This window comes from Streptomyces sp. 891-h (assembly GCF_022760275.1).
GTDB classification, from domain to species: Bacteria; Actinomycetota; Actinomycetes; order Streptomycetales; family Streptomycetaceae; genus Streptomyces; species Streptomyces spirodelae.
In genome coordinates this window covers 342023-803395 of record NZ_CP050693.1, presented here as the reverse complement: position 1 = coordinate 803395, position 461373 = coordinate 342023, and the positions used below count along the sequence as shown (strand labels likewise).

At 71.2% G+C, this 461373-nt stretch carries 375 protein-coding genes, 1 tRNA gene, 15 pseudogenes and 1 riboswitch (2 of these 392 only partly in view); of the genes and pseudogenes, 194 read left to right on the top strand and 197 right to left on the bottom strand.

Features of this window, described 5'->3' with window-relative positions; genetic code table 11:
• Positions 1-1763, bottom strand: the 5' portion of a protein-coding gene (ppsA, locus tag HC362_RS03565; RefSeq protein ID WP_243082305.1) for a phosphoenolpyruvate synthase. The gene continues 685 nt to the left of window position 1, outside the view; the window shows 1763 of its 2448 coding nt (coding positions 1-1763); the start codon lies at positions 1761-1763; its stop codon lies beyond the left edge, outside the window.
• Positions 1764-2214: 451 nt separating this feature from the next.
• On the opposite strand from ppsA, the gene HC362_RS03560 reads away from it, so the two are divergent.
• The gene (locus HC362_RS03560; protein ID WP_243082304.1) at positions 2215-3555 is read left to right on the top strand and encodes a nicotinate phosphoribosyltransferase; all 1341 of its coding nucleotides are present in this window, start codon (positions 2215-2217) and stop codon (positions 3553-3555) included.
• 145 nt (positions 3556-3700) lie between these two features.
• On the opposite strand, the gene HC362_RS03555 is transcribed toward HC362_RS03560, so the two are convergent.
• Positions 3701-4105 carry a hypothetical protein gene (locus HC362_RS03555; RefSeq protein ID WP_243082303.1) on the bottom strand — a complete coding sequence of 135 codons (405 nt, stop codon included), beginning with the start codon at positions 4103-4105 and terminating at the stop codon, positions 3701-3703.
• 537 nt (positions 4106-4642) lie between these two features.
• Positions 4643-4924, bottom strand: coding sequence for a DUF1876 domain-containing protein (locus tag HC362_RS03550; RefSeq protein ID WP_243082302.1), 282 nt, complete (start codon positions 4922-4924; stop codon positions 4643-4645).
• 303 nt (positions 4925-5227) lie between these two features.
• Between HC362_RS03550 and HC362_RS03545 the strand changes: the two genes are divergently transcribed.
• Complete coding sequence (locus HC362_RS03545; RefSeq protein ID WP_243082301.1) at positions 5228-6757, top strand: bifunctional aminoglycoside phosphotransferase/ATP-binding protein; 1530 nt, start codon at positions 5228-5230, stop codon at positions 6755-6757.
• Between the two features lie 276 nt (positions 6758-7033).
• Here HC362_RS03545 and HC362_RS03540 read toward each other — a convergent pair whose 3' ends face one another.
• From HC362_RS03540 to HC362_RS03525, 4 genes are all read right to left on the bottom strand, one after another.
• On the bottom strand, positions 7034-8620 hold the full coding sequence (locus tag HC362_RS03540; protein WP_243082300.1) for a glycosyl hydrolase: 1587 nt from the start codon (positions 8618-8620) through the stop codon (positions 7034-7036).
• Positions 8621-8804: 184 nt separating this feature from the next.
• Positions 8805-9674, bottom strand: coding sequence for a hypothetical protein (locus HC362_RS03535; protein WP_243082299.1), 870 nt, complete (start codon positions 9672-9674; stop codon positions 8805-8807).
• 37 nt (positions 9675-9711) lie between these two features.
• Positions 9712-10395: a hypothetical protein gene (locus tag HC362_RS03530; protein WP_243082298.1), complete on the bottom strand. Its 684-nt coding sequence runs from the start codon at positions 10393-10395 to the stop codon at positions 9712-9714.
• Complete coding sequence (locus HC362_RS03525) at positions 10392-11423, bottom strand: bifunctional lytic transglycosylase/C40 family peptidase (RefSeq protein WP_243082297.1); 1032 nt, start codon at positions 11421-11423, stop codon at positions 10392-10394. The genes HC362_RS03530 and HC362_RS03525 overlap by 4 nt, the downstream gene beginning before the upstream one ends.
• Before the next feature lie 288 nt (positions 11424-11711).
• Here HC362_RS03525 and HC362_RS03520 point away from each other — a divergent pair, with 288 nt between their 5' ends.
• From HC362_RS03520 to HC362_RS03490, 7 genes are all read left to right on the top strand, one after another.
• Positions 11712-12167, top strand: a complete 456-nt coding sequence (locus tag HC362_RS03520) for a DUF6668 family protein (RefSeq protein ID WP_243082296.1) — start codon at positions 11712-11714, stop codon at positions 12165-12167.
• Between the two features lie 11 nt (positions 12168-12178).
• On the top strand, positions 12179-12496 hold the full coding sequence (locus HC362_RS03515; protein WP_243082295.1) for a hypothetical protein: 318 nt from the start codon (positions 12179-12181) through the stop codon (positions 12494-12496).
• Between the two features lie 65 nt (positions 12497-12561).
• Entirely contained in the window at positions 12562-13386 is an 825-nt protein-coding gene (locus tag HC362_RS03510) for a hypothetical protein (protein WP_243082294.1), read from the top strand.
• Between the two features lie 50 nt (positions 13387-13436).
• On the top strand, positions 13437-14822 hold the full coding sequence (locus tag HC362_RS03505) for a hypothetical protein (protein WP_243082293.1): 1386 nt from the start codon (positions 13437-13439) through the stop codon (positions 14820-14822).
• Positions 14809-16308, top strand: a complete 1500-nt coding sequence (locus HC362_RS03500) for an SCO6880 family protein (protein WP_243082292.1) — start codon at positions 14809-14811, stop codon at positions 16306-16308. The genes HC362_RS03505 and HC362_RS03500 overlap by 14 nt, the downstream gene beginning before the upstream one ends.
• Before the next feature lie 134 nt (positions 16309-16442).
• Positions 16443-17927 (top strand): ATP/GTP-binding protein, encoded by a 1485-nt coding sequence (locus HC362_RS03495; protein WP_243082291.1) that lies wholly within the window; start codon positions 16443-16445, stop codon positions 17925-17927.
• A 135-nt stretch (positions 17928-18062) separates the two neighbouring features.
• Positions 18063-19466 carry an RICIN domain-containing protein gene (locus HC362_RS03490; RefSeq protein ID WP_243082290.1) on the top strand — a complete coding sequence of 468 codons (1404 nt, stop codon included), beginning with the start codon at positions 18063-18065 and terminating at the stop codon, positions 19464-19466.
• Between the two features lie 28 nt (positions 19467-19494).
• Here the strand turns inward: HC362_RS03490 and HC362_RS03485 are convergent, their stop codons facing one another.
• From HC362_RS03485 to HC362_RS03470, 4 genes are all read right to left on the bottom strand, one after another.
• Positions 19495-22281 (bottom strand): BTAD domain-containing putative transcriptional regulator, encoded by a 2787-nt coding sequence (locus tag HC362_RS03485; RefSeq protein WP_243082289.1) that lies wholly within the window; start codon positions 22279-22281, stop codon positions 19495-19497.
• 244 nt (positions 22282-22525) lie between these two features.
• The gene (locus HC362_RS03480) at positions 22526-23026 is read right to left on the bottom strand and encodes a DUF4913 domain-containing protein (protein WP_347568415.1); all 501 of its coding nucleotides are present in this window, start codon (positions 23024-23026) and stop codon (positions 22526-22528) included.
• Positions 23027-23990: 964 nt separating this feature from the next.
• Positions 23991-24482, bottom strand: coding sequence for a hypothetical protein (locus HC362_RS03475; RefSeq protein WP_243082288.1), 492 nt, complete (start codon positions 24480-24482; stop codon positions 23991-23993).
• Positions 24483-24637: 155 nt separating this feature from the next.
• Complete coding sequence (locus HC362_RS03470) at positions 24638-26020, bottom strand: hypothetical protein (RefSeq protein ID WP_243082287.1); 1383 nt, start codon at positions 26018-26020, stop codon at positions 24638-24640.
• A gap of 169 nt (positions 26021-26189) precedes the next feature.
• Here HC362_RS03470 and HC362_RS03465 point away from each other — a divergent pair, with 169 nt between their 5' ends.
• On the top strand, positions 26190-27392 hold the full coding sequence (locus HC362_RS03465; RefSeq protein ID WP_243082286.1) for a DUF418 domain-containing protein: 1203 nt from the start codon (positions 26190-26192) through the stop codon (positions 27390-27392).
• A 21-nt stretch (positions 27393-27413) separates the two neighbouring features.
• On the opposite strand, the gene HC362_RS03460 is transcribed toward HC362_RS03465, so the two are convergent.
• The 8 genes from HC362_RS03460 to HC362_RS03425 form a co-directional block, all read right to left on the bottom strand.
• Positions 27414-29345, bottom strand: coding sequence for a type IV secretory system conjugative DNA transfer family protein (locus tag HC362_RS03460; protein ID WP_243082285.1), 1932 nt, complete (start codon positions 29343-29345; stop codon positions 27414-27416).
• The gene (locus HC362_RS03455) at positions 29342-30844 is read right to left on the bottom strand and encodes an ATP/GTP-binding protein (protein WP_243088337.1); all 1503 of its coding nucleotides are present in this window, start codon (positions 30842-30844) and stop codon (positions 29342-29344) included. The genes HC362_RS03460 and HC362_RS03455 overlap by 4 nt, the downstream gene beginning before the upstream one ends.
• Before the next feature lie 65 nt (positions 30845-30909).
• Positions 30910-32406 carry an SCO6880 family protein gene (locus HC362_RS03450; RefSeq protein ID WP_347568414.1) on the bottom strand — a complete coding sequence of 499 codons (1497 nt, stop codon included), beginning with the start codon at positions 32404-32406 and terminating at the stop codon, positions 30910-30912.
• 136 nt (positions 32407-32542) lie between these two features.
• The gene (locus HC362_RS03445) at positions 32543-33853 is read right to left on the bottom strand and encodes a hypothetical protein (RefSeq protein WP_243082283.1); all 1311 of its coding nucleotides are present in this window, start codon (positions 33851-33853) and stop codon (positions 32543-32545) included.
• The gene (locus tag HC362_RS03440) at positions 33853-34713 is read right to left on the bottom strand and encodes a hypothetical protein (RefSeq protein ID WP_243082282.1); all 861 of its coding nucleotides are present in this window, start codon (positions 34711-34713) and stop codon (positions 33853-33855) included. Before HC362_RS03440 ends, HC362_RS03445 begins: the two co-directional genes overlap by 1 nt.
• 53 nt (positions 34714-34766) lie before the next feature.
• Complete coding sequence (locus HC362_RS03435) at positions 34767-35039, bottom strand: hypothetical protein (RefSeq protein ID WP_209267649.1); 273 nt, start codon at positions 35037-35039, stop codon at positions 34767-34769.
• Between the two features lie 82 nt (positions 35040-35121).
• Complete coding sequence (locus HC362_RS03430) at positions 35122-35397, bottom strand: hypothetical protein (protein ID WP_243082281.1); 276 nt, start codon at positions 35395-35397, stop codon at positions 35122-35124.
• A 5-nt stretch (positions 35398-35402) separates the two neighbouring features.
• Positions 35403-35837 carry a DUF6668 family protein gene (locus HC362_RS03425; RefSeq protein ID WP_243082280.1) on the bottom strand — a complete coding sequence of 145 codons (435 nt, stop codon included), beginning with the start codon at positions 35835-35837 and terminating at the stop codon, positions 35403-35405.
• 641 nt (positions 35838-36478) lie between these two features.
• On the opposite strand from HC362_RS03425, the gene HC362_RS03420 reads away from it, so the two are divergent.
• The 3 genes from HC362_RS03420 to HC362_RS03410 all read left to right on the top strand — a co-directional run bounded on the left by HC362_RS03420 (position 36479) and on the right by HC362_RS03410 (position 39260).
• Positions 36479-37264: a transglycosylase SLT domain-containing protein gene (locus HC362_RS03420; RefSeq protein ID WP_243082279.1), complete on the top strand. Its 786-nt coding sequence runs from the start codon at positions 36479-36481 to the stop codon at positions 37262-37264.
• Between the two features lie 60 nt (positions 37265-37324).
• Positions 37325-38320 (top strand): hypothetical protein, encoded by a 996-nt coding sequence (locus HC362_RS03415; RefSeq protein ID WP_243082278.1) that lies wholly within the window; start codon positions 37325-37327, stop codon positions 38318-38320.
• Between the two features lie 367 nt (positions 38321-38687).
• A complete protein-coding gene (locus HC362_RS03410; RefSeq protein ID WP_243082277.1) occupies positions 38688-39260 on the top strand; it encodes a sigma-70 family RNA polymerase sigma factor in 573 nt (190 codons plus the stop codon).
• Between the two features lie 250 nt (positions 39261-39510).
• On the opposite strand, the gene HC362_RS03405 is transcribed toward HC362_RS03410, so the two are convergent.
• On the bottom strand, positions 39511-40428 hold the full coding sequence (locus HC362_RS03405; RefSeq protein WP_243082276.1) for a carbohydrate kinase: 918 nt from the start codon (positions 40426-40428) through the stop codon (positions 39511-39513).
• Positions 40429-40813: 385 nt separating this feature from the next.
• On the opposite strand from HC362_RS03405, the gene HC362_RS03400 reads away from it, so the two are divergent.
• The 7 genes from HC362_RS03400 to HC362_RS03370 all read left to right on the top strand — a co-directional run bounded on the left by HC362_RS03400 (position 40814) and on the right by HC362_RS03370 (position 47899).
• Positions 40814-42163 carry a sugar ABC transporter substrate-binding protein gene (locus HC362_RS03400; protein WP_243082275.1) on the top strand — a complete coding sequence of 450 codons (1350 nt, stop codon included), beginning with the start codon at positions 40814-40816 and terminating at the stop codon, positions 42161-42163.
• Between the two features lie 126 nt (positions 42164-42289).
• Complete coding sequence (locus HC362_RS03395; protein ID WP_243082274.1) at positions 42290-43249, top strand: sugar ABC transporter permease; 960 nt, start codon at positions 42290-42292, stop codon at positions 43247-43249.
• Complete coding sequence (locus tag HC362_RS03390) at positions 43249-44145, top strand: carbohydrate ABC transporter permease (RefSeq protein WP_243082273.1); 897 nt, start codon at positions 43249-43251, stop codon at positions 44143-44145. The genes HC362_RS03395 and HC362_RS03390 overlap by 1 nt, the downstream gene beginning before the upstream one ends.
• Positions 44142-45149 (top strand): zinc-dependent alcohol dehydrogenase family protein, encoded by a 1008-nt coding sequence (locus HC362_RS03385; RefSeq protein WP_243082272.1) that lies wholly within the window; start codon positions 44142-44144, stop codon positions 45147-45149. The genes HC362_RS03390 and HC362_RS03385 overlap by 4 nt, the downstream gene beginning before the upstream one ends.
• A gap of 26 nt (positions 45150-45175) precedes the next feature.
• Positions 45176-46210: an alcohol dehydrogenase catalytic domain-containing protein gene (locus HC362_RS03380; RefSeq protein ID WP_243082271.1), complete on the top strand. Its 1035-nt coding sequence runs from the start codon at positions 45176-45178 to the stop codon at positions 46208-46210.
• A 154-nt stretch (positions 46211-46364) separates the two neighbouring features.
• A complete protein-coding gene (locus HC362_RS03375) occupies positions 46365-47171 on the top strand; it encodes a DeoR/GlpR family DNA-binding transcription regulator (protein WP_243082270.1) in 807 nt (268 codons plus the stop codon).
• Positions 47168-47899 (top strand): HAD family hydrolase, encoded by a 732-nt coding sequence (locus HC362_RS03370; protein WP_243082269.1) that lies wholly within the window; start codon positions 47168-47170, stop codon positions 47897-47899. The genes HC362_RS03375 and HC362_RS03370 overlap by 4 nt, the downstream gene beginning before the upstream one ends.
• 116 nt (positions 47900-48015) lie before the next feature.
• Here the strand turns inward: HC362_RS03370 and HC362_RS03365 are convergent, their stop codons facing one another.
• The 5 genes from HC362_RS03365 to HC362_RS03345 form a co-directional block, all read right to left on the bottom strand.
• Complete coding sequence (locus HC362_RS03365) at positions 48016-49647, bottom strand: glycoside hydrolase family 13 protein (RefSeq protein ID WP_243082268.1); 1632 nt, start codon at positions 49645-49647, stop codon at positions 48016-48018.
• Between the two features lie 45 nt (positions 49648-49692).
• On the bottom strand, positions 49693-50526 hold the full coding sequence (locus tag HC362_RS03360; RefSeq protein WP_243082267.1) for a carbohydrate ABC transporter permease: 834 nt from the start codon (positions 50524-50526) through the stop codon (positions 49693-49695).
• Entirely contained in the window at positions 50523-51440 is a 918-nt protein-coding gene (locus HC362_RS03355; protein ID WP_243082266.1) for a sugar ABC transporter permease, read from the bottom strand. Before HC362_RS03355 ends, HC362_RS03360 begins: the two co-directional genes overlap by 4 nt.
• A 172-nt stretch (positions 51441-51612) precedes the next feature.
• Positions 51613-52914: an ABC transporter substrate-binding protein gene (locus HC362_RS03350; RefSeq protein ID WP_243082265.1), complete on the bottom strand. Its 1302-nt coding sequence runs from the start codon at positions 52912-52914 to the stop codon at positions 51613-51615.
• Positions 52915-53007: 93 nt separating this feature from the next.
• Positions 53008-53166 (bottom strand): hypothetical protein, encoded by a 159-nt coding sequence (locus tag HC362_RS03345; protein WP_243082264.1) that lies wholly within the window; start codon positions 53164-53166, stop codon positions 53008-53010.
• Positions 53167-53871: 705 nt separating this feature from the next.
• Here HC362_RS03345 and HC362_RS03340 point away from each other — a divergent pair.
• Positions 53872-54918 carry a LacI family DNA-binding transcriptional regulator gene (locus HC362_RS03340; protein WP_347568413.1) on the top strand — a complete coding sequence of 349 codons (1047 nt, stop codon included), beginning with the start codon at positions 53872-53874 and terminating at the stop codon, positions 54916-54918.
• A 237-nt stretch (positions 54919-55155) separates the two neighbouring features.
• Here the strand turns inward: HC362_RS03340 and HC362_RS03335 are convergent, their stop codons facing one another.
• Both HC362_RS03335 and HC362_RS03330 read right to left on the bottom strand, forming a co-directional pair.
• Complete coding sequence (locus tag HC362_RS03335; RefSeq protein WP_243082263.1) at positions 55156-55398, bottom strand: DUF6126 family protein; 243 nt, start codon at positions 55396-55398, stop codon at positions 55156-55158.
• A gap of 74 nt (positions 55399-55472) precedes the next feature.
• Entirely contained in the window at positions 55473-56123 is a 651-nt protein-coding gene (locus tag HC362_RS03330; RefSeq protein ID WP_243082262.1) for an XRE family transcriptional regulator, read from the bottom strand.
• A gap of 786 nt (positions 56124-56909) precedes the next feature.
• Here HC362_RS03330 and HC362_RS03325 point away from each other — a divergent pair.
• Positions 56910-57139, top strand: a pseudogene (locus HC362_RS03325) (transposase); the annotation flags it as partial.
• 74 nt (positions 57140-57213) lie between these two features.
• Here HC362_RS03325 and HC362_RS03320 read toward each other — a convergent pair.
• Together HC362_RS03320 and HC362_RS03315 are read right to left on the bottom strand one after the other, a co-directional pair.
• The gene (locus tag HC362_RS03320; RefSeq protein ID WP_243082261.1) at positions 57214-57888 is read right to left on the bottom strand and encodes an alpha/beta hydrolase; all 675 of its coding nucleotides are present in this window, start codon (positions 57886-57888) and stop codon (positions 57214-57216) included.
• 49 nt (positions 57889-57937) lie between these two features.
• Positions 57938-59155, bottom strand: a complete 1218-nt coding sequence (locus tag HC362_RS03315; protein WP_243082260.1) for a YbfB/YjiJ family MFS transporter — start codon at positions 59153-59155, stop codon at positions 57938-57940.
• A gap of 177 nt (positions 59156-59332) precedes the next feature.
• On the opposite strand from HC362_RS03315, the gene HC362_RS03310 reads away from it, so the two are divergent.
• The 3 genes and pseudogenes from HC362_RS03310 to HC362_RS03300 all read left to right on the top strand — a co-directional run.
• A complete protein-coding gene (locus HC362_RS03310; protein WP_243082259.1) occupies positions 59333-59932 on the top strand; it encodes a TetR/AcrR family transcriptional regulator in 600 nt (199 codons plus the stop codon).
• A gap of 218 nt (positions 59933-60150) precedes the next feature.
• Positions 60151-60291 (top strand): annotated as a pseudogene (locus HC362_RS03305) (IS5/IS1182 family transposase); the annotation flags it as partial.
• An 82-nt stretch (positions 60292-60373) separates the two neighbouring features.
• Positions 60374-60959, top strand: a pseudogene (locus tag HC362_RS03300) (IS3 family transposase); the annotation flags it as partial.
• 260 nt (positions 60960-61219) lie between these two features.
• Here the strand turns inward: HC362_RS03300 and HC362_RS03295 are convergent.
• From HC362_RS03295 to HC362_RS03260, 8 genes are all read right to left on the bottom strand, one after another.
• Positions 61220-62137: a carbohydrate ABC transporter permease gene (locus tag HC362_RS03295; RefSeq protein WP_243082258.1), complete on the bottom strand. Its 918-nt coding sequence runs from the start codon at positions 62135-62137 to the stop codon at positions 61220-61222.
• Between the two features lie 47 nt (positions 62138-62184).
• Positions 62185-63075: a sugar ABC transporter permease gene (locus tag HC362_RS03290; RefSeq protein WP_243082257.1), complete on the bottom strand. Its 891-nt coding sequence runs from the start codon at positions 63073-63075 to the stop codon at positions 62185-62187.
• Positions 63076-63138: 63 nt separating this feature from the next.
• Positions 63139-64098 carry an extracellular solute-binding protein gene (locus HC362_RS03285; protein WP_243082256.1) on the bottom strand — a complete coding sequence of 320 codons (960 nt, stop codon included), beginning with the start codon at positions 64096-64098 and terminating at the stop codon, positions 63139-63141.
• Between the two features lie 274 nt (positions 64099-64372).
• Complete coding sequence (locus tag HC362_RS03280; RefSeq protein WP_243082255.1) at positions 64373-65878, bottom strand: FAD-dependent monooxygenase; 1506 nt, start codon at positions 65876-65878, stop codon at positions 64373-64375.
• Between the two features lie 74 nt (positions 65879-65952).
• Positions 65953-66564, bottom strand: coding sequence for a TetR family transcriptional regulator (locus tag HC362_RS03275; RefSeq protein ID WP_243082254.1), 612 nt, complete (start codon positions 66562-66564; stop codon positions 65953-65955).
• A gap of 720 nt (positions 66565-67284) precedes the next feature.
• Positions 67285-67677: a hypothetical protein gene (locus HC362_RS03270; protein WP_243082253.1), complete on the bottom strand. Its 393-nt coding sequence runs from the start codon at positions 67675-67677 to the stop codon at positions 67285-67287.
• 250 nt (positions 67678-67927) lie between these two features.
• Complete coding sequence (locus tag HC362_RS03265) at positions 67928-73753, bottom strand: serine protease (protein WP_243082252.1); 5826 nt, start codon at positions 73751-73753, stop codon at positions 67928-67930.
• Positions 73754-73824: 71 nt separating this feature from the next.
• Complete coding sequence (locus tag HC362_RS03260; protein WP_243082251.1) at positions 73825-74121, bottom strand: trypco2 family protein; 297 nt, start codon at positions 74119-74121, stop codon at positions 73825-73827.
• 65 nt (positions 74122-74186) lie between these two features.
• Here HC362_RS03260 and HC362_RS03255 point away from each other — a divergent pair.
• Together HC362_RS03255 and HC362_RS03250 are read left to right on the top strand one after the other, a co-directional pair.
• Positions 74187-74395, top strand: a pseudogene (locus HC362_RS03255) (transposase); the annotation flags it as partial.
• 237 nt (positions 74396-74632) lie between these two features.
• Positions 74633-75034, top strand: a complete 402-nt coding sequence (locus tag HC362_RS03250) for a hypothetical protein (RefSeq protein WP_243082250.1) — start codon at positions 74633-74635, stop codon at positions 75032-75034.
• A 53-nt stretch (positions 75035-75087) separates the two neighbouring features.
• Here the strand turns inward: HC362_RS03250 and HC362_RS03245 are convergent.
• Positions 75088-75403, bottom strand: a pseudogene (locus HC362_RS03245) (transposase); the annotation flags it as partial.
• Positions 75404-76022: 619 nt separating this feature from the next.
• On the opposite strand from HC362_RS03245, the gene HC362_RS03240 reads away from it, so the two are divergent.
• A complete protein-coding gene (locus HC362_RS03240; protein ID WP_243082249.1) occupies positions 76023-76796 on the top strand; it encodes a hypothetical protein in 774 nt (257 codons plus the stop codon).
• 209 nt (positions 76797-77005) lie between these two features.
• On the opposite strand, the gene HC362_RS03235 is transcribed toward HC362_RS03240, so the two are convergent.
• The 3 genes and pseudogenes from HC362_RS03235 to HC362_RS03225 form a co-directional block, all read right to left on the bottom strand.
• Positions 77006-77518, bottom strand: a complete 513-nt coding sequence (locus HC362_RS03235; RefSeq protein WP_243082248.1) for a beta/gamma crystallin family protein — start codon at positions 77516-77518, stop codon at positions 77006-77008.
• Positions 77519-78325: 807 nt separating this feature from the next.
• Positions 78326-79303: a LysR substrate-binding domain-containing protein gene (locus tag HC362_RS03230; protein ID WP_243082247.1), complete on the bottom strand. Its 978-nt coding sequence runs from the start codon at positions 79301-79303 to the stop codon at positions 78326-78328.
• 364 nt (positions 79304-79667) lie between these two features.
• Positions 79668-79831 (bottom strand): annotated as a pseudogene (locus HC362_RS03225) (IS1380 family transposase); the annotation flags it as partial.
• A gap of 1089 nt (positions 79832-80920) precedes the next feature.
• Here HC362_RS03225 and HC362_RS03220 point away from each other — a divergent pair.
• Positions 80921-81079, top strand: a pseudogene (locus HC362_RS03220) (helix-turn-helix domain-containing protein); the annotation flags it as partial.
• 53 nt (positions 81080-81132) lie between these two features.
• On the opposite strand, the gene HC362_RS03215 reads toward HC362_RS03220, so the two are convergent.
• Both HC362_RS03215 and HC362_RS03210 read right to left on the bottom strand, forming a co-directional pair.
• Entirely contained in the window at positions 81133-82581 is a 1449-nt protein-coding gene (locus HC362_RS03215) for a HAMP domain-containing sensor histidine kinase (RefSeq protein WP_243082246.1), read from the bottom strand.
• Entirely contained in the window at positions 82578-83372 is a 795-nt protein-coding gene (locus tag HC362_RS03210) for a response regulator transcription factor (protein WP_279240065.1), read from the bottom strand. The genes HC362_RS03215 and HC362_RS03210 overlap by 4 nt, the downstream gene beginning before the upstream one ends.
• 228 nt (positions 83373-83600) lie before the next feature.
• Here HC362_RS03210 and HC362_RS03205 point away from each other — a divergent pair, with 228 nt between their 5' ends.
• From HC362_RS03205 to HC362_RS03185, 5 genes and pseudogenes are all read left to right on the top strand, one after another.
• Positions 83601-84914: a ferric reductase-like transmembrane domain-containing protein gene (locus tag HC362_RS03205; protein WP_243088333.1), complete on the top strand. Its 1314-nt coding sequence runs from the start codon at positions 83601-83603 to the stop codon at positions 84912-84914.
• A gap of 84 nt (positions 84915-84998) precedes the next feature.
• A complete protein-coding gene (locus tag HC362_RS03200) occupies positions 84999-85433 on the top strand; it encodes an FMN-binding protein (protein WP_243082245.1) in 435 nt (144 codons plus the stop codon).
• The gene (locus HC362_RS03195; protein WP_243082244.1) at positions 85426-86205 is read left to right on the top strand and encodes an FAD:protein FMN transferase; all 780 of its coding nucleotides are present in this window, start codon (positions 85426-85428) and stop codon (positions 86203-86205) included. The genes HC362_RS03200 and HC362_RS03195 overlap by 8 nt, the downstream gene beginning before the upstream one ends.
• A gap of 1393 nt (positions 86206-87598) precedes the next feature.
• Positions 87599-88300 carry a hypothetical protein gene (locus tag HC362_RS03190; RefSeq protein ID WP_243082243.1) on the top strand — a complete coding sequence of 234 codons (702 nt, stop codon included), beginning with the start codon at positions 87599-87601 and terminating at the stop codon, positions 88298-88300.
• 212 nt (positions 88301-88512) lie between these two features.
• Positions 88513-89095: pseudogene (locus HC362_RS03185) on the top strand (transposase family protein).
• A 565-nt stretch (positions 89096-89660) separates the two neighbouring features.
• On the opposite strand, the gene HC362_RS03180 reads toward HC362_RS03185, so the two are convergent.
• Complete coding sequence (locus tag HC362_RS03180; protein ID WP_243082242.1) at positions 89661-89888, bottom strand: hypothetical protein; 228 nt, start codon at positions 89886-89888, stop codon at positions 89661-89663.
• A 38-nt stretch (positions 89889-89926) separates the two neighbouring features.
• Here HC362_RS03180 and HC362_RS03175 point away from each other — a divergent pair, with 38 nt between their 5' ends.
• Positions 89927-90121 (top strand): hypothetical protein, encoded by a 195-nt coding sequence (locus tag HC362_RS03175; RefSeq protein ID WP_243082241.1) that lies wholly within the window; start codon positions 89927-89929, stop codon positions 90119-90121.
• A gap of 19 nt (positions 90122-90140) precedes the next feature.
• Here the strand turns inward: HC362_RS03175 and HC362_RS03170 are convergent, their stop codons facing one another.
• The gene (locus HC362_RS03170; RefSeq protein WP_243082240.1) at positions 90141-91391 is read right to left on the bottom strand and encodes an epoxide hydrolase family protein; all 1251 of its coding nucleotides are present in this window, start codon (positions 91389-91391) and stop codon (positions 90141-90143) included.
• A 63-nt stretch (positions 91392-91454) separates the two neighbouring features.
• Here HC362_RS03170 and HC362_RS03165 point away from each other — a divergent pair, with 63 nt between their 5' ends.
• A complete protein-coding gene (locus tag HC362_RS03165) occupies positions 91455-92450 on the top strand; it encodes a YafY family protein (protein ID WP_243082239.1) in 996 nt (331 codons plus the stop codon).
• Here HC362_RS03165 and HC362_RS03160 read toward each other — a convergent pair.
• From HC362_RS03160 to HC362_RS03150, 3 genes and pseudogenes are all read right to left on the bottom strand, one after another.
• On the bottom strand, positions 92441-92770 hold the full coding sequence (locus HC362_RS03160) for a DUF6338 family protein (RefSeq protein ID WP_243082238.1): 330 nt from the start codon (positions 92768-92770) through the stop codon (positions 92441-92443). The genes HC362_RS03165 and HC362_RS03160 overlap by 10 nt on opposite strands.
• Before the next feature lie 20 nt (positions 92771-92790).
• Positions 92791-92964 (bottom strand): hypothetical protein, encoded by a 174-nt coding sequence (locus tag HC362_RS03155; protein ID WP_243088942.1) that lies wholly within the window; start codon positions 92962-92964, stop codon positions 92791-92793.
• A 542-nt stretch (positions 92965-93506) separates the two neighbouring features.
• Positions 93507-93791, bottom strand: a pseudogene (locus HC362_RS03150) (helix-turn-helix domain-containing protein); the annotation flags it as partial.
• 169 nt (positions 93792-93960) lie between these two features.
• Between HC362_RS03150 and HC362_RS03145 the strand changes: the two are divergent.
• A pseudogene (locus HC362_RS03145) lies at positions 93961-94155 on the top strand (IS701 family transposase); the annotation flags it as partial.
• Positions 94156-95242: 1087 nt separating this feature from the next.
• Here HC362_RS03145 and HC362_RS03140 read toward each other — a convergent pair.
• A tRNA-Pro gene (locus HC362_RS03140) sits at positions 95243-95316 on the bottom strand.
• Positions 95317-95530: 214 nt separating this feature from the next.
• Between HC362_RS03140 and HC362_RS03135 the strand changes: the two genes are divergently transcribed.
• Positions 95531-96928, top strand: a complete 1398-nt coding sequence (locus tag HC362_RS03135; protein ID WP_243082237.1) for an NAD(P)/FAD-dependent oxidoreductase — start codon at positions 95531-95533, stop codon at positions 96926-96928.
• A 186-nt stretch (positions 96929-97114) separates the two neighbouring features.
• Here the strand turns inward: HC362_RS03135 and HC362_RS03130 are convergent, their stop codons facing one another.
• Positions 97115-98569 (bottom strand): lipase maturation factor family protein, encoded by a 1455-nt coding sequence (locus HC362_RS03130; protein WP_243082236.1) that lies wholly within the window; start codon positions 98567-98569, stop codon positions 97115-97117.
• 198 nt (positions 98570-98767) lie between these two features.
• On the opposite strand from HC362_RS03130, the gene HC362_RS03125 reads away from it, so the two are divergent.
• Both HC362_RS03125 and HC362_RS03120 read left to right on the top strand, forming a co-directional pair.
• A complete protein-coding gene (locus HC362_RS03125; protein WP_243082235.1) occupies positions 98768-99460 on the top strand; it encodes a response regulator transcription factor in 693 nt (230 codons plus the stop codon).
• Positions 99461-99537: 77 nt separating this feature from the next.
• The gene (locus tag HC362_RS03120) at positions 99538-100605 is read left to right on the top strand and encodes an MsnO8 family LLM class oxidoreductase (RefSeq protein WP_243082234.1); all 1068 of its coding nucleotides are present in this window, start codon (positions 99538-99540) and stop codon (positions 100603-100605) included.
• A gap of 77 nt (positions 100606-100682) precedes the next feature.
• On the opposite strand, the gene HC362_RS03115 is transcribed toward HC362_RS03120, so the two are convergent.
• The 6 genes from HC362_RS03115 to xylB all read right to left on the bottom strand — a co-directional run bounded on the left by HC362_RS03115 (position 100683) and on the right by xylB (position 108179).
• Positions 100683-102146, bottom strand: a complete 1464-nt coding sequence (locus tag HC362_RS03115; RefSeq protein WP_243082233.1) for an acyl-CoA synthetase — start codon at positions 102144-102146, stop codon at positions 100683-100685.
• A gap of 171 nt (positions 102147-102317) precedes the next feature.
• On the bottom strand, positions 102318-103088 hold the full coding sequence (locus tag HC362_RS03110) for a DUF4239 domain-containing protein (RefSeq protein WP_243082232.1): 771 nt from the start codon (positions 103086-103088) through the stop codon (positions 102318-102320).
• A 78-nt stretch (positions 103089-103166) separates the two neighbouring features.
• Positions 103167-103625, bottom strand: coding sequence for a hypothetical protein (locus HC362_RS03105; RefSeq protein WP_243082231.1), 459 nt, complete (start codon positions 103623-103625; stop codon positions 103167-103169).
• Positions 103626-104358: 733 nt separating this feature from the next.
• A complete protein-coding gene (locus HC362_RS03100; protein WP_243082230.1) occupies positions 104359-105012 on the bottom strand; it encodes an N-acetylmuramoyl-L-alanine amidase in 654 nt (217 codons plus the stop codon).
• A 182-nt stretch (positions 105013-105194) separates the two neighbouring features.
• Positions 105195-106586, bottom strand: a complete 1392-nt coding sequence (locus tag HC362_RS03095; protein WP_243082229.1) for an ROK family transcriptional regulator — start codon at positions 106584-106586, stop codon at positions 105195-105197.
• Between the two features lie 135 nt (positions 106587-106721).
• Positions 106722-108179 carry a xylulokinase gene (gene xylB, locus HC362_RS03090; protein WP_243082228.1) on the bottom strand — a complete coding sequence of 486 codons (1458 nt, stop codon included), beginning with the start codon at positions 108177-108179 and terminating at the stop codon, positions 106722-106724.
• A 237-nt stretch (positions 108180-108416) separates the two neighbouring features.
• Between xylB and xylA the strand changes: the two genes are divergently transcribed.
• Positions 108417-109583: a xylose isomerase gene (gene xylA / locus HC362_RS03085; protein WP_243082227.1), complete on the top strand. Its 1167-nt coding sequence runs from the start codon at positions 108417-108419 to the stop codon at positions 109581-109583.
• An 81-nt stretch (positions 109584-109664) separates the two neighbouring features.
• Here the strand turns inward: xylA and HC362_RS03080 are convergent, their stop codons facing one another.
• The 5 genes from HC362_RS03080 to HC362_RS03060 form a co-directional block, all read right to left on the bottom strand.
• On the bottom strand, positions 109665-110705 hold the full coding sequence (locus tag HC362_RS03080; protein WP_243082226.1) for a sigma-70 family RNA polymerase sigma factor: 1041 nt from the start codon (positions 110703-110705) through the stop codon (positions 109665-109667).
• 147 nt (positions 110706-110852) lie between these two features.
• Positions 110853-111764 (bottom strand): amino acid ABC transporter ATP-binding protein, encoded by a 912-nt coding sequence (locus HC362_RS03075; protein ID WP_243082225.1) that lies wholly within the window; start codon positions 111762-111764, stop codon positions 110853-110855.
• A 5-nt stretch (positions 111765-111769) separates the two neighbouring features.
• The gene (locus tag HC362_RS03070; protein WP_243082224.1) at positions 111770-112549 is read right to left on the bottom strand and encodes an amino acid ABC transporter permease; all 780 of its coding nucleotides are present in this window, start codon (positions 112547-112549) and stop codon (positions 111770-111772) included.
• The gene (locus HC362_RS03065; protein WP_243088332.1) at positions 112546-113328 is read right to left on the bottom strand and encodes a basic amino acid ABC transporter substrate-binding protein; all 783 of its coding nucleotides are present in this window, start codon (positions 113326-113328) and stop codon (positions 112546-112548) included. The genes HC362_RS03070 and HC362_RS03065 overlap by 4 nt, the downstream gene beginning before the upstream one ends.
• Positions 113329-113499: 171 nt before the next feature.
• Entirely contained in the window at positions 113500-113997 is a 498-nt protein-coding gene (locus HC362_RS03060) for an ATP-binding protein (protein ID WP_279240064.1), read from the bottom strand.
• Positions 113998-114134: 137 nt separating this feature from the next.
• Between HC362_RS03060 and HC362_RS03055 the strand changes: the two genes are divergently transcribed.
• The 3 genes from HC362_RS03055 to HC362_RS03045 are packed head-to-tail and all read left to right on the top strand — an operon-like array spanning position 114135 to position 116112.
• A complete protein-coding gene (locus tag HC362_RS03055) occupies positions 114135-115007 on the top strand; it encodes a helix-turn-helix transcriptional regulator (RefSeq protein WP_243082222.1) in 873 nt (290 codons plus the stop codon).
• 3 nt (positions 115008-115010) lie between these two features.
• The gene (locus HC362_RS03050; RefSeq protein ID WP_099885703.1) at positions 115011-115247 is read left to right on the top strand and encodes a DUF397 domain-containing protein; all 237 of its coding nucleotides are present in this window, start codon (positions 115011-115013) and stop codon (positions 115245-115247) included.
• Between the two features lie 43 nt (positions 115248-115290).
• The gene (locus tag HC362_RS03045; protein ID WP_243082221.1) at positions 115291-116112 is read left to right on the top strand and encodes an SAM-dependent methyltransferase; all 822 of its coding nucleotides are present in this window, start codon (positions 115291-115293) and stop codon (positions 116110-116112) included.
• A gap of 88 nt (positions 116113-116200) precedes the next feature.
• Here HC362_RS03045 and HC362_RS03040 read toward each other — a convergent pair whose 3' ends face one another.
• Positions 116201-119245 (bottom strand): glycoside hydrolase family 2 TIM barrel-domain containing protein, encoded by a 3045-nt coding sequence (locus HC362_RS03040; RefSeq protein WP_243082220.1) that lies wholly within the window; start codon positions 119243-119245, stop codon positions 116201-116203.
• 116 nt (positions 119246-119361) lie between these two features.
• Between HC362_RS03040 and HC362_RS03035 the strand changes: the two genes are divergently transcribed.
• Positions 119362-120129: a hypothetical protein gene (locus tag HC362_RS03035; RefSeq protein ID WP_243082219.1), complete on the top strand. Its 768-nt coding sequence runs from the start codon at positions 119362-119364 to the stop codon at positions 120127-120129.
• A gap of 153 nt (positions 120130-120282) precedes the next feature.
• Positions 120283-121083: an SGNH/GDSL hydrolase family protein gene (locus tag HC362_RS03030; RefSeq protein WP_243082218.1), complete on the top strand. Its 801-nt coding sequence runs from the start codon at positions 120283-120285 to the stop codon at positions 121081-121083.
• A 58-nt stretch (positions 121084-121141) separates the two neighbouring features.
• Here the strand turns inward: HC362_RS03030 and HC362_RS03025 are convergent, their stop codons facing one another.
• The gene (locus HC362_RS03025; RefSeq protein ID WP_243088331.1) at positions 121142-122479 is read right to left on the bottom strand and encodes an SWF or SNF family helicase; all 1338 of its coding nucleotides are present in this window, start codon (positions 122477-122479) and stop codon (positions 121142-121144) included.
• A gap of 47 nt (positions 122480-122526) precedes the next feature.
• Positions 122527-125514, bottom strand: coding sequence for a DEAD/DEAH box helicase (locus tag HC362_RS03020; RefSeq protein ID WP_243082217.1), 2988 nt, complete (start codon positions 125512-125514; stop codon positions 122527-122529).
• A 244-nt stretch (positions 125515-125758) separates the two neighbouring features.
• Here HC362_RS03020 and HC362_RS03015 point away from each other — a divergent pair, with 244 nt between their 5' ends.
• Complete coding sequence (locus tag HC362_RS03015) at positions 125759-125941, top strand: hypothetical protein (RefSeq protein ID WP_243082216.1); 183 nt, start codon at positions 125759-125761, stop codon at positions 125939-125941.
• Positions 125942-126111: 170 nt separating this feature from the next.
• Here HC362_RS03015 and HC362_RS03010 read toward each other — a convergent pair whose 3' ends face one another.
• Positions 126112-126897, bottom strand: coding sequence for a hypothetical protein (locus tag HC362_RS03010; RefSeq protein WP_243082215.1), 786 nt, complete (start codon positions 126895-126897; stop codon positions 126112-126114).
• A 167-nt stretch (positions 126898-127064) separates the two neighbouring features.
• Between HC362_RS03010 and HC362_RS03005 the strand changes: the two genes are divergently transcribed.
• Positions 127065-127985, top strand: coding sequence for an oxygenase MpaB family protein (locus HC362_RS03005; RefSeq protein WP_243082214.1), 921 nt, complete (start codon positions 127065-127067; stop codon positions 127983-127985).
• Between the two features lie 11 nt (positions 127986-127996).
• Here the strand turns inward: HC362_RS03005 and HC362_RS03000 are convergent, their stop codons facing one another.
• The gene (locus HC362_RS03000) at positions 127997-128614 is read right to left on the bottom strand and encodes a methyltransferase domain-containing protein (RefSeq protein WP_243082213.1); all 618 of its coding nucleotides are present in this window, start codon (positions 128612-128614) and stop codon (positions 127997-127999) included.
• A 124-nt stretch (positions 128615-128738) separates the two neighbouring features.
• On the opposite strand from HC362_RS03000, the gene HC362_RS02995 reads away from it, so the two are divergent.
• The 3 genes from HC362_RS02995 to HC362_RS02985 all read left to right on the top strand — a co-directional run bounded on the left by HC362_RS02995 (position 128739) and on the right by HC362_RS02985 (position 131168).
• Entirely contained in the window at positions 128739-129455 is a 717-nt protein-coding gene (locus tag HC362_RS02995) for a maleylpyruvate isomerase family mycothiol-dependent enzyme (protein ID WP_243082212.1), read from the top strand.
• 223 nt (positions 129456-129678) lie between these two features.
• Positions 129679-130071: a roadblock/LC7 domain-containing protein gene (locus HC362_RS02990; protein WP_209268366.1), complete on the top strand. Its 393-nt coding sequence runs from the start codon at positions 129679-129681 to the stop codon at positions 130069-130071.
• Positions 130072-130172: 101 nt separating this feature from the next.
• Positions 130173-131168, top strand: a complete 996-nt coding sequence (locus HC362_RS02985) for a DUF6397 family protein (protein ID WP_243082211.1) — start codon at positions 130173-130175, stop codon at positions 131166-131168.
• 83 nt (positions 131169-131251) lie between these two features.
• Here the strand turns inward: HC362_RS02985 and tesB are convergent, their stop codons facing one another.
• Both tesB and HC362_RS02975 read right to left on the bottom strand, forming a co-directional pair.
• Entirely contained in the window at positions 131252-132172 is a 921-nt protein-coding gene (gene tesB / locus HC362_RS02980) for an acyl-CoA thioesterase II (RefSeq protein WP_243082210.1), read from the bottom strand.
• Positions 132173-132224: 52 nt separating this feature from the next.
• Complete coding sequence (locus HC362_RS02975; protein WP_243082209.1) at positions 132225-134753, bottom strand: DEAD/DEAH box helicase; 2529 nt, start codon at positions 134751-134753, stop codon at positions 132225-132227.
• A 175-nt stretch (positions 134754-134928) separates the two neighbouring features.
• Here HC362_RS02975 and HC362_RS02970 point away from each other — a divergent pair, with 175 nt between their 5' ends.
• On the top strand, positions 134929-135723 hold the full coding sequence (locus HC362_RS02970) for a metal-dependent hydrolase (protein ID WP_243082208.1): 795 nt from the start codon (positions 134929-134931) through the stop codon (positions 135721-135723).
• A gap of 74 nt (positions 135724-135797) precedes the next feature.
• Here the strand turns inward: HC362_RS02970 and HC362_RS02965 are convergent, their stop codons facing one another.
• Both HC362_RS02965 and HC362_RS02960 read right to left on the bottom strand, forming a co-directional pair.
• Positions 135798-137657: an ABC transporter ATP-binding protein gene (locus tag HC362_RS02965; protein ID WP_243082207.1), complete on the bottom strand. Its 1860-nt coding sequence runs from the start codon at positions 137655-137657 to the stop codon at positions 135798-135800.
• Positions 137654-139687: an ABC transporter ATP-binding protein gene (locus HC362_RS02960; protein WP_243082206.1), complete on the bottom strand. Its 2034-nt coding sequence runs from the start codon at positions 139685-139687 to the stop codon at positions 137654-137656. Before HC362_RS02960 ends, HC362_RS02965 begins: the two co-directional genes overlap by 4 nt.
• Positions 139688-139890: 203 nt before the next feature.
• Here HC362_RS02960 and HC362_RS02955 point away from each other — a divergent pair, with 203 nt between their 5' ends.
• Positions 139891-140778 (top strand): L,D-transpeptidase family protein, encoded by an 888-nt coding sequence (locus HC362_RS02955; protein WP_243082205.1) that lies wholly within the window; start codon positions 139891-139893, stop codon positions 140776-140778.
• Positions 140779-140784: 6 nt separating this feature from the next.
• Here the strand turns inward: HC362_RS02955 and HC362_RS02950 are convergent, their stop codons facing one another.
• Positions 140785-142194: a Gfo/Idh/MocA family oxidoreductase gene (locus HC362_RS02950; protein ID WP_243082204.1), complete on the bottom strand. Its 1410-nt coding sequence runs from the start codon at positions 142192-142194 to the stop codon at positions 140785-140787.
• Positions 142195-142536: 342 nt separating this feature from the next.
• Between HC362_RS02950 and HC362_RS02945 the strand changes: the two genes are divergently transcribed.
• Complete coding sequence (locus HC362_RS02945; RefSeq protein WP_243082203.1) at positions 142537-143931, top strand: alpha-amylase family protein; 1395 nt, start codon at positions 142537-142539, stop codon at positions 143929-143931.
• A 98-nt stretch (positions 143932-144029) separates the two neighbouring features.
• On the opposite strand, the gene HC362_RS02940 is transcribed toward HC362_RS02945, so the two are convergent.
• On the bottom strand, positions 144030-146999 hold the full coding sequence (locus HC362_RS02940; RefSeq protein WP_243082202.1) for an FAD-binding and (Fe-S)-binding domain-containing protein: 2970 nt from the start codon (positions 146997-146999) through the stop codon (positions 144030-144032).
• A gap of 258 nt (positions 147000-147257) precedes the next feature.
• Entirely contained in the window at positions 147258-147704 is a 447-nt protein-coding gene (locus HC362_RS02935; RefSeq protein ID WP_243082201.1) for a MarR family transcriptional regulator, read from the bottom strand.
• A gap of 181 nt (positions 147705-147885) precedes the next feature.
• Between HC362_RS02935 and HC362_RS02930 the strand changes: the two genes are divergently transcribed.
• On the top strand, positions 147886-149706 hold the full coding sequence (locus HC362_RS02930; RefSeq protein WP_243088330.1) for an ABC transporter ATP-binding protein: 1821 nt from the start codon (positions 147886-147888) through the stop codon (positions 149704-149706).
• 18 nt (positions 149707-149724) lie between these two features.
• On the opposite strand, the gene HC362_RS02925 is transcribed toward HC362_RS02930, so the two are convergent.
• Positions 149725-151026, bottom strand: coding sequence for a DUF1343 domain-containing protein (locus HC362_RS02925; RefSeq protein ID WP_243082200.1), 1302 nt, complete (start codon positions 151024-151026; stop codon positions 149725-149727).
• A gap of 242 nt (positions 151027-151268) precedes the next feature.
• Here HC362_RS02925 and HC362_RS02920 point away from each other — a divergent pair, with 242 nt between their 5' ends.
• Positions 151269-151778 (top strand): O-acetyl-ADP-ribose deacetylase, encoded by a 510-nt coding sequence (locus tag HC362_RS02920; RefSeq protein ID WP_243082199.1) that lies wholly within the window; start codon positions 151269-151271, stop codon positions 151776-151778.
• 7 nt (positions 151779-151785) lie between these two features.
• On the opposite strand, the gene HC362_RS02915 is transcribed toward HC362_RS02920, so the two are convergent.
• The 4 genes from HC362_RS02915 to HC362_RS02900 form a co-directional block, all read right to left on the bottom strand.
• Positions 151786-152898, bottom strand: coding sequence for a questin oxidase family protein (locus tag HC362_RS02915; RefSeq protein WP_243082198.1), 1113 nt, complete (start codon positions 152896-152898; stop codon positions 151786-151788).
• 131 nt (positions 152899-153029) lie between these two features.
• Complete coding sequence (locus HC362_RS02910) at positions 153030-153836, bottom strand: ATP-binding cassette domain-containing protein (RefSeq protein ID WP_243082197.1); 807 nt, start codon at positions 153834-153836, stop codon at positions 153030-153032.
• 78 nt (positions 153837-153914) lie between these two features.
• Complete coding sequence (locus tag HC362_RS02905) at positions 153915-154658, bottom strand: MBL fold metallo-hydrolase (protein WP_243082196.1); 744 nt, start codon at positions 154656-154658, stop codon at positions 153915-153917.
• A 177-nt stretch (positions 154659-154835) separates the two neighbouring features.
• Positions 154836-155426 (bottom strand): hypothetical protein, encoded by a 591-nt coding sequence (locus HC362_RS02900; protein WP_243082195.1) that lies wholly within the window; start codon positions 155424-155426, stop codon positions 154836-154838.
• 188 nt (positions 155427-155614) lie between these two features.
• On the opposite strand from HC362_RS02900, the gene HC362_RS02895 reads away from it, so the two are divergent.
• The gene (locus tag HC362_RS02895) at positions 155615-156727 is read left to right on the top strand and encodes a LysR family transcriptional regulator (RefSeq protein ID WP_243082194.1); all 1113 of its coding nucleotides are present in this window, start codon (positions 155615-155617) and stop codon (positions 156725-156727) included.
• 62 nt (positions 156728-156789) lie between these two features.
• On the opposite strand, the gene HC362_RS02890 is transcribed toward HC362_RS02895, so the two are convergent.
• The 5 genes from HC362_RS02890 to rhaI all read right to left on the bottom strand — a co-directional run bounded on the left by HC362_RS02890 (position 156790) and on the right by rhaI (position 162660).
• Entirely contained in the window at positions 156790-157482 is a 693-nt protein-coding gene (locus tag HC362_RS02890) for an LUD domain-containing protein (protein WP_243082193.1), read from the bottom strand.
• On the bottom strand, positions 157479-159038 hold the full coding sequence (locus HC362_RS02885; RefSeq protein ID WP_243082192.1) for a lactate utilization protein B: 1560 nt from the start codon (positions 159036-159038) through the stop codon (positions 157479-157481). The genes HC362_RS02890 and HC362_RS02885 overlap by 4 nt, the downstream gene beginning before the upstream one ends.
• Entirely contained in the window at positions 159035-159787 is a 753-nt protein-coding gene (locus HC362_RS02880; protein ID WP_243082191.1) for a (Fe-S)-binding protein, read from the bottom strand. The genes HC362_RS02885 and HC362_RS02880 overlap by 4 nt, the downstream gene beginning before the upstream one ends.
• Positions 159778-161319, bottom strand: coding sequence for a rhamnulokinase (locus tag HC362_RS02875; RefSeq protein ID WP_279240063.1), 1542 nt, complete (start codon positions 161317-161319; stop codon positions 159778-159780). The genes HC362_RS02880 and HC362_RS02875 overlap by 10 nt, the downstream gene beginning before the upstream one ends.
• A 147-nt stretch (positions 161320-161466) precedes the next feature.
• On the bottom strand, positions 161467-162660 hold the full coding sequence (gene rhaI, locus HC362_RS02870) for an L-rhamnose isomerase (RefSeq protein WP_243082190.1): 1194 nt from the start codon (positions 162658-162660) through the stop codon (positions 161467-161469).
• 320 nt (positions 162661-162980) lie between these two features.
• Between rhaI and HC362_RS02865 the strand changes: the two genes are divergently transcribed.
• From HC362_RS02865 to HC362_RS02845, 5 genes are all read left to right on the top strand, one after another.
• Positions 162981-164615, top strand: coding sequence for a sugar ABC transporter ATP-binding protein (locus HC362_RS02865; protein WP_243082189.1), 1635 nt, complete (start codon positions 162981-162983; stop codon positions 164613-164615).
• An 8-nt stretch (positions 164616-164623) separates the two neighbouring features.
• Positions 164624-165649 (top strand): ABC transporter permease, encoded by a 1026-nt coding sequence (locus tag HC362_RS02860; RefSeq protein ID WP_243088328.1) that lies wholly within the window; start codon positions 164624-164626, stop codon positions 165647-165649.
• A gap of 104 nt (positions 165650-165753) precedes the next feature.
• Positions 165754-166722, top strand: a complete 969-nt coding sequence (locus tag HC362_RS02855; protein WP_243088327.1) for an ABC transporter permease — start codon at positions 165754-165756, stop codon at positions 166720-166722.
• A 104-nt stretch (positions 166723-166826) separates the two neighbouring features.
• Entirely contained in the window at positions 166827-167912 is a 1086-nt protein-coding gene (rhaS, locus tag HC362_RS02850) for a rhamnose ABC transporter substrate-binding protein (protein ID WP_243082188.1), read from the top strand.
• A gap of 139 nt (positions 167913-168051) precedes the next feature.
• Positions 168052-169071 (top strand): LacI family DNA-binding transcriptional regulator, encoded by a 1020-nt coding sequence (locus tag HC362_RS02845; RefSeq protein ID WP_243082187.1) that lies wholly within the window; start codon positions 168052-168054, stop codon positions 169069-169071.
• Positions 169072-169253: 182 nt separating this feature from the next.
• On the opposite strand, the gene HC362_RS02840 is transcribed toward HC362_RS02845, so the two are convergent.
• Positions 169254-170414, bottom strand: coding sequence for an NAD(P)-binding domain-containing protein (locus HC362_RS02840; protein ID WP_243082186.1), 1161 nt, complete (start codon positions 170412-170414; stop codon positions 169254-169256).
• Positions 170415-170513: 99 nt separating this feature from the next.
• Here HC362_RS02840 and HC362_RS02835 point away from each other — a divergent pair, with 99 nt between their 5' ends.
• A complete protein-coding gene (locus HC362_RS02835; RefSeq protein ID WP_243082185.1) occupies positions 170514-170936 on the top strand; it encodes a secondary thiamine-phosphate synthase enzyme YjbQ in 423 nt (140 codons plus the stop codon).
• Between the two features lie 124 nt (positions 170937-171060).
• On the opposite strand, the pseudogene HC362_RS02830 reads toward HC362_RS02835, so the two are convergent.
• A pseudogene (locus HC362_RS02830) lies at positions 171061-171371 on the bottom strand (MFS transporter); the annotation flags it as partial.
• Between the two features lie 51 nt (positions 171372-171422).
• Between HC362_RS02830 and HC362_RS02825 the strand changes: the two are divergent.
• Positions 171423-171771, top strand: a pseudogene (locus HC362_RS02825) (AraC family transcriptional regulator); the annotation flags it as partial.
• A 97-nt stretch (positions 171772-171868) separates the two neighbouring features.
• Here the strand turns inward: HC362_RS02825 and HC362_RS02820 are convergent.
• Entirely contained in the window at positions 171869-172087 is a 219-nt protein-coding gene (locus HC362_RS02820; protein ID WP_347568411.1) for a hypothetical protein, read from the bottom strand.
• A gap of 18 nt (positions 172088-172105) precedes the next feature.
• On the opposite strand from HC362_RS02820, the gene HC362_RS02815 reads away from it, so the two are divergent.
• On the top strand, positions 172106-172561 hold the full coding sequence (locus HC362_RS02815; RefSeq protein ID WP_243082184.1) for a MerR family DNA-binding protein: 456 nt from the start codon (positions 172106-172108) through the stop codon (positions 172559-172561).
• Positions 172562-172791: 230 nt separating this feature from the next.
• Here HC362_RS02815 and HC362_RS02810 read toward each other — a convergent pair whose 3' ends face one another.
• Together HC362_RS02810 and HC362_RS02805 are read right to left on the bottom strand one after the other, a co-directional pair.
• Positions 172792-174090 carry an MFS transporter gene (locus HC362_RS02810; protein ID WP_243082183.1) on the bottom strand — a complete coding sequence of 433 codons (1299 nt, stop codon included), beginning with the start codon at positions 174088-174090 and terminating at the stop codon, positions 172792-172794.
• Complete coding sequence (locus HC362_RS02805; protein WP_243082182.1) at positions 174087-175196, bottom strand: PLP-dependent cysteine synthase family protein; 1110 nt, start codon at positions 175194-175196, stop codon at positions 174087-174089. The genes HC362_RS02810 and HC362_RS02805 overlap by 4 nt, the downstream gene beginning before the upstream one ends.
• Before the next feature lie 1915 nt (positions 175197-177111).
• Between HC362_RS02805 and HC362_RS02800 the strand changes: the two genes are divergently transcribed.
• The 3 genes from HC362_RS02800 (at position 177112) to HC362_RS02790 (ending at position 180034) form a co-directional block, all read left to right on the top strand.
• Complete coding sequence (locus tag HC362_RS02800) at positions 177112-177528, top strand: PGPGW domain-containing protein (RefSeq protein WP_243082181.1); 417 nt, start codon at positions 177112-177114, stop codon at positions 177526-177528.
• 241 nt (positions 177529-177769) lie between these two features.
• Entirely contained in the window at positions 177770-178420 is a 651-nt protein-coding gene (locus tag HC362_RS02795) for a TetR/AcrR family transcriptional regulator (RefSeq protein WP_243082180.1), read from the top strand.
• A gap of 126 nt (positions 178421-178546) precedes the next feature.
• Positions 178547-180034 carry an MFS transporter gene (locus HC362_RS02790; protein WP_243082179.1) on the top strand — a complete coding sequence of 496 codons (1488 nt, stop codon included), beginning with the start codon at positions 178547-178549 and terminating at the stop codon, positions 180032-180034.
• Positions 180035-180183: 149 nt separating this feature from the next.
• Here the strand turns inward: HC362_RS02790 and HC362_RS02785 are convergent, their stop codons facing one another.
• Together HC362_RS02785 and HC362_RS02780 are read right to left on the bottom strand one after the other, a co-directional pair.
• Complete coding sequence (locus tag HC362_RS02785; protein WP_243082178.1) at positions 180184-180723, bottom strand: HAD domain-containing protein; 540 nt, start codon at positions 180721-180723, stop codon at positions 180184-180186.
• 335 nt (positions 180724-181058) lie between these two features.
• Positions 181059-181757: an HAD family phosphatase gene (locus HC362_RS02780; RefSeq protein WP_243082177.1), complete on the bottom strand. Its 699-nt coding sequence runs from the start codon at positions 181755-181757 to the stop codon at positions 181059-181061.
• Positions 181758-181871: 114 nt separating this feature from the next.
• Here HC362_RS02780 and HC362_RS02775 point away from each other — a divergent pair, with 114 nt between their 5' ends.
• Both HC362_RS02775 and HC362_RS02770 read left to right on the top strand, forming a co-directional pair.
• Positions 181872-183461 carry an FUSC family protein gene (locus HC362_RS02775; RefSeq protein WP_243082176.1) on the top strand — a complete coding sequence of 530 codons (1590 nt, stop codon included), beginning with the start codon at positions 181872-181874 and terminating at the stop codon, positions 183459-183461.
• A gap of 169 nt (positions 183462-183630) precedes the next feature.
• Positions 183631-184728 carry a lactonase family protein gene (locus HC362_RS02770; RefSeq protein ID WP_243082175.1) on the top strand — a complete coding sequence of 366 codons (1098 nt, stop codon included), beginning with the start codon at positions 183631-183633 and terminating at the stop codon, positions 184726-184728.
• A 255-nt stretch (positions 184729-184983) separates the two neighbouring features.
• On the opposite strand, the gene HC362_RS02765 is transcribed toward HC362_RS02770, so the two are convergent.
• The 4 genes from HC362_RS02765 to HC362_RS02750 all read right to left on the bottom strand — a co-directional run bounded on the left by HC362_RS02765 (position 184984) and on the right by HC362_RS02750 (position 189073).
• Positions 184984-185967, bottom strand: coding sequence for a hypothetical protein (locus tag HC362_RS02765; protein WP_243082174.1), 984 nt, complete (start codon positions 185965-185967; stop codon positions 184984-184986).
• Positions 185968-186069: 102 nt separating this feature from the next.
• Positions 186070-187230, bottom strand: a complete 1161-nt coding sequence (locus tag HC362_RS02760; protein WP_243082173.1) for a BadF/BadG/BcrA/BcrD ATPase family protein — start codon at positions 187228-187230, stop codon at positions 186070-186072.
• Entirely contained in the window at positions 187227-187904 is a 678-nt protein-coding gene (locus HC362_RS02755; RefSeq protein ID WP_243082172.1) for a uracil-DNA glycosylase, read from the bottom strand. Before HC362_RS02755 ends, HC362_RS02760 begins: the two co-directional genes overlap by 4 nt.
• A gap of 59 nt (positions 187905-187963) precedes the next feature.
• On the bottom strand, positions 187964-189073 hold the full coding sequence (locus HC362_RS02750) for a sialidase family protein (RefSeq protein WP_243082171.1): 1110 nt from the start codon (positions 189071-189073) through the stop codon (positions 187964-187966).
• Between the two features lie 257 nt (positions 189074-189330).
• Here HC362_RS02750 and HC362_RS02745 point away from each other — a divergent pair, with 257 nt between their 5' ends.
• Complete coding sequence (locus HC362_RS02745; protein ID WP_347568410.1) at positions 189331-190092, top strand: DUF6214 family protein; 762 nt, start codon at positions 189331-189333, stop codon at positions 190090-190092.
• A 344-nt stretch (positions 190093-190436) separates the two neighbouring features.
• Here the strand turns inward: HC362_RS02745 and HC362_RS02740 are convergent, their stop codons facing one another.
• A complete protein-coding gene (locus tag HC362_RS02740) occupies positions 190437-191084 on the bottom strand; it encodes a DUF305 domain-containing protein (RefSeq protein ID WP_243088325.1) in 648 nt (215 codons plus the stop codon).
• A 322-nt stretch (positions 191085-191406) separates the two neighbouring features.
• Between HC362_RS02740 and HC362_RS02735 the strand changes: the two genes are divergently transcribed.
• Entirely contained in the window at positions 191407-192822 is a 1416-nt protein-coding gene (locus HC362_RS02735; protein WP_347568529.1) for a hypothetical protein, read from the top strand.
• Here HC362_RS02735 and HC362_RS02730 read toward each other — a convergent pair.
• From HC362_RS02730 to HC362_RS02710, 5 genes are all read right to left on the bottom strand, one after another.
• Positions 192813-193529 (bottom strand): TetR/AcrR family transcriptional regulator, encoded by a 717-nt coding sequence (locus HC362_RS02730; protein ID WP_243082169.1) that lies wholly within the window; start codon positions 193527-193529, stop codon positions 192813-192815. The genes HC362_RS02735 and HC362_RS02730 overlap by 10 nt on opposite strands.
• 324 nt (positions 193530-193853) lie before the next feature.
• Positions 193854-194552: a phosphatase PAP2 family protein gene (locus HC362_RS02725; RefSeq protein ID WP_243082168.1), complete on the bottom strand. Its 699-nt coding sequence runs from the start codon at positions 194550-194552 to the stop codon at positions 193854-193856.
• 58 nt (positions 194553-194610) lie between these two features.
• Positions 194611-195549, bottom strand: coding sequence for a M56 family metallopeptidase (locus HC362_RS02720; RefSeq protein ID WP_243082167.1), 939 nt, complete (start codon positions 195547-195549; stop codon positions 194611-194613).
• Between the two features lie 175 nt (positions 195550-195724).
• Positions 195725-196357 (bottom strand): DUF5134 domain-containing protein, encoded by a 633-nt coding sequence (locus tag HC362_RS02715; protein WP_243082166.1) that lies wholly within the window; start codon positions 196355-196357, stop codon positions 195725-195727.
• Between the two features lie 95 nt (positions 196358-196452).
• Positions 196453-196995 carry a hypothetical protein gene (locus HC362_RS02710; protein WP_243082165.1) on the bottom strand — a complete coding sequence of 181 codons (543 nt, stop codon included), beginning with the start codon at positions 196993-196995 and terminating at the stop codon, positions 196453-196455.
• Between the two features lie 699 nt (positions 196996-197694).
• Here HC362_RS02710 and HC362_RS02705 point away from each other — a divergent pair.
• From HC362_RS02705 to HC362_RS02695, 3 genes are all read left to right on the top strand, one after another.
• Entirely contained in the window at positions 197695-199305 is a 1611-nt protein-coding gene (locus tag HC362_RS02705; RefSeq protein WP_243082164.1) for a hypothetical protein, read from the top strand.
• A 185-nt stretch (positions 199306-199490) separates the two neighbouring features.
• Entirely contained in the window at positions 199491-199685 is a 195-nt protein-coding gene (locus HC362_RS02700) for a hypothetical protein (RefSeq protein ID WP_243082163.1), read from the top strand.
• 276 nt (positions 199686-199961) lie between these two features.
• On the top strand, positions 199962-201206 hold the full coding sequence (locus HC362_RS02695; RefSeq protein WP_243082162.1) for a cytochrome P450: 1245 nt from the start codon (positions 199962-199964) through the stop codon (positions 201204-201206).
• Positions 201207-201229: 23 nt separating this feature from the next.
• On the opposite strand, the gene HC362_RS02690 is transcribed toward HC362_RS02695, so the two are convergent.
• Complete coding sequence (locus HC362_RS02690) at positions 201230-202117, bottom strand: DUF4232 domain-containing protein (protein ID WP_243082161.1); 888 nt, start codon at positions 202115-202117, stop codon at positions 201230-201232.
• A 241-nt stretch (positions 202118-202358) separates the two neighbouring features.
• On the opposite strand from HC362_RS02690, the gene HC362_RS02685 reads away from it, so the two are divergent.
• Both HC362_RS02685 and HC362_RS02680 read left to right on the top strand, forming a co-directional pair.
• On the top strand, positions 202359-203114 hold the full coding sequence (locus HC362_RS02685) for an SDR family oxidoreductase (protein WP_243082160.1): 756 nt from the start codon (positions 202359-202361) through the stop codon (positions 203112-203114).
• Positions 203115-203215: 101 nt separating this feature from the next.
• The gene (locus HC362_RS02680) at positions 203216-204094 is read left to right on the top strand and encodes a helix-turn-helix transcriptional regulator (RefSeq protein WP_243082159.1); all 879 of its coding nucleotides are present in this window, start codon (positions 203216-203218) and stop codon (positions 204092-204094) included.
• Between the two features lie 7 nt (positions 204095-204101).
• Here the strand turns inward: HC362_RS02680 and HC362_RS02675 are convergent, their stop codons facing one another.
• From HC362_RS02675 to HC362_RS02650, 6 genes are all read right to left on the bottom strand, one after another.
• Complete coding sequence (locus HC362_RS02675) at positions 204102-204482, bottom strand: tautomerase family protein (RefSeq protein WP_243082158.1); 381 nt, start codon at positions 204480-204482, stop codon at positions 204102-204104.
• 104 nt (positions 204483-204586) lie between these two features.
• Positions 204587-205180 carry a TIGR03086 family metal-binding protein gene (locus HC362_RS02670; protein WP_243082157.1) on the bottom strand — a complete coding sequence of 198 codons (594 nt, stop codon included), beginning with the start codon at positions 205178-205180 and terminating at the stop codon, positions 204587-204589.
• Between the two features lie 29 nt (positions 205181-205209).
• Positions 205210-205701 carry an SRPBCC domain-containing protein gene (locus HC362_RS02665; RefSeq protein ID WP_243082156.1) on the bottom strand — a complete coding sequence of 164 codons (492 nt, stop codon included), beginning with the start codon at positions 205699-205701 and terminating at the stop codon, positions 205210-205212.
• Positions 205698-206078 carry a metalloregulator ArsR/SmtB family transcription factor gene (locus tag HC362_RS02660; protein ID WP_243082155.1) on the bottom strand — a complete coding sequence of 127 codons (381 nt, stop codon included), beginning with the start codon at positions 206076-206078 and terminating at the stop codon, positions 205698-205700. Before HC362_RS02660 ends, HC362_RS02665 begins: the two co-directional genes overlap by 4 nt.
• A 4-nt stretch (positions 206079-206082) precedes the next feature.
• Positions 206083-206469, bottom strand: coding sequence for a VOC family protein (locus HC362_RS02655; RefSeq protein ID WP_243082154.1), 387 nt, complete (start codon positions 206467-206469; stop codon positions 206083-206085).
• A 32-nt stretch (positions 206470-206501) separates the two neighbouring features.
• A complete protein-coding gene (locus HC362_RS02650) occupies positions 206502-207347 on the bottom strand; it encodes a class I SAM-dependent methyltransferase (RefSeq protein ID WP_243082153.1) in 846 nt (281 codons plus the stop codon).
• A gap of 117 nt (positions 207348-207464) precedes the next feature.
• Here HC362_RS02650 and HC362_RS02645 point away from each other — a divergent pair, with 117 nt between their 5' ends.
• From HC362_RS02645 to HC362_RS02595, 11 genes are all read left to right on the top strand, one after another.
• Positions 207465-208064 (top strand): TetR/AcrR family transcriptional regulator, encoded by a 600-nt coding sequence (locus HC362_RS02645; RefSeq protein WP_243082152.1) that lies wholly within the window; start codon positions 207465-207467, stop codon positions 208062-208064.
• Between the two features lie 176 nt (positions 208065-208240).
• Positions 208241-209281, top strand: coding sequence for a polyprenyl synthetase family protein (locus HC362_RS02640; RefSeq protein ID WP_243082151.1), 1041 nt, complete (start codon positions 208241-208243; stop codon positions 209279-209281).
• Between the two features lie 82 nt (positions 209282-209363).
• Positions 209364-210440, top strand: a complete 1077-nt coding sequence (locus tag HC362_RS02635; protein WP_243082150.1) for a UbiA family prenyltransferase — start codon at positions 209364-209366, stop codon at positions 210438-210440.
• Positions 210437-210691 carry an acyl carrier protein gene (locus HC362_RS02630; RefSeq protein ID WP_209266483.1) on the top strand — a complete coding sequence of 85 codons (255 nt, stop codon included), beginning with the start codon at positions 210437-210439 and terminating at the stop codon, positions 210689-210691. Before HC362_RS02635 ends, HC362_RS02630 begins: the two co-directional genes overlap by 4 nt.
• Positions 210692-212059: a beta-ketoacyl synthase N-terminal-like domain-containing protein gene (locus tag HC362_RS02625; protein WP_243082149.1), complete on the top strand. Its 1368-nt coding sequence runs from the start codon at positions 210692-210694 to the stop codon at positions 212057-212059.
• Positions 212056-213180, top strand: coding sequence for a beta-ketoacyl synthase N-terminal-like domain-containing protein (locus HC362_RS02620; protein WP_243082148.1), 1125 nt, complete (start codon positions 212056-212058; stop codon positions 213178-213180). The genes HC362_RS02625 and HC362_RS02620 overlap by 4 nt, the downstream gene beginning before the upstream one ends.
• Positions 213177-214808, top strand: a complete 1632-nt coding sequence (locus HC362_RS02615; protein WP_243082147.1) for a benzoate-CoA ligase family protein — start codon at positions 213177-213179, stop codon at positions 214806-214808. The genes HC362_RS02620 and HC362_RS02615 overlap by 4 nt, the downstream gene beginning before the upstream one ends.
• Positions 214809-214935: 127 nt before the next feature.
• The gene (locus HC362_RS02610; RefSeq protein WP_243082146.1) at positions 214936-215664 is read left to right on the top strand and encodes an ABC transporter ATP-binding protein; all 729 of its coding nucleotides are present in this window, start codon (positions 214936-214938) and stop codon (positions 215662-215664) included.
• Positions 215661-218234, top strand: coding sequence for an FtsX-like permease family protein (locus HC362_RS02605; protein ID WP_243082145.1), 2574 nt, complete (start codon positions 215661-215663; stop codon positions 218232-218234). The genes HC362_RS02610 and HC362_RS02605 overlap by 4 nt, the downstream gene beginning before the upstream one ends.
• A gap of 10 nt (positions 218235-218244) precedes the next feature.
• On the top strand, positions 218245-219618 hold the full coding sequence (locus HC362_RS02600; protein ID WP_243082144.1) for a cytochrome P450: 1374 nt from the start codon (positions 218245-218247) through the stop codon (positions 219616-219618).
• Entirely contained in the window at positions 219618-221006 is a 1389-nt protein-coding gene (locus HC362_RS02595; RefSeq protein ID WP_243082143.1) for a cytochrome P450, read from the top strand. Before HC362_RS02600 ends, HC362_RS02595 begins: the two co-directional genes overlap by 1 nt.
• Before the next feature lie 15 nt (positions 221007-221021).
• Here the strand turns inward: HC362_RS02595 and HC362_RS02590 are convergent, their stop codons facing one another.
• A complete protein-coding gene (locus tag HC362_RS02590; protein ID WP_243082142.1) occupies positions 221022-222833 on the bottom strand; it encodes an FAD-dependent oxidoreductase in 1812 nt (603 codons plus the stop codon).
• Between the two features lie 170 nt (positions 222834-223003).
• On the opposite strand from HC362_RS02590, the gene HC362_RS02585 reads away from it, so the two are divergent.
• The 5 genes from HC362_RS02585 (at position 223004) to HC362_RS02565 (ending at position 228875) form a co-directional block, all read left to right on the top strand.
• On the top strand, positions 223004-224041 hold the full coding sequence (locus HC362_RS02585; protein WP_243082141.1) for a class I SAM-dependent methyltransferase: 1038 nt from the start codon (positions 223004-223006) through the stop codon (positions 224039-224041).
• A gap of 56 nt (positions 224042-224097) precedes the next feature.
• Positions 224098-225291 (top strand): NAD(P)/FAD-dependent oxidoreductase, encoded by a 1194-nt coding sequence (locus HC362_RS02580; RefSeq protein ID WP_243082140.1) that lies wholly within the window; start codon positions 224098-224100, stop codon positions 225289-225291.
• Between the two features lie 44 nt (positions 225292-225335).
• Positions 225336-226244: an NAD-dependent epimerase/dehydratase family protein gene (locus HC362_RS02575; protein ID WP_243082139.1), complete on the top strand. Its 909-nt coding sequence runs from the start codon at positions 225336-225338 to the stop codon at positions 226242-226244.
• 205 nt (positions 226245-226449) lie between these two features.
• On the top strand, positions 226450-227451 hold the full coding sequence (locus tag HC362_RS02570; protein WP_243082138.1) for an alpha/beta hydrolase: 1002 nt from the start codon (positions 226450-226452) through the stop codon (positions 227449-227451).
• 281 nt (positions 227452-227732) lie between these two features.
• Complete coding sequence (locus HC362_RS02565) at positions 227733-228875, top strand: PP2C family protein-serine/threonine phosphatase (protein ID WP_347568409.1); 1143 nt, start codon at positions 227733-227735, stop codon at positions 228873-228875.
• A 10-nt stretch (positions 228876-228885) separates the two neighbouring features.
• On the opposite strand, the gene HC362_RS02560 is transcribed toward HC362_RS02565, so the two are convergent.
• On the bottom strand, positions 228886-229272 hold the full coding sequence (locus HC362_RS02560; RefSeq protein WP_243082137.1) for a metalloregulator ArsR/SmtB family transcription factor: 387 nt from the start codon (positions 229270-229272) through the stop codon (positions 228886-228888).
• Positions 229273-229374: 102 nt separating this feature from the next.
• On the opposite strand from HC362_RS02560, the gene HC362_RS02555 reads away from it, so the two are divergent.
• On the top strand, positions 229375-231429 hold the full coding sequence (locus tag HC362_RS02555) for a heavy metal translocating P-type ATPase (RefSeq protein WP_243088323.1): 2055 nt from the start codon (positions 229375-229377) through the stop codon (positions 231427-231429).
• 90 nt (positions 231430-231519) lie between these two features.
• Here the strand turns inward: HC362_RS02555 and HC362_RS02550 are convergent, their stop codons facing one another.
• Positions 231520-233034, bottom strand: coding sequence for an NUDIX domain-containing protein (locus HC362_RS02550; protein ID WP_243082136.1), 1515 nt, complete (start codon positions 233032-233034; stop codon positions 231520-231522).
• 165 nt (positions 233035-233199) lie between these two features.
• A complete protein-coding gene (locus HC362_RS02545) occupies positions 233200-233799 on the bottom strand; it encodes a TetR/AcrR family transcriptional regulator (RefSeq protein WP_243088322.1) in 600 nt (199 codons plus the stop codon).
• 74 nt (positions 233800-233873) lie between these two features.
• Here HC362_RS02545 and HC362_RS02540 point away from each other — a divergent pair, with 74 nt between their 5' ends.
• Positions 233874-234698, top strand: a complete 825-nt coding sequence (locus HC362_RS02540; RefSeq protein WP_243082135.1) for a class I SAM-dependent methyltransferase — start codon at positions 233874-233876, stop codon at positions 234696-234698.
• Positions 234699-234827: 129 nt separating this feature from the next.
• Positions 234828-235709 carry an SGNH/GDSL hydrolase family protein gene (locus tag HC362_RS02535; RefSeq protein ID WP_243082134.1) on the top strand — a complete coding sequence of 294 codons (882 nt, stop codon included), beginning with the start codon at positions 234828-234830 and terminating at the stop codon, positions 235707-235709.
• 81 nt (positions 235710-235790) lie between these two features.
• Here HC362_RS02535 and HC362_RS02530 read toward each other — a convergent pair whose 3' ends face one another.
• Positions 235791-238370 (bottom strand): ATP-dependent Clp protease ATP-binding subunit, encoded by a 2580-nt coding sequence (locus HC362_RS02530; protein ID WP_243082133.1) that lies wholly within the window; start codon positions 238368-238370, stop codon positions 235791-235793.
• 482 nt (positions 238371-238852) lie between these two features.
• Here HC362_RS02530 and HC362_RS02525 point away from each other — a divergent pair, with 482 nt between their 5' ends.
• The 4 genes from HC362_RS02525 to HC362_RS02505 all read left to right on the top strand — a co-directional run bounded on the left by HC362_RS02525 (position 238853) and on the right by HC362_RS02505 (position 243314).
• Positions 238853-240616, top strand: coding sequence for a BCCT family transporter (locus HC362_RS02525; protein WP_243082132.1), 1764 nt, complete (start codon positions 238853-238855; stop codon positions 240614-240616).
• Positions 240617-240856: 240 nt separating this feature from the next.
• On the top strand, positions 240857-242203 hold the full coding sequence (locus HC362_RS02520) for a potassium transporter TrkG (protein WP_279240061.1): 1347 nt from the start codon (positions 240857-240859) through the stop codon (positions 242201-242203).
• Positions 242196-242885 (top strand): TrkA family potassium uptake protein, encoded by a 690-nt coding sequence (locus HC362_RS02515; RefSeq protein WP_243082131.1) that lies wholly within the window; start codon positions 242196-242198, stop codon positions 242883-242885. The genes HC362_RS02520 and HC362_RS02515 overlap by 8 nt, the downstream gene beginning before the upstream one ends.
• Positions 242886-243017: 132 nt before the next feature.
• The gene (locus HC362_RS02505; RefSeq protein WP_347568408.1) at positions 243018-243314 is read left to right on the top strand and encodes a general stress protein; all 297 of its coding nucleotides are present in this window, start codon (positions 243018-243020) and stop codon (positions 243312-243314) included.
• Between the two features lie 225 nt (positions 243315-243539).
• Here HC362_RS02505 and HC362_RS02500 read toward each other — a convergent pair whose 3' ends face one another.
• The gene (locus tag HC362_RS02500; RefSeq protein WP_243082130.1) at positions 243540-244622 is read right to left on the bottom strand and encodes a phosphatase PAP2 family protein; all 1083 of its coding nucleotides are present in this window, start codon (positions 244620-244622) and stop codon (positions 243540-243542) included.
• Between the two features lie 392 nt (positions 244623-245014).
• On the opposite strand from HC362_RS02500, the gene HC362_RS02495 reads away from it, so the two are divergent.
• Positions 245015-245500, top strand: coding sequence for a hypothetical protein (locus HC362_RS02495; RefSeq protein WP_243082129.1), 486 nt, complete (start codon positions 245015-245017; stop codon positions 245498-245500).
• 92 nt (positions 245501-245592) lie between these two features.
• Entirely contained in the window at positions 245593-247047 is a 1455-nt protein-coding gene (locus HC362_RS02485; protein ID WP_243082128.1) for an erythromycin esterase family protein, read from the top strand.
• A gap of 21 nt (positions 247048-247068) precedes the next feature.
• Here the strand turns inward: HC362_RS02485 and HC362_RS02480 are convergent, their stop codons facing one another.
• The 3 genes from HC362_RS02480 to HC362_RS02470 form a co-directional block, all read right to left on the bottom strand.
• A complete protein-coding gene (locus HC362_RS02480; RefSeq protein WP_243082127.1) occupies positions 247069-248460 on the bottom strand; it encodes a radical SAM protein in 1392 nt (463 codons plus the stop codon).
• A gap of 161 nt (positions 248461-248621) precedes the next feature.
• On the bottom strand, positions 248622-249068 hold the full coding sequence (locus HC362_RS02475; protein ID WP_243082126.1) for an STAS domain-containing protein: 447 nt from the start codon (positions 249066-249068) through the stop codon (positions 248622-248624).
• A 153-nt stretch (positions 249069-249221) separates the two neighbouring features.
• Complete coding sequence (locus HC362_RS02470; RefSeq protein ID WP_243082125.1) at positions 249222-250757, bottom strand: alanine/glycine:cation symporter family protein; 1536 nt, start codon at positions 250755-250757, stop codon at positions 249222-249224.
• Positions 250758-251295: 538 nt separating this feature from the next.
• Here HC362_RS02470 and HC362_RS02465 point away from each other — a divergent pair.
• On the top strand, positions 251296-252204 hold the full coding sequence (locus tag HC362_RS02465; RefSeq protein WP_243082124.1) for a universal stress protein: 909 nt from the start codon (positions 251296-251298) through the stop codon (positions 252202-252204).
• Here the strand turns inward: HC362_RS02465 and cydC are convergent.
• The 4 genes from cydC to HC362_RS02445 all read right to left on the bottom strand — a co-directional run bounded on the left by cydC (position 252182) and on the right by HC362_RS02445 (position 258258).
• Positions 252182-253957, bottom strand: a complete 1776-nt coding sequence (cydC, locus tag HC362_RS02460; RefSeq protein ID WP_243082123.1) for a thiol reductant ABC exporter subunit CydC — start codon at positions 253955-253957, stop codon at positions 252182-252184. The two genes, HC362_RS02465 and cydC, sit on opposite strands and share 23 nt — an antisense overlap.
• Before the next feature lie 14 nt (positions 253958-253971).
• Positions 253972-255696 (bottom strand): thiol reductant ABC exporter subunit CydD, encoded by a 1725-nt coding sequence (gene cydD, locus HC362_RS02455; protein WP_243082122.1) that lies wholly within the window; start codon positions 255694-255696, stop codon positions 253972-253974.
• 22 nt (positions 255697-255718) lie between these two features.
• Positions 255719-256726 carry a cytochrome d ubiquinol oxidase subunit II gene (gene cydB / locus HC362_RS02450; protein ID WP_243082121.1) on the bottom strand — a complete coding sequence of 336 codons (1008 nt, stop codon included), beginning with the start codon at positions 256724-256726 and terminating at the stop codon, positions 255719-255721.
• 68 nt (positions 256727-256794) lie between these two features.
• The gene (locus HC362_RS02445) at positions 256795-258258 is read right to left on the bottom strand and encodes a cytochrome ubiquinol oxidase subunit I (protein ID WP_243082120.1); all 1464 of its coding nucleotides are present in this window, start codon (positions 258256-258258) and stop codon (positions 256795-256797) included.
• A 149-nt stretch (positions 258259-258407) separates the two neighbouring features.
• On the opposite strand from HC362_RS02445, the gene HC362_RS02440 reads away from it, so the two are divergent.
• Positions 258408-259325 carry a LysR family transcriptional regulator gene (locus HC362_RS02440; protein WP_243082119.1) on the top strand — a complete coding sequence of 306 codons (918 nt, stop codon included), beginning with the start codon at positions 258408-258410 and terminating at the stop codon, positions 259323-259325.
• A 181-nt stretch (positions 259326-259506) separates the two neighbouring features.
• Entirely contained in the window at positions 259507-260715 is a 1209-nt protein-coding gene (locus HC362_RS02435; RefSeq protein ID WP_243082118.1) for a low temperature requirement protein A, read from the top strand.
• 57 nt (positions 260716-260772) lie between these two features.
• Here HC362_RS02435 and HC362_RS02430 read toward each other — a convergent pair whose 3' ends face one another.
• Positions 260773-261417, bottom strand: a complete 645-nt coding sequence (locus HC362_RS02430; RefSeq protein ID WP_243082117.1) for a PepSY domain-containing protein — start codon at positions 261415-261417, stop codon at positions 260773-260775.
• Positions 261418-261701: 284 nt separating this feature from the next.
• Here HC362_RS02430 and HC362_RS02425 point away from each other — a divergent pair, with 284 nt between their 5' ends.
• Positions 261702-263135, top strand: a complete 1434-nt coding sequence (locus HC362_RS02425; protein WP_243082116.1) for an MFS transporter — start codon at positions 261702-261704, stop codon at positions 263133-263135.
• Here the strand turns inward: HC362_RS02425 and HC362_RS02420 are convergent.
• Both HC362_RS02420 and HC362_RS02415 read right to left on the bottom strand, forming a co-directional pair.
• Positions 263039-264583, bottom strand: coding sequence for an MFS transporter (locus tag HC362_RS02420; protein ID WP_243082115.1), 1545 nt, complete (start codon positions 264581-264583; stop codon positions 263039-263041). The two genes, HC362_RS02425 and HC362_RS02420, sit on opposite strands and share 97 nt — an antisense overlap.
• A gap of 182 nt (positions 264584-264765) precedes the next feature.
• Positions 264766-266283, bottom strand: coding sequence for a tetratricopeptide repeat protein (locus HC362_RS02415; RefSeq protein ID WP_243082114.1), 1518 nt, complete (start codon positions 266281-266283; stop codon positions 264766-264768).
• Between the two features lie 463 nt (positions 266284-266746).
• Between HC362_RS02415 and HC362_RS02410 the strand changes: the two genes are divergently transcribed.
• The 7 genes from HC362_RS02410 (at position 266747) to HC362_RS02380 (ending at position 274412) form a co-directional block, all read left to right on the top strand.
• Positions 266747-267820: an acyltransferase domain-containing protein gene (locus HC362_RS02410; RefSeq protein WP_243082113.1), complete on the top strand. Its 1074-nt coding sequence runs from the start codon at positions 266747-266749 to the stop codon at positions 267818-267820.
• Positions 267817-269709 (top strand): hypothetical protein, encoded by a 1893-nt coding sequence (locus HC362_RS02405; protein WP_243082112.1) that lies wholly within the window; start codon positions 267817-267819, stop codon positions 269707-269709. The genes HC362_RS02410 and HC362_RS02405 overlap by 4 nt, the downstream gene beginning before the upstream one ends.
• Positions 269710-269810: 101 nt before the next feature.
• Positions 269811-270884: a ketoacyl-ACP synthase III gene (locus HC362_RS02400; protein ID WP_279240171.1), complete on the top strand. Its 1074-nt coding sequence runs from the start codon at positions 269811-269813 to the stop codon at positions 270882-270884.
• On the top strand, positions 270881-271750 hold the full coding sequence (locus HC362_RS02395; protein ID WP_243082111.1) for an SDR family NAD(P)-dependent oxidoreductase: 870 nt from the start codon (positions 270881-270883) through the stop codon (positions 271748-271750). Before HC362_RS02400 ends, HC362_RS02395 begins: the two co-directional genes overlap by 4 nt.
• Positions 271751-271753: 3 nt before the next feature.
• Positions 271754-272914, top strand: coding sequence for a beta-ketoacyl-ACP synthase III (locus HC362_RS02390; RefSeq protein ID WP_243082110.1), 1161 nt, complete (start codon positions 271754-271756; stop codon positions 272912-272914).
• Complete coding sequence (locus HC362_RS02385) at positions 272890-273156, top strand: acyl carrier protein (RefSeq protein WP_243082109.1); 267 nt, start codon at positions 272890-272892, stop codon at positions 273154-273156. Before HC362_RS02390 ends, HC362_RS02385 begins: the two co-directional genes overlap by 25 nt.
• The gene (locus HC362_RS02380; protein ID WP_243082108.1) at positions 273153-274412 is read left to right on the top strand and encodes a beta-ketoacyl-[acyl-carrier-protein] synthase family protein; all 1260 of its coding nucleotides are present in this window, start codon (positions 273153-273155) and stop codon (positions 274410-274412) included. The genes HC362_RS02385 and HC362_RS02380 overlap by 4 nt, the downstream gene beginning before the upstream one ends.
• Here HC362_RS02380 and HC362_RS02375 read toward each other — a convergent pair.
• From HC362_RS02375 to HC362_RS02365, 3 genes are all read right to left on the bottom strand, one after another.
• Positions 274393-274596 carry a hypothetical protein gene (locus tag HC362_RS02375; RefSeq protein WP_243082107.1) on the bottom strand — a complete coding sequence of 68 codons (204 nt, stop codon included), beginning with the start codon at positions 274594-274596 and terminating at the stop codon, positions 274393-274395. The genes HC362_RS02380 and HC362_RS02375 overlap by 20 nt on opposite strands.
• Positions 274597-274676: 80 nt before the next feature.
• On the bottom strand, positions 274677-275294 hold the full coding sequence (locus HC362_RS02370) for a hypothetical protein (protein ID WP_243082106.1): 618 nt from the start codon (positions 275292-275294) through the stop codon (positions 274677-274679).
• Between the two features lie 43 nt (positions 275295-275337).
• Positions 275338-275943: a hypothetical protein gene (locus tag HC362_RS02365; RefSeq protein WP_243082105.1), complete on the bottom strand. Its 606-nt coding sequence runs from the start codon at positions 275941-275943 to the stop codon at positions 275338-275340.
• A gap of 461 nt (positions 275944-276404) precedes the next feature.
• On the opposite strand from HC362_RS02365, the gene HC362_RS02360 reads away from it, so the two are divergent.
• Positions 276405-278582, top strand: coding sequence for a SpoIIE family protein phosphatase (locus HC362_RS02360; RefSeq protein ID WP_243082104.1), 2178 nt, complete (start codon positions 276405-276407; stop codon positions 278580-278582).
• On the opposite strand, the gene HC362_RS02355 is transcribed toward HC362_RS02360, so the two are convergent.
• The 8 genes from HC362_RS02355 to HC362_RS02320 form a co-directional block, all read right to left on the bottom strand.
• Complete coding sequence (locus HC362_RS02355) at positions 278551-278982, bottom strand: hypothetical protein (protein ID WP_243082103.1); 432 nt, start codon at positions 278980-278982, stop codon at positions 278551-278553. The genes HC362_RS02360 and HC362_RS02355 overlap by 32 nt on opposite strands.
• A gap of 44 nt (positions 278983-279026) precedes the next feature.
• Positions 279027-280268, bottom strand: a complete 1242-nt coding sequence (locus tag HC362_RS02350; protein WP_243082102.1) for an MFS transporter — start codon at positions 280266-280268, stop codon at positions 279027-279029.
• Positions 280269-280273: 5 nt separating this feature from the next.
• Positions 280274-280873 (bottom strand): GNAT family N-acetyltransferase, encoded by a 600-nt coding sequence (locus HC362_RS02345; protein ID WP_243082101.1) that lies wholly within the window; start codon positions 280871-280873, stop codon positions 280274-280276.
• Complete coding sequence (locus HC362_RS02340; RefSeq protein ID WP_243082100.1) at positions 280866-282152, bottom strand: type III PLP-dependent enzyme; 1287 nt, start codon at positions 282150-282152, stop codon at positions 280866-280868. The genes HC362_RS02345 and HC362_RS02340 overlap by 8 nt, the downstream gene beginning before the upstream one ends.
• Positions 282152-283510 carry a DUF6271 family protein gene (locus HC362_RS02335; protein WP_243082099.1) on the bottom strand — a complete coding sequence of 453 codons (1359 nt, stop codon included), beginning with the start codon at positions 283508-283510 and terminating at the stop codon, positions 282152-282154. Before HC362_RS02335 ends, HC362_RS02340 begins: the two co-directional genes overlap by 1 nt.
• On the bottom strand, positions 283492-284631 hold the full coding sequence (locus HC362_RS02330) for a YbiU family protein (protein WP_243082098.1): 1140 nt from the start codon (positions 284629-284631) through the stop codon (positions 283492-283494). The genes HC362_RS02335 and HC362_RS02330 overlap by 19 nt, the downstream gene beginning before the upstream one ends.
• Positions 284632-284968: 337 nt before the next feature.
• A complete protein-coding gene (locus HC362_RS02325) occupies positions 284969-287041 on the bottom strand; it encodes a prolyl oligopeptidase family serine peptidase (RefSeq protein ID WP_243082097.1) in 2073 nt (690 codons plus the stop codon).
• 70 nt (positions 287042-287111) lie between these two features.
• Positions 287112-287963: a class I SAM-dependent methyltransferase gene (locus tag HC362_RS02320; protein ID WP_243082096.1), complete on the bottom strand. Its 852-nt coding sequence runs from the start codon at positions 287961-287963 to the stop codon at positions 287112-287114.
• Positions 287964-288045: 82 nt separating this feature from the next.
• Here HC362_RS02320 and HC362_RS02315 point away from each other — a divergent pair, with 82 nt between their 5' ends.
• Both HC362_RS02315 and HC362_RS02310 read left to right on the top strand, forming a co-directional pair.
• Positions 288046-289242, top strand: coding sequence for a hypothetical protein (locus tag HC362_RS02315; RefSeq protein ID WP_243082095.1), 1197 nt, complete (start codon positions 288046-288048; stop codon positions 289240-289242).
• Between the two features lie 190 nt (positions 289243-289432).
• The gene (locus HC362_RS02310) at positions 289433-290689 is read left to right on the top strand and encodes an FAD-dependent monooxygenase (protein ID WP_243082094.1); all 1257 of its coding nucleotides are present in this window, start codon (positions 289433-289435) and stop codon (positions 290687-290689) included.
• A gap of 152 nt (positions 290690-290841) precedes the next feature.
• On the opposite strand, the gene HC362_RS02305 is transcribed toward HC362_RS02310, so the two are convergent.
• On the bottom strand, positions 290842-291420 hold the full coding sequence (locus tag HC362_RS02305; protein WP_243082093.1) for a transglycosylase SLT domain-containing protein: 579 nt from the start codon (positions 291418-291420) through the stop codon (positions 290842-290844).
• An 828-nt stretch (positions 291421-292248) separates the two neighbouring features.
• On the opposite strand from HC362_RS02305, the gene HC362_RS02300 reads away from it, so the two are divergent.
• Positions 292249-293679 carry an RtcB family protein gene (locus HC362_RS02300; RefSeq protein ID WP_279240060.1) on the top strand — a complete coding sequence of 477 codons (1431 nt, stop codon included), beginning with the start codon at positions 292249-292251 and terminating at the stop codon, positions 293677-293679.
• Between the two features lie 63 nt (positions 293680-293742).
• On the opposite strand, the gene HC362_RS02295 is transcribed toward HC362_RS02300, so the two are convergent.
• Together HC362_RS02295 and HC362_RS02290 are read right to left on the bottom strand one after the other, a co-directional pair.
• The gene (locus HC362_RS02295) at positions 293743-294243 is read right to left on the bottom strand and encodes an archease (protein ID WP_243088318.1); all 501 of its coding nucleotides are present in this window, start codon (positions 294241-294243) and stop codon (positions 293743-293745) included.
• Positions 294244-294303: 60 nt separating this feature from the next.
• The gene (locus tag HC362_RS02290) at positions 294304-294693 is read right to left on the bottom strand and encodes a hypothetical protein (RefSeq protein WP_243082092.1); all 390 of its coding nucleotides are present in this window, start codon (positions 294691-294693) and stop codon (positions 294304-294306) included.
• A gap of 172 nt (positions 294694-294865) precedes the next feature.
• On the opposite strand from HC362_RS02290, the gene HC362_RS02285 reads away from it, so the two are divergent.
• The gene (locus tag HC362_RS02285) at positions 294866-296071 is read left to right on the top strand and encodes an MFS transporter (RefSeq protein WP_243082091.1); all 1206 of its coding nucleotides are present in this window, start codon (positions 294866-294868) and stop codon (positions 296069-296071) included.
• Between the two features lie 49 nt (positions 296072-296120).
• Here HC362_RS02285 and HC362_RS02280 read toward each other — a convergent pair whose 3' ends face one another.
• Positions 296121-296876 carry a dienelactone hydrolase family protein gene (locus HC362_RS02280; protein WP_243082090.1) on the bottom strand — a complete coding sequence of 252 codons (756 nt, stop codon included), beginning with the start codon at positions 296874-296876 and terminating at the stop codon, positions 296121-296123.
• Positions 296877-297195: 319 nt separating this feature from the next.
• Between HC362_RS02280 and HC362_RS02275 the strand changes: the two genes are divergently transcribed.
• The 5 genes from HC362_RS02275 (at position 297196) to HC362_RS02255 (ending at position 301060) form a co-directional block, all read left to right on the top strand.
• Positions 297196-297693, top strand: coding sequence for a hypothetical protein (locus tag HC362_RS02275; RefSeq protein WP_243082089.1), 498 nt, complete (start codon positions 297196-297198; stop codon positions 297691-297693).
• Positions 297693-298595 carry a transcriptional regulator gene (locus HC362_RS02270; RefSeq protein ID WP_243082088.1) on the top strand — a complete coding sequence of 301 codons (903 nt, stop codon included), beginning with the start codon at positions 297693-297695 and terminating at the stop codon, positions 298593-298595. Before HC362_RS02275 ends, HC362_RS02270 begins: the two co-directional genes overlap by 1 nt.
• A gap of 38 nt (positions 298596-298633) precedes the next feature.
• Positions 298634-299164, top strand: coding sequence for a roadblock/LC7 domain-containing protein (locus tag HC362_RS02265; RefSeq protein WP_243082087.1), 531 nt, complete (start codon positions 298634-298636; stop codon positions 299162-299164).
• Between the two features lie 32 nt (positions 299165-299196).
• The gene (locus HC362_RS02260; RefSeq protein ID WP_243082086.1) at positions 299197-299571 is read left to right on the top strand and encodes a hypothetical protein; all 375 of its coding nucleotides are present in this window, start codon (positions 299197-299199) and stop codon (positions 299569-299571) included.
• A gap of 163 nt (positions 299572-299734) precedes the next feature.
• Positions 299735-301060 carry an alpha/beta hydrolase gene (locus tag HC362_RS02255; protein ID WP_243082085.1) on the top strand — a complete coding sequence of 442 codons (1326 nt, stop codon included), beginning with the start codon at positions 299735-299737 and terminating at the stop codon, positions 301058-301060.
• 116 nt (positions 301061-301176) lie between these two features.
• Here the strand turns inward: HC362_RS02255 and HC362_RS02250 are convergent, their stop codons facing one another.
• Positions 301177-301956 (bottom strand): LysM peptidoglycan-binding domain-containing protein, encoded by a 780-nt coding sequence (locus HC362_RS02250; protein ID WP_243082084.1) that lies wholly within the window; start codon positions 301954-301956, stop codon positions 301177-301179.
• A gap of 4 nt (positions 301957-301960) precedes the next feature.
• Positions 301961-302135, bottom strand: a riboswitch (cyclic di-AMP (ydaO/yuaA leader).
• 501 nt (positions 302136-302636) lie between these two features.
• Positions 302637-303260: a helix-turn-helix domain-containing protein gene (locus tag HC362_RS02245; RefSeq protein WP_243082083.1), complete on the bottom strand. Its 624-nt coding sequence runs from the start codon at positions 303258-303260 to the stop codon at positions 302637-302639.
• A 174-nt stretch (positions 303261-303434) separates the two neighbouring features.
• Here HC362_RS02245 and HC362_RS02240 point away from each other — a divergent pair, with 174 nt between their 5' ends.
• Positions 303435-304172, top strand: a complete 738-nt coding sequence (locus HC362_RS02240; RefSeq protein WP_243082082.1) for an ABC transporter ATP-binding protein — start codon at positions 303435-303437, stop codon at positions 304170-304172.
• Entirely contained in the window at positions 304166-306643 is a 2478-nt protein-coding gene (locus HC362_RS02235) for an ABC transporter permease (RefSeq protein ID WP_243082081.1), read from the top strand. The genes HC362_RS02240 and HC362_RS02235 overlap by 7 nt, the downstream gene beginning before the upstream one ends.
• 69 nt (positions 306644-306712) lie before the next feature.
• Here the strand turns inward: HC362_RS02235 and aztA are convergent, their stop codons facing one another.
• A complete protein-coding gene (gene aztA, locus HC362_RS02230; RefSeq protein WP_243082080.1) occupies positions 306713-307420 on the bottom strand; it encodes a zinc ABC transporter ATP-binding protein AztA in 708 nt (235 codons plus the stop codon).
• Between the two features lie 50 nt (positions 307421-307470).
• Here aztA and aztB point away from each other — a divergent pair, with 50 nt between their 5' ends.
• From aztB to HC362_RS02185, 9 genes are all read left to right on the top strand, one after another.
• On the top strand, positions 307471-308367 hold the full coding sequence (aztB, locus tag HC362_RS02225) for a zinc ABC transporter permease AztB (RefSeq protein WP_243082079.1): 897 nt from the start codon (positions 307471-307473) through the stop codon (positions 308365-308367).
• Complete coding sequence (locus HC362_RS02220) at positions 308364-309605, top strand: hypothetical protein (protein ID WP_243082078.1); 1242 nt, start codon at positions 308364-308366, stop codon at positions 309603-309605. The genes aztB and HC362_RS02220 overlap by 4 nt, the downstream gene beginning before the upstream one ends.
• A gap of 8 nt (positions 309606-309613) precedes the next feature.
• Complete coding sequence (gene aztC, locus HC362_RS02215) at positions 309614-310555, top strand: zinc ABC transporter substrate-binding protein AztC (RefSeq protein WP_243082077.1); 942 nt, start codon at positions 309614-309616, stop codon at positions 310553-310555.
• Positions 310556-310620: 65 nt separating this feature from the next.
• Positions 310621-311814, top strand: a complete 1194-nt coding sequence (gene aztD / locus HC362_RS02210; protein WP_243082076.1) for a zinc metallochaperone AztD — start codon at positions 310621-310623, stop codon at positions 311812-311814.
• A 134-nt stretch (positions 311815-311948) separates the two neighbouring features.
• Positions 311949-314729 carry a pullulanase-type alpha-1,6-glucosidase gene (gene pulA / locus HC362_RS02205; protein ID WP_243082075.1) on the top strand — a complete coding sequence of 927 codons (2781 nt, stop codon included), beginning with the start codon at positions 311949-311951 and terminating at the stop codon, positions 314727-314729.
• Positions 314730-314850: 121 nt separating this feature from the next.
• A complete protein-coding gene (locus HC362_RS02200) occupies positions 314851-317238 on the top strand; it encodes a histidine kinase (protein ID WP_243082074.1) in 2388 nt (795 codons plus the stop codon).
• The gene (locus tag HC362_RS02195) at positions 317235-317918 is read left to right on the top strand and encodes a response regulator transcription factor (protein WP_243082073.1); all 684 of its coding nucleotides are present in this window, start codon (positions 317235-317237) and stop codon (positions 317916-317918) included. The genes HC362_RS02200 and HC362_RS02195 overlap by 4 nt, the downstream gene beginning before the upstream one ends.
• 212 nt (positions 317919-318130) lie before the next feature.
• Positions 318131-318463, top strand: coding sequence for a hypothetical protein (locus HC362_RS02190; protein ID WP_243088317.1), 333 nt, complete (start codon positions 318131-318133; stop codon positions 318461-318463).
• Positions 318464-318636: 173 nt separating this feature from the next.
• Positions 318637-319962 carry a PP2C family protein-serine/threonine phosphatase gene (locus tag HC362_RS02185; RefSeq protein ID WP_243082072.1) on the top strand — a complete coding sequence of 442 codons (1326 nt, stop codon included), beginning with the start codon at positions 318637-318639 and terminating at the stop codon, positions 319960-319962.
• 86 nt (positions 319963-320048) lie between these two features.
• Here the strand turns inward: HC362_RS02185 and HC362_RS02180 are convergent, their stop codons facing one another.
• On the bottom strand, positions 320049-321518 hold the full coding sequence (locus HC362_RS02180) for a cytosine permease (RefSeq protein WP_243082071.1): 1470 nt from the start codon (positions 321516-321518) through the stop codon (positions 320049-320051).
• A gap of 242 nt (positions 321519-321760) precedes the next feature.
• Between HC362_RS02180 and HC362_RS02175 the strand changes: the two genes are divergently transcribed.
• Together HC362_RS02175 and secD are read left to right on the top strand one after the other, a co-directional pair.
• Complete coding sequence (locus tag HC362_RS02175; RefSeq protein ID WP_243082070.1) at positions 321761-322228, top strand: hypothetical protein; 468 nt, start codon at positions 321761-321763, stop codon at positions 322226-322228.
• A 270-nt stretch (positions 322229-322498) separates the two neighbouring features.
• A complete protein-coding gene (secD, locus tag HC362_RS02170; protein ID WP_243082069.1) occupies positions 322499-324877 on the top strand; it encodes a protein translocase subunit SecD in 2379 nt (792 codons plus the stop codon).
• Positions 324878-324933: 56 nt separating this feature from the next.
• Here the strand turns inward: secD and HC362_RS02165 are convergent, their stop codons facing one another.
• Positions 324934-325698 (bottom strand): LysR family substrate-binding domain-containing protein, encoded by a 765-nt coding sequence (locus HC362_RS02165; RefSeq protein ID WP_243082068.1) that lies wholly within the window; start codon positions 325696-325698, stop codon positions 324934-324936.
• Positions 325699-325756: 58 nt separating this feature from the next.
• Here HC362_RS02165 and HC362_RS02160 point away from each other — a divergent pair, with 58 nt between their 5' ends.
• The gene (locus HC362_RS02160; RefSeq protein WP_243082067.1) at positions 325757-326182 is read left to right on the top strand and encodes a DUF5997 family protein; all 426 of its coding nucleotides are present in this window, start codon (positions 325757-325759) and stop codon (positions 326180-326182) included.
• A gap of 55 nt (positions 326183-326237) precedes the next feature.
• Here HC362_RS02160 and HC362_RS02155 read toward each other — a convergent pair whose 3' ends face one another.
• Genes HC362_RS02155 through HC362_RS02145 form a run of 3 tightly spaced genes read right to left on the bottom strand, consistent with a single transcriptional unit; the run spans position 326238 to position 327886 of the window.
• Positions 326238-326567, bottom strand: a complete 330-nt coding sequence (locus HC362_RS02155; protein ID WP_243082066.1) for a putative quinol monooxygenase — start codon at positions 326565-326567, stop codon at positions 326238-326240.
• Between the two features lie 48 nt (positions 326568-326615).
• Positions 326616-327353 carry an IclR family transcriptional regulator gene (locus HC362_RS02150; RefSeq protein WP_243082065.1) on the bottom strand — a complete coding sequence of 246 codons (738 nt, stop codon included), beginning with the start codon at positions 327351-327353 and terminating at the stop codon, positions 326616-326618.
• The gene (locus HC362_RS02145; RefSeq protein WP_243082064.1) at positions 327353-327886 is read right to left on the bottom strand and encodes a MarR family transcriptional regulator; all 534 of its coding nucleotides are present in this window, start codon (positions 327884-327886) and stop codon (positions 327353-327355) included. Before HC362_RS02145 ends, HC362_RS02150 begins: the two co-directional genes overlap by 1 nt.
• Positions 327887-328010: 124 nt before the next feature.
• On the opposite strand from HC362_RS02145, the gene HC362_RS02140 reads away from it, so the two are divergent.
• Positions 328011-328424, top strand: coding sequence for an organic hydroperoxide resistance protein (locus HC362_RS02140; RefSeq protein WP_243082063.1), 414 nt, complete (start codon positions 328011-328013; stop codon positions 328422-328424).
• Between the two features lie 222 nt (positions 328425-328646).
• On the top strand, positions 328647-329675 hold the full coding sequence (locus HC362_RS02135) for a DUF3048 domain-containing protein (RefSeq protein ID WP_243082062.1): 1029 nt from the start codon (positions 328647-328649) through the stop codon (positions 329673-329675).
• A 118-nt stretch (positions 329676-329793) separates the two neighbouring features.
• On the opposite strand, the gene cpt is transcribed toward HC362_RS02135, so the two are convergent.
• The 3 genes from cpt to HC362_RS02120 form a co-directional block, all read right to left on the bottom strand.
• Entirely contained in the window at positions 329794-330327 is a 534-nt protein-coding gene (cpt, locus tag HC362_RS02130) for a chloramphenicol phosphotransferase CPT (protein ID WP_243082061.1), read from the bottom strand.
• Between the two features lie 70 nt (positions 330328-330397).
• Entirely contained in the window at positions 330398-331276 is an 879-nt protein-coding gene (locus HC362_RS02125) for an XRE family transcriptional regulator (RefSeq protein WP_243082060.1), read from the bottom strand.
• Complete coding sequence (locus tag HC362_RS02120; RefSeq protein ID WP_243082059.1) at positions 331273-332070, bottom strand: peptidoglycan-binding protein; 798 nt, start codon at positions 332068-332070, stop codon at positions 331273-331275. Before HC362_RS02120 ends, HC362_RS02125 begins: the two co-directional genes overlap by 4 nt.
• Positions 332071-332380: 310 nt before the next feature.
• Here HC362_RS02120 and HC362_RS02115 point away from each other — a divergent pair, with 310 nt between their 5' ends.
• On the top strand, positions 332381-332827 hold the full coding sequence (locus HC362_RS02115; protein WP_243082058.1) for a peptidoglycan-binding domain-containing protein: 447 nt from the start codon (positions 332381-332383) through the stop codon (positions 332825-332827).
• A gap of 88 nt (positions 332828-332915) precedes the next feature.
• Here the strand turns inward: HC362_RS02115 and HC362_RS02110 are convergent, their stop codons facing one another.
• The 8 genes from HC362_RS02110 to HC362_RS02075 all read right to left on the bottom strand — a co-directional run bounded on the left by HC362_RS02110 (position 332916) and on the right by HC362_RS02075 (position 341602).
• On the bottom strand, positions 332916-333869 hold the full coding sequence (locus HC362_RS02110; RefSeq protein WP_243082057.1) for a serine hydrolase: 954 nt from the start codon (positions 333867-333869) through the stop codon (positions 332916-332918).
• Positions 333870-334313: 444 nt separating this feature from the next.
• Positions 334314-335663, bottom strand: a complete 1350-nt coding sequence (locus HC362_RS02105; protein ID WP_243082056.1) for a cytochrome P450 — start codon at positions 335661-335663, stop codon at positions 334314-334316.
• Positions 335664-335701: 38 nt separating this feature from the next.
• Complete coding sequence (locus HC362_RS02100) at positions 335702-336877, bottom strand: selina-4(15),7(11)-diene synthase (protein ID WP_243082055.1); 1176 nt, start codon at positions 336875-336877, stop codon at positions 335702-335704.
• Between the two features lie 277 nt (positions 336878-337154).
• Entirely contained in the window at positions 337155-338546 is a 1392-nt protein-coding gene (locus tag HC362_RS02095) for a cytochrome P450 (RefSeq protein ID WP_243088316.1), read from the bottom strand.
• A 170-nt stretch (positions 338547-338716) separates the two neighbouring features.
• Positions 338717-339337: an ATP/GTP-binding protein gene (locus HC362_RS02090; RefSeq protein WP_243082054.1), complete on the bottom strand. Its 621-nt coding sequence runs from the start codon at positions 339335-339337 to the stop codon at positions 338717-338719.
• Positions 339318-339665: a DUF742 domain-containing protein gene (locus tag HC362_RS02085; protein WP_243082053.1), complete on the bottom strand. Its 348-nt coding sequence runs from the start codon at positions 339663-339665 to the stop codon at positions 339318-339320. Before HC362_RS02085 ends, HC362_RS02090 begins: the two co-directional genes overlap by 20 nt.
• On the bottom strand, positions 339662-340066 hold the full coding sequence (locus tag HC362_RS02080) for a roadblock/LC7 domain-containing protein (RefSeq protein ID WP_243082052.1): 405 nt from the start codon (positions 340064-340066) through the stop codon (positions 339662-339664). Before HC362_RS02080 ends, HC362_RS02085 begins: the two co-directional genes overlap by 4 nt.
• 3 nt (positions 340067-340069) lie before the next feature.
• Entirely contained in the window at positions 340070-341602 is a 1533-nt protein-coding gene (locus HC362_RS02075) for an ATP-binding protein (RefSeq protein ID WP_243082051.1), read from the bottom strand.
• 480 nt (positions 341603-342082) lie between these two features.
• On the opposite strand from HC362_RS02075, the gene HC362_RS02070 reads away from it, so the two are divergent.
• Both HC362_RS02070 and HC362_RS02065 read left to right on the top strand, forming a co-directional pair.
• Positions 342083-342793: an HNH endonuclease family protein gene (locus HC362_RS02070; protein WP_243082050.1), complete on the top strand. Its 711-nt coding sequence runs from the start codon at positions 342083-342085 to the stop codon at positions 342791-342793.
• Positions 342790-343104: a hypothetical protein gene (locus tag HC362_RS02065; protein WP_243082049.1), complete on the top strand. Its 315-nt coding sequence runs from the start codon at positions 342790-342792 to the stop codon at positions 343102-343104. Before HC362_RS02070 ends, HC362_RS02065 begins: the two co-directional genes overlap by 4 nt.
• 67 nt (positions 343105-343171) lie before the next feature.
• On the opposite strand, the gene HC362_RS02060 is transcribed toward HC362_RS02065, so the two are convergent.
• The 3 genes from HC362_RS02060 to HC362_RS02050 form a co-directional block, all read right to left on the bottom strand.
• Positions 343172-343621 (bottom strand): hypothetical protein, encoded by a 450-nt coding sequence (locus HC362_RS02060; protein WP_243082048.1) that lies wholly within the window; start codon positions 343619-343621, stop codon positions 343172-343174.
• Positions 343611-345290, bottom strand: coding sequence for a cytochrome c oxidase subunit I (gene ctaD / locus HC362_RS02055; RefSeq protein ID WP_243088315.1), 1680 nt, complete (start codon positions 345288-345290; stop codon positions 343611-343613). Before ctaD ends, HC362_RS02060 begins: the two co-directional genes overlap by 11 nt.
• A 412-nt stretch (positions 345291-345702) precedes the next feature.
• Positions 345703-345906, bottom strand: coding sequence for a cold-shock protein (locus HC362_RS02050; protein ID WP_209263839.1), 204 nt, complete (start codon positions 345904-345906; stop codon positions 345703-345705).
• A gap of 550 nt (positions 345907-346456) precedes the next feature.
• Between HC362_RS02050 and HC362_RS02045 the strand changes: the two genes are divergently transcribed.
• The 4 genes from HC362_RS02045 (at position 346457) to argG (ending at position 354874) form a co-directional block, all read left to right on the top strand.
• The gene (locus HC362_RS02045; protein WP_243082047.1) at positions 346457-347452 is read left to right on the top strand and encodes a LacI family DNA-binding transcriptional regulator; all 996 of its coding nucleotides are present in this window, start codon (positions 346457-346459) and stop codon (positions 347450-347452) included.
• A 603-nt stretch (positions 347453-348055) separates the two neighbouring features.
• The gene (gene otsB, locus HC362_RS02040; protein WP_243082046.1) at positions 348056-350626 is read left to right on the top strand and encodes a trehalose-phosphatase; all 2571 of its coding nucleotides are present in this window, start codon (positions 348056-348058) and stop codon (positions 350624-350626) included.
• Between the two features lie 187 nt (positions 350627-350813).
• Positions 350814-353315, top strand: coding sequence for a SpoIIE family protein phosphatase (locus tag HC362_RS02035; RefSeq protein WP_243082045.1), 2502 nt, complete (start codon positions 350814-350816; stop codon positions 353313-353315).
• Positions 353316-353428: 113 nt separating this feature from the next.
• Positions 353429-354874 carry an argininosuccinate synthase gene (gene argG / locus HC362_RS02030; RefSeq protein WP_243082044.1) on the top strand — a complete coding sequence of 482 codons (1446 nt, stop codon included), beginning with the start codon at positions 353429-353431 and terminating at the stop codon, positions 354872-354874.
• Between the two features lie 122 nt (positions 354875-354996).
• On the opposite strand, the gene HC362_RS02025 is transcribed toward argG, so the two are convergent.
• From HC362_RS02025 to HC362_RS02010, 4 genes are read right to left on the bottom strand one after another with little or no spacing between them, the layout of a single operon-like run.
• Positions 354997-355944 carry a tocopherol cyclase family protein gene (locus HC362_RS02025; protein WP_243082043.1) on the bottom strand — a complete coding sequence of 316 codons (948 nt, stop codon included), beginning with the start codon at positions 355942-355944 and terminating at the stop codon, positions 354997-354999.
• A 2-nt stretch (positions 355945-355946) separates the two neighbouring features.
• Positions 355947-357080 carry a polyprenyl synthetase family protein gene (locus tag HC362_RS02020; protein ID WP_243082042.1) on the bottom strand — a complete coding sequence of 378 codons (1134 nt, stop codon included), beginning with the start codon at positions 357078-357080 and terminating at the stop codon, positions 355947-355949.
• Positions 357077-358285 carry a prenyltransferase gene (locus HC362_RS02015; RefSeq protein WP_243082041.1) on the bottom strand — a complete coding sequence of 403 codons (1209 nt, stop codon included), beginning with the start codon at positions 358283-358285 and terminating at the stop codon, positions 357077-357079. Before HC362_RS02015 ends, HC362_RS02020 begins: the two co-directional genes overlap by 4 nt.
• The gene (locus HC362_RS02010) at positions 358282-359307 is read right to left on the bottom strand and encodes a methyltransferase (RefSeq protein ID WP_243088314.1); all 1026 of its coding nucleotides are present in this window, start codon (positions 359305-359307) and stop codon (positions 358282-358284) included. Before HC362_RS02010 ends, HC362_RS02015 begins: the two co-directional genes overlap by 4 nt.
• A 318-nt stretch (positions 359308-359625) precedes the next feature.
• Between HC362_RS02010 and hppD the strand changes: the two genes are divergently transcribed.
• The 4 genes and pseudogenes from hppD to HC362_RS01990 all read left to right on the top strand — a co-directional run bounded on the left by hppD (position 359626) and on the right by HC362_RS01990 (position 365564).
• A complete protein-coding gene (hppD, locus tag HC362_RS02005; protein WP_243082040.1) occupies positions 359626-360786 on the top strand; it encodes a 4-hydroxyphenylpyruvate dioxygenase in 1161 nt (386 codons plus the stop codon).
• A gap of 22 nt (positions 360787-360808) precedes the next feature.
• A pseudogene (locus tag HC362_RS02000) lies at positions 360809-361492 on the top strand (demethylmenaquinone methyltransferase); the annotation flags it as partial.
• Positions 361493-361608: 116 nt separating this feature from the next.
• Entirely contained in the window at positions 361609-362898 is a 1290-nt protein-coding gene (locus HC362_RS01995) for a geranylgeranyl reductase family protein (RefSeq protein ID WP_243082039.1), read from the top strand.
• 257 nt (positions 362899-363155) lie between these two features.
• Complete coding sequence (locus tag HC362_RS01990; RefSeq protein ID WP_243082038.1) at positions 363156-365564, top strand: excinuclease ABC subunit UvrA; 2409 nt, start codon at positions 363156-363158, stop codon at positions 365562-365564.
• A 17-nt stretch (positions 365565-365581) separates the two neighbouring features.
• On the opposite strand, the gene HC362_RS01985 is transcribed toward HC362_RS01990, so the two are convergent.
• The gene (locus HC362_RS01985; RefSeq protein ID WP_243082037.1) at positions 365582-366433 is read right to left on the bottom strand and encodes a helix-turn-helix transcriptional regulator; all 852 of its coding nucleotides are present in this window, start codon (positions 366431-366433) and stop codon (positions 365582-365584) included.
• Positions 366434-366569: 136 nt separating this feature from the next.
• On the opposite strand from HC362_RS01985, the gene HC362_RS01980 reads away from it, so the two are divergent.
• The 20 genes from HC362_RS01980 (at position 366570) to HC362_RS01885 (ending at position 386728) form a co-directional block, all read left to right on the top strand.
• Positions 366570-366839 carry an Atu4866 domain-containing protein gene (locus HC362_RS01980; RefSeq protein WP_243082036.1) on the top strand — a complete coding sequence of 90 codons (270 nt, stop codon included), beginning with the start codon at positions 366570-366572 and terminating at the stop codon, positions 366837-366839.
• A 107-nt stretch (positions 366840-366946) separates the two neighbouring features.
• A complete protein-coding gene (locus HC362_RS01975) occupies positions 366947-368470 on the top strand; it encodes an MFS transporter (RefSeq protein WP_243082035.1) in 1524 nt (507 codons plus the stop codon).
• Positions 368454-369218, top strand: coding sequence for an SDR family oxidoreductase (locus HC362_RS01970; RefSeq protein WP_243082034.1), 765 nt, complete (start codon positions 368454-368456; stop codon positions 369216-369218). The genes HC362_RS01975 and HC362_RS01970 overlap by 17 nt, the downstream gene beginning before the upstream one ends.
• A 269-nt stretch (positions 369219-369487) precedes the next feature.
• The gene (locus HC362_RS01965) at positions 369488-369862 is read left to right on the top strand and encodes a VOC family protein (RefSeq protein WP_243082033.1); all 375 of its coding nucleotides are present in this window, start codon (positions 369488-369490) and stop codon (positions 369860-369862) included.
• 157 nt (positions 369863-370019) lie between these two features.
• The gene (locus tag HC362_RS01960; RefSeq protein ID WP_243082032.1) at positions 370020-370673 is read left to right on the top strand and encodes a maleylpyruvate isomerase N-terminal domain-containing protein; all 654 of its coding nucleotides are present in this window, start codon (positions 370020-370022) and stop codon (positions 370671-370673) included.
• Between the two features lie 172 nt (positions 370674-370845).
• The gene (locus HC362_RS01955) at positions 370846-371421 is read left to right on the top strand and encodes a hemerythrin domain-containing protein (protein WP_243082031.1); all 576 of its coding nucleotides are present in this window, start codon (positions 370846-370848) and stop codon (positions 371419-371421) included.
• 271 nt (positions 371422-371692) lie between these two features.
• Positions 371693-372118 carry a hypothetical protein gene (locus tag HC362_RS01950; RefSeq protein WP_243082030.1) on the top strand — a complete coding sequence of 142 codons (426 nt, stop codon included), beginning with the start codon at positions 371693-371695 and terminating at the stop codon, positions 372116-372118.
• 136 nt (positions 372119-372254) lie between these two features.
• Complete coding sequence (locus HC362_RS01945; RefSeq protein ID WP_243082029.1) at positions 372255-372446, top strand: hypothetical protein; 192 nt, start codon at positions 372255-372257, stop codon at positions 372444-372446.
• A gap of 221 nt (positions 372447-372667) precedes the next feature.
• Positions 372668-372832: a hypothetical protein gene (locus tag HC362_RS01940; RefSeq protein WP_243082028.1), complete on the top strand. Its 165-nt coding sequence runs from the start codon at positions 372668-372670 to the stop codon at positions 372830-372832.
• A 175-nt stretch (positions 372833-373007) separates the two neighbouring features.
• A complete protein-coding gene (locus HC362_RS34860) occupies positions 373008-373631 on the top strand; it encodes a lanthionine synthetase LanC family protein (protein ID WP_279240170.1) in 624 nt (207 codons plus the stop codon).
• A gap of 246 nt (positions 373632-373877) precedes the next feature.
• A complete protein-coding gene (gene mdlC / locus HC362_RS01930) occupies positions 373878-375482 on the top strand; it encodes a benzoylformate decarboxylase (protein ID WP_279240059.1) in 1605 nt (534 codons plus the stop codon).
• Positions 375483-375560: 78 nt separating this feature from the next.
• On the top strand, positions 375561-376979 hold the full coding sequence (locus tag HC362_RS01925) for an FAD-linked oxidase C-terminal domain-containing protein (RefSeq protein WP_243082025.1): 1419 nt from the start codon (positions 375561-375563) through the stop codon (positions 376977-376979).
• Positions 376976-378433 carry a cytochrome P450 gene (locus HC362_RS01920; RefSeq protein ID WP_243082024.1) on the top strand — a complete coding sequence of 486 codons (1458 nt, stop codon included), beginning with the start codon at positions 376976-376978 and terminating at the stop codon, positions 378431-378433. The genes HC362_RS01925 and HC362_RS01920 overlap by 4 nt, the downstream gene beginning before the upstream one ends.
• Positions 378434-378467: 34 nt before the next feature.
• Positions 378468-379847: a hypothetical protein gene (locus HC362_RS01915; RefSeq protein ID WP_243082023.1), complete on the top strand. Its 1380-nt coding sequence runs from the start codon at positions 378468-378470 to the stop codon at positions 379845-379847.
• A gap of 95 nt (positions 379848-379942) precedes the next feature.
• Complete coding sequence (locus tag HC362_RS01910) at positions 379943-381886, top strand: peroxidase family protein (RefSeq protein WP_243082022.1); 1944 nt, start codon at positions 379943-379945, stop codon at positions 381884-381886.
• Positions 381883-382140, top strand: coding sequence for a hypothetical protein (locus HC362_RS01905; protein WP_243082021.1), 258 nt, complete (start codon positions 381883-381885; stop codon positions 382138-382140). The genes HC362_RS01910 and HC362_RS01905 overlap by 4 nt, the downstream gene beginning before the upstream one ends.
• A gap of 279 nt (positions 382141-382419) precedes the next feature.
• On the top strand, positions 382420-383145 hold the full coding sequence (locus HC362_RS01900) for a hypothetical protein (protein ID WP_243082020.1): 726 nt from the start codon (positions 382420-382422) through the stop codon (positions 383143-383145).
• A 61-nt stretch (positions 383146-383206) separates the two neighbouring features.
• Positions 383207-384019 carry a pectate lyase gene (locus HC362_RS01895; protein WP_243082019.1) on the top strand — a complete coding sequence of 271 codons (813 nt, stop codon included), beginning with the start codon at positions 383207-383209 and terminating at the stop codon, positions 384017-384019.
• 693 nt (positions 384020-384712) lie between these two features.
• Positions 384713-386170 carry a DEAD/DEAH box helicase gene (locus HC362_RS01890; RefSeq protein ID WP_243082018.1) on the top strand — a complete coding sequence of 486 codons (1458 nt, stop codon included), beginning with the start codon at positions 384713-384715 and terminating at the stop codon, positions 386168-386170.
• A 183-nt stretch (positions 386171-386353) separates the two neighbouring features.
• A complete protein-coding gene (locus HC362_RS01885; RefSeq protein ID WP_243082017.1) occupies positions 386354-386728 on the top strand; it encodes a hypothetical protein in 375 nt (124 codons plus the stop codon).
• Positions 386729-386765: 37 nt separating this feature from the next.
• Here the strand turns inward: HC362_RS01885 and HC362_RS01880 are convergent, their stop codons facing one another.
• A complete protein-coding gene (locus tag HC362_RS01880; protein ID WP_243082016.1) occupies positions 386766-387728 on the bottom strand; it encodes a sulfotransferase domain-containing protein in 963 nt (320 codons plus the stop codon).
• Between the two features lie 366 nt (positions 387729-388094).
• On the opposite strand from HC362_RS01880, the gene HC362_RS01875 reads away from it, so the two are divergent.
• The 3 genes and pseudogenes from HC362_RS01875 to HC362_RS01865 all read left to right on the top strand — a co-directional run bounded on the left by HC362_RS01875 (position 388095) and on the right by HC362_RS01865 (position 392395).
• Complete coding sequence (locus HC362_RS01875; RefSeq protein WP_243082015.1) at positions 388095-390386, top strand: hypothetical protein; 2292 nt, start codon at positions 388095-388097, stop codon at positions 390384-390386.
• A gap of 35 nt (positions 390387-390421) precedes the next feature.
• Positions 390422-390721 (top strand): annotated as a pseudogene (locus HC362_RS01870) (ADP-ribosylglycohydrolase family protein); the annotation flags it as partial.
• 432 nt (positions 390722-391153) lie between these two features.
• On the top strand, positions 391154-392395 hold the full coding sequence (locus tag HC362_RS01865; RefSeq protein WP_243082014.1) for a glycosyltransferase: 1242 nt from the start codon (positions 391154-391156) through the stop codon (positions 392393-392395).
• A 70-nt stretch (positions 392396-392465) separates the two neighbouring features.
• Here HC362_RS01865 and HC362_RS01860 read toward each other — a convergent pair whose 3' ends face one another.
• Both HC362_RS01860 and putP read right to left on the bottom strand, forming a co-directional pair.
• Complete coding sequence (locus HC362_RS01860; protein ID WP_243082013.1) at positions 392466-393386, bottom strand: aminoglycoside phosphotransferase family protein; 921 nt, start codon at positions 393384-393386, stop codon at positions 392466-392468.
• Positions 393387-393476: 90 nt separating this feature from the next.
• Entirely contained in the window at positions 393477-395033 is a 1557-nt protein-coding gene (putP, locus tag HC362_RS01855) for a sodium/proline symporter PutP (protein WP_347568407.1), read from the bottom strand.
• 449 nt (positions 395034-395482) lie between these two features.
• Here putP and HC362_RS01850 point away from each other — a divergent pair, with 449 nt between their 5' ends.
• Both HC362_RS01850 and HC362_RS01845 read left to right on the top strand, forming a co-directional pair.
• The gene (locus tag HC362_RS01850) at positions 395483-397177 is read left to right on the top strand and encodes a SpoIIE family protein phosphatase (RefSeq protein ID WP_243082011.1); all 1695 of its coding nucleotides are present in this window, start codon (positions 395483-395485) and stop codon (positions 397175-397177) included.
• A 267-nt stretch (positions 397178-397444) separates the two neighbouring features.
• The gene (locus tag HC362_RS01845; RefSeq protein WP_243082010.1) at positions 397445-398824 is read left to right on the top strand and encodes a deoxyribodipyrimidine photo-lyase; all 1380 of its coding nucleotides are present in this window, start codon (positions 397445-397447) and stop codon (positions 398822-398824) included.
• A 52-nt stretch (positions 398825-398876) separates the two neighbouring features.
• Here HC362_RS01845 and HC362_RS01840 read toward each other — a convergent pair whose 3' ends face one another.
• The gene (locus tag HC362_RS01840) at positions 398877-399830 is read right to left on the bottom strand and encodes a 2-hydroxyacid dehydrogenase (RefSeq protein ID WP_243088313.1); all 954 of its coding nucleotides are present in this window, start codon (positions 399828-399830) and stop codon (positions 398877-398879) included.
• 117 nt (positions 399831-399947) lie between these two features.
• Here HC362_RS01840 and HC362_RS01835 point away from each other — a divergent pair, with 117 nt between their 5' ends.
• Entirely contained in the window at positions 399948-401339 is a 1392-nt protein-coding gene (locus tag HC362_RS01835) for an MFS transporter (protein WP_243082009.1), read from the top strand.
• Positions 401340-401380: 41 nt separating this feature from the next.
• Positions 401381-402142, top strand: coding sequence for an IclR family transcriptional regulator (locus tag HC362_RS01830; protein ID WP_243082008.1), 762 nt, complete (start codon positions 401381-401383; stop codon positions 402140-402142).
• A 57-nt stretch (positions 402143-402199) separates the two neighbouring features.
• Here HC362_RS01830 and HC362_RS01825 read toward each other — a convergent pair whose 3' ends face one another.
• Together HC362_RS01825 and HC362_RS01820 are read right to left on the bottom strand one after the other, a co-directional pair.
• A complete protein-coding gene (locus HC362_RS01825) occupies positions 402200-403597 on the bottom strand; it encodes an aspartate aminotransferase family protein (protein ID WP_243082007.1) in 1398 nt (465 codons plus the stop codon).
• Between the two features lie 14 nt (positions 403598-403611).
• Positions 403612-405117, bottom strand: a complete 1506-nt coding sequence (locus HC362_RS01820; RefSeq protein WP_243082006.1) for a CoA-acylating methylmalonate-semialdehyde dehydrogenase — start codon at positions 405115-405117, stop codon at positions 403612-403614.
• A gap of 163 nt (positions 405118-405280) precedes the next feature.
• Between HC362_RS01820 and HC362_RS01815 the strand changes: the two genes are divergently transcribed.
• Positions 405281-406909 (top strand): PucR family transcriptional regulator, encoded by a 1629-nt coding sequence (locus tag HC362_RS01815; RefSeq protein WP_243082005.1) that lies wholly within the window; start codon positions 405281-405283, stop codon positions 406907-406909.
• A gap of 29 nt (positions 406910-406938) precedes the next feature.
• Here HC362_RS01815 and HC362_RS01810 read toward each other — a convergent pair whose 3' ends face one another.
• Both HC362_RS01810 and HC362_RS01805 read right to left on the bottom strand, forming a co-directional pair.
• Positions 406939-407715 (bottom strand): TSUP family transporter, encoded by a 777-nt coding sequence (locus HC362_RS01810; protein ID WP_243082004.1) that lies wholly within the window; start codon positions 407713-407715, stop codon positions 406939-406941.
• A 137-nt stretch (positions 407716-407852) separates the two neighbouring features.
• Positions 407853-408446 carry a TetR/AcrR family transcriptional regulator gene (locus HC362_RS01805; RefSeq protein ID WP_243082003.1) on the bottom strand — a complete coding sequence of 198 codons (594 nt, stop codon included), beginning with the start codon at positions 408444-408446 and terminating at the stop codon, positions 407853-407855.
• A gap of 107 nt (positions 408447-408553) precedes the next feature.
• On the opposite strand from HC362_RS01805, the gene HC362_RS01800 reads away from it, so the two are divergent.
• Positions 408554-409243: a nitroreductase gene (locus HC362_RS01800; RefSeq protein WP_243082002.1), complete on the top strand. Its 690-nt coding sequence runs from the start codon at positions 408554-408556 to the stop codon at positions 409241-409243.
• 511 nt (positions 409244-409754) lie between these two features.
• Here HC362_RS01800 and HC362_RS01795 read toward each other — a convergent pair.
• The 7 genes from HC362_RS01795 to HC362_RS01765 form a co-directional block, all read right to left on the bottom strand.
• Positions 409755-410990 carry an ATP-grasp domain-containing protein gene (locus tag HC362_RS01795; RefSeq protein WP_243082001.1) on the bottom strand — a complete coding sequence of 412 codons (1236 nt, stop codon included), beginning with the start codon at positions 410988-410990 and terminating at the stop codon, positions 409755-409757.
• A complete protein-coding gene (locus HC362_RS01790; RefSeq protein ID WP_243082000.1) occupies positions 410987-413908 on the bottom strand; it encodes an amino acid adenylation domain-containing protein in 2922 nt (973 codons plus the stop codon). The genes HC362_RS01795 and HC362_RS01790 overlap by 4 nt, the downstream gene beginning before the upstream one ends.
• Positions 413905-414783, bottom strand: coding sequence for an SDR family oxidoreductase (locus tag HC362_RS01785; protein ID WP_243081999.1), 879 nt, complete (start codon positions 414781-414783; stop codon positions 413905-413907). Before HC362_RS01785 ends, HC362_RS01790 begins: the two co-directional genes overlap by 4 nt.
• Positions 414780-415511 carry an alpha/beta fold hydrolase gene (locus HC362_RS01780; RefSeq protein ID WP_243081998.1) on the bottom strand — a complete coding sequence of 244 codons (732 nt, stop codon included), beginning with the start codon at positions 415509-415511 and terminating at the stop codon, positions 414780-414782. Before HC362_RS01780 ends, HC362_RS01785 begins: the two co-directional genes overlap by 4 nt.
• A gap of 1 nt (position 415512) precedes the next feature.
• The gene (locus tag HC362_RS01775) at positions 415513-420624 is read right to left on the bottom strand and encodes a non-ribosomal peptide synthetase (protein WP_243081997.1); all 5112 of its coding nucleotides are present in this window, start codon (positions 420622-420624) and stop codon (positions 415513-415515) included.
• A gap of 144 nt (positions 420625-420768) precedes the next feature.
• The gene (locus HC362_RS01770) at positions 420769-424599 is read right to left on the bottom strand and encodes an amino acid adenylation domain-containing protein (RefSeq protein ID WP_243081996.1); all 3831 of its coding nucleotides are present in this window, start codon (positions 424597-424599) and stop codon (positions 420769-420771) included.
• Positions 424535-425833 (bottom strand): MFS transporter, encoded by a 1299-nt coding sequence (locus tag HC362_RS01765; protein WP_243081995.1) that lies wholly within the window; start codon positions 425831-425833, stop codon positions 424535-424537. The genes HC362_RS01770 and HC362_RS01765 overlap by 65 nt, the downstream gene beginning before the upstream one ends.
• 718 nt (positions 425834-426551) lie before the next feature.
• Here HC362_RS01765 and HC362_RS01760 point away from each other — a divergent pair.
• From HC362_RS01760 to HC362_RS01750, 3 genes are all read left to right on the top strand, one after another.
• Positions 426552-427067 (top strand): hypothetical protein, encoded by a 516-nt coding sequence (locus tag HC362_RS01760; protein ID WP_243081994.1) that lies wholly within the window; start codon positions 426552-426554, stop codon positions 427065-427067.
• A gap of 738 nt (positions 427068-427805) precedes the next feature.
• On the top strand, positions 427806-427949 hold the full coding sequence (locus HC362_RS01755; RefSeq protein ID WP_243088941.1) for a hypothetical protein: 144 nt from the start codon (positions 427806-427808) through the stop codon (positions 427947-427949).
• A gap of 372 nt (positions 427950-428321) precedes the next feature.
• A complete protein-coding gene (locus HC362_RS01750) occupies positions 428322-431123 on the top strand; it encodes a SpoIIE family protein phosphatase/ATP-binding protein (protein ID WP_243081993.1) in 2802 nt (933 codons plus the stop codon).
• 123 nt (positions 431124-431246) lie between these two features.
• Here the strand turns inward: HC362_RS01750 and HC362_RS01745 are convergent, their stop codons facing one another.
• Complete coding sequence (locus tag HC362_RS01745) at positions 431247-432485, bottom strand: MBL fold metallo-hydrolase (protein WP_243081992.1); 1239 nt, start codon at positions 432483-432485, stop codon at positions 431247-431249.
• Between the two features lie 254 nt (positions 432486-432739).
• Positions 432740-433111 (bottom strand): hypothetical protein, encoded by a 372-nt coding sequence (locus tag HC362_RS01740; protein WP_243081991.1) that lies wholly within the window; start codon positions 433109-433111, stop codon positions 432740-432742.
• Between HC362_RS01740 and HC362_RS01735 the strand changes: the two genes are divergently transcribed.
• A complete protein-coding gene (locus tag HC362_RS01735; RefSeq protein WP_243081990.1) occupies positions 433092-433553 on the top strand; it encodes a Crp/Fnr family transcriptional regulator in 462 nt (153 codons plus the stop codon). The genes HC362_RS01740 and HC362_RS01735 overlap by 20 nt on opposite strands.
• Positions 433554-433557: 4 nt before the next feature.
• Here the strand turns inward: HC362_RS01735 and HC362_RS01730 are convergent, their stop codons facing one another.
• Positions 433558-434040: a pyridoxamine 5'-phosphate oxidase family protein gene (locus HC362_RS01730; RefSeq protein WP_243081989.1), complete on the bottom strand. Its 483-nt coding sequence runs from the start codon at positions 434038-434040 to the stop codon at positions 433558-433560.
• A gap of 341 nt (positions 434041-434381) precedes the next feature.
• Here HC362_RS01730 and HC362_RS01725 point away from each other — a divergent pair, with 341 nt between their 5' ends.
• Both HC362_RS01725 and HC362_RS01720 read left to right on the top strand, forming a co-directional pair.
• On the top strand, positions 434382-435071 hold the full coding sequence (locus HC362_RS01725) for a response regulator transcription factor (RefSeq protein ID WP_243081988.1): 690 nt from the start codon (positions 434382-434384) through the stop codon (positions 435069-435071).
• A gap of 194 nt (positions 435072-435265) precedes the next feature.
• Positions 435266-437038, top strand: a complete 1773-nt coding sequence (locus tag HC362_RS01720; RefSeq protein WP_243081987.1) for a GAF domain-containing sensor histidine kinase — start codon at positions 435266-435268, stop codon at positions 437036-437038.
• 20 nt (positions 437039-437058) lie between these two features.
• On the opposite strand, the gene HC362_RS01715 is transcribed toward HC362_RS01720, so the two are convergent.
• Complete coding sequence (locus HC362_RS01715; protein WP_243081986.1) at positions 437059-438267, bottom strand: globin domain-containing protein; 1209 nt, start codon at positions 438265-438267, stop codon at positions 437059-437061.
• Between the two features lie 400 nt (positions 438268-438667).
• On the opposite strand from HC362_RS01715, the gene HC362_RS01710 reads away from it, so the two are divergent.
• Positions 438668-439570, top strand: coding sequence for a hypothetical protein (locus HC362_RS01710; protein ID WP_243081985.1), 903 nt, complete (start codon positions 438668-438670; stop codon positions 439568-439570).
• On the opposite strand, the gene HC362_RS01705 is transcribed toward HC362_RS01710, so the two are convergent.
• The 3 genes from HC362_RS01705 to HC362_RS01695 form a co-directional block, all read right to left on the bottom strand.
• The gene (locus HC362_RS01705; protein WP_243081984.1) at positions 439567-440712 is read right to left on the bottom strand and encodes a CHAT domain-containing protein; all 1146 of its coding nucleotides are present in this window, start codon (positions 440710-440712) and stop codon (positions 439567-439569) included. The genes HC362_RS01710 and HC362_RS01705 overlap by 4 nt on opposite strands.
• Positions 440713-440934: 222 nt before the next feature.
• Entirely contained in the window at positions 440935-441993 is a 1059-nt protein-coding gene (locus tag HC362_RS01700; protein ID WP_243081983.1) for a hypothetical protein, read from the bottom strand.
• 221 nt (positions 441994-442214) lie between these two features.
• Complete coding sequence (locus HC362_RS01695) at positions 442215-443768, bottom strand: NAD(P)/FAD-dependent oxidoreductase (RefSeq protein WP_243081982.1); 1554 nt, start codon at positions 443766-443768, stop codon at positions 442215-442217.
• A gap of 109 nt (positions 443769-443877) precedes the next feature.
• On the opposite strand from HC362_RS01695, the gene HC362_RS01690 reads away from it, so the two are divergent.
• Positions 443878-445509 (top strand): hypothetical protein, encoded by a 1632-nt coding sequence (locus tag HC362_RS01690; protein WP_243081981.1) that lies wholly within the window; start codon positions 443878-443880, stop codon positions 445507-445509.
• Between the two features lie 12 nt (positions 445510-445521).
• On the opposite strand, the gene HC362_RS01685 is transcribed toward HC362_RS01690, so the two are convergent.
• The 3 genes from HC362_RS01685 to HC362_RS01675 all read right to left on the bottom strand — a co-directional run bounded on the left by HC362_RS01685 (position 445522) and on the right by HC362_RS01675 (position 447592).
• Positions 445522-445902 (bottom strand): hypothetical protein, encoded by a 381-nt coding sequence (locus tag HC362_RS01685; protein WP_243081980.1) that lies wholly within the window; start codon positions 445900-445902, stop codon positions 445522-445524.
• 50 nt (positions 445903-445952) lie between these two features.
• The gene (sigJ, locus tag HC362_RS01680) at positions 445953-446840 is read right to left on the bottom strand and encodes an RNA polymerase sigma factor SigJ (RefSeq protein ID WP_243088312.1); all 888 of its coding nucleotides are present in this window, start codon (positions 446838-446840) and stop codon (positions 445953-445955) included.
• A 242-nt stretch (positions 446841-447082) separates the two neighbouring features.
• A complete protein-coding gene (locus HC362_RS01675) occupies positions 447083-447592 on the bottom strand; it encodes a carboxymuconolactone decarboxylase family protein (protein WP_243081979.1) in 510 nt (169 codons plus the stop codon).
• Positions 447593-447766: 174 nt separating this feature from the next.
• On the opposite strand from HC362_RS01675, the gene HC362_RS01670 reads away from it, so the two are divergent.
• The 3 genes from HC362_RS01670 (at position 447767) to HC362_RS01660 (ending at position 450203) form a co-directional block, all read left to right on the top strand.
• Positions 447767-448576: a helix-turn-helix domain-containing protein gene (locus HC362_RS01670; RefSeq protein WP_243081978.1), complete on the top strand. Its 810-nt coding sequence runs from the start codon at positions 447767-447769 to the stop codon at positions 448574-448576.
• A 10-nt stretch (positions 448577-448586) separates the two neighbouring features.
• Positions 448587-449000, top strand: coding sequence for a VOC family protein (locus HC362_RS01665; protein ID WP_243081977.1), 414 nt, complete (start codon positions 448587-448589; stop codon positions 448998-449000).
• A 132-nt stretch (positions 449001-449132) separates the two neighbouring features.
• Complete coding sequence (locus HC362_RS01660) at positions 449133-450203, top strand: LacI family DNA-binding transcriptional regulator (protein WP_243081976.1); 1071 nt, start codon at positions 449133-449135, stop codon at positions 450201-450203.
• A gap of 28 nt (positions 450204-450231) precedes the next feature.
• On the opposite strand, the gene HC362_RS01655 is transcribed toward HC362_RS01660, so the two are convergent.
• The 5 genes from HC362_RS01655 to HC362_RS01635 form a co-directional block, all read right to left on the bottom strand.
• Positions 450232-450942, bottom strand: coding sequence for a sulfite exporter TauE/SafE family protein (locus HC362_RS01655; protein ID WP_243081975.1), 711 nt, complete (start codon positions 450940-450942; stop codon positions 450232-450234).
• Positions 450939-452483, bottom strand: a complete 1545-nt coding sequence (locus HC362_RS01650) for an amidohydrolase family protein (RefSeq protein WP_243081974.1) — start codon at positions 452481-452483, stop codon at positions 450939-450941. Before HC362_RS01650 ends, HC362_RS01655 begins: the two co-directional genes overlap by 4 nt.
• A gap of 60 nt (positions 452484-452543) precedes the next feature.
• Positions 452544-453947, bottom strand: coding sequence for a solute carrier family 23 protein (locus HC362_RS01645; protein ID WP_243081973.1), 1404 nt, complete (start codon positions 453945-453947; stop codon positions 452544-452546).
• A gap of 655 nt (positions 453948-454602) precedes the next feature.
• The gene (locus HC362_RS01640) at positions 454603-455886 is read right to left on the bottom strand and encodes an FAD-dependent oxidoreductase (RefSeq protein ID WP_243081972.1); all 1284 of its coding nucleotides are present in this window, start codon (positions 455884-455886) and stop codon (positions 454603-454605) included.
• 82 nt (positions 455887-455968) lie between these two features.
• A complete protein-coding gene (locus HC362_RS01635) occupies positions 455969-456889 on the bottom strand; it encodes an ornithine cyclodeaminase family protein (RefSeq protein WP_243081971.1) in 921 nt (306 codons plus the stop codon).
• A gap of 95 nt (positions 456890-456984) precedes the next feature.
• Here HC362_RS01635 and HC362_RS01630 point away from each other — a divergent pair, with 95 nt between their 5' ends.
• From HC362_RS01630 to HC362_RS01620, 3 genes are read left to right on the top strand one after another with little or no spacing between them, the layout of a single operon-like run.
• Positions 456985-457677: a GntR family transcriptional regulator gene (locus HC362_RS01630; protein ID WP_243081970.1), complete on the top strand. Its 693-nt coding sequence runs from the start codon at positions 456985-456987 to the stop codon at positions 457675-457677.
• Positions 457678-457735: 58 nt separating this feature from the next.
• Positions 457736-458989 carry an aconitase X catalytic domain-containing protein gene (locus HC362_RS01625; protein WP_243081969.1) on the top strand — a complete coding sequence of 418 codons (1254 nt, stop codon included), beginning with the start codon at positions 457736-457738 and terminating at the stop codon, positions 458987-458989.
• 3 nt (positions 458990-458992) lie between these two features.
• Positions 458993-459421: a DUF126 domain-containing protein gene (locus HC362_RS01620; RefSeq protein ID WP_243081968.1), complete on the top strand. Its 429-nt coding sequence runs from the start codon at positions 458993-458995 to the stop codon at positions 459419-459421.
• A 57-nt stretch (positions 459422-459478) separates the two neighbouring features.
• On the opposite strand, the gene HC362_RS01615 is transcribed toward HC362_RS01620, so the two are convergent.
• Both HC362_RS01615 and HC362_RS01610 read right to left on the bottom strand, forming a co-directional pair.
• Positions 459479-459922 (bottom strand): nuclear transport factor 2 family protein, encoded by a 444-nt coding sequence (locus HC362_RS01615; protein ID WP_243088311.1) that lies wholly within the window; start codon positions 459920-459922, stop codon positions 459479-459481.
• Positions 459923-460087: 165 nt separating this feature from the next.
• A pseudogene (locus tag HC362_RS01610) lies at positions 460088-461317 on the bottom strand (aminotransferase class I/II-fold pyridoxal phosphate-dependent enzyme); the annotation flags it as partial.
• Positions 461318-461371: 54 nt separating this feature from the next.
• Here HC362_RS01610 and HC362_RS01605 point away from each other — a divergent pair.
• Positions 461372-461373, top strand: partial view of a helix-turn-helix transcriptional regulator gene (locus HC362_RS01605; RefSeq protein WP_243081967.1) — a 2-nt sliver only. Its footprint extends 835 nt past the window's final position; a 2-nt sliver of its 837-nt coding sequence is all that appears in the window; only part of the start codon is in view: it crosses the right edge, with 2 bases visible at positions 461372-461373; the stop codon falls past the right edge of the window.

Genomic DNA, 461373 nt, shown 5'->3' with positions numbered 1-461373 from the left:
GTCTTGAAGTCGCTCATCCGGACGATGACCGGCTTGGGCCACCAGGCCGCTGCGATGCGGGCGATGCCGTACGCCAGGCGGTCGACGAAGAACTCCGTCTTGTCGTCGTAGCCGAAGGTGAGTTCGGCGATACGCCGCAGGGCCGTCTCGTCGGCGAGGTCGTTGTAGTGGACCAGGGCCATGGGATGGATCTGGATGTGGTTGTTGACGATGAACTCCATCCGGGCCAGGCCGACTCCGTCCGCCGGCAGCCGCCACCACCGGAAGGCCGCGGAGGGATTGGCGATGTTGAGCATGACACCGGTGGCGGTGTCGGGGACCCCGGCCAGGTCGATGTCGTGCTCGTCGTAGTCGAGGGTGCCCGCGTAGACGTGGCCCTCCTCGCCCTCGGCGCAAGAGACGGTGACCTCCTGGCCGTCGCCGAGTGCACCGGTGCCGTTCCCAGTGCCCACGATGGCGGCCACGCCCAGCTCGCGGCTCACGATGGCGGCGTGCGAGGTACGGCCACCGTGATCGGTGACGATGGCGGCAGCCCGCTTCATGATCGGTTCCCAGTCCGGATCGGTCGATCCAGTGACCAGAACCGCGCCGTCCTCGAACCGGCCGATCTCCTCGGCACTGCGCAGCTTGCATACCTTTCCGGCAGCGATGGCGTCGCCGATGGCCAAGCCGTCGACCAACCTGTGGCCGCGTTCGGTCAGTCGGTAGGAGCGCAGGGTGGCGGCCTGCTTGCGGGCCTGGACGGTCTCCGGCCGGGCCTGGACGATGTGCAGCTCGCCGCTGAGGCCGTCCTTCGCCCATTCGATGTCCATCGGCCGGCCGTAGTGTTCCTCGATCGCGACGCCCCACCGGGCCAGCTGCAGGATCTCGCCATCGTCGAGGACGTACGCCGCCCGCTGCTGCTCAGTGGTGTCCACGGTGATTGTGGGAGCCCTCCCCGCCCCCTCGCTGTAGACGATCCGGCTCAGCTTTGCGCCGGTTGCCTTGGAGATCACCGGGTTGAGGTCTGCCCGATCGAGCAGGGGTTTGAAGACCTGGTACTCGTCAGGGTCCACAGCGCCCGAGACCACGGACTCGCCCAGCCCCCAGGACGCGTTGATCAGCACGACGCGGGGGAAGCCGCTGTCCGTGTCGAGGGTGAACATCACCCCGGCGCTCGCTTTGTCGGAACGGACCATCTGCTGCACACCGATGGACAGTGCTACTTTCAGGTGGTCGAAACCGTGCTGCTCGCGGTAGCTGATCGCCCGGTCGGTGAACAGCGAGGCGTAGCAGCGCCTGCAGGCGTCCAGCAGCGCTTCCTCTCCGCATACGCCCAGGTAGCTCTCCTGCTGCCCCGCGAAGCTGGCCTCGGGAAGGTCCTCGGCGGTGGCGCTGGAGCGCACCGCCACATCCGGGTCCGTGCGCTGGAGCGTGTCGCCGAGGGAGCGGTACGCGTCGCGGATGGCGTCGGCCACATGCGGTGGGATTTCGGTGCCGAGGAACGCGCGCCGGATCTCCTCGCCCACCGTCGCCAGCTCGGCCCCCCGGTGCAGAGCCTGGATTTCCCGCTGAATACGGGGGTACAGGTCGCCGGCCTCCAGAAACTCCCGGTAGGCGTGTGCGGTGGTGGCGAATCCGCCCGGGACCCGGACACCCTGCGAGGACAGGTTCCGGATCATCTCCCCGAGAGAGGCGTTCTTGCCGCCGACCACGGCCACATCGCCGTGTGAGAGATCCTCGAACCGTCTCACCCAGGGCCCGTCGGTGTTCCGGTCAGGCATGGCACCCTCCAGTATCGCCAGGGACCGCCGGGCCAGGTGGCGGAGGCTGTTCCGGGTAGCTGATGGCGAACCATCACACCAGTTGCGTCTCGGATCCGGCATCCGCCGCGCCGTCGTGCTCCGCGAAGCGCTCGGTCGATCCCGGCCGCGTTCTCGCCGTGCCTGGAGGGGTACGGCTCGCGCCGGGGGAGGAGAGCCGTGAAGAGCAGATGGTGCTCCCGTTGTCCGATCTCGGCCCGTTCGTGCTGGTCGATCATCCGCGGGCCGGTGCCCCGTTGCCGTGGGCGTCCGCTGCGGTGGCCGCCGACCGGGTGAGGGGGCACGCTGGAGAGGGGGAGGGGAGCAGCTCCTTCGGAGACCACCCCCACCGGACGGTCCCGGTATGGCCACGGGGGTCCCCCTCACCTGAGCTGCCAACCGGTCAGCGCAACGCGGAGATCACGGATCATTCATGGGCAGGGAAACGACGACGGACCTCTACGAAGTCACGATGGCTCTGTCGTATCTGCGCGAGGGTATGACGCAGCCCGCGACCTTCGATCTGTTCGTCCGCGACCTTCCGCCCGAGCGGGGGTTCCTGGTCGCGGCCGGTGTCGAGCATGTCGTCGACTACCTGACCGACTACCGACTCGGCAGCGAGCAGATCCAGGACTTCGCCTCGGTGCTGCACCGCCCTCCCGAGGACCTGGAGCCGCTCCTCGGTATCACGTTCGACGGCGATGTCAGGGCCGTACCGGAAGGGCGAGTCGTACTCGGCGGCGAGCCGGTGCTGGAGGTGACGGCACCCCTACCGGTGGCCCAGTTGGTGGAGAGCTACGTGCTCAACCAGGTCAGCCACCAGACCGCACTCGCCTCCAAGGCAGCGCGATGCGTCCTCGCTGCGGAGGGGCAGCCCGTTGTGGACTTCTCCCTGCGGCGGACCCACGGCATCGAGGCAGCTGACCATGCCGCGCGTGCGGGAGCGATCGCGGGCTTCTCCGCAACCAGCAACGTGGCCGCGGCTGTCGAGCTGGGGCTACCGGCTGTGGGCACCATGGCTCACTCCTACATCGAGGCGTTCGGACCGGAGGAAGCCGCCTTCAGGGCGTTCGCCGAAGCACACCCCGGCCCGGTGACTCTCCTGGTCGACACCTACCAGACGGAACAGGGCGTCCGCACCGCTGCACGGCTGCTGCGCTCGCTGGACCGGGCATCAGGATCAGCTATCCGTCTGGACAGCGGCAACTTGGCGGAGGAGGCCCGTCGAGCCCGTCGCATCCTGGATGCCTACGGACTCCCGGAGGTGCGCATCGTCGTCAGCGGCGGTCTGGACGAGTACGCCATCGACGCCCTGGTGCGGGCCGGGGCGCCCGTCGACGTCTATGCGGTGGGCACCCGGGTGGGCGTCGCCGCCGACGCCCCCTACCTGGACACCGCCTACAAGCTGGTCGCGTACGACACCCGCCCGGTGATGAAACTGTCCACCGGAAAGGTGACCGCGCCCGGTCCCAAGCAGGTGTTCCGGCGAAACGGCTACGAGGACGTCGTCGCACTCGCCGAGGAGGCAGCGCCCGCGGGCAGCTGCCCGCTGCTGCACCCGGTGGTCCGAGAAGGCACCCGGATCGCCCCGGCACCTGACCTTCAGCACATCCGTGATCGGTGTGCCGCGGACATTGCCGCGCTGCCCGGGGAAGCACGCCGCATCACAGACCCGACACCACTGCACTCCTCGACCTCCCCCCGCCTGCGGGCTCTCACCGACCGTGTGCGGCGGCACATACGCGCAACCTACCTGCCCCACACCTCCATTTAGGCCGTCTGGGCGCTGCCGGACCGTACGGCGTTCGATCGTGACCTGCGGGTAGCGCCAAGCCCGGTCGGCGTGAACCTGGAACATACCTCCCTCCCCGTTCCGTTCTGGGCTTCGCTTTCGAGACGGCGGCAGACCGCCACACGTCCTATCTGCTGCCGACGTGCGACTCGGGTCGGTAGACGCACAGCGCCCAGATGATGAACGCGTACAGCGCAATCAGGACGATCGACCAGAACGGGTAGTAGGGCAGGGCGAGGAAGCTGGTGATCAGTAGGAGTCCGGCGATGACGACTCCGGCGATGCGCGCCCATAGTCTGCCCTTGACGAGGCTCAGGCCGACCGGAATCGCGAGCACGCCGAGGATCAGGTGAATCCAGCCCCAGCCCTCCACGTCGAACCTGAAAACATAGTTCGGCGTACTCACGAAAATGTTGTCCTTCGCGATGGCCATGATCCCTCGGAGCGCGTCGAGCACGCCCGCCAGGACGAGCATGACTCCACCGAAAGTGACCACACCTCCTGCCAGTGAATTGGTTCCTCGGTTGCTCATCGTGGACTGCGTCATGGAGTGCCTCCTCGAACCGGAGCCGCTGGCTCATGCCAGATCAGGACAATGAAGAGCGCGTACGCCAGGATGTTCACCAGCCAATTCAGCGCCGTCAGGGCAACCGAGGTGCATTCGATGGCGCGGCCGACCGAGCCTTTGTCGTCGGAACTGCCGGGACCGACATGATCTGGGGCCCTGCCATCATCGTGATGGCCCGGGGGAAGGATCTTCAGACCGTCCATGATGGGGCCGCCGATGCGAAGGCCGCTCGCGCTGACCGAAAGAACCGTCCCCGACGGGTGTCGGTGCGAGGCGGCTGTTGTCCGTGTGTCGGTACTGATGACTCCAGTCGACCCGCATTCGCTGCTCGGCGCTTCCAGACGTAGGCCGAACGGGTGACGGCTTCCCGGCGGCCCCTACCTGTTGTCCGGATGCGACTGCACAGCGTGAAGACAGGAGGTGTATGCGGCAGGAGCTTCCTCCTCTCCGACGCCGGCCAACCGCATCCGGCGTCGACCACCGGTAACCCCCTCACAAGGGTCATCCGGGAGCCTGGCGGTCCTTCGGGCGCCCGGGAGTACCCGGACCCTGGATGTCGCGCTCGGCGATGTTCAGCAGTTGCTGTGCGAGGTCGTGCATGGCTCTGCCCGCCGCCAGTTCGTCGCCGATCTCCGGCACGTCCGTATCCGCAGGGTTGCAGTGCGCGGATCCGCGGCCGGTGAGCGCTGTGGTGCCGGTGTCCAGCACCACGTGTGCCTTCGTCGCTCCCTTGTCGTCCTCGAAGAGGTCGAGATGGAGGTTCCATTCCTTCGTGTGTGCCATGGCTCTCTCCTGACGTGCCTGGTTACGGTGCTACCTGGGCTGGGAACGTGTTGTTCCGAGACCGTGAGGCGGCTGCCGGCCCCCGCGGGAGGGGTGAGCTGGATGCGTACGGCAAGTCCAGTGCCGGTAACCACATGAGGCGGCCGGAAGTCCGGCGGACACCTGCTATCCCGTCGTCCGTCCTTCCGACCCACATGCGCCGCGGAGTGGATTGGAGTATTTCTCGATTCAGAGGTTTATCGACATTTTCAGCTTCCTATGCGACGGAGGACGTCGCCATGCGAGATTGTTGGTCCGTTTGTCATGACTGAGCGTCGCGCCAGCGGGGAGCCGGCGTGGCAGGTGCCGCGCGCGGAGGTGTCCGAGACCCATACCGCGATCGTGTTCTTCGCCGGTGACAGCGCCTACAAGCTCAAGAAACCGGTGGACCTCGGATTCCTGGACTACACAACGGTGTCGGCTCGCCGCACCGCCTGCGAGCGCGAAGTAGCGCTCAACCGCCGCTTCGCACCCGACGTCTATCCGGGGCTCGGCGAGATCCGCAGGCCCGACACCGAGGAGCCCGAACCGCTCGTGGTGATGCGCCGTATGCCGGCCGACCGCAGGCTCTCCCGGCTGGTGCGAGAGGGGGTCGCTGTCGATGACGTCCTTCGGGCCGTGGCCCGGCAGCTCGCCGCCTGGCACACGAAGGCGCCCCGCGGCCGGGAGGTGGACGAGCAGGGTACGCGGGATGCGCTGTCGGCGCGCTGGGAGGCCGGCTTCGCGCAGGTTCGCCCGATGGCGGCAGACGGTGCCGGGCCGGAGGACGTGGAGGAGGTCGAGTGGCTGGTACGCCGCTATCTGGCCGGCCGCAAAGGGCTCTTCGACTCCCGTATCGAGCAGGGGCGGGTGGTCGACGGCCACGGCGATCTGCTCGCCGAGGACATCTTCTGCCTGGACGACGGCCCTCGCATCCTGGACTGCCTGGAGTTCGACGACCACCTGCGCTATGTCGACGGCCTCGACGATGCCGCTTTCCTCGCCATGGACCTGGAACAGCTCGGCGCCCCGGAGGCCGCTGCGTTCTTCCTGGCCCGGTACAGCGAGTACTCCGGCGACCCCGCGCCCTCTTCCCTGCGGCATCACTATGTCGCCTACCGTGCGTTCGTCCGCGCCAAGGTCTCCCTGATCCAGGCCCGCCAGGGTGCGCCGGGCGCGGAGTCGGCGGCACGACTGCTGGTCTCGGCAGCGCTGCGTCACCTGCGCACCTCTGCCGTCGGATTGACTCTTGTGGGCGGGCTGCCGGGAAGCGGGAAGTCCACTCTCGCCGGCGCTCTGGCGGACCGGCTGGGGGTCACGTTGCTCAGCAGCGACCGCCTCCGCAAGGAGCTGGCCGGCATCCCCGCGGAGCAGTCCGCCGCCGCCGAGTACGGCGAGGGCCTCTACACACCGGAGTGGACAGCCAGGACCTACACCACCCTGCTGGAGCGCGCAGCCGCCCTGCTGTCCTCCGGTGAGTCCGTCGTCCTGGACGCCACCTGGACGGATGCAGGGGAACGGGAAGCGGCAACGCGGGTGGCCGAACGTGCCGACGCCGACCTGGTGGCCCTGCACTGCCATGTGCCCGACGACGTGTCGGCGGCCCGCCTGAGCGCGCGCACACCGGGAGTATCCGACGCCGACCTCGACATCGCCCGGGCCATGGCGGCCAGGGAGGCGCCGTGGCCGGAAGCGGTCGCGGTCGATACGAGCGGCCCGTTGGAGTCCGCGGTCGCGCAGGCACTGGCAGCCGTACGCCCGTGGAGCACCGGCCAGGCCCCGGTCTTCCGCCGCCCCTATATGGAACCGGACTGAGGCAGCCGGGCTCCGCCCGGCGTCCTGAGCACAGGCTCACTCTCGGCGGCCTTGCCGGTCGGGCGCCGCCGGGGACGTCACACTGAGCACCGTGCCCGCACCGTCTCCACCGTCCTGGTTGCAACCACCCCCTGAACGGTGTCCGTCCAGGGGGTCGGCTCACCTGCGGTCCCGCAGCGGCGAGCAGGTGGGCGCCACTGTCTCCTCCCGGCTTCCCGCCCTTGGGTGAAGGCAGAGCGGTCTCGGTCCGGGAGCGGCATCAGCCGGTGGGGATGGTCAGCCGGCGTTGCGGTAGGTCTTTCCGCCGGCGTTCGCGGTGGTGCCGTCGTAGAGGCCGGTCGGACTGGTCCTGGTCGAGAGGGCGAACCACGCGTAGCGCTGCACGAAGTCCAGGCTCTCCAGCATTTTCGTCGAGGATTTGATGAAGGCGGTCTGCTCCTTCTGGTTCGGATAGCGGGGTTGGTCCCTGGTGAAGTCGATGAGGGCGTACTCGGACAGCCAGACCGGCTTGTTGTACCGGTCGTGGACGCGCTGCAGATAATCGGCCAGATGTCCGGTGGCGGCGGGGCCGAAGTCGGAGCCGTACCAGTGGACCGGAATGAAGTCGACGCGCAGGCCGCGCTTCTCGGCGCCCTTCATGAAGCGGTCCAGCCAACTGCCCGGCTTGTCGGCGTCGCCGGCGACCGCCGGGGCACCCAGGCGCAGCCCGGTCTTCTCCAGCCGAGGCCACAGATCCAGTGCCCGCTCGGGTGTCATGTTCGCCTGCGAGGGCAGGTCGGGCTCGTTGAAGGTCAGCAGCCGCTTGCCTTCCCTGGCGGCCTGGCTCAGCTCGGTCTCGGTGACCGAGCCGGGCCCCCAGATCGTCGGGACGAACTCGACCCCCTTCGGTTTGTCGACCCCGCTCGAGGAGGCCCAGTTGTGGTACCAGGACGCGCCGGAGTCCTTCAGCGCCTGGGCGGTGCCGTCGACGGGGTTGAGAGCGACGCCCCTACGGTGTGCGGACGCGGGGTCGGTGTGAGAGCCGGGCTCGTCGTCTCCGGGCTTCGGCTCGTGACCCGGGCCGGAGCCGGGGTCGGGGGCGGGCTTCTCGGACGTGCCGTTGCCGTGGAAAGTCACGGTCAGACCGTTGCACTTGCCGCACTGGCGCACGACCTGGTTGCCCTGCTCGGCGTCGTGCTTGGACCATGAGTACGCCGAGGGGCACTGTGTCGTGAGCGCTTCGCTGTAGGCGGTCTTCGCATCCCGGTTCGGGTTGACGCACACCAGCGGCTTGCCTGTGCCCTCGTCCTTGGTCAGGTTCTCGGGCGGGCAGTGGGACAGCAGATCGGTGGGGCAGCCCACCGAGGCGCACTCCCCGCCGTTCTCGGGAGGGTCCACTCCATTCGGGGTGATGGTGATCGGCGTCGAGACCGCGTTGACGTAGCTGACGTTGTACCAAGGCGCCGACGAATCCTTGGTGTCGAAGTTGAACTCGGCGAGGCTGACCGGTTGTTCGCCGGTGGTGCAGCGGTCGGCGTACGGTCCGCAGTCGCCCACCTCGCAGTGGAACGTACTGCCCTCCTCTCCTGTGCAGCCCTGACGGGGAAAGAACTTGCCCCGCCAGTGCCCCGCCTCGCCACGCTCGGGGATGGTGACGGTGGCGGACTTTCCCGGGTCCAGCACGGGCAGGTCGGTGAGCGGGGCCGAGCCGTCGGCGTTGACGGTGGCCCCCACCCAGATCCGGTTCTCGGTCTCGTTCCGCAGGGTGACGGTGTGCTCGGAGCCACCGGCGGCTGCCGCCCCGGCGATGCGGTCCCCGCGGTTGTCGGCGGACCCGTTCAGCTCCGCCGAGGTCACGGCCGCCACGGTGGCGACGACCAGCACGAGAGCGAACAGAAATGGTCGAAATGATCTGAAGGATTCGAGTCGTCTCACACGCACAGAACACGCCTCTCGGGTCGGTATCGTCTGCGCACGCACGACGTACGCGCACAGCGGACGGTTCACCGGCGACGGCTGTTGAGGCCTCTGGCCCACCGTCTTGCGGCCGTTGCCTCGATCCGGGGCGCTACTGCGGCGCTCCGGCGTTCAGCGCTGCCTCGAGTCGCGCCTGGCGTTCCAGGACGGTGGCGAACGCGGTGCCGCCGTCGCCGGGGATCTGATTGCGCATGCGGACCATGGCGACCCCGGCCGCCGCCGCCGTTGCCAGGTCGGGGATCCGGAGCCACAGTTCCTGGGCGCGGTCGGCCACCGCCTCGGCCTGCTCGGCAGCCCCCCGATAGTGCCAGCGCTCGGCGACGTCGCGGTACATGCGCACGCCGCTGACCGGGTCCCCGGCCAGGGCGGTGAGGCGGGCCCGGGTTTCGCGGACGCGCAGCGCTTCGGGGTGCGCGAGGCCCAGCGCGTCCGCCGCGTACTCGTCGAGCTGTGCGGCGAGTGCGAGGGCCTGGTCCATGCGGCCTGCCGCGGCGTGGGCTTCGAGCCGGGACACGGCCTCGCTGAGAGCGTCCGGTGTGCCCGGAGCCGGAGCCGGAGCCGGAGCCGGAGTCGGAGCCCGGGGCGGTGTGGGTGCCGGTACGGGAGTCGGCTCAGGGCGGGGCGCCGGGCCGCCCGCAGTATCCGGTTGCGGGGAAGGAGCCGGCGCATGCCGCTTCCTCGGCGCCTTCGCGGGCTGGGCCCCGTCGGAGAGCTCGCCGACCGCTCCGTCCGGCGAGATGACCAGGTGCCATACGGTGCCGTCCGGTTCGGTCGCCTCGGCCCGCACGGGCCGGCCGAGGCCGTCCGCCGCGGCGGCGACGGCGTCGATGGCCGAGGCGCGACTCGAGTGCTCGGACGCGGGCAGGAGCGGGCCGGAGACGGTCACTCGGCCGCTGTCCTGGACGACGAACGCGTACGTCGGCCAGGCAGGCACCTCGGCGGGCTCGTACATGGTGGGCATGAGATTCCCTGATTCCCTTCTGCTGAGGTTCCGGGCGCTACCGCACGCTGACGTCTGCGACCCGCCATGGCTTTCCGGCCGCTGCCCGGACCAGGTGCACGAAGGCCACGGTGGTGGTCGGCTGCTGCTTCCACCCGTCGCGGCCGTGCGGGGCGGTGGTGATGGTCCACTGCCGCCAGGCCACGGTGTCGGTGTCGCCCGGCTTCGACGCGTCCTCGGTCTTCGCCAACTCGACCGTGGTGTAGGCGCGGTGCTGTGACCACGTCTCCCACTGCGCGCCGGGTGCCGAGCCGGAGCGGTGGTCGCGGAGCCGACGTGCGTACGTCTCGGTCAGCCAGCCCGCGTCCGCGGTACGCACACCGGCGTCCCGCGGGCCGCGGTCGACATCGGTGTCGTACGTCCACATCGCGGTGAGCGCTCCCTTGCCGACCGCGTCCGGGTCCTTCTGGTCGACATCCTCGGGCTTGGGTACGCCCCCCTTCGGGGGTTCCGCGGGTTCGGAGGCTTCGCCGGTCGCGGACGGGGACGCGTCCGGAGAGGGGCCGGTGCCCGCCGAGGCGCCGGGGGCGGGGGACTGCCGCGTGGCGCCGGGGTGCGCGCGCTCCTTGCCGCCGCTGCCGCCCTGGTCGTCGCCGCCGACGGCACCGCATCCCGGGAGTGCGAGTGCGAGCGCGAGCGCGAGCACGGTTGCGGCCGTACGGCGCACGCTGGGGGCTGTCATCCGAACCGCCTCACCTTCTGGGGCCTGCTTGCGTAGTAGTCGTCGTCGAGCTCGCTGATCTTCACCACGTCACCGGTCTTCGGTGCGTGGATGAACTGCCCGCCTCCGATGTAGATGCCGATGTGGTCGTAGCTGCCGTGCAGGTCGAAACCGATCACGTCGCCCGGCCGCATCTCGTCGCGCGCCACCGACCGGCCCTCGGTGACCTGGACCTGGGAGGTGCGGGGCAGGAGTTTCCTGCCGCTGCTCGCGTGGTAGACGGCGGCCTGCACCAGACTGGAACAGTCGAATCCGACGGTGCCCGCGCCCTGTGCGAACCCCCTCCCCGGGCCTTCCGGACCGCCGCCGCCCCATGCGTACGGGGTGCCGAGCCACTTCTTGGCGTAGGCCACCACCCGGTCGCCGAACGGGCCACCCTCCTCACCCGTCATGTCCGACGAGTAGCCGGTCATCGACGTGATGATCTTGGCTACGTAGTTCTGTGTCTCCGGATAGGGCGGCAGACCGCCGAATTCCTCGATGGTGCCGGGGCCCGCGTTGTAGGCGGCGAGGAGCAGTCGCGTCGGGTCGCCCTCCAGCCGCAGCGCCTTGACCTTGTCCGCGAGCCAGCAGTCGTAGCGGGCCTGGGCCATGATGGCGTCGCCCGGCGTGAACGGGTCAGCGGTGCCGTCCGGTTCGGCGCTGCCGTCCCGGCCCGCCGCGTCCACTCCCCAGGTCTTCCAGGTGCCGGGGAGGAACTGGCTCAGCCCCTCGGCTCCGGCGGAGCTGAGCGCCTTCGGGTTCCAGCCCGACTCGGCGTCGATCTGTGCGGCGATCAGCGGAGCGCTGACCTCTTCGCACTCCTTGCCGGCCCGCTCGACCCACCGTACGTACTCCGCCGGGACGCGGTCGGCGTCGAGCGCCGTCACGAATCCCGTGGGAGCGCCGTTCTCCTCCTCGCCCGCTGCCGCCACGACGGACAGGCCGACCAGCAGGGTGAGCAGCCCGGCGAGCGCACAGCTCGCCAACCTCACCGCGGTCGTGGTCATCAGCCCCCCTCTCTTGAACCAGTTCGATGAAAAGTCCGTATGTGGACCGGCAGCCGATATTCAGCGTGTGGGTCTGCTTGACAACGTATGAGCGGAAATGCGGCGTTCTTTGCGCCGACGAAGGGAGAGGCCATGGCCGGGGAAGTGCCGGTTTCCAACCCTTGGCTGTCTCCGGCCCGCCCTTCGGAGGGCAACAACGGGGAGCCGCGACGATCGGTTCAGGACGTGCTGACAGCGCCGACAGGGCCTACGGCACCCCAGGGAGCCGGAGTTCCGGTACCCGACCGTGTGCTGCCGGTCACCGCGCCGCAGCCGGTCACCGGCCCCGGCTGGTGGTGGCTGGGCGTCCACGGGGGCGCCGGGGTCACCACACTGGGGCAGGCCGTGCCGGGCGGCCGGGACGCGGGCCGGGCCTGGCCCGCGGCCGAGCAGCCGCAGCCGGTGGTGCTCGTCGCGCGTTCCGACGCGGGGGGCCTCCAGGCGGTGCAGAGCGCCGCCCGGCAGTGGGCCTCGCAACTGGTCACCGGGGTGGAGTTGCTCGGCCTGGTCGTCGTCGCCGACGCCCCCGGCCGCCGCCCCCGTGTCCTGCGGGATCTGCTGTCCCTCGTCTCGGGCACAGTGCCCCGGCTGTGGGAGATCCCGTGGGTCGAGCAGTGGCGCCTCGGTGAACCGCCTTCGGCGCACGTCCCCAAGGAGTGCGCGCCACTCGCCCGCGACCTGACCCGACTCACCCGACCCGCGTAAGGGGAAACCGCATGTCCAGTCTGTTGGCAACCGCCTCGGTTGCCGCACAGGATTTCGCGCACCTCGCCGCCGACCCGGCGCCGTCCGGGCCGCCCGACGTCGGCGGTGGAGCGGCGCCACCGGGAGCCGACGGCCTGCTGACGGTGCTCAAGTGGGTGGCCTGGACCGTCACGGCGCTGTGCGTCGCGGGCATCTTCGGCGTCGCAGCCCGGATGGCTCTCGACCACTCCAAGGGCGGCGGCCGCGAGCACGCCAAGGGACTCGGCTACGTGCTGGGGGCGTGCCTGCTCGTGGGTTCCGCCTCCGGCCTGGTCGGCGCGCTGGTCTGACTCCACCTCGACCAGCAGCGCCGGCGGGTGGCGCAGACGAGGCGGATCACAGGATGGGAAGGGACATGGCAGAGTCCGACAACCGTACGGGCACCGGCGAGCCGCGCAGTCCATGGCTGCGGACGGGGTTCGTCTTCGCGATGGCGTTCGTCGGCTTCGTGGCCGTCATCGGAGTGGCGGTGCTGGTCTCCTCCGGCTCCGCGGACTCCTCCGACCGGGGCGGTGGCCCCGGCAGCGCCTCCGAGCCGGCGAGGAGTGAGAAGGCACGCGCCCGCACCGGGGACGGCGAGACGGACAGCGACACCTCGTCAGGGGGCGGAAAATCGTCGCACGGCGGATCCTCCTGCCCCGAGTTGGACGAGCGGCAGGACGACGTGCTCACCGCAGCCCCCGAGGGCGTGGCATGGAAGCTGTTCCACGCCGTCGCCCTCCCCGCGTCGAAGGCGGCGGGCCCCGCTGTCGTGGACGGGGAAGTGGCGCGTTGCTACGCGCACACCCCCCTCGGCGCCCTGCTGGCGACCAGCCAGATCAGCGTGCGGTATCTGGCCGCCGACGACTGGCGGAGAGTGACCCGTGCGCAGACCGTCGGCGCGGGCCGCCAGTCCTACATCGAGGCGCGGACGGAGTCGGAGAAGACGGCCGACCCGCAGGCCGACGAGGCCCAGGACCGCGCCGCGCAGGGGCAGATCGCCGGGTTCAAGTTCGTCACGTACACCAGCGGCGCGGCGGTGATCCAGACCGTGTGGCGGTTCCCGGACGGCAAGATGCAGGCCGCCACCACGACCGCGCTGTGGCGGGACGGGGACTGGCGGCTGGAGTATCCGGCCGACCCCGCGGCGCCCACTCCCGTCGATTCCCTCGCCGGATTCGTCAAGTGGGGCGGTGTGTGATGGCGGGCTGCGATTTCGGCTGGGTGAGCCCCACCGTCGGGGGATACTGCGTGGGGGAGGGCAAGGGCACGAGCCCGCAGGACCTCGGCGACAGCGCGTTCGACAACATCGTGGACAGTGCCGCGGAGGCGGCGGCCTCCACGGTCAAGGCGCTCGGCAGCGCGTGGACGCAGGTCGAGAGCCCTGTGCTGAGTTCCGACAGCGGTCCGGTGGCGTTCCTGCGCGGCTCCACCCTCTGGTTCACCACCTTCACCGCCGTCCTGTGTCTGATCATCGCGGCCGGGCACATCGCCTGGCAGCGCCGTGGCGAACCCGGCAGGCAGGCCGTGCAGGGGCTGCTCAATCTGGTGCTCGTCTCCTCGGCCGGGGTGGCGGCCGTCAATCTGCTGACCGTGGCGGGCGACCGGTTCAGTGTCTGGATCATCGACAGGTCCACCGGCTGCCGGCAGATCAGCCCGGACGGGGAGCCGGTCCAGCAGTGCGTGAAGGAGTTCGACGACCGCGTCTCGGCGATGCTCGCCCTGGGGGGCGGTGATTCCTCCTTCCTGGTGCTGATCATGTCCCTGCTGGTGATCGGCGGCAGCCTGGTGCAGATCGCGCTGATGATCGTCCGGGTGGCCATGCTGGTGATCCTCACCGGTACGCTCCCGCTGTCCGCCGCCGCCAGCTCCACGCCCGCCGGCCGGGCCTGGTTCCGCAAGTCCGTGGGCTGGCTGATCGCATTCGTCCTCTACAAGCCGACCGCGGCGATCGTGTACGCGGCCGCCTTCTCGATGACGGGGACGGGGCCGGGCCAGGGCGGAGAGGGCAACGAGATCATCTCCATGGTCTCCGGTGTCGTCCTGCTGGTGCTGGCCTGCTTCACCCTTCCCGCGCTGCTGCGGCTGGCGGCCCCGGCCGTGCAGGCGACGGCCTCGGGCCTCGGCCGTGGCACCAAGTCCGGTCCCGGCGGCGGCCGGACCGTGGCCACCGGGGCGCAGGCCGTGCCGCAGTTGCGGGGGCCCGCCGCCGGCCGCTCGGTGTCAGGAGCGGCCCTGAGCCGGGAGCGGGCGGAAGCCACCGGCGCGCACAACAGGCCCCGCAGTGCCGCGGGCGGCCGCCCTCCCGCGGGGGGCGCAGCCCTCCACGGCGGGACGTCGGGGTCCGAACACGCCCCCGCCGACGGACGACGGGCGGGCGCGGGGCAACCACCCCCGACGGCCTCGCGGACCCGGTCCGACGAGCCGCCACCGTCCGCGGTCTCCGCGGGCCCGGCCGATGCCGACCCCGCGGACCCGGCACCTCCCGCCGATCCCGCCCGTGCGGCCGCCCCGGCCCGTCCCGCCGACCCCGCCGACTCCGCCGACTCCGCCGAGGAGCTGATCTCCTCCGCGCTGTCGACGACTGACCCGCACCGCTACGACGACCAGCGAGGAAAATCCCGTGGCAGCGACTGAAGCACACAGCCCGCGCACCTACGGCAACTTCCGCAAGCCGCGCGCCTCAGGACTGCGGGGCCTGTCCCTGGGGGCGACCCTGCTGCTGTTCGGCGGCCTGATCGCCGTCGTCCTCAGCACGCTGATCTCCCTCTGGGCCGCGCTGGCACTGGCCGTGCTCCTGGCGGTGGTCATGGCCCCGCTGGCGCTGCGTGACCGGCACGGCCGAACGATGATGCAGCGCGGTGCCGCCCGCCTGGCCTGGTGGCGCACCACGTCCTCGGGGGGCAATCTCTACCGGTCGGGCCCGTTGGGCCGGGCCGGAGGCGGTACGTGCCGCCTGCCGGGGCTGGCCTCGCAGTCCTCACTCAGCGAGGCGCAGGACGGCTACGGCCGCCCGTTCGCCATGATCACTGTTCCGGCGACCAACCACCACACGGTCGTCGTCTCCTGCGATGCCGACGGTGCGGCGCTGGTCGACGAGCGGCAGGTCGACAACTGGGTGGCCCACTGGGGCCAGTGGCTGTCGGCGCTGGGCACCGAACCGGGGCTCGTCGCCGCGAGCGTCACGGTGGAGACGGCGCCCGATTCCGGCGTGCGTCTCCAGCAGGAGATCGGCGCCAACTCCGCCGAAGACGCCCCGGAGTTGGCACGGACGATGCTCCGGGACGTGGTCGCCGCCTATCCCAGCGGCTCGGCGCAGATCAGCACTCGGATCGCGCTGACCTACTCGGGCGCGGCCCGCCCCGGTGCGCCCCGCCGCAACGTCGAGGAGATGGCGGTGCACATCGGCACCCGGCTGCCGGGCCTGACCGCCGGGCTGTCCGCCACCGGCGCGGGAACAGCCGTACCGATGACCGCGACCGAGCTCGCCGAGGCCGTGCGGGTGGCCTACGACCCGACCGTCGCCCAGTTGGTTGAGGAGGCCCGCGCCGCCGGTGGTACCGGACTGACCTGGGACGAGGCCGGACCCACCGCGGCCCAGGAGGCGTGGGACCACTACCGGCACGACGGGGTGCACAGCATCACCTGGGCCATGACGGAGGCCCCGCAGGGCGAGGTGTTCTCCAACGTGCTGACCGGCCTGGTGCAGCCCAACCGCGACATCGCCCGCAAGCGCGTCACCCTGCTCTACCGCCCGCACAGCCGCGCCGAAGGCGCCCGCGTCGTCCAACAGGACTACAAGAACGCCCTGTTCACCGCCCAGCAGTCGCCCCTCGGCCGGGCGAGCGACGACGCGGAGGTGGTCGCGGCCAGGAAGGCGACCGAGGAACAGGCCCAGGGGCACGGGGTGATCCAGTTCGGTCTGCTGATCACTGCCACCGTCGACTCGGCCGAGGAACTGCCCAGGGCGACCGCCGCCGTGGACAACCTGGCGCCCGCGGCCCGGATCGCGGTCCGGCCCGTCTACGGCTCGCAGGCCGCGGCGTTCGCCGCTGCGCTGCCGCTGGGCCTGGTGCTGCCTTTGCACACCGCCCTGCCGCAGACGGTACGGGACGCGATGTAGGTGTACCGCGCCCCGCCAGGGGCGCGGGGAACTGCGCGACAAGCCACAACGTACCCGCAGCCCGTGGACGACGGGCAGCGGCACCCCTTTGCCGCGACAAGGCCCGCCGGAAACGGCCAGGCACAGGAGAATCGATGGCACCCAGGACAGACAAGACGCGGGCCCGCAACGCCGCACCCTCCAGCCGGCCGCAGGCCACCGCGCGGGGCTGGCCCGGCCGGGGCGGCGGCATGGTCGGCTACATCGACGCCGCTCCCGAATGGCGCGGCACCTCCGTACAGGTCTGCGGGCTGTGGCCGTTCGGTGCCGGTGCCGGAACCCCCATGGTCGGGGTGCCGCTCGGCCGCGACCTGGACTCCGGGGCCACCGTGTGCTGCGACCCGGTGAGCTGGTTCATGCGGACAGGGCTGCTGGCCAACCCCTCGATGTTCGTGCTCGGCCGCCCCGGACTCGGCAAGTCAACGGTGGTGCGGCGGATGGCGCTCGGCCTGTCCGGCTACGGCGTCCACCCGCTCGTCTTCGGCGATCTCAAGCCCGACTACGTCGACCTGATCCGGGCGATCGGCGGACAGGTCATCAGCCTGGGCCGGGGACGCGGGCACCTCAACGTCCTCGACCCCGGGGAGTCCACGGCCGCAGCCGCGCGCCTCACCGGATCAGCACGTCGGCAGCTGCTCGCCGGTACGCACAGCCGCCGGCTGCACATGGTCTCGGCGCTGCTGACCATCCTGCGCTCGGAGCCGCCCAGCGACCGTGAGGAGACCATCCTCGCCGCCGCGCTGGACGTCCTCGACGACCGGCACGCCCGTGGCCGGACACCGGTGCTCGCCGATCTGGTGCAGGTCATCAAGGACGCCCCGGAGCCGGTGCGTGCCGTCGCGCTGGACCGCGGCGACATCACGCGGTACTGGGACATCACCGAGAACCTGGAAGCCTCGCTGACCGCGCTGCTCGGTGACGGCGTACTGGGGGACTCCTTCGCCCGCCCCACCACCGAGCCGATGAAGCTCGACCGTCCGGTGTGCTTCGACGTCAGCCACATCGACGACAGCGAGACCCTGCTCCAGGCCGCCGCCCTGCTGTCGTGCTGGTCCTACGGCTTCGGCGCGGTCTCCGCGGCCCATGCCCTCGCGGACGCCGGGCTGGAGCCGCAGCGCAACTACTTCCTGGTCATGGACGAGTTGTGGCGGGTACTGCAGGCCGGCCGGGGCCTGGTCGACCGGGTCAACGCGCTCACCCGGCTGGACCGGCAGCGCGGGGTGGGCCTGGCCATGGTGACCCACACCATCGGCGACCTGCTCGCCCTGCCCACGGAGGAGGACCGCATCAAGGCCAAGGGCTTCGTCGAGCGTGCGGGCATGGTGGTCTGCGCCGGTCTGCCTCCCGCCGAGATGCCGCAACTCGGCCAGGTGGTGGAGCTCACGGAGGTGGAGAAACGACTGCTGGTCGACTGGTCCACACCCCCGGCCTGGGACAGCTCCCGCAACCGCCAGGGGGACCCGCCCGGCCTCGGCAACTTCCTGGTCAAGGTCGGCAGCCGGCCCGGCATCCCGGTCCATGTGGACCTGACTCCGGGTGAGTTGGACGTCAACGACACCAACAAGAGGTGGAACAAGTGACCGGGCGGCCGGTGAGCCGAGTGCGGCGGCGTTCGGCGCTCGGCGGTCGGCGCGGGTCTGAACCGATGTGCCCGGGAGCCCGTATCCATCCCTGAGTTCGTTCGTCGTAAGCCGAAGCGTCAGGAAGTGGTTCACATGAGCGAGGACGGGCAGACGCCGCCGGGCGCCCCGCCCGGGCCGTCCGCCGCCCCCTTCGAGGTGGTCATCGATGGTGACGGCTCCGCCACCATCGACGGCGAGCCGGTGCCGGTACTCGGCGACCAGCCGCTCGACACCGCGATACTCGACACCCTGCACGGGTACGCGCAGATCCGCGAGTCCCCCGTCACGGCGGCCATTTCCAACCCCGCCACGGGATACGCGGTGAGCGTCGAGGTCGGTCCGGACGGCTCGAGCCGGCTGGTGGGCGGGGCGGCCGCGGACGCCGGTGGGCATGCCGCAGCCGCGCAAACCGGCACCGGCGGCACTGCAGCCGCAGCGTCCGGCGTATCAGGAGGGCCGGTTCCAGCTGTCGGGGGCGCTTCCGGCGCGGGCAGGCGGCGGGTCCCGTCCATCCCACGTCCCTCGCTGCCCCGGCCCTCGCTCTCGAAGCGGTCATCCGGAACCGGCGGGAAGGGACCACGCGGCTCGCGCGGCTCGGACGAGGAGTTCGAGCCGGGCAGCCTGCTCAAGAAGCCGTGGGTGGTCGCCACGACGGCCATCGCCGTGGCGGCACTCGTCACGACCCCGCTCGCGCTCGCCGGAGCCAGTGACGGCCACAAGGAGAACGGAGCGAGTCGGAAGCACCTGGAGGAACCCGAGGCCGACGAGGGCCGTGGCCCGTTCGGCACCGTGCGCCCCTCCCCACCGGGCTACCCGACCGACCCGCCTTCAGGGAGCCCTTCCTCGAAACCGTCGGAGAAGGACGAGAAGGACGAGAAGGACAAGGACCCCGACAAGCCGAAGTCGTCACTGTCGAAGCCCGAGGAGGCATCGGATGACGAGGAGGACGAGGAGCCGCGCGAGACGGACTCGTCGGGCGACCGTGACCACGACAAGAAGGTCAGCAGCGGGAAGCCCGCGAAGATCCCCTCCGGGACGACCATGGTCGTCAACCGGAGGACGGGCAAGTGCGTGGACCTGCCCGGCACCGGAAAAGGAAAGCCGGACGGACGGGTCCAGCAGGGCGCCTGCGACACCTCCGCCGGGGCACGCGGCGGCAACCAGCGCTGGCACCTGGATCTGAAGAAGAAGGACGCCGGGCCCGGGGACGCCGACCTCTACCTGATCCGCAACGTCAAGGACGGCCTGTGCCTGGACCTGCCCGCCTTCGGCCCCGTCAGGTCCACGACACCGGTGACCGAGTACCACTGCCGTCCCAAGAACGACAATCAACTGTGGTGGTTCGACAAGCAGTCCGACGGAACCTTCTGGATCCGCAATCACAAGAGCGGTCACCTGTGCCTGGACGTGGCGGACAGGAAGAAGGCCCACGCCCATCTGAGGATCGTCGGCTGCGAGGACAACTCCGTGCAGCAGTGGCGATTCCGCAAGCCGTGAGGCGCAGACCCCCGGAACGTTCGGCGGCTCAGTCGCCGGTGTGCTGGACGCCGGCGCCCTCGAGATCGCGCAGCTTGTCGCGGATCTCTTCCGCGTCCGGGTGGTTGAAGTCCTCCAGCAGCTGCAGCGCCTGGCCCCAGCCCGTACGGGCGGCATCCAGTTCGCCCAGGGCGAGACTGGTCTCGGCGAGGTGACCGAGGCTGTGCGCCTCGGCCCAGCGGTTGCCGACGTCCCGATGTGCCTGGAGCGCGAGGTGGTAGTGCTCCACCGCGTCGTCGTGGCGCCGGAGGCGGGAGTACACGGTGCCCAGGAAGTCCAGTGTGATGCCTTCGACCCAGCGGTTGTCGGTGGTTCGCAGGGCTTCCAGCGCCTCCTCCAGGTAGGCGCGGGCCTCGTCCAGTCGGCCGAGTCGCAAGTGCGCCTCGCCCAGGTTGTTCAAGCAGATCCCCACACCCCAGCTGTGGCCGATGGCGCGGTCGGTCTCGAGCGTTTGCTCCAGATAGCCGATCGCTTCATCGATCCGGCCGACTCTCAGGTGGACGTCACCGAGGTTGCCGATGGTCCTCGATACGCCCTGCTCGTCACCCAACTCCCGGAAGGCCGGGAGCGCTTGCAGATGGCAGTCGATGGCCTGATCAAGACTGCCGCCGGCCGTGAGGGCGTTGGCCAGACCGGCCAGGCACTCGGCCTCGCCCGTCCGGTCCCCTGCGGCACGGGCGGCGGCCAGGCCGGCGCGGTTGGAGGCGGTCCAGTCGTTCGTATGGTTGCGCAGGTAGAAGAACCCCCACAGCGCCGCGGTCAGCCGCCACGCCAGACCGGATCGGCCGTCCGTGGCGGCATGGTTGATCGCCGCGACGAGGTTGGGGCGCTCGGTCGAGCACCACTCCAGGGCCTCGTCGTAGGTCGTGAAGGTGTGGGGTCGGCAGTCGGAAGGCAGCGGGACGAGCGGGACGCGCGGACGCTTCGGGGTGATGAACCGGGACGCGGCGTCGGCGGTGTGCAGATACCAGGTCAGCACCCGCTCGGCGGCCTGTTCCCGGTCGGCTGCGGCCTCCTCGCAGCCGGCACGTTCCACGGCGTAGATGCGCAGCAGGTCGTGGAAGACGTAACGGCCGGGGAAGTGCTCGCTGAGCAGATGGGCGCGGGTGAGTTCGGCGAGCAGGCCGCGTGTCTCGCGCTCGGCGAGGCCTGCCAGGGCGGCGGTTGCGGGTGCCGAGATGTCCGGGCCCGGATGCGCGGCCAGCAACTGGAACAGCCTGGCGGCCGGGGCCGAGAGAGCGTGGTACGACCAGGAGAACACCGCTCGCACATCGGTGCTGATGTCGCCGCCCGTGAAGGCGTCGAGGCTGCCGTGGCTTGCACGCAGTTCGTCGGCGACGGCCTGCAACGGGAAGCTGGGATGCGTCGCGGCGCGCGCGGCGACTATGGCCAGCGCCAGCGGCAGCCGGGCACAGCAGGCGATGATCTCGTCCGCCGCCTCGGGCTCGGCGGCCATCCGGTCGGCCCCGATACGGCGGGCCAGGAAGTCCCGTGCCTCGGTGAGGGGGAGAGGGTTGAGCGTCAGCGGATGCGCCCCGTCACTGGCGATCAGACCGGTGAGCTGGTTGCGGCTGGTGATGATGGCCAGACAGCCGGGGCCGGAGGGCAGCAGGGGTCGTACCTGCTCGGTGTCACGGGCGTTGTCCAGCAGGAGCAGCACCCGCCGCTCCGCCAGCAGGCTGCGGTAGAGCGCCGCGCGGGTGTCGGGACGGCCGGGCATCTGGCTCGGCGGCACACCGAGTGCGTCCAGGAAGGTGTGGACGGCCTCGTCGGCCGGCATGGCGGAGCCGGTCGGATCGAAACCGCGCAAATTGGCGTAGAGCTGGCCGTCGGGGAAGCGGTGCGCGATCTCATGCGCCCAGTGCACTGCCAACGTGGTCTTGCCGACCCCCGCCATGCCGCCGATCGCGCTGATCACCACGGCGGTCGGACGTTTCCCCTCCGCGGGCAGCAGGGCGTTGGTCTGGGCGAGTTCGGTGTCGCGCCCGGTGAAGACCGGCAGGTCCGCCGGCAGATGTGCCGGGCGAGCCGTGGCCGCGATGGGAGGTGGGCTCGGCGGCGGCGCGGGAGGGGCGGCCTGCTTCGGCGGTTCGGGTGCACGCAGCGACGGATCGGCGGCCACGATGCGGGTGTGGAGGTCGAGCACGCCGGGACCGGGCTCGACACCCAGCTCCTTCCTCAGGGTCTCCCGCAGTTGGCGGTAGGCCGCCAGCGCCTCGACCTGACGCCCGCACCTGTACAGGGCCAGCATGAGCAGCTCGCAGAGCCGCTCGCGCAGCGGGTGCTCGCCGACCAGTGCCGTCAGCTCGGCAGCCGCCTCCTCGTGGCGCCCGAGCTCGAGATCGACGTCCGTGCGGAACTCGAAAGCACTGAGCCGCTGTTCGCCGAGCCGGTACCGCTCGGCCTCGGCCAGCGGACCGGGGAGCCCGGCGAGGGGCTTGCCCTCCCACAGTTCCAGCGCGGCGTGCAGCAGCTCCGCCGCCGCGGCGAGGTCGCCGCCGGTGCGGAGCTTCCTGGCCTCGGCCACCCGCCGTTCGAAGACGCTCACATCCAGGGAGTCCTCGGGGACGCGGACGAGATAGCCGTCCGCCGCCGAGACGATCACCTCCGGCGCCTCACCCGCCTCCCGATGCGGCTCCAGTACCTTGCGCAGCCGCGAGACGTACGTACGCAGAACGGTCACTGCTCCCGACGGCGGTTCCTCCCCCCAGATCGCGTCGACGAGCTCGCCGATGGTCGCAGGGCGGCCACGTCGCAGCAGCAGCGCTGTGAGCACGGCGCGTTGCTGAGGTGACCCGAGGGCCAGTTCTTGCTCCGCGCGCCACGCCCGGACAGGCCCTAAGACGGCGATGCGCAGGGAGTTCGTATGACTCGCGTTCACGAGTTCGACTCTACCGAGGTGTGAAAGATCCGGAAGGGCGCCGTTCCATTTCCGACCAAGATGTCCCTGCCCGGACTTCGCGACGTCACACACCCGAGATCAGATCGAGAGAACCCGGCCGACCGGTCGGCTGTAGACATCAAGCTGCGGGCGGCTCCGGCGGGGCCAGCGGCTCGACGGGCGGAACCTCCTTCGGCCGGTGGCTGCCGGGCTTGCATCCGGCGAACGGACCCGACGGATCCCGCAGTGCACCCATCACCGGGCCCAGGAAGTCGCGGTGCCACGAGGCCGGGCCCGTCATATCCGCGTCGGGTCCGGTCAGCTCCGCCCATGCCAGCCACAGACCGTGGAGCTGGGCCACCGCCTCCTGGTGCTCCCACCAGCGTGAGCACCATGGAGCTCCCGAGGTGACTTCCCTGCCGTAGACGGGCAGCAGCACGTGGTGCGTCCATTGCGACAGTTGGTACATCTCCGACTGGTAGTCGTAACCGTCCTTGTAGAGGATGAACCGCGGCGCGGCGGGCCCACCCTGTCCACGCACCACCTGGTCCTGCTCCTGCTCCTGGGCCTGGTGCTGGGCCTGGTCATCGTTCCGATGCCGGTCGGGGGTCCGGTTCCGGCTCTCGTCGGCCATGGGCATGGCGGGTCTGCTCCTGCGGTCGCGGGCGGTCTCCGGCGGCGTCTTCGGAACCATCACGTGCGGGCACCGCGCTCGGTTCACTCGCCCGGACGGCGCCGTGCGGAACCGAGTGAACCGATCCCCGAAACCGTCCGTGTTCCCTTTGAGCATCGGTCGTCGACGACACGGAGGACGTTCCCATGCCTGAGCCGACCGGTCCACGCCGCATCAGGCCGAGGCGGCTGGCGCGACAGTTGCTCGACGAGGAGTTGAAGGCTTCTGCGCGGCAGAGCGGCGCGCGGCAGAACCCTGCGTGGGTGCCTGCTCCCCCACGGGGGGAGCAGGACTCGCTCGGTCGGGCCGCGGACGACGTGGCGGACGAGATGCTGCGGTTTCTTCGCGGCTTGTGGCGCCGCCTGCTGCGGAACCGGCAAGGACAACAGCCCGCGGAAGACTCCGGTGTGGGGCAGGAACACCAGCCGTCATCTCCCGGGCAGGGGACCGGCTTCGCTCCCCAGGGCCGCGGCTTCGCTCCCTACGGGACGGGCTACGCGCCCCCTCCACCGGGATGGGCCGTCCTACCGCCTCCGCAGCAGCCGGACGGCCGGCGGACGCTCATGAAGCGGCAGCCGGAGGGCGCCCCGTCGCCCTTCGAGCAGTACGAGAGCCTCCGCGACCGCCCGGAGCAGCAGGCGGCGGTCCAGGACGAGGTGCGGAAGCTGATGAACGGCAGGACCCGGTACCGGGAGGCGGCTCGCCGTAACATGCTGCCTTTCGCCGCGTCACTGGCGGCATTGGCCGAGTCCCACGCGAACAACGCACGGAGGAGCGGGAAGAACACCGAGGCGCCCAAGTCCGAACGGTCCTGGCTCTCCAGGCTCAATCCCTGGCGGTCGGCGAGGCCGGGCAACGCCCGGGAGCGCTCGGCCGAGGCGGACTCTGCCGCAGTCCCTGGTGCCCGTCTGGCCACGCCGCCCCGGCTTCCTCAGCTGTCCGACCACGCCTCCGGGCAGCTGTCCGGCCCTGGACCCCAGAACGCCGTCACCCAGGCGGTCGCCCGCGCGGTGGCCCCCGCCCGGGGAGACTCCGCGGCGCACACCCCGGGGCCGCCCGTGCCCCCGAAGGTGCCGATCGTGCCGCCGAAGATCCCGCTGAACACGCCCGGCGCCGAACCCGCACAGAGCCGGAGCTCTTCGCCTGCCGACACCCAGCCGTCCCCTCCGTCTACTCCCGTGAGTCCCCCCGCGAGTCCGAGGGTGCCACCCGTGAGCCCGGTGAGTCGGACCGCGAGCCCGGTGAGTTCTCCGGCGCCCCCGGTTTCGCCGCCCTCCTCGCCCGGCTTCAGCCCCGCTGTGGCCGGCCAGTCGCTGGAACACCACCGCTCCAACAGCGAGGCGCGCGGGAAGGACGCCTCGATGTCCCGGTCGTCCCGGTCGCAGTCGCCGCACCGCGCTCCCGCGGCGCAGCAGTCCGACACCGCGAAGCGGGCACCGTCCCGGGGCAGGTGAGGATCGGTCGGCGTCCCGCTGGGGGCGGCACGAAAACGGTCCGGTGGTGCGTGAGCACCACCGGACCGTCATGTGTCATGGCTACCGTCGGAGGGCCGTCAGCCCTCTGCGGTATGCCCGGGAGTCACCTGCCCCCGCCGCCTCCCCTTCCGGGCGAGGGGGAGCGCCGCTGGTTCCCGTAGGGGTTCTGCCAGTTGCTGTAGCTGACGTTGTTGTATTGCTGCTGGCTGTAGCTGACACCCCCGGGGTTCTGCGAGTTCCGGCGCTGGACCCCGCCCTGATGTGCTTGCGCCGAGGTCTGGTATCCGCCGCCGCCCGTGCTGGACTGCCCGCGCCCACTCGGCAGATAGCTGACCTGCTGCTGTGGCTGGTAGGAGTTCACGGCGGCTGCCGTCGTGTTCGCCCTCGGTGGGGCCGGGCGGTACGTCAGCGTGCTGGTCTGCCCGTACGCCGGATGAGCGGGTGCGGCCTGCTGGGCGGGTAGCGCCAGGTTCGAGCGGCCCTGTTGCGCCGCCGGCATGTTGTACATGGGAAGGACGTTCCCCTGATCCTGCTGCCGCGACTGCTGCCCTTGGGGAAGGTGGTTGTACGCCCACGTGGCGCCGGCCGATGTCAGTGCGCCGAAGCCCTGGGCCGCCCAGGCCCACCTGTTGCTCTGAATCAGGCCCGAGGCGCCTATACCGTAGGCCGTTTGCCCCGCCATGTTCAGCGCGGTCATGCCGTAGTGCGCGTACGTCCTGTTCGGCGTCGCAGCCAACTGGGTGGCGGGCACCAGCGCGTTCACGGTGACGCCGCCGAGGCCGTACATCCTTGAGCCCCACGTGTTCGGCGGTGCGCTCGGGGGGTTACCGAGGATGCCGATCCCCTGGCCCGCGAAGGCCGCCCCACCGATATCGGTCCCGATCGTGGTCGCGTTGTCCCTGGCCCAGTTGCCGATGCGGTTCGCGAGCCGGTTCGGGTCCACCTGTCGCCAGATGGGCTCTCCCGTGTTCCGGTCACGGTCCCTGGTGTAGGTGTTGGAGCCCCTCAGGTAGTGCCACGCCTGGGTGGCGGTGTGGTACCAAGGCATCTCCTGGGGCGCGTCCTGCAGCACCTCCGGCAGATCGTCCGCGGAACCGGCGCTCGATGTGGTGCCCGGGCTGCTGGGCAGCTCCGACAGACGATCGACGGCCTCGTCCAGAGCGGGGATGTCGGTGCCGCTGCTGCCGCTGCTGCGGCTGCCGTCGGAGCCCGGTGACCCGCCCCCGCGGCGGCGGCGCTCGGTGGTCTCGCCACCGGAGCGATGGCTGCGACTGCTGCGCGAGGACGTCGTGGCCTCCGAGTCCCTGCGCGACGTTCCGCCGCGCTCGCTGCGGCGCGAACTGGTGGTGGCCTCCGAGTCCCTGCGCGACGACCTGCTGGTGCCGGACGAACTCGCCACCGAGGCGGGGTAGCCGCCGGGCATCACCGGCTGTTCTTCTCGCTCCTTCTTCTTTTTCTTCTTGTCCTTCGAGTCCTTTGGTGCCATGCCGGATCTCCTCCAGGCTGACAGGGAGCCCCGTCGTGACCGACAGGGCTCCGCGTTGAGAGTCGTCCTTCCATCACGGAATGCGGGTCGGGGCGGTTCATGGTCGAATCGGCGCCACCGGCGCCAGGCGAGTTGAACCCTTCCGCCGTGCGCCCCGTGGTGGTGCTCGATGCTCACGCCGCACAGCGACCGTGGAGAGCGGACGGCACCTGCCACGGGTCCGAGAACGACGCAGGCGACAGCGCAGCGCATCCGCGATGTGGATGCGCTGCGCGGTTTCGCGCTGCTCGGCATCCTGCTGGTCAACGTGCAGGTGATGGCCGATCCGTACGCGGGACAGGGGCCGTACGGATCAGCGGCGGAGCGGGTTGCCGTCTGGCTCGTCACCGCGTTGGTCAGCAGCAAGTTCTACCTGCTGTTCGCCTTCCTGTTCGGGTACAGCTTCACCCTCCAGGCCCGCTCGGCCGGGCGGGAGGGGGCCCGGTTCGCGGGGCGGCAGCTGCGGCGGCTGCTCTGCCTGTGGTGCCTCGGGTTCGCACACGCCGTTCTGCTGTTCCCCGGCGACATCCTGATGACGTACGCGGTGCTGGGGCTGGTGCTGTTCGCCGCGCGAGGCGTGGCGCCGCGCAAGGCCGTCGGCGGCGCGGTCGTACTCGTCGTCTCCCTCGGCGTCCTGCTGCTCGGCAAGGGCCTGCTCGCCCTCGCCGCCACCGCGCCGGGCGGCGCCGCTGTCCCCGAGGCCGCCTCCGCCGTGGCGGCCTATCGAGGCGATCCGGCCTCCGTCGTCCACGCCAATCTGCGCCATTGGCACGATCTGCTCGCCGGGGACATGCTGTACGCACCGCACATCCTGGCGGCGTTCCTGGTCGGTCTGGCAGCGGGGAAGCGGCAATTGCTCGCCGACCGGGACCGGTGCCGCGTCCAGGCCCGGCGGCTGGTCGGCTACGGGCTGCCGGTCGGCCTGGCGGGAGGCGTCTTCACGGCGGTATGCCGCAACGGACCGCTGGACGCACGCTGGTACGACGTCGGTGACGCCGTCGGCGTGCTCACAGCCCCGGCCCTCACCGCGGCGTACGGCGGTGGGCTGCTGCTTGTGCTGCGTACGGGGAAGGGCCGGCGGCTCGGCGAAGTGCTCGCCGCCGCCGGCCGGCTGGCGCTCAGCAACTATCTGACCCAGTCGCTGGTGATGGCGCTGGTCTTCACCGGATACGGCCTCGCCCTCCATGGCCGCCTGAGCCTGGTGCCCGTACTCGCCGGGTGCTTCGTCCTCTACGCCGCGCAACTGGCGCTCAGCACCTGGCTGGTACGCCGCTTCCGGCACGGGCCGGTCGAATGGCTCCTGCACAACGTGACCCGGGGGCGCGGGACCTGACCGCCCGCCCGGCTCCGGCGGTCAAGACGTCGCTTCCCGGGTCCACTTGAGCCGGTGATCGGGGGAGGGGAGCGCGGTGTCCGCCACGCTTCCGCCGCCCTCGGCGGCTCCGGCCTCCGGATACGCGGCGTCTCCCGGGTGCGCCCCGTGCTCCGCGCCGACGCCCATGCCCGCGGGGGCGTCCGCGCCCACCGCGGGTCCTCCCGCCCACGCCTGTGCGGCCCGCTGGGTGATGGCCTCCGTCTCGGCCTTGGCAGCTGCGGAGATGGCCGCCGCGCCGGGCTCCTTGAACCAGGGGCGCAGCCGGATCATGGCGGGGCGGATGCCGGTGGCCAGCAGCAGGGCCGTGCCCTTGGGAAGGGCACGGATCTTGTCGGGCGGCAGGACCGGGTCCAGCCGGTAGGAGACCGAACGGGAGCCGCCGTCCTTGCCGCTGGAGTAGGAGGGCGTCTTGACATCCTGCTGGCCGACGAGTTTGGAGACCTTGTCCACGAAGTCGGCGTCGTCCAGCCCCGCGCCCAGGAGTTTGATGGTGGCGGCGCTCCACAGCGCGTCCATGCCCGCCTCCCCCCACACGCGGGAGCCCTGGCGGTAGCTCTGCAGCAGGGTCACCACGTTGACGCCGCGGGAGCCCAGGTGGCTGTAGAGGTCGGGAAGGTCGGAGATGCGGCAGACGTTGGCCGCCTCGTCCAGCACGGCCGTCATCGGGGGGTCGAGCCGGCCGCCCATCCGCTCGGCGGCCATCACCCCGGCGCGCAGGGTGGCATCGGCGAGCCCGGCGATGACGCCGGCCGCGGAGCCGCCGCCGTCCTTGGAGAGCAGGTAGAGGGTGTCGCGGCCCAGTACGTGCGCGTGCGGGCGGAACTCGGGCAGCCACGGGTCGGGCTGGACCCAGGCGGCGATCTCCGGGTCGAGGAGACAGGCCACGCACTGCCGTGCCGTCTCGAAGATGCCGTCCCGGGTCTCGACCGCGCCGCGCACCGTGCCCTGGAGCTGCTCGGCCATGGCGACCATGTCGGCGTCGCGCAGCAGGTCGACCGGGGTGCGGTCGGCGGGGTCGGCGAGCCAGCCGAGCAGGTCGGTGACCGTGGCCCCGCCGCGCGCCGCGGCGAGGAACAGCGCCGTGAGCGTGTTCTGGGCGGCCGAGATCCAGAAGTCCTTCTTGGACGCGTCGTCGTTGACGGAGGCGACGAAGTGCCCGGACAGCCGGCGGGCGCCCTCGATGGTGTGGCAGTCGGCCAGCATGTTCCACCACATGCCGCGCGGGGTGTGCGCGATGCCCTGCGGGTCGAACGTCCACACCAGCCCGGTCTTCTGCCGTTCGGCCCGGGTGACCGCGTAGACGTCCGACTTGTTGGAGGTCAGCAGCACCGCGCCGGTGGCCCGCAGGACCCGGGGGACGGCGATACCGGTGGACTTACCGGCGCGCGGGGCCATCAGGTCGAGCTCCACATCCTCGAACGAGGAGCGCAGCTCGGGCCCGTCGGGCTCCAGATTGCCCAGCAGGTTGCCGGTCTGGTCGGGATGCAGCTCGGGCTCGTTCTTGACGGAGGGCCGCAGCTCCCGGGCGCGCTTCTCGACGGCGGCGGGCAGCATGGCGGCCAGCTCCCGACGCCCGGCGAGCCCCTTGGTACGGGAGCGGGAGCGGGCCGCCAGCTTCCATCCGGGGATTGCGACCGCGGCCGTGGCCGCTGCGAAGACCAGCACGATGCCGCAGTACACCGCGACGGGTGACGCCTGCGGCCACAGCGTGCCGGAGCCCTCCGTGACCAGCGTGGCGAGCAGCGTGACGGAGAACGGTGGCGGCCGCCAGCCCGCGCCGTTCAGCGCGGCTCCCAGCGTTCCGCCGAGCCACACGCCCGCTGATGTCGTCAGGCCCAGCGCCGTCACCCCCACGATGGCCCAGGGCCACAGGTCGCGGCCGTGCATCCCCCCTGCCGCGCTCGGACTCATGCGATCCTCCTGTCCGGCGCCGGTCCGGCATCGGCCTCGACGGCCGCGCCGGTCTCCTTCGCCGGCGACTGCGCGTTCTGCGCCCAGCGGCTGTTGGTGTCGTGCAGGTGGCGCTCGGTGTCGGTGATGCTGACCCTGATCGGTAGGCCGGGGCGGCCGCCGACTTTGACCAGGAAGCGGCCCCGGCCGGGCGGTTCCTCACGCTCGCCGGTCATCGCCCAGCCCGGCGGTGACGACCAGGAGGAGACCAGTTCGATCTCCCGCTGGGACAACCCGACGATCTTGCCCAGCTCCTCCATCTCCGCCCGCGGGAGCCCCGCGCAGACGACCATGCCCGCGCGTTCGACGAAGCCGCGTGCCTTGGCCTTGTCGGCTTCGGTACCGAGCGACTCCGCGTCCTTGAGCGTGTGCGTGATCTTGGCGTCGCCCAGGCCGAGTGTGCGGTTCAGGCGGGTGAGCGCGTCGATGCGGTCGACGATGCCGGACGCGGCGCGCAGCGGACGCCACAGCTCGTCGAGCACCGTGAAGAACCAGCGCCGGGGGGTCAGGCCCGCGTCGGCCAGCGCGTGGGACGCGGCGACCGAGCCGAGCCCGTCGGACCACGCCGCCAGCATCGCCGCCGCCGTCAGTTGGGTGTCCGACTCGCCGATCCGGGAGATGTCGATGCACACCGCCGGCGTGTTCAGGTCGATACGGGTCGAGGTCTCCGAGGCGAAGGTGTCACCCAGCGGCCCGTCCAGGATGCCCAGCAGCGAGCGGTGCAGGGGGTCCACGGCATCCCGGTACCGGGACTCGTCCCCCCGGTCCAGTGTGACCGCCCGGACCCGGTCCGGCCCCTCGCTGAGCACTCTCAGAACGTCGGGCAGCACCGGCGTCCGGCCCGGGGGTGTCCGCTCGCGCAGATGGTGGAGCACGGCGGAGAGGACGGCCTGCTCGTGGTCGTCCATGGGGCTGTTGCGGACGATGGTGACCAGCGCTGCGACCATGTTCAGCACACGTCCGTGCGCCTCGGCCTCCAGCGCCTGCCCCGCCGAACCGCCGATCCTGGCCGCCGCGGCGCCCATGGCGCCCGGGTCGAGCAGGTTGATGCCCCCCATGCCGCGCCCGATGGAGATCACCTGCCCGCCCAGGGCCCGTACCGTGTCCGCGTAGTCGGGCTTGAGGTCGCCCAGCACGAGCGGCACCACGCCGGTCGCGGACAGTCCGATCAGCATGCGGTTGACCAGGGTGGACTTGCCGAGCCCCGGCATGCCGAGCATGAACAGGGACGGGTTGGAGATGTAGCGGGCCCGGGTGAACCACGAGAGCGGGTCGCCGCACACCGTCGCGCCGGTGTGCAGATGCTGGCCCAGCGGCACGCCTGACATCGGCGCGCCCGAGCCGGCCGCGAACGGCCACAGACCGCATGCCTGCACGGTCGTCGCCCGCCACATGGTGGGCGGGTCCATGCCGCCGACCTGCCCGCCCCCGGGCCCCGGCCAGCCGCGGGAGGGCGCCATCGGCTCCCTGCGCGGTGCCTTCTTCGTTTTCTGCTGCTTGGCGTTGCTCCTGCTGTCGCGCGGGCTCACAGCGCCTCCCGCAGATCGCGCGGAATCAGGGTCAGCTCCCACGGGAGGATTCCGACCGGAAGGGTGCAACTGAAGGCCGCTGCCTGCATCCGGTCGGCAGGGCGCATGGACAGCCGCGCCGCTCCCTGGAGGTTGCGCATGGCCGAGCTGGCGTCGGCCAGTTCCTCGGCGGAGTCGACGGTGACGGTCAGCATCAGCGAGAACTCCACCAGGCCGGCGCCGGTGGCCTCCTCCTGCGCGGTCTGTTCGGCCGCGCGGACCTCGGTGGCGGCTCGGGCCTGGACCATGCCGCGCCCGGAGGTGGCCATGAACTGGGCTGCGCGCCGGTCGGCCTCCACGATGCGGGCCGAGGTCGCGGGGTCGATGGGCCGGTAGAGCAGCGCCACCCGCTTGCGGCGGGTGCCGGGCGAGGCTTCCAGCAGGCCGCGCAGCACGTTGGCCCGAACCGTGCCGCGGGGTGCGAGGGTGAGCATCCAGGTGCGGGAGACGCCGGAGTCGTGCTGGTAGGAGGCGACATCTTCGACGCAGGCCGCGGGGCCCGCGTCGTCCCACTCCAGACCGGTGCCGCCGTACTGGGTACGGATGTTGAGGACTTCACCCGCGACTGCCGGGTCGTAGGCCACCCGGACGACCTCGGCGATGCGCTCGGCGGAGAGCGGGTAGGCGACGCCGCCGCCCGCTCCGACGAGCCCGGAGAGCAGGCCCGGGATGCGGGTGGCGAGGTCGGTGACGAGTTCCTCGTGCTTGGGCTTCTGTCCTGCCTGCAGCCCGTAGGTGAGCGTGATGTAGGTGTGCATCTCGGAGGAGGCCTGCGGGTACCGCTCGACCACCTCCTCCATCACGGCACGCGCCGCGGCCGGAGCGTCGGGGGACAGACGCGGCAGCACCTCGTGCGCGAGCCGGGTGCCGGAGTCGGGGGCCGTCTCGACGATGACCGAGGCACCGCGCAGCCCCGGTTCGTGGGCCAACCGCGCCAGCCACCCGCCCCATGAGGCGACCCAGTTGTCCACCTGGTCCGGGTCGACCAGGAAACCGCCGTCGGGTTCGCAGCACAGCACGATGGTGTAGAGGTTCCGGCTGCGGTGGAACAGTACGCCGAAGTCCCGGTCGTAGGCGTCCCTGCCCTCGCGCATCTGCATCCGCCCCAGCAGTCCCGGAGGCTGGAACCGCCCGGCGGCTCGCCGCGACAGCGGGCCGGAGACATAGGTGGTCGACCCCTTGGACTTGCGGCGCATCCAGGCGATGCGGACGGCGATCAACTGATACAGGTTGCGCCCGTCCTGGGTGCGCATCATCAGCGGCGCGATGAGGACTGCCGTCGGAACGAGGATGACCATCGCGGCGGCCAGTGAGAACAGCGAGGCCAGCAGCGTGATGACGAGTCCGCCGAAGACGCCCGCGGTACCGATCATGCCGAAGGGCCCGAGACCTGGCCGCCGCGGTCGGCGCCAGTTCCCGTACGTGGGACTCGACGATGCGGCATGGATTGACATGGGTATGGCTTCCTTCCGTGTCCCGCGAGGGGGGGTGAAGTCCTGCCCTGGAGAGGGCTTTCAGGGGGACAGGTGGTGCACGGGGAGGTGCTGCCCGGAGCTGGGCGGAGTGCTCACCCCCGCCCCCGGACAACCGTCATTGCTGGTGGTCGCGGCCTCCGCTCGGCTGGTTGTGACCGAGATCTCCGTCCGCGTCGTCCACGGCGCCGCTGACGAGGTTCCCGACGCCCTTGGCGACGTCCTTGGCCGCGGACCCCGCAGCGAGGGCGACACCGACCGGTCCAGCGGCGGCCCCGGCGCCGCGTACGGCTCCGCTGGGGGCACCTCCGCTTTTGCCGCCGCCACCGCCGCCCGAGTTGCCGCCGCCCGAGCCGCCGCCGCCCTTGCCGCCGCCTCCGGTGCTGCTGCCGCCCGACCGGCTGCCCGTGGCCGCTGCGGCGAGGCCGCCGGGCCCGGACTGGCCGCCGCCGCCCGAGGGCCCGGTGGCTCCGGTGGCCCCGGACTTGCCACCGGAACCTGACTTGCCGCCGCCGCCCGAGGCCGCCGCGCCGACGACCGACTTGGCGCCGGAGGCGATCCCCCCGGCAGCGCCGGTGACGGCGCCGGAGTAGGCACCACTGCCACCGAGTGCCGCGGTGGCGGGCACCACCAGTTTCAGCAGCGCGGGCAGCGAGATGGCCGACAGGAGCATCACGCAGATCCCCGCGATCTTGACGTGGATGTTCTGGGTCCCCGCTCCCTCGTACTGTCCCGTGGTCAGCGCCGTGCCCGCGTAGATGACGAGACCCGCGGCGGGTTTGTAGAGCACCCAGGCGACCATCCAGCCGATGTGCTTGCGCCACCAGCCGCCGCCCCAGTCGAGCATGGACGCAGCGGCGGCCAGCGGAAGGGTGCCGAACAGCACGATCATGACGCCGAGCCGGACATAGAGCAGGATGCCGTGCACGACGGCGGCGATCAGCAGCAGGAACGCGAGGATCAGATAGAGGAACGACGGTACGTCGTCCGAGGAACCGCATCCCATGTTGTTGATCTGCGCGTTCACGGCACCTTTGAACAGGTAGTCGGCGTAGTTGTCACCGATCCCGGCGGCGGCGGCCATGATGGTCGTCCCTCCGCCGGCCACGACGATCAGCCGCACCATGCCCCGCAGCGCGGTCTGCCCGGCGTCGACCCGGCGTTCCGCGGCCATCCGGACGCAGGCGAAGAGCAGCGAGCCGATGGCAAGGTAGACGACGATGTACTTCACCTGGTTGTGCACCGGACTGGAGGCCGTGGTGGAAAAGGTGGGGATGGCCTCGGTCACCGCGGTGAACGCGGACAGCGCCCCGGTCATGATGGCGTTCGCGATGCCCTTGATGATGGTGCCGATGGGATCGCCCAGGAAGTCGAAGAACCCCTTGGCGATGTCCAGGATCGGATTTCCCGTGCTGCCGCATGCCGCCATCAGGCAGCCCCCCACTTGACGTATCCGCCATTGCTCATCGCGGAAGTCGGGGAGGAGAAGAGGGAACCGTTCGACCGAGGCTCGACTTTCCAGTCGCCGCCGTTCCATCGCATCGAGACCGTCGTCGCGCTCAGGCTCCCGCTCGCGCTCTTGATGAGGATCCGCACCTCGGCGGCCTTCTCCGAGTACGAGGGCACCGAGAACCCCGAGTAGACCCCGGGTTCCTGGCCTTCCACCTCCGCCTGGGAGACCGTGGAGCGCTGGGAGATGAACTGCTTCTTGCCGTCTCCTGGAACGAGCTGCTGCTCGGCGACGGTGCGCCAGTCGGCGCTGCTCATGTGCGTGAGAATGCCGTGTGCTGCCATGACGGCGCCCATGGGGGTGTGGGCGTAGCACCACCACACCGGCCCGTTGAACCGTGTCGGTCCGGCCGACGGCGAGGTGGGCACACTCGCGCGGTCGAGCGTCTTCCAGGCGACGTCCTTGGGCGGGGCGGTCGGGCTCGACGGATTCGCCCCGTCCGCCGTCGGCTCCTTGCTCTTCCTTCCGGTGTCCTGCTCTTCCCTACTTCCGGTGTTCTTGTCCGGCTTCGACGTTCCAGCGTCCTCGTCCTCGGTGTGGCAGCCCTTGGGCCGCTCGTCCGCCGCCGGTCCGTCCTTGTGCGGGCGGTGCGAGGTGAGCGGCCCCTTCATGGCCTTCCGGGGCGCGTCGGCGCCGTCGTCGGCTCCGCCGGAACCCGTGACATAGGAAACCGCCGCGATGACCAGCGCGGTCGCCAGGAACACGGCCGAGAACACCCACCCGCGCTGTTTCCAGAAAGGTGCGTCAACCGTGTCGTCGTCCTGCTTGCGTGAGAACATTGCTACTCATTCCCGCCTCGGTGCCCCTCGGTGCCCCGGAGTTGCCCGTCTCTTCAGAAGATCCAGTTCGCGAAGGGCCCTGCGGAGGCCACGAGGCAGCAGCCGCCCAGCACCATGCCGAGCCGGCTCATGTGCTCGGAGCTCTCGCCGCGCTTCAGGGAAATGCCCATCATGGCGCCGGTGATCACGATTCCGAGTACGCCTGCCGCGGTACCGGCCCACGCGGCCAGACCGAGCATCTTGTCGATCTTCGGCCCGAGGCCGTCGGGGGCCTGGCGCTTGGGCTGCGGCACCGCCAGGTAGAGGCTGAGCAGAGTGGTCTTCATCGGAATCTCCTGTGAGGTGAGGTAACTGGGACGGGTGTGCGGCGACGTGCCGTGCCGGCGGATCCGGCTGTGTTTCAGGGGGTCAGGGGGTCAGAGGGCCGAACCACTGCACGAGCGGCGCCGCCGTGGTGGCGATGACCGAGGCGACCAGCACAATGAAGAACCCTCGGAAGTACGTGGCGCCTTCGCCCATTTCTCCGCGCCGCAACTGGAGGGACATCTGGGTGCCGACGATGATGAGTCCGAGCACGCCTGCCCCCGACGCGGCCCAGGCCAGCCAACTGAGGATCTGATTCGCGTCGCCCCCCGGTTGGTAGGGGGCGAGTTCTTCCGCCAGTAGTCGGGGCATCTGGCTCATGACGGTCACCGTCTCTTCTCCCGCTTCTTGGAGTGGGCGAGCTGGGTTCCGGCCAGCTCACCGAGCGTGCGGATGGCTCGCGGTGCGGGCCCGCTCCGCTTCTCCCCCCGCCACGCCGGAACCCAGGGCACCCGGTGGACGTCCGCGACGGAGCGCAGCACACGGACGCGCTGCGCGAGGTGGAAGGGCAGCCGCCCGGGTGCGTCAGCGACGAGCACCACGGCGAGCAGGTCCACCCCCGCCGGGTGCTCTCCCGAGTGCAGGGCTTCCAGCGCCCGGGACGCCGCCCGCAGTCCCGACGCGTGGGTCCGCGCCACCAGGAGCACCCGGCCGGGCTCTCCCTGGGACGGGTCGGGCCATCGGCGCCCCACGTCACGTCCGCCCACCAGGTCGGCGAGCGTGGTGGTTCCGGCGCCGCCATGAGCACCGACCCAGCTCACCGGACCCCCGTCGGATGCGACGGGCTCTCCGACCACCGGAGGGCGGGGCGACCGGCTCCCGGTCGCGGCCGCGGCCGGGCCCGTCGGCACCGGTGGCCCGGCGGCCAGGCCTGCCGGATCGACGGCGATGGCGTGTTGACCGAGCGGGGACGGAGCGGCCGGTGCGGCCGACGCCCTTCGTACCGGGTCCGGACCCGGCGACGGCGCAGCCGGTGCTGCCGGAGCCGGTGCTGCCGGAGCCGGACCTGCCGGAGCCGGACCTGCCGGGTCCGCGGACCGCCCTTCCCGACCGACCGGTTCCCGCGCCTCCGTGGCCGGTTGGGGTTCCGTCGGCCCGCGTACCCACATGTGCGGGCCGGCGGGTGCCTGGCCGGCTGACGCCGGTGGGGGGACGCTCATCGCGTGTCCAGCCTCCTCTCCTGCGCTCTCCTGGGTTTCTGTGCTGCGGCTGTCCTGCGACCTGACGGGGCCTGGCGGGAAGTCGAATTGAACTGATTCGTCCCCGTGCCCGTTCCGATCTGTAAGCGCGTTGCCCTCCGTCGGAGAGCCACAACGGGACTTCAGCGGAAGTGGTTCACCGCTCTTGGACAACGCGGCGACGTTCGGTGCGGAGGGAGGAGGAGGCGGCGGGTGGTGGGCCCATGAGCGAGAACGAGGGGAAGTCCGGCAAGGCGACGATGATCGGCCTGGTCGGAACGGGCTGCGGATGCCTGACACTGCCGGCGGCAGCGGCCGGCCTGATCGTTCTGTTGATCGTCTTCGGTGGGCTCGGCGTCCTCTTCGCGCCCATCATCGCCCTCATCCTGTTCTTCGGCGGTGGAGGAGGGGGCGACGACGTCTCGCCCTCGGACATCGACACCGACGAAGTGTCCGAGTCGGTCCAGGGCGATGGGAAGGGCGAGCTGCACCACGACACGGTGCCCGCGGACCTGGCGGACACCATCGAGAAGGCCGGGGGCATCTGCGACGTCATCGGACCGGTCGTCATCGCGGCACAGATCGAGCACGAGTCCTCGTTCAACGAGGACATGCTCGGCCCCAACGGAGAGAAGGGCATCTCGCAGTTGCCGCCGGACAAGTTCGAGGAGTTCGGCGAGGACGAGGACGACAACGACGAGACCTCGGCGACCGATCCCGAGGACTCGATCATGGCTCAGGGCCGCTACATGTGCTCGCTGGCCGAGAAGGTCAAGCCACTCGTCGACAGCGGCCAGGCCCCCGAGGGGCAGAGCGTTCTCGACCTCACTCTCGCCGCCTACGACGTCGGGCTGAAGGCGGTGCAGGACGCCAAGGGCCTTCCCGAGTCCGGCACGGCGCAGAGCTATGTGATCACCGTCAGGTCGCTCTTCCCGCGGTTCGAGGGGATCGGCGGTGCCGTGTCGCCGTCCGAGTTCCCGACCCCGCCCACGTCCCCTCCCGATTCCTGACCCGAGACCACGGCACGGGCACGGCCCGCCCCCCTTACGAGAATGGAGAGGCAGCGCCACATGCTCCACACGCATCATCCCGCAGGAGTGACGGCGAGCCAGGCGGTCTCGGCAGGCGCCGAAACGTCGCAGCTCGTCCCGCCTCCTTCCCGGTTCGAGGTGCTCATCGCGCAGGACGGCACCGTGGCGCTCAACGGCGAGCGCATGCCGACGGCGGACGGGGAAGAGGTCCACGTCGCGGTTCTCGACGCCATACACCGCGCGGCGCAGGAGCGGGGGGAACCCGTCGAGGCGACCATCCTCGATCTGCGGGAGAACGGCAGAGCGACCTACATCCAGGTCGCTCCGGACGGCTCGAGCCGGCTGCTCGTGCCCGCGGGCGAGGAGGCGCCACCGGTCGACGACGCACAGCTTGCCGACACCGACCCGCACCCTGGAGGGAAATCCGCCCAGGCTCCGGTCTCCGCCCAGGCCCCCGTCCCCGCGCAGGCCCCCGTCTCCGCCCCCGCTTCCGTTCCCGGCCCCGCTGAGGACCCCGGACCCGACGCCGAGCAGCCGCGACCCGCTCCGGTCCCCGGCGAACTGGCGGAGGCCGTGGCGCACATCAACAGGGCGGCGAGCGGCGGCGAGCCGCAGCGCGCCATGGTGCTCGCCTTCCGGCTGCGGGAACACGCCGTGCGCAGCTACGGCGAGGAGCACCCCTACACCCTGGAGGCGCGCGACCTGGAGGCGTTCGTCGCACGCCTGGGCGGCAACTACGCGAAGGCCGTGGGGATGTACCTCGAACTCGCACGGGTCTGCCATCGCCAGGGCAGCCCCCGTGCCTACGGGTACCTCAAGCGTGCCGCCGGCAACTGGCAGATGCTCACGGATCCGCAGTCGCTGCTCACGCATGGCCGGGGGCTCCTGGCCACGTGGGCCGCGCTCGCCTCGGAAGCCGGACCCGCAGCCGACGACACGGTGCTGCCCTGCCATGTCCGTCAGCGTCTGCACGCCCTCGCCGGTGTCGGGGACACTCCCGGCGTTGCGGGCGGCGAGGGATCTCATGACGGTTGAGCCGCCGGATATACGCCGCTGACCTGCGGCATCAACATCGGATTGACGCCGGAGAGCCGACGTTGCGGAAAGGAGTACACCAGGGGCCTTTGTGACGCGCGTCACTCAATGTTGTCGGTTCAGGTGTGAACTTCCCTCGCGGAATGTGTATCTAATTCCTCATTAAACGCTCTAGAGGCTGGTTTACAGGGACAAGACCGATTCGTGCCTTATGCATGGCTCAATGCCGCGCCGCTCCGAGGCAATCGGTCATCAACGTCACGTGGATCTCCCCTCAGAAAACTCTCTGCCTCGTGAGGGGGCCGCTGTGCGAGTCCCGAGGCCAGTCCCGCCGTCGTCGACGGCGCGAATCGAGGGGGTACCAACCGTGAGCTGGACCGTCTTGGGGTCAGGAGGAGCGGTCAGCGCCCAGGAACGGGCGACCCGTTCCCTGTACGAGCAGCACGCACGGCCCTTACAGGGCTATGTGCTCCAACTGCTCGGTGGTGATCTGCAAAGGGCCGAGGACGTGGTGCAGGAGACGCTGCTGCGCTGCTGGCGCAATCAGCAACTGGTCGACGACGGGCAGGACTTGCGTCCCTGGTTGTTCAAGGTGGCGCGCAATCTCGTCATCGACGACTACCGGCTGCGCAGGGCGCGACCCAAGGAGGTCGACGGCAACGCCTGGCTGGAGGATGTGCTGGCCGACAACGACGACGTCGACCGGGTGCTCTCCTCCCTGGTGCTGGTGCAGGCGTTCCAGGCGCTCTCGCCCGCGCATCGGGAGGTGCTGTACGAGACGTACTACACCGGCAGGTCGACACGCGAGGTCTCACTCGTCCTCGGCATACCGCCGGGCACCGTGAAGTCGCGGCTGTACCACGCGGTGCGCAAGCTGCGGCTGACCCTGGGTGTGACCGAAGCCGCCGAGGGCCAGAAGCCCACCGCCGCGGTCAAGTAGCCCATGCTTGCTCGGCCCTTCCTGGGCGCTCCGCACGGTACCGGGCACCGGAAGCCGGTGCCCGGTACCGTAAGGCCTCGCTACGGAACCCCAGCCGCCGCACGGCCTCGACCGACAGGCCGACGGACGGCAACCGAAGTGCCCACCGCAATCTGCGATGGGCCCCAGGCATTGGGGGCAGGACGCACCGTGCGCTTGCGCCGACCGGATGGCCCGGACGGGTGCTGGGCCGGCACTCAGCCGGATCTCGTCACGCCGCGATTTCTGTGCGAGTGGGTGGTTCGGCACCCTGCCGTGTGCAGGTGATGCCCGCGATGACGGCCGCGGTGCGCAGCAGGTCGCTCAGCGCCCTGCCGTCGAGACCGGCCAGCTCTCCGCGCCGGGCTCCGCCGAGCAGGTCGGCCCGGCCGAGCCAGTCGAGGACGCCGGCGGTGAAGGCGTCACCGGCGCCCACGGTGTCGACCGCCTTCACCGGGGGTGCGGGTTGCCGAGCCTCCCCGGCGGCCGTCACGGCCCAGGCGCCGGCGGCGCCGCGGGTTACCACGACGAGTGCCGGTCCCGAGGCGAGCCAGCGACGGGCCACTTCGGTGTCCTTTTCCTCGGGGTGGAGCCAGGCGAGGTCCTCGGAGCTGACCTTGACCACATCCACCATGGCCACCTGCCGTTCGACCCGTTCGACCACCTCGGCCCGTGGTGGCAGGAGGGAGGGGCGGATGTTGGGGTCCAGGGAGAGCGTCACGGCGCCGCGTGTGTGTTCGGCGGCCATGAAGGCTTCGAGCACGTCCGCTCCGGGCGCCAGGGTGGTGGCGAGTGATCCGGTGTGCACGGCCCGGCAGGAGCCGTCCAGCACGGGGGGCTCGTGGGGGTCCCAGGCGATGCGGAAGTCGTAGTCGGCGACCCCTTCGGTGTCGAGGGTGGCGATGGCCAGGCTGGTCGGTTCCTTCGGCCCTGGGAGGATGCGGATGTCGGCACCGCTGCGCTCCAGGTGCCCGCGCACCAGGCGGCCGAAGGTGTCGTCGCCGAGGTGTGTGGCCAGCGTGACCTGGTTGCCGAGTCGGGCGAGGCCCACGGCCACATTGGCCGGACTGCCGCCGGGCAGGGAGGCGAACGTGCGCCCTGCGGCGGGTCCGACCAGGTCGATCAGGGATTCGCCGACGACCGTGATCACATCTGCTCCTTCGTTCGGGGCCGCCGGCCGCGGAGGCAGCCCGCCGTCGAGTACGTCGAGTACGTCGACCGGGGCGACCGGGGGGGGGTGTTCCGGGACGGGGGGGGCGAGCCCGGAGAGCGCCCGGGACAGGGCGGGGAAGCGGAGCAACGATAAGTGGCAGAAAAAAATCTCGCAAGATGTGTTAACAAAGGTGCGGTCTGCTGCTAATAATTCCGCCATCGATACCGCGCTCGACACCCCTGAGCCTCCTTCGCACTGCCGTACCCCGCCCTTCTCGGTCACCTCCCGACCGCACTGCCGCTGAGTCGCATCCCCCGAGTGCGCTGCCGCGGCCGCGGAGCCCGATCCCCCTCGCCACCACCCGCACGAGAGGTCCCTCGCCATGCCATCGATCAGACATGCCCTCATCGCAGGCGCAGCCGCCACCGCCCTCCTGGCCACCGCGTGTTCGGGCGCCGGAGCAGGCGGCTCCTCGGGAGAGGCGAAGAGCATCAATGTGCTGATGGTCGGTAACCCCCAGATGGAGGACATCGCCAAGCTGACGAAGGACACGTTCACCAAGGACACCGGCATCAAGGTGAACTTCACGATCCTTCCCGAGAACGAGCTGCGCGACAAAGTCACCCAGGACATCGCCTCGCAGGCCGGCCAGTACGACGTCGCCACCGTCGGGGCCTACGAAGTACCCATCTGGCACAAGAACGGCTGGCTGCACGAGCTCGGCTCCTACGCCGACAAGGACGCGGGCTTCGACAAGGGCGACCTGCTCAAGCCGATGGTGCAGTCCCTGTCGGGCGAGGACGGCAAGCTCTACGCCCTGCCGTTCTACGGCGAGTCGTCCTTCCTGATGTACCGCAAGGACGTCTTCGCCGAGAAGGGCCTGAAGATGCCCGAGCGTCCGACCTGGCATCAGGTGGCGGACCTCGCCGCCAAGGCGGACGGCGCGAAGCCGGGAATGAAGGGCATCTGCCTGCGCGGCCTGCCCGGCTGGGGCGAGCTCGGAGCGCCGCTGACGAGCGTGGTCAACACCTTCGGTGGCACCTGGTTCACCAAGGACTGGAAGGCGAAGGTCAACAGCGGTGGTTTCAAGAAGGCCACGAAGTTCTACGTCGACCTGGTCAGGAAGCACGGTGAGACCGGCGCGCCACAAGCCGGGTTCACCGAGTGCCTGAACGCGATGAGCCAGGGCAAGGTCGCGATGTGGTACGACGCGACCAGCGCGGCCGGGTCGCTGGAGGACGCCAAGTCCAGCAAGGCCGCGGGCAAGATCGGCTATGTCCACGCACCCGTGGAGAAGACCGAGAGCAGCGGCTGGCTGTGGTCCTGGGCGTGGGCGATGCCGAAGACCACCAAGAAGGCCGACGCCGCCTCGAAGTTCATGCTCTGGGCGTCCAGCAAGAAGTACGAGAAGCTCGTCGGCGAGAAGCTCGGCTGGTCGCGGGTCCCCGCGGGGAAGCGGGCCAGCACCTATGAGATACCCCAGTACAAGAAGGCTTCCGCCGCGTTCGGCGACGTCACCCTGAAGTCCATTCAGCAGGCCGACCCGAACGACCCCGGTGTCCAGCCGCGACCCACCGGCGGCATCCAGTTCGTCGCCATCCCCCAGTTCCAGGATCTCGGGACCAAGGTGACTCAGGAGATCTCCGCCGCCATCGCCGGCAAGACCAGCGTGGACAAGGCCCTCAACGACGGTCAGAAGCTCGCGGAGGACGTCGCGAAGAAACAGAAGTAGGCCGCTTCACAAGCAGGCCGCTTCGCCCCGGCCGGCCGCCCGGTCGGCCGGGGCACCGTCCCCCGACCAAGGCCTCCCTCGGTGTCCTCAGAGCCCGGGAGGTGTCCCCATCGGCGAGGAAAGCCCATGACCACGCTCGTCCCTCCCCCCACGAAGACCGACCGACCACCTGCCTGCCCCGTCGCGCCCGCCGGTGCGAAGAAGTGGCGGCGCCGCGTCCCGCTGCTGCCGGCGATGATCTTCACGATCATCGTCACGCAGCTTCCCTTCGTGGCCACGCTCGTCATCTCCGCCTTCCAGTGGAACCTCCTGCAGCCGGGCGACCGCCACTTCACCGGACTGTCCAACTACGCCTTCGTCTTCGGCGATGCGCGGCTGCGCTCCGCGGTGCTCAACACCGTCGTGCTCACCGCCTCCGTGGTGATCCTCAGCGTGCTCATCGGCCTGGCACTGGCGCTGCTGCTCGACCGCCGCTTCCTCGGCCGGAGCCTGGCGCGCACCCTGCTCACCGCGCCCTTCCTGGTGATGCCGGTGGCCGGTGCCCTGCTGTGGAAGCACGCCCTCTACAACCCTGACTACGGGCTCTTCAACGGCACCCTGAACGCCGTCTACCGGGTCTTCGGCGCCGACAACGGCCCCTCCGTCGACTGGGTGTCGCACTTCCCCATGCCCGCACTGGTGATCGCGCTGGTGTGGCAGTGGACTCCGTTCATGATGCTCATCCTGCTGGCCGGCCTGCAGGCCCAGCCCGGTGATGTGCTCGAGGCCGCCCGGGTCGACGGGGCCTCGGCGTTGCAGACCTTCTCCCACATCACGCTGCCCCACCTGCGGCGGTACATCGAGCTGGGCATCGTGCTGGGCAGCATCTTCGTGGTGCAGACCTTCGACGCGGTCTTCACCATCACTCAGGGCGGGCCGGGCTCCAGAACCACCAATCTGCCCTACGAGATCTATCTGACCACGTTCCGCAAGTTCGAGTACGGCCAGGCCGCGGCGGCCGGCGTCGTCGTGGTGATCGGCTCGATCGTCATCGCGACGTTCGCTCTGCGCACCGTCGCCTCCCTGTTCCGTGAGGAGGCGTCCTGATGACCGCACAGGCGACCGCCCCGGCACCATCCGGCACCGTTGTCCGAAGAGTTCTGCGCCGTCGCCGTCATGACGATCCCGGCCAGGACCCGCGCCTTTCACCGCTGTGGACCTTCGTCGCGTGGCTCGCCACCCTGGCCTTCTTCGCCCCGGTGGCCTGGATGGTGCTCACCTCCTTCCATCAGGAGGCAGACGCCGCGACCAATCCGCCCAACCCCTTCGCGCCGTTCACTCTGGACCAGTACGCGCTCCTGCTGGAGCGGGACATCACCCCGTACCTGATCAATTCGGGCATGGCCAGTGTCTTCTCGACCCTGCTGGTGCTCGTTCTGGCGGTGCCGGCGGCCTACGCGCTGTCCATCAAGCCGGTCGAGAAGTGGACCGACGTGATGTTCTTCTTCCTGTCGACGAAGTTCCTCCCGCTGATCGCGGCGCTGCTGCCGATCTACATGATCGTCAAAGACGTCGGAATGCTGGACAACATATGGACGCTCGTCGTCCTCTACACCGGGATGAACCTGCCGATCGCCGTGTGGATGATGCGGTCGTTCCTCGCCGAGGTGCCCAAGGAGATCCTGGAGGCGGCCGAGGTGGACGGTGCCGGACTGCCCACCGTGCTGCTGCGGGTCGTGGCCCCCGTCGCCATGCCCGGACTCGCCGCCACCTCGCTGATCTGCTTCATCTTCAGCTGGAACGAGTTCATGTTCGCGGTCAACCTCACCGCGACGAAGGCGTCCACCGCGCCCGTCTTCCTGGTCGGCTTCATCACCAACGAGGGACTCTTCCTGGCCCGGCTGTGCGCGGCGGCCACCCTGGTGTCGCTGCCCGTCCTGATCGCCGGGTTCGCGGCACAGGACAAGCTGGTGCGCGGTCTGTCCCTGGGAGCCGTCAAGTGAGGGCCGCCGTGATCGCCGAGCCCGGCAAGGTCGAGCTCGCAGTCGTCGAGGACCCGGCACCCGGTCCCCGCGAGGTCGTCATCCAGGTGGCCGCGACCGGGCTGTGCGGCACCGATCTGCACATCCTGCGAGGCCGGCACGCGCCCCGCCTGCCCCTCGTTCCCGGCCACGAGTTCGCCGGGCAGGTTGTGGCGGTCGGTACGGCCGTCACGGAGGTGGCCGTGGGAGCGCGGGTCGCGGCCGATCCGAACCTGTACTGCTCCGAGTGCCGCTACTGCCGCCTCGGGCGCAACAACCTGTGCGAGCGGTACGCGGCCATCGGCGTCACCCACCCCGGCGCCGCCGCCGAGTTCGTGGCCGCGCCCGTCGCCAACTGCGTCACCCTGCCCGACGGCGTACGTACGGAGGACGCCGCGCTGATCGAGCCGCTGTCCTGCGCGGTGCGCGGCTACGACGTGCTGCGCACCCGCCTCGCCTCCCACGTCCTCGTCTACGGCGCCGGAACCATGGGCCTGATGATGCTCCGACTCGCCCAGGCCACTGGTGCCGCACGGGTCGACGTGATCGATGTCAACGCAGAACGCCTGGCCGCAGCAGTGCAGTTGGGCTGTTCCTCCGCCGCCCTGTCCGCCGGTGAGCTCGACCCGCCGCCCTACGGCTGGGACCTGGTCATCGACGCCACCGGCAACGCCCAGGCCATCCAGGACGCCCTCGGGCGAGTGGGAAAGGGCGGTACCTACCTGCAGTTCGGCGTCGCCGACCACACGACGCGGGCGACCATCGAGCCGTACCGGATCTACAACCAGGAGATCACGATCACCGGCTCGATGGCCGTCCTGCACAGCTTCGAACGTGCAGCCGACCTGTTCGCCACCGGCGTCATCGACCCGGACGTCTTCATCAGCGACCGTCTCCCCCTGACGGGGTTCCCGGAAGCGATCGCCCGCTTCCAGGCGAGCACCGGCCGCAAAATCCTCATCCAGCCCGGTCTCGCCACCACGTGAACTTCCCAGCCGAACGGAAGGCCATCATGTCCCAGCACATCCGCCGCGTGCTCGTCCGCTCCCTCGACGACATCACCATCGAGCAGGTGCCGGCGCCCGTACCGGGGAGCGGCGAACTTCTGGTCCGTACGACGGTCGTCGGTGTGTGCGGCTCCGACACCCATGCCGCGGCCGGTCACCACCCGTTCATCGATCTGCCCTACCGCCCCGGCCACGAAGCGGTCGGCGTGGTGGCCGGGGCGGGGGAGGAGGCACAGGGTTTCGCCCCGGGTGACCGGGTGATCATCGAACCGAACCTGTACTGCGGTGCATGCACTCAGTGCCGCTCCGGCCGCTACAACATCTGCCAGGAGCTGAAGGTGTTCGGCTGCCAGACACCCGGCGCCATGACGGATCTGTTCACCATCGCCGCCGGCCGTGTCCACCGCGTACCCGACAGCATGACCGACATCGAGGCCGCGCTCGTCGAGCCGCTGGCCACTCCTGTGCACGCCGTGGCGAAGGCCGGCGACCTCACCGGCCGCACCGTCGCCGTCCTCGGCGCCGGCCCCATCGGTCTGCTCACCCTCATCGCCGCCCGGCACGCCGGAGCAGCCGGGATCGCCGTCACCGACCCACTGGAGGCCAAGCGCGACCGGGCGCTGCGCCTCGGTGCCGCAGCGGCCCTGCCCGCCCAGGCCCCCGACCTGCCCGTACAGGTCCGCTCCGCACTCGGCGGACCCGTCGATGTCGTCTTCGACTGCGTGGCCCGGGAGCAGTCCATGGCCCAGGCCGTCGACATGGTGGCCAAGGGTGGCCATGTCGTCGTCGTGGGCGTGGGTGCCATCGGTACGACCCCGATCCGCCTGGACCTGGTCCAGGACCGGGAGCTCCGCATCGAAGGGACCCTGATGTACACGGCCGAGGACTACCGCACCGCCATCTCGCTCATCACCTCGGGCGCCGTCGACTCCGATGAGATCGTCACCGCCACCTACGGTCTGGAGGAGGCGGGCAAGGCCTTCGCCTCCGCACTGGACCCGGAACATGTGAAGGTCCTGGTGACCGTGGCGGGCCGGTAGCGGTGCCGGCACCCAGGCCGGTCTCCCCGGACAGGGAAGGCCGGCCACGAGCTCGCGGCCCTGTGCGAGACTGCGAAGCCGTAATCGTCCGGCCCGGCCGGACTCCGGACGCATACGCACACGCGCTCCACAGGTGAAGGGAAGGGGGACCGCAGTGCCCGCCAGGACACGGCTGTCGCAGGCCGCTGTCGAGAAGCGACGTCAGGCCGTTCTGCGGTACGTCGTCGATCACGGTGAGATCCGCATCGACGACCTTGCCGAGCACTTCGACGTCAGCCTGATGACGATGCACCGCGACCTCGACGACCTCGCCAAGCGCGACCTGCTCCGCAAGGAGCGGGGCAGGGCCGTCGCCTTCCCCGCGCTCACCATGGAAACCGCCACCCGTTTCCGTGAGGGCGCCGCCCTGCAGGACAAGGCGGCCCTGTGCGCGGCGGCCGCCGACCGCATCGAGCCCGGCAGCACGGTGCTCATGGACGACTCCACCACCCTCTACCCTCTGGCTGCTGCCCTTGCCCGACTCGACCAGCTCACCGTCGTCACCAACTCGGTGGGCCTGGCACAGCGACTGGGAGCCGCACCCGGGGTGGACGTCACCCTGCTCGGCGGGCGCTTTCACGGGGACTTCAACTCCTGCACCGGCCCCGCGGTCACGCGTGCCCTCTCCCGGATCAACGCCGACCTGGCCCTGATGTCCGCCACCGCCATCCGCACCGGCCAACTGTTCCATCCCTTGAACGAGTACGCCGAAGTCAAGCTGGCCATGCTCGACTCCGCGGAGCGGGCCCTGCTTCTGGCGGACCATTCGAAATTCGGTAAAACCGCCACATACGGCTACGGCACCGTGGCCGACTACGAGACGGTCATCACCGACTCCCGAACCCCCGAAGCGGAGGTCGCGGCCGTGCGCGGATTCGGAGTCGCAGTCGAGGTGGTCGACCGCGGAGAACCCGGCACGTGATACGGACACTTTTCGAATCGCCCAGCACCTACCGCCCCACCGCTGCGGAGATGGCCGCTCCGCCCCCGGAGGTCGAAGCGGTGCTGTTCGACTTCAGCAACACGATCTTCCAGATGATCGACCTGGAGACGTGGCTGCGGCGGGTCGGGGAGACCTCGGGCCGCCTCGCCTTGCTGGATGAGCCCGGCGCGGTGGCAGAGATATCCCGGCAACTGCGCGAGGCGTTCCGGCTGCCCGCAGTCGTCGCCCTCCAGGAAGGCCGGGACCTGTCTCCCGAACGGCACCGCCTCGCCATGATCGGATGGTGGCGGCACGCGGACTTCCTGCGTGGCGCGGAAGAGGAGGCATACGGGCAGCTCACCGCGCCGGACGCCTGGATTCCCTACCCCGACACCGGGCCCACCCTGTACGCGCTGCGTGATCGCGGCCTGCGCATCGGCATCGTGAGCGACTTCGCCTGGGACCTGCGGACCCACCTCGCCCACCACGGGCTGGAGGACCTGTTCGACGGCTGCGTCATCTCCTACGAGCAGGGCCGCGAGAAACCCGACGCCCAACTGTTCCTCAAAGCGTGCGCCGGCCTCGGAGCCGACCCCGCGCCACGCTCATGGTCGGCGACAATCCGGTCCGCGACGGCGGCGCGGCCGCCTGCGGACTGCGCACCTACATCCTCCCGGCCGAGAACCGCACCGGCGAACGCGGTCTGTCCGACGTCCTCCGGCTCGTGACCTGACGGCCGCATCCGCCTGGTCGCCACCGCACACCAGCCCCGACAGCGCAGCCGTCCGGCGGGCCGACGGTTGCCCACCCGGCCGCCCGGGTGGGCGTCGACCCCGCCCTGCGGTTACCGCCGCAGCCACACCGCCTGGTCCGGACCCAGCAGGCCCGCTCCCAGGTCGCCGCTGGCCAGCAGCACGGCCTCGTGCTCAGGCAGAGGGTACGGCTCGGACGAGAGGTTCACCACGCAGGCGAATCCCGGCTCACGGCTGAAGGCGAGCACCCCCGCGGGCGCGTCCAGCCACCGCAGTTCCCCCTCGCCGAGTGCGTCGTGCTCGCGCCGCAGGTGGAGCGCCCGGCGATACAGCTCCAGCATGGAGGAACCGTCACCGGCCTGCGCCTCGACGCTGTAGTTCTCCCAGCCCGAAGGCTGCGGCAGCCAGGGCTCGCCGGTGGCGTCCTGAGGGCTGAAGCCGTACGGGGCGCTCTGCCCGGCCCACGGAATCGGCACGCGGCAGCCGTCCCGGCTGATGCCGGAGCGCTTCCAGCTGGGGTCCTGGAGCGCCTCCTCCGGCAGGTCCTCGACTTCGGGCAGGCCGAGCTCCTCGCCCTGGTAGATGTAGGCACCCCCGGGGAGGGAGAGCATCAGCAGCGCCGCCGCGCGGGCGCGTCGGGTACCGAGTTCGAGATCGAGCGGCCCCCCGGGCCGGTAGGGTTCATTGGCCACCCACTGCTTCACCACCTTGCGGCCCAGGCGGCTCGGGTGGCGCATCACATCGTGATTGGACAGGACCCAAGTGGTCGGGGCACCGACGGCGCCGAGCGAGGAGAGCGAAGTGTCGATGACCTCCCGCAGCCGGCCGGCGTCCCAGGGGGTCATCATGAAGTCGAAGTTGAACGCGGTGTGCAGGCCGTCCTGGCGGACGTAGCGTGCGAGCCGCTCGGTATTCGGGGCCCAGGCTTCGGCGACGAACTTCCGTTCGCCGGGGAACTCCTCGGCCACGCGCCGCCAGGCGCGGTAGACCTCGTGCACCTCGTCGCGATCCCAGTAGGGGTGGCCCACCGGCTGCTGCCCGGCCTCGGCGCCCGGCTCCTGGCCCGGCTGCAGGTCGGAAAGCTCGGGATCCTTGATCAGACCGTGCGCCACATCGATGCGGAAGCCGTCCACGCCGCGGCTGAACCAGAACCGCAGCACGTCCTCGAACTCGGCCCGTACCTCGGGATTTTCCCAGTTGAGGTCCGGCTGCTCGGGCGCGAACAGATGCAGGTACCACTGCCCGTCCTCCAGGCGGGTCCAGGCCGGTCCGCCGAAGCAGGACTGCCAGTCGTTGGGCGGTTCGGCGCCGTCAGGGCCACGTCCTTCCCTGAATATGTAGCGCTCGCGCTCCGGACTGCCGGGGCCGGCGGCCAGCGCGGCCCGGAACCACTCGTGCCGGTCGGAGGTGTGGTTGGGCACGATGTCCGGGATGACCCTGAGCCCGTGCCGGTGGGCCTCCTCGATCAGCTGCTCCGCCTCGGCGACGCTGCCGAACAGCGGGTCGATCTTCCTGTAGTCCGCCACGTCGTATCCGTGGTCGGCCATCGGCGAGACGTACCAGGGGTTGATCCAGATGGCGTCGATGCCGAGCGAGGCGAGGTAGGGCAGCCGGGAGCGGATGCCGGCGATGTCGCCGACTCCGTCGCCGTCGCCGTCGGCGAAGCTGCGGATGTAAACCTGGTAGATGACGGCGTCGCGCCACCAGGGCGTGTTGCGAGGCATGCTGTTGCCTACTCCTTGGTTGTCAGGGGATCGGTGCGGGCAGGGCTACTTGGCCGCACCGGAGGTGAGTCCGGCGACGATCCGGCGCTGGAAGACGATGACCATGATCACCAGCGGGATGGTGACCACTACGCCTGCTGCCATCTGACTGCCGAACGGTGTTTCGAACTGGGTGGCCCCGGAGAACTTGGAGATCGCCACGGGGGCGGTCTGCATGTCAGGTTCGTTGGCCATCGTGAGAGCGATGAGGAACTCGTTCCAGGCGCAGATGAAGGTGATGATCGCGGTGGTGAACAGACCGGGCGCGGCCAGCGGCACGATGACCTTGCGGAAGGCCTGGCCGCGGGTGCACCCATCCACCATGGCGGCCTGTTCGAGCTCCATGGGCATCTGGCGGAAGAAGGTGGTCAGGTTCCACACGGCGAGCGGCAGCGCGAAGGACATGCTGGGCACGATCATCGCCTGGTAGGTGTTGATCCAGCCGATACCGGTGAACACCTTCAGCAGCGGGACCACGATCGACACCACGGGGAACATCGACGTGGCGATGATGACAGTGAGTACCAGGCGCTTGAAGGGGAAGGACAAGCGCGCCATCGCGTAGGCCGTGAAGGTCGCCAGAACAAGGGCCAGCAGGGTGGTGGTGCCGGCCACGACAATACTGTTGAGCAGGGCCCGGGTGAACTCCTGGGAGGGATCGAGGATCGCGCGGTAGTTCTCGAAGGAGATGCGGGTGGGAATCGGCGTGTTCTGGAAGATGTCGGAGGTACGCCGCAGGCTGGAGACCAGCATCCAGTAGAACGGTGCGAGGCAGTAGCCCACAACCAGGATGATCCCCGCGTACGGCAGCCACTTGCGAAGCCGTGCTGTGACCGTCATGCCGTCAGCCCCTTCCGGCGCCGTACCGCCCACCTGCGGCCCCGCTTGGGAGCGTCGCTCTCCCCGACGAGGTCGGTGCCCAGCAGCCTGACGAAGGCCAGTGCGATGAGGAAGACGTACAGGAACAGCAGCACCGAGTAAGTCGAGGCCGGTCCGAAGTGCACATTGGAGGCCTCGTCCTGGGCCAGCATCGACAGGGTCTCCACCGAGTGCTTGTGAGCGCCGATCAGGACGTACGGCAGGTCGAACATGCGCAGCGCGTCCAGGGTGCGGAAGAGCACCGCCACCAGCAGTGCGGGCCTCACCAGTGGCAGGGTGATGTGCCACAGTTGGCGCAGCGAGTTGGCCCCGTCGATCCTGGCCGCCTCGTAAACCTCCTTGGGGATCACCTGCAGTCCGGCGAGTACCAACAGGCCGATGAACGGTGCGGTCTTCCACACTTCGGCGATGATGACCGCGACCTGGGCGTGGAAGCCCTCGGTGGTCCACAGGATCTGCTGCCCGAGGATCTCATTGGCCACACCATGGCTGTTGAAGATCCAGCGCCACAGCAGACCGGAGATGGCCGTGGGGATCGACCAGGGGATCAGAATGCTGGCCCGTACCAGGAACCGTCCCCTGAACGCCTTGTGCATGATCAGCGCCATCGCCACACCTATCACCGTCTCCAGTGCGACCGTGGTGACAGTGAAGAAGGACGTGTTCCAGAAAGCGTTCCAGAACCGCTCGCCGGCGGGCGAGAAGATGTCGGCGTAGTTCTGCCCGCCCACGAACGGCGCGGTCTTGTTCAGGAAGCCCGTCTCCGGGTCCAGGCCGGCCTTGCCGTAGAAGGATTCCTTGAAGGCCACGATCGTCGGGTAGAGCACGACGAGGGCCAGCACCAGCAGGGTGGGGGAGACCAGGAGCGCCGCCATCCCGCCTGAGCCCGCTGTGGCCCGGGGCCGGTGCCGCCGGGGGCGGGACTTGGGGCCGGTGGATCGTATGAGGGCGTCTCCGTGGCGGCCTGCGGACGGCGAGCGGGCGCCTTGCTCCTCTGTTCCGGCAGGCCCTCCGGGGGCCGAGTGGGTCTTCACCATGACCGGCACCTCACTGCGCCACGGCGTCGCGCAGGGACTTCTGGAGATCCCTCAGGGCCTGCTTGCTGCTCTTGTTGCCGGTCATGGCGGCGTAGGCCTCGCGCTGGATGGCCGCGGTCGCGTCGCCGTACTGCACCACGCGGGGGCGTGGCTGCGCGTGCAGGATCGAGCGCTTGAGCGTGGGCAGGTACGGGTACTTCTTCACGAGTGCCTTGTCGTCGTAGAGGTTCGCATAGGGCGGTGCGAGAGAGCCGTCCTTGAGAGCCATACGGGCGTTGGCCTCGCTGCTGTAGAACTTCATGAAATCGATGGCTGTGGCCTTGTTCTTCGCGGAGGAGGACAGGGCCAGATCATGGCCGCCGAGGCTGGAGGTGCCGGTGGCCTTCAGGCCGGGAAGCGGAGCGACGGCGAACTTCCCGGAGGCCTCGCTCTTGCTCTTTTCCACGAGGGAGTACATGTAGGGCCAGTTCCGCGCGAAGATCAGCTCACCCTTCTGGAAGGCACGGCGTGTGTCCTCCTCCTGGTAGGTGGTGGCCTCCTTCGGGATCGTCTTGTCCTTGACCGACGCGGCAAGGAAGTCGAGACCCTTGCGCGCCTTCGAGGTGTCGACGTGGGGTTTCCCGTGCGCGTCGAGGATCTCGCCGCCTGCCGAGTGCACGGCTTCGGCGAAGTTCACCGTCAGACCTTCGTACTTGTGGAACTGCCCCGCATAGCAGGACATGCCCTTCGCCCCGGGGAGCTTCTTGACCTTGGCGCAGTCCTTCTTCATCTGGGCCCAGGTGGTCGGGGGGTGGGCTATCCCGGCCTTCTTCAGCAGGTCGGTTCGGTAGTACAGCATGCCGCCGTCCGAACTGGCCGGGATCGCGTACTGGCCGCCGCGGTACTTACCCGTCTCCACGATGGGCTTCACCATCTTCCCCAGCGGGAACTCGTCGGCCGGGAGCCTGTCGATCCACCGGTGTGCGGCGAACTCCGAGGTCCACACGACGTCGAGGGAGAGCACCGTGTAGGCGTCGGACTTCGTCTGCGCGTTCTGGATCATCTGCTGCCGCTGAGTGTCGGGGTCCGTGGGCAGCTGGATGAAGGTGACCTTCTCCTTGGGGTGGTCGGTGTTCCAGCGGTCGATGATCTTCTTGGTGACGCCTGTCGAATCCTTGCCGGCGACGTACGTGATCGGGCCGCGGCCGGTGAACTCGGGCTTGTCCTGCGCTGCGGAGTCGCTTGCCCCGGATGATCCGCAGGCGGTTGCGGTGAGGCCGACGGCGAGGAGCAGGGAAGAGCACTGCAGGGCTCTGGTGGTACGGGTGTTCACGGTGTTTCTCCTGACGCTGCGGAGCGGGAAGACTTGCCGGCCGCCCGGGGGAGAGGCTCGGCCGGATTCGGCGGAGAAGGAGACGGAGACGGGCTATGCGCCCGGGGTGGGGCGGAAGCGCAGGACCGGCCCTTGGCGGAACTGCGGACGGCCCGTGACGACGGGCGCGGTGCGCCGGTCGGCGCGGTCAGCGTTCTCGTGGCGCGGGGTGCCGGGGAAGTGCGCCCGGGAACCGGGCTCCTCGGCCCTCATCGCGTGTGCATGAGCAGGCTCTCCTCGCCGGGGGCTGTGAGTGCGAGGGACTCGGACCTGAAGCCGGGGGTGGTGTGGTCGCCGCCCTCGTGCTCGGCTGCGGAGGGCCGTGGCGAGACCCTCGTCCTCCGGCGGCAGGGCGGCTGCGTCCCGGCCGCCGATTCGTGTGGTCCCGTCGCTCACGCCCCCCAGGCCGGGCCGTATGCGCGGGGGGCTGAATGTGCCGCAGTCCGCCGGGCCGGTGAGGCCCCGGGACTGTCTGTCGGTGATGTCCGGGCGGAGGGCGTCGAGCGCCGGTCGGACACCGCCTGGATGGCGGCGGGTAACCGATCCGTAACACGCGGTGGTCATGCGGAATCTCTTCTCGTCTTCGACTGGAAGCCGGGCGGTGATGCCGTCGAGGATGAACTGACGTATGCATGCGCTGTCTTGGGCGCCTGAGGGGCTAATGTGCAGGTGAATGGGGTGATTACCTGCTCTGGCTGATTGAGTTCGCCTGCCCTGGGAAAGCGATGCCACGGTAGAAGTGGTGATACGGGAAGTCAATGCGTTACGTCGCGGTAATCAGTCGACCGCTACGTCCCGTATTGCCCCATTTAACCCGAGGGTTGGCGACTAAGAGGGGAGAGTTTCGCGGCAAATTGCTCTGACAGCGCTGTCATCCGCTCTCGTATCCGGCCGTGCCCTCGTGCTAGCGTCCTGACCATGCCCTCAGTGCAACGGCACCCCACCATGGCCGATGTCGCCCAGCGGGCCGGGGTCTCCCCGTCCACGGTCTCGCGCACTCTCCGCGGACTGACGAACGTCACCCCGGACGTGCGGGCGCGGGTCGAGCAGGCCGCAAGGGAGCTCAACTTCGCCGTCTCCCGCCAGGCCGCCAGTCTGGTGACCGGCAAGACCGGGGCGGTGGCCGTCCTCGTGCCCACGCTCAACTCATGGTTCATCGGGACGGTCCTGGACAACCTCGGGCCCATGCTGCGCGCCGCGGGCATGGAACTGGTCGTCTATGTCACCCCGGACATGACCGAGCGCGCCTCCTTCTTCGAACGGCTGCCGGCCAGGCGGAACGCCGATGCGCTGCTGGTCTTCTCCTTCGACCTCACCGACGAGGAGGCGACCCGGCTGGACGACCTGGAGATGCCGGTCATATACGTCAGCCAGCACGCCAAGGGCCGGGCGAGCGTGTACGTCGACGACGTGGACGCCTCCCGGAAAGGCACCCAGCACCTGCTCAACCTCGGGCACCGGCGTATCGCCTTCTTCCAGACGATCGGCCCCAGCGGTTTCGTCTTCAGCACGCACGAGCGGCTGACGGGCTACCAGCAGGCGCTCGACGAGGCGGATCTCGCATTCGACGAGGAACTGGTGGTCGCTTCGTCGGCCGACGACGAACGCGGCATCGTGGAGGCGGTCGGGCAGCTGCTGACCCTGCGGGAGCCGCCTACCGCGATCTTCGTGGACCAGGACCAGGTAGCGGTCTCCGTCCTGTGGGCCCTGCGCAGGGCCGGTACCGAGATCCCGGGCCAGATGTCCGTCCTCGGCTTCGACGACCACGAGACAGCCCGGTGGTCGGACCTGACGACGATCGCCCAGCGGCCGGCCGACATCGGGCGTGCTGTCGGCGAGCTCTACCAGACCCTCGTCAACGATCCCGAGGCGGACCGGGAGCAGCACATCGTCCTTCCCACCCGCCTGATCCTGCGGAACACCACCGCCCCGCCACCGCGCGACGCCCCGGCTCCCGGTGTCTGACGGGCAAGGTTCCCGGCTCGCCCTCGTCGGCGCCGTCCCCCGGTGCGGGCAGATGTCCGCTGCCGCGTATGACGACACAGAGCGGCACGGTGCTGCTGGCCGTCTCCGCGGACACCTCCGGTTCGGGGGTCACCTCTCGGCCTCGGCGACGAAGCTGTCGCCGTCGGGCAAGTGGGAGGCCGGGGAGTCGCGGCTCAGTCCGAACCGTCACTTGGGTGAGGGCCCCGGAGCCCGCACTTACCGGCTGCCGCCCAGCTCGAAGAGCAGGAACAGAAAACCGGCCATCAGATGGCCCGCCACCACGTACACGAACAGCCGCAGGGCCAGTCCGCGCGGGAAGCGCCCGTCACCGCGCTCCTCGCCCGGTTCGTCCCTGCGTCTGCGTTGCGCGGGCGCAGGGACGGAACCGGGTGACGCCTGACCGGAAACGGAAGTGTCCGACGCCGGGGGCTGCGGCTGGGCGGGCTGTGCTGCGGTCATGGTCGGAATGCCTTTCTGCTCGGTGCGGTCAGCGCACACGCGGAGGCCGGGAGCTGTGCGGGGTGGGCGGGGGCTCAGCGTTGTGGGGGGCTGCCGTGTGCGGCGTGGCCGGGCAGGTCGTTCACACAGAGGTCGGCGGTGGGGGACTGGAGGAGTGTGTGGACGAAGAGCAGGTCCACCCCGTTGGCCGAGACGGCTTCCAGGCGGTGCGGGGTGAGGGAGTCGAAGTGTGCCGAGTCCCCTGGGGCCAGCGTCTCGGTGACCTGCCCGAGAGTCAGCCGCAGCTCCCCGCGCTGTACGTGGATCCACTCCTCGCCGGGATGGACGCGGACGAGATCGCGCTGCGTGCCGCGCGGCACATGGACGCGGAGCGCCTGCATGGCGCGCCCGGACCGGCCCGCCTGCCAGTAGCGCCACCCTCCGGCATCGACGGATTCCATCTCGGCACCCCGGACCACCGAGTGGGCGGCCGTGGCCGTCTCGCCCAGGAGCTCGCCGACAGTCGTGCCGTAGACCCGGGCGAGGGTGAGGAGGAGCGGCAGCGACGGCTGTCGCTTCCCGGTCTCCAGCCGGGAGAGGTGGGCGGGGGAGAGACCGGCCCTGCGTGCCGACGCCTCCAGGGTGAGCCCGCTGCGCCTCCTCAGCAGGCGCATCCGAGGCGCGAACGCGGGAAGGTCTCCCGCCTCCGGCCCGGCTGCCTCATCATGGGGAGGGTTCGGACGCATGCCCCGATTAAGACACAACTCTTCCCTGGAAGGCAAAGGCTTTGCCTTCCAGGTAAAAGCTGCGGCAAAAGTCTTGCCGTCCGTGAACCGGTCTCCCCAACTCCACGGACTGTCCCGCTACATCAACTGCGGAACCCGGATCATGGTGAGCGTGGACCGGCAGATCCTGCTGGTCCACGGCCGCGTCGTACGAGGGCAGTAGCCTCTGTCCGCCGGTATACCGGAACGGCACCAGAACCTGCCCCGTCGGCGCCGTGCCGGTCGTCCCACCGGGCGCACCTTGTACGCGGTTCTGGGAGTGATTGCCGCCCGCGGGTGACACTCCTGCGGATGAACACCGTGCGCGGGGCCGGAACCCCCGGCCTTCGCCACACCTCGGCGGTGAGGTTCTCGCACGGCCGTACATGGTCGCGAAGACCACGGGCGGCGAGGCGGTCGGTCTTCTGCCCGGCCCGGCTTCTTGCGCGCTGCTCTGCGCGAAGGTTCTGGCAGAGCCAGGTGTGACTGAGTGCGTGAACTGCCCGTGCGCGTTCCGGTTGGCCCGGGTGCGCGCCTCGGGAGCCCGCAGCGGCGGGCGACAGAGCATCACGTCCTGCCTCCGCTCGCGTGGGGAGCAGTACAGGGTGCGCGGCGGGGTCTGCGCCGATCGCGGCAAACAGGGCCTGAAGCGCTCCGGCGTGACGGGTGGTGCCCGAACCCCGGGAAAGAGACCCAGTACTCGTCCTCGTCGAGCAGGTGCCACTCGCCCTGCTTGGCGCGGGCGGCGTAGCTCTGCACGCACTTTTCCGCACACCCGACGCCGCCGACCGTTGGACTTGGCTGATCCTTGCCGTCTATGCCCAACCCCTGCTCGCCCGACCACCGGCAGCCGATCTGCGGCAGTGGTGGGGGAGGCCCAGCGAACCGCACGGGCCCACTGCAACCCGCGCCACGACGTCCACACAGTCCGGAAAACGGACACCGTGAAACGGAAGAAGGCGGCGTCAGACTCCCCTCGCCCACGGCGCACAGGTTGAAGATCAAGCTAGCCGTGTGGATCGGCCCGGGGATGCGGCGCTGCCGCATCCCCGGGCGTTTGTGAGACCGGCGGTCAGCTGGGTTCGCAGGTTTCGAGCAGGATCTTCAGCAAGTCCTGGGGAGCGTCGCGCATGAGGTTGTGTCCGCCGTCAAGTGCGTGGGTGGTCCACGCGGGGTCCTCGCGCAACTGCTGGTAGGTGGAGGTGAACGGCGATGGGGACTGCCACCCCGCCGCGTACACGTAGACGTTGCGGGGGATGCGGGCGTGGCCGCCGGTGAGGCGCAGCGGTTGAAGGAGCGAGGCTAGGGGGTGCGGTGTGGCTCGCGGGTCGAAGAAGGGCATCGGACGCACCGCGTCGCCGGTCTCCACTACGTCCAGGTACCACCGCCGCTCGTTCTCGGAGACCAGGCTCCACATGGAATCGCCATCGCCTGGCACGACGGCGTCCAGGTAGACCAGCGCTCTCACTCGCTCCGGCATGCGGTCGGCGACTCCGGCGATCACCATTCCGCCGTAGCTGTGGCCGACCAGGACCGTGTCCTGGATGTTCTCGGCCGCCAGCACGCCGGTCACATCCTGGATGTGAGTCTCCAGGTTCACTCCGGTATGCAGCAGATGGCCGCGCTCGCTGAGTCCGGTCAAGGTCAGCGGGTTTGCGCGGTGCCCGTGGGAACGCAACTGTTCGGTGAGCTCCTCGAAGCACCAGCCGCCATGGCACATGCCCGGGATCAGAACAAAGGTGGTCACTGTCGTTCTCTTTCTCTCGTGGCCGGGAAAGGCACGGGTGCTGGTGGTCTCAGGTGTCAGCTCGGTGGGACCCGAGGGCGGTGCCCTGCCTGGGCGGCAGAGGACCGGTGGCCGTGGTCGGTGGCACGGGAGGCACACGGCGTAGGGTGGCGGCGATCGCCGCCCCGGCGGCACACAGGACCGCCGTCCACGTCACCGTGGCGTCGGCAGAGGTGTGGTCGGCAAGGATGCCGGCGACCCAGGGGCCCACGGTCTGGCCCGCCGCGAACAGGGTGGTGAAGGCCGCCAGCGTGGCCGTCCAGTCGGTGGGCGGGGTGCCGGTCCTGATGAGCGTGGTGACGGCGGCGGGAACGCTCATGAACGTCGCTCCGTAGATGATCGCGGAGGCGAGAACGACCGGCAGGGCCGAGGACACCAGGGCGAGTGCCGCTCCGCCTGCGAGGAGGGCCAGCAGCGCGGCGAGGGCATTGCCGCCGCGCCAGCGGGCAAGGGGACGGCTCCACAGAACCGGTGCCGCCACGACCGCCGCCCCCATGACCGTCCAGATGAGCATCACCTGTGCGAGAGGGGCGTTCCGGTCGGCAAGGTAGGCGGACAGGAAGGTGATGTAGGTGATGTATCCGGTCGCGAACAGCAGGTAGGCCAAGGCCGTGCGCCATTGGGGGCGCAGCCGCGCTCGTCCGGTTGTGGCGGCCGGCGCGTCCCCGCCTGCGTGCGCAGCTGTCCAGCTCACCAGGGTCGCCATGCCGGCGGCGAGACTCATGCCGATCCAGGCGGCGTGCCAGTGGGTTCCCAGTGCCGGAAGGCTGACGCCGCTGAGGACGATGCCCAGCCCGGTGCCGGCGAAGTAGAGGGCGACGGGGGCGCCGGAGGAGGCGCGGGCGGCGATCCGTGAGGCGATCACACCGCCAGTGATGAACACGACCGCGCCCGTAGCTCCTGCCGCGGCCCTGGTGGCCAAGAGCGTCAGGTAATCGTCGCTGACCGCAGTGGAGGCCAACGCCACCGCGGTCAGCACCATGCCCCAGCGGAAGGCGGCGGCGCTGCCCATCTTGCGGACGAGAACGGTGGTAGCCAGCGCGCCGAGAAGGTAGCCGAGCCCGTTGGCCGCGCTCATGGCCCCGGCCTGGGCCAGGCTCCAGCGCAGATCGTCGCGCATGGCCGGCAGCAGGAGCCCGTAGCCGAAGCGGGCGAGCCCCAGAGCCGAGGCAGTGCCCAGGGCCAGCCGCACCGACTGCCACACTGCCTGCCGCGCCGGCGGCCTCACCGTGCCCACGCCGACCCGGCCGCCAGGGGCCTGCGACAGGCGGGTCTGTGCAGAGCTGACCCTCTGCCACGGTCGCGCCGACGAACAGCAATCATGCTGACACCACCCAGGAGATCGAACCGATCAGTACGATCCTTGAAGGTAGCAATTGATCGAACCGTCCGGTACCATCCTTGGGTGCCAGTTTCCAAGGGATCGACGATCGACCCGGCGCGCACTCGCGCCGCCATCCTCCAAGCAGCCACCGTGCTGCTGTACGAGCGCGGACTCGACGGCGTCGGTGTCGCCGAACTGTGCGCCCGTATCGGGGTATCCAAGGAAACGCTCTACCGGCATTTCGGCACCAAGGACGGACTCGTCCAAGCCATGCTGGAGGCGCGTAGCGAGCGGGTGACCGACTGGCTCGCCGCGGCTGTCGCGGAGGCCGGAGACGACCCCGCCGACCAACTGCCCGCGGTCTTCGACACCCTTGAGCGGTGGTACAGCGAGCCGGGTTTTCGCGGCTGTGCGATGGTGAACGCGGCCACCCAGCACCACAACGAGACCGTGCGCGCTATCACCGCACGGCATCTGAACCGCTATCTCGATCTCCTCACCGACATCGCCGCCCGCGCCGGAGCCGCCGACCCAGCCCTCCTGGGCCGCCAACTGCTCATGCTGATCGAGGGCGCGACCGTCGTCGCCGCACACGACCGCGCAGCCGGCACAGCCGCCCAGGCCCGCGAGGCCGCCCTAGCCCTGCTGGCGACCGCCACCTCCGCCTCGGCGGGCTCCTGACGTCACGAAGGTGCTCCACCGCTGCCACCGTTGAACGTGCATCGAGACCGAGCAACTGTTCGCGCTCAGCGGCCCGCGGACCGGATCTCCATCGACCGGCACTTCTCCGGTACGCGACGAGAGCCTCATACCCCTCGCCCTCTGCGACCGCAGCCAAGCGCCTCATTTCTTCAGGTCGTCGGTGAAGCACGGACTGGTAGGTGATCAACAAGATCCCGCACCGGTTGTGGTCGGCGGACGGCGCCTGGGAACGTTTGCTCCAGGTGCGGGCAGAGGCGGATGCGGCCGGGGAGATCGGCTGGGGCGTCTCGGTCGACTCCGCCGTCGTGCGGGCTCATCGACACGCCGCCGGTGCCCGCACCGACCCGCCACCGGCTGTCGAAGTGGATGCGCCAGGCGAAGGTCGAGGACGGCGAGGAGCCCGGCGTCACCAGGTCGAAGTCGTCGGAGGACCGTGAGCTGAGGAAGCGCGTGAGGCGGCTGGAGCAGGAGGACGAGGTCCTGCGCCGCGCGGCGTATCTGTCGCAGGCTCACCTGCCATCAAAGGCTCTGCCCGCTCGTGAGAGAGCTCGCCGCCGACGGGATCCCTGTCGCGGTCGTGTGCCGGGTGCTCAAGCTCTCCCGCCAGCACTACTACCGCTGGCTGCATCAACCCGTCACGGACCCTGAGATCACCGTGTCCTACCGCACAAACGCACTTTTCGACGCCCACCGCGACGATCCGGAGTTCGGCTACCGGTTCCTCACCGGTGAGGCCGAGACGGCCGGGGAGCGCATGAGCGGCCTGGTCGGCTCCATGGGCCGGGCCGGTGCCGCGGGCGACAACGCCGCGATGGAATCGTTCTACGCTCTGCTACAGAAGAACGTCCTCGACCGCCGACACTGGACCACCCGGCAGGACCTCCCCACCGCGATCGTGACCTGGATCGAGCGGACCCACCACCGACGCCGCCGACAACTCCGACTGGGCCGATTGACCCCTATCGAGTACGAGACCACCATGAAGCCCGCCGCCCTCGCGGCATGAAACCCGACTGTCACCTATCCGTGCAGCAGTCCCGTGTGACGGGAGACCGAAGCGGGCCCGGCCAGTCACGCACGGGGCCGGGCCCGTTCCATGTCCTGCGGCTGCGAAGGCGCCTTGTACATCCCGCGCGTCCACTGGTTCGGGCCCGCACCCGGCACCTTGACCGCCGTCGGACCGCCCCGCGATATTCGGTGCGCGGAGGTGCGCCTTCCACAGCTGCCCCGGGCCCGGCCACCCCAGGCGGTGCGAGGGGCGGCGGGCTACTTTCCGGTGCCCTCGGCCAGCCCGCGGATGAAGTGGCGCTGTCCGAGCAGGAAGACCGCGACCAGCGGCAGACAGGCGACGGTGAGGGCGGCGAACATGACCGGCCAGTCGGTGAGCAGCCTGCTCTGCATCGCCACCAGTCCGACGGGCAGGGTCTTGAGGCCGTCGTCGTTGACGAAGACCAGGGCGAAGGGGAACTCGTTCCAAGCGAAGAGCGCCTGGAGCAGAGCCGCCGAGGCCAGGATGGGCCTGCACAGCGGGAAGACGATCCTCCAGAACACCTGGCGCCGGCTGGCGCCGTCGATGAGGGCGGCTTCCTCGATCTCCCGGGGGAGGCCCAGCATGTACGCGCGGATCAGGAACACCGTGAAAGGGATCCGGAAGGCGGTGTAGAGAATGATCAGTGCCCAGCGGGTGTCATACAGATCGGTCAGTTGCAGCAGCCGGAACAACGGTATGAGGGCCACGGTGGGCGAGATCATCAAACCGCCCAGAATCAGCAGCAGAATGGGCTGGGAGAAGGGGACGCGCAGCCGGGTCAGGCCGTAGGCCGCCCAGGCACTGAACAGCGTCACGCAGACGATGCTCGCCGCGGTGACGATCACGCTGTTGGTGAGGTAGCGGACGATGCCCTGCTCCCAGGCGGCGGCGAAGTTCTCCCAACGCAGCACGTCGGGCAGCCCCCAGGGGCGTCCGAACACCTCCGCGTTCTCCTTGAAGCCGGTCATCACCATCCACGTCAGCGGATAGACCACGGCCGCGGCGAACAGGAGCAGGCCGACCAGCACCGGCACCCGCAGCAGCGGTGAGCCCTTGCCCCGCGAAGGCCCCGGCCGCCGACGGACGGGGCTGCCGCCGGCGGGGGGCGCCGATGGTGCCGGCTCGGTGGTCGTGGGGGGCAGTGTGGTTGCCATCGGAGTCTCCCTGTGGGCAGAACCGCGGACGCGTTTGGTGGAGAACATCAGGTCTCGACTCTCCGGCGCTGCGCGCGTATCAGTTGTATGACGGAGGCGGCGAGCGTGATGACGAAGATCACCGTTGCGATGGCCGCCGCGTACCCCATGTCGTCGTTCAGGAAGGCACTGTGGTACAGCCAGGTGCCCAGCACTTGGCTGGAGTTGGCCGGACCTCCGCCGGTCATCACCATGACCTCGTTGAAGGCCAGGAAGGCGCCGGAGATGGTGACGACGACCAGCAACGTCGTCATCTCACGCACCATCGGGACAGTGATCACGAAGAAGGAGCGGATGCGGCCCGCGCCGTCGACGTGAGCGGACTCGTACAGCTCGGCGGGAATGCGCTGGATCGCGACCATGAACAGCATCGTCGTGTAGCCGATGGACTGCCACTGGCTCATGGCGATGACCGACCAGATGGCCGTGTCCTGGTCACCGAGCCAGGAGTGCTGCAGCGAGTCGAGGCCCACGGCTCCGAGGAAGCGGTTGACCAGACCGATGTGCGGGTCGTACAGGAACTGGAAGAGCATCCCGGCAACGGTGATGGAGATGACAGCCGGAATGAAGTAGATGGTGCGCAGCAGTCCGCGCAGCCGCCGGCCGACGTACGCCTCCAGGACGGCGGCCAGCACCAGCGCGAGACCCACCTGGAAGACCAGCGAGACCACCGCGTAGCCGATGTTGTTGCCCAGCGCGCGCCAGAACACCGGATCGGAGCCCAGGGCACGGTAGTTGTCCAGCCCGACGGGCCGGGGTTCGGGGGAGAACGCGCTCCAGCTGAAGAAGCTGAGCCGCACGTTCTCGATGATGGGGTAGTAGATGAAAACCAGGACCAGGATCAGTGCCGGCGCGACCCACATCGACGCGTTGGCCCGGGCCCGCAGTCTGCCGACCATTCAGTCGCCTCCTCATCGGAAGTACCGGGGGCGGGGCCTGACGCCCTGCCCCCGGGGGACGGTTCAGCTTCCGACTTCCGCCCTGGCCTTCTTCGCGGCCTCCCGCACCTTGGCCATGACCTCCTCCGGCGTTAGCGAGCCGTCGAGCAGTCCCTCGCCCCCGGAGAGATAGGCCTGGGCGACCTGGGTGTGGGTGACCGTGTCCAGCCATACCGCAAAGTTCTTCGTTCCGGAGATCATCTTCAGCGCCTCCTTGTTCTGGGGGCTGGCGCTGTCCGCTGATCCCTGGACCGGGCTGAGCCAGTCGTTCATCTCGGTCATCAGTGAAGCGTTCTGTTTGCCGGTGAAGAACTTCAGGAAGTCCACCGCGAGGCCGGCGTTCTTCGACTTGGGATTGACCAGCAGCCCGTCGGGCGCACCGACGAGGGCCTCCTGGTCCCCGGGCGCCCCGGCGCTCGCGGGCATCCGGAAGAAGCTCCAGTTGTCCTTGAAGCTCTTGGGCACGTCCTTCGCCGAGAGCAGCGGGAACTCGAAGGTTTCGACGAACTGCATCGCCGACTCCCCCTGGAACAGGGTGGCCTGCGCGGACTCGTGCGCGACGCCGTTGGCCTGGCCCGTGAAGCACCGCTTGCTGAGTTCCTTGAGGCTCTTCAGTGCCCGGACGTAGCCGGGGTCGGTGAACTTCCCGCCGGACGGCTTGTAGTCGGCGTCACGCACCTTGCCGGGGACCCACTGGGCGTTGAGCTGGGTCATGTAGTGGATGGCGGGCCAGCCGTGCTTGTTGCCGAACGCGATCGGCGTGTACCCCGCCTTGTCGAGCGTGTCGCAGGTCTTGAGCAGCTCCTGGAAGCTGGTCGGCTTCTTCACCTCGGCGTCGGCGAAGACCTTCTTGTTGTAGGCGAAGACCTTGGCATCGAGGTTGATCGGAACGCCGTACTGCTTGCCGCCGTAGGTGAACGCGTCCCGCGCCGCCGGGGCGAACGTCTTCCCCCACTTGGTGCCGGGCCCCCTTGTACTCCGCAACCGTGATCACCTCGGCTGTCAGGAGTCACCCGTGCCACGTACAACACGCCACCCAGGCAGTCGAGTTCATGGGCAACAAGCCGGGCAAAGCCCGTCAGTGAGCTTCTTCGAGGTCGCCACCGATCGGGTGATGGGCCGTGAAGCGCAACAAGCGAGGCCCCCCAGGCTGTTGTTCGAGATGTTTGACGTCTCAATCTCGTTGCTCGGGGGCCTCGTCGTCACTGGCTTGCGAAGTACGCGGCTCGTGTCACCAACCGCGAGCTGATGACCCAGCTCAACGGCTGATCTGCTCCAGCCCACGGGCGTCGCTTAGCGGTCCGCCGAACCATTGGTGCAGCGCGGCTCGCAGACCGTCGACGTCGTTCGGTCCGCTTCCGGTCCATGCTATGTGGCAGTCGGGGCGCAGCAGCAGGCGGGTCGCGCTCGTGCCCTCTGCCTTGCCGCTTATGACATCGACCCGGTCGTGCCAGGGCTTCGCGGCCTCGGCGAAGTCGCCGCACAGGTCGAGCAGCAAGGGCCGGGCGGTGGTGGTCAAGTCGGCCAGCCGGCGGGTGCCTGCGCCGGTGTGGACCACTAGGTCGGGCGCGAAGCCCTCGGTGGTTCCAGCGAGCAGGTGGGCGATGTATTCAGTGCCGCCGGGTGAGGCGAGCAGGCCACCAAAGACGGTCCGCAGGGCACTGACTTCCGGTCCGGGGCGCATCAGTGCCGACTGGGACAGGGTCGAGGCCACGACGTGTTCTGCGACAGGTCGGCGTTCCTCGTCGTAGGTGTCGAGCAGACCTTCGGGGGCCCACCCTCGCACTGTGGCGGCCAGCTTCCAACCGAGGTTGACCGCGTCCCGCAGGCCGAGGTTGAGTCCCGGGCCGCCGATCGCCGAGTGCACGTGTGCCGCGTCGCCCAGCAGCAGTACCCGCCTGTCCCGGTAGCGCTCTGCCAGTCGGGTGTTTCCGCCGACAAGACGTCGAAGCAGGTGCGGCCCCTCTCCCACCGGCGGACCCAGCGGGACGGGCACGCCCAGCACGCGTTCGGCGCTCGCCATCATCTCTTCGAAGGTCATCGGGGTGGTGTGCTCGTCCGGCCTGCCAGTTTCGGTGGTGTTGAGGACAGGCACTCGGCCAGGCAGCAGGCCCCACGCGATCGTGCCGCGCTCCGTGCGCACGTACATCAGGGGTGGCAGGCTCCCGTAGCCGGGAACGTGCAGGCTGCCGTCCGGGCCCAGGTATTTGTCTGTCACGGACACGTTCGCGGAGCGGGTGACGAAGTCGTCGGTGGTCACGCCAGGGAAGCCGATGCCGGACAAGCGTCGTACCACGCTGTGCCCTCCATCAGCCCCTACCAGGTAATGGGCGGTGAGAGTCTCACCGTCGGCAAGGGTGATCCGGACGAAGTCGTCGTCCTGGTGCAGATCGGCCACCTCCCGCCCTCTGCGGAGGTCGACGCCGAGTTCTACGGCGCGATCGGCGAGAACCCGTTCGATCTGCTCCTGCGGCGTCGGGAGCAGGCTCACGGGGTTGTCATTGAGACTTGTGAGGTCCAGCGTGAACGCGCCGAACATGTAGCGGGGCGCGGGTCGGGGCGGTTCGCTGGATCCGCTGATGCGTGTGTAGAGACCACGTCGGTCGAGCATGCGCACCACCTGACCAACCAAACCGTTCGCCCGGGGCTCGGTCTTCGGGCCGGCGAGACGCTCCAGCACGACCGGACGCACCCCAGCCAGTGCCAGCTCGCAGGCGAGCATCAACCCGTTCGGGCCGCCACCGACGATTACTACATCAAGCATGACAATTCTCCGCATTTGGGGAATAAAGGGGTAGGGGCTGCAAGCAGCAACCCTTGCTCGATGGAAAGGGGGGCCTACGGAGTGGGAAGTCCGGTGGCCACCATGCGCAGAGCCCGGGGCAGCAGAACCTCCATCGGCTCACCCGTACCGCCTTGCACGAACAGCTCGAGGGCGGCATTGTTGGCGGCCATCACGCTCGCGGCCACCAGGCGAGGGTAGAGATCGGACCCGGGATCCGTGCCCGTGCGGTCAGCGATCGCTGCGGCAAGCTCCTTCTCCGCGATCTTGCTCGCACGCAGCATCTCGGCCTCCAGTGCGGGTTCGGCCAACATCACCCGCACGCCAGCCGCCCACTCATCGGGCTCTTGAGGCGGCATGTGTGCCACCTCGGGGCCAGGCTCCAACTGCCGTAGCGCCGCACGAGTGATTGCCTCCCACAAGGGTTCACCGGGCGGTCCGTGACGCAGCTCGGCCGCGAGCCGCAAGGAGCGCTCACGGTAGCGAAACGCGATCGCTTCGGCCTTGCTGGAGAAGTAGTTGTTGTAGGTGCGCGGAGACACGCCGACCGCCGCAGCGATGTCCTCGACCTTGACCGCATTCCACCCGCGCTCGACGGTGAGCCGGACTGCGGCCCAGCTCAGCGCTGTGCGCGTGGCTTCCTTCTTCCGTTCCCGAAGACCACTCATACCGTTCACGCTAGCAGAGAGTGCGTGGTACGCAAATATTCGTGCCACGCAAATTTCTTCTCAGGGGTCTGCCGGCTCGGACTGGAGCCCCTTGACCCCCGGCCGCGCGTCACATTCGTCCGGTGGCTCCATGGAGAATTAGCAGGCCGTACGGTGCCCCGCGCGGTTGTTTCGCATGGTGAGCCCCGCCATGAGTCAAGTGCTCCTGACCAGGCTCCTCACCGCAACAGCTCCGATCGCGGCGCCGCGTTTACGAGAAGAGGAACTTCGCCGGGCGGTGGGTGTGCGTCAGCCGAGAGCGCTGGCTTCATCCACGACTGCGCGGTGACAACCTCAATGACCAGAATCGTTCCCACGAATCATCCGCAACGATTGCGATTGAACAAGCCTCAGTCGCCGCCCCCGGCCAGTCTACTGATCAGGCAGGAGACCGTCGGGTTGAAGGCCACAGGCCCGAACACTGTCGGCTCGGCTCGCAGCAGACGGCAGTGCCCGAGCGAGCGGCTACGGCCGCTCGCTCCTGGTCCGTCGTCCCGCTGCCCGAGAGCGTCGGTGCGGCAGCGGTCTGCCAGGGCCGACTGCTCGGTCATGGCCGGCCGCCCCGAGGCGCGCGGATGCGCGGAGCGGCCCCTTGCGTGTGGGCGAGTGGGTAAGGGTCACTGCGGCGCGGGAGAATCCGCTCATCACGGTCCAACGTGTCGAGCAGGTACCTTCAGAAGGTCAGGAGGTTCGACCATAGGCCCAGCGTGAGCAGGTGTTCGGCCCCCAGTCCTCGATGCACACCCTCACCTTGACGCTGACCCCCGGAGGGTAATCGTTGGGAAGGTTCCCCGTGTAGTGGTGCTTGCACTTGGTCGCGGGCTTCCACTGGGCGCGGGTTTGGACAACGTAGTCGGCGTACACGCGGTGGCCGTCGCACGCATTGTCCCAGAGCGTGATCTTCTCCGGGGCTCCCGAGTAGAAGCACACCCCGGCGCGATTCCCCGATGTCTGTGCGCAGATGGCCGAGACTGCTTGTGCCTCGGTGGCCGGGCCTGTGACGACAAGACCTGTGCCGAGCGCGAGGGCGGCCGTCGCGGTCGAGAGGCTTTTACCTGGCTTCAAGAGAACCACCTCGCTCGTTGACCTCGTGGAGGTCGCCCACTCTTCCAGAGCAGCACGCCCAGCGCGTTAGCTCTGCGTGCCAAGAGCAGAGAAGCACCCGTTCACCACCTGCCGGTGATCCCGCGACGGATGACCTGGGATCAGGGAGCGGGTCCCGGTCGTTCCATCGGCTTTCACTACGCTCAGCGCGCCGCGCACAAGGCATCCCGGCAGAAGTCGTCAGGGCGGGAAGCCCCGCTTCTCACCTGCGCGCGCCTGCTCACTTGGAGCTGATGGACTCCGTGAGGAGTGTCGTGGCCAGGGCGACACGTTCGGGGGTCGGGGCTGTGCGGGTTGTGGTGAGTTGGGTGGCGCGGGCGGGGTGGCGGTTGTTCAGCCACTGTTCGGTGTGGTCGAGCAGTTTGTGTTGCGTCTCCTCGTCGAGTTCGGGGCGGGGCATCAGGGCGTGCAGGACGAACAGGGCGCGTCCGGCCAGGTGGTGCTGGGCCAGCCAGTCCCTTGCGTAGCCGACGGCGCGCTGGAGTTCGTCGCCGCGCAGGTCGGGTCTGGTGAGGAGTGCTTGCAGGGCGGCCGCGGTGGGGAGTTTTGTGCGGAAGCGGCCGCACCACTGGACCGCGCTGGTGATCAGCTCGGGATCGCCGTTGGGGGCGGGGTTCTGGGTCAAGAGGGCGTGCCAGAGGTGGGGGGCGCCGTTGCGCTGGGGGTGGATGCGGATCCAGGTGGTCGCGTAGGTGGTGATGCGGGCCCGCAGTGCGTCGTCGAGGCCGGGGTCGGCGAGCAGGCTGCGGAGTGCGAGGTGTGCCTCCTGTCTGCCGGCGTTCCCCTCCAGCCAGCAGAGCAGTTGCTTCCTGGCCTTGGCTGCGCTGGTCTGAGCGGCCGGGTGGGGGCAGCTGACGACGGCGCTCAGCAGGCCGGGGGCTTCTTTGGATTGCGAGTGAGCGGCCAGCCACTGGTCGGCGTACGCAAGCGCCCGGGTGACGTGTTCGGAGCCCAGCCTGCGGTGTCTGAGCAGTTGTTCCAGCACCTGGTAGGCGGCCGGGTCGGTGGTGTGCCGGTCGAGCCAGACGAGCGCGGCCTCCACCGCAGTCTGTGCCGCGTCGTCGTCCACATCCTTGCGGAACAGCAGTGGGCACAGGACGTGCGGTGCCCGCATGCTGTGTCTGTGCAGGCGCAGCCAGCGCAGCGCGATGGGGATGGTGCGGGTCAGTGCGGCGGAGTTGTGCTGGGTGCGCTGCAGTACGTCGCGGATCAGAAAGCCTGCGTTGTCCTCTCCGCCGTACCGGTCCAGCCAGATACCGGCCAGTTTTTCGGCCCTGGCGATCTGCGGGAAGTCGGCGTCCTTGGTGAGGAAGACGGCGCGGAGCACGGTGAACGCGACCGACCAGACCCCGTCGGGCCGCCCGCGCGGCTGCTGCCGCTGCCGTGCCCGCGTCCGCGGTCGGGGACGGGGAGGGGTTGGGCGCAGGCGGCGGTCCAGCCAGTCCAGTGTGTAGTCCACCGCCCGGTGTGCCGAGGAGCGGCGCAGGTCCGACCGGGCGAACAGGTCACGCAGCAGGTAGATGGACTGCGGTGTGTCGGGGTAGGCCTCCAGCCAGGCGAGGGACTGGTCCACCACCGTCCCGACGACGGCTGAGTGCAGCCCCGGCTGGGCCAGTACGGCCTGCAGCACGTGGTTGGCGTTCGTGGTCAGGTGGTGTTGGTCCAGCCAGCGGCATGCCATCGCCAGCTCGGCCTTGCGTGTGGCTGCCTCTGGCGGATCCAGTCTCAGTAGCTGGCTGAGTACCCGGCCCGCCTCGGGGTCGTGCTCGTACGCGGCGAGCCAGCGGTCCGCCTGTTCGCGCACGAGCGTCACCTCACCGGGGGCGAAGGGCGGACGGAGCAGTTCGTTCAGTATCGACGCGGTGGAGGGGCGCGGTGGCGCCTGGGCGATGCGTTCGCGTACGAACGCGCGGGCCTGCCCGGTGTCCTCCAAGCGGTGCCGGCGGTGCAGGAAGAGCAGTTGGTGGAGCACCGAGGTGAGGATGCCGTCGGTGGCCGAGACCGCTTCGGGCAGCGACCGCAGCCGGGCCAGGACCGCGGCGGCCAGCGCCGGTGCCTCGGCACGGGGCAGGTCCTCGCGTGACAGCACCGACGCGAGCACGTACCAGGCGGAGGAGGCTTGGACGTTGGCCTTCAGCCAGGCCACGGTGTAGCGCACCATATCGGTGCTCTGACGGCCGGTCAGGACGGGCTGCAGCGCCAGGGCCTCCAGTACCCACCCGGCGCCCGGCATCGGGTGGTATCGCTCAAGCCAGTCCAGGGCGTATCCGATGGCGGGCAGTCGGATCTCGGGCGGCTGATGGGCGGTATACGGCAGCAGCCGACTGAGGATCATGCCCGCACGCTGCTCTCGCGCGTGCGTCGCCAGCCAGTGTGTGGCGGATCGGAGCGCGTGTTCTTCCTGCTCGGGTGACAGGCCGGGGTCGCGCAGAAGGAAGGCGACCGCTCCGAAGGCGAGGGCCTTGTCGTGGTGCTGCTCCAGCCAGCGCAGTGCGTGCGGCCGGATCCGGGGGAAATCGTCGGGCCTGAAAGGGTGGGACCCGGCGAGGGCGATCAGGGCATAGCCGGTCTGCTGCTGGCTGTGCGGGTTGTCCTGGTGTTCCAGCCAGTCGATCAGGCGCTGGAGTGTCCTGCGGTACGGGGTGCTGTCGCCGCTGCCCTCGCCGGTGCCGCCCCCCTCCGTGACCGTCGGCCGGTAGCGGGTCAGCAGCGCGGAGAGTACGTATTGGGCGGGTGGCTGCATCGGGTGCAGGTCCAGCCAGCGCTCGGCCCAGCGCATTGTCTGCTGTAGCTGCTGGCCGGTCAGGTCGCCCCGTTCCAGGAGGGCTTGCATGGGGTACGCGGCGCTGCGTGCGCGGTGGTGCCGTTCGAGCCATTCCATGGCCTGGTCGATGACGCGTCGGTCGAGGTCGTCGTCCAGGTCGGGGCGCAGCAGCACGGCCCGCAGCAGACGGTCGGAGTTCGCCGGCAGGGCGCCGTCTGGGTCCCGGCTGCCGAGCCAGTCCAGGGCCGCCTCGATCAGGGACCGCTGCTGGTGTGGGGTGGCTTCGGGCCGGTCCAGCGCATCGAGCAGCAGGTAGGGGGCGCGGGGGAGATTGCCGTGCAGGCCCACCCACCGGACGGTCAGCGCGAGGGCTTCGGCGACGTCCGTGCCGGCTTCCGGATGCCGGGCCAGCCAGCGTTGCAGTACGAAGGAGGCGTGCTCCTCATCCGCGTTTCCGTTGAGCCACTCCAAGGTGCGCTTGCCGAGCCGGGCTTGCTGGTCGGCACTCAGGTCGGAGCGGGTGAGCAGGACGGACAGCAGTCGTGGAACGGTGCTGTCCCCGTCCGAGCGCTCACCCCGCCGGCCCAGCCACGTCAGTGCACGTTCCACGGCCTCCCGGCGGGTGGCGGGCGCCAGGTCCGTACGGGCGAGCACCAGCCGCAACAGGTCGCCTGAGGCGAGGGCGCCCGGCCGACGCCGGTGCGATCGCATCGCGCGACCCACTGCTCTGCGGGTGCGCGCGGGGTCGAGATCCGGCTGGGCCAGCAGGGCATGCAGTACGCCTTTCGCGCCGGGCGCCCTTCCTTCCCCGGAGTCGGTCCACTCCAACCCGGCGTCGGCGACCACGGCGAGCTGCTCCGGGTCGAGGTCGGTGCGGTTGAGCAGGGCGCGGAGCACAGGGACATGACGTGCCTGAGATGTCTGTGAGAGGGCACCGGGGGTGCCGGAGGTCTCCTCGGCGGTGGCGGTGAGCAACCCGATGCCGTCAGAGATCAGGAGCTGCGCGTGGTCCGCCGGCACCTGGGTGAGCAGGACGGCGAGCAGCGCGACACCCTGTGGACCGCCTTCAGCGCCGGTCACTGCCCCGCCGGTCATCTCCTCGCCGGCCACTGCCCGTGGAACGGTCCAGGCCGTACGCAGAGCCGCCCAGCTCTCGGCGGTCGCCGTGCGCCACGGCGGTGCGACCAGCATGCCGACCAGCAGCCGGACCCCTTGGCGTTCGGTGGCAAGCCGGGAGCTCAGCTCCGTGGCGTTCTCCCGCATCCAGGCGCGGCAGAACCGGGTGAGCTGGTCCTGGTGCTCTGGCGGTGCGTCGGCGTACAGCCGTGCCACGCCCCGCGCCAGCCGGTGCAACCCGCCGAGCCCTCCGGGCGCCATGCCTGGCGCCCCGGCCGGATCGGCCACCGAGCCGTGCGCCCGCAGCAGCGTGCCGAGCGCCGTCCGGTCGAGGGAGTAGCCCTGGCCGGGAAAGAGCGCGGTGCGCAGTATCTCGTCGGCCACGACGTCGTGCACGGTGTGCACAGTGTCGCCGTAGGAACGCAGCCAGCCCAGTCCGCTCAGAGTGTCGACCACGGTTGTGCCGACTGCCTCGTCCAGCTCGCCGGAGGGGAGGCGCAGGGTGCGGGCGACAGTGGCGGCCAGGTCGTCGTACGAGGCGGGGGCGGCGGCCACGGCTGCCGCGTACCCGAGCAGCCCGGTTTGCTCACCGCCTGCGCAGGCGCCGGGCAGCAGCACGCGTTCCTGCTCCAGCCGCCGCATCAGATATCCGGTCAGTGCGGAGGGTGCCGAGGTGTCCAGTTCGGCGACCGGGCGGCCGGCCCGTACCTGGGACTCCGCCTGCGCGGCCAGCAGCAGTGCCACCATGGGCTGTTCGCCGCAGCGGCGGGTCAGCTCCGCCCGGCCGAGGCTGTCCAGTGCCGTGGGCGCCACCTTGGTGAAGATCCGGCGCAGCACTTCCTGGCGGTGGGCCGCGTCGTTCCAGTCCATGGTCACGACGTGGGTGAACAGCCGTCCGCCGTCCTCACCGCGCAGCCGGTCCCGGGCGCTTCGGTGGCAGGTGAACAGGAATCTGATCTGCGTGTCGGCTGCTTCGCCCGGTCCGCCGGCCATGGTGCGCTCCGCCCAGCGGGCGAGGTCGCGCAGGCTCAGCGCGGGCTGCTGGTCCAGGTAGTCGACGACGATCAGTACCCGGGCCGACGGCTGGCCCGCCAGCGCGGCGTCCAGGTCGCCGATCTCCACGTCGGTGTCGGTCCGCAGGTGAAGCACCTGCCAGTTGTCGGCGTGGGCTCGTTCCGCCACCTCCAGGCAGGTCCGGGTTTTACCGGTGGCCGCTGTCCCGGCGAGCAGGACACCGCGGGCCGCGTCGTCGGCAAGCCGGCGAAGGATGCGGCCGGGGTGGGAGGGTGAGGCCTCGGGCGGTTCGTGGAAGGGCAGTTGTGCGTCGACCAGGTACCGGTCGCTGACCGCCAGCTCCGCCATCGCCTGGCGATGCGGCACCACATTGTGCGGGCGTGCCAGGGCGGTACCGGTCCGGCCGTCGGGGGGCAGCCCATCGCGTAATGCCTGGGCGGGGGTGAGGTCCTGGGGGCGGGCCGGCAGACCAGTGAGTGCTCGCAGTCGCTCAAGCGGTCCGGCCGCGATCCGGTACCAGCTCTCCACCGATCTGGCCAAGAGCCGAAAGTCGCCTTCGTCCAAGGGGTCCTGGACAACCACGCCGATGATCGCGTTTCCGGCGCAGACCGCGGCGCCCGACAGCCCGCCCCACGGGGTGACCTCAGCCGACAACGTTCCAGCCGGGGCATCCATCTTCAGCTCAAGCGTCCCGCTCGGGAAGTTCGCCCCCACCGGGATCGTGCCGCGGACCTGCTCCGAGTCGTACGGCGCCTCCTCGCCGCGGTACTTGAAGCTCGGAAAGCCGATCGCCAGGTAGGGCACCTCTCCCGGGTCCTCGGGCATCCGTGTGAACGACACCGGTTCCACGGTCTGCTGCAGCACTGGCTGCGGCCACTGCGCGGGCCAATCGTCGCGCACCCGGTCCTCGTAGGCCTCTCCCAGTTCCACCACGGCGAGATCGATCTCAGGGGCCTGCCATACGACGGCACACTCCGGGTAGTCGCGCCACGCTCCGCGAGCGGTGTAGAACCGCACCTCGGCGGTGTCGAGCCCGCGCAGGGCATGCGCTGCGGTCAGGACATGCGCGCTGCTGATCCGGTAGCCCGAGCCGCGCCACGGCATCGGGTCCCCGTCCGGGTCCGGAACGGTGATCAGAGCAACGCGGCTCATGTGGGGATGCGGGCTACCGGAAACACTCCGTTCGGGCCGACGCTTGGACACTGTCCGCACCCGTCCGGAACTCACTCACCGGGCCTTCCCCGTCCGGAGACATTTGGAGCCCGGCCGGTGGCGACCATCTTCGGCTGCAGGGTCAGCCGCACCACCTGGGTGGATTCGTGGGCCGCCCGGCCCTCACCCCCGAGTTCGACGACCCAGAAGGTGACCTTACCGTTCGCTCCGGCCTCCTTCCGCATGCCCACCGAGAGCTCCAGTTCGACGGGGCCCACTTCCAATTGCAGTCCCCGCGTCGGCGCGGCGGCGATGGCCGCCTCCAGTTCGCGGCGCAGGTTCCGGATCATCTCGGACAGCTCGATCACAGCGGTGCCCCCCTTCCGCGGCCACGGGCCGCGCACCAAACGTGTCGCCAAGTATAAGAAAACCCGTCTACCAAGTCCCGCCCTACGCACCCGACCTCAACTGGTCGAGGGCATCTGGTCCGTCCTGCGACGCACCACCACGGCCAACCGCGCGTTCGCCGACCCCGAAGACCTGATCACCGCCGTCCGTCGCGGTTTACCCCAGCTCCAGTACCGCCACGACGTCCTCGACGGCTGCCTCACCGGCACCGGCCTCCGACGCCGGCCATCATGACGACTTCACGCGTTGAAGGTCAGTAGTGGAGCTTCCTCTGCGAATGCTGGCCAGGATCGATACGGTTTGGCCACTCTGCGGCCTACTGCGGAAGTTGTACGGGTCCGCGCACTACCGTGCTCGGCTGAGGCGAAGAGCGAACTGTGACGGGATGCCTCGATCTTCCCGGCAGCGGCATCCTCGGCAAAGCGCATCACCGGCAAGATCAGCAACTGCCGATCATGTCGGGGGGACAGCATGGTCAAGATCCGATCGCTCATCGCTGCAATGGCAGCAGCAACCGCTCTCACTACCGGTTTCGTCGGCAGCGCTGTAGCCGCCGAGCAGGGTTCTTCCTCAGCACAGGGCAGCAAGTGCACCACCCTGCGGACGAGCAATGGCAAGGACTCGGTCTACGTCTGCTGGAGCTGGCACAAGAATTCGAAGGGCACCTATGACGGCACCTACAGTGGCAAGTTCTACGACCACGCCAAGGACGGCAAGTGGGTGATCCTCCAGGCAAGGTGGGCCGACCGGGGCTGGACACCAGTTCAGACCGCCGCCAACGGGGAGTCGTTCTCCTCCGACTTCTACGGCATAAGCGGACTCAATTTCCGAGCCTGCCTGACCGGCGGCTACTGCGGTAGCCCTGCATGGTGACGCATGCTTGACAGTTGATGAGGGAAGCTTCGCTGCCGCGGGGTGTTCCTTCGTCAGCAACCCAGTGTCGAATAGGACGGCCGGCGTGTCACCACGCCGGCCGTCCAGGGCCAGTGGCGAGCCAGGCGGAGGATCGTGCGCCAGTCGGTGGTGACGAGTTGGGCGGCTGCGGACAACAGTCGGAACTGTAGGCGGTGGGGTTCCCAGAGCCTTGCCGGTGAGTGCGAGCCTGGGTATCCAGGCCAGCAGGCCGAGGGCGATCTGGACGATCTCGAGCCAGACCTTGTTCTGCGCGACCTCGTGCAGGGGCGGGTTGCGCAGGCCGGTGGAGCGGGCGGCTCCGATGCGGTCCCCCGCGCGGGCTCGCAGTCCGCTCCGAAACCATGATCCACCTGGCCATGGCCGATCTCATGGCCCGCCGCCTCACCGGAGTGAACACCATCTCCTGGCGCGATCCCGCAAAGCCACACCAACCACGGAATCTGCGATGAATCACCGGGAGAAAGCGAGCTCAGAGATGAGGGACCGCCCGCTTGCCGCGCGACCATCCGGGGCTGAGGCAATATCCCGAGAGCAACCACATACGGCGCATGGGCGGCATCAGCTCGCGAACTGGACGAAGTGGCCCGGGAGCGGAGCGCGAGCAGGTTGATGTGCGGGACTTTCGTTGTGCACCGGCAGACCAAAGGCTGATCCACCGGCCGATACGTCGTACCTACAGTCGGGGAGATTCCGTCGGCGCCAGTGAGAAGCGGCGCCCCGGCATCGTTTCCTGCACTGCGTACCCAAGGGATCCGCATGAAACCCGAGAGTTCCAGTCCCATCCGGGCCGCCACCGCGGTTCCGCCGACTGGCAGCGGTGCTGGCGCTCCTCGTTCTGTCTCCTGTCTGTGCCGAATACCTCATTGGCTACGACAGCATCATTGGGCGCCCGTGGGAGCTCGCTTCTGGGTTGTTCGTCCTGGCGCCGCTCTATGGAACGGTGGCCGTGCTCATCAGAGAGGTCGCGCGCCGCACCGGCCGGGGATGGCCGAGCATTCTTCTGCTGAGCGCAGCTTTCGGACTGTTCCAGGCGGGGTTGATCGACCAGAGCCTGTTCAACCCGCACTTCGTCAGCGACCCTTTCTGGTCCCAGGAGCGTCTGCCCACCCTCGTCCCCGCCGCGGGTATCAGCGCTCACCATCTGCTGGGATTCGTCGTCGGCCACATGATCTGGAGCTTCGCGGCACCGATCGTGGTGGTCGAGTCCTGTGTTCCGCGACTGGCCGACCGTCCATGGCTGGGGCGCGTCGGCACAACGGTACTGCTCGTGCTGTACGCGTTGGCGGTTGTGGTGTTCTTCCACGAGCACACCAGGAACTTCATGCGAGCGCGCCACAACTGGGCGCCACCGCGGCTGTCGGCCACCCACCAACTGGCGCCCGCCGACTGGTCGGGCAGCGTTCTTGACCTGACGGCGCTCTCCCTGGGCGGCTGCCTGCTGCTGTTCTGGTCACGCCGCCGGGACTGGGACCGACCCCACGCACTCATGGTCGGCGGCACCGCCCTCGTGGTGAACGCGGCGCTCTCGTTCGTGGTCGAACCGGTGGGCGGACACACTTCCCTTACTGCCAAGTACGCAGCCAACGCCACACTGATGGCAGCCGTGCTCGCTCTGCTGACCTGGGCCTACAGGCGGCTGCTGCACACTGGGGCACGCACGACGACCGCCACCCTCCCCGAGCAGCGTGTGCTCACTATCGGTGGTGACGGAGAGTCGTGAGGGTCGTTGTCTTTCGCGTGAAGAATGCCGACGAGCTTGTGGAGACCGTGGTGGCCTACCCCGAGCAGGACCGGGCCAGGCGGCCAGGGGCCACGCTACGGCCTGCGGCCACCGCGCGATCTTCAGGAGTCCAACCCCCGGTGATCACGCGGCAGCCGTACCCGTTCCCAGCCCGGCTCGACGCAAGATCGCGAAACGAGACTGGAGTACTAGCTGTGCCAGACCGCGATTGAGCTGACGCGATCGTTGAGGTAGCCGAGGTCGGACCGGTAGTCGTCGACCCGCGTCACCGCGCCGCCCCAGTTCGCGTGTTCGTGGACGTTGGCCGTGTTGCAGGCACCGTGCAGCCGAATCGACCGCGCGAAGTCGTTGTACGACCAGCCCAGCGTGGGGTACCTGTAGCCGGCAGGGTCACAGTCGCCGTCGTAGCCGTAGATGGTGTACGAGCGGCCGGCGAAGTTGCTGTCGTCGTACAGCGTGAACAATGGTGCCGGCGGGGCTGCGGCGCCGGACGCCCTCACGTTGAGCGCCGACGCGCTGTCGGCACACTGCTGGGAGACGACCTTCGACTCCGCCTGCCCCGGCTCGACCTTCTTGATGACGATGGCGCAGTGCTCCGGTCCGCTCGCGGCGTCGGCCGTGCTCCACGCTGAGGCCGAGCCGGTGGAAAGTGTTCCCGCCGCCAGCGCCGCGACGCCGACAGCAGCGATTCGTGATCCCACGCGCAATGGTCTTCTCTCCCAGTTGGTTGATTCGAAGTCTCATCGAGTACACACGGCACCGGTTGTCGCGAAGCCGGGGCATCGAATACCGCCGAATTCACTGGAACAATGCCGCAGTCCGATGCTTGCAGGAGAGCCGAAGCCCACTCAAGGCTGGGCCGATAAGATCTCGACCGGATCGATAGTGAACTCTCTATGGGTGGTTCACCAGCGCCGGGACCCCCACGTATGCGTCGGAGAGAGCAGCGGAGCCGGGCGGTCCATCCCGCGATCCACCGTCGTGAGAAGGGGAGTTCATTGAGGTTTGCTCCACGGCGATCACTTCCAGATTTGCGTTGAGGTCCAGCGCGGATCGGTGCGCTCAGTACGTTCGGTCGCTATCTTGTCGCCTGGTGCGAGCTGCGGCCTGGTGCTCGGGCCTTGGACATTGCTGCCGGTCGTGGGGCGATCACTGGGCCGGCAACCGACGCTGTGGGAAATCGCGGTAAGGTGATCGCGATCGACACCGCCCCCAAGAGGCTTGCTGCTTCGGCCTCCGATCATCCCGGACGCCCGCAGTTGGGCTGCCGTGTCATGGACGCCCACCAGCCTTCTCAGGCCCGCCGACCATTGGCCCAGCCGATGAGGAACCCGAAGGGCCCAGCCCGCCGCACGACGACCGTTGGGCTTTTACCGCGAGCTGATCAGCGACATGGCTGCCCGAAGTGATCGCCGCACGCCCCTCACGCCCTTCCCCTTCGCATGGCGAACGGTGGTCGAAGGAGGCTGGAAGAACTCAGAATTCCTGATCGGCCGGACACGTACGTCCTAGCCGCGCCCCTCCTCCTGAAGGGCCGAGTCCCGTACGACCATTGCCGCGATGGCGCGGATCAGCGCGATGTCGGCGCGGTCCCGGTTGCTGGCGGCCCACGCGAGGGCCATCGTGCACGAGGGGGCGTCCACCAGGTCGCGGTAGACGATGCCGGGGCGGGGGTAGAAGGTGCGGGCGGAGGCCGGGAGGAAGCCGATGGCCTGGCGGCGCGAGACCACGTGCAGCACACCCTCCACGTCCACGGCCAACGGGCCGAAGCGCGGGGGCGATCCGTCGGGGCGGGGGTTCATGGCCCAGTAGTCGCGCCATTCCTGGGGTGACTCGGGCGGCATGGTGACCATGGTGTGCCCGGAGAGCTGATCCAGCCTCAGCTTGTCCTCAGCGGCCAGAGGGTCCTCGGCCGGAAGGCAGACGACACGGGGTTCCTCTGCCAGTTCCAGCACTTGAATGCCGCGCGGGGCGGGTGGGCGCAGAAAGGCGGTGTCCACCTCGCCGGAGGCCAACGCCTCGTACTGGTTGACGAAGTTGAGGCTGCGCATCTCGACGGTAAGTCCAGGCTGCCGCTTGTTCAGCTCGTCGAGGATGGCGTGGGTGTGCGGCATCGCAGGCTCGGCCGAGAGCGTGCCGATCACGAGGCGCCCGGAGCACTGCCGCGACCGGGCCTCGGCCGCGCGGCGCAGCTCGGCCATGGCATCCGCCACCGCGCGCGCCCGGGGCAGCAGCGCACGCCCCGAGGAGGTCAGCTCCACGGCACGGGAGGTACGGTCGATCAGCTGGAGCCCCAGGCGCCGCTCCAAGGAGCGGATCTGTTGACTGAACGCCGGCTGGGTCATGAACAGCCGTGCGGCGGCCCGCCCGAAGTGCAGTTCCTCCGCCAGGGCGATGAATAGCCGGAGCTGATGGGCGCTCGGGTCCGTGTTCCCGCTCGACGGTCCGGTGGGCGGGGGCACGGCCCCGTTGCCACGTATTGCCATGGGAAGAACCTAGCGTCGACTCGCTTCCGGAACCAGCTCACCTGCGGCGATCGAGGTTCGGGCTGGCTCGCGCGCTGACGCGGCGGCCAAACCCGCTGATCCTCGATGAGGCGACATCGAGCGTCGACGGCATCACTGAGGACGAGGTCCACCAGACGCTGCGCCGTGTCCGGTGTACAACCAAGGTGATCGAGCAGCACCGTCCGCGACGCGGACCTCATCCTCGTGCTCTCCGAGGGAACGCTCGCCGAGACCGGGCGCCACGAGGAATCCGTGGCGCGGGGCGGCGAGTACGCGCGGCTGGTCCGGAGCCAGATCGTCACCGGAGCCCCGGTGATTGCCGGCACTTGGGAAATGGGCAGCGCAGCGTCCGCCGCCCTCGCGGGTGCTTCTTCGGTAACTGGGCCAGAGCCAGTTGGGCGGTGGTGATGTGGTCTGCGGCCGTGTTGCTGCCGGCTCTCCAGTTCCGCCGGGCCCATGGTCCACGAAGGACGTCAAAAGGTGGTGACCATAGGACTTCTTCCAGGTCGCGCCTGGCCTACCACTGCACCTCTGACTCTCTGTGCATCGGCCCAGCTGGAACGGCTCTCCCAGCGTTCTACCGCGCCCCACAGCCGCTCCCGCTCTCGCGGACACGCTCCCATCCATGCTCAAGTGTCATTCGCCCCCCGGGTGCCCGGGTTTGCATCACGGGGTCACCAGCACTGTCGCGGTGGCCTGGGCAAAGGCCCTCGCCCGTGCGAGGGAGGGGTGGGAATGTGTCGGACGCAAGGCCTGTAGGGGTTGGCCCTGCCCTCCCGTGTGGTCAAGGGGCTCTTGCGCCTTCCGTCCGGGAATACCCGTCCACCTGCCGGGGCGTGGCGGTACCGCACCGTTGGCGACGGTGCGCAGCAGCGGCGTACCGCGCACAACCCCGACCCGGTGATCGTGGGACGGGGGAACGGGCGCGGCTGACGGCTGGGAGCGTGGGAGCGCGAGTGCTCCCAGAGGGCTCCCACCATGGGAGCAGACGCACGTACGGAAGAAGCCGTCCCAGCAAATGCTGGAACGGTTTCCGATCTGCGATCTTCGCAGTCGGGACGGCGGGATTTGAACCCACGACCCCTTGACCCCCAGTCGTGCGTCAATTCCGACCTGTGGCTCGCAGGGAGAGGTATCGGGTCGTACGGTGCTCTGCCCGGTTGTCGCCTGCCGTGGTGAGCCCCGCCATGATGTCAAGTGCTCCTGATCAGGGGGCCTCACCGCCATAGGAGATGGCGCACCGCGGAGCGGATCGACACGGGCGATGCACGGTGGGATGAGCCGGGGGAGTAGCCGATGACGATGTGGGGCCGAGGTCCGTGTGTAGCGGGTCCATCCGCGAAGAGTTCCTCATGCCGGCCTGCTGCGCGATCATCTACCGACGCGTCCGCGCACTGTGCAAGCTCCTCCAATCCCGGAACAACACCGTGGGCGCTGGCCAGCCCAAGGGTGTCCGGGTGTCGCACCCTCTACCTCCTCCCCCCCGGGGGTCGCTGTACCCAGCCTGGTGTGCCTACGGTGCTGTCCCGCCGCTGCTGATTCGGACGGTCCGCCTCATGCCTCCCCTGTTATTCTTCGCGACCCTTCGCCGCCGCCCGCGGCACCACTCCCCGCGCCCTGACCACCACCGACCGGACCACCCTCGTCCGCACCCTGAAGGACCAGGGCTTCCTCGAACTCAAGGGCGCTGTGCGGACCCTCACCGGCCTTCTCGGCGTCTCCCGCGCCACCGTCTACAACAACCTCCACCGCTGACATCACAGCAACCCGCGCCGCGGCCCTCGCACCGTGCGACGGCTGCTCGCCTGTCAGAGCCGGGGGCCTGTGGGGAGGCGCACGCGGAAGCAGGTGTGGCCGGGACGGGTGGTGACCTCGACGGTGCCTTGGTGCGCGGTGACGACCGCTTCGACGATGGCCAGGCCGAGGCCGGTGCTCCCGGCGGCGCGGCTGCGGCTGTGGTCGCCGCGGGTGAAGCGGAGGAAGACCTCGGGCTGGAGGGAGTCGGGGATGCCGGGGCCGTTGTCGGTGACCGTGAGCTCCACGCTGCCGGGGTGCGGGGTGAGGGCGACGACGACCTGTGTGCCGGCCGGCGTGTGACGGCGCGCGTTGGTGAGGAGATTGGCGACGACCTGATGGAGGCGGTGTTCGTCGCCGTTGACGAAAAGCGGCTCGGGCGGCAGGTCCAGCTGCCAGTGGTGGTCCGGCGAGACGGCGCGGGCGTCGTCGACGGCGTCCAGGGCGAGGCGTGTGAGGTCCACTCGCTCGCGGGCCAGCGGCCGGCCCGCGTCGAGCCGGGCGAGGAGGAGCAGGTCGTCCACGAGGCCGCTCATCCGCCGGGATTCGGAGTGGGCACGTTCGAGGGCGTGCCGCACCTCGCGGGGCAGCGGTGCCTCGTGGCGAAGGGCCAGCTCGGTGTGGGCGCGGATCGTGGCGAGAGGGGTGCGCAGTTCGTGGCTGGCATCGGCGGCGAAATGCCGCAATCGCTCCTCGACGGCCTGCCTGCGCTCCAGGGCGTCACCGACGTGGCCGAGCATGTGGTTGAGGGCGGTGGCGACCTGCCCCACTTCCGTGCCGGGGTCGCCCGTCGGCAGTGGGGCGGGCATGGCGACCTGCCCGCTGGCCAGTGGCAGCCGTGTCACCTCTGTGGCGGTGGCGGCGACCCGGTCCAGCGGGCGCAGCGAGACGCGCACCCACAGGGCGCCCGCGACCGCGGTCACCACGAGGGCGGCTCCGAAGACCAGGGCCTCCACGCCTTCCAGCCGGTGGACGGTCTCCTCGACGGGGTGCAGGGGGAGGCCGGTGATCAGAACATCTCCGTCGTCACCGGCCAAGGCGGTGACGCGGTAGCTGCCCAGGGCGCTGAGCCGGACGGTGTGGCCGCTCTCGCCGACGGGCACGTCGGCGAGTGAGCGCCGGTCGGCGTCCGTCAGCGGAACAGCGGTCGGGGCGTCGTCCCGTACGACTGCGGCTTGCGTCGCCCGCCCGCGCAGCAGGCGGACACCGAGCGTGCCCACGGACTGCCCCCTGGTGTCGGGGCGGTTGTCGCGGTCAGGCTCCCTCTCGTGCTCCAAGCTGGCGGCGAACCTGCCCCCGGCCGCGGCCAGCTGCTGGTCGAGCCGGTCCACCAGGAAACCCTCCAGGGCGAGCACCGTGGTCACGCCCACCGCCACGGACGCCGCCGCGAGCAGTACCACCAGTCCGACGGTGAGCCGGGCACGCAGCGAGCGGGGCGGCTTCAGACGAAGCCTCGTCCTCACGGTGATGCCTTACCGGGTGCCTGGCCGGCCGCCGGGCCAGGGTCCTGGCCCGGGTCCTGTCCGAGGTCCTGTTTGAGGACGTACCCCACGCCCCGGACGGTGTGGATCAGCGGGGATCTCCCGGCGTCGATCTTCTTGCGCAGATAGCTGACGTACAACTCGACGATGTGCGCCCGGCCGCCGAAATCGTAGGACCAGACCCGTTGCAGGATCTGTTCCTTCGACAGCACCCGGCGCGGATTGCGCATCAAGTAGCGGAGCAGCTCGAACTCCGTCCGGGACAGCTCCACGGTCCCGCCCGCTCGGGTCACCTCGCGGGCTTCCTCATCCATCACCAGATCCGCGAACACGAGCCGGTGGTCGCCGGGCGCATGCCTCATGCCCGCCCTGCGCAGCAGCCCCCGCAGCCGCGCCAGCACCTCCTCCAGGCTGAACGGCTTGGTGACGTAGTCGTCCCCGCCGGCGGTGATCCCGGCGATGCGGTCCTCCACCGCGTCCCGCGCGGTCAGGAACAGGACGCACACGCCGGGTGAGCGCTCTCTCAGCCCGCGCAGGACCGTGAGGCCGTCGATGTCGGGCAGCATCCAGTCGAGCACCACCGCGTCGGGGTGGAAGGCGCCGGCGGCCGCCAGGGCCGAGGAGCCGTCGGCGGCCGTACGGACCTGGCAGCCCTCCGCACGCAGGGCGGTGCCGAGGACGTCGGTGAGGTCCGGCTCGTCGTCGACGACGAGGACGCGCACCGGACTGCCGTCGGGCCGGTTCAAAGCGGGGAGGGAGGTCACATCGTGCATGGTCTCTCCAGCATCCCCCGGCCCGGTGCGAGGGCCGCCCGGACGACCCTCAGAATTTCCTCTGAATGTCGGCGGGAGCCGTTGCTTCAGAGGGTTCTCTGAGAAAGAACGGCCACGCTCGGTCACGCGGAAGCCCAGCTCACCGAAGAAGGAGGCGCCGTGACCGACCTGACCTCCGTTCGGGACGATCCTGTCCGGCGGCCCGCCCGGCACCGGCGGCCCGCGCCGGTGCGGAGCGGCGTGCGCGCGGTCCCGCTGCTCGCCCAGGGGCTCGTCTGGGGCGGTGCGGCCGGCGTCCTCGCGATGTGGTGGGCCGACACCGCGTCGGTCGTCGGCCCGGCCGGCTGGTTGACCGGAGCGGGCCGGATAACCGGCCTGCTCGCGGGATACGCCTGTGCCGTGCTCCTCGCCTTGATGGCGCGGGTTCCGCTGCTGGACCGCGCCGTGGGGACGGACCGGCTGGCGCGATGGCACGCGGCGGGCGGTCGCTACACGATCGCTCTCGTCCTCGCCCACGTCCTGCTGATCCTGTGGGGGTACGCGCTGACCGGCGGAAGGGGGGTGGTGAGCGAGACCAGCACGGTGGTCCTGCACTACCCCGACATGCTCAAAGCCACCGCCGGCTTCCTGCTGTTCCTGCTCACCGCCGTCCTCTCGGCCCGCGCCGCCCGCCGCCGGGTCAGCTATGAGACCTGGCACTGGTTGCACTTCGCCACCTACGCGGCGATTTTCCTGGCCTTCGGGCATCAGCTCGCGAACGGCGCCGACTTCGTCGGTCACCGGCCTGCGCAGCTCGCCTGGTACGCGTTGTACGGCGGGGTTGCCGCGCTGCTGTGCTGGTACCGCTTCATCAAGCCGGTCAGCGCCGCACGGCGGCACCGCCTGCGGGTGGCCGAGGTCCGTGCCGAGGCCCCCGGCATCGTCTCTGTGTACCTCACGGGTGAGCACCTTGATGAGCTGCGCGCCCGCCCCGGGCAGTTCTTCCGCTGGCGCTTTCTCACGCCCGGGCTGTGGTGGGCCGCGAGCCCGTACTCGCTGTCGGCCCCCGCCAACGTCCGCTGCCTGCGCATCACGGTCAAGGCTGTCGGCGCGCACAGCGCCGCCGTCGCGCGCCTCGTCCCGGGCACCCGGGTATGGGCCGAAGGACCGTACGGCGGCCTCACCCCCGACCGCGCCCGCTCCGAGAAGTCCCTGCTGCTGGCAGGGGGCGTGGGTATCACCCCACTGCGGACCCTGTTCGAGGCGCTGCCCGGCGACACCGCGCTCATCTACTGGGCCCGCAGGCCGCAGGATCTCGCCCTGCGCGGCGAACTCGACGCCATCGCCGCCGGCCGCGGTGCCCGCGTCCACTACTCGGTCAGCGATCCTGCCGGTCATACGGTGCCCTTGACCGGCCCGGCGCTCGCCCGGCACGTCCCGGACATCGCGGAACGAGACGTGTACCTGTGCGGCCCGCCCGGCATGACCGACGCGGCCGTGCGTGCCCTGCGCACGGCCGGCGTCCCGCCTCGCCGCATCCACCACGAGGCCTTCGCCTTCTGAACCGGTGGGCGTCGCGGCTCACCTGGGCGTGACCACCCCCGCCCGCGGCCCCGCCCCATGTCCACTGCCCTTGAGGAGAGCACCGTGCGCCGAGCCGTCGTCACCGCCTTCAGTACCGTTGCCGGTGTCGTGATGCTCCTGTCTTTCAAGCCGCACCACAGCGATTCGCCAGGCGTCAGCGCGCCCCCTTCGACGGGCGGCGCGGGCTCCCCCGGCGCTTCCTCCGGCGCGGAGGGCAGCCGCACCGGCTCCTACACCGGCTCCGTCATCACCACCCGCTACGGGCCTGTCCAGGTCGAGGCCACGCTGAAGAGCGGCCGGCTGACCGCGGTCAAGGTCCTGCGGGCCCCCTCGGAGAACGGCCGCGACCGGGACATCGCCAGGGACGCGGTACCGCGTCTCACCCAGGAAGCGCTGGAGGCCCAGAGCGCCCGGATCGACGCCGTCTCCGGTGCCACGTACACCAGCGACGGCTATGTCCGCTCCCTCCAGAGCGCACTGGACAAGGCCCATGGCTGAGACCGGCCGGACAGCGCCTCCGGCCCGATTCGTCCCCCGCTCCGGTCTGCGCCACGCGGAACACGTCATGGGCACGGTGTTCTCCTTCGACATCCGTGACCCGCCGACCCCCGCCCTCGCAGGGGCCCTGCGGACGGCTGTGAGCCGGCTGCACCGCATCGACGCCCTCTTCTCGACGTACCGGCCCGAGAGCGCCATCAGCCGCCTGGCCCGTGACGCCACCACCCTGGAGCGGGAGCCGGAAGAGGTCGCCGTGGTCCTACGCCTGTGCGAAGAGGCCCAGCGGCGCACCCGCGGCTGCTTCACCGCCTGTCCCGGTGGCCGCCTCGACCCGTCGGGGCTGGTCAAGGGGTGGGCCGTGGAAGGGGCCGCCCGGGTCCTGTGCGAGGCGGGCGCCCGGAATGTCTACGTGAACGGTGGCGGTGACATCCAGCTCACCGGGGAGGCCGCTCCCGGCCGACCGTGGCGTGTCGGCATCGCGGACCCTTGTCGCCCCGGCCGGCTGCTCACCACCGTCGAAGGCCGGGACCTCGCCGTTGCCACCTCCGGCACGGCGGAACGCGGCCACCACATCATCGACCCCCGCACCGGTGCCCCTGCGACGGGACTGCTGTCGGCCACCGTGACGGGCCCCCGCCTGATCTGGGCCGATGTCTACGCCACCGCAGCGGTTGTGCTGGGCACCGAGGCCGCTGAGTGGATCGCGGGTCTCGACGGGTACGGACTGCTGGCGGTTCCCGCGGACGGGATCGGTCTCGTCCGCCGAGGCTGAGGCCACGTTCTTCCCACGGGGCTGGCGAGGTTCTTCCCACGGGGCTGGCGAGCAGCTTCCGCTCGTCGAGCGGCGGCGTACCCGTTGGTGGCTGGTCCCGGCTGTACGTGTCCGTGGCGCGTCGGAGGCGCCTTCCTCTCTCTGAGCCGGCCCGGCAGAGCGGGGACCATTCCGACAATCGCGCCTCTGCCTCGCCCAGTTGCCGGCCGCCTCCCAGCCCAGAGCGGGCGCCGCTTGCTCAGAAGAGTCGCTCGTGTGCCTTCTGCCGGGATGGCCATCACACCGCCGGTGAGGTCGTCACCATCGTCGAGTTGATCGCGCGTCGTGTCGGCGCGCGCGGGGCGTCCACGGCAGCGACGTCGAGTCGCGGTCGGACCTGAGGTACTGGCTACCGAGATCGTTGAGGCTTTTCAAGCCGCGATGGAGGAGTTCGCCGCTATCGCGGAGCGGCTGTCACTACACGAGCAGCCAATTCGCAACTCTGGAAACGGGGTTCGAAGTCCGCCTGCCGGTCAGCCGCACCGGACAGTGCTGGGACAACGCGCTCGCCGAGTCGTTCTTCGCCGCCGTCAAACGGGAGTTGCTCGACACCACCAGCTGCCCAGTCGAGCCGCCGCCCGCACCTCAACCTTCGACTTCATCGAAAGCTGGTACAACTTGCACCGACTGCACAGCAGCCTCAGCTACCGCAGCCCCGCCGAATACCAGACCGCACTCGCAGCCTGACCACCACACCGACGGTGTCCGTCAAAGCGGAACAAGCTCAGAACCTCACCGTAAAGGCCTGCTCACCGCGCGGCCCTCACCCGAGGCAGGCGTGCCGGCGCCTGCCCAGCCCTCAGCACTCCGTCGTCCTCTCGTCGTGACGGAGACCGCCACGAGCCCGCCCGAAGGCGGCCGGACGGCTGCCCGCCGACGGATTCGCCGCCGAGGCGGCGGACCGCCCTGCCTCACAACGTCGCACCGCATGCCGTCGGGCGGGAGCAGGAAACGGCCACGCAGGTGATGCCGAGGGCGCTCGTACCGCGCTCGTCTGCGAGATCGCCGACCGCAGCGCGAAGTACGCTGGGCGACACCCGGCTTCTCGACCACTCGGCGAAATGGCGCTGCGCCGTCGACCCTGCTGCACACTCTCCAGCACCAGGGGCACCTGGACAAGCACGGCCACGGCACCAGGAAATTCCCCGCACTGCCGTCAGGCCCAACGGCGGTCGGACACCGGCGGGGATGCCGACTCGGACGTCAACATCGACTCCATTCCGGGTGCGCCCCACCAGCACGCCCTCCCCGCCCGGAAAGCCCCGTCGGCGGGTGTGGTGACCGACGCCTATCCACCGAGGCGTCAACTTGCGTACCGTGGAAAGGCTTTGCGGGCAGAAGGGACGGAGCGTCGGTGCTGTTCACCCTGCTGATCGTGGTCGCCATCCTCGGCATAGTGCTGCACGAGCTGTTCGTGGTGATACGTGACAAGCGCCACGTACGGCGACTCCCTCCACCGTCCATCACCTTGACGCAGGCCGCGGCATATCAGAACCAGGTCTTCCAGGAGATCTGCCGTAGATCCACGGGACCCAACTGGCGCGGGGTCCGCATGGCGGACTACTTCACGGACCACGGATGGAACCGCGCCGATGCCATGCTCATTCTTGCGGAACCACTCAAGCACCGGATGATCAAGGCTTGCGGATGGAAGTTCGGTACCTACGGCCCGACTCGGACGGGGTGGGACGAGTACCGGAAGAACTTCATGTGGTCAGGAGGAAGTGAAGCGGTGCACATCTCTGCCAGCTCCGGCGGTTTCATAGTGGCGAACGTCAGCAGCCCTCACGCTGTGGCTCAGGGAGGCCACGACAACACCGCCGACGTGCACGACATCTCACACCGGCAGTTGATCGACGCGCTGAGACAGGACGCACGCAGCGCCGATTCCGACGAAGCCGTACGGGCGCAGGAATACGCCGACGACCTGACGGAGGCGGTCCAGACGGAGGACCCGCACAGGACAGATCAGATTCTCACTCGAATCAACGCACTGCTCACGTCCGCTCGTTCAGCTTTCGCACTGACCAGGGACCTACTGCCACCCGGGACCTGAATGCGGGCCTTGAGCGCTGCTGAACGGATCGACGCAGATGCTCTCCACGGGCAGCATCTGACCGGGAGGAAACCCGCGTATGCGTCCAGCAGTGAGCGTTTTCCACCTGTCTGGACGGGTGCGTAGTTGGGTTGGAGAGCGGTGTCCGGACGTGAAGAAGCTCCTGGTAGACGGTTCACGACCAAGATCACCTGTCCGCTGGGAGCTCCCGCGTGCTTGTCTACCCAGCCGGCGTCGATCTGTCCACCTCGGCCTTGCGCTTCCTCGCCCGTGAACTGGCCGCGCGTCGAAGCGAGCAGGGCACACGGTGGCGACGGCTGACCGCCGGACGCCAAGCGTTGCTGGTGCTGGCCCACCTGCGATGCGGGTACACATACGCGCAGCTCGCCGCCGGGTTCGGGGTCGGCACCACCACCGCCTACCGGTACGTCGCCGAGGCCGTCGGCCTCCTGGCCACCCTCGCCCGCGCTGCCCGGAGCTGTCCCCGACATCAAGGCCGCACGAACCCACGACATCATCGCCACTCCCGAAAGGGGCGGGGTGGAGTGCTGGGCCGACAAGGGCTACCGGGGCGTCGGCAGCGCCGTACGGGTGCCCTACCGGGGGCGCTGGGAGACGTTGTCCGCCGTTCAGCAGGCCGCCAGTCGCTCGCATGCGAAGATCCCCGCGCTCGTCGAGCAGGCTATGGCCACCCTCAAGACCTGGCGACTCCTGCGCAAGCTGCGATGCTCGACCACCCGCAGCACCAGCCTCGTCCAGGCCGTCCTCACCCTGCACCTGACCAGCTCAAACTGAGGTTGGAAACAGCTCACTGCGCCCGGCAGGTCCAGCTCGTGCATGGTTGGCGGTGAAGCGTTGAGGACGGCGGCGGGACTCGCGGTTCACGTCTCCCAGCCCGACGTCAGGTCCGCCGGTCTGCTGATGGGGCAGTAGCCCAGCTATGGCCTGGACAGTCTGATTCGTGTGCTCGCGACGACCGAACTGGCGGGCGAATGCCCGCCAGTCCTTAAGATGGGCGATGCCGTGCTCGAGCCGAATACGTCGTGAAGAATGCGCCTTGCGCTGCCGCTCGTACGTCTCCTGGTACCAGTCCGGGGTGTTCCCCTTGGACTTGCGATGCGGTGTCACCACCTGTCCGCGCGTCTGGGCACCCGACCTCGGTAGCCGGCATCGGCGAGGCTCTCTACCGCGGGACCGTCGTCCAGGAGCTTGGCCAGTCTTCCAGCCCCGCGACACGGACGGCCACTGGCGAGCACTGCTGGACAGACATGTGGCAGCAGCGGCGCAGCACACCGCCCCCGTGTCGCCCGAGCGGCCCGCGGTGTTGCTGTCCACCGGCGCCTGGGGCGTGGGCACCCGGCTACTGGAGACGGCTCGGCAGCTTGCGGAGCACGACTGCGTGCCGGTCCTGCTGTGCGGCAACGACGAACGCCTGCGGCACCGCGCGGCCCGCCACCCCGGCCTGCTTCCCCTCGGCTGGGTGAGCGACCTGCCGGGGCTGATGGGCCGGGCCCATGTGCTGCTCGACAACGCGGCAGGGCAGACCGCCGACCAGGCCCTGGCGGCGGGTCTGCCCGTGATCGGCCACCGCCCGCTGCCGGGGCACGCTGCGGCCGGCGCCGGGCGATGGCGCAGGCCGGACTCTCCCGGCACGCGCACGGCAACGGCGAACCAGCCCGCAGCGCCCGGGACCTGGCGCTCCCCGGTCCCGCCCGCGCCCGTCAGACATCGGCAGCCCGCGCCGCTTTTCGTACCGACGCCGCCGAGGAACTGGTGGAACTGGCCGAGCGGGCGGGCGTGGCGGGCTCCCGGAGACCATGACGCCGAGGAGTCCGGCGACTCAGCGCAGCGCGCGGAAGAACGCGCGTACGTCTTCGACGAGCGGGCCCGGGGCCTCCATCGCCAGGAAGTGGCCGCCTGCCTCGAGCTCGGTCCAGCGCACGATGTTGTGGTCCCGCTCTGCCCACGGACGGACGGTCACATCGTGTGCGGACACCAGCACGCCGGTGGGTACGGTGCCGCGCTGTGCCGCCGCCCAGTCCTGGTCCTGACCGGCCGCACCCGGGCCGGCGCCGCCGTCGGCCTCGGCGGCTCCGCTCCAGTCGTCGGCGGCTCCGCTCCAGTCCTGAGCCTCGTCGGTCCAGTCCTGGGCCGACATGGCCTCGTAGTAGACCTGGGCCGACGACGCAGCCGTGGCCGTCAGCCAGTAGAGGGAGACCGCGGTCAGGAAGCGGTCCCGGTCGATGCTGTCCTCCGGCAGTCCGTCCTCCGGATCGGTGAGCTCCTTGAATTTCTCCACGATCCAGGCGAGCTGACCGGCGGGCGAGTCGGTGAGGCCGTAGGCGACAGTCTGCGGACGCTTGGAGTTGCACTGCAGATAGCCGTCGTTGAAGTTCTCCATCCGCTGCCGGCGCCGCTCGTCCGCGTCGGAGAGGCCGTCCATCTCGCCCTCCGCCCCCACCGGCACACTGATCAGGGCGTTGACATGGATGCCGGTCACCTTCTCCGGCGCCTGCTTGCCCACCTCGGGCGCCACCCAGGCGCCGGTGTCGTAGCCCTGCACGCCGTAGCGCTCGTAACCGAGCCGCTCCATCAGCTGCGCCAGCAACTCGGCCATCCGGGCCGGGCCCATGCCGGGACCCGCCAGCGGAATGGAGAATCCGAAGCCCGGCAGGGAGGGGATCACCAGGTGGAAGGCGTCCTCTTCCGCGCCGCCGTGCGCTGTCGGATCGGTGAGCGGGCCGACGATGTCGAGGAAGTCGGCGAATGTGCCGGGCCAGCCGTGCAGCAGAAGCAGCGGGGTGGCGTCCTGGTGCGGCGAACGCACGTGCAGGAAGTGCAGCCGCTGCCCTTCGATGACGGTGGTGAACTGCGGGTGGGCGTTCATCCGGGCTTCCTGCGCCCGCCAGTCGTACTCCGAGGCCCAGTACGCAGCCAGCTCCCGCAAATAGGCCGGCGGTACGCCCCGGCTCCAGCCGACGCCGGCCGGTGCATCCGGCCAGCGGGTCCGGCCGAGCCGGTCGGCAAGGTCGTCGAGGTCGGCCTGCGGGATGTCGATACGGAAGGAGGCGATCTCCTGTGCGGTGCTCATGGCGGCGACAGTAGGGTGCTGTTGGGTCAGGTTTGGTCCTAAGCCCCGGGGAGAGTGGGGGACATGGCGAAGACCTCCGCGCGGCTGTTGAAACTGCTGTCTCTGCTGCAGACCGGTCAGGACCGGTCCGGTGAGGAGCTCGCCGAACGCCTCGGTGTCAGCCGCCGCACCGTACGTCGCGACATCGAGAGGCTGCGGGAGCTCGGCTACCCGGTGCACTCCGTCCAGGGTGCTGCCGGATACCGGCTCGCCGCAGGGGCGGCACTGCCGCCGCTGCTGCTGGACGACGAGGAGGCGGTGGCCGTGGCGGTGGGGCTGCGTACCACGGCAGGCAGCTCGGTCACCGGCATCGAGGAGTCCTCCCTGCGCGCCCTGGCCAAACTCGAACAGGTACTGCCTGCCCGACTGCGCCACCGCGTCAACGTCCTGCAGACGGCGACCGTCCACGTGGGAGCTGTCGGTCCACGGGTCGGTCCCGACACCCTGCTCACCCTCGCGGAGGCCTGTCGCCGCCAGGAACGACTGCGCTTCGACTACACCAGCGCCCACGGTGACGAGACCCGCCGTGACGCCGAGCCGCACAGCATGGTCAACTTCGGTCGCCACTGGTATCTGATCGCCTGGGACCTGGGCCGTGCGGACTGGCGGACCTTCCGTGTCGACCGCCTGACTCCGCGCACCCCGACCGGCCCCCGCTTCGTGCCCAGGCCGCTGCCGCACCGCGACCCCGCGACCTACCTCGCCCACCAGCTTTCCGCCCGGACCTGGACCTACCAGGCGACCGTCACCCTGCACGAGTCCGCCGAGGCCGTCGCAGACCGGGTCTGGCCGGGCATGGGCGTCGTGGAAGCCGTTGACGAGCGTAGCTGCCTGCTGTATGTCGGCGCGGACACGGTCCCCGACCTGCTCTGGATGCTCACCTCCGTGCATACGGACTTCACCCTCGACGACGGTCCGCCCGCACTCGCCGAGGCATTGCGAGCCCAGGCCGACCGTTGCCGCAACGCCGTCCGGGACACCCATAGAGAAAGCTTTGACCTGCGGAAACGTCAAGGTTGAGCGAACGCGAGCACGCAGCCACCCCCGACGATCCAAAGAAACAGCGCCATGCAGTGCAGCGGATGGTCCGTGAAGTACTGTCCCGGACGGGCGACCAGCGCGGGCACGTCCGGTGCCCAGGGCGGTGCGAAAACGGCGAGCAACACCGTGGGCAGTAGTAGGGCCGAATCAGCCAGAGCCCCGACGAACACCACGGACAGCGTTTCCTGGAAAGGAGTGCGCTGCCGGTCAGGGATATCCCTGCGACGCCGTCTTTCATACACATACCCGGGAAAGAGGAAAGCGACGAAGAGAGCCAGACCGACCACGTTTGCAGGCACGGTTCAATGCCTTCCGGGAATCATTCGCCGAGTGGCGAGGGAGGCTCGGGGTCAGGTACGGGTCGGGGCGGCGACTCTGAGGCCGGGATCTCGGCCTCCTCGTCGACGATCGCGTGTCCGCGGAAGTCGTGGCCGTCGTCGACGTCCTCCGGATCTTCCGGATCTTCGTGCGTACTGTCGGCAAAGTCGCGCATGACACCCCCCGTCCCCCGCCAGTCCAAGTATTCGCCATGCTGACGCAATTCGCCGGTTCCCGTGGCACGAAGGAGAAACCGCCTCTTATTTGGTACCGCGACGCGCGTAGGACGAAACCGTGTGCACGGCGTCGCCGAGCACTCGCTCGGTGACTGGCCCCGGCAGAGCGATGAGCTTCGCGTCCTCGAAGGTAGCGGTGCCGTCGTAACGCGGCACCGCTACGTCGGTGCACCGCGCCACTGACGGCAGGTCGAGCGCAAAGCCGAGCCCGAAGATCCCGTCGCCCGCCTGCGAGTTGTACTCGATGGTGACAGTGGGCTCGAACCCGTCCAGTCCCGGCCGATGAAGGTGCCAACGTAAAGCACGTCGAGGAGTTCGGCCGCATCGATCGCGTTCTTGAGGTGGGTGCGGATCTCCTGACCCCGGGCGGGGTCGGGATGGAGATTGTTTTCGTAGTAGGCCAGCGCCGAGATGCCGCACGCCAGATCCGCAGCACGCTCGTGAGTGAGATCCCCACTCGCTTGGCCAGCTCACGCTTCGACCAGTGCGTCGCGCCTTCGGGGACCTCTTCGAGCGTGCGCACCACCACCTCCTCCACCTGGGCCTCGGTGATGGTGCGCGGAACCCCTGGGCGCGGCTCGTCGGCCAAACCGTCCAGCCGCTCGTCCAGGAATCGGGACTGCCAGCGGCCTACCGTCTTGCGGTCGATGCCCAGCCTCCCGCCGACAGCGATGTTGCTGCCGCCTTCGGCACAGGCCAGAACGATCCGAGCTCGCAGAGCCAGGCCCTGCGCTGTCGAGCGCCGCGACGCCCACCCCTGCAACACCAGCCGCTCGGTGTCCGACAGCACCAGCGCACCTAGTACTCCAGTGGCACTTCGCTATTTGTGCTGGTCAGGGAAGTGTTCGTGAGTGTACTTGGCTGATGCCGTGTCAGGTAGCGGGAGCTCGTGACTTCGGGTGCGGCGGCCCGCTGTGTTTGTCGTGCAAGATGATGTGCGGCCCGATGTCTGGTCGGCGGAACTGGAAGAGCTGCTGGTGCGGATCGGTCACCGGTTCGGGCGAGTGGATCTGCGGCGGCGGATGCGGGCCTACGTGCACGGCCTGCTCGGACCGGTGAGCCGCAAGAACAGTTGGCAGCTGGCCGAACACGCCGGTCACCGCACTCCCGTCGGGTTGCAGCACCTGCTGGGAGCTCCTTGACGCTACTCAGGCGATCCGAAACCTGCCGCCCAACGAGTTCGCACGCCAGATGATCAGTGACCTCGAGAACTACATCGCCAACCCTGACCACATCGCAGATGGAGGACGCCTGTAGCTCAGCAATTCGTGCGTGCCCCCCATCAGGTACAACTCACGCGATGTGAGCCACAGAAGGATGAGTTGCACATCGCACTGCTGAACCGTTGAACGGTGGGCACTTCCCAACCCCCTGACGGGGGCTGGGAAGTGCCCACCGTGCTGTCACCACACAAGGACTCAAATTGTCTGTGGATGGTGGCAAGTGGCTCAGTGACTACGACGGGCTGATGCTCACCAGCCCCAGCAAGCGGGACATCGACCACGTTGTCCCGCCCAAGGACGCCTGGTTCTCCGGCGCCCGCACCTGGACCCCAGACAAGCGCAAGCAGTTCCACAACGACATGGCCCGCCCCCAGCTGCTGGCCGTCTCGTCCGCCCGCAACCGCTCCAAGGGCGACACGGCCCCCCGGGGAGTGGATGCCGCCGCGCCTGGCCTACCACTGCATCCCTGTGCATCGGCCACCGCTGGAACGGCTCTCCGCAGCGTTCTACGGCGCCCCACAGCCGCTCCCGCTCTCGCGGACACGCTCCCATCCATGCTGAAGTGTCATTCGCCCCCCCCCGGGGGCGCGGGTTTGCATCACGGGGTGACCAGCACTGTCGCGGTGGCCTGGGCAAAGGCCCTCGCCCGTGCGAGGGAGGGGTGGGAATGTGTCGGACGCAAGGCCTGTAGGGGTTGGCCCTGCCCTCCCGTGTGGTCAAGGGGCTCTTGCGCCTTCCGTCCGGGAATACCCGTCCACCCGCCGGGGCGTGGCGGTACCGCACCGTTGACGACGGCGCGCAGCAGCGGCGTACCGCGCACAACCCCGACCCGATCGTGGGACGGCGAAAACGGGCATTGCTGACGGCTGGGAGCGTGGGAGCGCGAGTGCTCCCAGAGGGCTCCCAGAGGGCTCCCACCATGGGAGCAAACGCACGTACGAAAGAAGCCGCTCCAGCAAACGCTGGAACGGCTTCCGATCTGCGATCTTCGCAGTCGGGACGGCGGGATTTGAACCCACGACCCCTTGACCCCCAGTCAAGTGCGCTACCAAACTGCGCCACGTCCCGGTGCTCGTTCGGCTCGGGGCTTTCCCCTCGCCGCTCGCGCACAAAGAACAATACAGCACTTCAGGGGGTGCTCGCTCGCACCCCCCTCTCGTACGGGAGCCACGCGGGCCCCTCCGAGTTTGGTGTCGGGGTGGGCGGGAACTCCGGCGGTTCTGCGACAGACGGCCGGGGCCGCGGAGGGTTCCGGCCTCGCTCCTGGGAGGAGGTCTCGGCTGTGAGCCGGTCCCGCATTGTGATCGTCGGAGCTGGATTCGCTGGATACCAGGCGGCGCGTACCCTCTCGCGCACGCTCCGTGGCGCGGTGGAGATCGTGCTGGTCAATCCGAACGACTACTTCCTCTATCTCCCCCTGCTGCCCGAGGTCGCCTCCGGCGTGCTGGAGCCGCGGCGGGTGTCCGTTTCGCTGGCGGGGACGCTGCCTCGCGTGCGGCTCGTCCTGGGGGAGGTCGACGGCATCGACTTCGATCAGCGCGGGCTCCAGTACGTGGACCCGGAGGGGCGCTCCGGAGAGCTGGAGTACGACCGGCTGCTGCTGACCGTCGGAAGCGTGAACAAGCTGCTGCCCATCCCTGGTGTGGCCGAGCACGCGCACGGTTTCCGGGGCATGCCGGAGGCCCTCTACCTGCGTGATCACATCAACCGGCAGATCGCCCTGGCCGCCGCGTCCGAGGACGCGGACGAAGCTGCCGCACGCCGTACGTTCGTGGTGGTCGGCGCCGGATACACGGGTACGGAGGTCGCGGCGCACGGCCAGATGTTCGCGGAATCCCTCGCCCGGCAGCACAGCCGGCACGAGCACGGGAGGCAGGAGCCCCCGGGCGAGCGAGACGGGCACGAGGCCGCGGGAGTCCGGGACCGGGAGGCCGAGGGGGCCCGGGACGGGAAGGAGCGGCGGACCCGGTGGATGCTCCTCGACATCGCCCCGCGCGTCCTGCCCGAGCTGGATAAACGCCTCTCGGAAACCGCGCACGAGGTGCTGGACAAGCGGGGCGTCGAGGTACGGACCGGGATGTCGGTCAAGGAGGCGACCAGCGAGGGCGTGCTGCTGGACAACGGCGAGTTCGTGCCCACCCGTTCGCTGATCTGGTGCGTGGGCGTACGGCCCGACCCTCTCGTCAAGGATCTCGGGCTCGAAACCCAACAGGGCCGCATCGTGGTCGACGAGTACCTGCGCGTGCCCGGCAGGCCGGAGGTCATGGCCTGCGGTGACGCGGCCGCGGTGCCCGATCTGACCCGCCCCGGGGAGATCACCCCGATGACGGCGCAGCACGCCGTACGACAGGGGAAGATCGCGGGGCGTAACCTCGCGGCCTCGTTCGGCAAGGGAGCTTCGCGCCCCTACAAGCATCACGACCTGGGCTTCATGGTCGATCTCGGCGGGGTGAAGGCCGCGGCGAACCCCTTGCGGGTGCCGCTGTCGGGACCGCTCGCGAACCTGGTGACCAGGGCGTACCACCTGGCAGCGATGCCCGGGAACCGGGTCAGGGTGCTGGCCGACTGGGCGCTGGACGCGGTACTGCCGCGGCAGGCGGCTCAGCTGGGGCTGGTGAGGTCCTGGTCCGTGCCGCTGGAGTCGTCGTCGCCCGAGGTGGCACGGGTGCCGACGCCCTGAGGCGGCGCCGTTCCGGCCGTGCGTGGCCGGCTGTGCCTCCTCACCCACGGAACTTTCCCACACCGAGAGTACGGGGTCGCCACCCAGCGTGAGCGGGCCCGGTGGTCGTGGGCGGAAGTGGGGAGGCCGGGCGCGAGGAGGGCCGAGCCGGGCCGTGCCCCCGGTCAACCCGGTCCGTGTCCCCAGTCAACGAGGCCCTCGGCCCCCGTGCTGTCCCGAGAGAGCGACCGGCGGGACGAACTCGCGCACAAGTGTGCGATGCCACCAGGCGCCGGTCTCCCGCCGCTCCTCCCACGTGGTGAAGCGGTAGCGGTACAGCAGTGCCCGGATATGCGCAGGAGGCTGCTGGGGGAACGGGTTGGTGTGCAGCAGCCGCAGGGTGACGGGGTCGTTCTCCAGCAGCTTGGAGAGGAACGGCTCGAACCAGCCGCGGGTGTAGGCGGGGGAGAGCGCGGCGAACCACATCTGCCAGTCGAGCCGCAGGTGGTAGGGCGCGAACTGGCGGGGCAGCCGGCGCACATCGCCCGGCTTTCCCTTGAACTCGTACTCGCGCCACACCGTCTCCGGCGTGATCTCCTGCTCGTCGGTGCCCTCGATCACGATCTCCTGCCGGACGCGGGTCACGCTGCCGAACGCCCCATAAGTGTTCACCAGGTGGAGGGCGTTGAAGGACCGGTTCATCTGCTGGGTCCGGCTGAGCAGATTGCGTGCCGGCCAGTAGCTGAGCACGACGATCAGAGCCGTCACCAGGCACACCACGACGGCGAACCACAGCGGAGCCGTACCGGAGGCAGGCGTGCCGGTGAGCGGCGAGGTGTCGACGGCGGCGAAGGCGAGAACGATCGTCAGCCAGTTCAGCCAGGAGAAGTTGCCCGACATGACGAGCCAGAGCTGGGTGATGATGATCAACGCTGCCGCGATCGTGGCCACCGGCTGCGGACAGAACAGGCCGAAGGGGACGATCAGCTGTGCCACATGGTTCGCGGCCACCTCCACCCGGTGCATCCGCTTGGGGAGGTGGTGGAAGAACCAGCTCAGCGGCCCGGGCATCGGCTGGGTCTCATGGTGGTAGTAGAGGCACGTCAGCTTGCGCCAGCACTCGTCACCGCGCCACTTGATCAGCCCCGCGCCGAACTCCAGCCGGAAGACCAGCCAGCGCATCAGCCACAGCGTCAGCACAGGCGGGTCGGTCTCCGCGTTGCCCAGAAAGATGCCGAGGAAGCCGGCCTCCAGGAGCAGCGACTCCCAACCGAAGCTGTAGAAGATCTGCCCGACGTTGACGAACGAGAGGTAGAGCAACCACAGCAGTGCCCACATCACCATCGACGCCCACAGAGGCACAGCGTCCGCGGCTCCCGCCACCACGGCGGCGGCCAGGACGACACCAGCCCAGGCGCAGGCGCCGGTGAAACGGTCGTCACACCGCCAGTGGAAGAGGCTGGGGGAGGCCCGGAACGGCACCCTTCTCACAAAGGCGGTGGCAGGAACCAGCCCCCGTTCGCCGAGCAGCGCACGGAACTGCATCGCGGCCGAGAAGAAGGCGACCAGGTAGACAACGGCCAGGGCGCGCTGGAGCACCAGTCGGCTCAGCTCGTACCCGGGCGCCGAGAACCACGGCGTGAACCACTCCATGGCGGCCATGAGTACCACCCGCGCCCCTCCCTCACGCTCCCGGCGAGCCCACGCTTCCGCGCTCGCGATGGGCGCGCGCTTCCGGTGCGGGCGCCGGGCACCGGGCTTCCGGGCGCTCGGGCTTCCGGGCTTCCCTCGCTCTCGGTCCCGTGCCGCGACGGGTGGGTGGGAGAAAGCCGCACGCAGCGGGCTGGCTACGGTATGCGCATGACCATCCGCGTACTCCTGGTGGACGACGACGCCCTGGTGCGGGCCGGGCTCCGGCTGATGCTGGAGGGCAGTCCTGATATCGAGATCGTGGATGAGGCGGCGGACGGCAGTCAGGTGCTTCCGCTGGTGGCGGAGCACCGACCGCATGTGGTCCTGATGGACATCCGGATGCCGACCATGGACGGACTCACTGCCACCGAGCAGCTCCGGGCGCGCGACGAGCCGCCCGAGGTGGTCGTTCTCACCACCTTCCACGCGGATGCCCACGTACTGCGGGCGCTGCGAGCCGGAGCCGCCGGGTTCCTGCTCAAGGACACCCCGCCCGCCGAGATCCTGGCCGCCATCCGCAAGATGGCCGCCGGGGAGCCGGTACTCTCACCGGCCGTGACCCGACAGCTCATCCAGCACGTCACCCCGGTGGGGCACGACAGCCGCCGCGCACGCGCCAGGAAGGCCCTCGCCGCACTCGGCGAACGGGAGAGCGAGGTGGCGCTCGGCGTCGGCCAGGGGTTGGCCAACGCCGAAATCGCCTCGTCCCTCTATATGAGCGTTCCGACGGTCAAGACACACGTCTCCCGCATTCTGACCAAGCTGGACCTCAACAACCGGGTGCAGATCGCCCTCCTCGTCCACGACGCGGGGCTGCTCGACGAGCCGGGGTCGGACGGCGGACAGCACCGCGGCGAGTGAGGGCGGACGCCACCGCGGCGGACGGTGGTGACGGCGGAGGCCGGGAATCCGTGGCGCTCGCGGGCGTTGTAACAGAGGTGACTTCCTCGCGTCCGTTTCCGGTCCCTCTCTCCGTACTCGACCGCTCCCTCGTCCGGGAGGGCGAGCACCCTGGTCAGGCGCTGCGTGAGACGGTGCGGTTCGCCCAGCAGGCGGAAGAGTTGGGCTTTCTGCGGTTCTGGGTCTCCGAGCACCATGCCGTCCCGGGGATCGCCGGCTCCGCGCCGACGGTGCTGGCCGCGGCGGTGGCGTCGGCCACCTCGCGGATCCGGGTCGGGACCGGCGGAGTGATGCTCCCCAACCACCAGCCGCTGGTGGTCGCCGAGCAGTTCGGTGTGCTCGAGTCGCTCTTCCCCGGCCGCATCGACATGGGCCTTGGACGCTCCGTCGGCTTCACCGACGGCATCCGCAAAGCACTACGGGTGGGCAAGGACGCCGCGGACGGCTTCAGCGCACAGATATCCGAACTGCTCGACTACTTCGAGGGCACCGGTCCGGTGCACGCCCGCCCTGCCGAGGGGCTGCGCGTGCCGCCGTTCGTACTCGCCGTGGGCTCGGGCGCGACGGTTGCGGCCGAGCACGGGCTGCCGCTGGTGATAGGTGCCTCCCGCGACGAGCGTCGGACCCGGGAGGCGGTGGAGACCTACCGCACGAGCTTCCGGCCGCGCGCCTCCACCGCGCCGAGTGCCGTCTCCCGGCCGGATGCCGCTCCCGCGACCGCGCCGTACGTCGTCGTCGCCGTGAACGCCGCCGCTGCCGCCACCCGCGAGGAGGCGGAGCTGTTGCAGCTTCCGGAGGCGTGGTCGACGGCGCTGTCCCGCACCCGTGGCACCTTCGCCCCGCTCGTGGCTCCCGAAAACGTGCCGGTCGGCGCGATGAGTGCCAAGGAACGCGCCGCGTTCGACGAGGCCCGGCTCTCGCAGCTCCGGGGGACGGAGGACGAGGTGGTCGAGGAACTGGCCTCCCTTGTGGCCCGCACAGGCGCCGACGAGGTCCTGCTGACGCTCAATACCTACGACCCCGGCGACCGCCTCCGCTCCTACCGTCGGCTGGCCGAGGCCGCAGGTCTGACACAGCGCCTGCCTGAGCCCTCGACCACCCGTTGACCCCAGAAAGCAGAAAACCCCAGAGAGCAGAGAGCAGAGGGGCGGGAGGAGTGGGGCGGCGGGGCCGGGACGACGACTCATCCCTCCCGGCCCGGCAGGTCCCGCTTCACCACCTTGCCCATGTCGTTGCGCGGCAGCGCGTCCAGGAAGTGGACCTCGCGAGGGCGCTTGTGCGGCGCGAGCTGCTCGGTCACCAGCGTGGTCAGCTCCTCGGCGAGCGGCGGCTGCTGTGGTGAGGCCGGAACGATCCAGGCGACGACACGCTCACCCAGGTCGTCGTCGGGCTCGCCGGTGACGGCGGCCTCGGCGACGGCCGGGTGGCCGAGCAGCACGTTCTCGATCTCTCCGGCCCCGATCTTGTAGCCGCCGCTCTTGATGATGTCGGTGGCCTTGCGGCCGACGAGTCGTACGGAACCGTCCGCATCCCTCGTCGCCATGTCGCCGGTGCGGAACCAGCCGCCGTCGAAGGCCTCGGCGGTCGCGTCAGGGCGGTTGAGGTACTCGGTGAACAGGTTCGGGCCCCGCACCTGGACCTCGCCCACCGTTTCGGTGTCCTCGGCGGGCAGGCGCCGGCCCGCGTCGTCGACCAGACGGACATCCACATCCCGCAGCGGCAGGCCCACCGTGCCCAGCCGGGAGCTGCCACCGGGGCGCACGCTGGTGTTCATCAGCGTCTCGGTCATTCCGTAGCGCTCGATCACCCGCTGTCCGGTCGCAGCCATCAGCCGGTCGTGGTCGTGCAGCGGCAGCGCGGCCGAGCCGGACACCAGCAGCCGGGCCCCAGCCAGCGCCCGCACCAGGTCCGGATCGCTCGCGCACGCGTCGGCGAGACGGTGGTACATCGTCGGTACGCCGAACAGCATCGTGCCGCCACCGGCGAGCTCTCTCGCCACTCCCTCGGTGCTGAAGCGGACCAGGTGGCGCAGGGCGCCGCCGCGGCGCAGCGGGCCGAGCACGCCCAGGATCAGCCCGTGCACATGGAACAGCGGCAGGCCGTGCACCAGCACGTCGTCCGCGGTCCACTGCCACGCCTCCTCCAGCGCGTCCAGGCTGCTCGCGATGGCGCGCCGCGAGAGCACCACACCCTTGGGCGGTCCGGTCGTCCCCGAGGTGTAGACGATGAGGGCCGCGGCCTCCGGGTTCGGCTCGGTGGGCAGGCCCCAGGTCTCCTCCCCGGCAACCGGCTCCTCGGAGATCTCGATGTCCGTACGGAGCAGCGAGCCGAGCGCTTCGGGCAGTTGTGCGCCCGGCTCCGCCAGTACGGCGCCCGGGGCGCTGTCGCCGACGATGTGCGCCAGCTCGCTCTCGCCGCTCTTCGGGTTCAGCGGCACCACGGGAACCCCGGCCAGCAGTCCGGCGACCACCCCGACCGCTGTCTCCAGGCTGGGCGTCGCCCAGACCGCGACAGGGGCCGAGGTCTGCAGCCGTGCGGCAACGCCGCTCGTCACGGCGGCCAGTCGGCGGTAGCTGAGGGACCGGTCGCCGAAACTCAGCGCCGTGTGCGAGGACGCGGCGTGCAGCGCGGGGAAGAGCAGGGACACCCGGACTCCTTCGTGATCTCTCGCCTCTGGGACCGCCAGCATCTCACCCGGGTACGTCGGCAGCGGAGACGGAGGCCATCGCGGCGGGGGAGACGGAGGGCAGACGGGATCATCCGGGTCGTTCCGGATTCACCCCTTTCCTCCGCCCCCTCCGCTTCTTTCCCCTCTACTTCATCCCGAAGAGGCGGTTACCTGGGGGAAAAGGGTCGCGAACGCTTCCTTCGGGTCGTCGAGGCCGCGTGCCAGCGGATCGTCGAAGTGCCAGACGAGGAAGAGCAGGAACGCGATCAGTGCGCTGAAGATGCCGGCCAGGACCAGCTCCCTGCCCGAGCGCTGGATCTGCAGCGCGAAGAGCATCCCCACAGCGATCACGGCACCCGCGTACAGCCCGATCCACACCACGCCCGGCATGGTCGGTCCGGCGCCCGTCGCGCGTGCCGTGCGTGCGGTGTCGGCCTCGGCCACCTGGTCGACCACGGCCTGGTACGCCTGTGCCTGCTGCATGGTGGACGGTTCATAGGAGGCCACGTCTTTCCGCAGCCGGTCGAGCAGGAGGGTGCCCCGGTCGGTGAGTTCGCCGTGTTCCACCATGTGCGACCACTCCGTGGTCACGGCGTACCGCACATAGGTGTTGATGTCCTTCCGCACCCGTTCGCGCTCGTCGGCCGGGTAGACCCCCACTCGCTCGCTCACCTCGTGCAGCGCCTGCGCCTCCTGCGAGACGGCCTCGTCTGCCGCGTTGCGTGCCTCCCAGACACCGGCGATCGCCAGGCCGAGCACGATCGCGTAGACCACGCCGATCATCATCGTCATGTACTCGATCACGTCGGGTGTCTCGGAAGGATCCTCCGTGGCGGCGCGTCGACGTCTGAGGACGACCACGGCGACGACCACCAGGCAGGAAGCGACCAGGCTGAGCGTCAGCATGAGCCATTCGGACAAGGGGGCCTCCACAGAGCGCGAACCGATGGGAGAGGAGCGGAGATCGGCGAGGGTCAGCCGCCGCTCGTGCCGGAGGTGTCACCTGCCGCCGCCTGCCTCGAACTGTTCGAGCGAGGCCGCAGTGCGGCGGCCGCGAGCACGGCCGGAGCGACGATCAGCAGCGTGCGGGTGACCATGGACATGCTGCCGTCGGGCCGTCGGCGCTCGGGCGCCGACTGTCTCGGAGCCGCGAGCACACTGCGGGACGGCGTCGGCGAGGGTGAGTGCGAGGCCCGTGGGGGCTTGGCCGGGGGCCGCTTCGGCTGCTGAGGAGCGGGGACCGGCTGCCGGGCGGGCTTCGCAGCGGCCCGCGGCGGCGCGGGCGGCTTCGCAGGCGGGGGCGGCTCCGGAGCTGGGGAGCTGGGCGTCGCGCTGGGCGCGGGAGGCGAGGGCGGAGTGGGCGCGGGAGAGCTGGGTTCCGGTGGCGACGGCGGGGGAGGCGAGGATGGCGGCGTCGGAGAGGGAGGCGGTGTGGGGTGCGGTGGAGGCGGCGGACACGGTCGGTGCCCCGCCGACAGGTGCACGCTCGCGCCGTGCCCGGTCTGCACCGTGAGGGACGCACCCGGGCAGCCGCCCTTCCGGCCGGCCGTCGCCTCCACATGCGTACCGTCGGCGTGCACCGACAGATGGGCGTCACCATCGGGGCCGGTTCGCTGAGGGGCGTTCAGCGGCTGAGCGTCGTTCAGCGGCTGAGCGTCGTCCAACGGCTGAGGGGCTGAGCCGGAAGCGGGGTGCGGCTCGGCGGGGCGCGAAGGCAGGCTCGCTGCCGCGAGCACGACGGACTGGCGTGCGCCCGTCTGCTGACCTGCGGATGAGGGGGCGACGAGGGCGGCAGTCCCCGCCACGGCGCCGAGTGCGGTGCATGCGAGCGCCGCCGCTGTCAGCGCCTGCCGTCTGTTGCGGCTGCTGTCCTGCCTGTCGTCCCTGTTGTCCCGTCGTCGCACATGCTGAGGATCCAGGGGGCGGTGTGGCGAATTGAAGGCTTCTGACCGGAAGTCACACGATGGGTTGAAGTGCTTGCGGACACGGGCGCCAGGGAGACCGAACTGGCTTATGGGGAGGCCCGGTTGCGTCGCCGCGCCGTTCGCCTACCGCTGCTCGTGCGGCGGCGACGCTTCGACCGGGCGGACCGGGCGGACCGGGCCGGCCGACCGATCGGCTGGCCACGAAGCGGGAACGAGGTCCCGACGGAGTCGGCCGGCCGATCGGCCGCGTGCCTGCGGAGTAGGTGCTACTGGGACTTGACGAGCTCCATGTAGCGCGCCCAGTCCCAGTACGCGCCGGGGTCGGTGTGGTCGGAGCCGGGCACCTCGTTGTGACCGATGATGTGCTGGCGGTCCACGGGGATGTTGTTGCGACGGCAGATGTCCGCCGTCAGCGCGGCCGACGCGGTGTACATCTCATCCGTGAACCAGGTGTCCGGCTCGTCGATCCAGCCCTCGTGCTCTATGCCGACGCTGCGGGTGTTGTAGTTCCAATTGCCCGCGTGCCAGCCGACGTTCTTCTCCCGCACCATCTGGGCCACATGGCCGTCGAAGGAGCGCACCACATAGTGCGCGGAGACCGCCTTGTCCGGGTTCTGGAAGATGGCCAGGGTGTCGTCGTAGAACTCCTGGGTGACATGGATGATCACGAGCTCGATCGGGTACTGCGTGGGCCGGTTGGCCGTCGTGTAGTTGGACGGCGAGGCAGGGACCCACTCGGCCCCGGGGTAGTCGACGGCGCGCGGGCCTCTGGAGCGGGCCACCGAGGTTCCGCCCGACATGAGTGAGGCGCCCGCGAGTCCTGCGGCAAGAGTGAATCCCGCTCCACCGCGCAGCAGTGCGCGGCGGGAGAGGTGCGAACGGAACGGGGTGGATGCGTTGTGCCGGCGTGCTGAGTCCATCGTGTCTCCCGGTGGGGGGAAGGCGGAGAGGGATAATGGGGGCACGTACAGAGCGAGTTGACGCGCGTTGATGATGGCAGCCGCCGAGGGGGCTGCCAAGAGTTGTCAGTGTGTGCCATTGGACCGACCAGTGGCCGTACGAACTTGGTGCCGCGAGTAGCGCTCGGAGGGGGCGGAAGCGCTCAGCTCCCCGCGCCGCCCCGGGCAGGGGCGCTCCCTCGGACGGGAGGGGATCCGCCGGGTGCGGCCTCGGTCCGGTACGACAGCGGGTCGTCCAGCACTACGCGGACGGCCGCATGGGCGGCACCCAGCAGCGGCCCGTCGGCCCCCAGGCCCGAGACGACCAGGTCGGGCGGGGCTCCGGGGGCCGCGGTGCGCTCCGCCAGTTCCCGTTCCAGCGACGGCAGGAGCCATGGGGCGAACCTGGCCAGGACACCGCCGAGCACCAGGGCGCCGGGGTCGAGCAGGTTGACCGTCCCGGCCAGCGCCAGCCCCAGTGCCGTCCCCGCCTCACGGAGCGCCCGGAGCGCCCGTTCGTCACCCGCCGCGGCTCTCTCCCGGAGCGCGGCGAGCGTGGCGTCCCGGGTTCCTTCGACGGGCACACCGGCGGCCCGCAGCAGCGCCCACTCACCCGCGTACTGCTCCAGACAGCCCTTGCCCCCGCAGGCGCACGGGGGCCCGTCAGGGCGTACGGGCACATGGCCGATCTCGCCCGCGAAGCCCCGTGTGCCGCGCAGCAGTTCGCCGTCCAGCACGATGGCGGCACCGATCCCCACCTCCGCCGATACGTGTACGAAATCGCGGGGCACTCGGCCGCTGTCCAGCCACAGTTCGGCGAGGGCGGCGAGGTTGGCCTCGTTGTCGACGATGAGCGGCAGCGGCGACGAACCGGCTTCCTGCTCCGGCCCCTGCCCCTGCCCCGGCCCCGGCCGTGTGCCTGTGCCTGGCTGCCTGCCTGTACCCGCCTGCGAACTCGAGGCCGCCCACGAGCCCGAGGCCGGTCGCGAACTCGCTCCCGCCCTGGCGAGTGCGGGAGCGATGTCGATGTCCCGCCACCCCAGGTTCGGCGCCCGTACCACGCTCGACGTCCCGCGAGAGATCAGGCCGGGCACCGCCACCGTGAGAGCGGCGGGGCTCAGCCCGTGCTCGCGCGCCTGCGCGGCCACCGTGTCCACCAATCCCCGCAGCCGGTCGAGCACCACGCCCGGCTCACTGCTGCGGCCCTCGGACTCGACGTCCTCGCGGACGCGCACCCGGCCGCGCAGGTCGACCGCGCAGACCGCCAGATGGTCCACTCCGATCTCGGCTCCCAGCCCGCACGGCCCGCTGTCGGTCAGCGCCAGTGCGGTACCGGGACGGCCGGGGCCGCCGTCGGGTGGAGTCGGCCCCTGTTCGGTCAGCAGCCCGCCGCGCAGCAGTTCGTCGACGAGTGTCGAGACGGCGGTACGCGTCAGCCCCAGCCGCGCCGCCACGGCTGCCCGGGAGGAGGGCCCCCGCTCGGCCACCGCGTAGAGCACGCGCGACAGATTGTGTCTGCGTATCTCCCGCTGGGAGCTGGGAGCCGAGGCTGCCATCGGGGACTCCTTCTGAGGCGACGGGGGAGTGCCGCCGTTGTTGTGTTTCCGAGCACTGCTGTGCGGCAGGACGGAGGGGAGGGGGGAGGGAGGTGGAGACAGGGCTGCCGGTGTGCCGCTGGGAGCGGTCACCGTTCATGGCCGTCTTCCCAGCAGCGCCCCCGCGTCCTGAAGGGTGCCGGCGAGCCGGGTCAGCGTGGCCTCGTCACGTTCGACTGGCTCGTACGACGCGCCCTCGGTGGTGTGCCAGCGGCGTGCGACAGCGGCCGGGTCCTCACCCAGCAGCAAGCCGGCGGCCTGTGCGGCGGCTCCCAGCGCGACCAATTCCTGGGCACGTGGCACCTGAACGGCTCGTCCCGACAGCCGCCGGACTGTTTCACGCCAGGCCGTCCCCTTGGCGCCTCCCCCGATCAGCAACAGGGGCGTGTCTTCCGCCGCACCGCTTTCACCGCTGTCTCCGCTCTCGGCCAGTACGAGATCCAGTGCGCGCAGCAGGGCGAAGACGGCCCCGTCGTAGGCGGCCTGGAGCACCTGGCCGCCCGTTGTGGCGTGCTGGAGCCCGGTGAGCAGCCCGGAAGCGTAGGGAAGGTCGGGAGTGCGTTCACCGTCGAGGAAAGGCAATGCGGTGACCCGCCCGCCCGCCTCCACGTCCTCCCGGTCGCGGGAGAGCAGTGCGGCCATCCGGTCGACGGCCAGGGTGCAGTTGAGGGTGCAGGCCAGCGGCAGCCAGCCGGTGTGCGCGTCTGCGAAGCCCGCGACGGTTCCGGTCGGGTCGGCGGGACGGCGGCTGGAGACGGCGTAGACGGTGCCGGAGGTGCCGAGACTGAGCACCGGCTGTCCCGGCAGCAGCCCCAGGCCGAGGGCGGCGCCCATGTTGTCGCCGGTTCCGGTCGCCACCAGTGTGCCGGGGGTGAGGAACCCGTCCTCCTTCTCGCGGACCGTGCCCGCCGCCTCCCCGGCACCCAGCACGGGCGGCAGCAGCGCGGGATCGAGATCGGCGAGCTGAAGGATCTCCTCGTCGTACGACTCGGTCGCCGAGGCCCACCAGCCGGTGCCCGAGGCGTCGCCGCGATCGGTGCTCGGCTGCCCGGTCAGCCGCTCGGTCAAGAAGTCGTGCGGCAGCCGTACGGCCGCCGTCGACCGTGCCGCTTCGGGTTCGTTCTCACGCAGCCATGCCCACTTGGTGACCGTGAAGGCCGGTGCCGGCACGCTTCCGACGCGCTCGGCCCACGCCTTTGGGCCACCGAGGGCAGCGACCAGCCGGTCGCGCTGGGGCGCCGAGCGTACGTCGTTCCACAGCAGCGCCGGGCGCACCGGGCGGCCCGCCTCGTCCAGCGTCACAAGACCGTGCTGCTGGCCGGCGACGGAGACGGCCGCGGCCTCGCTCGCCGCGCGCCCGCACTGGCCCACCGCGGTGCGCAGCGCCTGCCACCACTCCTCGGGGTCCGTCTCGCGCCGGTCGCCCGGGGAGACGGTGTGCGGGGCCTGCCCACGCGCGACCACCTGGCCGGTCGCTGCGTCCACCACGAGGGCCTTGGTGGACTGGGTCGAGCTGTCGACCCCGATGACGAACGGGCCTTCCGGTGCGGTCATGGAGTGCCGCTCCCTTCCCTCGCTGCCGATGGTGTGCGCATACTAATTTGTAAACGGCCATGACGAATAGCCTCGCGCCGCGGTGTGTGCGTGTCCGCGTGTCCGCACGGGACCTTCCGTACGGGACCACCCGCCGACTTCGAGCGACTTCGGACGGATTCGGACGACTGCGGATGGATATCGGACGGATATCGGACGGACTTCGCACAGGCGACGGCGCGGGAGAGGAACGGCAGGATGAGCTACGAGCCCGTACCGGCGGACAAGTTCAGCTTCGGCCTGTGGACGGTGGGCTGGCAGGGCCGGGATCCGTTCGGAGACGCGACCAGGGCGCCGCTCGACCCGGTCGAGTCGGTGCACCGCCTCGCCGAACTCGGTGCGTACGGCGTGACGTTCCACGACGACGACCTCATCCCGTTCGGCGCACCCGAGGGCGAACGGGAGGGACACGTCAAACGGTTCCGCCAAGCGCTCGACGCGACGGGCATGACGGTGCCCATGGCGACGACCAACCTGTTCACCCACCCCGTCTTCAAGGACGGCGCGTTCACCGCCAACGACCGCGACGTGCGGCGCTTCGCCCTGCGCAAGACGATGCGCAACATCGACCTCGCCGTCGAACTGGGCGCACACACCTACGTCGCCTGGGGCGGCAGGGAGGGTGCCGAGTCCGGCGCGGCCAAGGACATCCGGGCGGCGCTCGACAGGATGAAGGAAGCCTTCGACCTGCTGGCCGACTACGTCACCGAACAGGGCTACGAACTGCGCTTCGCGTTGGAGCCGAAGCCCAACGAACCGCGCGGTGACATCCTCCTGCCGACCGTCGGGCACGCGCTCGCCTTCATCGAGCGCCTGGAGCGGCCGGAGCTCTTCGGTGTCAACCCCGAGGTCGGACACGAACAGATGGCCGGGCTCAACTATCCGCACGCCATCGCCCAGGCCATGTGGGCGGGCAAGCTCTTCCACCTCGACCTCAACGGCCAGTCCGGTATCAAGTACGACCAGGACCTGCGGTTCGGCGCGGGGGACCTGAGGGCCGCGTTCTGGCTGGTCGACCTGTTGGAGAGCGGCGGCTACGACGGGCCGCGCCACTTCGACTTCAAGCCCCCGCGCACCGAGGACACCGCCGGGGTGTGGGCCTCGGCGGCGGGCTGTATGCGTAACTACCTCATCCTGCGCGAGCGCGCCGCCGCCTTCCGCGCCGACCCCGCCGTCCAGGAGGCGCTGCGGGCCTCCCGGCTGGACGAGCTCTCCCGCCCGACGCTCGAAGCGGGGGAGACCCCCGGAGCTCTGCTCGCCGACCGCTCGGCCTACGAGGACTTCGACGTCGAAGCGGCGGCCCGGCGAGGCATGGCCTTCGAACACCTCGACCAGCTGGCAATGGACCACTTGCTGGGCGTCTGACCCCCTACGGCGGGCTGACGCGGCCGGGTCACCGCGAAGCCGGCCGATGTCGCGGCCCGGCACCGAGCCGGGCCGGCCCGCTCAGCGCCGTGCTGCCGCCTCCTGCGCGCTCACCTCGGCCGGAAGACCGAACGTGGCGAACAGGCCGTCCCCGAAGAACGCCCCCACGTGGGCGACCTGTCCGTCCCGCAGGGTGAGCACCTGGAGGTGGAAGGGCCGGTAGACGCCGTCCTCGCGCAGGTTGTAGAGGCCGAAGGCAGGCTGGCCGTTTGCCCAGGTCGGAACCATGAGGCCCTCGTCCCGGCCGATGGGGCACTGGGCGCCGATGAGCCGCACGATGTTCTCCCGGCCGCGGAACCACTGCGGGAAGGGCGGCATCTCCCAGACGGCGTCCTCCTTGAACAGATCCACGATCGCCGTCACATCCGAGCGCTCGAACGCGGCCGCGTACCGGTCCAGCAGCTCCCGGGCCGCCGGGTCGGTGGGCTCGGTCAGTTCCTCCTCCACCGGAGCGGCCGCCTCCAGCTGGGCGCGGGCCCGCTGCAGGGCGCTGTTCACGCTCGCCGTCGTGGTGCCGAGCAGCTCGGCGACCTCGGCCGCCCGCCACTTGAGCACGTCCCGCAGCAGCAGGACGACACGCTGCCGGGTCGGCAGATGCTGCAGGGCCGCCACCAGGGCCAGCCGCATCGAGGAGCGGTTCACCACCACGGAGGCCGGGTCCGTTGGCCCGGAGGACCCCGAGAACATCGCGTCCGGGATCGGCTCCAGCCAGGGCACCTCCGGGGACTCGGTCACCGGGCGCTCGGGATCGTCGCTGGGTGCGCCGAGCCCGGAGGGCATCGGGCGGCGGCCGCGCTGCTCGATCGCGGTCAGGCACGCGTTGGTCGCGATCCGGTAGAGCCACGTCCGGAGCGAGGATCTGCCCTCGAAGCGGTCGCCGGCCCGCCAGGCGCGCAGATAGGTGTCCTGCACCAGATCCTCGGCGTCGTGCACCGAGCCCAGCATCCGGTAGCAGTGAGCCAGCAGCTCGTTGCGGTACGGCTTCGCCTGTTCCAGCAGTTCCTCGGCGTCGGCGGGGATCCGGTCGACGGGAGCGTCCGCCGTGCGGGGGCTGTCTGCCATGGTTCTTGCCTTTCGTCTGCTCCGCTCACCCAACGGCACGGGCGATGCACTCGTCGTCGGTGAGAGTGAATGTAGAGCACGGGTCTGACAGCCTGCTCCCTCCATGGTGGCGGAGGGAGCCGTTCCCCCGCAGCGGCGGCCCGACGGCTACCGGGGCTGCTGCTTCCGCACCCCCTTCCGGTCGCGGACGGTGTCCGTTCGTTGCCGGGGCGGTGCCCCCGGCTGCTTGACGCTCTCGCCCTCCGGCTGCTCAGCGGCCGGCCCCTCGGAGCCCTCCAGCACCTCCGCCGCCGCCGGGTCGAGCACCCGGGAGAGGAAGGCCCGGGTGCGTGCCTGCCGGGGGTCCCCCACGACCTGCTCCGGGGGTCCCTCCTCGACGATGAGCCCGTCGTCCATGAAGACCACCCGGTCGGCGACCTCGCGCGCGAAGCTCATCTCATGGGTGACGACCAGCATCGTCATCCCCTCGTCCGCGAGCCCGCGCATCACCGCCAGCACGTCCCCGACCAGCTCCGGGTCGAGGGCCGAGGTCGGCTCGTCGAACAGCATCAGCTCCGGGCCCATGGACAGCGCACGAGCGATCGCCACCCGCTGCTGCTGGCCGCCGGAGAGCTGCGCCGGATAGCTGGTCTCCTTCTCCGTCAGCCCGACGCGGCCCAGATTGCGCCTGGCCACCTCCTCCGCCTCAGCCTTGCCGCGTCCCAGCGCCCGGCGCTGCGCGATGGTCAGATTGCCCAGGGCGGTCAGATGGGGGAACAGGTTGAACGCCTGGAAGACCATGCCGATGCGGCGCCGGATCCTGTCGAGATCCACCTCGGGGTCGGTGACCTCGGTGCCGGCCACGCGTACCGTGCCGGAGGTGGGCTCCTCCAGCAGGTTCACACAGCGCAGCAGCGTCGACTTGCCCGAGCCGGAGGGGCCGATGACGCAGACCACCTCGCCGCGCCGCACGGTGATGTCGATGCCGCGCAGCACCTCCAGCTCGCCGAAGGACTTGCGCAGTCCCTCGATCTCGATGGCCGCCGAGCCGCCCCCGCTCGTTCCGGTCGCCTCGTTCATCCCGGTCACCTCGCCTTCGCCGTACGGGCCTCCAGGCGCCGCACCAGGTGGCCCAGGGGCAGCGTGATGGCCAGGTAGAACAGCCCCGCGATCAGAATGGGGGTGAGGCTGCGGTGCTGGTTGAGCGCGTCTCTGCCGAATTTGGCCAGCTCGTACTGGTCCAGCGACAAGCCGAGCAGATAGACGAGCGAGGAATCCTTGGTGAGCAGGATGAGCTCGTTGGCCAGCGGCGGCAGGACGATCCGGAACGCCTGCGGGATGACGATGGAGATCATCGCCCAGGTCGGCGACATGCCCAGGGAGCGTGCTGCCTCCGTCTGCCCCTTGGGGACGGCCTGGATGCCCGCGCGGATGGTCTCGGCCATATAGGCGGCGCCCACCAGGCCCAGGGCCAGCATCACGGTCACGTACTGGTTGATGGACACCTGGAAGGCCACCGGTACGCCGTAACCGAGTGCGATGAACACCAGCAGCGCCGGTACGCCGCGGAAGAACTCGATGTACGCGATGGCCAGCCAGCGGTACGGCAGCACCTGCGACAGCCGCATCAGTGCCAGCACCAGGCCCAGTGCCAGCCCGAACACGAAGCCGAGCACGGTATAGACAACCGTGTTGACCAGTGCGGTCGTGATGACGTCCGGAAACTGCTTCTTGGCCACCTCGACGTCGAAGAACGCGCGACGCAGCTCGCCCCAGTCAGCGGCCAGCGCGAAGACCAGCACGACGATCAACAGGACGCCGTACTGGGCTGTGCGGATGGCGCGGGTGCGGTTGCGGCGGGTCACTTCTTCGGCTCCGTGCCGAACCACTTCTTGTAGATCTTGTCGTAGCGCTTGTCCGCCTTGGCCTTCTTGAGAGTTTTGTTGATCTGTTTGCGCAGCGCGTCGTTACCTGTGCGCACGCCGATGCCGTAGTGCTCACCGGTGTCGAACTCGGCGGTGACCTCGGTGTCCGGGTTCTTGTTCGCGTAGTCGTAGAGCACGCCGTTGTCGTTGATGCCCGCGTCGACCTGGCCGGTCTTGACGGCGGTCAGCAGCAGCCCCAGATCCTCGTACTGGCGGGTGGTGACGCCCTTGGCGTGCTTCTTGGCGTACTCCTCGCCCGTGGTGGACTGCTGGACGCCGAGCTTCTTGCCCTTGAGGTCGTCCAGGGAGTCGTACTTTTTGCCCTTCTTGGTGAGGAGTGCCTGGGTCGCGTCGAAATAGGGGTCGGAGAAGTCGAGGTTCTTCTCGCGGACGGGGGTGATGGTCATGCCCGCCGCTGCCAGGTCGCACTTGCTGGAGTTCAGGTCCTCGCCGGACTGGATGCCCTCGAACGGGGTGTCCACGATCTTCTGCTCGACCTTGAGGTCCTTGGCGACCAGATCGACCAGGTCCACATCGAAGCCCACGATCTTCTTGCCCTGTTTGAACTGGAAGGGTTCATAGGGGAGGTGGGTGCAGGTGGTGAGCTTTCCCGAGGTCACCAGCTGGACCTCTTCGCCGCTCTTGCCGGAGGTCTTGGTACTGGAGCAGGCGGTGACGGCCGTCAGCAGTGCGGCCGTCAGTGCTGCCGTGAGGGATATCGCGTGCTGTCGCTTACGCGCGGATCGTGCGGACACAGCGCCTCCACAAGGGGGACAGGTCGGCAATAGAGCCGGATCATGGCCGGTAAATGCCGTGCATCCTGCCATCGGCGCGTGGCCGTGTCAGCGGTGCGGAGGGCAGCTGTTCTCCGAGGCGGCGACGGTCTTGTGTCAGCCGTGCGTTCTGTGGCACTCCAGCTCGGCCCACACGGCGTGCCCCGTCGTTCCCTCGGAGCCGCTCGTGCGGGCCTTGCGTATGCCCCAGTCGTCGGCGAGCACGCTCACCAGGAGCAGACCTCTGCCGTTCTCGCGCTCGTCATCGGCGACCCGGCCGCGGTCCGCGTCCTCCACGCGCATGACCGAGGCGCCGCCGCCCTCGTCCGCCACCTCGAGGCGCAGCCGCACCCCGATGACCCACAGCTCGCAGCTGACCTTCTCGCTGTCCGTATGGCGTACGGCGTTGGTGAAGAGCTCCGACATCAGCAGCTGGGCGTCGGCGTTCGACTCGTCGTCGACGTACCACTCGCGCAGTCTCTCCAGGACCCGCGCGCGTGCGAGGGCCACAGATGTGTCACGGGCCGGCAGATGGAAGGCGTCGCGCAGGGGACGGGTCGCCGGCGCGCCGGCGGGCCGGTGTTCTAAGGGCAGGGCGTCATGGGGGGCAGCCACGGCTCCACTATGCGGTTCGTCACTCGCGTATGGCAAGGATCAATCTGTAAATTGCAGAAGTGCGTTTGACAGGGTGTGCTTGAGAGCTGGCACATGCCAAACTCTTTCCTACCGAAGTCAGTTGGAGGGGAGCGGCTGTGGCGGACTCACGGACGGGCGGTGCGGCGCCCACCGTGCTGCGTGTGGTGCTGGGCAAGAGACTCCAGCACCTGCGTGAGAGCGCGGAAGTGACCTTCGAGCAGGCGGCCAGAGCGCTCGACGTCACTCACGCGACGATCCGCCGGATGGAGAAGGCGGAGGTCGGGCTCAAGGTCCCCTACGTCGAGAAGCTGCTGCGCACCTACGGGGTGACCGATCCGGACGAGATCGACGGCTTCGTCTCGCTCGCCCGCGAGGCGAACCAGCCCGGCTGGTGGCACAGGTACCGCGATGTGCTGCCGGAGTGGTTCAGCGTCTTCGTCAGCCTGGAGAGCGAGTCGGAGGTCATCCGCGCCTACGAGCCGCACTACGTGCCCGGTCTGCTGCAGACCGAGAGCTACGCCAGGGCGGTGCTCCGCGCGGGCATGCCGCACGCCCCGGAAGCGGAGATCAAGCGGGGAGTGGCGCTGCGTATGGAGCGCCAGACGGTCTTGACCAGGGAGACGAACCCGCCGCTGCTGTGGGCCGTCATAGACGAGACCGTCCTGCGGCGTCCGCTCGGCTCTCCCGAGGTGATGCGGGAGCAGATCGACCACCTCATCCAGGTCACCGAGCGGCCGAACGTGGCGCTGCAGATCATGCCGTTCAGCGCGGGGCCGCATCCGGCCATGTACGGCCCCTTCCACCTTTTCCGGTTCCCTCTCGACGAACTGCCCGACATGGTCTGCGCCGAGAGCCTTGTGGGTGCGGTCTACTTCGACCAGCGCGACGACGTCAGCGTGTTCCTCGAGGCACTGGACCGGATGAGCGCCCAGGCCGTACCGCTGGTGCGGACCCGGGCGGTCCTGAGTGCACTGCGCAAGGAGATCTGAACCATGGGTCGTATCTACAACGGGATGCCCGCCGCACATCTGGGCAATGAGGGCTGGCGCAAGCCCTGGAGCGGGGGAAACGGCGGCAGCTGCGTCGAGGCGCTCAAGCTGGCCGACGGCCGGGTCGCGCTGCGCCAGTCCACCGATCCCGACGGCCCGGCTCTCATCTGCAGCCGGAGTGACATCTCGGGTTTCATCCAGGCGGCCAAGGCGGGGGAAGCCGACTTCCTGGTCGCTTGAGCACACCGCGGGCCACGCAGCACGGCCCGTACAGACCGACGAGATGGAGAAGCACGTGTCGGAGGCTGGTTTCAGCCCTGAGCAGATAGACACCACCAGGCCGCACCCGGCCCGGATGTACGACTACTACCTCGGGGGGAAGGACAACTACGAGGCGGACCGGGACGCTGCGGAGAGAATTCTGACCGCACTGCCCGATGTGGGCATCACGGCCCGCAGCAACCGGGATTTCATGCACCGCGCCGTGCGGACGGTCGTCAGCAGCGGCGTCCGCCAGATCATCGACATCGGCACCGGTATCCCCACCTCGCCCAACACCCACGAGGTGGCCCGGCAGGTGGATTCTCAGGTGCGGGTCGCCTATGTGGACAACGACCCGATCGTTGCGGCCTACGCGGGAGCGAAGCTGACCAACTCCGGCAACGCCGGTTTCGTCCTCGCCGACATCCGCGAGCCCGCGGAAATCCTCGACCACCCGGTCACCAAGGAGCTCATCGACTTCGACGAGCCGGTGGCCCTGATGCTGCTCGCGGTGCTGCACTTCGTCACCGACGCAGAGGGCGCCTCGGGCATCGTGCGTACGCTGACCGAGCGGCTGCCGGCCGGAAGCCATCTGATCCTCAGCCACGCCACCCCGGACTTCAACCGGAACGACGGCTTCGGCCAGGTCGCGAAGGTCTACAACGAGGAGTCCACCGCAAGCGCCCAGTGGCGTACAGGGGAGGAGATCTCCGCCTTCTTCGAAGGGTTCGACCTGCTGGAGCCCGGCCTGGTCCAGCTGCCGCTGTGGCGGCCGGACGGGCCGGTGCCCAGCGGCGCGTCTCTCCGGCAGCACATGGGATACGGCGGCGTCGGGGTCAAGTGACCGTGAGCGGGCCGGTGGGATGCCACCGGCCCGCCTGTTCCGGCCGCGGGTGCGTTGTCACCTCATCGAGGCGGCCCTGGTCACCGGATCAGGTCTCCCGAAAGGTGAACCCGAACTCCACCGGCCGCGCGGAGAGCTGGTACTGCGGCAGCACGCCGGGCCCGCAGGACTGCGAGCCGATGCCGTGCATCGCGTGATCGAGGTTGACCCAGACCGTCTCCCCGGGAACCAGATCGGTGGTGTGCTCGGCGGCGTCCAGGTGCTCGCTCGTCCAGCGCCGCGCCGTGAACCAGCACATCGCCCCGTCCGCCTCGATCCGCAGCCCCGGCCCCCGCGTACCCCGTGTCAGTTCGGCCCAGCGGACATCCGGTCGCGCACCGTTCTCCTGCGGCCGCACATAGGGCGTCTGCAGGGCGTCCACCGTGCTGCGCCACAGACCTGTGCGCGCCGCCGCAGCGGTGTCCGGGTAGCCCTCTCCAGGGCCGCCGCCGAACCACCTCACGCGACCGTAGGCGGACGGCAGCCCCAGCCGTACGCCGATCCGGGGCAGCGGAAAGTCCCAGTCGCCCTCCGGCTCGACCGTCACGGCCAGCCGCAGCCGGTCCGCCGCCCCCGTCCACCGGTAGGTGGTGCGCAGCCCCAGCGGGGAGGCGGCAGCGGCCACCCGGGTGCGGACGACGAACGCCTCCTGCGTGACTTCCACACCGTCCGTGCGGTGCCGCATCCGGTGCAGTCCGTGACGCCGCCACAGCGGGCCGTGCCGCACGTCCGGCTGGAAGGGCGCGCCGTCGTCGTTGTCGGTGGTCGCCCGCCAGACGTCCAGCCGCGGTGCCTGGAGCGGGATGCCGCCCAGGCGCAGCAGGGCGCCGCTGTCGGCGGCGAAAACCGCCGGCCCGAGCCGAATGTGCCCACCGTCGCCCTCGCGCCTCTCGTGACCGTCCTGGGCGTCTTCGCGGTGTGGTGCGGCGGGGACCGACGGGAGGGTGGCAGTCGGGGGGTACTCCGGCTCGGCGGCCCGCAGCTGTCCCCAGGCGACCGGGTGCCCGGGCTCGCCCCAGGCGGTCCGTTGGGCGAGGACCGCGCGTACGGTCCACCACGCCTCGCCCGACCGCACCGTCTCCGGCGCCGAGGGGAGCGGCAGCTCCACCGAGCCCCCGGGCGGAACCGTCCCCTCCGGCAGCGGCAGCATGCCGCCGCTGACCTTCTCGCCCTCGATCTCGTACGACCACTCGAGAGCCAGGTGGGACAGATCGAGGAAGTCGTGCCCGTTGCAGACCAGCACGCTGCCGGGTGCCGCGCCCGGACCGATCCGGACCGGCTCGATCACCTTCTTGTACTCCACCAGCCCGGGGGAGGGCGTGCGGTCGGGAAACAGCAATCCGTCGCACACGAAGTTGCCGTCGTGCACCTCCTCACCGAAGTCGCCCCCGTAGGCGAACCAGGTCCGGCCGTCCTCGGTGCGGCGTGCGAGCCCGTGGTCGATCCACTCCCACACGAAGCCGCCCTGACAGCGCTCGTAGGTCTCGAAAAGCCGCTGGTAGTCGCTCAGTCCGCCCGGGCCGTTGCCCATGGCGTGCGCGTACTCGCACAGGATGAACGGGAGGGAGCGGCGACGTGCGTCCAGCTCCGTATCGTCCAGTGCCGGCTCCTTGATCTGACCCACACGCTCCACATCGGCGTGCGGCAGATACATCCGGGAGTAGAAGTCGCTGTCAGGACAGCTGTGGTCGCCCTCGTAGTGGAGCGGCCGGGAGGGGTCCCGCTGCCGGATCCAGCGGGCCATCTCCGACAGACCAGCTCCCGTTCCGCACTCGTTGCCGAGCGACCAGACGACGACGCAAGGGTGATTCTTGTCCCGCTCCACCATGCGGGCCGCTCGGTCGAGCAGAGCAGACGTCCACCGGTCGTCCGCCACAGGGTTGCGCGAGTCGCCCAGTTCGACGAAACCGTGCGTCTCCAGGTCGCACTCGTCCACCACCCACAGACCCAGCTCGTCGCACAGGTCGAGGAAAGCAGGGTGCGGCGGATAGTGGCTGGTGCGTACGGCGTTGATGTTGTGCTGCTTCATCAGCACCAGATCCCGCCGCATGGTCTCGCGGTCCACCGCACGTCCGGTCTCGGGGTGGAACTCGTGCCGGTTGACCCCGCGCAGCAGCACCCTGCGTCCGTTGACCTTGAACAGCCCGTCCTCGATCGCCACAGTGCGAAAGCCGACCCGCAGGGCGATCCGCTCGCCGCCGACGGTCAGTTCGGCGTCGTAGAGGCGCGGTGACTCCGCGGTCCACGGCTCCACCTCTCCGGTTGCCGTCTCACCTGTGCGCAACTCCCAGCCGAGCTCCGGAACGGTGACCCGCCCCGGCCGGTCGCTCTCGACGCGCAACGTGCCTCGGCCTGTGGTGTGGTCGTAGTCAGCGTGCACGGTGTGGTCGTGTGCCGCGTCGGCGGGGCGGTGCAGCAGGGTGACCTCGCGGAAGATACCCGGCAGCCACCACATGTCCTGGTCCTCCAGGTAGCTTCCGGCGGACCACTGGTGCACCCGTACCGCCAGCACGTTGCCGCGTGGCCGCAGCAGCGCGCCGACCGCGAACTCGTGCGGCAGCCGGGAGCCCTGGAAGGTGCCGAGCTCGTGCCCGTTCAGCCATACCCGGGCGCACGACTCGACTCCCTCGAAGCGCAGCAGCGTCTCACCGGCATCCGTTCCACCGGGACCGTCGGCTTGCGTCTTGTCATTCCCTGGAGGCAGCGGCCAGTCGTCGGGCAGGTCGAAGGAGTGACGGTGGTCCCCTGTCGGGTTCTCCTGTGGGACGCGAGGCGGGTCGACAGGGAAGGGATAGCGCACGTTCGTGTAGGCAGGCGCACCGTGTCCGTGCAGCACCCAGTGGGACGGTACGGGCAGTTCGGCCCACCCGGTGTCGTCGTAGTGCGGCTCGGCGAACGCGTCGCTGTGCAGTTCGGCTGCCGGGGAGAGGCGGAACTTCCACGCCGTACCGGTCAAGGTGAGACGGCGTGCGTCGGAACCCGGTGCCCAGGCGCGGGGTGGCAGGCATCCGGTGCCCGGGGAGACGTCCTCGTAGTACGGCACAGTGGCGGAGGCCGTGGACGAGGGCGGGTCGGCCGGCGGGGGAATGCTCATGCGTCTCCTCGGTTCCTGTTGGTTCTTGTTGTTTCCTTCCCACCAACTGCCGCTTCAGCATGCCTGGTTGGTAACCCGAATGCGTACGGTGAGCGCGACATGACACAGTGGCATCCATGACGATGCCACCGCCGCCGAACCAGCCCCCCGCCGGCCCCCCGCCGCCCCCTGTGCAACCGCCGGGTGGGTTCGGGCCTCCTGGTTCAGGCGGCTTCGGGGCTCCGGCACCGGGTGGCGGCTGGCCGCCTCCGCCACCGCCCGGGGGTGGCAACAAGGGGAAGACGATCGCGGCGATCGTCGCGGCGGCCGTCATCGCTGTCGCGCTCATCACGGCATCCGTCGTCTTCCTGACCAGAGGCGACTCCGACAACAGCGCTTCCGGTGACGGCAAGCCCTCCACGTCGCCCTCTGCCTCCTCGGAGGAGCCGAGCGCCACCCCGTCCGGCGAACCGTCCGAGGATGGTGACGCCACCGACTTCCCCACTCCGGGCGAGGACGACGACCTGCCGTCCAACGAGCCCGACGACGACTCCAGCGAGGTGCCGCTGCCCTCTTTCCTGCTCCGCGTCGGCGACTGCTACGACCGCTCCGAGGAGCGCGAGGGGGCGGTGCTGACCCGTGACTGCGACAAGTCGCACGACGCCGAGGTCGTCAGCCGCAAGAAGCTCACCGGCACCTACAGCACCGACTCCGCCGTACGGCGCAAGGCCGACTCGCTGTGCCGCACCTCGCTGCGCAGCAAGGCGGCCAAACAGCCGCCCGGGACCGTTGGCGGGACTCTCATCTCGTATCCCAAGGCGCGGAACGCGGGGAAGAGCCTCAGCTATGTGACCTGCAGTTTGACGGCCGGCAAGGGCAAGAAGCTGTCCAAACCGCTGGTGTGAATCACACCGGGCGCACGCTGCGCTGAGTCCCAACGCCACGGTCTCCGCGCGTAGTTGGACCTTCGGGATTGGCATGGACGCATCGGTCGCGGGGTAAATCCGCCGCGACCGATGTGACAGCTGTTCCTTTCGTGCCTATCCCTGAGAGGCCCCATGAAGCTGCGCAGATGGGCGTCCACGGCCACCGCCGTAGTCGTCTTCCTCGGACTGTCCTCCCTCACCGGCGCCGCGTCCGCATCCGCCGAAGACACCGCAGCCACCGGCTACGTGGCCCTCGGCGACTCCTACTCCTCGGGAGTGGGCGCCGGCGACTACGAGGGAGGCGACTGCAAGCGGAGCGCGAACGCGTACCCGAAGCTGTGGAGCTCCGCCAACACCCCCACCTCCTTCGACTTCACGGCCTGTTCCGGCGCGCGCACCGGCGACGTGCTCGCAAACCAGCTCGGCCCCCTCAACTCCTCGACCGGCCTGGTGAGCATCAGCGTCGGCGGCAACGACGCCGGATTCGCCGACACCATGACGACCTGCGTGACCCAGGGCGAAAGCGCCTGTCTCGCGAGCGTCCAGGAAGCCCGCAACTACATCAACACCACGCTGCCCGGCAAGCTCGACACCGTCTACAACGCCATCACCCAGAAGGCGCCCTCCGCGAAGGTCGTCGTGCTGGGCTACCCCCACATCTACAAGCTCGACGGCGACTGTGTCGTCGGTATCAGCGAGAAGTCCCGCGCGGCCATCAACGCCGCCTCCGACGACCTGAACGACGTCACCGCCAAGCGCGCGGCGGATCACGGATTCAGCTTCGGTGACGTACGTCCTGCCTTCTCAGGACACGAGATCTGCTCCGGCGACGAGTGGCTGCACAGTGTCACCTTCCCGGTGGACGAGTCCTACCACCCCACCGCTGCCGGACAGTCCCGCGGATATCTCCCGGTAATGGAGAGTCTCGCCTGACCGACGCGGACCACGCCCGTGCCGCCGCCCTGTCCCTGGGGCGGCGGCACAGCGCGTTTCACCCCGCTTGGCCGCCCGGCTCCTCGTCGTCGGCCAGCGCGACCGCCAGCGCCGCTGCCGGGTCCCGCTCCGGACCGCCTGCCGGCCACCACGAGTCCCGCTGCCTGCGATAGGGCCACCACCGGCCGTCCGGTCCGTAGCGCAGCTGGGCGTCCCTCCCGACGACCGTCCACCGTGCGCCCGACGTCCGCAGGTCGGCGCCGACCTCCTCCTGGCTGAAGGACCGCTCCAGCTGTTCGCAGGCCCGCTGGAGCACCTCCGGCGCCGGTGACCAGTCCTCCGTCAGAACTGTCAGCGCGTCCGGGCCGCCCAACTCCCAGGCACGTACCGCCACCTCCAGCTCCGTCCGGCTACGGCCGCACCCCTCGGCCAGTCGGGCGGTCACTTCGGGCCCCGGCCGTGCCGCCGCGAGCCGCACGGCGTCTTCCCAGACCGTCAAGGGGTGCGGCAGCGGGCGCGCGCCGTGCCCCGGTGCGACCGCCGCCGCGAGCATGCGGCGAGCCGTCGCGGCGGCGTCCGATGCCAGGAAGGTGAGCGCGTCGGTATCCAGTCCCGGCGCACCGCCGGTGCCACTCTCCAAGGCCGCGATCCGGCCTGTCTCGATCACGGGCGAGGGCTGCTGGGGGAGCGGGGGCAGCAGCATTCCCAGCGCGAACGCCTCCGCCGCGTCCACACCCTCGGACTCTTCATCCCCTGCGGATGTGTCCCCGGTTTGCCCGGTGGTACGAGCGGCCGCCCGTGCCGTGCTGCGATCCTGGAGCGCCTCCAGCAGCTCGCGCTCTCCGCGGCCGCGCAGCAACAGCAACGCGAAGGGATCCTCGTCCAGCAGCCGCGCCATCTGGTAGCTGAGCGCTGCTGTGTGCGGGCAGTGGTCCCAGGCTCCGCAGCTGCACTCGGGGTCGAGATCGCCGATGCCCGGCAGCAGCTCCAGCCCGACGTCCGCGGCGTCCTCGACCAGACGGGGCGGCATATCGCGGTCCAACAGGGCGGCGATATGGCCCGCCTGCTCCACGATCACCTCCAGAAGCCGGTCCCACTCGTCCTCGTCCAGCTCGCGCAGCAGAACATCGGCCCGGGAGGGCGTCCGGTCGGAACCGAGCACCACGGCCGTGATGCGCCCAGGACGCACGGAAACGGCACCCACAGCCCCCTGCCGGGCGAATCTGCGGCCCAGCCTGAGCTGTTGATTGTCCAGCGCGGTCTCCTCGAGTGCCTTCAGCCACGTCTGCCCCCACCAGGTCCGGGCGAAGCCACGGCCGTGGGCGGGCGGCAGCGGTGCGAAGACCCGCTCGCGGTCACCGGCGCCGCCCTGTCCCGTCTCACCGCTCGCCTCGATACCGGCGTCCTCCTCGTGCACCGTCTCGTGCACCCTCCACTCCTCGCTCAACGCTCCACCTTCCGCAGCTCGACGAGCTCGGCCAGCTCGGCGTCCGTGAGCTCGGTCAGCGCGCTCTCCCCGGAGCCGAGTACGGCATCCGCCAGGGCCTGTTTGCGCCGCAGCATCTCCGCGATACGGTCCTCGATCGTTCCCTCCGTGATGAGCCGGTGGACCTGAACAGGCTGTGTCTGGCCGATGCGGTAGGCGCGATCGGTCGCCTGCGCCTCGACCGCGGGATTCCACCAGCGGTCGTAATGGATGACATGACTCGCCCGAGTGAGGTTCAGTCCCGTTCCGGCGGCCTTGAGGGAGAGCAGGAACACCGGTGCGACGCCCTTCTGGAAGCGGCGCACCATCTCCTCGCGCCGTGCCACTGGCGTGCCGCCGTGCAGACACTGGGTGGCCACTCCCCGGGCGGCCAGATGACGTTCCAGCAGACGCGCCATTTGCACATACTGGGTGAAGACCAGCACGCTCGCCTCTTCCGCGAGGAGAGTGTCGAGGAGCTCGTCCAGCAGCTCCAGTTTTCCGGACCTGCCCGGCAGCGCCCCGTCGTCCTCCTTGAGGAACTGCGCGGGATGGTTGCAGATCTGCTTGAGGGATGTGAGCAGCTTGACCACCAGGCCGCGCCGTTCGATCCCGTCGGTGCCGCGCAGCGCCTCCAAGCTCTCCCGCACCACGGCCTCGTACAGGCCCGCCTGTTCGGTGGTCAGTGACACCGCGCGGTCCGTCTCGGTCTTCGGGGGAAGTTCCGGGGCGATGCCGGGATCCGTCTTGTGCCGTCGCAGCAGGAACGGCCGCACGAGCCGCGCCAGCCGCTCGGCCGCCACTGGATCACCGCCCTCGGCCGCGTCGGCGTAGCGGCTGCGGAAGGTGCCGAGACGGCCCAGCAGCCCCGGAGTCGTCCAGTCGAGGACTGCCCACAGCTCGGAGAGATTGTTCTCCACCGGCGTGCCCGTCAGCGCCACCCGGGCTCGTGTGGCGAGTGTGCGCAGCGCCTTCGCGGTCGCGGCGAACGGATTCTTCACATGCTGGGCCTCGTCCGCGACGACCATCCCCCACGCCTCGTCCTCACCGGGAGCCAGCCGGTCGGCGTCGAGCCGCATCGTGCCGTACGTGGTCAGTACGAACTCTCCCGGACGCAGGCCCTCAAGACAGCGGCCGGGGCCGTGGTAGCGACGCACGGGGGTGCCTGGCGCGAACCGCTCGATCTCCCGCTGCCAGTTGCCCATCAGCGAGGCGGGACACACCACCAGGGTGGGCCCGGAGGTCTCCTCGCTCTGCTGCCGTCGCAGATGGAGCGCGATCACCGTGATGGTCTTCCCCAGCCCCATGTCGTCGGCGAGACAGGCCCCGAGTCCCAGCGAGGTCATCCGGTGCAGCCAGTCCAGACCGCGCAACTGGTAGTCGCGCAGTGTCGCCTGCAGCGCGGCGGGCGGGGGCAGCGGGGGCTCCTCGCGGCGCTCCGGGTCGGACAGCCGTTCCCTGAGTGCTTCCAGCCATCCGGTGGCCTCCACCTCGACCTGCTCACCCTGCTGCTCCGCACTGCCGGTGAGAACGGCGTTCAGCGCTTCGAGAGTGCCGACCTTGCGGTCCTCGCGCTGTCGGGCGGCGCGTATCTCCTCCGGGTCGACGAGCACCCACCGGTCGCGAAGCCGCACCAGCGGTCGGCCTGCTTCGGCCAGTTGGTCGAGCTCCGCCCGGGTCACCTCACGGCCGCCGATGGCGAAGCGCCAGTCGAAGCGCAGCAGCGCTTCGGGAGAGAGGTGGGAGGGAAGCTGGGAACCGGACCGGTCGGCACTGCCTCCGCTGTGCCCTTCGGCTTCCTCCCCGGGGCCGATCACGGCGCGGGAGGTGAGAGAGCGTGCGAAATCGCGCGGCCAGTGCACCTGGACACCGGCCGCCGCCAGGGCGCGCGGGACCGCCGCGCCCAGCAGCTCGGCGATTTCCTCGTCCGCGAGGTCGATGGCGTCCGGCACGGCCGCCGAGAGCAGGGGAGTGAGAGCATCCCAGGCGGCTGCCGCCCGGCGCAGCGCCAACAGCGCCTCCGTCCGCGCCCGGGGACCGCACCGCTCGGCGAATGGCGAGTTGCCCGCCCACACCTCTGCCGCATCGGCGATCAGCGTGCTGTCGGCAGCGGCGTGCACCTGCAGCACCCCTCGGAACGCGGGGCCGCGGCTGCCGCGCAGCTCAGTGCCCGCCTCCTCGGCGTCCTCTCCGGACGATGGGAGAGCGCCGCCGGAGGGGTGAAGGCCGGTGCCGGAAGGCGGAAGACCGTCGATCTCGATCCGGAGCGACAGCCGGACCCCGGCATCGATGCCGGCCGCCACCTCGGCGGCCCACTCCCGTAGCTGCGGAACCGCGAGCGGTTCGTCACCGACGAAAAGGCTCGCTCCCGCCGCCAGCGGTGCGGCCGGGGTGCGCGGGAGGCCGTCGGCGACCGCGTCCAGAAAGGCGTGTACCAAGGAACGGGGTTCCGGCAAACGGAGCGGGCCGGGACCGGGCAGCGGCACGGCGTGGGCCTCCGGCGGCATCGCTGCGGCCAGTTCCGCCACTGCGGTGCTGTCGTCGTCCGTGAGCGGGCCCAGCCGCCAGGCGTCATAGCCGGCGGGGCTCAGTCCCGGCAGCAGCCGTCCCTGTGCGGCCAGTCGCAGGGCGAACAGTACCCCGGCGCCCCAGAAGGCCGCTGTGGGCTCCGTGCCGTCCTCCTCTCGTGTGGCGTACGCCCTGGTGAGGACCGGAAGAGCTGTCGCTACGGGCAGCGTGACGGCGGGTACGGTACGTGTCTCCACGCCGTCGTCGGTGGGCAGGACGACAGTCAGCTCGACGGTTTCCGGACGGCCTTGCGGGCTGTCCGGCGCTGTCCCGTTCTGTGCGGTGAGCACTCCTTCGGGCTGTGGGGGAGCTCCGTCGCGGAGCCAGAAGGCGATCTTGGAGCGGCGTGGCGGGTCCGCGGGCAGGAACACGGCCACATGGTGGGTGAGCTGGGACATCCAGGAAGTGCTTGCCAGGGTCTCGGCCACAGTGCTGATGCATTCCTCAAATTTGACTAGTCGGAGCGAGCGGTCGAGGGTACCTCATGCCGAGCCGGAATGGAGCGCACCCCAGGCTGCCATCCCGTAGCTGAGCAGCGTGCGGGGAACCCGCCGCGCCCGAATGGCGTTCAATGGAGTGAGAGGCGGAGCTACCGGACTGGACAGCAGATGGGTGCCCCGCAGGTGCGGAGGAGGTACCGCGATGACCAATCGAGCAAAGATCGCTGTCGGCGGGGTGGCGGTCGGGCTCCTGCTGTGGTGGCTGACGTCCTTCTGGATCGCCCTGCTGGTGATGGTGGGAGTGCCGGCGGTCGCCTACCTGGCGCTGGACCCCTCGCAGCGGCGCAGGCTGCGCAGAGTCAGCCGAAAGGAACTCGGCCGCTAGGCCCTGCCCGGCGCTCTTTCTCCGCTGAGGAGGTCTTGAGGAGGTCTCCTGCCCGGCGCGTGCTGGCTGCGCGGGCGCGGTGTGGCTGCGGGTGCAGTGCGCTGTAGGCGTGACGGCGTGACTGTGGGCCTCCGGGCCGAGGCCGGTGGACCGGCGGCCGTGAGACGGCGTTACGCGGCCGGCCGCACCGCGATGCCGTCGAGAGCCGTGAGCAACTCGGGCAGTTCGCGCCCCCGGCCCACCGGGCGTACCTCGCCGGGCGCCTCGTCCAGCAGCACGAACGCGATGTCGTCGGTGCGCGCGACAACGCTCCATCCGGGGCCGTCCGCGCGCAGCGTGCGGGCGTCACCCGAGGCGAAGGCGGACCGTATCCGCCCGGGTGGGGGAGGCGAGTCGAGGTAGCTCCGCACCTCCTCGAGCACGCGTCGTACCTGGGCGTCGGGCTCCTCCCCCGACTCCACGAACTCCACGTTCTCCTCGATCTGTGCCCGCCACTGTGCCCACTGGAGGGCGATCTCGTCGGCACCGAGTCGCCGCTGGGCGGGGCCCCAGCCGGAGGTGTCCGGGGGTGAGAGCATCGGGCCGCTCCCGGCAAGTTCTCCCTCCAGCACGGGATCGTGCGGCTCGGGCAGTCCGGGTGCGGAGACGGCCAGCTCGAGCGGCCATCCCGGCAGCGCGGCCACCACGTCCCGTTCGTCGGGGGAGAGGTCGGCCTCCATTCCGCAGTCCCACGCGGCGATGGCGCAGGCCACCTGCGTCACGTCCTCGGTCACCACGGTCCAGCGCGCGCCGGTACCGTCCTGCCCCAGCACGAGCCCGTACCCCTCGGCATAGGGCTCCAGCCGCAGCACAGCGCAGGCCGCGGGATAGTCGTCCCCTAGCACACTCGGGAACTGCGCGGGCGTCAGCAGCACGGCAGTCAGCACATACAGCGAATCTTCCTCTTCCGCGGCCACCGGCGACCTCCCCTTCCTGGCGGATCTCGGTGACGATAGCCCCCGGAACGCATCCGCGACAGATGGAACGGGTCCGCGACAGGCAGCCGAAATGTCTCCGTGACAGACGGCGAAATGTCCACGTGACAGACGAACGGACTCCAGGACCCGCCGAGAGAGGGGCACCCGTGCGGCGCTACGACCGGCTCAAGCACATCCTCCAGCTCGACCCGGAACGGAACTCGCACGAGATCTACCGTCTGATCGCGGCCTATGAGTTCCCCTGGGACTTCACCCGTGCTCTGGAACTCGCGCTGTACCGCACCTACGCGGTGCCCAGCATCGGCAGCCTGCTCGCCCGTACCGCAGAGCTGACGAACCGCTCACAGAAGCGCTACGACGACACCGCGCTCCTCCTGGACGCCGTAGTCGAGCACGGCTTCGACAGCCGGGAGGGACGCACGGCCATCCGGCGGATCAACCAGATGCACCGCGCCTACGACATCACCAACGACGACATGCGCTACGTCTTGTGCACATTCGTCGTCATGCCCAAGCGCTGGCTCGACGCCTTCGGCTGGCGCCGTCTCACCCGCCACGAGCTGCACGCCGTGAGCCACTATTACCGCACTCTCGGGCAGCACATGGGCATCAAGGAGATTCCTCGCACCTACGAGGAGTTCGAGGACTGCCTCGACTCCTACGAGGAGGCCCACTTCGGGTGGGACGAGGGGGCGCGGAAAGTCTCCGATGCCACTCTGGACCTGATGGCCTCCTGGTATCCGCGCCCACTCGCCCCACTGGTACGCGGAGCCAGCCTGGCGCTGCTGGACGATTCGCTGCTGAAAGCCTTCCGTTACGCCCAGCCCGCACCCCTCGCGCGTCGGCTCACACGAGGTGGGCTACGGCTCCGCGCGCGGGGCGTGCGGCTGCTGCCACCACGCCGCCGGCCGCACCACGCGCGGCAGAACCCGGAGATCAAGGGCTACCCCGGCTACCCGAACGGCTACCGGATCGCGGACCTGGGAACGTTCCCGGCCACACGCCCGGCGGGAGCCTCAGCCTGTCCTGTGCCGCATCCCCTGAACGAGGAGCAGGGACGGCCCTGATGCCAGGTGTCTCACCGTGGCGCCCGCTCCGCGAGCGCAAGATAGCGCTCGTCCTCGTCCACGTAGGACAGCAAGCGCCAGCCGGTGGCCGCCAGCAGCGCGCGCAACCGCGGTTCCGCCCTGATGTCGTCCGAGGTGATCTGCTTGCCCTGCCGGGCTGCCAGCGCCGCCCGGCCGACCGGGTGGAAGAGCGCGAGCGAGCCCCCCGGGCGGACCACGCGTGCCAGTTCCCGCAGCCCGCTCTCCGGACCGGGAAGGTGCGAGATGAGGCCGGCTCCGAACACGGCGTCCAGACTGCCGTCCCGCAGCGGCAGTTGTGAGACGTCCGCGAGCAGTAGGGCATCTGCGGCGTCCCGCCGGCCGGCCCGGGTCGCCTCCTCCAGCATCGCCGGGGTGAGATCAGCGCCCAGGACCGTGCCGCCCGGGCCCACGGCTGCGCGCAGCGCGGGCAGCGCACGTCCGGTGCCGCACCCCGCGTCGAGCACCGCGTCGCCGGGCCGCAGGCCGATGTCGTCCACGGCCGCGGCGAACGCGGGACCGTCGTCGGGGAACCGGGTGTCCCAGCGGGCGGCACGCTCACCGAAGAAAGAGCGGACCGCGGCCCGGTCCGCTGCCAAGTCGTGTGTCATGGTCCTCATCCTCGTGCCTTCTCGACGTGTCGCTCAAAGGCTGTTTCCTAACTGGAATGACAGCTGGGACGTTTGATGAACCTTGCGGGGGGCAAGCGCTGTTGCGGCACTAGGATTCGCTGCCATGCACTCGGCATCTCTGCTTCTCCACCTGCGCGGCGAACTCGAGGGCTTCCGCGCATGTCTCGACGGCGATTTGTCCGTCTCGGTGGAGCACTGCGGCGAGTGGACGCTGTACGACTTGGCGGAGCACCTGGGGAGTTCGAATCTGTGGGCGGCAGCCGCCGTGACCGAGCGGCGTGGCGACCACAAACCGCCGCCGGCTCCCCGTGACCCGGCAGAACTGACGCGGTGGTTCGATGAGGCGTCGGAGACGTTGCTCAAGGTCCTGGATACCGACCCGGCCACCGAAGCCTGGACGTTCCACCCACCCCACACGGTGGGTTTCTGGCAGCGGCGGCGCACCCTGGAGGCCCTCGTGCACCGATGGGATGCCGAGCACGCGCTGGGAACGACACGACCGCTCGACCCCGAACTCGCGGGCGAGGGAGTGGCAGAAGTCTTCGACACCTTGGCGCCGAGGCAGGTCGCGCGCGGCCGAGTGCACCCGCCGCGGAGTGCGCTGCGCCTCGAGGCCACGGACACCGGAACCTCCTGGACGTATGGTCCCGGAACTCCTGTGGCAACGCTTGCCGCACCGGCGGAGCAGCTCTTGCTCCTGCTGTGGGGGCGGATGCCCCGTACGAGCGGGATCTTCGACTGGACCGGCGACCGCCGCGCCGGTCTGGCCATCCTGGCCGACACGCCGACACGCCGACGCCCTGAGGCCGTGACGCCCTGATCGTGCGTGAGCCCCGCCCGCCGGGTTGAGGCCCCTTGTCGTCGAGGCGGCACGCTGTCCCAGGCCTGGCGCCCCGCCGCTCGACGAGCCGCCGTTCGCGATGCGATTGTGACAGGTGCGACAGGGGAGTAACTGTGCGCAACAGATCAGGTCCCCATGGTTGCTCACCGTGCTCTTGTGGGTAAGGGTGGCACGGCAGATGCCGAGGAAAAGGGGGCGCGGGGTGGCACTGAACACGGGACTCGACTGGTTGCTGGACGACCTCACGAAGCGGATCTCGTCGGTCCGGCACGCGCTGGTCCTGTCCAACGACGGGTTGGTCACCGGGAGCAGCCACGATCTCGAGCGGGAGGACGCCGAGCACTTGGCTGCGGTCTCCTCCGGGCTGCACAGCCTGGCCAAGGGGTCCGGCCAGCATTTCAAGGCAGGACGGGTGCGCCAGACGATGATCGAGTTCGACGAGGGGGTGCTCTTCGTGATGGCCGCGGGGGACGGCAGCTGTCTGTGTGTCCTCGCGGAGTCCGAAGCGGACATCGGCCAAGTCGCCTACGAGATGACCCTGTTGGTCAACCGGGTCGGCGAGCACCTGGGGCTGGCCGCGCGAAACGGCAACTGACCTGCGGTTTCGCAAGTTATCCACAGGCTCGGCGGGATTCTCGGCAGCGGACTATCGTCGTTCTCACGCAAGGTAGTCGAGGATCGACGGGGGATGACGAGATGGGACCAAAGCCCGTGGACCGCCGCGCGCCGGGGCAATTCCGCAGCGCGGCCGATGTAGCACCTCGCACCGCGGCCAAAGAGCTCGGGCTGCGACTGAGGGAGTTCGATCTGGCGGTGCGGATCGAGCAGGTACGCACCGTGCCGGGGGCGCCGGGCGGACCCCGAAGGGTGCCGCGCCAGGAGCTGGAGCGGATCAAGGCGGCTCCGGACTTCCCGCGCGGCCTGCGCGAGCGGCTGCGCGTCATGGGAGCGAGCGAGGCGTCGGAACTGCTGGACATCAGCCCCTCCCGCTTCGCCCGGCTCGCGAGGGCGGGCTGCTTCCACCCGGTCGGCTTCTATGTGAACCGGTACCGCACGGTGGTCTGGCTCTATCTCGCCGACGAGCTGCGAGACTTCGCGGACAACAGCTCCGCACTGCTCACCGGACGCCTGCCCGCGGGCATGCGGACGCGGCTGGAGGCCGGTACCGACGAGCGAGCCCGCCGCTGGCGGGAGAGGCGGGTCAAGCAGCTGGCCCGGCACACCGACAGCCACTGGGAGAGCGCTGCGGCAGCGGCGAGCGTGCTGGACGACGAGACTCTCGCTCGAGCCGTTCCCGACCCGGCTGAACGCTCTCGGCTCATGGCGCTGCGCCCGTGTCTGCACGAAGTACGCAGCGTCTCGCAAGCCACCCGGGCAATCCTGGAGGAACTCTGCCGGGCCGAGGGCGAGGAGGAGATCCGCTGGTACCGGTTCCTGCTGGACGCCGAGCTCGAGACAGCGAGGACCGCGGACGCGGTCGCGGCGACACTGGCCGGTCGAGGCCCTGCCGTTCCCGGAGTGGCATCCGGCCCGGGAGAGGGTGGCGCGTGGCCTGCGCCGGAGACGGGCACGCGGGCTGACCCCGGTACGGCACGGCGGGTCGCGGGGCCACCCACCGTCCCGGTTCCCCGCCGACGCTGGTCCCTGTTGCGCCGTCGGCGGCCGAAGACCACTCCCCGCCCCGCCGGATGAACCGGGGCAGGCGCCGCGAGCCGTTCCGGGCCGGGGAGCCCGAGGGACGGGGACGGGGCGGGCCCGATGACGGGGCGAGGCGTTCAGGAGGAGGACTGCTCCCGGTTCTCCTGAGCGGGGGACGCCTTCCGCTCCGGGCCGTGCGTACGGAACAGCCCTTCCTGCATCACGGAGACGGTCAGTCTGCCTTCGCGGTCGAAGATCTGGCCCCGGGCGAGCCCCCGCGCACCCGTGGCGATGGGTGACTCCTGCTGGTAGAGGAACCACTCGTCGGCGCGGAAGGGCCGGTGGAACCACATGGCGTGGTCCAGTGAGGCGGTGTCGAAGTTCCGCGGCCCCCACAGCGGCTCGACGGGGAGGCGCACAGCGTCGAGCAGGGTCATATCGCTGGCGTAGGTCAGCGCGCAGGTGTGCACCAGCGGGTCGTCCCCGAGCGACCCGATCGCACGCATCCACACCGCGCTGCGCGGCTCGACCCCTTCCAACTCGGAAGGGCTCCACCGCAGCCGTTCCACATAGCGCAGGTCGAAGGCCTGCCTGCGGGCCATCCGCTCCAGCGGTACGGGCAGCGAGCCGAGGCGCTCGCGGATCTCGTCCGCGAGCTGCGGAAGGCTCTCCGGCTCCGGCACCCGGGGCATCGGCAACTGGTGCTCGAAACCGGGCTCTCGTACATGAAAGGAGGCGGTCAGATTGAAGATCGTGCGGCCCTGCTGGACGGCGACCACGCGGCGCGTGGTGAAGGACCGCCCGTCCCGGACCCGCTCCACCTGGTACACGATCGGCACACCGGGGATCCCGGGACGCAGGAAGTACGCGTGCAGCGAGTGCACAGGACGCTCCTCGTCCACGGTGCGGCCCGCCGCCACCAGCGCCTGCCCGGCCACCTGTCCGCCGAAGACCCGCTGGAGCGACTCGTGGGGGCTCCGGCCCCGGAAGATGTTGAGGTCGATCTCTTCGAGGTTCAGCAGGTCGACAAGGCGTTCGGCAGGGCTGGGCCCGGTCATCTCGTCCGTTCCTTCCTCACGTCCAGGGCGGCCGTCACGCTGGGCGCCGCGCTCACATCGGACCCACGTCGGTCACCCTGACCACCGCACGGCCCTCCTCGTCCGAAGCCACGAGATCGACCTCGGCCGAGATACCCCAGTCATGATCGCCACGCGGGTCGGCGAAAGTCTGCCGGACGCGCCAGAGCCGGTCCTCCGGCACCTCCTCGATCCGCAACAGCCGGGGACCACGGGCGTCCGGGCCGGTGCCCAGCTCGTCGTACTCGTCCCAGTAGGTGTCCATGGCCTCGGCCCAGGCGTCCTCGTCCCAGCCGGACTCCCCGTCCAGCTCGCCGAGCTCGGCGAACTTGTCCAGGGCGGCCAGCTCGACCCTGCGGAACATCGCGTTGCGCACCAGGACCCGGAAGGCACGCGGGTTCGCGGTGACCGGCTTGACCTGGTCGGCGCGCTCCTGGGCCTCCTCCGCCGTCTCGTCTTCCGGATTGGCCAACTGCTCCCACTCGTCCAGCAGACTGGAGTCGACCTGCCGGACCATCTCCCCGAGCCACTCGATGATGTCCTGGAAGTCCTCCGACTTGAGGTCGTCGGGGACGGTGTGCTCGAGAGCCTTGTAGGCGCTCGCCAGGTAGCGCAGCACGATCCCCTCGGTGCGGGCGAGCTCGTAGAAGGAGACGAACTCGCTGAAGGTCATCGCCCGTTCGTACATGTCACGGACGACCGACTTGGGGGAGAGGGGGTGGTCTCCCACCCACGGGTGGGACTTGCGGTAGAGGCCGTAGGCGTGGAACAGCAGCTCTTCGAGGGGCTGCGGGTAGCTGATGTCCATCAGCCGCTCCATCCGCTCCTCGTATTCGATCCCGTCGGCCTTCATCTGGGCGACGGCCTCTCCCTTGGCCTTGTTGGTCTGCGCGGCGAGGATCTGGCGCGGGTCGTCCAGTGTCGACTCGACGACCGACACCATGTCCAGCGCGTAGGAGGGGGACTCGGGGTCGAGCAGTTCGAAGGCGGCGAGGGCGAAGGTGGAGAGCGGCTGGTTGAGAGCGAAGTCCTGCTGGAGGTCGACGGTCAGCCGGATGGTGCGCCCCTCGGCGTCCGGTTCGTCCAGCCGCTCGACGATTCCCCCGTCCAGCAGCGAGCGGTAGATGGCGATGGCCCGCCGGATGTGCCGCAGTTGGGAGCGGCGGTCCTCGTGGTTGTCCTCCAGCAGCCGCCGCATCTGGGTGAAAGCGTCACCGGGGCGGGCGATCACGGACAGCAGCATGGCGTGGGTCACCCGGAAGCGCGAGTTCAACGGCTCAGGGTCGGAGGCGATCAGCTTCTCGAAGGTCTGCTGCCCCCAGCTGACGAAGCCCTCCGGGGCCTTCTTGCGGACCACCTTGCGGCGCTTCTTCGGATCGTCGCCGGCCTTCGCCAGCGCCTTCTCGTTCTCGATCACGTGCTCGGGCGCCTGGGCGACGACAAAACCCGAGGTGTCGAAGCCCGCCCGGCCGGCCCGGCCGGCGATCTGGTGGAACTCGCGGGCGCGCAGGGTGCGCACCCGGTTGCCGTCGTACTTGGTGAGCGCGGTGAACAGCACGGTCCGGATGGGCACATTGACCCCGACACCGAGAGTGTCGGTACCGCAGATGACCTTCAACAGCCCCGCCTGCGCCAGCCGCTCCACCAGCCGCCGGTACTTCGGCAGCATCCCCGCGTGGTGGACGCCGATGCCGTGCCGCACATAGCGCGAGAGATTGCGGCCGAACTTGGTGGTGAAGCGGAAATTGCCGATGACCTTGGCGATCTCCTCCTTCTCCGCGCGGGTCGACATATTGATGCTCATCAGCGCCTGTGCCCGCTCCACCGCCTGCGCCTGGGTGAAGTGCACGATGTAGACCGGTGCCTGGTGGGTCTCCAGCAGTTCGGTCAGGGTCTCGGTGAGTGTCGTCGTGCGGTATTCGTACGACAGCGGTACCGGGCGTGTCGCCGAGCGCACCACGGCGGTGGGACGGCCGGTGCGGCGGGTCAGATCCTCCTCGAAGCGCGACACATCGCCCAATGTCGCCGACATCAGGATGAACTGCGCCTGAGGCAGCTCCAGCAGCGGGATCTGCCATGCCCAGCCCCGGTCCGGCTCGGCGTAGAAGTGGAACTCGTCCATCACCACCTGGCCGATGTCCGCCTCCGCCCCGTCACGCAGCGCGATCGAGGCGAGCACCTCGGCGGTGCAGCAGATGACGGGTGCGTCCGCGTTGACCGAGGCGTCGCCGGTGAGCATGCCGACGTTCTCGGTGCCGAACAGCTTGCACAGGTCGAAGAACTTCTCCGAGACCAGCGCCTTGATCGGGGCCGTGTAGAAAGTGACCTTGTCCTGGGCGAGTGCGGTGAAGTGAGCTCCTGCCGCGACCAGACTCTTGCCGGAACCCGTCGGGGTCGAGAGGATCACGTTCGCCCCCGACACCACCTCGATCAGCGCCTCTTCCTGGGCGGGGTAGAGCGAGATGCCCCGCTCTTCCGCCCACCCGGAGAAGGACTCGAAGAGGGCATCGGGATCGGCGTCGCTCGGCATCTGGTCGATAAGGGTGGCTGTCACGCCCCCCATACTGCCTGCTGCCCGGTCCGATCACGGAACCGGTCGGCTCCCGGTGATCACCAGACGCTACGCTGTGTCGCCGAACGGGCGTCAGACCCGGACGGGAGCAGCGCGGGGGCGCGGGGCGCGGCCCCGGCGGCGGGACCGCGACGTATGCGACACGAAGGACAGGGCGGGGATACGCATGATGGGACCGGCGCACTCGCTGTCGGGAGCAGCTGCCTGGCTCGGCGTAGGGGCCGTGGCGGCTGCGCTGGACCATCCGATGCCCTGGCCGGTGGTGGTGGTCGGCGCGCTGCTGTGCGCGGGGGCCGCGCTGGCGCCCGACCTCGACCAGAAGTCCGCCACCATCTCACGGGCCTTCGGACCGCTCTCCCACGCGCTGTGCGGAGTGGTCGACAAGCTGTCCACCGTGGTCTACAACAGCACCCGCTCCCGAGGCGAGCGGCACCGCTCCGGAGGCCACCGCACACTCACGCACACCTGGCCCTGGGCGCTGTTCATAGGCTCCGGCTTCTCAGCGGCCGCCGCCATCTGGGACCGCTGGGCGGTGCTGGTCATCCTCTTCATCCATGTGGTGCTGGCTGTCGAGGGACTGCTGTGGCGGATGGCCCGGGTCTCCAGCGATGTGCTGGTGTGGCTGCTGGGCGCCGCCTGCGCCTGGATCCTGGCCGGCGTGCTGGAGCAGCCGGGCAACGGCGCGGACTGGCTGTTCACCGGGGACGGCCAGGAGTACCTGTGGATGGGTGCGCCGATCGTGCTGGGTGCGATGGTGCACAACATCGGGGACGCCCTGACCATCTCAGGCTGCCCGATCCTGTGGCCGATCCCGATAGCGGGCAAGCGTTGGTACCCGCTCGGCACTCCCCGGTTCATGCGGTTCCGGGCGGGCGCCTGGGTGGAGAACGCCATACTGATGCCCGCCTTCATGGTGGTGAGCGGGGCCGGCAGCCTGGTCGCTCTCGGATTCATAGGCTGACGCGGCCCGCTCCCCGGCTGCGGTGCTCAGCGGCATCCGAGCACCCGGGCCCGGGCACGTCGGAAGGGCCGAGATCAACCGTGCCAGGAGCGCCACAGCGCGGCGTACGGGCCGTTCGCGGCCACCAGCGTTTCGTGGCTGCCCAGTTCGCTGATACGGCCGTCCTCCACCACCGCGATGACGTCGGCGTCGTGCGCCGTGTGCAGCCGGTGGGCGATCGCGACCACGGTGCGCCCCTGGAGGACCTGGCCCAGGGAGCGCTCCAGATGCCGGGCCGCACGGGGATCCAGCAGGGACGTCGCCTCGTCGAGGACGAGTGTGTGAGGGTCGGCGAGTACCAGGCGGGCCAGCGCGATCTGCTGTGCTTGGGCCGGGGTGACCGTCAGCCCGCCGGAACCGACCTCGCTGTCCAGCCCGTCGGCCAGCCCCCGTACCCAGCCGTCGGCGTCCACTGCACCCAGTGCGGCCCAGAGCTCGGCGTCGTCGGCGTCCTGCCGGGCCAGCAACAGGTTGTCGCGCAGGGTGCCGACGAAGACGTGGTGCTCCTGGTTGACCAGCGCCACATGGCGGCGCACTTCCTCGGCGGGCAGCTCGCTCAGCTCGGTGCCGCCCAGTGTGACCTCGCCCCGGCGGGGTCCGTATATCCCGGCCAGCAGCCGTCCCAGAGTGGACTTGCCCGCACCCGACGGGCCGACCAGCGCCACACGACTGCCTGGGGTGACCTCCAGCGTGACCCCGTGCAGCACGTCGACATCCGCGTGATAGCCGAACCGCACCTCGTTGGCGCGCACCTCCTTGCCGCCCGGGGCCGTGCCGCTGCCCGCTTCCTGCTCGATCTCGCGTACTCCCACCAGACGGGCCAGCGAGACCTGGGCGACCTGGAGCTCGTCGTACCAGCGCAGGATCAGTCCCACGGGCTCGACCAGCATCTGGGCGAGCAGCGCGCCGGTCGTGAGCTGTCCGACGCCGATCCACCCCTGAAGGACGAAAACGCCGCCCAGCAGCAGCACGCCTCCCATGATCAGCATGTTGCTGAGGTTGATGGCCGGAAAGAGCACGGTGCGCAGCCACAGCGTCCTGCGCTCCCAGGCCGTCCACTCGGCGACGCGGCGCTCGGAGAGCGCCACCCGTCGGGCGCCCAGCCGGTGCGCCTCCACGGTCCTGCCCGCGTCCACCGTCTCGGCGAGGGCCGCCGCCACCGCCGCGTAACCGGCGGCCTCGGCCCGGTAGGCGTGCGGCGCCCGGCGGAAGTACCACCGGCAGCTGACGAACAGCACAGGAAGCGCGATCAGTACCGCCAGGGCCAGCGACGGTGCGGTGATACACAGGGCCGCCACCAGCAGCGCCGTCCACACCAGGCCGATCGCCAACTGCGGCACGGCCTTCCGCATGGCGTCGGCGAGCCGGTCGATGTCGGTGGTGATCCGGGAGAGCAGGTCGCCGGTCCCGGCTCGCTCCAGCACGCTCGGCGGCAGCCCGACCGAGCGGACGAGGAAGTCCTCGCGCAGGTCGGCCAGCATCTCCTCGCCCAGCATCGCGCCGCGCAGGCGCACCTGCTGGGTGAAGACCGTCTGCACCACCAGGGCGAGTGCGAACAGGGCGGTGACACGGCCCAGTTGCAGCTCCTGTTCGCCTGCCGCCAGGTCGTCCACCACCCCGCCCAGCAGCCGCGGTCCCACCATGGAGGCGACGACGGCCACGGTGTTCACGACGATGAGCAGTGTGAAGGTACGCCGGTGCCGCCGCAGCAGTTCGCGCACGTAGGAGCGGACGGTCGTGGGGGAGCCGACCGGGAGGATGGTGAGATCCTCGGGAGCGGACGGATCGTAGTCGGGCTCCGGTACGCCGAAGTTGCGTCCCTCGGACCCCCGTGGGAGGAGTTGCCGGGGATCTCGGCGGTTCTCGGACACCGCCGAGTTGCTCTCGGGACTCATGCCGATTCGACTCCCTCGGTCTGCGCACGCTGGTCGGTCTGCGCACGCTGGTCGCGCTGGCTTGTCCGCGTCCGCGCCCGCTCCCGCGCCCGTGACGCGTCGGCCTCCCGCGCCCGTGACGCGTCGGCGTGGTGCTGCGGTTCGCGGGTGACGACGGCCCGGTATGCCGTGTCGGAGCGCAGGAGCTGTCGGTGGGTGCCCGTGGCCGCGACAGTGTCTCCTTGGACGAAGACGACACGATCGGCACGGTCGAGCAGCAGCGGGCTGGAGGAGAAGACCACCGTCGTCCGGCCGGCTCTGAGCTCGGCCAGCTCACGCGCGATGCGTGCCTCCGTGTGGGAGTCGACGGCCGAGGTGGGCTCGTCCATGACCAGTACCTCCGGGTCCGTGATCAGCGACCGGGCCAGCGCGAGACGTTGCCGCTGGCCGCCGGAGAGCGACCGGCCGCGTTCGGTGATCCGGGCCCGCATCGGGTCGCCCTCCGCGTCCGGGCTGCCTTGCACCAGTGCCCCGAGGACATCGGTGCACTGTGCGGCGTTCAGCGCCTCGGCAGCGCCTACCCGGCCGGAGGAGGGCACGTTCAGCAGTTCGCCGAGCGTGCCCGAGAGCAGCACCGGGTCCTTGTCCTGCACGAGGACGGCGGCCCGGGCCTCCTCCAGCGGCAGGGTGTCGAGGGGGACGCCGTTCAGCAGCACGGAAGGCGGCACAGATGCGTCGGCCTGTTGCCCGGCGCTCGCACTCCCGCCCGGATCATCGGCGGACGCAGCACCGTCGGCCGCACCACCGGCGGTCCCAGCACCGACGGCCTCGGCCTCAGCACCGACTTCCGGGGCATCGGCGGCCGAGGCCGGGTGTCCACCCAGCCGTTCCGCGAGCCGCCCCGCCGCGTCCGGATCGCCGCAGACCACGGCGGTCAGCCGGGCGGCCGGGGCGTGCAGTCCGGTGAGGGAGTCGTAGAGCCCCTCCCGTGGTCCCGCGTCCGAGGACGCGGCCGCGCTCTGCTCGCGGCCCGCGTGCGCGCCGCGTTCCTCCCCCGGTCGCCGCAGTCCCAGCACTCGTGCCGCGCGGGCGGCCGACGGGCGGGAGAACGAGTACGACATGGCGAACTCGCCGAAGAGCTGCAGCGGGAGAAGGAGGAAGCTGATCGCCCCGTAGACCATGACCAGTTCGCCGACCGCGATGTGCCCGTCCAGCGCCAGCCGGGTGCCGTACCAGACGACGCCGACCAGCAGCAGGCCCGGCAGCGCCACCTGGAGAGCCTCGATGAACGACCACATCCGGGCCGTGCGTACGGCGGCGTGCCGCACCTGCTGGGACGCTTGCCGGTAGCGGGCGAGGAAGAGCTCCTCGCCGCCGATGCCGCGCAGCACCCGCAGACCGGCGACCGTGTCCGCCGCCAGCTCGGTTGCCCGTCCGGCCCGCTCGCGCTGCGCGTCGGCGCGCCGGGTCGCCTTCGGCAGCAGCGGAAGCACGGTCAGTGCCAGCGCGAGCATGCCCGCACAGGCCAGCAGGCCCAACTGGGGCTGGTAGGCCACCAGCGCGGCGCAGACGCCCAGGGTCGTCAGCAGGGCCGCGCTGAAGCGGGACACAGCCTCCACACACCATCCGATGCGCTCGATGTCGCCTGTGGAGACGGCGACGACTTCTCCGGCCGCGACCCGGCGGGTGAGGGTGGCTCCCAGCGCCGCGGTACGGCGGGCCAGCAGTTGCTGGATACGGGCGGCCGCGGTGATCCAGTTGGTGACGGCGACCCTGTGCAGCATGGTGTCGCCGACCGTCACGGCAACGGTGACGACGGCCATCGCCACCCCGGCCAGGGCGAGATCGTTCCCCGAGCGGTGCACCACGGCGGTCACGGCCAGCCCGGCGACGGCGGGGAACGAGGCGATGGATGCGAGCTGCAGCACCCCCCAACCCAGGGCCTTGAGCTGGCCGCCCCACTGCTTGCGCCCCAGCCACAGGAGCAGCCGCAAGCCCGACCGGACGTCGGGAGTGCCGGGGTCGCTGTAGGGGAGGTCGCGAATCTGCATGGCGTTCCAGGGGTCTCGAAACCGCACGGATACAGGGCAGGGGCTGGTACTGCACGGAACTGGTGCGGGACGGTCGGGAGAGGGCAAGCGGGCAGGCGGCAGCAGTCCTGCGGGTGTTCGCCGATCCCACCCGGTCACTCGCCGAATGGCAACGGGTTTTCCCGCTCACGGACGCACTTTTGGCCAATGCGAGGATGGAGGGCATGGGCATGCGTGGGGCAGTACGTACAGGCACCGGGACCGCTCGGCGCGAGGCTGCGGAAGGCCGTCCGCTGTGCGAGACCGCGAACGGGATTCCGCGGCGCGAGGCGGTGAACGGGACCAGAGCCGGCCTGCGGGCGAAGGCCAGGGCCGCGCTGGTCGCCGTCGCGGGCGGGACGGTGCTGGTGCTACTGCTGTCCGGCTGCGGCGGAAACGATGGCGGCGGGAACGGCGGCGACCACGGCTCGGGCAGGGGGAAGAACGCGAAGGCCTCCGAGCCGTTTCCGCAGGCGGAACTGGCCAAGGACCCCACCCGGATCCCCGGTGTGGGTGATCGTCTCCAGGCGAAGATCCCCAAGAACGCCGCGCAAGTGGTGGCCGTCGAGGGCAAGGGCAAGGACTCGGCCGATGCGACGGTGCGGCTCTACTCGAAGCACGGCAAGAAGTGGCGTGAGGACCACAGTTGGGCCGCGCACAATGGCAAGAAGGGCTGGACGCACAACCACCACGAGGGCGACAAGCGCAGCCCGGTCGGGGTCTTCACGCTCTCGGACGCGGGCGGCGTACTGCCGGAGCCGGACGCCAAGCTGCCGTACACGCAGACCTCGGCGTTCACCCCGCCCTCGTACTGGCCGAAGAAGACCCGGCACGACTTCGACCATGTGATCGCCATCGACTACAACCGTGTGAAGGGCACTTCCCCCCTCGACCCGACCCGGCCGCAGGGCAAGGCCAAGGGGGGCAGCATCTGGCTGCACATGGATCACGGCAGCGGCACGTCAGGCTGTGTGAGCCTGTCCAAGTCCGGCATGCGGACGCTGCTGCGTACGCTCGATCCGAAACAGCATCCCGTGGTGGTGATGGGCGACAAGGCGTCGCTCAAGCGCTGAGGGAGCCTAGGGCTTCTCCGAGTCGACTCCCGGCCGCTTCTTCCGCCACAGCCCGCGGGTGAAGTCCGGGATCTCCTGCGGTGTGCCCTTGGCCTTGATCGAGGCGTGGCTGAGCGGCACAGGTGAGGTCCATGTGGCGGCGTCATAGACGTCGAAGTCGGGCACCAGTCCCAGGCGCATGCACTGCACCAGCCGGAACAGCATGATGTAGTCCATGCCACCGTGCCCGCCGGGCGGATCGGCGTGTTCCTTCCACAGCCAGTGGTCGTGGCTCTTGTACTTGTCGAAGTCGCCCCACTGGTCCCCGGACATGTCCGGCTCAAGGTAGATCCGCGGCGGGTAGTCCTCGAAGACGCCTTTGGTTCCGCCGAGGATGTTGATGCGGGAGTAGGGGTGCGGGTTGGAGACGTCATGCTCCAGGCGGACAACTCTGCCCTTGGCTGTCTGGACGAGGCTGATCGACATATCGCTTTCGATGTATGTCTCCTTCCAGCTCTCGTGGCCGGGCGGCATGTGCTCTTTCCGGTAGGCGGCCAGGCCGAGCGCCGGTGAACCGAAGGTGGCGATGCGGACCGCGCGGTCGCCGCGGTTGATGTCCATGTAGTTGGCGGCCGGGCCGAATCCGTGATTCGGGTAGAGGTCGCCCTTCAGCCGGGTGTGCCACTTCCGGCGCCAAGGCCATTCGTAGTAGTCCGGGTCGAACATCAGCCCGCGCAGGTCGTGAAGGTAGGCGCCCGCGCTGTGCAGCAGGTCGCCGAAGAGCCCTTCGTGTGCCATCCGCAGCACGCGCATCTCGTTCCGCCCGTAGACGCAGTTCTCCAACTGCATGCAGTGCTTGCGCGTCTGCTCGGAGAGGTCGACCAGTTCCCACAACTGATCCAGTTCCATGGCGATGGGGCATTCGACGCCGACATGTTTGCCGCCCTTCATCGCGGCCTTGGCCATCTCGAAATGCCAGTCCCACGGGGTGGCGACATATACGAAGTCGACATCACCGCGTCTGCACAGCTTCTCGAAGTCGTGGTCGCCCTTGGCGTAGAGGGCAGGCGCGGGCTGCCCGGCGTCGGTGACCTTCTTCGCGGCGCGTTCGGTCTTCTCCCGTACCGGATCGCACAGCGCGACCACGCGCACGCCCTCCAGTGCGAGGAACAGGTCGATCATGCTGCCGCCGCGCTGCCCCAGTCCGATCATGCCCACCCGCACGGTGCGGCGCTCCTCGAACGGCACGCCGATCATCGTCCTGCCGCGGCGAGGCGGCGTCTTCGCGGTGGCCTCGCCCTCCTGTGCTGCCGAGGCGGCACCGGGCTGTGCCGCCTCGGCTCCTGGGCCGCCCAGTGCGCCGATGCCCAGCCCGGCGCCCGCGACGCCGGCGGTCCGCAGGACCGAACGGCGGCTGAATCCTTGGTCGTCACTCATCGGGTCTCCCGCAGCTCTGTGCACGCCGACTCGCGGCTCCCTGCACGTCGGATGGGTGAACTCGGCTCAGGACCTTCGTGGTTGAGACCTGTGGTGCGCAAGAGTGCGAACTTGGACTCTCGTTGCCTGTGGATGGACTTCCGTTTCCGCAAAATCTTGCTGCAACTCACTGGAAATATTTGCGGAACCTCTTGACGACGCTCTTGCGCGGCGGCAGGCTCCCGGCCGTAACCCCATGAAGGTGCCGTATCCGGCGGCGCGTTCACCCTCCCCCCACGGTGGCCCAGGCGCCTGGCTGCCTTCCCGGGCACGCCTGTGCCCGCACACCGAAGGAGCCGCACGATGAGAAAGCGACTGCTCAGCGCCAGTACGGCGGCAACGCTGGCGGCAAGCGGACTGATCGCGGCGACGCCCTGGCACGCCCAGGCGGCACCGCCCGGCGGAAAGAGCGTCACCGCAACGCTGTTCGAGCGGCCGTTCACCTCGGTCGCGAAGGAGTGCACGGACACTCTCGGTCCGGCCGGATACGGCTACGTCGAGGTCTCGCCCGCCACCGAGCACATCCAGGGCGACCAGTGGTGGACGTCGTACCAGCCGGTCAGCTACAAGATCGCCGGCCGGCTCGGTGGTCGCGACGAGTTCGCGAAGATGGTCGAAACCTGCGAGGCGGCAGGTGTCAAGGTGATCGCCGACGCCGTCATCAACCACATGACCTCCGGCTCCGGCACCGGTACCGGCGGCACTCGGTACACCAAGTACGGCTATCCGGGCCTCTTCGAGGACGCCGACTTCCACGGCTGCCGCAAGGACATCACCGACTACACCGACCGCGAGAACGTCCAGAACTGCGAACTCCTCGGCCTGGCCGACCTGGACACCGGCAGCGAGAAAGTGCGCGGCGCCATCGCCGGCTACCTCGACGACCTGCGCTCGCTCGGTGTGGCGGGCTTCCGTATCGACGCGGCCAAGCACATGGCCGCCGCCGATGTGGCGGCCATCAAGGCGAAGATGACCCAGGACCCCGGCTTCTGGGTCAGCGAGGTCATCCACGGCGACGGCGAGGCCGTGCAGCCCGGGGAGTACACGGGCATCGGCGACGTGGACGAGTTCCGCTACGGCCGCCGACTCAAGAGCGCTTTCCAGGGCGGCGATCTCGGCTCACTTCAGACCATCGGCGACGGCATGCTGGGCAGCGGCGCAGCCCGTACGTTCGTCGACAACTGGGACACCGAACGCAACGGCTCCACTCTCACCTACAAGGACGACGCGGCCTACACGCTCGCCAATGTCTTCGAACTGGCCCATCCCTACGGTTCACCGAACATCTTCTCCGGCTACACCTTCAACGATCCCGACGCCGGGCCGCCCAGCGGTGCCGAGGGATGGACCGACGCCCATGCCAGGCCCGAGATCACCGGCATGGTCGGCTTCCGCAACGCTGTCGGTACGGCGGAGCTGACGAACTGGTGGTCCGAGGGACAGGCTCTCGCCTTCGGCCGCGGTGACAAGGGTTTCGTGGCACTGAACAACGGCGACGGCGAGCTGAGCAGGACTTTCCAGACCTCACTGGCCCCCGGTGCGTATTGCAACGTCGCCGCCGCACAAGGCGGCTGCGCACAGAAGGTCACCGTCGATGCCGACGGCAGGGCGCGGATGACGGTCCCCGCGCACGGGGCAGTCGCCCTGCACGTGGACGCGACGGCGAAGACGACAGGTACGGCACACGGTAGGCGGTGACACGCACGGCCTCACGACGTGCACGGCCTGGTGGCGTGTCCGTACCGGTGACACGCACGGCCGGTGGCGCGCGTCGTGGGGCCTGTCGGCGTGGCGGACTACCGCGGCCGGGTGGCCGATTCCAGCTCCTGGAGCACCGAGTGGTATCCCCGGTTGCCGGTCGCATGGTCGAGGCCGATCTCGCACGTCCGGTTGGCCGACAGATAGGTGTCGTAGGAGCGTGTCGTCACCTCCGCCGCCTCGCGGGCCGTCGCGGAGGCGGTGAGCTCCTGGTGCAGCAGCCCGCGGTCGCCCGCGAAGGCGCAGCAACCCGCGTCCAGCGGCACCACGACCTCTTCGGCGCACGCCTCGGCCACCTCGCGCAGTTCCGCCTCGTCTCCCAAATGGCGCATCGAGCACGTCGGGTGGAGCACGGCCGAGCCGACGCGTCGCTCGACCGCAAGGTGGGGCAGCAGCTCCCGGGCGGCCCATACGAGCGAGTCGAGGACGGTCAGCCTGTCGTGGAGTTTGCGGTTGGCCGGTGTCAGGTAGGGCACCACCTCTTCCGCGATGCCCAGGGTGCAGGAGGAGGCGTCCACGACGAGGGGCAGTTCGCCGCCGTCCGTCCACCGCCACGCCGCCTCGACCATGCGGTTGGCCATCAGCGTGTTGCCCGCCTCGTACCCCTTGGAGTGCCAGATGGTCGCACAGCAGGTGCCGGTGACATCCTCCGGGATCCACACCGGACGGCCGGCTCGGGCGGAGACGGTGACCACGGCCTCCGGCAGCGACAGTCCCACGTAACCGTCCGGGTCGCCGAAGATGCGGTTCACACACGCCGGGTAGTAGACGGCGACGGCCTGCTGTCTGCTCGTCGCCGGGAGCCGCTTGGCGGCGGGTGCGGGAATCTCCGGCAGCCACTCGGGCACCAGGTCGGGGCGGACGACTCTACGGGCAGCGCCGGTGGCCGCGCCGAGCAGCCGGTCCCCGAGGTCGCCACGGCGTCCCCGAAGCCGTCGGCGGAGCTGGTCCGCAGCGGCCACGGCGAGCCTTGTCGAACGCTCCACCTGTGCGAAGTGCCGTGCGGTGCGCTCCGCGTTCCGCTCCTCGCGGGGCGAGTGCCGGGCGTGCCGGAGCTTCTTCATCAGTGCGCCTGTATCGATGCCGACGGGGCAGTCCAGCTTGCAGGTGGAGTCGCCCGCGCAGGTGTCCACGGCGTCGTAGCCGTAACTGGCCAGCAAGTTCTCGCCCACGAGGGAGTCGGGGGACTGGCGTGTCATCTCGCGGCGCAGCACGATCCGCTGGCGCGGCGTGGTGGTCAGGTCCTCGCTCGGGCAGGTCGGCTCGCAAAAGCCGCACTCGATGCACGGGTCGGCGAGCGCTTCGACGGCCGGGATCGACTTCAGGCCGCGCAAGTGCGCCCGCGGGTCCCGGTCCAGCAGCACTCCCGGGGCCAGCACTCCGGTCGGGTCCAGCAGACGCTTGACGCGCCACATCAGCTCCGTGGCCTCGCTGCCCCACTCGAGTTGCAGGAAGGGCGCGATATTGCGGCCGGTGGCGTGCTCGGCCTTGAGGGATCCGTCGAAGCGCTGGACGGTCATCCGGCAGAACTCGTCCATGAAGGCCGCGTAGCGCTGTACGTCGCCCGGGTCGGCGGCGTCGAAGGCCAGCAGGAAGTGCAGGTTGCCGTGTGCGGCATGGCCCGCGACGGCTGCGTCGAAACCGTGCCGCTCCTGGAGCTCCAGCAGGGCCTCGCACGCCTCGGCGAGCCGGGAGGGCGGTACGGCGAAGTCCTCGGTGATCAGCGTGGTGCCGGAGGGGCGGGAGCCGCCGACCGCGGTGACGAACGCCTTGCGGGCCTTCCAGTAGGAGGCGATCGTGGCGGGGTCGCGGGTCAGTTCGTTGGTGACCGAGGCAACGGGCGCCACCAGCTCCAGTTCGGCCAGCAGTTCGCGCGCGGCCTGTTCACGCTCCGCGCGCGTGGTGTCGTCGGGGGAGCGGAACTCCACCAGCAGGGCGGTGGTTTCCTTCGGGAGCCTTGCCCAGTCCTGGGGCACCCCGGAGACGCTGACCGAGGCGCGAAGCGTGTTGCCGTCCATCAGTTCGACGGACATCGCCCCGGCCGCGTTGAAGCGCGGTACGGCGGCGGCCGCGGCGGACAGGGACGGGAAGAAGAACAGCCCGGTGGAGGTGTGCCGGTGCAGCGGGAGGGTGTCGAAGACGAATTCGGCGAGGAAGCCGAGAGTGCCCTGGGAGCCCACCATCAGCCCGCGCAGGATCTCGACCGGGGTCGTGCCGTCCAGGAAGGCGTCCAGGCGGTAGCCGTTGGTGTTCTTCAACTCGTGCTTGGCCCGGATGCGGGCCACCAGCTCCGGTTCGGCCTCGATCTCCGCCTTGAGGGCCAGTAGCCCCGCGCACAGCTCCGGTTCGGCGTGGGCCAGCTTCTCATCCGCCTCGGGATCGGCCGTGTCCACGACCGTGCCGCTGGGCAGGACGCAGGTGAGGGAGGCCACAGTGCGGTACGAGTTCCGGGTGGTGCCTGCCGTCATCCCGGACGCGTTGTTGGCGACCACTCCGCCGACCGTGCAGGCGATGGCGCTGGCCGGATCGGGGCCGAGCAGCCGCCCATGTGCCGCGAGCGCGGCATTGGCACGGAAGACGGTGGTCCCCGGCCGGATCCGGGCCTGCCGACCCTGTGCCAGCACGTCGACGCCCGCCCAGTGCCGCCTGACATCCACCAGGATGTCCTCACCCTGGGCCTGTCCGTTCAGCGACGTTCCCGCGGCGCGGAAGACGACGTCCCTGCCGTTCTCCCTGGCGTATCCGAGCACGGCTGCCACATCGGCCACGTCCTCGGCCAGCACCACCACCTGCGGGATGAAGCGGTACGGGCTCGCGTCGGAGGCGTAGCGCACCAGGTCGGAGACTTTGGTGAGCACCTTGTCGGCGCCCAGCAGCCTCTCCAGGTCACCGCGCAGCGGCTGCGGGGTTCCCTGCGCCCTGGCCTCGGGAACCCGGTCTGCGGCCGGGGAGTGGTCCGCGCCGGTCCGCGGACGCAGCGCGCCGGCCTTGGGTTCGAGCAGCGGCATGGCATCTCCAGGGGCGCCAGGGGGCACGGACGGGCGGGGCGGGGAGTGCGGGTGTTTGTGGGCCACATGCTAGTTCGGCCCACCGACACCGGCCCCGAGGGTCGTCCCGGCCGGGTAATGCTCGGCCGGGTAGCGGTAAACCGGCGGCGCGCTCCTTGGCGGGGTGCTCAGAGGCGCGGTGTCTCTCAGTAGTGCGGTTTCTCAGTAGTGCGGTTTCTCAGCATGGCGGTGCTCGCTCAACAGTTGAGCGCCGCCACCTCAGCAGTGGCCCTGTCGCGCGTCGAGCAGCGCCAGCAGCCTGCTGAGCTCCTCGCGCTGCCTCGGCGTCAGAGGCGCGAGGAGCTCTTCCGCCGCGCTCCTGCGGGCCTGCCGCAGTTCGGTGAGGGCCCGGGAGCCGTCCTCGGTCAGCTCGATGCGGATCACCCTGCGGTTCGTGGCGTCCGGGGCGCGCCGTACCAGTCCGCGCTCCTCCAGCGCGTCCACCAGGCTGGTGACCTGCCTGGGCACCACGCCGAGCTGGGTGGCGAGGTCCGCCATCCGTGGCGGCTGAGGGCTGTGCGCGACCGTACGCAGCATCCGGCCCTGTGCGGGCGTGACCCCGAGCGGTGCGAAGTTCTCCCGGTGCGCGTGGTTGATCCGCTTGGTGAGGCGCAGTAGCTGGTCGGCGAGGTCGGAGGCGGTCTCGTCGGAGGGTGGATGGACCATGGCAGCAGGCTATCAGGGGTTAATTCATTGTGAGTATAGGTAACGATGAACTATGCTCCGTAACCCGAACCGAAACCTGCGACGATCCGAGCCGACCTGAGCCGCAGGTCTGCGCCGCAGAGCAACCCCGAGGAGTCTCTTGCACCGTGAAGCCCCCGGCTGGACGCCGCCGAAGGAACCGCTGAGCGCGGAGCGGTCAACCGGACAGTCCGCTGAGCAGCCCGCGCAGGTGCGCCGCATCCTGCGTCTCTTCCGCCCCTACCGCGGCCGTCTGGCCCTGGTCGGCCTCTTGGTGGCCGCCTCCTCCCTGGTCTCGGTGGCCTCGCCGTTCCTGCTGCGCGAGATCCTGGACGTCGCCATCCCGCAGCAGCGCACCGGACTGCTGTCGCTGCTCGCCCTCGGCATGATCGTCACCGCCGTGGTGACCAGCGTCTTCGGCGTGCTCCAGACGCTCATCAGCACCACGGTCGGGCAGCGGGTCATGCACGATCTGCGCACCGCGGTCTACGCCAAGCTCCAGCGGATGCCGCTCGCCTTCTTCACCCGCACCCGGACCGGCGAGGTCCAGTCCCGCATCGCCAACGACATCGGCGGTATGCAGGCGACCGTCACCTCCACCGCCACCTCGCTCGTCTCCAACCTCACCAGCGTGGTGGCCACGATCGTCGCCATGCTCGCGCTGGACTGGCGGCTCACCCTCGCCTCGCTGGCGCTGCTGCCCTTCTTCGTGTGGGTGAGCCGCCGGGTGGGCCGGGAGCGCAAGCGCATCACCACACAGCGGCAGAAACAGATGGCCGCCATGTCCGCCATCGTCACCGAGTCCCTGTCGGTCAGCGGCATCCTGCTCGGCCGCACCATGGGCCGGGCCGACTCGCTCACCCGGAACTTCGCAGACGAGTCCGAGCGGCTGGTCGACCTGGAGATCCGCTCCAACATGGCCGGACGCTGGCGCATGGCCACCATCGGCATCGTCATGTCCGCCATCCCGGCGCTGCTCTACTGGACGGCCGGCATGCTGACCCGATTCGGCGGCCCGGCCTTCTCCATCGGCACGCTCGTCGCCTTCGTCACCCTCCAGCAGGGACTGCTGCGTCCGACTGTCTCGCTGCTCAGCACCGGCGTGGAGATGCAGACCTCACTGGCGCTCTTCCAGCGCATCTTCGAGTACCTCGACCTGCCGGTGACCATCACCGAGCCGGCCCGCCCGGTGCAGCTGCCGAAGGTGCGCGGTGAGGTCCGCTTCGAAAGCGTCGACTTCACCTACGACACCCGCCCGCCGGGCAGCCCGGCGCACGACACCGGGTACACCCTGCGCGGCATCGATCTGACCGTCCCGGCGGGCAGCAGCCTCGCCGTGGTGGGAGCGACCGGCTCCGGCAAGAGCACTCTCAGCTACCTGGTGCCCCGCCTCTACGACGTGACAGGCGGCCGCGTCACCCTCGACGGTGTCGATGTGCGGGACCTCGACTTCGCGACGCTCAGCACGGCCGTCGGCGTGGTCTCCCAGGAGACCTACCTCTTCCACGCGACCGTCGCCGACAACCTCCGCTTCGCCAAGCCGGACGCCACGGACGAGGAACTGCGCGAGGCAGCGCGGGCGGCACAGATCCACGACCACATCGCCGCGCTCCCGGACGGCTACGACACGCTGGTCGGCGAGCGCGGCTACCGCTTCTCCGGCGGCGAGAAGCAGCGTCTCGCGCTGGCGCGCACCATCCTGCGCGACCCGCCCGTGCTGATCCTGGACGAGGCCACCAGCGCCCTCGACACCCGCACCGAACGCGCCGTCCAGGAGGCCATCGACGCGCTCTCCCAAGGGCGCACCACGCTCACCATCGCCCACCGCCTCTCCACCATCCGGGACGCCGATCAGATCGTCGTACTGGACGGCGGCCGGATCGCCGAACGGGGCACCCATACCGAACTCCTGGCCGCCGACGGCAGATACGCGGCCCTGGTACGGCGCGACAGTGAGACGGCGGACGTGCCGGTCGGCGGCTGATCCCGTCGGCCCTCTGGCTCACCGGTAGAGGAGATACTGGCGCCGCACCCGTTCGAAGTGGCGCACCTCCGAGCGCCACGCGCCGGTGACCTCCTCCAGGCCGTGCCCCGCGTCCAGCATCTCCCGCAGCCGTGCGGAGCCCGACAGTTTGTCGATCCAGTACGGCCGCTTGGGATCGGCGTCCTTGCGCCAGGCGAAGCCGTCGTACCGCATCGCCTCGCGCAGCATGGCCACCGCCGTTGGCACGGCCTGGTAGCGGACGGGGTCGGTCACCAGCAGCTGTACGCCCGCGCAGGTCTTGCCCTGATGCTTGCTGAAGGTGGGCACGAAGTAGCCCTCCCGGAAGAGCACTCCCGGCAGCCGCAGTGCGTTGAGCCGGTCGCTGTAGTGGTGGTCCAGGAACGGCGCGCCGATGAACTGGAACGGCAGTGTGGTGCCACGCCCCTCCGACAGGTTCGTCCCCTCGAAGTACCCGGTGCCCGCATACGCGGTCGCCGTGTCTGGGGTGGGGACGTTCGGGGACGGCGGCACCCAGACCAGTCCCGTCCGGTGCGCCGTCGTACGGGGCGACCAGCCGCGCACCCGTACGACCTCCAGCTCCACCTGTCCGCCGTCGCCCTCGTCGGGCAGCAGTTCCCCGTTGAAGTAGCGGGCCAGCTCACCCACCGTCATACCGTGCTGCTGGATGATGGGCTTCAGTCCGACCCCCGAGGCGAACTCGGGGGTCAACAGCGGGCCGTCCGCTCTGCGGCCGATCGGATTCGGCCGGTCCAGGACGACGAAGGCCGCGCCGATCTCCCGCGCCGCGACCATGGCGTGGTACATGGTCCAGATGTACGTGTAGAAGCGAACCCCGACGTCCTGGATGTCGAAGACGACGGTGTCCACGCCGGCCTTGCGGAAGAGGGCGGCCATCTTGACCCCGTCCGCGCCGTACGCGTCATAGACCGTCAGACCGGTACGCGGGTCCTCGAACTCCGGCTCGGACTCACCCGCCTGCGCGCTGCCCCGGAAACCGTGTTCCGGGCCGAAGACTCCCACAATGCGCAGCTCGCGCTGGGCGGCCATCGAATCCACCACATGGCGCGCGTCCCGCAGCACGCCTGTCGGGTTGCTGACGACCCCGACCTTCCGGCCCCGCAGAATGCGCCAGCCTCCCGCCGCCGCGACGTCGGCGCCCGGGGTCACGGGGCGTGCGCCGCTCCGGCCGGCGGTCTGTCCGGACGGTGCCGCCGCAGCGGAGGGGGAGAACAGCGGGGTGGCGACAGCGGCGGCTGTGCCACCGGCCAGCAGCGAACGGCGCGAGGGTGCAGCGGTCATGTGGGACCGTCCTTCCGGCGTCCAGGGACAGCAGGCGGTGGGGCAAGCTAATACGACCGCACGAGCGTCGACCAGAGGGCGCGCAGCAGTGACGTCCGTCCAAGGGCGCGTCGGCGCGCTGGACCATGCGGCGGAAGGGCGGAAGGGCGGAAGGGGGGAACGGCGGGAACAGCGGGACCGCCGACGGGACCGCCGGCGGTAACCGGTGTGCGCGTGGCCCCCCGGCACGTCAGGATGGGGCCATGCCCACGAACATCACCCTGGTGCAAGGCGACATCACCGAACAGGACGTCGACGCCGTGGTCAACGCCGCCAACTCCTCGCTGATGGGCGGCGGAGGTGTGGACGGCGCCATTCACCGCAAGGGCGGCCCGGACATCATCGCCGAGTGCCGCAAGCTGCGCGCCGAGCGCTACGGGCGCGGCCTGCCCACCGGACAGGCCGTCGCCACGACAGCGGGACGGCTGACGGCACGCTGGGTCATCCATACGGTGGGCCCGGTCTTCAGCCAGGAGGAGGACCGCTCGGAACTGCTGGCCTCCTGCCACCGTGAGTCGCTGCGGGTGGCGCGCGAGCTCGGGGCCCGTACGGTCGCGTTCCCCGCCATCTCCACGGGCGTCTACCGCTGGCCGCTCGACGACGCGGCACGCATCGCGGTGCGGACGCTGCGGGAAGAGGGCGAGGGATTCGCCGAGCTGCGACTCGTCCTGTTCGACCAGCGCTCCTACGACACCTTCCGCGCCGCTGTCTGAACGCAGCTCAGACCGGCTCGATCAGCTCCGTAGCGCGCAGCATCGCCGCTGTGGCGAGCGGGTCACCGCCGTCCGCGCTTGCGATGACATCCAACGCCGTGTCGGCGAACTTGATGGCGTGCTCGTCACCGTGCGCCGCCGCACGGGCGAAGGCCTCCTGTGGGGGGACCGGCGAGCCGGAGGGAACCGGTTTGCCCTCAGCGGGGCCGTAGACAGCTGTGACGGCCGCGCTCGCGGCCCACGCGGCGTCCGCTCCGGCGGCCCACAGCGTGCGGGGAAGCGCGGGCAGGATGCGCAGTACAGCGTTGGGCGCGGTCGCGGCGTGCACCAGCATGACGGGTGAGCCGTGTGCGTGTGTGGCGTACCTCCGGGTGGCCGCGCGCACGATCTCCTCCAGGTCGGCACGCGCTTCGTCGGGATCGGTACCGCCCGAACCGGCCTTCTCCGCTGCCGTTCGTGCAGCCGGGACCGGCCGCTGTGGCAGGGCGGTGATACGGGCGAGTCGTGCGCGGATTCCACCGCTCTGATCGGCGATCAGCGGCACCGCCTCGTAGCCCGCCTCGGCGGACGTTTCCGCGGGCAGCATCGTCACACCCGACAGAGTGCTGTGCCGGGCCGCCCAGTACCCGAGCGCGTGTGCCAGTTCCGTTCGGCGCGGTGCCGTCTGGCCGTCGTCTGTGAGCAGGGCCCGGACGGCGTGTCCTGTCCTGATCACCGGGTGGGTGGCGCCCGCGGAGATGCCGGGCAGCAGCCGGGGCCACCACAGGGCGAGCACGTCCTGCCAGGGGTGCTCGTCGACCTGGTGGGTGAAGTAGTCGGTCCAGTCGGCGAGCCGCCGGGGGTCGCCCAGTGCTTCGCGCCAGTTGGCCTCGGTGACGGGCGTGTCGGGGCTGGGCATGTCCTCCAGCTTGTCCCGGTAGGCGTCGATCCAGCGGTGCACGGAGCGGGCCTGCCCGTGCCGCACCAGAGCCTCCACGGCCATCGGCGCGTGGTTGCTGAGCCAGCCCTCGTGCTCGGGCCCGCAGGTGTGCAGGCGCTCCAGTGCCTCGTCCAGTGTTCCGGTGCGGTCGGCTGTTCCGGCGCTGTCGGCGCGGTGGGCGCCCTGAGTGTCTGAGTCCATGCCGGGACGCTAAAGGGCACTGGACCGGCCGATAACGGACGCGGGCCCGAATCCGCCTACTTCCGAAGACCTAGGCGGCTCGCAGGCTTCGCCCGGACCCTCCTGCGACCGGACCCGGTGGCCTTCCGCGGTCAGGCGCGGCTGCCCGAGCGGGCCAGCCACCGGCCATCCTGGCGGGTGACCTCGATGGGGCGGCCGAAGCACTGCGTCATCAGTTCACCGGTCAGCACTTCGGAGACCGGGCCGACCGCGGTGATCCTGCCCTCGCGCAGCAGCAGCGCGTGACTGGTGCTGGGCGGCAACTCCTCCAGATGGTGGGTGACCGTCACGGTCGCCAGAGACGGGGGGTCGGCGGCCAGGCGGCGCAGCGCGTCGATCAGGTCCTCACGGGACGGCAGGTCGAGCGCGTTGAACGGCTCGTCCAGCAGGAGCAGCGACGGCGCGGGCATCAGGGCACGGGCGATGAGGATGCGGGCCCGCTGGCCGCCGGAGCAGACCCCGAACGGCCGATCGGCCAGCTCCTTGCACTGCAGTTCCGAGAGCAGCTCGCTCGCCAGCCGGCGGGTCTCCTCGTCGTACTTGCGCCACAGCGGCTGTACGGTGCCGGTCGCACCGGTCAGTACGACCGTGTGAGCCGTGGCGTCCTGCGGCACCCGCTGTGCTGTCGACACATGGCCGATGTGGGCGCGCAGTTCGCGTACATCCACCCTGCCGAGCCTGTTGCCCAGCACCTCCACGCTGCCGGTCGTGGGGTGCATGACGGCGCCGAGCAGCTTCAGCAGTGTGGTCTTCCCCGCACCGTTGGCCCCCAGGAGGGCCCAGTGCTCGCCGGCCCGTACCGACCAGTCGATCCCGTCGAGGATGAGCTGCTCGGAGGTCGTACGGCGGACACCGACCTGCTCGATCGAGGCGACCTGGCGGGGTGAGGGCTGGTTCATCGGAGGCCTCCCGTACCTGCTGCGCGGTGGGCGGCGCAACGGAACACCGGGCTCCGCGCCGCTGTGCGGGCGCCCAGGTTAGCTGTGCGCTGCAGCGGCCTGCGCGAGTGTCTCACCGCCGCCGGTGGCCAGGGGTGCACCGTGTCCGAAGCAGACGGTCTCCACGCTCTCGCGAGCGCCCAGTGCGCACAGCCGCTTGAACGCCGTGATGGTGCGAGCCCTGTCCTGGTTGAAGACACCGGGTGCGGGAGCGTCCTCGATCCGCGCGACGGTGTCCCCGGTGAACAGCGTGCGGTGCTCGGGCAGCAGCAGCGCGAGGCTGCCCTGTGTGTGGCCGGGAACGGACAGCACGGTGGCGCCGCCGCCGAGCTCCAGCACATCCCCCTCGTCCACCTCCCGGTCCACCTGGCAGGGCGGTGCCAGCGGTACTGCGGGGGCGTCCGCTGTGATGCCGAACGGGGCGTGCACCTGGTCGAAGACGGCGCGCTCCCACTCCGGCGCGCCGGCCATGTCCGGCGGTGGCGCGGGCACCTGGCCACGGACCACCGGCGCGTCCGCGCGGTGAGCCACCACCTCGGCCCCGTGGCGGGCGGCCAGTTCGGCGGCCGAACCGGTGTGGTCGAGATGGAAGTGGGTGAGCACGATCCGCCGGAGCGCGGCGGGTTCGCCGCCGCAGTGCCGGATGGCGGCCTCCACCGCGTCGGCGCTGCCGGGCGGGCCGGTGTCGATGAGTGAGATCTCCTCACCGTCCCGCCACAGATACGCCTGCCCGACAGCGAACGGGATCACATGCAGAAAGGGCCGCACCGGCTGAGGTTCCATGGCGGGACCGTATGCGGTCTCCCGGCCCGGCTGTCAGCGCTTTACGCCGGGCGCGTAGCGGCTGCGCGCTCAGCGAACTCCCGCCCGGCGCCGGGAAGTCGCCGGAACCGCGCGCAGGGCGCAGACGCGTGCGGGTGCTGCCGGGTGCGGGCACGTGCGATGTGCGGGCGCGTACGGTCAGCGGCCCCGCAGCGCCTTCCCGTAGCGGCCCACAGGTGGCAGCCAGCACAGCACCACTGCGAGCAGCCCGAGGACGATGGCGCCGAGGCTGGTCGCGTACAGCCCGGTCGGGGCGGCGTCGCGCAGGACGAGCATGTGCGGGAAAGCAGCCGCCAGCACCGCGAAGACGCTGAGCAGCACGCGTGCCCAGATCGCCCCCGTACGGGCGAACAGCGCGAACAGCGCCACGGCGACGGCGAGGACCAGGGCGATCGTCGCCCGCGCCGACATGGTGCTCTCCCAGTCGGTGACGATGCCGTCCCACGCGGTGCCGGTGAGCTGTTTGACATCGGCCGCTGTCGTACCGGCGGGCAGACCGACCGCGGCCGGGTCGCTGTCCACGGCTTTGCGCACGTTCTCGTCGGCGAGGTCCTTGCCGCCGACGTAGACCAGTAGTGCGCCGACAGCGCCGGAGAGGGCGGACAGTACGGTGACGGCCAGCATGACGACCACGAGGCCCGGTCTCCTCACCGGTCCGACGGCCGGGTGGCCAGTGCCAGGAAGGCCGGAGGGCATGCCGGTGCGGGGGGCGGTCTGGGGGTGGCTCACGTGCACGAACTCCTTGCGGAACTGCAGGGGAAAGAACGAACGGCTCGACCCTTACACGGGAACACCCGGCCGAACCACCGGTTCCGCTAAGGAACCTGGAGAACATTGCGCCTGAACTCGCGGACACGGGACGGCAGTTAGGCTGCTGAGCCCGAAACCGCCCGGACCGAGGAGAGTGACCAGCACATATGCCCCTGCCAGGCACCGCCGACTACCCACCTGGGTTGCTCGACGTCACGATGGACCAACTGCGGACCCTGCTCGCCGTGTACGAGGAGGGCACGGCTCTGGGCGCCGCTCGCCGGCTGGGCCGCGAGCAGTCCAGCATCCAGAAGCAGCTCGACACGATGAACCGCAAGCTGGGCGACCACTGCGGCGAGCCCCTACTGCGCAAACGTGGACGAGGCGAGCGGGTGCACTTCACCCGCACCGGCGAGGAGCTGGCCCGGCTGGCGCGCGGCACACTGGACGGCTGGCGCGAAGGGCTGGACACCGCCCGCAGACGCCGCGGCCGCAGTCTGCGCGTCGGCTCCACCCGCTACACGCTCGGCTACCTCCTGAACGCGGTGGAACAGGTCAACGACCGGTTCACCCGAGAAGGAGTGGAGCTGACGATGGCGCACGTCCGCAGCGGGGCGGTGCTGGAGAAGCTCCGCTCCCACGAACTCGACCTGGTGTGCGGCAGCATCCTCGTCTCGGCGTCCGCGGGGGCCGCCGAGACGACAGCCGCCGGGCACGACGTCGCCCTGGGGGGCTACGAGGTCATGGAATGGCGGCGCGGCGGCTTCTGCCTGGCCACCAACCAGCCGGACGGAGATCTCGCGCAGGACGGCAGGCCGAACGGAGCGGGAGTGGGTGTGCGGGCGCTGCCGAGGCTGCCGCTCGTGGTGTCCACCGACGGGCTGATTCCCGGCGTGCTGCGCGGCTGGTTCGGACCCGAGTACCGCCGCCGGATGCGGATAGCGGCCGAAATCGACTCCGCACACTACGGCTTCGAGCTCCTCAGCTCCCGCGTGCTGTACGGCAGCATGCTCGTCACCCAGGGTATCGGGGAGGCGATAACCGAAGGCAGGCTCCCCGAGGCGCAAGGGCTGCGCACCCTGCCGCTGGTGGAGGACATGGGAACCGAACAACGGGTGCTCGTCGGGGCCTTCCGCCGCCGCGAGCCGGAGAACCGCGACCCGGACCATCCGGTGAGCCTGCTGTGGGAGGAACTGGCCCGCCGGCACGCCCGTATCCGCGCCGAGGGACGGGTATCGGCCGAGCGCGAGCCCGTACCGGCGGTCGCGCCCGTCTGCTGACGCGGACCGGCCATCGCCCGCCGCTCGCTGCCGTTGCCCGGCAGCCGGTCTCCGGGCGGTGGTCAGTCCGCGGACGGCGGTCGGTCCCCGGGCGGCTGCGGGTGTCCGGCCGCCGCACCGGAGACCAGCACCACATCGAGTGTGCGCGGCCCGTGCACGCCCTCCACCCGGTCGAGCTCGATGTCGCTGGTGGCCGACGGGCCGGAGATCCACGTCAGCGGCCGGGCCGGGTCCAGCCGTTCCAGGGCCTGCGGCACCGAGTCGACGACCTGCTCAGGCACCCGTACGACGCAGATGTGGTGGTCCGGGACGAGGGTGATGCGCCGCCGCCCTTGATCTGGCGAAGCGTCCAGGACCAGCGTGCCCGTCTCGGCCACGGCCACCGCGCACCCGGTCACCACACTGCCCACCGCGTCCAGGTCGAGCGGGGTCAGCGCCGCCGAGTCGGGCACCCGCTCGACCCCGACAGGCAGCCACTGCACGGGTACTCCCACAGGTGCCACCACACTGCGCGAGCCCCGCCGCGCCAGCAGCCCGGCGATCGTCTCCGGCAGCTCCTGCTCGGCGCAGTGGTGCACATGCGCGCGGTAGTCCGCCAAGTGGGCGGCGAGCAGCCCGACCGTCTCCTGCGTGGAGCGCTCACCGTGCACCCGCAGGTAGTCCCGGTCGACCGGGGACTGCTCGGGCCGCTCCGCGCGCGGCACGTCGGCCAGTGCGCGGCGTACCCGGCCGAGCACGGTCTCACGGCCGCTCATTCGTTGCCCTCCAGATGCCCGGAGTCGCCTGTGCGGTGCTGCTCCGCGCTGTGCTGCCCTGAGCCGTGCCGTCGCTCTGTCCCGGACCCCTCCGAGGGCCCGCGAGTGCGCCGCCACCAGTCGCGGAAGGATTCCGCCGGGACCTGTGGCACATCGCGGGTGTCCGTCCAGGCGCGCCCCGGCCCCGGCAGTCGGCTCGGCACCAGGCGCCGCGCCCGCGCGGCCAGCCGCTCCCCGGCGCCCAGGGCACGCGGATGGTCGAACGTCCAGGAGGCCGCCCGCATGGCAGCGCGTTCGGCCGCATGCCCTCTGGCGGGCTTTACGGTCGTGCGCTGCCCGCGCACGGTGACCGTTCCGCCCTGCACCACCCGCTCGCGCAGATGCACCAGTACCTCGGGAATGTCGATGGCCACCGGGCACACCTGGTAGCAGGCGCCGCACAGCGACGAGGCGTACGGCAGCGAGGCGTCCAGTCCCGTCGCCATGCTGTCGAGCTGCGGCGTGAGGATGGCGCCGATGGGCCCGGGATAGGGCGAGCCGTATGCGTGCCCTCCCGCGCGCTCGTAGACCGGGCACACATTGAGGCAGGCCGAGCAGCGGATGCAGCGCAGCGTCTGCCGGCCGACCTGGTCGGCCAGGATGTCGGTGCGCCCGTTGTCCAGCAGCACCAGGTGGAAGTCCCGGGGGCCGTCCCCGTCCGTGGTGCCCGACCAGGTCGAGGTGTAGGGGTTCATCCGCTCGGCAGTGGAGGAGCGCGGCAGCAGCTGCAGGAAGACCTCCAGGTCGCGCCAGGTGGGCACGACCTTCTCGATACCGGCCACCGAGATCAGCGTCTCGGGCAGCGTCAGGCACATCCGGCCGTTGCCCTCGGACTCCACGACGACCAGGGTGCCGCTCTCGGCCACCATGAAGTTCGCCCCGGAGATGCCCACTTTGGCGTTGAGGAACTTCTCCCGCAGATGCAGCCGCGCGGCCTCCGCGAGCTCGGCGGGACTGTCCGAGAGCCCGTCCGGCGCCGGACGCCCCCAACGGCCCATCCGCTCCCGGAAGATCTCCCGGATCTCCCCACGGTTGCGGTGAATGGCGGGCACGAGGATGTGGGAGGGGCGGTCGTCCCCCAGCTGCACGATCAGTTCGGCCAGGTCGGTCTCGTACGCCGCGATCCCGGCGCGCTCCAGTGCTTCGTTCAGGCCGATCTCCTGGGTGGCCATCGACTTGACCTTGACGACCTCGCGCTCGCCTGTCGCCCGTACCAGCCGGGTGACGATCTCGTTGGCCTGCCGCGCGTCGGCCGCCCAGTGCACGGTGCCGCCGGCGGCGCTGACGGACGCCTCCAACTGCTCCAGGTAGTGGTCGAGATGGCGCAGCGTGCGGTCCTTGATCTGCGCCCCGGCCGTGCGCAGGGCGGTCCAGTCCGCCAGCTCGGCCACGGCGCCGGCACGCTTGTCGCGGATGGTGCGGGTGGCGTGCCGCAGATTGCCGGCCAACCGCTCGTCCCTGGTGGACACCTCGGCCGCTTCCGGGAACGGCGGCATGCCCAGGTAGGTGACGCTCACCGCGGCGCCTCCTCGGTACCGGCCAGGATCTCCGCCAGATGCACGGGACGCACCCGTGAGCCCAAGCGGGAGAGCGTGCCGCCGATGTGCATCAGGCAGGAGTTGTCCACCGTGCACACCGCCCAGGCACCGCTCTCCTCGATATGGCGGGCCTTGTCGGCGCCCATGGCGCTGGAGACGGCCGCGTTCTTGACGGCGAAGGTGCCGCCGAAGCCGCAGCACTCCTCGGCTCCCTCCAGCTCGCGCAGTTCGAGCCCCTTCACCTGTTCCAGCAACAGGCGCGGCCGGTCGCCCAGGCCGAGCATGCGCAGCCCGTGACAGGTCGGGTGGTAGGTGACGGTGTGCGGATAGTAGGCGCCCACATCGGTGACCCCGAGGACGTCCACGAGGAACTCCGTCAGCTCATAGGTGCGCGGCACCGCGCGCTCAGCCACCGCAGAGAGCACCTGGCCCCGCCCCTCGGCCGCGGCTCTGGCACCGATGCGCGGATAGTTCTCGCGCACCATGGCGGCGCAGGAGCCGGACGGTACGACGATGTGGTCGTAGCCCTCGAACGCCGAAGCGTAACGGTGCACAAGAGGCTCGGTCGCGTGCCGGTAGCCCGTGTTGAACTGCGGCTGCCCGCAGCACGACTGTGCCTCGGGAAAACCGACCTCCACTCCGAGCCGTTCCAGCAGCGTCACCACGGCCTGCCCGGTGCGTGGATAGAGCGCGTCGTTGATGCAGGTGACGAAGAGCCCTACGCGCACGACGCCTCCCTTCCCTCCTCGCGCTGTGGGCCGTCGGCGGATGCGTCCCGGCGGACGCGCGCCGCGGCCCGGTGCCACGACGAGTGATCACCCGTCGGGGCATACTGTCGCAGCCGTACGCTGCTGCGCACCAGAGCCCGCAGTGCGGGGAGCGGGCCCGTCACCGCTCCGGCCGTACGCGCCTGTACCAGCACGTTCCCGTACGCGGCCGCCTCCACCGGACCCGCCACCACCGGCAGCCCGCAGGCGTCGGCCGTCAACTGGCACAGCAGCGCGTTGCGCGCCCCGCCGCCCACGATGTGCACCGTCTCCACCTGCTTCCCGGACAGCCGTTGTGCCTCGAAGACCGCCTCCCGGTGCGCCAGGGCGAGCGAGTCCAGGACACAGCGCGTCGTCTCGGCCGCGCCGCGCGGCACCGGCTGGCCGCTGCGGCGGCACGCCTCGGCGATCCGTTGGGGCATCCCTCCGGGCTCCAGGAACTCGGCGCCGCCCGCGTCCACGACCGAGCGCAGACCGGGAGCCCTGGCCGCCGACTCCAGCAGTGCGTCCAGCTCCTGTGGCGTGCCCTCCGTCTCCCAGGCGCGCAGGCACTCCTGGAGGAGCCACAGCCCCATGATGTTGCGCAGATAGCGCACCGTTCCGTCCACACCCAGTTCGTTGGTGAAGTTCGCAGCGCGGCTCTCCTCGGTGAGCACCGGGGAGGTCAGCTCGACTCCGGCCAGTGACCAGGTTCCGGTGGCGATGTAGGCGAAAGCGCCGCCCTGTGCGGGCACTCCCGCGACGGCGGACGCGGTGTCGTGCGCCCCCACCGCTGTCACGGGTACAGGTCCCGTCAGGCCTGTCTCGGCGAGCACATCGGCGCGCAGCGCTCCGGCCGGGTCGCCGGGGGAGCGCAGCGGCGGGAAGAGGCCGAGGTCCACACCGAGTGCTTCCGCGACAGCGGGTGACCAGCGACGGGTACGGGGATCGAGGAGCTGGGTGGTGGAGGCGATGGTCAGCTCGGTGCCGCGCTGTCCGGTCAGCCAGTAGGAGATCAGATCGGGGATCAGCAGCAGCTGTCGCGCCGAGCGGAATTGGTGACTGTCGCGCGCGGCGGCCAGTTGATACAGCGTGTTGATGGGCATGCGCTGGATGCCGGTGTGCGCATACAGCTCGTCGGCGGGCAGTACCTTCCCGACTTCCGTCGGCATCTGCTGGGTGCGTGCGTCGCGGTGGTGCACGGGGTTGCCGATCAGCGTGCCGTCGGCGTCCAGCAGTCCGTAATCGACGCCCCAGGAGTCGATGCCGACCGACGCCACGCCGCCCGGGCCGGCACCCGCCGCGGTGCCCGCGGCACGCAGCCCGTCCAGTACGCCCCGGTACAAGCCGAGGACGTCCCAGTGGAGGGTGCCGAGCACGCGTACCGGCCGGTTGGCGAACCGGTGCACCTCCTCCAACGCCATACTGCCGCCCTCGACCCGGCCGAGCATCACCCGGCCGCTGGAGGCGCCCAGGTCGACAGCGGCGAACGCGCTCCCACTACCGGCTCTCACGCCCGCCCGCCTCCTCCTGGCCACCGCTGCCCGCGCACCGCTTCGTCTGCCGGCCGCCGTTTGCGCGCCGCTTCGCCAGTCGGCCGCTCCTTGTGCACCGCTTCGTCTGCCGGCCGCTGCCCGCACACCACTTCGTCTGCCGGCCGCTCACGCGCCCCATCCCGCCTGGCAGCCGCCCACGCGGTCGCGCACGATCGTCTCGGCCCAGCCGGAGGCCGCGTACGCCGCCACCGGGTCGCGGTCGGCACCCAGCTCCTCCCGCAGATCGGCCAGCAGCGGCCGAACATCCGTGTTGTAGGCGTCCATCAGCACCGCGTTGGCGCCCAGTACGTCACCGGACCGCTGCGCCTCGCTCAGCGCCTCCTGGTCGACCAGCAGCGCCTTGGCGGTGGCCTCCTGGACGTTGAGCACCGAGCGGATGATGGCGGGGATCTTGGGTTCGATGTTGTGGCACTGGTCGAGCATGAAGGCGAGCTGCGGATCGCTCCGGGAGCTCTCCGGTGTGCCGGGCAGTCCGCCGCCGGCGCGTACTTCGTACATGATGCGGAAGAGCTGGAAGGGGTCGGCGGCGCCCACCATCAGATCGTCGTCCGCGTAGAAGCGCGAGTTGAAGTCGAACGCGCCCAGCTTTCCCTCGTTCAGCAGGAAAGCGACGATGAACTCGATGTTGGTGCCGGGGGCGTGGTGGCCGGTGTCGACGCACACCCGGGCCTTGGGGCCCAGCTTGAGGCAGTGCGCGTACGAGGTGCCCCAGTCGGGCACGTCGGTGGCGTAGAAGGCGGGCTCGAACAGCTTGTACTCCAGCACCAGCCGCTGTTCGGGCCCCAGCCGCTCGTAGACAGCGCGCAGCGCCTCCGCCAGCCGCTCCTGGCGGGCCCGCAGGTCGTCCTGGCCCGGGTAGTTGATGCCGTCGGAGAACCACAGCTTCAGATCGCGAGAGCCGGTCGCGTCCATGATGTCGACGCACTCCAGCAGGTGGTCCAGCGCCTTGCGCCGTACCGCAGGGTCCGGGTTGGTGACGGAGCCGAGCTTGTAGGCGTCCTCCTGGAAGACGTTCGCGTTGATCGCGCCCAGCCGTACTCCGCGCTCCTCGGCGTACGCGGCCAGCGCGGCGTAGTCGTCGGTGCGGTCCCAGGGGATGTGCAGCGCCACCTGGGGTGCCACACCGGTGTGCTGGTGCACGCGCGCCGCGTCCTGGAGCTTCTCCTGGACCGTACGCGGAACCCCGGGCTGGCTGAACACCTTGAAGCGCGTACCGGAGTTCCCGTACGCCCACGATGCCGTCTCGATCCGCTGGGCGCGCAGGGCGGATTTCACGCGCGCGAGGTTCTGCTCGGGCATACGGCTCCTCGAGTGGGCGCGGGGTTCGGGCAACTGCCGAGCACCTGGCGTCCGCCGCGTACGTGTGCCTGGAGAAGGCCGTACGGGCTAAAAACGATTCATTACTCGGCGTGGGGAACCTAGAGGTCCTCGCCGTGGATGGTCAATATCCTTGCAGCCATGGAGTTTTAGCGGTTCCCTGCCCCCTTGACCCGCCTGGTGGTTGGGGCTAGCTTCCCGTCCACTGCTCGGTGGGATTGAATCAATTCACCGCTGAGCGCCGCCGATTCCCGTGTTCTGAGCCGCCGTCGGTTCTCTTGCTGATCACCCGGAGGAGAAGCATGAGCAGCACCGCACCGGCCGGCGCCGACCGAGCGCCGGTTCTCGCGCTGAGGGAGGTGAGCAAGTCCTTCGGCAGCGTGCGCGCACTGCGCGGCGTCGATCTGGAGCTGTATCCCGGTCAGACGCACGCCCTCGCGGGAGAGAACGGTGCGGGCAAGTCCACACTGATCAAGATCCTTGCCGGTGTGCACGCCCCCGACAGCGGCACCGTACTGCTCGACGGCTCTCCAGCCGCCTTCCAGGGCCCCGCCGACGCACGGGACGCGGGTATCGCGGTCATCTACCAGGAGCCGACCCTCTTCGGCGACCTGTCCATCGCCGAGAACATCTTCATGGGCCGCCAGCCCCGCCGCTCCCTGGGCCGGGTCGACCACGCCACCGTCCGCGAGGCGACGGCGGCGCTGCTGGACCGGCTCGGCGTGGACCTGCACCCCGATCGCGCCGCACGCGGACTGTCCATCGCCGACCAGCAGATCGTCGAGATCGCCAAGGCGCTCTCCTTCGAAGCGCGCGTCCTCATCATGGACGAGCCGACGGCGGCGCTCACCGGAAGCGAGACAGCGCGACTCTTCTCCGTCGTCGAGACGCTGCGTGCCGAGGGCGCCGCCGTACTGTTCATCTCGCACCGGCTGAGCGAGATCTTCGAACTGTGCCAGCGGGTCACCACCCTGCGCGACGGACAGCTGGTGGCCTCCGAACCGCTGGCCGGACTGACCGAGGACGACCTGGTCCGCCGCATGGTCGGCCGCGAACTGGGCGAGCTCTATCCCAAGCAGCACACCAGCACCGGAGAAGTCGCACTCACCGTGCACCGGCTGACCCGCGAAGGCGTCTTCCGCAACGTCTCCTTCGAGGTGCACAAAGGGGAGATCGTCGCGCTGGCCGGACTGGTGGGCGCGGGCCGCAGCGAGGTCGCCCAGGCCGTCTTCGGCGTCGACCGCCCCGACGCGGGCGAGGTACGGGTCGCCGGGAAGGCGCTGCGCGCCGGCTCGCCCACAGCCGCCATGAGCGCCGGAATCGCCCTGGTGCCCGAGGACCGCAGACAGCGCGGCCTGGTCATGGAAGCCTCCATCGAGCGCAATATCGGTCTCACCGGCCTCGGAAGCCTCGGCCGCGGCGGACTCGTGCGCCGTGCCGCCGAGCGAGCCCGCGCGGGCGACTGGGGGCTGAAACTGCGGCTGAAGTACGACCGCCTCTCGGACTCCGTGAGTGTGCTCTCCGGCGGCAACCAGCAGAAGGTCGTCCTCGCCAAGTGGCTGGCCACCGAGCCGGCGGTGCTCATCGTCGACGAGCCCACCCGTGGCATCGACGTGGGCACCAAGGCGGAAGTACACCGCCTGCTGACCTCACTGGCCGCCGGAGGACTCGCCATTCTGATGATCTCCTCCGACCTGCCCGAAGTCCTCGGCATGGCCGACCGCGTGCTCGTCATGCACGAGGGCCGTCTCGTCTCCGAGATACCCCGCGACCGTGCCGACGAGGAGACGGTGATGGCCGCGGCGACCGGGCGCGTCCGGCCGGACGGTTCGACCGCACGCGCCCGGCCGGAGTGCTCGACCAGGTCCCTCCAGCCGGAGGGACCACCCAGGGCGGATTCCAGAACCCCGCACGGTCCGCGAGGAGGCGCCGCGTGAGCACCACTCTGCCGTCCCCCGCCGGCACCCGGACCGAGCCCGGGCGCACCGGCCGCTCCACCGCCGAGACGGTGCTGCGCATACGCGAGTACAGCATCGGCGGCGCGCTCCTTGTGCTCATCCTGGTCACCTGGCTGGTCAACCCGGCCTTCCTGGACGAGCAGGGGGTCAAGGACCTGCTGCTCAACTCCTCCATCCTCGTGCTGCTCGCCACCGGCCAGTCAGTCGTCGTCCTCACCCGCAACATCGACCTGTCCGTCGGTTCGGTCGTCGGGCTGACCGCGTTCGCCTGCGGCTCGTTCGTCTCCGGCACCGACCACGGTCCGCTCACCCTCGTCCTGCTCGGCATCGCGCTGGGAGCCTGCTGCGGGCTCGTCAGCGGCGCCCTGGTCACCTTCGGCAGGGTGCCGGCGCTGGTGGTCACCCTCGGCATGCTGTACGTCATCCAGGGCGTCGACCACGCCTGGGCGCACGGGGAGCAGATCAACGCCGCGACCGTGCCCGAGGACATCCTCACCCTGGGCAGCGGCAGCGCTCTGGGCATCCCCTACCTGCCGCTGATCTCCGCGCTGGTCCTCGCGGCCACGGGCTACTACCTGCGGGCCTACCGCAGCGGCAGGGAGCTGTACGCCATCGGCTCCAACCCGGAGGCCGCCCGGCTGGCTGGTATCCCCATCCGCCGCAGGGTGCTGGGCGCCTACGCCTTCTCCGGAGCCGTCGCCGGATTCGCCGGAGCGCTGTGGCTGGCCCGCTTCGGCACCGTCGTCGCCGACGCGGCCAACGGATGGGAGCTGACCGTGGTCAGCGCGGTCGTCGTCGGCGGAGTCGCCATCACCGGGGGAGTGGGCACCGTGTGGGGCGCCGCACTTGGAGCGCTGCTGCTGACCACCATCGGCAGCGCCCTGGTCGTGCTGAAAGTCAGCTCCTTCTGGGAGCAGGCCATCACCGGTGCGCTGCTGCTCGCCGCCATCAGCACCGACCGTGTGGTGCGCGGCCGCAGCACCCGTGCGCTCAGGAAGAGGAGAAGGCAGTGAACGCACCACCGGTCAGCCCGGCGGACGGGCCCGACCCCGTCGGAGACCACCGTGACGTACGCCGCGACGCCCGCCGGGACGCCGGCAGGGGGCCTGGCCGCTTCGTGCGCTGGGACGCGGCTGTCGGCGCGCTGCTCGTCGCCGCCTTCCTGGTGGGCACCGGCACCACCGAGGGCTTCTCCGACGCCGCGAACCTGTCTGCGGCCCTCAACGACACCGCGGAGATCGCCCTGCTGGCGCTGCCGATGACCCTGCTGGTGGTCGCGGGCCAGGTCGATCTGTCCGTCGCCTCCATGCTCGGCCTCTCCAGCGCGCTGGCGGGGGCGCTGTGGGACGCGGGGTGGGCCTTCGAGACGATCGTCCCGGTCTGCCTGGCGGTCGGACTGCTCGGCGGCCTGCTCAACGGCTGGCTCGTCACCCGTGTGGGGCTGCCCTCACTCGCCGTCACCATCGGCACTCTCACCCTCTACCGGGGGCTGGCCTCGGTCGTGCTGGGCAACAAGGCCGTCGCCGACTTCCCGGAGACCTATGCCAGGTGGGCGCGCAGCAGCGAGACGCTGCCGGGCACTTTCGTGCCGTACCCGCTGGCACTCTTCGCCGTGCTGGCCGTCCTCGCCGCCGTCGTGCTGCACTGCACCGGCTTCGGCCGCGCCCTGTTCGCCGTAGGAGCGCAGGAGGACGCCGCTTACTTCGCCGGGGTCCGGGTCAAGCGCATCAAACTGATCCTCTTCGCAGTCAGCGGCGTGGTGGCGTCCTTCGCCGGGATCGTCTACACCCTGCGCTACGGCAGCGCACGCGCCGACAACGGGCTCGGTCTGGAGCTCGCCGTCGTGGCCGCCGTGCTGCTGGGCGGCGTCGACTTCGACGGCGGAAAGGGCACCCTGGGCGGTGCGGTCGCGGGGGTGCTGCTCATCGGCGTTCTCGACAACCTTCTGACGCTCAACGACGTCTCGCACGAGATCCAAGTGATCGTCACCGGCGCCCTGCTGATCGTCTCCGTACTCACGCCCAGAGCCGTCTCGGTGCTCACCGCACGCGGACACCGCCGCACAGCGGTCGGCGGGAACCCCTGAAACGGCGGCCGATGAGCGGCCCCGTATGTCACACCACATGGGCCTCCGCGGCCCCCACGGCAGCTCCCCACCCCCCCTGAAGGCCAACCCGAAAGGCCAAGCTCATGCGATCCCACAACCGCCACCGCTCACGCCTCCTCCCCGTCACGGCGGCGGCCTGCGCCCTGACTGTCGCGCTCGCGGGCTGTTCGGGTACGACCAAGAGCGACGCGAAGGACGACGCCAAGGACAAGGCGCAGAACGCCAAGGCCGATCCGGACGCGCCGCTGAAGAAGAACCTGAAGATCGCCTTTCTGCCCAAGCAGATCAACAATCCGTATATGACGGTCGTCGACAAGGGAGGCATCAAGGCCGCCAAGGAGTTCGGCGGTGAGGGCAAGGAGGTGGGTCCGTCCGACGCCAAGGCCTCCTCCCAGGTCAGCTACATCAACACGCTCACACAGCAGCGGCAGGACGCCATCCTGCTCGCCGCGAACGACCCCAACGCGGTATGCGGGCCGCTGAAGACCGCCATGAAGCAGGACATCAAAATCGTCACCTACGACTCGGACGCGGGCAAGGAGTGCCGTCACCTGTTCATCAACCAGGCGTCCTCCGAGGACATCGGCCGCGGCCTGGTCAAGGACATGGCCGAACAGCTCGACTACAAGGGCGACATCGCGATCCTCTCGGCGACCCAGAACGCCACCAACCAGAACACCTGGATAAAGATCATGAAGGACGAGCTGAAGAAGCCCGAGTACAAGGGCATGAAGCTCGTCAAAACCGCCTACGGCGACGACGTCGACCAGAAGTCGTTCCAGGAGACCCAAGGGCTCCTCAAGGCGTACCCGGACCTGAAGGGCATCATCTCGCCCACCACGGTCGGCCTGGCAGCCGCGGCCCGCTACGTCAGCGGCTCCAAGTACAAGGGCAGGGTCACCCTCGGCGGACTGGGCACGCCCAACCAGATGCGCAAGTACATCAAGGACGGCACGATCGACCAGTTCTCCCTGTGGGACGCCTCCAAGCTCGGCTACCTCGGCGCCTATGCCGCCGCGGCCCTCTCCTCCGGGCAGATCACCGGCAAGGAGGGCGAAAAGTTCAAGGCGGGCAAGCTCGGGCAGTACACAGTCGGCAAGGACGGCGAAGTCGTCCTCGGCCCGCCCACGGTTTTCACCAGCAAGAACATCGACGACTTCGACTTCTGAGAGCCGTCCGGCCTCTGCGAAACTTGAGCCTGTACGACGTCGAACGTCGGTTCAACAGAGGCCGGGCGGCCGACAGGGAGGGGCTGAGCAGGGTGCGGCGGAAGCGGGGCGGGCGGCCGGAAGCCACTGGGGCGCACGGGTGAGCCGAACGGTCGGGATCAAGGAGGTCGCCCGCGCGGCCGGAGTCTCCGTCGGCACGGTCTCCAACGTCATCAACCGGCCCACCATGGTGGCCGAGGAGACCCGGCTGCGCGTGCAGTCCGCCATCGAACGGCTCGGCTATGTGCGCAGCGAGGCCGCCCGCCACCTGCGCGCCGGACGCAGCCGCATCATCGCCCTGCTGGTCCTCGACATGGCGAACCCGTTCTTCGTCGACGTCGCAGCGGGCGCGGAACGGGCAGCGCGTGCCGCGGGGCTGGGCGTCATGCTCTGCAACAGCGCACAGAGCCCCAGCGAAGAGGCCGACTATCTCGCCCTCTTCGCCGAACAGCGCGTCCGCGGCGTCCTGATCACTCCGACTGAGACAACGGGGGAGAACCTGACCGCCTTCCAGCGGCACGGCATCCCGTTCGTCTCCGTCGACCGGGTGGTGCCCAGCGCGGAAGGGTGCTCGGTCTCCGTGGACGACGTCGAGGGCGCCGGGCTCGCCGTACGCCATCTGCTGGAGAGCGGCCACCGCGACATCGCCTACGTCAGCGGTCCCATGCAGTTGAACCAGTGCCGCGACCGGTACACCGGCGCCGTCGAGGTCCTGCGCGCCTCCGGAAGCGGCGCACAGCTGCGGCACATCGAGGGCGCCCGGATGGACGTGGCGGCCGGCCGCGACGCGGGCGCCCGGCTGCTGGGTATGTCACCGCGCCCCACGGCCGTCTTCTGCGCCAACGACCTGATGGCCCTCGGCGTGCTGCAGGCCCTGTACGGGGCCGGTGTCGCGGTCCCCGAGGAAGTCGCCCTGGTCGGCTACGACGACATCGAGTTCGCCGCCGCCGCGGCCGTCCCCCTCACCTCCGTACGGCAGCCCGCCTACCGTATGGGCCGGGCGGCCGCCGACCTGCTCATCGAGGAGACCGGCGACGACGCGGCCCACCACGAGCACCAGCGCATCGTGCTCCAGCCCGAGCTCGTCGTCAGAGCCTCCACGCTGCCGTCGCGGGGCTGACGCGGGGCTGACGCGGGGCTGACGCGGGGCTGACGCGGGGCTGACGCGGGGCTGCCCCGGGTGTCCCGGGTGTCCCGGGCCGACGCGGTCTGACGTGGACCGAGGCGAGGGTCTGACGTGGACCGAGGGGTGGGACTGACGGGGACCGCCTGCGTGACGGGGACCGACCCGGGGGCAGACCGTCACGCGACGGCGGAAACCGCCGCCGCAGCCCGCCCCTCGTCCCTCGCCCATTTCTCCTCCCCCTCCCCGGCCGACTCCTCGTCCCCCGCCTGCCGGCCCGAGGCGGCCAGCAGTGCCCGTATGTCGCGGACGGCCGACCTCCCTGCCCGGTTGGCGCCGATCGTGCTGGCAGAGGGACCGTAGCCGACCAGATGGATCCGCGGGTCGCGGGCCGCTCGCGTACCCTCCAGCCGGATGCCGCCGCCCGGCTCGCGCAGCCGCAGCGGCGCCAGGTGGTCGGTGACCGGGCGGAAACCGGTGGCCCACACAATGGTGTCCGCCGGTGCCCGCCTGCCGTCGGCCCACTCGACACCGTCCTCGGGGAGCCGGGCGAACATCGGGTGCCGCTCCAGCACCCCGCTCTCCCTGGCGCGGCGCACCTCGTCGGTCATCGGCAGGCCCGTCACCGACACCACGCTGCGGGGCGGCAGTCCCTCGCGCACCCGCTCCTCGACCAGCGCCACTGCGGCCCGGCCCTCCTCCTGGCCGAAGGGGCCGGTACGGAAGAGCGGCGGCCGCCGCGTCACCCACAGCGTCTCCCGTGCGACCTCGGCGATCTCCATGAGGTGCTGCACCGCCGAGGTCCCGCCCCCGACGACGACCACCCGCTTTCCCATGAAGGCGTCCGACCCGGGGCCCGGGTACTGCGCCGTATGGAGCTGCCGACCGCGGAAGGACTCCTGACCCGGCACCCGGGGCCAGAACGGCCGGTCCCAGGTGCCCGTCGCATTGATCACGGACTGTGCCGTCCAGTCACCCTCCGAGGTCTGCACCAGCAGTCGGCCGCCCCAGCCCGCTTCCCGCACCTCGCGCACATGCACGGGCCGCCGCACCCGCAGGCCGAAGGCGCGTTCGTAGGCGGCGAAGTACTCCCCGATCACCTCCGCCGAAGGACGCTCCGGATCGGCGCCGGTCAGCTCCATACCGGGCAGCGCGTGCATCCCGTGGGCACGGCCGTACGTCAGCGTGGGCCACCGGAACTGCCACGCACCGCCCGGAGCGGGCGAATGATCCAGGACCACGAAGTCCACACCGGGCTCGAACCCGGACCGCCGCAGGTGGTACGCGCTGGAGAGCCCCGCCTGCCCGGCGCCGACGACCACGACCGCCACATTGTTCATGCCCGTACCAACCGTCGGGAGCCCGGGAACCTTCCCGTCCGGCCGTACGCCGGCACTTCCTGCCGGTGATCGCGGGACGTTCTTTGAGAGGATCGCCCCATGGCTGAGCGTTTCACCACACGCGAGATCGACGTCAGGACCGGCTCACGTGAGACGGTCCACGACGTGACCCGGGAGTGCGCCTCCTTCCTGCGGGACGTCGCCCAGGGCCGGGACGGTCTGCTGAACGTCTTCGCACCCCACGCCACCATGGGGGTGGCGCTCCTGGAGACCGGAGCGGGCAGCGACGAGGACCTGCTGTCCGCCCTCCAAGACCTGCTCCCGGCCGACGACCGCTGGCGCCACAAACACGGCAGCCCCGGCCACGGCCGCGACCACGTGCTCCCCGCCCTGGTACCACCACACGCCACCCTGCCCGTGATCGGCGGAGAACTGGCCCTGGGCACCTGGCAGTCCGTGTGCCTGGTGGACACCAATGGGGACAACCCGGAACGGAAGGTTCGGCTGAGTTTCCTGGGATGAGCCTGGACCGATCAAGATCGTCCTGGGTGTGCGCAGGCCGTGGGGGCCGGTCTTCGGCTCCCACGGCTTCCGTGGTCGATGTGTGCGCTATGGGGGTCTTACAACGGGCGCTACAGTCCAATGCTTACACCTCGATCTGCTCCTTTGCGGGCTGCGCCGTGCCGTCCGGACCGGCGGTGGTGGGGCGGTCGCGCATCAGGAGCACGGTGAGCAGTGCGCCCGCTGCGGCGATCGCGGCGGCGGTGAAGGCGGCGCTGAACCCGTCGGTGAGGGCCGGGAGGTCACCGAGCTTGCCCGCGCCCTGCGAGGTCGCCAGGGCGGTCAGTGGGGCGAGGCCGAGAGCCGGCCGACCTGGTAGGTGGTGTTGACGATGCCGGAGGCCAGGCCCGCCTGTTCCTGCGGGGCACCGGACATCGCGGTCATCATGGCCGGGATGCAGGGGGCGAGCGACTCGGGCCAGAGCCACGCCGTTGTTCAACCCCGAGGCATCGGGCCGGTGCGACCCGCGACGCGGTGCTGTGCAGCCTCTACGTCGAGCCCGATCGATGCGGCCTGAAGTGGACGGAGCCCACACCGGTCGGTGTCGACGGTCTGTTGGCTCACCTGATCGGCTACCTGAACCGCGACGACCTCGCCGATGACGCGCGGCTGCGGGCCGAGGCGGTGGTGCTGGACCTGTCGCGTCCCTTGCCGGCGCTGCCCATCGAGGTGCCGCACCCCACCGACGCAACGCGTATGGGCCGTGGACGAGGCGCTGTTGGCCGATCCCGCGGACCCGCGCGGCCTGGACGCCCACGCGCGGACGGTCGGTGTCAGCAGGCGCACGCTGACGCGTTATCGAGTCGCGCCGTGATGCGGAGCCATCGGGCCTCGGGAGGGGCGGGTGGCCTGTGATGCCCACCGTGACGCTCCGCAGCGTTTGACTGTAGGGCTCACGGATCGATCCCGATGGCCGTGGCACCCCGTTCGGCCAGCTCTGCTACGGCTCGTCCCGCGCCGCAGCCCACATCGACCACGGCCGTTCCAGGCTTGGTCGCGAGCAGCTCGTACGAGCGTGAGCGCAGTTCAGCGGCTCCGGGTAGGGCGTCCACCGCATCGAGCAGGGTGACCAGTTCTCGCGACGATTCTTCCGTCTTCGTTTCGTTGGACATGCCTGTCGGGCTGGGACAGTGCGCGTCGCCGTCATCCTGCGTGCCAAGGAAGCCGGGCTGTCCCTGGAAACCATTCGCTCCCTGGCCGTCACCGGGCCCGAGGCACGGCGAGACATCCTGCGCCGGGAGGCCGGAGCACTGCGCGCCAGTATCGCCGCTGCCCAATCCTCCTTGGAGCTCATTGAATGCGCCCTGGACTGCGACCATGAGGACTTCGCCCGTTGCCCCCGCTTCCGGCAGGTCCTTGCCGGGCTCATCGGTACCCACCTTCCGGCTCACTTCCCCGTCAGGCACAACGATCAGGGCGAAGCGGCTGCACGACTGCCACATCGCCTCAGCGCGGGTACGGCCACTCCCGCGATCAACGGGTTGAGCATGACGTCAGATTCGCCCCGAGGACGAGCCCGCGGTTGGCACCGCCACGGACGAGCAGAAGAATGGTCGCGGGCCCCTGCGGCCGGGAACGGGCAGTAGCGCAGTGCTCTGGCGTGCGCCGGTGCGGTGTCGTCGTAGGGGCGGGGCGATGACATCGGACAGGTCACCGACACGTCGTGTGCCGTAGCGGACGGCACGGAAAGGTCGCAGCCGCAGCTCGGTCGGCTCCGGCAGGGCTGATGTGAGCAAGGGGGAGCTTCTCGGGCAGGTTCAGCCCGGGGACGGGCGCCCTTCGACGTGGGCGCCCGTCCCCGGAACGAGGGGTGAGATCAGGCTGTCGCGGGCTCGGGTTCAGCCCCGAGGGCGTGGCCGGTCAGACGGCCGGTGCGCTGCAGCCCGTACAAGGCGGCGGCGCAGGCAAGGCCGAGTGTGCACAGGCAGATCCACGGCAGCGCCGGCACGCCCGCGGCGCGGGCGGCATCCAGCGAGGCGCCGGTGAGCAGGTTGCCGAGGGTGATGCCGATGCCGCAGATGGTGTTGTACAGCCCGTAGTGGGTGGCTACGAGCCGGTCACCGGAGAGCCGGACGATGGTGTCCATCTCGAAGGGGTAGGCGATCATCTGCCCCACCGCGAGCAACAGCGCGGCAAGCGACGGCGGCAGTGCCGCCAGCAGCCACAGCCCAGCACCACCGTCCGGTACGGGGATCACCATGGCGGCCAGCAGCGGCACGAAGGCCAGCCCCATGGCGGACAGCCCCAGCGACAGCGCGTGCCCCGGCTCCATGCGGGCCTTGCACCAGGCTGTGACCTTGGTCTGGCCGAGAATGGTGCTCAGACCGGAGACGGCGAAGAGCAGTGCGACCGCCGAGGTACCGAATTCCCCCTCGCCCGCAAGCCGCCGTACCTCCAACGGCAGGGCCAGGTAGACCTGGAAGGCGAGGACATAGGCGCCGATCATCGCGGCCGAGAACAGCAGGAAGGGCCGGTTGGCGAAGATGCCGCGCCACTGTGAGAGCACACTGGCCGCAGTGCTCTCCTGCTGGTCGTCGTCTCCCCGGCGGGCGGGCAGCGCACGGATCTGAACGATGCTGAGCACCGCGAAGATCGCTGCCGAGACCAGGCACGTGACGCGGAAGTCGACACCGGTCAGCACCATGCCGACGATCGGGCCGAGCAGAATCCCGGCCTGGTAGAAGATGTTGAACAGCGCGAACGCCTCGACGCGGCGCTCGCCCGAGTCCGCGGCCAGGTAGGCACGTACCGCCGGGTTGAACAGGGCTCCGGCCAGGCCGGTGGCCGCCGAGGCGGCGAGCAGGGCGGGCAGCGAGTCGACCAGGCCGAGCACGGCGAAGCCGACGGTGCGCAGCACACACCCGGCGACGATCAACGGCTTGTACCCGAACCGGTCGGCCAGCGCGCCGCCGAACAGGAACATGCCCTGCTGGCTGAAGTTGCGCACCCCCAGGACGAGGCCCACCAGCCATCCGGCCAGCCCGAGGGAGCCGGACAGGTGCTGCGCCAGGTACGGCATCAGCATGTAGAACCCGAGGTTGATGGTGAACTGATTCGCCATCAACAGCTGGACGCTGCCCGGGTAGGAACGGAACTGAGTCAGGTTGCCTTTCACCGGGCACCCTCCGTCGCGGGGCGGGCAGGAGAGGCGAGGGCGAGCGGGTCGATCACCTCGGTGCACCGCGTCCAGCGGGTGACTTCCTTCTCGTCCGGCCGGCCCACCACCTCGGGGGCGACGGCGGGTGGGGCCTCCATCAGGCCATGCCGGGCGCAGTACGCGTCGTCGTACACGGTCTCCAGATAGCGCTGCGGCCCGTCGGGGAAGATCGCCGCAATGCGTGTGTCAGCGGGCTGTGTACGGGCCAGCCAGCCGGCCACCAGGGACACGGCGCCCACACTCCATCCGCCGGTGGCGTAGTGCGAGGAGGCCATCTGCCGGCAGGTCCACACGGATTCGGCGGGGGAGACCCAGTGGACCTCGTTGAAGTGCTCATAGGCGACGTTGCGCGGATAGATGCTCGATCCCAGGCCGCGCATCAGCCGGGGACGGGCGGGCTGTCCGAAGATGGTCGAGCCGATGGTGTCCACGCCGACCAGCCGCAGTTGAGGGTAGAGCTGTCGCAGCACGCGGGAGACCCCGGCAGAGTGGCCGCCGGTGCCTACGCTGCATACGAGGATGTCGATGTGGCCGAGCTGCGAGGCGAGTTCCAGGGCCAGTGGAAGGTAGGCACTGGTGTTGTCGGGGTTGTTGTACTGGTCAGGGCACCAGGAACCGGGGTGCTCGGCCAGCAGTTCGGCGACCCGGTCACGGCGTGCCTGCTGCCAGCCGCCGGTCGGATGCGGCTCTGGGACGATGTCGACGCGGGCGCCGTAGGCGGTCAGCAACCGTGTCATCGACGGCTCCAGGCCCGGGTCGGTGACCAGGGTGACCGGGTGCCCGTGGACCAGACCCGCCAGGGCGAGCCCGAGCCCGAGGGTGCCGCTGGTGGACTCGATGATCCTCCCGCCCGGGAGCAACTCACCTCGAGCGCGGGCACGTTCGACCATGTGCAGTCCCGGGCGGTCCTTGATCCCTCCGGGGTTGAACCCCTCCAGCTTGGCCCAGAACCCGCGCCCGGAGGGGCACAGCGGCTCGGACACCCGCAGGACAGGGGTGTTCCCCACGAGCCCGCCCAGGGCGGAGCGCGGGGGAGTGACGGCAGTAGTTGTCAGTGACTGCATCTGTTTTCGACTCTCGTTCGATGAAGCGCAATGCGGGCAATGCGGGTTCATCTCGCGCGCCGCACCATGACGGGGCATGGGCGTCCCCCTTCAGGTACCGGCACGCGGCAGCCGCCGGCGGAAGCGGCTGCGTACGAGCGTCTAGATGCGCCACCGGCACACGACGGTGAGAAGACTTCGGCCCGAGCGTCGTCTCGGGCCTTTCGGCGTAGCGGGCCCGGTATCCGGCTGCCGTACGGCCACGAAGATGGCAGCGACGGCCAGCGCCACGATGGCGCCTGCGAGGAATGGCGGCTGTTCTGTGAGTTGGGCGACTCGGGAGCTCGTACTCAGCAAACAGTCGGCCGTGGGATGCGGCTCTTCGGGCTCTTGGGGTACTTCAGGGGCGGCTTCCATGGCTGAAGGTGCGGCAGCCGAGGATGCGGACTGGTGCGAGTGCCCGCCCCCGGCGTTGCCGTGCGCCCCAGCGCACATGAGGAAGGTCAGCAGCACAGTGCTGAGCAGCAGTGCACCAAGCCAGCGCGCCCACGAGGCGCGCTGCGAGGCCAAGCGGACAGGACAGAGGAACAGGGGACGGGCTGTCACGGACCCTCCGGTGGCTGCCGGGCCGTCCGCGGCGCGGGAGAATCGGCAGGCAGAGATCAGCAGGTGGCAGCCGGCGCAGGAAAACAATCGGGACCGAGGGCAACCGAGGGTGGCCCTCCGGGTCGCATCGCGCCGGGCAGGTAGCTTCCCCCGTCAGCACCCTCTGCAGCACCGACCACGGCGCGGGGTGTCTGACAGGAAGAACGGCTCTAAACCTGCTGAACCACCGAACATCTGGACGCGGACAGCCGGGCTACTCCGGGATCGGACTCCGAGCCGTCAGCCTTCCCCACCCCGCGAACGCACGTGGTATCCGCGCTCAGCGGCGTAAGACAGGGACTGTCCAGATCAGGCCCCTGCTGAGGCTTTGCGGAGACGCATTCCTCCCCCGCGTGGTGGGAGTGGCGCTCAGCCCCATCGTTCTCCGTCGCTACGGCGGACAGTGACGGGAGTGAGGCGTCGTGGTGAGCATCCGCAACCCGAGCAGAAGCAGCCAAACCAGGCGTTGTGTGACCTTCTGCGCTGTCGGCACTCAGCCCATGGGTAACCACGAGCGCGAACAGCAGCAGTGCCAGCCAGACCACAGGCCACGGACCCGCGGCAGTACGGGCCCGCAGTGCGGGGGCCGGCGACCAGGCTGCAATCACACCGTGATCCTAGCGGTTTGCCCGCCGTGCCGATTACCTCTACCGGAACAGTGGCGTAACACACGGTGGTTGCTCGGTAGCGGGAGCCCGACGCCTCAACGTCGTACCGGGGGAAGGCATTTGTGAGCGGCTGCCAGGCGACGCCTCGATGAACCCGCTGACCAGGGGAGTGCGGACGCCACTGGACGTGGCAACACGAGGGGTGGACCCCGACTACGCCGTTGGCGCGTGGCCCCGATCTTTCGGCTTTCGCGGTCCGACGCCTGCGGGATGGCAGGGGCGAGGCCAACGACTCCGAGGACCTGTACCGGGCACGTACCGCACTACCGCTGTGGCTGGCTGCGCCCGCGCTGCTCCCGCCGGAAGGAAGCCCGCAAACCCTGCGAGGACGATGTCCATGGCGCACGGCCTCGCCGCGCTGGATGTCGGCCCCCGCTGCCGACGGCTCAGCTTGAGCCAGTCGGGTGAGTGGTGGGCGTGGTATCGGCCCTTCGCCCGCACGGAGACCAACCCTGGGTCCAGCAAGCGCCCTGGCCCGCGGCGCGGTGCGAGGCCGACCGCGACGGGGCGGGCAGTCCAGCGCCTGGCGGCTTCGCCGGGGCGCCGTCGGGACTTCGGGGCCGGTCGGGACTCGGACCCGAGGCGAAGGATCCACGGTGCGAGCGACGGGAACGGGAGATGACGTGGCGGACAACAACCTGCATCCGGTGCTGCGGGTCGTATGGGCCATCGCCGGCGGGCTGCTGGTCGCAGTGGGCGTCGCCTTGCTCGTCCTCCCCGGGCCCGGATTGCTGCTGGTGTTCGCCGGCATGGTGCTGCTCGCCCGTGCCGTCCCTGCCCTGCACCGCCACTTGGAACCGGTGCGGTTCCGCGCCATGCAGGCCGCCGAGGAGAGCGTGTCGTCCAAGTGGCGGATCGCCGGATCGACGCTGGTCGGCCTCGGTTTGATCGGCGCCGGGGTCGCATGGGGACTGGTGCCGCGGTTGCCGTTCAGTGGCTGGAGCACCGGCGGCAGCCTGATCGTCTCCGGCGTCGTACTCTTCGTGCTCCTCGGCTGGAGCCACCGCCGACTGCAACGTCTGCGGGCGGCCCGCCAGTAGTCGGCTTTCCGCGCGTCCGGCTGCGATTGGCCGGAGAGCCTTGGTGGTTGGGTTCGCCGGAGCTCGACTTCCAGCTGCGACCCCCACGATGCGGAGGGTTCCGGTGGCAATCACTCTCAGTTCCCCCGCGAGGTGAAGGAAAAGCCTCCACATCGCTCTACTGTGGCAGTCGAAAGAGCGGGAACGGGTGGCGGGCGATCAGCCCGTTGCAGGGGCCCGGTGGAGCAGGAGGGGCGGTGCCGTGCGTTCGGATGCCAAGCGTAATCGGGAGCAGATTCTCGACGCCGCGCGGGAAATCTTTGTGAACGAAGGTCCGGACGCGCCACTGGAAACCGTTGCCCGGCGCGCCGGAGTGGGAATTGCCACGCTCTACCGTCGCTTTCCCAGCAGGGAAGAGCTGATTCGGGCGGTGGCCGCCGAGACAGTGGAGGCGCTCTACAGCGCCGTGCGCCGCGCGAGGGAGCAGGAGTCCGACCCTTTCGAGGCGCTGCGCCGCTTCATGCATGCCGCCGTCGAGATGAAGATCGGCGCGGTGCTGCCCTCCCTCTTCGGTCTTCCGGTGATGGAGCGGACCTTCCGGGAAGTGCGCGATCCCGCCCACCCGCTCGAAGAGTTGCTGGGAGAGTGCAAGGCGGCGGGAGCCCTGCGGCCCGACGCGGTGGCGGGCGACGTCATCTTCATGATCGTTCGGCTCACGAGGCCGTTGCCCGGGGGACGGTTCGCCGAGGATGTGCCGCTCGCGCACCGGCAGCTGGAGATCTACCTCGGCGGTCTGCGGGCGTCGCCCGGCCCGGCGCGGCGAAAACGGCTGCCCGGTCCGGTGATCGACGCCGCCTGGTTCAGACGTCTCCGCAGCCGCATGTTCGCGGGCCGGCCGCCCCGCGACAGCTGACCACTATGCGGGGATCGCTCTCCTTCTTCCGGGTTCCAGTTCCCCTCTCCTGATTCCTTCTCCCACTTCTCTTCAATGGCCTCCCGGCCTGAAGTGTGTCTGTTTCATTTCCTGAAAGGGGCTGTCATGTCTGAATTCACTCAGTCAGCAGAAAAAGAAAACCCCCGTCGGCGCTGGATCGGGCTGGTTTTCATCTGCCTCGCCCAATTGATGATCGTCCTCGACATCACGATCGTGAATATCGCTCTGCCGTCGGCGCAGCGGGACCTCGACGTCTCGAACGGCGACCGGCAGTGGATCATCACCGCCTATACGCTCGCATTCGGCAGCCTGCTGCTGCTCGGTGGCCGTATCGCCGACTTCACCGGCCGTAAGCGTGCCTTCCTCATCGGCCTGTTCGGCTTCGCGGGCGCCTCGGCGCTCGGCGGTGCGGCCGTCGGGTTCGGCATGCTGCTCGCGGCGAGGGCGCTGCAGGGCGCGTTCGCCGCCGTACTCGCGCCCGCGGCGCTGTCGCTGTTGTCCGTCAGCTTCACGGAGCGGAGCGAACGCGCCAAGGCCTTCGGTGTCTTCGGCGCCATTGCGGCCGGCGGCGGGGCCGTCGGTCTGGTGCTCGGCGGGCTGCTCACGGAGTACCTCGACTGGCGCTGGTGCCTGTACGTGAATGTGCCGATCGCCGTCATCGCCGCCGCAGGCTGGTACATACTGCCCAGGGACGTACGCGACGGAAACCGGCCGCGGCTGGACCTGCCCGGCGTGCTGTTCGCCGTCACCGGCCTGGTGGCACTCGTCTACGGATGCAGCGAGGCCGAATCCGACGGCTGGAGCTCCCGGCGGGTCCTCTTCCTGCTGACGCTCGGCGTGGTCCTGCTCACCGCCTTCGCGTTCGTCGAGCGCCGGGTGGCCAAGCCGCTGCTGCCGCCGCGGGTGGTCAGCGACCGCACCCGGGCAGGCGCCTATCTCGCGGTTGCCCTGGCGGTGGTCGGCATGTTCGGGATGTTCCTGTTCCTGACGTACTACCTGCAGGCAGTCAAGGACTACTCGGCACTGCTGACCGGAGTGGCGTTCCTGCCTCTGACCGCCGGAGTTCTGGTCGCCGCCGGAGGTGTCGCCTCGCGACTGCTTCCCCGGGTGGCACCCAGGGCGCTGGTCGTCCCGGGGCTGCTGCTCGCGGCCTGCGGCACGGCCTGGCTGACCACCCTGGAAGCCGACACCTCCTACGCGGCCGGTGTCCTGCCAGGCGAGCTCCTTGTCGGGTTCGGCATGGGGCTGGTGATGGCGACGTCGATGAACTACGCCACCCATGGAGTCGGCGAACAGGACGCGGGCATCGCCTCGGCGACCGTCAACACCTCGCAGCAGATCGGCGCCTCCATCGGCACCGCCCTGCTCAACACCGTCGCGACGGACGCGACAAAGGACTACCTCTCCGGCCGCCGCCCCACCCCCGCTCTCCTCAAGGAGGGACTCACCGACGGTTTCGCCACCGCGTACGTCGTGGCCACCGCGATCCTGCTCGGCGCGGCCGTCCTGGTCGGCGCCCTGATGAACGCCCGTCGGCCGCAGCGGGTCGCGGACCCTGCCGAGGCCACGCACGCGGCCCCGCACCTCGGCTGAGCCGCAGCGGTCAAACCGCCGTTGTCACCCGCTCGCCGCCTCTCTCACAGCCCCTCCCTCGTCACTCCCGTCATCGTTCAGAGGAGAGCACCATGCCCGACACTTCTCCGGCGGTTGGTGCGCCAGACGTAGGGCAGGGGCGGATCCCCTCACCAGCCGCTCAGCCAGTCGCCCAGAACGGTGAAGTCCGCGTCGGTCAGTCCGACACGGGGGTCGACACTGTGGAGCAGGGCACGCTCGCCGTGACAGGCGGCCACCCAGGCTCGGTCTCTGTCGGTGATCTCATCATCGACCCAGGCGAACGCCCGTCCCGCTGCCCAGGCGGAGAGCGTGCGCGTCTTCCAGTGCAATCCCGCGCGCACATCGCGCTCCTCCTCCTCGGACGGCTCCGGCCAGTCCACCATGGGCAGCGCTGGCAGGCCGAGCCGTGGCGCGACGCACTCGTTCGCGTCGGCCATCCATGTGGTCGCCCAGACCAGCTCGCACGGGAGCGCCGCCAGCTTGCGTCCGTGCTCGGGGTCGAGTCTGTCGAGAAGCGGGTTCTGCCCCGGAGCCGACGATTCGCGCTCGCTCTGGAATGCCGGAGCCGGACCTGCACCCGGGCTGCCGGCGGGTGTCGGCGCACCGAACGGGATGAGCGGTCCATCGATGTCGAGGAAGAGAACGGGACGCTCCGCGGAACCAGTCACGGCCGCAACATAGCGAGCCAACAACGGCACCGAGAACTCCCGCCCACTACGACAACGGAGTTGACCATCCGCGCCGCGTCGGCGCCGGAGAAACGGCAGTTGAGGTGGGCGGCGGACATGACCGGCGCGCTGTTACGGCAAACGTCGCAGCGGCGGCCGCGGCAACAGACGGCGGCGGGCAGCGCAGGCACATGGGGGCAGGGGCGGCATGCTCGATCCAATTTCGCTGGGGGCCGTCAAAGCAGCGCTGTGCACGATCGGGACCGGGACGGGCAACGAAGCGGGGAAGCGGGCCTGGGAGTCGGCGGAGGTCGAACAGTGAGCGCCGAAAGGGGTCACAGGCCGGCCCGCAGGCCGGTGATCCAGTCGTGCACCTTCTGGGCGTCGAACTCGCGCTGTCCGCCGGGAAACAACAGGTCCGCACCGGTGCACGCCGGGTCCGTGGCGTGGGCCGGTACGTAGGGGACGGCGACGCAGCGCATGCCGGCGCGTCGGGCCGCTTCCGCGCCGGGCGGGGCGTCCTCGATGACGACGCAGTCGGCGGGGGAGACGCCGAGCCTGCTGGCCGCTTCGAGGAAGACGTCCGGCTCGGGCTTGCCCTGGGGCACCTCCTCCGCCGACACTCTGAGCGGCAGCAGTTCATCCAGGCTGGTCGCACCGAGTACGGCGTCGATGGCGGCGCGTGAGGAACCGGAGGCGACGGCCAGCGGGTGTCCGGCCGCGTGGAGACGTTCGACCAGTTTGCGCATCTGGGGGAATACCTCTGTGCCGGAGCGTGCTAGCTCCAGATAGAGACGGTTCTTCTCCGCCAGGAGCGTCTCCACGGGCGCTGTGAGGCCGTGCTCACGGCGGAGCGTCTCAAGGGTCTCCCGGGTGCCGATCCCGATGAACCGCGAATGGTCCTCCCAGGTGAAGCCGGGCACGCCGTGCGCGGTCAGCAGGCGCCTGCCCGCCTCGTAGTAGTGCGGCTCGCTGTCGACGAGGGTGCCGTCGAGGTCGAAGACGACCGCGGGACCGGCGGGAGCACTGATCATGCGCTCCAGCATGCCAAACGCGTGCGATTTGGCCGCAGGTGGGAAGGGGTGCTTTCCTCTTCGTACCAGCATGTGGACACGTGGCCGCCCAGGTCAGCCCGGATTGGAGGGGTTTTGGAGAAGTCGCTTCGGAAGCCCGGGGGAAGGACCCCAGCACATCTCCTCCGTCGCACCGTCGCGACACTCGGTCCAGAACGCACCCTCAGAGCACGCATTTCGTCACGTGCTGTCATCGGCATCGGACTCGCCGTCACGGTGTGTGTGCTCGTCGGCCTTCCGCTGCAGGCCTGTGTCGCGGGCGGGCTGGTGGCGCTGCTCGCCCTGTTCACGGTGGCCGACCCCACGGTGCGGGGGCAGGCCGGCACCACGGCCCTGCTGCCGCTCGCCGGATTCCCCGTACTGGCGCTGGCCGCCTTTCTGCACGAGCTGCCGCTCGCCCGGGACGCCGCCTTCCTGGCGGTCGTCTTCGCCGGGGTCTACGCCCGGCGTTGGGGACCGCGCGGCAACGCGGTCGGCATCTTCGCGTTCATGGAGTTCTTCGCCGCGCAGTTCCTGCGCACGGTCCCCGACCAGCTGCCGGAGATCTTCGCGGCCGGCCTCCTGGCCCTCTTCGCCGCCGCGCTCACCCGGTTCGTGCTGTGGCCCATCGAGCGGGGTGCGCGGCCGCAGCCCGCGATCGCGCCGATCGGTGGCCGGGGGCTGAGCCGTCCCACCACCCGGCAGGCCTTCCAGGCGCTGTTCGCCTGCGGTTTCGCACTGGCTGCGGGGCAGGCGCTCTCCCTGGACCGCTGGTACTGGGCAGTCGGCGCGGCGTGGTGGATCTTCGTGAACACCGCCTCGCGGGGTGAGACTCTCGTCCGCGGCTTCCGCCGGGTGCTCGGCACCGTCACCGGCCTCGCCGCGGGGCTGCTCGTCGCGGTGCCCACGGACGGTGCTGTCGCGCCCACGCTCGCGGTCGTCGCCTGCTGTGTCTTCGGGATCTTCTACACGGCACCGCTGTCCTACTCCTGGATGATGTTCTTCGTCACGCTGATGGTCGGCATGCTCTACGGCCTGCTCGGCGTGCTCCACCCGGGCCTGCTCGGCCTGCGGCTGGAGGAGACGGCTGTGGGCGCCCTGGGCGCTGCGCTCGCCGTCGCGCTGGTTCTCCCCGTCACCACGCACGCCGCGACCGAGGTGTGGATACGGCGGGCGGTGCACTGCGTCCACGAGTGCGCCCTGGACGCCGCGCGTCGTCTCGCGGGTGCGGCCGAGGACGAGGGCGGGGACGGTCCGGGGCCCAGGATCGCCGAGCTGGAGCTGCTTCTGGGGCGCGTACGGCTGTCGGTCGCGCCTCTCGTCCACCCACTCAGCCCGCTGCGCGCCCGTAAGGCCAGGGCACGCCAGGTGCTGGCGCTGCTGGACGACTGCGCCCGGCAGGTCCGTGGCCTGGCCGAGGCCGCCGCCGACCCGGCCGCCTCGCACGACGCGCGGCTGACGGCGGCCTGTGAGCGCGTCGAAGCCGCCGTGCGTCGCCTGGCGGCCCCGGGGCCGGCCCCGGGTGGTGCGGCGCCGAGCGCGCTCGCTCCGGCCGCTGCCGCCGCCCGTGCGGCTGTCGAGCCGTCGGCGCCGGGTGACCGCGCCCTGGAGCACCTGCACGCCCTGGAGGACGCCCTCCATCAGCTCGCCACCCCGCTGCACACGCCTCCGAGGGCGACCGTCTGAGGACGAGTCCTGCGGATCTCGTCCCGGTGACGGGGTGCCCCTGGGGGGCGGGCGGCCGTCAGCCGCGAGTCTCAGCCGTCAGCCGTCAGCCGTGAGTCGTGGTCCAGACCAACTGCCTGTTCCCTGCTACCGTCGTGCCCCCGCACGGAGGGGCGAAGGGAGCGGCACGATGGCTGACGGAACGGAACGGCAGCCGCGCGCTTACATCGGATCGTTCACCTCCGCTGGAGGGCGAGGGATCACCACGGCGGAGCTCGACGCCGACACTGGCGCACTCACCGCGCTGCACCACTCCGAAGGCGCCGTCACGAACCCTTCGTTCCTGGCCCTGTCGCCGGGAGGCGGCGTCCTCTACGCCGTCAGCGAGACCGACCAGGGCGCAGCAGCGGCCTTCTTTCTCGACGGACCCGCACGGACCGGACCCGACGGCCCCGTAGCGCTCGGGCAGACCGTTTCCGTGGCCGGTGCCGGGCCCACCCACCTCGCCGTGGCCGGGCGTCGGCTCTACACCGCCAACTACACCTCGGGCAGCGTCACCGCGCTCCCGCTCCGCGCCGACGGAAGCCTGGGCACCCGCGCGCAGACCCACCAGCACCACGGCCGGGGACCGGTGGCCGAGCGGCAGGATGGACCTCATGCGCACGCCGTGGTCCCGGATCCGTCCGGACAGTGGCTGCTCTGCACCGACCTGGGAACCGACTCGGTGTGGATCTACGACCTGCGGGCACCGGAGGCCGGGCTGCGGCTGCACCGGGAGGTCCCGCTGCGTGCCGGAACCGGCCCCCGGCACTTGGCTTTCCCGGCCGACAGCCGGGAACGCAGGGACGCCGCCCGGGCCTATGTCGTCCATGTCGTCAACGAGCTCGAATCGACCGTGACGACCTGCCGCTGGCACCCCGGCCACGGGGAACTCGAACCGCTGGGCGAGACCTTCCTTCTGCCCCCGGAACGCGCGGCAGTCGAGAACTATCCCTCCGCGCCGGCACTGTCGCCGGACGGCCGGTTCGCCTGGGTCGCCAATCGGGGCGACGACAGCGTGACCGTTCTCGACCTGACCTCGGGGGAACTCCCGGAGCTGGTCACCACCGTGCCCTGCGGCGGTCACTGGCCTCGCGACCTGGCTGCACACCCGACGGGACGGTGGCTCTACGCGGCCAACGAGCGCTCGGGCGACGTCACCTGGTTCGAGGTCGACCCGGTCACCGGAACCCCGGCCCTGACCGGCTCCCTGACGGCTCCAGCCGCCTCCTGCGTGGTCTTCGCGTAGCGGGTCGCCGGGTCAGCCGAGCCGCGCAACCGGGCGCCGGAAACGCGCCCTTGCCGATCCCGCGACGATGCTGCTCCGGGATGCCGCTCCGGTCGGCCGTCCCGCAGCCGGTCCGGGGCTGTCCCGCAGTCGGTCCGGCCTGGCGCCCACCGGCCGGGCGGCTTGGACGGCTCCTCGAAGGACCCGTCGAACGACTCATCGAGGGACCCCGCCGAACGGCCCGTCGAAGGGCCGCCGACAGTGTTCCCCGGGCGCTCAGCGCACCGGCGCGCCCTGCTGCGCCTGCGGCTGGGCGATGCCGGCCTTGGCCGCGTACGTGGAGGCGACCAGCTTGCCCAGCGCCGGGTAGGCGCCCAGCGGCTCGGCCGCCGAGCAGCCCGCCTCCTCGGCCGCCGCCTCCAGCAGCCCCTCGGCGATCTCGGGGCCGATCAGGCACGGCGCGATGGCCAGCTGCTGCGAACCCGAGGTCCGGAGCTGCTCGGCGGTCTGCTGGACGGCGCCCTCGTCGTCGAGCGCCGCGGCGAGCACCGGTACCGCCAGCCGGGCAGCCAGCAGCATGCCGGTGATCCCGGCCGCCTGCACGGCTTCCTCACCGCCGATGGTCGCCAGGATGATGCCGTCCGCCGCCGTCGCCACGGTGAAGAGCCGCGCCCGGTCGGCGCGCGCCAGACCGGCCTCGGAGAGCCGCACATGCACGGCTTCGGCGAGCAGCGGGTGCGGACCCAGTACATCGGTCAGCTCGGCGCCCGAGCCGCTGTTGAGGACCTCCTGGCGGATGCGCCGCAGCTGCGCGGCGTCCGGGCCGGCCAGCAGGGGCACCACAACGGCGGGCAGACCGTCGTCGGCCGGCTCCCGGGCCGGCGCCGCCACCGCTCGCTCGCCGCCCTCCTGTGCGGCTGTCTCCTCCGCCATGGCAGCGGCCTCGCGCGCGTACCGGCGGCGGGTCGCTCGGTCGGTCACCGCCTGCGTGAGGGCGGTGCGGATGGTCGGGAACTCCTCGCCGTCGCCCTCGGTGAAACCGACGCGCGCGTCGAGACCGGGCAGCTCCGAACGCGCGATGCTCAGCGTCTCCTCGGCGAGACCGCGCGTGGCACTGGAGGGCGCGCCGGGGACAGCCAGAACCAGTGCCGGCGCGCCCTCGGGGGCGACGACGGGCTCCGGTCGGCGGTGCCGTCCGGGCTGGCGGGGACGTGGCATTCGTACGGGCAGGCCATTGTCCGGTCCTGTGGGGGAGCTCATGCGCCCGCATGCTAATGCCTTCATGCGCTTGGCTGTTCAACCGGGGGAGACCGATCGGCTTATGTCCCGATTCATCCACTCGGAGCAGTGGCGGTCGCCCGCTCACTCCACGTATTGTCGCCCCTGGTCCGCGAGTGACAACAGTGCCGGGTCGGAAGGAAGCGCCAGCCTGCCCGCCGCCAGCCGTGCCGCGACCAGCAGCGCTCCCTCCAGCGGTCCGCCCGCCGCCTCCACGACCGGGGCGCCGGGAAGCAGCCGCGCCAACTCCGCACGCAGGGGCGCGGTCAGCACGTCACCGAGTTTGAACAGCCCGCCGGTGAGGGCGACCCGAACCCCTTCGTCTGCGTCCACAGCGCCGATGCCGGGGCCGCCGCGGGGGCACACGGCTACGGCGGCAGCGGCGATCTCCTGTGCTGCCGCCCGCACGATCTCCGCCGCGACAGGGTCCTCCGCCTCCACTGCGCACCGTGCCACCTCCGGCGCGAACGAGGCCAGAACGGCCGCCCGGTCCGTACGCGGATACAGCTGACCCGGCAGCGCGCTGAGCGGTTCGCCGAACCGCGCCTCTGCGCTCGCTCGCAGCGCCGCCGAGCCGCCCGAGCGGCCGTCGAAGGCCCGCAGCGCCGCCTCCAGGCCCGCTCGGCCGATCCACGCCCCGCTGCCGCAGTCGCCCAGCAGGTGTCCCCAGCCGTCGGCGCGCCGCCAGGTCGCCAGATCGGTGCCCATGGCGATCATTCCGGTCCCGGCGGCCACCACGGCGCCGGGCCGTTCGCCCAGCGCACCGGCGTACGCCGTCACCGCGTCAGCGGCCAGCGCCAGTCGCCGTACCCCGAAGGCTCGCGCGAGTATCCCCGGGAGCTCGGCCCGCAGTCCGTCGCCGAGGGTCGCCATCCCGGCGGCGCCCACACACGCTGCCGTGATGTGCGCAGGGGCGCCCTCGTCACCGTCCGCTCCGGCTTCCGCCAGCAGCGAGCGCACCGCGGGCACCAACTGCCCGGCCATATGCGCGGCGTCGATGCCGGAGGCCCCCGTACGCACCGGTTCGGCGCATACGACGGAACCGACGACCTCCGGAAAACCGCCGGGGACCGGCGAAGCAGCCTCCAGCGCAGGCGAAGCGGCCTCTCCCGCGCCGGGCGTTGCCGAGCCCGGGTGTCGACGTGCCAGCGCGACCCGCAGCCCGGACCCGCCCGAGTCGACGCCGAGCAGCCACCCGTCCACGGCGGGTGGCGCCGCGCTCCCGGTGGCTGCCGTCCGGCTCACGGCAGGCGCCAGTCCACCGGGTCGGCCCCCTGCTGGGCCAGCAGTTCGTTGACCCGGCTGAACGGACGCGAGCCGAAGAACCCGCGGTCCGCGGACATGGGGGAGGGGTGCGCGGACTCGACAGCGGGCAGACTGCCCAGCAGCGGCCGCAGATTCCGCGCGTCCCGGCCCCACAGCACCGACACCATCGGGCGCCCGCGCTCCACCAGCGCGCGGATCGCCTGCTCGGTGACCTCCTCCCAGCCCTTCCCGCGGTGCGCGGCGGGCTGCCGTGGCGCTGTTGTCAGCGCCCTGTTGAGGAGCAGGACGCCCTGCTTCGTCCAGGGCGTCAGATCGCCGCTCGACGGGCGGGGGAGACCCAGATCGCTGTTCATCTCACGGAAGATGTTCTCGAGACTGCCCGGCAGCCGCCGGACTTCAGGTGCCACGGAGAAGGACAACCCGACCGCGTGCCCCGGGGTGGGATACGGATCCTGGCCCACGATGAGGACGCGCACCTCGTCGAAGGGCTGCTGGAACGCCCGTAGGACGTTCGCCCCCGACGGGAGGTAGGTTCTCCCCGCGGCGATCTCGGCGCGGAGGAAGTCGCCCATCGCGGCGATCCGTTCGGCGACCGGCTCCAGGGCCTTCGCCCAGCCTGGTTCGACAATCTCGTTCAACGGTCGTGCTGCCACGAGCCGTCACTCTACTGGCTCAGCGGCCCGGCCCGGCCCGCCCTCAGGGAAACGTCCGGTCAGTCGATCACCGCCGCCCGTACACACAGCACATCCGGCAGGTGCGAGGCCAACTGCTGCCAGCTCTCGCCCTCGTCCGCGCTGGCGAAGACCTCGCCGTTGCGGTTGCCGAAGTAGACCCCGGCCGGGTCGGCGTCGTCCGTGCACAGCGCGTCCCGCAGCACCGGCCCGTAGTGCGCCGCCTCGGGCAGACCGGTGCCCAGCGCTTCCCAGTTCTCACCTGCGTCCTGGGTGCGGTGGACGCGGCAGCGGTGCCCGGCGGGCACCCGGTCCGCGTCCGCGTTCAGCGGGAAGAGGTAGGCCACGCCGCCCCGGCGCGGATGGGTGGCGACGGGGAAGCCGAAGTCCGAGGGGAGCGAGTCGCCGATCGACCGCCAGCTCGTCGCGTTGTCGTCGCTGCGGAAGACACCCCAGTGGTTCTGCAGGTAGAACCGGTCGGGGTTCCCGGCGTCCCGGGCGATCTTGTGCACGCACTGCCCGTACTCCGGGTACTGCCGGCCTTCGGGCATGAAGACCGCCGATACGCCCCGGTTGCACGGCTCCCAGCTCGCGCCCCCGTCGGCCGTGCGGTAGGCGCCGCCCGTCGAGACGGCGACCGTCACCCGCCGGGCGTCGCGGGGGTCGACCAGGATCGTGTGGAGCCCCAGCCCACCGCCGCCGGGCACCCACTCCTCGCGTGTGGGGTGCTCCCACAGCGGGCGGACGAGCTCGAAGGACTCCCCGCCGTCCACCGAGCGGAACAGTCCGCCGGGCTCCGTCCCCGCGTACACCACGCCCGGCTCGCTCTCCCCTCCTGGCTGGAGCTGCCACACCCGCTCCAGGGAGGTGCCGGTGTCCTCGGGGAATCTGACCGGAGGCCGCTCGGGCTCGGTCCAGGTCTTGCCCAGGTCGTCGGAGTGGAAGACCGACGGGCCCCAGTGGGCGCTGTCTCCTCCGGCCAGCAGTCTGGGCGGCCCGGAGCCGCGCCGGTCGAGGCAGAAGGAGTAGATGGCTTGTGCGTTGAAATACGGGCCGGTGAACTCCCAGCCGGCCGAGCCCCTCCGGTCGGCTTCCTGCCGGGCGAGGAACAGGCCCTTTCTCGTCCCTACCGCGAGTAGTACGTCCGCCATGGCGGCACCGCCTTCAGACGTCGTTCAGTACGGAACAGTCTGCACCCGCCCACTGACAATGCCGCCCGGCCTGCGCGGACTCCCGGTCAACGGCGCGTGCCACCCCCGGACGGCGGCATGCCGGTGCGCCGTTCGGGCTGCCACCGGCTCCGTCGTCAGGGTTGCCCTCCGACCGGCCGAGCGCGCCGTGTGGGCGCCGCCCGGGCTGCCGGGTCTACGGTGCCGACGTGTCGGAGAGATCCCCTTGCTCTTGCTACTTGTCGGATCACTCGTACGAATGGGACGGCGGTCCGCCGGATCGCGCCTCGTCCTCGCCGCCGCGTACGGCCTGGAAGCTGCGGGGTTACGGCACCGGCGCGGGACCCCCGCACGGCGTCGGTGCCCGGCCGCCTTGGTACGCCGTCGGCGTCCGCCGCGCCGACGGCACCCAGGTGGAAGTCGTGGCCGCCGTGGTGGACGGGCGGGTCCGCCTGGAGGAGGTGCGAGCCGACCCGCCACTGACCTCTCAGGAGTTCGCCCAGCTCGCTCCCTGCCTCGGAGAACCGCTCGCCAGAGCGTGCCCGCCCGCCATCCGCCCGCCCGAGGCGGCCCCCACGGTCCGGGCCACCGGCGCCTGCGTACTGCGGCCCGGCCGCCTGCCTGCCGCTCAGCGACCTGCGCCCTCTCAGCCACTTGTGGCCTCGGTGCCGTCGGTGGTCGCGGAGCCCCCGGCCGCCCCGCGCTCGCCCGCACCAGCGCATCGGGCACCCCAGCCACCGTCCCGCCCCCAGACACCGGCCGCCGCACCCCCTGTGACGCCGCCGTCCGCGCCTGTCCGGTGCTGGAGGCGGCCGCCGGGGCCCCGGGGCAGGGACGCCCTCCGTGCGGCGGCCGACGCCTACACCGCGGCCCGGCAGCGAGGCCAAGATCCCGTGCTTGCTGTCATGCGGCTCACCGGGCGCAGCAGGCGGAAGTCGCTGCGCGTCATCGCCAGAGCCCGCGACGCGGGACTGCTGAGCCCGCGCCACGCCCGCCGGTGAGCGGCTGACGACCTCCGGTGCGCCGAGCGCCATACGCGCGCGACCGCCGCGCCGTACGCCGCCCCCAGTCACCGCGCGCGCCGGGCGCCACCCACCGAGCGCACGTCGCGCGGCGGCCCGAGGGCGCCGCACGCCAAGCGCCCGCCGTGCCCGGGTCGCCGGGGCGTTCGCCGCGGCGTGGTCGGCCAGTGCCGGTGCCGTACGCCGGGAACGCGGCGGCCTGCGCCCGGAGCACGGGGCACGCCCCACCGGAGCGGGGGGCGTGTTGGCCGGGGCGGGGCGTGTTGCCGGGAGCGCGAGGCCTGGCGCCCAGGGCGTGGGTGGCGCACGGAGTGCGGGCCCGTTCAGTGTCGTAGTTGCCTCATGCGCTTGATCTCGGCTCGCTGCTGGGCGACGACCTCTGTCGCCATCTCCTCCACCCGGACGTCGTTGCCGTCCTTCAGTGCTTGGACGGCCATGGTGACGGCGCCCTTGTGGTGGGTGGTCATCAGGGTGAGGAAGAGTCGGTCGAACGTTCTGCCGCGCGCTTTGCGCAGCTGTGCGAGCTGAGCTCCGGTCGCCATTCCGGGCATGGCCGCATGTCCCTTTCCGCCGCCGCTGCCGCCGTGATCCGTGTGCCCGGAGTCGTCGTGCTGTTCGAGCCAGCCGCGCATCGCCTTGATCTCCGGTCCCTGTGCGGCCTTGATGCGGGAGGCGAGTTTCCGTACGTCGCTGTCGGCGGCCCGCTTCGGTGCCAGCTTCGACATGACCACGGCCTGCTCGTGGTGCTCGATCATCATGGTGATGTAGGTGAAGTCGGCGGAGTTCGGCGCGGTGTGGCCGCCGCCGGACTTCTGGCGGGCCTTTTCCGGGGAGAGGGTCCGGGCGCTCTCGCCGGGTTCACCGGGAGCGATGACGGACGGGCCGGCCTGGGTCTTCTTCTCCTTTGTGCCGTCCCCGTCCCCGCTGGTGCAGCCGGTCAGTGCGGGCAGCGCGGTGAGGGCGAGGCTCATGGCCAGGGCGCCGGCAGCGGCCGGGAGGCGGCCGGTTCGGGGTCTGTGACGGTCGGTCACATGGTCCTCCGGGTGCGGAAGGGGCATCAGTCGGCGGAGCGCTGCCTCGAGCGTGAGGCCCGGCGCGGCGGGCGTAAAGACGGCCGAGGACTGCCCAATCCCGTCTATTGATATGTACATGCTCCACGGCATACTGCCGGAGTCCGTGACCGCCCCACCACCCACGGGGTGGGCGGACACAAGGGAGGTAGCAGTGACCTCGATCCATGGATCCACCCGGCCGTCGAGGCCGGGCGCCGTCGCAGCTGTCGTGCTCGGATTGCTGGCCGCGCTGCTGGCCGCCGGTCCGGCCGCGGCGATACCCGACCCGGGGGACGTGCCGCGTGCGCCGAAGAAGGTGACCGAACGGGACCGGACGCGGACCGAGAAGGCGATCCGCGACGGAGACCTTCCCGGTCAGGACGAGATCGTCCACAGCGCCAACATGACGCACCTGACGAACCTGCCCAAGGGTGCGCTCCAGGGCACCAACTCGGACCTCGCCTTCCAGGGCAAGTACGCCTTCGCGGGCAACTACGACGGCTTCACCGTCTACGACATCAGCAACCCCAGGAGGCCCGAGGTCGTCAGCCAGGTGCTGTGCCCCGGCTCGCAGAACGACGTCTCGGTCTCGGGTGATCTGCTGTTCCTGTCCACCGACTCCTCGCGCAGTGACGACTCCTGCAACAGCACCAGGGCTCCCGCCACCGAGAAGAGCTCCTGGGAGGGCATGAAGGTCTTCGACATCAGCGACAAGCGGAACCCCGAGTACGTCGCTGCTGTGGAGACGCCCTGCGGCTCACACACGCACACTCTGGTGCCGGACGGCAGGAACGTCTACGTCTATGTGTCCTCCTACGGGCCGGACGCCTCCTTCCCCGACTGCCGGCCCCCGCACGACGGCATCTCCATCGTCAAGGTGCCCCGCAGCAAGCCGCAGAAGGCGGAACTCGTCGACTTCCAGGTGCTCTTCCCGGACGGAGGCTTCCCCGGCGACCCGGACAGGCCCCGCGCCAGTGAGACCACGGGGTGTCACGACCTCACCTCCTACCCGAAGCTGAGACTGGTCGCGGGTGCCTGCATGGGGGACGGCATCCTGATGGACATCCGCCGTCCGGAGCGGCCGCGCGTCATCGACCGCGTGCGGGACACCGAGAACTTCGCCTTCTGGCACTCGGCCACCTTCAGCCGGAACGGCCGGAAGGTGGTCTTCACCGACGAGCTCGGCGGTGGCGGTGCCCCCACCTGCGACGCCGAGACCGGCGACCAGAAGGGCGCGGACGGTATCTACGACCTGAAGGGCAAGGGAGACGAGCGGAAACTGGTGCTCCGCTCGTACTTCAAGATCCCGCGCCACCAGGCCGAGACGGAGAACTGCGTCGCGCACAACGGCTCACTGGTACCCGCGAAGGGCCGCGACATCATGGTCCAGGCGTGGTATCAGGGCGGTGTCTCGGTGTGGGAGTTCACCGACTCGTCCGAGCCCCGTGAGATCGCGTACTTCGAACGCGGCCCGCTGTCCACCAGTTCCCTGGTGACGGGCGGCTCCTGGTCCGCGTACTACTACAACGGGCACATCTACTCCAACGACATCGTCAAGGGATTCGACGTGCTGCGCATCGACGACCGGCGCACCGACAGCGCCGGAAGAGTCCGGTTGCGCGAGCTCAACGTACAGACACAGCCCGACTACCGCTGATCCTGCGCGCCGTGCGGTCCGGGGGAGACCTCCCAGCCGCACGGCCGCAGCCGCTGCAGCCGCCGGATGCGCAGCGCGGGTGAGACCGCACCGCCCGCCGGGGTCGTCTCCGGCGGCACTCCCTGCTCCCACTTGAGCCCGTACCGGGCGAACAGCTCACCGCGCAGCCGCTCCAGCGGCATCGGCGCGCCGGGCAGCAGAGCCGCGACGACGGCTCCCATGAGATTCGCCCGCAGCAGCGGGTAGGCGGTGTCCGGGTCGGAGGAGCCGTAGCGGACCATGGCGGCACGCAGCAGTGAGGCCAGCCGCTGCTGCTCGTCACACTGGACGAACCCCTCCTGCTGCAGTATGCCCGCCATATGGGCGCGCATCAGCACCGGCTGTTCGCGCGCCAGTCCCAGTACCGCGTCGATGGCCCGTGCCAGCATCTCCTGCCCGCCGGCCGGGCCTTCGGGCAGCGGGCCGGAATCCAGGGCCTCGGCGAGCGTGAGATGCATCAGGCGGTGCACCGCCGACTGGAACAGCTGCCGCTTGCCGGGGAAGTAATACGAGATCAGCCCACGTGCCGAGCCCGCCCGGTCGGCGATCGCACCCAGCGTCGCGGCTTCGTACCCGCGTTCGGCGACCAGCTCGACGGTCGCCTGCAGCAGACGTTCGCGCGAGCGTCGGCGCAACTCTTCATTGACCGATGCGCTCCGGGGGGACATGCTGTAACTCCTGCGTTGACTGGCCGACAGCCAATATACTCAGCACGACTTCGGGCGTTCGTGGCCCATGGGTACGGAGCACGGACATCCGGTACAGCGGCCGATATCGGGGCGACGCGGGGGATCGCCCCGGTATCGGCGTCGACCAGGCAGCCCGGCGGGCGGACCGGCGAGCGCGGGTTCGGCTTCCCGACTGCGGCAGCTGCTGGCCCGACTCTAGAGGACGGGCGGCCCGCCAACACCCCTCCCGCAGCCCTCACTTTCTCCCGCCGGGGCCCGAAGCGCCCCGCAGGCGGCTCTGGAGCCGCCGCTGGAGGCCGCGCGCTACGGCACCCGGTCCCGCGGTCCGGGCAGCCGCTCCCCGGGCCGCAGAACGGCCCACATCGCCGTGGACGCCAGCGCCACCGCTGTGCCCAGCAGCGCCCCCACGACCGTGTCCGACAGCCAGTGCACCCCCAGCCACACCCGGGTGAACGCCACCCCGAGCACGGACACCACCGCCGCGCCCACCGCCGACCGCCACCACACATCGGCAACCGGCGTCCCGCGCTCATGCAACAGCCACAGCAGCACCACACACGCCAGCGCGGCCGTCATCACGTGCCCCGAGGGCATGGCGGCGTACTCCGCCGAATCGACCGGCTCACGCCAGCGTGGCCGCTCCCTTCCGAGCGCCTCCTTCAACCCCTGCTGCACCGCTACACCGACCAGTACGGTCCCGGCGGTCCAGTACGCCGTCAGCCGCTTCCCGCGCCACATCAGCCGGATGAAAATCGCCGCCAGCAGCAGCCGGAACGTCCATGGGTCCCACACCCAGTCGGTGAGAATCCGCATCGTCCTGGTCACCGCCGGGTGTTCCAGCGCGGCCGTGTGCAGCCCGGAGGCCACCTGCCGGTCGAGCGCGGCGAACGGCGGCCATGGCAGCAGCGCGAGAACGATCACCAGGGCCGCGGCCGCTCCCAGTGCCGCGGCCACCCGGGCCTGCCGCATGCCGGGCGGTCTCGGACGGATCGCACCACTCATGTGCCGATCATCACCCGCCACCCCCGTGCGGGCACAACTCCCGTTGCGACACGCGCCACTAGCGCAGCGCGGACAGCCCTGGGGCGAACGCCACGAGCACCGGGATCACCGGCACGAGGGATGCCACGGCCGTCATCCGCAGCCTGCGGCTGACCGACAGCCGAGGGGCGGGGGTGAGCAGCCGGTGCACCCGCTGCGGCACCTCCGCCACCGGAGTCGGGCAGGGGCCGAAGACGCCCCGTCCCTCGTTGAGTTCCACCAGGGCGAGCGCGATCGTCAGCCTGCCGTAGCGGCGGGAGGCGACGTCGTCGGCGGCCAGTTCCACCAGCCGGTGCACCTGGTCGCGGAAGCCGGCGAAGACCGGTACCCGAGAGAAGCCGGTGGCCAGCGCCGAGGAACAGTGCAGCAGCCAGTCGTGGCGGGCTCGCGCGTGCCCCTGCTCGTGCTCGAGTACCGCGTCCAGCTGGCGTCCCTTGAGCCGCCGCAGCGCGCCCGTGGTGATGACCAGCTGCGGCGTGGTGCCCGGCAGCCACCAGGCGTCCGGCTTGTCGTCCTCCAGAACCACCAGCCGCTCGCTCGCCGCGGTGTCCTCGCCCGGCAGTTGCGGTGCCCGCTCCCGCAGCTCCGCACGCCGCCTGCGGCGCCTGGCCCGCGCGTCCCTGATCTCGCGCAGCAACATGGCGCCCGTCCAGGCGCCCCCGCAGGCCAGCAGTACGCTCAGGGCCCCGGCCCAGGGGGTGTAGGCGCTGGAGGCGTAGGCCTCCGCCACCCCGTGCGGTGCCCCGGCGAAGACATGGCTGCGCACCACGGCGAAGGCGGCCGCACCCGAGAGCGCCATGGCCAGCAGGCAGCACAGCAGCACCGCGCCGACCACGCACTGCCACACCCACAGGGCGAGCACCGGCTCGCGGTCGGGCCACGAGCAGCGGGTCAGTACGCGCGGTGCGAGACCCGCGGCGAACAGGGCGAGCACCATCAGCGCGAGCGGGACCGTCATGCCGCTCAGCCTAAGAGGCTGTTACGAGACAGTGATATGCCCGACAGTGCAGAAGTGACGCGGCTCACTGTGCTGCCGTGTTTGCCCACCGCCGTGCGACTCGCGCGCGCAGCGGGTCCCGCACCGTGCCCCAGCAGCGGAGGCCGGCTACGCCCCAGCAGCGGTGGCCCGGCGCTCATACCGTCAGCAGCATGGCGAACATCGCCGCTCCCATGGCCACTCTGCAACCGGCCGCGACCTGCTCGTGCTGCACCGCACTCGTGGCCCCGGTGCCCCTCAGGGCGCCGCCGTCACCCGCCAGGACGGGACCGCCCGCTCCCGTCGGCAGGAGGCGCGCTCCCGTCCACACCACGTAGCCGGCGAAGTACGCCAGCAGCACGCCCGTCACCACGGGCACGCCCCCGGGGCCGGAGTGATGCCCTCCGGTCCCGGCGGGATGGGTTCCCGCAGCGGCGCCGAGTGCCATGGTGAGCGCCATGTAGGCCATCGCCGCACTGCCCAGCAGGTGGTGCAGCTTGGCTGACGGGGACGCGGCCCCGTGCCGACCGGCCGTCAGCAGCCACAGCTCCCGCGCCAGCAGCGCCGCGAAGACAGCGGTGAAGACCCAGGCCGAGGCCCTGTGCAGCGCGGGGGACCCGCCCCACAGCACAGGGACGGACATGGCCGCCATGGCGAACCCCATCGCCGCCTCGCTCTGTGCGCCCGCGCGCTGCCCGCAGCCGGAGCCGCGCGCCCGCAGTACGCACACCAGACCCGTCACCGCGCAGAGCGCCACCAGCAGCCACCCGACCGTGGCAGGGCCGTGCATCCGCCCACCCCCCTCGATCGCGGGCAGGCTGCCCCGCTCCGGATCGCATACGGGAGCGCACGGGTGCAACGGGGGCGCGTCGGCGGCCGGTCGGCTCAGCGGGGCCGGGGAGTGGTGTGTCCCATCATCTCGGTGGCCTCCAGCAGCGGCATGCCCAGGTCCCGGTGGAGGATGCGGGCGTCGTCCGTGTGGTCGGGCAGGAAGGAGCGGTCGTCGTGGTGGGGCGGTGGGGAGCTCTCGCGGTGCTCCGCGGGGCGGCCCTCGCCGTCCTCGTGCAGTTCCTCCTCCCGCTCGTCCTTCTCCTGTCGGGTCTTTTCGTGTCCGGCCATCGTCTGCCCGGCCGCCTCCTGTCCGTCCTTCTCCTCCCCGCCCTCGTCCCGGCCGTCGCGCTCATGGGGCGTCGGCGGGTGCGCGTGGGCGCGGATGTGCTGGGTGAGGACCCGCCAGGCATAGGCATTGGCGTGCGGGCTGCGCAGCGCTTGATCCCACTGCTCGGCCAGTTCGGCGAGGGCCTGTCGCACGGCGCTGTCCGCCTGGCGCGCATCGGACAGGCGGCTGTGCGCGTACTCCAGATACCGTTGCCGGTACAGAGCACAGAAAGCGGCGAACTCGACCGGCACATCACGTTCGGTTTCCATGGCGTTCGGTCGTCGGTCGGTCTCCGTCCGCGCCGTATTCACGGCCCGGTCGTGTTCGCACGGCAAGGGCATACGAACGCTCAACGTTCTCTTCCCCTCCCATTCCCTCCGTTACGGTCCCCCTCCAGCCGGAAGCTACAGCTCCAAGTGGGCCGGACGCTACGTGCGTCTGCAGCGTGCAAATTCATCGGTAATTGCACGCGCAGCCGACAGGAACGTGAGACGTCCGCGCGTCGAACGACCGGACGAGGAATAGCCCTATTTTCTTTCCCCTGTGATCGAAGGTGGCCGTCTGCGTCGATACCGTGACCGTTCTCGACGTCTCATCTGTTCACTCGCCACGATCGCGACCGTGGCAGCGGCGAGGGAAACCCGCACGGCTCCAGGGATGGATTTCACCCGTCGGGGTGGCGAACCGTTACGGCGTCCGAATGCACCGCAATGTCCGCTGTCGGCCGCCCGCCCCACCGCAGGCGGATCGCCGACCTGGGCGCGGTCGTGTTGAATTGGACTCCGCCGTCGAAGGGTTGGAGGTCGCTTGTCGGAAGGGCTCGGCTGCCCGGCCCGAAGGGGCGTGCGACTGCCGGGTCCGGGTTGGCCGGGCACGGGCACCTGAGACCCGGGCGGCGGCGACGGCCCGCCGGGGCCTTGGGCTGAAACTGTCCGTGTTCTGATCGGTTTGGTGTGTGGGGGGTTCTGGTGTCGGTTCCGGGTGTGGGCTCCGAGGGCGCGGGCGACGGTGTGCTGGTGATGGCGGGCGTCGGCGGGGGACTGATGGACGTCGGCGTCGTGGTGGCCGGCCTCGGTGGGGTGTCCTGGCCCGGGGCGCTGGCCGGTACGGGCGGTGACGCCGTCGGCAGCCGGGGCGGCGTGGGAGTCGTGGAGCTGGTGGGCCCGGTCGACCCGCAGATGGTGCTGGCACGCGTACGTCTGGTCGCGGGGGTGTCCGGGCAGCTGCTCGTCGTCATCGTCGGAGAGCTGCGCAAGGATCCGCGCAAAGGCGGACTGCACATCGGACTGGGGGCACCCGGACAGCACTCGGCAGCGGTGCGGTACAGCGGTCTGCCCTGGGAGTGGCTGATAGGCGAGTTGGCCATAAGGCCCCCGAGGGCGACGACCGTCATGCTCGACGTGGCGACGGAGCCCGGCACCTGGGAGTCGATTCGGACGGGCGGCCTGCCGGAGGCCCCCGGTGTTTCGGTCTTCGGCCGGGTCGTGCGGCAGGGGCGCGGGCCGAGATGGCGCCGGCTGCGCGGTGGCAGCGCGCCGGTGGAACCCACCTACCTCCAGGAGTGCGTACGGCTGTGGCGTGCGGGCGGCCGTCTGCCCTTCGCCGAGCTGCACGAGCGGGCCGCTGCCGTCTCCGGTACGACGGAGCACGAGCAGGCGCTGTTCGTGTCCTCGGCATCGGACGCCTTCCCCGCCCCGGCGCAGTATCCGGCAGCGGCGCCGGTACCGGCGGCCGGGACGCAGCCGGGCTCGCAGGCGGCGCTCGCCCAGCGCAACGGCTGGGAGCACCAGCCCCAGCCGGACCTTCCGGCGGACTGGCAGCGCGAGAACGACCACCCGCCGCACCACGCCCCGGCGCCCGACCAGTACGCGCCGCACGCGCCCACACCGACCCCGTACGTACCGCAGGTGCAAGCGCAGGCGCAGGCGCAGGCGCAGGTGCCGGCGTCGGCCGTCCCCGAGAACGGTGCCGCCGCCCCGCACCAGCCCGCCGAGCAGCCCCACGCTGTCCGACCGCCCGCAGCCGACGCCTCCCCAGCCGCTCTCCCGGCCGACCCCGCCGCAGCCGCCTCCTCCGCGGCCGACCCCTTCGCCGCCCCCACCCCGGCGGCCCAACCCCCCGCCCCCCGGGCCCCACTCGCCCAGCCCGCCGAGGACCCGCACGAGACGATCATGGCCGCCGCGCGCGCGGGTCGCCATGAGGAGGCCGAGGCGCTGGCGGCAGCCTGGGAGGACGCCGCCGAGCGCACCGAAGGGCCCGACTCGGAGGGAGCGCTGCACTGGGTGGAGGTCCGCGCCGACCTCGCCCGCCTGGCCGGAGATCCGGCCCGCAGCTGTGAACTGTGGCTGCGGGTGGCCAGGGGCCGCCTCGAACGCGGCGAGGCGGAGAACGCCCTGGAGGTTGAAGGCGCCGTCGACCGGGCCCACCACCAGTGGCAGTGCCTGGAGGACGGGGAGACGGCCCGCGAGCTGGCCCCGGAGCTGGTTCTCCTGCGCCGCAGGGTGCCCGGCCGCCAGCCCGGCGCCGTACGGCTGGTGGAGGAGCGCGCGGAGCGGCTTCTCGGCAGCGTCGAACAATAGCCGGGCAGGACAGTCGAACAACAGGCGTGTAGCACAGCGGAGTCGAACAGCAGACGGGCACGACAGCCGCAGGAGTGGCGCGGATTGGTCCTTTCGCAGCATCAGCGGACCGGCCGTACGGCCGCTCGGCGGCACATCTCGGACGCTGGATCGCGCACTGTCCGAGACACCCTTGAGGAGCACGCATGTTCCGTCGATCCGCACCGGTCCTGGCCACGCTCGTGGCGACAACCGCGCTCGCCGTCGCGCCCGCCGCGGCTGCCGAAGCGGCCGAGTCGGCGCCGGGCAAGGTGACGCCCGGTGAGCAGGTCGCCCTCAAGGTCGCGGAGCAGGTGCTGGGCAAGGTGCTGGGCGGTGCCGTCACCCTGGGCGGCCAATGACAGCAGACCCGGGCCGGGGCGCCCTGCGGCCCGGCACACCGCGCCGGGCGTGGACCGGGAGCCCGGGAGCCCGGGAGCCCGGGAGCCCGGGAGTCCGGGACCGGGGCTCCGGCTCCGCGCCCGGTCCGGGACGAGCTGTGTTTCCGTGGCCGTGAGCCGATTCACCGTGAGATGATCTTGTGCGTTCCGCCCTCTACACGGACGCTTGATCCGCTCGTACTGTTGGCAGTTGTCACCGCGTCAACTCACCGCCCCGAACGGAGATTGCAACTCACCGTGTCTGTTTCCGAGCCTCTGACTCTCGACCCCACCGGCAGTGACCCGCACGGTGAGCACAAGGCCCTGCACGAGCGGGGCCCGGCAACCCGTGTCGACCTCCTCGGCGTCACCGCCTGGTCGGTGAGCGACCCCGCCCTCCTCAAGAAGCTGCTGACCGGGCCGGACGTCTCCAAGGACGCGCGGCAGCACTGGCCGCAGTTCGCCGAGACCGTCCCCACCTGGCCGTTGGCGCTGTGGGTCGCCGTGGAGAACATGTTCACCTCCTACGGCAGCGATCACCGCAGACTGCGCCGCATGGTGGCCCCGTCCTTCAGCGCCCGGCGTATCGCCGCGCTCGGCGAGCGGGTCGAGAGCATCGTCGACGACCTGCTGGACGTGCTGGAGCGCACCCCCGAAGGCGAGGCGGCGGATGTGCGCGAGCTGTTCGCCTACCCGCTCCCCATCCAGGTGATCTGCCATCTGATGGGCGTTCCCGAGGAGCGCCGCGAGGGCTTCCGCGAACTGGTCGACAACGTCTTCGCCACCACCCTCAGCCCCGAGGAGGCCGCCGCCAACACGGCCGCCCTCTACGCGGTGCTGGACGATCTCATAGCCGAGAAGCGGGAGCGGCCGGGCGAGGACATGACCTCGCTCCTCATCGACACCCGGGACGAGGAGGGGGACGGCTCCGCGCTCTCGGAGGCGGAGCTGCGCGACACCCTGCTGCTGATGATCAGCGCGGGATACGAGACCACCGTCAACCTTCTCGACCAGGCCATCACTGTCCTGCTGACCCACCCCGAGCAGCTGGCGCTGGTGCGGGAGGGCAAGGCCGGCTGGTCCGACGTGGTCGAGGAGACGCTCCGCTTCGAACCTGCCGTCAAGCACCTGCCGTTGCGCTTCGCGGTGAACGACATTCCGCTGCCCGACGGACAGGTGATCGCCAAGGGCGAGCCGATCCTGGCCTCTTACGCGGCCGCCAACCGGCACCCCGACTGGCACGGCGAGACGGCGGACGTCTTCGACATGACCCGCACGGCGCCAGGTCCCGAGCACCTCGCCTTCGGCCACGGTGTCCACTTCTGCCTCGGTGCCCCGCTGGCCCGTCTGGAGGCCACCACCGCGCTGGAGAAGTTCTTCGCCCGCTTCCCCGACGCCCGGCTGGGCGTCCCGGCCGAGGAACTGCGCCCCGTTCCCTCGCTGATCAGCAACGGCCACCAGACCCTCCCGGTGGTGCTGCGCCCGGAGCCGGGGGCCCGCTGATCCTCCGCGGCCGGGCGGCCCCCTCAGTTGCCGTTACCCGGGCTGAGGGGGCCGATCTTCGGCACCGACGCGTCGCCGTTTGCCGTGACGGGACCGCCCGTCCAGTCGACCCGGAGGGATGCCCGCTGGTCCGGCGGGGTGAGCAGGGCGGCATCCGGGGTGACGGTCCGGGTGCCGGTCATCGCCGGGTTGGCGTACGACAGCGGGGCCCAGGCGCTCGCCCCCGAGGAGAGCTCGACCGGCTGCGAACCGCCACCCTCGCGCTCCGGGGGCACCGACACCTGGTCACCGGAAGCGTTGATGAAGGCGAACCCCGGAAAGCCGCTCACCGTGCAGGTCCTGCCCGAGTTGTTCGTGAAGACGAGGGCGTAGTGGTTCTGCCCGGCGCCCGGCCTGTTGGGGCCTATGGAAGCGCTCAGATCGGCGGCGGTGCACACGGCACCGGCACCGCCCGAACCGGGCCGCGCGCCCTCGTCGCCGCCGTCCCCGGCACCCCCGGAGCCGCCTGAACCGCCCGCCGACCCTTCGGCGCCCTGCGACGCCGCTGCGGAGGACTTCGAGCTGTCGTCCTTCCCTTCGCCATCCTTCCTGCTGTTCTTCTTGTCGCTGTTCTTGCCGTCCTTCGCGCTGTCGTCCTCCTTGCCGCCGCCCTTTGTGCCGCCGGACGGGTCGACACCGGCCGGTGTGGCGTCGCCGACGACCCGGCGGGGCTTCGAGGCGGCGGCGTCCTTGTCACCGCACCCGGTCAGCAGCGCACCGGCCGCCAGGAGCGTGGCCGTGGCGGCCGCGGCTCTCCCCGGACGTCGGACGCGGTCACGCCACCCGCGCGCACCGGCTCCCGGGCCCGCGGTGCCCCGCCGGGGTTCCGTCGCCCTCTTCGCGCTGTACGTCATCTCCGCGTCCGGTGCCATGCTGTTTGTCGACTCCCTGCTCGTACTGCCCGCCGTCGGGCCGGGCACAGCGTTCTCGGCTGCCCGGCTTTCGATGACGGGGCGGACGGAAAAGTTCACGGTGTCCGAAGATTGTTTCCCAGGCACCCCTCGGCGGCCCAAGGGGGGACCGACGATCCCCTGACAACCGCTGCCTTCCTCCCGTTCTCCGGCCGGCGCACCGTTGAAGTGCAAGAACCCACCACCGAACGGAGAACACGGCATGGCTCGCATCGCCCTCATCACCGGTGCCAACCGCGGACTGGGGCGCAGCACGGCGCTGCACCTGGCCGAGGCGGGCACCGACCTGCTGCTCACCTACCGCTCGCACGCCGAAGAGGCCGAGGACGTCGTCGCGCGGGTCCGCGCCCTGGGCCGGACGGCCGTCGCGCTGCCGCTGGACGCCTCGGACACCGCCGCGTTCCCGGCCTTCGCCGAGACCGTGCGCGGGCTGCTGAAGGAGGACTGGGACCGCGAGGACTTCGACATCCTGCTCAACAACGCCGGGCACGGCAGTCACCAGACGTTCGCGCAGACCACCGAGGAGGAGTTCGACGCTCTGATGGACGTCCACGTCAAGGGCGTCTTCTTCCTCACCCAGGCGCTGCTGCCCCTGCTCAAGGACGGCGGCCGGATTCTGAACACCTCCACCGGGCTGACCCGTTTCATCGCCGCCGAGACCTCCGCGTACGCTGCCGCCAAGGGCGCTGTCGAGGTGCTGACCCGCTATCTCGCCAAGGAGCTGGGGCCGCGCGGCATCGCCGTGAACGTCATCGCGCCGGGCGCCACGGCGACCGACTTCGGAGGCGGTGCCGTCCGCGACAACCCCGAGACCAGGAACGGTCTGGGTGCGGTCACCGCGATGGGCAGGGTCGGGGAGGCGGACGACATCGGGGCCGCGGCCGCGGCGCTGCTGGACGAGCGCACTTCCTGGATCACCGGTCAGCGCGTCGAGGCCTCGGGCGGCATGCTGTTGTGAGCGGAACGCGCCGGAACGCCGAACGGCGGGACGCCGATCGCCGGAACGCCGAACGCCAGTCCGAATGCCTGAGCGTTGGAACGGGACAGGGAGCATCGACAGTGGACCGAGCACAGCTCGCGGACTTCCTGCGGACACGCCGGGAGGCGCTGCAGCCGGAGGATGTGGGCCTGCCCCGGGGGCCGCGCCGCCGGACCAGGGGGCTGCGGCGCGAGGAGGCTGCGGCCCTGAGCGGTATGTCGACCGACTACTACAGCCGCCTGGAGCAGCAGCGCGGCCCGCAGCCGTCGCCGCCGATGCTGGCCGCGATCGCCAGGGGCCTGCACCTGTCGCTCGCCGAGCGCGACCATCTGTTCCGTATCGCTGGGCACAACCCGCCCCCGCGTTCGGGTTCCGACCACATCTCGCCCGGACTGATGCGGATCATCGGCCGTCTCGGTGACACTCCGGCGCAGGTGATCAACGAGCTGGCCGAGACGCTGTGGCAGACGCCTCTGGCGGCGGCGCTGCTGGGCGACGAGACCCGGTACACCGGCGCGGAGCGCAGTACGTACTACCGGTGGTTCACCGACCCGGCCGCGCGGCTGATCTTCCCCGAGGAGGACCACCCCCGGCACAGCCGGTTCTTCGCCTCGGAACTCCGTGCCGCCTACTCCCGGCAGGGCAAGGGCAGCCGCGCCGAGATGCTGGTGGAGCGGCTGCTGGAGGTCAGCGAGGAGTTCGCCCGGTACTGGAGCGCCCATGAGATCGGCGCCCCACGGGTGGAACCGAAGCGGTTCCGCCACCCCGAGCTGGGCGAGATCGAGACGCACTGCCAGGTGCTCCTCGACCCGGACCAGGCCCAGACGCTCCTCGTCTATATGGCCACTCCCGGCTCGGCCGACGACGAGAAGCTCCGTCTGCTCCCAGCCGTCGGCCCCCGCTCCACCGGGGCCGACGCCGGTCGTCCTTCCTCCGGAACAGGCCCGGACCTGCCGTGACGGCGGGTCAGAGGTACTGCGCCAGGCCGTTGCCGAGGGACCAGTCGGCCGACTCGTTCTCGGTGACGGTGACGAACATGTTGCGGGGTTCCGCCCCGGCGTAGCTCTGTGCGAGCTCGGCGATCCTCCGGTACAGGGCCTGCTTCTGAGCGGGTGTCCGCCCGGAGCGCATGGTGATGGCCACATAGACGATGCCCTCGTCCCGGTGCACGCCGAGGTAGTCGTCGTAGGCCAGTGTGCTGTGGGTTCCGTCGTGGCCGACGAGGACCTGGAACCGGTCGTCGGGCGGGATTCCGATCGTCTCGACCAGTGCTTCGTGCACGGCCCGGCCGAGGGCGTCGAGTCGTTCCGCGTCGGCCCGCAACGCGTCGATACGGACAAAGGGCATGGCGGCGGCTCTCCTTCACGCGACAGGCGGCACCCGTCAGCGCCGCAGTGCTGTACATACTAGTAGGTACAGCTGGCTGTCAGGGACGCCGTCCGCTGAACCTGTCAGGGGCGCCGCCCGATGAAGCAGAGGAACGCGGTCTGCGCGCCGGCACCCTCCGGCGCCGGGAGGCTCCGGTCGAAGGCCCCGGTGGACAGCAGTGCCGCGTGATACGGGAGCAGTGCCTGGTGGGTGCGGGCGACGGCGTCCTGGTCGAGTATCTCGTCGCCTCCGGTGGCGCGGGCCAGGTCCCAGGTGTGGCCCAGCAGTTCCAGGGAGCCGATCACCTCGACGGCCACCTCCACGGGCACCGGTCCGAGAGGTCCGCCGGGCAGCGGACGGCCGGCCTGCTCGGGGTCGCGGAGCATCGCGAGCATGTCGTCGCGGCAGGCGAGGAACGCGGCCGCCAGATCGGCGCCCGGCTCCACCGCGGGCGCCTCGGCCATGGGTGAGATGCCGACGCCGTGCGCGGGGGAGGGCGGAGTGCCGTGGACGGCGGCGAGAATGCCGCGGTGCCCGTTGATGACGTGCGCGACGACATCGCGGGCCGTCCAGCCCCGGCAAGGGCTGTGCGCGTCCCACCGGTCGTCGGGCGTGGCCCGGACGCGGGCCAGGAAGGCGTCGGCGAGGTGTGCGTAGTGGTCTGCTGTGTCGGACATGAGGTGTTCCCGTCTGTTCACCGGGTGGGTCAGCTGTCGGGCAGCCGGCTGAGGAATTCCGCCAGTCGGTGCTTGACCAGGGAGTTCCATCCGCCGCCCATCGCGTTGCGGGCCCGCTGCTGGAGCGGGTTGTCGGGGTCGAAGCCCTCGTGGAGCAGGAAGAGCCGGGTGCCGCGCCCTTCGGGCCGCAGGGTCCAGGTGATGGTCCAGTCGGCGCCGCTCGGGCTCGTGGGATCCGCGTCGCGCCAGCCGACGCGCAGCATGCGCTCGGGCTCGAAGGCGAGCACCTCGGCCCGTACGGTGCCGGAGAACCCCGTGGCGGGCATGGGCCGGGCCCGCATGGTGTAGCGGTGGCCGACCTCGAGGCGGAAGTCGCAGGGCATGAGCCACTGCGCGATCAGCCCCGGCTCGGTCAGCGCCCGCCACACCTTGGCGGGTGGATGGGCCAGGAACTGGTCGACCCGCACGGTGCCCGGATCGTCGTCGGCCGTACCGCTGTTCGTCGCCTCGTCGTCGGTCATGGCTCATCGTCCCCACGGGTGTCGCCGTTCCCGGGTGGGTCCTCCTCGTCCGGGAGCGTGTCGAGCAGGTCGCGCAGGTTGCCGAGCTTCTCGCGCCAGAACCTCTCGAACGGGCTCAGCCACTCCTGCACGTCGTGCAGCGGGGCCGCCTCCAGCCGGTACAGCCGCTGTCGGCCCGATCTGGTCTCGCTGACCAGCCCGGCTTCCCGGAGCACCCGCAGGTGCTCGGAGAAGCTGGGGCGGGCCATGGCGAAGTGTGCGGCGAGCCGGGTGACCGGCTGCGGCCCCTGCTCCCGTAGCAGTCCCAGCACCTCGCGGCGCACCGGGCTGGCCAGTGCGGCGAAGACCTTCCCGTCCTCGGTTTCGGTGGTGCGCATGGGCTCAGGACCCGGACTTCGCCGGTGCGGGCGACGGCTCGGCGAGCACGAAGCTGTTGCCGTCCGGGTCGGTGAGGGTGGCCTGGCGGCCCCACGGCAGCGCGTGCGGGCCCTCGACGGCGGCCCCGGCCCTGGTGAGTTCGGCGCAGTCGGTGTCGAGGTCCGAGGTCTCCAGGACGAGGCCGCTGACGCTGCCGGGAGTGAAGCCCTGCTCGGCGGAGGCGAGCGTGAAGCTGGTCTCGGCTCCGTGCGGTGCGACCTGGAGCCGGCGGACCGGCCCCATGCGCTGGTCGGCGAGCACCCGGAAGCCGAGCGCGTCGACGTAGAAGTCCTTCGCCCGCTCCTGGTCGGAGACGGGCAGGGTGACGGTCTGGGCATGCGTGATGTTCATGCCCCCACTATACGTAGGAAAATTCCTACCTGTCACGCGCGCACGGCGGTGACCAGCCAGGCGGAGCTGCGCAGCCGTACCGTTCCCTCGGCGTCCTCGTGCGGCCGAAGCAGCTCGATCAGCTCCCGGCGGGCCCGCTCGCCGCTCTCCGCGTCCACCTGGCTCAGCAGATGGCGGGCGGGTCCCGAGCTGAGCAGGAAGTCGGCCGCGTCCTGGGCGCCCTCTCCCCACCTTCCGGCTGCCTCGGTGAGCTCCACGCCGACGTCCGCGAACCCGGCCGCCGCCAGGATTTCGCGGACCCGCGCGGGCTCGGCGAGCGAGAACATGCCCGGCCCGCCGGTCTCCCCGAATCCGCCGAGCGGCAGGTACGCGCGGAGCCCTGCGAGTACCTGGAGCCACTCGTTCCGCTCGGCTCCCGCCGCGCAGATGAAGGCGAGCCGGCCCCCGGCGTGCAGACCGCTGCCGATGTTGCGGAACGCGGCGAAGGGGTCGGCGAAGAACATGACGCCGTAGCGGCTGATCGCGGCGTCGAAGTCGCGCCCGGCCAGCCGATGGACCTGGGCGTCGCCGTGCTCGAACGACACGTTGTCCAGCCCTTCGGCGCGTGCGGTGGCCTCGGCGCGCTCCAGCATGGGGCGTGACAGGTCGACGCCGGTGGCGTGGCCCTCGGGGGTGCGGCGGGCGGCGAGCCGGGTGGTGGCTCCCGCGCCGCAGCCGATGTCCAGGACGGTGTCGCCGGGCGTGAGCGCCGCGGCGTCCAGCAGTGGCTCGTTGAACCCCTCGTTGACGGCGTCCCAGCGCTCCTGGTTGCGGGCCCAGTGGGTGCCCTCGGCACCGTTCCACGCCTGGGCCTGCTCGGTGTTGACGATCTGCTGCATGGCGAACCCGACTTTCCGTAGAGCCTAGTATGGGCGTGTGCCCAAAGCTGTGAGCACAGTATGGGCACGCGCCCAAACTGTCCATCCGTAGCCGCTCATCCTTCCGAAAGGTCCCCTATGTCGCCGCGTGGCGTGGCCGTACCCGATATCCGTGAACGCCTCTTCGCAGCCGCAGAGCGCGTCGTGGCCCGAGGCGGTCCCGGCGCGCTCACCAGCCGGGCCGTCACCGACGAGGCGGGCTGCGCCAAGGGGATGCTGCACACCCACTTCGCGGGCGGACTCGACCAGTTCGTCGCCGAACTCGTCCTGGACCGCTTCGCGCGTACCGCCGCACTCGCCGCCGAACTGCCCGGGCGGGCCGGCCAGGGCACGGTCGCCGCGAACCTGACCACCGTCGCCACCGCCCTGCTCACCTCCGCCGGCCCGGCCATGGCAGGGCTCGCCCTCACCCGCCCGGGCGCCGCGGCGCGCTTCCGGGAGGCGATGGCCGCCGGGGCCCCCGGCTTCGCCGCCGTCCAGGAATCCGTCGCCGGCTACCTGGCCGCCGAACAGCGGCTGGCGCGTATGGCGGCCGACGCCGACCCCGAGAGCCTCGCCCTCGCGCTGGTCGCCACGGCGCACCACCTGCTGATGACCAGTTGGCCCGGCGCTCCCGACCCTTCCGCACAGCTCGAGCGGGTGATCGCGGCCCTCACCACCGCCGGGGCCGCGGGCTGACGTGAGCCCGTCCCGCACCGAGAAGCATCCCGTCGCACTCGAACCCCTGTTGCCCGGCACGTGAGTTCCGTACTCTGACCGAGGCACCAGTCACGTTCGAATCGACTGTCTCCCTCCTGTCGCCGCCTCGGGCGCGGGTGCGCCGAGACGGGTCATTGGACAGACAGGGGGAAGGTGTGGGCTCAGGGCAGCATGCCGGAAATGCTCCGTTAGCGGGACGACCTCCGCTGACGGACCAGGAGCTGGCGAGCGGACTCAAGGCCGATCTCGCCGTCGTCGAAGAACTCATCCACGACTCCATCGACTCCGAAGCGCCGCTGCTGCGCGAGGCGTCCCAGCACCTGATCGACGCGGGCGGCAAACGCTACCGCCCGATGCTGACACTGCTCGCCGCCCGCTTCGGGAACCCGGACGACCCGGACGTGCTGCGTGCCGCCGCGGCCTGCGAACTCGTGCACGCCGCCGCGCTCTGCCACGACGACGTACTGGACGGCGCCCCGCTCAGACGGGGCCGCAGCAGCGTCAACGCGCGCTGGAGCGACGCGGTCGCCATCCTCACCGGCGACTTCCTCTTCGCGCAGGCCTTCCTCCTGCTGGCGGCCGTGCCCCAGCAGGAGGCACGGCTGGAGGTCAACACCTTCGTACGGCTGGTCACCGGCCAGATCCGGGAGATGACCGGACCCGCCGACGGCGAGGACCCGACCGACTACTACGTCACCATGGTCTCCGACAAGACCGCCTCGCTGCTGCGCGCCTGCGTCCGCCTCGGAGCCCTCACCTCGGGCGCCGGGGAGACCACGGTACGGGCGCTGGAGGAGTACGGGGACGCCTTCGGGGTGGCCTTCCAGATCTCCGACGACCTGCTGGACCTCTTCGGTGAGGAGGAGCGGTCCGGCAAACGCCAGGGCACCGACCTCCTCCAGGGCGCGCCGACGCTCCCCGTGCTGTACGCGCTCAGCGGTACCGGCGAGGACAGCGAGCGGCTCCGCGCCCTGCTCGGCCCCGTCCCCGGAGCGAAGCGCCGCACGGCGCTCACCGCCCAGGAGCGGGCCGAGGCAACGGAGTTGCTCCGTCGGCACCCGGCCGTCGACCGGACCCGCGAACGGCTGGACGCCTACATCGCACGCGCCCGCGCCGCGCTCGCACCGCTGGCCGAAGGACCCGCCAGGGACACCCTCGAAGCGCTGTGCGCGGGCGTCGCCCACCGGGCCGGCTGACGCCGCTCACACCGTCCGCCGGTCGCCCGGCGGCCGGGCCGGCCCGCTCGCAGCAGCAGTCCACACCAGGGGTTGCGATCTCTTGACCAGAACAGGCGCGATCCTGCGCGCCACCAGTGTCCGGTTCACCGCGCTGTACTTCCTGCCCTACTACACAGCCCTCGTCGCCGAAGGGCGGGCCCGCTGGCAGTGGGTGGCTCTGGGAGCCGTCTACTGGTGCGCGCACGGCCTCGGCACCGAGTCCCTCAACCGGCTCGCCGACCGCGCCGAGGACGAGATCAACCGGCCCGAGCGCACCGCGCTGTGCCACCGTGCGGGCTTCCCGCTGCTGCGGCGCGCGGCCCTGGTGGGCTGGGGAACCGTACTGGCGCTGGACGTCGTGGTGCTCGTGGCCCACCCGGACTGGTGGCTGGCGCTGTTCCTGTTCCTCGCGGGCTTCAGCGGTGTCAACTACTCCTACGGGCTGCGCCTGGCCCGCAACCGGTGGCTCGCCCCGCTGCTGCTGACCTTCCACTTCGGCGGCACGTTCGTGATCGGCACCGTGCTGGCGCAGGACCACTGGGACGCGGAGGTGCTGCGCGACTTCGCCGGGTACGGACTGCCGTTCTTCGCCGTCGGCATGGTGACCCTGCTCGCGCTGGGCGGCGCCAAGGACCTCACCGATCTGGCCGGCGACGCCAGCATCGGCTACCACAGCGCGTGGATCGACCTGCTGCGGCGGCACGGCGCCTGGCTCGCGGCGGCCATGGTGGGCTCCACCTATGTCCTGGTCGCCGTCTTCGTGCCGGCCGGCGCCTTCCCGCCGCGCTTCTGGCTGTGGCTGCTGCTGATCCCGGTGGCCGCCGCGCTGGGCCGTTGTCTGTGGCGGGCGGCGACGCCGGGGGAGCGGCATGCGACCCGGGAGTTCTTCTACCAGTACTGGGTGCTGTCCCTGCTGGTGGCCGCGCCGCTGTACGCGCCCCGCTGGGAGCTGGTCCCCGGGCTCGTGGCGAGCGTCGCCTTCTGGGTCCTGACCACCCAGCGCCTCCACTGGTCGGGCGGAGTGCGCCGCGAGACCGTGCGCACCGCGGCCGCGCTGGTACGTGGCAGCCCTCCGCGGCCGGGAGGGCCGCCCGCCGGGGCCGAGTACGCACAGGAACGAGAGGAGAGGACCGGATGACGACCCCCAGGACGGAGCAGGAGATCCGCGCGGTCGTAAGGGAGACCGCGCTGCGCATCTTCGAACTGGAACCCGAAGAGCTGGCAGACGAGACCGACTTCGAGACGGCGGGCGGTGACTCGCTGCTGCGCCTGGAGCTGGTCGCAGCGCTCCGCGACCGGCTCGGCGTGGAGTTCTCCGTCGCCGACGAGACGGAGATGACCTCGATCAAGGCCGCCGTGGACGTCACCCGGCGCGCCCTGGGGGTGTGAATGCGGCAGGGCCTCGGCCGCCGGGTCGTCGTCACCGGCATCGGAGTCGTCTCCGCGCTCGGCACCGGCGCCGACCGGTTCTGGGCCGCCGTCCGGCAGGGGCGGGTGGGCACCGGTGACGTCACCCTCTTCGACACCGGTGGCTGCCTCACCCACCGGGGTGGACAGATACCCGAGTGGACCCCGCCCTGGCCCGACGAGGCGTACGGGCACGGCCCGTTGACCCGCAGCGAGTCCTTCGCGCTGGCGGCCACCCGGCTGGCGCTGGCCGACGGCGGCCTCGCCGACGGGCACGGCCGGCTCACCGGCCCGTACGACGACACCCGGGTGGGCGCCTCGTTCGGCATCGTCGTCGGCAACAGGCCAGGTATCGAGGCCCCGTTGCGTGCCGCGTACGCCCGGGAGCAGGCACGCGGCACACCGTCCGCGCCCGCCTCGGCTCCGGTGCCGCGCTCCCCTTCGGGCGGCCTGGAGCCGCCCGCGCACAATCCGTCGCGGATCAGCGCGCTACCGGCCGCCAGCTTCGGGCTGTACGGGCCGAATGTGCTGCTGCCCACCGCCTGCGCGGCGGGCAACGGCGCTGTCGCACTCGCCGCCGACGCCGTCGCCGAGGGCCGGGCCGACGCCATGCTGGCGGGCGGCACCGACGAACTGTCCGAGGCGATGTTCCTGATGTTCACCAGCTTCCGGGCGCTCTCCCCGGACGTCGTACGCCCCTTCGACACCCACCGGGCCGGCCTGCTGCTCGGCGAGGGCTCGGCCGTGCTGCTGCTGGAGGCCGAGGACAGCGCCCGCGCGCGGGGCGCCCCGGTGCACGCCGTCGTCGCCGGCCACGGCAACGTCTCCGACGCCCATCACATGACGGCGCCGCACCCTCAGGGGCACGGCGCCATCCGGTCGATGCGCGCCGCGCTGCGCAGCGCGGGGCTCGGCCCCGGCGACATCGACTGCGTCAGCGCGCACGGCACCGGCACGCCGGCCAACGACGCCGTCGAGGCCGCGGCGCTCGCCGAGGTCTTCGGCGGCGGTCACCGGCACGCGCCGCTTCCGGTGACCGCGCTCAAGTCGCTGCTCGGACACGCACAGGGCGCGGCGGGAGCGCTCGCCGCCGCCGCGTGCGTGCTCGCGCTGCGCGACGGCGTCGTCCCGCCGACCGCCAATGTGACCGCACCCGATCCGCGGTGCCTCACCGACGACTTCGAGCTCGTGCGGGAGCGGCCCCTGCGCAGGCCGCTGCGTGCCGTGCTCAACAACGCCTTCGGCTTCGGCGGCAACAACTGCTGCGTGGTCTTCACCCGTCCCGGCACCGAGCCTGCTGAGGGCGCCGAGGCGGCCGAGGACGCGACCGGTGCGGGGGAGCGGTGGTGACCGGCGTGGTCGTCACCGGTGTCGGGGCGCTCACCTCGGCAGGGCTGGGGCACGAGGTGCTGCTGCGGCGCGCCTCGGACGGCGCCCCCGCACGCCGCGAGGAGGAACGGACCCTGCCCGCGCCCCCGGGACAGCCCCCCGCAGCGCCGGTGCGGCTGGCCGCGCTCGCGCCGTACGACCCGGCCGAACACCTGGGCAGGCGCGGGATACGGACGCTGAGCGCGCAGAGCAGGGCATTCGGCGTCGCCGCCGTCGACGCCTGCCGGCACGCGGGGCTGGCCGCCTCCTGGGAGCAGGACCCGTCGGTGGGGATCGCGGCCGGCACCACCAGCGGCGGTCTCGAGGACTACGCGGGGCTGTTCGCGGCCCGGCTCGCGCGTGGCGTGAGCGGCGTCAACCCGGCTCAGGGGCCGCAGACCGGACTGAACGCACCCGCCTCCGCGGTCTCGATCCTCACCGGAGCCGCCGGGCCCAACCTCACCCTGGCCACCGGGCGCGCGGCGGCGCTCGACGCGCTGGCCGCCGCGGCCCGCGCCATCGTCTCCGGCGCCGCCACCACCATGCTCGCCGGCGGTGTGCAGGTCCTCGGCTACGCCGAGCTGACCGCGCGCCGCCGGACCGGGCAAGGGCCCGGCCCCGCCACCGAGCCGCCCGCCCCCGGTTTCACGGCCGTCGCGGGCGAGGCGGCCGTGGTCCTGGTCCTGGAGGACGAGGGGGCGGCCCGGGCGCGGGGAGCGCGGCCACTGGCCCGGGTGCTGGGCGCCGGCTCCGCCTTCGGGCCGCCCGCAACCCGCCCCGGACGGCGGGCGGCACACGCCGCGCTGGACGAGGCCGGACTCGCACGCGGCGCACCCGGAGCGCCCCTGGCGCCCGCCTTTCCCGTGTCGGCCGTCGACGCCGCCTTCGGGGACTGCGCGGGGGCGACCGGCGCGGTGCAGGCCGCGCTGACCGTGCTCGGCCTGCACCACCGGACGCTGCCCGACGACACGGCCCTGGTGCTGACCTCCGAACCCGCCGAGCCCGGCGGGCCAGGTGGCTGTACGGCGGCACTCCTGTTCGGCAGGGCCCGCACCGGCACACCTTCCACCGGCCCGTCCCACGAGGGAGGTCACTCCATATGACGACCGGCACCGGCGACGGCACCCGCACCAGCGACGGCACCCCGGGCTTCGTGCCGCCGCCCGACGGCAACAGCGTGCACCGCTTCCTGGACGACCATCTGGCGGCCGGTCACGGCGAAGCGCTCTGCGCGCTCACCGAGACCGAACGCGTCACCTACCGCGAGATGCACCGCAGGGCGTGCCGCGCCGCCAACGCGTTCGCCGCAGCGGGGGTCGGATACGAGACACGTGTGGCGCTCGTCCTGCCCGACAGCCCCGACCACCTCGCCTGTGTGCTCGGGCTGCTGCGGCTGGGTGCCGTTCCCGTGCCGCTGGCCACCCAGCTCACCCCCGAGGACTACGCGCGGATCTTCGCGGACTGCCGCCCGCGCCTGGCCGTCACGGGCCCCGGCCGGATCGCCGACGTGCAAGCCGCGTCCCGTGCCGCGGGAGTTGCCGGTGCCGCCCGGCCCGGGCAGGTGTGGGTCGCCGAGGCTCCCGGGGAGCGGTACGAGGGCCCCGAACCCACCCTCGGGCAGCGGCTGGCCGCCGCGTCCGACGAGTGTCCCGTCGCCCCCGTCAGCGTCGACGACATGGCCGTCATCCAGTACACCTCCGGCAGCACGGGCACCCCGCGCGGCGTCGTCCACCTGCACCGGGGGCTGCTCGCGGTGCTCGGCACCTTCCCGGTGCGCCTCGGGCTGACCCGCGACGACGTGTGTCTGTCGGCCGCCAAGCTGTCCTTCGGGTACGGCTTCGGCAACTCCTTTCTCTTCCCGCTCGCGGCGGGCGCCGCCACCCTGCTGATGCCCGAGTCCGCCGACGGCGCACGGGTCCTGCGCCTGGTGGCCCGGTGCCGCCCCACCGTGCTGTGCGCTGTGCCCGCGCTCTACTCGGCGATGCTGACCGTCGCCCGCCGCAGCAGCGGCGACGTCGATCTGACCAGCGTGCGCCGGTACGTCTCGGCGGGCGAGCCCCTCCCCGCGGGCCTGGCCGAACAGTGGCGGAAGCTCACCGGTGCCGACATCGTCAACGGCCTCGGCTCCACCGAGTGCCTGCACATCTTCATCGCGGCCGAACCCGGCAGCACCCCGCCCGGCGGCTGCGGCACCGTCGTGCCCGGCTTCGAGGCCGAACTGCGCGACGAGCACGGCCGGGTGCTGGGGCCGGGCGAGATCGGCCACCTGTGGGTACGCGGCGAGGCCAATGCCGCCCGCTACTGGAACAACCAGCCCGCCACGCTCGCCACCATGGTGGGCGGCTGGGTGCGCACCGGCGACCAGCTCAGCCAGGACGCGGACGGCCTGTTCACCTTCGTCGCACGCTCCGACGACATCCTCAAGGTCGGCGGCCTCAAGGTGGCTCCCACCGAGATCGAGGACTGTCTGCTGCGGCACCCCGCCGTCGCGGAGTGCGCCGTCGTCGGCGTACCGGGCGAGCACGCCACCACCGAGGTCGTCGCCTACGTCAGACCCCACCCGGACGCCGCCGAAGAGGAGGTCCTGCGCAAGGAGTTGCGCGGCCACCTGCGCGCGGGGCTGGCCCGCTACAAGCAGCCGCGTGTTCTGCGTCTGGTCGACGCGCTGCCCCGCACCTCCACCGGAAAGCTGGCGCGGCACGCCCTCAGAGCCGCCGCGGCCGATTCCTGATGATCCATTGGATTCGCCGTCGCGTCTCGGACAGACTGTCCCCGGCACGGACGCACAACTGGCCCGGCAACCAGGCCGCCAGGTTCCGCACATGGCGGTCCGCCTCGGGAGAGGGGAGACCCCGTACATGGCCACACTCCGGCTCGACGGCGTGGTGCACGACTACCAGCGCGGCCGACAGCCCGTACGCGCGCTGAACGGCGTGTCGTTGACGGTCGAGGGCGGGCAGTGCGTCTCCGTGCTCGGCCCCAGCGGTTCGGGCAAGAGCACCATGCTGCACGTCATGGGCGCCCTGGACACCCCGTCGGAGGGCAGAGTTCTCCTCGACGAGACGGACTTAGCCACCCTCGACGACGACGCGCTCTCCGACCTGCGGCGCAGACGCCTCGGCTTCATCTTCCAGTTCTTCAACCTGCTGCCCGCGCTCACCGCCTGGGAGAACGTCGCCGTACCCCGGCTGCTGGACGGTGAGAAGCTGAAATCCGTCCGGGACGAGGCCCTGGCGCTGCTGGACCGCGTCGGCCTCGCCGACCGCGCCGACCACCGTCCCGGAGAGCTGTCCGGCGGACAGATGCAGCGCGTCGCCGTCGCCCGCTCCCTCATCATGGACCCCGGCGTCCTCCTCGCCGACGAACCCACCGGAAACCTCGACTCCCGCACCGGTGACGAACTCCTCGACCTGCTGGCCTCCCTCGCACACGACGGGTCCGAACGCTCCGTGGTGATGGTCACCCACAGCGTCGACGCGGCGCTGCGCAGCGACCGCGCCGTGCTGCTGACCGACGGTGACATCGTCGCGGACGGCATCCCCGCTGACGTCGTGGCCAAGTTCGTCGGGGAGGGGCACCGCTCGTGACCGGTGAGGTACGCAAGCCCAAGGCGGCGGGGCCCGCAGTGCTCGCGGCCCGGCTGCGCCTGTTCAACCTGCGCCATCTGCGCCGTCATCCGGCCCGCACCGCGCTCTCGCTGGGCGTGCTCACCGTCGCGGCGGCGCTCATCGTCGCGGTACTGGGCATCTACGGCTCGGTCGGGGGCTCCTCGGGGCGGCTGGCCGGCCAGGTGGCGGGCAGCGCCGACATCGAGGTCACGGGGCGTACCGACGAGGGCCTGACCCCGGCCGCCGTGCACCGGGTCGACGAGGTGGACGGCGTCAAGGCGGCGGTACCGCTGGTGCGGTCGCCCGTGGAGGTCGACGGCGAACGGATGCTGCTGTTCGGCACCGACCGCTCGGCCACGGCACTCCACAGCGACCTGTCGGACATCGCCGCCGACGCCGTACGGGGCTCGGCCGCGGGGGACGGCACCGAGCCGGGAGCGGTCTTCACGGGCCCGGGCGTCCAGCGCGTCAAGGAGGGCGGCACCGTCCAAGTCGCCTCGATGGCGGGCCAGTCGCACCGGGCTCCGGTCGCCGGCACGCTCAGCGGCGGCACTGCCGAGAGCGTCAACGACGGCGCCTACCTGGTGGCCCCGCTGCCGGTCGCCCAGCGGCTCGCCGGGCTCGGGGACCGCGTCCAGTCGGTGCTGGTGGTCGCCGAGCCCGGTACCGAAACCGGGGCGCTGCGCGACCGGCTGGCAACGGAGCTGGGACCCGGCGCGTTCGTCACCGACCCCTCGTTCCGCGCCGACCAGGCCGACGACGCCACAGCCATGGTCCGCAACATCACCCTGCTCGTCGCCTTCATGGCGCTCGTCGTCGCGGCGTTCCTGATCTTCAACAGCATGAACATGGCCGCGGCCGAGCGGCGCGGCGAGATCGCCTCGCTGCGCGCGCTGGGCTCCCGGCGCGCCCCCGTGATGCGGGACTTCCTCCTGGAGTCGCTGCTGCTGGCGCTGTTCGGCGCCGCGGTCGGCAGCGCGCTCGGCTACGCCATGGCGGGCGCCAGCATCGACTCGCTGCCCCCGGTGATCACCGACTCCGTTGACGCCGAGGTCGAGCTGGCGGTGCCCGCCGGTGCCGTACCGGCCGCCGTCCTCGCCGCCGTCGCAGCGTCGCTCGCCGCCTCCTGGCTCGCGGCCCGCCGCGCCTCGCGGGTGCCGCCCGTTGAGGCCATGCGCACCGCCGACCCGTCGTCGGACAGCGGCGAGGTGGAACAGCGCCGCGCCGGACGGCTGTGGGCCCTGGGCCTCGGACTCGCCCTGGTGGCACTGGCGTTCGTCACAGCGGCCGTCTTCGACGACGAGCGGTCCTTCGGCGGCGGCTCCCTGCTGCTGCTCGGCGTGATCCTGCTCGCCTACGCGCTGATCGGCCCGCTCACCCGCGCCGTAGCGCTGCTCGCCGCCCGGCTGGGCCCCAGCGGCCGGATCGCCGCCTCGGCGGTCGAGCGCGCCCCCCGCCGAGCGTGGGCGACGTTCATGACCGTGCTGCTCGCCGTCGCCATCGGCGTCGCCACCACCGGCTCCTCGCAGAACACGGTGGACGCCGCCTCGAAGAACGTCTCCACGCTGGCCGACACCGATCTGATGGTGCAGCGCGCCTCCAAGGACGTACTGCCGGTACGGCCGCTGCTGCCGCGGGAGACCCAGCGGGAGCTGGCCGGCACCGACGGCGTACGGCGGGTGGTGGCGGGCCAGTTCACCTACCTCAACCAGCCAGGGAAGCGCGCGCTGCTGCTCGGCATGGACGGCCCCAGCAACGCCACCGCCTACCGGCTCGCGTCGAAGGAGGCCCGCGCGGAACTCCTCGCCGGCCGCGGAGCCGTTGTCTCCGGCACCTACGCCAAGGACAAAGGGCTCTCCAAGGGCGACACGCTCACCCTGCCGACCGCCAAGGGCGAGCAGCACATCAAGGTCGCCGACGTCGTCGACTACGTGAGCATGGACGCCGGTCTGATCGCACTCTCCCTCGACCGCGTCGCGCAGTGGTACGGGCTCTCCGGCGCCTCCTACTACGAGGTGATGCTCGAACCCGGAGCCGACAAGGCCGCGGTGCGTCACCGCATCGAGCAGCAGACGGAGGACAAGCCGTACCCGGTGCACGTCCTGGACGGCAGCGAGAGCGTGAAGGCCACCGAGTCCGCCGTCGAACAGGTCGGTTCCCTCGCCCTCGCCCTCCAGTGGGTGATCGCGGGCGTCGCCGGACTCGCGCTGCTCAACACGCTGATGCTCTCCGTGGTCGAGCGGCGGCGCGAACTGGGCATCCTGCGCGCCCTCGGCAGCAGCAGACGGTATGTGCGCCGCGTCATCCTCACCGAGGCCACCGCCGTCAGTGTGCTGGGCGGCCTGGCAGGGCTTGCCGTCGGCACCGCGCTGCACTATCTGTCCACCGACGTGATGGCCGAAGCCCTGGCGATGGACATCCCGTTCAAGGTGGCACCGGCCGCGCTGGGGCTGGCGGTCGGCGCCATTCTCATCGCGCTGGCCGGCTCCATCCCCCCGGCCCGGCGCGCGGGCAAGCTGAACGTGGTGCAGGCCATCGGATACGAGTAGGGGCGAGTTGATGAGACGGGCACCCGGGCCGCGGCCCCACCAGATACCCGGCCTGCTGCGGCTGGCCGTCTCCGACCCGCTGCGGTCGATGTACCAGACCGTCAGCCGGTACGGGGACGTGGTGCGGGTGCCGCTCGCGCCGGGCCGGGGCATCCATCTGTTCTGCCGCCCGGAGCACGCCGAGCACATCCTTCTCGACCGCGAACAGCGGTACGGCAAGGCGTTCACCTACCGCCCGCTGCGCGAGTGGATCGGGCTCGGCCTCATCACCAGCGACGGCGAACTGTGGGAGAGACAGCGGCGGCTGATCCAGCCGCTGTTCTCGCACCGCCGGGTGGAGACCCTGCGCCCGCTGATGGTCGCCTCGGTGGAACGGATGCTGGACGAGTGGGACCGGCGCCCGGACGGCACCGTCGTCGACGCCACCGGCGCGATGAGCGGGCTGACCCTCGACATCGTCGGGGCGAGCCTCTTCGGCGCCGACCTGACGGGGGACAGGGACAGCGTCTACCACGCGGTGGAGACCCTCCAGGACGCCGTCACCAAGGTCATCAAGAACCCGCTCACCTGGATCTCGCCCCGCGCGGCGCGCCGCACCAGCCCCGGCTTCCGGCAGTGGGACCGGGCCAAGGACACCATCGACCAGGTGGTGGCCCGCGTCATCGCCGACCGCGCCGAGGGGCGCACCGGGCCGGGAGGTGTACGGGCGGGGCGCGACCTGCTGGACGCGCTGCTGGAGGCCCGCCACGAGGACGGCTCGGCACTGGATCCGCGCCAGCTGCGCGACGAGATCGTCACGTTCTTCATGGCCGGGCACGAGACCAGCGCCACCTGCCTGGCCTGGACGTTCTATCTGCTCTCCACGGCACCCGAGGCACGGGCGCGGCTGGAGGAGGAGGTCGACAAGGTGCTCGCGGGGCGGCCACCGGGCCCGGAGGACACCGAGCAGCTGGTGTGGACCCGGGCGGTGCTCAACGAGTCGCTGCGGCTCTTCCCGCCCGTGTGGACGGTCGAGCGCGACGCGGCCGCCGACGACGAGGTGGGCGGCCGGCCCGTGCGTGCGGGGGACACCGTCATCACCCCGCCCTACCTCGTGCACCGGCACCCGGGCGTGTGGGAGAGCCCCGAAGCGTTCGACCCCGCCCGGTTCCTGCCGGAGCGGTCGGCCGGACGGCCCCGGCACGCCTTCATCCCCTTCGGCGGCGGCAAGCGGGGCTGTATCGGCAACGCCTTCGCGCTGATCGAGGTCGTGGTCGCGCTCGCCATGATCACCCAGCGGTACCGGCTCGACCTGCTGCCGGGCTTCGAGCCCGTGCCCAAGGTGACGGTGACCCTGCGGCCCCTGCACGAGATGGCGATGACACTGCGACGGAGGGTCCCCTGATGGCCACCACCACCGCCACCTCGGCGTCCCGCCGTCCCGCCGGGCCCGGCGCTTCCCAGGTGCCGCAACTGCTCGGCGCCATCGGCCGCGACCCGCTGAGCGCCGCCGTCGGCCTCTACCGCCGCTACGGCGACCTGGTGCGGGTGCCGCTGCTGCCGCGGCGTCCGCTGTTCCTGCTGTGCCACCCGGCACACGCCGAACACGTCTTCGTCGCGCGCCAGGACAACTACCGCAAGGCCGCCACCTACCGCCCGCTGCGCGTCTTCCTCGGCGACGGCCTGGTCACCAGCGAGGGCCGGCTGTGGGAGAGACAGCGGCGGCTGATCCAGCCGATGTTCTCCCACCGGAGGGTCAGCGGCTTCGTGCCGGGAATGGTGGCCACCATCGAGCGCACCTTCCAGGAGTGGGAGAGACGGCCCGACGGGGCGCTGGTACACGTCTCGGAGACGATGAGCCTGCTCACGCTGACCATCGTCGGTGAGGCGCTGTTCGGCGCCGACCTGCGGGGCACGGGGGCGCGGATCTCGGCGGCGGTCACCGGGATGCAGGACTTCGCGACGACCGCGATGCGCAATCCGCTGCTGCTTCCCGCGCCCCGGCTGGGGCTGCGCACCACACCTGGCTACCGCACCTGGCGCGGCACCGTCGAGGCCGTCGACGAGGTGGTCGCACAGCTCTCCGCCGAGCGGCGCAGCGCCGGCCGGGACCGGTGGACCGGCGGCAAGGACCTGCTGGACGCGCTGCTGGAGGCCCGCCACGAGGACGGCTCGGCGCTCGGCCCGCGCCAGCTGCGCGACGAGATCGTCACGTTCCTGATGGCGGGACACGAGACCAGCGCCACCGTGCTGACCTGGACCTGCTGTCTGCTGGCAGCGCATCCCGCCGCGCGGCGCAGGCTGGAGGAGGAAGTCGAAGCGGTGCTGTCCGGGCGCGCGCCCGAACTCGCCGACATGGACCGGCTCGTGTGGACCAAAGCCGTCCTCAGCGAGGCGATGCGGCTCTACCCGCCCTTCTGGACGCTGGAGCGGGACGCCGTGGACGACGACGAGATCGACGGTGTGCACGTCCCCGCGGGAAGCACGCTGGCCGTGCCGCCGTACCTGGTGCACCGGCACCCGTCCGCCTGGGAGAACCCCGAGGGGTTCGACCCGTCCCGCTTTCTGCCCGACGCCGCCCCCGGGCGCCCCCGGCACGCGTTCATCCCGTTCGGGGGCGGGCGGCGCGGGTGTGTGGGCAACCTCTTCGCGATGCTGGAGATGACCGCCGCCGTCGCCATGCTGACCCAGCGGTTCCGGCTGGAGCTGGTACCGGGCGGGGTGCCAAGGCCGCAGCCGACGGTCACGCTCCGGCCGCGCGGCGGGCTGCGGATGGTGCTGCGGCACCGCTGAGGGCGCCCGCGGCGGTCACAGCGGCCAGGGCGTGTCCAGCACGTGCGGAAGGCCCAGCGCGTAGCGCACATCGTCGGCCTTGCGCAGCAGCCGCAGCTCCGGGGGAGCGTACAGATCGTGGACGGTGCACGGGTCGGCGTCCGAACCGGCCGCCTCCAGCAGGGCGTTGACGGCTCTCTTGGCCGTCTCGTTGGCGCCCTCCATCGTCGCGCAGCTGAGGTTGTCGCGGACGTAGTCGGAGGCGAGGAACAGATTGGGGACCGCGGTGCGGTGGCTGGGCCGGTGGGCCCAGGAACCGGCCTCGGAGACGATCAGCGGCTCGTCGTTGGCCGCTGTGGAACCCCCGTCCGGGTAGCTGATCGCCGGGTCGAGGTGCCAGCTTCTGACGGATTCCTCTGGCAGCACCGTGCGCCCGGTGTCCTCCAGCGCGGCCCGCATCTGGGCCAGGGTCTCCTCGGCGATCTGCGCCGGAGTGCACTCGCGCGCCGGCTTGTTGTACACGATGCCCGGCGCGTCCCACTGCGCGATGTTCACGGAGAACGACTCGGCGACGGAGCCGTCACCGTACTCGGCCCGAAGGTCGCGGTCCCAGTACTGGGCCTGGCTCAGGGAGACCAGCGCCCAGGGCGAGTCGAGGTAGTCGACGAAGCCGTTGAGGACGGGGGTCGGCCTGTCCAGATAGAACTGGATGCCGTTCATCCACTCGGTGCGGAGCTTGTCCATCCGGGCGAGCGCCGGATCGGCCGCGCGCAGCGCCGGGGACCACAGCTTCCTGGCGCGCTCGGCCGGAACCGCGCACACGTACCAGTCGGCCTCCACCCGCTGTCGCTCCGCGCCCGGGCCGCGCGCCAGGGCCCCGGATATCCGCCCGTCGGAGCCGAGGGACAGCTCCTCGACCGTCCAGCCGACCTGGAAGCGCACACCCCGGCGGCGCAGATACGCCACCCATGGCTGGATCCACGACTCGCTGGTCGGCGCGTCCAGCACCCGGCCCAGCTTGCCGGTGCTGCCGCGTCCGGCGAGCGCGTAGAAGTACAGCTCGGTGAGGATGCCGGTGGCGCGCGTGGAGGCGATGTCCGGGCGCGAGGCGACCAGATGGGTGGTGAGCCCGTCCGCGAACAGCCTGCGGAACTCCTGGCTCATCTCGTCCGTGCGCAGGAACTCGCGCCACGGGGTCTTCTCCCACTGCCCGAACCGCCGCTTCCCGCCGCTTGTGGCGAAGATGGCGATCTGCCTGGCGAAGAAGGCCGTCTCGTCCGGTGGCACGGCGCCCAGTTGCTGTACGAGCGCGACGACCAGCCGCTGGATCTCCGCCAAGGACGGCAGGTCGTCCGGGTTGGACTCCAGTTGCAGGTCCTCCCGGCCGCCGGAGCGCGAGTAGAGCACTCCCGCCTGGGCCACCAGATGATCGTGGACGCTCTCCTCGTCGCCGCCGGCCGCGGGGATACGGGCCATCGTCTCCGGCAGGTGGTGGTAGAAGCCCGGTACGTACCGGAAGCCGTGCTCGCCCGGCAGATCGCGGCGCCCTCCGGTACCCGTGCCCTTGACGGGGATCGACCGCGACTTGCCGCCCAGCTCCTTGCGCTCCCAGACGGTGACCTCGAAGCCCCGTTCGACCAGCTCCTGGGCCGCGGTGAGCCCGGCGACGCCGCCGCCGAAGACGGCCACCCGGCGCCGTTCGGCCGCCGCGGCCGGTGTGCCCAGGCCGCCGAAGCCGAGCACGGTCGCCCCGGCGCCCAGCGAGCCCGCGACGAAGGTACGGCGAGGGGTGCCGCGGCGCTGGTGCCGGGCAGGGGACGAGGGTCTGCCTTCCGCCGCTTTCTCCACCCGTGTTCTCCCTCGCTCCGCGGGGCCGCACTCCCGAGGTGGGACGGCAACGCTCCCGGATATGGCGGGAAACGACGCTACCGGTCATCTGGTAGGCGTCAAGGGGGAGTTCTACGCTGAGCGCTCACCTGTCATTTCCTCGCCCCCGGGCGAACAGGAGGAGAATCGGCGTGGCTTCCAGCAAATGGAGCAGGACTCTTCGCACGGCGTTCAGCCAGCCCGATCCGGCCGCTCACGCACTTCTGCTGCGGGATTCCCAGCAACTGACGCGGACGCATTTCCTCACGGCCGCCGTTCACCTCGGGCTGCTGGAAGCCCTGAAGACCCCCGCTCCGGCCGGTGAACTGGCCGAGCGGCTCGGCATCACCCGGACCGAGCAATTCCGCATTTTCCTCGAACTCGGGGTCTCCGTGGGGGAGCTGTCGGTCTCCTCACGGATCTCCGGCACCGCGGCGGCCCCTGGCACGTACGCGCTCAAGGGCAGGCGCGCCCGCGCCCTCGTCGGCCGCAACAGCAGCGTCCTGCGGGCCCTCCTGGAGGAGCAGACCGCCTACCACGCCACCGTCTACCGTCAACTGCCGGAGACCCTGCGCGGCTGCGACCTCGGCGACCATCTGCCCCGCTACGCCGAAGTGATCGCCGAGTCCTCCCGGATCGCCGAAGGGGTGATCGCGCAGTACGTACGCGAGGCCGTGAGCGAGGCCGACGGCGGCCGGGTGCTGGACGTCGGCTGCGGCTCAGGTGTTTACCTGCGTGCGGCCTCGGCCCGGCCGGGCAGCAGCGGCACCGGGCTCGACCTTCAGCCCGCCGCGGTCGAACTGGCCCGCGACAACCTGCGCCGCTGGTCCTTGGACGACCGCTTCACCGTCCACCAGGGCGATGTGCGCGGGACCGAACTGGACGGCCCCTACGACGTGATCCTGCTGCTCAACAACGTCTACTACTTCGCGGCCGAGGAACGGCCCGCCCTCTTCCGCACCCTGCGCGGCGCGCTGCGCGAGGGCGGCACGCTCGTGCTCGTCTCGATGTTCCACGACCGCAACCCCACAGCGCTCAACCTCGACCTCATCCTCGCCTGCACCCAGGGGTGCTACGCACTGACCACCCCGGCCCGGCTGGAACCCGAGCTGCGAGAGGCCGGCTTCGGGCGCATCCGCACCGACCAACTCGTCTCGGGCCAGAGCCTGTACGCGATTCGCGCTTCCTGATCCCGAGTCTTGCGCGGCGCACACACGGATGCGAATGTTGAGACGTGGTGAGTGACGTGGCACGTCCCGCTGTGGAGAAACCCGATATCACCATCGTCGGCGGTGGTCTCGCAGGCTTGTCCACGGGCATTGCACTGGCCGAGTCCGGAATCGACACGGCCATCGTCGAATCGCGCAGGAAAGCCAAGGCCGACATCTTCGGATTTCTGCTCTGGCCGCCGGGAACGCGCAGCCTCAGGTGGTTAGGCGTACTGCCCGAGGCGCTGCGTGACGGCGCCGAACTGGAATCCCTCACCTGGTTTGTGACCGAGCGGGAGCACACCCGGCTGCGGGTGAATCTGACGGAGTTGGGCGCGGGCACCTTCCTGGGAATTCTCCCCTCCCGCCTGGAATCCCTGCTGCGGGACGCCGCCCTCCGCGCCGGGGTGCGCATTCTCGACTCGGTCGACGACTGGACCCTCAGCCGGGAGCGCGCCACCTGGACGATGCGGCTCCAGCGCCCCGACGGCACGCTGACCCTCCGAACGCCGCTGCTGATCGGCGCCGACGGTTCCGGCTCCCGGCTCCGCGGCGAGATGGGGCTGAGCTCCTCGCGCAGACAGCCGCGCGGCCAGGTCATCGTCACCGGCGTCGGAGGGCCGCTGCCTGCCCGTGAATCCCGGCAGGCCCTCTCGGCGGCGGGCTCGGGAGGCTGCGTCAGCCTCGGCGACAAGGACAGCTGGCTCTACACCGTCGCCCGGGAGCAGGAGGCGGCCGACCCCGACAGCGCGCTGCGGCGGTACGCCACCTCGGACCCGGCCGAGGCCACCGCCTACGACCAGCTCCGGCGCGCCGTCGTCGTCCGCCCATGGACCGTCACCGTCCCCCGCTGGGCGACCGACGGTGCCGTGCTGATGGGCGACGCGGCACACGGGATGCTGCCGCACCTCGGGCTGGGCGGCTCCCTCACGCTGGAGGACGTGCCACTGCTGCGGGAAGTGGCCGAAGAGGCCGTGCGCAGCGGCGACTTCTGCGCCGCACGGCTGTCCGCCTTCCAGCAGCGCCGCCAGGCCCGCACCGCCTACGCCCAGCGGATCTCCGAGCAGTGGGCCCGCGTCCTGTGCAGCAGCGTGCCCGGCGCCCGCACAGCGCGCGACCTCGCCATGCGCCGGATGGCCCGCAACATGGAGCTGGCCGAGCGGTTCTACCGCGAGCTGGCCTCCCCGTCCGTGCCGTCCCTGGGCACGCGGATGCGGATGATGATGCTGTAGCGGCGCACCCTTCGAGCCCGAACTCCGTCGAGACGGGATGACACATGACCGCACCTGGTAAGCGAGGCACGGCTGCCGTCGTCGGCGGCCGCGGATTCATCGGCGGCGCCTGCGTCGAGGCGCTGCGCGAGGCGGGCTGGGACGTCGTCGTGGTCACCCACAACGCGCGAGCCGCGGCCCGGCACGAGGGCTACCGCTGGGGCGACATGCTCGACCCGACGACGCTGGAGCCCGCCGTCGAGGGCGCCGATGTGGTGGTGCAGAGCGCCAACTTCCCCGACTACCCCTTCGAGAAGCCCCGGCAGCGGCACAGCTTCCTGGAGTACGACGGACTGGGAACCGAGCGCCTGGTACGCGCGGCGCGCGCCGCCGGGGTACGGCGCTACGTGTACGTGGCGGGCGTCGGCGTCACCGAGAACCCGACCAAACCGTACTTCCAGGCCATCCGCCGCGGGGAACTGGCCGTGGCCGACTCCGGGATGGAGCATGCCGTCGTCCGGCCGGCCTTCGTCTACGGCCCGCGCGACAACGGCATCAACCGCATCGTCCGCGCCTGCCGCTACCTGCCCGTCCTGCCGCTGCCGGAAGGGGGCCGGCAGAACCACCAGCCGGTGCACGTCGACGACGTCGGTGACCTCGTCGCCCAGGCGGCGGTGGCCGGAGCGCCCGAGGGCACGTTCGAGATCGGCGGGCCCGAGCGGATGACGATGCGGGCCATGCTCACCACAGCGCTGCGGCTGGTCGGCCGCAGCCGTCCCGTCGTCGACGTCGCCGACCGCGTCGCCCGCCCAGGCGCGCACCTCCTGGCGCGCCTGCCCGGCCCGCTGATCACCCCCAACGCGCTCGACTTCATGCTCGAGGACTTCGTCGCCGACCTGGAACCGGTGACCAAGCACTACCACCCGCGCCTGACACCGTTCCTCGAAGGTCTGCGGAGCTACCTGGTGCGGTGAGCTGCGCCTTGCGCCCACCCGGCCGACGGACTTCGGACCCGCCAGCCGCAGACACGCCTGCTGATGCGCTCCCTGCTGTCCATTTGCCAAACCGGCAACAACTCTGGCCTCCCGACGTGGCGGGACACATGATCGTTACAGACCGATCAGCCGATGGGTCAGGGCCGGGCATCGCGCCCGGCGGTTCCACAGCTTTGGAGGGCACATGTCGCGGCAGACCAAGGACCAGGCATCCGAGTTGACACACCGGCTGGTCCCCTCGCCGGCCGGCCGGATCCACGTCGTCGAGCAGGGCAGCGGTCCGTTGGTGCTGCTGGTGCACGGCTTTCCCGAGTCCTGGTACTCCTGGCGCCACCAACTCCCCGCGCTGGCAGCCGCCGGCTACCGCGCAGCGGCCATCGACGTGAGGGGCTACGGCCGCTCCTCGAAGCCCGCCGAGGTGGACGCTTACCGGATGCTCGACCTCGTGGAGGACAACGTCGCGGTCGTACACGCCCTCGGCGAGCGGACCGCCGTGGTCGTCGGGCACGACTGGGGCTCGCCCATCGCCGCGAACTCCGCGCTGGTCAGGCCGGATGTCTTCCGCGCCGTGGGCATGCTGAGCGTGCCCTACAGCCCGCGCGGCGGCCCCCGGCCCAGTGAGATCTTCAGCCGGATCGGCGGCGACGAGGAGTTCTACGTCTCCTACTTCCAGCAGCCTGGCCGTGCCGAGGCCGAGATCGAGCCCGATGTGCGCGGCTGGCTCGCCGGGGTCTACGCGGCGCTGTCCGCCGACACCATGCCCGCCGACGACGCCCCCGACCCGCACTTCGTGGCGCCCGGCGGTCTGATGCGCGACCGGTTCCCGGCCGGACAGCTGCCCGCCTGGCTCAGCGAAGAGGATCTCGACTTCTACGCCGGGGAGTTCGAGCGGACGGGGTTCACCGGGGCCCTGAACCGCTACCGCAACATGGACCGGGACTGGGAGGACCTCGCCGACTTCGACGGCGCCCCCGTCACCCAGCCCTCGCTGTTCGCCGGCGGCGGCCGGGACGCCTCCACCACCTGGCTGCGGGACGCCATCGAGGCCTATTCCACCACCCTGCCGGGCCTGCACTCCTCCCACGTCCTGGACGACTGCGGCCACTGGATCCAGCAGGAGCGCCCCGAGGAGATCAACAAGCTGCTGACCGAATGGCTCGCGTCCCTGCCTGCCCCGGCTGCCTGACCCGGCCCCGGCTGCCCGCTGCCCGGCGGCGCTACGACTACGCCCAGCTGCCCCCCGGTCCGCGCGCCCGCCACGCTCCGCCGGACGGGAACCGGCGATCTACCCTGGCCATACGTTCGCGTATGGAACGAGGTCGGCCACGGCCGTACGAGGGTCCCGACGGCCGGGCGCGCTCATCGGCGCCCTCCTGCTCGCGGCAGGTGGGCGGAAGGAGGTGGAACCTGCGGCCTCGGCGGTGCGGGTAAGCGCGCAGCGGCACGAGCGAGGGGCAGGATGTTCGGGTGAGTGAGGTGTGGGTGTGGCGACGGATCTACCGGTGGGTGCCCGCAGGGGTGCTCGTGCTCGCTGTCGGCCTGGATCTGCTGGCCCGGCAGTGGGTCTCCACGGCGCCCCTGCTGGCCGTGGCACCGGTGGTGGCCGCGCCGGTGCTGGAGCCGCTGACGATCATCGCCGTGGGCCTCGCCGCCATGGCCGCACACGCGGGGCTGGCCTACTCCGAGGGCACCTTCGGGCCGCAGAGCGGTATCGGCACCCAGCTCACCCTCGTGGCCATCACCATGCTCGCGGTGGGGCTGAACCGCACCCTGCGCTCGCATCACGCCACCGCCGACAAGGCACGGCACGCCGCTCAGGTGGCCCAGCAGGCGGTGCTGCCCAAGCCCCCCGAGCACACCGGCGGCCTGCAGGTCGCAGCCCGCTATGTCCCAGCGGACGAGACGGCGCTCATCGGCGGTGACCTGTACGTCGTCCAGGAGACGCCGTACGGGGTGCGCGCGATGATCGGCGACGTACGCGGCAAGGGGCTGTCGGCCATCGCGGTCGTCAGCGCGGACATCGGCGCCTTCCGCTATGCCGCCGACCACTGCGTCGACCTGCCCACCGTGGTGGAGACGCTGGAGGAGACGCTGGTACGGGAGGGGGAGCGGCAGGGCGGACTCGAACAGACCGAGGGCTTCACCACGGCGCTGCTCGTCGAGTTCAGTCCTGACCTGCAGCAGGTGCGGCTGGTCAACCGCGGCCACCCGGCGCCGCTGCTCCTGGACCCGGCGGGGCACGCCCGGCTGCTGGAGCCGGGCCAGGAGGCGCCGCCGCTGGGGATCACGACCCTCGGCTCCTGGACCTCTCCGGTGGAGAGCTACGACTTGGCGCCGGGTGCGACCCTGCTGTGCTTCACGGACGGGGTCACCGAGGCGCGGGATGGCAGCGGCACCTTCTACGATCCGGCCGACCGGGTCTCACGGATGCTGGAGGCCTACCGGCGCAACACCGGCTATCCGGCGGACCCGCGGACAGTGCTCGACTTCCTGGTCACCGATGTGCACCGGCACAGCGCAGGGCCGGCGCAGGACGACCAGGCACTCCTGGCTCTCACCCGCCCTGGACGCCGCGCGGATCTGCTCGTCCCGGCCTCGTCGCCGTCCTGACCGGTGCCCGTCACGGTTCCGCCAGGGCGGTGTCCGCCTCGGGGGCGTCGGTGAGGCCCAGGCTGCGGTGCTCCACGTGGTACAGCGCCTGGTCGAGGAGTTCGGCGACGTGGTTGTCGTGCAGCGTGTAGACCACGGAGCGCCCCTGCCGGGTGCCGGTGACCAGGCCGAGATTGCGCAGCAGCCGCAGCTGGTGGGAGCAGGCGGACTGCTCCATGCCGACGGAGTTGGCCAGTTCGGTCGCCGCGCACGGCCCCTCGCGCAGGCGGGCCAGGATCAGCAGCCGGGAGGGCGTGGAGAGAGCCTGGAGCGTCGTGGCGACCTGCGGCGCGTTCTCGGGGGTGAGGCGGGTGCGCCGCGCCGCGCCGGGTTCGGGGGTGTTCGCTCCATGGCCCATGGGGACATCCTACGGAGCTGAACACATGAATGACTGTTCAATCGTTCCTGTATGGTGGTGGGGCAGTCGCTTCTCCCCGCCAGCGAAGGACAGCCGTTCGTGATGACCTCCACCCTCACCGAGCCCGCCGCTTCACCGCTCGCCCGCCCGGCCCCACCCCGTCGGCGCACCCGGGTCCTGGCACTGCCCGAGGCGCGCTGGGCCCTCGCCGCGCTCGTACTGTTCCTGCTCGCCCTGCCGCTCGACCTGCTGGGCGCCCCGGCGTGGACCTGGGCACCGCTGTTCGCCGCCACCTATGTCACCGGCGGCTGGGAGCCCGGCTGGGAAGGGCTGAAAGCCCTCCGGAACAGGACGCTGGACGTGGATCTGCTGATGGTCGTCGCGGCCCTCGGTGCCGCGGCGATCGGACAGGTGCTGGACGGCGCGCTGCTGATCGTCATCTTCGCCACCTCGGGCGCCCTCGAGGCCGTCGCCACCGCGCGGACCGCCGACTCGGTACGCGGCCTGCTCGATCTCGCCCCCGCGACCGCCACCAGGCTGCTGCCCGACGGCGGCGAGGAGAGCGTGCCCGCGCAGTCCCTCGCGGTGGGGGACACGATCCTGGTACGCCCGGGGGAGCGGATCGGCGCCGACGGGCAGGTACTGGACGGGCGGAGCGAAGTGGACCAGGCGACGATCACCGGTGAGCCGCTGCCGGTCGCCAAGCAGGCCGGGGACGAGGTCTTCGCCGGCACCGTCAACGGCACCGGCTCGCTGCGTGTCCGGGTCGAGCGCGACTCGTCCGACTCGGTGCTCGCCCGGATCGTGGCGATGGTCGAGGAGGCCTCCGGGACCAAGGCGCCGACCCAGCTGTTCATCGAGAAGATCGAACAGCGGTACTCCCTGGTGATGGTCGCCGCCACGCTCGCCCTGTTCGCCGTGCCCCTCCTCCTCGGTGCCGCCCTCCAGCCGACGCTGCTGCGGGCGATGACGTTCATGATCGTCGCCTCGCCGTGTGCGGTCGTCCTGGCCACCATGCCGCCGCTGCTCTCCGCCATCGCCAACGCCGGGCGGCACGGCGTACTGGTCAAGTCCGCCGTCGCCATGGAACGCATCGGGCAGATCGACGCCGTCGCGCTGGACAAGACCGGCACCCTCACCGAAGGCATCCCCCGGCTGTCCGAGGTGCGCCCGCTGCCCGGCTCGGGGCTGACCGAGGACGCGCTGCTCAGCCGGGCGGCCGCGGCCGAGCGGGCCAGTGAACACCCGCTGGCCCGCGCGGTCGTGGAGGCAGCGCGTGCCCGCGGCCTCCCGCTCCCGGACGCCGCCGACTTCGCCTCGGCCCCCGGCCTGGGAGTCACCGCCACGGTCGACGGCCACCGCGTCCAGGTCGGCACGCCTGGCCGCCTCCTGGTCCCCGCCCACCGGCCCGGCCCGCCCACCTCGGATCAGGCGCTGCGACAGCCGGTGGCCGCGCGGGAGGACGACGCGCAGGAGACCTCGCGGGAGGCCGAGGCCCGGGAGGCGGTGCGGCAGTTGGAGGGCGATGGGCGCACGGCTGTGGTCGTACTCGTCGACGGCACTCCGGTGGGCGTACTGGGCATCGCCGACCGGCTGCGGTCCGACGCAGCCGAGGCCGTCGCCGCACTGACGTCCCTCGTCGGCACCTCACCCGTCCTGGTCACCGGTGACAACGAGCGTGCCGCAGCGTCGACGGCGGCGCGGACCGGTATCACCGACATCCGCGCCGGCCTGCTGCCGCAGGAGAAGGTCGAGGCCGTCCGGGGACTGGAAGCGGCCGGGCGCCGGGTGCTGGTCGTCGGCGACGGTGTCAACGACGCCCCGGCGCTGGCCGCCGCACACACCGGTGTCGCCATGGGCAAGGCCGGCTCCGATCTCGCGCTGGAGACCGCCGACGCCGTGGTGGTCCGCGACGAACTCGCCGCCATCCCCACCGTCGTCACCCTCTCCCGCGCCGCACGCGGCCTCGTCGTGCAGAACCTGGCCATCGCGGGCACCTTCATCGCCGTGCTGGCCGGCTGGGACCTCATCGGCACCCTTCCGCTGCCGCTCGGCGTCGCCGGGCACGAGGGCTCCACCGTCCTCGTGGGGCTCAACGGGCTGCGCCTGCTGCGTGACTCGGCCTGGCAGCGCGCCCGTCAGCGGCCCGGACGGTGACGGCCGGCGTCCGGGCCGCGGCGGAGCGGCCGTCGTCTTCCTGCCGGGAGCAGCGCGATCCGCCCGGGTACGTCCGGCGTCGCGGACCGCTCACGGGCGGCAGCCCGGTGGATTCCGGGGTGCCCCGGCGGACGGCGCTCCCGGCGCGTCGGGCCTCTCAGCCCCGACGGGTGAGGCGGCGGGCCGCACGATCCTGCCCGCCTTCACGGTGAGCTGCCGCCTGAGGTAGTCGGCGGCGTCGTCGGGCCGCATGCGGGCGAGGGAGACCAGGCCGGTGATGACCACGTCGGCCACCTCGGCGTGCACATCCTCCCAGCGGTGGCTGTTGCCCTTCCGGGGATTGGCGCCCTGGACACCGATGAGGGCCTGGGCCGCCTCGCCCGTCTCCTCCGCGAGCTTGAGCACTTGCACGGTCCACTGCTGCTGCCGGGGCACGCCGCGCGCGTCGGCGTGCGCCTCGAAGGCCCGGGCGAGGCCGTGGACGGTCCGCCAGATGCCGTTCTCCGCCCCACTGTTCCCGGTCGTCGGGCCGCCACGTTCCCGGCACGTCGAGTCGCGGGCGCCGTCGCTGGCCGGGGTGGGGCAGACGCTCAGCGGCCCGGGTCCCGGCAGGACACCGGGCCATACAGCCTCCAGGGCCTGGGCCGACGGTGCGAAGACCGGTCCGAGCGTGGCCAGGGAGCGCGGCTCGTGCCACTCCCACCGGTGGAAGCGGTGCGGCTCGGGACGCAAAGTGCCCGACCAGGCGGGGACGCGGACCACGGCGGACACCCGGGGCACGCTCTCGTTCTCGTCCAGCAGGACGGCGTGCAGACGCGCTTCCCCGGCGGCTGTACGCAGGCCCGTCTCCTCGGCGAGTTCTCGTACGGCTGTGGTCTCGAAGGACTCGCCGGGCTCCACACTGCCGCCGGGCAGCTCCCACATTCCGCTCACCGACCGGCCGAGCAGTACGCGGCCCGCAGCGTCGGTCACCACCGCACAGGCTCCCGCCACGGCGTGCGGCACCGGGCGGCCCTTCTCCACCGGGGCGAAGGCGCGCGGTGCTCCCCGCAGCACCAGCATCGTCAGCCCGTCCGCGTCGAACCGCTCCGCCTTCTCCCAGCCTTCGGTCAGCAAGCCGATCTCCTCCTCGTCCAGGGCGATGCCGCGCCTGCTGTCCGGCACCTGCTCCGCCGACGGTGAGATCACCACCAACCCGCCTCCGGGGCGCAGCCGTTCACCGAGCCTGCGCAGGGTGCGGGCGCGGTCGTGGAGAAAGGGGTAGGCGAGCCGCAGCGCGATGAGGTCGTAGCCGTCGTCGCGCAGCTCGGTGAAGTCCGCGCGCTCGACATCCAGTCGCAGCCACCGCACCTGCCCGTTGTCCCGGTAGCGCTCCCGTGCCCGGGCCAGGGCGCTGTCGGCGTAGTCCACGGCGTCCACCCGGTAGCCGAGGCGGCTGAGGTAGTCGGCCAACTCCCCGGTGCCACAGCCGACGTCCAGCGCGGTGCCGCCGTCCGGCGCGGGGGTGTGCGCGGCGAGCAGCGCCCGCTCGGTCTCGCCGAGCGGCCGGAAGCCGCGGCCGTCCGCGTAGTGGCGCTCCCACTCCTGGACCGTGACGTAACCCAAGGGGCTGCTCCTCATCTGTGCCGGGTGTGCCGTGCGGGCCGGTTGTACCGCGCGTGCCGGGTGTGCCGTGCGGCCTGTGTGCGGTGGCACTCGGGAGTCTGCCCCTCCGGTCTGCTGTCACCCCCGGTCAGGCGGGACGGGCGGGCAGCAGCGGACCGGCCGCGCTCAGGCGCGCGGCTCCCGTACGAAGGCGCCGATGACGGTGGTCACGGTTCGGTGGACGGCTTCGGCGTCCGGTGGTGTGCCCGTCCGGTCGGCGAACAGCAGGTGTCCGGCGCCGACGAGGGTGGGGGCGAGCGTGTCGAGGTCGGCGTCCGCCGCGATACGGCCCAGGTCGCGCTCGGCTGCGAGGTAGGAGGCGATCATGGCGGTGGCTTCCGTCAGCAGCGGGACGCCGGTCGGCCAGGTGCGGCGCAACCGCTCGCGAAGGCCGTCCCGGGAGGTGATGAGCCCGACGAGGGCGACGGCGACCGAGCCGAACAGCTTCGTCAGCGCGTCGGTGAGGTTGTCGGCGACGGTTCCGGTCCCGGCGGAGTCGCGCAGAGCGGCGGCCCTGCTCTCGAGCCGGTCGACGCGGTCGTGCACGAGTTCGGCGAGGAAGGCGTCGAAGTCGGCGAAGTGCCGGTGCAGTACGCCCTTGGCGCAGTCCGCCTCCGTGGTCACCGCCCGGCTGGTCAGGGCGTTGGGCCCGTCCCGCAGCAGTACGCGTTCCGCGGCGTCGAACAGTTGCTCCCGTACGTCCCGGATGGCCACCCCTGTCGGCACTGTGCACCCCTCCTTGCTCGTCGTCTCCTGGGCACCCGCTTGGCGAGTGGGCACTTGCCCACTAGAGTGGGCGCATGCCCACTCTACCGTCGGGGCCGTCCCGACCCCCTGCTTCCGAACCGCACCGGGCCCGCCATGTCGCCGAGTCCTTCGGCGTGGACCCCGAGCGCTACGACCGGGCCAGGCCGCGCTATCCCGACGCCATGGTGAACCGGATCGTCACCGCGGCGCCGGGGACCGACGTCCTCGACGTCGGCTGCGGCACCGGCATCGTCGCCCGCCAACTCCACGCGGCCGGCTGCCGGGTGACCGGCGTCGAGCCCGACACGCGGATGGCCGCGTGGGCGCGGCAGCACGGACTCCGCGTCGACGTGGCGAAGTTCGAGGACTGGGACCCGGCCGGGAGGTCCTTCGACGCGGTGGTCGCCGGGCAGACCTGGCACTGGGTCGACCCGGCCGCCGGTGCGGCGAAAGCGGCCGAGGTGCTGCGGCCCGACGGGCGACTGGCGGTCTTCTGGAACGTCGACCAGCCGCCGCCCGAACTGGCGGAGGCCTTCTCGGAGGTTCACCGCCGGATTCTGCCCGACTCCCTCGCAGCGCGTCGGCCGCCTGCCGAGTCGGATCCCTACGCGGCACTGTGCGCCAAGGCGGCCGACGCGCTGCGGGAGGCCGGGACTTTCGGCGAACCGGAGCGGTGGCGGTTCGACTGGCAGCGGTCCTACACCCGTGACGAGTGGCTGGACCACCTGTCCACCACCGGCGGTCTCACCCTGCTCCCGCCCCCGAAGCTGGCGGAGGTCCTCACTGGGATCGGGGCCGTCATCGACACCCTGGGGGGCCAGTTCACGATGCCCTACGCCACGGTGGCCGTCACCGCGCGGCGTACGGACGCGGGCTGAGCCGCGCGGAGCGCGTGCTGTCACAGCCCTTGACGACCCGTGACGGCGGCCACATATTACCTCTCAGTGCAACTGGCCAGTAACTGCCGGCAGCGACCCCCACCTTTCCCCACTCACGAGAGGTCCCTCATGCGCTCACGCATGCCCAACTGCCGTGCCAGAACCGCCGTAGCCCTGGCCACCGCCACAGCCGCCGTCACCGCAGGCGCCGGGCTCGGTGCGAGCCCGGCGCTCGCGCAGGACACCGCCGTCCACCGCTATGTCGCCCTCGGCGACTCGTACGCGGCCGGGGCAGGTGTGCCGAACACGGTCGACGAGACCTGTTCGCGCTCCGACCGGAACTACCCCTCGCTGGTCGAGGCGGCGCTCGGGCCCGCCGGGCACCAGGACGTCACCTGCGGCGGAGCGACCACCGAGGACCTGTACACGGCCCAGCACCCCTCCGTCGCACCGCAGTTGGACGCACTCAGCGCCGAGACCGATCTGGTCACCCTCACCATCGGGGGCAACGACATCGGCTTCGGCAACATCATCGTCCGCTGCGTCACCCTCGGTCTGTTCAACCCGCTGGGCTCACCGTGCAAGAAGAGCTACACGTGGACCGGGCACGACGAACTCGCCGCGACCATCGAGAACACCGCACCCAAGATCTCCAAGGCGCTGGAGGACATCCGCGCCCGCGCCCCGCGTGCCAAGATCCTGATCACCGGCTATCCCGCCATCCTGCCCGACGACGGCAGCAACTGCCCCACAGTCGTCTCCATCGCCAGGGGCGACGCCCCCTGGCTGCGCGACACCCACAAACACCTCAACACCATGATCGCCAAGCAGGCGGCCGAGCACGGCGCCGTCTATGTGGACACCTACTCCAAGTCCATCGGCCACGACGTGTGCAAGCCCGCCGGGACCCGCTGGATGGAACCGCTCGTCACCGACGCAGCGGCGCCCTTCCATCCCAACGCGGCCGGTGAGAAGGCGATGTCCGAATCCGTGCTCGCCGCCACCCGCTGACCGGCTCCGCCACCCGCTGACCTGCCCCCACCGGCGCGGCCCCACCGGCGCTCGGCCCCACCCGTCCGGGGCCGGGCACCGTCAGCTGCCGACGGGATCGGCGGCGCGGCCTTCGGTGCGGAACTCCAACTGCCCCTCCGCCACATCGACCAGCAGCCTGGTGTGCGGCTCCAGATCGCCGCCCAGCAGCATCCGGGAGAGCCGGTTGTCCACCTCGCGCTGGATCGTCCGGCGCAGCGGACGGGCACCGTACTCGGGCTGGTAGCCCTTGTGGGCCAGCCAGTCCACGGCAGCGGGGGAGAACTCGATCTCCAGGTCCTGGGCGTGCACCCGGCGGCGGGTCTCCTCCAGCAGCATGTCGGTGATCCGCCGCAGCTGTGCGTCGTCGAGCTGCCGGAAGACCACGATCTCGTCGATACGGTTGAGGAACTCAGGCCGGAAGTGCTCGCGCAGCGGCCGCAGTACGCGCTCCCGCCGGGCGTCCTCGTCGGCCTCCTCCCCGCCGCCGAAGCCCAGCATCGCCCCGCGCCCGGTGATCGCCTCCGAACCCAGGTTGCTGGTCATGACGATGACCGTGTTGGTGAAGTCGACGGTGCGGCCCTGCGAGTCGGTGAGCCGGCCGTCGTCCAGCACCTGCAGCAGGATGTTGAAGACGTCGGGGTGCGCCTTCTCCACCTCGTCCAGCAGCAGCAGCGAGTACGGGTTGCGCCGCACCGTCTCGGTGAGCTGTCCGGCCTCGTCGTGCCCCACGTATCCGGGCGGAGCGCCCACCAGCCGGCTGACCGTGTGCCGCTCCTGGTACTCGCTCATGTCGAGCCGCACCATCTTCTCGTCGGTGCCGAACAGGGACTCGGCCAGCGCCCGGGCCAGCTCCGTCTTGCCGACCCCGGTGGGTCCCAGGAAGAGGAAGCTGCCGATGGGCCGGTCCGGGCTGGCCAGGCCGGAGCGCGACCGCAGCACCGCGTCGGCGACGGCGGTGACCGCCTCGTCCTGCCCGACGACCCGCTGCTGCAACTGCTCCTCCAGGCCCAGCAGCCGGTCCTTCTCCTCCTGGGTGAGATTGCTGACGGGGATACCGGTCTGGTGGGAGATGATGTCGGCGATGTCTTCGACGGTCACCTTCACGATCCGGTCGCCGTGCCGGGCGTCCGGCCGGTGCCCGTCCTGCTCGATGGCCTCCTCCAGCTCGGTGAGCCGGTCGCGCAGCTGTTTGGCCCGCTCGTAGTCCTCGGCGGCCACCGCCTGGTCCTTGTCGCGGCGCACCTGCTCGGCCTCGCGCTCCAGCGCGCGCACGTCCGTGCCCCGGGTGGCGGTGCGCAGCCGTACCCGGGCGCCCGCCTGGTCCAGCAGGTCGATGGCCTTGTCGGGCAGATACCGGCCGGTCAGATAGCGGTCGGACATCTCGACGGCGGCTACGAGCGCCTCGTCGGTGTAGCGCACCTGGTGGTGGGCCTCGTAGCGGTCCCGCAGGCCGCGCAGGATCTCGATGGCGTCCGTCACCGTGGGTTCGGGGACGAGCACCGGCTGGAAGCGGCGGGCGAGCGCCGCGTCCTTTTCGATGTACCTGCGGTGCTCCTCCAGCGTCGTGGCGCCGATGACGTGCAGCTCGCCCCGGGAGAGCGGCGGCTTGAGCATGTTGCTCGCGTCCATCGAGCCGCTCTCCCCGCCGCCTCCGGCCCCGACCACGGTGTGCAGCTCGTCGATGAAGACGACCAGCTCCTCGCTGTGGGCGCGGATCTCGTCGATGATGCCGGTGAGCCGTTCCTCGAAGTCACCGCGGTAGCGGGTGCCGGCCACGACGCTGCCGAAGTCGAGCTGCACGACGCGGCGGCCCAGCAGATTGTCGGGCACGTCACCGTCGGCGATCCGCTGGGCGAGGCCCTCGACGATGGCGGTCTTGCCCACGCCCGCCTCGCCGATCAGTACGGGGTTGTTCTTGCCGCGCCGGGCGAGGACCTCCACGGTCTGCTCGATCTGCTCGTCCCGCCCGATCACGGGGTCGATCCTGCCCTCCCGCGCGAGCTCGGTCAGATCGCGGCTGTACTTGTCGAGGGTGGGGGTGTTGCTGGGCCGGGCCTCGGGACCGCCGCGCGCCGGGGTCTCGGGGCCGCCGCCCTGCCCGGAGCCGGGGCCACCGCGCGGGGTGGCGGAGCGTGGATCGAAGTGTGCCGAATTGAGGATCTGGCCGGCCGTGGAGTCACGGTTGGCGGCGAGCGCGACCAGCACATGTTCGGCGCCGATGTAGGAGGCGCCGCGGGAGCGGGCGATCTCGTGCGCGTCCATGAGCGCCCGCTTGACGGCGGGGCTGACGGAGAGCGAGTTGCGGGGCTGCCCCTCGCCGACCTCGCGGTCGATCTCGGCGGCGATGGCGTCGGGGTCGGCCCCGGCCTTGGCCACCATGGTGCGGGTCGGCTCAGCGGTGAGTGCCGCTCGCAGCAGATGCTCGGTGTCCAGGTCGTTGCTGCCGTGCTCGGCGGCGTACGTTGCCGCGTCGGAGACGAGCTGCCGGGCGGGCTCGCTCATCAGCCGGAGGAAGTCGTAGGAGCGCGGGTCGCTGTAGCGGCCCCCGCCGCCGGACCGGGCCTTGCCGAGGAAGCGCGCGATGAACTCTTCGAACGGGTCCCGACCGAAGTCCCCGGGACCCATGTATCCGCTGGTCATAGTGGATCCGTCCCGCTGACCCGACCGAGCCGGGCCACGCTGTGCTGACTACGAGTGGCTACTCGTGCGGGGGTTCCCAGGTGTGCCGGTATGACACGTGGACTGGATCTTCGCGGGTGGGGGAGCGGCTTCCGGAGGACGGCCACCGGGGGTGCGGCCGTTCGTCGCCGGGTTCCCGGCATCCACCCGTACGGGTGAAGCCGGCCGGATGAAACCGCACCGATCACCGTGCGTATGTTCCCAAACAACCGTTCGCATCCGCACACGCCCGCCCCTTCGGGTCCCCAGCCGGATGGCGTCCGGATGGCTCACGGGCCCTGCCTCCCGGCGGCGTGTCCGATGTGATGAATCCCTCGTTCCTCTTTGATGGTTGACAGTAATTGATTCGTGATGAATGACATCGGTGATTCGGGGCAGAGGCCGCCACAGGCCGGGACTCTCCGGTCTGATGACTTCCCAATATGACCGCAAAGGATGAACGCGTGGCTGCGCAGACAACGGCCAGAACATCTGACCAGAAGCCGGGGCCGAAGCCTCCGGCGCCGCCGGGGGGTGGTTCGATCGCGCCGTGGGTCTTCTATCCGTCGGCCATTGTCATCCTGATCTTCGTGCTCTACGCCGTGATCGGCCAGGACACGGCAGCGGAGCAGGTGCAGACCGTCCAGGACAAGATCGTCGGCAACCTGAGCTGGTTCTACATGGCTCTGGTGTCACTCTTCGTGATCTTCGTCATCTGGATCGGCATCGGCCGCTACGGAGACATCAAGCTCGGCAAGGACAACGAGAAGCCGGAGTTCAGCGCCGGCTCCTGGTTCGCCATGCTGTTCGCGGCCGGTATGGGCATCGGCCTGGTCTTCTGGGGCGTCGCCGAGCCGCTGAACTTCTTCCACGCGCCCAGGCCGGGCATCGGCAAGGGCGCGGCGGAGCGTGAAGAGTTCGCCATGGTGCAGACCTTCCTGCACTGGGGCATCCATCCGTGGGCCATCTACGTCGTGGTCGGCCTGGCCGTCGCCTACTCGGTGCACCGCAAGGGACGCCCCGTCTCCATCCGCTGGGCCCTGGAGCCGCTCTTCGGTGACAAGGTGAAGGGCTTCTGGGGCAACGTCATCGACACGGTCGCCATCGTCGGCACCCTCTTCGGCGTGGCGACCTCGCTCGGGCTCGGCGTGATGCAGATCGCCAGCGGTATGAACTTCCTCGGCTGGGTGGACGACCCCAACAGCAAGGGGCTGCTCGTCCTGCTGATCGTCTGCATCACCGCCGCCGCGACGACCTCGGTGGTCTCCGGCATCGGCAAGGGCATCAAGTGGCTGTCCAACATCAACATGGGTGTGGCAGCGATCATCATGCTCTTCGTGCTGGTCGCGGGCCCGACGGTGTTCATCCTCAACGGCCTGGCCCAGGACGTCGGCGGCTACCTGCAGAACCTGCTCCAGCTCAGCTTCGACACCGGCGCGGCCTACGGGGACGAGGGAACCAGCTGGGTCAACGGCTGGACCGTCTTCTACTGGGGCTGGTGGATCTCCTGGGCGCCGTTCGTCGGCATCTTCATCGCCCGGATCTCCCGCGGCCGTACCGTCCGCGAGTTCGTCTGCGGCGTGCTGCTGGTGCCCACCCTGCTGACGTTCGTCTGGTTCGCCATCTTCGGCGGCACCGGCCTGTTCCAGCAGATGAACGGCAAGCACAACTACGTGCACGACGGTGTGGTCAGCACCAACAACGCGCTCTTCGAGATGCTGGACACCCTTCCCGGCGGCAAGTTCGTGGCCGGCGTGTCGATCCTGCTGATCGTGCTGTTCTTCGTCACCTCCTCCGACTCCGGCTCGTACGTGGTCGACATGCTGGCCTCGGGCGGCGACCCGAACCCGCCGGTGTGGAGCCGGGTGTTCTGGGCGCTCGCCGAGGGCGCCGTGGCCATCGCCCTGCTGCTCGCTTCCGACTTGCAAGGCGGAGCCGCGTCGCTGAACACGCTGAAGACCGCGGCCATCGTCATCGCGTTGCCGTTCAGCATCGTGATGATCGGTATGTGCATCGCCACCCTGAAGTCCTTCCATCAGGAGCGGCAGGCATATCTGAGGGCCAAGGAGCAGAAGCAGCAGGAGGAGCTGATCGACCAGACCGTGGCTGCCATCGAGGACAGCCTGGAGGGCGGGACACTCTCCGACGCGGTCGAGTCGTCCAAGAGCACAGCGGGCGAGTCCTCCAAGAGCACATCGGACAAGGGCAAGGGCGAGGACGAGAGCTAGCGCTCCGCCGTCGCCGTCCGGTGCCGAGGCCGCAGTCTTCCGGGCTGCGGCCTCGGCCGTGTCCGCGGGCCTCCGGGCCTGCGAGGCCGGAGGCGGGCGGCTACGTCCGGGTGGTTCCGGGGCCCGGGGCGGCCGCTGGGCGGCGCGGAGGGGTACCGGTGACCGGTACCGCTGACGTATTGCTTATCGTCTCCCGGTGCGAACAATCGTGGTACCTGTCTGCGGGGCGGAGGACTGGCTGTGGTGACCCGGTGGCGGCCACGCGTGCGGCACCCGGCGCAAATGGTCGTGGCCGGCTTCGCCGCGGCGATCGCGTTGGGGACCGGCCTGCTGATGCTGCCCGTCGCCAAGGCGGGGGCCGGCGCGGCGTCAGCGCTCGAAGCGCTGTTCACCTCCACCTCCGCGGTGTGCGTGACCGGGCTGATCGTGGTCGACACCCCCGACTACTGGAGCGGCTTCGGGCAGACGGTGATTCTGGCGCTGATCCAGGTCGGCGGCCTCGGGATCATGACGTTCGCCTCCTGGCTGGTGCTGCTGGTCTCCCACCGCCGGATGGGGCTGAAGGCCCGCCTCACCGCCGCCACGGAGACCAAGACGCTGGGCCTGGGCGACGTACGGACGGTCGTGGTCCGGGTGGTCAAGGTCAGCCTGCTGCTGGAGGCCGTCACCGCGACGATCCTGACCGTCCGGCTGGCGACCTCCTATGATGAGCCCTGGCCGCGAGCGGTGTGGCTGGGCGTCTTCCACGCCGTGTCGGCGTTCAACAACGCCGGGTTCGCGCTCTACTCCGACAGTCTGATGGGCTTTGTCACCGACCCGTGGATCTGCCTGCCGATAGCGGGCGCCGTCATCGCCGGTGGCCTCGGCTTCCCGGTGCTGTTCGAACTGCGCCGCAGGTTCCGCAAACCGCGCTCCTGGTCCCTGCACACCAAGATCGTGCTCGGCGCCTCCGCGATCTTCCTGGTCTGCGGCAGCGCCTTCATCACCGCGCTCGAATGGCGCAACCCGGCGACGCTGGGGCCGCTGGACGTCCCCGGGAAGCTGCTGGCCGGGTTCTTCCAGGGCGTGATGCCCCGTACGGCCGGCTTCAACAGCGTCGACACCTCCCAGATGAACCCGGCCACCTGGCTGGGCACGGATGTGCTGATGTTCGTCGGCGGCGCCAGCGCGGGCACCGCCGGCGGTATCAAGGTCACCACCTTCGCCGTGCTGTTCTTCGTGATCTACGCCGAGATCCGGGGCGAGGGCGCGGTCAACATCTTCCGGCGCCGCCTGCACGGCGACCTCCAGCGCCAGGCCCTGACCGTGGTTCTGCTGTCGGTGGCCGCCGTCGCCGTCTCGACGCTGGCCTTCATGGTCTTCACCGACTTCAGCCTGGACAAGTCGCTGTTCGAGGTCACCTCGGCCTTCGGAACCGTCGGCCTGTCCACCGGCATCACGATGGGACTGCCCGGAGGGGAGCAGCTCCTGCTCACCGCGCTGATGTTCACCGGCCGACTCGGCCCCATCACCATCGCCTCCGCGCTCGCCCTGCGACTGCGCGTCCGTATGTACGACCTTCCCGAGGAGCGACCCGTCATTGGTTAGGAAACGCACCCCCAAGAACCGCCGGAGCTCTCACCAGGACGCCGTGGTCGTCATCGGGCTCGGCCGCTTCGGCCGTTCCCTGGCACTCGAACTCGCGGACGAGGACACCGAGGTCCTCGGCATCGACGAGAACCCCGAGGTGGTCCAGCTTCTCTCCGGATCCCTCACCCACACCGTGCGGGCCGACTCCACCAAGGAGGACGCCCTGCGCCAGCTCGCGGTCCACGAGTTCGACCGGGCGGTCGTCGCCATCGGCACCGACCTGGAAGCCAGCATCCTCACCGCCTCGCTGCTGGTCTCCTTCGGTATCGAGAACGTGTGGGCCAAGGCCACCAGTGAGGCCCACGGCCGTATCCTCACCCAGCTCGGCGTGCAGCATGTCGTCTACCCTGAGCACGACATGGGCCAGCGCGTCGCCCACCTCGTGCGCGGCCGGATGCTCGACTACATCGAGTTCGAGGACGACTTCGCGATGGTCAAGACCGACCCGCCCACCGAAATCCTCGACATCCCGCTCTCCAGCAGCGCCGTCCGCACCCGCTACGGCGTCACCGTCGTCGCCATCAAGCGCCCCGGGGAAGGCTTCACCTACGCCACTCCCGACACGGTCGTGCGGGCCGATGACACCATCATCGTGGCGGGCCGGACCCGGGCCACCGAACGCTTCAGCGAACTGCGCTGACCTCGGCCGACCCAGGCGGAGCGCGCTCGGGAAAACCTTCTCCGCTCTTCGGATTGCTCCTGTTTCAGGCCGGAACCTTGGGTACCCGCCGCACCAGACAGCCGCATTCGACGCAAAAAGGAGGAATTGGCCATGGCCGAGAACCCGGGCAACTTCGCCAACGACCCGCAGCGGGCTGCCGAGGCCGGTCAGAAGGGTGGCCACGAGAGCGGCGGGAACTTCGCGAACGACCCGCAGCGGGCTGCCGAGGCCGGTCAGAAGGGCGGTCACGAGAGCGGCGGGAACTTCGCGAACGATCCGCAGCGGGCTGCCGAGGCGGGCCAGAAGGGCGGTCACGAGAGCGGCGGCAACTTCGCCAACGACCCGCAGCGGGCTGCCGAGGCGGGCCAGAAGGGCGGCCGGACCAGCGGAGGCGGACAGGGCGGCTGAATCGGCCACCTGTCAGGAGGCGCACACGTCTCCGTCCGCTGATGACCGGCGGGCTGCCCGCCACAGCGCGGGCAGCCCACCGTCGTGCCGTGGCGCGGACCGGCAGTCCCGGCAGGCTGGGCAGCACCGGGACTGCCGGCCCGCGCAGCCTAGGCGCCGCGCGGCTGCCCACCAAAGGGGCGCACCGGCGGGGCCTCCACCGGCCTTCGCACGTGTGACGTGCGGTCAGTGGTGCGGCGGTGGACGGCGGGGCGGTGGCCGCCGCGTGCAGGCGCCGGGCCCCTCGGGTCCTTCCGCTGCTGTCGGCCCCTCCGCCGCTGTCGGCCCCTCCGTTGCTGCCGGTTTCTCGGAGGCCGCCGGTCTCTCGGGTGCCGTCGGCCGGGCGGGGGAGGCCGTCGTCTCGGCTGCCGGCCGGTCGGCGGAGACCAGGGCGCGGTGGCGGAGCCGGACGATCCGGTGCGCGCAGAACCGGCCGGTCCACTGCAGGAGTGCGCACACGGCGAGGACGGCGAAGGCCGCGATCGCGTCGAGCCAGAAGTGGTTGGCCGTCACGACGATCACCACGAGCGTCAGCAGCGGATGCGCGAGCACCAGCCAACGCACCCGGCGGCGGCTCACCCGGATGACGACCACGGCCACGAGCACCGCCCAGGCCACATGCACGGAAGGCACGGCGGACAGCTCGTCGGCCACCACGCTCCCCGGGCCGCTGTCGTAGACCGACTGCCCGTACCGCTCGGCCGTGTCGGCGAACCCGAGCTCCGTCACCAGCCGCGGCGGCGCAACGGCGACCAGCTGCACCAGCAGCGAGACGACCGTGACGAGCACGACGTAGGTGCGCACCCGGGGATAGGACGGGCGGTGCCGCCAGTACAGCCACACCAGAAGCGCTGCCATCGCACCGAAGTGCATCACCGCGTAGTAGTAATTGGCGGCCTGCACCAGCCATGGGTGCGGCAGCACGGCCTGCTGCCAGTCCACCTCGTCGGGCAGCCGGAGGCGCTGCTCCCAGCGGTAGATCCACTCGGCCCGGTCGACGGCGGCGTGCAGGTCACCGGCCGACATCCGCGCCGGGATCTGCCAGATGACGAAGACCGAGGAGACGATCGCTGCCTCTCGCAGCAGGATCGGTGCCCGGGGCCAGCGCCAGCGCCACACCGGCAGGCTCAGCGCCAGGAGGACCAGCGGCACTCCGGCGGTCACGAGCCAGGGCCCGGCTGCTCCCACCGACAACGGCTCCCACTCCCTCCTGGCCTGCGGCTTTCCGGCGGCCCGGCGAGTCGCACACCACAGGAACGGGGCACCCACCGTCCCTCATGGTGGCGGTGCCGATGGACAACTCGGATGATTGGTCGGTACCCCGACGTTCCGCCGCCCGCGAACAGGACACCCGAAGAGCGGATACGACGCGTGTCCTCTCCTCGCTCTTCAGGGGTGCGGCGCGGGGCGGGTGCGGCCATACTGAGGCGAGTCAGAGCGGTACCGCCGCCTCGCCAGAGGTGCTCCGGGAGGACACGGGGTCATGACGAACGAACAGCGCAAGGAAGCGTATCTGCGGCAGACCGGCCGACGGGAGCTGACGCACCGCCAGCGGCGCCGCATGCTGAAGAAGGCCCGCCAGGGCAAGGAGTAGCGGGCCCGGGCCGGGCCGCGCCCTCGTCCGTGCGGGCCGACGCAGTCGGGAGAGAAGTGAGGCGACGATGGTTCTGCGGGCGCCGCTGGCGGTCTTCGATCTGGACGGGACGCTGGCCGACGTCCGGCACCGGCTGCCGTTCCTCCAGCAACGCCCACGGGACTGGGACGCTTTCTTCGGCGCCGCTGTGGACGACCCGCCGCTGGCGAAGGGCGTGGCCCTGGCCCTGGAGACGGCCAAGCAGTGCGAACTGGTGTACGTCACCGGGCGGCCCGAGCGCTGCCGGGCCGACACCGTGGCGTGGCTGAGGGCCCACGGCCTGCCCACAGGCCGGCTCCTGATGCGCGCTGATGACGACCGGCGTCCCGCCCGCATCACCAAGCTGGAGCTGCTGCAACGGCTGGCCAGGGACCGCGCGGTCGCCCTTGTGGTCGACGACGACGAGCAGGTCAACGCCGCATACGAGGGCGCGGGCTTCCGGGTGGTGCGAGCCGACTGGATGACGGCCCCGGCGGTCCTGGAGGCGGCCCAGGAGCGGGAGGGCCGCACCTGACGCGGGGGTCTCCGGTTGTGCGGGAGCCCGGGCGCGTGCGCATGCTGGGAGTCTCCACAGCCGCCCGTCCCGCTCCATACGAGGAGGCTCCCTTGACGGCAGCGACCCCAGACCCCGACTCCGACCCCGGGACCCCTGGCCCCGCTCCCGGAACCCCCGGCCCCGCCCCCCGGGCCGCCGAGACGCTCGACCGGGTCCGCGCCGACGCCCTGCCGCTGACCGGCACCGACTCGCTCGATCCGCTGCTGGAGCACATCGGCGACTCCCGCTATGTGCTGGTGGGTGAGGCCTCGCACGGCACCACCGGGTTCTACCGGTGGCGGGCGCTGCTCACCCGTCGGCTGATCGAGGAGAAGGGGTTCACCTTCGTCGCGGTCGAGGGGGACTGGCCGGACTGCCAGGCGCTGCACTGTGCCGTCACGGCCGCGCCGGGAGCGCCGTCGGACCCGGTCGAGGCGCTGGAGGGGTTCGACCGGTGGCCGACGTGGATGTGGGCCAACACCGAGGTGGCGACGTTCAGCCGCTGGCTGCGCGACTACAACACCACCGTGCGACCGGCCCGGCCGGTGGGCTTCTTCGGCTTGGACGTGTACTCGCTGTGGGAGTCGCTGCGCGCGGTTCTGGCGTACCTGCGAGAGCACGCGCCGGACCGGGTCGAGCACGCCTTGGAGGCGTACCGCTGTTTCGAGCCGTACGCGGCGGACCCCCAGTCGTACGCCATGGCCACCCGCCTGGTGCCGGCCGGGTGCGAACGGGAAGTGCTGGACCTGCTGACCGAGCTGCGCGGCCGGGTGGAGGCCGTACAGACGGCCGACAGCGGCCTGGCCGAGTTCGCGGCGCGGCAGAACGCCGAAGTGCTGGCCGGGGCCGAGCGCTACTACCGCACCATGATCGGCGGCGGCCCCGAGGCGTGGAACATCCGCGACACCCATATGGCCGACACCCTCGACCGGCTGATGGAGCACCACGGGCCCGAGGCCAGGGCGGTGGTCTGGGCGCACAACACCCATGTGGGCGACGCACGGGCCACGGACATGGCCGATGTGGGCATGGTCAACCTCGGCCGGCTCGTGAGGGAGCGCCACGAGACGGAGGGCGTCACGCTCGTGGGGTTCAGCTCCTACCAGGGTTCGGTCGTCGCGGCGCCTCGCTGGGCGGGCGAACCCCGGGTCATGCGCGTCCCGCCGGCCAAGGAGGGCAGCATCGAGACCCTGCTGCACGACGCGCTCGCCGACCGCCCCAGCACGGAGCACTCCGTCGAGGACGGGCGGGCGCTCTTCCTGGTCCCGCCGGGGCACCGCAGCGGAGTGCCGATCGGCGCCCGGTCCGGGTGGCTGTGGCAGGAGCGGGACCACCGGGCGGTCGGTGTGGTCTACGACCCGCGGCGCGAGGAGTGGGGCAACTACGTTCCCACCGTGCTGGGGGAGCGGTACGACGCGCTGCTCCACCTCGACCACTCCGAGGCGCTCACCCCGCTGCGGGAGGCGCCGCTGGGCGAAGGTCAGCTGGGCGAAGGGGAGGAAGCGACCTGGCCCAGCGGCGTGTGACGCGCCCGGGCCCGCGCGGTCTCAGCGCGCGCCGGTGGCCGACCGGCCGCCGAACGCGGCGAGCGTACGCTCCAGCAGTGGCAGCGCCCGCACCACCCGGCGGCTGCGGATCAAGGCGTCCCACGCCGGTTCGAACTTCTTCCAGCCGCCCGCGTACGCCAGGTGGCGCAGCCGTTCGTGGCCGCCTGGCTGGGCCGCCGCACCCCGCCAGATGTTCCCCCAACTGTAGAAGTCCCGGTACGCGCGCCAGTAGCCGTCCTCCAGCTGCCGCGCTGTCATACCGCGCGGGCGGAAGACGACGTGCCGGGTGTCGTACAGGTCCCAGTCCTGGTGGAGGATGCGGTCCTCGGCGGCCAACTGCCGCCACAGCCCGGTGGACGGGTAAGGGGTCATGATGTGGAACGTGGCCGTCTCGATGCCCTGCCGCACGGCCCACTCCACGGTGCGGTCGAAGACGTCCGGGCCGTCCTGGTCGAGCCCGAAGACGAAGCTGGCGTTGACCATCACGCCCGCGTCGTGCAGCCGGCGGACGGCGGCTGAGTAGTCACGGCCGATGTTCTGGTCCTTGCGGCGCTCGGCGAGGTTGGCGTCGTTGACCGTCTCGAACCCGACGAAGAGGCTGCGCAGCCCGGCTGCCTGGGCGCGCTCCAGCAGTCCGGGTTCCAGAACGGACTTGACGGTGGCGGCGGCCTGCCACAGCCTGCCCATCCCCGCCATACCGTCGAACAGCGCGGTGGCGAACCGGCGGTTGCCCAGCAGATGGTCGTCGAGGAAGTACAGATGGCGGCCGGGCAGCCGGTCGATCTCGGCCAGCGCGTCGTCGACCGCCTGGGTGTAGAAGGACTTGCCGCCCGCGAAGAAGGCGTCCTTGTAGCAGAAGTCGCAGTGGTGCGGGCAACCGCGCGAGACCACCAGGGAATTCGGCACCAGATACAGCTGCCGCTTGATCAGGTCGCGTCGCACGGGCGGCAGCCCCGCAAGGGTGCGCTGCGGCCCCGAGTCGTACCGGCGCGCGGGCACGCCGTCGCGGAACTCCTTCAAGAAGCGCGGCCAGGCGTCCTCGCCCGGCCCGGTGAAGACGGTGTCGGCGTGCGCGGCGGCCTCCTCGGGCAGCGAGGTGACGTGCAGCCCGCCCATCGCCACATGGGCGCCCCGGGCGCGGAAGTGGTCGGCTATCTCGTACGACCGCCGTGCCGAGGTGATGTACGGCTGCAGTACGAGCAGGTCGGGCGTGGGCATGGCGGCCAGGTCGAGCCGCTCGACGTGCTCGTCGTACAGCTCGACCTCGTCGTCGGTGTCGAGGTATCCGGCCAGGGTGGCGAGGCCGAGGGGCGGGAAGAGCGAGTATTTGATCGGCCGGAAGAGCGGGCTGGTCGCCTCGGTCAGGGCGGGCAGAATCATGGTGACGCGCATGCCTCAAGGACAGCCGCGACGGCGTGCCCGGTTCCGGCGGGGTCGCGTCCGGCCAGGCTATGGACGGCGGGAGGCCAGCAGCTTGACGGCCGCCGCGAGCGGTGCCACCCGACGTCCTGCTCTGTCAGACGGCGTGGTTTCGCGCGGCGCTGGAGGCCACGTCAGCCGACCGTCCCGGAGAGAACGCTTCGGACGGGCCCGGCACCGGAAGCGGCCGACGCGGAGCCGGAAGCGGCCGACGCGGAGTCGGCGGCCTGCACGGGGATCTCGGGCAGACGGGCATGCACCTCGAACACTCCGGTGAGGCGGGCGTGCTTGATGATGCGGTGGAAGCGGCTGCTCTCGGTGATGAGCCGCAGCCTGCCGTGCCGCTCCACGGCACGGTTCCTCGCCCGGCACAGCAGGCGCAGCCCGCTGCAGTCCAGGAAGGTCACCGGCCGCAGGTCCAGCACGACGTCGGGTCGCGGCCCCGCGGTCAGCGCGTCGAGGAGTGCTATCAGAGGTGGCGCCGTACGGAGGTCGATCTCGCCGCTCAGTTCCACGACGGTCACGCCTCCGTCGCCGCGTTCCGTGTGGCGGGGCGCGAACTCGATGGGGTTCTCGGACATGCACCGAGGAAAGCCGGGCGGCCGGTGGCGCGGTAGGGCCGGTCGGTCCCGCGCTGATGTTCTGGTAGGCACTCCGTCGAGCACGAGAGAGGGGTTCGCGTACGCCGGTGCTCCGGCGTACGCGAACCCCTCAGGAGCGGGCCGCTGCGGCGGTCAGGCGGTCGGCTGCACCGGCTCCGCGTCCTTCTCTTCCGAGTCCGGCAGACCGGCCTTGCGGGCGCGGACGAACTCCAGGAAGGAGTTCAGCTCCCGCTTGACCACCGGCGCCAGCAGGTAGAGGCCGATGATGTTGATGACGGCCAGCGAGAAGAGCACGGCGTCGGCCAGGTCGATCAGCGTCTGCAGGGTGAGCAGGGCGCCGGCCACGGCGAACAGCGTGTAGACCACCTTGAAGGAGAGCTCGCTGACCTTGCTGCGGCCGAACAGGTAGGTCCACGCCTTGAGGCAGTAGTAGCCCCAGGTCAGCACCGTCGAGATGGCGAACAGCATGACCGCGAGGGTGAGGACGTACGGGAACCAGGGCAGGACGGTCTCGAACGCGTCGGAGGTGATGGTGACACCGCCGATGGACTCGTCCGTACGTGCCTTGGTCCAGCTCTCCGGGCTGGCGATCACGATCGTCAGGGCCGTCATGGTGCAGACGACCACGGTGTCGATGAACGGCTCCAGCAGGGCGACCAGGCCCTCGCTGGCGGGGTGCTTGGTCTTCACGGCGGAGTGGGCGATCGGGGCCGAGCCCAGGCCCGCCTCGTTGGAGAAGGCGGCCCGCTTGAAGCCGATGATCAGCGCGCCGAGGATACCGCCGGCGACGCCCTTCGGGGCGAAGGCTCCCTCGAAGATCGAGGCGATCGCGTCGGGAACCTGCCCGATGTTGACCAGGATGACGATCAGGCAGGCCACGATGTACATGGCGGCCATGGAGGGGACGAGTCGGCTGGTGACGGTGGCGATGGAGCGGATGCCGCCGAGCAGCACGATGCCGACGATCGCGGCGATCGCGAGGCCGAAGAACAGCGCGCCTGCCGAGGAGCCGAGGGCGCCGTCCTCGCCGCCCGCGACGGAGACGAACTGCGCGTAGCTCTGGTTGACCTGGAACAGGTTGCCGCCGAAGAGGCCGAAGAAGAGCACCATGGCGGAGGCGAGGACCGCCAGCACCCGGCCGAGGATCTTGCCGTTCCGCCCGAAGCGGTCGGCGAGGCCCTTGGGCAGGTAGTGCATCGGGCCACCGGAGACGGTGCCGTCGGGGTGCACCTCGCGGTACTTCACACCGAGGGTGACCTCGACGAACTTGGTGGCCATGCCCAGCAGGCCGCAGAGGATCATCCAGAACGTGGCTCCGGGGCCGCCGATGGAGACGGCGACGGCGACACCCGCGATGTTGCCGAGGCCGACGGTGCCGGAGACCGCGGCGGTCAGGGCCTGGAAGTGGTTGACCTCACCGGTCGACCCCTTCTCGTCGTATTTGCCTCGGACCACGTCCACCGCAAGCCGGAACTTGCGTATCTGCACCAACCCGAACCAGGCGGAGAAGACGAGGCCCGCCACGACGAGCCAGGTGACGATGAGGGGGAGTTCCGTTCCACCGATCGGAACCGAGTAGAAGACGATTTCTCCCATCTTGGTGGCGATGGGTTCGACGAAATCGCTGATTCCCTTGTCGACAGAGTTGGTTATGGAGTCGAGTGACAATGTGGTTACCACCTGTGGGGCGGGTCGGCGCATGGGAGTGTGCGCCGCAGTGAGCGGACATGGTGCAGAAACGCCGTCGTCCGATCGGCGAGAGAGGGAAGCGGTCCGCGGACTCGAACCACGATCGCCCTGGTAGTGATGTCGGTACCGGTCCTCCGCAGTGCCGGCGAGGGGTGGTGCCGGATGAGGAGTTGCGTTGTTCTAGCACGTCCGTGCGGTTTCGTGGGTGATGTAAATCACATAACGGCGAGTAGCTGAGCAAAGTGCCAGCACGCGTGATGTGACCGTTATCCGGACAGCCCCCTGCCGTTAACGGGTCGGCACACTTGCGTCACAGGAACCGTCCCGAGTCGGGATGCTCGGCTCCGCCGGCCGCGCCGCCGCCCCGCCGGGCGCTCGCACCCGGCCACGGGACCGGCCGGGCCCGCCCGCAGGGCGCACGGGGGCCGTCCGGAGCCGTGGCAGGGACCTGCGGCCCCTGCCACGGGGCCATCCGCGCGGCGAATCTGGAAGCGACCCCGAACGAGAGGTGGACGCCATGTCCCGCAACGTGACCGTGGGCCTCGACGGCTCATCCGAGAGCCGCGCCGCCGCCGAATGGGCCGCCCGCGAGGCCGAGCTGCGCGCTCTCCCGCTGCGGCTCCTCCATGTCCGCGAACCCTCCTCCGCCTCCCTCGCGCAGTCCCGGCTGCCGGCCGGCGCACCGACGTGGCAGGACTGGACAGCGCGGATGCCCCAGGAGGCGGCGGAAGGCATCCAGCTGCGCCACTCCCGGGTCGAGGTGACCGCCGAGCAGGTCGAGGGCTCACCCATCAAGGTGCTGACGTCCGCAGCCAAGGACGCCGAACTGCTCGTCCTCGGCTCCCGGGGACTCGGCGCCGCGCGGGGCTTCCTGGTCGGCTCCGTGGGGCTGGCCGTCGCCGCGCGCGTCGAGCGGCCCGTCGTCTTCGTACGGGCCGGGGAACTGGCCGCAGACGAGCACGCCATGGACCCCGCCGGTATCCCGTCGGCCGCGACCGCGTTCCGCCCGGTCGTCCTCGGCCTCGACGCCGACAGCCCGAACGACGCCGTGCTCGCCTTCGCGTTCGAGGAGGCCGCCCGCCGCGGCACGGCGCTGCGTGCCGTGCACGGCTGGAACCTGCCGCCGTACTACGTCTACGGCCTTTCGGCGGCGCTCGGGCTGCCCGAAGAGCTCGCGGTGCAGAAGGCGGCGGAGGTCACCGAGGCGCTGCGCCCCTGGTGCCAGAAGTACCCCGATGTGCGGGTGGTCGAGGAGTCCCGGGTCGGCAGCCCCGCCCAGCACCTGATCGAGGCGTCCTGCGACAGCTCACTGGTCGTCCTGGGCCGCCGCACCCGCAACAGCCGCATCGGCGCGCGCATCGGCTCGGTCACGCACGCCGTCCTGCACCACGCCGCCGTTCCCGTCACCGTCGTCCCGCACGGCTGACGGCACCGCCTCCGTCCACCCGGCCGCGGCTGAGCCGCACGACGCGGTCCACCAGCCGCAGCCCTGCCGCCCGGTGGGTCACCAGTAGAGTGGTGCGGCCGTCGGCGGCCCGCAGAAGGTCGGCGAGCACGTCGTCGGCCGTCTGCGGGTCGAGTCCTTCCGTCGGTTCGTCCAGGACCAGGACGGCGGGGTCGGCCAGCAGGGCGCGGGCGAGCAGCAGCCGCTGCCGCTGCCCTCCCGAAAGGCTGTCACCCCCTTCGGCCACGGGGGTCTCCCAGCCTTGCGGCAGCGATTCGATCCACGGCAGCAGCCGCACCTGTGCCGCGACAGCCCGCAGCCGTCGGTCCGTCGCCTCCGGCCGGCCCAGTGCGATGTTCTCCCGCACCGAGGCGCGGAAGACATGGGCGTCCTGGGTCACCCCGGTCACCAGCTGCCGGACATCGCGGCCCGACAGGTCGCGCAGCTCGTGTCCGTCGAGCCGGACGCTTCCCCACTGGTACTCGCAGAACCGCAGCAGGGTCGACAGCAGAGTCGACTTGCCCGATCCGCTCGGCCCGACCAGAGCGACGCGCTCGCCCGGAGCCAGGACGAGGCCGACGTCCTCGAGCGCGGGCGGCCGGTCCGGCCGGTGCCGCACCCCGAGGCCGGCCACCTCCACCCGGACCGGAGCGCGCGGCGCCGGGAGGGGCCGGGCCGGTTCCGCGACCGGCGGCGCTGTCTCCCACAGTCGGCCCAGCCGTGCGGCGGACCCGGCGACCTCGACCGAGGCGCGTGCCGTGGCGACCAGCGGAGCTGTCACCTCGAAGGAGGCGAGCGCCAGCACGGCCAGTACGGGCAGCAGCACCGTCGGCAGCTCGCCCTGCGCGTGGGCGCGCAGGCCGAGAACGGTGACCGCCGCAGTGGTGAGGCCTTGTACGACGAGCCCCGCCGCGGTGGCGGCCGCGGTGACGATCGCCGGCCTCAGCTGGGCCGACCCCAGCCGTCGGCCGAGCAGCGAGGTGCGCCGCAGGGCGCCGCTCCCGGCGCCGAACGCGGCCAGGTCGGCCGCGCCCTCGGTCAGATCGAGCGCCGAGGCGGCGAGCTCCCCCTGCAGGGCTGCCGCCCGGCCACCGCTCCGCCGCACGGCCACGCGGACAGCAAGGGGGAGGAGCACCGCCGTGATCGCCAGCCCGGCGGTCAGGACCGCGCCCGCCGCCGGGAGGAGCGCGAACGCGGCCGAGCCGGCCGTGGCGGCGACCGTGAGCGCGACGGCGGCCGGGATCAGACAGCGCAGCAGGAGGTCCTGCACCGCTTCGATGTCCACGACCAGCCGACTGAGCAGGTCGGCGCGGCGAAAGGCCGGCAGCGCGGCGGGAGCGAGCGGGATCATCCGTTCGTACAGCCGGGCGCGGAGGGCCGCCATGGCCGTCAGGACCGCGTCGTGGCCGAGGAGCCGCTCGACATAGCGCAGCACCCCACGGCCCAGGGCGAGCGCACGCACCATGACGATGGCAAGCGCCACCGCCTCCAGCGGCGGCTGCCGCGCCGCACTGGAGATCAGCCAGGCCGCTGTGGTCATCAGGGCGAGCGCGGAGAGTTCGGCGGCGACCGCGGCCGTCACCGCCGCCAGGAGGCGCCGCCGGTGAGGGAGGAGCAGCCGCAGCAGCCGTGCGGTGTGCCCGCGGCCGAAGCCGGGGAACAGGCCGCGGCCCGGAAGCGGAGCACGTCCGGGAAGCAGGTGTGAGCCGGAACGGTTCCAAGACCGGGACAACATGGTCGGGCAGGTCCTCACTGCGGAAGAGGGGGGACGGACGCTTCGGCCGCCCGGGGACGAGTCGGCCCATCGACAGCGGTCAGCCGGCCGTCCTGGACGGACACGATCCGGTCGGCGTCCCGCAGGACGTCGTGCCGGTGGGCGACGACGAGAGTGGTACGCCCAGCAGCCAGCCGGGCACAGGCGGCGACGACTGCGGCTTCGCTGTCCGGGTCGAGGTGCGCCGTGGGCTCGTCCAGCAGCAGGAGCGGCGTGTCGCGCAGGAACGCTCTGGCGACGGCGATCCGTTGCCGCTCGCCCGAGGAGAGCCCGGCCCCGTGTTCGCCGAGCCGGGTCGCGTACCCCTCGGGCAGCGCGGCGATGAACTCGTGCGCGTGCGCCGCCCGCGCCGCCGCCCGCACCTCCCGGTCGCTCGCGTGCGGCGTCCCGAGCCGGATGTTGTCCGCGACGGAGGCCGCGAACAGGTGGGGGCGCTGTGGCACCCAGGAGATCTGTTGCCGCCAGAACGCCGGGTCGAGGTCGGCCAGATCGGTGGTGCCTACGGTGATCCGGCCCGAGGCGGGGGCCAGGAATCCGAGCAGCAGGGCCAGCAGGGTCGATTTCCCAGCGCCGCTCGGGCCTACGACGCCCAGCCGTTCGCCCGGACGCACCCGCAGCGACACCTCGCTGAGCACAGGGCGCTCCTGGCCCGGGTAGCACACCGACACCCGCTCCAGTGCAAGCCCGTGGCGCATCGGTGACGGGCCGGTGCGCGCGGGCATGAACGCGGGCGTGATGTCGGGGGCGGGCTCGTCCAGGATGGCGAAGGCGCGCTCGGCAACGGCGAGGCCCTCCGCGCTGTCGTGGAAGGCGCCACCTGCCGTGCGCAGCGGCAGATACGCCTCCGGGGTGAGGAAGAGGACGGCCAGCGCCATGCCGAACTCCGCGTGCCCCGCGAGCAGCCGAAGCCCCAGGGGGACGGCGACCAGGGCGATCGAGAGGGTGGCGACCAGTTCGAGAACAAGGGCGGAGAGGAAGGCCACCCGCAGGGTGCGCATGGTGGTTACCCGGTGTTCCTCGGCCATCCGCCGCACCACACCCACCTGGTGTTCGGCCCGCCCGAAGGCCCGCAGGGTCGGCAGCCCGGACAGTACGTCGAGGAAGTGACCGCCCAGCCGGGCCAGCGCCGCCCACGACCTGGCCGTGCGCTCGCGAGTGTGCGTACCCACCAGGGCGCCGAAGAGCGGGACCAGCGGAAGCGTGAGCACCACGATCAGGGCCGAAGTCCAGTCGATCACCGAGAGCGCGACAAGTACGGCGGGCGGGGTGACCACGGCGCCGGCCAACTTGGGGAGATAGCCGGTGACGTAGGGGTCGAGAGAGTCCAGGCCCCGGGTGAGAAGCGTCGCCAACTCGCCCCGGTGCCACCGGTACCGCGCAACCGGCCCGGTGGCGTACGCATGGACGGCCAGGCGGTCGCGCAGCGCCGACTTCAGCCACGCCGCCGTATGCGCCGCGAGCACCGACTGCCCCCAGGTCAGTGCCGCGCGTGCCACGAAGACCGCACCCAGCGCCAGCAGCGGCCCCACCAGCCGTTCCGGTGGGGCGGCGGTGGCGAAGCCGCGGGCGAGGACCTCGGCCAGCACGACGGCCTGCGTGATGGCACACCCCGCCGTGGCCGCCGCCAGAACCGCCGTCCACGCCAGCCGGCGGCGGAGCGCCGGGAACTCCGCGTGGAGACGCCGTCGAGTGGCGTTCATCGTCCGGGCCCTCCCGCCTCGGTCACAGGTAGCCGGGCGACCCGGCCCGTACCCGGCCGCCGAACAGCCACCAGCTCCACGCCTGGTAGGCCACCATGAGCGGGATCAGTACGACACCGAAGGCGGACAGCACCGTCAGCGTCGCCCCGTCGGCCGCCGCCTCGTGGACGGTCATCCCGAACCGCTCGTCGACCGTCGAGACGAGCACATAGGGATAGGAACCCGCCCCCACCAGCGCCACCGGAACGGCCGCGGCGAGACTGGTGGCCGTGAACGCCCATCCGTTCCTCCGCCGCGCGAGGGCCGGCCACCCGGCCGCCAGGGCCAGGAAGAGCAGCGCGGCGAGAAGCTGAGCGGCCCCCGCGTTGACGAGCGCCGAGGCGTCGCCCGCCGCGGCCAGCAGCGCGCCGGTCAGGGCGCACGCCGCGGTGGCCGCCAGCAGGCCGCGGGCGGCGCGTGCCGCACGCGCCGCGAGCGCCCCGGTGGTCCGCAGGGTGAGGAAGACCGAGCCGTGCGCGAGGAACAGCACGACGGTGGTCAGCGCGCAGACGAGCACGAACGGGTCCGCGAGCACTCCGAAGCGCACCGTGAAGGAGCCGTCGGCACCCCTCGGTACGCCCGTCAGCAGGACGCCGACCACCAGCCCCCAGCTCGTGGCGGGCAGCAGGCCGCCGAGCGCGATCAGAACGTCCCAGCAGCGCCGCGCGGTCGGCCCCGAGGCCCGGCCGCGCAGTTGGACCCCTGCTTTTCCCACTACGAGGCCCAGCAGGAGCACGAGTATCAGCGGATACAGCCCCGAGAGCAGCGTGCCTTCCAGAAAGGGGAAAGCTCCGAACAGCACCCCGGCGAAGGCGACCAGCCATACCTCGTTGCCGAAGAACAACGGGCCCAGCGCATTCAGCGACACCCTCCGTTCTCTCTCGTCCGCAGCCAGCAGGCCGCGCACCATCTGCACCCCGTAGTCGTAGCCGCCGAGTACGAAATAGCCGCTCAGCAGCGCTCCCAGTATCAGGAGCCAGGCGGTCTGCATTGCACATGTCCTTTTCGGTGATCGCTGGGATGACGGCCGTCATGGCCGTTGGAGAAAGAGGGCCGTGGTCACAAAGTGGCGGTGGACCGGGGCGATGAGAGCGGTTCCAGCGCGGTGCGGTCGCCCAGTTGTGTGCCCTCGGGGCCGCGCCGGGCGAAGCGGGCCAGCAGCGTCCAGTTGGCGACGGCCAGCGCCAGGAAGACGGCGAGGAAGAGCACGCAGGAGGTGAGCAGGGTTCCGGTGCCGACCGGCGAGACGGCATCCTCCACCGTGAGTTCGCCGTACACGAGCCACGGCTGCCGCCCGCCCTCGCGGAAGAGCCAGCCGCCGAGGGAGGCGATGAACGGTAGCGGGATCGCCGCGACCAGCACCCAGGGCGCGAACCGGCTGCGGGTCAGCCGCTCGCCGCGGGCCAGCACGGCCGCCAGCCCCGCCGCACAGCCGAGGAAGAAGGCCCATCGGTAAGGGCCGGCCTGCCCGAAGACGGCGCCGCCGGCGAAATCCGAGAGCGGCAGAGCGGCGGCCGCCACGGCCAGTACGGTCACGGGCCGCCTGCGCGTCAGACGTTCCCGGTACAGCGCGAACGCCGCGACGATGGCGACCGTGAAGAGGAGGTAGCCCAGATACAGCATGAGGTACTGGGCCGGAACCGCCCAGCCGGGCGGTACGTAGTCACCCGGGCCGTGCTTCTCGGCCATGGCGGCGGCCAGCTTCCCCACGCCCTCTCCGGACGTCAGGGCCAGCTTCATCGGCTGCGTCTTCTCCAGCAGCGGGTACTGCAGCGCTCCGACGACGTAAGTCGGGGTGCCGGCGAAGGCGGCCACCAGCACCCCCAGGCGGAGCGACCGGTGGAAGAGGGCCCGGTCGGCGGCCGAGCTCGCGCCCCCGGCCGGGCGCCGGCCGCGCGCCAGATGCCAGGCGCTGATCCCGGCCACGAAGATGCCGCCGGTCAGCAGCGCGGCCAAGGCGATGTGCCCCAGCGCCAGCAGAGCGTTCGGGTTCGCCAACATCGCGGCGAAGTCCGTCAGATAGGCCCGCTCGCCCCGGACCTGGTAACCGACCGGGTGCTGCATAAAGCCGTTGGCCACCAGAATCCAGTAGGCCGAGGCATAGGCGGTCAGCGTGACCAGCCAGATCAATGTCACCTGGACTGCCGGGCGCAGCCGTCCCCATCCGAAGATCCACATGCCGAGGAACGTCGATTCGGCGAAGAACGCGATCAGCGTCTCGAGCGCCAGCGGAGCGCCGAAGACATTGCCCGCGAACTTGCTCAGCCCGCTCCAGGAGAGTCCGAACTGGAACTCCATCACCAGCCCGGTCACAATTCCCAGGGCGTAGTTGATGACGTACAACTGGCCCCAGAACTTCGTCATCCGCTCCCGGCGGAGCCGCTCCTCCGGGGCACGGGCGCACGCCGCGCGGGTGTGCATGACAGCCACCAGCGGCACCAGACCCAGCGTCAAGATGACGAACAGCCAGTGAATCCCGGTCGTCCCGGCAAACTGCACCCGCGCCACTAGTGACGGATCCACGGGTCTTCCCTTCCACTTGTCGAGCCCGGCGCGCCCGGCACAGGGCCGAAGTGCGCCTCCTGCGGAAAAGCTAGACGCGCCCCACTCATACCGTCCAAGGCATGCTCAGGTATATGTTCATGCCTCTGAGAGCATGAAGGAGGGGCTGAGTGGATCTGCTTCCGTTGCGGTACTTCCAGTTGGTCGCCCGCTATGAGCACGTCGGCAAGGCGGCAGCGGAACTCCGGGTGGCGCAGCCGTCGGTGAGCCGTACGATCGCCCGGCTGGAGAGCGAGCTCGGCGTGCCGCTCTTCGACCGGCAGGGCAAACGGATACGCCTCAACCGGTTCGGTGCCGCGTACCTGCGCAGGGTCGACCGCGCTCTCGCGGAACTCGACGACGGGCGCCGTGAACTCGCCGACGCCGCAGGGCTGGAGTACGGCAGCGTCGCGATCGCCGTCGAGACGATGCTGACGCTCACCGAGCTGCTGCCCGACTACCGCGCCCGGTACCCCGAGGTGGACGTGCGGCTCTTCCAGGCGACTGCGGACGGGATGCAGCGCCAGTTGCAGCGGGGCGAGGTCGATCTGTGCATCGCCTCCCAGCCGCTGGCCGGGCCCTCGCTGCGCGCGGTCGAGCTCCTGCGGGAGGAGGTCCTCCTCGCCGTCCCGCCCGCCCACCGCCTCGCGGACCGGGAGACGGTGACCCTCGCCGAATTGGAGGGCGAACCGTTCATCACCACACGCACCGGCCACTGGCAACGTGCCCTGGCCGACCGCCTGTTCACCGAGGCCGGGCTCCGGCTCACCGTCGTGTGCGAAGGCGACGAGCCGGGCGCTACAGGGGACCTGATCGGCGCCGGACTGGGCGTCGGCCTGGTCCCCGCCATGTCACGCGAGACCACCACCCGGTCGTCGCCCGTGGTCCACCTCCGGCTCGACGCACCCGGTTGCTACCGGTCCCTGTCCCTGGTCTGGCGCCAGGACGCCTACCTCTCGGTGGCCGCACAGCGCTTCTCCGAACTGGCCGTCGCCCACTTCCGCCGCTTCGCCTCCTACGAGGGTGCGGGCCGAGCCGGGACGAGCTGAGCCGGGCACGTCCCGCGGCCGCTTGCCGAGCGGCTCCGCGCACGGACCACCCGCGAGGCCGCCCCCAGCGTTTCGTGTGCGCGGGGGAGGGCCTACCGGGTAGAAAGTGCGGAGCGGGGCCTGCCCCGGCCCCGTCGTCCGCGCGGGCGACGCGCGGGACTCACGGCAGGAGGGGGCCGGGATGAGTGGAGACGACGGTCTCGCGGCGCGGACCGGAACCCTGCGCCGGGTGATGCGCGCCAGGGACCCGGCGGAGGAACACCGGAGCGCCACCCCGCTCGAGCTGCTGTTCGACCTCACCTTCGTGGTGGCGGTCTCGCAAGCCGCCGCGCAGCTCCACCACGCGCTGGCCGAGGGCCATGTGGGCGACGGGCTCATCGGCTATGCCGCGGTCTTCTTCGCCGTCTGGTGGGCCTGGATGAACTTCACCTGGTTCGCCTCCGCCTACGACACCGACGACGCGCCCTACCGGCTGCTGACCCTGCTGCAGATGGCCGGGGTGCTGGTGCTGGCGGCAGGCGTCCCGGACGCTTTCCAGGACGGCGACTTCTCGGTCGTCGTGATCGGCTACGTCCTCATGCGCCTCGCGCTGATCGCCCAGTGGCTGCGGGCGGCGGCCGAGCACCCCGAAGGCCGTGGCACCGCGCTGCGGTACGCCGCGGGGATCACCGTGGCGCAGGCCGGGTGGATCGCCAGGCTGTGGACAAGCGGCGCATGGGCACCGGCCACCTTCGTGCTGCTGGTGGCCGCGGAGCTGGCCGTGCCCGCGTGGGCGGAGTTCCGCGGCGGCCGCCCCACCACCTGGCACCCCCGGCACATCGCCGAGCGCTACGGGCTGTTCACCATCATCGTGCTGGGCGAGGTGATTCTCGCCAGCCTCACGGCCGTCCAGTCGGCGCTGAGCGACCACGGCCTGTCCGCCACCGTGCTGCTGATCGCCCTCGGCGGGCTGCTGCTCGTCTTCGCCCTGTGGTGGCTCTACTTCACCGGCGGCGAGGCCGAACTGGCCACTCTGCGCACCGCCCTCACCTGGGGATACGGCCACTACGCTCTCTTCGCGGCGCTGGCGGCGCTCGGCTCAGGGCTTGAGGCGGCGCTGGACGCCGCCGAGCACCACGCACACCTGAGCGAGCGGTCCGCAGCGCTGGCTGTGGCCCTGCCCGTGGTGGCCGTACTGCTCCTGCTCGGAGCCGTGCACCGGATGACGGGGGCCGGTGCCGTGGGCCACGGGCTGCTGGTGTCGGCCGGGGCGCTGGTGGTGCTGGCGCTGGGCTTCAGCCCCGCGCTGTTCGGCCTGGGCGGCGCCGTGTTCGCCATGGGCCTGGCCGTCGCCGCGACCCTGGCCGCGAACGTGGCGGCTCTCCGCCACCGGGCGCGCTCTCCGCGCTGACGGTGCACCGGCCGGCGGCGCGCGACGGGGCGCGGCTCGGTGCCTGGTGTCGCGCCGCTACTTCTCCTGCTTCTCCCGGAGGACCTTGCCGGTCTTCACCTCGACCTCCAACTGAGTCTGCTTCGCCTCGGCGTGCGCGCCCTCGACGACGGTCACCTGCCACAGGTCCTCGCCCTTCTTGTTCTTGGTGGTCACCACGGAGTGCAGGTCCTGGTCCGGGTGCCGGGCGGCTGCCTTCCGTACGGCTTCCTCGATCGGGACCCGGAAGTCCTCCAGTTTGTCGGCGTTGTCGTCCGGCGTCGTGTCCTCGTGCCTGCCTGTGACCTTCTTGCCGTCGTCCGACACGGAGACGTCCCACTCCGAGCCGCTCTCCTCCGCGACCTTGATCTCCCACTCCGGGGTGCCCTCGTCGTCGTGCGTCAGGTGGTACGCCGTGCTGCGGGGCACGGCGCGCTGAGCCGTCTCCAGCGCAGTCAGCCCGTGGCGGACGGACAGCGAGAAGGGCCGGGGCGAGGCACTCTCCGTCGGGGAGAAGGTGGGCGAAGCGGTCGCTGAGGCCTCGGCCCCGCCCGCGTACAGCCGGGAGTCCGAGCTCTGGCAGGCGGTCAGCGCGCCGAGGCCCAACAGCAGCGCGGCCGCGCCCGCGAGCGCTGAGGCAGCGGTACCGGAAGAGTGCACGGATCGGTTTCGGTAGTTCGGCATGCCGCCCTCTGTACCACCGCGAGGCCCCTCCGGAACCTGTCGCAACGCGGGAACCCCGGGGGTGCCGGACAGCGGCGCTCGGGTGATCACCACCGCCCGGACGGAGGATGTCCGCACCGGCGCTCCGTCGCCGCGTCCGGGGAGGGGAAGCGGATGACGCATGAGCGCGTGCCCTGCCGCGACCGAGCTCCACAGCCCCCGAAGGCCAGGAAGACGAAGGAACAAGGGCGACAGACGGAAAGGCGACAGGCGGAAAGGCGACGGACGGGAAGGCCGGTGATCCGGTGAGGTGGATCCGCCGGCGGACCGAGCGGGCACTGGAGCTCCTCGGCGGCCGGGAGCGCGCGCGGGCCGCCGCTGTACTGGCAGCCGTACTCGCGATGGACGGCGCCGACAAGGGCACGCTCTCGACGGCGGCGGGCGGCCTCAAGCGCTCCTTCGACCTGGGCAACACCGAGATCGGGCTGCTGGTCAGCGTCGTCGCGCTGTCGGCGGCCGTCTTCACCGTGCCCGTGGGGCTGCTCACCGACCGGGTGCGGCGCACCCGGCTGCTCACCATCAGCACGGCGCTGTGGGCGGTGGCCACCTTCTTCTCCGGCCTGGCCCCGTCCTATCTGTGGCTGCTCGCCTCGCGCGCCGCGCTGGGCGCCGTGACGGCGACGGCGGGTCCGACGGTCGCCTCGCTGACGGGCGACTTCTTTCCGGCCCGGAACCGCGCTCGGATGTACGGGTTCGTACTGGCCGGCGAGATGCTAGGCACCGGACTGGGGTTCGCGGCCTCCAGCGTGGTGGTGGACCTGCTGGGCTGGCGCTTCGCCTTCTGGTGGCTGGTCGTACCAGGAGCCGCCGTGGTGTGGGCTGTGGCGCGGCTTCCCGAGCCGCGCCGGGCCGGCCAGGTGCCCGTCGGAGCGGAACCGAGCGAGCGGACCGGGCCGACCGGGCAGGCCGCTGAGCGGGTGGGCGCCGAGCCGGACCCCTCCATGGTCCTGCGCTCCGACCCCCGTCGGGGCTCACGGTGGGCGTCGATCCGCTACATCCTGCGGGTGCGGACGAACCTGATCCTGATTGTCGCCTCCTCGCTCGGCTACTTCTACTTCACCGGGCTGCGCTCGTTCGCCACGCTCTTCGTCACCGACCACTTCGGGGTCAGCACGTCGTTCGCCGGCTTCCTGATCCTGGTGGTGGGCTCGGGCACCGTCCTCGGCGTGCTCGTGGGCGGGCCGGTCGCCGACCGTCTGCTGCGCCGCGGCATCGTCAACAGCCGCGTACTGGTGCCCGCCGTATGCCTGCTGGGAGTGCCGCTGCTGGTCGCCCCGGCGCTGTACGCGAGCAGCGTGCTGATCGCGCTGCCGCTGCTGATCTGCGGCGCGGCCCTGCTCGGCGCGACCAACCCGCCCCTCGACGCAGCCCGGCTGGACATCCTCCACCCCTACATGTGGGGCACGGCCGAGGGGGTGCGGACCTTCCTGCGCACCGTCGGCGAGGCCGCAGCGCCCACCCTGTTCGGATACGTCTCGGTGCACGCCTTCGCGGGCGGCGACGAGGGACTGACCTACACCCTGATGGTCTTCCTCGCCACCCTGCTGGCCGCAGCGCTGCTGGGCCTCATCGCCCTGCGCACCTACCCGCGCGACGTGGCGACGGCCGCCGCGTCCCACCGGGCCATCTCAGGGCGGGCCGAATCCTCCGGCACCTCGGCGCCGGGACCGCGCGGCTGACCCCGCGTTCCGGAGCCCGGCAGCAACCCGACGAGCAGCACGGAGGCGGCGGTGAGGGCGGCGGCGGTCAGGTAGGCGGCCGCGTACCCGTCGGCGAGTTGCTCGGGCCCTGGCCGGCCCGCGCCGTCAGCGGTCGCCCCCACCGAGACGGCACCGAGGACGGAGAGGCCCAGTGCGCCGCCGATCTGCCGCGAGGTGTTGACCAGCCCGGCGACCACTCCCGCCTCACGGGCTGCGGCGCCGGTGGTCGCCGCGTCGGTCAGCGGCGTCATCAGCAGGCCGATTCCGGTGGCCATGAGGACACCCGGGCCCAGAATCGTGCCGAGGAAGGTGCCGTCCGCCGACAGCACCAGGCCCTGCCAGCCGAATCCGGCGGTGGTCACCACCCCGCCGACGGCCACCATCGTGCGGGTGCCGAACCGTGCCATCAGCCTGGGCGTCACCTTGGAGCCGACGATGACGCCCGCGGTGTGCGGCAGGAAGGAGGCGCCGGCGCGGACGGGGGAGTAGTCGAGCACGTTCTGCATGTAGAGCGAGAGGAAGTACCACATCGCGAAGGCGCCCGTCATGGCGACGAACGTGACCACGTTCCCCGCGGCGACAGCGCGCAGCCTGAACAGGCGCAGCGGCACCAGCGGTTCGGCCGTGCGCGCCTCGACCGCGACGAAAGCGCCCAGCGCGAGCAGCCCGCCCGCGAGCGGTACCAGGACCTCGGTGGAGCCCCACGGGTGCGACTCGGTCCGGCCGATGCCGTACGCCAGGGCAGCGACGCCCACGGTCACCAGCGCCGCACCCGGCAGGTCCAGCCCCCGGCGGCCCGCCCTGTGGTGCTGCTCGTGCAGCGCGAACAGCACCACGGCGACGACCAGCACTCCGACGGGCACGTTGATCAGCAGCACCCACCGCCAGGACAGCAGATCCGTCAGCAGCCCGCCGACCAGGCCACCGGTCGCGCCGCCCGCCGTACCCACGGCCGCCCAGGTGGCGATCGCCCGGGTACGCGCGGGTCCCTCGGGGAAGGTGGAGGTCAGCAGGGAGAGAGTGACGGGCGCGAGGATCGCGGCGCCGATCCCCTGTACGGCGCGAGCGGCGATGAGCGTCTCCGCGTCCTGCGCGAGTCCGCCCGCGAGGCTCGCGGCGGTGAACAGGCCGAGCCCCACCAGGTAGACCGGTTTCCGGCCGAAGATGTCGGCGGCGCGTCCGCCCAGCAGCAGAAAGCCCGCGAAGGTCAGCGCATAGGCGTTCACGACCCACTGCAGCGTGCCGCTGCTGAGCGAGAGCCCCGTGCGGATGCTGGGCAGCGCGACGTTGACCACGGACACGTCGAGGACGACGAGGAACTGGCCGATGCTGGAGGCCAGCACGACCGCCCAGAGCCGGACGGCGCGCCCCGGGCCCGGGTCCTTGCCGGGAGCGGCGCTCGATGACAGCGAAGATTCGGAGAGCATGGCAGCCATCCTGTGCGCCCCGGCCACCTGCGGGCATCGGAACAAGGTCCCACCTGCCCGCGCACTTTGGCCCTAGGCCGCACGACGGGGGCCCGGCGCCTCGCGGCGACGGCAGGGCGGGGCGCATGCGGTCGCGCGGTTGCGGTCCGGTCGCGCGGTCAATCCGGTCGCGCCGCTGTGGTCTAGGGGACGCCGCCGGAGCCGGCGGGGCGGGAGTGTGTCAGGCGGGCCACCTGGTCGCGGACGCCGCGCGCCTGGGGGTGCCTGCGGTAGGGCGCGAGGACGCGGCGGAGGGCGGTCAGGGCCGTGGTCGTACGACGGGAGGCGGTGTACGGGTAGTGGGCCAGGGCACGCGCGCACTGGTCGAGGGCGGCCTCCAGTTCGCCGAGGGCCAGCAGGAGCTCTGCCAGCCGCGCGTGGGTGAGGACGAGCGCGATGTGGTGTGCCGGGGGGCGGACGGCCAGCGACTCCTGGAACGCGGCGGCGGCCTGCGCGCGGTCGCCCAGCGACAGCAGTGTCTCGCCGCGCTGGTAGTGGAACGCCGTCGTCGGGTATCGCGTGAAGGGCTCGAGGGGATCGTCGGCCGCTTCGCGCCGGGGCTCGGTGTCGTGGTACCGCTCGGCGGCCAGCAGGTCCGCGAGCGCCGCTTTCCGCTCGTCTTCGCAGGCCCGCACCAGCGCGCGCCCCGCGTACAGATACGTCCGCACATGGCTGCTCTGGGTGGAGGCCGCGGTCTCCAGGGCCAGTTGTGACCACTGCCGCGCGTGTGGCAGGTCGTCCAGGCGCAGCGCCAGTACGGCCATGGTGCGCAGGGTGATGGCGTAGACGTTCCGGTCCTCGGCCCGGTGCGCCAGATCGAGGGCGGCCCGGTAGCAGTGGTAGCCGAGATTCGGCAGTCCGGAGTCGGCGGCCATCGTGCCCAGCAGGTGCATCAGGCAGGCGCTGCCGGTCAGCACGGCTGGATCGGCCGGCCCGGCCGTTCCGCTGCCGGGAGATGATGCGGTCAGGCGCTGGGCGACGTCGTCGGCGACGTAGGCGCCCAGCGCGGAACGCGCGTGCGCGCCGCCGTACTTGGCCGCCAGCTCGGCGAAGATGGTGACCATGTCGGCCAGCCGCGGGTCGGCGCCCGCCGACTCGCCCCGTGTTGCCCTGCCTTGGGGTGCGCCGTCTTGCGCTGGGCCGCTCTGCGCTGTGCCGCCTTGCGCCGCGCCGCTCTGCTCTGTGCCGCCGTGTGTTGAGCCTGGCTGCGCCGTGCCGGGCTGCCGACCGGGAAGTGGTCCGCCGGCGGGCGGCCAGGCGGGCAGCCGGACATCGGCCGCGGTGAACATCTCCCGGTTGAGCGCCAGCCGCCGCGCCGGGTCGGCATCGGCCGCGCACAGCGCGGTGAGCCGTTCCACCGGATCGCCGGTCCGCAGCACCGCTTCGGCCGAGGCCCCTGCGGTCGTGGTGCTTTCCAGCCCCGTCTCGCCGACGCGCACCGGACGGCCGAGGCGCCGTCCGAACACCTGGGCCACCAGCCCCGGGACCGGTGGGCGCGGCCGGGAGCCCTCCAGCCAGTGGGCGACGGCCGTACGGTCGTAGCGCAGCCGCAGCCCGTACTTGGTCCCCAGAGCGTTGACCGCGCGCGCCAGTTCGCCCGCGCTCCACCCGGACTCCGCCAGCAGGGCGGCGAGTTGGCGGTTCGGCCCACGAGGTCCCATGGGAGTCTCCTGCTCGCTCCGCCCGGTCACGCAGGCCCGGGGCTTCCGGCGGACACAGGGTCCAGGGTTTTCAACGCATTCACGCCTTGGTGACCGAAACCGGTCAGCACCGTGCCCGTGCTTGTGCTTCGGTGGAGACATACCCCGGCGAAGCCCTTCCCACATGGGCCAGGTGCAGTTTCGGACTGTACCCACGGGGTGCCATGGCGCGGCGTTGCCGGTGGTTCTGCTGGTACCGCTCCGCCGGCGACACCAGCGCGCCGACCGCCGGGGCGCACCGCTGCACCGCAGGTCGCGGCGGCCGAGCGGCACCCGGCCGCCCGGCGAGGAGCCGATGGCGGGCCCCGTCGCGAAATAGGCCAGAACACGACCCCGCCGACGGGGACGCGCCGCCCATCCGTCAACACCGTCAACAGCACACCTCACACGCCTCAATCCCCCCAGGTGAGAAGGAGAGAGGAATATGCCGCGAGCATACGACCGACCCGGGTTACCACCGGCGCCATGGGCGCCACCGGCCGAGACCATCCATCTGTTCCCCGGGCAGGGGGACTTCGCGGTCTCCCCACTGGTACGGGCTGTGCGCGCCCACCCCGTGGTGCGCACCGCCGTCGCTGAGGTGTTCGCCCAGGTCGACGAGGTGAGCGCCGCGTACGGGATTCCGGCGCTCGGGCCCGCGCTGCTGGGTGACACACCGCCGAGCGGCCGGACGCTGGCCGCCGGGCCCGTGGGCACGCCGCAGGTCGCGCTGTTCGGCGCCTCCATGGCGCTCCACCGGGCGCTGTGCGCGGTCGGCGCGGCACCCCGGCGGATGGTCGCCGTCAGCTTCGGGGAGATCGCCGCGCTCACGGCGGCGGGTGTCTTCGGCGTGCCCGACGGCACCCACCTCGCGTGCAGGCTCTCCCGCTGGCTGAGCCGCTGCCGGGGCGGAATGACCGTGCTGGCGACGGGGATCGACGAGGCGGAGCGGCTGATCACCGCCGCGGCGGCCCGGAGGGTGGCCGTGGCCTGCGTCAACGACCCGGACGAAACCGTCCTCAGCGGCCCGGTCCGGGAGCTCGACCAGGTGGAGGAGCGGGCGGCTGAGCACGGCGTCGACACCGCCCGGCTCCGGCTGCCCTTCTCCTCCCACCACCCGTCGCTCACCACCCAGGCCGAGGGGTTCGCGGCCGCGATCCGCACCCTGCCCGCACGCCCGGCCCACACCCCGGTCCACTCGGCCGTGCGTGGTGGACCGTACGGCAGGGGCGACGACGTGTACGCGGGCCTGGCCGCCTGTCTGACCAGCCCGGCCCGACTGCCCGCCGTGCTCGACCGGGCGGTGGCCCACGGTCCCGCGCTGCTCCTGGAGTGCGGCACCGGACAGGCCCTCACCCGCAGCGCCCGGCGCGTCCTGAAGCATCGGGACGGCATCGCGGCGTACAGCCCGCTCAACTCCCCGGACTTCCCCTGGGAGCGCCCGGACCGCCTGCACCGGGCCGCAGCGCCCGGGGCGCCCGGAACAGCGCAGCATCAGCCGCAGGGGGAGATCGCGTGACCCGGCCCGCAACCGACCCGCCGACCACCGCACCCGCGCCGCCCCAGCCCATCACCGACCCGTTGCGGACGCCCCGGGCACAGCGCATCACCGAGGCGCTCGGCCCCGTCCGCCCTCCCGAACCGGGGGAGGGCACGAGCCGGAACCAGCTGACCCACCACGCGCTGGCGCGGCTGGCCGAGGTACTGCCGCCGGCACGTCAACTGCTGCACGACCCGGACTTGTCGGCCGAGCTGAGCGCGTGCACGGCACTGGCGGACCCGGCGCTGTACATGACCGTCGTCAACCACTACTTCCTCTGCCTGGGCTCCGTCGTCGCCTCGGCCGACGAGCGGCAGCAGGCCGCACCGGAGCTCGCGCGGGTGGTGGAGGAGCTGGAGAGCGGCCGGCGCAAGGGGGTCTTCCTGGTCACCGAGATCGGCGACGCCACCAGCCATCTGGCGCTCCGCACCACCGCCGAATTCGACCCGGGCAGCCGCGAGTTCGTGCTGACCACGCCCGACCCCGGAGCTGCCAAGTTCTCCGCCGTCGGAACGCCGGGCAGTGCGCAGTCGGCCGTGGTGTGCGCCCGGCTGCGGGTGGGCGGCAGGGACCACGGCGTCCACCCCTTCCTGGCCGACCTGTGCGACGAGCGGCGCACCGCCCCCGGGGTCTCCCTCTCGGGCGCACTCGGCGCCGAGACGCTGCCGCTGGAGTACGCGCTGGTGCGGTTCGAGGGAGCGAGGCTGCCCTACGACCGCTGGCTGCGCGGCGAAGCCCGGATCGACGCCGACGGCGCCTTCCACGAGCCCAACGACCCCCACGGCGACGCCGGCCGCGCGCTGCAGCGCACCCTGGACGTCGGCAGGGCGCTGTGGGCGACGGTGCCGTCGGCCGCCGCCGCGACAGCGCGCGCGTCCGCCACCTCGACGCTGCACCATTCCCGGCACCGGCGCTCGCACGGCCGCCTCGCCCCCGAAGCCCCGGTGCTGGCCTACAGCACCCAACAGCGCGCGGTGCTCGGCGCGCTGGCGGAAGCGTTCGCGCTCGACTGCGCCTCCCGGACCGCGCTGGACATCTGGCAGCAGTCGGAGCAGGCCCGTACCGAGCCGAACCCCTCACCCGCGACGGAGACGGCGTTCTCCCCGTGGGCGGCGGTCGACCGCCAACTGTCCGCCTTCAAGGCGCTGGCGGTGGCCGGCGCGGCCCGGATCACGGCCGAGTGCAGGCGCCGCTGCGGACTCGCCGGGCACCTCACCGTCAACCGGCTCAGCGGCTACGCCGGTCTGGCGGAGGCCTTCGGTGCGGCCGGGGGCGACAACCAGTTGATCCTCCTGGACATCGGCCGCGCCCTGGCGGAGGAGGAAGCGCCCGCACCCGCCGACGGCACACCCCGCCCTGCAGGCACCGATGACCCCGCCTGGTGGCTGTGGACCGTCAGCGCGCTGGAGCAGCGGCTGACGGCCGGACTCCGGGCCGCGCTCGACGAGCGCCGTCAGCGGGACCCGGACGGTACGGACCACATGGACCTGTGGAACCCGCTGCTCGATCAGGCCCGGCAACTCGGCGAGGTCCACACGCTCCGGCTCGCCGCGCAGTCCGTGGCCGAGGCGACCCGCACGGCACCCGACACCGATCAGGACGCAGCCGCTCTGGCCGCCTTGTACGGGACCGGTCAGGCGCTGCGGCTGGCCGGACCGCTGCAGTGGACGGGTGTGCTCTCGCCCGGGGCGGCCGCCGCTCTTGAGGCGGCCGCGGACCGCCAGTGCGCGCGGCTGATGTCCTCCCTCGACTCATTGACGGCCCGGCTCGCACCGCCGGACGCGCTTGTCCCTGTCCCGCTGGCCGCCTCCGACTACGCGGCCGCGCTCGGCGCCACCGCCGACCGATCCCCCGGAGGATGCTCGTGACCGGCAGCTTTTCCCGTTCCGACGTGACTGTCCCGACTTCCGAGGTGACTGCCCCCACTTCCGGCGCGGCTTCCGTCGCCAACTCTGACGCGGCGTCGGGCATCGGCGTCCTGGGCATGGGCACCTACCTGCCCACGCGGCAGCGCTCCAACGACGAGGTCGCCCGCGCGATCGGCGTCAGCCCCGACTGGATCGTGGAACGCACAGGGGTGCGCAAGCGCCACGAGGCAGCACCGGACGAGGCCGCCTCCGACATGGCGGCCGCCGCCGTGCGCTCCGCCGTGGCGGCGGCCGGGCTCGACCCGGAGCAGCTCGACCTGCTGGTGCTGGCCACCTCGACGCCCGACGAACTCGGTCCGGCCACGGCGTGCCGCGTCCAGGCGCTCACCAAGGCACGCAACGCCGTCGCCCTCGATGTCGGCGCCGCCTGCTCGGGCTGGCTGTTCGCCACCCGCGTCGCACACGACTACCTGCGCGCGGACGCCGGTTCCCGCTACGCGGCCGTGGTCGGCGTGGAGGCCTACTCGAAGTTCCTCGACCCCGCCGACCGGGCCACCGCCGTGCTGTTCGCCGACGGCGCCGCCGCCTCCGTGCTGGGCCCGGTACCGGCGGGAGAGGGGTTCACCGACTTCCACCTCGGCTCCGACGGCGCCCTCGCCGATCACGTACTGATCCCGGCGGGCGGGAGCCGCGCACCCGCGGACGCCGGCACGGTCGCCGACCGACGGCACACCATCCGGATGGACGGGCGCGCCGTGCGGGACTTCATCGTCGAGATGTTCCCCCTCGTCGTCTCCGACAGCCTCACCCGCAACCGGCTGCGCGCCGAGGACATCGACGCCTTCGTCACCCACCAGCCCAACCCGCGGATGCTGCGCTCCGTCGGTACGTCACTGGGTATCCCGCCAGGGCGGCTGCCGATCGTCGCGGACGAGGTGGGCAACATCGGCGCGGCCTCGGCGCCCTACGCGCTGGCCGCGGCCGCCGTCGACGGTCTGCTGCGGCGCGGGGACCGCGTCCTCCTCGCCACCTTCGGCGCCGGGATGACGTGGGGCAGCGCACTGCTCACCTGGAGTGGCGCGCCCGTCATCCGTACCGCCCCCACCGCGGCGTCAGCCGTCCCCTTGGCAGAAGCCGCCGTATCCACCGTATCCGCCGAAAGGAGCGCGCGATGAACAGCACGCCCCGCACCGACTCCCTGACGACAGCCGAAGCCTTCCGGCTCGACGGCGCCCGCGCCCTGGTGACCGGAGCGTCACGCGGTATCGGACGCGCCGTCGCGCTCGCGCTCGCCGACGCCGGCGCCGACCTGGCGCTCTCGGCCCGCAGCGAGGCGGCGCTGAAGGACACCGCCGACCAGATCGCCCACCGGGGGCGGCAGGCCGTCCTGGTGCCCGGCGACTTCACGGAGGCCACCGCCGCGGGCGGCGTGGTGGACGAGGCGGCCGCGGCGCTGGGCGGCCTCGACGTCGTCGTCCACAACGCCGGCATCCTGCCCACCGAGCCCGACGGCGCACCGCGGCTCGCCCCTCTCCAGCACACCACGCAAGAGGACTGGGACCGGGTGGTGACCGTCAACCTCAACGCGACGGCCGCGCTGTGCCGGCGCGTCCACCCGCACCTGGCCGCCTCGACCAGGGCGAGCCTGGTGCTGATGTCCTCGGTCGCCGGGGCGGTGGGCACCCCCATGATGGACGCCTACGCGGCGACCAAGGCGGCCCAGATCTCCCTCGCCCGCAGCCTGGCCGCCGGCTGGGCGCGCGAGGGCATCCGCGTCAACGCGCTGTGCCCGGGGTGGACCCGCACCGACATGACCTCGTTCGCCGCCGAGGCCGCGCCGCTGTCCGACTGGCTGATGGCGCACGTCCCGCTGGGCCGGTGGGCCGAACCGGAGGAAGCCGCCTGGGCGGCGCTGTATCTGGCCTCGCCCGCCGCCGCCTTCCTGACCGGTCAGGCGCTGCTGCTGGACGGAGGGCTGTCGGTGCCCGACGGCGGACTCGCCGGTACCCCCAAGCCCGCCTCACCGTTCGCCGGGGTGTGACCGGTGACGTCCAGGACCGCCCCACCAGCCGGGCGCGCCACCGTCGTCTGCGGCATCGGCGCCTCGCTGCCCGAGCAGGTGCGCAGCAACGCCGATGTGACGCGGGACGGCGCGCTCGCCACCACCGACGAGTGGATACGCTCCCGTACGGGCATCGCCCACCGCCGCCGTGCCGGGCCCGGCGTCGCCACCGGTGACCTGGCCGTGGCCGCCGGCCGGGCCGCGCTGGAATCCGCCGCCGGAGCCCGCCCGGACCTGCTGGTCGTGGCCACCACCACGCCGGACCGGCGCTGCCCGGCCACCGCGCCCGAAGTGGCCCACCGGCTCGGCCTGGGAACCGTCGCCGCCTTCGACCTGGCGGCTGTCTGCTCCGGATTCGTCTACGCCACCGCCGTCGCCACCGGGCTGGTCCGCTCCGGGATGTGCGAACGGCCGCTGGTCGTCGGCGCCGAGACGTACTCGAGCATCGTGGACCCGCAGGACCGGGACACCGCCGTCGTCTTCGGCGACGGCGCCGGGGCCGTACTGCTGCGTGCCGGGGAGCGGGGAGAGCCGGGTGAGGTGATCGCCTGGGACCTGGGCGCTGACGGGTCGGGCAGCGACCTCATCGCCATCGCGGCGGGCGGCTCCGGCACACCCGACACCGGGACCCGGCCACCGCGCGCCCACCGGTACCTGCGCATGCGCGGACGCGAGGTCTACGCGCACGCGGTGCGGCGGATGACCGAGTCGTCCCGTACCGCGCTGCGCCTGGCCGAGTGGGAACCCTCGCTGCTCGGCGCGTTCATCGGCCACCAGGCCAACCAGCGCATCCTGGACACGGTCGGCGACCGGCTCGGCATCGCGCGCGAGCACCGGTTCGGAAACATCCGCGACGTCGGCAACACCGCGGCAGCGTCCGTCCCCCTGGCGCTGGCCGACACGGCGGTGCGCGGCCTGGTACGGCCGGGCACGCCCACCCTGCTGACCGCCTTCGGCGGCGGGCTCACCTGGGGGTCGATCGCCCTCACCTGGCCCGCGGCCGGCGCCTGTGCCAACTCCCCGCGCGGGGCCCGGGAGCAGGAGCAGCAGCCGGAACAACAACCGGAACACCAGCAACCAGAACACCAGCAATCGCAGCGACGACGAGAGGAAGACCCATGGACCCTGTCCACGCCTACGTGACCACCGTGCTCACCGACAAGTTCGAAGTGCCCTCCGACGAGGTGCGGCCCGGGGTGACCCTCACCGAACTGGGGCTGGACTCGCTGGCCGTCACCGAGCTCCTCGTCACCGTCCAGGAGCACTACGGCACCGGCGCGCCGGACGACGCGGTCACGGGTGAGGCCACACCGGAAGACGTGGTCGCGCTGGTCCACGAACTGCTGGGCGAGACGCAGCCCGTGGGACAGATGGGGGAGGAGTGACCGGCGTACGTACCGACCGGGCGGTGGCCGTCACCGGCGTCGGCCTGGTGACACCGGCGGGGGTGGGCACCGAGGAGACCTGGCAGCGGATCTGCTCCGGCAGGCCCGTCGCCGCCGACGACCCCGAACTGGCCGGAGCCCCTGTCACGCTCTCCTGCCGGGTGACCGGGTTCGATCCGCGCAAGCACCTGGACGGGGTGCGGCCCTGGCGCCACGACAAGTTCACCCAGTTCGCCCTGGCGGCGGCCGGCGAAGCGGTGCGTGACGCCGCCTTGGACCCGCACGGCTGGGACGGTGCCCGGGTCGCGGTGGTACTGGGCTCCGCAGCGGGCGGGGTCGGCAGCTACGAGGAACAGCACCACAAACTGTCGACCGCCGGTCAGCGCGCGGTCTCGCCGCTCACCCTGCCCGCCTTCCTGCCGAACATGGCCGCGGGCCAGCTCGCCATCGACCTGGGCATTCACGGGCCCGTACTGCACACCGCCACAGCCTGTGCCTCCGGCGCGACCGCGCTGGCCACCGCCGCCATGCTGCTGGACAGCCACGCATGCGACATCGCCGTGGCCGGCGGCAGCGACGCGATGGTGACGCCCCTGTGCGCGACGGCGTTCGCCCGGGCGGGAGCGCTCTCCCGGCGCGGTGACGACCCGGCCGGCGCCTCCCGCCCCTTCGACACCGACCGGGACGGCTTCGTCCTCGCCGAGGGTGCCGGGGTGCTGGTCCTGGAGCGTGCCGCTGACGCGACCGCACGGCGCGCGCCGGTCCGTGCCGTGCTCGCGGGGCACGGCTCGACGACCGACGCCCACCACGCCGTCGCGCCCCGGCCGGACGGCCGCTGTCTGCGGGAGGCCGTGGAACAGGCCCTGGCGCGGGCCGGCGCCGCTCGCGGGGATGTGGACCATGTCAACGCGCACGGCACCGGAACCCCGCTCAACGACCGCACCGAGGCGGCCGTACTGCGCGAGCTGTTCGGCTCCCGCGGTCCGGCCGTCACCTCGGCCAAAGGGGTCATCGGCCACACCATGGGCGCGGCCGGTGCGGTGGAGGCGGCACTCACCGTGCTGACCGTGCAGCGGCAGACCGTGCCACCGACCGCGAACTTCCGCACGCCCGACGCCGGCACCTCGGACATCGACGTGGTGTGCGAGGCCGCCCGGCCGTGCTCCGTGCAGCTGGCCGTCAGCAACTCCTGCGGCTTCGGCGGGCACAACGTGGTGCTGGCGTTCGCTCCGGCGGCTACCGCCCGCGGCGGGTGACGGTACCGGGAGCGTACGGACGGCCGGGGCGCGACGGCGTCGGGGTGCCGTCGCCGTCCGGCCCGGTGGCGGTGTGAGCCGCCACCGGGCCGGGCTCCGGCTGAGGCCCGGACGAGCTCTCCGGTGCGGAGCCGTCGCCACCGACGGCACGTGCGGCGAGTGCGTAGTGCTCGGGATCGGTCATGACCGAACCGATACCTCGCCGGGCCGCCGGTACGACAGGTACGCCCCGAAGACCACCCGTGCGGTGGCCGTGACGCGGGATCAGCCGCAGTGCTGGGCCTTCTCCTCATCGGTCATCGGGCGGGTGTGCTGCGTCTTGGTGCTCGGCGCGTCCGGCTTCGGACCGGTGGCCTCGAAAGGCACATACCAGATGTAGTGGCCGTGGAACCGGTCGGGGAAGTGCATCTCGTACTTCCCGCTGACGGTCTGCAGCTGGGCCTCGCGCGTCACCCAGCCGACCTCGCCCGGCCGCACGTCGATGTTCGTCTGGGCCGACTCGGTGTGCGAACTCTCCCAGGTGTGCGAGTAGTTCGTCTCGATGCTGACCTTGAACACCTCGGCGAAGCCGTACTCGGCGCTCAGCGACACGCCCACGCTGTTGCTCTCGCTGGTGGTGTCGGACCAGCCGACCGTGGAGCGCTGGAGATCCTTGGTGCAGTTGTAGGCGCTGTCGCCGACCTGATGGGCCTCGCCCATGGAGTCTCGGGGCGGCCCGTCGGGGTGGAAGACGCAGACGTCGGTGCCGTTGTCACACTTGTCCAGCAGTTCTCGGACGGTGGGCGGGTTGTCGTCCGCCTGCGCCACGCCCGGGGCGAGCGCGGCGCTGCCGGCGGTCACCAGTGCGGCCAGCATGACCGACCACCTGACACGTTGCTTCATGGGGGGTTCTCCTCACTGGAGGTGGGGGGTGGGAGCTTCGTGGTCAGCTGAAGCCGATGGACTGGGTGCGGTCGTTCATGAAGGCACCGATGTCGGAGGTGTTCTCCTTGAACGGGCCGTCCCGGTCCCCGCCGAGCCCGGGCTCGGGGTAGAGCCAGATCCAGCAGTTCCCCCACGGCTGCACCGAGGAGATGCGGTTCTTCCAGGCGTCTTCCAGGTCGTACTGGTAGTCGACCCAGCCGTCCTTCTCGCACAGCCCCTCGCCGGTGATGGTCAGCGAGTCGCCGCCGAAGTCGGCGTCGTCGAAGAAGGTGCCCTGGATGACACCATTGGCGCGCTCGTCGCCGTCCGCCGCCAGCGAGCGCGCCTGCGCGCGGAACCGGCTGTCATGCGCCGCCGCACGGGCGGAGGCCGGCGCGTCGTCGATGCGTCCGCCGCTCGCGTTCTCGATGGCCTCGGTGAAGCTGGCGTAGCAGTGCTCGGCACGCGTTGTCAGGTCGAGGGTGCAGTGCCGGGGCTGTCCCTCCGCGCCCGACGGGGGCCCCGAGGGGGCGGCCTGGGCCGCCGGCGCGGTGACCGCGCCGGCCAGCAGCGCCGAAGCGGCCAGGGTGACCGTACGCCGTTTCCGGTGTCTCGGCCGGGAGATCATGTAGCCTCCAAGTGTTCGTGGGGCACGTCCAGTTGGACGTGGAACAGCAGTACGCGTGCTCGCTCGGCCACGGCTGAAACAACAAGCCCGCAATTGCCCGCAAGTTACCGCTCGTAACAGCAGTGACTCGGCGACTGTGCCCGGGAATGTGGGATCCCCGCCACAGCCGCCCACGCGCCCACACCCACCGGAACCCGCCCTGCACCGTCCCCCGTATGGCCGACGAGGCGTTCCTCGACCCACGACTGGCCCCCCGCACGATCCCCTCACCCCCGACCGCCACGACCTGACCCCGTACCTCCACCTCACGGAGCAGCTGAGCCCTTTGTCGGTGTGCCGCCGACGTGCCGGGGGCTTCGTGGCGGAACATGGCCAGCGGCGGCCGTGCGCGGACGGCACACCGTGGCGGCCGCCGGCTGCCGAGTGACGGCTGCCGACCTGCGTCCAGCTTCGGGAGCGGTGTGAGCGGCGAGAGCGATACGGGGTGGTCCACCGGCTCGGACGGCCCCGACTGGGGGCAGCTCGACGCTGTCCTGGCCGACGTCATGAAGGCCACCGGCGCCTCGGTGGGTCTGATCTACCTGCTGCCGCCCGGCGAACGGGTGCTCCGGCTCGCGGTGGTCTCCGGAGTGTCCCGCAGCATCGCCGCGCCATGGGCCCGGGTCCCGTGCGACGCGCCCGTCCCGGTGGCGGTCGCGGTGCGGCGCCGGCGGATCGTCTGGCTGGCCGGGCAGGAGGACATGGCCCGTCACTACCCCCGCGTCGGCCTCGTACTGCCGTACGACTTCCGGCTGGCCGCTGCGCCCATCGTGGTCGGCGCCACCGCGCGGGGCGGCATCGTACTGCTGTGGCCGACCGGCCACCCGCCACGCCTGTCCGCCCGCGAGCGCCACATCGTGGGAGGCGGCTGCCGCAGCGCGAGCCGTGTGCTGCGGCAGGCGGCGGAGAGCGGCCGTCCGCTGTTGCCGCAGGACGAGCCGCGTCTGCTGCACCAGCAGCCGTCGCAGGAACCCGGGCCCGCCCAGGCGACGGCGGCCTTCGAGTTCGCCGAACGGCTGCCCGACGGCTGCTGCTCCCTCAACGTGGAGGGCCGGATCGTCTTCCTCAACTCCGCTTGCGCCGAGCTGGTGGGAGCCGACGCGGAGTCCCTGCTGGGCACCCGCCCGTGGGAGTCGCTGCCCTGGCTGCGCGACCCGGTGTTCGAGGACCGGTACCGCGCGGCCGTGATCGCCCGGCAGCCGACCACCTTCACCGCTCGGCGGCCCCCCGACACCTGGCTGTCCTTCCGGCTCTTCCCCGGCGAACGCGGCGTGAGCGTCCACATCACCGTCGCCGCGACCGAGGACGCTCCCTCGCCGCAGGACCGGAGCCCCGAGGAGGCCGCGCAACCCGGCGGTGCGACAGCGCTCTACCACCTCACCCATCTGGCGGCCATGCTCAGCGAGGCGGTGGGCGTCACCGACGTCGTCGAGCTGGTGGCCGACCAGCTCGTCCCCGCGTTCGGACCCGCTGCGCTGGCCCTGATGACCGTCGAGGAGGGCCGCCTCCACGTCGCCGGGCACCGTGGCTGTCCGGCCGATCTGGTGGCCGGCTTCGACGCGGTCCCCCTCTCCTCCGAGACTCCCGCGGCACGTGTCCTGACCACCGGTGTACCCGCCTTCTTCTCCAACGCCGCCGATCTGGCAAGGAGCCATTCGCCCGCCGCCCACCACGACCGGATGGGTGCCTGGGCCTTCCTTCCGCTGACCGCGTCCGGCACCGCCATCGGCACCCTCGCACTCGCCTACGAGCAGCCCCACCCCTTCACACCGCCCGAAAGAGCCCTGCTCACCTCCCTGGCCGGACTGCTCGCGCAGACGCTGGACCGGGCCCGCCTCTACGACAACCAGCGGCAGCTGGCCCACAGCCTGCAGACCGGTCTGCTGCCGCACAGGCTGGCCGGCGTCCCGAACCTCGAGGTGGCCGCCCGCTACCTGCCCGCGGGGCACGGGATGGACATCGGCGGCGACTTCTACGACCTGGTCCGCTGCGACGACACCAGCGCCGCAGCGGCCATCGGCGACGTCCAAGGGCACAACACCACGGCGGCCGCACTCATGGGCCAGGTGCGGACCGCCGTCCACACCCATGCGACCGCCGGAGCCTCACCCGGTGAGATCCTCGCCCGCACCAACCGGCTCCTCATCGACCTGGACACCGGCCTGTTCACCAGCTGTCTCTACGCGCACCTCGACCTGCCCCGCCGAGAGGTGCGCCTCGCCACCGCGGGGCATCCACCGCCCCTGCTGCGCCATCCGGACGGCCGCACCGAGATCCTGGACGTACCACCCGGGCTGCTGCTCGGTGTCGAGGCCGAGACCGACTACACCACCGTGAGCGTGCGCCTGGAACCGGGTTCCGTCCTCGCCCTCTACACCGACGGACTCGTGGAGATCCCCGGCGGCGACATCGGCGCCTCCACGGAGGCCCTGGCCCGCAGACTCGCCGAGGCCGCCGTCGACGAGAGCCTCGACGACCTGGCCGACACCCTCACGAGTTCCGAATCCCAGCCCACACCCCCCACCGACGACATCGCCCTCCTCCTGGTTCGCCCCACCGCCGAACGCCTCAGCGGGAACACGACCACACACCGCCCATGAGCCCATCGCCGCCCATGAGCCCGTCGCCGTTCATGAGCCCGTCGCCGTTCACGAGCACATCGAAGAGCGTCCACCCGTCCAACTCCACCTCGAACCCCTCCGCGGGCGGTCGCCCGCACGCGCCGGTACGGGCGAGGGCCTGATCCAGCAGCCGTAGGACGGTCCCGGGCTCGTTCAGATTGAGCGAGCGGCCACGAGCGTCGACGACCACCCCCGACTGCGGGTAGCCGGCGGACAGACGGCGGTCCGGAACGGTGCGGAAGACGATGCGCAACGTCCGGCGAGGGCCGGCGCGGTGCAGGCTGAGCACCTCGCGGCAGTCGGGGTGCCGGTGGCGGACGGTCCAGAGCCAGGCGGTATCGCCGACGACGAGTCGACGGAGCCGGCGTTCACTGCGCATGCCCGGACAGTACGGGACCTGTGCCGGGCCCGCTCGGCGGCCGTTCAGCCGGAGCCGGAGGAGGCCGCCTGCAGCGGGGTCCATCGGATTCGCGTGCTGCACAGGGAGACCGCCAGGGCCGAGGCGGCGACGGTCGCCATCCCCCACGCCAGGTTGCCGGCTCCGGCGACGAAGCCGATGAGGGGCGGACCGGCCAGCAGTCCGGTCGTCCCCATGGCGGCGACCAGCGTCAGCGCGTCCGAGCCCTGCCTGGCCGCGGCCGCGTACACGCAGGGTGTCACGGCGGCGATGCCCAGTCCCACACAGGCGAAACCGGCCAGGGCGGGCGCCACGCCGCCGCTCACCAGCGCGGCGGCGAGCCCGGCGCCCGCGAGCGCGCTCCCCAGCAGCACGACACGCGCGTCGCCCCAGCGGGCGCGCCAGCCGTCGGCGAAGAGCCGGGCGAGGACCATCATCCCGGAGACCACGGCGATACCGAGGGGCGCTGTCTGTGCCGACGCCTTCGCGATGTCCCTCATGTACAGGGTCGACCAGTCGTTCATGGCGCCCTCGGCGATCGTGCCGAACACCATGGCGAAGCACATCCACAGCGTCACCCGGGACGGCAGGGGCCACCGGCGGCCGCGCGCCTTCGTTGGCCCGCCTCCCTTCCCACTCCCTGCCTGAGCGGCTCCCTCCGCGTCCGTCTCCTCCCCGGCCGGTCCGTCGTCCGCGAGCAGCCCGGTCCGTGCGTAGGCGCCCAGCAGGACCAGGAGCGCGACGGCCACGCCGAAGTGGGCTCTGACCGACTGCGTGACGGTGCTGACGCCGGACGCGAGCAGGGCGGCGAGCAGCGAGCCGCCGCTGAAGACCGCGTGCAGCCGGGCCATGGCGTTGCGCTCGAACTTCGCCTCCAGCGCCGCCCCTTGCGCGTTCATGGCTACGTTCAGGCAGCCGACGAGCAGCCCGTCGGCGCACATCACCCCCAGGGCCACGGGGTAGTTCGGCGCCGCCGCCAGGGCCGGCAGCAGCAGGGTCAGCCCCAACTGGGAGAGGAGGGCGAGCCGCAGCGAGCCCAGAGCCCGCATCAACAGCGCCACCAGTGGGAACGACACCGCGGCTCCCACACCCGCGGCCATCAGCAGCATCCCCACCTCGGCCGCCGTCAGGCCCAGTTCGCTCTTGATCGCCGGAATGCGGGAGGCCCAGGTGGCGTACTGGAATCCGAGGGAGCAGAACAGCGCGGCGATGGCCGACTGGCCGCGGAGGAACGACTGCTGGGCGCGGACTTCGAGGACCCGGAACACAGGTATCAGCTCACTTCGTGCGGCGAGGACGGGACGCGCTGTGGCTCGGCTCCCGGATCGTGATCGGACGGCCGGCTCAGGCAGGGCGACACCGGCCGGGACATGTACAGCGCACCGGTGCCGTAGCCGCTGTCCGGTGGTACGACGCCGGGGTACGGAACGAACCCGCGCGCGGCCCAGAACCTGTCGCTGCCCCCGACGGCGACCAGGGAGATCCGCCGGTGCCCGCGTGCCCGGGCGGTGCGGGCGAGGTGGCGCAGGAGGTGCTGCGCCAGCCCCCTGCGGCGCAGGTCGGGGGCGACGACGAGGTCGTGGAGATGGAGATTGCCCGCCCGGGTGGCGGCGGGGGAGTGCGTCCGCGTCAGGTCCGGGAAGTGGAAGGCCGGGCAGGGCAGGGCCAGCGCATAGCCGGCCGTCCGGGCGCCGACGTGCAGCGTGAAGCATGTGCCAGGTGACGCGGCTGCCCGGGAGCGCAGCGTGGTCGGCCCCTCCGAGAGGCCCAGTCCGGCGTAGGCGTCGCGCTCCAGCGCAGCGATGGCGTCCCAGTCCGCGTCGGCGATACGGCGTATCCGCACGGCTTCATCCGTCCTCAGGGGCTCACCCATGGCGGCCGCCCGGTTCGGTGAACGCGTACGGGAGCGGTGCGAAACCGTTGAAGCCGCGGGTCATATAGCTGAGCGCGTACGCACCGCTGGACAGCACCCACACCGGGTCGCCCGACGCCAGCGCCCTGGGCACGGGGACGAGCGCGTGCTCCGGGGAGCAGGCGTCGTCACCGTCGCAGGTGGGGCCGGCGAGCACGGCCGGGACGTTTGCATCCCCGGCGTGTCCCGGAAAGACCAGCGGGTAGTGCAGCGCGTCCAACTCGTAGAGGCCGTTGAATCTGCCGCAGCTCAGATACAGCCAGTGCTGCCGCTCGCCGTCGGCCCTCCGGCGCTCTGTGAGGCGGGCGACGTGGGCACGGACCGCTCCGTGGTCGGCGATCAGATGGCGCCCCGGCTCGATGGTGAACTCCAGGGCACCGCCCAGGACGTCGCGCAGGCCGGCCATTCCTTCCCTGATCACCGCGAAGATCTTGTCCAGCGGTGGCTCGTGGGGTCTCCCGCGCCGGTCGAGGTAGCCGAGGGCGGGAAGACCGCCTCCGAGGTTGATGTGGTCCAGGCGGATCCCGCGCCGGACCAGGGCGCGCGCCACCTCGCCCAGGCTCTCCAGCGCGCTGTGCCAGGCCTCGGGCGTCAGCTGCTGCGAGCCGACGTGCACGGACAGGCCCGAGGGCACCAGGCCCGACTCCCTGGCCCGTTCCAGTACCGAGGGTGCCTCCGCCGGCGGGCAGCCGAACTTCTCCCCGAGGCCCCAGACGGCTCCGGCTCCGCTGGTCAGTACGCGGCAGAAGACGCGGGCCCCGGGAGCGTGGGCGGCGAGGGCCGCCACGTCCTCGGTGCTGTCGGTCGCGAAGTCCCGGATGCCGAGCCGGTGGGTGGCGGCGATGTCCCGGTCGGACTTGACGGTGTTGCCGTAGTGCATCCGGTGTGCCGGTACGCCCGCCCGCAGCGCCTGGCGGGCCTCGCCCGGGCCGGCCGCGTCGATCCCGGCTCCCCGGCGTGCCAGGGCCGTGATCACCTCGTCCACCGGGCACGCCTTCATCGCGAACCGCACCCGCACTCCGGGCAGTTCACGGCGTAGTGCCTCGTAGCGCTGCTCGATGCCCGCGAGGTCGAAGACGATCCGGTCCGTGGTGGCCGCGGCGAGCGCCTCGGCCAGGGCAGCGCTGAGGTGCGAACCCGCCGTGCGTGCCGTCCCCGCGACCGTGCGTGCCGTCCCGGCGACCGCGCTTGCCGTCCTCGCGACGCCGGAGGACGGCCGGGAGAGGGCGCCCGCGCCCATCACCGGCTCACCTCCGGCAGCCCGGACCCGGACGCAGCGCCAGGCGAGGGGCTCGACGGAGGGCTCAGGGCCGTGTGCCGGGCCGCGGCGACGAGTTCGCTCCACACCTCGGTGAGCAGCGCGAAGTCATCGATGTCGCTGCGCGCCTCGGCGAGCAGGCGTTCCCGGCGCGGGGCCAGCCGGTCGGCGAAAGCGGCGTAGCGGCCGCCCAGGCGCCGGTAGGCGGTCTCGAGAGCGTCGAGGCGCTGGTGGTTCTCCGCGGTGTCCAGCCGGGTGGCCTCCCTGGCGAACGCGGCGACGGTGTCGGCGCGTATCCGCCCGCGCTCGTCCAGCAGCGAGTCACCGGCCTCGGCCATCCGGTCGTACACGTGGTGCAGATAGAGCATCGACAGCAGAAACTTGGCGAAGCGGTGCTGATACGCCAGGAACCCGGTGCCGGTGCGGCGTTCGGCGGTGTGGTAGTTGACGATGTTGCGGTTGTGCAGGACGCCCGGCAGCCCGGCGTTCCGCACGAGGTGGAGCAGGAAGTAGTCGCTGCCGATGGTGTCGCGCGCGGGCGGCAGCGGCACCTGTTCGTGTACGCCGTGGAAGCTGACGTTGCACATGTCCACCCGCATCGGATCGACCAGCGTCAGCAGCGAGTGGTCCCGTTCGAACGGCTGCGTACCGGCACCCCGGAAGGACTCCGCCACCAGCTCCCGCTTCTGCTCCGCGGACCATCCGGCGGGCGCCCAGAGGCTCACGACGTCGCGGTACACCTCGGGATCCGCTGCCAGAATCCCGCCGATGTCCACGGACAGCTCCCCGATGAACGAGCTGCCCACCAGCGCCACCCGTCTGGACGACTGCGCCTGGGTCAGCGCGGTCTCGCTGACGCCTCGCGCGGCCTGCGCCGCGGGTCTGCCGAGCGACATCAGTTCGTGGTGCACGGGGAAGACCGGGCGGCCGTCCACGGTCTGGTACCGGCTGTCGGAGTCCCTGCGGTGGACCGACTCGCAGCCCAGCGCTGCCGCGTACAGGAAGGCGCGGTCGGTGCAGGCGCCGTAGGAGACACCGTCCGGGAGCAGCAGGTCGAGCAGCAGCTCCGTCTTTGCGCTGCGGGCACGGTCGACCACTCGGGTGAGGAAGTCCCGCTGCCGCACCTCGTCGAGGTGGTGCACGGTGAGGCGGGGGGAGCGGGGCAGGCGCTGGACGGCTTCGGCGTGCTCGGCGTACACGGAGGGCGCGCAGGAGTCGAGGATCAGCAGATGGACATCGTTGTCAAAGCGGTCGGCGGCGTAGCCGGCTTCCGCGCCGACGGCTGTGATCGTCGCCGCGCAGGGCCGGTTGGTGGGGAGGGTCAGGCAGATACCGCGCATGTCACCTCCCCGGTGGTCTCGGTCGTCTCAGTAGCCTCAGCTGTCTCAGTCGTCCCGGTCGCCCCAGTCGTCCCGGCCGCCTCGTCCCCCCGCGCCTCTCCCGGCTGGGGGCGCCAGGAGGCCAGGCCCAGCAGTCTCGCGCCCAACTCGGTGAGTTCGGCGGGCCCGTAGCGCTCCGACTCGGGCCGGGTGGAGTCGCCGACCAGCGTCGGGTTCCAGTCAGGGGTGCTCAGGTTGCGCCAGGAGTCGATCCGCGACTGCCGCAGCCTCCGGTGGCTCTCCAGGGCCGGCATCATCGACAGGTACTGGACCGAGCGCACCCCCTTCTCCGAGGTGTTGGGCGCAACGCCGTGCGCCAGCAGGCCGTTCCAGATGAGCAGGTCCCCGGCCCGCAACTCCGGGCGTACGACGGGCATCTCGGCCTGGTCGACCGCCGGCCGGATCGGGTCGCGGTCGTCCGGCTGGAGCGCCTTCCAGCGGTCGAACCGGCGGAACAGCTCGGGGCAGCACTGGAAGCCGCCCAGGTCCGGTTCCGTGTCGTTGAGCGCGATGATGCCCTGGACGCGCTGGGGCGGTACGCCGAGTGAGGTGTCGACGTCCCAGTGCAGCTCGATGTCGAAGCCGCGCTCGCGGTGCTCGATCAGCGCACGGTCGCGGTTGCGGATGTTGGGCGGGTTGAGGTTGAGCCGGTCCAGGGTGACCCACAGCTCCTCGCAGTCCCACACGTCCACGAAGGCGTCGTAGACCCGCCGCGTCTGGCGGCTGTCCCAGATGAGCTGGTGGTGGTACGCCTCGACGAACCCGTAGATGTGCAGCTCGCGTTCGAGGTCGGAGCGGAAATCGCGCTCCTCGTACCAGGTGTCCGGGTGGTCGGGCGAGAGGCCCTGGAAGTCCCAGGCGAAGTCCAGCAGCCGCCGGGCGGCACCGGCGGATATCGCCTCCCTGACGACGATGTAGCCGTAGGTCTGCCAGAAGGCGAAGTCCTCCTCGGACAGCACGCGGAGCGGGCGCGTCTTGCTCAGTTCACGCAGCGGCGTGTGGGCGAGATACGTCTCGCCGTCCTCGCTGAAGTAGGGGATGTTCGATGCGGCTCGATGGAGATAGCGGTCAGACGTCGCCATATGGGGCTCCAAGTGCTCACTGCCGCCCCCGGGCCGGGGAGCGGCAGGCGGTGCGAACAGTGGACGGGCCGGTGCTGGGCCGACGGTGGACGTTCGGGTGCTGCACCGGCGGAAGCTGTGCCGGCGAAGGTCGGGGGCGCGTGTCAGGTCGCGCTCGTGGCAGGGTGCTGCTCGCGTCCGGGTTGCGGCGCGGGACCGGCGGGGCCGGTTCCTGTGGCGAGGCTCCGGAGGCGCAGCGCCGCAGGCCCGCGCTCCGGCCTCACGAACGGAACGCGTGCCCCACGTGCCTCTCCGGTGACTCGTGCCTCACCATATTTGGACTAGACCAAAGTGAATGTCAACTCCCGGCCGTGCCCGGCCAGTCCGGCACCCGGCCCTCGTCGCTCAGCGTCCGCCACAGGAAGGTGTGGACCAGGGCCTCGACATACGCCGCCTGCTCGTGGTCGGCCGCCCCGGCGTGGCCACCGCCGGTGTTCTCGAAGTAGTGCACGGGCAGCCCCAGCTCACGCATCCGGGCGGCCATCTTCCGGGCGTGGCCGGGGTGCACCCGGTCGTCCCGGGTCGAGGTCGTCAACAGCAGCGGTGGACAGCCGCGGTCGGCGTCCAGATTGTGGTACGGCGACCAGTCCAGCAGGTGCGAGCGGTCCTTGGGATTCTCCGGGTCGCCGTACTCGGCGACCCAGGAACTGCCCGCCAGGAGCCGGTGGAAGCGGACCATGTCCAGCAGCGGCACCTCGGCGACGACCGCGCCGAACAGCTCGGGATGGCGGGTGAGCATGACGCCCGTCAGCAGGCCGCCGTTGCTGCCCCCGGCGATGCCGAGCCGCCGCGGTGCGGTGATGCCCCGCGCGACCAGGTCCCGCGCCACCGCCGCGAAGTCCTCGAATGCCCGCTTCCGCTCGGCGCCGAGCGCCGCCCGGTGCCAGGCGGGACCGTACTCGCCGCCGCCCCGGATGTTCGCCACCACATGGGCGCCGCCGCGCCGCAGCCACGTCCGGCCGGTCACGGCCGAGTAGGACGGGGTCAAGGACACCTCGAACCCGCCGTAGCCGTACAGCAGCGTCGGTACCGGGCCCTCCTGCTGCTGCGGTCCGACGACGAAGTACGGCACCCGGGTCCCGTCGGCCGAGACCGCGAAGTGCTGCCGCACCCGCAGCCCCTCGGTGGCGAAGCCGGACGGCGCCCGCTTCAGTGTCTCCGTACCCGGCGCACCGGCCACCGCCCTGCACAGGGTGGCGGGCTGGAGATACCCGCTGACGCTGAAGAGGAACTCCTCCGCGTTCTCGTCCTCCTCGGTGGCCGCGGTCGCCGTCACACCCGCCGTGGACAGCGGCGGCACCTCGCCGAGCGCGCTGCGCGACCAGCCGCCGCCCTCGTTCGGGCTGAGCAGATGGAGGCGGGAGGAGACATCGGTGAGGGTCTCCAGGACGATATGGCGACGGGTGGTGGCGAACCCGTCGAGGACCGTGCGCTCGTCGGGGGTGAACAGCACATCGTGCTCCCGCCCGCCGCGCAGAAAGGCGTCGAAGGAGAAGGCCAGCAGTGCACCCGCGGGCCGGCCGAGCCAGGGCGAGCGCAACTGGACCAGCAGCCACTCCCGATGGACCTCGGCCAAGGCGTCGTCGGGCACCTCGATCCGCACCGGCGCGGCGTCCGGCACCAGGAGGAAGTACTCGCTGTGCCAGAAGTCCCGGTTGCGGACGGCCAGTTGCCGCTCATGGCCCGGGGTGGGGTCGTGCCAGGCGTGGACGGACACGTCCTCCTCCCGCCCCTCGAAGACGACAGGCGCCTCGTCGAGCGGGGTACCGCGCCGCCAGCGCCGCACCGTGCGGGGGTAGCCGGAGGTGGTCAGCGACCCGGGCCCGGTGTCGGTGCCGACGAGGACGTGGGCCTCGTCGATCCAGCTCACCGAGGTCTTGGCCGCGGGCAGCCGGAAGCCGCCCTCGTCCTCCCCGACGAAGCGGCGCCCCTCCACGTCGTACTCCCGCACTTCGGTGGCGTCCGCGCCGTCCCGGGACAGCTCCACCAGCGCCCGCCGCAGGCCGGGCCGCAGCACCGAGGCGCCCGCCCACACCCACGGCACGCCCTCGGCGGCCGCCAACTCGTCCACGTCGAGCACCGTCTCCCAGCGCGGGCTCGGCCCCCGGTACTGGTCGAGCGTGGTACGCCGCCACACGCCCCGCAGGTGCGAGGCGTCGCGCCAGAAGTTGTACAGATGCGGGCCGCGCCGTACGACGTACGGAATGCGGGCGGGATCGCTCAGCACCTCCCTGATCTCCTCGCGCAGCCCCTCGAACCCGGGATCGGCGGTCAGCTCCGCCACCGTCTCGGCGTTCCGCTCACGCACCCAGCCGAGCGCGGCGTCGCCCTCGATCTCTTCCAGCCACAGATACGGGTCGTCCTCGATCACCGCACGATTGTCCCCCGCGGTCCGCCCGGCGCACGACGGGCTCCGCGGGCGGTATGCGCCGCACGTGCGATCAGGCGCCGTCGGCGGGGCGGCGCGCGGTGACGACGTAGTAGTCCAGCAGGCCCTCGCGGTAGCTGGTCAGGAAGTTGCGCGGCCAGGTCACCGGCAGCTCGACCGCGGCGAGGTAGCGGTCGAAGCCGGGCCACACGTGCGCGCCGATGGACTCCCCGCGGACATCGGCCAGGCCGGCCTCGCCGAGCGCCGTCAGCAGGGTCCCCAGCTGATGGGCGACGTCGAGGCCCTCGGCGAAGCTGTCCAGGCGCGCGGCCAGGGACGCGTCCGCACCGTCCGCACCGTCGGGCAGGAAGAAGCTGGTGACCGCGAGGCCGCCGCCGGGCCGCAGCACCCGGGCGCTCTCCCGCGCGAACCCCGTGAGGTCGGGGAAGTGCTGCGCGGCCTCCACCGAGTACAGGGCGTCGAACTCGCCGTCGGGGAACGGCAGCCGCTCCGCCGCACCCTGAACGAAGCGCAGCCGCCCCGGCGCCCGGGCCAGCAGCCGGGCGTTGACGCGACGGGCGCGCGCCAGCTGCTCCGGATGGATGTCCAGCCCCGTCACGGACCGGAAGCCGAACTCCTCCAGCGCCAGGGCGCCGCCCAGCCCCAGACCGCACCCCACCTCCACGGCGCGCCCCCGCGCCGGGAGCGTCCGCAGCACCCTGCGGTAGAGGTTGCGCTCACTGCGCACCCGGTCGTCGGCGGTCAGCGGACGGTCGAGGGGAATCCCCTCCCAGTGGCCGAAGTTGATGAAGCCCCCGGAGAAGGCCGGGACCGAGCTGAGATCCTCGGGACCGTAGGCGTCCCGCACCCGTGAGGGGGCCGCATCCGCCGTGCCGCCGGTTCCCGCATCCTTGTGACTGGTCACATGCGCAGGGTAGTCGAAAGGGGGCGAGTGCACGGGGAAAATCCGTTCGCGGGGTGCTCCGCGCGCTCCCTACCGTGGAGCAGTGGACGAGACGAACCCGGAACCGACCGGACCCGACCTCGCCCGGCGTGCCGACCTGTTGCTGGGCGCCCCGCTGGGCCGCGACTTCCTGAGCGCCTTCGTGGACGACTGGCTGGAGGACACCCTGTTCGCCGCGCTCGGTCTGGGCGACGTCCCGGGGACGGCGGCGTTCGTGGTCGAGGACGACGGCCCGGGCTCCACGCCCCGGACCCGCACCGTCCACCGCCGCAAGCACCGGGAGTGGCGTGACGTGCCCGCCGCTGAGGCGCGCGCCGTGCTGCGCGAGACCGTCGCCCGGCGGGAGTGGAGCGGTCTCGGAGAAATGACCGAGGCCGAGCTGATGGAGCGGCTCTCCGAGGTCTCGAACCTGTTCGGCTTCGGCGGCGGCGACACCGCACGATGGGGCCTCACCGGGCTCGCCGCCGAGGAACTGCGGCCCGTCGCCGAAGCGCTGGCCGCATCCCCTGGAGCCGGTTGGTGGTGGGACCCGGTCGACCGCACGGACCAGCGGCAGCTCGTCTGGGGCGAACCGGCCAGGCGGGAGGGTAGCGGGCTCGCCGGTGTCGAGAAGGCGATGCGGCGCGACATGGCACGGGAGCGAGTAGCCCACAAAAAGGGGCGGCGCGGCCGCCCACGCCCCGGTGAGCGCAACCTCGGCGCCACATGGTGGTCGGCCCCGGACTTCGCCGAGAACACCTGGACGACCGGGGCCCGGGGCGGGCTGCCCGCGCTCGAACTCGGCCACTTCATCGACACGTTCACCCCCTTCGAGGAATCGACCGCCACCGTCGGCAGCCTCCGGATCGGCGAACACGCCCGCGTCGCCGAGATCCGTGGCCCCCGCGACTGGCGCGAGCTGGTGACCCGCTTCCCTCGCGACGTGTCGGGGACACACGACGGCGAGTGGCGCGACTGGGGCGATGTGGACGGGCCCTGGTATCTGCCGGACTGGGAAGCACTGGCCGAGCACTACGACGGGGTGCATGTCACCGTCGGCGGCTACCTGTCGTCCTGCGGCCTCGCCCAGCCCGTCCATGACGGCTACACCATGCTCGCGGGCTGGGTGCCCGACGCCACCGTCTGGGTGCGTGACGTCGCCACCGGAGACCGGCTGCTCGGTCTCTGGCGCGGCGACCCCCAGGACTGCGGGGAGTGGGAGGAACGCCTCGCCGGGTGGGACCCGTATCCGGGCGGCTGACGCGACTCGCCGCCCGGATACGGGCCCTCGCACCGGGGAGGGCGACGGCCTGTGGACGGCGTGTGGGTGAGGTGTGAGCGAACTGTCGGTACCTGTCGGCCGGATGTCGGTGTTCTGTCGACCGGTGGCCGGAGGCTCGGGTCGTCGGCCCGGGGGAGAAGCCCCGGGCCAGAGACCGAAGGGGAACACCATGGCACCCGACGTCGGCCCGACCCGCACGACGCCCCAGAGCGCACCCGCATCCGCCTCCGCCGCATCCGCCAGCCGCCGAGTCCTGATCTCCGGTGCGAGTGTGGCAGGACCCGCCCTCGCCTACTGGCTCAACCGGTACGGCTTCCGCGTCACGGTCGTGGAGCGGGCCCCGGCCCTGCGGCCCGGCGGCCAGGCCATCGACGTACGCGGCCCGGCGGTCGAGGTCGCCCGGCGCATGGGCGTTCTGGACGAGCTCCGTACGCACGCGACCGACCTGCGCGGCATGTCCGTACTGGACGAGGACGGCAACGAAACCTTCCGCAGCACCGAGTACACCGCGAGCGGCGGTCGCCTCGACCGCGACGACATCGAGATCCTCCGCGACGACCTGGCCCGCATCCTGGTGGCCGCCTCAGGCTCCGGCGTCGAGTACGTCTTCGACGACTCGATAGCCCAGCTCGACGACGGCCAGGACGAGATCCGGGTGCGCTTCGCGAGCGGACAGGAGCGCGCGTTCGACATCGTCGTCGCTGCCGACGGCGTCCACTCGCAGACCCGAGCCCTGGCCTTCGGGCCGGAAGAGGACTGCCTGCGGCCCCTGATCGGGCACCTCGGCGTGTGGACGGCCCCCAACATCCTCGACCTCGACCGCTGGCAGGTCGCCTACCGCACCCGGGACGAGCAGGCGTGGGGCTGCCTGGTGATGAGCGTACGCAAGAACTCCGAACTTCGGGTCTACGTCGGTCTGAACGGGCTGGACCACCGCGACCCGGCGCTGCGCGACCCGGAGGCACAGAAGCGGCTGATCGCCGAATGGTACGGAAGCGCAGGCTGGGAACTGCCCCGCCTCCTGGGGTACATGTGGTCGGCGCCCGACTTCCACTTCGACGGCGGGGCGCAGATCCACATGGACACCTGGTCGACGGGCCGGGTGGTGCTGCTCGGCGACGCGGGATACTGCGGCTCTCCCGCCTCGGGCCAGGGCACCAGCATGGCCATGGTCGGCGCCTACGTACTGGCCGGAGAGCTCAAGGCAGCCGACGGTGACCACCGCGCCGCCTTCGCCGCCTACGAGCGCGAGCTGCGGCCCTGGGTCACCGCCAACCAGGCGCTGGCGGACTTGCAGATCGCGCGGGCTCACAGCTCCGCGGGGGACACCGAAGGAAACGACGGCCACGAGGACTCCCCGATGACGACAACCGTGGACGACGACTACTACTCGGTCGTGGACGACTTCACCGTCCGCGACTACTGAGAGCCGCCGGGGCGCGCGGAGTTCCGGTGGGGCCCGGGCGCGTACGCGAAGGAGCGGGTGGGAGGTGTTCCTCCCACCCGCTCCTTTTCGCATGCGGGGTGCTGGTGCGTGCTGTGCTGTGCTGTTTCGGCTGTGTGGCCTTGGGTGCCGGCTCAGTAGGCGGAGTTGACGTTGTCCATGGAGCCGTAGCGGTCGGCTGCGTAGTTGCAGGCGGCGACGATGTTGGCGACGGGGTCGGTGAGCTTGTCGGGGGTTCCTTCGACGTGGTAGCGGTCGAAGGTGGGCTGGATCACCTGGAGGAGGCCCTTGGAGGGGGTGCCCTTCTGGGCGTTGATGTCCCAGTCGTTGACCGCGCCCGGGTCACCGGCCGACTCGCGGATGATGTTGCGCTTGATGCCGTCGTAGGAGCCGGGGATCCCGTGCTTCTTCATGATCGCGCGGGCCTCACGGATCCACCCGTCCAGGTTGTCCGGGTACTCCTCACCGCCGGCCTGCTTGCTGTCGGCCTTGGCGTGGGCCTGCTCGGCCTTGGCGTGGGCGGCCTGGGCGGTCAGGTGCTGGGCGGTGGAGGCGGCACTGGCGATCGCGGGCTTGGCCTCGTGCTTGCCGGTGCCGGCGGCGTGGGCGGTGCCGGCCAGGGCGGTGGTGGCGATACCGGCGGTGCCCACGGCGGTCACAGCGGCAGCGGCCAGGCGGCGGGTGGGCTTGAGGGAACGCAGAGCAGTACGCATGCGAGCGGAGAGCCTTCCAGTGGGGGGACGTTCCGGCCGCGTCCGTCCCAGGGGCGCCCTTCGGGGGCGTGCATCCCGGTCTCATCGCGACCTGGCACCCACCCTGGGAACCGGCTCCCCCACCCGACAACCATGTGACCTACGACCCCTTTTCGTACCGCTCACGCAGCGGCGCCGACCACTCCCCACCCTCTCCCGCACATGCACAAACCGGACCTACGAAGCCGCCACGTAAGTGATCTGGACCCTATGGGCGGCCTCACATCACGCGCCCTCATGCCATGCGTGAGCGGTGCGTACCGCCAGAGACTGGGCACGCACCGTCACGCCTTCACCGTGCTCTCAGGCTCACTGCTCCCGGGGAGTGGGCACCGGGGCGGGGACCGGGTCGGGCGCCGGGCCCGGCGCGGGCCCCGGAGTGGGGGGCTGCGGATTGGGCGGTACCGGATCCGGCTCGGGCCGCGGGGGCTGGGGCGGCACCGGATCGGGCTCCGAAGGGGGTTCCGGGCCCGGAGTGGGCCCGGGCCCTGGCCCAGGTGGCCCAGGGCCGGGGCCCGGAGTGGGAGGCTCGGGTTCCCGGCCGGTCGGCGGCAGGGTTTCGCGCTCCTGGATGTCGGACGGGGCTGCCATGGCGGACTCGCAGCGTTGTGAGGAGTGAACACGCTCTGTGTATCTGCCGCACGCCGTCGCGTCGGTCGCGGCGCGCGGCGGTATCGATCTCTCCTCGACGGGTCACCGGGGGACCGGAGCGCGAAACCGCGGGAAACCGCATGTTCCGCCGTGGCCTGGTAACTCCGTGGGGCTGTCGAGGCTGCGAGGGAGTCCCGTATGGAACGCGTGGATGGCATGACGTACGTACAGGAGGGCCCCTACCGGTTCCGTCTGGAGCAGCGGGACGGGATGCGGGCTCCCGGTGTGGTGTTCGCGTCCCCGGAACTGCTGCGCGACGCCGAGAAGTCGCTGGAGCAGGTCGGCAATGTGGCGACGCTGCCGGGCATCGTGGGTGCCTCGTACGCCATGCCCGACATCCACTGGGGTTACGGCTTCCCCATCGGGGGCGTGGCCGCCACCGACGTCGAGGACGGCGGGGTGATCTCGCCCGGTGGGGTGGGCTTCGACATCTCGTGCGGGGTGCGGCTGCTCGCCGCCGACTGCGACCGGCCGACGCTGGAGCCGGCGCTCCAGACGGTGATGGACGGGCTGGGCCGGGCGATCCCGCGCGGTGCGGGGCCCGGCGGAGTCTGGGAGCCCAGTGGCCGGCGGGAACTGGAGGCGGTCCTGGAGGGCGGCTCGCGCTACGCCGTCGAGCAGGGCCACGGCGAGGAGCGGGACCTGCGGCGCTGTGAGGACGGCGGCGCGGTGGCCGACGCCGATGTGCGGCAGGTGAGCGAGCGGGCGCGGGAGCGCGGCCTGGTGCAGGTCGGCAGCCTGGGCAGCGCCAATCACTTCCTGGAGGTGCAGCGGGTCGCCGAGGTCTACGACGAGTCGGTCGCCTCCGCGTTCGGGCTGGCCCGGGACCAGGTGTGCGTCATGATCCACTGCGGGTCGCGCGGGCTCGGCCATCAGATCTGCACCGACCATGTGCGGGCCATGGACAGCGTCATGGCCCGGTACGGCATCCAGGTCCCCGACCGACAACTGGCCTGTACCCCGGCCGACTCGCCGGAGGGGCGCGACTATCTGGGCGCGATGGCGGCCGCGGCCAACTACGGCCGGGCGAACCGGCAGTTGCTCGCGCAGGCCACTCGCCGGGTCTTCCAGCGCGCGGCCGGTGTCCGGCTCGGGCTCGTCTACGACGTCTCCCACAACCTCGCCAAGATCGAGACGCATGCCGTGGCCGGGGAGCGGCGGCGGCTGTGCGTGCACCGAAAGGGCGCCACCCGGGCCTTTCCGCCCGGCCACCCGGAGCTGCCCGAGGATCTGTGCGACGTCGGCCAACCAGTCCTCATCCCGGGCACGATGGGGACGGCTTCCTATGTGCTGACCGGCGTCACCGAGGGCGACGCCTTCCACTCCACCTGCCATGGCGCGGGCCGTTCGCTGAGCCGGCATCAGGCCGCACGGACGATCGGCGGCAAGCAACTGCGGGCACGGCTGGAGGCGGACGGTATAGCGGTCCGCCCGCTCTCCCCGCGCAGCCTCGCCGAGGAGACCCCGGAGGCGTACAAGGACGTCGCGGAGGTGGTGGAGGCGAGCGAAGGTGCCGGGTTGTGCCGCAAGGTGGCCAGGCTGGTCCCGCTCGGCGTGGTCAAGGGCTGACCGGCCGACGTCGCCGGAACCCGGACGTCCTGGGAAGGGGCTCGGAGTTTCGTCGACGGGGACTCAGACGTCCACCGTCACGGCACACGACCATCCCTCCGAGACCTGCGCGACGGACAGCTCGTTCCAGGAGACGCCCTTCGGCGGCGCACCTGTGACCGGTACCGATCCCAGATCCGTCACCGCCATGCGCACGTCGAGGACTTCGTCGGTGCTTGCCGTCGCACTGCTTGCCGCCGCGCTCTCAGGGCTCGCCGCCTCGACCCGTACGGGGACCTCGCCGTGCACTTCCAGCCGGAAGACGACCTCCTCCAGAAGCGCGGCCAGCAGGTCCTCGTCGCGGCGTCCGGTCACCCGCACCTGGCGCACGGGTCCGGGCTCAGCGCCGGAGAGGTCCGCGAAGCACTCGACCATGCCCAGCACCGCCTCGGCCAGGCACTCTTCCCGGCTGGTGCCCCACGCCTCGATACGCGCGTCGGCCGTGTGCGGCACCGTGCGGTGCCCGCGCTGCTGCGGCGCTCGCTGTTGCGGCGGGTGCTTGTCGTCGTCCGCGTCGCCGGGCATGGGCACCGCTCGTCTCCCTGTCCTCGGCTTGTCTCCCCGTCTTCCTGTCGGCCCCGCCTGTCAGTCCGCGCGTACGGGCGTATCGCCCCAGGGGCGTCGGCTGTCCCCGCCGGGGACGAGGTCCGCCGCCGCGTGAGCGTCCGATACCGACAGCGCGATACGGGCGAAGGGTGTCTGCCCGCGCGTCTCGACGACCACGACCGGCTTCCAGGGGTGGACCGCGATGAAGTCCTGCCCGTCCCCGTGCTGCCATACGCCGAGGTGCGAGAGCCCGGGAAGGTAGCTGGTCCGCTTCGGCGTGCCCCGCAGCGGCCGCCACCAGGCGGTGGCCTCGCCGACCCGGGAGACGGCGGACAGCGGCACCCGGATCTGACCGTGCCCGGTGGCCAGCTTCTCCCACCATGACGGTCGGACGACCAGGTCGTCCCCGTCGATCAGCAGCCGTGCCATCGCCCTGGTCCCGTCTCGTCGTGCGCGTCGCGGTCGGTCCGCCCGTTCGGTTGCCCTCCCTCCAGCCTGGGCCGCGTGCGCCGGGTGCGCATTCCGGGGCATCCGGGCAGGCCGGAATTCGCACAGCGATCCGTCTACCGGTGGGTAGCGGGTACACATACGCTGTCCGGCCATGACGGACGCACGGATGCGCCACGGCCGGGCCGCTCTCGCCTTCAGCTTCCTTGCGCAGGGCGTGGCCTTCGCGCTGCTGGTGACGCGCATCCCCGCCGTGCAGGACCGGTACGGAGTATCGAACGCCCTGTTGCCCGCCTTTCTGGCGGCGGTCCCGGTGCTCGCCGGAGTCGGCAGCGTGGGCGCGGAGCACCTGGTCAAACGCGTACGGCCGAGCCTGGTGCTCCGGTGGTCGCAGCCCGTGGTGCTGCTGTCGCTGTTGGGGGTGGCCGCGGGTGAGGGAGTCGCCCAGCTCGCCGTCGCACTCGGTGCCTTCGGGCTCGCCGTGGGCGCGCTGGACGCCTCCATGAACATGCTCGGGGTGAGCCTCCAGCACAGCTACGGGCGCAGCATCATGCTGGGCTTCCACGCCGCGTACAGCCTGGGCGGGATTCTCGGCGCTTCGGTCGCCTGGCTCGGCGCGCACTTGGAGCTGGCGCTCCTGACCTCCTATCTGCCGGTGGCCGCCGTGCTGTTGCCTGCCGCGCTGCTGGGCAGCCGCTGGTACGTGGACGCCGCGGCGCCCGGGCCTGCGGACGCGGGCAAGGGGACGGCGCAGGCGGCGGGTGCGGCAGACGCGGGTCCGGGCGCGCGGGAGGCAGCTCCCGCGTTCCGGGTGCTGCTGCCGCTGTGCCTGGTGATGACCTTCGCGTACATCGGGGACTCCACCGTCTCCAACTGGAGCGCGAAGTATCTCCAGGATGTACTGGGCAGTTCGGAGCAGCTGGCCACCGTGCCGTACAACGTCTACATGGCGACCACCCTGATCGGGCGCTCGCTGGGGGATCTGGGGGTCAGGCGGTTCGGAGCCGTTGCCGTGGTGCGGGGCGGCGCGCTGCTGGCGGCGCTCGGGTTCGGCACGGTGGCGGCGGCCCCCGGGGCGTGGACGGGCATGCTGGGCTTCACCCTGCTCGGGCTCGGCCTGTGCGTGCTCGTACCGCAGACTTTCGCGGCGGCGGGACGGCTGTTCCCGGGCGCCTCGGACGCCGCCGTCGCACGGCTCAACATCTTCAACTACGTCGGCTTCCTCGTCGGATCGCCTCTGGTGGGCGCGCTCGGCGACGCCTGGAACTACCGCGCCGCCATGCTGGTGCCGATGGCGCTGGTGCTGGTCACCCTCGGGTATGCCAGGTCCTTCGCGCCCCGGCAGCCGGCGCCCGCCTGAGCCGGAAGTCGCAGCACCGGTTGCGCGGGCGCGGCGGCTGTGCGGCCCGTCAGTGCGTCTGGAGCGTCTCGGAGAAGAGCGGCAGCAGCCGCTCCCAGTGCCGCTCCAGTGCTGCCGGGTCGAAGGCGGCCGTGTCGGCCATCGTGAAGCCGTGGACCGTGCCCGGATAGACCTCCGAGGTGTAGTCGGCGCCGGCCTCGTCCAGCACCTCGTTCAGCGTGGCCACGTTCTCGGGCGTCATGGAGCCGTCGTTCTCGGCGTGCCCGAAGTGCATCCGGGCGGTGATCTGCCCGGCGATGCGGTGCGGGCTGTCCGGCTCGTCGGTGACGACATGGCCCGTGTGGAAGCCGGCCATGGCGCCGACCCGCTCCGGGTACGCGGCCGCCGTACGCATCGCCAGCACGCCGCCCATGCAGTAGCCGGTCACCCCGGCCTTCCCGTCCCGTGCCTGCGGCTGCCGGGTGAGGAAGTCGAGGTAGGCCCCGGCGTCCCGGACGGCGTTCTCGCTCGTGTGGGAGCCGAGCAGGGGCAGGACCCGGCCCATGAACGCTTCCCGGTCCTCGCTCCTGCTCAGATCGGGCACCTCGACGACGGGCGCGCGGCCGTGCCGGTAGAAGACGTTGGGAGCCAGCACGTAGTAGCCGTGCGAGGCCAGTTCGGTGACCATGTCCCGGATCACCGGCCGAAGCCCGATGATGTCCATGTAGAAGAGCGCGGGAGGGTAGCTGCCGTCCTCGTCCGGGCAGGCGGCGAAGGCGTCGGCGGTGCCGTCCGGGGTGGGGATGTCGACGTTCCGGAAGTGCATGAGGGGTGGCCCTTCGTCGGGGGGTGACGCGTTCTTGTCCTATCACCGCAGTTGCGCCGTGATGTCGTGGGGGCGGCTGAGACGAAACCTCTCCAGGGTCGATCACTTCCCTGGCAGAAATGGTCAGTTGACGAGTTCATTCGGTCAATTTCCCGGCGGCTCCGGCATGTTCCCCCGGAAAATGCCGGAACCCGCGCCGCACCACCGGGTACATGCGTAGTGTGAGCCTCACTGTCCGTGGCTGGGGGGTGGCCACTGGTGTCGGTGGGTCATGTTCGATGGGTCATGTGGTGTGCCGCGCAGGGGAGGGGAGTGCAGCGTGCCCGGAATCGACGAATGCCTCCTGGAGACGATGCGATTGCCCGGCGCGCGCAGTGCCGCCGTGATCGACTGGGTCAGCGGACTGGCGCTCGGCGTCGCCGGAGACGCACCGGGCGGTGACTACGAGGCGGCCGCCTGCGAGACAGCGGAGCTGGCCAGAATGGTCGCCGAGTACCGCTCGCTGGGCCCTCTCTCCACTGTCGGGGAGCCGGACGGCGTCCCCGCCCCACCGACGACCGGGGCTCCCACAGCGGACGGCGACCGCGTACCGTCCCCAGGAGTTGCCCCGGCCAATGCGCCTGCGCAGACGACAGGCCCGGCACCGGTCGTCGAGGACATCATCACGACGAACAAGGACAGCTACCACCTGCTGCGGTTCGTCCCCGGCGCCCTCGACGGCACCCTCTTCCTCCACTTATGGCTCGCCCGGGACGAGGGCAACCTCGCACTGGCGCGGATGCGGCTGGCGGAGATAGCGCAGCGGATGGTCCTGTGATGAAAACCGCCGCGCCCGTGATCCACGCCCCCGCTCTGCTGCACCGCCTCGCGGAGGAGCGCGCCACCGGAGCGTTCACCCGGGCCGGGGGCACGCTTTTCCTCGTCGACGGCGAGATCGTGCACGCCGAGAGCGCGGCGGCGACCGGGCTGGAGCTGTTGCTGACCCGCGAGGGCGCACTGTCCCCGGCGTGGTGGGACGCTGCGCTCACCCGCGCTGAACGGGACGGGGGAGTGGCGCGGCAGCTGCTGACCTGCGGCCAGGTGCCCGAGGGAGTGCTGGACCTGTGTCGGCGCACCGCTCTGTACGACGCTGCGTTCTTCGTGCTCGCATCCGGCGGCGGGCCTGGTCGCTTCCGGCGCGGGGTGCGGGACCGGCTCGGGGCGCACGGTGGCGTGCCCCCGGTGGTCGTGGAACGGGAGACCGCGCGACGGCTGGCGCTCCTGGACCGGATCTGGCCCGACGGACGCCTCGATGTGCTGCCCCCCGTGCCGACCGCCCGAGCCGCACCGGCCGTTCCGGCTTCCCCTGCTGCCCCCGCCGCCCCGCAGGACGTCGGGCTCCCGCTGTCGGCCGTACCGGATCGCCGGTTACCGGTGCTGCGGCTGGCCGACGGGGTCAGAACCGCAACCGACATCGCCCGCGCGCTGGCCCGTCCCGCCTTCCACATCCTGGTGGAGCTGCGCCGGCTGGCGGCGGCCGGACTGGTCACCCCGGCGGAGCCTGCCGCTGCGCGAAACCCGTACACCCCGCACACCGCGGGCACCGCGGAAACCGCAGCGACCCCCACCCCCACCCCCACCCCCACCGGCGCCCGCCCGTCGGAGGCGCCCGGTGCCGTCTTCGACGCTCCGGACGTCGAACTGCTGCGTCGGCTCAGGGACGCGCTGGAGGCGCTGTGATCAGGGGATTCCGTCAGCGTGCCGAGAGGAGAGTGCTCATGGCGGCGGAGGCGGCCGTGCTGGAGGAACTGCGCGGGTTACGGGTCAGGGTGCCGCAGGTCGGCGGGGCCCTGGCGGCGACCGTGGACGGTTTCGTACTGGCCGAGGACCTGGCAAGGGCGCAGGCAGACCGGCCGCCGGAAGCCGAGCCGCTGGCCGCACTGACCGCCGCCGCGCTCGGACTGGCGTTCCGGATGAACGAGGCGACAGGGCGCGGTGCCTTCCGTGAGCTGCTGATACACGGAGAGCTCGGGTACGTCGCCACCTACGCCGCCGGTCCGGCCGCGGTGCTCACCCTGCTCGCGGACGACCGCATCAACGTCGGCCGGCTGCACCTGGAGGGGCGCCGTACGGCGCGGCACATCGGTGAACTCGTGGCCGAGGCCCGGCGTTCGGCGGCCCCCCAACCCCCCGTCGATGTCGCGCTCTCCCGGAGCGGACCGCCACCGGACCGCCGCCGTCTGCCGCTCGAACGGCGCCGCCGCGGCTCGCCAGGGCCGGACGGCACGGAACGACAGACCACGGATTGATCACCGAACCGACGAAAGGACAGCACACCACCATGTCGAACACCGACGCGTCCCTCAAAGAGGCGATGAGCACCATCGACGGCACGATCGGGGTCGCCCTGGTCGACTACACCAGCGGTATGGCGCTGGGAACGCTCGGCGGCGGCAAGGACTTCGACCTGGAGGTCGCCGCCGCGGGCAACACGGACGTCGTACGGGCCAAGCTGCGCACCATGGAGCTCCTTGGCCTCAAGGACGAGATCGAGGACATCCTGATCACCCTGGGCAGGCAGTACCACCTGATCCGCCTGCTGCGGGCGAAGAGCGGCAACGGCCTGTTCCTCTACATCGCGTTGGACTCGGCGAAGGCGAACCTCGCCATGGCCCGGCACCAACTGCGGCGAATCGAGGCGAACCTGGAGGTCTGACCGGGGCCCGCCCCGCAGGGGGCGGCGCCGCCGTGATCCGGCGTGGCTGTCAGGAGGGCACCGCGCCCTGAGCCGCGAGCGCCGTCCACCCTGGCGAAAGTCAGGGGTTCGGTTGCCTTTCGTAGCTGACGGGCGAGGTGTGCCGGTTCCTACGCTCCCGGCCATGATCCGTACACACCGCGCGGCTGCCGCCGTGCTCACCGCCGCTCTGCTCGCCCCGGCGACCGCCGCCTGCGCCCCCGGCGGGGGTTCGACTGCTGCCGACGCGCGCTCCGCCGCTTCCAGCGCCTCCACCACTTCCACTGCTTCCGCGCCTTCAGGGGCCTCCGATTCCACTGCTTCCGGGTCCTCCGAAGCGGCGGCCGTGAAGCGCGGCAAGCACCTCTCCCTCCCTCGCCCCACCGGGAAGTGGGCGGTCGGACGCGACACCCTGCACCTGGTGGACAAGGACCGCCGCGACCCCTGGGTGCCGTCCGCCGGTGCCCGTCGGCTGATGGTGTCGGTCTTCTATCCCGCCCGGCGCGGCGGCCCTCGGCAAAGTGCCGCGCCGTACATGTCGGCCAAGGAGGCCGGGCTGCTGCTGAAGGGACTGAAGCTGGACAAGTCCTTTCCGCCCGACCTGCTCGCCTCCGTCCGTACGCACGCCCGCATCGGAGCCCGTCCCGCGCCGGGCAGGCATCCGCTCGTGGTTCTCTCCCCGGGCTTCACGCTGCACCGCGCCACACTGACCACCCTCGCCGAGGAGTTGACCTCCCACGGCTATGTCGTCGCACTGCTGGACCACGCCTACGAGTCGTTCGGCACCACCTTCACGCCCCGGGGTTCCGCCGGTGCCGGCAAGGGCTCAGCGCGCACCCTCACCTGCGTCGCGTGCGAGACCGTGGAGGCGGCGCCCGACGACAAGGGGGAGAAGAAGCTGCTCGCGCGTGCGGCACGGAACCGGGCGGCCGACATCTCCTTCGCCGTCGACGCGCTGACGACCCCCGCGCCGGAACACTCCCGTGACTACGCCGAGTTGATCGACACCCGCCGGATCGGCGCGGCGGGCCACTCGCTCGGCGGCAACGCGGCGGCAGTGGCGGCCGGTACCGACCGCCGTATCAGGGCCGCCGCCGACCTGGACGGCACATTCTTCGCGCCCGTACCGCAGGCGGGTCTCGGGCGGCCGATCCTCATGCTCGGCACTGAGGACGGCCACAATCCCCGCGCCGAGGACAGGACATGGCCCAGGACCTGGCAGCGCCTGGACGGCTGGAAGCGGTGGCTGACGGTCGCCGACTCCGGGCACTTCACCTTCATCGACCTGCCGATCCTGGGCGGCCAGGCGGGTGTCACGGATCCCTCGGCGCCGCTGTCGGGAAAGCGCTCGGGTGAAATCACGACCCAGTATGTGAAGGCGTTCTTCGACAGTAGGCTGCGCGGCCTGCACCGCCCGCTGTTGGACGGCCCCTCGAAAGAGAATCCGGAAGTGACCTTTCATACGCCGTGACGGAACTCGGAAACCGCTCTTCCGTTCCCCGTTGCAGCCTTTCCGTATGGAAAGCAACGCGGCGGCCGCGCATCACCTCGAAGGTGATGCGCGGCCGCCGCGAAAGGGGTCTCGGCTCAGTACGGGCCGTTGACGTTGTCGATCGAACCGTACCTGTCAGCCGCGTAGTTGCAGGCCGCGACGATGTTGGCGACCGGGTCGCGCTGGTCGTAGGCCGTGCCCGCGACGTGGTAGGCGTCGAAGGTCGGCTTGATGACCTGCAGCAGCCCGATGGACGGGGTGCCGTTCTGGGCGTTGATGTCCCAGTTGTTGATGGCGTTCGGGTCGCCGCCGGACTCCCGGATGATGTTGCGGTGGATGCCCTCGTAGCTGCCCGGAATGCCGTGCTGCTTCATGATGGTCAGCGCCTCGTTGATCCAGCCGTCCAGGGAGGTCGACTGGGTCTTGTGCACGCTGCTCTGCTCGGCCGAGCCGCGGTCGGCGCGCTCGGGGGTGCTGCTCCGCTCGGCCGGCGCCGAGGCCGTGTCCAGGGTCAGCTTCTGACCGGGACGGATCAGGTTCGCGTCGCTGCCGATCGTCTTCTTGTTGGCCTTGTAGAGGGTCGGCCAACCGCCCTCGACGTCGTGGTCCACGGCGATCTGGGAGAGGGTGTCACCGGCGACGACGGTGTAGGAGTCGGCCTCCTGCTCGGCCTTCGCCTGCTGGGCGGCGCGGGCCTGGACGGTCTGCGCGTGCTTCGCGGCACTGTCCTGGACCTGGGCCGGCGCGGACGCCGCGTGGGCGCTGCCCGCGGTCAGCAGGGGGGCGGCGATTCCCGCGCCACCGGCGACGAGGGCGATCGAGAGCCGGGAGATGCGGGACTTGAGCGGATTTCGGGCGTGTCGGCCACGAGACATGGGGGTGTCCTCTCCTAGCGCCTGCGAGGTGAGCTGTCGGATTCGGGCTGGAGTGGCCCGGCCATTCCCGTGCGCGAGGCGCAGCGGGCATGACTTCACCCCTAGCCGGGCCGCCGGGTGCGGCTCGGCACGTACTTGGGTCCCCCGCTCCTGCCGCGTGGTACTGGTGCGGATTTCCCTCGCCGGGCGGCAGGATTCGGCGCCCCGGCACGGGAACTCCGGCCGTTCATGGAGGCCGGAGCGAGGACACGGAAACACAATGAATTGCCCTGAGCAAGGCGCTCGATTCACCTCTGCCAGGTCAAGAAGAAATGATCTCGCGATACTTCAACGCTCTGCGGTGGATCATTTTCTGAGCGTAAAGCGGTGAAGTGAAGGGAATTCCGAAAATCTCTTTGATGCAAGGCTCTTGACGGCCCGCCAGAAGATCTTGCCTGTGATGGCACCTGATCGGTGTGTTTCCTGACACAGTGAATGAGCAGGAGCGGCAAGTCTTGTATATCCGGACATTGCAGTTGAAATCTGCTGAAGGTGGCTCTCTTCAGTGCAGCGTTGACCGCCGTTGAATGGGCGGAAGCGTCCGGGGGCGCCATTTCTACTAAGCGGCATCGTACATTGCCGTGCGCGGCCGGTGTTTCCGGAGGGCTCTGTGTTCCCGGATGTGTGATTTCCGGGTGCTGCTACGAGGTGCCGGGTCCGGAGTCCTGCGGGCCTGGGCCGTCGAGTGGGACGCCGAACCAGCGGACGGCGACCGGCCGGGTGCCCGGTTCGGCTTCGGTGCGACGCTGCTGGAAGCGCCGCAGCAGCTCCAGGTAGGCGTCGTGGAACTCCTGGAACTCCTCGCGGGTGAGGTGGAGGGTGCCGCGCGAGCCGTACACCCACTCCGCTTCCTCGGGGCGCGGGAGGGTGTAGCTGTAGGCCAGCTCGATGTCCTCCTCCATACGCAGCCGGTCCAGCTCGCCGACCACGGCGCGCTCGGCCGGCGACAGCCCGGCTGGGGCGGGCCGCCGGACGTCCAGGCCGCGTACCCCGCGCCACCAGCGTTCGCGGCCGCTCGCCGAGTGCTCGGGGTCGTCCTCGATGAACCCGGCGCGCTCGAGCTGCCGCAGGTGATAGCTGAGCGTCCCGGTGTTCTCGCCGAGCTCGGCGGCGAGCGCGGTGGCCGTCGCGGCGCCGGCCGCCGTCAGGCGGCGGAGGATCTTCAGGCGCAGCGGGTGCGCCAGCGCCTTGAGCGCCGCGGGATCGCTGGTGGTGCGGGGCGAGTGGCGCGCGGCGGGACGGTCCTCTTCCGGTGGCTCGGACATGCCCTGAGCTTAGCGCAGAGATTCCTCTGCAGAGCCTGCTCTGCAGAGGCAAGTATGCAGAGAAAATTCTGCAGAGCTTCCTTTGCAGAGTTTTCTCTGCGATCCTGCTTGTCGGCACGCCACGGCCCCGACCGTGCGCGCGCCGAACAACCACAAGGACGGCAGGACGGACATATGGCAGACAGAGCGGTCTCGCTGCGGCAGCTCACCCGCCGGTACGGCACCGGCCCCGGCGCGGTCACAGCGCTGGACGGGGTCTCACTCGACTTCCACCACGGCACATTCACCGCGGTGATGGGGCCCTCCGGCTCGGGCAAGTCGACACTGCTCCAGTGCGCGGCGGGTCTCGACCGGCCCACGTCGGGCTCGGTCACGCTCGCCGGGGCCGAGCTGACCGGGCTGAGCGAGACCCGCCTGACACTGCTGCGCCGCCGGCACATCGGCTTCGTGTTCCAGAGCTTCAATCTGCTGCCGTCCCTGACCGCCGAGCAGAACGTGGGTCTTCCGCTGCGACTCGCGGGGCGCCGCCCTTCCTCAGCGCTCGTACGGGAGGTTCTGGAACGCGTCGGGCTGGGCGGGCGCGGGAGGCACCGGCCCTCGGAGCTGTCCGGCGGCCAGCAGCAGCGGGTCGCGCTGGCCCGTGCCCTGATAACCCGCCCCCAGGTGCTCTTCGGCGACGAGCCGACCGGAGCCCTCGACTCCGCGACCAGCCGGGAGGTCCTGGCGCTGCTGCGCGACATGGTCAGCGCGGAGGGGCTCACCCTCGTCATGGTCACCCACGACCCGGTCGCCGCCTCCTACGCGGACCGCGTGGTCTTCCTCGTCGACGGACGGCTCACCGGAGAGCTGCTCGGAGCATCCGCGCAGGACATCGCCGGGCGGATGGCGAAGCTGGAGGCCACCGCATGCTGACGAGCACCCTGGCAGCGCTGCGCACCCGCTGGGTCGGCTTCACCGGCAGCTTCGTCGCGCTGGCGCTCGGGGTGGGACTGCTCACCGTCATGGGCCTCGCGCTGGCGTCCGCGTCCCAGGCACCGGAGCGGAAGCCGGAGAGATTCGCCGCTGCACCCGTCGTCGTCAAGGGCGCCGACACCCTGCGCGTTCCCACCTCGATCGGCGAGCGGACCCACAAGCTGGCACACCCCCGTGTCGTGCCCGACAGCGTGCGGGCCCGGCTGGAGAAGCTGGGTCAGGTCGTGGAGGACCGCTCTTTCGGAGTGCGGGTCGAGGGCGGCCCCCGGGATCTGGTCGGCCATCCATGGTCCACGGCGTCGTTCGCCCCCTACCGCCTCCGCGAGGGCCGTGCGCCCAGGGCCGACGACGAGGTGGTCGTCAGCGGGGACTGGGCACGGCGAGGCGCCGGTCCGGCCAGGCCGGGGCAGCGGCTGCGCACCGCCGAGGGCCACGTGCGGGTTGTCGGCGTCGTCGGTGGGCTCGGCTTCGAGGACGCCGTCTTCTACACCGACCGGCGCGCCGCCGAGCTCGCGCCGCGCAGCGGACAGCTGGTGGTCGACACCGACGATCCGGGCGCGGTACGCGCGGCTGCCCACGGCAGTGGCGTACGGGTCCTCACCGGTGAAGCGCGGCGGCTCGCCGATCCCGACCCCGACCGGGACAGCGCGGCCCTGACCGCGACGACCGCCATGTTCGGCACCGCCGGCGGCCTCTCCGCGTTCGTCTCGGTGTTCGTGGTCGCCTCCACCTTCGCGTTCGCCGTCGCCCAGCGCCGCCGTGAGTTCGGGCTGCTGCGGATGGCGGGGGCCACCCCTGCGCAGGTCCGCCGTGCGGTCCTCCTCGAGGCGCTGGTCGTCGGCGCGCTCGCCTCGGCGGCCGGCTGCGTGCTGGGCGGGTACGGAGCGCCCGCGCTCGCCCGGTGGGTGGTCGACGAGAAGCTGGCGCCCGGCTGGTTCACCATCCAGCACCACACCTGGCCGTACCACGCGGCCTTCTGGACGGGGTTGCTGGTGGCCCTCGGCGGGGCGGCCGTCGCCTCCTGGCGGGCCGGCCGCACGGCACCGACCGAGGCGCTGCGCGAAGCCTCCGTGGACACCCGCACGATGACGTGGAGCCGTGGGCTGTGCGGCGGAGCCCTGCTGCTGACCGCCGCAGGCACCCTCCTCGCCTCCTTGCTGACCGACCCCGGCGACCTGCTGCACCGCAAGACATATGTGATCCGGCCGATGCTGCTGATCACCGGGTTCGCGCTGCTGGGGCCGCTGCTGGTGCGGCCGCCGGCCCGGCTGGTCGCCCGGCTCGCGGCCAGGCTTCCGGGCGCCGCCGGCCTGCTGATGGGCCAGAACGCCGCCACCGGGGCCAGACGCACGGCGGCTGTCGCGGCGCCCGTCCTGGTCACGGTGGCCCTGGCGGGCTCGCTGCTGGGAACCACCGCGACGCTCAACGAGGCGAAGGCCACCGAGACGCGCGCCCGCACCGCCGCCGACTTCGTGGCCACCGCCCACAGCGAGGACGGCTTCGAGACGGCAACGCTCAGGCGGCTGCGCCGGATCCCCGGCACCGAGGTCTCCGCGACCGCCGCCACCGCCGTCTACACGCTGGAGGACGGGGTGGCGCTCATCAAGTCCGCAGCCCGGGCGGGTGAGCCCGCCGGACTCCGGAGCACGACTCGGCTGCCGCTCGCTTCCGGCTCGGTCGGTGACCTCGACGACGACTCGATCATCGTCAACGAGGAGTGGGCGCACCACACCGTGGGGGAGCGCGTGAACGTATGGCTCGGAGACGGAACCAGGAGATCGCTGCGGATCGCCGCGGTCATGACCACGGGCACCGGAGACAACGGCGCCTATGTCACCCCGCGCAACGCCCGCCATGCGCCGGTCGACCGGGTCGAGGTGCGGCTCGGCGAAGGGACCGGCGCTGCCGAGGCGGCCGCAGCGCTCCGGAAAGCCGTGCCGCGGTCGGAAGGAGAGGTCAGCACCCGGGAGGAGTGGCTGCGGTCGGCCTACCCCGGCACCGACCGCACGACCCGCGTCGGCCTGCTGCTGGTGCTCGGTATCGCCCTGCTGTACACGGGGATCGCGGTTGCCAACACCATGGTGATGTCGACCGCCGACCGGGCGCCCGAACTGGCCCTGCTGCGGCTGACCGGCGCCACCCGGTGGCAGGTGCTGCGCATCGTGGCCGCCGAGGCGCTGATGGTGGTCGTGGTCGGCGGGGTGCTGGGGATCGCGGTGGCCGGGCTCAACCTGGCGGGCATCTGGGGCGCACTGGAACTGCTCTCGGTCCACGCGCCGATCCGGCTTCCCTGGACGGCACTTGGCGCGGTCACCGGGGCCTGCGCCGTGGCCGCCGTGCTCAGCGCGGTACTGCCGGCGGCGCTCCGGCTGCGCCGCCGGTCGGCGGCGCTGTCGACGGCGTGCGCCTGAAGCCGGCGTCAGGGTGCACGTGCCCGTACCCGGCCCCGACCCCGAAGTCCGGCATGCGCCGGACCGGCCCTAGTGGGCCGGGTACCAGAGGCGTCGTAGCGCGCTGTCGGTGAGCACGTCGTCGGGGCGGCCCTCGCCGACGAGCCGTCCGTCCCCCAGGAGCAGGCAGTGGTCGGACGCGCGGGCCGCGTCCAGGTCGTGTGTGGCCTGGACGACGGTCACTCCCTGGGTTGCGGCGGCCCTGAGCACGTCGGTGATGCTCTGGCGTGCGGCCAGGTCCAGGCCTGTCGTCGGCTCGTCCAGCAGGAAGAGGTCGGCCTCCTGCGCGAGCCCCTGGGCGACGAGGGCGCGTTGCCGCTGGCCGCCCGAGAGTTCGCCGAGCTGCCGTCCGGCCAGCTCCAGGATGCCCAGCCGTTCCATGCTGGCGTCCACGACGGAGCGGTCCCGCGCGGTGAGCCGCCGCCAGGCGCCGCGATGAGCCCAGCGCCCCATGGCCACGGTTTCGCGGACGGTGAGGGGGAGGGTGTCGGCGACCGCGCTGCGCTGGACGACGAAGCACGGACGGGAGGTGCGGCTCCGGTGGAGGGCGCCGGAGGTGAGCGGGTGCACGCCCGCCAGAACGCTCAGCAGGGTGGATTTCCCCGAGCCGTTGGGACCGACGACGGCGGTGGTCGCCGAGCGGGGGACGGCCGCGGTGAGTTGACGCAGCACCGGACGCCGCGGGTATCCGGCGGTGACCTGGTGGAGCGCGACCTCGAACGGCGTGGGCTGTGGCATGTCCTCCCCCTTGTTGTTATGACAATCATTTTCATTATAGGCTCCGCAGCATGGAGTGGTTGACCGGCCCGTTCGAAGTGGCCTTCGTCCAGCGGGCCCTGTGGAGCGGAATCCTGGTGTCGCTGATCTGCGCCACGGCCGGGACCTGGGTCGTGCTGCGGGGCATGACCTTCCTCGGCGACGCCATGGCGCACGGCATGCTGCCCGGGGTCGCCGTCGCCTCGCTCTGCGGAGGGAATCTGCTGATCGGCGCCGCGGTCAGCGCCGGCGTCATGGCCTGCGGGGTGACGGCACTCGGGCGCTCGCCCCGGCTCTCCCAGGACACCGGGATCGGGCTGCTGTTCGTCGGGATGCTGTCGCTGGGCGTGATCATCATCTCGCGTTCGCAGTCGTTCGCGGTGGACCTCACCGGATTCCTCTTCGGCGATGTGCTCGCCGTACGCGAGCAGGATTTGGTCGACCTCGCGGTGGCGCTGGGCGTCGCCGTCCTCGCGTCCGCGCTGGGCTACCGCTCGTTCCTGGCACTCGTCTTCGACGAGCGGAAGGCCCACACCCTCGGGCTGCGCCCCCGCTTGGCACACGCGGCGCTCCTCGGACTCGTCACGCTCGCCATCGTCACGTCGTTCCACGCGGTCGGGACACTGCTGGTCTTCGGGCTGCTGATCGCCCCACCGGCGGCGGCACTTCCGTGGTCGCGGCGCGTTCCGACGGTGATGTGCGGCGCTGCGCTGTGCGGCGTGGCCGCGACCTTCGGCGGGCTCCTGCTCTCCTGGCACCTGGGCACGGCCGCCGGAGCGACGATCGCTGCGGTCGCAGTGCTGCTGTTCTTCTGCTCCGCGCTGGTCTCCCGAGTCCGCGACCGCCGAGTGGAGTACGCGCAGCCAGACCCCGAGGCCGCGGAGCACGAAGAGCCCGAACAGCGACTGGAGTACGAGCACTCATCATGACCCGGAACCCGAGCAAGGCCGCAGCGGCCTCGATCACAGCGCTCACCCTGGGGCTGCTCCTGGCGGGCTGCGCCGAAGGCGACGGCAAGGAGGAAGCGAGAGCGGGGAGCGGGAAGAAGTCCGCGTCCCCGAAGCCGCACGGATACGTCGCGGGAGCGGAGGAAGCCGCGGAGCAGCAGTCCCGCCTCGTACTGGGAGACAGCCGGAGCGGCACCGTGGCCGTGCTCGACCTCATCGAGGGCGGGACCGAGCAGCTGGGCCGGATGCGCGAGGGCGCGGAGCTGGTCACCGACGGCCGGTTCGCGTATGCCAACTCCGGCGGCGGCTCACAGGTGTTCGACAGCGGCGCATGGATGGTCGACCACGGCGACCATGCGCACTACTACCGCGCCAAGGCCCGTGCTGTGGGGACGGTTCGGGGGAAGAAGGCCGAACACGTCCACAGCAGCCCGTGGCTGACGGCTGTCACCTTCGCCGACGGCACCGCACGGCTGGTGGACCACGGCCGCATGGAGAAGGGGCGGATCAGCATCTCCGTCACCATCGAGGACGTCGACCGGGGTCCTGTCGTTCCGCTGGGCGAACTCGCGCTCGTTCCCGTCGCGGCAGCCGGCTCGGACACCGCGCTCGAGGTGCGCGACCGGAACGGCAGGAAGAAGGCCTCCCTCGATGAGAAGTGCCCCGGACTGCGCGGCGCCGCCGTGACGCGCAGCGGCGTCGTCTTCGGGTGCGCGGACGGCGCGCTGTTCGTGACGGAAAAGGGGAAGAAACCCCGCGCGGAGAAGATCCCCTTCGGCCGCGAGGTGCCCGCCGCGGAACGGCCTGATGCCTTCCGTAGCCGCTCGCAGGGCACCACCCTCACGGCGAAAGCGGGAGACAAGGGCGTCTGGGTCCTGAACGTCACCGAACGCGACTGGAAGCTGCTCGAAACCGGACCGGCGGCAGCGGTGAACAGCGCGGGCGCGGGGATGCCGGTTCTGGTGCTGAAGAAGTCCGGCACGCTGAAGGCCTACGACGCGTCCGACGGCAGGGAGACAGCGAGCAGAAGAATCCTGGCCAAGTCGTCATCGGAAAAGGACGCCGCACGCTCGGTCATCGAGATCGACGCCGGCCGCGCCTACATCAACGACACGGCGGCCAAGAAGGTCCACGAGATCGACTACAACGACGACCTGCGCAAGGCCCGTTCGTTCCCCGTGGACTTCACCCCCTCCGAGATGGTGGAGACGGGGCGGTGAGCGCGGCCATGACGTCCTCTCACCCGCGCCTGCGGCGCCGGGCACTCGGCGCCCTCCTCCTGGTCTGCGCGCTGCTCGCCGGGCTGGCGGGATGTTCCGGTACCGCGGACAGGCGCCCCACCGTCGTGGTGACCACCAACATCCTCGGCGACCTCACACGGCAGGTCGTCGGCGGGCAGGCCGAGGTGAAAGTGCTGATGAAGCCGAACGCCGACCCGCACTCCTTCGGCGTCTCGGCCGCCGAGGCCGCACAGATCGAGGGCGCGGATCTGGTGGTCTACAACGGCCTGGGACTGGAGGAGAACGTGCTGCGCCATGTGCGGGCGGCCAAGGAGGCGGGCGTCCCCACGCTCGCCGTCGCCGACGCGGTGCACCCAGTCACCTACCGGTCGGACGAGACGGCGGGAGAGCCCGACCCGCACTTCTGGACGGACCCCTACCGGGTGCGAAAAGCAGTCGGGATCATCGGGAAGCACGTCGCCCGCCACGTCGACGGGGTCGACAAAGGCACCGTCAAGGCACGAGCCGCCGCCTACGGGAAGAAGGTCGGGCAGCTCGCCGCGTGGATGGAACGGCGCTTCGACACCATTCCCCCACAGCGGCGGAAGCTGGTGACCAATCACCACGTATTCGGCTACCTGGCGCGCCGCTTCGATTTCCAGATCGTCGGCACGGTGATACCCAGCGGCACCACTCTGGCCTCGCCCAGCGCCGCCGACATGAAGGCGCTCGCCACGACCATCGACAAGGCCGGAGTAAAGGCGATCTTCGCTGACTCCTCGCAGCCGGAGCGTCTGGCACGTGCGCTCAAAAGGGAGAGCAAGGTCGAGGTGTCGGTGATCCCGCTGTTCTCCGAGTCGCTGACGGAAAAGGGCAAGGGCGCCGCCACCTATCTGCAGATGATGCGCTTCAACACCGAGGCGATAGCGCGCGGACTCGGCAAATCCTGACAACAGCGCAGCACAGGACCGCCGCCCTGCCATCCGCGGCGGACCAGGAAAGGAAGAAGGACACCATGAGCAGCAGCAGTTCGCGCGTGCGCAGGGCGGCGACGTTCTCCGCGCTCCTCTTCACCTCGGTCGTCATGACGGCATGCGGTGCGGAGAACACGGACGACAAGTCGTCGGCCAAGTCCACGGGCAAGCGGTCAGCCGCCACCGTCGAGGACCCCCTCGCGGTCACGCACGACGGCGGGATATACGTGCTCGACCCGGAATCCCTCAAGGTAGTCGGGGACGTGCCGCTCAAGGGATACAACCGGGTGAACCCGGCAGGTGACGACAAGCACATCATGGTGTCCACCTCGCAGGGCTTCCGAGTGCTCGACGCGACCCGCCGACAGCTCACCGCCACCCGCTTCGACGGCGCCGAGCCCGGCCATGTGGTGCGGCACGCCGGGAAGACGGTGCTCTTCACCGACGGCACGGGCGAAGTCACCGTTCTCGATCCGGCCGAACTCGGAAAGCGGAAGCCGAAGACCGAGACGTACACCTCACCCTCCCCGCACCACGGCGTCGCGGTCGAGCTGGAGAACGGCGAACTGGTCACCACCCTGGGCACCGCCAAGAAGCGCACGGGAATCGTCGTCCTCGACAAGAAGCGCAAGGAGATCGCGCGGAACGAGAAGTGCCCCGAGGTGCACGGTGAGGCGGCCGCCGAGGACGAGGCGGTGGTCATCGGCTGCGAGGACGGCGTTCTCCTCTACAAGGACGGGAAGATCACCAAGATCGACAGCCCGACCGAGTACGGCAGGATCGGCAACCAGAAGGGCTCCGAGAAGTCGCCCGTCGTGCTCGGCGACTACAAGCAGGACCCGGAGGCCGAACTGGAGCGCCCTGAGAAGATCTCCCTGATCAACACGGAGACGGGCAAACTGAAGCTCCTCGATCTGGGCACCAGTTACAGCTTCAGGTCCCTGGCTCGCGGTCCCGAGGGCGAGGCGCTGGTGCTGGGCACGGACGGGAAGATCCACGTCATCGACCCAGGCAAGGCCGAGGTGAGCCGGACCATTCCGGCCGTGGACAAGTGGCGTGAGCCGCTGGACTGGCAGCAGGCGCGCCCGGAGATCTTCGTACGGGGCGGGACGGCCTATGTCACCGAGCCCGAGCGGAAGAAGGTCTACGCGATCGACCTGGAGTCCGGGAAGCGGAAGGCGACCGGCACCTTCGAGAAGAAGCCGAACGAGATCACCGGAACCGTCAGCGAGTAGCCGTGGCCGGGGCCGGGGGCGTTCGGGGCGGAGGGCGCGGAGGGCGCGGAGGGCGGCGCAAAGCCTTCCGTAAGTTTCAGCAAGCTGTTACGGTCCCGTCGCTCCCGCCCGCCCTCGCCCCAGACGGAGGCCGCATGAAGGCACGTACGCCCAGGCTCCGCACCTTCCGCTCCTTGCGCACCCTCCGCTCCAGAGCTCTGGTCGCAGCCCTGACGCTGTCCGCCTGCGCCACAACGGCCCTCGGCGCGGCACCCGGAGCCGCTCTCACTCCGGGCACGAGCGCGCCGGGAACCGCGGCGTCCGATGGGGGAGAGGCCACCGACCTCAGCACAGCGCGGGTGCAGTGGATCGACCGTACGACCGTGGCCTGGCCGAGGAACCTGGGCGATCACACGGCACCCCACCGCCTGGTCACCGACCGCGAAGGCGACCTGGCGGTACGCGACGGAAAGCTCACCGGCGGCGGCCGGGAACTGCCACTGGAGCGCGTGCCCGGCGGCCTCAGCGATCGACAGCGCGCCAAGTGGCCGCACCTGTCCGGCGCGTACGACGCCTACCGGGTGTCCGAGCAGGACCCGGGAGCGCTGCGCGGCGCACTGCGCGGACAGGTGGTGGCAACGGCGGGCGAGGACAGGCTCTCGGCCGCCACCGGCGTCCAGCTCCCCGGTGTCCTGGACGACTTGTACGCGGACGAGGGCGGAGCCGAACACGCGCGCCTGGGACCCGCCTTCCACCAAGGGCGCCGGACCTCCCTGGCACTGTGGGCGCCGACAGCGCAGCGCGTACGGCTGCTGGTCGGCGGCCGGGCCGTGCCCATGCACCGGGACGAGGCGAGCGGCGTCTGGCGCGCCACGGGCAACTGGCGTGACGTCCGCTACCGGTACCGGGTCACGGTGTGGTCCCCCAGCGCGGGCAAGGTCGTCACCAACGACGTCACCGACCCCTACTCGACGGCTCTCACCGCGGACTCCCGACAGAGCGTCGCCACCGACCTGTCCGATCCCCGGCTCGCACCGCCGGGCTGGTCCCGGCTGCGGAAGCCGCGTCCCACCGCGCTGCGCAACGCCCAGATCCAGGAGCTGCACATCCGCGACTTCTCCCGCGACGACCGCACGGTTGCAGCGCGCGAGCGGGGCACCTACCGGGCGTTCACCGAACGGAACTCGGACGGCATGCGCCATCTGCGGAAGCTGGCCCGCGCGGGAACCTCCCATGTACATCTGCTTCCCGCCTTCGACTTCAGCTCCGTCCCCGAGCGGCGCACCGACCGGCAGCAGCCGCAATGCGAGTTGGCGAAGCTGCCCCCCGACTCGGCCGAACAGCAGCAGTGCGTACGCGAGACCGCCGGGCGCGACGGCTTCAACTGGGGATACGACCCCCAGCACTACACCGTCCCTGAGGGCTCCTACGCCGCACGGCCCGACGGCCCCTCGCGCACCCGCGAGTTCCGCGACATGGTGCGCGGTCTCAACCGCGCCGGACTGCGCACCGTCATGGACGTCGTCTACAACCACACCACCGCCGCCGGGCAGGACCCGCGCTCCGTCCTGGACCGCGTGGTGCCCGGCTACTACCACCGGCTCGACGCCGACGGCCGCGTCGCCACCTCCACCTGCTGCGCCAACACCGCGCCCGAACACACCATGATGGGCAAGCTCGTCGTGGACTCGGTGGTCACCTGGGCCCGCCAGTACAAGGTGGACGGCTTCCGCTTCGACCTGATGGGCCACCACCCCAAGGCCAACATCCTCGCCGTCAGACGTGCCCTGGACGCGCTCACCCCCGCCCGCGACGGCGTCGACGGCAAGCACATCCTGCTGTACGGAGAGGGCTGGAACTTCGGCGAGGTCGCCGACGACGCCCGCTTCACCCAGGCCACACAGCGCAACATGGCGGGAACCGGAGTGGCCACCTTCTCCGACCGCGCCCGCGACGCCATCCGCGGCGGCGGCCCCTTCGACGAGGACCCCCGGGTGCAGGGCTTCGCCTCCGGCCTCGCCACCGACCCCAACCCCTCGCCCGCGAACGGCAGCCCGGCGCAGCAACGTGCCCGGCTGCTCCACTACCAGGACCTCATCAAGGTCGGACTCAGCGGCAATCTGGCCGGCTACCGCTTCACCGACTCACGCGGCCGCAGCGTCACCGGCGCCGAAGTCGACTACAACGGCGCCCCGGCGGGCTACGCCCGACGACCGGGCGACGCACTCGCCTACGCCGACGCACACGACAACGAGACGCTCTACGACGCGCTCGCCTTCAAGCTGCCGGCCGGCACGACGGCAGCGGACCGGGCCCGGATGCAGGTCCTCGGTATGGCCACCGCCACGCTCTCGCAAGGCCCCTCGCTCTCGCACGCGGGCTCCGACCTGCTCCGCTCGAAGTCCCTGGACCGCAACTCCTACGACTCCGGTGACTGGTTCAACGCGCTGCACTGGGACTGCCGCCGGGGCAACGGCTTCGGCCGCGGCCTGCCCCCGGCGCCGGACAACGAGGCGAAGTGGCCCTATGCGAAACCGCTGCTCACCAACCCGAAGCTGTATCCGGACTGCGCACGGATCACCGCGACCGCCGCCGCCTACCGGGACCTGCTGCGCATCCGTACCACCGAGCCGGCCTTCGGCAAGAAGACCGCGGCCGAGGTGCAGCGCTCCCTCTCCTTCCCGCTGTCAGGCCCGGCGGCCGGCGAGAAACCAGGGGTGATCACCGCTCGTCTGGACGATCTGGTGCTGGTCTTCAACGCCACTCCGCAGCGCCGGACCCAGCGCGTCCCGGCGCTCGCCGGCCGTGGGTATGCCCTGCATCCCCTCCAGGGGGCCGGCGCCGATCCGGTGGTGCGGCGGTCCGGCTACGAGAAGGCCACCGGCACCTTCACCGTGCCGGGCCGCACCGTCGCCGTCTTCCGGCAGCGCCCCTGAGCGCCGACGGGTTTTCTCCGTCCCTGGTTGGAGAGTGCTTTTCTCTATCCCTGGTTGGAGGCCGCCATCACCCTGCGGCCCGATGCCCGGGGCCCTGGGCGGCCATAGCCTGAAGCACATCATGGAACGAACCGACGACCGGTTCTGGCCGGTCCTGCTGCTCGTCGTCCAGGCCGCGGTCTGGCCCGGCGCCGCGCTGGTGCGCGGCGCCGGGCCGACAGCCGCCGAACTTCTCGCCGCCCTCCTGACGGACGGCCTGGTGGCGGCGGCTCTCGCGACGCGCCGCACCCGGCCGGTGCCCGTGCTGCTCCTGACCACCGTCGCCTGCGCGGTCGCCGCCGGACCGCTGCCCACCGGCGCGGTGGCCGTGCTCGGGACCGTGGGCGTGGCCCTGGCGCTGTTCACGGTGGCCCTCGAACGGGACACCGTCACCGCGCTGCTGTGCGTGGTGACGCTCGCGGTGTGGCAGGCCGTGCACGGCGTCACCCTGCACGGGCTCGGCGACCGGCAGGGGCTCGGCCTCGTGGCGACCGCCCTGCTCTACGCCGCCGTCGGGGGCACGGGGCTGCACCTGCGGCGGCTGCGCGCGGCCCGGCAGACCACCGAGCGGCGGCTGCACCGCGCGGAGGCCGAACGCCACCGGCTCCCCGCGGCGGAACGCCGCCGGATGGAGCGGGAACTGCACGACGTCAGCGCGCACCACCTGACGGCGGTCGTCGTCACGGTGGAAGCCGCGCTCGGGTTGCGCGAGAGGCGGCCCGAACTGGTCGGCCAGGCCGTGGAATTCGCCGCCGCGACCGGCCGCGAGGTGACCCGCGCACTCGGCGCGGTGCGGGCCCCGAAGCCCTCAGCGGAGGAACTCCCCGCGCCTGAGGAACGGCTGCGGGAGCTGGTGACCGGATTCCGCACCCTGGGACAGTCGGTGAGCTGGGAGATCGACGCGCTGCCCGAGGGCTCCGTCGGCGACGCGGCGTACGGAATCGTGCGCGAGGCACTGACCAACGCGGTGCGCCACGCCCCGGGTGCCGCCACCACCGTGCGGTGCCGCTACGGCGACGAGCACACGGAGGTCGTGGTGCGCAACGCGCCGCCGGGCCCGGCAGCCGACATGGCGCCGCGCGGAGCCGGACTCGGCGGCGGACGGGGCCAGAACTTCCTGCGCGGCCGGGCACGCGAGGCGGGGGGCACGCTCACCACCGGACCGACACCGGAGGGAGGCTGGGAGGTACGCGCGCTGCTGCCGGGCCGCACCACGGTTCCGGCACCGGCCTCCGTACCGCGTACCTACCGCCTCGCCCAGTTCGCCGCCGCCGCTGCGCTGTGCTTCCACCCGCTGCTGCCGAGCCTGATCATCAGGGACGGTACGACGCCTGCCGGACCTGGTGTCTCCGCGGGCGCGCTGTTCGCCCTGCTCGCGGCCGGGCAGGCGCTCGCGCTGCTGTGGCTGCGACGGGCCCCGCGGACCACGTGGGCCGGGCTGCTGGCCCTCGCCGCGCTGTGGCCTGCCGCGATGGCCGTGAGCGACTACGCGGGGCCGGTGCTCCTGCCGCCCGCGCTGAGCATGCTCGTCACCTGTGCGGCGCTCGCCATGACGGCGGCGGCTCACGACGCCGAGTCCGCACCGCCCTCCGTACGGCAGGACGCGGGCGCGCGTACGGCCCTGCCGCGCCGGGCCGTTCCCGTCCTGGTCGCCGGGGTCCACGCGGCAGCGGCGGCCGCCGCCGTGCTCGGCCGCGGCGGCACCGCGTCCGGCTGGGCGGCCATCGGGACCGCGACCGGCACGGCGGCCCTGGCGGCGGCCGTCGCCTGGTCGTCCGGAACCTGGTACGGCAGGCGTCGCAGGGCGGCACGGGACGCCGACGAGGGCCGGCTCGCGGCGTGGACGGAGGAGGCGGTGCGGGACGCGTGGGCCGAACGCCGCCGCATCACCGCCGGGTTGGAGACCACCGTGCTGGCCCGCACCGCGGAAGTGGTGACTCAGGCCGAGGCAGGGGAGCTGGAGCGGACGGCGGAGCGGGCCCGCGAGGCCCTGGCCGCCATGCGGTCCCTGCTGGAGGCGGTCCGGGACGGCGAGGAGCACGCCGAGCTGAGCCCGCAGCCCACCCTGCACGCCCTCGACCTGCTCGTACACCAGTGGCAGGCCACCGGCAGGCAGGTCGAGGTGCGGCTGACCGACCGGCTGCCGGAGCGGCTGTCGGCAGAAGTGGACCTCGCTGCCTACCGGGCAGCGGAGACGGTCCTGGAAGCCGGCGGGGACGAGCCGGCCGTGCTGGTGCTCGACGCCACTGACGAAGCCGTGACCCTCACCGCCACCGGCGTTCCCCGCGCCACCCGCCGCTCGACGCGGGACCGGCTGACGGCGCGGACCGCGCCGCTGGGCGGGACGCTGACCGTCGAACAGCCCGGTACGCTCCTGCTGCGCCTGCCCCTGGCCACGGCGCCGGGTGACCGAGCCGCTGTCCCGGCCGCTGACGGGGCCGGCGGGGGAGACGAGGAGGAAGCCCGATGAGCCTCACGGTGCTGGTCGTCGACGACCAGAGCGTCGTCCGGGCAGGCTTCGCCGCGGTCATCGACGACGAGCCCGGTATGAGGGTCGTCGGAGAGGCCGGGGACGGTGCCGAAGCCGTGGCCCTCGCCGAACAGCTCGCGCCCGACGTGGTCGTCATGGACGTACGGATGCCCGGACTCGACGGTATCGCCGCCACCAGAATCCTCACCGGGCGCGAGAACCCGCCCCGGGTACTGGTGCTGACCACCTTCGACCTCGACGCCTACGTCTTCGACGCGCTGCGCGCCGGAGCGTCCGGCTTCCTGCTCAAGGACGTGCAGGCGGCCGAGCTGCTGGACGGAATCCGCGTCGTGGCGGCGGGCGAGAGCGTTCTGGCCCCGTCCGCGACCCGCCGGCTGATCGGCCATTTCGCCGCCGGCTCGCCCACCGGGCCGCGCGGCGGCCAGGACGCCGGGGCCCTGGGCCGGCTGACCGGGCGGGAGCGCTCCGTCCTCACGCTGGTCGCCTCGGGGCTGAACAACGCGGAGATCGCCGGTGAACTCGGCATCACCGTCGGCACCGTCAAGTCCCATGTGAACGCGCTGCTCCGCAAGCTCGGGCTGCGCGACCGGGTCCAGGCGACGATCCTCGCCTACGACCTGGGCCTCGCCCGTGCGAACCCACCAGGTGCGCACGGCTGATCCGGCGGCGGTTTCCGCCGGACCGCTCTCCTGTGCGCCGCTGTGAGACAGCTCGATACGCCCGGATACGCCTGTACGCCGCAGTACGCCGTCGCCGTCGCCGTCGCCGTCGCCGTCGCCGTGCGCCGTCGAGACGGCGTGCTGTGCGCGCGCCGTCGCTCGACGAAAGGACCGTGCAACCGATGAACACCACACCCGAGGAGCCCGACCACATGACCGACTCCCGTTCCGAGCCCGCCGCCCTCCGCGCCGTACGCGACGCGCTGCGCACCGTGCCGGCCCTGCTGTACCTCGCCGTCTGTGCAGCCCTGCTCGTCTGGGCCGTGGTGGTGAGCGCGGGCGACAACCCCGACGCCTCCCTCGCAGGGGTGGTGCCGCTGCTCGCCACGGCGCCGGTGAGCCTGGTGCTGCTGGCGCTGCCGGACCACCTCTCGATGGTCTTCGTCGCCGTCGGCCTCGGTGCCCTGGTCAACGCGGTGCTCATCGGCTGGTGCGCCCGCGCCCTGCGCCGAGGCCGCCGCACCGGCTCAGGGCCGCTGGCCTGAGGGCGGCCCGCAGCCTCGTCGCAGCAGGTCAGCGCCCGTTCGCCGAGGGTGAGGCCAGTGCTCTCCCGGACATCCGTCGGCGTTTATCCGGCGGGCCGAGCGGGGACCGCGTGGGGCGAACAGCACGCGGAAACCACATCCGGGAAAGGCCGGTCTGCTCCCTGGGAGAGCTCATGAGCTCCAACAATGGCTCGGACCTCGGTAACGGCGTGGAGCCGGAGGAGTTCTTGCCGCAGAGCGCGACGGAGCGGTCGGCGATGCTGGGCGCGCTGATCAGCGCCAGTCACCTCTCGACGCTGGAGGAGCTCCCCGGCCATCTGAGCGAGCAGGCCGCCCGCGTCGGACTGACCGAGGTCGTCATCTACCTGGTCGATCTGCAGCAGGAACTGCTGGCGCCGCTGACCGCCCATCCGCCGCCGGCCGGTGGCGAGGGCCTGCGGCCGGACGAGATCAGGGTGGAGGGAACCGTGGCGGGGCGGGCCTTCCAGCACGGCGAGGTGCTCCCGGCCTCGCCCGCCGATCACGATCACTGGTGGGTGCCCCTGGTCGACGGGACCGACCGGCTGGGGGTGCTGTACATCACCGCGCCCGGCGCCGACGCTGCCGCCCAGGTGGACATGCGCCGACTGGCCGGACTGGTGTCGCTGCTGGTGGTCAGCAAACGCGGACTGAGCGATTCCTACAGCCGGCTGGTGCGCCGTCGGCGGATGGACGTGGCGACCGAGATGGAATGGCGCCTCATGCCGGCCCGTACCTTCGCGACCGACAGCCTGATGATCAGCGCACTGATGGAGCCCGCCTACGAAGTCTGCGGCGACGTCTACGACTACGCCTTCGACGGCCGGGTCGCCCACCTGGCCATCTTCGACGCGATGGGGCACGACACCGCCGCCGGACTGACGGCCAACCTCGCCCTCTCCGCGGCCCGCAACGCCCGCCGTGAGGGAGCCGATCTGGTCCGCACCGCGGGGGCCGTCGACCGGCTCGTGGCCGAGCAGTTCTCCGGCGAGCGCTTCGTCACCGGAGTTCTGGCCGACCTGGATGTGGCCACCGGAGAGCTGCGGTGGCTGTGCTGCGGGCACCCGCCGCCCGCCGTGGTGCGCGGACACGGAATCGTCCATCTGGAGTGCGCGCCGACCCCGCCGATGGGGGCCGGCTTGGGCATACCCGGCAATCTGTGCCACAGAGAACTCGAACCCGGCGACCGGCTGTTGCTGTACACCGACGGCATCACCGAGGCCCGCAGCCCCTCGGGCGAGGAGTTCGGACTGGGCCGCTTCGTCGACTTCCTCATCCGTCACCAGGCCGACGAGTTGCCGGTCCCCGAGACGCTGCGCCGGCTCATCCGGCACCATCTGGACTACCACCAGGGCCGGCTGGGCGACGACGCGACCGTGCTGCTGGCGGAGTGGCACGGGCCGGCCGGGCTGGAGATCGAAGGGGTCAAACAGATGGCGGGCGTTCCGGACGTCGCGGACGTGCGCGGCCTCGACGTGTAGCGAGCCGCCACGGGGTCTCCGTTCGGTTCACCACGCCGCCCCCTCATCACCGTGCCCGGCCCGCCCTCACCAGTGCCCCGGCCCGCTCACCGGGCTTCCGCCTCGGCCGTCGGCTCCGTGCCGGTCGCTACGGCAGGGCCGGCGCCGCGCGGTCCCGGGGGCGTCGCGGGCGGGGCGGTCAGGATGGTGCGCTCCGGGATGTGGGCCGTGTCGCCGTGGGCCAGCAGCCAGTAGAGGACCGCCGGGACCGCCAGTCCCACGAGCCAGGAGATGTCGGCGCCGCCGAGCGGGTCCACCAGCGGACCGGTGTAGAAGTGCGTCGCCAGGAAGGGGAACTGGGCCGCGAGGCCGACGGCGTAGACGGTCAGCGCCCGCCACCGCCAGGCGCCGTACCGGCCCTGCGGGTCGCTGAGCGCGGGCAGGTCGTAGCGCTCCTTGGCGACGAGGTAGTAGTCGACCAGGTTGATGGCCGACCACGGCGTGAACGCGGTGAGCAGGAAGAGCAGGAAGTCCTTGAACGAGGTCAGGAAGCTGTCCTTGCCCGCCAGGGCCACTGCCGTGCCGACGACCATGATGGCGGCGATGTAGCCGGCCCTGGCGCGCGGCCCCAGCTCCCGCTGTCCCCGGAAGCCGCTGACCCCGGTCACCATCGACATGAAGCCGCCGTAGGTGTTGAGGACATTGATGGTCAGCTTTCCCAGGGCGATGACGAAGTACAGGAACGAGGCCATGAGCCCGGCCCCGCCCAGCCCGACCACGTAGCCGACCTCGTGCCCCACGAACGCCGGACCGGCCGCCGCCGCGGCCAGCGCGCCGAAGGTCATCGACCACTGCGACCCCAGCACGGAGCCGCCCAGCGTCCACCAGAAGGTGGCGCGCGCCGAGGTGGAGCGGGGCAGGTAGCGCGAGTAGTCGGCGACGTACGGACCGAAGGCCAGTTGCCAGGAGGCCGACAGCGAGACCGCCAGCAGGAAGACCGGGAAGGAGAACGCGCGCTCGGCGAGCAGCTCGGCGAGGTCGGCCCGCTCCAGCAGCCGGAAGCCGAGATAGACGAAGGCCAGCGCGCACACCAGGCTCGCCACTCTGCCCAGTGCGTGGATGACGCGGTATCCGACGGCGGCCGCCACGGCGGTGACGAGTGCGAACAGCACGATGCCGGGGGTGTCCCCGAGGTGGGTCAGCTCGCCGACGGCCTGGCCCGCCAGGACGCTGCCGCTGGCGAAGAACCCGATGTACATCACGATGACCAGCGCCAGCGGTACGACAGCGCCGCGCACCCCGAACTGGGCGCGGCTGGAGATCATCTGCGGCAGCCCGAGCCGGGGGCCCTGCGCCGAGTGCAGCGCCATGACCGCTCCGCCGAGCAGATTGCCCAGCAGCAGCCCGAACACCGCCCAGAAGGCCGGGGCGCCGAAGACGACGGCGAGGGCGCCCGTCACGACGGCCGTGATCTGGAGGTTGGCTCCCAGCCAGAGAGTGAACTGGCTGAACGCCCTGCCGTGTCGCTCCGCGTCCGGGACAACGTCGATCGAGCGACGCTCCACCACACCGGCCATTCGCTGCACCTTCTTTCGCGTTCTTCGCGCACACCCGGTTCCGCGATTCCGCGGGCCGCGGGCTCCGTGGCACCGCGGCTCTGCATGGGTGTATTCATGCTGGGGTCCGGATGAATGGCCGTCAATACATAGAGGTGAATCTTGCGTAACGGCGGTCGGTGCCGCGAGTGCTCCGGCGCCGCTGCCCCCGCGTAGACTGCCCGGCACCGGCAACCGGCCACGGAGTTCGACGGGGAGGGACCATGCAGCCGAGCTCGCGGCCCCTGTCCCCACGCCGTTCCGCGTCCGCGGTCCTCGCCCTCGTCTGGGGCGCTCTGCTGCTCCTGACCGGCGCCGTGCCGGCGACTCCCGCGCAGCCGGGCGCGCCGTCGTCCAGCACCGTGGCGGCGGACCGGGGAGCACTCCACGGCTCCGGTGGCTCTTCCGCCCCCGTCCGGGCAGACACCTGGCGCAGGGCGGTGGTGCACGAAGCCACGGCCAAGGCCGCCAAGACGGTGGCGCACGGGGCCACGGCGACGGCCGTGCACGAGGTGCGGCCGAACGGCCATCCGGGCCACCCGCCTGCCCTCCCGACCGCCGCCTCGCCCTTCGCGCCCGCGCCGCTCCTCGGCCGCTCGGCGGCCGATCCCTCGCAGGAGCGGGCACCGCCGCACTCCGCGCACGACCCGCGCACCAGCCGGGGCCCGCCTCGGTCACCACTCGCCGTCTGACCGAGTCGGCCGGCTCTCCTCCGCACCCTGCCCGCGGCGCGTGCCCGTGCCGTCACCTCGTTCGCGTACGCGCTCCCCGAACCCGCTCGACGGGCCTGCCCGGCCATAGGCGCCGCAGGGGCCGGAGCGCGCGGCAACGGGCACTGGGTGGTGCCCCGGTGCGCTCCGGTGCCGCCGTGGCTCCGTCACGGGCGGCAGTGCGGAAGGGGGCGGGTCGGCTGCCCTGTGCGCCGCGTATGCCGCGCGGTGCCTCTTCAGCCTGGAGTGGTCTTGTCCCGTACGCCCCGCCGTACCCCCCGTACCGCCGGTGCTCAGCACCGTTCCCGCGCGCCGCTGTGGCGCGCGCTGCTCGCGCTCGCCGTCGTAGGAGTCTCGCTCTTCTTCGCCCTGACCACCCCGGCCCGGCTGGGGCTGGACCTCAAGGGCGGAACCCACATCGTCCTCGAAACCCGGAACGGCCCCGGTGTGCGGGCCGACCGGGCCGCCACCGACCGCGCGCTGGAGGTGCTCAGGCAGCGCGTCGACGCCCTCGGCGTGGCCGAGCCGTCGCTGTCCCGCGCGGGCGAGAACCGCATTCTCGTCGAACTGCCCGGGGTGCAGGACCCCAGGGAAGCGGCCGAGGTGATCGGCCGCACCGCACAGCTGACCTTCCATCCGGTCGAGGAGGTGACGGAGCGACGGCCACAGGGCAAGGCCCGGCCCGAGAAGGGCGAGGACGGCTCCCGCGTCCTGCCCGACCCGGACGACAAGCGGGCCGCGCTGCGGCTGGGGTCCGCCGCGCTGACCGGTGAGGGGGTGAAGAACGCCGAGCCGCAGCTCGACACCGCGCAGGGCAGCGGCTGGAGTGTCACCGTCGACTTCCGGGGCGGCGCAGCGGACAAGTGGGCGCGACTGACAGGGGAGGCCGCCTGCCGCCCGGTGGACGCGCCGCAGCGGCGGGTGGCGATCGTGCTGGACGACCGGATCGTCTCCGCGCCCCGCATCCAGGACAGCGTGCCCTGCCGTACGGGGATCACCGGCGGATCCACCCAGATCACCGGTGACTTCGGCGACGACGAGGCCAAGGAGCTGGCCGCACTCATCAAGGGCGGCGCGCTGCCCGTACCGGTCGAGGTGATCGAGCAGCAGACCGTCGGGCCGACCCTGGGCGCCGACGCCATCCGGGCCAGTGCACAGGCGGCGGTCATCGGACTGCTGTGCACAGCGGTGTTCATCACCGTCGTCTACCGGCTGCTGGGCGCACTGGCCACCGTAGCCCTCGGTGCCTACGGCCTGATCTCCTACGCGGCGCTCGTCGCACTGGGCGCCACGCTGACGCTGCCGGGGCTCGCCGGCTTCGTGCTCGCCATCGGCATGGCGGTGGACGCCAACGTGCTCGTCTTCGAACGGGCCCGCGAGGAGTACAACCGCCCGCGCCCGCGCCCGGACAAGCCACGGCAGGAGCGGGATCTGCGGCGTGCGCTGCGCACCGGGTTCCGCCAGGCGTACACCGCCGTCATCGACTCGAACGTCACCACGCTGCTGGCCGCCGGGCTGCTGTTCTTCTTCGCCACGGGGCCGGTCAAGGGCTTCGGCGTGACCCTCTCGCTGGGGGTCCTCGCCTCGATGGTCTCCGCCATGGTGATCACCCGGGTGCTCGCCGAATGGGCCGTGCGCCGCCGCCGGGTACGACGGCGGCCAGGGCTGACCGGTCTCGCCGGCTCCTCCCGGCTGCGCGACCGGCTCGCGGCGCGCCGGCCCCGCCTCGCCCGCCGGCCCCGCCTGTGGCTGACCACGATGGCGGGGCTGGTGCTGGTGGCCCTCGCCGGGATCGGGTTCCGTGGGCTGGAGTTCGGTGTGGAGTTCACCGGTGGCCGGATGGTGGAGTACGGCACGAGCAGGACCGTCGACGCCGACACCGCACGCCGGGCCGTGGCGGACGCGGGGTTCCCGCGCGCAGTGGTGCAGGAGGCGGGCGAAGGGGGCGTCTCCGTACGGACCGAGAAGCTCACCGACGCGGAACGGGAGCGTATCCGCGAGGGACTGGAGCCGGCCGGCGGTCACGTCTCGGTCGAACGGGACGAGTTGGTGGGACCCAGCCTCGGCAGCGAGCTGCGGCGCAAGGCCCTGATCGCGCTGTCCATCGCCGTCGGCGCCCAGTTGCTGTATCTGAGTGTCAGGTTCCGCTGGACGTTCGCCACGGCAGCCGTCGCGGCGATGGCGCAGGACGTCCTGCTGGTGGTGGGGCTGTTCGCCTGGCTGGGCAAGCCGGTCGACAGCGTCTTCCTGGCCGCGCTGCTCACCGTCGTCGGCTATTCGGTCAACGACACCGTCGTGGTGCTCGACCGGCTGCGCGGTATGCGCCGTGCGGACCGCGCGACCCCGCTGCCGGAACTGGCCGACGCCGCCGTGGCCCGTACTCTGCCGCGCACCGTGAACACCGGGATGGGCGCGCTGTTCATCCTGGTCGCCCTGGCGCTGTTGGGCGGCGACTCACTGACCGACTTCTCGGTGGCGCTGCTGGCCGGAGTGGTCTTCGGAACGGCCTCCACGGTCCTGACGGCGACCCCGATGGCCGCCGTACTGGAACGGTGGCGGCCCCGGCCGCACCCCGAGCGCGCGGATCACGCTCGGCAGCGCGACAGGGACAGTTCAGGCGCCGTGGTGTAGGCGCGTTGTCCGGGAAGCGGGAGCCGGGCCCAGCTCGCCCGGCCACCGAGGAGCTGTCAGCGGCGGCGGGGTCTGCCTCGTTTGCCGGGCTTGGCGCCCCCGGAGCCGGTACGCCTGCCGCGGCCCTTCCCGGCCGGCTTGGGGGGCGCCGGTTTCCGCCGGGCGCCCTCGGCCGCAGGGCGCTTCTCCTTCGGCTGCGCCGGGGCGGGGCGGCGGCCCCGGGAGCTGTTGACGGTGCGGCCGCGGACGATGCCGATGAAGTCCTCCACCATGTCGGTGGTCCGCTCCTCCGGCCACGAGAGCGCGACCTGGGACCGCGGGACGTCCGTGAGCGGCCGGTAGGTGAGGTCCCTGCGGTGGTGCAGCCGGGCGAGCGACTGCGGGACGACGAGCAGCCCGACGCCCGCCGCCACCAGTTGGACGGCGTCCGCCGTGGTGGCGGGACGCTCCTGCGCGGGCCGGCCCGGCGGGTGCTCCCAGTCGAGTGTGTCGTCCAGGGGGTGCAGCACGAGCTCGTCGGCCAGCTCCTCGGCGGTCACCTCGTCCACGGCCGTCACGATGTGGTCCTTGGGGACCACGACCACCGTCGTCTCGGTGTAGAGAGGGATGACGCTCAGATCCGTACGGTCGATCGGCAGCCGGACGAAGCCGGCGTCCGCGCCGCCGCCGCGCAGGACGTCGGGGGCCTCGGCTGCGGACAGCCCGACGAGGTGCAGCGGGATGTCGGGCAGCCGCTCCTCCCAGATCCGCACCCACTTGGTGGGGGTCACGCCCGGGACGTAACCGAGCCGGAACGAAGGAGGTGCGTCTGAGCCTGTCACCTGGCCAGGTTACCGGGCGTGGTCTTGGGCGGCACACACGATCGATATGCTGGAGCCCATGACGTCGCACAAGAACACCCAGACGATGAAGCCCGCGACCGCGGCCAAGAAACTGGGTGTGTACCTCGATGCCACCCCCGAGGAGTTCCAGGAGGGTGTCGTCTCGCGCGACGAGCTGAACGCGCTCCAGGCCGATCCGCCCGAGTGGCTGCGGGAACTGCGGCGCAACGGCCCGCACCCCCGCCCTGTGGTCGCGGCGAAGCTGGGCGTCTCCACCTCCGGTCTGGTGCGCGGCGGAGTGACCGAACCGCTCACCACCGAACAGATCGAGGCCCTGAAGAGCGAGAGCCCGGAGTGGCTGCGCAAGGAGCGCGCCACCCAGGCCGAGGTGCGCAAGGAGGCGGCACGCCTCAAGGAGAAGCGGCTCCAGGAGAACGAGAAGGCCGCACAGCGCGCGGAGCAGCCCCGCCGCCCCCGCCCCTGACTGGGCGCGGCCCCCGTACGGGTACGTGCAGCCCCCGTTCAGGCATGTGAGAGCCCTACGGCTTGGGTGTCAGTTCGGCCATGGTTCCCCAGCCGTGCTGGTCGGGGATGTTCACGTTGATGATTCGCGGGGTCTCGGCGATCGCTGTGGACATGGCCTCCAGGCCCGCCTTGAAGTGCTCGGACTCGACGTGCGCCGCGCCTGCCGCGTCGTCGGCGAAGGCTTCCAGCAGGGTGAACCGGTTCGGGTCGTCGACGTCGCGTGACCAGTCGAAGAAGAGGTTGCCCGGTTCGGCGCGTGTGGCTTCGGTGAAGGGACCCACCAGGGAGAGCCACTCGTCGGCGTAGTCGGGACGGACTGTGAAACGTACGGCGATGAAGATCATGCCGCCAGCATGGGACGCGCTGCGCTGTTCGGCCAGCCGGGCAGGGCCTCATTCCGACGCTGTCGGAAACGCGGCGGCCGCGCGCAGCAGCGCTGCGCCGACCTCGGCGTGCCGGAGCTGGAAGAGCCGGCGCGGCAGCGAGACGGACAGCGCGGCGGGTGCGGCGTCCGGACGGCCGGGCAGGGGTACGGCCAGGCAGGTGTGGGCCGGGTCGGCCTCGCCCACGGAGACGGCCAGGCCCCGGTCGCGCACTCGGGCGAGCTCGGCCTCGAAGCGTGCCTCGTCGGTGATGGTGCGGTCGGTGTGCCGCGCCATGCCGTGGTCGGTGAGATAGCGGCGCCGCGCCGCGCGCGGGAGCTGGGCGAGCAGGGCCTTGCCGTGCGCGGTGGCGTGCGCCCTCCTCTCGGGGCCGGGCGCGAAGGGGTCGGTGGCCGTGAGAGGCGTGGTGCTGTCGATGACGGTGATCTGCCCGTCCCGGTAGGTGGTGAAGTACGCCTCGGCACCGGTGGCCCGGCGTATCCGGGGGAGCAGCGCCGCGGCCTTGGCGTCGACGCTGTGGTGCCGCCGGAAGGAGCGGTGCAGCGCCGGCACGCGCGGGCCGGGGCTGTACCCGTCCGGGCCGCGCAGCACATGGCCGCGCTCGATGAGCGGAGCGAGCAGGTGGTAGACGGTCGAGAGGGAGCAGCCGCACTGCCGTGCGAGTGTCTTGGCGCTCACCGGGCCGGGTGCCTCGGACACCGCGTCCAGCAGATCGAGCGCACGGTCCACCGATCGAGGGCCGGTCATCAGGGCGCGGACTCGTCTCCGCCGAGCGGGGCTGTCTCGTCTCCGCCGAGCAGGGCTGCCTCGTCGGCGACGGCGGTGTCGAGCGCCTGGGTGAGCTCGTCGAGCCGGGCACGCAGCTCGGCGGCCTCGGCCGCGTCGAAGCCCGCGGCTGCCGCGATCCGACGTGGGACGCGCAGGGCGCGCTCGCGCAGCTGCTCGCCCGCCTCGGTGAGACGCACCTGGACCGAGCGTTCGTCCTGTGCGGAGCGCTCGCGCCGGACGAGTCCTGCCGACTCCAGCCGTTTGAGGAGCGGTGACAGGGTGCCGGAGTCGAGCCGCAGCTGTGCGCTCAGGCTCTTGATCGACACCTCGCCGTGCTCCCACAGCACGAGCATCACCAGGTACTGCGGATAGGTGAGACCCAGGTCCTTCAGCAGCACGCGGTAGACGCTGCCGAACGCCCGTGACGCGGCGTTGAGGGAGAAGCAGATCTGGCGGTCCAGTCGGAGGAAGTCCTCCTCCGGTACGTCGGTGGGTGTCGGCAACCGGTTCATGATCCCAGCGTACCTGCTGCGAGCATTTGAGTTGTGCACAATTTAATTGTGTGCTCTCCTTGTGACCCGGGGCGGCCTGGCCGGGCCGCACCGCCGACCTGTCATCGAGAGGGATGGTCTTTCCATGGACGCGCTCTACACCGCTGTCGCCACCGCCACACACGGCCGGGAGGGGCGAGCCGTCGCCTCCGACGGCAAGCTGGACGTCCAACTCGCCCCGCCGCGGGAGATGGGCGGCAGTGGCCTGGGCACCAACCCGGAGCAGCTCTTCGCCGCCGGCTACGCGGCGTGCTTCGCCAGCGCCCTCGGCGTCGTCGGCCGACGGGCGAAGGTCGATGTCTCCGAGGCCGCCGTCACAGGCGAGGTCGGCATCGGCAAGCAGGGGGAGGGCTTCGCCCTCGCCGTGACGCTGCGGGTGGAGCTCCCTGACGGCCTCGACGGCGAGACGGGCCGCACGCTCGTCGAGCAGGCGCACCAGGTCTGCCCGTACTCCAACGCGACGCGCGGCAACATACCGGTCGAACTCGTCGTCGAGTGACCGGCCTGCCGGGCCGGTTGGCCTCCGGGGCGATGGTCCGCGTCGGGTGCGCGGCTCGGGACCGCGCGCGGGAAGACGCCAAACGTCAACACGTCCTGAAATCAGGCCGGTTGGCACGCACTGGCGAGGCGACCGGCTCCCGCTTCGGGTATTGACGGCGCCGGAGCGGGAAGGGTGGGGTGGGCTCCTCCAGCAGAATTTCCCCCCACAGGAGGTCTGTTCATGGCAGGCAGCTCCCCCTCACCTTCCTCCGCCGGCGGCTCGAAGGGCTCCCCGCGAATACCCGCACGCCGCCGTGTCCGCCTGGCAGCCGCACTGGCCGTCGCCGGCGGGCTGGCGGGTGCCGCCGCGGCCACGCCGTCGTTCGCCGCTTACGGGAACGACGACGGCGCCGCTGCCGAACGGCACGATGCCGCGTTCACCTCACCGTTCACCGGTCTTCCCGCCCAGCGGAACCCGGTGCTCGCCGTGAAGATCGACAACCACAAGGACGCACGCCCGCAGACCGCGCTCGAAGACGCCGACATCGTCGGCGTCGAGAAGGTCGAGGGCGGACTGGGCAGGGTGTTCGCGGTCTATTCCAGCCACTACCCCGAAACGCTGGGCCCCGTGCGCAGCGCCCGCGAGTACAACGTCGAGCAGATGCGGATGTTCCAGCGCCCCGCGCTCGCCTACTCGGGGGCGCGCGCCGCGGTCGTTGAGAAGATCAAGAAGTCACCGCTGTACGGGGTGTCCCACGACGACCACCCGGACGCCTACGAACGCGGTGGGGACAACGAGCCGCCGCACAACCTCTACGGTCACCCCGACAAGATCCTCGAAAAGGCCCCGAAGGCGAGCAAGGCCGACGACATCGGCTTCCGTTTCGGCGCCGAGCCGAGCGGTGGGACGCCGACCGACGAAGAGACCGTGGACTACGGTTCTGCACGGACCACCTTCAACTGGTCGGCCAAGGAGGGCCGTTGGCTGGTCTCCTTCGACGGCGACCCGGCGAAGGGCACATCGGGGAAGCGGCTCGGCGGCAAGACAGTGATCATCCAGAAGACGGAGATGCCGCCGGACTCCAGCGGCAAGACGCCCTACATCGAGACCGTGGGCAGCGGCGAGGCGACCGTACTGCGCGACGGAAAGGCGTTCACCACGAAGTGGGAGCGCGAGAGCGCGACGAGTGACACCACCTACACCCTCTCGAACGGCAAGCGGATGCCCTTCGACCGCGGTCAGGTCTGGCTCGTCTACCAGGAGCGCTGACGGCGCCTCCGCGGTGTGGTGCATGCGGAGTCGTGCCGGGTGGCTGCTGGTCGCCCGGCACGACACTGCCGACCAGACACATGGTTTCAGTACACCCCTCGAAGCGGCTGACCGCTGCTCATACGACCCGCGCGGCGATGGTCCGCGCGCACTCCAGCGCCTCGGTGCGGGTGGTGTCCACCTCCAGGTCGTAGCGCACGCCTTGGTGCGCCACCTGCGCCTGGGAGGCGGCCATGCCCGCGGTCCGGTCCCCTCTGGCCGTCTCACGGCCCGCGGCGACCGTGCTCTCGCACCTGACGCCGACCCACAGCACCCGCAGGCCGTGCAAGGCGTTCTGCCACCGCTGCTGGGACGCGGAGCCACCGAGGAAGACGTCATCGACGACGATCCGGGCACCCGCACGCGCCATGGCGGCGACCCCCTCCATCCAGGCCGCTTCCAGCGTGCGGAACGCGGCCCCCACGTGCACACCGCCGTCGGCGGCGAACCCGATCCCGGTGCCGGAGGTCTGCAAGGACACCGGCATGGCGTCCACCAGGGTGTCGACCCCGACTGCGAGCCACGGGTCCGGCAGGATGCTCTGCAGACACCGGGCGATCCCCGTCTTGCCCGAACTGGAGCCACCGTTGAGCACGATCACCTGAACTGTCACCGCGACAGGGTAGAGGGGACCTCCTGAACGCTCGCAACACATTTCGGCGCCGGTGCGGTGGGCCTGACGGCTATCGAGCGGGCTCGACGCCACCGATATGGGGGTGGTCCGGCCGTGGTGTGGCGGCCTTGCCCACGCGGGCCTCGACGCACTCCGGATCGCCGTCGGCCGAAGCCGACTTGAAGCAGGCCCGGACCATGCGGCCGGGCCGGGCCGCGGTCATCCCGGTGTGGACATAGCTGTCCGCGTCGGCCCTGTCCTCGACGCGGACGCCGCGGGTCGGACCGCCCGCTGTGACCTCTACCCGGTCACCGACCCGGGTCCCCCACATCCGGACCCAGCCCGCGCCGCACTTCTCGCTGTACCGCAGCTCCACGTGGGCGCCGGTGGAGGCGCGGTACGTGGTGAGTGTGTCGGCGCCGATGCCGCAGACCAGGCGTATCGGGTCCCTGCCCTCGCAGGTGTCTCCGTGGCATCGGGCGGCGGGAGAGTACGGAACGGAAGCCGCGGGCAGTTCGTCCGCCGGGGCCTCCCGGCCCGGCAGCAGAACGAACCCGAGTGCCACCCCACCGACCAGCACGGTGTACACCAGCGCCAGCGCCACCACGAGTCGGCCCCTGTGACCGCGTGGCCGCCCGGTCTCCGGAGGCGGTGGCGGCTCCGGAGGCTGCGGTCGCGGCTCGGCGGCGGCAGGGACGGGGACCACAGCGCGTCCGCTCCAGTCCGACTCGGCGATCTCCCACAGGGCGACCAGGCGCCCGTCCGGTTCGCTCGCGACCCGGCACAGCTCCCGTACAGCCTGACGTGGGGGCATGCTCTTGCCGTTGAGGTAGCGCTCCCACGAGGACTTGCTGTACGCCGTGCGTTCCGACAGTGCCGCCAGGCTCAGCCCCGTACGTGCCCGCAGCTCCCGCAGCTCCGCGGCCAGCCGGGTGTGCTCCTCGGTCACTTCGGCGCCGCCTCCCGCAGGGCCTTCCAGGTGCGCGGGTCGAGGACACCGTCCACGGCAAGCCCTTCCCGTGCCTGGACGCGCTCGACCGCACGCTGCGTCTGCCGGCCGAAGACGCCGTCGATGTCCCCCGGCGCGGCGCCCGCCCGGTGCAGCAGGCACTGTGCCTCGGCCACTTCCGGCCCGGAGTGCGCATACGCCAGAACGCTGCCAAAGGTGCGGCTGTGACCCGCGTACCAGCGCCCGTTCCGCTGCTGCCACCGGCAGGCGCCGCCGACCGGTGCCGAGGACTCCGACGCGGTGACCGGGACCGCGGCGACCAGTCCGGAGCGGTCCTCCGCGAGCCTGGTGCGGGCATCGGCGTGCCGTACTGCCAGCAGAAGCGCCGCGGAGACGGACAGCATCAGCGCCACCGCTCCCGCCGTGACCGCGGTGTGCCGGTAGCGCTCGTACGGCTGCTGCTCCGCGGGTGTGTGTACTGGTGTCGCAAGGGTGCTCTCCGGGTCGCAGCCGGCGGCTGCGCGCCCCTCCGTCCAGCGTTCGGCGGCGATGTCGTGGAGCACCAGCAACCGGGTCGGGTCGTCACCGCCGATGCGGGCCATCGCCTCGACGGCCTCCCGGGGCGGCAGAGACCTGCCGTTGAGATACCGCTGCCACGACCTCGCGCTGTATCCGGTCTTCGCGGCCAGCTGGTGGGTGCTCAGTTCGCTGCGGTCCTTCAGTTTGCGCAGTCGCACGATCAACCCGTGGACGTGTGGGTGCAGTTGTGCGGGCAGCTCTTTCCAACGCGACATGTTCCCCCCGATTCGCGCCAGGGACCGCTGGACCGGCCCCCCGTGTCCCGGATTCATTCTGCATGAGCAGTTGCAGGCACGCGGGGAATCGCGATCCACCCCGGCGCGGAATCAGCCATCCCCCGCTCGTGACCGTCCCGCGGCTGCGCCTCGGCGGACGACGTCCCAGCAGGTCAGAGCCCGGGACGTCCCGGGACGGGGTCACTTCCTCGTCAACTGTGGCCGGGCCGCTGCTCGGACCCGCAGTCTCGTCGAGGAGCCGGCCGGTGCGGTCGGCTCCGTCCATCGCACGTCACTGGAGGGGAACAGGATGCGAACTCTCACGAAAGCATTCGTCGGTGTCACCGCCGCGATCGGGATCGCCGGTGGCGGTCTGGCCACCGCGGGCACGGCCATCGCGGCTCCCGTGTCGGTCCAGCAGCAGACGGTGAGCGGCGAGGCCTCGGTGCTCGCGGTGGTCAACCTGGGGCTGGACACCGCCCATGCGAAGAGCTGGCAGTGCTGGCTGCGCACCACGGGCTACGACCCCGGAACGATCGACGGGAAGCTGGGCCCCAACAGCTGGAAGGCGGCGCAGCGGAAATTCAAGGCCATGGGCTACTACAACGATTCCATCGACGGAATCGTCGGGCCCAACACGATCAAGGCGCTGCAGAGGTACCTGAACCTGCACGGCGCCAACCTCGCCGTCGACGGGATCGCCGGGCCGGCGACCAGGTCCGAGTTCTGGGACTTCGCCGGCACACACCGCTGCTGAGCCCATCTGGGGACCGCGCACACGCCGCGGCCCGTCCGCTCCACCGGGAGCGGACGGGCCGCACGCGTCCGTCGGGCCGGTCACCCCGTCAGTGGGTGCCGGTCGCGCCCAGTTCGCGGTGGATGGCCCGCGAGGCGGCCTCCACGGTCTCGATACCGCGCTCCATCGTCTTGTTGTCCTGCGAGAGGACCGCGATGCCGTAGTCGTGGCCGCTTCCCGTGAAGGCCCCGACGCTGTTGACGCGCCAGCCGTGCTCGGCGCGCGACAGCCAGCCGTTCTTCACATGCACGGTCGCGTCCTTCGGTGCCCCGGCGGGGGTGCCCCAGCGCTGGCCGTCGTCGACCTTGTTCATCAGACAGAGCGCGTATGCGCGGGACTTGGCGTCCAGCACCCGGTTGCGCGAGGTGAGCAGCTTCAGCAGCTTGACCTCGTCGCGCGCCGTGATCTGGGTGAGGCCCCAGTAGCCGTGGCGGCCCGGGTCGGTGTCCCTCATGTGGGCCAGGTCGAGGAAGTGCTGCACGCCGCCGCGTGAGACCTCGCGCCAGAGCGCGGTGGTGGAGTCGTTGTCGGACTTGGTGATCATGGCGGTGGCGCGCTTCTTCTCCACCGGAGTGAGCTTGCGGTGATGGTCCTCCTCGGCCTGCCGCAGCAGTGCGCCGAGCAGGGTGGCCTTCACCACGCTCGCCGAGTCGTACCGGGAGTGCGCGCGATAGGTGCACGAGGTGTCGGACGAGCGGTCGTAGAGCGCGACTGCCGTGCTGCTGTGGCGCTCGCGCAGCGCCGTGGCCATCCTCCGGGACAGCCGGTCGGCGAGACCCGCGTCGTCCGAGCTGCACGTCACCTGGGAGCCGCCGACCCTGGCGTGCGCGGTGGTGGCCGCGGCTCCGTCCGCCGCGGCGAGCGTCCCGGCGGCCGTTCCACCGGCCAGCACGGTGGCCGGCAGGGCGAGCGCGCCCCACCTGCGCAGGCGGCGTGCGCGGCGGCGCGGAGTGCCGGGGCCGCCGCTCGGGTCGGTGTGCGTCAGACCTCTGCTCTTCCTCATGCGGGTCTCCCCGTTCGGTGCTTGGTCGTGGTCGCGACTGGGCGTACTGAGTGGCATGCGAGTCGGGCACCGAGGAACCGGGGCGTGTGCGGTGCGACCGCACCGGGAGATACCGCTGGGCGGCCGTACAGGCGCCGACGGCCCGGTGCCGGGTGCGGGCTCCGATGCGCGCACCTGCCATGGCGGGGGAGGGAGGGGGTCCCGGTCGGTCGCGTTCCGTGAACAGCCGGCGGCTGTACGCGAGCGCCGTACCCCTGCCCGACGCGCGACCCTACGCGGCGCTCGGCCGTTCCGGGAGCGGCGATCGCGTCGTCGGCGCGGGAAGAGACAATCCTCACGGCCGGGCGGTCGGCCGGATGACGGAGACCTCAGGGTCGAATACGCCACGTAGCCGCCGGTGCCCACACGTTACGCGTCCGTGTGCGCACCGGCGGTGTTGCCGGCTCAGGCCGTCGCAGCCCGTGGAACGGCCCGCATCGGCAGCCGGTCGGGGTGCGCGACCGCCGAGGCCACCTCCCGGACGGAGTGGCCGGGCAGTGGCTCCATCCGCCACCGGGCCAGCACGGTGGCCAGCGTGATGACGATCTCCGTCCAGGCGAAGCCGTCCCCGATGCACTTCCGGTTGCCGGCGCCGAACGGGATGTAGCTCTCGCGCGGCCGGCCCTCGCTGCGCTCCGGCAGCCAGCGGTCCGGGTCGAACCGCTCGGGTGCCTCGTACAGCCGGGGGTCGCGGTGCAGCGCGTAGAGACTGAACGCGATCTCGGTGCCGACCGGCAGCTCCACACCGCCGAGTTCCACAGGGGTGGCCACGCGGCGCATCAGCAGCGGGACGGAGTGCATCCGGGAGACCTCGCGCAACACACGGTCGGTGTACTCCAGCTTGGGCAGATCCTCGAAGGTGACGGGCCGGTCCCCGACGACGGTCCGGATCTCGTCGACGAGGCGCTCCTCCACCTCCGGGCGGGATGCCAGTTCGTGGAACGTCCAGCTGAGGGTCGAGGCCGTGGTCTCCGTACCGGCGAACATGATGGCGACCAGCTCGTCGCGCACCTCGCGGTCGCTGAGCGTCTCGCCGGTGTCGCTGTCGCGGGCGGCGAGCAGGGTGGAGAGCAGGTCGTTGACGTCCGCGTCGCCGCTCTCCCGGGAGGCGACGATGACGTCGTCGATGACCTTGCGCAGGCGGGCGGCGGCCTGGTCGAACTTCCGGTTGGCCGGAATCGGCAGCCGGTCCAGGAGCCTCGGTGTCACGGCCCGCAGCAGCGCGGTCTTCAGCAGGATCGGCACATCCCTGCGTACGGCCACCGCGGCAGGGCGGCTGATGTCGGTGGAGAACATCGTCTCGGCCAGGGTGCCGACCGAGAACTCGGCCAGCTCATGGTCGACTGCGACGGTCCCGCCCGGGCGCCAGGCATCGGCCATGGCCTGCGCCCGGTCGGCCATCACACGCGCGTACTCGGCGATCCTCTCCCGGTGGAAAGCCGGCTGCATCAGCCGCCGGTGCGGGCGCTGGATGTGCGAGGGCGCGGTCGGCAGTGCGTCCCCGACCAGGACCCGTGCCCGGACGAAGAACCTTCCCTTCTCCACGTGCCGGGCCTTGGTGACGAGCAGCTCGTGGGTGAGATCGGCGCTGTTGACGAAGTAGATGGGCAGGGTCCCGACGTCCACCCGGACCAGATCACCGGTCGACCGCAAGGACTGCATGAAGTCGAGCGGCCGACGCAGGAGGGGGACGACGTGGCCCAGCAGCGGCAGCCCTCCCGGGGCCCGGGGTATCGCGCGCAACGCGGTGCTCATAGGGTGCTCCTCTTCCTCAGCCTCATGGCTGCGGTCGCTCAGGCGCAGGAACGGCGGCGGTTTCCGGCCGCCGCCAGCCGGTCGGTGACGGGGCGGCGGGGGAGACCCCTCCCGGTGCCGACCGAGGCGGGCTGGGCGCTTTGCGCGAGGACAGGGGCTGGTTCGTCGGGAACGACGTCCCACCACCAGGCGACGGCCGGAATGTCGAGCGGCTCGGTGCTGTCGTCGGTGGGCGTTTCCCGGAACGTGGTGGGCAGGTCGGCGGGGTCCTCCGGGGTGGTGTAACGGCGCGAGGAGATGCCCCAGTCCTGCGCGGCCCGGATGAAGGAGCCGAGGCTTTCGAGGTACTGGCGCAGTTGCGGGCTGCCGGAGGCGGTGAGCCGGGCACCCATCCGCAGGAACAGGCACATGACACGGTCGCGCTGCGCGACGGCGGTCTCCAGCGCGTCCTTCGGCTTCAGCCCGTGGTGGTGTTCCAGTACGCGCAGCACGTTGAGGAAGTACTGCTGCCCCCGGGACTCCTTGTGGTGCGAGAAGAGGTCGTTGTCCCAGGTGATGACGAAGTAGGCCATCTCGGCTGCGGCCCGCACGGGGGTGCTGTCCCTCTCGTGCGGCTGGAGTTCGTAGCCGTACCCCACCTCCAGCAGTGGCATGACGACGGACGTGGCACCGTCGTACAGCCGCATCAGGGTGTAGTCGTTGAGGTCGGGGACGGTGCTCTTGCTGCGGTGCGACGCTTCCCACACCACCGAGAGGAAGTACTCGCGCAGCGCGTCCACCCAGCGCGCCACCTGCCCCGGTGTGGCGTGCTGGTCCATGCGGCGCCGCAGGTCCCGCAGCCCGGCGGCCAGGGGGTCGTCGTCGAGCATGGCCACTTCCGGGTTCTGGGCTATGCGCAGCAGCCGGGAGAGCTCGGGGACGAGTTGTCTGGGGTCGGTGCCGAGCTCTCCCTCTTCGCAGTGGCCGTCGTCGACGCCGAAGAGCCAGAGCACGAAGTCGGCGAGGAGCGAGATGACTTCCTCGTCACCGCCGGGGAGAATGCGCGCCGCGAAGGTTCCGATGTCGTGCCCGACCAGTTTCTCGCGGAGTTCGGGCGAGCCGATACGGAAGTTCCGGGCCCAGTCCGCGTTCTGGCGGTTGATCAGCTCGTGCCGCGGATGTATCGCTGGGGAAATCGGAGAATAGACGGGCGGGATGAGCACTCGGTGCTCCACTGTCGATCACCTCAGTCGTCCTGCGGCCCACGCCGCTTTCGTGCCCGAACACTCGAGAGGGCCTCCCGGTCGCGCACCGGTCCGCGGCAGCGGCGCCGAGCAATGCCGCGCAAACGGCAAGCGCTCATGCCACGACCCGCCCATGGGGGCGGGTCGGTAAGCGGCGGGGGGTGGTTGACGCAGTGTGACCCCTCTCCTGCTCATATGTATCCACTTCATCAACGGGCTATTCGCGCAACAGGAATCCCATGATTCCCGCCACCGCGGGGAACGGCGCCTACCGGCCGCTTCTCACCCGCCGCAGCGCTGCCGCCCACCGCGCGGCGCGGGCCGGTTTGCCCGACGGGCCGGGCTCCGCCGCCGCCCCGGGCGCCACCGAAGGCCACCCCTGCTGAGTCGCCTCCTGATGCGGCTGGGACACCGGCGGTGGCAGTGGCTGCCGGGTGGCCGACCCGTTCTCCCCCGCCTTCGGGCGTCCCACCCGGCGGGGCGGGGTGAACGAGGTGGGCAGCGACACCAGCCGCCGGGACATCAAGGCGGTGTCCCACTGCAGATCCTGCTCCGCGACCGCCAGCCGGAGGTCCGGCAGCCGGGAGAGCAGCGTGTCGATGCCGGTGTCCGCGATGGCCCGCCCCAGGTCCCGGCCGGGGCACTCGTGCGGACCGGCGCTGAAGGCCAGATGAGAGCGGTTGCCGTGCAGGGGAACCGACCGGTTGGGGCGCACCGCCGGGTCCGCGTTGCCGGCGGCCAGCCCGAGGACCAGCATGTCCCCGGCCTTGATCTGCTGACCGGCGAGCTGGGTGTCCCCGGTGGCCCAGCGGCCGATGTTGGTCGTCATCGGCGGTTCGTCCCACAGCACCTGCTCCAGCGCGTCGGGCAGGGTCGTGTGCCCACCGGCCAGAGTCGCCCGGAACCTGCGGTCGGTCAGCAGCATCCGCAGCGTGTTGGCGATCAGGTTGACCGTCGGTTCGTTCGCCGAGACCAGCGTCACCCGCAGGTGCTCCCGCACCTCGTCGTCGGTCAGCCGGGCCGGGTGTTCCAGCAGTTTGGAGGCGACGTCGTGCCCCGGGGAGGCGCGCTTGTGCTCGACCAGCCGCTGGAGGGTCTCGGTGATGAAGTCATTGCTCGCGACGGCGGTCTCGGTGCCCTTGATCATGTCCTTGGCCGCCTCGACCAGCCGCGGCCCGTACTCCTCCTCCATGCCGAACAGCTGCGTGATCACGCGCAGCGGGAGCTGGTCGGCGAACTGCCCGACCAGATCGGCCTGTCCGGTGTCCTGGAACCCGTCGATGAGCTGGTGGGTGAAGCGGATGACATAGCGTCGGATGCCGCGCGACTCGAAGCGGGACAGGCTCTCGGTGAGCGCCTGGCGCAGCCGTCGGTGCTCCATGCCGTCGGCGAACACGCACAGCGGCTGCCAGGTGGTCAGCGGGGCCAGCGGATGATCCGGGCCGATCCGGCCCTCCCGCATGGCGTGCCAGTGACGGGAGTCCCGGGAGAACAGCGAGGGGGTGCGCGCCACCTCCAGGTTCTCCCGGTGCCCCAGCACCAGCCAGACACGTACGTCCCCCGGCAGCAGCACCGGAGCGACCGGGCCGTGTTCGGCCCGCAGCTTCTCGTACAGGGCCATCGGGTCGGCCTCGGCCTCGGGCCCGAACAGCCGGCGCAGCCCCGCGGTGCCGCCGCCGGCTCCACCGGCATGCGCGGGACAGCCGGGCGGCGGCGCGACCGCGGCGCCCGCCGCCTCGCCACCCGGCTGAGGAGACGGGGGAGACGAGGGAGACGGAGGAGACGCCTGCGGCTCTGTCGGCTCGTACAGCGAATTGGGGGGTTGCCGGTTCACATCGCCTCCGAAGGCTTGGCGAGGGAATACAGGTACCGCATCAGCGACAGCAGGACGTCCTTGCTGGACTCCCGGCTCCGGGCGTCGCACACCAGCAGCGGCACGTCGTCGGTCAGGTCCAGCGCCTCGCGCAGCTCCTCGTCGGAGTAGGTGGGCGCCTCGTCGAACGCGTTGACGGCCACCACGAACGGCGTCTGCGACTCCTCCAGCCGGCCGAGCACATCGAAGCTCGCCTCCAGCCGCCGGGTGTCCACCAGCACCACCGCGCCCAGCGCGCCCTCGAACAGGCCGTTCCACAGGAACCAGAAGCGCTGCTGCCCCGGCGTGCCGAAGACGTACAGCACCAGTTCGTCGTTGAGACTGATCCGGCCGAAGTCCATGGCCACGGTCGTCATGTTCTTGCGCTCGACGCCGGCGAGGTCGTCGACGCTGACGCTCGCCTGCGTCATCGTCTCCTCGGTCGTCAGCGGCCGGATCTCACTGACCGAGCGGACCAGGGTCGTCTTGCCCACGCCGAAGCCGCCCACGATGACGATCTTGACAGCAGAGGTGGCCGACGAGGGCAGCGCGTCCTCGCTCCGAGGCCCCGCCACCGTCTCAGAGGTTCTGGAGACCATGGATCACCGCCTTGATGATGTCGATGTCGGGAAGAGACGGGGCAGGCGCCCTGGCTTCCACGCGTTCTTCGGCCAACAGATCCGCGAGCAGCACCGTGACGATGCTCACCGGGAGTTTCAGATGCGCGGAGATCTCCACGACTGACAGCGGTGACTCGCACACCCGCAGGATGGACTCGTGCTCCGGCTGCATGCCGATCTGCGGTGGGGTACGGGCGACGATCAGTGTGACCAGGTCGAGACCGGCCTCCTCGGATCCGCTGCGCCCGCCCGTAAGGATGTACAGCCGCTCCGGAGTGCCTTCGTCCCATTCGTCATCCGGCGTCATCGCACCGGCCGGTCGCCACGCGGCGGGCTGGTGAGGTGGGCGCCGATACGGGCGACGAGGTCCCGCATCTGCTGCCCCACCAGGCCCATGTCGACGCCTTCGTCGACCAGCACGACCAGATGGGCGCCCTCGCCCGCCGCCATCAGGTGCAGGAAGCCGCCGTCCAGTTCGATGACGACCATCCGCATCCGGCCATTGCTGTGCGGAAACTCCTGTGCGGCCGCCCCGGCCAGACTCTGCAGGCCCGCTCCGATCGCCGCCAGCCGGTCGGAGGTGTCCTTCTCCGGCGGGCACTGGGCCATGCACAGACCGTCCGACGACAGAAGGACGACATGGCGGGTCTGCGGGACGCTCTCCGCCAAGTCCTTGAGCATCCAGTCCATGTCGGGCTGCCGAACCATCGCTTACTCACCTTCATTCGACGACGTGTCGCTGTGTCCCTGGGCGGCAGCCGTTGCCGAGCGCTTGCCGGACAGACCTTCCTGAAAGGCGCCCATCCACATCCCGGGCGCGGGATCCTCCGACGGTGCCGCCTCCCGCTGTTCCTGCGCCGGAGCGGGGGCGCCGGCCGCCGGGCGGCTGCCGGACCGGCCGCGGCGGCTGCGACGCTGCGGCAACCCGCTGGCCGTACGCTCGACGACCTGTGGCGTCTCCTCGTCCATCCGCTCCTGCTCCCCGGGGCCGGCGGTCGACGGCGCGGGCTTCCCGGCCCGCGCGACGGACGGCGCGGACCCGCCCGAGGGGCGCTGCCCGGAGGCCGCGCCGATGCCGTGGGCGCGTCCGCTCGCGGGCGCCGTGGTGATCAGTTCGTGGGGGACGACGAGAACCGCGCGGACGCCCCCGTAGGCGGAAGGCGCCAGCGACACCTGGAAGTCGTACTCCTGGGCGAGGCGCCCCACCACGGTCAGGCCCAGCCGCGGCGCCTCCCCGAGGTCGTTCAGGTCGATGCCCTCGCGGGCGGTCTCGAGCATGTGCTCGGCCCGCTCCCTGGCCTCCTCGCTCAGCCCGAACCCGCCGTCCTCGATCTCGATGGCGATGCCCGCGTGCACCTCGCTCGCCGTCAGATGGACCCGGGTCTGCGGCGGCGAGTAGGTGGTGGCGTTGTCCAGCAGCTCCGCGAGCGCGTGGATCAGCGGCTCCACGGCCCGGCCCACGACGGCGACTTCCGCGACCGAGTGCAGCGAGACCCGCTGGTAATCGGCGATCCGCGACATGGCGCCGCGCAGCACGCTGTAGATCGGCACGGCCTGGCTCCACTGCCGGCCCGGACGCGCCCCGCCGAGCACCGCGATGGTGTCGGCGAGCCGGCTGATCAGAGCGTTGCTGTGGTCCAGCCGCAGCAGGTCGGCGAAGAACTCGCCGCTCCCGCCGTGACGTTCCTCCATCTCCCGCAGGTCGGTGGCCTGCCGGTGCACGATCGCCTGGACGCGGCGGGCGATGTTGACGACTCCGCGCTGCGCGGAGTCGCGCAGGGACTCCTCGGCGCGCACCGCCTCGACCACCGAGCGCAGCAGCTCGTGGTGGGCCGCCTCGAACTCGGCTCCGAGCCCCGACTCAGGACCGGTGGCCGCCAGGGAGCGCACCACCTCCTCGGCGAACTCGCCCCGGCGCAGCCGCTCCACCGCCTGGGGCAGCCGCTCCTTGGCCAGCTGCACGGTCGCCGCCTCCTGCTGCCGCAGGTGGTACTGGAGCAGCTGCTGCTGCTCCGCGTACTGGGTCCGCACCTGAGCCAGAGCGCGGTTCCTGCGGAACAGTTCGCCCGCTGTGAGGGCGACGGCGGCCGTGCCCAGGGCCCCGCAGCCGATGACCGCGGCACGGGCGTCCCCGGGGACCTGGACGGCCGCGACGATCGTGGCGAGGGCCATGGCGAGGGTGGGCAGCCACCACCACAGTTGGGCGGACCGTTGACCTCCGGGCGACGATCCCGTGCGCATCATCAGCGTCCTCAAATCGTTCGACAGACTGAGCAAAGGGGCGATGTGGGGAGCAACGAGTCCACCTCCGGTCCTCCGCAGGGGGTCTCACCCCGGCTCTCCGGGGCCCCGCAGCAGGACAAGATGTGACCGGGGAACTCAGTGAGACTCCGTCATGCCGAGGCTGATGCAGCATAACCAGAAACGATCAACGCCTAACAAGCGAGGCACCGTTGGGCTCGTGAGCTGCACAGAGGATGGCGTACCGAAACGGATGGGGTGTGGCTTGCGCTCGGTGTTCCGGTGAACACTGTGAGAAATAGCACCTCTGCGGGGGAAGTTGACCGACGTGGCGAAACGGGAGGGGGCTTCTCGTCCCGGCGCCGTCCCTTCGGGGGTCCGTTCGTAGGTCCCTTCGTGGGTCCCTGCGTATGGGACCCGGTTCCGCGCGGGTAGTCTCCGCGGAGAGCCGTCGAACGGGCACGGTGAGGATGCGGGAGGGTCATGAGGCGTCTGCCGAGGTGGGGTGGGGGAGCAGCGCTTCTGGTCGTGCTCGTGGTCGCCGGCTGCTCGCCGGAGGGCGAGGACAGCGCGCCGCCCGCGGAGGACAAGCCACCCGCCTCCAGCCCGGCCGGCGGCGACCGGGCGGCCGGTGAGAAGGGCCTGCCGGGCGTGCCGTCGGCGGAGAAGGCCCGACGTCAGTTGTCCGGACTGAAAGTGGCGCCGCACGGTTCGATGTCCGGCTACAGCCGGGCGAAGTTCCCGCACTGGAGCGCGCAGGGCGACCACTGCGACACCCGCGAGAAGGTCCTTGCCCGCTCCGGCACAGACGTCGAGCGCGACGCGGAGTGCCGGGCCGTCTCCGGCCGCTGGACCAGCCTCTACGACGGTGAGAAGGTCACCGAGGCCTCGGAGCTGGACATCGACCACATGGTCCCGCTGGCCAACGCCTGGCGTTCGGGAGCCGACGCCTGGCCGCAGAGCAGGCGCGAGGCGTTCGCCAACGACCTGACCCACCCTCAGCTGCTGGCCGTCACCGCTTCCACCAACCGGACCAAGGGCGATCAGGGGCCGGAGGAGTGGCAGCCGCCGGCCAAATCGTCCTGGTGCACCTACGCGCGGGCCTGGACCGCGGTGAAAGCCACCTACGAGCTGACGGCCACCCGGGCCGAGAAGCAAGAGCTCGGCGACATGCTGGCCACCTGCGACCGATGACGGGCCGCGGCACGGGACCCGACAGCGGCGGCCGGTCCGGCGGTGGCCCGGACCGGTACGAGGGCCGTGTCCAGGCCGGTCCGGGCGGCGTGATGACCGACGAGGTGGGGGTCATCACCGGCGAGGTGACCGTCGTGACCCGCTCGGCGCCCGGTGGGCGCGCGGCGATCGACGTCCAGTACACCGGAGCGGAGGAGTGGTACACCCTCACCGGCAGCCCCGTACCTCTCCCGCCCGGCGGACTGGCCGCTCTCCACACCCAGGTGGTGGACCTGCTGCGGCGGGGCGGCGCCGCCCGGGCTCCGCGCTGAGCCGGACCGGCACGCGCTCCAGCGCGGGACGGCGGCGATCCGAAGGTCGCACCGGGACGGTCCGGGGTCACACCAGCGCGGTGAGGGTGAGCAGGCACAGGGCGAAGGCGAGGGCGGTGATGAGCGCGCTGACCGTCACACACATGCGGCGCCGCAGAACGGCGTAGGCGGCCTGAAGTTCCGCTGTGTGCTCTTCGAGAGCGGTCTCGATCAGCTCCTGTGTCCGTCGGGCGAGGGCTCGGCGGTCGTGTACATAGAGCCGGATGATCTGCTCGCGCTGTGCGGACGTCAGCCCCGGAAGTTCGGCCGCGAAACAGACGGCGTCCTGCTGGGCGTTGTGTGTCTCGGTCTGCCGGAGGAGGTAGCGCTCCAGCTCCGCGACTCCACGGGCGGCCTCGCCGGTCGCATCGGTCCGGTCGGTCCCGCCGGTGCTGCGGGGCCGACCGGTCTCGACGGACCGGCTCGGCGGTTGCGGGCCGGACGACGGCTCCCGCCCGCCTTTGCGCTCACTGCTCACCCTGCCTCCCCTCCGGTCCTCCCCAGGGACCGCCCACTCCTTCTCCGGCTTCGACGACGTCGCGGCGATCGATGTTCTCGATCTGGTCGATCTCCGAGATCTCGGGGTGGTGGAGGTCGAAGGCGGGGGACTCGGAACGGATTCTGGGCAGGGCGAGGAAATTGTGCCGGGGCGGAGGGCAGGAGGTGGCCCATTCCAAGGAGCGGCCGAAGCCCCAGGGGTCGTCGACGGTCACCTTCTCGCCGTACTTCGCGGTCTTCCAGATGTTGTAGAGGAACGGGAAGGTGGACAGTCCAAGGAGGAAGGCGCCGATGCTGGAGACGGTGTTGAGAGCGGTGAAGCCGTCGGCGGACAGATAGTCGGCGTATCTGCGCGGCATGCCTTCGGCGCCGAGCCAGTGCTGGACCAGGAACGTGGTGTGGAAACCGACGAACAGGGTCCAGAAGTGGATTTTGCCGAGGCGCTCGTCGAGCATGCGGCCGGTGAATTTCGGCCACCAGAAGTGGAAACCGCCGAACATGGCGAACACCACCGTTCCGAACAGGACGTAGTGGAAGTGGGCCACGACGAAATAGCTGTCCGTGACATGGAAGTCGAGCGGGGGCGAGGCCAGGAGGACGCCGGTCAGTCCGCCGAACAAGAAGGTGACCAGGAAGCCGAGGGCCCACAGCATCGGGGTCTCGAAGGAGAGCGAACTCTTCCACATGGTGCCGATCCAGTTGAAGAACTTCACCCCGGTGGGCACCGCGATCAGGAAGGACATGAAGGAGAAGAAGGGCAGCAGGACAGCGCCGGTGGGGAACATGTGGTGCGCCCAGACGGTCACCGAGAGCCCGGCGATGGCGATGGTGGCGCCGATGAGTCCGACGTAGCCGAAGATCGGCTTGCGGGCGAAGACGGGGATGATCTCGGTGATCACGCCGAAGAAGGGCAGGGCGACGATATAGACCTCGGGATGGCCGAAGAACCAGAAGAGGTGCTGCCACAGCAGCGGGCCGCCGTTCGCGGCGTCGTAGATGTGGGCGCCGAACTTCCGGTCGGCCTCCAGCGCGAAGAGCGAGGCCGCGAGCACGGGGAAGGCCATGATGACCAGCACGCTGGTCAGCAGCACATTCCAGCTGAAGATGGGCATGCGGAACATCGTCATTCCGGGCGCCCGCATGCACACGATGGTGGCCATGAAATTGACCGCCCCGAGAATGGTCCCGAAGCCCGACATGGCGAGCCCCATCACCCACAGATCGCCGCCCAGGCCGGGCGTTCTGACCTCGGCCGACAGCGGTGTGTAGGCGAACCAGCCGAAGTCCGCCGCGCCCTGAGGGGTGAGGAATCCGCCCACGGCGATGAGCGAGCCGAACAGGAACAGCCAGTACGAGAGCATGTTCAGCCGCGGAAAGGCCACGTCCGGTGAGCCGATCTGCAACGGCATGATCGCGTTGGCGAAACCGGCGAACAGCGGGGTGGCGAACATCAGCATCATGATCGTGCCGTGCATGGTGAACGCCTGGTTGTACTGCTCGTTCGACAGCAGTTGCAGACCGGGCCGGGCCAGCTCGATCCGCATGCCGAGCGCGAGCAGGCCGCCGAGCAGAAAGAAGACGAAGGCCGTGCTCATGTACAGGGAGCCGATTTTCTTGTGATCGGTGGTGCTCATCCAGGCCACCACGATCGATCCCCGTGTGTGTCCTGCCCTGCCCGTGTTCCCGGACGATCCCTCGCCTGCGGGCCGATCAGTGGTTACCGCCACCCCGACGTCCTTTCCGCTGTCCGGCTGTCACGAAGCCGCCACCTGACGAAGTACAACTGCACCAGAGCCAACGGCGAAGAAAGAGCAGCACACACGAGTCAAGAGGGCGGAGAGGAATGATTCCCGCTATGGCGGAACAATCGGACTGGCCGACTCGCCGACGGCCACGAGGGGGGAGCGGGCGGGCGAGCGGGCGGGCCAGGCCACGGCCCGCCCGGCGCGGTGGTCGTGACCGCAGACGGCAGGCCACGCACGGGGCCCGGTGACCGATCGCGACACGGTCGTCCGGGGCGTCGTCGAGGCGCCCAGCACCTGAGGGGCCGGGCGCCCGCGCTCACAGAGGCCGGATGTTCTCGGCCTGGAGCCCCTTCTGCCCCTGCGTGACATCGAATTCGACCTGCTGGCCCTCGGTGAGCTCCCGGTAGCCGGGGACGTCGATATTGGTCTGATGGGCGAACACATCCGGCCCGCCCTCGTCCTGTTCGATGAACCCGTAGCCCTTTTCCGAGTCGAACCATTTCACTTTTCCGGTGGTCATCTCTTTTCCTTCCTCTTTTCCTTCCGGAGCGGCTGCCGTTTCCCGCGGCGCACCGGAGCAGGGGCGGCGTGAGCTCGGCAGGGGGTCGGCCGGCGGCGCCTGGGGCCTGCACATGTAGACGTGCGGCCGCCGCGTGCGTCTCGGGCGCCCCGCCGGTGCTCGGTCACTTCTCACCGCGCCCGGGGGAGCGGAGAGCGCCTCGCTGTCGGGTCCGGGCGCGGCCGACTCCTCCCGCGGCCGCAGCCGCAGCCCGCACAGGGCGATGGCCTCATACAAGCGAGGTACCCCGCCGCCACGCCGACTGCGGGTCCGAGCCTCGATATGCACACAACTGGCGCAGTTCGACCCCCCCGACCGCCTGCCGCCCGCCGCTCGCCGAAGCACTTCGATACGGATTGGTATCGTGACGCACGGTGTGTCGAGCAGGGCCAGGAGCGGGGCCGGGATCGTCGGCCCCGACCACTCACCAGCCCCCCGGCCGGGACAGTGCCGGTTCGCGGCGGCGTCGGTTGTCGTCGGGCGTGGGTGGGGCGTGAGGGAGGATGCGGGGATGAGCCGGGCCACTATCTACGACGTCGCCGAGCGGGCCGGGGTCAGCATCTCCACGGTCTCGCTGGCGCTGAACGCGCCGTCGAAGGTGCGCCCTGCGACGTTGGGCCGGATCATGGCGGCCGTCGACGAGCTGGGTTTCGTGCCGCGTGCCGAGGCGGTGTCCCGGGCGCGGAAGCGGGTGGGCCGGATCGGGGTGATGGCGCCGTTCACCACGTATCCGACGTTCGCCCGGCGGCTGGAGGGGGTGCTGGAGGCGGTCGAGGGGCTGGACTTCGAGGTGGTGGTCTACGACGAGGTCTCGGCTGCCGCTGCGGCGCCGGTGCTGGCGGGTCTGCCGCTGTCCCGGCGGCTGGACGGGCTGATCGTGATGTCGTTGCCGCTGGTCGGCGAGGTGGCGGACCGGTTGCGGGGCCGGGAGCTGCCGACGGTGCTGGTGGAGCTGGCGCGGACCGACTTCAGCAGTGTGGAGATCGATGACGCGGCCGGGGGGCGGCTGGTCGCGCGGCGGCTGGCGGGCGCTGGGCACACCCGGTTCGGTTTCGTGGGCGAGGCCCAGGCGTCGGCGGAGTTCGCCTCGCAGTGCAAAGAGCGGCTGGGCGGCTTCCGCGCCGGGCTGGACGAGGCGGGGCTGAAGCTGCCGGACGAGGGGGTGCGCCTGGTCGAGCACAGCGTGGAGGCCGCTGCGCAGGCCGCCGGGGAGCTGCTGGAGTCCGGGCAGCCGCCCACGGCCGTCTTCGCCCACGACGACTGTCTGGCGGCCGGTGTGCTCCGGGCCGCCCGCGAGCGCGGGCTGCGTGTCCCCGACGACCTGGCCGTGGTCGGATTCGACGACGGCGACTTCGCCGAGGCGCTGGATCTGACCACCGTGCGGCAGCCGTTCCGGGAGTCGGGCCGGCTGGCGGCCCAGATACTCCTCGACCGCATCCGCGAACCCGACCGCCCCATCCAGCACACCCGCCTCGAGCTCTCCTACGTCTCGCGCGCCACCGCCTGACAGCGCCGCTGGCGCCACCGCCCGGCCAGCGCCGCTGGCGCCACCGCCCGGCCCGCGACTCCCGCGCCGCCACCCGACCCACGCCGCTCACCGGCCGGCTCCGCGCGCTCTCGAAGGACCTTTCGAAGTGCTTCGATCAAAGTGTTGACGACGCTGCCGCGTCCCTCCTAGCCTTCGGTGCGTGACATTGCAGCCGCCGACCGGGAGCACCAACTGTGCTCGGCACAACGGCCGTTCGGGGACCCCGCAGATCGGGGGCCCGCAGGCGGTCGGCTCCTTCGGCGACGCCGGCGAAGATCCCCTGATTCCGGTCCTTGAGACACGCGCTCCGGCGGCACGGCTCCTCCCTATGCTCGGGGCGGACGTTCCGCGAGTACGCCTGCGGCTCCTTCGACGTCTCTGTCACCGGCGCCGGGACAGCCGGCGGCTGCCACCCCCACCGCGACGGATATCGTGCGCCGGATGAAACCGGTCACCGTTCGATGAAAACCGGTCACCGAGGCGCTGGAAGCGCCCTGACCGGACGGGGTCGCCACGACCCCCGAGCCCCCACCGCTGTTCTTCCTGCCTGTTCTGTCACTACACAAGTTGGAGAGTGAGGCGTTGACCGCCGAGGCCCTGCCCGCCGAGTTGCGGCGTGCTCTGGTGCAGCTTGCCCGTGTTCCGCGCTTGCTGGTCGCCAGTGATTACGACGGTACTTTCGCGCCGATCGTGCCCGATCCGGCCCAGGCCAGGCCGGTTCCCGAGTCGGTGCATGCGCTGCGTTCGCTGGCGGGCCTGCCCGCGACGACGGCCGCGCTGATCTCCGGTCGGGCGCTGCGTGACCTGGCGACCCTGTCGCGGCTGCCCTCGGAGGTGCATCTGGTGGGCAGCCACGGTTCGGAGTTCGATGTGGGTTTCGTGCATCAGCTCGAACCGGAGGCGGCAAGGTTGCGGGCCGAGCTGCAGACCGCACTGGAAGAGGTGGCGGCGCGGGCTACCGGGGTGACGCTGGAGTCCAAGCCGGCCGGCGTCGCGGTGCATCTGCGGCGCGCCGAGGCCGAGGCGGCCCAGTGGGCGCTGGAGGCGGTCCGATCGGGCCCCGCCACCTGGGAGGGCATACACGTCACCGAGGGCAAGGCCGTCATCGAACTGTCGGTGATCGCGACCGACAAGGGCAACGCGCTGGAGGCACTGCGGCACGAGGTGGGCGCGAGTGCGGCCGTCTACTTCGGTGACGACACCACGGACGAGCGCGCCTTCGCCCGTCTGCAGGGCCCGGACGTCGGTATCAAGGTCGGTGAGGGCGACAGCCTGGCCGGCTACCGGATCGCCGACGCCACCGAGGTGGCCACCGCGCTGGCGTTCCTGCTGGAGGAGCGGCGCGCCTGGCTGTACGGGCAGCACAGCCCGCCGATCGAGCGGCTGACGATGCTCTCCAACGAGAACACCGTCGCGCTGCTGACACCGGACGCGCGGCTGTCCTGGATGTGCCACCCGGGCCCGGACGCGGGCGCGGTCTTCGCCGACCTGCTGGGCGGCCCCGGGGCCGGCCACTTCTCCGTCCGGCCCCACCGTCGCGCGGGCGGTGGGGCCGGCGCCGCGGGCGCGGGCCCGCGCAGCCCGCTCCCCCTGGGGCAGCGCTATGTGCCGGGGACCATGACGGTCGAGACCCGCTGGTCGCGGCTGCTGGTGACCGACTACCTGGAGCACGGGCTGCCCGCGCACCGGACGCAGGTGGTGCGGGTGCTGACCGGGAGCACGGCTGCGGAGGTGGAGTTCGCTCCGCGTCCGGAGTTCGGCCAGGTATCGGTCCGGCTGGTGGCCGAGGCGGAGGGGCTGCGGGTGCTGGGCACCGCCGAGCCGATGGTGCTGCGCTCGCCCGGAGTCCGCTGGGAGGTCACCTCCGACGGCGTGAACGAGACCGCGCGTGCCGTGGTGGACCTGGTCGAGGGGCAGCCGGTGGTGCTGGAGCTGCGCTGCGGCACCGACGACCTGACGGCCGCTGCCGCACCGGAACCGGAGCGCCGCGAGATGGCCGAGCGGTACTGGTCGGAGTGGGTGAGCAAGCTGACCCTGCCCGCCGTCGAGCGGGAGCTGGTGGCCCGCTCCGCGCTGACCCTGCGGGGCCTGTGCGACTCCGAGACCGGCGGCATCATGGCCGCTGCCACCACCTCGCTGCCCGAGGAGATCGGCGGCGTACGCAACTGGGACTACCGCTACTGCTGGGTGCGGGACGGGTCGATGACCGCTCAGGCGCTGGTCACCCTCGGTTCGACCAGCGAGGCAGAGGCGTTCCTGGACTGGCTGCACCGGGTGCTGGACAGCCTGCCAGGACCCGAGCGGCTGCACCCCCTCTACACCCTCCAGGGCACAGGGCTGGGCCCTGAGGCCGTCATCGACGGCCTGCCCGGCTACGCCGGTTCGCGCCCCGTGCGGGTGGGCAACCTGGCCGACCAGCAGGTCCAGCTCGATGTGTTCGGCCCCGTCGTGGAGCTGATCGCGCACCTGGCGCAGGCCACCGGCCATATCCGCGACCGCGACTGGGAGCTGGTCGAGTCCATGGCAGCCGCCGTCTCGCGCCGCTGGGACGAGCCCGACCACGGCATCTGGGAGGAGCGCGACGCTCCCCGCCACCACGTCTACTCCAAGGTCATGTGCTGGGTGACGCTCGACCGCGCGGTCGAGCTCGCCGCCGTCTACGACCGCAGGGCCGACCAGTCCTGGGCACCCCTGCGCGACCGTATCGCGCAGGACGTCCTGGAGAAGGGCTGGAACCCCAAGGTCCAGTCCTTCACCACCGCCTACGACGGTCTCGACCTGGACGCGGCCTCCCTCCACGTGGGGCTCTCCGGCCTCATCGACCCCACCGACGAGCGCTTCACCGCTACCGTCACCGCCATCGAGGCCGAGCTGCGCAGCGGCTCGACCGTCTACCGCTACCGCCGCGACGACGGTCTGCCCGGCGACGAAGGCGGCTTCCACCTGTGCGCCGCCTGGCTCATCGAGGCGTATCTGCTCACCGGACGCCGTACCGAAGCCGCCGAGCTGTTCCAGCAGATCGTCGACACGGCAGGGCCCACCGGGCTCCTGTCCGAGGAGTACGACCCCATCGCCGAGCGCTCCCTGGGCAACCACCCCCAGGCGTACTCGCACCTGGGCCTCATCCGCTGCGCCCAGCTGCTCGCACGCTGAGCACACCGGGAACACGGAAAGACGACGGTGCCGCGGCCGCCCGGCCTCGGCACCGTCGTCTTCCGCCGCCGGTCGCACGGCTCCCTCACGGGCCGCCCGGGGGCTCGAAGCCGCCGGCCCGGCGCGGTCTGCCCGCTGCTCGTAGACTGGAGGCAGGAAGGAAGCCCGCCAGAAGGGCGGCCTGCCCATGGTTTCTTCCGAACAGCTCCCCCCGGCCGAACCGCTGCGTCCGCTGGACGCGCCTGATCCTGCCATGGCGGTGATCGACGCCCAGGGGACGATCATCGGCTGGACCCCCGCCGCGGAGACTCTGGTCGGTTACCCGGCGGCCGATGTGGTGCGCCGGTCGGCCGAGGACCTGCTGACCTCCGGCGAGGACGTGGCCAGAGCCGCGACCGTGGCCGAGCACAGCCGCGCCGAGGGCGGCTGGTCGGGGCTGGCGACCGTACGGCACCGCAGCGGCCGCCCGGTGGAGGTGGGCCTGCGCGCCTGCCCGCTGTCCGATCTCAACGGCAGCGAGTCCTGGCTCGTCTCCGCTGTCGACCTGGGGAAGGCGCCCTCGTGGGCGCTGGGCGGCTCGGTGCTGGAGGCGTTCTTGACGCGGTCCCCGCTGGCCATGGCCGTCCTCAGCACGGACCTGCGCTACGTATGGATCAACGACGAGCTCGAACGCCGCGGCGGGGTCCCGCGCGAGGAGCGGCTGGGGCGCCGTCTGGCGGACACGCTCCCGGGCCTGGACACCGACGCGCTGGAGGCGCAGATGCGGCAGGTCCTGGCGACCGGCACTCCGGTGATCGACTACGAGTACCGGGGCTGGACCATGGCCGACCCGAACCGGGAGCACGCCTACTCCACCTCGTTCTTCCGCCTCGATGAGCCGGGCGGCGATGTACTGGGGCTGTGCTACGTCGTCATGGATGTCACCGAGAGGTGGCGGGCCCGCGAGCGCCTCACGCTGATCAACGAGGCCGGCACCCGTATCGGCAGCACGCTCGAGGTGGAGCACACCGCGCAGGAACTGGCCGATGTCGCCGTGCCGCGCTTCGCCGACTTCGTCACCGTGGACCTGGTGGAGTCGGTGGTCAGCGGCGAGGAGCCGGTACCGGGGCCGGTCGGCGGCCTGCCCACCTTCCGGCGCTCGGGGCTGCGGTCGGTCACCGAGGGGACCCCGGAGGCGGTGGCGCAGCGGGGAGAGCAGGTCACCATCGACCCCGCTTCGCCCTTCGTCCGCGCGTTCACGACAGGCGAGGCGCTGCTGGACCGGGACCTCGTCGGCAGCAGCAGCCGGTGGCTCGACGACGATCCCGCACGGGTGGAGAAGATCCGCCGGTTCGGCATGCACTCGCTGATCGCGGTTCCGGTGCGTGCGCGCGGCACCATCATGGGCGTGGCGTCGTTCGTCCGTTCGCGGTATCCGACGCCGTTCGAGGAGGACGATGTCCTGCTCGCCGAGGATCTGGTCTCCAGGGCCGCGCTGTGCGTGGACAACGCCCGCCGCTACACGCGCGAGCACACGGCGGCACTGACCCTCCAGCGCAGCCTGCTCCCGCACGCCCTGAGCGGCGGCACGGCCATCGAGGTGGCGTCCCGCTATCTCCCCTCCGGCGCGGGTGACGGCGTCGGCGGCGACTGGTTCGATGTGATCCCGCTGTCCGGGGCCCGCGTGGCCCTCATCGTGGGCGATGTGGTGGGCCACGGCATCAACGCGGCGGCGACCATGGGCAGGCTGCGTACCGCCGTGCACACCCTCGCCGATATGGAACTGCCTCCCGACGAGCTGCTGGCACACCTGGACGACATGGTCATGCGCCTCACGGAGGAGGAGGCCTCCCCGGCCGGGGAGCCGTCGCCGGATGTGAGCGCGATCACCGTGCTCGGCGCCACCTGCCTGTACGCCGTGTACGACCCGGTGACCGGGCGCTGCACGATGGCGCGTGCTGGCCACCCGCCGCCCGCGGTGGTGTATCCGGACGGCACCGTCACGTTCCCCGACCTGCCCGCCGGACCCCCACTGGGGCTGGGAGGTCTGCCCTTCGAGTCCGCTGAGCTGGAGCTGCCCTCCGACAGCCTCCTCGCGCTCTACACCGACGGTCTGCTCAGCGCCTGCGATCCGGATGTCGAGGTGGGTCTGGGCCGGCTGACGAACGTCCTGGCGCAGCGGGAGCTGCCGCTGGAGGCCCTCGGCTCGTCCGTGCTGGACAGCCTGCTGACCAGCCCGCCCTCCGACGACGCGGCCCTGCTCCTCGCCCGTACGCGCGCCCTGGCCGAGACCGGTGTCGCCTCCTGGGACCTGCCCAACGACCCCGCCATCGTCTCCAAGGCCCGGTCCATGGCCGCCCGCCAGCTGAGGGAGTGGGGCCTGGAGGAGCTGCTGCTGACCACGGAGCTGATGGTCAGCGAGCTGGTGACCAACGCCATCCGGCACGGTGCGGGCCCCATCCGGCTGTGCCTCATCCGCCATACGGTGCTCAGCTGCGAGGTCACCGACGGCAGCAGCACTTCGCCGCGGCTGCGCCATCCGCGCACCACCGACGAAGGGGGACGCGGCCTGTTCCTCGTCGCCCAGCTCAGCCGCCGCTGGGGCACCCGCTACACCGAGGCCGGCAAGATCATCTGGGCCGAGCAGGACCTCCCCGCTCCCTCGGAGGGGCTCTCGGGCCCCTTCCCGGAGATCCCGGACGTCTTCTAGCCCGCGGACGGCACGGGCGGACTCCAGGGCTGCCGGGGGGGCTCAGTTCCCCCTGGTGTGGGCTTCTGAGATTCCCCTTTGCATGGGCATGCGTGATGATGCATAATCTTCCTATGTCCAAGGTCCTCACCTCCCTGCCCGCCGGCGAGCGCGTCGGCATCGCCTTCTCCGGCGGCCTCGACACCTCCGTCGCCGTCGCATGGATGCGCGACAAGGGCGCCGTCCCGTGCACCTACACCGCCGACATCGGCCAGTACGACGAGCCCGACATCGCCTCGGTGCCCGGACGTGCGAAGACCTACGGCGCCGAGATCTCCCGCCTGGTCGACTGCCGCGCCGCGCTGGTCGAGGAGGGCCTCGCCGCGCTCACCTGCGGCGCTTTCCACATCCGCTCGGGCGGGCGCGCCTACTTCAACACCACTCCGCTCGGCCGCGCCGTCACCGGCACCCTGCTGGTCCGGGCGATGCTCGAGGACGACGTGCAGATCTGGGGCGACGGCTCCACCTTCAAGGGCAACGACATCGAGCGGTTCTACCGCTACGGCCTGCTCGCCAACCCGAACCTGCGGATCTACAAGCCCTGGCTGGACGCCGACTTCGTGACCGAGCTCGGCGGCCGCAAGGAGATGTCGGAGTGGCTCCTCGCCCACGACCTCCCCTACCGGGACAGCACGGAGAAGGCGTACTCCACGGACGCCAACATCTGGGGCGCCACCCACGAGGCCAAGACCCTGGAGCACCTGGACACCGGCGTGGAGAGCGTGGAGCCGATCATGGGCGTCCGGTTCTGGGACCCCTCGGTCGAGATCGCCACCGAGGATGTGACGATCGGCTTCGAGCAGGGCCGCCCGGTGACGATCAACGGCAAGGAGTTCGCCTCCCCGGTCGACCTGGTGATGGAGGCCAACGCCATCGGCGGGCGGCACGGCATGGGGATGTCGGACCAGATCGAGAACCGGATCATCGAGGCCAAGAGTCGCGGGATCTACGAGGCGCCCGGCATGGCCCTGCTGCACGCGGCCTACGAGCGCCTGGTCAACGCGATCCACAACGAGGACACCCTGGCGCAGTACCACAACGAGGGGCGGCGCCTGGGTCGGCTGATGTACGAGGGCCGCTGGCTGGACCCGCAGGCGCTGATGGTGCGCGAGTCGCTGCAGCGCTGGGTCGGTGCGGCCGTCACCGGCGAGGTGACGCTGCGGCTGCGGCGGGGTGAGGACTACTCGATCCTCGACACCACGGGGCCGGCCTTCAGCTACCACCCGGACAAGCTCTCCATGGAGCGTACCGAGGACTCCGCGTTCGGCCCCGTGGACCGGATCGGCCAGCTCACCATGCGCAACCTGGACATCGCCGATTCGCGCGCCAAGCTGGAGCAGTACGCCGGGCTCGGGCTGATCAGCACCTCCGACCCGGCCATCGGCGCCGACCAGGCCGCGGCGACCGGGCTGATCGGCGCGCTGCCCGAGGGCGGCGCCGAGGCCATCGCCTCCCGCGGCGAGGTCTCCGGCGACGACGAATGGCTGGACCGCGCCGCGATGGAATCCGGCACCGACTGAGCGGTTCCCCGGACGAAGGCTCGGAACCGCGCCGAGGACGCCCGCTTCCAGGCACGCCACCGCACCCGGGCCTTCGTCCCCGTCCCGCGCTGCCGACCGGCGATCCGTGCCCGTCGACGGCTTCAACGGGACCCTGGCGCTCGCCCCGTCTCCAGCCCGGCGAGGCGTGAGGTGCCCGAGTACAGCGGTCGGCCGAAGCGGTGGACCTCCAGCCTGACCTCGCCGGTCAGATGCTGTTCGGAGTGGCCGAGCCGATGCGGGGTCAGCGCGGGAACGGGCAGCCGCAGCAGTGGGCTGCCCGCGCCCTGGCCGCTCAGCCTCACCCGGTGGCGCGGACCCAGGGCCGTGAGCGACCAGCGGTCACCCCGAGCGCCACCCCGTACCACGGCCGAGGGCGGGAACAGATCGATCCGGCTGCCTCCCGCGACCAGCACCAGCCCGCCGACGGGCACCGTGCAGCGCCCCCTCCCCAGCAGCCCCCCGGCGAACGCCACCTTCACATCGGGGCGGTCGAAGCCGTGGGCCTGACCCCACCACCAGGCCGGCGGAAAACCGCGCCCCCACGACTTCTCCGCGTACGCCTGGCAGCCCGTCAGATCCCAGTGCTCGCCCGCGAGCCGTGCCGTGCCCTCGACCCGCGCGTCGAAGAGGTAGGGGTGCCAGTAGTGGTTGAGCCACGGCACCAGCGAGAAGACGCCGGCGGCGGGCAGCAGCGTTGGGCGGCGGGCGCGGGGAACGACGGCCAGCTCCACGTCCACATCCGGCAGGGACACCCGCAGGCGGTCCTGCGCGAAGGAGAGCGCCGGAGCGGCATGCACGGCGAAGCGGTCGGTGTCCGCGTGTACGCCGTCGAGCGTCGCCGACCGCACGAGGGCGGGGCTGGCCGCCACCACCACCGTCCCCCAGCTGTGGCCGCGCCCCTCGTTGACGCCACAGGCCACCAGCAGCACCCGGCGCCGGACGGGGTCGGTGAACCGCCAGAGGTAGCCCTCCATCGCCGACCGGTGCGAGGGCAGCGGATCGCCCCAGGGCAGGTCCGCGCCGGTGCGCCGCCACCACTGACGCAGCACCGCTAGGAGCTCCGCCGGGTCAGATAGGCGGCCATGGCGGCGAACCGCCGGCGCGCCTCACCGGACATGGGCACCGCCGCCAGCACCCGGAGCGCCATCGCCGTCTGGTGCTCGGCCTCCCGCCGGGTGGCCTGCTCACCACCGGCCTCGCCGATCAGTTCCAGGACTTCCGGGACATCCTGCGGAGTGAGAGAGCTGCCCTCGCGGCTCAGGAGCTCCCGCAGCCGCGCGGCCGCAGGCGCCTTGGCGGTGAGTGCGAGCAGGACCGGAATCGTCTTCCTGGCCAGCAGAAGGTCGTTGCCGACCGGCTTGCCCGTACGCAGCCGGTCACCCCACAGCCCGAGGATGTCGTCGGCGCACTGGAACGCGACGCCCAGATGGCGACCGAAAGCCGCGAAACGCGCCACCTCGCGCGGCCGGCCGCCCGCGAGCAGGGCGCCCAGCGCAGCCGCGCAGGCCAGCAGCGCTCCCGTCTTCCCCTTGGCGGCTGCGCGGTACTCGGCGACCGACACAGCGGACGGCCCGGCCCAGGGCCGCTGGACGAAGCCGAGGTCACGCACCTGCCCGTACATGGTGGCGATGAGGGCGCGGTTGAGGAGTGCCGCCGCCGTTCCCGAACGGTCGTCGGGCTGCCTCAGCAGCGCGTCCATGGCCAGCACATGGAGCCCGTCACCCGCCAGCAGGGCCGGGCCCACGCCGAACCGCTTCCACAGCGCGGGCCTGCCGCGGCGGGTGGCGTCCCCGTCGGTGATGTCGTCGTGGACCAGCGTGAAGTTGTGCACCAGTTCGACGGCGACGGCTCCGGGAACGGCACGCTCGGCGGGCGCGCCCAGCGCCTCGGCGGCCAGATACGTCAGCGCCGGGCGTACGGCCTTGCCGGTGTCCGGACCCGGCTCCGGCGCGGTGTCCGCCAACTCCGCCTCCTGCGCCGCGACCCCCTCTGCCGCCTCGTCCGCAATCTCCGACGTGCCCGGTCGGGCATGCCAACCGAAGTGGTAGGCGCCGGCGGGAGCCAGCGGTCCTGGCAGGCGGCCGACGGCACGGCGAAGCGCCGGCAGCGTCCGCAGCCGGGCCCGCTCGCACAGTTGCTGGGCAGCCCGGAGGTCGGCCGGAGTCGCCCCCGCCACGGTGGTCATGCCTGCTCCGCCCGCCCGCCGACCGCCGGAGCCGGCTCCGCAGTCCGCTGCTCCGCCGACCGGCGCCGGGCAGCCAGTGCGGTACGTGCCAGCCACCCCGCGAACAGCACGGTGGTGCCCGCGGCGACGGCGACCCACTCGGCCGGGGCCGGAGTGCCCCGCAGCGCGAGATCGGCCAACAGCGCCACCATCGTTCCGCAGGTGGTCAGCGGCAGCTGCATGGACGCCCAGAAGGTGACGCCTTCCGCCCTGCGCCGGTCCGCCATCGCGCCGGTGTACAGGGCGCGCAGCACGTGGAGTCCGACCGGGACGCAGGCCAGTTGAGCCACCGCCACCAGCGGCGGCAGCTCTCCCGCCGCTGCCAGCGCGAGCACAGCGGCGTACAGGGCGGCCTGCCCCGAGGCGTACAGGCGGGTCAGCCTCGCGGGACCGAGGGCCGAGGCGAGCGTGTTCTTGCCGACCAGCCGGTCACCCTCGATGTCGGCGAGATTCATGATCAGACAGCGGAGCACCTGGAGCACACAGACCAGCGCCGTGCACCACAGCAGGAGCGGCGAGAGCTGACCGGACTGCAACAGCGCGGCAAGCAGCGGCCCCATGCCGTACAGCACGGCCGCACAGGTCACCTCCCCGAGCGCCCGGTAGTTCAGCCGGAGCGGGGGCGCCGTGTAGAACCAGGCGAGGGCCATCAGCGAGACAGCCAGCAGCCGGGTGGGCAGGGTCGGCATCACGGCGGTCAGTCCGATGCCGACGAAGAGCGTGACGAAAGCCGAGGCGAGGCTCACCGTGGGGCTGAGCAGCCCGTCCACCAGAGTGCGGCTGCCGCCGGTCCAGGAGGTGGGGGAGGGGTTGGCCCGGTCGGCCTCCAGGTCGAAGTACTCGTTGCAGAAGTGCGTCATCAGATGGGTCGACCAGGCGAAGCCCAGAGTGAGCAGATACCAGGCGAGCGAGAACCCGCCGGTCGCGTGGACGGCGAGGGTGACGCCGAATCCGGTGACCATCATGCTCTGGAAGAGGAACTTCACGCGCGCCAGCCTCAGAAAGGCGGCCGGTCCGCCCGGGGCCGCGCCCGAGGCCGTGCCTGCTGCCGGGGCCGAGGCCGCACCCGCGGCTGCGCTTGCCGCCGTATCCGAGGCCGCACCCGACGCAGCACCCGCGGCCGTGCCGGGTGCCGTGGCCGGGACGGTCGGCTCGGACGGGTTCACGGAGCCTCTTTGGTGGCCACGATGATCCCGTGCGGGGTCCAGCCGGGTACGGGGAAGCGCTCCACCGCCCCGAATCCGGCCTCCCGCAGACACCGCTCGTGGACCCGCCAGGGGTAGATCATGCCGCCCTCGGCAGGCAGCGCGGCGAAGTAGACGCTGTCCAGCGCCGCGACGAGCGGACCGTCCCCCTCGTCGTTGGACATCGAGTTGAAGACGACCACCCGGCCGCCCGGCGCCAGGGCCGCGTACGCCTTGCGCAGCAGCGCCGTGTTCTGCTCCGGCGTCCAGATGACGAGCTGATGGGCGAACAGCACGCAGTCCACGCCGGTGGGAAACGGATCGGCGAACATGTCGCAGGGGCGCACAACCACCCGGTCGGACAGACCGGCCGCGGCGATACGGTCCGACGTCATCCCGGCCGAGGCCGGGATCTCCAGCACGGTGACCTCCAGCGCGGGATTGTGCCGGGCCAGCGCGATGGCGTTGACCGCGTCACCGCCGCCGCAGTCCAGCAGCCGACGCGCGTGCGTCAGGTCCAGCGTGCGCACCAGGTGCTCGTTGGCCAGCTCCGACCAGGACTTCATATAGCGGTAGAAGACCGACTCCAGCCGGGGGTTGCCGCTCAGCCGCTGGTAGAGGTCGGGCTCGTCCCCGGGGATGCGGCGCAGGCCCACGTTCCTGTTCCGCCGCAGCGATTCGGTGAAGTCGGCCTGCCCCTCGTAGACGATGTCCTGCTCGAAGGCGACGGTGTCCTTGATGTTCTGCCAGGTGCCGTTCGCGCGCAGTGCCGTGACGAGGTCGGCGACGCGGTAGTCGCAGCCGTCCTTGACGGTCAGGCCGAGTGCCGTGCAGCCCAGCAGCAGGACGGCACAGGACCGCTCCTCGAGCCCGAGCCGGGTCCGGATCTCCTCCTCGGTCAGCGGGCCCCGCTCCGCCAGAAGGTCGAGCAGTCCCAGCTCGCAGGCCGCGTTCAGATACTGGAAGGCGGAGTGGCCGAACAGGAGGAACGACAAGCGGTCCATGGTCAGCGGGGGCACCGCCGGGGCGGAGACGTGGTCGACACCGCTCGGCCGCGTGGTCGTCGAGGAGGTCACCTGGAACCCTTCTTCTCGGTGAACAGGTCCGCATTCCACGGCCCGGCGAATAATTGCAGCCGTTGCCCGGCGGTAAGCCTCCGCTGGGCCTGCGGCGTCAAATATTCACTTGGCTGAGTGACCGGACGTGGCGGACACACACCAGGAACCCGGTCTGCAGTACGACAGCACGTACCGTCTGCTGCAGGTGGCTTTGTGCCGTCAGGTGCCGCCATGTCAGATGACGCAGTGCAAAGGACCTCGGTTATGGAACTCAAGGCCACCGCTCTGGCAGAAGAGGAATCCCCGCCCCTGAAGGAAGCCACCGGGAACCGTCCGTGCGACCTTCTGGGAATCGACCACATCCGGCTCTGCGTCGGCAACGCCCGGCAGGCGGTGCACTTCTACGTGAACACCTTCGCCATGGAGGTGACCGCCTACCGGGGGGATGAGACCTCCGACAGCGGGCTGACGGAGTACCTGCTCACCTCGGGCCAGGTGCGTTTCCTCATCACCGGCGGCACCTCCCCGGACAGCGGCGCCGCCCGGTGGGCCGCCGCTCACGGGGACGGGGTCAGCGACGTGGCACTCCAGGTCGCGAATCTCGACGAGGGCCTGGCGTACGCGGCCGAGGCGGGTGCGACCGTGCTCCAGGAGCCGACGGCGCACACCGATGAGTTCGGCCAGGTGCGGACCGCCGCGATCGCCACGTACGGCGAACTGCGGCACACCCTGGTGGAGCGCGGCTCCTATTCGGGGCCTTTTCTGCCGGGTTTCGGGCCGCCGCCGGTGGTTCCCTCGCCCTCCTCGCCGCCGCTCTTCCACCGGGTGGACCACACCGTCGGCTGTGTGGAGTACGGCCTCATGGACAAGTGGGTCGACTTCTACCGGCGCGTGCTGGGCTTCACGACTATGGCCGAGTTCGTCGGGGAGGACATCGCCACCGCATACTCGGCGCTGATGAGCAAGGTCGTCGCCGACGGCACCGGGAAGGTGAAACTCCCGCTGAACGAACCGGCCCCAGGGAAGAAGCGCTCCCAGATCGACGAATACCTCCAGTACCACCGCGGGCCCGGAGTTCAGCACATCGCACTGGAAACGCACGACATTCTGGCCGCGACGGACGCCCTGCGGGCAGCCGGAGTGGATTTCCTGGCCACCCCGGACGCCTACTACGACGACCCGGAACTGCGGGCCCGTATCGGGGATGTCCGCGTGGACATCGCCGAGCTGCGCGAGCGCGGCGTACTCGTGGACCGGGACGAGGACGGATATCTGCTGCAGATCTTCACGCGCCCCCTCGTCGACCGCCCGACGTTCTTCGTCGAACTGATCGAGCGGCACGGCTGCCAGGGCTTCGGCAAGGGCAACTTCAAGGCGCTCTTCGAAGCCGTCGAGCGCGAGCAGGACCGGCGAGGAAACCTCTAGCCGCCGAACCAAGGAGCTGCCCATGAGCCGCGCGAGTCTCGCCAAGCACCCGGACGAGGTCACCCGCATGTTCGACGAAGCGGCCGGGCGCTACGACCGCACCAACACCCTGCTCTCCTGCGGCCAGGACAGGCTCTGGCGGGCCCGCACCCGTGCGGCGCTCGCCCTCCAGCCGGGCGAGAGGTGTCTGGACGTCGCCTGCGGTACCGGGGTCTCCACCGCGGAGCTCGCCCGCTCAGGGGCCACCGTCACCGGGGTCGACCGCTCACCCGGAATGGTGGCCCGCGGCGCTGCCCGCTCCCTCGACCTGCGGGTCGGCGACGCCCTGCGGCTCCCCTTCGGGACGGCCGCCTTCGACGCGGTGACCATCATGTTCGGCCTGCGCAACGTCGTCGACCCCGGCGCGGCCCTGCGGGAGATGGCGCGGGTGACCCGGCCCGGCGGACGGCTCGTCGTCTGCGAGTTCAGCCACCCCACCTGGGCGCCCTTCCGCACCCTGTACCTGCGGTATCTGATGGGCGGGCTGCCGCGTATCGCCGACCGGATCTCCAGCAACCCGGACGCCTACACCTATCTCTCCGACACCATCCGCGCCTGGCACGATCAGCCCTCACTCGCCGCACTGATCCAGCAGGCGGGCTGGACGCGGGTCTCCTGGCGCAACCTGACCGGCGGTATCGTCGCGCTCCACCGCGCCGTGGCACCGGCCCAGGACTCCGGCCCGTCCGGCGAGGGCCCGCAGCAGGAACCGCATACGGCACCGCGGGAACCGCACACTGCGCAGCAGGAACCGCACATGGCACCGCGCCGGGAGCCCGCCGTATGACAGGGCCGCGCAGCGAAGCGCAGGTGCTCGTCGTGGGAGCCGGGCCGGCCGGGGCCACGGCCGCCTACCACCTGGCCCGCCAGGGGGTGGAGGTGGCCGTGCTGGAGAAGTCCGGCTTCCCACGGGAGAAGGTCTGCGGTGACGGCCTGACTCCGCGTGCCGTGCGGCACCTCGTACGCATGGGTGTCGACACCTCCGCTCCCGGGTGGAGCCGCAACCGGGGACTGCGGTTCGTCTCACGCGGGGTGACCCTCGAGGTGGACTGGCCGGAGAGCAACAGTTTTCCGGGCTACGGACTGACCCGCACCCGCCACGACTTCGACCAGCTTCTCGCCGAACGGGCCGTCGCCGCCGGTGCCGTACTGCACACGCGGACCAAGGTGACGGCGCCGCTGCGGGACGCGGCGGGCCGCATCACCGGAGTGCGCGCGGTATACGGCCCCGACGGGGAGCCACGCGACTTCTCGGCCCCCGTGGTGATCGCCGCCGACGGCGTCGCTGGACGGCTCGGACTGGCCATGGGCGTCACCCGGCTCGGCAAGCGCCCCGTGGGCACGGCTGTACGCCGCTACTACCGCAGCCCCGCCAAGCACCAGGACCCCTACCTCGAGTCCTGGCTCGACCTTCGCCGCCCGGACGGCCGCATCCTGCCCGGATACAGCTGGATCTTTCCGCTGGGCGACGGCAGGGTCAACGTGGGCCTCGGGGTGCTCAACGACTCCCGCACCGGCACCACCGACATCCGCAAGATGCTCGCTCCCTGGCTGGAGCGGACGCCGGGGGAGTGGGGACTGCGCGGCGAGGAACACGCCGACGGCCCGCTGCGCGGCGCGGCGCTGCCCATGGGCTTCAACCGGCTCCCGCACCACCGGCAGGGACTCCTGCTCATCGGCGACGCGGGCGGCATGGTCAACCCGTGCAACGGGGAGGGAATCGCCTACGCGATGGAAGCCGGGGAACTCGTGGCAGACCTCGTACCCCAGGCCCTCAGCCGCCCCACGGGACCCTCACGGGACCGGCTGCTGGAGCAGTACCCCCGCGAGGTCGCCACCCGGCTGGGCCGCTACTACCGGCTGGGCCGCGTCTTCTCCTCCCTCATGGCGCGCCCGCTGTTCACCTCGCTCGTCACCCAGAACGCCGTGAAATCGCCTCCCGTCATGGCCGCCATGGTGCGGCTGCTGTCGAACCTCTCCGACCGCCCCGGGGCCGACGCAGTCGATCACCTGGTGAACACGCTGGTACGGGTCTTCCCCCGGGACAAGGAACTGAGTGCTCGCCACCGCTGAGCCAGCACGCTGAGAAACCGATCAGGATTCGAGAAGCGGGTACCGCCGCCCACGCCTAATCTCGGCCGCATGGACATCTCATTCCGGTACTGCCACACCGGCCGTTCACAGACCGACGGTGACGCTCTGCAAAAGCTGCTCACCAAGGGTGCGCTGCCGATGGCGGTCTGTGCCTTCCGCGACCCCTCGGGCAATAGGGTGCGGATTCAGCAGAGGCCCGAGCAGTAAAAGAGACGACAACAGAAGACGAGCAGCGCATGAATACGGATAACGGGGCGGACACGGAGTCGCCTTCGCCGCACATTGCCGACAGCCACGAGCTGATTCGCGTGTACGGCGCGCGGGAGAACAACCTCAAGGACATCCACATCGAGATTCCGAAGCGCCGGCTGACGGTGTTCACCGGCGTCTCCGGCTCCGGCAAGAGTTCCCTGGTCTTCAGCACCATCGCCGCCGAGTCGCAGCGGCTGATCAACGAGACCTACAGCGCTTTCGTCCAGGGTTTCATGCCGACGACGGCGCGGCCCGAGGTCGACGTGCTCGAAGGGCTGACGAGCGCGATCGTCGTGGACCAGCAGCGGATGGGGGCCGACCCGCGCTCCACCGTCGGTACGGCCACCGACGCCAACGCGATGCTCCGCATCCTCTTCAGCCGGCTCGGGCAGCCGCACATCGGCCCGCCGAGCGCGTACGCCTTCAACGTCCCCTCGGTTCGGGCCAGCGGGGCGATCACCGTCGAGCGGGGCGCCAAGAAGGCGGTGAAGGCGACCTTCACCCGGACCGGCGGTATGTGCACCCACTGCGAGGGCCGGGGCACGGTCTCCGACATCGACCTCACGCAGCTCTACGACGACTCCAAGTCGCTCGCCGAAGGCGCGTTCACCATCCCCGGCTGGAAGTCGGACAGCTTCTTCACCGTGCGGGTCTACGCCGACTCCGGCCTGCTCGACCCGCACAAGCCGATCCGCGAGTTCACCGAGCAGGAGATGCACGACTTCCTGTACCGGGAGCCGACCAAGGTGAAGGTCGAGGGCGTCAACCTCACCTTCGAGGGGCTGATCCCCAAGGTCCAGAAGTCGTTCCTCTCCAAGGACAAGGAGGCGATGCAGCCGCACATCAGGGCGTTCGTGGAGCGGGCCGTCACCTTCACCACCTGCCCCGAGTGCGACGGCACCCGGCTCAGCGAGGCCGCCAGGTCCTCGAAGATCGACGGGATCAGCATCGCCGACGCCTGCTCGATGCAGATCAGCGACCTGGCCGAATGGGTCCGCAAGGTCGACGCGCCCTCGGTGGCGCCGCTGCTGGCCACGTTGCGGCAGACCCTCGACTCGTTCGTCGAGATCGGGCTCGGCTACCTCTCGCTGGACCGGCCTTCGGGCACTCTCTCGGGCGGTGAGGCCCAGCGCGTCAAGATGATCCGCCATCTCGGGTCCTCGCTCACCGATGTCACCTATGTCTTCGACGAGCCCACCATCGGACTGCACCCGCACGACATCCAGCGGATGAACGACCTGCTGCTGCGGCTGCGGAACAAGGGCAACACGGTGCTGGTCGTGGAGCACAAGCCGGAGGTCATCGCCATCGCCGACCACGTGGTCGACCTCGGCCCCGGCGCCGGCACGGCAGGCGGCAGCGTCTGCTACGAGGGCACCGTCGAGGGGCTGCGGGCCGCCGGCACCGTCACCGGCCGCCACTTCGACGACCGCGCAGCGCTCAAGGAGACGGTACGCAAGCCGACCGGCACGCTGGAGATCCGCGGCGCGACGGCGAACAACCTCCGCGACGTGGACGTCGACATCCCGCTCGGGGTGCTCGTCGCCGTCACCGGTGTCGCCGGCTCCGGCAAGAGCTCGCTGATGCACGGGTCGCTGGTCAAGAGCCCCGAAGCCGCCGAGGCGGGGGCGGTGGCGATCGACCAGAGCCCGGTCCGCGGCTCGCGGCGGAGCAACCCGGCAACCTACACCGGGCTGCTCGACCCGATCCGCAAAGCCTTCGCGAAGGCCAACGGCGTCAAGCCGGGGCTGTTCAGCGCCAACTCCGAGGGCGCCTGCCCCACCTGCAACGGCACCGGCGTCATCTACACGGATCTGGCGATGATGGCCGGGGTCGCCGCCACCTGCGAGGACTGCGAGGGGAAGAGGTTCCAGCCGGCGGTGCTGGAACTCCGCCTCGGCGGCCGCGACATCAGCGAGGTGCTCGCCATGTCGGTGACCGAGGCCGAGGAGTTCTTCTCCGCCTCAGCCGAGGCGCGGACACCGGCGGCCCACAAGATCCTGCGGCGGCTCGCCGACGTCGGACTCGGCTACCTCACCCTCGGCCAGCCGCTCACCACGCTGTCCGGCGGCGAGCGCCAGCGCCTCAAGCTGGCCACCCACATGGCGGAGAAGGGCGGCGTCTACATCCTCGACGAGCCGACCACCGGCCTCCACCTCGCCGACGTCGAGCAGTTGCTCGCCCTGCTCGACCGGCTGGTCGACTCCGGAAAGACCGTCATCGTCATCGAACACCACCAGGCGGTGATGGCCCACGCCGACTGGATCATCGACCTCGGCCCCGGCGCCGGCCACGACGGCGGCCGCGTCGTCTTCGAGGGCACACCCACCGACCTCGTCGCCGCCCGTTCCACCCTCACCGGGGAGCACCTGGCGGCCTACGTCGGCGCCTGACCGAGGGCCCGGCAGGCTCAGCCCCGCTCCGCGCCGTTGGGCGCGGAGCGGGTGCGTGTCGCGTGGATGGAGCCGAGCAGGTGCAGCGCCTCCGCACTGGGGCTGCCCGGCTCCGCGTGGTAGATGACCAGCTGCTGGCCCGCGGCCTCCCGCACGTCGAACGCCTGGTAGCCGAGGGTGAGAGGACCGACGTCCGGGTGGAGAAAGCGCTTGGCCTCGTGCGTCTTGCCGCGCACGGTGTGGCCCTCCCACAGGCGGGCGAACTCCGCGCTCTGCCGGGTGAGGGACTCCACCAGTTCGCGCAGGCGCGGATTGTCCGGCTCGAAGCCGACGGCCTGGCGCAGATTCGCGACGGTGGCCTGGGCCGCCCTGTCCCAGTCCTGGTAGAAGGTGCGGCCCGCGGGGTCGACGAAGGCCATCCGGGCCAGGTTGTCCGCCGGGCTGAAAGGCGCGTACAGGGCGTCGGCCAGTGCGTTGCCGGCGAGGATGTCCAAGGTCCGGTCGAGCACGAAAGCGGGCGTGTGGGGATAGCCGTCGATCAGCTGCCGGAGCCCGGCGCTGACCTGGCCGGGCGCCCGGCCGGCGGGAGCGGTGGGGGCTTGCCCGGCCAGCCGGTACAGATGTGACCGGGCGTCGTCGTCGAGATGCAGCGCACGGCTGAGCGCGTCGAGCACCTGAGCCGAAGGGTGACGTTCCCTGCCTTGTTCCAGCCGGGTGTAGTAGTCGGCGTTGATGCCCGCGAGCACCGCGACCTCCTCCCGGCGCAGCCCGGGGACGCGGCGGGTGCCGTAACTCGGCATGCCCGCCTCTTCCGGGCTGAGGCCGGCGCGTCGGCTGCGCAGGAATGCGGCTAGGTGGTTGTCGGCCATGCCGCCAGGCTATGCGCCGCCGCGCCGGTCTGCCTGGGTGTGCCGCACCCAGGCAGAGAGCGTCCTGGTTCGCCCGTACGGCACTGCCCAGACTCGCTGACGCAACCCATCCCCGCCCTCAGCGAGAGGTCTTGCCATGGACACGGATTCGGCGAACGGCCCGGACATCGACGTCGTCGGTATGTGGGTCACCGCAGACGGTCAGATCCGCCAGGAACTGCGCGCGGACGGCCGCTACGAGGAGGCGCGCGGCCGACGTGCCCGCGCGTACACCGGCCGCTACACCGTCGCGGGCGCTCACCTCGACTACGTCGACGACACCGGCTTCACCGCCACCGGCGATGTCCGCGACGGCGTGCTGTACCACGAGCACCTCGTGCTGTACCGGGAGCAGCCCGCCCCCTGAGCCCCGAGCGCGCAGCCGCGCTGTATGCCGCTGCACCCCGGCCCGCTGACCGTGTACGACCGCTCACGGAGCCGGCTCGAGCCATCCGATCGAAAGAGAGCTGGACAATGACGCAGAAGGCCGCAGGCCCTCTGTCAGCACAAGACACCACCCCCGGCGCGCTCGCCCTGCTGACGCTGTGCGCAGCGCACTTCATGGATGCCATCGACCTGTCCGACGTCGGTGTCGCCCTCCCCGCCATCCAGCACGAGCTGGGCATGTCACCGGCGTCCCTGCAGTGGGTGATATCCGCGTACACGCTCGGTTACGGCGGCTTCCTGCTGCTGGGCGGCAGGACAGCCGACCTGTTCGGCCGTCGGCGTACCTTCCTGGCGGCCGTCGCCGTCTTCGCGGTGGTCAGCGTGGCGGGAGCGCTCGCTCCCGGCAGCGGGCTGCTCATCGCGGCCCGGCTGGTCAAGGGCGTGGCCGCCGGTTTCCTCGCCCCGGCGGCGCTGTCGCTGATCACCACCAACTGGCCGGAAGGCCCCGAGCGCGGCAGGGCCCTGGGCTGGTACGCGACCGCGGGCGCCGGCGGATTCGTCGGCGGCCTGGTACTCGGCGGCGTGCTCACCGAGGTCTCCTGGCGGCTGGTCTTCGCGCTGCCGGTGCCCCTCGCCGTGGCCGCGCTGATCGCGGGGAGCCGTCTGCTGCCGGCCGACCCGCCTCCCGCGGGGCGGGGCAGGATCGACCTCGCGGGTGCGCTGAGCGTCACGGGAGGGCTTCTCCTGTGTGTGTACGCCATCGCACAGGCGCCGGAGCACGGCTGGACCTCGGTGCGCACCGTCGCACTGTTCGCCGCGGCAGCAGTCCTGCTCGCCTTGTTCGTCCGCGTCGAGGCCAGGGCGAGTACGCCCCTGGTGCCGCTGTCCTTCCTCACGCGCCGCCGGAGCGCGGGCACCAACCTGACGATCTTCGCGATGTGGGGTGCCTACACGTCCTTCGCGTTCCTGGCCACCCTCTACCTGCAGAACGTGCTGCAGTGGACTCCGCTCCAGACCGCGGGCGCCTTCATTCCGCTCGGCCTGGTCAACGGCGCGGTGGCGCCCTTCGCCGGACGCCTCGCGGCCCGGTTCGGCCACCCGCGCATGATCGCTGCGGGCATGCTGCTGCTGGCCGCTTCGTACGCGATGTTCCTGCGGATCGGACCCGACTCGTCCTTCCTCTCCGTGGTGCTGCCCGTGATGGTCCTCAACGGACTCGGAACGGCGGCGACGTTCCCCGCGCTGAACATGAGTGCGGTCGCGGGTGTCCCCGACCGCGACCAGGGCCTCGCCGGAGCTCTGCTCAACACCTCCATGCAGATCGGCGGCGCGGTCGTACTGGCCGTGGTCACCGCGGTGGCCGAAGCGGGACGACGCGCGGGCGGCGGCACGGATCCGATGGCGGGATACCTCCCGGCCATCGCGGTCATCGTCGGCTGCGTCCTCGCGGGTCTCGCCGCCACCGGGCTCCTGAGCAGGCCACGTACGCACGCGACCGCCCGCACTGCGGCCACCCGGTCCGCGGCCACCACTTCCGCCCCCGCCGTCACCTCCGCCGCGCGCAGCGGCAACGAGAAGGAACAGGAACAGCACCATGACGACCTTCACTGATCCCGCCTTCGAGGAGTTCGCCGGCAAGACCGCCCTGGTCACCGGTGCGGCACGCGGCGTCGGCAAGGAGACCGTCCGGCTGCTGCACAGCCGGGGCGCGCGGGTCGTCGCCGTCGACCAGCGTCAGGAGGTGGCCGAGCTGCCCGAGGAGTTCGCAGGCGTTCGCCCGCTGATCGGCGACGTCACCCGCGAGGAGACCGCTCGGCGCGCGGTACGAGAAGCCGTCGCCGCGTTCGGCGGTCTGGACGTCCTGGTCAACAACGCGGGACGCACCCTCAACAAGCCGATCACACAGACGACGGCGGAGGACTGGGACACCGTGATGGCGGTCAACGCCCGCGGGTCCTTCCTCTTCGCCCGGGAGGCCTTCGGCGCGATGAAGGAACGCGGCGGCGGGGCCATCGTCAGCACCGGCTCGTACGTGTGCACCGTCGCGCTGCCGGAAGGTGCCGCGTACAGCGCGTCCAAGGGCGCCCTCGCCCAGCTGACCAAGGTCCTCGCTGTCGAGGGCGGCCCGCTGGGGATCAGGGCGAACATCGTGGCGGCGGGCGTCATCGAGACGGACTTCCTCGACACCTTCCGCTCCGACAGCCGTGAGTACCTGGCGTCCTTCGCCGACGCACAGCCGCTCGGCCGGGTCGCCCAGCCCGAGGAGATCGCCGAAGTGCTGTGCTTCCTGGTCTCGCCACGCGCCGGCTTCGTCACCGGTGCCGTGGTCGCGGCGGACGGCGGCTTCACCGCGATGTGACAGAGGGGCTGTCGGCGCCCAGCCGGGAACTCACCGGCACGGCCACAAAGGGCCTGCCAACTGGTCGTTGTCGCGTTCGACTTGATCGAGTAGAGTCGCCGCCGTGAACACCGGACAGGCGCTACGCCACGCACGGATCGGCGATCCGGTGGAGGACTGATCGCTCGGTGGGTGCGGCAGAGGCACCCACACGGTTCGGCACGCGGACCTCCCAGTGCTCGTGCACCACGAGTCCCTTCTCCGTGCCGAGCCGCAGCGAGGTCAACCACATGACAGTCACGTTCAACCACACCATCATCGCCTCAAAGGACCGCAACGAGTCCGCCGCCTTCTTCCGCGAACTGCTGGAACTGCCGGAAGCGCCGTCCTGGGGCCCGTTCACCAACATCCAGCTCACCGACGGCGTGCTGATCCAGTTCGCCGAGCCGCCGGTGGAGATCCAGATGCAGCACTACGCGTTCCTGATCGACGATGAACTGTTCGACCGGGCGTACCAGCGGCTGTGCGACCAGGGCATCGAACACTGGGCCGACCCCCAGATGCGGCGCCCCGGCGAGATCAACAACGGACACGGCGGCAGAGGCGTCTACTTCAAGGACCCGGCCGGCCACGCGATAGAGCTGATCACCCGCCCGTACCTGTAACCGCGGACCGCCTGGTCGGGCGCGATGGCACCCGACCAGGCGCGCGGCCGGGACGACCACCTTCGGGACGGCGAGTCGGCGATGACGGCGAGGACGGTGGACGCGCGGGCCCGAAATGCGCTTGTCCGCCGTTCCGACCCGGCATTACCGTGCCGCGGTGGATCTCTTCTCAGACTCCTGGGCGACGTTGCGCGAGGCGGTCGCGGACCTTCCGGAGGAGGACTTCGAGCGCCCTTCCGGCTGTAACGGCTGGCTCGTACGGGACCTGGTGTGCCATCTGATCATCGACGCGCAGGACGTCCTGATCACCTTGGTCACGCCCAAGGACGCCGAACCGACCGCGAACGCGGCCACCTACTGGGACCTCGTCGAACCCCCGGCCGGCGAGGACCCCCTCGACGCGCTGATCCCCCGGCTGGCTGCCGCATACGGCGACCCCCGGCTGCTCAAGTTCCACCTCGACGACGTCGGTTCCGCCGCGGGGCGCGCCGCCGGACTCGCCGACCCCGCTGTCCGCGTCAGCACCAAGGACAAGGTGCTGAGCGTCGGCGACTACCTGTCCGCCTACCTGCTCGAATGGACCTTGCACCACCTCGACCTGATCGCACACCTGCCGTCGGCCACCGAGCCCTGCGCCCGGACCCTCTCGGCGGCGCGCACCTCGCTGGAGGAGATCGCCGGGGCCCCGTTTCCCGCCTCGCTCTCCGACAAGGACGCGCTGCTGATCGGCACCGGACGTCGGGCGCCGACCGACGCGGAGCAGGCCGCGCTGGGCGCCTTCGCAGCGAAGCTCCCGCTCGTCCTCGGCTGACGACCGGCAAGCGCTGCCGCTGCTGCTCGGGTGAACCGCCCTCCTCGGGGAGGGAGCCCTGGAACGCGGAGGTGACGGAGCCGACGGGGCGGGGGAACGGCTGCGGCGTATCCGCGTACGCGCGCCCGCGTATCCGCGTACGAGCCGGCCTTTCCCGAGCGAGGAGCGACCCGTGCATCAGGCAGAGCCGAACCGTGACGAGACCGCCCAGCTGCCGCCTGACGATGTCATCGGCGTGCTGCTGAGACAGCACGCCAGGATCCGGGAGCTGTTCGACGCGGTACGCGACGGGACCGTCGAGGCGCGCAGGGCGAGCTTCCTCGAACTCCGTGCCCTGCTGGCCGTCCATGAGACCGCCGAGGAAATGATCGTGCGCCCCACGGTGAAACACATCGGCGGCGAGGAGGAGGCCGCCGCCCGCAACAGCGAGGAGAAGGAGGCCAACAAGGTACTGGCCGACCTGGAGAAGCTGGAGTTCGGCAGCGAGCAGTTCACCTCGATGCTCGCCGGCTTCGAGCAGTCGGTGAAGGAACATGCCGCACACGAGGAGCGCGAGGAATTCCCCTCGCTGCGCCGCCTGTGCACCCCGGAAGAGCTGGGCAGACTGGGGCGGCGGCTCCTGGCCGTCGAGCGTGCCGCGCCCACCCACCCGCACCCCGCCACCGCCGGTTCGCCGGCCGCCCAGTGGACCCTCGGTCCTTTCGCCGCACTCCTCGACCGCGTCCGCGACGCCATCAGGAAGAACTGACGAGCTGACGAACTGCCGAGTTGACGAGCTGACGTGGCCGAACGCGGCGGCCACGCGCCTCCTTAGCCGACACGGGTGAAACCCGGCTCCCGTACGAGTGACCGCCACCGCGTTGCGCGCCGATCGCCTTGAGCATGGAAATGGAAGGTACGACCGGGATGGCAGGAGGCGTGCACATATGCCCCTTCATATGCCGTCCCCGGAACGCCCCCTTCGTGTGCCGGCCACGGGACGTCGCCTTCGTGTGCCGGCCACGGGGCGTCGCCTTCGTGTGCCGGCCACGGGATGGCGTCCCCGGCGGGCACGCCGCTTCCACGCGGCAGCCGCGACCTTGGCGGCCGCGCTCACTCTGCTGCTCACCCTGTTCGCGCTCGGCGGCGCCGAACTGTCCGCCGAGGACGCGGGGTGCGTCAACGGCCGGGCCTCCCTCACGGCTGCCGCCACGCTGCCTTGTCCGCAGGTGTCCGTCGACGAACCGGAACATGGCCGGCACCCTGGCCACGACCCTTCCTCCGCACAGGCGTTCCTGGTGGCGACTGCCACCCATCGGCCGCACTGTCATTCGTCTCTGCCTGTGATCGACTCTCCGGCTGTGCGCGGTCTGCTGCCCGCCGGGGCCGCTCCCACCGGCCCGGCTCCACGCGTCACGGTCGACTGCCATCCACGCGTGGCCCAGCGGCAGATCCTGCGCTGCTGATCGGACCCGCCTGCTCGGAAAGCCCCTGACAAGCGCGACGACCGCCTCCGGTTGGGCGGCCGAGTCCAGCGCGACGACCGCGGGTGTCCGGGCGGGCTGCTGCTGCTCCGATCCTTCACTCTGCCGTAGGAGAGCCATGCCTACCGACCCCTTCCGGGCCATCGCTGCCCTGGCGCGTGCCGAAGCCGCCCGCACCACGACCCCGGCCCCGCCCGAGCCGCGCACCTCCTCCGAAACCGCCGAGCCCGAAAAGCCCGAGGTGCCCGAACGTCGCCGAACGGGCTGGCGCGAGATCGCCCGCCGTATCCGTCGCCCCAGGTCAAGCTGACACATCGGCCACGGCCACGGAGGGTGATCACCGCAGCCTGGTGACCACGGTCGCTGCCTCCTCAGTCCCTCCCAACTCCCCTTCCAGAGCGGCTCCTTCAGACTCACTGCGTCATGTTTCTCACTCCCGGCCCATTGCTGTCAGTCAACGGTCAATTTATCGTGACGTGTCTTCATCAATGAGGACGACCACAGGCGCACGTACACAACGGGAGGTTCGAGATGCCCAGCACGCTGTTCGATCTCGATGTGGAACTCGTGGAATCGGTCGAGCGCGAGGCCGCGCACCCCGACGCCGCACGTGAGCTCGACGAGAACGCCGCCCTGACCCCGACCACTGTCAACACCTACGGCATCGGCGTCGCCATGTGCGTCCCGTGCTGCTGAGCCGGCGCTGACGCACCACTGATCGACCGCAGCCGGCCCCGTCGGCCTCTCCGGCCGTCGGGGTCGGCGGCCCTGGGGCGGTGAGGGAACGGGGAGGGGACCACTGGTGCACAGCAATGCGGCGGACGGCGCACCGGAACCGGTGTTCCGGGCAACGGAGTTCGGGGTCGTACGAATGGCTGCCCTGCCCCTCACCCACCCGAGTGCGGGAGGCGATCGAGGCCGCGCTGCGGACCGCCCTTCCCTCGCTGGCGTCGCTCCGTGCTCCGCTGCGCGTCCGGGGTGTGGAGGTGCCGGGCTGGTGGTACGGGCTCACGAAACGCCCCCTGGTCGCCGAGGAGTTCGCCGACGGCCAGGTCAACTTCGGTCTCGCGCAACGGCATACCCGGCCGCTCGGCGTGCTGTCGCCATGGCGGGCCGGGTGCTGGACCGGCCGGAGTGGACGCGTGCCGGTTTCCAGGCCGTACAGGCCATGCTCCGCCGTCCCGCCGACGAGTGGGGCATCAACGACCACGCGCAGTGCCATGGCTGGTCCGGCATGCTCTATCTGCTGGAGCTGTTCGAACTGGACCACCCGGAGGCCGGACTGCGGGCGGCCACCGACGAGGTGGCCGAGCGGCCGCTGAACGGCTTCTCACCCGAGTCGGCCTTCGGATACCGCTACTACCAGCCCGCCGCCGACCTCCACCTCGACATGCCAGGGTTCCTGGACGGCGCAGCCGGCATCGCTCTCGCCCTCCACGCCTACGCGACCGACAGCGCCGCCGCCGGCTGGGACACCTTGCTCCTGCTCAACTGACCGATACGGGAGCCGGTGTGCGGGCCTGACCGCTGTGAAGAACACACCATTCCGGGGGTTTGCCGAACGAGCCGTTGACGCGGCGGTGGGTCCGGCGGCCTGGAAAGCCCGACACGACGGCCCTGCGGTAGATCGGATCCCGGTATAGCAGGACATTTTGCTGAAGTGTGGCTGTCGTGCTGCATTGGCCTCCGCACGCCGGGACCGGCACCCCGGTCACCGTCAGCACTGCGGGAAGGGACCCCCATGCGCACAGTCCGGGAATCCGCCCTGGATGTTCTCCGAACACGCGGCATGACCACGGTGTTCGGCAACCCCGGCTCGACAGAGCTGCCTTTCCTCAAGCACTTCCCCGACGACTTCCGGTACGTCCTCGGCCTCCAGGAGGCCGTGGTCGTCGGCATGGCGGACGGCTACGCGCTGGCCTCCGGCACCACAGCCCTCGTCAATCTGCACACCGGCCCGGGCACCGGAAACGCGATGGGCGCCCTCCTCAACGCCCGCGCCAACCGCACCCCGATGGTCGTCACAGCGGGCCAGCAGGTACGCGCGATGCTCACCATGGAGGCCCTGCTCTCCAACCCGCAGCCCGCGCTGCTGCCGCAGCCGGCCGTCAAGTGGGCGTACGAGCCGCCCCGCCCGGCCGATGTGCCGCCGGCCCTGGTCCGCGCCGTCCAGCTCGCCGAAACCCCGCCGCACGGCCCGGTGTTCCTCTCGCTGCCGATGGACGACTTCGACGCCACCCTCACGGAGGAGGAGGACCAGGCCGCACAGGCCACCGCGGCGCGCAGGATCGAGCACGCCACGGCGCCCCGGCCGGAGACCGTCAGGTCGCTCGCAGACCGCATCAAGCGGGCGGGCTCCGCCGCTCTGGTCGTCGGCGACGACGTGGACGCGTCCGGCGCCTGGGAGGCCGTCCTCCGCCTCGCCGAGCGCGGCGGACTCCCGGTGTGGGCAGCGCCCGCCTCGGCCCGCGTCTCCTTCCCCCGCACCCACCCGCTCTACCGGGGCGAGCTGCCGCCCGCCATCGGCCCGCTGACCAGGGCGCTCGACGGCCACGACCTGGTCGTGGTCGTCGGGGCGCAGGTCTTCCGCTACTACCCCTACGTACCGGGCCCCTACCTGCCCGGAGGCACCGAACTCGTCCTCGTCACAAGGGACGCCGAGGAGGCCGCCAAGGCCCCCGTCGGCAACGCGGTCGTCGCCGACCCCGGCGTGACGGCACAGGCGCTCGCCGACCACTTTCCCGCCTGCGACCCCGTCCCCGTACCGGACCGGCCCACAGAGGCACCACAGACGGCCGACGGGCCCCTGCCGCCCGGCACCGCGCTGGCCGCTGTGGTGGCAGGTGCTCCCGGGAACACGCTGTGGGTGAACGAGTCGCCCTCCAACGTCCCGCAGTTCCACGAGGCGGCACGGATCAGCGCCCCCGGCTCCTACCTCTTCTCCGCGGGCGGCGGGCTCGGTTTCGGAGCCGCCGCCGCGGTCGGTGCGCAACTCGGCGCTCCCGACCGGCCGGTCGTCGCCGTGCTGGGGGACGGCTCGGTCCACTACGCCGTGCAGGCGCTGTGGACCGCGGCGGCATACCGGGTGCCCGTCACCTTCGTTGTGCTCAGCAACGCCCGCTACGCGATCCTGCAGTGGTTCGCGCAGCTCGAACACGCGCAAGGCGCCCCGGGGCTGGACATCCCCGGGCTCGACATCCCCACGGTCGCCGCCGGATACGGCGTGCGCTCGTTCCGCGCAGCGGGTGCGGGAGAGCTCACCAAGCTCGTACGGGACGCCACGGGCAGGCGCGAAGGCCCCGTACTGATCGACGTACCGGTCACCACGGAGCTCCCGTCGCTGTGAAGTCCCCGCGGCCTCCGACCGCGACCCGCGACCGCGCCCCGAGCATCCCCGCACCGCCGCACCAACCCTGGAGGGCCGATGCCCCCGCACGCCGCTTCCCCCGACCCCGCGCAGCTGCTGGACGAGCTGCGCGACCGACTGCCCGCCGACACCCTGCTGACCGACCCGGAATCCCTGGCGGCCCATGCCAGGGACGCCGCCCCGTTCTCCGCCCCCGGCGTACCCGCGGTGGTCGTTCTGCCGCGCACCGCCGAGCAGGTCGAGGAGGTGATGCGGACCGCGTACGCACACCACGTCCCCGTCGTCCCGCAGGGCGCCAGGACCGGTCTGGCCGGCGCCGCGAACGCGGTGGACGCCTGTGTCGTGCTCTCCACGGTCCGGATGGACCGGATCGGCACCATCGACCCGGTCAACCGGCTCGTCCGGTGCGAGCCCGGCGTGATCACCAAACGCCTCAACGACGCCGTCGCCGAGCACGGTCTCGCCTATCCGCCCGATCCCGCCTCCTGGGAGACGTGCACGATCGGCGGCAACATCGCCACCGGCGCCGGAGGCATCTGCTGTGTGAAGTACGGCGTGACGGCCGACTACGTCCTCGGCCTCGACGTGGTGCTCCCCGACGGGCGGCGGATGCGCACCGGACACGACACTCCCAAGGGGGTGGCCGGATACGACCTGACCCGGCTGTTCGTCGGCTCGGAGGGCACCCTCGGTGTCATCGTCGGCGCCACCCTCGCGCTGCGGCCCGCCAGGCCCGCGCCGCTCGCCCTCCTCGCCCAGTTCCCGAGCCTGGCGGCGGCAGGACACGCCGTCGCGGCCATCACCGGGGGAGGGCACCTGCCCTCGGCCGTCGAGCTGCTGGACCGGGCGACCTCCCAGGCCGTCGCCGAGTACGGGCACGCGCTGCTGCGGCCCGACAGCGCCGCAACGCTCATCGTCGAGAGCGACGCGCCCGATCCCGCGCCCGACCTCGCGGCGATGAAGGCACTGTGCGAGGGCGCCGGTGCCGACCAGGTGGTCGCCGCCACCACCGCCGAGGAGTCCCAGAAGATCATCGAGGCCCGGCGGCTGGTCTCCCCGGCGCTGGGCGCCTTCGCCGCCACCCTCGGGGGACGGCCCACGGCCTTCATCGAGGACGTGGCCGTACCACCCTCCGAGCTGCCCAAGTTCGTCGGCACGATCGAGGACATCGCCAGCCGGCACCGGCTGCGAATCTTCACCCTCGGCCACGCCGGGGACGGCAATCTGCACCCCACGGTCCTCTTCGACGAATCCGATCCCGACCAGGTCCACCGGGCCCGCACCGCCTACGACGACATCATGGCGGCAGGTCTGGCACTCGGCGGCACCACCACCGGCGAACACGGCATCGGGACGCTCAAGCGCGAGTGGCTCGGCCGGGAGCTCGACGCCGTCAGCCTCGAGGTGCACCGGGGCATCAAGCAGCTCTTCGACCCCCGCAACCTGCTCAACCCCGGAAAGGTGGTGGAGGCATGAGCGGGCCCGTATCCGCAGCCGATCCCGGCAGGCCCGACCCCGGCAGCCCCGATCCCGGTAGCCCCGGCCCCGGAAACCCCACCGGAGCGCCGGACACCACCCGGGCTCCAGACTCCGGCGAACCCGCCGGCCCGTCGCCCCGAAGCGGCGCGGCGCGACCGCACCGCGCCGGCCGTGGTGAATCCCTCCGCTTCGCCGTCACCCACACCCTGCCGGCCTTCGCCCGGGGCGTTTCCGCTCCCCGCCCGGCGGTGGGGTCGCTGCTGGGCGCGGTGGGCCAGCCCCGGTGGTCGGCCGCGACGCTGCGCTCGCTGCGCGACCGCTACGGGGGTGCGCCCGTACTGCTCGGCGGCGCCTCCGGTGACACGCTGGTCCTCCTCGACCCCGCTGACGTCGAGGACTTCTTCGCCCGCCCGGTGCGCGAACTGGCCCTGGACGCGGTGGACAAGACGAAGATCTTCTCGGTCCTCGAACCAACGGGCGTCATCTGCGCGCACGGCGACCTGCGCGAAGCCCGCCGCGCCCTCAACGACCGGGTGCTGGGCCACCATGAGGAGACCCACCCCTCTTGCGAGACGTTCCGTACCGTCATCGCCGAGGAGTGTGTCCGGCTCACCACCGGGCCCACCCTGCCGTACGCCCGGCTGGAGCGCGCCGCTCAGCGCATCTCACGCCGCATCGTGCTGGGGGACCAGGCCGCCGGGGACGAGGAACTGGCGCGCTGGCTGCTCACACTGCGCCAGGAGGGCAACTGGGGAGCGGTCCGGCGCGGCCCCACCCCGGCGAACCGACGGCTGTACCAGGCCGCCACCGACCGGCTGCACGTCTACGCCCCGCACGCGCCCGGCACCACCCTGCTCGGCCAGGCCATGGAAACGGCCTGCGATCCGGACGTCGACGCGGTGGGGCAGGCCCACCACTGGCTCCTCGCCCTGGACGCGATCGGGCTCATCGTCGCGCGCACCCTGCTGCTCCTCGCCGCGCATCCGGCCGAACAGACAGCGCTGTACAACGCGCCGCACGCGCCGGACACCGGCCGGCTGCGCGCCTGCGTCCTGGAGACCCTGCGCCTGTATCCCCTCGTAAACGACCTGCTGCGCATCCTGCGCGCCGACACCACCTGGCGCGGGGTGCCCTACAAGGCCGGAACCCACGTCCTGGTCCCGATCGGATTCCTCCAGCGCGACAGCACTCTGGTACCCGGCGGTTCGCTGTTCGCCCCCGGCCGCTGGCAAGTCGAGGGGGCCGAACACGACACGCGGATGGCGCCGTTCGGCCACGGTGGGGGCCGCTGCCCGGGCGACCGGCTCGGGCTGATGGTCGCCACCGAGATCTGCGCCCAGCTCCTCCGCGCCCACCACCTCACCGGAGGCAGCCCCCGGCTCGACCCGCACCGCTCGCTGCCGGGCGCCCTGAACGCCTCCGCCATCCGCCTCACCCTGGCCCGCTCCTGACCACACCGGACCGCCGACCTGGAGGCATCACCCCATGGCCGAAACCGGAACCGAGACCGGCACCGCGACCGAACCGGATGTGGACCGCCTGCACGCGCTCTGCCGTGAGCTGGGCGAAGCCGCGGACGCCGTACGCCAAGCCACCCAGTACGCCGGGGAGCTGGCCCTGGGCACCCGCCTCCCGGTGCGTGCCCTCGGCAGCCGCCGGGCCCGCGTGGCACTGCGCTCCCTGCTCCGCGCCCTCACCGATCCGGCAGGACTGGGCTGGCCGGCCGGCGGGTGGAGCCCGGCGGCCCGCGCGGCGCGGCTGGCCGGAGTGCTCACCAGCCGCGAGTGCCTCGCGGTGAGCCTGGCCGTCGTGGGTCTCAAGGCCCGCATCCGGGCTGCCGCCGTCACCCATCCCGAACTGCTCACCGACCCCGACACGGCCCGGGTGCTGCGGGCCATCGACGAGGACCGGCAGCGCGAGGCCCTGCGCGCCTTCAAGTCGATCGTCGGCAGCCAGGGCGCCGAACGCGCCTTCGCGCTGCTCGCACCGTCCTTCGGCGACATCCTCGCCTGGAACGCGCTCACCGACGAGAACCCCTTCAACGACGAAGCCGCCTGGGAGATCGCCACCGGCCGTACCCTCACCAAGGCCGAGCCTGTCCTCGGTATCAGCCCGCGTGTCTGGGCGCTGCTGGACCGCGGTCCCGGCCGCGCCGAACCCGTCGCGGCGGACCCGTCGCTGCTGGAGCGTCTCGACCGCTCGTGCACCGTGGTCGGCTGCATCCGCAACATCGGGGCCGTGGGAACCGGCGGCATGCTGCTCGTCCAGCAGGTGACGGGCCCGGACGGGGTGCGGCGGTACGTCGTCCAGCTCGCCGGTATGGCCACCGACGCGATCGCCAAGTCCAGCCCCCAGGACGTGCTCGGCGCGGTGCACGCCGTCGCCAGGCCCAGTACGCCCTACTCCCGTGCCGTGACCCGGGCCCTGCGCTCCTGGGTGCCTTCCGGCAGCGAGCTCGCGCTCGTCGGGCACAGCCTGGGCGGCATCACCGCGATGAACCTCGCGGCCGACCCCGACTTCTGCGCGCTCTACCGCGTCACCCACGCCGTGGCGATCGGCTCGCCCATCGACGGCAAACGCCCCGCCGACCCGGACACCCGCGTCTTCTCGCTGATCAACGAGCACGACATCGTGCCCAGTCTGGAGGGCCGCTCCGCCGTCTCGCCCTACGCCCTCCCTGAGCAGTTCACCGAGCACACCTGGACCGACGACACCCACGCCTTCCCGTTGTGTCACGCGGCCGAACGCTACGCGCACAACCTCCAGTTCGACGTGCCCGAGGCGAGCGCCGAGGTCGACGCCGCGCTCGCCCCCTACCGCGGCCGGGCGACCGTCAGCAGGCTCTTCGCCCTCCACGACCGCTGAGCGACCGGCGGCCCCGCGCGGCTCGGCCACCGCCCCCCGCCCTGCCGCCTTCCGATCTGCCCGACCGTTGCCGAACGCCCGCCCGGAGGTCCCCGATGACCGACACCACGCCCTCTTCCGCGTCCGCCGACACCGGCAAGCCCGCCGACCCCGGTTCCGCCCTCCCGCACATCCACGCGCAGTCCGACGGCCTGTCCCCGTCGCGTCCGTCGAACGCCTCGCAGTCGGCGCAGCCGGAGCCCTACGGGCCGCCCGGCGTCCTCGAACGGCTGGGCTCGGCGGCCTTCGGCCGCATCAACCGCCGCCGCGAATGGCACGAACTGCCCACCCCGCTCGGCCTGCTCAACCTCCGCTTCCTCCGCGACGACCTGCGCCGCGAGAACCTCCACGACACCTACTGCGCAGGCGGGGAGCGCCCGCGCCGCGCCCCGGCGAGCCTGCCGCCCTTCCGTACGTACGACGGCTCGGCCTACGACCCGCACGACGAGGACATGGGCCGCGTCGGCACCCGTCTGGACCGCAACGCTCCGCTCCACCTCGCTTTCCCCGAGGGCGACGACGAGCTGATGTCGCCCAGCCCCCGTGAGGTCAGCCGCCACCTGCTGGCCCGGCGCAGCTTCGTGCCGGCTCCGGCCCTCAACCTGCTGGCCGCCGCCTGGATCCAGTTCGAGAACCACGGCTGGGCCAACCACGGCGACAACGAACAGGCCGAACCGTTCACCGTGCCGCTGGCCGAGGACGACGACTGGGCGGGGGAGTGCCCGATGCGGGTCAACCGCACCCGCCCCGACACGGTCGCGCACACCACCCCCGACGCCCCGCCCACCTACGAGAACACCCTCACCCACTGGTGGGACGGCTCGCAGATCTACGGCTCCTCCGAGGAGCGCTGCCGGTCGCTGCGCACCGGCGAGCTGGGACACCTCGTCGTCGAGGACGGGCGGCTGCCCGCCGACCCCAGGCCGGGTATGTCCTGTCTCGACGCCACGGGGATGAACAGCGACTACTGGGCGGGCCTGTCCTTGCTGCACACTCTGTTCGCCAAGGAACACAACGCGATCTGCGACTATCTGCACTCGCACTACCCCACCTGGGGCGACGAACGGCTCTTCCACACCGCGCGTCTGGTCAACTGCGCCCTGATGGCGAAGATCCATACGGTGGAGTGGACCCCGGGCATCCTCGACACACCCGTCCTGCACCGTGCCATGAACGCCAACTGGTACGGGGTGCTGCCCCAGTGGGTCCGCAGGAAGTACGGCCGGGTCGGCCGGGGCGAGATGCTCAGCGGGATCCTCGGCTCACCGACCGACCACCACGCAGCGCCGTTCTCCATGACCGAGGAGTTCGTCTCGGCCTACCGGCTCCACCCGCTCATCCCGGACGAGCTGACCCTGCGGGACCACCGCTCGGGCCGCCGGGGCGAGACGATCGGCTTCGACGACATGCAGGGCGCCACCACCCGCAGCGTCATCGACGCGCACGGCGTGAGCGACCTGTTCTACAGCTTCGGCACCGCCAACCCCGGCGCCCTGGTGCTGCACAACCACCCCGACTCGCTGCGCGATCTGACCCGGCTGACCGGCGAACACGTCGACCTGGGCACCGTCGACATCCTCCGGGACCGGGAACGCGGCATCCCCCGCTACAACGCCTACCGCCAGATGCTCCGCAAGCGCCCCGTCAACTCCTTCGAGGAGCTCACCGGCGGCCACCCGACCGACACCCCGCTGCTGGAGGAGCTCTACGAGGGGCGGCTCGACCGCGTCGACACCCTGGTCGGCAACCTCGTCGAGCCCCGCCCCGCCGGCTTCGGCTTCAGCGACTCCCTCTTCCGCATCTTCATCCTGATGGCCAGCAGGCGCCTGAAGAGCGACCGCTTCTTCACCACCGACTACCGGCCCGAGATCTACACCCCCGAGGGGCTGGAGTGGATCGACCGCAACGGCATGACCCGCGTCCTGCTGCGCCACCACCCCGAACTCGCCCCCGCACTCGACGGTGTGACCAACGCCTTCGCTCCCTGGAGGAACCTGTGACACCGGCCCCCGTCCCAGCACCGCGCTCCGCCGCTGCCACCTCCGACAGCCCGGCGACCCCGGCGGCTCGACTGCGCGCCCACGCCGCCGCGCTCGCCGCGCTCGCCGAACGGCTCGGCGCCGGGGCCGCCACCGCCGACTGGAGCGGCCCGGACGCCGCCGCCCTCCAGCAGCAGGTCGAGCAACTCGCCCGCCGCTGCGCCGTCGCGGCGCAGGCCCTCACCTACTCAGCGACCCTGCTGGACACCCGCTGAGCGACGGGGCTGCGCCCCGTCAGCGCCGCGGGGGAACGGCGCGAGCGACCACGACGCACCCGCAGCCCGCCCCCCGGCGAACAGGGGCACCCGAGGGCGCGGGGAGCGCAGGCGGCAGGCCCTTCTCCGCGCCCGAAAAATCCCGCGCCCGGGCGGCAACCTTCCGCGCTCCGGTGGCAACGACAGAGCAGACAGCACTCGTTGCCCACCGGTGATCCGGTGCACAGGGGACACCCCGGTGCACCGGATCACCGCACGGAGATGAAGGGGAGCGCCCACATGGCACGACAGGCACGGCACAGGCTCCGCAGACGCACGACCCTCCTGGTGGCCCCCGCGGCGGCGTTCGCCGCGCTGGTCGGGTTCGCCGCGGCACCGGCGCACGCCGCCGTCTGGTCCTCCTCGGACCGCTGGGGCAGCTACCGGACGCCCGACGGCTACACCCTCTACAACAACATCTGGGGCCAGGGCGCCGGTTCGCAGACCATCGAGGCGAACTCGGCGTCGGACTGGTGGGTGCATGCCGACCACCCCGGCACCGGCGGCATCAAGTCCTATCCGAACGCCAAGAAGGTCGTCGGCAAACGTATCAGCGCACTCACCTCGCTCAGCAGCAGCTACCGGGTGAGCGTCCCGCAGGCCGGCGCCTACAACACCTCGTACGACATCTGGGACAGCGACTACGACTACGAGGTCATGCTGTGGGTCAACCACCACGGCGCGGTCGGCCCGATCGGCACCCCGCAGGGCACCGTCTCCCTCGGCGGGCACACCTGGCGGGTCTACAAGGGCGACAACGGCTCCAACCAGGTCTTCTCGTTCGTGCGCACCTCCGACTCGACACAGGGCACCGTCGACATCCTGCCGGTCCTGCGCTGGCTGAAGGACACCAAGGGCTGGTGGGGCGACGAGACCATCGGCGACGTCCAGTTCGGGTACGAGATCACCTCCTCGCCCGGCGGCCTCGACTTCGCCACCCGCCGATTCGGCGTCACAAGCCGCTGACCTCCACACCCTTCGACCCCCATCCCCCCACCCCACCCCCCTCACAGAAGGAGGTCCGTGTATGAGAACCGGACTGCACAGGCGCCGACCGAGCCTCCGCGCCGCTCTCGCCGGGGCGTTCGCCACCGTCGCGCTGGGCGGGGCCGCCCTGTTCAGCACCTCCGCTGCCCCGGCCGGCGCCGCCGAGCAGTGGCCCGACCCGCAGGGCGAGAAGCCGGTCTCCGAGACGATTCCGGTCTCCGGCACCTACGACGGCGAAATGCGGCGCTTCCACGGCGAGGGCGACCTCGGCGGCGGCGATCAGGACGAGGGCCAGGACCCCCTCTTCAAGCTGGAGGACGGGGCCGTGCTCAAGAACGTCGTCCTCGGTGAACCGGCCGCGGACGGTGTGCACTGCATGGGCAGCTGCATCCTGGAGAACGTGTGGTGGGAGGACGTCGGTGAGGACGCGGCCTCCTTCAAAGGCAGTTCCTCCTCCGCCCGCTACACGGTCATCGGCGGCGGCGCGCGCAAGGCCGACGACAAGGTCTTCCAGTTCAACGGCGCGGGCTCGCTGAAGGTCTCCGGCTTCCAGGTCTCCGACTTCGGCAAGCTGGTGCGCTCCTGCGGCAACTGCTCCACCCAGCACAAGCGCTCCATAACCGTCGAGGACGTGGACATCACCGCACCCGGCAAGGCCGTCGCGGGCGTCAACGCCAACTACGGCGACACCGCCACCCTGCGCGAGATCCGCATCCACGGCGACGCCGACAAGAAGATCAAGCCCTGTGTCCGCTACCAGGGGAACGACAGCGGCGACGAGCCCGACGAGATCGGCAGCGGCCCGGATGGCAAGACCTGCCGCTACTCCGAGTCCGACATCTCGTACGACTGACCGGCCCCCGTCACGGGACGGCGGGGCCCGCACAGCGCGGGCCCCGCCCATCCGCCGCACATTTCCCGGCGGGCTCCCGAGGGCAGGGGACTCACCGCCGGTGGACCAGATGGCCGTGTTACGCTTGGGCGAGTTGCAGTTGTGGTTCCCGAAGATTTCAGCCGCTCCTTCGATCTACATCGATGCGAGCGCTTTTCATTTCCGGCGTTCTCCGGAGGGAAGTCATCGCAGCGACTCCGGTTCCGCAGGAAGCGGTCCGGTCACTGCCCCGAGGGAGATGCGATGGCGGTCGGCACCGTGAAGTGGGTCGACGCGGAGAAGGGCCTCGGCCCCCGCGAGCTTCACGAAGGCCGGATCAGCCTCCGTTCCGGGGCCGACAACACCGTTCCCGCCTGCTGAGGCCGGCGTCGAGGCATCCCGCGCGGCAGCGGCGCGCCGCTGCGTACGTGTGACCGCGCGTAGGCGACGGGGCTTGTCACGCGGCCCGTCCTCCGAGACGACCGCCGTCTGCTCCGGCCCGCCCACTGCTCTCCTTTTCCATTCGTCGTCGCTTTTCCGGAAAACCGGCCGCTGCTGTGGCCAGTTTTCTCCGTCTTCTCCCCGGCTCGTTCTTGCGAATACTCCGGCAGTCCGATCTGTTTCCTGCTGCTGGACGAATTCCCTCGATGCGTGCCGCACCGAGGAAGGTTTTGCATGAATCGCTCCACCCGCACGAACGACAGCTCCCACCGGTCCCGCAAGGGCGGCGCCCCCGGCTCCCGCAAGGGTGGCGCTCCCGGTTCCGGCCGGGGCCGCCACGGCCGGCGTCCCGTCGCCTCCCGGCCCAAAGAGTTCGCCCTGCCGGTCAGCAGCACCGCGGCGCTTCCGGCCGTAGAGAAGTTCTCCGAGCTGGACCTGCCCGACCGGCTGAGCGCCGCGCTCCGCTCCGAAGGCATGACGGTGCCGTTCCCGATCCAGGCGGCGACCCTGCCGAACTCGCTGGCGGGGCGGGACGTTCTGGGCCGCGGCCGCACCGGCTCGGGCAAGACGCTCGCCTTCGGCCTCGCGCTGCTCGCCCGTACCGCAGGGCGGCGGGCCGAGGCCCGGCAGCCCCTCGCGCTCGTGCTCGTACCCACGCGGGAACTGGCTCAGCAGGTGACCGAGGCCCTCACTCCCTACGCCCGGTCGCTCCAACTCCGGCTCGCCACTGTGGTCGGCGGCATGTCGATCGGTCGTCAGGCGAACGCGCTGCGCAGCGGGAGCGAGGTCGTCGTCGCGACCCCCGGAAGGCTCAAGGACCTCATCGACCGGGGCGACTGCCGGCTGGACCAGGTCGCCATCACCGTCCTGGACGAAGCCGACCAGATGGCGGACATGGGGTTCATGCCCCAGGTGACCCAGCTGCTCGACCAGGTACGGCCCCAGGGGCAGCGACTGCTCTTCTCCGCCACCCTGGACCGGAACGTCGACCGCCTGGTCCGCCGCTACCTGACCGATCCGGTGGTCCACTCCGTCGACCCGTCCCAGGGCGCGGTCACCACGATGGAGCACCACGTGCTGCACGTACACGACGCCGACAAGCAGGCCACCGCAATGGAGATCGCCGCCCGTGACGGGCGGGTGCTGATGTTCCTGGACACCAAGCACGCGGTGGACCGGTTGACCAAGCGGCTGCTGGCGGTGGGCGTACGCGCCTCGGCGCTGCACGGCGGCAAGTCCCAGTCCCAGCGCACCCGCACGCTCTCCCAGTTCAAGACGGGGCACGTCACCGTCCTGGTGGCCACCAATGTCGCAGCGCGCGGCATCCACGTCGACAATCTCGACCTGGTCGTCAACGTCGACCCGCCCAGCGACCCCAAGGACTATCTGCACCGCGGCGGCCGCACCGCGCGTGCCGGTGAGTCCGGCACCGTCGTCACGCTCGCCCTGCCCGACCAGCGCCGCAGCGTGGACCGTCTGATGGCGGACGCCGGTGTCGGGGCGCGGGTGACCAAGGTCCGCTCCGGCGAGGCCGAGTTGAGCCGTATCACCGGTGCCCGCAAGCCGCCCGGCGTGCCCGTCACCATCACGGCGCCGGTCGCCGAGCGCCCCAAGCGCACCGAAGTCACGCGCGGACGGCGGAACAGGCCCGCCAGGGGGCGCCGCCGCCCGTCCTCCGGCATCGCCGCGTAACCCTCCCCAGCCGCGCTCGACGGGCCGGCCCCGCCCAGGGGTCCGGCCCGGCGCAGCGGTCCCGCCCGGCGCAGCCGTCCGGCACGTGACCGGCCTCGGCGGCCGGTCCACAGCGGTTCGTCGCAGCGGCGCGCCACCCCGCGCGTCGCGGAGCCGGTACGCGGCCTTATACCATCAGCAGCCATGTCGAATGCTGACGAGCTGCTCGTCGACATCGCCGCCATGGTGGAGTCGGAGCAAACCAATCAGATGTCTCTCACCGTCGTCGTGCACGGGGCTGTCATCACGGGCCGGCTGGCGCCGGAAGCGGTGTGGAGGCAGCGAGTGGCCGAGGTCCTGAGGGACTCGGACCGGCTGGGCCCCTTCGCCGGTGCTTTCATGGCGGTGCCGGACAGCACGGAGCCCCGGGGCTCCGCCTCGCCGTCCTATCTGCACTTCCATGTGGCCAGGATCCTCCAGGGCCAGGTGGGCATCCCGGAAACGGGCGGGATGTACCGGATCGCCATCAAGGACGTGAGCGCCTGGACCGTCGGGGACCTCAGCTACTCCGACCAGTGAACGGCCGCCCCTGATCGGCTGCCCCTCCCCGGTCCGCTCAGCTCTCCGCCCCGGCGGGGAGCGGGTGGGCCGGGTGCAGCCAGGCCGCCATGCCGCTGCTGACGCATTCCGCTGTGACCTCCGCGTACCGGAGCAGGTCCGGCTCGGTCAGGATCTCCTCCCACTGGCCGGACGAGCCCCGGTGGAAGAATTCGCGGGGGTCGCGCCAGATGCCCGTCCCGGCCTCGGGGACCAGTTGGTCGGCCCGGCCGCGCATCGCCTCGAAAGTCGCTGCCCGCACCAGTTCGGGGAACCTCTCCTCGTCCACCGCGACACCCAGCCGGCGGGTCAGCCGGCGCATGTTCCCGGCCAGGTCGGATTTGAGGTCGTCGTAGTGCAGCAGCACCACGTTGTCGAGGTCCCGGGCCTCCCAGAACGTCCGCAGGTGGTGCAGCGTGAACCGCAGGCTCGCGGGCGCCTCGTCCACCGGCGTGCGGTCCTCGACCCAGCGCCGGAAGCCCGCAGCACCCGGCTCGGCGGCCTCCCGCACCCTCCTGGCCGCCTCCTCGGCCCCCTTCTCACCGCCCGCCCGCGCGCGGGCGCGGACGACGGCCGCCGGGTCCATGTTGGCCATGTGGTGCTGCATCGACACCCCCACATCGCGCGGGTCGCGGCCCACGCACACATACGTCACGCGGGCGTCGTAGGGCAGTCCGTCCAGCGGAGTGTGCGACTTGACGAACCGGCGGTGCGGCTGCGCCGCGAGAGTGGCCAGCACCTCGCCGTGGTCCCGGTAGCGGGCGTCCAGCCAGGGCGACATGGAGTCCAGGGGCTGCGGAAACTCGGCCGAGCCATGTATGAGAAGGGCGCAGATCATCTGTGTCCATGTGGTGCCGCACTTGGGCGGCGTACTGATCACTATGTCGCCCTCGCGGAACGGGAAATCCGCCCAGCGTGCGCTGTCGAGGACGGGGGACCTGTACCGCACCACCGGACGATCGCCTGCCACTGTCTCCACCACCGGGTCGTCAACTCCTCCCGCGCCGCGCTGCTGCAGCGCCTGTGCGGACCGTACCCACCCTCGCGCGGGAAGGAGCACTCGTCCATGGCGCCTCCGTCCATGACGCGCCCGCCATGGCGCCTCCGCTCCCGGCGCCCCCGTCCACGGCGACTCCGTTCACGGCGCCTCCGTTCACGGCGCCTCCGTTCACGGCGCCTCCCTCCCGCCTCCGCTGCCGAAGCCCGCTGACAGGACGCGCCCGCCCTCCTCTAGCCTGGTGGGAGCCTGTGTGCTGCCGCCGTCCTACGGCGCTGCGGCGGCACGCCGCGCCCGGAGCGCCTCCCCACGCACCGGGCGCGCGAAGAGCACACGACCACGGGAGTGCGGGTGTCGCGCAACGCGAACGAAGGTGTCCCAGAGACGGAACGGGAGGAGACAGCGCCGGACCGTGCGCCCGGCTCGCCGAAGACCCCCACGCGCCGGGGCACATGGCGCCAGGCGCGCTGGGTCCGCTTCGCCCGGCCGGTGGCGGCGGTGCTGGCGGCTGTGTGCGTGACGGTGCTGGCGACGGTCGGCACGCTGCGCAACACGGTCCTGGACCGCGGCTTCTACCAGCAGGTGCTGGACGACGAACGGGCGTACGACCGGCTCTACGACGAGGTACTCGTCGACCCGGAGGCCCGGCCGGTCACCAGCAGCCTGCTGGCGCGGCTCCCGGTGCCCGGCGCTGTGGTGACGGCGAACCTGAAGACCGTCCTGCCCCCGGCGACCGTACGGGAGCTCACGGACGAACAGATCGGGGCCGTCACCGGCTATCTGCGCGGCGACACCGACACCCTGGCGCTCTCCGTCGACCTCACCCCCGTGCTGGCGAACGTGGACAAGCTCGCGGACGTGTACCTCGGCGGCCTGGTCTCCGAGGCGCAGGGCCGCGAGAAGGTCGACCTCCCGGCAGCGCAGAAGCGCATCGAGGCGGCGGTCGACGACGTCGCGGCCGGGCGGCGGCCGGCGGATCTGCCCACCGTCGAGCTGAGCGACCGGGCCGCGGAAAACGTCAGCACATTTCTGCTCTCCCGCGTACCCAAGAGCGAACGCGACGCGCTCCGGCCGCAGGTCGAAGGAGCGCTCCGGGTGGGCGATGTGGCCACGGCGCTGGCCGCGGTCGGACCGCACGTGGTCGGCGGACGGGCGGGTGCCGGTGCCGAGGAGGGCGAACAGGAACTGCTGCGCATCACCGAGGGCGGCCGGTGGAATGTCGTGGAGGACCTGGAGAGCGCCGGGATGCACACCGGTGCGCTGAAGTCCGCGCGGAGCATCACCCACACCCTGGGGTGGGTCTACACCCTCGCCGTCGTCGTCGGGGTACTGTCCGTCGCCTTCCTATGGGTCACAGGACCGCGCCGCAGGCTCCCGCGGCTGCGCGCCATAGGCTGGAGCCTCGCCGCGGGCGGCGTACTGACGGCCGCGCTCTTCGGGGCGGTCCGCTGGAAGGCGGACGGCATGTGGGGGAAGGCGCCGGACTCCTGGCCGCCGTCTCTCGCCGCCCTGGTGGAAGACCTGGAGGAGTCGGCGCTGGGGACCCTGACGACCGCCGGGCTTGTCGCCGCGCTGATTCCGCTGGCCGTCGGGGCGCTGCTGGCCGCCCTGTCCTCCGTACGGCGGCGGCCCAAGGCCGCGCGCTCCCTGACCGCACGCGGCCGCACCGGGCTGCTGGCCGCGATGTCCGCCGTCACCGCCACCGCTGTGGTGCTCGGCGTCACCTTCGTCCCCGCGACGGCGAGCGGCACCCAGGAGCTGCACTGCAACGGCTCCGTCCACGCCTGCGAGCTGCGCTACGACCAGGCCGCCTACCTCGCCACCCACAACTCGATGTCCACCACCGCCGACCGCTTCATCAGCCCGCTCCAGGACGGCGACATCACCGCCCAGCTCGAAGGCGGTGCCCGGGCGCTGCTCGTGGACACCCACACCTGGGAGCGGCCCGACCAGATCGCGGAGCGGATGAAACTCTCCGAGTTCGCGCCGGAGATGCGGGAGCGGGTGACCGGCCTGATCGACAAGGCACACCCCTCACGGCCGGGGCTGTGGATGTGCCACGCGGTCTGCCGCGGCGGTGCCATCCCGCTCGTCGACACCCTGCGCGACATCCGCTCCTGGCTCGACGAGCACCCGGGTGAAGTGGTGACGCTGATCGTCCAGGACGGTATCTCCGGCAAGCAGACGGCGTCCGCTTTCCGGAAGGCCGGCCTGAACCGTCTGCTGTTCACCCCCGACGACGACCCCCAGGCGAAGTGGCCGACGCTGGGCGAGATGGTCAAGGACGACAAGCGCCTGGTCGTCTTCGCGGAGCACGCCGACGGCCCGGCCGACTGGTACCGCAACTTCTACCGGTACGGCATGGAGACGCCCTACGCCTTCGCCGCGCCCGAGGACATGAACTGCGCCCCCAACCGCGGCGGGAGGAACAAGAAGCTCTTCCTGATGAACCACTTCGTCACCAGGGCCGGAGGCAGCAGGATCGACGCCAGAAAGGTCAACGCGAAGGACTTCGTGCTCGACCGTGCCCGGCACTGCGAGGCCGCGCGCGGCCATCCGGTCAACTTCGTCGCCGTCGACTTCGCCAACCTCGGTGACGCCGCGGGCGCCGTCGAAGCACTCAACGCGGCACGCGAACCGTAACCTCCGACGCGGCCTCCTCTGATGATCCCTCAAGGGGCTCCAAGGGGTGCGGCGCGAACATGCGGGTGGCGCCGGTCGGGTTGGTGCCCGGGCTGCCGGAGGACACCCGGTCGGGAGTGGCTCAGTTGCAGGCGGCACTCACACACGGCCACCCTACGGCGCCGGCCGCAGCCGATCTGACGGCCCTCGCGGTGTACCAGGCTGGCGCATGGGAGGAGTGTCTGGCCGTACTGGACGGGGTGGACGACGCCCTGCGGGACCCGGACCCGGAGGCCGACCGGATCGAGTACCACGACGAACTCCTCGCCCTCGGACGCCTCTGGGAGGAGGGCTGAGACTGCTCGTACGACGCGAACGGCGGCAGGCCAGCGGGTCATCGGGCGCTACGAAGCGCTGGACCTGTGCGGTGTCGGCCTGGGCCCACGGTGGGGTGGGGACAGCCCCACTCCCCGCCTGACCTGGGCGGCAGCGGCCTCCGCGCGGTGCACAGTGGAAGCACCGGACGGAGAGCGAAGGAAGCGAAGGAAGCGAAGGAACAGACATGAGACCCGGCCCCGCCCTCACCCCTGACGGCCACCCCTCGGCGGCCCCGTCCCCCAGGTAGCACCAAAAGTCCCCTAGGTAGCACCAAAAGAAAAAGGGCAAGGAGAACCACTCCCTGCCACTCTCAACCTATAGCGCACCGGGGGGCTTGCGGCAAGGGCCCGGGGAGGGCGCAGGATTGTCGCTCCCGGCGGGAAGCCGGGAGAAATTGGGGGATTCGCGGTATGCGTATGGTGTTGACGACTTGGGGTTCGCGCGGGGACGTCGAACCGGTGGCGGGACTCGCGGTGCGGCTGCGGGAGCTCGGGGTGGAGGTGCGGGTGTGCGCGCCGCCGGACGAGGAGTTCGCGGCGCTGCTCGGCGGTGTCGGCGTGCCGCTGGTGCCGCTCGGTCCGACGGTGCAATCGGTGGTGACCGGCGCGAGGCCGCCGTCGGCGGCGGACGCCTTCCGGCTCGCGCCCCAGCTGGTCGCGGCGCGGTTCGAGACGCTCATGACGGCGGCGGAGGGGTGTGACGCACTGCTGGCGACCGGTCTCATGCCGGCCGGCGCGCGTTCGGTGGCCGAGAAGCTGGGCATCCACTACGTGTTCGCCTGCTTCCATCCGTTCGGGCTGCCGTCCCGTCACCTGCCTCCGATGCAGCGGCCGGGCAAACCCTCTCCGGAGGGCGAGAAGGACATCAAGGCGCTGTGGGCGCAGGACGCCGAGCGCGTGAACGGGCTGTACGGCGAGGCGCTCAACAGTCACCGCGCTGCGATCGGGCTGCCTCCGGTGGACAACGTCCGCGACTACGTTCTCACCGACCGGCCGTGGCTGGCGGCAGAGCCGGTGCTGGGCCCGTGGCAGGAGATGACGGAGCTGGACCTCGTGCCGACGGGGGCGTGGGTGCTGCCGGACGAACGCCCGCTCCCGGACGGGCTGGAGGCGTTCCTGGAAGCCGGGGAGCCGCCCGTGTACGTCGGCTTCGGCAGTATGGCCCTGCACACCGCGAGGGACATGGCACGGGTGGCCATCGAGGCGGTCCGGGCGCACGGACACCGCGTGCTCCTCTCCCGGGGCTGGGCCGACCTGGGCCCGATCGACGACCGTGACGACTGCTTCGTCGTCGGCGAGGTCAACCATCAGGCGCTGTTCGGCCGGGTGGCGGCTGTCGTGCACCACGGCGGCGCAGGCACCACGACGACGGCGGCGCGGGCCGGCGTGCCACAGGTGGTGGTACCCCAGATCGCGGACCAGCCGCACTGGGCCGCGTGTATCGCCCAGTTGGGCATCGGCGCGGCACACGAGGGCCCGACGCCGACCTCCGAGTCACTGTCGGCGGCGCTCACCACGGCTCTGAGCCCCGAGACCCGGGCCCGGGCGAGCGCCGTGGCCGGGGAGATCCGTACCGACGGGACCACGGTGGCCGCGGAAATGCTGCTCGACGCGGTCAGCCGGGACAGGTCGTCGGCGTCCGCGTCCGCGTAGCCATCCGGAATCCCCGAGCCGGGGACGGGGCACCGCGCGCGCTGCCCCGTCCCCGGCGCCGGACCGGGCCTCAGCCCTCGTCCAGTACCGCCCGGATCACATGCCGGGCGTTGTGCGCCATCGCGGGGTTCGTCCTCCGGTAGTGCGGCAGCGCGATCAGCGCCTGCGACAGCGTGCGCGCCCGGCCACGGCTCCAGGTCGCGTCGTCCACGCCCAGCGCCGCGCGGAAGACCTCTCTCGCACCGGCGGGCAGCAGATTCCACGCCGGGAACAAGTCGCAGGCCGGGTCGCCCACGCCCATGCAGCCGAAGTCGATCACGGCCGCCAGCCTGCCGCCGTCGAGCAGCAGATTGCCCGGCATCAGATCGGCGTGCAGCCACACCGGCGGCCCCGTCCAGCCGGGCGCCCGCAGCGCGTCCTCCCACACGGCTGTCGCCGCGTCGCAGTCGACGCCTTCCTCGGGGAGCTCCCTCAACCGCGCGATCGCCGTCCGGGTTTCCGCGTCGAGCGTGGCCAGGGGGCCACCCCGGTGGGCCTGCGGTGCGCCGGGCAGGGCGATGTTCCGCATCGCCGCCACGAATCCGGCCAGATCCTCGGCCAGCGGAACGGGTTCGCTCAGTGCGCCCTCCTCGGGATGCCGGCCGGTCTCCCACCGGTACACCGCCCACGGCCACGGATACCCGTCGGCGGGCTCCCCGGTTCCCAGCAGCTCGGGGATGCGTGTGGGCAGCAGCGGCGCGAGGCGGGGCAGCCACTCCCGCTCCGTGAGCACGTCTTCGGCCCCGCCCCGGGTCAGCGGCAGCCGGACGGCCTTGTCGTCGCCCAGCCGGTAGACGGCATTGACCGTGCCGCCGGACCGCCGGCGCTCGATCGCCGCGTCTGCCCACTGCGGGAACTGTCCGCCGACCAACCGCCGCACGAGGCCGTCGTCGACGGGATAGGGGCCGGAATGCGTGCCGGGCTCTGTGTGCCCGGTGCTCGTGGACGTCATCCGGAAACCGAACACCGTGCGCCGACGGACGTCAAAGGGCTTTCGACCCGGCCCTGACGCCTCGGCCACCGGCTGGGCCGTGCGGGGAAGTCACCACCTCCCCGAGCCGTCCATGGGCGGCGCGGGGGAGGGCGGCGGGACGTTCTGGGTCCCCGGCGCCGCCTGCGGGGCGGCGTCGGTCAGCGCGACGTTGCTCCAGTCGAGCGTCGGGCGGCGGCCGACGAACTTGCCGAAGACCAGCGCCGCGGCGGTGGCGGCGACCACGCCAGGCACCATCTCGTAGATGCCGGACTGCAGCGGGCCGAGGAGCGGGTCGATCTGCTTCCACAGCAGCACGGTGAGGGCTCCGGTGAGCATTCCGGCCTTCGCCCCGGCCGCCGTCATCCGCGGCCAGAACAGCGACAGGAGGATCACCGGCCCGAAGGCCGAGCCGAATCCCGCCCAGGCGTACGCGACGATGTCGAGGACGCCGCCGCCGCTCAGCGCGATCACGTAGGCGATCAGCGCCACTGCCAGCACACTCAGCCGCCCGATCAGCAGCAGTGTCGTATCGGAGGCACGCCGGTTGAGGAACGCCCGGTAGAGGTCTTCGGTGAGCGAGGTGGCCGAGACCAGCAGTTGGCTGTCCACGGTGGATTTGATGGCTGCCAGTACGGCCACCAGCAGGACCCCGGCGACCCAGGGGGAGGTCAGGTGGGCGGACAGCGCGATGATGACCGTCTCCGGGTTCGAGAGCGGTTTGTCGAGCGCGACGATTCCGGTGAGACCGACCAGCGAGGCACCCGCCAGGACGACGATCACCCAGCTGACGCCCAGGCGACGGGCGAGCGGGATGTCCCGCGTGCTGCGGATGCTCATGAAGCGGGTCAGGATGTGGGGCTGGCCGAAGTAGCCGAGCCCCCAGGCGAGCAGGGAGATCAGCGCGACGGCCCCGACCGGCTCGCCCGCCGTCCACTTCTTCTCCGCGAAGGACGCCTCGGTTCCCGGGTCGAGCAGCGCGGGGGTGATCGCGTCGAGGTCGCTCTGCAGCGCCTCGAAGCCGCCGAGCTGCCAGAGGGCGATCGCGGGGAGGGCGACGGCGGTGAGGACCATCAGCGTGCCCTGGATGGAGTGGCTGACGCTCAGGGCCCGGAATCCGCCGAGGATGGTGTAGATGACGATCACCACGGCGAAGACGGTCAGCCCCAGCTCGAATCCGGCGCCGAAGATCTCGTCGGCCAGCAGCCCGCAGGCGACCAGCCCGCTGGCGACGTAGACGGTGAAGAAGACGACGGTGACGGTCGCCGAGAGGAGCCGGATCACTCTGCTGCGGTCCTCGAACCGTTCCTCCAGATACGAGGGCAGGGTCACCGCGCCGACCCGCTCGGTGTAGACGCGCAGCCGGGGAGCGACGAGGCGCCAGTTGAGATACGTGCCGACGATCAGGCCCGCGGCGATCCAGGTGGCGCCTATGCCCGCCGCGTACACGGCGCCCGGCAGACCCAGGAAGAGCCAGCCGGACATGTCGGCGGCTCCGGCGGACAGGGCGGCGACCGGAGCGGTGAGCTTACGGCTGCCGACCGTGAAGTCGTCGAATGTGGTCGTTTCCTCATGCGTCACGACGCCGACCATGACCATCGCAATCAGAAAGACTCCGAATGTGATCATGACTGGGACGGTCAGGGCGATCATGCGTATTACTCCTGTGTTACGGAAGCGACCATTGGCATATGCGTATGCGGCCACGCTCGGGGTGGAGAGGCTGGAGCTTAAGAAGGGGCAGCGCTTACTGGCGAGAGAATGCGACACACGAAGCCGTGATCGGTTCCGGATCGTGATACAAGAGCGGCTCCCCATTCCCGCCACGCCTCACCGGCCCGCCGCTCACGGGCCGCCCGACTCGCCGAGATCCGGGGGGAGTCCTGCTCGATCTTCAACGAATCCATTGAATATCGAGGGGAACCCCTCGACAGTCGGTGGATGCATCGCTTCTTCACAGCGCCCCTGCCAAGTGGGCACAAGAGGGCCACTCAGCGTCTGCGCGCCGCCTTCCCCTCGGCGGTGACGGGGGCGATCATCGCGCCGAGACGGGAAGCAACCAGGTCGAGGAGTCACGGATGACGGTCCCAAGCGGGGACGGGCACGGTGGGCGGCAGCCTTCGGGCGGACCCACCCAGGTGCACGGCGCCGGCATGCTGTTGCTGGACGACCAGGCGCGCATCGTCGAAGTGAACCCTGAGGCCGAGCGCATGCTGGGTCTCCGGGCGGCGGAGCTGCTCGGCGGCGACGCCCACGACCGTCTGCACCGCGACCAGCACGGGCACACCACGCCCCGGAGCAGCTGCCCGGCACTGCGGGCCTATCGCAGCGGCCGGCCGGCCCAGGGGGAACGGGGCTGGTACGAGTGCGGCGACGGCACCCTGCTGCCCGTCCGCTGGTTGATCACGCCGTGCCGGACGGCTGACGGCGCCGAGGGCGCGATGATCCTCTTCCATGAGCACGCTCCCGGCGCGGGCGAGGACGAGCGCGAGGCCGAAGACGAGGAGCCGCTGTCGGAGCTGGACCGGCTGGCGCTGCTGGCCGAGGTCACGACCACGCTGACCTCGACCCTTGACGTCCATGAGGCGCTGCGCCGGCTCACGCGGCTGGTGGTGCCGCGCCTGGCGGACTGGGCCGTCATCGACCTGATTAGCGAGAGGGACGAGGTCTGGCGGGCTTCGGTCGTCCACTACGAGGACGGCGACCTGGTCGTCCGGCACGACCTCCAGGGGCCGATGCCCCCCATCCCCCAGGAGTCCGTGATGCCGCTGTCGCGAGCGCTGCGGGGAGCCGCGTCGACGCTGGCGGGACCCGAGACCTACCAGGGCCCGCCGGACGCGGGTATCGCGGTCGCACAGCGGAAGCTGTTCGAGGCCACGGGGATGCGCTCGGCGGCCATCGCACCGATCCCGGGAGTACGCGAGGTGCTGGGGGCGCTCACGCTGGGCCAGGCCGAACGGCCCGAGCGGGTGGCCGATCTGTCGCTGCTGGAGGACATCGCGCGCCGGGCCGGGCTGGCGCTGGAGAACGCGCGGCTGTACCAGCGGCAGCGCCGGGTCACCGAGACCATGCAGCGCCACTTGCTGCCGCAACTGCCCCATGAGCCCGGCCTGCAGATGACCGCGCGGTATGTGGCCGCGCCGGAGGGCTCCGAGGTGGGAGGCGACTGGTACGACGCCTTCCTGCTTCCGGACGACGCGGTGGCGGTGGCGATCGGTGACGTCGTGGGGCACGACGCCGACGCGGCCGCCGCCATGGCGCAGGTCCGCAACATGCTGCGCGCCTACGCCTGGTCGTATGAGGAACCGCCCAGCGCCATCATCGACCGGCTCGATCAAGCCGTGCGGAACATGACCGAGGCCTCGCTGGCCACTCTCATCTTCGGCCGGATCGAAAGCGGGGGTGAGGACGGCCCGGGCTGCCGCGTGAGCTGGACCAACGCCGGGCATCCGCCGCCCCTGCTGGTCACGCACGACGGCACGCCCCATTTCCTGGACAGCACCGTGGACCCCCTGATCGGTGCGGGACTCGCCGACGGCCGTCAGGACGCGTCCGTGGAGCTGCCGCCTCTGTGCACCCTGCTCTTCTACACCGACGGTCTGATCGAGTCGCGGTCCCACGCCCTCAGCGAGGGCCTGGAGCGGCTGAGCGAGCATGCCGCCGCGCTGGCCCGCCGGCCCCTCGACACCTTCTGCGACCTGCTGCTCAGCCGCGTCCGGCCAGACGACAACGACGACGATGTGGCCCTGCTCGCCGTACGCAGACCCGGCTGAGCCTTCCGCGGGCCGGAACGAGCTGTTCGGCCCCGTTTGCCGGACATCCGCCCTTTGGGGCTCGGTGGAACGGCCCCACCGGCTCAGCCACCGGCCCGGGGGCGACACGCCGGACAGGTGCGAGCCGCAGCGGCGGCAGGCGCGGCGCGTCATGCTGGGGCGCCGCCGGATTCCGGTTGGCGCTGTCGGCGGCCGATCGGGGCGGACGGGCGGTATCACGCCGAGTGAAGCCGTCGACAAGGGCAACATCGACACTGGAGAGGCGCGATGGCCACCTCGGTGGTGCTGTTCACCCGGGATCTCCGCCTGCGCGACAATTCGCCGTTGCGTGCGGCCCAGGACACCGCCGACGCCGTGGTTCCGCTTTTTGTGCAGGACGATGCCATCCGTGCCGCCGGTTACGCCGTACCCAACAGGCGTGCCTTCCTCGCCGACTGCCTCGCCGACCTCGATCGTCAGCTGCGGGAGCGGGGCGCCCGCCTCATCGTACGTACGGGTGATGTCGTCGAGCAGGTCTGCCGGGTCGCGCAGGAGGCCGATGCGCACGAGGTGCACATGTCCGCCGACGTCAGTGCCTACGCAGACCGGCGGGAGGAGAAGCTGAGTTCGGCACTGGCCGCCGCTGGCCGGCGGTTGTGTGTCCACGACCGGATGGTCACGGCAGTCGCCCCAGGCGAGATCACCCCCGCGGGCAAGGACCACATGGCCGTCTTCACCCCGTACTTCCGGCGCTGGGAAAAGGCCCGGCAGCGCCCCCCGCACGGCGCGCCCGCCCGGATCATCGCCGTCAAAGGCGTCGCCACCGAGAAGCTTCCCTCCCGCCGTCGGATCGACGGTGTCTCACCCGGGCTCCCGACGGGGGGTGAGACCACCGGCCGCAAGCAGTTCGCCGAGTGGCGGCGCACGGGCATGGACGCCTACGCGGACCACCACGACGATCTGGCGGGCGACGCCACCTCGCGCCTCTCCCCGCACCTTCACTTCGGCACCCTCTCTCCCGTCGAGCTGGTGGCCAGGGCTCGCGAGCAGGGTGGGATCGGCGCCGAGGCGTTCGTGCGGCAGCTCGCCTGGCGCGACTTCCACCACCAGGTCCTGGCTGCCAGACCGCAGGCCGCCCGCGTCGACTACCGCACCCATCGGGACCGCTGGCGCACCACCGAGGAAGCCGGCGAGGAGATCGACGCCTGGAAGCAGGGGCGCACGGGATACCCGGTGATCGACGCCGCCATGCGCCAGCTGCGGCACGAGGGCTGGATGCACAACCGGGGCCGTCTGCTGGTCGCGAGCTTTCTCGCCAAGACCCTGTATGTCGACTGGCGCGTCGGCGCCCGCCACTTCCTCGACCTCCTGGTCGACGGCGACATCGCCAACAACCAGATGAACTGGCAGTGGGTGGCGGGCACCGGAACCGACACCCGCCCCAACCGTGTGCTCAACCCACTCGTCCAGGCCAGGAAATACGACCCGGAGGGCGACTACGTAAGGCGCTGGGTACCCGAACTGGCCCACGTCGAAGGCCGTTCGGTCCACGAGCCGTGGAAGCTGTCCGGCCCGGACGGGAAGAAGCGTGCCGCTCCGGATTACCCCGAGCCCATCGTCGACCTCGCCGCCGCGTCGGACCGCTTCCGGCGGGCACGCGGGAAGTGACCGCCCCGCTCCCCGTCAGGCGACGGCAGTACGCGACGAGGGCCGGGCCGGTTCAGCCGACCGGGTTCCGCAGCGGTTCCCCGGCCGCGAAGCGGCGTACCTGGTCGACGACGAAGCGTTCCGCGCGCGGCCGGAAGGAGGCGGAGCCACCTGCCACATGAGGGGTGATCAGCACGCCGGGAGCCGTACGCAGCGGGTGGCCGGCCGGCAGGGGTTCGGGGTCGGTGACATCGAGTGCGGCCCGCAGCCGTCCGCTTCGCGTCTCGGCGAGCAGCGCGTCGGTGTCGAGGGTCGGGCCGCGGCCGACGTTGACGACCAGCGCGCCGTCCGGCAGCGCGGCCAGCGCCTTCTCGCCGACGAGCCCCGCGGTGGCGGGGGTGTGGGGGAGCACCAGCACCGCGATGTGGATGTCCGGCAGCAGCCTGGGCAGGTCGTCCACGGGGTGGACGTTCTCCGCGGGGCGTGCGCGCCGGGCGACGCGTACGACCTCCGCCTCGCACGCCAGCAGCCGTCGCTCCAGCGCCGCGCCGATGGAGCCGTAACCGATCACCGCCACCCGGCAGTCGGCGAGCGAGCGGGTGAAGTGCGGCTCCCAGCGGCCCGACTGCTGGTCGGCGACCCACCGGGGCAGGTCGCGCTGGGCGGCGAGGACGAGACCGAGCGCGTGCTCCGCGGTGCTGGCGTCGTGCAGGCCGCGGCCGTTGTGCAGGGCGACGCCCTCGGGCAGCAGCGGCTGCAGCTTCTCCACGCCGGCGCTGAGCGACTGGACGGCCCGCAGCCGGGTGAGGCGTGGCAGCAGCCGCTCCGCGCCGGGTACGGCGTACGGCATCACCCACAGGCCGGTCCGGTCCAGCACCTCGGGCGGCAGCTCGTCGTCCGGGGTCAGCCCGTCCCATACGTGCGCCCGTACCCGAGGCGGCCAGGGCCCGTGCTCGCGTTCGAGTCCGCTCCACGGCACGAGGACATCGACGGTGTCGGGGGTGGGGTTCTCAGGGGTCCCGGGCATCTCGCTGCCGCCTCTCGTTCGCATCGTTCGAACCATTGACCTGTACGCCACACGCTCGTAACGTCCTTCCCGTCCAGTGAAACACTTTCCACCCCACGGAAAAGAGGGGGTCCGGGAATGACAGTGGCGTCATCTCCCCGTGCCGACGCCCGGGGCTTCTGGTCCTCGGCCCGCGCCCGGTACCTGATGCCGATCGCGTTCGTCACCTACTCGCTCGCCTATCTCGACAAGTCCAACTACGCGATCGCGTCGGCCGGCGGCATGGCCGAGGACCTGCATCTGTCGGCCGGCCTCGACTCGCTCATCGCGGCCTCCTTCTTCCTCGGCTACTTCTTCTTCCAGATCCCCGGCACCATCTACGCCGAGCAGCGCAGCGCCCGCCGCCTCATCGCCTGGTCGACGGTGGCCTGGGGCACCCTCGCCGTGCTGCAGGGCGTCCTGAGCAGCCCCGGCCAGCTCATCGCCGTGCGGTTCATGCTCGGCGTCGTGGAGGGCGCGGTACTGCCCTCGATGGTGATGCTGCTCAGCCGCTGGTTCACCAAGGGCGAGCGCGGCAGGGCCAACACGCTGCTGATCCTGGGCAACCCGATCACCGTGATGTGGCTGTCGGTCGTCTCCGGCTGGCTGATCGCGGCGGCGGACTGGCGGCTGATGTTCGTCGCTGAGGGCATCCCCTCCGTCATCTGGGGGCTCCTCTGCCTGAAACTGATCAAGGACCGCCCGGACGAAGCGCGCTGGCTGCCCGAGACCGAGCGCTCCGGGCTGCGTGCCGAACTCGCTGCCGAACACCGCGCCGCCGCGGGCTCCCTCGCCACCCGTGCCCCCGAACCGGGCGCCACCCCCGCCGACGCCCCGCGCGCCACGGCCGACGAGTACCGCAAGGTGCTGCGCTCCCGCCCCGTCGCCGTGCTGGCCGCCCAGTACTTCTTCTGGTCGTTCGGCATGTACGGCTTCATCTTCTGGCTGCCCGCCATCGTCAAGAAGGGCTCGGGCCAGGGCATCGGGACCACCGGTCTGCTGACGGCCGTGCCGTACGTCTTCGCCGCGGTTGCCATGCTGGTCAACTCCCGCCTCTCCGACAGCAGCGGCCGCCGCCGCGTCGCCGTGTGGCCGTGGCTCGGCCTGGGCTCCCTGGCCCTGTACGGCTCCTACCTCGCAGGTACCGACTTCCCGCTCGCCATGACCCTCCTCGTCGTCGCGGGCCTGTGCATGTACGCCCCGTACGGCCCGTACTTCGCGCTCGTCTCCGAACTGGCGCCGGCCGGCGTCGCGGGCGCCGCGGTCGCCTGCGTCAACTCCTTCGGCGCCCTGGGCTCCTTCGCGGGCACCTACCTCGTCGGCTGGGTGCGCGGCACCCCGCTGGGCGACGGGGGCGCGTTCGGCTTCATGGCGGTGTGCACGCTGATCTCCGCCGCGCTGATGCTCGCCGTCCGCGAGCCGCGGGCCGGTGCCTCGGCCGCCCGGGCCGCCGAAGGTGCCGGTACGGTGAGGCAGGCGGCGCAGGGATGACGGCGCCGTACACGGCGACGAGACCCGAGGGAGCAGCGAGCGTGAGCGCACCGCCCGGCGACGACATGCTCAGCCGGGGCCTGCGGCTGCTGACCGTACTGGCCGACCACCCCGCCGGCCTCGGCGTCAGCGCGGCGGCGCGGGCGGCCGGGCTCCCCGTCAGCAGCGCGCACCGGCTGCTGGGACGACTGGCGGCCGACCGCTTCGTCGCGTACGACGAGGACACCCGCCGCTACGCGCTCGGCGTCCGCGTCCTGGAACTCTCCCGCGCCTTCCAGCGCTCACCGGCCGGCTACTCGGCGGCCGCGGCACCGATGCGCCGACTCGCCGCCCGTACGGGCCTCCCGGCGATCGCGGGCATTCTCGACGGCGCGGACGTCCTGCTGGTCCTCACCGTTCAAGGCACCCAGCACCTCCAACTCCGCAGCGCCGAGGGCACTCGCAACCCCTGGCACGCCACCTCACTGGGCAAGGCGCTCGCCGTCGCCCTGCCGGAGCCGGAGCGGGAGCGGCTGCTGGCCGGGGACCTGCCGGCCGTGACGGACCGGACGCACACCGAGCCGGAGGCGCTGCGCGCGGAACTGGCCCGGGTCGCCGCGCGCGGCTGGTCCGAAGTCGACGAGGAGAACGAGATCGGCGTCCGCTCCATCGCGGCAGCCGTCCCCGATCCTGACGGCAACGGACGCCCCCGGCTGGCGGTCTCCCTCGGCGCCACGGTCGTCCTCACCCCGGCGGAAGAGCTGCACGCCCATGTACCGGCGCTTCTGGACTGCGCCGAGGACATCGCAGCCACCATGCGCTGACTGCCCGCCGGGCGCACGGTGGCTGCGGCGGAACACGGAGGTGCCGCGGGCAGCTGTCTACCGGTCGTCGTCGGAGTCCGCGCCTGTGCCCGTGTCCGTGTCCTGGACCAGGGTGTCGACCACGTCCAGGACTTGGTCGAGGACGGCGAGACCCTCGCGGGTCTCCGCCTCGGTGAGGGTGCAGGGCGGGACGAGGTGGAGGCGGTTGGAGTTGGTGAAGGGGAGCAGGCCCAGCTTCTTCGCGGTGCGGACGGCCTCGGCCATCACCGGGCTGCTGCCGCCCGTCGGTGCCACGGGGTGCCTGGTGTGCCGGTCGGTGACCAGTTCGACGGCCCAGAAGACGCCCCGGCCGCGGACCTCGCCCACACTGGGGTGCCGCTCGGCGAGCCGGTCGAGTTCGGGCCCGATGACCTCGGTTCCGATCCGCCGGGCGTTGTCCACGATGCCGTCACGTTCCATGACGGTGATGGCGGCAGCGGCTGCCGCGCACGCCAGGGGATGGCCGGAGTAGGTGAGGCCGCCGGGGTAGGGCCGGTGGGCGAAGTGGTCGGCGACCCGGTCTCCGAGGGCGACACCGCCGAGCGGCACATAGCCCGAGTTGACGCCCTTGGCGAAGGTCAGCAGGTCGGGGACCACGCCTTCGTCGCCGCAGACGAACCACGCGCCGGTACGGCCGAACCCGGTCATCACCTCGTCGACGATGAGCATGATGCCGTACCGGTCGCACAGTTCGCGTACCCCGGCGAGATAGCCCGGTGGAGGGAGCAGGATCCCGGCGGTGCCGGGGATGGCCTCCAGCAGGACCGCCGCGACCGTCTGCGGGCCCTCCAGTTCGACGACCTGTTCGAGATGAGCGAGCGCGCGCCGGCACTCCTCCGCCTCGGTCGCCGCGTCGAAGTGGCTGCGGTAGAGGTACGGGCCGAAGAAGTGGACAACGCCCGAGTCGCCGTTGTCGTTGGGCCAGCGGCGCGGGTCGCCGGTCAGGTTGATCGCGGTCTGCGTTCCGCCGTGGTAGGAGCGGTAGCGGGTAAGGACCTTGGGGCGGCCGGTGACCAGCCGGGCCATGCGGACGGCGTGCTCGTTGGCGTCGGCGCCGCCGTTGGTGAAGAAGACCCGGTCCAGGTCGCCGGGGGTGCGCTCACAGATCAGCCGGGCCGCTTCGGAGCGCTGGTCGTTGGCGTGCTGCGGGGCGACGGTGGCCAGGGTACGGGCCTGGTGGGCGATCGCCTCGACGACGTACGGGTGCTGGTGACCGATGTTGGTGTTCACCAGCTGGGAGGAGAAGTCGAGCAGCCGGTGGCCTTCACCGTCCCAGAGGTAGGAGCCCTCGGCGCGGGTGACGACCATCGGGTCGAGTTCGGCCTGCGCCGACCAGGAGTGGAAGACGTGGCGGCGGTCGAGCTCGTAGGTCCGGGCGACGGCGCGGCTGTCGATCTCGTGCTGGACGAGGGTCATGGCGGATGCCTCCTTCAGGCCGTCTGCGGGAAGCCGAGGTCGAGGCCGGCCTGGCTCGGTGCACGCCAGCGGGTGGTGACGACCTTGCCGCGGGTGAAGAAGTGCACGCCCTCGGTGCCGTGCGCATGGGTGTCGCCGAACAGCGAGCTCTTCCAGCCGCCGAAGCTGTAGTAGGCCATCGGCACCGGGATCGGCACATTGACGCCGACCATGCCGACCTCGACCTCGTTCTGGAAGCGCCGCGCCGCGCCGCCGTCGTTGGTGAAGATCGCCGTCCCGTTGCCGTACGGATTGGAGTTGACCAGCTCAAGGGCCTCGTCGTAGGACTCGGCGCGCAGCACGGACAGGACGGGCCCGAAGATCTCGTCCGTGTAGCAGCTCATCTCGGTGGTTACGTTGTCGAGCAGGGTGGGCCCGAGCCAGAAGCCGTCCTGGCCGCCGTCGGCGCGGACCTGGCGGCCGTCCACGACCAGACGCGCGCCGTCCCGCTCCGCCTGGTCGACGTAGGAGGCCACCCGGTCGCGGTGCGCTGCGGTCACCAGCGGCCCCATGTCGCAGCCCCGGGTGCCGTCGCCGGTCCTGATGTCCCGGGCCCGCTCGGCGATCTTCGCGACCAGTTCGTCCGCGGCGGCGCCGACCGCCACCACGGCCGAGATGGCCATACAGCGCTCACCGGCCGAGCCGAATCCGGCGTTGACCACGGCGTCGGCTGCCTGGTCGAGATCGGCGTCGGGCAGCACGACGGCGTGGTTCTTCGCCCCGCCCAGGGCCTGGACCCGCTTGCCGTTGGCGGTACCCGTGGCGTACACGTGGCGGGCGACGGGGGTGGAGCCGACGAAGCTGACGGCCTTGACCGACCGGTGCGACAGCAGGGTGTCGACCGCAGCCTTGTCGCCCTGGAGCACGTTGAAGACGCCGGCGGGCAGCCCTGCCTCCGCCCACAGCTCGGCCAGCCACAGCGCCGCCGACGGTGCCTTCTCGCTCGGCTTGAGCACCACGGTGTTGCCGGCCGCGATGGCCACCGGGAAGAACCACATCGGCACCATCGCGGGGAAGTTGAACGGGGCGATGATGCCGACCACCCCGAGCGGCTGCCGGACCGAGTGCACATCCACCTCGGTCGAGGCGTTCTCGCTGAAGGCGCCCTTGAGCAGGTGCGGCATGCCGCAGGCGAACTCCACGACCTCCTGGCCGCGCGTCACCTCGCCCAGCGCGTCGGACAGGACCTTGCCGTGCTCCGCCGTGATGATCCGGGCGAGCTCGTCCTTGCGCTGGTTGAGCAGTTCGCGGAAGCGGAAGACGATCGCGACGCGCTTGGCCAGCGACGTGTCCCGCCAGGCCGGAAAGGCGGCCGCGGCCGACTCGATCACGGTGCGGGAGTCCGTCTCGTGGGCCAGGGCCACCTCGCGGGTGACCGCGCCGGTCGCCGGATTGGTCACGGCTGCGGCACGTCCGCTCGTACCGGGGAACGCCTTGTTGTCGACCCAGTGCCCGACCCGGGTCACCTCGCTGGTCACCACTGACCGCCTCGCTCTCGCTCGATTCCTCACTGCGGCACGGGCCGGACACCGGGGAGCCCGTCCGTCGGCTCGCCCGGCCCCGCCCGGCCGGCCCACAGTGAGGCTGCCAGGGAGGGTGCCGACAGTCTGTACAGCCAGGCAGCCGATTTCTTACGATGTGTAAATGCAGCCGACCGTACGGGAAGTCCTCCAGCTGTCAGCGCTGGCCGCCGGGCGGCCATGCGTCGTCGGCGGCCGCGACCACCTCGACCGTCCGGTCAGATGGGTGCACATCAGCGATCTCCCCGACCTCACCGACCTGCTGGAGGGCGGGGAGCTCGTACTGACCACCGGCCTTCCGCTGGCCGAGGGCGGGCCCCGGGCCGAGGCGTATCTGAGCATGCTGGCAGCCCAGGACGTGGCGGGCGTCGTCGTCGAGCCTGGCACCCACATCGAAGAGCTGCCCGCCCACCTCGGAGCCCTCGCCGACTCCCTCTCGCTGCCCGTGGTGACCCTGACCGACAGAATCCGGTTCGTCGAGGTCACCCAGCAGGTGCACCGGCTGCTCGTGGCCGAGCAGTACGAGGAGGTCGAGTTCGCCCGCACCACCCACGAGGTCTTCACCTCGCTCAACCTCGCCGGGGCCTCCACCACGGACATCGTCACCCGCGCCGCACAGACCCTCGGTGCCCCGCTCGTCCTGGAAGACCTCAGCCGCCATGTGCTGGCCTTCTGCGCCCTCGACACCTCGACGACCGCTCTCCTGCACCGCTGGGCGGAACGCTCCCGCCTCCACGACGCGGCGACCGATCACCCGGCGACCGACCACCCGGCCACCGGCCAAGCCGTCACCTCCGCCTGGACCGCTGTCCCGGTGGGTGTCGGCTCCGAGCGCTGGGGCCGTCTCGTGCTGCCCGCGCAGACCCGGGAAACCTCCCGGGTGCGGATGGTCCTGGAGCGCGCGGCGCAGTCCCTCCAACTGCACCGGATGATCCAGCAGGAGCGCGAAGCACTCGTGGTGCAGGCGCTCGGCGGCCTCCTCGACGACCTGCTGAGCGGCCGCGTCACCGAGGAGGACGAGGCCATGGCCCGCGCCACGGCGCTCGGCCTCATCCCTGGCAGCCGGTACGCGCCGCTGTCCGTGCGCATCCCCCGCCGCCCCGGCACCGACGCACTCGCACAGGGCGAGGCCGACCGGCGCCTGCTGACCGCCGTCCGCCAGGCGGCCACCGCCGTGGGCGGCAGCGCCATCGCCTCCATCCGCCGCGAGGGGACCGTCTCGGCGGTCATCGCCTGCTCGTCCAAGGGCGCCGACCCCACCCTGGAAGGCCTGTGCAGGGGACTGGCGGAGCGCCTGGCCGGCCGTGGCGGTACCCAGGGCTGGGCCGCCGGCACCGCACCCTCCGCCACGGGCCTCATCGGTGCGGCGCACGGCCTCACCGAGGCGGAACATGTCGCCGACGTCGGCCTGACCATGCCCGAACCGCACCGCCTCTACCGCTCGACCGACGTGCGGCTGCGCGGACTCGTCGCCCTGCTCCGCGACGATCACCGCCTCCAGGCGTTCGCGGAGACGGAACTGGGCCGCCTGCTCGACCACGACGCCCGTACCGGCGAGAACCTCCTGGCCGTCCTGCGCGCTCACCTCGAATGCGCCGGCTCCAAGACCGGGACAGCACGCCGCACGGGCCTGAGCCGCCCCACCCTCTACAGCCGGCTGCGCACCCTGGAGCGCGTCCTGGGCGTCTCCCTCGAATCGGCCGAGTCACGCACGTCTCTCCACACCGCACTCATGGTCATCGACGCGCGCTGACACGCCCGGCGCCGGAAGGTGCCGGTATGTCAGCTCCACCACTGGTCGTAGGCGAGCTTGCCGACCAGGCCGACGACGGTGGTCAGCAGGACGACCCGGACGAAGCCGCTGCCCCGCTTGAGGGCCATGTGCGCGCCGACGAGGCCGCCCGACATGTTGAAGACCGCCATCAGCGCCGCCAGCTTCCACAGCACCGCGCCCTGCCAGGCGAACAGGGAGAGGGCACCGATATTGGTGCAGACGTTGACGACCTTGGTGGTGGCCGAGGCGGTGACCATGTCCATATTGAGGAGGGCCACCAGGGCGATCACCAGGAAGGCTCCCGTGCCGGGGCCGAGCAACCCGTCGTAGAAGCCGATGCCGACACCCGCCACCCCGAAGGCCGTCAGCAGGCGCCGCCGGGTGACCATCCCGCCCGGGGCCTGTCCGAACTGCGGGCGCAGCACCACGAACGCGGCGACACAGAGCAGCAGCACCATGATCAGCGGCCGGAGCACGGCGCTGTTCACCCCGGCGGCGAAGAACGCCCCGCCCGCCGAGGACAGCGCCGCCACCACGCCCATCCGGCAGGCGAGCCGCACATCGACCGTTGCCTTGCGCAGATAGGTGGAGGCGGCGGCCCCGGTTCCCACGAGGCTCACCGCCTTGTTGGTCCCCAGCGCGTACGCCGGAGGCAGGTGGGGGAGTCCGATCAGGAGAGCGGGCAGTTGCAGCAGGCCGCCCCCACCGACGACCGCGTCGATCCAGCCGGCCAGCGCGGCGGCGACGCACAGCACCGCAACGGCGGTGAACGATATGTCATACACGGATGCAGCGGTCCTCGGTCCTCAGTCGCACGGCGGCGGATCGGGCGCGGGGTGCCCGCCTCCAGCGCCGGAGGCCCCGCCGAGGTCGCCTCAGCATCTCAGGCGGTCATCCGTGCCTGTCGCCGAGGCTCCCCAGGTCAGCCCGGCTTCGCCAGCGCGTGTTCGAGGAGGAGTTCCGCGGCCGCCCGCGCGTGCCTGCCGTAGTCCGCTTCGCCCAGCACCATGGCGCGGCTGGCCGCTCCGTCGGCGAGGGTGACCAGTTGTTCGGCCAGCGGCCCGGGGTTGCGGCAGTCCAACTCCGTCAGCAGTACGGTGACCAGCTCCACCATCCGCAGCTTCTGTTCGCGGGCGTAGGAGTGGACCCTGCTCCCGGGGTCGGGGAACTCCGCCGCGGCGTCGATGAACGGGCACCCGCGCACCGGCGCCGCCTCAGCCGTCGGTTGGTCGAACAGGCTCAGAATCCGCTCCCGCGCGGGGATGTCCTCGCGGGTCAGCGCGCTCTCCAAGGTGGCGCCCGACGACGCGAGGTCCTGGAGATGGGCGATCACCAGGTCGCTCTTCGCCGGAAAGTGCGCGTAGAGCGTGCGCTTGGACACCGGAGCCTCCTCCGCGACCTGCCCCATGGCGGTCGCGTTGATCCCCTGCGTCGCGAACAGCCGAGCGGCGGCGGCCAGGATGCGCTCGCGCCCGCCGCGCCCCCGTCGTTGACCCGTCGTCGGCGCCGTAACCATGAGCCAACTATACGACGGCGTTTACTTGGCGGAGATGGGTGGGTTAGGGTCTGACTCGTCGAGGTAAACGATTCCGTTTACTTGTCGAGCGCTGTCGAGGAGATCCCATGACCTGGTCGGACCCCACCGAACTGAGTGCACACGCGGAGAAGCTGATACGTGGCCGCCATGCGACCCGCGCGTTCCGGCCGGACGCGGTGCCCGAGGAGACGCTGCACGCGGTCTTCGCGCTGGCCGGCGCCGCTCCGTCCAACTCGAACGCGCAGCCGTGGCAGGTCGAGGTGGTGAGCGGCGCGGTGCGCGAGCGCCTGGCGGACTCCCTCCAGGCGGCCCACGCCCACAAGCGCGTCTCGGTCGACTTCCCGTACTCCGAGGAGATGTACACGGAGCAGCACCAGGCCCGCCGGGCCGCGTTCGGTGCCGAGCTCTACGGCACCCTGGGCATCGGCCAGGACGACCACGCAGCGCGCGCCGCCTACGACGCCGAGAGCCTGCGCTTCTACGGCGCGCCGCACGTCGCCTTCCTGTTCGTCACCGGCGAGGGCGGGGCGCGCCTCGCCGCGGACGTCGGTGCCTATATGCAGACACTGCTGCTCGCCATGACCGCATACGGCGTGGACAGCTGCCCACAGGGGCTGCTGAGCTTCTACGCCGACACGGTCCGCGACGAGTTGGGCGTCAGCGAGGGAAAGCTGCTCGTGGGAATCTCCTTCGGCTATGCCGACGAGGCGGCGCCGGTGAACCGGGTCACCACCCCACGGGCCGCACTCGCGGAGACGACAGCCTTCCATCGCTGAGCTCCAAACGACCCCGGATCACCCCCTCGCCGGTGTTGTCACAGTCGTCGTAGCGGTCCGCCGCCGTCGCGGAGAGCGGTGTACGCCCGGGCTCATATTCGTCGGGGATCGAGGCGGCGCTCCGTCCAGGTTGTCGTGGTCAGCGTGCCGCACCCTTCGGTAACGGCGCATCCCCGCGAGGTGCGGCTGCCAGGCGACGAAGCCGTGCAGGGCCGGCAGGTCGGGGATTTGAGCGAGGGCGACGTCGGTGACGCTCACCAGCACGGGGCCGTCATGTGCGTGAACGCGACGTGGCGTCCAGGAGGTCGTCAGCACGGCGTGCCTCACGTCGGGGTACAGGGCGGTGAACGGCCCAGCGTCGTCAGGATCTGGTCCAGCGCGCCGGAGCCGTCGGGGGCGGTCATGGAAAGCCTTCAGTCGCAGCGCGGACCCGAAGGCGCGGTGTGCCCGGAGCCGAGGAGAGTTCCCCCTCCGGAAGGGAGCCGGTTCCGGAGGGGGAGGACGGTGGCCGTCAAACGGTGGGGGAGCGGCGGTCGGTGAGTGGCCTGAGCACCTCCAGTCGGACGGCCTCGGCGGCCTTGTCGAGGGCGGCGTGGCACTCCTGCGGGGTCTCGGCGACCGCCGTCACCAGCGCGTACCTTCCGGCCACCTGGCCGTGCGGCGGAAGCCGCAGCTCCTGCCCAGGCAGGGCGATCGGCAGCGCTTCCGTCACCGCGGGCGGCAGCGCGGCCTGGTCGGTCCGCACCTCGCGGGCGAGGCAGTCCGCCTCCGGGTAGAGGAACCGCACCCCGGCAGCGCGGCGGCGGTCGGGCCCGAGGTCCGGCTCGAGACCGCAGGCCACCCGCGCCGCGGTCAGCGCCGCGTCGGTGCCGAGCGCCAGCCGGCCGAGGTCCGGGATGCGGTCGCCGCCGATCCGGGCGTTGATCTCCACCACCTTCGGCCCTTCGGCGGTCAGCCGCAGCTCGGTGTGGGTCCACCCGGTATCGAACCCGACCGCCTCATGCGCCCGCCGCACCACGTCCAGCACGGCGGGATCGTCCTGGAGCGGGTCCGAGCCGTCGACGAGATGACCCGTCTCCTCGAAGTACGGCGGGAAGCCGCACTCCTTCCGCGCCACGAAGGCCGGCGCCATCCGGCCCCGGCACCAGGCCGCGTCCACGCTGATCTCGGGCCCGTCCAGATACTCCTCGACCAGGACGTCACCCGGCGCCACCTCCACGGCGCCCGGCGCCGTCGCGCCGCGCGCCAGCCGGAAGCAGCGCGCCAGCCGGTCCGCCGAGGTCACCCGCACCACACCGGTACTCGCGTTGAGCGCACGGGGTTTGAGGACCAGCGGATAGCCGGTCCGCGCCGCCGCTGCCCGGGCCTGCGGCAGCGAGGTGACCAGCTCCGAACGGGCCTGCGGGACCCCCGCCTCGTCCAGAGCCGTGCGGGTGGCGCGCTTGTCCCGGCACAGCAGCGCGGCCCGCGGGGTGCTGCCGGGCAGACCGAGCAGCTCGGCGAGCTCCGCCGTGTGCACGACGCGGGTGTCGTCCCAGGTGAGCACACCCTCGACGGCGAGCTTACGGGCAGCCGCCGCCATGGCGGCCACATCGGAGGTGTCCACCACCGTGTGCCCCGACAGATACGGCGTCTCCCAGGTGGGCGCACGCTCGGCGAGCAGATGGACGTCGTACGCGGTGGCGACCGAAGCCAGCAGATACTCGCGGTACACCTGTGAGCCCGCACCGATCAGCACCAGCGTCATGCCGGAACCCCCTGCTGGGCCAGCAGCGGGGCGAGTTGGCGCACAGTGCGGTGCAGATACAGCTGCGGCAGAGGGAAGCCGGGCAGCCCGGCCGCCTTCAGCGCCGCCAGCAGCCGCACTCCGAGCAGGGAGTTGCCACCGAGCGCGAAGAAATCGTCGTCCAGGCCGACCCGGAAGCCGAAGACCTCTTCCCACACCGCGCGCAGCCGCGAGGCGACGTCGTCCCCGGCTGCGGCCGGCTCCTCCTCCGCACCGTCGGACCTGCCCTCCAGCGGCAGCGGCAGCCGCTCCGCGTCCACCTTTCCGTTCGGGGTCAGCGGCAGCGCGGGCAGCGCCGTGACGGTGGAGGGCACCATGTGCGCGGGCAGGAAGCGCGCGGCGTGCTGCCGTACCTCCTCCGTGGCGCCGGTACGCGCCTGATCCGCCGCTTCCGGGCGGAGGACGACGTAGGCGTCCAGCCGGGCACCGGCCGTGTCCGCCTCCTTGCCCTGGCGCAGCACCACGGCCGCCGCCGTCACCGACGGCGCGTCGAGCAGCCGGGCGCGGATCTCGTCCAGTTCGATGCGGAAACCGCGCAGCTTCACCTGGTTGTCCAGCCGCCCCAGGTGCTCCAGGCGGCCGTCCGGCAGCAGCCGGCCCCGGTCACCGCTGCGATACATCGGGCCGGGCGCGTGCGGGTCGGGCACGAAGCGCTGCGCGGTCAGCTCCGGGCGGTTGAGGTACTGTCCGGCCACCCCCGCCCCGCCGACGCAGATCTCACCCGGCACACCGGGCGGCAGCGGGCGGCCCTCCGGGTCGAGGACGTACACATGCCAGCCGGGAAGCGGCCGCCCCACCGAACGTGAACCGCTCAGCGCCGCACGGCGGGTGACCGTCTGCGCGGTCACATGCACGGTGGTCTCGGTGATGCCGTACATGTTGACCAGGCGGCAGCCCCGCTCCGGGTGCCGGTCAAGCCAGAAGCGCAGCGGCCGGGTGTCGAGGGGCTCACCGCCGAACACGACCAGCCGCACCGAGCCGGTGATCGGGCTCTCCCGGTCGACCTGTGCCAACTGGGCGAAGGCGCTCGGGGTCTGGCTGAGCACCGTGACCCGCTCCCGCTCCAGCAGCGCGGCGAACTCGGCCGGGTCACGGGACGCCCAGTACGGGACCACCACCAGCCTTCCGCCGGTCATCAGGCAGCCCCAGATCTCCCACACCGAGAAGTCGAAGGCACTGGAGTGGAAGAGCGTCCACACGTCCTCCCCGCCGAGTGCGAAGTCCCCCTCGGTGGCGGCGAGCAGCGCGGCGACGTTGTGGTGCGGTACGACGACGCCCTTGGGACGGCCCGTCGACCCCGAGGTGTAGATGACGTACGCGGCGTCGTCCGGTGAGACACGCGGGCGTGTGCCGCTGTCCTGCGGCGACTTCGGCTGTCCCGTCACGCGCCGGGCCCGGCCGGGACCGTCCAGCGCGGCGGGACCTTCCAGCGCGGCTGGGCCGACCAGACGCACGCCCTCCAGCCGGGGGAAGCTCTCCGACTGAGTGACGACGAGTTGCAGCCCGGCGTCCTCGGCGGTGAAGGCGAGCCGCTCGGCCGGGTACGCGGGGTCCATCGGCACGTACGCCGCACCCGCCTTGAGCACCGCGAGCAGGACCACCACCAGGTCGAGCGACCGCTCCAGGCAGACGCCCACCCGGTCGCCGGGTGCCACCCCGTGGCCGCGCAGCCCGGCGGCGAACCTGTCGGCGCGCCGGTCGAGTTGCCGGTAGGTGAGGGTCTCGCCCTCACAGGTGACCGCGGCCGCGTCCGGGGCGCGCTCGGCGTGGCGCCGTACGGCCTCCTCGATCCGCTCCCGGGGCACGGCGAGACCCTGCCCCAGGCCGCCGAGTTCGGCCAGCTCCTGCCGCCGCTCGTCGTCGAAGAGGGGCAGTTCGCCCACCGGGGTGTCGGGGGCCGCCGTGACCAGCGCCCGGTGCGCGGTGGTGAGCATGCCGGTGAACCACTCCACCGCCGCGTCGCCGAACGCCGCGTGCCGGTGGACGCAGCTGCCGCTCAGCACGGTGGAGCCGTCGTCGGCGAGGTGCAGCGACATCGGGTGCACGGGAGCGAGGAACGGTCTCGACTCGAGGGGTTCGGCCTTCACCCCGTCGCCGCCGATCATCTCGGCAGCCGGAGTGACCGTCAGCCCGACGACCGGGGCTCGGCCCGACCCGGGCCCGGCGCCACCGGCCAGCTCCAGGTACTCCGCCACGGTCTGCGACGGTGCGGCGGAGAACTCCACCGAGTGCTCGGCGTCCCTGCCCACCACCACGTCGGACTGCCCGGTGCAGCGGGCGAGCACCAGCCCGAGCGCGGCCCGGAGCACCACATCGACGGGCACCTCGGCGTGTGCCGGGACCGTGAAGCTCCGGTGTCCCACCGTCGCGGCCCCGGCCTCGCCCAGGCCCCACTCCGGCGCGGGGCCGCGGTCGAGCTCCCCCAGGGCGGCCCGCAGTTCCGCGTCCCGCTTCGCCGCCTGCTCCGCGGCCGCCCCCCGTACCGTGGGGACCGCCGCCTCGCCCAGCAGTGCCCTGGCCAGGTCGTACGGCTCGGCCACCGCCCGGTGGGCCACCACGACGAGTTCCTCCGTCCCGTCCGCGTACCGCAGCAGCACCGCCCGTACCCCCGGCCCGGTGCGCGGGTCGGCGGGCCGGGACAGTTCGCGTTCGCGGCGCACCTCGGCGAGCCGGCTGTCGGCACCGTCGGGGATCTCCTCCACCCACAGCCGCGCGCCGTTCGCGAGCCGTGCCAGATCTCCGCGCAGCCGTTCGGGCTCGGCTCCGCAGTGCAGGCGCAGGGCGAGCGCCTGGCAGAGCCTGCCGGTGTCGTTCATCGTCCTCGTCTCCCCGCTGTCCCCGTGCTCCCTGCCGTACGTGGTGACTTCGCCGCCGCTCACCGGCTGGTGAACCCGCCGTCCACGGTGACCGTCGAGCCCGTCACCTGGCGCGATGCGTCCGAGCCGAGCCATACGGCGGCTCCGGCCACGTCCTCCGGCTCGATCAGCCTGTTCATCGGCTGCGCGGCCAGGAAGGTCTCCTCGTGCTCGGCCACCGGTACGTCCAAGGAGCGGGCGATCTCGGTGAGCATCCGCCCCTCGGCCGCGTCGTCGTCCCGAACCGAGCCGGGACACAGCGCGTTGACCCGTACCCCGAAGGGGGCGAAGTCCAGCGCGGCCGACTTGGTCAGCCCGATCAGCGCGTGCTTCGCGGTGACATAGCCGGCGAAGTGCCGGTAGCCGACCAGCCCCGCGGTCGAGGCCACATTGATGACGCTGCCCGCCCGCTGGCCGGTCATGGCGGCGCCGACCGCGCGGATCATCCGCCAGGCCCCCGACACGTCGACATCGAGCATCAGGTCCCACTCGTCGGGCGAGATGTCGTGCACGGTCTTGCCCGAGGGCGCCGCGATACCCGCGTTGTTGAGCAGGATGTCGAGGCGCCCGAACCGGTCCAGGGCACCGTCCACCACCGCGCGCACGGCGTCCAGTTCGCGTACGTCCGCCTCGGCTGTGGCCACCACGGAGGCGGGGGACAGCTCCTGGCAGAGCCGGGCGGTGTGCGCCAACTGGCCGGCACTGCCCAGCGGGTAGGGAACACCGTCCAGGTCGTGGCCGATGTCGGTGAGCAGCAGATCGGCCCCGGCGCCCGCGTACGCCAGCGCGCAGGCCCGGCCGATACCGCGTGCGGCGCCCGTGATGAGCGCCGCCTTGCCCGCGAGCGCTCCGGCTGCGGTGGCTCCGCCCGGCGGGGGAGCGGTGAGCGCCCCGTTCACAGCCCCACCCCCTGCGAGGCCAGCTCCTGGTCGAGAAGGCGCACGAGCCCGGCCGGGTCGTCGACCAGATACATGTGCCCGCCCGGCAGTTCCACCTGTCGGCAGCCCTGGGAGGTGGCGCTCTCCCATTCGGCTGCCTGCTCACGGGAGACCAGACCGTCCTCGGCCCCCCGGATGGAGACGACCGGGACGCTCAGCGGCTTCTCGGACGGCGCCAGGTAGTTCTCGTGCATCTCCACATCGGCGCGCAGCGGCGGCAGCAGCATCTCCCGCAGTTCGGGGTGTTCCAGCGCGGGGTGTGTGTAGCCGGCGAACTCCTGCACCTGCTCCAGGAACTTCTCGTCGGACAGCCCGGTGGCCCGCTTCTCGCGCCGTGTCCACGGCCCGGGTGAGCCGCTGACGAAGAGTTTGACGACCTGCGGGTGGCCGAGCGCGGCGATCCTGTGCGCCATCTCGTACGCGATCACAGCGCCGAGGCTGTGCCCGAACAGTGCCACGGCAGGGCGGCCGGACAACTGGTCGAGCACCTCGGGCAGCAGTCCGTCCACCGCGGCCGTCACGTCCGTGTACAGCGGCTCACCGAACCGCTCCTCGCGGCCCGGCAACTGGACCGGTGTGATCAGGACGGTGTCGCTGCCGTACTCCTGGCAGCGGCGGAACGCGGAGGCCCCGGCGCCCGCGAACGGGAAGCACAGCACGGGGATCGGCCCGGATACGGGAACAGGCATGTCAGCCCTCCAACTCTGCGGCGGACGCCCACGCCCGCTCGATCAGTTCAGCCGTCTGGGCGGGGTTGCCCCGCACGAAGTAGTGGCCGCCGGAGCCGAGGCGGTGGAAGTCCACCCGGTCCGCCACCCGCTCCCAGCAGCGGTACTCCTCGGCCGCGTGCGCCAGGCCGGTGTCGTCCCCGGCGACCACGACGGTGAACGGCGCCTCGATCCGCCGGCCCGGGTCGTTCTCGGTCAGACGGATGAAGTAGCGGTAGCCGCCGCACACGTCGTGCCGGAAGAGGTCGCCCATGAACGAGGTGTAGCGGCGGTCGAGACCGTCCATCTCGGTGTAGCCGGTCTCCTCGACCATGTAGGTGATGATGTCGCCGTCGCTCCAGCTCTCGATCATCTCGATCGACTCGCGCATCTCGTCCGCCGACGGCAGGAGCTTGGAGCCGATGAAGACCTGCCGCAGGTCGAAGCCGCGCTCCTCCAGGACCCGCGCCAGCTCGACCGTCACCGCGGCGCCACCGCAGTGGCCCCACAGGATCAGCGGAAGGTCGGCCAGCTCGGGCCGCTGCTCGAGCTGAGCCAGCGTCCGCTCCACCGTCTCGGTCACATCGGTGAAGCGGCCGGGACGGCTCGGGCTGTGGCCCGGCGGTTCGAGCCCGTACACCGCGAGATCCGGGGTGCGCTTCTCCACCGCCTCGGCCAGCGGCTTGAAGTTCACCGGATGCCCGCACGGGTACGGCACGCACACCACCGCGGCCCGGGCGCCCTCGGCGGTCGAGGAGAGCAGTTGCAGCAGTTCCTCCTCCTCGCCCTCCACCGTCCCGCCGCTGTCCACCAGCGCGGCCAGTGCGCCCAGCCGGGGCAGACGGGTCAGATCGGAGAGCGTCACCAGGCCGTCCAGCTCCAGCACGACGCGCAGCGCGGACAGCGAGTTGCCGCCCAGTGCGAAGAAGTCGTCCTCCTCGCCGATCTCCTCCTCGGGCAGATCCAGGACGTGCTGCCAGGCCGCCCTGATCCGCGCGACGGTCGCGGGGGACGCCGACGAGCCGCGGGACGCCGACGCGCCCGGCTGCGGCTGGGGTTGCTGCTGGGCCTGGGGCTCGGACTGCGGCTGCGACAGGCCCTCGGCCGGGGCGTCGCCGTCCAGCAGAGCCAGGTCCTCCTCGGCCAGGAACTGGTGCGCCTCGTGTGGCGCGTCCGGCTCGGCCGCCATCAGCTCCAGCACCCGCACGAAGTAGCCGCCGATCCGGTCGATCTGCTCCTCGTCGTACAGGTGCGTGTGGTAGTGCAGGCACAGCTGCACCTCGTCGTCGACGAAGCTGCGGGAGAACTCCGTACGGAACGGGAACTCCGTCTCCGAGTCCACCCGCATCTCCAGCAGCGAGAACTCCGGCAGGTGCCGCAGGTTCTTCAGCAGGTAGAAGTGGGTGAAGTTGAACGTGGTCGAGAAAAGCTGCCGCTGGGTGGCCAGGTCCTGCTTCATCTGCGCCATCGGGTAGCGGCGGTGGGGCAGCAGCGCCAGCTCCGCGCGGTACACCCGCCGGATCAGCTCGGCCCAGCTGCCCGAGGCCACCTCGACCTGGAACGGCACGGTGTTCAGGTGCAGTCCGAGCGTCGTCTCCGCGTCGGGCAGCTCGGGCCGGCCGCTGTGCTCGTAGCCGGTCATCACCGTCCGCTGCCCTGACACCAGGCTGAGCACCTTCATATGGGCGGCCAGCAGGACATCCTTGACCGGTACCGACAGCGCGTCCGCCGTCGCCTCGATGCGCTGGGTCAGCCCCGTCGGCAGCGGTACGTCCCGCAGTACGACACGGAAGTCGGCGGTCTCCTCGGCACCCGGCCTGCGGGGTACGTCGGCCGGGTGCGGATCGGCCATGACCTCGCGCCAGAAGTCCCTGGAACCCTCGGAGCGCAGCGCCTCGGTCTCCAGGCCGACGAAGTTGCGCAGATGGTTGTCGACCGGGCGCACGGTGGTGTCCCGGCCCTCCCGCACCTGGTGGTAGAGCTCGAACAGCTGGGTGTGCAGCAGCGAGATCGACCAGCCGTCGAGCGCCGAATTGTGCTGGCTGACCGTGTAGCGGTACAGCTCGTCATCCAGCACCTGGATGTGCAGGGTGACCAGACCGCCCCGCTCCCACTCGAACCGGCGCGCCTTCTCGCGGGCCAGCCACTCCTCGTGCCAGGCCTCCTGCGCGGCCCGGTCCAGGTGGCGCAGGTCCTCGATCGTCAGCGGGGGCTCCACCTCGCGGTGCACGATCTGCAGGAACTCGCTGTACCCGGTCAGGTGGTAGGTGGTACGCAGGATCGGGTGCCGCAGCGTCAGCAGCCGTACGGCCTCGGTGAACGCCTCCGCGTCGAAGGCACCGGTGACCGCGTAGCTGAGCACGTCGTGGTACTGCCCCAGACCGCCGGTGATCTCCGTCTGGAAGATCAGCCCCGCCTGCAGCATCGAGAGCGGATAGGCGTCCTCGGCGTCCTCGGGCAGCAGTTCCCTGTCCTGCGGGCCGATCAGCTCGAACGGCCGGAAGGCACCGCGCGCCGCGACATCCGGCACGCCCGCCGCCGAGCCGGACTCCTCCATCGACGCCACCAGCAGCGCGATCGTCTGGTGCCGGAACAGCTGCTGGAAGGTGAAGTCCAGCCCGGCCTCCCGGGACTTGGCCAGTACGGACACGAAGTGGATCGAGTTGCCGCCCAGTGCGAAGAAGTTGTCGTGCACCCCGACCTTCTCCAGGCCGAGCACCTCCCGCCAGATCCGCGCCAGTGCCTCTTCGGTCGCGTTGCGCGGCGCGACATGCGCGGGAGCCTTCTTGCGCAGCGCGTCCGGGCTGCGCAGCGCCGCCCGGTCCAGCTTCCCGTTGGGGGTGAGCGGCAGCTCGTCCAGCACCCGTATCCGGCCCGGCACCATGTACGCGGGAAGCGCGGCCCGCAGATGCTCCTTCAGCTCCGCCTCGCTCGCCTGGCCGGTCGCGTCGCTGGGCACGACGAAACCCCGCAGCGAGGTCTGCCAGCCGTCGTCGACGGCGACCACGGCCGCCTCGCGCACCCCGGGGTGGGTGCGCAGCCGCTCCTCGATCTCGCCGGGCTCGACGCGGAAACCCCGTACCTTGACCTGCTCGTCGACCCGGCCCAGGTAGTCGAGGCTGCCGTCGGGCAGGCGCCGCACCCGGTCGCCGGTGCGGTACAGCCGCTCCTCACCGGTGGCGGCACGCACCGCGTCACCGGTCACGAACTTCTCCGCGGTCAGCTCGGGCCTGCCCAGATAGCCGCGGGCCACGCCCACTCCCGCCACGTACAGCTCGCCCGGTACGCCCACCGGAGCCTGCCGTCCCTCGCCGTCCAGCACATACAGCCGGACGTTGTCGATCGGCCGGCCGATGGGCAGCCGAGCCCGGCCGGTGAGGCCGGCGACGGGTTGGTGGGTGACGTCCACGGTCGCCTCGGTCGGCCCGTACAGGTTGACGAGCCCGGCCTGGGGAATCAGCTCGGCGAACCGGACCGCGTGGGCGGGAGCCAGCGCCTCACCGCTGGCGAAGACCTGCCGCAGGGTGCGGGTCGCGGCCCCGCCGCCGAACCGGTCCAGATGGCCCAGGAACATAGTGAGCATCGACGGCACGAAGTGCATCGTGGTCACCCGGTGCTTCTCGACGGCGGCCAGCAGCGCGGCCGGGTCCTTCTCCGTTCCCGGGGCCGGGAGGGCGAGCGCCGCTCCGGTGAACGACCACCAGAACAGCTCCCACACGGACACATCGAAGGAGATCGACGTCTTCTGGAGCACGACGTCGTCCGGGCCGATCGGATAGGCGCGCTGCATCCACAGCAGCCGGTTGACGGCGCTGCGGTGCTCGACCAGCACGCCCTTGGGACGGCCGGTCGACCCGGAGGTGTAGATGACGTAGGCGACATCCCCCGCGCCGCCGGTCTCCCGGAGCGGCTCAGCGGACGCCGCGTACGACGCCGGGTCCTCGATGTCCAGGGCCGGGGTGGAGCCCGCCAGCGCCTTGAACCTGCTCTGGTGGAGGGCGAGGCCGGCCGCGCTGTCGGTGAGCAGATGGTCGATGCGGGCCTGCGGATACGCCGGGTCCACCGGCAGGTAGGCGGCGCCCGCCTTCAGCACCGCCAGCACGGCCGTCAGCATCTCGGGGGAGCGCTCGGTGAGCAGAGCCACGATCGAGCCCGGGCCGATGCCACGCTCCCGCAGAGTGCGCGCCAACTGGTTGGCACGCGCGTCGAGCCGGCCGTAGGTGACGGTGCCGTCCTCCGTCAGCAGCGCGGGCGCCTCGGGGGTGCGCGCTGCCTGCTCGGCGAACAGTCCGTGCAAGGTGGCGTCCGTGTCGAAGCCGCGCTCGGTGGAGTTGGCCGCCGCGACGGTCTTCTCGTCCTCGGCCGTCCACAGTTCGATGGTGTGTACCGGCCGGTCGGGCTCGTCCGTGGCCTTTTCCAGCAGAAGGGCGTACTGGGCGCCTACGAGGCGCACCGACTCCTCGGCGAAGCGGTCGGTGGCGTACGCGAGGGTGAGCGACAGTTCGCCGTGCCGCCGGGCGACGGTGACCATGACGCCGGGCGCCACGAACCCCGGCTCGTGGAAGCCGTCGAGCGCGAGACCGGTGTCGAAGGCCCCTGGGCGCCCCAACTCGGTGGCGAGGGAGGCCACGTCGCAGTCCTGGTGCCGCTCGGCCTCCCGCAGGGCGTCGCCCACCCGGGCCAGCAGCTGACGCAGTGACCCGGACGGGTCCGTACGCACCAGCAGGGGACCGGCGGCGAACCGGGCGGCGGCGCCCCGCTTCGGCAGCGCGACGGCCACCTCCTCCTGGCCGGTGCAGCGGCCCAGCAGCGCGGCCAGCGCGGAGGCGAGAACGACACAGAGCATCTCCAGGCGGCCGCGGCTTATCCGGTCCAGTCGCTCGGTAAGGGTGCTGCCGAGGGGCACTGCGAGCGTGGCCGCGTGGCGCCCCGTGCTGTCGTCCGGGTCCGCCGCCGGGGTGCTGTCCGGGGGTGCGGGAGGACGGAAGTCGGGCAGGAAGCCGGAGGTCTCGGCGAGTGCGGCCAACTGGGATCGCCAGTACGCGGCCTGCGGGGTGGGTGCGGAGGATGCTGCTTCGGATGCGAGCAGAGGCATGGATGTCTCCTGCACTTGTGGTGAGAAGCCCACTCGAAGGGCTGGAACGGCTCGGTGAGCTGAGGCGGCCCGTCGAGCGAAGGTGGGTCGCGGAGCGAAGGTGGGTCGCGGAGCGAAGGTGGGGCGACGAGCGGCGGTGGGAAATCAGAGATCGAAGTCGAAGTCGGGAGCGAAATCGGAGTGGGTGTCCGACCCGGACACGGCGGCCGGACCCGGGGCCGAGGCGGCGGGTGCGGGCTGTGCCGGCCGGGATGGTGCCGCGTCGAGCGCGGGAAGAAGCGAGCCGAGCGGAGCCGAGGGGTCCGCCACGATCGCGTCCAGCAGAGCGGTGAAGCTCTCACGCCAGCCCTCGACCGTCTCGCGGCGGAGCAGCCGGGTGGCGTACTGCCAGGCCACCCGCAGGGTGCCGGTGTCCTCGTAGATCTGCATGTTGAGGTCGAAGACGGCCTGGCCGGTCTGTTCCAGGCGCAGCGGCACCCTGGCGCCCTGGAAGTCCACCGACAGATAGCGCCCGCTGTGCAGGGCGATCAGCGCCTCGAAGACCGGCGTACGGCTGTAGTCGCGCACCGGCGCGGCAAGGGAGACCAGGTCCTCGAAGGGGAAGTCCTGGTGGGCGAAGGCGTCCTCGGCCGCCTGCGCGGTGCTGCGCAGGAAGGCCCCGAAGGGCACCCGGGGTTCGGGCGCCGAGCGCAGGCACACCGTACCGGCGCACATGCCGACCGTCGCCTCCAGCCCCGGCGCCGTACGGCCGGAGACCGGCACCCCGACCGTGACGTCGCCGGTGCCCTTGAGCCCGGCCAGCAGCAGACTGTACGCGGACGCCAGCACGGCGAACAGCGTCACGCCGTGGTCGTGCGCCAGCCCGCGCAGCCGCCGGGTGCGCACCTGACCGAGGTCGAAGGTGACGACATCGCCGTCGAGCGACCGCAGGTCAGGGCGCGGGTGGTCCGTCGGCAGGTCGGCCGGGTCGGGCGGGGTGGCGAACACCCGCTGCCAGTAAGCGCGCTGGGCCGTACGCAACGCTTCGCCAGCCGGCCCGGCCAGCCACTCGGCGTAGTCGCGGTACTGGACCCCGGGCGGGGGCGGCTCCTCGCCGCCGTACAGCGCGGCCAGGTCCGCGAACAGCGGCGCCAGGGAGAAACCGTCGACCACGATGTGGTGCAGATCGAGGCGGAGTGTCACCTCCGTGGCCGTCCGGTGGATCTCGGCCCGCCACAGCGGGGCCCGGCCCAGATCGAAGGGGCGGACGAACTCCCGTAACGGCCCCGGCGGCCCCTCGGCCACCCGGACCGGCACATCGACGGCCGGCTCGACGCGCTGTCTGATGCCGCCGCCCTCGGTGACGAACCGGGTGCGCAGCGCGTCGTGGCGCGCGGCCAGTTGCCTGAGCGCCGTGGCGAGCCGCAGCGGGTCGGTGTCGGCCGGCAGCGCGAGGGTGACCGGCACGTTGTAGTGCACCGCGCGCTCGTCCTTGAGCTGTTCGAAGTACAGCTGCCGCTGCTGCGGAGTGAGCGGATACGTCTCCCGCCGCGGCGCGGGCGGGATCTGAGTACCCCGTTCGACGGGCGAGGAGTCGCGCAGCAGCGCAGCCAGCCGCGCCGGAGTGCCGCAGCGCAGCACGGCGCTGACCGGGCACGCACGGCCCAGCCGCCGCCGGGCTCCGGCGGCCAGCAGCGTCGCCGTGAGCGAGTCGGCGCCCAGGTCCCGCAGATCGTGGGCCGCTCCGATACCGCTGATGCCCAGAGCCGCCTCGGCCAGCTCCACCAGGACACGTTCGGTCTCGTCGGCGGGCGGCACATAGGCGGTCGCGGCCAGCAGATGGGAGCCGTCCGGATCGGGCAGCAGCGCTCGCTCCACCTTGCCGTTGCGGTTGAGCGGCAGCTGGGGGAGCGGCACCAGGTAGGAGGGGACCATGTGCCCCGGCAGTGTGCGGGCGAGCAGGCTCCGCAGCTCCTCCGGTGTCGGCGGGTGCTGCCCCGCCTTCCCCGTGTAGTAGCCGCACAGGTAGGTCTCGCTGCGGCCGGGCCGGGACCTGGCCGTCACGACGGCCTCCGCCACGCCCGGGTGGTCGGCCATGACGCTCTCGACCTCGGCCGGCTCCACCCGGAAGCCCCGGACCTTGACCTGGTGGTCGCGCCGGCCGAGGAACTCCAGCACCCCGTCGGAACGCCAGCGCGCCAGATCGCCGCTGCGGTACAGCCGGTCGCCGCGCGGGGTGAACGGGTCCTTGATGAAACGTTCCGCTGTCAGCGCGGGGCGCCCCAGGTAGCCGCGGGCCACCCCGTCCCCGCCCAGATGCAGCTCACCGGGCACGCCCACCGGGCACGGCTGCCCCGCCTCGTCCAGCACATACGCGGTCGAATTGGCGATCGGCCGCCCGATCGGGATGCGCTCCAGATCGGCCCGGGTGAGCCGGTGCGTGACCGAGAAGGTGGTGTTCTCCGTGGGGCCGTAGCCGTTGACCAGCGTCAGCTCCGGGCAGGCGGCCATCACCCTCGTCAGATGGGCGGCGGAGAGCGCGTCCCCACCGACGACGAGCTCCCGCAGCGGCCGGAACGCGGTCGCGTCCTGCTCCACGAGCTGGTTGAACAGCGGCGAGGTCAGCCACAGGGTCGTGATGCGCCGCGCGGCCAGCTCCCGGCCCAGCGATCCCGCGTCGAGCACGGTGTCACTGCCCGTCAGATGCACCCGCCCGCCGTTGAGCAGGGGGCCCCACAGCTCGAAGGTGCTCGCGTCGAACGCGATGGAACCCGTCGGCATGACGCTCATGTCCGGGCCGAAGCGCACATACGCCGTGCCCCGGACGAGCCGCACCACATTGCGGTGGGTGACCTCCACGCCCTTGGGCCGTCCGGTCGTCCCGGAGGTGTAGCAGATGTACGCGAGGTCCTGGGCGGAGACTTGGGGGTCGTCGTCGGTGTCGGCGTCAGTCCCGGTGTCGTACCACGGATCGAGGACCGTCCCCGCGAACGCGAACCGCGGGGGCCGGTCGGTGGAGGCGACCAGCAGTACGACGGCGGAGTCGGCGAGCAGCCATTCGGTGCGCTCCGCCGGATACTCCGTATCGAGCGGAAGGTAGGCACACCCCGCCTTCAGGATGCCGAGTGCGCCCACCAGCAGGTCAGGAGTGCGCGACGTGTGCAGCCCGATCCGGTCCCCGCGCCGCGCCCCGGCCGCCCGCAGTGCTGCGGCCAGCCGGTCGGTGTGCGCGTCGAGTTCCGCGTAGCTCATGGTGCGGTCCCGCCAGGTGACGGCCGGGGCCGCCGGAGTGCGCCGCGCCTGCTCGCGGAACAGCTCGTGCACGGTGGTCGAGGACGGGTAGGGCCGGGCCGTGTCGTTGAACGTCCGCAGAACCAGCTCCCGCTCCCCGTCGTCCAGCAGCCCGACCTCGCGCACGGCGGTGTGCGGCTGCTCCGTCAGGCACCGCAGCGCCCGGGTGAGGTGGCGGCCGAGGCGTTCGGCGGTCTCCCGGACGAAGAGGGAGGCGCGGTAGCCGAGCAGCAGACCGGTACCGTCCCGGGTGAGGGAGAGCTCGTACGGCCCGGCGTCCGGCTCCTGGCCCCGGCTCTCCTCCGCCGGGGCGCGGTCGGCGAACAGTACGGCTGTGGCGCTGTGCGGGCCGCGTTGCGTCGGCGTCGTCCGAGCGACCCGGGTGGCGAGCGCGGCGACGGGCTCGTGCCCGGCCACGTCCACGGTCAGGGTGCCCGCGCCGCCGTCGGCGAGATCGGTGTCCACCCGGAGCCGACCCTGCCCGGTCCAGCGGTGCAGCACGAGGAGGAGAGCCGCCAGGGCCGCCGGTCCTTCGGCACCGGCCAGCCGGACGGCGCCCCAGGGGCCGCGGGCCGCTTCCCGGGTGCGGGGGCGATCGGTGACGAGCACCACCGCGTCGTCTGTCGTGGCGGGTGCCCCCTCAGGAAGCGGCGGGGACGGTGCCCGCGTCGTCCGGGTCGGAGTCCCGCTCTGCACGCTGGTCATCGGCTGCTGTCACCTCCAGCCTGAAGGGCGTGTTGCGGAAGAGCACGACCGTCAGCAGACCCGGCGCGGTGGCCAGGGCGGCGACGAAGAAGATCAGCGCGGTGTAGTGGTTGCCGCTGAGCAGCACGCCGCCCAGCGCCGAACCCGCGGGCAGCGCACCGGCCATGACCGTACGCATCAGCGTCATCGCCCGGCCCCGCATCGCGTTGGGCACCCGGGTCATCCGGACCACGCCGCCGAGCACCGTCATCGGGGCCGAGAGGATGCCGTTCAGCGCGAGACCGAGCAGGATCCACGGCAGCGCCGTCGGGAGGAGCAGGAACAGCACGGCGCCGGAGAGCAGTTGCAGTACGCCGATACGCAGCATCTGCTTCTCGGACGTTTCCACGGCACCGGAGACCAGGGAGCCGACCAGTTCGCCCGCGGCCATCACGGCGAGCATCAGGCCGAGCACACCCGGGCCGCTGCCGAACTCGAACTTGGTCAGCCAGGGGATCGCCACCACCAGCGCTCCGGCCGAGACGTTGAACGCCCCGAACGACAGAGTGAGCACCAGCAGGAAGCGGTCCCGCACGATCAGCAGGAACACCGGCGCCCAGCCCGGCTTCGCGTCCTTGGCCCCCGGCTCCGCCGACGGTTCGGGCCGGGCGAGCGGAGCCTTGATCCGGCCGATGAGCAAGGCGAAGAGCAGATACGTGGCGGCGTCGAGCACCAGCACATTGGGGGCGCCGAAGAGGGCGATGAGCCCCGCACCGATCGGCGGCCCCAGCACGTTCGCCGCTCCCATGGCGGTGGCCTCGAGACCGGACGCCGCCTGGAGTTTGTCAGCCGGGACCAGTTCCGGGAGCACGGCCGGTGTCCCGGCCAGCGGGATGATCTTCAGCAGCCCGTAGACCAGCGCCACCACGTACAGGTGCCAGGCGTGCAGCGCACCGGCAACCGCCAGCACCGGAACGAGGGCCACGACGGCGGCCCGGAAGACCGAGTCGTAGATGAACAGCTTGCGCCGCGAGAACCGGTCGAGCAGCGGCCCGATGACGGCGCCGCCCAGAATCACCGGAAGCGTCAGACAGACACCCAGCACACCGAGGCCCGCCGCGCCTGCCTTGTCGAGAGTGATCCAGGCGAGGGCCGCGTACGTGGCGCCGTCACCGAGGAGGTTGAGTACCAGGGCCGACCAGAGGAGACGGTAGTCCCCGATTCGTAAAATGCTCAGATACGCTTTCACGTCCACACCGTTCAGTAGGCCGAAAATGGCAGAGCAGACAGCCGGGCAGGCGTGCGGGGCACGTCGGCACCGACAGGTGGGTGTGCGCAAGAAAGGCGCCGGCAGGACCGAGCCGCAACGTGAGCAGCCTTGCGGACGGGGTCAGCGATCTGCGGCGTTACGGGAATGAACCTGTGACCCGTGCATTTCCGGCTCGACGGGGGCCGGAATTCCCCATGGCTGTATCGCCCAAGACTCCCCCGTGAAACTCCCCCGTGGCGCTGCGCATCGCCGGAGACGGTGCGCGCTTTTGACGGCATGTTTTCTAACAGCTCGCTCGGAACCGGGTCAAGCAGTCGCTTCCGGGGAAAAAATGTCGCCTTCCGGACTTGTGATCAAAGGCTCCCGTGTGCCAGGGGCGGACGACCGGCGCCGCGTACCCGCTGTCGTCGGCACCCTGGGCGGCTCCCCGCCCGGCCTACCGACGCACGGCCCCCGCGATCTCCCGCACGTCCACCGGCACACACGCAGCCCGTCGCCGCCGCCCTCACCCTCGCAGCGCTCCCGTGCCTGCTCCGGACCTCCCGCATCCGTACCGCGGCTGGGCCGGAGTGGGGACCCGCGTCCGAGAGGAGCTCCACCCGATTGGCGTGCGGTCGAGGTGGATCGGGGCGCGCTTGCGGCGCGAGCGCTCGGTCGGTCACCCGGTTTTCCCCACGTCCCAGCAGCTCAATAGACTGGTGTGATGGGCTTCTTCGACAAATTGAACGGCACAAAGCACCCCCGCGGCGATGTGCCTCCGCAGCCGGCTGAAGACCTGAAAGCCATGCTGCTCGGCCTCAATGGGCCGGATGTTCCCTTCGCTATTCGCGCTGGTGGCGAGGAGAGTTCCTACGAGGATTACCTGGTGGCGGAGTGGAGACTCATGGAACCGGCCTGGCGATCCTTCTTTGCCGACAAGCAGTTGAGTCGCCGCCTCCGAATTCGCATGCGCCTGGTACGCGCCGAGCGCGAAGTCCGTGTCCTCGAAGAGCAATGGAAAATCCAGTGGGTCGGCGGCGTTCCGGTTTCCCGGGAGTACGGGCGCGGACCGTTGAATCAGAGGTCCGCTGAGTGGACGATCGGTCGCAAGCGGGACGGGCGCGGCTTCGAGGTGACACAGACATTCCGTTTCGACAGCGCGGAGATGAGGGAACCCCTTCAGAGCACGGTGCTCGATGCGGGATGGACCTGGCGCGGAGTAGTGCTCGGCAAGCTGTGACCAGCGGGGACGCCCCGCGTAACCCGGCGCGCCGCTGCCCGGGACCGCCCAAGGCCGCGTAATGCGCGCAGCAATGCGGAAAACGGTCCTGCGCGGTGCTGAAGTGCGCGTGTCAGGTGGCCAGGTGACTGCTGGTGTCGCGCGGCAGTTCGAGCCCGGGGCGGCTCGCAGCGGTCGTGGGTGCGGCGGGTGCTAATGGCGGGGACCCGCGCGTACGGGGGCCACCCCTGGTGCCCGAGGAGGCCCGTTCGCTGACGAATGCGGAAGCGGAAGCGGGTACGGAAGTGGGTGCCGAAGTGGGTGCCGGTGAGCTGAATTGTGAAGCTGCCGTGGGCTTTTGGTGTGGGCGGCTGCTCCATGCCCGCCGGGCGGAATGGCGTGACGGGCCACTCAGTGGAGGTGGCGGCGAAGCGATGACAAGTGTCATGCGGAGTTGTTGACGAGTGTTTCTACAGCTCCGGGAGCTGTCCGGGGAGGCTTGAGGTCATGACGACGACCTCGGCTGACAAGCCCAGCGCAAGCGCCACCCCCGCAATGCTCTCGCCCCGCTGCTGGTGGATGTGCCCTTCGCGCTGCTGATCCTCGTCGTCAACGGGGTCGGTGCGGCGCTGAGCTTTGGCACCGGTGCTCCGCGGCTGATGCTCGCCAAGGACAGCGGTGTCAGCGGTGCGATCGGCGTCGGGGTGCTGCTGTCCGTGGTCGCGGGCAGGCCGATGATGACCGCTGGCCGCCTACCCGATGGCCCGGCTGCTCGTCGCCGCGACGGAAGCGGGCACCGAAGCGCGCACGGAAGCGCGCACCGATGCGGCGGCGGTGGCCGAAACCGCGCCGGTCGCTCGCGAGAACGACGGCGCCGTGGCCGCCGTCGTCCTGGCGCGCTGACGGGCCTCGCTCAAGGGGAGCTGTTGACGCCATTGACGCCGTCGGGACAGAAAGGCCCCGGCCAGCCGGGGGGAGGCTGACCGGGGCAAGGCCCTGGCCGGTGGGGGGGAGATGCCGACCGGGGCGGTTCGAGGCGGTCCGCGGATTCCGCGGCCGCACCCGGAACAACGACATCAGACGTGCTCCTGTTCCACCTGAATTGCGCTTTTGCGGTGATATGGCTCACGCCAGGGGCCCCCACTCCACGCCGGCACGGAGTGCGGTCGGAGATGCGGCGCAACCGGCCTCACGGTCCGGCATGTGAGGCACGGTTGCTGTGACGAAAAGGGTGTAGCTGCGGCCGGTGGAGGGGCGCGGTGTTAGGAATGAGTCATGAAGCTGCCTTTCCGCCGCCCCGGGACTCGGCCGGAGCGCCAGTCGGCCCGCTCCGGAGGGCAGTGGCGTTCGCTGCTGCGCCTGCGCAGCGCGGCCGGACAGGTGTTCGTTCTACAGGTCGGGCTGGTCCTGCTGCTGGTCGCGGCCGCGGTGGCGGCCCAGGTGGTGCAGGCGCGGCAGGACGCGAGCAGCCGGGCCCGGGAGAAGTCGGTCGCGGTGGCCCAGGCGTTCGCGCACGCCCCGGGCGTGGCCGACGCGATACAGGGTCCCGATCCGGCGAAGGTCCTCCAGCCGCGCGCCGAGGCGGCCCGTAAGGACGCGGGTGTCGACTTCATCGTGCTCATGGACCGGAAAGGCATCCGCTTCACCCAGCCCGACCCGTCACTGATCGGGAAGAAGTTCGTCGGCACGATCGAGCCCTCGCTCCGCGGCCGTACCACCATCGAGCGGGTCACCGGCCCCCGCACCGGTGGGGACATCCACGTCGTGCAGGCGGTGGTCCCGGTGCGGGACTCCGACGGCAGGATCGTCGGGCTGGCGTCGGCGGGACTCGCCATCCGCAGTGTCACCGGCATGATCAACCAGCAGCTTCCGATCATCCTCGGCGCCGGTGCCGCGGCTCTCGTCGCCGTCACCGCGGGGACAGCGCTGATCTCCCGACGGCTGCTGCGGCAGACGCACGGCCTCGGGCCGGCCGAGATGACGCGGATGTACGAGCACCACGACGCCGTGCTGCACGCGGTCCGGGAGGGCGTGCTCATCCTCGACTCCGAACGGCGCCTGTTGCTGGCCAACGACGAGGCACGCCGCCTGCTGGACCTGCCCACCGGCACCGAGCGCCGGCACGTGGCCGAGCTCGGCCTGGACGAGGGCATGGTCCAGCTGCTGGCCTCCGGCAAGGCCGTCACCGACGAGGTGCGGCTGTCCGGGAATCTGCTGCTGGCGGTGAACATCCGCCCCACGGCCCCGCACGGCGACGAGCCGGGCAGCGTGGTGACGCTCCGTGACACGACCGAGCTGTCGGCCGTCTCCGGTCGCGCACAGGTGGCCCGAGAGCGGCTCAAACTGCTGTACGAGTCGGGGGTGCGGATCGGCACGACGCTGGACGTGGCGCGTACGGCCACCGAGCTGGCCGAGGTGGCGGTGCCCGGGTTCGCCGACCTGGCTGCGGTCGATCTGCTGGACGAAGTCGTACGCGGCCAGGAGCCGGACTCCCAGGCGCAGCGCCGGGTGCGGCGGGTGACGGTCAGCGACCGGCCCGAGGGGATGCCGCTGTACGAGGTCGGGGAAGCGATCACCTTCCGGCCCGGCTCGCCGCAGGCCCGGGCCCTGGAAGCCGAGCAGGCGGTGCTGGAGCCGGACCTGCACCGGGCCGAGGAGTGGCTGCGCCACGACCCGGACCGCGCGCGGCGCACACTGGAGTACGGCGTGCACTCGCTGATCACCGTCCCGCTGCGGGCCAGGGGAGTGGTCCTGGGTATCGCGCACTTCTGGCGCAGCGGCGACTCGCCGGCCTTCGACGAGGACGATGTGTCCTTCTCGGAGGAGCTGGCCGCCCGCGCCGCGGTGGCCATCGACAACGCGCGCCGCTACACCCGTGAGCACGCGATGGCGGTCACCCTGCAACGCAGTCTGCTGCCACGCGGACTGCCCGAGCACGCCGCGCTGGAGGCGGCCTGGCGCTATGTGCCGGCCGAGGCGGGCGTGGGCGGCGACTGGTTCGACGTCATCCCGCTCTCCGGGGCGCGCGTGGCGCTCGTCGTCGGCGATGTGGTCGGCCACGGACTGCACGCGGCCGCGACGATGGGCCGGCTGCGCACCGCCGTGCACAACTTCTCCTCCCTCGATCTGGCGCCCGACGAGGTGCTCGCCCACCTGGACGAGTTGGTCGTCCGCATCGACGACGAGGACAGCAGCGCCGGTCTGGCGAGCGGGCGGCAGTACCAGGAGGTGGCCGGGGCGACGTGTCTGTACGCCATCTACGACCCCGTCACCGGCTCCTGCACGCTGGCCCGCGCCGGACACCACTGCCCCGCCGTGGTGTACCCGGACGGCACCGTCAGCTACGCGGACGTCCCCGCCTCCCCGCCGCTCGGACTGGGCGGCCACCCCTTCGAGACGACCGAACTGCGCCTGCCCGAGGGCGCCCATCTCGTGCTGTACACCGACGGTCTGGTCGAGACCCGGGACCGTGACATCGACACCGGTCTGGAGATCCTCCGCCAGACCCTGGAAGGGACGGCGGGCAGCAGCCCGGAGGAGACCGCCCGCGCGGTCGCGGACACCGTCATGCCCGCACACCCGTCCGACGACGTCGCCCTGCTGGTGGCCCGCACCCGGCGGCTCGACCTGAGCCAGGTCGCCGAGTGGGAGGTGCCGCCCGACCCGGCGGCCGTGGCCCCGGTACGTACGGAATGCGCCGCGCGGCTGCGCGAGTGGGGCCTGGAGGAGATCGGCCACACCACCGAACTGATCCTCAGCGAGCTGATCACCAACGCCATCCGCTACGGCCGGCCGCCCATCCAGGTCCGGCTCCTGCACGACGCCGACAGCCTCATCTGCGAGGTCTCGGACGGCAGCGGAACCTCGCCGCACCTGCGCCGCGCGTCCACCATGGACGAGGGCGGGCGCGGCCTCTTCCTCGTCGCCCAGTTCGCGCAGCGCTGGGGCACTCGCTACATCCCGGGCGGCAAGGTCATCTGGACCGAACAGCACCTGCGCGCCGGCCCCTCAGCCCGCGCCGCCGAGCAACTGACGACCGACGCCCTGCTGGACCAGTTCGACGACACGGGCTGGTGAGGACCCGGAACGAGACGGCCAGAACGGGAGGACCCGGAACGAGAGGGGCCGGGACGAGGCGGCCTGGAACGAGACGGCCCGAACGAGACGGGCCGGTGAACGGGTGCGGGCCGCACGGCCGCCCTACGCCGTCGGCGCCTTCTCGGCCGGCCCCTGGTCCGGTACGGAAGTCTCCACGGCGTCGTTGGCGGGGGCGGCCCGGCCTGTCGGGGTCGCCTGTGAGCCGACGGAATCGCCGGTGGTCGGGGCCGCGGCGACGGAGCGCCACCAGGGCGTGGTGGGAATCTGTTCCGCCGTCGGCTCGAAGGGCTCACCGACCAGGGGGAAGGCAGCGCGCGCAGCCGCCTCCTCGGCTGCTCGGCGGGTGCCTTCGGCCGGCTCGTCCCATGGATGCAGCGCCAGGTTGAACGTGCCCCAGTGGATGGGCAGCATCACCCCGGAGGTCCCGCCCTGCTGCAGGTCCAGGTGGGCTTTCATGCCCTCTGCGGGCGTCATGTGGATGTCGGGCCAGTACTCGCTGTAGGCGCCGATCTGGATCATCGTCGCGTCGAAGGGGCCGTGCTCGGCGCCGATGTCCCGGAAGCCGGGGAAGTATCCGGTGTCGCCGCTGTGGTAGACGCGGTGGCCGTCGGCACCCTGGACCACCCAGGACGCCCAGAGGGTGTGCTGCCGGTTGCGCAGCCCGCGCCCGCAGAAGTGCCGGGCGGGGGTGGCGGTCAGCTGCAGGCCGCCCACGCGCGCCGACTCGTGCCAGTCCAGCTCCAGCAGCCGACTGCCGGAAACGCCCCAGCGCTCCAAGTGGGCGCCCACGCCGAGCGGTACCGCGAAGACCGTGTCCGACGAGGCGAGCGCACGGATCGTGGGCATGTCGAGGTGGTCGTAGTGGTCGTGGGAGATGACGACCACGTCCACCGGGCCGAGCGAGGCGATCGGTACCGGGACGGCGTGCAGCCGCTTCGGCCCGGCGAAGGCGAACGGGGAACAACGGCGGCCCCACACCGGATCGAAGAGGACCCGTCGGCCGTCGATCTCGGCGAGCACGCTGGAGTGGCCCATCCAGGTCAGCCGCAGACCGGAGGCCGGGGGCCTGCCGAGCTCGTCGAGGGTGCCGCGGTGCAGCGGTATGGGCGCGGCGGGCCTACGGCGTCGGCGTGCCTCCTTACGGAAGAACGCCTTGGCGAACTCGAGCCTGGATCCCGAGGGGGCGATCCGGGCCGACTCGGGGTTCCGGAACGTTCCGTCGGCGAAGTGCGGGGACCGGCGGATCCGCTCCATCCGCTCACCGGCGGGGTCGGCTCCGAAAGCGAGGGGCCGCAGCCATCGCTGCGAGAGGGATGTGGGCGAAGCAGCTGATCCGGTCATGGGACCTCCCAAAATCGTCACATCATTAGACGAAGGTTCGCGCTATTGATCAACCCTGCAGATGTCAGGACACGCCTTGCGTGCGCGGCCACTGTGACGCGGGTGTCCGCTCGACGAGCCATGACCACACAGACGCGCTTCGGCCACTTTCACCTCCGGCTGTCTGCTGCCGGAGGTGAAAGTGGCCGAAGGGAGCGGGAGGGAGGTCCACCAGAGCATGCGGAATCCGTCAGATCACCGGAGTTCCGTCGGAATCAGCGCGACTGGGTGGCGAGCGCGTGCCGTGAGACGGCCCGGCGCACGCCCGTACCGGAGAAGACCAGCGCCGTGGCTGCGGTAGCGCCCAACAGGGCCAGGCCGATCGCGTAGGACTCGAAGACGCCGTACAGCCCCCAAGGGCTCGGCGGGGACGGAGCGACCGGGTGCGGCCGGCCCGGCCGATCCGGTCCGTCCGGGCCCGCGCGCGGGACGTTCGGCCCAGGGCTCAGCGGTCCGCACAGCAGCAGGATCGGAAACAGGGGGCAGACACGGGCGGTGGTCCACACAGCGGCGCCGCCACTGGCCGCCCCCAGGAATCCGACCAGGGAAGGAAGGCGGGCTGCCACGATGAATGTCGCAACCACCACCACGATGAACACCTTGCCCGCCGAGCACCGCGAGCAACTGCTGCCGATCGCCCGCCAGGTCTCGTTCCCCCAGGGAGCGCGACTGTTCCTGGAGGGGCAGACCGCCGGGAACTTCTGGATAGTGCGCACCGGCACGGTGACCCTCGACATGCATGTGCCCGGACGCCGGTCCCCGGTCATCGAGACCCTCGGCCACGGTCAGCTGGTCGGCCTGTCCTGGCTGTTCCCGCCGTACGAGTGGCAGCTGGGCGCGGAGGCCATGTCGCCGGTGCGCGCGTACGAGTTCGACGCGGACGCCGTCCGCGGGCTGTGCCGGGCCGATCCCCGTCTGGACGCCGCCGTCGCACACTGGGTCGCCCAGGTACTCTCCCACCGGCTGCACGCGGCTCGGACCCGGCTGTTGGACCTGTTCGGCCCCTACGGCAGTGCGGGCCCGCGCTGACCGGTCACCCCGGTGTGGGCCACTGGTCAGCGGGTGCTCCGTCGGCGGGGACGAGCAGCATCCCGGTGACCAGGTCCGGGTGGACGCGCACGGCGTGCTCCATCTTCTCCTCCACCCACGGCAGCAGCATCGACCGGTAGCGGTCCAGCTCCAGCGGGTCCGAGATCAGCTGGGCGTAACCGGTGACCACGACGCTCCAGCCGAGGTGGGTGCGCGGATCGATGTCGTCCGCCTCGTAGGCGACGACCACACCTGGGCTGTGGGCCTCGCGGGTCCGCTGGGTGAGGGCGGTGCCGTCGTGGGTGCGGATGATGATGTCGCCCCTGTCCACGATATGATTTACCGGACGAATGGTGGGCAGGGCGTGCCGGGTCAGGACAATCCGGCCCAGCGAGACACTGCCGAGCAGTCGCAGGGACTCGGTACCGTCGAGTTCGACCCTCCGGCGGAGACCGGCCGGGTGTGGCTTGGTGGGCCGGAGCTGCATCTCGGTGTTCCTTCCCGGCTTCGCGGCGGTAGCTGCCGGGCCTGGTACGCGGGACACGTTCTCGCGTCGTACCGGTCCGGACACCTCGATGGAACGCCACCCGCGTGCGTGGGACCAGGGACCATTGGGCCTTGCCACGGGGCGACCGGCCCCCGAGCGGGGGAGAGGGAGTGGGGCTGCCGCCGGGGGAGGGTGCCGCCGGGGGAGGGTGCCGCCAGGCGGTTGGGGCCGAGCGGCCCTGTCCCTCCGTCCCGGCGAAGGGCACGATCACGAGATGGACCGGCCCGGCAGGACAGGCCCGGGGCGGCGGCGCAGCAGACGGACGACGAGGGAGCATTCCGATGGCGGACAGCGAGCAGCCCGGCCTGGAGGACCCGATCCGGGTCTTCCTTCTGGACGACCACGAGGTGGTCCGGCGCGGGGTGCACGACCTCCTCGGCGACGAGCGGGACATCACCGTGGTCGGTGAGGCATCCACCGCCGAGCAGGCGCTCGTCCGCGTGCCCGCGCTCCGCCCGCAGGTCGCGGTGCTGGATGTGCGGCTGCCCGACGGCGACGGGGTGAGCGTCTGCCGCGAGTTGCGCTCCCGGATGCCGGAGCTGGCCTGCCTGATGCTGACCTCCTTCGACGACGAGGAGGCCCTGCTGGACTCGATCATGGCGGGCGCTTCGGGCTATGTGCTCAAGCAGATCCAGGGCTCCGACCTGGTCTCCGCGGTGCGTACGGTCGCCGCCGGCCAGTCGCTGCTGGACCCGAGCGCGACCACCAAGCTGATGAGCCGGCTGCGCGGCGGCAATCAGCAGGAGGAGCCGGAGGTGCTGTCGGGGCTGAGCGACCGGGAACGGGAGATCCTGACGCTGATCGGCGAGGGGCTGACCAACCGGCAGATCGGTCAGCGGCTCTTCCTCGCCGAGAAGACGGTCAAGAACCACATCTCCCGGCTGCTGGCCAAGCTGGGCGTGGAGCGGCGCATCCAGGCGGCCGTGATCGCCACCCAGGCCCAGGACCGGCTCAAACACGGCGAACGGTGAAGACCTCGGGGCCCGTCGAAGCCGTTCCGGGTCGGTCGGTGCCTGCCGGGCGCGCCGTCGGCCCCGCCGGCCCGGGTGGCCCGCGACCGCCGAAGAAGGCCGCCTACCCTGGTCATTCCGTGCGCCGTTCCCGTGCCGCCCCAGCCGGAGACGGAACGCTGTCGGTACGCAGAGGCAAAGCTGGAGGGTCACCCGTGGGAAGCTCGGAACCGTCCCAGGGGCCCCGGGTGCGGCTGCCCCAGTTGCGGCTCGACGAGTTGCTGGAAGAGCTGCAGGCCCGGCTGGACGCGGCACGCGGCACTCGCGACCGGGTGCACAGCCTGCTGGAGGCGGTGCTCTCGGTCGGCCGCGAGCTGGATCTGGAGCAGGTGCTGCGCCGGATCGTGGAGGCAGCGGCGATACTGGTCGACGCGGACTATGCCGCGCTCGGTGTGATCGGGCCGGACGGCCGGATGCTGTCGGACTTCTACACGATAGGGATCAGCGAAGAGCAGATAGCAGAGATCGGCAACTACCCCGAGGGGCACGGCCTGCTGGGGGAGCTGATCCGCAACCCGGAGCCGCTGCGCCTCGCGAAAATATCCGAGCACCCGTCCTCGTACGGATTCCCGCCCCACCACCCGCCCATGAACACCTTCCTCGGCGTCCCGATCCGGGTCCGGGACCAGGTCTTCGGGAACCTGTATCTGACCGAGAAGCGCGGCGGTACGCAGTTCGACGACGAGGACGAGTCCGTGCTCGCGACGCTGGCCGTGGCGGCCGGGGTGGCGATCGACAACGCCCGGCTGTACGAGGAGTCCCGGCTTCGGGAGCGCTGGCTGCGGGCGAGTGCCGAGGTCACCCACAACCTCATGTCCGGCAGCGAACGCAGCGAGGTCCTGGGGCTGATCGCCGAGCGGGCGAGGGAGAACACCGGCGCGGCGCTCGCCGTGGTCGCCGTACCGATGGGCGACACCGACACCCTCACCGTGGAGTTGGCCATCGGGCGCGGTGCGGACGAGCACCGCGGTCTGGTACTGCCCGTCGACGGAAACCTGATCGGCCGGGCGCTCGTCACGGCAGCGCCGGTCACCAGCCCCGACATCTCCAAGGACGAGCGCGGCGAGCGGGGCGCGCCCCCGGCGGAGGGCGAGAGACGGCTCTCGTCCGGTCCTGCCCGCTTCACCGGTCTCGGCCCCGCGGTCGCCGTCCCCATCGGCACCGACGGCAGCGGCGAGGGGGTGCGGGGCGTGGTGCTGCTGGTCCGCGAGGCGGGCCGGACGGCCTTCTCGGGGGAGGAGATCGAGCCGCTGAAGGGCTTCGCGGCCCAGGCGGCGGTGGCGATGGAGCTCGCGGACCGCCGCCAGGACGCCGAACAGGTCGCCCTGCTCAGAGACCGCGACCGGATCGCCCGGGACCTGCACGACCTGGCGATCCAGCGGCTGTTCGCCACCGGGATGACGCTGCAGAGCGCGGGCCGCTTCATCGAGCATCCCGAGGCGTCGGAGCGGGTGCTGCGGGCCGTGGACGACCTGGACGAGACCATCAAGATCATCCGCTCGACCATCCTCGGCCTGCGCTCCCGGGGCGGGACAACCGGCCCCGGACTGCGCACCCGGGCGGTACGGGTGCTCGACGAGGCGGCGCCGGTCCTCGGCTTCCCCCCGAGCATGCGGATGGACGGCCTGTTGGATACACATGTGCACAAAGAGACCGCCGACCATGTGATCGCGGTGCTCTCCGAGGCGCTGACCAACATCGCCCGTCACTCCGGGGCCGACCGTGCCGAGGTGGTGCTGGAGACCGACGGGCAGGACGTCCGGCTCACGGTCCGCGACAACGGCGGGGGCATCCCGGCCGGGGGCCGTCGCAGCGGCTTGCGGAACATGGCCGAACGCGCCGAGCAGTTGGGCGGCGGACTGGAGATCGGCAGCCGGCCCGGCGGTGGCACCACGCTGGTGTGGAGCGCGCCGGTCGGCGGGGGATAGCCGGACGCCTCGCGCCGTCGTCAGCCCCGGGCCGTGTCCGGCAGCCACAGATCCGGGCCGAACACCTCGTAGTGGATGCGGCGCGCCGGAACCCCCCGCTCCAGCAACTGGGCGCGGACGGTACGCATGAAGGGCAGGGGCCCGCACAGATAGGCGGTCGCGTCCTCCGGTACGGCGACAGCGTCGAGGTCCATCAGGCCGGTGCGGGCCCCCGGTTCGGCGGCCTCGGGCCGCTCGTACCAGAACACCGCTTCCCCATGCGGCAGTCGGGCCGTCAGCTCGCGGGTCTCGGTGCGCAGAGCGTGCTCAGCCGGGCAGGTGTCCGCGTGCAGCATCTGGACGGGACGGGGTGAGCGGATCGCGGCGAGCCGGGCGAGCATTCCCACCATGGGGGTGCAACCGATGCCCGCCGAGGCGAGGATCAGCGGGTTGTCGGCCTCCTCCAGGACGACGTCGCCGAAGGGCGCGGCGACGGTCAGCACGTCCCCTGCATGCACCGTCTCGTACAGCAGGTTCGACACCTCTCCGTCGGGCTTCCCGTCCGTTCCGGCGACGCGCTTGACGGTGATCCGGCGCACCTGGCCACCGGGGTCGGAGGACAGGCTGTACTGGCGCGACTGGTGCACACCGTCCGGCATCAGCGCTTTGACGCTGACGTACTGCCCGGCCCGTGCCGCCGGGGCGGGCCGGCCGTCGGCGGGGTGCAGCAGGAAGGACGCCACATCGGCTGTCTCCTCGCGGCGGTCAACGACCGTCCAGGGACGCCAGATTTCGCCGGGTTCGAGACCTGCCTGCTGGTAGAGGCGGGCCTCCCGGGCGATGAGGGCCCCGGCCATCAGCCAGTAGACCTCGTCCCAGGCGGCGGCCACCTCTGGGGTGAGGGCGTCGCCGAGCACCTCGGTGATGGCCCCGAACAGGTACTTGTGCACCAGCGTGTACTGGTCGTCGGTGACGCCCACCGCGGTGTGCTTGTGGGCGATCCGCGCCAGCAGCGCGTCGGGGAAGGCGTCCGGCTGGTCGAGCAGCGCGCGGGCGAAGCCGGCTATCGATCCGGCCAGGGCCTTCCGCTGGCCTCCGTCGGCCTGATTGCCGCGGTTGAACAGCCCGTCCAGCAGCTCGGGCCGGTCGCGGAACATCGTGTCGTAGAAGCGGGCCGTGATCTCGTCGAGCGCTCCTGATACGGCGGGCAGGGTGGCCCGGACCAGGGCGGCGGACTCTTCGGACAGCATGGGACCTCTCAAACCGGTGGAGACAGGCTGGGGTGGACCTGGGGCTCGGGCGTGGGCGCGGAACCGGGAGCCGCGCGGGTCCCAGGCGGCAGGCCCGGGTCCTGTATAGCAAGCAGAATCAGAGGCTCTGCCCGTTTTGCCCGTCTAGCGAAGTGGTCAGGGACCAGTGACCCGGCGATACAGGTCTCTGGTACCGCCGCGACCGCTGAAGTCAGGGCCTGGCGGCGGCCACACCAGGGCCGTTCGGCCCTGTGCTCACCGCTCGGCGTACCCGGCCTCGCACGGGCACGCGGGCCCGCGCCCGTGCCCTCCCGCGCAGGCCGGCGCATCGGCTCGCTGTGGACTCGGCGCGTAAGGAAATCCCTTGCCCGGACACGGGACCTCATGCTGACACTGGCCCATGACCAGGGCCACAAGGGAACCGCTGCCGCCGGGCGGCCTTGCCCTGGCCGTCCCCGACGACCGGCCGGGCCCGCCCCCGCTGCGCTTCGAGCGGGTCACCGGCCGCCAGTGGGTCCTGCGGCAGGGCGAACGGCCGCTGATCCAGGCCCGGTCGCAGGGTGAGGGCTGCTGCCGGGACCTGATCATGCACCGTCTGCCCGGCCACCGCTCCCCGCTGCCGCACCTGACCGCCGCGATGATGCGGGCCGGGGGCAACTGGCCCCACCGGTACGCGCGCCGGCTCGAGGAGACCGAGCACGGCCCGCTGTACCACGGCCGTTGGCGGCTGACCACGCGCACCACTTTCGCGCCCGGCATCTGGAGCTGCGACCTCGTCCAGGACTGGCCGCACGCCACCATCGAACTGCTCTGCGGAGGCGGCTGGCACGGCGTACTGCCGCTGCGGCCGCTTCCGGCACCGGACGCTCCGCGCGTGAAGGCGTACCGCAAGCACGCCCGCGAGGGCACCCTGGCACCCGTTCTGCTGTGGTGGGTGTCCTTCCTGGACGGATGGCTGCTCCTCGACGGCCACGACCGGGCCGCCGCCGCGCTGGCGGAGGGCAGGCAACCGCCCTGCGTCGAACTGGTCCGGCTGCCGGACGAGGCCGACTGGCGCGCGACCGCCGAGGAGATCACCGCGGTGCACGAGGAACGCCTGGCGCGACTGGCCGCGCACCCCGCCGACCCGTACACCGCACACCGGCGGCGGACGCTGGAGCGGGGCTACGGCGACGTGATCTCCACCCTGCCCTACGACGCGGACACCACCCCCATGTTCGAACCCGGCTCCGGTGCTGCCGCAGCTTGCGGTGGACAGTCGGGGGCAGCCCCTACCCGGCACGACCCGCCGGACACGCCCTAAGGCCCCGCATGCACCTGGCAGGCCCAGAGGGTGGGGGTGTGGGGGTAGGTGTCGCGGAGGGTGCGGACGGTGGAGTGGAGGGCTTCCGCTGTCCGGGAGACGTCCAGGTTCCCGTCCCGCGTACGCAGGGTCTCGTACACGCTCCGGGCGACCGTGGCGCCGATCGTGTCGTCGACGTGCCACAGCGAACCCACGACGTGGGGGAAGCCCGCGATCTGGAGGGCGCTGACGATGTGCACGGCCTCGTCGGCGAGTTCGGGGCTGGTCCGCAGCGTGTCGCAGGCGGAGAGGTAGGCGAGCCGGACCGACGGCAGCCGCAGTCGCGCGAGGTCGCGGACGGTCAGCGGACGTTCGGCGTGGTCGTGCAGTACCAGTCGGCTGCCGGACGGGTTCTCGAGATCGCCCACCGCATGGCAGGCGAAGTGGGCGTAGGCGTGCCGGGGCAGCGCGGAGACGACCGCGGCATGTGTCGCTGACGTGCCGGTCAGCACGTCGGCGTCGGCCAGCAGCCCGGCCAGGTGCTCGGCCTCCCGGCGCGCGGCGGGCAGCGGGACCAGACCGGGTGCCTCGTCGACGGCGACGACGAGCGTGCCGGTGTCGGTGTCTGTGCCGGGGCCCGTGCCGGTGCCGGTGGCGGTGCCTGTGCCGGACGGGCGGGCGGCGCGTTGCCTGGCGTGGTGCAGCGCCCGCAGCGTCGGCGTATAGGAGGAGACGACCCGGTCCAGCGCGCCTGGCCCACCGTCCTGCGGGGCGGCGGCGTGCAGCGGCAGGCTGCCCAGCGCGCCTCCGGGCGACCACCAAAGGCGGGTCGAGGGCCCGGCGGGCGCGTGTGGGATGTCCAGATGGTCGAGGACGGGCCCGGTGACCGCCTGCCAGAGCCAGGCGAGCGAGTCGCGGACGGTTCGCTGGGCGCGCAGCGACTGCTCGCGGGAGGTGCCGGGTGCCTCGATGCGCAGCAACGCCTCCTGGAAGGCACTCCGGCGCTGCGCGGTCGTACGCGGGTCCAGCCCGGGCAGCGGCACGGCCTCGATGGCCCGCTCGGTGACGACCAGCGCGTCGCTGCCGTGCGGGGAGACGTTGACAAGCACCACAGGCCCCGCCGCTGCCGTCGCGCACAGCTCCCGTTCGTCCCATTCCCGCACCGGCCGCAGCAGGCCGAGTTCCGGGTGTTCGGCGCGAATGCGCGCGGTCAGTTCCCGCCACTCGGCGGCCAGCCGCTGCCGCAGGTCGGCGCGCGCTTCGCGGCTGTCCGCGCGGACTTCGGGGCTGCTCGGCGCACCCCGGGGGATTTCGCCTGGGCCGGATGTCGGAGCTCTTCCGGAAGACGGAGTGAGACCCCTGGCCCCGGACCGGTACCCGCTTCCTCAGGTTGTTCGCTCGCGGAGCTGGACGAGCCGCTGGTGCAGGACCGTGAGGGCCGTGTGCGCGGGAGGGAGGGCGAGGGCACCGGCGAGGAGCAGGGCGACGGCGATCGGGGCCAGAAGCCCGGCGACGTACGCGGCGTAGGTGTTGTCGGGGCCCCACTCCAGGAAGAGCGAGACGGTACGCGAGCGCAGCGGCCGGGCGGCGAGGTGGAGCAGCACGTACATGCCGACTGTGAGCACGCCCAGCGGCAGAGTCACAGCCACCGCGCGCAGCCAGCCGACCGAACGCGCCCACACCAGCGACCAGGAGCGGCGCAGCGCGGCAAATGGCGAGAGACCTTCGACCGCTGCGGCAGCCGGGGCCAGTGCCCAGCTGAACCGGAGCACCAACGTGATCAGCAGACCCAGTGTGGGCGGGCCGTAGCGCAGCAGAGCGAACAGGTTGGGGTACTGCCACTTCGGCACGATGACGGTGTACTCCCGGAACATGGTGGTCGTGAAGTACTGCTCCACCAGGACACCGGCCACCAGCGGAACCCACACGCACACGCCGCGCAGCAGATACACGCCCAACACCGCGCGGAAGCGAGCGCGGGGACGGTCGATCGACCGGCTGCCGGACTGCGTGCGGCGGTCGCCTCCCGGCTCGGCCGCCGCCGCGTGGGCGGACGCGGTCTGGAGCGCCGCGCAGCCCAGGTGCAGCAGCAGTATCAAGAACGGCAGACCCGCGAGGGCGATGAGCCACAGCTCATCGACCAGGCTCCCGTCGGGGGCGAACGAGTCCTCCATTTGCCGGGCCACGGCCGCGTCGCTGCGTATCTGGGCGAAAACAGGCCAGGCGACCAGGAACGCCACGGTTGTGACCAGCAGCCCACCCAGCGCTGCCAGCCCGGTCACGCATGCCGTCCGCCGCAGCAGATGCCGCCCGTTGCGGCGCAGGACGGTGAACGTCGCACGGACGATTCCGCGTTGGGCCGACTCGTACTCACCAATCGGCCGTTCCGCACATGTTGCCGCTCCTCTCGCGCCGTCATCGTCGTCCGCCGTTCCGTTTGTCACGTCGCCCGCCTCTGCTGTCCGTATGCGCTGCCCGATGGCCAGGATCAGCGTTCGAGTGATGTGATGACGGTGAGCGGCCACTGGTTCTCCGGTGGGGGCGGGAATTCCGCACAGGAGCGCGTTGCTGGGCCGGACGGCAACGCCCTGTCGGCCCCTGGTGCGTGCGCACCGATCCGGCCCGGTCACCCCGGCCGGTCACACCGGCTCGCCACACCGGACTGTCAGTGGCCCAGTACGGCCATGGCCGCGTTGTGGCCCGGGATGCCGCTGACGCCACCGCCGCGTACGGCGCCGGCGCCGCAGAGCAGGACGTTGGCGTGCCGGGTCTCCACGCCCCAGCGTCCTGTGCCCTCCTGGGCGTGGGGGAAGGCGAGGTCGCGGTGGAAGATGTTGCCGCCGGGCAGCCCCAGCTCGCGCTCCAGATCGAGCGGGGTCTTCGCCTCGACGCAGGGCTTGCCGTCGGCGTCGGTGGCCAGACAGTCCGCGAGCGGTTCGGCGAGGTGGGCGTCGAGCTGGGCCAGGGTGGAGGCCAGCAGCGCGTCGCGCACGGCGTCGTTGTCGCGGCTGAAGAGTCCGGCCGGAGTGTGCAGGCCGAAGAGGGTGAGCGTGTGGTGGCCCTGTTCGGCGAGCTCCGGTCCGAGGATGGTGGGGTCGGTGAGCGAGTGGCAGTAGATCTCGGAGGGCGGCGCGGCGGGCAGTCGTCCGGCGGCGGCATCGGCGTACGCGGCGGCGAGCTGCTGGTAGCCCTCGGCGATGTGGAAGGTGCCCGCGAACGCCTCACGCGGCTCGACGGCCGGGTCGCGGAGCCGGGGCAGCCGCTTGAGCAGCATGTTGACCTTGAGCTGGGCGCCCTCGGCGGGCGGGGGCGGCTCCTCGCCCAGCAGCCCTGCGAGCTCCCGGGGCGAAGCGCCGACCAGGACGTGGCGGGCGGCGACGATGCCTTCGGTTTCCGCCGTCCGGTACGTCACCTCGGCGTGCTCCCGTCCGTCGGTCTCGACGCGGGTCACCTGGTGGCCCGTGACGATCTCGGCGCCCGCCGACCGCGCGGCGTCGGCCAGCGCGTCGGTGAGCGCGCCCATGCCGCCGACGGGCACGTCCCAGTCACCGGTTCCGTTGCCGATCACGTGGTAGAGGAAGCAGCGGTTCTGCCTGAGGGACGGGTCGTGGGCGTCGGCGAAGGTGCCGATGAGGCCGTCCGTGAGGACGACGCCGCGGACCAGATCGTCCCTGAAGTGCTCCTCGATCGCAGCGCCGAGGGGTACTTCGAACAGCATTTGCCAGGCCGCGTCGTCGTCGACGCGGCGGCGCAGTTCGTCCCGGGTGGGCAGCGGTTCCGTCAGAGTCGGGAAAACGCGTTCGGCCACGCGCTGTGTCATCCCGTAGAAGGCTTCCCACGCGCTGTACTCGGCGTTGCCACCGGTGAGCCGTTCGAACGATTCCCTCGTACGGTCGGGACCGCCCCCGACGAGCAGCCCTGTCGCGTGGCCGTCGCGGTGGGCCGGGGTGTACGAGGACACGGTGCGCTTGCGGAGGGTGAACTTCAGCCCCAGCTCCCGGACGACCTTCCGCGGGAGCAGGCTCACGAGGTACGAGTAGCGGGACAGGCGGGCGTCCACCCCGGCGAAGGGGCGAGTGGAGACGGCGGCGCCGCCCGTGGTGTCGAGACGTTCCAGCACCAGCACGGTGCGGCCGGCCCTGGCCAGGTAGGCGGCGGCGACCAGACCGTTGTGGCCGCCGCCGACGATGACGGCGTCGTATCGCTCGTGTGCGGGCATGCGTTCTTCCTAGCACGCGTCGGTACGCGGACACCGCCGAAACACGTGCCGACGGCGCGAGTTGCCGCACGGAGGCCATCCTGTCGGTGGGTCACGCCATGATGTACGGGTGACGGATTCAGGTGGTGACTCGCTGGGCCAGGACGAGCTGGTGATCCTTGTGCACGGCACCTTCGCCGGTGACAAGGACGGCAACGACGAGGGGCCGCGCTGGTGGCAGCGCGGCAGCGACACATGGAGGTGGCTGGAGGACAACCTCCCGGCAGGGGTGAGCCTTCCGCACAGTGGCAGGCTGTTCCACTGGAGCGGTGCGAACACCCAGTCGGCGCGGCTGTCCGCCTCCATGGAACTGCTGGCGCTCCTCGTCGAACTGGAACGGAAAGGCCGCCCGTATCACCTGGTCGGGCACAGCCACGGTGGCTCGGTCATCTGGGAAGCCCTCCTGACCAGCCACGTCCTGCAGCGCGGGGGAACGCTGGCCGCCCACCTGTACTACCCCTTGGTGCGCCGAGGTGTCGTCACCGGTGACGCATCCGGTACCGATGTGACGGGGAGCCGCTTCCTCGCCGAGAGATACCGGCAAGTGAGCCAGGAGCTGGAGCTCGGCCGCCTGCGGAGCTGGACGACGATCGGAACCCCCTTCCTGTGCCATCTGCCGCAGGGCGGTCTGCTGGCGACAGGGTGGCGTGAGGGGAAGTTCTCCCTGGCGGACGCGGTGAGTCGCCGGGATGTCAGAGCCCCGCGCTGGACGATGCTGCTCGCTCTCGCCTACATGCTGCTGGTGTTCTTCCCGAGCATGGTGTTGTCGCTCGCCTTCTCGTGGTTCGAGCTCTCGTGGATCATCCGCCTGGTATGGCTGCTCCTGGCAGCCTTGGGGCTGAAGTACACATTCCGGGTCACTGCACGCGGAGAAGTCGCCCACGCGCTGATGATCCGCGCCAGGCTCGCCCGGTCCGCTTTCGCACGCTTCCACTCACGGTGGCTGGGCCTGTACGCGGCAACGGACGAAGCGATCAGCGGACTCCGTACGCTGTGCCCGCCCGACGCCCCCGGATACTCCCAGTTCTTCGTACCGGCCGCACAGCGCGAGGTGCCGCGGAAGCCGGCCGGCGCGTGGCCGCGCGTGCCCACGCTGCTGCGATTGAACGCCCCGCTGAAGGACATCGCGCTCGCTCCGCAAGCCTCGATGGGATACGGGTACTACTACCCCGGCTCCACCCCGACCGGCGGCGCCTATGGCCTGATCAACAAATGGCTCATGCCGAGCGTCAACGCGGCGCTGGCCAAACGGCTGCTGCGCACCGGCCAGGGGTGCGACGTCCCGTACACCGACCTCGTCCACGTCTCGACGTGGCCCCTGCCCCTCGACGGGGGTGCCGCCGGACTGCCGGACCGGGTCAACACGGCGCTGGAGACCAACGCCATGGCCCACGCGGGGTTGCTGGGCCTGGAGGTTCGCCAGATGATCGCCCGCGCGGCCATGAACGGCAACAGGCTGACGGGAGTCGTCACCGGCCGGCAGCCGCAGATCTCCACCAAGGCGCTGGTGCATACGTCGTACTTCGACGATCAAGACGTGCTGCGCATGATCCGCCACCACATAGCCACTTCCAGCCGGACCTGCCGGACGGAAGCAGCCGCAGCGGACGCGGCGTCAGACGTCCGGGAGTGGATAGCCGCGGCACGCGAGCGCGTGGCGGGCAGGGCGACGCAGGGAGGCGGCCGGAGCCTCCCGCGTTGACTCGCGTCTTGTTCACACGGGCCAACCGGTCTGAGCGGGTGCGCGATCACCGTTCGACCCCCGGCGCAGGCCGCCTTCGTCGTCGTACAACTCGAGTCCGAAGCTGAGCCCGAACCCTGAGAGCAGTGCCGCCAGAGTGTCGAACCAGACCGGGTCGATGACGCCGTGCAGAAGGATGTCTGGCCCCTCAACAGGAACAAGGTCGACTTGGCACCAGTTGGTTTCGACTTCATACGCAACCGAGGAAGACGCTCGGGTCCTCCAGCCGGTGCGAGCGAACCACTCGGCCACATCGGAGGCGTTCAGGCGGCCCCGCAGCACGCCGTACAGATTGTTGTCGGCCGCACGCCAGTTGGGGGTGAGGCCCCACCCGTCGTCGTCCGAGGATTTCACCCTCGCATTCTGGTGCACGTGGGCGGCGTGCGGCGTCTTGGGGTGAACGGTCAGCGGGTTGGGTCGGGGAGGGGGAGGGAGGGGAGGCGTTCGGGGTCGGAGAGGATGTCGATCGCGATGATCTTCTCGCCGCTGACGGTGAAGCTGATGACCGAGAACAGCTCGCCGTCCACGGTGTTGATCAGTCCGGCCGTGCCGTTGACGAGCGCGGGGCGGCTGGTGGAGGTGGTGGCCATGCGCTGGAAGGTGGCGGCCTGACCGGCCACCGACTCGATGCCGCACAGGACCCTCATGCCGCCGGGCAGCGCCTTTCCACCGTCGGCGCGCAGTACGACTTCAGGGTGCAGTACGGCTACCAGGGCATCGAAGTCGCCGCCGCGCGCGGCGGCGAGGAAGGCGTCGACGACCCGGCGCTGCGCGACCGGGTCGGGGTCGGGTTCGGGGGCCGCGCCCCGGACCCGCTGCCGGGCGCGGCTGGCCAGCTTGCGAGCCGCGGCCGGTGTGCGGTCGATGACCGGGGCGATCTCCTCGAACGGCAGGCCGAACATGTCGTGCAGGACGAAGGCGAGCCGTTCCGGCGGGTTGAGGGATTCCAGCACGACGAGCAGGGCCAGCCCGACCGAGTCGGCGATGAGGGCCTGCTGTTCGGGATCGGTGACCTGCTCACTGACGACCGGGTCCGGCAGGTGGGCCTCCAGAGGATCCTCACGCCGTTGTGTACGTGAGCGCAGCATGTCGAGGCAGACCCGGCCCACGACCGTGGTCAGCCAGCCACCGAGATTGCCGATGTCGTCCGTCCCTGTCCTGGCTAGCCTCAGCCACGCCTCCTGTACGGCGTCGTCGGCCTCGGCCAGGGAGCCGAGCATGCGGTACGCCACCGCTCTGAGGTGGGAGCGGTGCTCTTCGAACCGCTCGGCCAGGAAGTCTCGCTCGTTCATCATCGTCCCGTGGGTCGTTCCGTGGATCGTGCCATGGTCGGTCTCGCTGGCGTCAGTGCTCTCACTCTCACCGCACTGACGAATCGGACGCCGACGATGTGACCACCCCCACGGCCCGCGGCCGCCGAATGGTCGCGGAACCGCCGGTTCGTCGGCTCGCCGTCACGTACGCGGATCCGGCCGGGGCCCGGGGGCCCGCCTCAAGCCCTCGGCCGGATCAGCCTGGTGTCACGCGGCCGCGCTCACTCCCACGGGTCGGTGAACGACCGTCCCGGGACGGGCTTGGCGATGAGCGCGAGGGGCGTGAAGAAGTTGACCTGCCCGATGGCGATGGTCAAGGTGGCGAGCGCCTTCTCGTCGTAGTGCTCGGACACCTGGGCGTACAACTCGTCGGGCACCCGCTCGCTGTGCGGCGCGGACGGCCGCAGAACCGCCTCCACCAGAGCCAGCGCGGCCCGCTCGGCACTGGTGAAATACGGCGCGTCCTGCCAGGACGCCACCGCGGTGATCCGCTCCTCCGATTCCCCCGCAGTGCGCAGGAATCCCGTGTGCAGAACGGTCAGATAGGTGTTGCCGGCGATCTGACCGGCGCGCAGCTGGACGAGACTGATCGTGGTCCGCGGTACCGAGCGGTTCCCGGTGGCTTTGAACAGCGCCGCCGAAACCTCCGCCAGTTCGGGGACCAGCTCAGCGGGGTCCTGCCGCATCCGCGGCCCCTTCGGCACCTCGGCAGTGATCGGGCGTGCTTCCATCGTCGTCTCCCCTTCGGGCTTCATATCGCTGACACCGCCTTGACGGACCGGAGCGGTGGAATGTGACCGATCGACGGAACTCAGGACCGGGGGAGGGCAGAAGAGCGCGACCGAGCACGTCCGAGGACCGTCCGTTGAGGCACGACTGCGGCGCAACTGATGCACAATGCCCAGGTGAGACCACGTGAGGCAGCCGGCGCGGCAGGTATCGGCGTCGTTGCCGCCAGCGAGCACATCGGCCGGCCCCGCTTGCACAGGGCCCTGCCGGCCCTCTCGGCGCGTCTGGTCGTCAGCCTCGGGCCACCCATGGACATCCGGTACGGCGGGCACGCCCGGAGCACGCAGGCCGTGATCGCCGGGATGATGCGACCCGGCGTGGCCACTCCTGCCCTCACCCTGCGGCCCAGCCAGCCCATCGTCTACGTCGATCTGTCGCCCTTGGCCGCCCAGCGTCTGGTCGGCGTACCACTGAGCGAAGTGGATGCGGGCGGAGTCGACGCCGATGCACTCCTGCCATGGATGGGTCGGCTGAGCGAGGAACTGGCCGACCGCCCGGCCTCCCAGCGCGAGACGCTCATGCGGCTCCGGCTCCTCGAAAAGCTGGCGCGTGTGGAGGGAACTGCACAGCGCTGCGGGTCCCGGGACGCCTTCGAGGCGCTGAAGATCATTGAAGCCGGCGGCGGGCAGGTGTCCGTCGAGGAGCTGGCCCGGCGGGTCCACCTGAGCCCGCGCCGCTTGCGGCAGGTGATGCGGAGCGAACTCGGCATCGGACCGAAGTTCGCCTCGCGCGTCGCACGGCTGGCCGCCGCCGTCCGCCGCGTCGGCGACGGGGCCGATTCCTGGACCCGGATCGCGGCCGAAAGCGCCTACCACGACCAGAGCCACCTCGTGCACGACTTCCGCGAGCTGATGTGCACGACACCGACCGCGTGGCTGGCGGAGGAGGGCCGAAATCTACAAGGCCGGCGACGCCCGGCGCCGTGAACCTTGAGGCATGACCACTGAACTCCAACTCCACCCCAAGTTGCTCGTGTCCGACGCCGACGCCGCGATCGATTTCTACGCCAAGGCTCTGGGAGCCACCGTGACCCTGCGAGTGGCCGACGACGCGGGAGTCGTGAACCACGCCGAACTCACCCTGGGCTCAGCGGTCCTCGCGCTGGCCCAGAGCGTGCAGGAGTGGGGCTGGCACGATCCCGTATCGGTCGGCGGCTCACCCGTTCTGATCACCGCCGGTGTAGCCGACCCGGACGGGACGGCGGAGCGCATGGTGCAGCTGGGCGGCGAGCTGGTGATCCCGGTCGAGGACCGCCCGTACGGCAAGCGGCAAGGCAGGGTGCGGGACCCGTTCGGCCACCTGTGGGTGATCAGCGGGCCTCTCCGGGGGGACACCGAACAGCCCGCCTGAGATGGTGGCTGGACGCCCCCGGGCCTCGCGCGAGAGGCCGGGTCCTGGGCCCAGGTGAGGGTGTCGCCGTGGTGCGAGGTTTCGGGGGAGACTGGTGCCGTACGCAGCAGACTGTGAGGAGTTCACGCACCGATGGCCAGTCCCCGCCGGGGTTCCGCACCACGCCAGCCGACGATCGCCGATGTCGCGCGGGCCGCTTCCGTCTCCCCTACGACGGTCTCGCACGCGCTCAACGGGCTGGGCAAGGTCGACCCCCGCACGCGGGAGCGTGTCAAGCGGACGGCCGAGGAGCTGGGCTACCGCCCCAATCTGCGGGCGCAGCGGCTGCGCCGGGGTGAGGCCAAGGCGATCGCCTTGCTGTCCTCCATGCCGCTGGCGGTGGCCGGGGGGCCTTCCCGCCTCGGCTTCTACATGGAGGTGGCAGCGGCCGCCGCCGAGCACGCGCTGGCCCACGGTTTCGCGCTGGTGCTGCTGCCGCCCGGGGAGAAGGGCGAGGGGCTGCGGACCGTGGACATCGACGGGGCGATCGTCGTGGAGCCGGGTGAGGACGATCCGCTGGTCGCCGAGTTGACCGGGCGCGGACTGCCCTGCGTGGCGCTGGGCCGCCCGGTGCCGGACGCGAGCCCGGTGCCGTACGTGGATCTGAACGGCGAGGCGGTTGCCGAGCTGCTGCTGGACCACCTCTTCCGGCAGGGCGCCCGGCATCCCGCCCTCGTCACGGCGGCCGGTACCCGTTCTGCGGCGGTGGACGCACGGGCCGCCTACGCCCAGGCCGCCGAACGGTACGGGTGGCCGCCGGTGACCGCCACGGCGGGGGAGTCCGGGGGTGAGCAGGCCGGCTACGAGGCGTGCGCGGCGCTGCTGCGCGAACACCCGCGCACCGACGCGCTGTGCGTACTCGTCGACGCCTTCGCCGTGGGCTCGGTGCGAGCGGCCCGGGACAGCGGACGCCGGGTTCCCGACGACGTCATGGTCGTCACCCGGTACGACGGCCTGCGCGCCAGGACCTGCACACCTCCGCTGACGGCTGTCGATCTCCACCTGGAGCAGGCAGCGGCCGACGCGGTCGAGCTGCTGCTGCGGCAGCTGCGCGGCGCCCCCGCCACCCCGCTCCGAGCCCCGGACCCCCGCCTGGTGCCACGTGCGTCGTCCAGCCGCGGGCCCGAGGACGCCGATGGTGCCGAGCTCGGGTCCCGGGCATGAGGACGAGCTCGGGGACCGGGCATGAGGATCAGATCCCGAGCATCAGTACCAGCCCCGAGACCAGCGCGAAGACCAGTACCGCCAGCCGCAGACGGCGTGCGTCGAGCCGGTGGTGCACGTACCGGCTCAGCGCCGCACCGGCGGCGAGCGCCGGCAGCACCCAGAGCACCGTGCCGAGCCGGTCCGGGGTGCCGCGCCCCGTCGCGAACAGCAGGGCCAGCGAGGCGATCTCGCCCACCAGGAAACAGACGGCGACCGTCGAACGCAGTTCGGACGGCGGCCGGTGCTGGTAGACCAGGGCCAGCGGGGGGCCGCCCACTCCGGTGGCCGTCTCGGTGATCCCGGTGACCAGCCCGGCTCCCACGTACGCGCCGCGCCCCGGAGCGAACGCCGGGGCCGCCAGACTGACCAGCGCGGCGAGTACGGTCGCGCCGCCGACGAGGACCCCCAGGTCGTGCTCCGGAACCGCCGCGAGCAGGAGCAGCCCCGCAGGCGTCGCCGCCAGCCGGGCAGCGGTGATCCAGCGCGCGCCGCGCAGATCCAGGCTGGACCGCTCCCGCCAGGCCACGTACAGGTTGAGCGGAATCATCGACGCCAGCAGGAAGACCGGGAGCAGCCCCGGGTCCACCAGCCCCGCCACCGGCGCCACGATGAGCGCATAGCCGAGTCCGCTGGCGCCCTGTACGAAGGCGGCCGCTGCCACCGTCAGCCCCAGCAGGAGCAGCAGTTCGCCGCTCATCGGCTGCTCCCCGGCACGCCGTGGCCGCCGCCGGGCCCGGCTGCCGTACGAGGCCGCCGCCCGGTTCGCGCGGCGGACTGCTCGGCCCGCCCGGCGTGCCGCCCGGTATGCCGCGCGGCTTGGGTGGAGGGTGGGTGGACCCGGACGACCGGTGCCCGCCCCACCACCTCGCGGGCCAGCTCAGCGGCGCGCCCCACCAGTTCCCTGCCGTCCCACGTGACAGGCCAGCCGTGCCACAAGCGCAGCCGGCCGGCGGTGAAGACCGCACTGATCTGATCGCGGTTGCCGCGCCGCACCAGCTCCCAGGGCAGGTCGTGGGAGGGGCACATCTCGGGGCCCGTGAGGTCGAGGAGCAGGAAGTCGGCTGCGGCACCCGCCGCCACCACTCCCGTACGCACTCCGTTACCCGCTGCGCCGTCACCCAGTCCGACCGCTTCGGCACCCAGCCGGGTGCCGTGGTCGAGCCACGTCCAGCCACCCCCGCACGAGGAGTCACCGCCGGCCAGTCCGTGGACGAGCCGCTGGGCGGTCTCGGCGGCGTCGAGCAGCCGGAAGGCGTCGCCGCGTGTGCCGTCGCTGCCCAGCCCGAACCGGATACCAAGCTCGGCCATGGTGAGGGCGGGCGCGACAGCGTTGCCCTTCCACGCACTGGCCACGGGGTTGTAACTCACGGCTGTGCCAGTGTCCTTCAGCAGGGTCAGCTCGCGCGGGGTGAGCAAGGTGGCGTGCGCGGCCAGCAGGTGCGGTCCGAGCACGCCCAGACGGTGCAGCTGCTCCAGGGGGCGCAGGCCGTGCCGCAGCAGGGAGCGTTCGACTGCGGCGAGGTGTTCGTTGACGTGGATCTGCAGCACCGCTCCGGCCTCGGAAGCCAGCCGGGCCATGGCTGCGAGGGTCTGCTCGGTGGCCGCCTCCGGTATGGAGATCGCCGGCGAGGGGTGGATCAGCGGGTCGCCCGCATAGCGGGTGAGATGTTTCTCGGCCCGGGCACTGATCTCCTCGGCGGTGCCCGAACTGCCCGACTCGGCGCCGGGTTCCGCGTCGTTGCAGATCTGTCCGAGCACGCAGCGCAGCCCCGCGTCGCGGGCGGCGGACGCCACCACCTCGACGTCGACCGGGGCGCGCGTCCCGGCATCGGCCACGGTGGTGAATCCGCCGCGCAGCGCCTCGAGCGAGGCGAGCTTGGCCGCCACGTATGCGGATTCCTCGTCCAGCGCGCTCTCCAAGGGCACCCACACCCGCCGGAATATCTCCGACGGTTCGCCGAAGGCCAGCGCGGCGCCGAAACTCTGCGTGAGGTGGTGGTGGGCGTCGATGAAGCCTGGCAGCAGTGCGGTGCCGGGCAGTCGGACAGCTGTCAGCTGCGGGAAGTCGCGGGTCAGCCGGGCGGCCGGGCCCACGGCGGTGAACTCGGCGCCCTCCACGACGACCGCGTGGTCGTCGGCGGGACCGTCGGGGAGCAGCACGGTCTCGGGGACGAGCAGCAGGGGTGCGTCGTCGTCGCACGCGAGGGCGCCGGGTCCGGAAGAGTCCAGGGGGTGCATGGTGTCCTTGTGGTTCGACGTGGACGTTGATGTGAGTGGGTCGAGAGCAGGTGTGAGCGATCAGCGGGCGGGGGCTTCTTCGGCGCCCGCCGCAGCGGCAGCTCCGGTGTCGGTTCCGGTGGCAGCTCCGGTGTCACTACCGGTGCTCGTTCCGTCGTCAGTTGCGGTGCCGGCTCCGGTGGCTGGGGTGGTGCCCACAGCCGTCGTGGTACGCGTTCGCCAGGGCGTCCGGTGGAAGAGCGCGTGCAGTACGGCCGCGCTGAACGCGCCGACCGCGACGCCGCTCTCCAGCAGAATCCGCAGGTTCGCGGGCAGGTGACCGTAGACGCCGGGCACCAGGATCGGCAGCAGTCCCAGCCCCAACGCGACGGCCACGATGAAGGTGTCAGCGTGGTCGTCCAGCCCGCTGCGTCCGAGCATCTGCACGCCGAGCACCGTGATCACTCCGAAGACGACGAGCGCGGTCCCGCCCACGACCGGTGCGGGAATGGCGTTGACGAGCCAGGCCACCGGCGCGAGGAAGCCGACGGTGATCAGCACGAGGCCCGCCGCGACCGTGACGAAGCGGCTGCGGACGCCGGTGATCCGTACGATGCCGATGTTCTCCCCGCTGGTGACCATCAGCGGAAGCCCGAAGAACCCACCCGCCAGCGAGATGACGGCGTCGCCCCGGATGGTCTTCGGCGCGTCGCGACGGGCGTCCGGCTCCTTGCCGACTGCCTCACTGTTGATCACTGTCTGTCCGGTGGCCTCGGCCATCGAGGCGAGGCTGTAGACCAGCAGCGGCAAGGAGGCGAGCAGGTTGAACTGCGGGCTGCCGAACGGCATCAGCTGCGGTGCGTGCAGCAGCGCTCCGCCGTCGGTGGCATCCAGCTCCACCCGCCCCAGCAGCGCGGCCAGCGCCGTACCGGCCAACAGGCCGAGCAGCACGGAGAGCTGGCGCAGCGTTCCGCGCAACAGCGCGAAGGCGACGACGGTACAGCCGACCGTGGCCAGGCCGAGCAGCAGGGCACGCGGTTCACCGAACCCGCTGCTGCCCGGGCGCCCGGTGACCAGCAGTGCGCCGACCTTCACCAGGTTCACGCCGACGATGACGATCATCGTCCCGATGACCAGCGTGGGGAAGAACTTCAGCAGCCGGGAGAAGAGCGGCAGCACCACGAAGTAGAAGACAGCGGTGATCATGACAGCGCCGGTCGCGGTGCGCAGCCCGTGCTGGTCGGCGATGGAGAGGAAGAGGATCAGCGGCGCGCCGCCGGGCAGCATCACGAACGGCAGCCGCGCGCCGATGCCCCAGGGGCCCAGCGACTGGAGCAGCGAGCCGAGTCCGGAGAGCACGAACGCGGCGGACAGCAGGTTGGCCGTGAGCGACGGGGACAGCTGCAGCGCTGAGCTGACCAGGAAGACGCTGGAGATGGGTGTGGCGGCCATGACCAGGAAGTGCTGGACACCGAAGAGAAGCATCCGGTGGAGTGGGCGGTAGTCGTCGACGGGGTGTGGCTGTCGGCCGTCGGCCCCTGGGGCGTTGCGTGGGTCCGGGCTTCGGCGGAGAGCGTTGCGTATCGACACGGGTGAGTCTCCGTTTCGGGTTCTGCTCGCTCGGTTTCTTGGCCTGCACAATCGGGCCCGGACGGTGGCCAAATCGATTTGGCCAAATCGATTTGGCCGTCAGTATGGGCGGCGGGTCTGGGCCAGTCAACAGATGGCGCACGGCGCTGTACGCGGGGGAGGGGGCCGCCGTTCCAGGGGGCTGCCGCCAGGGGGCTGTCACTCGGGGGCGGCCGGGGGGGCGTCGCGCCCGGGTGCGCGGCGGGTGGCCGTCGGTCCTGTGGAGGGGCCGCCGGAAGGCGCCCGTCCGCCGGTGGTCTCGGACCCACTTCGAACGTGACGCAACCCTTGGCGGGGGAGGGCGTGAGGTGTAATACATTACGCCACGCGCCAGAACCACCACCTGCACTCGCTGTCGCGGGGAGGTGAACACGACGAGCTGCGGTTCCGACCCGTCAGGGCGCGGTAGTCCCCAACCTGCGATTGAGCCATACGCCCATGAGTTGAAGCGGCATACGGCCGCCTGCCGACGAGGCTCGGCAGGCGGCCCAGGGGAGGAGAACGCGGGCGGTCAGGCGCCCGCCGGCGCACGGCGATGCCGTGTGAACCGGCATGGGGCGAAGGGCCGGGCTGTGGTGGCGGCGTCGGACGCCCGCCGACCGCCCGCGATCTGTGCCGCGATGAGTTCCGCCGTCACCGGCGCCAGGGTCACGCCGAGCATGCAGTGCCCGCTGGCGACCAGCACGTTGTCCCTTCCGGGCAGAGGGCCGACGACGGGCAGCCCGTCGGGCGTCATCGGACGCAGGCCAGTCCAGCCGCGCGGCTGTGCGCTCGCGGGGAAGTCGGGGAGGAACGCATGAGCTGAGCGGACGATGCCGCGCAGCCGATGGAGATCGACGGCCCTGCCGTAGCTGCCGAACTCCATGGTTCCGGCGAACCGCAGCCGGTCCGACAGAGGTGTCACGGCCACCTTCGCCTCACCGAGGTAGACGGAGTGACGCAGCGTCACGGCGCCGTCGCTGACATCGAAGCCGTACCCCTTGCCCGGCTGGATGGGCAGCGGGAATCCGGCCAGCCGGGACAAGGGGCCCGTATGTGCTCCGGCGGCGAGGACGAAGACATCCCCGCTGATCTCGTCCCGTCCGGCCCGGACCGAAGTCGCGGCCGGTCCCCGGAAGCGAATGTCAACGACCCGGGCGTTGCGCACAAAGCGGACGCCGAGCTCCGCGCAGCGCTCTGCCAGGCCCTCGAGCAGCCGGACCGGGTCGACGTGGCGTTCCTCCGCGCACCGGAGGCCCGCCCGTACGTGCGGCCCCAGCGCCGGTTCGAGGTCCCGGAGTTCGTCACCGGAGAGGGGAACAGCCGTGTGGCCGATCCGCTCCAGGGGCGCTGTGTCCGCTTGGTACGCCCGCATGGTTTCGCGGGTGTGGAAGGCCATCAGATGGCCCGTGCGGTGGTACTCGAAACGGACGCCGTCCATGTCGTACGCGTCGAACAGCGGGACCGTTCGCGCGTTCAACGCCGCCAGGGCTTCAACCCCGTGGCGGAAGTCCCGGGGATTGCAGTGGCGCAGCAGGCTCGCCATGAAGCGCACATGCTCCGGGCGCAGGGAGGGGCGGATGTAGAGGGGACTGTCCTTCCTGGCCATCCACCGCAGGGCCTTGCCGGGCATGCCGGGGGCGGGAACGGGAGCCGACATGATGGGCACGACCCAACCGGCGTTGTTGACGGACGTTCCGGCTGCACCGTCGCTCGCCGCGTCCACCACGGTGACGGTCAGTCCGTCGCGGGCGAGCCGGTAGGCGGCGGCCAGTCCGATGACTCCGGCACCGACGATCACTGCGCTGTCTGCCATTGCTGCCCTTTCACGGGTGGGCCCGGGGCGAGTCCTGTCAATTGCGGAAAGCGAGCCCGGTCAGTCGCGGAAAGCGATCCGATCAGTCGAGGAACTTGTCGGTCAGAAGGCGGGCGACGGCCCAGTCCTGCATGGCGACGCCGACGGTCTTGAACACCGTCCGCCTGCCGTGATCCGCCGAGGTGTCGGTCAGCGCGGTGCCCAGTTCGGTGAGAGCGTCCTCGGTGAGAGCGCCGGCTTCGAGGGCGTGGATGATCTCGCCGGACTCCTCCAGGATCGCGTCGAGTTCGTCGATGACGACGGTGCTCGTGGCGAGCAGCTCGTCGGGCAGTTCGCGCATGGTGGGTCGGTACGCGCCGATGGCGTTGACGTGCACCTGTGCGGGCAGGGCGGACTCCGGGAAGAGCGGGCTGGCCGTATTGGTCGCGCAGCAGACGATCTCGGCTTCCCCAACGGCCGCCGCGGGGTCTTCAGCCGTCCCCAGTTCCACTCCGGGCAGCTCGGGTGCCAGCGTCTCGGTCAGCCCCAGGGCACGCCGCGGGTCGGTGTCCACGACCGTCAACCGGCGCAGCGGCCGGACCGCGTGCACGGCGCGGACCTGGTCGGGGGCCTGTGCGCCCGCTCCGATCAGGGTGAGCCTTCCGGCTTCGGGCGGGGCGAGAAGGTCGGTGGCGACGCCGACTGCCGCGCCGGTGCGCAGGGTGGTCACCGCGCTCGCGTCGGCGACCAGGCTGTCCGGGCGGCCGGTCTCGCTCCAGACGACGGTGCCGGCGATGGCGGGCTGTCGTCCGAAGTCGAGACTCAGCGTCTTGATCATGGCGGACGAGGTCGGCCGGTGATGTGCTGACATCACCAGGAACTGTCCGTCCCGCAGCGCGGTACGGGTGGGCATCTCGAACTCGCCGTTGGCCAGGTCGATGAAGCCGCTGCGTACTGCGTCGATCGCCTCGCTCATCGACACGGCTTCGCGGATGTCGCGCTCGTCGACGGTGATGGTCTTCATTGCACCCCCAGAAGTCGAGTGTGTAAGGTATTACACCTCACCATGCTCAGCAAGGGGACGTCGACCCTTCGGAGGTTCCGTGTTATGTATGAGGTGTGACCACTTCGCGCCCGTCGGCGGGGCCGGCGACCAGCCCCCAGCTCAAGTCAGTCAGCCTCCGGGAGCAGGCGCGAGAGGCGGTACGGACCCGGATCGTGCTGGGGCAGATCGAGCCCGGGCAGGTGGAGAGCGTCATCAATGTGGCCGCGACACTCGGTGTCTCCGTCACCCCGGTCCGAGAAGCGATCATGGACCTCGCGAATCTCGGCATGGTCGAGATCATCCGCAACCGCGGCTTCCGGGTCCCGGTGCTCACAGAGCACGACCTCGACGAGATCTTCCACATCCGCACGATGCTCGAAGTGCCCGCCATGGCCGAGCTCGTGAAGGTCCTGGACGGGGCACCCGTGCCGGAGTTCCGAAAGCTCGCCGGGCAGCTCACCGACGCCGCACGCGAAGGAGACCTCATCTCCTTCCTCGACCTGGACCGGCAGTTCCACCTCGGCCTGCTGGAACTGCTGGGCAACCGCCGCCTCGTGGCCATGGTCGGCCAACTGCGCGACCAGGCCCGTATGCGGGGGTTGCAGAAGCTGGCCGATCAAGGGGAGCTGACCCAGTCCGGCGAGGAGCACATCGCGCTCGTGGACGCCATCGAATCGGGGGACGGGGAGCTGGCCGCCGACCTGATGCGCAAGCATCTCGCCCACAGCCGCGGAATCTGGGCAGGCCGGGCGGAAGCCGACTCCTGATACGAGCGCGGCCCGGATCCCCCTCAAGCCCGGCGCCGTTGAAGTGGAGGTTCCGCCGATGACCGAACTGCGGCTGACCGGTGACGAGCAGGCGATGCTCGACGGCGAGGCGGGTGAGGCGGTCGCGCTGGCGATGCGCCTGGTCGTCGGAGTGGCCCGGGCGGGCGGCGCGCGGCAGCTGCTGCCGGTCGGCTCCGTCCACGTCGACGGCTGTCTGTACCACGGACCGGCCGGGCTCGACCTGGCGGAACGGCTCGTGAAGTCGGGCGGCGAGGTGGCGGTGCGTACGACGCTCAACGTCGGCTCCCTCGACATGCTGCACCCCGGCCTCGTACGGGCCGACACCGCACTCGCCGACGGCGCACGGCGGTTGATGGACGCCTACGTCGCGCTCGGTTGCGAGCCCACCTGGACATGCGCGCCCTACCAGCTCTCCCACCGCCCGGCCTTCGGCACGCATGTCGCATGGGCGGAGTCCAACGCGATCGCCTTCGTCAACTCGGTACTCGGTGCCAGGAGCGACCGCTACGGGGACTTCCTCGACATCGCCGCTGCGCTGACCGGGCGGGTGCCGGCGGCCGGACTGCACCTGGACTCCGAGCGCCGCCCCGTGCTGGTGCTCGACTGCTCCACGGTCCGCGAGGACCTGTGGGAACAGCACGCCGCCTGGGCGGCGCTGGGCATGCTGCTCGGCGAGAAGGCGGGCACCCGTGTCGCCGCGCTGACCGGGCTGCCCGGCTCGCTCGACGACGGCGTCACCGAGGACCGGCTCAAGGCCCTCGGCGCGACAGCGGCCTCCGCGGGCGGTGTCGCACTCTTCCACGTCGTGGGCGTGACGCCGGAAGAGGTGACGACCGACGGACTGCCGACGCACGCGGTCACCACCGCCGACCTGTTGGCGGCGCGCGGCCGGCTGTCCACCGCGGCGGACGGCCGGATCGACGCGGTCAGCCTCGGCACACCGCACTTCTCCGTCACCGAGTTCGCCGCGCTGGCCCGGGAGGTGGGCGAGGGCCCGCGCTTCGCCGTACCGGTCTACGTCTCAACAAGCCGTGCCGTACTCGCCGAGGCCACCCGGCTCGGACTCGTCGCCCCGGTGGAGGCGGCGGGCGCCCGGATCGTCACCGACACCTGCACCTACCTCACTCCCGTGCTCGACCCCGGCGTACGCACCGTGATGACCAGCTCGGGCAAGTGGGCCTGGTACGCCCCCAACAACCTCGGCATCGACACCGTGCTGGGCAGCCTCGCGGAGTGCGTCGCCTCCGCCCGCGCCGGAGAAGTGGTACGCGATGACGACGCCTGGAGCTGAGCTGTGACCCCTGCACCCGAGCTGTACGGCCGCACCCTGCACTCCGGCCAGGCACGCGGCACGGTGCTCCACCTCGACGAGCCGCTGTCGTTCTGGGGCGGTGTCGGCGAGGACGGCACCGTCGTGGACGTGCACCACCCCCAGCACGGCCAGTCGCTCACCGGGCGCGTCGTGGTGATGCGCTCAGGGCGGGGGTCGAGCTCGTCAGCGGCGGTGCTCGCCCAGCGCCTCCAGGACGGCACCGCACCGGCCGCGCTGGTCCTCGCCTCCTGCGACACCATCCTCGTCGTCGGGGCACTCGTGGCCGCGGAGCTGTACGACGTGCACCTGCCGATCGTCCGGGCCGACCCCGGAGCGATCGCCACCCTGGCCGGGCACGTACACGTGACCGCGCGCCCGTCCGGTGAGGCGCTCGTACGGGGCGGCGCCTGAGCCTGAGCAGCCCCTCCGGTGGACGTACGCCTCAAGGCACAAGTGGACCGGCCGACCTCAGGACGGGGTGCACGCCTGGGCGACGGAGAGGCTGTTCTCGTAGAGGTGGTGACGCGTGATCCGCCCATTCTCGACGGTGAGGCGCAGGGCGAACGGCCCCTCGAAGGACTTCCCTGTCGCCCGCACCGTGCCCGAAAGGTGCCCCATCAGGACGGCGTCGGCACCGTCCACCAGGAAGGTGTCCACGGAAGCGCGCGTGTCCTCGGCCACCGTGTGCTCCGCCAACTCCGCGGCCTGCGCCGCGCATTCGGCGCCGGTGGAGCGCGGCCGGATCCACGGGACGCCGGGGTTGTCCGCGAGCAGCCAGTCGACGTCGTCCGCGAAGAGCGCGACGAGCCGTTCGCCGTCACCGGCCAGCCGCGCGGACAGGAACTCCTGGACGACACGATGAGTGGTCTCGGCGACTGAGTCCGTTGCGGTGTCGGGCGGAGTGACGGTCATGGCGTGCTCCTCTGGCCTGTGGTTCGGAACCCTCGTCCGGGTCCCGCGTTGACGTGCACCACACTGCCGGGCCGGGGAACGCGGGTCGATTACGTCAGGGGTAAAGGCCGGGGCCGCCGCTGCGGCGTCCCCGGCTCCATCGTCCACGGAGGCGATGCGGGTGACGGCCTCGGCCAGCGTCTCGGGCGCGCAGGCGAAGTTGAGACGGGCGAAACCGCGCCCTCCGGTGCCGTATCCGAGTCCTGAGGTGAGTGCGACCCGTGCGGTCTCCAGCAGATGTGCGGCGGGATCGTCGGCCCGGTCCCGGGCCCCCGGGCTTCGGCGATCCAGGGGGCTCTGGGAGTTCCGGGGGCTCCGGGGGAAATGGTCGCGGAAGTCCAGCCAGGCGAGGAACCCCGCGCCCGGCGGGCGGTAGCCCACGCGCGGGAGGTGCTGGGTCAGCAACTGGCCCAGGAGCTTCCGGTTCTGGTCGAGCGCCTCCACGACCTCGGCCAGCCACGCGTCACCGTGCTCGTACGCGGCGACGGTGGCGAGCACGCCCAAGTGCCCCGTACGGAAGAGGGAGTGCGGTGAGAGGCGGTCGACATACCGCTTCGGGGCCGGATGGGCGGTGACGACGGTGGCCGCCTTGAGCCCCGCCAGGTTCCAGCCCTTGCTCGCGGAGTGGAAAGCGAAGCCCTGGCGACGGGCCGCGTCCGACACGGAGAGGAACGGGACGAACTCCGCGCCCGGGAGGGTGAGCGGTGCGTGGATCTCGTCGGAGAGGACGTGGACACCGTACCGGTCGGCCAGTTCGGCGAGCGCCGTCAGCTCCGACCGGCTGTGCACCAGGCCGAGGGGATTGTGCGGGTTGCACAGCAGGTACGCCGCGGTCTGCGGCGCCGCGAAGGCTTGCTCCAGCGCGTCCAGATCGAGCCGCGGTTCACCGCCGCTGTCGCCCACGGAGGCGAGGGGAGCCTCCACCGGCCGGGCGCCGACCTCCCGTATCCACCAACTGAACGGCTCGTACACCGGCGGGCTCAGCACGACTCCGTCACCGGGGGAGACCAGGCGGCGCAGCGTCTCCACGATGCCCAGTCCCACGTCCGTGACCGTTCGGACGTGCTCAGGGTCGACCGTCCAGTCCCACGCGCGGCGAGCGTAACCGCACAGCGCGAGGGTGAGCTCCCGGGTGGGAGCCGCGTACCCGGTGTCGGAGCGGTCGATGGCCTCGCGGAGCGCCTGGACCACCGGTTCGGCCAGCACGTAGTCCATTTCCGCGACGGGGAGCGGCAGTACGTCCGCCGGATGGCTGCGCCACTTGGCGCTGCGGCGGCGACGGAGGGTGGCGAGAGGAGGGACGAGAGGGGGCACGCGAGGGGCGAGAGGGGAGTCGAGGGAGCTCTGTGTCGTCATAGGGCGATCCTGCGGCCCTCCGCGGTCGCACCGCTTCCGATAAATTGCCGACCGAT

Bases quoted from the DNA above. Each gene is read 5' to 3' on its own strand.
- HC362_RS03560 (WP_243082304.1), top strand. From the start codon at position 2,215: ATGGGCAGGGAAACGACGACGGACCTCTACGAAGTCACGATGGCTCTG.
- HC362_RS03555 (WP_243082303.1), bottom strand. From the start codon at position 4,105: ATGAGCAACCGAGGAACCAATTCACTGGCAGGAGGTGTGGTCACTTTC.
- HC362_RS03550 (WP_243082302.1), bottom strand. From the start codon at position 4,924: ATGGCACACACGAAGGAATGGAACCTCCATCTCGACCTCTTCGAGGAC.
- HC362_RS03545 (WP_243082301.1), top strand. From the start codon at position 5,228: ATGACTGAGCGTCGCGCCAGCGGGGAGCCGGCGTGGCAGGTGCCGCGC.
- HC362_RS03535 (WP_243082299.1), bottom strand. From the start codon at position 9,674: ATGCCCACCATGTACGAGCCCGCCGAGGTGCCTGCCTGGCCGACGTAC.
- HC362_RS03530 (WP_243082298.1), bottom strand. From the start codon at position 10,395: ATGACAGCCCCCAGCGTGCGCCGTACGGCCGCAACCGTGCTCGCGCTC.
- HC362_RS03525 (WP_243082297.1), bottom strand. From the start codon at position 11,423: ATGACCACGACCGCGGTGAGGTTGGCGAGCTGTGCGCTCGCCGGGCTG.
- HC362_RS03515 (WP_243082295.1), top strand. From the start codon at position 12,179: ATGTCCAGTCTGTTGGCAACCGCCTCGGTTGCCGCACAGGATTTCGCG.
- HC362_RS03510 (WP_243082294.1), top strand. From the start codon at position 12,562: ATGGCAGAGTCCGACAACCGTACGGGCACCGGCGAGCCGCGCAGTCCA.
- HC362_RS03495 (WP_243082291.1), top strand. From the start codon at position 16,443: ATGGCACCCAGGACAGACAAGACGCGGGCCCGCAACGCCGCACCCTCC.
- HC362_RS03490 (WP_243082290.1), top strand. From the start codon at position 18,063: ATGAGCGAGGACGGGCAGACGCCGCCGGGCGCCCCGCCCGGGCCGTCC.
- HC362_RS03480 (WP_347568415.1), bottom strand. From the start codon at position 23,026: ATGCCCATGGCCGACGAGAGCCGGAACCGGACCCCCGACCGGCATCGG.
- HC362_RS03470 (WP_243082287.1), bottom strand. From the start codon at position 26,020: ATGGCACCAAAGGACTCGAAGGACAAGAAGAAAAAGAAGAAGGAGCGA.
- HC362_RS03465 (WP_243082286.1), top strand. From the start codon at position 26,190: ATGCTCACGCCGCACAGCGACCGTGGAGAGCGGACGGCACCTGCCACG.
- HC362_RS03460 (WP_243082285.1), bottom strand. From the start codon at position 29,345: ATGAGTCCGAGCGCGGCAGGGGGGATGCACGGCCGCGACCTGTGGCCC.
- HC362_RS03455 (WP_243088337.1), bottom strand. From the start codon at position 30,844: ATGGCGCCCTCCCGCGGCTGGCCGGGGCCCGGGGGCGGGCAGGTCGGC.
- HC362_RS03450 (WP_347568414.1), bottom strand. From the start codon at position 32,406: ATGTCAATCCATGCCGCATCGTCGAGTCCCACGTACGGGAACTGGCGC.
- HC362_RS03445 (WP_243082283.1), bottom strand. From the start codon at position 33,853: ATGGCGGCATGCGGCAGCACGGGAAATCCGATCCTGGACATCGCCAAG.
- HC362_RS03440 (WP_243082282.1), bottom strand. From the start codon at position 34,713: ATGTTCTCACGCAAGCAGGACGACGACACGGTTGACGCACCTTTCTGG.
- HC362_RS03435 (WP_209267649.1), bottom strand. From the start codon at position 35,039: ATGAAGACCACTCTGCTCAGCCTCTACCTGGCGGTGCCGCAGCCCAAG.
- HC362_RS03430 (WP_243082281.1), bottom strand. From the start codon at position 35,397: ATGAGCCAGATGCCCCGACTACTGGCGGAAGAACTCGCCCCCTACCAA.
- HC362_RS03420 (WP_243082279.1), top strand. From the start codon at position 36,479: ATGAGCGAGAACGAGGGGAAGTCCGGCAAGGCGACGATGATCGGCCTG.
- HC362_RS03415 (WP_243082278.1), top strand. From the start codon at position 37,325: ATGCTCCACACGCATCATCCCGCAGGAGTGACGGCGAGCCAGGCGGTC.
- HC362_RS03400 (WP_243082275.1), top strand. From the start codon at position 40,814: ATGCCATCGATCAGACATGCCCTCATCGCAGGCGCAGCCGCCACCGCC.
- HC362_RS03395 (WP_243082274.1), top strand. From the start codon at position 42,290: ATGACCACGCTCGTCCCTCCCCCCACGAAGACCGACCGACCACCTGCC.
- HC362_RS03390 (WP_243082273.1), top strand. From the start codon at position 43,249: ATGACCGCACAGGCGACCGCCCCGGCACCATCCGGCACCGTTGTCCGA.
- HC362_RS03380 (WP_243082271.1), top strand. From the start codon at position 45,176: ATGTCCCAGCACATCCGCCGCGTGCTCGTCCGCTCCCTCGACGACATC.
- HC362_RS03365 (WP_243082268.1), bottom strand. From the start codon at position 49,647: ATGCCTCGCAACACGCCCTGGTGGCGCGACGCCGTCATCTACCAGGTT.
- HC362_RS03360 (WP_243082267.1), bottom strand. From the start codon at position 50,526: ATGACGGTCACAGCACGGCTTCGCAAGTGGCTGCCGTACGCGGGGATC.
- HC362_RS03355 (WP_243082266.1), bottom strand. From the start codon at position 51,440: ATGGCGGCGCTCCTGGTCTCCCCCACCCTGCTGGTGCTGGCCCTCGTC.
- HC362_RS03345 (WP_243082264.1), bottom strand. From the start codon at position 53,166: ATGAGGGCCGAGGAGCCCGGTTCCCGGGCGCACTTCCCCGGCACCCCG.
- HC362_RS03340 (WP_347568413.1), top strand. From the start codon at position 53,872: ATGCCCTCAGTGCAACGGCACCCCACCATGGCCGATGTCGCCCAGCGG.
- HC362_RS03335 (WP_243082263.1), bottom strand. From the start codon at position 55,398: ATGACCGCAGCACAGCCCGCCCAGCCGCAGCCCCCGGCGTCGGACACT.
- HC362_RS03330 (WP_243082262.1), bottom strand. From the start codon at position 56,123: ATGCGTCCGAACCCTCCCCATGATGAGGCAGCCGGGCCGGAGGCGGGA.
- HC362_RS03295 (WP_243082258.1), bottom strand. From the start codon at position 62,137: ATGGCAACCACACTGCCCCCCACGACCACCGAGCCGGCACCATCGGCG.
- HC362_RS03290 (WP_243082257.1), bottom strand. From the start codon at position 63,075: ATGGTCGGCAGACTGCGGGCCCGGGCCAACGCGTCGATGTGGGTCGCG.
- HC362_RS03280 (WP_243082255.1), bottom strand. From the start codon at position 65,878: ATGCTTGATGTAGTAATCGTCGGTGGCGGCCCGAACGGGTTGATGCTC.
- HC362_RS03275 (WP_243082254.1), bottom strand. From the start codon at position 66,564: ATGAGTGGTCTTCGGGAACGGAAGAAGGAAGCCACGCGCACAGCGCTG.
- HC362_RS03265 (WP_243082252.1), bottom strand. From the start codon at position 73,753: ATGAGCCGCGTTGCTCTGATCACCGTTCCGGACCCGGACGGGGACCCG.
- HC362_RS03250 (WP_243082250.1), top strand. From the start codon at position 74,633: ATGGTCAAGATCCGATCGCTCATCGCTGCAATGGCAGCAGCAACCGCT.
- HC362_RS03230 (WP_243082247.1), bottom strand. From the start codon at position 79,303: ATGGCAATACGTGGCAACGGGGCCGTGCCCCCGCCCACCGGACCGTCG.
- HC362_RS03210 (WP_279240065.1), bottom strand. From the start codon at position 83,372: ATGCACGATGTGACCTCCCTCCCCGCTTTGAACCGGCCCGACGGCAGT.
- HC362_RS03195 (WP_243082244.1), top strand. From the start codon at position 85,426: ATGGCTGAGACCGGCCGGACAGCGCCTCCGGCCCGATTCGTCCCCCGC.
- HC362_RS03175 (WP_243082241.1), top strand. From the start codon at position 89,927: ATGGCGCAGGCCGGACTCTCCCGGCACGCGCACGGCAACGGCGAACCA.
- HC362_RS03170 (WP_243082240.1), bottom strand. From the start codon at position 91,391: ATGAGCACCGCACAGGAGATCGCCTCCTTCCGTATCGACATCCCGCAG.
- HC362_RS03165 (WP_243082239.1), top strand. From the start codon at position 91,455: ATGGCGAAGACCTCCGCGCGGCTGTTGAAACTGCTGTCTCTGCTGCAG.
- HC362_RS03155 (WP_243088942.1), bottom strand. From the start codon at position 92,964: ATGCGCGACTTTGCCGACAGTACGCACGAAGATCCGGAAGATCCGGAG.
- HC362_RS03130 (WP_243082236.1), bottom strand. From the start codon at position 98,569: ATGGCCGCCATGGAGTGGTTCACGCCGTGGTTCTCGGCGCCCGGGTAC.
- HC362_RS03125 (WP_243082235.1), top strand. From the start codon at position 98,768: ATGACCATCCGCGTACTCCTGGTGGACGACGACGCCCTGGTGCGGGCC.
- HC362_RS03100 (WP_243082230.1), bottom strand. From the start codon at position 105,012: ATGGACTCAGCACGCCGGCACAACGCATCCACCCCGTTCCGTTCGCAC.
- HC362_RS03095 (WP_243082229.1), bottom strand. From the start codon at position 106,586: ATGGCAGCCTCGGCTCCCAGCTCCCAGCGGGAGATACGCAGACACAAT.
- xylB (WP_243082228.1), bottom strand. From the start codon at position 108,179: ATGACCGCACCGGAAGGCCCGTTCGTCATCGGGGTCGACAGCTCGACC.
- xylA (WP_243082227.1), top strand. From the start codon at position 108,417: ATGAGCTACGAGCCCGTACCGGCGGACAAGTTCAGCTTCGGCCTGTGG.
- HC362_RS03080 (WP_243082226.1), bottom strand. From the start codon at position 110,705: ATGGCAGACAGCCCCCGCACGGCGGACGCTCCCGTCGACCGGATCCCC.
- HC362_RS03075 (WP_243082225.1), bottom strand. From the start codon at position 111,764: ATGAACGAGGCGACCGGAACGAGCGGGGGCGGCTCGGCGGCCATCGAG.
- HC362_RS03050 (WP_099885703.1), top strand. From the start codon at position 115,011: ATGGGTCGTATCTACAACGGGATGCCCGCCGCACATCTGGGCAATGAG.
- HC362_RS03045 (WP_243082221.1), top strand. From the start codon at position 115,291: ATGGAGAAGCACGTGTCGGAGGCTGGTTTCAGCCCTGAGCAGATAGAC.
- HC362_RS03040 (WP_243082220.1), bottom strand. From the start codon at position 119,245: ATGAGCATTCCCCCGCCGGCCGACCCGCCCTCGTCCACGGCCTCCGCC.
- HC362_RS03035 (WP_243082219.1), top strand. From the start codon at position 119,362: ATGACGATGCCACCGCCGCCGAACCAGCCCCCCGCCGGCCCCCCGCCG.
- HC362_RS03030 (WP_243082218.1), top strand. From the start codon at position 120,283: ATGAAGCTGCGCAGATGGGCGTCCACGGCCACCGCCGTAGTCGTCTTC.
- HC362_RS03020 (WP_243082217.1), bottom strand. From the start codon at position 125,514: ATGTCCCAGCTCACCCACCATGTGGCCGTGTTCCTGCCCGCGGACCCG.
- HC362_RS03015 (WP_243082216.1), top strand. From the start codon at position 125,759: ATGACCAATCGAGCAAAGATCGCTGTCGGCGGGGTGGCGGTCGGGCTC.
- HC362_RS03000 (WP_243082213.1), bottom strand. From the start codon at position 128,614: ATGACACACGACTTGGCAGCGGACCGGGCCGCGGTCCGCTCTTTCTTC.
- HC362_RS02995 (WP_243082212.1), top strand. From the start codon at position 128,739: ATGCACTCGGCATCTCTGCTTCTCCACCTGCGCGGCGAACTCGAGGGC.
- HC362_RS02985 (WP_243082211.1), top strand. From the start codon at position 130,173: ATGGGACCAAAGCCCGTGGACCGCCGCGCGCCGGGGCAATTCCGCAGC.
- tesB (WP_243082210.1), bottom strand. From the start codon at position 132,172: ATGACCGGGCCCAGCCCTGCCGAACGCCTTGTCGACCTGCTGAACCTC.
- HC362_RS02975 (WP_243082209.1), bottom strand. From the start codon at position 134,753: ATGGGGGGCGTGACAGCCACCCTTATCGACCAGATGCCGAGCGACGCC.
- HC362_RS02970 (WP_243082208.1), top strand. From the start codon at position 134,929: ATGATGGGACCGGCGCACTCGCTGTCGGGAGCAGCTGCCTGGCTCGGC.
- HC362_RS02965 (WP_243082207.1), bottom strand. From the start codon at position 137,657: ATGAGTCCCGAGAGCAACTCGGCGGTGTCCGAGAACCGCCGAGATCCC.
- HC362_RS02960 (WP_243082206.1), bottom strand. From the start codon at position 139,687: ATGCAGATTCGCGACCTCCCCTACAGCGACCCCGGCACTCCCGACGTC.
- HC362_RS02955 (WP_243082205.1), top strand. From the start codon at position 139,891: ATGGGCATGCGTGGGGCAGTACGTACAGGCACCGGGACCGCTCGGCGC.
- HC362_RS02950 (WP_243082204.1), bottom strand. From the start codon at position 142,194: ATGAGTGACGACCAAGGATTCAGCCGCCGTTCGGTCCTGCGGACCGCC.
- HC362_RS02945 (WP_243082203.1), top strand. From the start codon at position 142,537: ATGAGAAAGCGACTGCTCAGCGCCAGTACGGCGGCAACGCTGGCGGCA.
- HC362_RS02940 (WP_243082202.1), bottom strand. From the start codon at position 146,999: ATGCCGCTGCTCGAACCCAAGGCCGGCGCGCTGCGTCCGCGGACCGGC.
- HC362_RS02935 (WP_243082201.1), bottom strand. From the start codon at position 147,704: ATGGTCCATCCACCCTCCGACGAGACCGCCTCCGACCTCGCCGACCAG.
- HC362_RS02925 (WP_243082200.1), bottom strand. From the start codon at position 151,026: ATGACCGCTGCACCCTCGCGCCGTTCGCTGCTGGCCGGTGGCACAGCC.
- HC362_RS02920 (WP_243082199.1), top strand. From the start codon at position 151,269: ATGCCCACGAACATCACCCTGGTGCAAGGCGACATCACCGAACAGGAC.
- HC362_RS02915 (WP_243082198.1), bottom strand. From the start codon at position 152,898: ATGGACTCAGACACTCAGGGCGCCCACCGCGCCGACAGCGCCGGAACA.
- HC362_RS02910 (WP_243082197.1), bottom strand. From the start codon at position 153,836: ATGAACCAGCCCTCACCCCGCCAGGTCGCCTCGATCGAGCAGGTCGGT.
- HC362_RS02905 (WP_243082196.1), bottom strand. From the start codon at position 154,658: ATGGAACCTCAGCCGGTGCGGCCCTTTCTGCATGTGATCCCGTTCGCT.
- HC362_RS02895 (WP_243082194.1), top strand. From the start codon at position 155,615: ATGCCCCTGCCAGGCACCGCCGACTACCCACCTGGGTTGCTCGACGTC.
- HC362_RS02890 (WP_243082193.1), bottom strand. From the start codon at position 157,482: ATGAGCGGCCGTGAGACCGTGCTCGGCCGGGTACGCCGCGCACTGGCC.
- rhaI (WP_243082190.1), bottom strand. From the start codon at position 162,660: ATGCCCGAGCAGAACCTCGCGCGCGTGAAATCCGCCCTGCGCGCCCAG.
- HC362_RS02865 (WP_243082189.1), top strand. From the start codon at position 162,981: ATGAGCAGCACCGCACCGGCCGGCGCCGACCGAGCGCCGGTTCTCGCG.
- rhaS (WP_243082188.1), top strand. From the start codon at position 166,827: ATGCGATCCCACAACCGCCACCGCTCACGCCTCCTCCCCGTCACGGCG.
- HC362_RS02840 (WP_243082186.1), bottom strand. From the start codon at position 170,414: ATGAACAATGTGGCGGTCGTGGTCGTCGGCGCCGGGCAGGCGGGGCTC.
- HC362_RS02835 (WP_243082185.1), top strand. From the start codon at position 170,514: ATGGCTGAGCGTTTCACCACACGCGAGATCGACGTCAGGACCGGCTCA.
- HC362_RS02820 (WP_347568411.1), bottom strand. From the start codon at position 172,087: ATGTCCAACGAAACGAAGACGGAAGAATCGTCGCGAGAACTGGTCACC.
- HC362_RS02805 (WP_243082182.1), bottom strand. From the start codon at position 175,196: ATGCAGTCACTGACAACTACTGCCGTCACTCCCCCGCGCTCCGCCCTG.
- HC362_RS02790 (WP_243082179.1), top strand. From the start codon at position 178,547: ATGTCTGAATTCACTCAGTCAGCAGAAAAAGAAAACCCCCGTCGGCGC.
- HC362_RS02780 (WP_243082177.1), bottom strand. From the start codon at position 181,757: ATGATCAGTGCTCCCGCCGGTCCCGCGGTCGTCTTCGACCTCGACGGC.
- HC362_RS02770 (WP_243082175.1), top strand. From the start codon at position 183,631: ATGGCTGACGGAACGGAACGGCAGCCGCGCGCTTACATCGGATCGTTC.
- HC362_RS02765 (WP_243082174.1), bottom strand. From the start codon at position 185,967: ATGAGCTCCCCCACAGGACCGGACAATGGCCTGCCCGTACGAATGCCA.
- HC362_RS02750 (WP_243082171.1), bottom strand. From the start codon at position 189,073: ATGGCGGACGTACTACTCGCGGTAGGGACGAGAAAGGGCCTGTTCCTC.
- HC362_RS02740 (WP_243088325.1), bottom strand. From the start codon at position 191,084: ATGAGCCTCGCCCTCACCGCGCTGCCCGCACTGACCGGCTGCACCAGC.
- HC362_RS02730 (WP_243082169.1), bottom strand. From the start codon at position 193,529: ATGTCCCCCCGGAGCGCATCGGTCAATGAAGAGTTGCGCCGACGCTCG.
- HC362_RS02725 (WP_243082168.1), bottom strand. From the start codon at position 194,552: ATGAGTGGTGCGATCCGTCCGAGACCGCCCGGCATGCGGCAGGCCCGG.
- HC362_RS02720 (WP_243082167.1), bottom strand. From the start codon at position 195,549: ATGACGGTCCCGCTCGCGCTGATGGTGCTCGCCCTGTTCGCCGCGGGT.
- HC362_RS02715 (WP_243082166.1), bottom strand. From the start codon at position 196,357: ATGCACGGCCCTGCCACGGTCGGGTGGCTGCTGGTGGCGCTCTGCGCG.
- HC362_RS02710 (WP_243082165.1), bottom strand. From the start codon at position 196,995: ATGGAAACCGAACGTGATGTGCCGGTCGAGTTCGCCGCTTTCTGTGCT.
- HC362_RS02700 (WP_243082163.1), top strand. From the start codon at position 199,491: ATGTTCCGTCGATCCGCACCGGTCCTGGCCACGCTCGTGGCGACAACC.
- HC362_RS02690 (WP_243082161.1), bottom strand. From the start codon at position 202,117: ATGGCACCGGACGCGGAGATGACGTACAGCGCGAAGAGGGCGACGGAA.
- HC362_RS02685 (WP_243082160.1), top strand. From the start codon at position 202,359: ATGGCTCGCATCGCCCTCATCACCGGTGCCAACCGCGGACTGGGGCGC.
- HC362_RS02675 (WP_243082158.1), bottom strand. From the start codon at position 204,482: ATGCCCTTTGTCCGTATCGACGCGTTGCGGGCCGACGCGGAACGACTC.
- HC362_RS02670 (WP_243082157.1), bottom strand. From the start codon at position 205,180: ATGTCCGACACAGCAGACCACTACGCACACCTCGCCGACGCCTTCCTG.
- HC362_RS02665 (WP_243082156.1), bottom strand. From the start codon at position 205,701: ATGACCGACGACGAGGCGACGAACAGCGGTACGGCCGACGACGATCCG.
- HC362_RS02660 (WP_243082155.1), bottom strand. From the start codon at position 206,078: ATGCGCACCACCGAAACCGAGGACGGGAAGGTCTTCGCCGCACTGGCC.
- HC362_RS02655 (WP_243082154.1), bottom strand. From the start codon at position 206,469: ATGAACATCACGCATGCCCAGACCGTCACCCTGCCCGTCTCCGACCAG.
- HC362_RS02650 (WP_243082153.1), bottom strand. From the start codon at position 207,347: ATGCAGCAGATCGTCAACACCGAGCAGGCCCAGGCGTGGAACGGTGCC.
- HC362_RS02645 (WP_243082152.1), top strand. From the start codon at position 207,465: ATGTCGCCGCGTGGCGTGGCCGTACCCGATATCCGTGAACGCCTCTTC.
- HC362_RS02630 (WP_209266483.1), top strand. From the start codon at position 210,437: ATGACGACCCCCAGGACGGAGCAGGAGATCCGCGCGGTCGTAAGGGAG.
- HC362_RS02625 (WP_243082149.1), top strand. From the start codon at position 210,692: ATGCGGCAGGGCCTCGGCCGCCGGGTCGTCGTCACCGGCATCGGAGTC.
- HC362_RS02615 (WP_243082147.1), top strand. From the start codon at position 213,177: ATGACGACCGGCACCGGCGACGGCACCCGCACCAGCGACGGCACCCCG.
- HC362_RS02610 (WP_243082146.1), top strand. From the start codon at position 214,936: ATGGCCACACTCCGGCTCGACGGCGTGGTGCACGACTACCAGCGCGGC.
- HC362_RS02600 (WP_243082144.1), top strand. From the start codon at position 218,245: ATGAGACGGGCACCCGGGCCGCGGCCCCACCAGATACCCGGCCTGCTG.
- HC362_RS02595 (WP_243082143.1), top strand. From the start codon at position 219,618: ATGGCCACCACCACCGCCACCTCGGCGTCCCGCCGTCCCGCCGGGCCC.
- HC362_RS02575 (WP_243082139.1), top strand. From the start codon at position 225,336: ATGACCGCACCTGGTAAGCGAGGCACGGCTGCCGTCGTCGGCGGCCGC.
- HC362_RS02570 (WP_243082138.1), top strand. From the start codon at position 226,450: ATGTCGCGGCAGACCAAGGACCAGGCATCCGAGTTGACACACCGGCTG.
- HC362_RS02560 (WP_243082137.1), bottom strand. From the start codon at position 229,272: ATGGGCCATGGAGCGAACACCCCCGAACCCGGCGCGGCGCGGCGCACC.
- HC362_RS02555 (WP_243088323.1), top strand. From the start codon at position 229,375: ATGACCTCCACCCTCACCGAGCCCGCCGCTTCACCGCTCGCCCGCCCG.
- HC362_RS02540 (WP_243082135.1), top strand. From the start codon at position 233,874: ATGCCCACTCTACCGTCGGGGCCGTCCCGACCCCCTGCTTCCGAACCG.
- HC362_RS02535 (WP_243082134.1), top strand. From the start codon at position 234,828: ATGCGCTCACGCATGCCCAACTGCCGTGCCAGAACCGCCGTAGCCCTG.
- HC362_RS02530 (WP_243082133.1), bottom strand. From the start codon at position 238,370: ATGACCAGCGGATACATGGGTCCCGGGGACTTCGGTCGGGACCCGTTC.
- HC362_RS02505 (WP_347568408.1), top strand. From the start codon at position 243,018: ATGGCCGAGAACCCGGGCAACTTCGCCAACGACCCGCAGCGGGCTGCC.
- HC362_RS02495 (WP_243082129.1), top strand. From the start codon at position 245,015: ATGGTTCTGCGGGCGCCGCTGGCGGTCTTCGATCTGGACGGGACGCTG.
- HC362_RS02480 (WP_243082127.1), bottom strand. From the start codon at position 248,460: ATGCGCGTCACCATGATTCTGCCCGCCCTGACCGAGGCGACCAGCCCG.
- HC362_RS02475 (WP_243082126.1), bottom strand. From the start codon at position 249,068: ATGTCCGAGAACCCCATCGAGTTCGCGCCCCGCCACACGGAACGCGGC.
- HC362_RS02465 (WP_243082124.1), top strand. From the start codon at position 251,296: ATGTCCCGCAACGTGACCGTGGGCCTCGACGGCTCATCCGAGAGCCGC.
- cydC (WP_243082123.1), bottom strand. From the start codon at position 253,957: ATGTTGTCCCGGTCTTGGAACCGTTCCGGCTCACACCTGCTTCCCGGA.
- cydD (WP_243082122.1), bottom strand. From the start codon at position 255,696: ATGAACGCCACTCGACGGCGTCTCCACGCGGAGTTCCCGGCGCTCCGC.
- cydB (WP_243082121.1), bottom strand. From the start codon at position 256,726: ATGCAGACCGCCTGGCTCCTGATACTGGGAGCGCTGCTGAGCGGCTAT.
- HC362_RS02435 (WP_243082118.1), top strand. From the start codon at position 259,507: ATGAGTGGAGACGACGGTCTCGCGGCGCGGACCGGAACCCTGCGCCGG.
- HC362_RS02430 (WP_243082117.1), bottom strand. From the start codon at position 261,417: ATGCCGAACTACCGAAACCGATCCGTGCACTCTTCCGGTACCGCTGCC.
- HC362_RS02420 (WP_243082115.1), bottom strand. From the start codon at position 264,583: ATGCTCTCCGAATCTTCGCTGTCATCGAGCGCCGCTCCCGGCAAGGAC.
- HC362_RS02415 (WP_243082114.1), bottom strand. From the start codon at position 266,283: ATGGGACCTCGTGGGCCGAACCGCCAACTCGCCGCCCTGCTGGCGGAG.
- HC362_RS02410 (WP_243082113.1), top strand. From the start codon at position 266,747: ATGCCGCGAGCATACGACCGACCCGGGTTACCACCGGCGCCATGGGCG.
- HC362_RS02395 (WP_243082111.1), top strand. From the start codon at position 270,881: ATGAACAGCACGCCCCGCACCGACTCCCTGACGACAGCCGAAGCCTTC.
- HC362_RS02385 (WP_243082109.1), top strand. From the start codon at position 272,890: ATGGACCCTGTCCACGCCTACGTGACCACCGTGCTCACCGACAAGTTC.
- HC362_RS02375 (WP_243082107.1), bottom strand. From the start codon at position 274,596: ATGACCGATCCCGAGCACTACGCACTCGCCGCACGTGCCGTCGGTGGC.
- HC362_RS02370 (WP_243082106.1), bottom strand. From the start codon at position 275,294: ATGAAGCAACGTGTCAGGTGGTCGGTCATGCTGGCCGCACTGGTGACC.
- HC362_RS02365 (WP_243082105.1), bottom strand. From the start codon at position 275,943: ATGATCTCCCGGCCGAGACACCGGAAACGGCGTACGGTCACCCTGGCC.
- HC362_RS02355 (WP_243082103.1), bottom strand. From the start codon at position 278,982: ATGCGCAGTGAACGCCGGCTCCGTCGACTCGTCGTCGGCGATACCGCC.
- HC362_RS02345 (WP_243082101.1), bottom strand. From the start codon at position 280,873: ATGGGTGAGCCCCTGAGGACGGATGAAGCCGTGCGGATACGCCGTATC.
- HC362_RS02340 (WP_243082100.1), bottom strand. From the start codon at position 282,152: ATGGGCGCGGGCGCCCTCTCCCGGCCGTCCTCCGGCGTCGCGAGGACG.
- HC362_RS02335 (WP_243082099.1), bottom strand. From the start codon at position 283,510: ATGCGCGGTATCTGCCTGACCCTCCCCACCAACCGGCCCTGCGCGGCG.
- HC362_RS02330 (WP_243082098.1), bottom strand. From the start codon at position 284,631: ATGGCGACGTCTGACCGCTATCTCCATCGAGCCGCATCGAACATCCCC.
- HC362_RS02310 (WP_243082094.1), top strand. From the start codon at position 289,433: ATGGCACCCGACGTCGGCCCGACCCGCACGACGCCCCAGAGCGCACCC.
- HC362_RS02305 (WP_243082093.1), bottom strand. From the start codon at position 291,420: ATGCGTACTGCTCTGCGTTCCCTCAAGCCCACCCGCCGCCTGGCCGCT.
- HC362_RS02300 (WP_279240060.1), top strand. From the start codon at position 292,249: ATGGAACGCGTGGATGGCATGACGTACGTACAGGAGGGCCCCTACCGG.
- HC362_RS02295 (WP_243088318.1), bottom strand. From the start codon at position 294,243: ATGCCCGGCGACGCGGACGACGACAAGCACCCGCCGCAACAGCGAGCG.
- HC362_RS02290 (WP_243082092.1), bottom strand. From the start codon at position 294,693: ATGGCACGGCTGCTGATCGACGGGGACGACCTGGTCGTCCGACCGTCA.
- HC362_RS02285 (WP_243082091.1), top strand. From the start codon at position 294,866: ATGACGGACGCACGGATGCGCCACGGCCGGGCCGCTCTCGCCTTCAGC.
- HC362_RS02280 (WP_243082090.1), bottom strand. From the start codon at position 296,876: ATGCACTTCCGGAACGTCGACATCCCCACCCCGGACGGCACCGCCGAC.
- HC362_RS02270 (WP_243082088.1), top strand. From the start codon at position 297,693: ATGAAAACCGCCGCGCCCGTGATCCACGCCCCCGCTCTGCTGCACCGC.
- HC362_RS02265 (WP_243082087.1), top strand. From the start codon at position 298,634: ATGGCGGCGGAGGCGGCCGTGCTGGAGGAACTGCGCGGGTTACGGGTC.
- HC362_RS02260 (WP_243082086.1), top strand. From the start codon at position 299,197: ATGTCGAACACCGACGCGTCCCTCAAAGAGGCGATGAGCACCATCGAC.
- HC362_RS02255 (WP_243082085.1), top strand. From the start codon at position 299,735: ATGATCCGTACACACCGCGCGGCTGCCGCCGTGCTCACCGCCGCTCTG.
- HC362_RS02250 (WP_243082084.1), bottom strand. From the start codon at position 301,956: ATGTCTCGTGGCCGACACGCCCGAAATCCGCTCAAGTCCCGCATCTCC.
- HC362_RS02245 (WP_243082083.1), bottom strand. From the start codon at position 303,260: ATGTCCGAGCCACCGGAAGAGGACCGTCCCGCCGCGCGCCACTCGCCC.
- HC362_RS02240 (WP_243082082.1), top strand. From the start codon at position 303,435: ATGGCAGACAGAGCGGTCTCGCTGCGGCAGCTCACCCGCCGGTACGGC.
- HC362_RS02235 (WP_243082081.1), top strand. From the start codon at position 304,166: ATGCTGACGAGCACCCTGGCAGCGCTGCGCACCCGCTGGGTCGGCTTC.
- aztA (WP_243082080.1), bottom strand. From the start codon at position 307,420: ATGCCACAGCCCACGCCGTTCGAGGTCGCGCTCCACCAGGTCACCGCC.
- aztB (WP_243082079.1), top strand. From the start codon at position 307,471: ATGGAGTGGTTGACCGGCCCGTTCGAAGTGGCCTTCGTCCAGCGGGCC.
- HC362_RS02220 (WP_243082078.1), top strand. From the start codon at position 308,364: ATGACCCGGAACCCGAGCAAGGCCGCAGCGGCCTCGATCACAGCGCTC.
- aztC (WP_243082077.1), top strand. From the start codon at position 309,614: ATGACGTCCTCTCACCCGCGCCTGCGGCGCCGGGCACTCGGCGCCCTC.
- aztD (WP_243082076.1), top strand. From the start codon at position 310,621: ATGAGCAGCAGCAGTTCGCGCGTGCGCAGGGCGGCGACGTTCTCCGCG.
- pulA (WP_243082075.1), top strand. From the start codon at position 311,949: ATGAAGGCACGTACGCCCAGGCTCCGCACCTTCCGCTCCTTGCGCACC.
- HC362_RS02200 (WP_243082074.1), top strand. From the start codon at position 314,851: ATGGAACGAACCGACGACCGGTTCTGGCCGGTCCTGCTGCTCGTCGTC.
- HC362_RS02195 (WP_243082073.1), top strand. From the start codon at position 317,235: ATGAGCCTCACGGTGCTGGTCGTCGACGACCAGAGCGTCGTCCGGGCA.
- HC362_RS02190 (WP_243088317.1), top strand. From the start codon at position 318,131: ATGACCGACTCCCGTTCCGAGCCCGCCGCCCTCCGCGCCGTACGCGAC.
- HC362_RS02185 (WP_243082072.1), top strand. From the start codon at position 318,637: ATGAGCTCCAACAATGGCTCGGACCTCGGTAACGGCGTGGAGCCGGAG.
- HC362_RS02180 (WP_243082071.1), bottom strand. From the start codon at position 321,518: ATGGCCGGTGTGGTGGAGCGTCGCTCGATCGACGTTGTCCCGGACGCG.
- HC362_RS02175 (WP_243082070.1), top strand. From the start codon at position 321,761: ATGCAGCCGAGCTCGCGGCCCCTGTCCCCACGCCGTTCCGCGTCCGCG.
- HC362_RS02160 (WP_243082067.1), top strand. From the start codon at position 325,757: ATGACGTCGCACAAGAACACCCAGACGATGAAGCCCGCGACCGCGGCC.
- HC362_RS02155 (WP_243082066.1), bottom strand. From the start codon at position 326,567: ATGATCTTCATCGCCGTACGTTTCACAGTCCGTCCCGACTACGCCGAC.
- HC362_RS02150 (WP_243082065.1), bottom strand. From the start codon at position 327,353: ATGACCGGCCCTCGATCGGTGGACCGTGCGCTCGATCTGCTGGACGCG.
- HC362_RS02145 (WP_243082064.1), bottom strand. From the start codon at position 327,886: ATGAACCGGTTGCCGACACCCACCGACGTACCGGAGGAGGACTTCCTC.
- HC362_RS02140 (WP_243082063.1), top strand. From the start codon at position 328,011: ATGGACGCGCTCTACACCGCTGTCGCCACCGCCACACACGGCCGGGAG.
- HC362_RS02135 (WP_243082062.1), top strand. From the start codon at position 328,647: ATGGCAGGCAGCTCCCCCTCACCTTCCTCCGCCGGCGGCTCGAAGGGC.
- HC362_RS02120 (WP_243082059.1), bottom strand. From the start codon at position 332,070: ATGTCGCGTTGGAAAGAGCTGCCCGCACAACTGCACCCACACGTCCAC.
- HC362_RS02115 (WP_243082058.1), top strand. From the start codon at position 332,381: ATGCGAACTCTCACGAAAGCATTCGTCGGTGTCACCGCCGCGATCGGG.
- HC362_RS02110 (WP_243082057.1), bottom strand. From the start codon at position 333,869: ATGAGGAAGAGCAGAGGTCTGACGCACACCGACCCGAGCGGCGGCCCC.
- HC362_RS02105 (WP_243082056.1), bottom strand. From the start codon at position 335,663: ATGAGCACCGCGTTGCGCGCGATACCCCGGGCCCCGGGAGGGCTGCCG.
- HC362_RS02090 (WP_243082054.1), bottom strand. From the start codon at position 339,337: ATGGTCTCCAGAACCTCTGAGACGGTGGCGGGGCCTCGGAGCGAGGAC.
- HC362_RS02085 (WP_243082053.1), bottom strand. From the start codon at position 339,665: ATGACGCCGGATGACGAATGGGACGAAGGCACTCCGGAGCGGCTGTAC.
- HC362_RS02080 (WP_243082052.1), bottom strand. From the start codon at position 340,066: ATGGTTCGGCAGCCCGACATGGACTGGATGCTCAAGGACTTGGCGGAG.
- HC362_RS02075 (WP_243082051.1), bottom strand. From the start codon at position 341,602: ATGATGCGCACGGGATCGTCGCCCGGAGGTCAACGGTCCGCCCAACTG.
- HC362_RS02070 (WP_243082050.1), top strand. From the start codon at position 342,083: ATGAGGCGTCTGCCGAGGTGGGGTGGGGGAGCAGCGCTTCTGGTCGTG.
- HC362_RS02065 (WP_243082049.1), top strand. From the start codon at position 342,790: ATGACGGGCCGCGGCACGGGACCCGACAGCGGCGGCCGGTCCGGCGGT.
- HC362_RS02050 (WP_209263839.1), bottom strand. From the start codon at position 345,906: ATGACCACCGGAAAAGTGAAATGGTTCGACTCGGAAAAGGGCTACGGG.
- HC362_RS02045 (WP_243082047.1), top strand. From the start codon at position 346,457: ATGAGCCGGGCCACTATCTACGACGTCGCCGAGCGGGCCGGGGTCAGC.
- HC362_RS02035 (WP_243082045.1), top strand. From the start codon at position 350,814: ATGGTTTCTTCCGAACAGCTCCCCCCGGCCGAACCGCTGCGTCCGCTG.
- argG (WP_243082044.1), top strand. From the start codon at position 353,429: ATGTCCAAGGTCCTCACCTCCCTGCCCGCCGGCGAGCGCGTCGGCATC.
- HC362_RS02020 (WP_243082042.1), bottom strand. From the start codon at position 357,080: ATGACCACCGTGGCGGGGGCGACTCCGGCCGACCTCCGGGCTGCCCAG.
- HC362_RS02010 (WP_243088314.1), bottom strand. From the start codon at position 359,307: ATGGACCGCTTGTCGTTCCTCCTGTTCGGCCACTCCGCCTTCCAGTAT.
- hppD (WP_243082040.1), top strand. From the start codon at position 359,626: ATGGAACTCAAGGCCACCGCTCTGGCAGAAGAGGAATCCCCGCCCCTG.
- HC362_RS01995 (WP_243082039.1), top strand. From the start codon at position 361,609: ATGACAGGGCCGCGCAGCGAAGCGCAGGTGCTCGTCGTGGGAGCCGGG.
- HC362_RS01990 (WP_243082038.1), top strand. From the start codon at position 363,156: ATGAATACGGATAACGGGGCGGACACGGAGTCGCCTTCGCCGCACATT.
- HC362_RS01985 (WP_243082037.1), bottom strand. From the start codon at position 366,433: ATGGCCGACAACCACCTAGCCGCATTCCTGCGCAGCCGACGCGCCGGC.
- HC362_RS01980 (WP_243082036.1), top strand. From the start codon at position 366,570: ATGGACACGGATTCGGCGAACGGCCCGGACATCGACGTCGTCGGTATG.
- HC362_RS01975 (WP_243082035.1), top strand. From the start codon at position 366,947: ATGACGCAGAAGGCCGCAGGCCCTCTGTCAGCACAAGACACCACCCCC.
- HC362_RS01970 (WP_243082034.1), top strand. From the start codon at position 368,454: ATGACGACCTTCACTGATCCCGCCTTCGAGGAGTTCGCCGGCAAGACC.
- HC362_RS01965 (WP_243082033.1), top strand. From the start codon at position 369,488: ATGACAGTCACGTTCAACCACACCATCATCGCCTCAAAGGACCGCAAC.
- HC362_RS01945 (WP_243082029.1), top strand. From the start codon at position 372,255: ATGCCTACCGACCCCTTCCGGGCCATCGCTGCCCTGGCGCGTGCCGAA.
- HC362_RS01940 (WP_243082028.1), top strand. From the start codon at position 372,668: ATGCCCAGCACGCTGTTCGATCTCGATGTGGAACTCGTGGAATCGGTC.
- HC362_RS34860 (WP_279240170.1), top strand. From the start codon at position 373,008: ATGGCTGCCCTGCCCCTCACCCACCCGAGTGCGGGAGGCGATCGAGGC.
- mdlC (WP_279240059.1), top strand. From the start codon at position 373,878: ATGCGCACAGTCCGGGAATCCGCCCTGGATGTTCTCCGAACACGCGGC.
- HC362_RS01925 (WP_243082025.1), top strand. From the start codon at position 375,561: ATGCCCCCGCACGCCGCTTCCCCCGACCCCGCGCAGCTGCTGGACGAG.
- HC362_RS01920 (WP_243082024.1), top strand. From the start codon at position 376,976: ATGAGCGGGCCCGTATCCGCAGCCGATCCCGGCAGGCCCGACCCCGGC.
- HC362_RS01915 (WP_243082023.1), top strand. From the start codon at position 378,468: ATGGCCGAAACCGGAACCGAGACCGGCACCGCGACCGAACCGGATGTG.
- HC362_RS01910 (WP_243082022.1), top strand. From the start codon at position 379,943: ATGACCGACACCACGCCCTCTTCCGCGTCCGCCGACACCGGCAAGCCC.
- HC362_RS01900 (WP_243082020.1), top strand. From the start codon at position 382,420: ATGGCACGACAGGCACGGCACAGGCTCCGCAGACGCACGACCCTCCTG.
- HC362_RS01895 (WP_243082019.1), top strand. From the start codon at position 383,207: ATGAGAACCGGACTGCACAGGCGCCGACCGAGCCTCCGCGCCGCTCTC.
- HC362_RS01890 (WP_243082018.1), top strand. From the start codon at position 384,713: ATGAATCGCTCCACCCGCACGAACGACAGCTCCCACCGGTCCCGCAAG.
- HC362_RS01885 (WP_243082017.1), top strand. From the start codon at position 386,354: ATGTCGAATGCTGACGAGCTGCTCGTCGACATCGCCGCCATGGTGGAG.
- HC362_RS01865 (WP_243082014.1), top strand. From the start codon at position 391,154: ATGCGTATGGTGTTGACGACTTGGGGTTCGCGCGGGGACGTCGAACCG.
- HC362_RS01860 (WP_243082013.1), bottom strand. From the start codon at position 393,386: ATGACGTCCACGAGCACCGGGCACACAGAGCCCGGCACGCATTCCGGC.
- putP (WP_347568407.1), bottom strand. From the start codon at position 395,033: ATGATCACATTCGGAGTCTTTCTGATTGCGATGGTCATGGTCGGCGTC.
- HC362_RS01850 (WP_243082011.1), top strand. From the start codon at position 395,483: ATGACGGTCCCAAGCGGGGACGGGCACGGTGGGCGGCAGCCTTCGGGC.
- HC362_RS01845 (WP_243082010.1), top strand. From the start codon at position 397,445: ATGGCCACCTCGGTGGTGCTGTTCACCCGGGATCTCCGCCTGCGCGAC.
- HC362_RS01840 (WP_243088313.1), bottom strand. From the start codon at position 399,830: ATGCCCGGGACCCCTGAGAACCCCACCCCCGACACCGTCGATGTCCTC.
- HC362_RS01835 (WP_243082009.1), top strand. From the start codon at position 399,948: ATGACAGTGGCGTCATCTCCCCGTGCCGACGCCCGGGGCTTCTGGTCC.
- HC362_RS01825 (WP_243082007.1), bottom strand. From the start codon at position 403,597: ATGACCCTCGTCCAGCACGAGATCGACAGCCGCGCCGTCGCCCGGACC.
- HC362_RS01815 (WP_243082005.1), top strand. From the start codon at position 405,281: ATGCAGCCGACCGTACGGGAAGTCCTCCAGCTGTCAGCGCTGGCCGCC.
- HC362_RS01805 (WP_243082003.1), bottom strand. From the start codon at position 408,446: ATGGTTACGGCGCCGACGACGGGTCAACGACGGGGGCGCGGCGGGCGC.
- HC362_RS01800 (WP_243082002.1), top strand. From the start codon at position 408,554: ATGACCTGGTCGGACCCCACCGAACTGAGTGCACACGCGGAGAAGCTG.
- HC362_RS01795 (WP_243082001.1), bottom strand. From the start codon at position 410,990: ATGACGCTGGTGCTGATCGGTGCGGGCTCACAGGTGTACCGCGAGTAT.
- HC362_RS01780 (WP_243081998.1), bottom strand. From the start codon at position 415,511: ATGCCTGTTCCCGTATCCGGGCCGATCCCCGTGCTGTGCTTCCCGTTC.
- HC362_RS01775 (WP_243081997.1), bottom strand. From the start codon at position 420,624: ATGCCTCTGCTCGCATCCGAAGCAGCATCCTCCGCACCCACCCCGCAG.
- HC362_RS01770 (WP_243081996.1), bottom strand. From the start codon at position 424,599: ATGACCAGCGTGCAGAGCGGGACTCCGACCCGGACGACGCGGGCACCG.
- HC362_RS01760 (WP_243081994.1), top strand. From the start codon at position 426,552: ATGGGCTTCTTCGACAAATTGAACGGCACAAAGCACCCCCGCGGCGAT.
- HC362_RS01755 (WP_243088941.1), top strand. From the start codon at position 427,806: ATGGCCCGGCTGCTCGTCGCCGCGACGGAAGCGGGCACCGAAGCGCGC.
- HC362_RS01750 (WP_243081993.1), top strand. From the start codon at position 428,322: ATGAAGCTGCCTTTCCGCCGCCCCGGGACTCGGCCGGAGCGCCAGTCG.
- HC362_RS01745 (WP_243081992.1), bottom strand. From the start codon at position 432,485: ATGACCGGATCAGCTGCTTCGCCCACATCCCTCTCGCAGCGATGGCTG.
- HC362_RS01735 (WP_243081990.1), top strand. From the start codon at position 433,092: ATGAATGTCGCAACCACCACCACGATGAACACCTTGCCCGCCGAGCAC.
- HC362_RS01730 (WP_243081989.1), bottom strand. From the start codon at position 434,040: ATGCAGCTCCGGCCCACCAAGCCACACCCGGCCGGTCTCCGCCGGAGG.
- HC362_RS01725 (WP_243081988.1), top strand. From the start codon at position 434,382: ATGGCGGACAGCGAGCAGCCCGGCCTGGAGGACCCGATCCGGGTCTTC.
- HC362_RS01715 (WP_243081986.1), bottom strand. From the start codon at position 438,267: ATGCTGTCCGAAGAGTCCGCCGCCCTGGTCCGGGCCACCCTGCCCGCC.
- HC362_RS01710 (WP_243081985.1), top strand. From the start codon at position 438,668: ATGACCAGGGCCACAAGGGAACCGCTGCCGCCGGGCGGCCTTGCCCTG.
- HC362_RS01695 (WP_243081982.1), bottom strand. From the start codon at position 443,768: ATGCCCGCACACGAGCGATACGACGCCGTCATCGTCGGCGGCGGCCAC.
- sigJ (WP_243088312.1), bottom strand. From the start codon at position 446,840: ATGAACGAGCGAGACTTCCTGGCCGAGCGGTTCGAAGAGCACCGCTCC.
- HC362_RS01675 (WP_243081979.1), bottom strand. From the start codon at position 447,592: ATGGAAGCACGCCCGATCACTGCCGAGGTGCCGAAGGGGCCGCGGATG.
- HC362_RS01665 (WP_243081977.1), top strand. From the start codon at position 448,587: ATGACCACTGAACTCCAACTCCACCCCAAGTTGCTCGTGTCCGACGCC.
- HC362_RS01660 (WP_243081976.1), top strand. From the start codon at position 449,133: ATGGCCAGTCCCCGCCGGGGTTCCGCACCACGCCAGCCGACGATCGCC.
- HC362_RS01655 (WP_243081975.1), bottom strand. From the start codon at position 450,942: ATGAGCGGCGAACTGCTGCTCCTGCTGGGGCTGACGGTGGCAGCGGCC.
- HC362_RS01650 (WP_243081974.1), bottom strand. From the start codon at position 452,483: ATGCACCCCCTGGACTCTTCCGGACCCGGCGCCCTCGCGTGCGACGAC.
- HC362_RS01645 (WP_243081973.1), bottom strand. From the start codon at position 453,947: ATGCTTCTCTTCGGTGTCCAGCACTTCCTGGTCATGGCCGCCACACCC.
- HC362_RS01640 (WP_243081972.1), bottom strand. From the start codon at position 455,886: ATGGCAGACAGCGCAGTGATCGTCGGTGCCGGAGTCATCGGACTGGCC.
- HC362_RS01635 (WP_243081971.1), bottom strand. From the start codon at position 456,889: ATGAAGACCATCACCGTCGACGAGCGCGACATCCGCGAAGCCGTGTCG.
- HC362_RS01625 (WP_243081969.1), top strand. From the start codon at position 457,736: ATGACCGAACTGCGGCTGACCGGTGACGAGCAGGCGATGCTCGACGGC.
- HC362_RS01615 (WP_243088311.1), bottom strand. From the start codon at position 459,922: ATGACCGTCACTCCGCCCGACACCGCAACGGACTCAGTCGCCGAGACC.